At 67.4% G+C, this 455,603-nt stretch carries 414 protein-coding genes, 18 tRNA genes, 4 pseudogenes and 1 riboswitch (1 of these 437 only partly in view); of the genes and pseudogenes, 253 read left to right on the forward strand and 183 right to left on the reverse strand.

The features are described 5' to 3' along the window. A pseudogene (locus C1933_RS20335) lies at nt 1-238 on the reverse strand (leucine zipper domain-containing protein); the annotation flags it as partial. Between the two features lie 272 nt (nt 239-510). Further along, complete coding sequence (gene rpsT, locus C1933_RS05765; protein ID WP_005408560.1) at nt 511-780, reverse strand: 30S ribosomal protein S20; 270 nt, start codon at nt 778-780, stop codon at nt 511-513. Between the two features lie 117 nt (nt 781-897). On the opposite strand from rpsT, the gene murJ reads away from it, so the two are divergent. The 7 genes from murJ (at nt 898) to C1933_RS05800 (ending at nt 10,895) form a co-directional block, all read left to right on the forward strand. Beyond that, nucleotides 898-2,502: a murein biosynthesis integral membrane protein MurJ gene (murJ, locus tag C1933_RS05770; protein WP_108752488.1), complete on the forward strand. Its 1,605-nt coding sequence runs from the start codon at nt 898-900 to the stop codon at nt 2,500-2,502. 75 nt (nt 2,503-2,577) lie between these two features. Beyond that, nucleotides 2,578-3,525, forward strand: a complete 948-nt coding sequence (locus C1933_RS05775) for a bifunctional riboflavin kinase/FAD synthetase (RefSeq protein WP_108752489.1) — start codon at nt 2,578-2,580, stop codon at nt 3,523-3,525. After that, nucleotides 3,522-6,353, forward strand: a complete 2,832-nt coding sequence (gene ileS, locus C1933_RS05780; protein ID WP_108752490.1) for an isoleucine--tRNA ligase — start codon at nt 3,522-3,524, stop codon at nt 6,351-6,353. The genes C1933_RS05775 and ileS overlap by 4 nt, the downstream gene beginning before the upstream one ends. Then, nucleotides 6,353-6,874, forward strand: coding sequence for a signal peptidase II (gene lspA / locus C1933_RS05785; RefSeq protein WP_108752491.1), 522 nt, complete (start codon nt 6,353-6,355; stop codon nt 6,872-6,874). The genes ileS and lspA overlap by 1 nt, the downstream gene beginning before the upstream one ends. Nucleotides 6,875-6,901: 27 nt before the next feature. Continuing rightward, the gene (gene ispH / locus C1933_RS05790) at nt 6,902-7,852 is read left to right on the forward strand and encodes a 4-hydroxy-3-methylbut-2-enyl diphosphate reductase (RefSeq protein ID WP_108748947.1); all 951 of its coding nucleotides are present in this window, start codon (nt 6,902-6,904) and stop codon (nt 7,850-7,852) included. A 491-nt stretch (nt 7,853-8,343) separates the two neighbouring features. After that, on the forward strand, nt 8,344-10,227 hold the full coding sequence (locus C1933_RS05795; protein WP_108752492.1) for a M61 family metallopeptidase: 1,884 nt from the start codon (nt 8,344-8,346) through the stop codon (nt 10,225-10,227). Continuing rightward, nucleotides 10,224-10,895: a lysoplasmalogenase gene (locus tag C1933_RS05800; RefSeq protein ID WP_108752493.1), complete on the forward strand. Its 672-nt coding sequence runs from the start codon at nt 10,224-10,226 to the stop codon at nt 10,893-10,895. Before C1933_RS05795 ends, C1933_RS05800 begins: the two co-directional genes overlap by 4 nt. 54 nt (nt 10,896-10,949) lie before the next feature. On the opposite strand, the gene C1933_RS05805 is transcribed toward C1933_RS05800, so the two are convergent. From C1933_RS05805 to C1933_RS05820, 4 genes are all read right to left on the reverse strand, one after another. Continuing rightward, nucleotides 10,950-11,660, reverse strand: a complete 711-nt coding sequence (locus C1933_RS05805; protein WP_108752494.1) for a hypothetical protein — start codon at nt 11,658-11,660, stop codon at nt 10,950-10,952. Further along, nucleotides 11,657-12,613, reverse strand: a complete 957-nt coding sequence (locus C1933_RS05810) for a hypothetical protein (protein ID WP_108752495.1) — start codon at nt 12,611-12,613, stop codon at nt 11,657-11,659. Before C1933_RS05810 ends, C1933_RS05805 begins: the two co-directional genes overlap by 4 nt. Before the next feature lie 201 nt (nt 12,614-12,814). Further along, a complete protein-coding gene (locus C1933_RS05815) occupies nt 12,815-15,601 on the reverse strand; it encodes a TonB-dependent receptor (RefSeq protein ID WP_108752496.1) in 2,787 nt (928 codons plus the stop codon). 11 nt (nt 15,602-15,612) lie between these two features. Continuing rightward, complete coding sequence (locus tag C1933_RS05820) at nt 15,613-16,434, reverse strand: FecR domain-containing protein (protein ID WP_234414664.1); 822 nt, start codon at nt 16,432-16,434, stop codon at nt 15,613-15,615. Nucleotides 16,435-16,628: 194 nt separating this feature from the next. Here C1933_RS05820 and C1933_RS05825 point away from each other — a divergent pair, with 194 nt between their 5' ends. The 4 genes from C1933_RS05825 (at nt 16,629) to C1933_RS05840 (ending at nt 20,783) form a co-directional block, all read left to right on the forward strand. Further along, nucleotides 16,629-17,633 carry a 2-hydroxyacid dehydrogenase gene (locus tag C1933_RS05825; RefSeq protein ID WP_108752498.1) on the forward strand — a complete coding sequence of 335 codons (1,005 nt, stop codon included), beginning with the start codon at nt 16,629-16,631 and terminating at the stop codon, nt 17,631-17,633. A gap of 36 nt (nt 17,634-17,669) precedes the next feature. Next, nucleotides 17,670-17,745 (forward strand) — tRNA-Thr (locus tag C1933_RS05830). A 1,250-nt stretch (nt 17,746-18,995) separates the two neighbouring features. Further along, a complete protein-coding gene (locus C1933_RS05835) occupies nt 18,996-20,267 on the forward strand; it encodes a hypothetical protein (RefSeq protein WP_159093944.1) in 1,272 nt (423 codons plus the stop codon). Nucleotides 20,268-20,315: 48 nt separating this feature from the next. After that, complete coding sequence (locus C1933_RS05840) at nt 20,316-20,783, forward strand: hypothetical protein (RefSeq protein WP_108752500.1); 468 nt, start codon at nt 20,316-20,318, stop codon at nt 20,781-20,783. On the opposite strand, the gene C1933_RS05845 is transcribed toward C1933_RS05840, so the two are convergent. The 3 genes from C1933_RS05845 to C1933_RS05855 form a co-directional block, all read right to left on the reverse strand. Then, nucleotides 20,753-21,112: a hypothetical protein gene (locus C1933_RS05845; protein ID WP_108752501.1), complete on the reverse strand. Its 360-nt coding sequence runs from the start codon at nt 21,110-21,112 to the stop codon at nt 20,753-20,755. The genes C1933_RS05840 and C1933_RS05845 overlap by 31 nt on opposite strands. Nucleotides 21,113-21,150: 38 nt before the next feature. Then, nucleotides 21,151-21,507: a hypothetical protein gene (locus C1933_RS05850; RefSeq protein ID WP_108752502.1), complete on the reverse strand. Its 357-nt coding sequence runs from the start codon at nt 21,505-21,507 to the stop codon at nt 21,151-21,153. Nucleotides 21,508-21,925: 418 nt separating this feature from the next. Further along, nucleotides 21,926-22,264, reverse strand: coding sequence for a hypothetical protein (locus C1933_RS05855; protein WP_108752503.1), 339 nt, complete (start codon nt 22,262-22,264; stop codon nt 21,926-21,928). A 339-nt stretch (nt 22,265-22,603) separates the two neighbouring features. Between C1933_RS05855 and cyoA the strand changes: the two genes are divergently transcribed. The 4 genes from cyoA to cyoD are packed head-to-tail and all read left to right on the forward strand — an operon-like array spanning nt 22,604 to nt 26,620. Continuing rightward, entirely contained in the window at nt 22,604-23,644 is a 1,041-nt protein-coding gene (gene cyoA, locus C1933_RS05860; protein WP_108752504.1) for a ubiquinol oxidase subunit II, read from the forward strand. A gap of 2 nt (nt 23,645-23,646) precedes the next feature. Next, a complete protein-coding gene (gene cyoB / locus C1933_RS05865) occupies nt 23,647-25,644 on the forward strand; it encodes a cytochrome o ubiquinol oxidase subunit I (RefSeq protein ID WP_108748964.1) in 1,998 nt (665 codons plus the stop codon). Then, the gene (gene cyoC, locus C1933_RS05870) at nt 25,641-26,279 is read left to right on the forward strand and encodes a cytochrome o ubiquinol oxidase subunit III (RefSeq protein WP_108748965.1); all 639 of its coding nucleotides are present in this window, start codon (nt 25,641-25,643) and stop codon (nt 26,277-26,279) included. Before cyoB ends, cyoC begins: the two co-directional genes overlap by 4 nt. After that, entirely contained in the window at nt 26,279-26,620 is a 342-nt protein-coding gene (cyoD, locus tag C1933_RS05875; protein ID WP_108748966.1) for a cytochrome o ubiquinol oxidase subunit IV, read from the forward strand. Before cyoC ends, cyoD begins: the two co-directional genes overlap by 1 nt. Before the next feature lie 219 nt (nt 26,621-26,839). On the opposite strand, the gene C1933_RS05880 is transcribed toward cyoD, so the two are convergent. After that, nucleotides 26,840-28,897: an EAL domain-containing protein gene (locus tag C1933_RS05880; protein ID WP_108752505.1), complete on the reverse strand. Its 2,058-nt coding sequence runs from the start codon at nt 28,895-28,897 to the stop codon at nt 26,840-26,842. A gap of 204 nt (nt 28,898-29,101) precedes the next feature. Here C1933_RS05880 and radA point away from each other — a divergent pair, with 204 nt between their 5' ends. From radA to C1933_RS05900, 4 genes are all read left to right on the forward strand, one after another. Continuing rightward, on the forward strand, nt 29,102-30,478 hold the full coding sequence (radA, locus tag C1933_RS05885) for a DNA repair protein RadA (RefSeq protein ID WP_108752506.1): 1,377 nt from the start codon (nt 29,102-29,104) through the stop codon (nt 30,476-30,478). A 266-nt stretch (nt 30,479-30,744) separates the two neighbouring features. Continuing rightward, complete coding sequence (locus C1933_RS05890; protein WP_108752507.1) at nt 30,745-32,601, forward strand: ATP-binding protein; 1,857 nt, start codon at nt 30,745-30,747, stop codon at nt 32,599-32,601. Between the two features lie 51 nt (nt 32,602-32,652). Then, on the forward strand, nt 32,653-34,959 hold the full coding sequence (locus C1933_RS05895) for a tetratricopeptide repeat protein (protein ID WP_108754752.1): 2,307 nt from the start codon (nt 32,653-32,655) through the stop codon (nt 34,957-34,959). Between the two features lie 87 nt (nt 34,960-35,046). After that, nucleotides 35,047-35,514, forward strand: coding sequence for a hypothetical protein (locus C1933_RS05900; RefSeq protein ID WP_108752508.1), 468 nt, complete (start codon nt 35,047-35,049; stop codon nt 35,512-35,514). 43 nt (nt 35,515-35,557) lie between these two features. On the opposite strand, the gene ccsA is transcribed toward C1933_RS05900, so the two are convergent. Continuing rightward, nucleotides 35,558-36,352 (reverse strand): cytochrome c biogenesis protein CcsA, encoded by a 795-nt coding sequence (ccsA, locus tag C1933_RS05905; protein WP_108748971.1) that lies wholly within the window; start codon nt 36,350-36,352, stop codon nt 35,558-35,560. A 122-nt stretch (nt 36,353-36,474) separates the two neighbouring features. Here ccsA and ffh point away from each other — a divergent pair, with 122 nt between their 5' ends. The 10 genes from ffh (at nt 36,475) to C1933_RS05955 (ending at nt 43,542) form a co-directional block, all read left to right on the forward strand. Beyond that, complete coding sequence (gene ffh / locus C1933_RS05910; protein ID WP_108752509.1) at nt 36,475-37,851, forward strand: signal recognition particle protein; 1,377 nt, start codon at nt 36,475-36,477, stop codon at nt 37,849-37,851. Nucleotides 37,852-38,071: 220 nt separating this feature from the next. Beyond that, a complete protein-coding gene (locus tag C1933_RS05915; RefSeq protein WP_108752510.1) occupies nt 38,072-39,142 on the forward strand; it encodes a nitronate monooxygenase in 1,071 nt (356 codons plus the stop codon). Further along, the gene (locus C1933_RS05920) at nt 39,139-39,951 is read left to right on the forward strand and encodes an aminotransferase class IV family protein (protein ID WP_108752511.1); all 813 of its coding nucleotides are present in this window, start codon (nt 39,139-39,141) and stop codon (nt 39,949-39,951) included. The genes C1933_RS05915 and C1933_RS05920 overlap by 4 nt, the downstream gene beginning before the upstream one ends. Nucleotides 39,952-40,048: 97 nt before the next feature. Continuing rightward, nucleotides 40,049-40,309 (forward strand): 30S ribosomal protein S16, encoded by a 261-nt coding sequence (gene rpsP / locus C1933_RS05925; RefSeq protein ID WP_108748975.1) that lies wholly within the window; start codon nt 40,049-40,051, stop codon nt 40,307-40,309. Between the two features lie 45 nt (nt 40,310-40,354). After that, nucleotides 40,355-40,867, forward strand: coding sequence for a ribosome maturation factor RimM (gene rimM, locus C1933_RS05930; protein WP_108748976.1), 513 nt, complete (start codon nt 40,355-40,357; stop codon nt 40,865-40,867). Nucleotides 40,868-40,875: 8 nt separating this feature from the next. Next, on the forward strand, nt 40,876-41,634 hold the full coding sequence (trmD, locus tag C1933_RS05935) for a tRNA (guanosine(37)-N1)-methyltransferase TrmD (RefSeq protein WP_108754753.1): 759 nt from the start codon (nt 40,876-40,878) through the stop codon (nt 41,632-41,634). Between the two features lie 154 nt (nt 41,635-41,788). After that, on the forward strand, nt 41,789-42,190 hold the full coding sequence (rplS, locus tag C1933_RS05940; RefSeq protein WP_005408597.1) for a 50S ribosomal protein L19: 402 nt from the start codon (nt 41,789-41,791) through the stop codon (nt 42,188-42,190). 82 nt (nt 42,191-42,272) lie between these two features. Continuing rightward, entirely contained in the window at nt 42,273-42,653 is a 381-nt protein-coding gene (locus tag C1933_RS05945) for a DUF6404 family protein (RefSeq protein ID WP_108752512.1), read from the forward strand. A 24-nt stretch (nt 42,654-42,677) separates the two neighbouring features. Further along, a complete protein-coding gene (locus C1933_RS05950) occupies nt 42,678-43,109 on the forward strand; it encodes a DUF1801 domain-containing protein (protein ID WP_108752513.1) in 432 nt (143 codons plus the stop codon). A 34-nt stretch (nt 43,110-43,143) separates the two neighbouring features. Beyond that, on the forward strand, nt 43,144-43,542 hold the full coding sequence (locus tag C1933_RS05955; RefSeq protein WP_108752514.1) for a DUF1801 domain-containing protein: 399 nt from the start codon (nt 43,144-43,146) through the stop codon (nt 43,540-43,542). Between the two features lie 16 nt (nt 43,543-43,558). Here C1933_RS05955 and C1933_RS05960 read toward each other — a convergent pair whose 3' ends face one another. Next, complete coding sequence (locus tag C1933_RS05960) at nt 43,559-45,016, reverse strand: MATE family efflux transporter (RefSeq protein WP_108752515.1); 1,458 nt, start codon at nt 45,014-45,016, stop codon at nt 43,559-43,561. A gap of 62 nt (nt 45,017-45,078) precedes the next feature. On the opposite strand from C1933_RS05960, the gene C1933_RS05965 reads away from it, so the two are divergent. From C1933_RS05965 to C1933_RS05975, 3 genes are all read left to right on the forward strand, one after another. Next, the gene (locus tag C1933_RS05965; RefSeq protein ID WP_108752516.1) at nt 45,079-45,318 is read left to right on the forward strand and encodes a hypothetical protein; all 240 of its coding nucleotides are present in this window, start codon (nt 45,079-45,081) and stop codon (nt 45,316-45,318) included. Between the two features lie 9 nt (nt 45,319-45,327). After that, complete coding sequence (locus tag C1933_RS05970; RefSeq protein ID WP_108752517.1) at nt 45,328-45,735, forward strand: RNA-binding S4 domain-containing protein; 408 nt, start codon at nt 45,328-45,330, stop codon at nt 45,733-45,735. Between the two features lie 142 nt (nt 45,736-45,877). Then, a complete protein-coding gene (locus C1933_RS05975) occupies nt 45,878-47,071 on the forward strand; it encodes a cellulase family glycosylhydrolase (RefSeq protein WP_108752518.1) in 1,194 nt (397 codons plus the stop codon). 112 nt (nt 47,072-47,183) lie between these two features. On the opposite strand, the gene katG is transcribed toward C1933_RS05975, so the two are convergent. The 4 genes from katG to C1933_RS05995 form a co-directional block, all read right to left on the reverse strand. Then, nucleotides 47,184-49,424 carry a catalase/peroxidase HPI gene (katG, locus tag C1933_RS05980; RefSeq protein ID WP_108752519.1) on the reverse strand — a complete coding sequence of 747 codons (2,241 nt, stop codon included), beginning with the start codon at nt 49,422-49,424 and terminating at the stop codon, nt 47,184-47,186. 143 nt (nt 49,425-49,567) lie between these two features. Further along, the gene (locus C1933_RS05985) at nt 49,568-50,170 is read right to left on the reverse strand and encodes a DUF937 domain-containing protein (RefSeq protein WP_108752520.1); all 603 of its coding nucleotides are present in this window, start codon (nt 50,168-50,170) and stop codon (nt 49,568-49,570) included. Nucleotides 50,171-50,303: 133 nt separating this feature from the next. After that, entirely contained in the window at nt 50,304-52,895 is a 2,592-nt protein-coding gene (mutS, locus tag C1933_RS05990; protein WP_108752521.1) for a DNA mismatch repair protein MutS, read from the reverse strand. Between the two features lie 112 nt (nt 52,896-53,007). Further along, nucleotides 53,008-53,412 carry a barstar family protein gene (locus C1933_RS05995; RefSeq protein WP_108752522.1) on the reverse strand — a complete coding sequence of 135 codons (405 nt, stop codon included), beginning with the start codon at nt 53,410-53,412 and terminating at the stop codon, nt 53,008-53,010. A gap of 154 nt (nt 53,413-53,566) precedes the next feature. Between C1933_RS05995 and C1933_RS06000 the strand changes: the two genes are divergently transcribed. Together C1933_RS06000 and C1933_RS06005 are read left to right on the forward strand one after the other, a co-directional pair. Further along, entirely contained in the window at nt 53,567-53,929 is a 363-nt protein-coding gene (locus tag C1933_RS06000; RefSeq protein WP_108752523.1) for a glycine zipper 2TM domain-containing protein, read from the forward strand. A gap of 129 nt (nt 53,930-54,058) precedes the next feature. Further along, the gene (locus C1933_RS06005) at nt 54,059-55,444 is read left to right on the forward strand and encodes a hypothetical protein (RefSeq protein WP_108752524.1); all 1,386 of its coding nucleotides are present in this window, start codon (nt 54,059-54,061) and stop codon (nt 55,442-55,444) included. Here C1933_RS06005 and C1933_RS06010 read toward each other — a convergent pair. Genes C1933_RS06010 through C1933_RS06025 form a run of 4 tightly spaced genes read right to left on the reverse strand, consistent with a single transcriptional unit; the run spans nt 55,441 to nt 60,086 of the window. Continuing rightward, entirely contained in the window at nt 55,441-56,562 is a 1,122-nt protein-coding gene (locus C1933_RS06010) for an ABC transporter permease (RefSeq protein ID WP_108752525.1), read from the reverse strand. The genes C1933_RS06005 and C1933_RS06010 overlap by 4 nt on opposite strands. After that, complete coding sequence (locus C1933_RS06015; RefSeq protein WP_108752526.1) at nt 56,559-57,746, reverse strand: ABC transporter permease; 1,188 nt, start codon at nt 57,744-57,746, stop codon at nt 56,559-56,561. The genes C1933_RS06010 and C1933_RS06015 overlap by 4 nt, the downstream gene beginning before the upstream one ends. Continuing rightward, the gene (locus tag C1933_RS06020; RefSeq protein ID WP_108752527.1) at nt 57,731-58,744 is read right to left on the reverse strand and encodes an efflux RND transporter periplasmic adaptor subunit; all 1,014 of its coding nucleotides are present in this window, start codon (nt 58,742-58,744) and stop codon (nt 57,731-57,733) included. Before C1933_RS06020 ends, C1933_RS06015 begins: the two co-directional genes overlap by 16 nt. Next, on the reverse strand, nt 58,737-60,086 hold the full coding sequence (locus C1933_RS06025; RefSeq protein ID WP_234412369.1) for a TolC family protein: 1,350 nt from the start codon (nt 60,084-60,086) through the stop codon (nt 58,737-58,739). The genes C1933_RS06020 and C1933_RS06025 overlap by 8 nt, the downstream gene beginning before the upstream one ends. 170 nt (nt 60,087-60,256) lie before the next feature. On the opposite strand from C1933_RS06025, the gene C1933_RS06030 reads away from it, so the two are divergent. Continuing rightward, a complete protein-coding gene (locus C1933_RS06030) occupies nt 60,257-60,808 on the forward strand; it encodes a hypothetical protein (protein ID WP_108752528.1) in 552 nt (183 codons plus the stop codon). A 177-nt stretch (nt 60,809-60,985) separates the two neighbouring features. Further along, complete coding sequence (locus C1933_RS06035) at nt 60,986-61,654, forward strand: hypothetical protein (RefSeq protein ID WP_108752529.1); 669 nt, start codon at nt 60,986-60,988, stop codon at nt 61,652-61,654. A gap of 130 nt (nt 61,655-61,784) precedes the next feature. Here the strand turns inward: C1933_RS06035 and C1933_RS06040 are convergent, their stop codons facing one another. From C1933_RS06040 to C1933_RS06065, 6 genes are all read right to left on the reverse strand, one after another. Then, nucleotides 61,785-62,915: a metallophosphoesterase gene (locus C1933_RS06040; RefSeq protein WP_108752530.1), complete on the reverse strand. Its 1,131-nt coding sequence runs from the start codon at nt 62,913-62,915 to the stop codon at nt 61,785-61,787. A 67-nt stretch (nt 62,916-62,982) separates the two neighbouring features. After that, entirely contained in the window at nt 62,983-65,190 is a 2,208-nt protein-coding gene (locus C1933_RS06045) for a TonB-dependent siderophore receptor (RefSeq protein ID WP_108752531.1), read from the reverse strand. Between the two features lie 17 nt (nt 65,191-65,207). Then, nucleotides 65,208-65,507, reverse strand: a complete 300-nt coding sequence (locus C1933_RS06050; RefSeq protein ID WP_108752532.1) for a DUF3325 domain-containing protein — start codon at nt 65,505-65,507, stop codon at nt 65,208-65,210. Further along, nucleotides 65,504-67,093, reverse strand: a complete 1,590-nt coding sequence (locus C1933_RS06055) for a PepSY-associated TM helix domain-containing protein (RefSeq protein WP_108752533.1) — start codon at nt 67,091-67,093, stop codon at nt 65,504-65,506. Before C1933_RS06055 ends, C1933_RS06050 begins: the two co-directional genes overlap by 4 nt. After that, nucleotides 67,090-67,425 (reverse strand): DUF3649 domain-containing protein, encoded by a 336-nt coding sequence (locus C1933_RS06060; protein ID WP_199911422.1) that lies wholly within the window; start codon nt 67,423-67,425, stop codon nt 67,090-67,092. The genes C1933_RS06055 and C1933_RS06060 overlap by 4 nt, the downstream gene beginning before the upstream one ends. A gap of 93 nt (nt 67,426-67,518) precedes the next feature. After that, nucleotides 67,519-67,947, reverse strand: coding sequence for a helix-turn-helix domain-containing protein (locus C1933_RS06065; protein WP_108752535.1), 429 nt, complete (start codon nt 67,945-67,947; stop codon nt 67,519-67,521). A gap of 77 nt (nt 67,948-68,024) precedes the next feature. On the opposite strand from C1933_RS06065, the gene C1933_RS06070 reads away from it, so the two are divergent. Continuing rightward, a complete protein-coding gene (locus C1933_RS06070) occupies nt 68,025-69,212 on the forward strand; it encodes an MFS transporter (RefSeq protein ID WP_108752536.1) in 1,188 nt (395 codons plus the stop codon). A gap of 24 nt (nt 69,213-69,236) precedes the next feature. Here C1933_RS06070 and C1933_RS06075 read toward each other — a convergent pair whose 3' ends face one another. Further along, a complete protein-coding gene (locus C1933_RS06075) occupies nt 69,237-70,652 on the reverse strand; it encodes a diguanylate cyclase (RefSeq protein ID WP_108752537.1) in 1,416 nt (471 codons plus the stop codon). Between the two features lie 201 nt (nt 70,653-70,853). Between C1933_RS06075 and C1933_RS06080 the strand changes: the two genes are divergently transcribed. After that, nucleotides 70,854-71,819 (forward strand): cation diffusion facilitator family transporter, encoded by a 966-nt coding sequence (locus tag C1933_RS06080; protein WP_108752538.1) that lies wholly within the window; start codon nt 70,854-70,856, stop codon nt 71,817-71,819. A gap of 64 nt (nt 71,820-71,883) precedes the next feature. Then, nucleotides 71,884-72,633: a 2,3-diphosphoglycerate-dependent phosphoglycerate mutase gene (gene gpmA / locus C1933_RS06085; RefSeq protein WP_108749003.1), complete on the forward strand. Its 750-nt coding sequence runs from the start codon at nt 71,884-71,886 to the stop codon at nt 72,631-72,633. Nucleotides 72,634-72,775: 142 nt separating this feature from the next. On the opposite strand, the gene C1933_RS06090 is transcribed toward gpmA, so the two are convergent. After that, entirely contained in the window at nt 72,776-73,198 is a 423-nt protein-coding gene (locus C1933_RS06090) for a hypothetical protein (protein WP_108752539.1), read from the reverse strand. Nucleotides 73,199-73,301: 103 nt separating this feature from the next. On the opposite strand from C1933_RS06090, the gene C1933_RS06095 reads away from it, so the two are divergent. Further along, a complete protein-coding gene (locus tag C1933_RS06095) occupies nt 73,302-75,395 on the forward strand; it encodes a M13 family metallopeptidase (RefSeq protein ID WP_108752540.1) in 2,094 nt (697 codons plus the stop codon). A gap of 282 nt (nt 75,396-75,677) precedes the next feature. Here the strand turns inward: C1933_RS06095 and C1933_RS06100 are convergent, their stop codons facing one another. From C1933_RS06100 to rlmJ, 5 genes are all read right to left on the reverse strand, one after another. Next, on the reverse strand, nt 75,678-76,283 hold the full coding sequence (locus C1933_RS06100; protein WP_108752541.1) for an HD domain-containing phosphohydrolase: 606 nt from the start codon (nt 76,281-76,283) through the stop codon (nt 75,678-75,680). Between the two features lie 125 nt (nt 76,284-76,408). Then, the gene (locus C1933_RS06105; RefSeq protein WP_108752542.1) at nt 76,409-76,924 is read right to left on the reverse strand and encodes a hypothetical protein; all 516 of its coding nucleotides are present in this window, start codon (nt 76,922-76,924) and stop codon (nt 76,409-76,411) included. 82 nt (nt 76,925-77,006) lie between these two features. After that, nucleotides 77,007-80,471, reverse strand: coding sequence for a transcription-repair coupling factor (gene mfd / locus C1933_RS06110; RefSeq protein WP_108752543.1), 3,465 nt, complete (start codon nt 80,469-80,471; stop codon nt 77,007-77,009). A 168-nt stretch (nt 80,472-80,639) separates the two neighbouring features. Continuing rightward, nucleotides 80,640-81,185, reverse strand: a complete 546-nt coding sequence (locus tag C1933_RS06115; protein WP_019659177.1) for a GNAT family N-acetyltransferase — start codon at nt 81,183-81,185, stop codon at nt 80,640-80,642. Nucleotides 81,186-81,291: 106 nt separating this feature from the next. Further along, nucleotides 81,292-82,149, reverse strand: a complete 858-nt coding sequence (gene rlmJ / locus C1933_RS06120; RefSeq protein WP_108749009.1) for a 23S rRNA (adenine(2030)-N(6))-methyltransferase RlmJ — start codon at nt 82,147-82,149, stop codon at nt 81,292-81,294. 35 nt (nt 82,150-82,184) lie between these two features. Between rlmJ and creB the strand changes: the two genes are divergently transcribed. From creB to C1933_RS06160, 8 genes are all read left to right on the forward strand, one after another. Then, nucleotides 82,185-82,919, forward strand: a complete 735-nt coding sequence (gene creB, locus C1933_RS06125) for a two-component system response regulator CreB (RefSeq protein WP_108752544.1) — start codon at nt 82,185-82,187, stop codon at nt 82,917-82,919. A 2-nt stretch (nt 82,920-82,921) separates the two neighbouring features. Further along, entirely contained in the window at nt 82,922-84,382 is a 1,461-nt protein-coding gene (gene creC, locus C1933_RS06130; RefSeq protein WP_108752545.1) for a two-component system sensor histidine kinase CreC, read from the forward strand. Between the two features lie 81 nt (nt 84,383-84,463). Next, nucleotides 84,464-85,783 (forward strand): cell envelope integrity protein CreD, encoded by a 1,320-nt coding sequence (creD, locus tag C1933_RS06135; RefSeq protein WP_108752546.1) that lies wholly within the window; start codon nt 84,464-84,466, stop codon nt 85,781-85,783. Nucleotides 85,784-85,793: 10 nt separating this feature from the next. After that, nucleotides 85,794-86,204 (forward strand): hypothetical protein, encoded by a 411-nt coding sequence (locus tag C1933_RS06140; protein ID WP_108752547.1) that lies wholly within the window; start codon nt 85,794-85,796, stop codon nt 86,202-86,204. Nucleotides 86,205-86,243: 39 nt separating this feature from the next. Continuing rightward, nucleotides 86,244-86,723, forward strand: a complete 480-nt coding sequence (locus C1933_RS06145) for a hypothetical protein (protein ID WP_108752548.1) — start codon at nt 86,244-86,246, stop codon at nt 86,721-86,723. Nucleotides 86,724-86,807: 84 nt separating this feature from the next. After that, complete coding sequence (locus C1933_RS06150; RefSeq protein WP_108752549.1) at nt 86,808-88,409, forward strand: M20/M25/M40 family metallo-hydrolase; 1,602 nt, start codon at nt 86,808-86,810, stop codon at nt 88,407-88,409. A 93-nt stretch (nt 88,410-88,502) separates the two neighbouring features. Continuing rightward, nucleotides 88,503-89,906 (forward strand): glutamate--tRNA ligase, encoded by a 1,404-nt coding sequence (gene gltX, locus C1933_RS06155; protein WP_108752550.1) that lies wholly within the window; start codon nt 88,503-88,505, stop codon nt 89,904-89,906. Nucleotides 89,907-89,940: 34 nt separating this feature from the next. Further along, nucleotides 89,941-90,432, forward strand: coding sequence for a Fur family transcriptional regulator (locus C1933_RS06160; RefSeq protein WP_108749015.1), 492 nt, complete (start codon nt 89,941-89,943; stop codon nt 90,430-90,432). 111 nt (nt 90,433-90,543) lie between these two features. On the opposite strand, the gene C1933_RS06165 is transcribed toward C1933_RS06160, so the two are convergent. The 5 genes from C1933_RS06165 to C1933_RS06185 all read right to left on the reverse strand — a co-directional run bounded on the left by C1933_RS06165 (nt 90,544) and on the right by C1933_RS06185 (nt 97,507). Then, nucleotides 90,544-91,209, reverse strand: coding sequence for a hypothetical protein (locus C1933_RS06165; RefSeq protein WP_108752551.1), 666 nt, complete (start codon nt 91,207-91,209; stop codon nt 90,544-90,546). A 441-nt stretch (nt 91,210-91,650) separates the two neighbouring features. Then, nucleotides 91,651-92,835 carry an HlyD family secretion protein gene (locus tag C1933_RS06170; protein ID WP_108752552.1) on the reverse strand — a complete coding sequence of 395 codons (1,185 nt, stop codon included), beginning with the start codon at nt 92,833-92,835 and terminating at the stop codon, nt 91,651-91,653. Nucleotides 92,836-92,845: 10 nt separating this feature from the next. Further along, nucleotides 92,846-94,516, reverse strand: coding sequence for an MFS transporter (locus C1933_RS06175; protein WP_108752553.1), 1,671 nt, complete (start codon nt 94,514-94,516; stop codon nt 92,846-92,848). After that, complete coding sequence (locus C1933_RS06180; protein WP_108752554.1) at nt 94,516-95,082, reverse strand: TetR/AcrR family transcriptional regulator; 567 nt, start codon at nt 95,080-95,082, stop codon at nt 94,516-94,518. Before C1933_RS06180 ends, C1933_RS06175 begins: the two co-directional genes overlap by 1 nt. A 226-nt stretch (nt 95,083-95,308) precedes the next feature. Then, nucleotides 95,309-97,507, reverse strand: coding sequence for a TonB-dependent receptor (locus C1933_RS06185; RefSeq protein ID WP_108752555.1), 2,199 nt, complete (start codon nt 97,505-97,507; stop codon nt 95,309-95,311). 134 nt (nt 97,508-97,641) lie between these two features. On the opposite strand from C1933_RS06185, the gene C1933_RS06190 reads away from it, so the two are divergent. Continuing rightward, nucleotides 97,642-98,055 carry a MerC domain-containing protein gene (locus C1933_RS06190; RefSeq protein ID WP_108752556.1) on the forward strand — a complete coding sequence of 138 codons (414 nt, stop codon included), beginning with the start codon at nt 97,642-97,644 and terminating at the stop codon, nt 98,053-98,055. 110 nt (nt 98,056-98,165) lie between these two features. Then, nucleotides 98,166-98,345, forward strand: coding sequence for a 30S ribosomal protein THX (locus tag C1933_RS06195; protein WP_108749022.1), 180 nt, complete (start codon nt 98,166-98,168; stop codon nt 98,343-98,345). An 88-nt stretch (nt 98,346-98,433) separates the two neighbouring features. On the opposite strand, the gene C1933_RS06200 is transcribed toward C1933_RS06195, so the two are convergent. The 3 genes from C1933_RS06200 to C1933_RS06210 form a co-directional block, all read right to left on the reverse strand. Then, nucleotides 98,434-99,678 (reverse strand): ectonucleotide pyrophosphatase/phosphodiesterase, encoded by a 1,245-nt coding sequence (locus C1933_RS06200; RefSeq protein WP_108752557.1) that lies wholly within the window; start codon nt 99,676-99,678, stop codon nt 98,434-98,436. A 219-nt stretch (nt 99,679-99,897) separates the two neighbouring features. Beyond that, nucleotides 99,898-100,389, reverse strand: a complete 492-nt coding sequence (locus C1933_RS06205) for a methylated-DNA--[protein]-cysteine S-methyltransferase (RefSeq protein ID WP_108752558.1) — start codon at nt 100,387-100,389, stop codon at nt 99,898-99,900. After that, on the reverse strand, nt 100,386-101,864 hold the full coding sequence (locus C1933_RS06210; protein WP_108752559.1) for an AlkA N-terminal domain-containing protein: 1,479 nt from the start codon (nt 101,862-101,864) through the stop codon (nt 100,386-100,388). Before C1933_RS06210 ends, C1933_RS06205 begins: the two co-directional genes overlap by 4 nt. 487 nt (nt 101,865-102,351) lie before the next feature. Here C1933_RS06210 and C1933_RS06215 point away from each other — a divergent pair, with 487 nt between their 5' ends. From C1933_RS06215 to ubiM, 4 genes are all read left to right on the forward strand, one after another. Beyond that, complete coding sequence (locus C1933_RS06215) at nt 102,352-103,515, forward strand: hypothetical protein (protein ID WP_108752560.1); 1,164 nt, start codon at nt 102,352-102,354, stop codon at nt 103,513-103,515. Between the two features lie 58 nt (nt 103,516-103,573). Then, nucleotides 103,574-104,119, forward strand: a complete 546-nt coding sequence (locus tag C1933_RS06220) for a DUF4019 domain-containing protein (RefSeq protein ID WP_108752561.1) — start codon at nt 103,574-103,576, stop codon at nt 104,117-104,119. 12 nt (nt 104,120-104,131) lie between these two features. Continuing rightward, nucleotides 104,132-104,521: an MAPEG family protein gene (locus tag C1933_RS06225; RefSeq protein WP_108749028.1), complete on the forward strand. Its 390-nt coding sequence runs from the start codon at nt 104,132-104,134 to the stop codon at nt 104,519-104,521. 104 nt (nt 104,522-104,625) lie between these two features. Beyond that, entirely contained in the window at nt 104,626-105,804 is a 1,179-nt protein-coding gene (gene ubiM, locus C1933_RS06230; RefSeq protein ID WP_108752562.1) for a 5-demethoxyubiquinol-8 5-hydroxylase UbiM, read from the forward strand. A 20-nt stretch (nt 105,805-105,824) separates the two neighbouring features. Here the strand turns inward: ubiM and C1933_RS06235 are convergent, their stop codons facing one another. Continuing rightward, entirely contained in the window at nt 105,825-106,046 is a 222-nt protein-coding gene (locus C1933_RS06235; RefSeq protein ID WP_108752563.1) for an RNA-binding S4 domain-containing protein, read from the reverse strand. Between the two features lie 258 nt (nt 106,047-106,304). Between C1933_RS06235 and C1933_RS06240 the strand changes: the two genes are divergently transcribed. The 5 genes from C1933_RS06240 to C1933_RS06260 all read left to right on the forward strand — a co-directional run bounded on the left by C1933_RS06240 (nt 106,305) and on the right by C1933_RS06260 (nt 114,509). Continuing rightward, nucleotides 106,305-108,230, forward strand: a complete 1,926-nt coding sequence (locus C1933_RS06240) for a DEAD/DEAH box helicase (RefSeq protein ID WP_108754755.1) — start codon at nt 106,305-106,307, stop codon at nt 108,228-108,230. Between the two features lie 165 nt (nt 108,231-108,395). Continuing rightward, nucleotides 108,396-110,813, forward strand: coding sequence for an EAL domain-containing protein (locus tag C1933_RS06245; protein WP_108752564.1), 2,418 nt, complete (start codon nt 108,396-108,398; stop codon nt 110,811-110,813). Nucleotides 110,814-110,930: 117 nt separating this feature from the next. Then, nucleotides 110,931-112,595 (forward strand): diguanylate cyclase, encoded by a 1,665-nt coding sequence (locus C1933_RS06250; RefSeq protein ID WP_108752565.1) that lies wholly within the window; start codon nt 110,931-110,933, stop codon nt 112,593-112,595. A 34-nt stretch (nt 112,596-112,629) separates the two neighbouring features. Further along, on the forward strand, nt 112,630-113,352 hold the full coding sequence (locus tag C1933_RS06255) for a pseudouridine synthase (RefSeq protein ID WP_108752566.1): 723 nt from the start codon (nt 112,630-112,632) through the stop codon (nt 113,350-113,352). Between the two features lie 86 nt (nt 113,353-113,438). Continuing rightward, on the forward strand, nt 113,439-114,509 hold the full coding sequence (locus C1933_RS06260; protein ID WP_108752567.1) for a sensor domain-containing diguanylate cyclase: 1,071 nt from the start codon (nt 113,439-113,441) through the stop codon (nt 114,507-114,509). A gap of 158 nt (nt 114,510-114,667) precedes the next feature. On the opposite strand, the gene C1933_RS06265 is transcribed toward C1933_RS06260, so the two are convergent. Continuing rightward, complete coding sequence (locus tag C1933_RS06265; protein WP_108754756.1) at nt 114,668-115,615, reverse strand: DMT family transporter; 948 nt, start codon at nt 115,613-115,615, stop codon at nt 114,668-114,670. A gap of 78 nt (nt 115,616-115,693) precedes the next feature. Between C1933_RS06265 and C1933_RS06270 the strand changes: the two genes are divergently transcribed. Beyond that, complete coding sequence (locus tag C1933_RS06270; RefSeq protein ID WP_108752568.1) at nt 115,694-116,308, forward strand: Pr6Pr family membrane protein; 615 nt, start codon at nt 115,694-115,696, stop codon at nt 116,306-116,308. Nucleotides 116,309-116,320: 12 nt separating this feature from the next. Here the strand turns inward: C1933_RS06270 and C1933_RS06275 are convergent, their stop codons facing one another. Continuing rightward, nucleotides 116,321-116,764, reverse strand: coding sequence for a VOC family protein (locus tag C1933_RS06275; RefSeq protein WP_108752569.1), 444 nt, complete (start codon nt 116,762-116,764; stop codon nt 116,321-116,323). Nucleotides 116,765-116,874: 110 nt separating this feature from the next. Here C1933_RS06275 and C1933_RS06280 point away from each other — a divergent pair, with 110 nt between their 5' ends. From C1933_RS06280 to C1933_RS06290, 3 genes are all read left to right on the forward strand, one after another. Next, nucleotides 116,875-118,437: a serine hydrolase gene (locus C1933_RS06280; protein ID WP_108752570.1), complete on the forward strand. Its 1,563-nt coding sequence runs from the start codon at nt 116,875-116,877 to the stop codon at nt 118,435-118,437. Nucleotides 118,438-118,588: 151 nt separating this feature from the next. Continuing rightward, complete coding sequence (gene smrA / locus C1933_RS06285) at nt 118,589-120,421, forward strand: multidrug efflux ABC transporter SmrA (protein ID WP_108752571.1); 1,833 nt, start codon at nt 118,589-118,591, stop codon at nt 120,419-120,421. An 88-nt stretch (nt 120,422-120,509) separates the two neighbouring features. Next, nucleotides 120,510-121,097, forward strand: coding sequence for a hypothetical protein (locus C1933_RS06290; protein ID WP_108752572.1), 588 nt, complete (start codon nt 120,510-120,512; stop codon nt 121,095-121,097). A gap of 111 nt (nt 121,098-121,208) precedes the next feature. On the opposite strand, the gene C1933_RS06295 is transcribed toward C1933_RS06290, so the two are convergent. Next, the gene (locus C1933_RS06295; protein ID WP_108752573.1) at nt 121,209-123,017 is read right to left on the reverse strand and encodes a DUF885 domain-containing protein; all 1,809 of its coding nucleotides are present in this window, start codon (nt 123,015-123,017) and stop codon (nt 121,209-121,211) included. 154 nt (nt 123,018-123,171) lie between these two features. Between C1933_RS06295 and C1933_RS06300 the strand changes: the two genes are divergently transcribed. Next, entirely contained in the window at nt 123,172-123,945 is a 774-nt protein-coding gene (locus C1933_RS06300) for a DUF4349 domain-containing protein (protein WP_108754757.1), read from the forward strand. 45 nt (nt 123,946-123,990) lie between these two features. Here the strand turns inward: C1933_RS06300 and C1933_RS06305 are convergent, their stop codons facing one another. Both C1933_RS06305 and C1933_RS06310 read right to left on the reverse strand, forming a co-directional pair. Then, the gene (locus C1933_RS06305) at nt 123,991-124,284 is read right to left on the reverse strand and encodes a hypothetical protein (RefSeq protein ID WP_108749042.1); all 294 of its coding nucleotides are present in this window, start codon (nt 124,282-124,284) and stop codon (nt 123,991-123,993) included. Between the two features lie 69 nt (nt 124,285-124,353). Beyond that, complete coding sequence (locus C1933_RS06310; protein WP_108752574.1) at nt 124,354-125,298, reverse strand: LysR substrate-binding domain-containing protein; 945 nt, start codon at nt 125,296-125,298, stop codon at nt 124,354-124,356. Between the two features lie 115 nt (nt 125,299-125,413). Between C1933_RS06310 and C1933_RS06315 the strand changes: the two genes are divergently transcribed. Further along, on the forward strand, nt 125,414-126,286 hold the full coding sequence (locus C1933_RS06315; protein WP_108752575.1) for a DMT family transporter: 873 nt from the start codon (nt 125,414-125,416) through the stop codon (nt 126,284-126,286). 319 nt (nt 126,287-126,605) lie between these two features. Here the strand turns inward: C1933_RS06315 and C1933_RS06320 are convergent, their stop codons facing one another. Beyond that, entirely contained in the window at nt 126,606-127,508 is a 903-nt protein-coding gene (locus C1933_RS06320; RefSeq protein WP_108752576.1) for a peptidylprolyl isomerase, read from the reverse strand. A 158-nt stretch (nt 127,509-127,666) separates the two neighbouring features. On the opposite strand from C1933_RS06320, the gene C1933_RS06325 reads away from it, so the two are divergent. The 3 genes from C1933_RS06325 to C1933_RS06335 all read left to right on the forward strand — a co-directional run bounded on the left by C1933_RS06325 (nt 127,667) and on the right by C1933_RS06335 (nt 130,547). Beyond that, on the forward strand, nt 127,667-129,115 hold the full coding sequence (locus C1933_RS06325; RefSeq protein WP_159093945.1) for a HEAT repeat domain-containing protein: 1,449 nt from the start codon (nt 127,667-127,669) through the stop codon (nt 129,113-129,115). A gap of 92 nt (nt 129,116-129,207) precedes the next feature. Further along, nucleotides 129,208-129,573: a PadR family transcriptional regulator gene (locus C1933_RS06330; protein WP_108749047.1), complete on the forward strand. Its 366-nt coding sequence runs from the start codon at nt 129,208-129,210 to the stop codon at nt 129,571-129,573. Next, on the forward strand, nt 129,570-130,547 hold the full coding sequence (locus C1933_RS06335; RefSeq protein WP_108752578.1) for a sensor domain-containing protein: 978 nt from the start codon (nt 129,570-129,572) through the stop codon (nt 130,545-130,547). Before C1933_RS06330 ends, C1933_RS06335 begins: the two co-directional genes overlap by 4 nt. A 229-nt stretch (nt 130,548-130,776) precedes the next feature. Here the strand turns inward: C1933_RS06335 and phaZ are convergent, their stop codons facing one another. Together phaZ and C1933_RS06345 are read right to left on the reverse strand one after the other, a co-directional pair. After that, nucleotides 130,777-132,084, reverse strand: coding sequence for a polyhydroxyalkanoate depolymerase (gene phaZ / locus C1933_RS06340; RefSeq protein WP_108752579.1), 1,308 nt, complete (start codon nt 132,082-132,084; stop codon nt 130,777-130,779). A gap of 93 nt (nt 132,085-132,177) precedes the next feature. Beyond that, complete coding sequence (locus tag C1933_RS06345) at nt 132,178-132,768, reverse strand: class I SAM-dependent methyltransferase (RefSeq protein ID WP_108752580.1); 591 nt, start codon at nt 132,766-132,768, stop codon at nt 132,178-132,180. A gap of 153 nt (nt 132,769-132,921) precedes the next feature. On the opposite strand from C1933_RS06345, the gene C1933_RS06350 reads away from it, so the two are divergent. Then, a complete protein-coding gene (locus C1933_RS06350) occupies nt 132,922-133,377 on the forward strand; it encodes a CopD family protein (protein ID WP_108752581.1) in 456 nt (151 codons plus the stop codon). A gap of 184 nt (nt 133,378-133,561) precedes the next feature. Here C1933_RS06350 and C1933_RS06355 read toward each other — a convergent pair whose 3' ends face one another. The 8 genes from C1933_RS06355 to lpxD form a co-directional block, all read right to left on the reverse strand. After that, on the reverse strand, nt 133,562-134,521 hold the full coding sequence (locus tag C1933_RS06355; RefSeq protein WP_108752582.1) for an acetyl-CoA carboxylase carboxyltransferase subunit alpha: 960 nt from the start codon (nt 134,519-134,521) through the stop codon (nt 133,562-133,564). A 134-nt stretch (nt 134,522-134,655) separates the two neighbouring features. Further along, nucleotides 134,656-135,522, reverse strand: coding sequence for an ABC transporter substrate-binding protein (locus C1933_RS06360; RefSeq protein ID WP_108752583.1), 867 nt, complete (start codon nt 135,520-135,522; stop codon nt 134,656-134,658). A 53-nt stretch (nt 135,523-135,575) separates the two neighbouring features. Then, complete coding sequence (gene dnaE / locus C1933_RS06365) at nt 135,576-139,169, reverse strand: DNA polymerase III subunit alpha (RefSeq protein ID WP_108752584.1); 3,594 nt, start codon at nt 139,167-139,169, stop codon at nt 135,576-135,578. A gap of 173 nt (nt 139,170-139,342) precedes the next feature. Beyond that, nucleotides 139,343-140,008, reverse strand: a complete 666-nt coding sequence (locus tag C1933_RS06370; RefSeq protein ID WP_108752585.1) for a ribonuclease HII — start codon at nt 140,006-140,008, stop codon at nt 139,343-139,345. Next, nucleotides 140,005-141,264 (reverse strand): lipid-A-disaccharide synthase, encoded by a 1,260-nt coding sequence (lpxB, locus tag C1933_RS06375; protein ID WP_108752586.1) that lies wholly within the window; start codon nt 141,262-141,264, stop codon nt 140,005-140,007. The genes C1933_RS06370 and lpxB overlap by 4 nt, the downstream gene beginning before the upstream one ends. Beyond that, on the reverse strand, nt 141,261-142,052 hold the full coding sequence (lpxA, locus tag C1933_RS06380; RefSeq protein WP_108749057.1) for an acyl-ACP--UDP-N-acetylglucosamine O-acyltransferase: 792 nt from the start codon (nt 142,050-142,052) through the stop codon (nt 141,261-141,263). Before lpxA ends, lpxB begins: the two co-directional genes overlap by 4 nt. 19 nt (nt 142,053-142,071) lie before the next feature. Further along, the gene (gene fabZ, locus C1933_RS06385) at nt 142,072-142,527 is read right to left on the reverse strand and encodes a 3-hydroxyacyl-ACP dehydratase FabZ (RefSeq protein WP_108749058.1); all 456 of its coding nucleotides are present in this window, start codon (nt 142,525-142,527) and stop codon (nt 142,072-142,074) included. Beyond that, nucleotides 142,524-143,546 (reverse strand): UDP-3-O-(3-hydroxymyristoyl)glucosamine N-acyltransferase, encoded by a 1,023-nt coding sequence (gene lpxD / locus C1933_RS06390; RefSeq protein WP_108752587.1) that lies wholly within the window; start codon nt 143,544-143,546, stop codon nt 142,524-142,526. Before lpxD ends, fabZ begins: the two co-directional genes overlap by 4 nt. A 128-nt stretch (nt 143,547-143,674) precedes the next feature. Here lpxD and C1933_RS06395 point away from each other — a divergent pair, with 128 nt between their 5' ends. Then, the gene (locus C1933_RS06395; protein ID WP_108752588.1) at nt 143,675-144,259 is read left to right on the forward strand and encodes a hypothetical protein; all 585 of its coding nucleotides are present in this window, start codon (nt 143,675-143,677) and stop codon (nt 144,257-144,259) included. A 164-nt stretch (nt 144,260-144,423) separates the two neighbouring features. Here C1933_RS06395 and bamA read toward each other — a convergent pair whose 3' ends face one another. From bamA to C1933_RS06465, 14 genes are all read right to left on the reverse strand, one after another. Further along, nucleotides 144,424-146,787: an outer membrane protein assembly factor BamA gene (bamA, locus tag C1933_RS06400; protein WP_108752589.1), complete on the reverse strand. Its 2,364-nt coding sequence runs from the start codon at nt 146,785-146,787 to the stop codon at nt 144,424-144,426. Nucleotides 146,788-146,861: 74 nt separating this feature from the next. Further along, complete coding sequence (rseP, locus tag C1933_RS06405; RefSeq protein WP_108752590.1) at nt 146,862-148,220, reverse strand: RIP metalloprotease RseP; 1,359 nt, start codon at nt 148,218-148,220, stop codon at nt 146,862-146,864. 54 nt (nt 148,221-148,274) lie between these two features. Further along, nucleotides 148,275-149,465 (reverse strand): 1-deoxy-D-xylulose-5-phosphate reductoisomerase, encoded by a 1,191-nt coding sequence (gene dxr, locus C1933_RS06410; protein WP_108752591.1) that lies wholly within the window; start codon nt 149,463-149,465, stop codon nt 148,275-148,277. Nucleotides 149,466-149,467: 2 nt separating this feature from the next. Continuing rightward, complete coding sequence (locus tag C1933_RS06415) at nt 149,468-150,313, reverse strand: phosphatidate cytidylyltransferase (RefSeq protein ID WP_108752592.1); 846 nt, start codon at nt 150,311-150,313, stop codon at nt 149,468-149,470. After that, a complete protein-coding gene (uppS, locus tag C1933_RS06420; RefSeq protein WP_108752593.1) occupies nt 150,310-151,077 on the reverse strand; it encodes a polyprenyl diphosphate synthase in 768 nt (255 codons plus the stop codon). Before uppS ends, C1933_RS06415 begins: the two co-directional genes overlap by 4 nt. Nucleotides 151,078-151,082: 5 nt before the next feature. After that, the gene (gene frr, locus C1933_RS06425; protein ID WP_108749065.1) at nt 151,083-151,637 is read right to left on the reverse strand and encodes a ribosome recycling factor; all 555 of its coding nucleotides are present in this window, start codon (nt 151,635-151,637) and stop codon (nt 151,083-151,085) included. A gap of 97 nt (nt 151,638-151,734) precedes the next feature. After that, nucleotides 151,735-152,463: a UMP kinase gene (gene pyrH / locus C1933_RS06430; RefSeq protein WP_108749066.1), complete on the reverse strand. Its 729-nt coding sequence runs from the start codon at nt 152,461-152,463 to the stop codon at nt 151,735-151,737. 120 nt (nt 152,464-152,583) lie between these two features. After that, nucleotides 152,584-154,122 carry a GGDEF domain-containing protein gene (locus tag C1933_RS06435; protein WP_108752594.1) on the reverse strand — a complete coding sequence of 513 codons (1,539 nt, stop codon included), beginning with the start codon at nt 154,120-154,122 and terminating at the stop codon, nt 152,584-152,586. Nucleotides 154,123-154,375: 253 nt separating this feature from the next. Continuing rightward, nucleotides 154,376-155,251: a translation elongation factor Ts gene (tsf, locus tag C1933_RS06440; RefSeq protein WP_108752595.1), complete on the reverse strand. Its 876-nt coding sequence runs from the start codon at nt 155,249-155,251 to the stop codon at nt 154,376-154,378. 126 nt (nt 155,252-155,377) lie between these two features. After that, nucleotides 155,378-156,187, reverse strand: a complete 810-nt coding sequence (gene rpsB / locus C1933_RS06445) for a 30S ribosomal protein S2 (RefSeq protein WP_108749069.1) — start codon at nt 156,185-156,187, stop codon at nt 155,378-155,380. Nucleotides 156,188-156,467: 280 nt separating this feature from the next. Next, on the reverse strand, nt 156,468-157,505 hold the full coding sequence (locus C1933_RS06450; protein WP_108752596.1) for a spore coat U domain-containing protein: 1,038 nt from the start codon (nt 157,503-157,505) through the stop codon (nt 156,468-156,470). Next, nucleotides 157,502-159,832 carry a fimbria/pilus outer membrane usher protein gene (locus C1933_RS06455; RefSeq protein WP_108754758.1) on the reverse strand — a complete coding sequence of 777 codons (2,331 nt, stop codon included), beginning with the start codon at nt 159,830-159,832 and terminating at the stop codon, nt 157,502-157,504. Before C1933_RS06455 ends, C1933_RS06450 begins: the two co-directional genes overlap by 4 nt. A 25-nt stretch (nt 159,833-159,857) precedes the next feature. Beyond that, complete coding sequence (locus C1933_RS06460) at nt 159,858-160,595, reverse strand: molecular chaperone (protein WP_108754759.1); 738 nt, start codon at nt 160,593-160,595, stop codon at nt 159,858-159,860. 12 nt (nt 160,596-160,607) lie between these two features. Then, nucleotides 160,608-161,135, reverse strand: coding sequence for a spore coat U domain-containing protein (locus C1933_RS06465; RefSeq protein ID WP_108752597.1), 528 nt, complete (start codon nt 161,133-161,135; stop codon nt 160,608-160,610). A 229-nt stretch (nt 161,136-161,364) separates the two neighbouring features. On the opposite strand from C1933_RS06465, the gene map reads away from it, so the two are divergent. The 5 genes from map to dapE are packed head-to-tail and all read left to right on the forward strand — an operon-like array spanning nt 161,365 to nt 167,347. Beyond that, entirely contained in the window at nt 161,365-162,150 is a 786-nt protein-coding gene (map, locus tag C1933_RS06470) for a type I methionyl aminopeptidase (protein ID WP_159091882.1), read from the forward strand. Nucleotides 162,151-162,152: 2 nt separating this feature from the next. Then, nucleotides 162,153-164,780 carry a [protein-PII] uridylyltransferase gene (locus tag C1933_RS06475; RefSeq protein ID WP_108752598.1) on the forward strand — a complete coding sequence of 876 codons (2,628 nt, stop codon included), beginning with the start codon at nt 162,153-162,155 and terminating at the stop codon, nt 164,778-164,780. After that, a complete protein-coding gene (dapD, locus tag C1933_RS06480; protein ID WP_108752599.1) occupies nt 164,780-165,844 on the forward strand; it encodes a 2,3,4,5-tetrahydropyridine-2,6-dicarboxylate N-succinyltransferase in 1,065 nt (354 codons plus the stop codon). Before C1933_RS06475 ends, dapD begins: the two co-directional genes overlap by 1 nt. A gap of 13 nt (nt 165,845-165,857) precedes the next feature. Further along, nucleotides 165,858-166,223 (forward strand): arsenate reductase, encoded by a 366-nt coding sequence (locus tag C1933_RS06485; RefSeq protein ID WP_108752600.1) that lies wholly within the window; start codon nt 165,858-165,860, stop codon nt 166,221-166,223. Continuing rightward, nucleotides 166,220-167,347, forward strand: a complete 1,128-nt coding sequence (gene dapE, locus C1933_RS06490; protein WP_108752601.1) for a succinyl-diaminopimelate desuccinylase — start codon at nt 166,220-166,222, stop codon at nt 167,345-167,347. The genes C1933_RS06485 and dapE overlap by 4 nt, the downstream gene beginning before the upstream one ends. Before the next feature lie 64 nt (nt 167,348-167,411). Here the strand turns inward: dapE and C1933_RS06495 are convergent, their stop codons facing one another. Both C1933_RS06495 and C1933_RS06500 read right to left on the reverse strand, forming a co-directional pair. Next, entirely contained in the window at nt 167,412-168,095 is a 684-nt protein-coding gene (locus tag C1933_RS06495) for a pentapeptide repeat-containing protein (protein ID WP_108752602.1), read from the reverse strand. Nucleotides 168,096-168,192: 97 nt separating this feature from the next. Continuing rightward, nucleotides 168,193-169,071, reverse strand: coding sequence for a tetratricopeptide repeat protein (locus tag C1933_RS06500; protein WP_108752603.1), 879 nt, complete (start codon nt 169,069-169,071; stop codon nt 168,193-168,195). Nucleotides 169,072-169,425: 354 nt separating this feature from the next. On the opposite strand from C1933_RS06500, the gene asnB reads away from it, so the two are divergent. Continuing rightward, entirely contained in the window at nt 169,426-171,117 is a 1,692-nt protein-coding gene (gene asnB, locus C1933_RS06505; protein WP_108752604.1) for an asparagine synthase B, read from the forward strand. Between the two features lie 68 nt (nt 171,118-171,185). Beyond that, nucleotides 171,186-172,580: a cation:proton antiporter gene (locus C1933_RS06510; RefSeq protein ID WP_108752605.1), complete on the forward strand. Its 1,395-nt coding sequence runs from the start codon at nt 171,186-171,188 to the stop codon at nt 172,578-172,580. A 188-nt stretch (nt 172,581-172,768) separates the two neighbouring features. Here the strand turns inward: C1933_RS06510 and C1933_RS06515 are convergent, their stop codons facing one another. Further along, on the reverse strand, nt 172,769-175,099 hold the full coding sequence (locus C1933_RS06515) for a penicillin acylase family protein (protein WP_108752606.1): 2,331 nt from the start codon (nt 175,097-175,099) through the stop codon (nt 172,769-172,771). 148 nt (nt 175,100-175,247) lie between these two features. Between C1933_RS06515 and bfr the strand changes: the two genes are divergently transcribed. Continuing rightward, nucleotides 175,248-175,736, forward strand: coding sequence for a bacterioferritin (gene bfr / locus C1933_RS06520; protein WP_108749081.1), 489 nt, complete (start codon nt 175,248-175,250; stop codon nt 175,734-175,736). A 329-nt stretch (nt 175,737-176,065) separates the two neighbouring features. Here the strand turns inward: bfr and parC are convergent, their stop codons facing one another. Further along, nucleotides 176,066-178,309, reverse strand: a complete 2,244-nt coding sequence (gene parC, locus C1933_RS06525) for a DNA topoisomerase IV subunit A (protein WP_108752607.1) — start codon at nt 178,307-178,309, stop codon at nt 176,066-176,068. Between the two features lie 59 nt (nt 178,310-178,368). After that, nucleotides 178,369-179,277 carry a helix-turn-helix transcriptional regulator gene (locus C1933_RS06530; RefSeq protein ID WP_108749083.1) on the reverse strand — a complete coding sequence of 303 codons (909 nt, stop codon included), beginning with the start codon at nt 179,275-179,277 and terminating at the stop codon, nt 178,369-178,371. A 146-nt stretch (nt 179,278-179,423) separates the two neighbouring features. Between C1933_RS06530 and C1933_RS06535 the strand changes: the two genes are divergently transcribed. Genes C1933_RS06535 through emrB form a run of 4 tightly spaced genes read left to right on the forward strand, consistent with a single transcriptional unit; the run spans nt 179,424 to nt 184,157 of the window. Then, the gene (locus C1933_RS06535) at nt 179,424-179,882 is read left to right on the forward strand and encodes a MarR family transcriptional regulator (RefSeq protein ID WP_108752608.1); all 459 of its coding nucleotides are present in this window, start codon (nt 179,424-179,426) and stop codon (nt 179,880-179,882) included. Next, complete coding sequence (gene emrC / locus C1933_RS06540; RefSeq protein ID WP_108752609.1) at nt 179,879-181,372, forward strand: multidrug efflux transporter outer membrane subunit EmrC; 1,494 nt, start codon at nt 179,879-179,881, stop codon at nt 181,370-181,372. Before C1933_RS06535 ends, emrC begins: the two co-directional genes overlap by 4 nt. A gap of 11 nt (nt 181,373-181,383) precedes the next feature. Then, complete coding sequence (gene emrA / locus C1933_RS06545; protein ID WP_108749086.1) at nt 181,384-182,562, forward strand: multidrug efflux MFS transporter periplasmic adaptor subunit EmrA; 1,179 nt, start codon at nt 181,384-181,386, stop codon at nt 182,560-182,562. A gap of 8 nt (nt 182,563-182,570) precedes the next feature. Continuing rightward, nucleotides 182,571-184,157 carry a multidrug efflux MFS transporter permease subunit EmrB gene (emrB, locus tag C1933_RS06550; protein WP_108749087.1) on the forward strand — a complete coding sequence of 529 codons (1,587 nt, stop codon included), beginning with the start codon at nt 182,571-182,573 and terminating at the stop codon, nt 184,155-184,157. Nucleotides 184,158-184,294: 137 nt separating this feature from the next. On the opposite strand, the gene C1933_RS06555 is transcribed toward emrB, so the two are convergent. Further along, nucleotides 184,295-184,666 (reverse strand): helix-turn-helix transcriptional regulator, encoded by a 372-nt coding sequence (locus C1933_RS06555; RefSeq protein WP_108752610.1) that lies wholly within the window; start codon nt 184,664-184,666, stop codon nt 184,295-184,297. 512 nt (nt 184,667-185,178) lie between these two features. Here C1933_RS06555 and C1933_RS20420 point away from each other — a divergent pair. From C1933_RS20420 to C1933_RS06585, 8 genes are all read left to right on the forward strand, one after another. Further along, nucleotides 185,179-185,313 (forward strand): hypothetical protein, encoded by a 135-nt coding sequence (locus tag C1933_RS20420; RefSeq protein WP_267895882.1) that lies wholly within the window; start codon nt 185,179-185,181, stop codon nt 185,311-185,313. Nucleotides 185,314-185,371: 58 nt separating this feature from the next. Beyond that, nucleotides 185,372-185,500, forward strand: a complete 129-nt coding sequence (locus C1933_RS20425) for a hypothetical protein (RefSeq protein ID WP_267895883.1) — start codon at nt 185,372-185,374, stop codon at nt 185,498-185,500. A 65-nt stretch (nt 185,501-185,565) separates the two neighbouring features. Further along, nucleotides 185,566-186,492, forward strand: a complete 927-nt coding sequence (locus tag C1933_RS06560; RefSeq protein ID WP_108752611.1) for a hypothetical protein — start codon at nt 185,566-185,568, stop codon at nt 186,490-186,492. A 2-nt stretch (nt 186,493-186,494) separates the two neighbouring features. Beyond that, a complete protein-coding gene (locus tag C1933_RS06565; protein ID WP_108752612.1) occupies nt 186,495-187,346 on the forward strand; it encodes a hypothetical protein in 852 nt (283 codons plus the stop codon). Beyond that, nucleotides 187,343-188,179: a hypothetical protein gene (locus C1933_RS06570; protein ID WP_108752613.1), complete on the forward strand. Its 837-nt coding sequence runs from the start codon at nt 187,343-187,345 to the stop codon at nt 188,177-188,179. Before C1933_RS06565 ends, C1933_RS06570 begins: the two co-directional genes overlap by 4 nt. Next, nucleotides 188,176-189,849, forward strand: a complete 1,674-nt coding sequence (locus C1933_RS06575; RefSeq protein ID WP_108752614.1) for an ABC transporter ATP-binding protein — start codon at nt 188,176-188,178, stop codon at nt 189,847-189,849. The genes C1933_RS06570 and C1933_RS06575 overlap by 4 nt, the downstream gene beginning before the upstream one ends. Then, nucleotides 189,849-190,499 carry an ABC transporter ATP-binding protein gene (locus C1933_RS06580; protein WP_159093946.1) on the forward strand — a complete coding sequence of 217 codons (651 nt, stop codon included), beginning with the start codon at nt 189,849-189,851 and terminating at the stop codon, nt 190,497-190,499. The genes C1933_RS06575 and C1933_RS06580 overlap by 1 nt, the downstream gene beginning before the upstream one ends. 185 nt (nt 190,500-190,684) lie before the next feature. Then, complete coding sequence (locus C1933_RS06585) at nt 190,685-192,010, forward strand: hypothetical protein (RefSeq protein WP_108752616.1); 1,326 nt, start codon at nt 190,685-190,687, stop codon at nt 192,008-192,010. Nucleotides 192,011-192,081: 71 nt separating this feature from the next. Here the strand turns inward: C1933_RS06585 and C1933_RS06590 are convergent. Then, nucleotides 192,082-192,166, reverse strand: a tRNA-Leu gene (locus tag C1933_RS06590). A gap of 56 nt (nt 192,167-192,222) precedes the next feature. After that, nucleotides 192,223-193,116 carry a LysR substrate-binding domain-containing protein gene (locus tag C1933_RS06595; RefSeq protein WP_108752617.1) on the reverse strand — a complete coding sequence of 298 codons (894 nt, stop codon included), beginning with the start codon at nt 193,114-193,116 and terminating at the stop codon, nt 192,223-192,225. Between the two features lie 98 nt (nt 193,117-193,214). On the opposite strand from C1933_RS06595, the gene C1933_RS06600 reads away from it, so the two are divergent. Next, a complete protein-coding gene (locus C1933_RS06600; RefSeq protein ID WP_108752618.1) occupies nt 193,215-193,961 on the forward strand; it encodes a sulfite exporter TauE/SafE family protein in 747 nt (248 codons plus the stop codon). A gap of 172 nt (nt 193,962-194,133) precedes the next feature. Here C1933_RS06600 and C1933_RS06605 read toward each other — a convergent pair. Together C1933_RS06605 and C1933_RS06610 are read right to left on the reverse strand one after the other, a co-directional pair. After that, nucleotides 194,134-194,218, reverse strand: a tRNA-Leu gene (locus C1933_RS06605). Between the two features lie 161 nt (nt 194,219-194,379). Continuing rightward, nucleotides 194,380-194,464 (reverse strand) — tRNA-Leu (locus C1933_RS06610). Nucleotides 194,465-194,592: 128 nt separating this feature from the next. On the opposite strand from C1933_RS06610, the gene rnr reads away from it, so the two are divergent. The 3 genes from rnr to rlmB all read left to right on the forward strand — a co-directional run bounded on the left by rnr (nt 194,593) and on the right by rlmB (nt 198,509). Further along, nucleotides 194,593-197,058, forward strand: coding sequence for a ribonuclease R (rnr, locus tag C1933_RS06615; RefSeq protein WP_108752619.1), 2,466 nt, complete (start codon nt 194,593-194,595; stop codon nt 197,056-197,058). Between the two features lie 119 nt (nt 197,059-197,177). After that, nucleotides 197,178-197,672: a GFA family protein gene (locus C1933_RS06620; protein WP_108752620.1), complete on the forward strand. Its 495-nt coding sequence runs from the start codon at nt 197,178-197,180 to the stop codon at nt 197,670-197,672. A 93-nt stretch (nt 197,673-197,765) separates the two neighbouring features. Beyond that, nucleotides 197,766-198,509: a 23S rRNA (guanosine(2251)-2'-O)-methyltransferase RlmB gene (rlmB, locus tag C1933_RS06625; protein WP_107230358.1), complete on the forward strand. Its 744-nt coding sequence runs from the start codon at nt 197,766-197,768 to the stop codon at nt 198,507-198,509. A 117-nt stretch (nt 198,510-198,626) separates the two neighbouring features. On the opposite strand, the gene C1933_RS06630 is transcribed toward rlmB, so the two are convergent. The 3 genes from C1933_RS06630 to C1933_RS06640 are packed head-to-tail and all read right to left on the reverse strand — an operon-like array spanning nt 198,627 to nt 203,265. Next, a complete protein-coding gene (locus tag C1933_RS06630) occupies nt 198,627-200,069 on the reverse strand; it encodes a TolC family protein (RefSeq protein ID WP_108752621.1) in 1,443 nt (480 codons plus the stop codon). Next, on the reverse strand, nt 200,066-202,024 hold the full coding sequence (locus tag C1933_RS06635) for a MacB family efflux pump subunit (protein WP_108752622.1): 1,959 nt from the start codon (nt 202,022-202,024) through the stop codon (nt 200,066-200,068). The genes C1933_RS06630 and C1933_RS06635 overlap by 4 nt, the downstream gene beginning before the upstream one ends. Next, nucleotides 202,021-203,265, reverse strand: coding sequence for an efflux RND transporter periplasmic adaptor subunit (locus C1933_RS06640; protein ID WP_108752623.1), 1,245 nt, complete (start codon nt 203,263-203,265; stop codon nt 202,021-202,023). Before C1933_RS06640 ends, C1933_RS06635 begins: the two co-directional genes overlap by 4 nt. Nucleotides 203,266-203,469: 204 nt before the next feature. On the opposite strand from C1933_RS06640, the gene C1933_RS06645 reads away from it, so the two are divergent. The 4 genes and pseudogenes from C1933_RS06645 to C1933_RS06660 all read left to right on the forward strand — a co-directional run. Then, nucleotides 203,470-204,198, forward strand: a complete 729-nt coding sequence (locus C1933_RS06645; protein ID WP_108752624.1) for a response regulator — start codon at nt 203,470-203,472, stop codon at nt 204,196-204,198. A 5-nt stretch (nt 204,199-204,203) separates the two neighbouring features. Then, nucleotides 204,204-205,604: an ATP-binding protein gene (locus C1933_RS06650; RefSeq protein WP_108752625.1), complete on the forward strand. Its 1,401-nt coding sequence runs from the start codon at nt 204,204-204,206 to the stop codon at nt 205,602-205,604. A gap of 212 nt (nt 205,605-205,816) precedes the next feature. Then, entirely contained in the window at nt 205,817-208,843 is a 3,027-nt protein-coding gene (locus tag C1933_RS06655; RefSeq protein WP_108752626.1) for a ligand-binding sensor domain-containing diguanylate cyclase, read from the forward strand. A 179-nt stretch (nt 208,844-209,022) separates the two neighbouring features. Beyond that, nucleotides 209,023-209,142 (forward strand): annotated as a pseudogene (locus tag C1933_RS06660) (IS110 family transposase); the annotation flags it as partial. A gap of 101 nt (nt 209,143-209,243) precedes the next feature. Here C1933_RS06660 and rnt read toward each other — a convergent pair. The 16 genes from rnt to C1933_RS06740 form a co-directional block, all read right to left on the reverse strand. Beyond that, entirely contained in the window at nt 209,244-209,828 is a 585-nt protein-coding gene (rnt, locus tag C1933_RS06665; protein ID WP_012510544.1) for a ribonuclease T, read from the reverse strand. A 135-nt stretch (nt 209,829-209,963) separates the two neighbouring features. Next, nucleotides 209,964-210,281 carry an RcnB family protein gene (locus tag C1933_RS06670; protein WP_108752627.1) on the reverse strand — a complete coding sequence of 106 codons (318 nt, stop codon included), beginning with the start codon at nt 210,279-210,281 and terminating at the stop codon, nt 209,964-209,966. A gap of 196 nt (nt 210,282-210,477) precedes the next feature. Next, on the reverse strand, nt 210,478-210,978 hold the full coding sequence (locus C1933_RS06675) for a DoxX family protein (RefSeq protein ID WP_108752628.1): 501 nt from the start codon (nt 210,976-210,978) through the stop codon (nt 210,478-210,480). A gap of 21 nt (nt 210,979-210,999) precedes the next feature. Then, complete coding sequence (locus C1933_RS06680) at nt 211,000-211,755, reverse strand: putative DNA-binding domain-containing protein (RefSeq protein WP_108754761.1); 756 nt, start codon at nt 211,753-211,755, stop codon at nt 211,000-211,002. Further along, entirely contained in the window at nt 211,748-212,623 is an 876-nt protein-coding gene (locus C1933_RS06685; RefSeq protein WP_108752629.1) for a DUF692 domain-containing protein, read from the reverse strand. Before C1933_RS06685 ends, C1933_RS06680 begins: the two co-directional genes overlap by 8 nt. Further along, complete coding sequence (locus C1933_RS06690; RefSeq protein WP_108752630.1) at nt 212,610-212,966, reverse strand: hypothetical protein; 357 nt, start codon at nt 212,964-212,966, stop codon at nt 212,610-212,612. The genes C1933_RS06685 and C1933_RS06690 overlap by 14 nt, the downstream gene beginning before the upstream one ends. Before the next feature lie 344 nt (nt 212,967-213,310). Further along, entirely contained in the window at nt 213,311-214,018 is a 708-nt protein-coding gene (phoU, locus tag C1933_RS06695) for a phosphate signaling complex protein PhoU (RefSeq protein WP_108752631.1), read from the reverse strand. A gap of 64 nt (nt 214,019-214,082) precedes the next feature. Then, complete coding sequence (pstB, locus tag C1933_RS06700; RefSeq protein ID WP_108752632.1) at nt 214,083-214,913, reverse strand: phosphate ABC transporter ATP-binding protein PstB; 831 nt, start codon at nt 214,911-214,913, stop codon at nt 214,083-214,085. A gap of 19 nt (nt 214,914-214,932) precedes the next feature. Next, nucleotides 214,933-215,796 (reverse strand): phosphate ABC transporter permease PstA, encoded by an 864-nt coding sequence (gene pstA / locus C1933_RS06705; protein ID WP_108752633.1) that lies wholly within the window; start codon nt 215,794-215,796, stop codon nt 214,933-214,935. Then, entirely contained in the window at nt 215,796-216,764 is a 969-nt protein-coding gene (pstC, locus tag C1933_RS06710) for a phosphate ABC transporter permease subunit PstC (protein ID WP_079221293.1), read from the reverse strand. Before pstC ends, pstA begins: the two co-directional genes overlap by 1 nt. A gap of 79 nt (nt 216,765-216,843) precedes the next feature. Beyond that, nucleotides 216,844-217,932: a phosphate ABC transporter substrate-binding protein PstS gene (gene pstS, locus C1933_RS06715; RefSeq protein WP_108752634.1), complete on the reverse strand. Its 1,089-nt coding sequence runs from the start codon at nt 217,930-217,932 to the stop codon at nt 216,844-216,846. A gap of 404 nt (nt 217,933-218,336) precedes the next feature. Beyond that, nucleotides 218,337-219,356, reverse strand: coding sequence for a phosphate ABC transporter substrate-binding protein PstS (pstS, locus tag C1933_RS06720; protein WP_108749108.1), 1,020 nt, complete (start codon nt 219,354-219,356; stop codon nt 218,337-218,339). Between the two features lie 195 nt (nt 219,357-219,551). Then, the gene (locus C1933_RS06725) at nt 219,552-220,763 is read right to left on the reverse strand and encodes an OprO/OprP family phosphate-selective porin (RefSeq protein ID WP_108752635.1); all 1,212 of its coding nucleotides are present in this window, start codon (nt 220,761-220,763) and stop codon (nt 219,552-219,554) included. Nucleotides 220,764-221,002: 239 nt separating this feature from the next. Continuing rightward, nucleotides 221,003-221,689 (reverse strand): endonuclease III, encoded by a 687-nt coding sequence (gene nth, locus C1933_RS06730; RefSeq protein ID WP_108752636.1) that lies wholly within the window; start codon nt 221,687-221,689, stop codon nt 221,003-221,005. Next, nucleotides 221,689-222,042 carry a hypothetical protein gene (locus tag C1933_RS06735; RefSeq protein ID WP_108752637.1) on the reverse strand — a complete coding sequence of 118 codons (354 nt, stop codon included), beginning with the start codon at nt 222,040-222,042 and terminating at the stop codon, nt 221,689-221,691. Before C1933_RS06735 ends, nth begins: the two co-directional genes overlap by 1 nt. A gap of 4 nt (nt 222,043-222,046) precedes the next feature. Continuing rightward, complete coding sequence (locus tag C1933_RS06740; protein ID WP_199911423.1) at nt 222,047-222,841, reverse strand: enoyl-CoA hydratase-related protein; 795 nt, start codon at nt 222,839-222,841, stop codon at nt 222,047-222,049. Nucleotides 222,842-223,007: 166 nt separating this feature from the next. Here C1933_RS06740 and C1933_RS06745 point away from each other — a divergent pair, with 166 nt between their 5' ends. The 3 genes from C1933_RS06745 to C1933_RS06755 all read left to right on the forward strand — a co-directional run bounded on the left by C1933_RS06745 (nt 223,008) and on the right by C1933_RS06755 (nt 225,534). Continuing rightward, a complete protein-coding gene (locus C1933_RS06745; RefSeq protein ID WP_108752639.1) occupies nt 223,008-223,709 on the forward strand; it encodes an FKBP-type peptidyl-prolyl cis-trans isomerase N-terminal domain-containing protein in 702 nt (233 codons plus the stop codon). A gap of 122 nt (nt 223,710-223,831) precedes the next feature. Beyond that, nucleotides 223,832-224,635, forward strand: coding sequence for a CoA pyrophosphatase (locus tag C1933_RS06750; protein ID WP_108752640.1), 804 nt, complete (start codon nt 223,832-223,834; stop codon nt 224,633-224,635). Then, nucleotides 224,632-225,534, forward strand: a complete 903-nt coding sequence (locus C1933_RS06755) for a sulfurtransferase (protein ID WP_108752641.1) — start codon at nt 224,632-224,634, stop codon at nt 225,532-225,534. Before C1933_RS06750 ends, C1933_RS06755 begins: the two co-directional genes overlap by 4 nt. Nucleotides 225,535-225,839: 305 nt before the next feature. On the opposite strand, the gene C1933_RS06760 is transcribed toward C1933_RS06755, so the two are convergent. Further along, complete coding sequence (locus C1933_RS06760; protein ID WP_108752642.1) at nt 225,840-226,409, reverse strand: N-acetylmuramoyl-L-alanine amidase; 570 nt, start codon at nt 226,407-226,409, stop codon at nt 225,840-225,842. 72 nt (nt 226,410-226,481) lie between these two features. Here C1933_RS06760 and C1933_RS06765 point away from each other — a divergent pair, with 72 nt between their 5' ends. Both C1933_RS06765 and rlmKL read left to right on the forward strand, forming a co-directional pair. Next, nucleotides 226,482-227,009 carry a hypothetical protein gene (locus C1933_RS06765; RefSeq protein ID WP_108754762.1) on the forward strand — a complete coding sequence of 176 codons (528 nt, stop codon included), beginning with the start codon at nt 226,482-226,484 and terminating at the stop codon, nt 227,007-227,009. Between the two features lie 145 nt (nt 227,010-227,154). After that, on the forward strand, nt 227,155-229,293 hold the full coding sequence (rlmKL, locus tag C1933_RS06770) for a bifunctional 23S rRNA (guanine(2069)-N(7))-methyltransferase RlmK/23S rRNA (guanine(2445)-N(2))-methyltransferase RlmL (protein WP_108752643.1): 2,139 nt from the start codon (nt 227,155-227,157) through the stop codon (nt 229,291-229,293). Nucleotides 229,294-229,511: 218 nt separating this feature from the next. Here the strand turns inward: rlmKL and C1933_RS06775 are convergent, their stop codons facing one another. The 8 genes from C1933_RS06775 to C1933_RS06810 form a co-directional block, all read right to left on the reverse strand. Further along, the gene (locus C1933_RS06775) at nt 229,512-229,841 is read right to left on the reverse strand and encodes a DUF3325 domain-containing protein (protein WP_108752644.1); all 330 of its coding nucleotides are present in this window, start codon (nt 229,839-229,841) and stop codon (nt 229,512-229,514) included. Further along, a complete protein-coding gene (locus C1933_RS06780; RefSeq protein ID WP_108752645.1) occupies nt 229,838-231,466 on the reverse strand; it encodes a PepSY-associated TM helix domain-containing protein in 1,629 nt (542 codons plus the stop codon). Before C1933_RS06780 ends, C1933_RS06775 begins: the two co-directional genes overlap by 4 nt. Beyond that, nucleotides 231,463-231,783 carry a DUF3649 domain-containing protein gene (locus C1933_RS06785; protein WP_108752646.1) on the reverse strand — a complete coding sequence of 107 codons (321 nt, stop codon included), beginning with the start codon at nt 231,781-231,783 and terminating at the stop codon, nt 231,463-231,465. The genes C1933_RS06780 and C1933_RS06785 overlap by 4 nt, the downstream gene beginning before the upstream one ends. A 106-nt stretch (nt 231,784-231,889) precedes the next feature. Next, a complete protein-coding gene (locus C1933_RS06790) occupies nt 231,890-234,109 on the reverse strand; it encodes a TonB-dependent siderophore receptor (RefSeq protein ID WP_108754763.1) in 2,220 nt (739 codons plus the stop codon). A gap of 262 nt (nt 234,110-234,371) precedes the next feature. Next, entirely contained in the window at nt 234,372-234,764 is a 393-nt protein-coding gene (locus tag C1933_RS20080) for a DUF4124 domain-containing protein (protein WP_159091884.1), read from the reverse strand. A gap of 445 nt (nt 234,765-235,209) precedes the next feature. After that, nucleotides 235,210-236,496 carry a DUF445 family protein gene (locus C1933_RS06800; RefSeq protein WP_108752648.1) on the reverse strand — a complete coding sequence of 429 codons (1,287 nt, stop codon included), beginning with the start codon at nt 236,494-236,496 and terminating at the stop codon, nt 235,210-235,212. 71 nt (nt 236,497-236,567) lie between these two features. Next, nucleotides 236,568-237,446, reverse strand: coding sequence for a plasmid replication/partition related protein (locus C1933_RS06805; RefSeq protein ID WP_108752649.1), 879 nt, complete (start codon nt 237,444-237,446; stop codon nt 236,568-236,570). Nucleotides 237,447-237,509: 63 nt separating this feature from the next. After that, the gene (locus C1933_RS06810) at nt 237,510-238,862 is read right to left on the reverse strand and encodes an aspartate aminotransferase family protein (protein ID WP_108752650.1); all 1,353 of its coding nucleotides are present in this window, start codon (nt 238,860-238,862) and stop codon (nt 237,510-237,512) included. A gap of 119 nt (nt 238,863-238,981) precedes the next feature. Between C1933_RS06810 and C1933_RS06815 the strand changes: the two genes are divergently transcribed. Next, nucleotides 238,982-240,478 carry an aldehyde dehydrogenase gene (locus C1933_RS06815; protein WP_108752651.1) on the forward strand — a complete coding sequence of 499 codons (1,497 nt, stop codon included), beginning with the start codon at nt 238,982-238,984 and terminating at the stop codon, nt 240,476-240,478. Nucleotides 240,479-240,825: 347 nt separating this feature from the next. Continuing rightward, a complete protein-coding gene (locus C1933_RS06820; RefSeq protein WP_108752652.1) occupies nt 240,826-242,106 on the forward strand; it encodes an MFS transporter in 1,281 nt (426 codons plus the stop codon). Between the two features lie 6 nt (nt 242,107-242,112). Here the strand turns inward: C1933_RS06820 and C1933_RS06825 are convergent, their stop codons facing one another. After that, entirely contained in the window at nt 242,113-242,574 is a 462-nt protein-coding gene (locus C1933_RS06825; protein WP_108749130.1) for a bacteriohemerythrin, read from the reverse strand. Between the two features lie 86 nt (nt 242,575-242,660). Next, nucleotides 242,661-244,004, reverse strand: coding sequence for a diguanylate cyclase (locus C1933_RS06830; protein WP_108754764.1), 1,344 nt, complete (start codon nt 244,002-244,004; stop codon nt 242,661-242,663). A 284-nt stretch (nt 244,005-244,288) separates the two neighbouring features. Between C1933_RS06830 and C1933_RS06835 the strand changes: the two genes are divergently transcribed. Beyond that, nucleotides 244,289-244,720, forward strand: a complete 432-nt coding sequence (locus C1933_RS06835; RefSeq protein ID WP_108749131.1) for a hypothetical protein — start codon at nt 244,289-244,291, stop codon at nt 244,718-244,720. Between the two features lie 50 nt (nt 244,721-244,770). On the opposite strand, the gene C1933_RS06840 is transcribed toward C1933_RS06835, so the two are convergent. Then, entirely contained in the window at nt 244,771-246,351 is a 1,581-nt protein-coding gene (locus C1933_RS06840; protein ID WP_234414668.1) for an MASE1 domain-containing protein, read from the reverse strand. Nucleotides 246,352-246,529: 178 nt separating this feature from the next. Then, the gene (locus C1933_RS06845; protein WP_234414713.1) at nt 246,530-247,768 is read right to left on the reverse strand and encodes an FAD-binding oxidoreductase; all 1,239 of its coding nucleotides are present in this window, start codon (nt 247,766-247,768) and stop codon (nt 246,530-246,532) included. A gap of 199 nt (nt 247,769-247,967) precedes the next feature. Between C1933_RS06845 and C1933_RS06850 the strand changes: the two genes are divergently transcribed. The 10 genes and pseudogenes from C1933_RS06850 to C1933_RS06895 all read left to right on the forward strand — a co-directional run bounded on the left by C1933_RS06850 (nt 247,968) and on the right by C1933_RS06895 (nt 260,379). Continuing rightward, nucleotides 247,968-248,729, forward strand: coding sequence for a gamma-glutamyl-gamma-aminobutyrate hydrolase family protein (locus C1933_RS06850; protein WP_108752655.1), 762 nt, complete (start codon nt 247,968-247,970; stop codon nt 248,727-248,729). Then, the gene (locus C1933_RS06855) at nt 248,726-250,123 is read left to right on the forward strand and encodes a glutamine synthetase family protein (RefSeq protein WP_108752656.1); all 1,398 of its coding nucleotides are present in this window, start codon (nt 248,726-248,728) and stop codon (nt 250,121-250,123) included. Before C1933_RS06850 ends, C1933_RS06855 begins: the two co-directional genes overlap by 4 nt. 90 nt (nt 250,124-250,213) lie before the next feature. After that, on the forward strand, nt 250,214-251,326 hold the full coding sequence (locus C1933_RS06860; RefSeq protein ID WP_108752657.1) for a polyamine ABC transporter substrate-binding protein: 1,113 nt from the start codon (nt 250,214-250,216) through the stop codon (nt 251,324-251,326). Between the two features lie 427 nt (nt 251,327-251,753). After that, nucleotides 251,754-252,854 (forward strand): annotated as a pseudogene (locus C1933_RS06865) (HlyD family secretion protein); the annotation flags it as partial. Further along, entirely contained in the window at nt 252,851-254,407 is a 1,557-nt protein-coding gene (locus tag C1933_RS06870; protein WP_108752659.1) for a DHA2 family efflux MFS transporter permease subunit, read from the forward strand. The pseudogene C1933_RS06865 and the gene C1933_RS06870, both read left to right, overlap by 4 nt. Then, nucleotides 254,407-255,948, forward strand: coding sequence for an efflux transporter outer membrane subunit (locus tag C1933_RS06875; RefSeq protein WP_108752660.1), 1,542 nt, complete (start codon nt 254,407-254,409; stop codon nt 255,946-255,948). The genes C1933_RS06870 and C1933_RS06875 overlap by 1 nt, the downstream gene beginning before the upstream one ends. A 94-nt stretch (nt 255,949-256,042) precedes the next feature. Next, nucleotides 256,043-257,179: a polyamine ABC transporter ATP-binding protein gene (gene potA / locus C1933_RS06880; protein ID WP_108752661.1), complete on the forward strand. Its 1,137-nt coding sequence runs from the start codon at nt 256,043-256,045 to the stop codon at nt 257,177-257,179. Further along, nucleotides 257,176-258,108, forward strand: coding sequence for an ABC transporter permease subunit (locus C1933_RS06885; protein WP_108752662.1), 933 nt, complete (start codon nt 257,176-257,178; stop codon nt 258,106-258,108). Before potA ends, C1933_RS06885 begins: the two co-directional genes overlap by 4 nt. Continuing rightward, entirely contained in the window at nt 258,105-258,947 is an 843-nt protein-coding gene (locus C1933_RS06890) for an ABC transporter permease subunit (protein ID WP_108752663.1), read from the forward strand. Before C1933_RS06885 ends, C1933_RS06890 begins: the two co-directional genes overlap by 4 nt. A gap of 67 nt (nt 258,948-259,014) precedes the next feature. Then, nucleotides 259,015-260,379 (forward strand): NAD-dependent succinate-semialdehyde dehydrogenase, encoded by a 1,365-nt coding sequence (locus tag C1933_RS06895; RefSeq protein ID WP_108752664.1) that lies wholly within the window; start codon nt 259,015-259,017, stop codon nt 260,377-260,379. A gap of 181 nt (nt 260,380-260,560) precedes the next feature. Here the strand turns inward: C1933_RS06895 and C1933_RS06900 are convergent, their stop codons facing one another. The 9 genes from C1933_RS06900 to C1933_RS06940 form a co-directional block, all read right to left on the reverse strand. After that, nucleotides 260,561-261,583: a magnesium and cobalt transport protein CorA gene (locus C1933_RS06900; RefSeq protein WP_108752665.1), complete on the reverse strand. Its 1,023-nt coding sequence runs from the start codon at nt 261,581-261,583 to the stop codon at nt 260,561-260,563. Between the two features lie 6 nt (nt 261,584-261,589). After that, nucleotides 261,590-262,828 (reverse strand): DUF4105 domain-containing protein, encoded by a 1,239-nt coding sequence (locus C1933_RS06905; RefSeq protein WP_108752666.1) that lies wholly within the window; start codon nt 262,826-262,828, stop codon nt 261,590-261,592. After that, complete coding sequence (locus C1933_RS06910) at nt 262,825-263,706, reverse strand: transporter associated domain-containing protein (protein ID WP_108749147.1); 882 nt, start codon at nt 263,704-263,706, stop codon at nt 262,825-262,827. Before C1933_RS06910 ends, C1933_RS06905 begins: the two co-directional genes overlap by 4 nt. A gap of 64 nt (nt 263,707-263,770) precedes the next feature. Continuing rightward, entirely contained in the window at nt 263,771-264,316 is a 546-nt protein-coding gene (locus tag C1933_RS06915) for a hypothetical protein (protein ID WP_108754765.1), read from the reverse strand. Between the two features lie 71 nt (nt 264,317-264,387). Continuing rightward, nucleotides 264,388-264,999, reverse strand: coding sequence for a hypothetical protein (locus C1933_RS06920; RefSeq protein ID WP_108752667.1), 612 nt, complete (start codon nt 264,997-264,999; stop codon nt 264,388-264,390). A 47-nt stretch (nt 265,000-265,046) separates the two neighbouring features. Further along, nucleotides 265,047-265,532, reverse strand: a complete 486-nt coding sequence (ybeY, locus tag C1933_RS06925; RefSeq protein WP_108752668.1) for an rRNA maturation RNase YbeY — start codon at nt 265,530-265,532, stop codon at nt 265,047-265,049. After that, nucleotides 265,529-266,515, reverse strand: a complete 987-nt coding sequence (locus C1933_RS06930; RefSeq protein ID WP_108752669.1) for a PhoH family protein — start codon at nt 266,513-266,515, stop codon at nt 265,529-265,531. The genes ybeY and C1933_RS06930 overlap by 4 nt, the downstream gene beginning before the upstream one ends. A gap of 266 nt (nt 266,516-266,781) precedes the next feature. Next, complete coding sequence (gene miaB / locus C1933_RS06935; protein ID WP_108749151.1) at nt 266,782-268,200, reverse strand: tRNA (N6-isopentenyl adenosine(37)-C2)-methylthiotransferase MiaB; 1,419 nt, start codon at nt 268,198-268,200, stop codon at nt 266,782-266,784. A 196-nt stretch (nt 268,201-268,396) separates the two neighbouring features. Further along, on the reverse strand, nt 268,397-269,017 hold the full coding sequence (locus C1933_RS06940; protein WP_108752670.1) for a glutathione S-transferase: 621 nt from the start codon (nt 269,015-269,017) through the stop codon (nt 268,397-268,399). Nucleotides 269,018-269,100: 83 nt separating this feature from the next. Between C1933_RS06940 and C1933_RS06945 the strand changes: the two genes are divergently transcribed. The 7 genes from C1933_RS06945 to C1933_RS06975 all read left to right on the forward strand — a co-directional run bounded on the left by C1933_RS06945 (nt 269,101) and on the right by C1933_RS06975 (nt 275,124). Then, entirely contained in the window at nt 269,101-270,069 is a 969-nt protein-coding gene (locus tag C1933_RS06945) for a WYL domain-containing protein (protein WP_108752671.1), read from the forward strand. A gap of 46 nt (nt 270,070-270,115) precedes the next feature. Further along, on the forward strand, nt 270,116-271,039 hold the full coding sequence (locus C1933_RS06950) for a lytic transglycosylase domain-containing protein (protein ID WP_108752672.1): 924 nt from the start codon (nt 270,116-270,118) through the stop codon (nt 271,037-271,039). Between the two features lie 157 nt (nt 271,040-271,196). Further along, nucleotides 271,197-271,817 carry a ubiquinol-cytochrome c reductase iron-sulfur subunit gene (gene petA, locus C1933_RS06955; protein WP_108749154.1) on the forward strand — a complete coding sequence of 207 codons (621 nt, stop codon included), beginning with the start codon at nt 271,197-271,199 and terminating at the stop codon, nt 271,815-271,817. Beyond that, on the forward strand, nt 271,817-273,076 hold the full coding sequence (locus C1933_RS06960) for a cytochrome bc complex cytochrome b subunit (protein ID WP_108752673.1): 1,260 nt from the start codon (nt 271,817-271,819) through the stop codon (nt 273,074-273,076). The genes petA and C1933_RS06960 overlap by 1 nt, the downstream gene beginning before the upstream one ends. Then, complete coding sequence (locus C1933_RS06965) at nt 273,069-273,818, forward strand: cytochrome c1 (protein ID WP_108752674.1); 750 nt, start codon at nt 273,069-273,071, stop codon at nt 273,816-273,818. The genes C1933_RS06960 and C1933_RS06965 overlap by 8 nt, the downstream gene beginning before the upstream one ends. Nucleotides 273,819-273,951: 133 nt before the next feature. After that, nucleotides 273,952-274,587: a glutathione S-transferase N-terminal domain-containing protein gene (locus C1933_RS06970; protein ID WP_075674863.1), complete on the forward strand. Its 636-nt coding sequence runs from the start codon at nt 273,952-273,954 to the stop codon at nt 274,585-274,587. Nucleotides 274,588-274,671: 84 nt separating this feature from the next. Continuing rightward, entirely contained in the window at nt 274,672-275,124 is a 453-nt protein-coding gene (locus tag C1933_RS06975; RefSeq protein WP_108752675.1) for a ClpXP protease specificity-enhancing factor, read from the forward strand. Between the two features lie 43 nt (nt 275,125-275,167). Here the strand turns inward: C1933_RS06975 and C1933_RS06980 are convergent, their stop codons facing one another. Then, on the reverse strand, nt 275,168-275,518 hold the full coding sequence (locus tag C1933_RS06980) for a DUF3301 domain-containing protein (RefSeq protein WP_108752676.1): 351 nt from the start codon (nt 275,516-275,518) through the stop codon (nt 275,168-275,170). 246 nt (nt 275,519-275,764) lie between these two features. On the opposite strand from C1933_RS06980, the gene C1933_RS06985 reads away from it, so the two are divergent. Beyond that, entirely contained in the window at nt 275,765-277,237 is a 1,473-nt protein-coding gene (locus tag C1933_RS06985; protein WP_234414669.1) for a PhoPQ-activated protein PqaA family protein, read from the forward strand. On the opposite strand, the gene C1933_RS06990 is transcribed toward C1933_RS06985, so the two are convergent. From C1933_RS06990 to C1933_RS07000, 3 genes are all read right to left on the reverse strand, one after another. Then, nucleotides 277,131-278,081: a DUF2272 domain-containing protein gene (locus tag C1933_RS06990; protein WP_108752678.1), complete on the reverse strand. Its 951-nt coding sequence runs from the start codon at nt 278,079-278,081 to the stop codon at nt 277,131-277,133. The genes C1933_RS06985 and C1933_RS06990 overlap by 107 nt on opposite strands. Before the next feature lie 114 nt (nt 278,082-278,195). Beyond that, on the reverse strand, nt 278,196-279,047 hold the full coding sequence (gene nadC / locus C1933_RS06995; protein ID WP_108752679.1) for a carboxylating nicotinate-nucleotide diphosphorylase: 852 nt from the start codon (nt 279,045-279,047) through the stop codon (nt 278,196-278,198). Continuing rightward, complete coding sequence (locus C1933_RS07000) at nt 279,044-279,313, reverse strand: Trm112 family protein (protein WP_005408847.1); 270 nt, start codon at nt 279,311-279,313, stop codon at nt 279,044-279,046. The genes nadC and C1933_RS07000 overlap by 4 nt, the downstream gene beginning before the upstream one ends. 58 nt (nt 279,314-279,371) lie before the next feature. Between C1933_RS07000 and purE the strand changes: the two genes are divergently transcribed. The 3 genes from purE (at nt 279,372) to C1933_RS07015 (ending at nt 281,459) form a co-directional block, all read left to right on the forward strand. After that, nucleotides 279,372-279,875 (forward strand): 5-(carboxyamino)imidazole ribonucleotide mutase, encoded by a 504-nt coding sequence (gene purE, locus C1933_RS07005; protein WP_108752680.1) that lies wholly within the window; start codon nt 279,372-279,374, stop codon nt 279,873-279,875. After that, on the forward strand, nt 279,872-281,020 hold the full coding sequence (locus C1933_RS07010; RefSeq protein WP_108752681.1) for a 5-(carboxyamino)imidazole ribonucleotide synthase: 1,149 nt from the start codon (nt 279,872-279,874) through the stop codon (nt 281,018-281,020). The genes purE and C1933_RS07010 overlap by 4 nt, the downstream gene beginning before the upstream one ends. 97 nt (nt 281,021-281,117) lie before the next feature. Further along, nucleotides 281,118-281,459 (forward strand): carboxymuconolactone decarboxylase family protein, encoded by a 342-nt coding sequence (locus tag C1933_RS07015; protein WP_108752682.1) that lies wholly within the window; start codon nt 281,118-281,120, stop codon nt 281,457-281,459. A gap of 38 nt (nt 281,460-281,497) precedes the next feature. Here the strand turns inward: C1933_RS07015 and C1933_RS07020 are convergent, their stop codons facing one another. Further along, nucleotides 281,498-282,076, reverse strand: coding sequence for a superoxide dismutase (locus C1933_RS07020; RefSeq protein ID WP_108754766.1), 579 nt, complete (start codon nt 282,074-282,076; stop codon nt 281,498-281,500). Nucleotides 282,077-282,195: 119 nt separating this feature from the next. Between C1933_RS07020 and grxD the strand changes: the two genes are divergently transcribed. The 11 genes from grxD to C1933_RS07075 all read left to right on the forward strand — a co-directional run bounded on the left by grxD (nt 282,196) and on the right by C1933_RS07075 (nt 295,696). Then, nucleotides 282,196-282,516 (forward strand): Grx4 family monothiol glutaredoxin, encoded by a 321-nt coding sequence (gene grxD / locus C1933_RS07025; protein ID WP_108749163.1) that lies wholly within the window; start codon nt 282,196-282,198, stop codon nt 282,514-282,516. Beyond that, nucleotides 282,513-283,286: an SDR family NAD(P)-dependent oxidoreductase gene (locus C1933_RS07030; RefSeq protein ID WP_108752683.1), complete on the forward strand. Its 774-nt coding sequence runs from the start codon at nt 282,513-282,515 to the stop codon at nt 283,284-283,286. The genes grxD and C1933_RS07030 overlap by 4 nt, the downstream gene beginning before the upstream one ends. A gap of 229 nt (nt 283,287-283,515) precedes the next feature. Then, complete coding sequence (locus C1933_RS07035) at nt 283,516-286,728, forward strand: carboxypeptidase regulatory-like domain-containing protein (RefSeq protein WP_234414671.1); 3,213 nt, start codon at nt 283,516-283,518, stop codon at nt 286,726-286,728. A gap of 252 nt (nt 286,729-286,980) precedes the next feature. Further along, entirely contained in the window at nt 286,981-288,369 is a 1,389-nt protein-coding gene (gene ppnN, locus C1933_RS07040) for a nucleotide 5'-monophosphate nucleosidase PpnN (protein WP_108752685.1), read from the forward strand. A gap of 207 nt (nt 288,370-288,576) precedes the next feature. Continuing rightward, nucleotides 288,577-289,092, forward strand: a complete 516-nt coding sequence (locus C1933_RS07045; protein ID WP_108752686.1) for a GspH/FimT family pseudopilin — start codon at nt 288,577-288,579, stop codon at nt 289,090-289,092. After that, complete coding sequence (gene pilV, locus C1933_RS07050) at nt 289,089-289,565, forward strand: type IV pilus modification protein PilV (RefSeq protein WP_108752687.1); 477 nt, start codon at nt 289,089-289,091, stop codon at nt 289,563-289,565. The genes C1933_RS07045 and pilV overlap by 4 nt, the downstream gene beginning before the upstream one ends. After that, complete coding sequence (locus tag C1933_RS07055) at nt 289,562-290,728, forward strand: PilW family protein (RefSeq protein WP_108752688.1); 1,167 nt, start codon at nt 289,562-289,564, stop codon at nt 290,726-290,728. Before pilV ends, C1933_RS07055 begins: the two co-directional genes overlap by 4 nt. Nucleotides 290,729-290,732: 4 nt before the next feature. After that, nucleotides 290,733-291,242 (forward strand): PilX N-terminal domain-containing pilus assembly protein, encoded by a 510-nt coding sequence (locus C1933_RS07060; protein WP_108752689.1) that lies wholly within the window; start codon nt 290,733-290,735, stop codon nt 291,240-291,242. A 10-nt stretch (nt 291,243-291,252) separates the two neighbouring features. Further along, the gene (locus C1933_RS07065) at nt 291,253-295,122 is read left to right on the forward strand and encodes a PilC/PilY family type IV pilus protein (RefSeq protein WP_108752690.1); all 3,870 of its coding nucleotides are present in this window, start codon (nt 291,253-291,255) and stop codon (nt 295,120-295,122) included. A gap of 14 nt (nt 295,123-295,136) precedes the next feature. Beyond that, nucleotides 295,137-295,565, forward strand: coding sequence for a type IV pilin protein (locus C1933_RS07070; protein WP_108752691.1), 429 nt, complete (start codon nt 295,137-295,139; stop codon nt 295,563-295,565). Between the two features lie 54 nt (nt 295,566-295,619). Next, a tRNA-Asn gene (locus tag C1933_RS07075) sits at nt 295,620-295,696 on the forward strand. 62 nt (nt 295,697-295,758) lie between these two features. On the opposite strand, the gene C1933_RS07080 is transcribed toward C1933_RS07075, so the two are convergent. After that, a complete protein-coding gene (locus C1933_RS07080; protein WP_159093948.1) occupies nt 295,759-296,271 on the reverse strand; it encodes a GspH/FimT family pseudopilin in 513 nt (170 codons plus the stop codon). Nucleotides 296,272-296,423: 152 nt separating this feature from the next. Between C1933_RS07080 and uvrB the strand changes: the two genes are divergently transcribed. From uvrB to C1933_RS07095, 3 genes are all read left to right on the forward strand, one after another. Next, the gene (uvrB, locus tag C1933_RS07085; protein WP_108752693.1) at nt 296,424-298,448 is read left to right on the forward strand and encodes an excinuclease ABC subunit UvrB; all 2,025 of its coding nucleotides are present in this window, start codon (nt 296,424-296,426) and stop codon (nt 298,446-298,448) included. A 103-nt stretch (nt 298,449-298,551) separates the two neighbouring features. Continuing rightward, nucleotides 298,552-298,626, forward strand: a tRNA-Val gene (locus C1933_RS07090). 84 nt (nt 298,627-298,710) lie between these two features. After that, a tRNA-Val gene (locus tag C1933_RS07095) sits at nt 298,711-298,785 on the forward strand. 81 nt (nt 298,786-298,866) lie between these two features. Here the strand turns inward: C1933_RS07095 and C1933_RS07100 are convergent. From C1933_RS07100 to C1933_RS07115, 4 genes are all read right to left on the reverse strand, one after another. Further along, nucleotides 298,867-299,346, reverse strand: coding sequence for a hypothetical protein (locus tag C1933_RS07100; RefSeq protein ID WP_108752694.1), 480 nt, complete (start codon nt 299,344-299,346; stop codon nt 298,867-298,869). 65 nt (nt 299,347-299,411) lie between these two features. Continuing rightward, nucleotides 299,412-299,642, reverse strand: a complete 231-nt coding sequence (locus tag C1933_RS07105; protein WP_108752695.1) for a hypothetical protein — start codon at nt 299,640-299,642, stop codon at nt 299,412-299,414. Between the two features lie 150 nt (nt 299,643-299,792). Then, nucleotides 299,793-300,083 (reverse strand): hypothetical protein, encoded by a 291-nt coding sequence (locus tag C1933_RS07110; RefSeq protein ID WP_108752696.1) that lies wholly within the window; start codon nt 300,081-300,083, stop codon nt 299,793-299,795. Between the two features lie 31 nt (nt 300,084-300,114). After that, a complete protein-coding gene (locus C1933_RS07115) occupies nt 300,115-300,888 on the reverse strand; it encodes a MipA/OmpV family protein (RefSeq protein WP_108752697.1) in 774 nt (257 codons plus the stop codon). Nucleotides 300,889-301,032: 144 nt separating this feature from the next. Here C1933_RS07115 and C1933_RS07120 point away from each other — a divergent pair, with 144 nt between their 5' ends. From C1933_RS07120 to C1933_RS07185, 14 genes are all read left to right on the forward strand, one after another. Then, complete coding sequence (locus C1933_RS07120; protein ID WP_108752698.1) at nt 301,033-301,704, forward strand: response regulator transcription factor; 672 nt, start codon at nt 301,033-301,035, stop codon at nt 301,702-301,704. Nucleotide 301,705: 1 nt separating this feature from the next. Next, nucleotides 301,706-303,058, forward strand: coding sequence for a HAMP domain-containing sensor histidine kinase (locus tag C1933_RS07125; RefSeq protein ID WP_108752699.1), 1,353 nt, complete (start codon nt 301,706-301,708; stop codon nt 303,056-303,058). 59 nt (nt 303,059-303,117) lie between these two features. Then, nucleotides 303,118-305,526 (forward strand): DNA internalization-related competence protein ComEC/Rec2, encoded by a 2,409-nt coding sequence (locus C1933_RS07130; protein ID WP_108752700.1) that lies wholly within the window; start codon nt 303,118-303,120, stop codon nt 305,524-305,526. 3 nt (nt 305,527-305,529) lie between these two features. Continuing rightward, nucleotides 305,530-306,192 carry a MotA/TolQ/ExbB proton channel family protein gene (locus tag C1933_RS07135; RefSeq protein WP_108749182.1) on the forward strand — a complete coding sequence of 221 codons (663 nt, stop codon included), beginning with the start codon at nt 305,530-305,532 and terminating at the stop codon, nt 306,190-306,192. Between the two features lie 3 nt (nt 306,193-306,195). Continuing rightward, complete coding sequence (locus C1933_RS07140) at nt 306,196-306,618, forward strand: biopolymer transporter ExbD (protein WP_108749183.1); 423 nt, start codon at nt 306,196-306,198, stop codon at nt 306,616-306,618. Beyond that, nucleotides 306,615-308,363 carry a lipid A export permease/ATP-binding protein MsbA gene (gene msbA / locus C1933_RS07145; RefSeq protein WP_108752701.1) on the forward strand — a complete coding sequence of 583 codons (1,749 nt, stop codon included), beginning with the start codon at nt 306,615-306,617 and terminating at the stop codon, nt 308,361-308,363. The genes C1933_RS07140 and msbA overlap by 4 nt, the downstream gene beginning before the upstream one ends. Then, nucleotides 308,363-309,382 carry a tetraacyldisaccharide 4'-kinase gene (lpxK, locus tag C1933_RS07150; protein ID WP_108752702.1) on the forward strand — a complete coding sequence of 340 codons (1,020 nt, stop codon included), beginning with the start codon at nt 308,363-308,365 and terminating at the stop codon, nt 309,380-309,382. The genes msbA and lpxK overlap by 1 nt, the downstream gene beginning before the upstream one ends. 75 nt (nt 309,383-309,457) lie before the next feature. Next, nucleotides 309,458-310,231, forward strand: coding sequence for a 3-deoxy-manno-octulosonate cytidylyltransferase (gene kdsB, locus C1933_RS07155; protein WP_108752703.1), 774 nt, complete (start codon nt 309,458-309,460; stop codon nt 310,229-310,231). Further along, on the forward strand, nt 310,228-310,713 hold the full coding sequence (locus C1933_RS07160) for a low molecular weight protein-tyrosine-phosphatase (RefSeq protein WP_108752704.1): 486 nt from the start codon (nt 310,228-310,230) through the stop codon (nt 310,711-310,713). Before kdsB ends, C1933_RS07160 begins: the two co-directional genes overlap by 4 nt. Then, nucleotides 310,710-312,122 carry a hypothetical protein gene (locus tag C1933_RS07165; protein ID WP_108752705.1) on the forward strand — a complete coding sequence of 471 codons (1,413 nt, stop codon included), beginning with the start codon at nt 310,710-310,712 and terminating at the stop codon, nt 312,120-312,122. Before C1933_RS07160 ends, C1933_RS07165 begins: the two co-directional genes overlap by 4 nt. Continuing rightward, nucleotides 312,119-313,963, forward strand: a complete 1,845-nt coding sequence (gene uvrC, locus C1933_RS07170) for an excinuclease ABC subunit UvrC (RefSeq protein WP_108752706.1) — start codon at nt 312,119-312,121, stop codon at nt 313,961-313,963. The genes C1933_RS07165 and uvrC overlap by 4 nt, the downstream gene beginning before the upstream one ends. Before the next feature lie 17 nt (nt 313,964-313,980). Then, nucleotides 313,981-314,607: a CDP-diacylglycerol--glycerol-3-phosphate 3-phosphatidyltransferase gene (gene pgsA, locus C1933_RS07175; protein ID WP_108752707.1), complete on the forward strand. Its 627-nt coding sequence runs from the start codon at nt 313,981-313,983 to the stop codon at nt 314,605-314,607. A 199-nt stretch (nt 314,608-314,806) separates the two neighbouring features. Further along, nucleotides 314,807-314,882: transfer RNA gene (locus C1933_RS07180), tRNA-Gly, on the forward strand. 125 nt (nt 314,883-315,007) lie between these two features. Further along, nucleotides 315,008-315,083: transfer RNA gene (locus C1933_RS07185), tRNA-Gly, on the forward strand. 3 nt (nt 315,084-315,086) lie between these two features. On the opposite strand, the gene C1933_RS07190 is transcribed toward C1933_RS07185, so the two are convergent. Continuing rightward, nucleotides 315,087-315,593 (reverse strand): hypothetical protein, encoded by a 507-nt coding sequence (locus C1933_RS07190; protein WP_159093949.1) that lies wholly within the window; start codon nt 315,591-315,593, stop codon nt 315,087-315,089. Nucleotides 315,594-315,628: 35 nt separating this feature from the next. Here C1933_RS07190 and C1933_RS07195 point away from each other — a divergent pair. The 6 genes from C1933_RS07195 (at nt 315,629) to C1933_RS07220 (ending at nt 318,151) form a co-directional block, all read left to right on the forward strand. Beyond that, nucleotides 315,629-315,704: transfer RNA gene (locus C1933_RS07195), tRNA-Gly, on the forward strand. 155 nt (nt 315,705-315,859) lie between these two features. Next, nucleotides 315,860-315,935, forward strand: a tRNA-Gly gene (locus tag C1933_RS07200). Between the two features lie 65 nt (nt 315,936-316,000). Continuing rightward, nucleotides 316,001-316,074, forward strand: a tRNA-Cys gene (locus C1933_RS07205). Nucleotides 316,075-316,190: 116 nt separating this feature from the next. Then, nucleotides 316,191-317,108: an ADP-ribosylglycohydrolase family protein gene (locus tag C1933_RS07210; RefSeq protein WP_108752709.1), complete on the forward strand. Its 918-nt coding sequence runs from the start codon at nt 316,191-316,193 to the stop codon at nt 317,106-317,108. A 90-nt stretch (nt 317,109-317,198) separates the two neighbouring features. Further along, entirely contained in the window at nt 317,199-317,750 is a 552-nt protein-coding gene (locus tag C1933_RS07215; RefSeq protein ID WP_234414672.1) for a DUF4124 domain-containing protein, read from the forward strand. A 131-nt stretch (nt 317,751-317,881) separates the two neighbouring features. Further along, a complete protein-coding gene (locus tag C1933_RS07220; protein ID WP_108749195.1) occupies nt 317,882-318,151 on the forward strand; it encodes a hypothetical protein in 270 nt (89 codons plus the stop codon). A gap of 12 nt (nt 318,152-318,163) precedes the next feature. On the opposite strand, the gene C1933_RS07225 is transcribed toward C1933_RS07220, so the two are convergent. The 3 genes and pseudogenes from C1933_RS07225 to C1933_RS20455 form a co-directional block, all read right to left on the reverse strand. Continuing rightward, the gene (locus C1933_RS07225) at nt 318,164-318,928 is read right to left on the reverse strand and encodes a thioesterase family protein (protein ID WP_108752710.1); all 765 of its coding nucleotides are present in this window, start codon (nt 318,926-318,928) and stop codon (nt 318,164-318,166) included. Nucleotides 318,929-318,953: 25 nt separating this feature from the next. After that, entirely contained in the window at nt 318,954-320,036 is a 1,083-nt protein-coding gene (locus tag C1933_RS07230; protein ID WP_108754768.1) for a hypothetical protein, read from the reverse strand. Between the two features lie 51 nt (nt 320,037-320,087). Continuing rightward, nucleotides 320,088-320,744, reverse strand: a pseudogene (locus tag C1933_RS20455) (DUF6265 family protein); the annotation flags it as partial. Between C1933_RS20455 and C1933_RS07235 the strand changes: the two are divergent. After that, on the forward strand, nt 320,625-321,452 hold the full coding sequence (locus C1933_RS07235; RefSeq protein WP_108752711.1) for an AraC family transcriptional regulator: 828 nt from the start codon (nt 320,625-320,627) through the stop codon (nt 321,450-321,452). The pseudogene C1933_RS20455 and the gene C1933_RS07235 sit on opposite strands and share 120 nt — an antisense overlap. A gap of 3 nt (nt 321,453-321,455) precedes the next feature. On the opposite strand, the gene crcB is transcribed toward C1933_RS07235, so the two are convergent. Continuing rightward, the gene (crcB, locus tag C1933_RS07240) at nt 321,456-321,848 is read right to left on the reverse strand and encodes a fluoride efflux transporter CrcB (protein WP_108752712.1); all 393 of its coding nucleotides are present in this window, start codon (nt 321,846-321,848) and stop codon (nt 321,456-321,458) included. Nucleotides 321,849-321,930: 82 nt separating this feature from the next. Continuing rightward, nucleotides 321,931-321,991: riboswitch (Fluoride riboswitch) on the reverse strand. A gap of 22 nt (nt 321,992-322,013) precedes the next feature. Beyond that, nucleotides 322,014-322,454, reverse strand: a complete 441-nt coding sequence (locus C1933_RS07245; protein WP_234414673.1) for a helix-turn-helix domain-containing protein — start codon at nt 322,452-322,454, stop codon at nt 322,014-322,016. 78 nt (nt 322,455-322,532) lie between these two features. Here C1933_RS07245 and C1933_RS07250 point away from each other — a divergent pair, with 78 nt between their 5' ends. Together C1933_RS07250 and C1933_RS07255 are read left to right on the forward strand one after the other, a co-directional pair. After that, the gene (locus tag C1933_RS07250) at nt 322,533-322,742 is read left to right on the forward strand and encodes a hypothetical protein (protein WP_108754769.1); all 210 of its coding nucleotides are present in this window, start codon (nt 322,533-322,535) and stop codon (nt 322,740-322,742) included. A gap of 326 nt (nt 322,743-323,068) precedes the next feature. Further along, entirely contained in the window at nt 323,069-323,305 is a 237-nt protein-coding gene (locus tag C1933_RS07255; RefSeq protein ID WP_108749200.1) for a hypothetical protein, read from the forward strand. A 1-nt stretch (nt 323,306) separates the two neighbouring features. On the opposite strand, the gene C1933_RS07260 is transcribed toward C1933_RS07255, so the two are convergent. Further along, entirely contained in the window at nt 323,307-324,350 is a 1,044-nt protein-coding gene (locus C1933_RS07260) for a 4Fe-4S dicluster domain-containing protein (RefSeq protein WP_108752714.1), read from the reverse strand. Next, the gene (locus C1933_RS07265; protein WP_108752715.1) at nt 324,347-324,631 is read right to left on the reverse strand and encodes a hypothetical protein; all 285 of its coding nucleotides are present in this window, start codon (nt 324,629-324,631) and stop codon (nt 324,347-324,349) included. Before C1933_RS07265 ends, C1933_RS07260 begins: the two co-directional genes overlap by 4 nt. A gap of 183 nt (nt 324,632-324,814) precedes the next feature. Between C1933_RS07265 and C1933_RS07270 the strand changes: the two genes are divergently transcribed. Continuing rightward, nucleotides 324,815-325,255: a group III truncated hemoglobin gene (locus C1933_RS07270; protein WP_108754770.1), complete on the forward strand. Its 441-nt coding sequence runs from the start codon at nt 324,815-324,817 to the stop codon at nt 325,253-325,255. A 44-nt stretch (nt 325,256-325,299) separates the two neighbouring features. Continuing rightward, nucleotides 325,300-326,706 (forward strand): oxygen-independent coproporphyrinogen III oxidase, encoded by a 1,407-nt coding sequence (gene hemN, locus C1933_RS07275; RefSeq protein ID WP_108752716.1) that lies wholly within the window; start codon nt 325,300-325,302, stop codon nt 326,704-326,706. 9 nt (nt 326,707-326,715) lie between these two features. On the opposite strand, the gene C1933_RS07280 is transcribed toward hemN, so the two are convergent. Both C1933_RS07280 and C1933_RS07285 read right to left on the reverse strand, forming a co-directional pair. Next, nucleotides 326,716-327,804, reverse strand: a complete 1,089-nt coding sequence (locus tag C1933_RS07280; protein ID WP_108752717.1) for a DUF1176 domain-containing protein — start codon at nt 327,802-327,804, stop codon at nt 326,716-326,718. 22 nt (nt 327,805-327,826) lie between these two features. Continuing rightward, nucleotides 327,827-327,913 (reverse strand) — tRNA-Leu (locus C1933_RS07285). Between the two features lie 130 nt (nt 327,914-328,043). Here C1933_RS07285 and C1933_RS07290 point away from each other — a divergent pair. The 5 genes from C1933_RS07290 (at nt 328,044) to C1933_RS07310 (ending at nt 333,190) form a co-directional block, all read left to right on the forward strand. After that, nucleotides 328,044-329,048 (forward strand): TraB/GumN family protein, encoded by a 1,005-nt coding sequence (locus tag C1933_RS07290; protein WP_159093950.1) that lies wholly within the window; start codon nt 328,044-328,046, stop codon nt 329,046-329,048. 64 nt (nt 329,049-329,112) lie between these two features. Beyond that, nucleotides 329,113-329,556, forward strand: coding sequence for a BLUF domain-containing protein (locus tag C1933_RS07295; protein ID WP_108752719.1), 444 nt, complete (start codon nt 329,113-329,115; stop codon nt 329,554-329,556). Nucleotides 329,557-329,679: 123 nt separating this feature from the next. After that, the gene (locus C1933_RS07300; RefSeq protein ID WP_108752720.1) at nt 329,680-330,966 is read left to right on the forward strand and encodes a nucleotide sugar dehydrogenase; all 1,287 of its coding nucleotides are present in this window, start codon (nt 329,680-329,682) and stop codon (nt 330,964-330,966) included. A gap of 55 nt (nt 330,967-331,021) precedes the next feature. Further along, nucleotides 331,022-332,644 carry an FMN-binding glutamate synthase family protein gene (locus C1933_RS07305; RefSeq protein ID WP_108752721.1) on the forward strand — a complete coding sequence of 541 codons (1,623 nt, stop codon included), beginning with the start codon at nt 331,022-331,024 and terminating at the stop codon, nt 332,642-332,644. An 84-nt stretch (nt 332,645-332,728) separates the two neighbouring features. After that, the gene (locus C1933_RS07310; protein ID WP_108752722.1) at nt 332,729-333,190 is read left to right on the forward strand and encodes a GNAT family N-acetyltransferase; all 462 of its coding nucleotides are present in this window, start codon (nt 332,729-332,731) and stop codon (nt 333,188-333,190) included. 131 nt (nt 333,191-333,321) lie between these two features. Here the strand turns inward: C1933_RS07310 and C1933_RS07315 are convergent, their stop codons facing one another. After that, nucleotides 333,322-334,569: a TIGR03862 family flavoprotein gene (locus tag C1933_RS07315; protein ID WP_108752723.1), complete on the reverse strand. Its 1,248-nt coding sequence runs from the start codon at nt 334,567-334,569 to the stop codon at nt 333,322-333,324. Continuing rightward, the gene (locus C1933_RS07320) at nt 334,556-334,990 is read right to left on the reverse strand and encodes an FKBP-type peptidyl-prolyl cis-trans isomerase (RefSeq protein WP_108749211.1); all 435 of its coding nucleotides are present in this window, start codon (nt 334,988-334,990) and stop codon (nt 334,556-334,558) included. The genes C1933_RS07315 and C1933_RS07320 overlap by 14 nt, the downstream gene beginning before the upstream one ends. 66 nt (nt 334,991-335,056) lie before the next feature. Between C1933_RS07320 and C1933_RS07325 the strand changes: the two genes are divergently transcribed. From C1933_RS07325 to C1933_RS07340, 4 genes are all read left to right on the forward strand, one after another. Next, nucleotides 335,057-335,422: a DUF6164 family protein gene (locus tag C1933_RS07325; RefSeq protein WP_108752724.1), complete on the forward strand. Its 366-nt coding sequence runs from the start codon at nt 335,057-335,059 to the stop codon at nt 335,420-335,422. A 306-nt stretch (nt 335,423-335,728) separates the two neighbouring features. Then, nucleotides 335,729-336,496 (forward strand): sulfurtransferase, encoded by a 768-nt coding sequence (locus C1933_RS07330; protein ID WP_108752725.1) that lies wholly within the window; start codon nt 335,729-335,731, stop codon nt 336,494-336,496. Nucleotides 336,497-336,634: 138 nt separating this feature from the next. Then, complete coding sequence (locus C1933_RS07335) at nt 336,635-337,630, forward strand: LLM class flavin-dependent oxidoreductase (protein ID WP_108752726.1); 996 nt, start codon at nt 336,635-336,637, stop codon at nt 337,628-337,630. Between the two features lie 69 nt (nt 337,631-337,699). After that, complete coding sequence (locus C1933_RS07340) at nt 337,700-338,197, forward strand: pyridoxamine 5'-phosphate oxidase family protein (protein ID WP_108752727.1); 498 nt, start codon at nt 337,700-337,702, stop codon at nt 338,195-338,197. 90 nt (nt 338,198-338,287) lie between these two features. Here the strand turns inward: C1933_RS07340 and C1933_RS07345 are convergent, their stop codons facing one another. After that, nucleotides 338,288-338,947: an exopolysaccharide biosynthesis protein gene (locus C1933_RS07345; protein WP_108752728.1), complete on the reverse strand. Its 660-nt coding sequence runs from the start codon at nt 338,945-338,947 to the stop codon at nt 338,288-338,290. Continuing rightward, a complete protein-coding gene (locus C1933_RS07350) occupies nt 338,931-340,274 on the reverse strand; it encodes a hemolysin family protein (protein WP_108752729.1) in 1,344 nt (447 codons plus the stop codon). Before C1933_RS07350 ends, C1933_RS07345 begins: the two co-directional genes overlap by 17 nt. 283 nt (nt 340,275-340,557) lie before the next feature. Between C1933_RS07350 and C1933_RS07355 the strand changes: the two genes are divergently transcribed. Together C1933_RS07355 and C1933_RS07360 are read left to right on the forward strand one after the other, a co-directional pair. After that, nucleotides 340,558-341,184: a DUF47 family protein gene (locus C1933_RS07355; RefSeq protein WP_079221423.1), complete on the forward strand. Its 627-nt coding sequence runs from the start codon at nt 340,558-340,560 to the stop codon at nt 341,182-341,184. A gap of 13 nt (nt 341,185-341,197) precedes the next feature. Next, the gene (locus C1933_RS07360; RefSeq protein WP_108752730.1) at nt 341,198-342,319 is read left to right on the forward strand and encodes an inorganic phosphate transporter; all 1,122 of its coding nucleotides are present in this window, start codon (nt 341,198-341,200) and stop codon (nt 342,317-342,319) included. 428 nt (nt 342,320-342,747) lie between these two features. Here C1933_RS07360 and C1933_RS07365 read toward each other — a convergent pair whose 3' ends face one another. The 3 genes from C1933_RS07365 to parE form a co-directional block, all read right to left on the reverse strand. Continuing rightward, entirely contained in the window at nt 342,748-344,241 is a 1,494-nt protein-coding gene (locus tag C1933_RS07365; RefSeq protein ID WP_108752731.1) for a S10 family peptidase, read from the reverse strand. Between the two features lie 121 nt (nt 344,242-344,362). After that, the gene (locus C1933_RS07370) at nt 344,363-344,938 is read right to left on the reverse strand and encodes a GNAT family protein (protein ID WP_108752732.1); all 576 of its coding nucleotides are present in this window, start codon (nt 344,936-344,938) and stop codon (nt 344,363-344,365) included. A 168-nt stretch (nt 344,939-345,106) separates the two neighbouring features. Continuing rightward, nucleotides 345,107-346,996, reverse strand: coding sequence for a DNA topoisomerase IV subunit B (gene parE, locus C1933_RS07375; RefSeq protein WP_108752733.1), 1,890 nt, complete (start codon nt 346,994-346,996; stop codon nt 345,107-345,109). 160 nt (nt 346,997-347,156) lie between these two features. On the opposite strand from parE, the gene C1933_RS07380 reads away from it, so the two are divergent. The 10 genes from C1933_RS07380 to truD all read left to right on the forward strand — a co-directional run bounded on the left by C1933_RS07380 (nt 347,157) and on the right by truD (nt 355,109). Beyond that, nucleotides 347,157-347,393: a hypothetical protein gene (locus tag C1933_RS07380; RefSeq protein WP_108751520.1), complete on the forward strand. Its 237-nt coding sequence runs from the start codon at nt 347,157-347,159 to the stop codon at nt 347,391-347,393. 399 nt (nt 347,394-347,792) lie between these two features. Next, nucleotides 347,793-349,457, forward strand: coding sequence for a CTP synthase (locus C1933_RS07385; RefSeq protein WP_108752734.1), 1,665 nt, complete (start codon nt 347,793-347,795; stop codon nt 349,455-349,457). An 88-nt stretch (nt 349,458-349,545) separates the two neighbouring features. Then, complete coding sequence (kdsA, locus tag C1933_RS07390) at nt 349,546-350,376, forward strand: 3-deoxy-8-phosphooctulonate synthase (RefSeq protein ID WP_108749223.1); 831 nt, start codon at nt 349,546-349,548, stop codon at nt 350,374-350,376. After that, the gene (locus C1933_RS07395) at nt 350,373-350,729 is read left to right on the forward strand and encodes a hypothetical protein (RefSeq protein ID WP_108752735.1); all 357 of its coding nucleotides are present in this window, start codon (nt 350,373-350,375) and stop codon (nt 350,727-350,729) included. Before kdsA ends, C1933_RS07395 begins: the two co-directional genes overlap by 4 nt. Nucleotides 350,730-350,760: 31 nt before the next feature. Beyond that, the gene (locus C1933_RS07400) at nt 350,761-351,153 is read left to right on the forward strand and encodes a hypothetical protein (RefSeq protein ID WP_234414675.1); all 393 of its coding nucleotides are present in this window, start codon (nt 350,761-350,763) and stop codon (nt 351,151-351,153) included. A 53-nt stretch (nt 351,154-351,206) separates the two neighbouring features. Next, the gene (gene eno / locus C1933_RS07405) at nt 351,207-352,499 is read left to right on the forward strand and encodes a phosphopyruvate hydratase (protein ID WP_108752736.1); all 1,293 of its coding nucleotides are present in this window, start codon (nt 351,207-351,209) and stop codon (nt 352,497-352,499) included. A gap of 4 nt (nt 352,500-352,503) precedes the next feature. Beyond that, nucleotides 352,504-352,854, forward strand: a complete 351-nt coding sequence (gene ftsB, locus C1933_RS07410) for a cell division protein FtsB (protein ID WP_108749227.1) — start codon at nt 352,504-352,506, stop codon at nt 352,852-352,854. Further along, on the forward strand, nt 352,851-353,549 hold the full coding sequence (gene ispD / locus C1933_RS07415; RefSeq protein ID WP_108752737.1) for a 2-C-methyl-D-erythritol 4-phosphate cytidylyltransferase: 699 nt from the start codon (nt 352,851-352,853) through the stop codon (nt 353,547-353,549). Before ftsB ends, ispD begins: the two co-directional genes overlap by 4 nt. 34 nt (nt 353,550-353,583) lie before the next feature. Further along, entirely contained in the window at nt 353,584-354,081 is a 498-nt protein-coding gene (gene ispF / locus C1933_RS07420) for a 2-C-methyl-D-erythritol 2,4-cyclodiphosphate synthase (RefSeq protein WP_108752738.1), read from the forward strand. Beyond that, the gene (gene truD / locus C1933_RS07425) at nt 354,078-355,109 is read left to right on the forward strand and encodes a tRNA pseudouridine(13) synthase TruD (RefSeq protein WP_108752739.1); all 1,032 of its coding nucleotides are present in this window, start codon (nt 354,078-354,080) and stop codon (nt 355,107-355,109) included. Before ispF ends, truD begins: the two co-directional genes overlap by 4 nt. Before the next feature lie 85 nt (nt 355,110-355,194). Here truD and C1933_RS07430 read toward each other — a convergent pair whose 3' ends face one another. Continuing rightward, on the reverse strand, nt 355,195-355,734 hold the full coding sequence (locus C1933_RS07430) for a Smr/MutS family protein (protein ID WP_108752740.1): 540 nt from the start codon (nt 355,732-355,734) through the stop codon (nt 355,195-355,197). A gap of 209 nt (nt 355,735-355,943) precedes the next feature. On the opposite strand from C1933_RS07430, the gene surE reads away from it, so the two are divergent. The 4 genes from surE to C1933_RS07450 are packed head-to-tail and all read left to right on the forward strand — an operon-like array spanning nt 355,944 to nt 358,813. Continuing rightward, nucleotides 355,944-356,723, forward strand: coding sequence for a 5'/3'-nucleotidase SurE (gene surE / locus C1933_RS07435; protein ID WP_108752741.1), 780 nt, complete (start codon nt 355,944-355,946; stop codon nt 356,721-356,723). Beyond that, complete coding sequence (locus tag C1933_RS07440) at nt 356,720-357,397, forward strand: protein-L-isoaspartate(D-aspartate) O-methyltransferase (protein ID WP_108752742.1); 678 nt, start codon at nt 356,720-356,722, stop codon at nt 357,395-357,397. The genes surE and C1933_RS07440 overlap by 4 nt, the downstream gene beginning before the upstream one ends. Before the next feature lie 19 nt (nt 357,398-357,416). Continuing rightward, a complete protein-coding gene (locus C1933_RS07445; RefSeq protein WP_108752743.1) occupies nt 357,417-358,031 on the forward strand; it encodes a YqaA family protein in 615 nt (204 codons plus the stop codon). Further along, nucleotides 358,028-358,813, forward strand: a complete 786-nt coding sequence (locus tag C1933_RS07450) for a peptidoglycan DD-metalloendopeptidase family protein (protein WP_108752744.1) — start codon at nt 358,028-358,030, stop codon at nt 358,811-358,813. Before C1933_RS07445 ends, C1933_RS07450 begins: the two co-directional genes overlap by 4 nt. Before the next feature lie 129 nt (nt 358,814-358,942). On the opposite strand, the gene C1933_RS07455 is transcribed toward C1933_RS07450, so the two are convergent. Then, nucleotides 358,943-359,317 carry an Mth938-like domain-containing protein gene (locus C1933_RS07455; protein ID WP_108752745.1) on the reverse strand — a complete coding sequence of 125 codons (375 nt, stop codon included), beginning with the start codon at nt 359,315-359,317 and terminating at the stop codon, nt 358,943-358,945. A gap of 12 nt (nt 359,318-359,329) precedes the next feature. Continuing rightward, nucleotides 359,330-359,635: a ribosome assembly RNA-binding protein YhbY gene (gene yhbY, locus C1933_RS07460; RefSeq protein ID WP_108752746.1), complete on the reverse strand. Its 306-nt coding sequence runs from the start codon at nt 359,633-359,635 to the stop codon at nt 359,330-359,332. 64 nt (nt 359,636-359,699) lie between these two features. Here yhbY and rlmE point away from each other — a divergent pair, with 64 nt between their 5' ends. From rlmE to C1933_RS07550, 18 genes are all read left to right on the forward strand, one after another. After that, a complete protein-coding gene (rlmE, locus tag C1933_RS07465; RefSeq protein ID WP_008265654.1) occupies nt 359,700-360,332 on the forward strand; it encodes a 23S rRNA (uridine(2552)-2'-O)-methyltransferase RlmE in 633 nt (210 codons plus the stop codon). Between the two features lie 67 nt (nt 360,333-360,399). Further along, entirely contained in the window at nt 360,400-362,337 is a 1,938-nt protein-coding gene (ftsH, locus tag C1933_RS07470) for an ATP-dependent zinc metalloprotease FtsH (protein ID WP_164271596.1), read from the forward strand. A gap of 94 nt (nt 362,338-362,431) precedes the next feature. Next, nucleotides 362,432-362,620 (forward strand): hypothetical protein, encoded by a 189-nt coding sequence (locus C1933_RS07475; protein WP_108752747.1) that lies wholly within the window; start codon nt 362,432-362,434, stop codon nt 362,618-362,620. Between the two features lie 500 nt (nt 362,621-363,120). Then, on the forward strand, nt 363,121-364,017 hold the full coding sequence (gene folP, locus C1933_RS07480) for a dihydropteroate synthase (RefSeq protein WP_108752748.1): 897 nt from the start codon (nt 363,121-363,123) through the stop codon (nt 364,015-364,017). Continuing rightward, nucleotides 364,017-364,970 (forward strand): tRNA (adenosine(37)-N6)-dimethylallyltransferase MiaA, encoded by a 954-nt coding sequence (gene miaA / locus C1933_RS07485; RefSeq protein ID WP_108752749.1) that lies wholly within the window; start codon nt 364,017-364,019, stop codon nt 364,968-364,970. Before folP ends, miaA begins: the two co-directional genes overlap by 1 nt. A 96-nt stretch (nt 364,971-365,066) precedes the next feature. Then, nucleotides 365,067-365,342, forward strand: a complete 276-nt coding sequence (gene hfq, locus C1933_RS07490) for an RNA chaperone Hfq (protein WP_079221450.1) — start codon at nt 365,067-365,069, stop codon at nt 365,340-365,342. Nucleotides 365,343-365,356: 14 nt separating this feature from the next. Then, the gene (gene hflX, locus C1933_RS07495) at nt 365,357-366,667 is read left to right on the forward strand and encodes a ribosome rescue GTPase HflX (RefSeq protein ID WP_108752750.1); all 1,311 of its coding nucleotides are present in this window, start codon (nt 365,357-365,359) and stop codon (nt 366,665-366,667) included. Nucleotides 366,668-366,853: 186 nt separating this feature from the next. Continuing rightward, on the forward strand, nt 366,854-368,161 hold the full coding sequence (locus C1933_RS07500) for an MFS family transporter (protein WP_108752751.1): 1,308 nt from the start codon (nt 366,854-366,856) through the stop codon (nt 368,159-368,161). A gap of 62 nt (nt 368,162-368,223) precedes the next feature. After that, nucleotides 368,224-368,718: a nicotinamide-nucleotide amidohydrolase family protein gene (locus tag C1933_RS07505; RefSeq protein WP_108751521.1), complete on the forward strand. Its 495-nt coding sequence runs from the start codon at nt 368,224-368,226 to the stop codon at nt 368,716-368,718. Between the two features lie 35 nt (nt 368,719-368,753). Continuing rightward, complete coding sequence (gene ubiB, locus C1933_RS07510) at nt 368,754-370,436, forward strand: 2-polyprenylphenol 6-hydroxylase (protein ID WP_108752752.1); 1,683 nt, start codon at nt 368,754-368,756, stop codon at nt 370,434-370,436. A 146-nt stretch (nt 370,437-370,582) separates the two neighbouring features. Next, nucleotides 370,583-371,218: a transcriptional repressor LexA gene (gene lexA, locus C1933_RS07515; RefSeq protein WP_108749246.1), complete on the forward strand. Its 636-nt coding sequence runs from the start codon at nt 370,583-370,585 to the stop codon at nt 371,216-371,218. A 204-nt stretch (nt 371,219-371,422) separates the two neighbouring features. Then, nucleotides 371,423-372,460, forward strand: a complete 1,038-nt coding sequence (gene recA, locus C1933_RS07520) for a recombinase RecA (protein ID WP_108749247.1) — start codon at nt 371,423-371,425, stop codon at nt 372,458-372,460. Between the two features lie 111 nt (nt 372,461-372,571). Beyond that, the gene (recX, locus tag C1933_RS07525) at nt 372,572-373,063 is read left to right on the forward strand and encodes a recombination regulator RecX (RefSeq protein ID WP_108752753.1); all 492 of its coding nucleotides are present in this window, start codon (nt 372,572-372,574) and stop codon (nt 373,061-373,063) included. 109 nt (nt 373,064-373,172) lie between these two features. After that, nucleotides 373,173-375,821: an alanine--tRNA ligase gene (gene alaS, locus C1933_RS07530; RefSeq protein WP_108752754.1), complete on the forward strand. Its 2,649-nt coding sequence runs from the start codon at nt 373,173-373,175 to the stop codon at nt 375,819-375,821. Nucleotides 375,822-375,971: 150 nt separating this feature from the next. Then, on the forward strand, nt 375,972-376,175 hold the full coding sequence (gene csrA / locus C1933_RS07535; protein WP_108749250.1) for a carbon storage regulator CsrA: 204 nt from the start codon (nt 375,972-375,974) through the stop codon (nt 376,173-376,175). A gap of 78 nt (nt 376,176-376,253) precedes the next feature. Then, a tRNA-Ser gene (locus C1933_RS07540) sits at nt 376,254-376,346 on the forward strand. Between the two features lie 169 nt (nt 376,347-376,515). Next, on the forward strand, nt 376,516-381,201 hold the full coding sequence (locus C1933_RS07545; protein WP_108754771.1) for an ATP-dependent helicase: 4,686 nt from the start codon (nt 376,516-376,518) through the stop codon (nt 381,199-381,201). A gap of 101 nt (nt 381,202-381,302) precedes the next feature. Then, nucleotides 381,303-381,785: a LuxR family transcriptional regulator gene (locus tag C1933_RS07550; protein ID WP_108752755.1), complete on the forward strand. Its 483-nt coding sequence runs from the start codon at nt 381,303-381,305 to the stop codon at nt 381,783-381,785. Between the two features lie 44 nt (nt 381,786-381,829). Here the strand turns inward: C1933_RS07550 and C1933_RS07555 are convergent, their stop codons facing one another. Both C1933_RS07555 and C1933_RS07560 read right to left on the reverse strand, forming a co-directional pair. Next, nucleotides 381,830-383,938, reverse strand: a complete 2,109-nt coding sequence (locus C1933_RS07555; protein ID WP_108754772.1) for a phospholipase C, phosphocholine-specific — start codon at nt 383,936-383,938, stop codon at nt 381,830-381,832. An 8-nt stretch (nt 383,939-383,946) separates the two neighbouring features. Next, nucleotides 383,947-386,322, reverse strand: coding sequence for a TonB-dependent receptor (locus C1933_RS07560; protein ID WP_108752756.1), 2,376 nt, complete (start codon nt 386,320-386,322; stop codon nt 383,947-383,949). A gap of 233 nt (nt 386,323-386,555) precedes the next feature. Here C1933_RS07560 and C1933_RS07565 point away from each other — a divergent pair, with 233 nt between their 5' ends. Continuing rightward, a complete protein-coding gene (locus C1933_RS07565; RefSeq protein WP_108752757.1) occupies nt 386,556-387,668 on the forward strand; it encodes an alpha/beta fold hydrolase in 1,113 nt (370 codons plus the stop codon). 45 nt (nt 387,669-387,713) lie between these two features. Here the strand turns inward: C1933_RS07565 and C1933_RS07570 are convergent, their stop codons facing one another. Continuing rightward, nucleotides 387,714-388,415: a pirin family protein gene (locus tag C1933_RS07570; RefSeq protein ID WP_108752758.1), complete on the reverse strand. Its 702-nt coding sequence runs from the start codon at nt 388,413-388,415 to the stop codon at nt 387,714-387,716. A gap of 139 nt (nt 388,416-388,554) precedes the next feature. Here C1933_RS07570 and C1933_RS07575 point away from each other — a divergent pair, with 139 nt between their 5' ends. Further along, nucleotides 388,555-389,469 carry a LysR family transcriptional regulator gene (locus tag C1933_RS07575; RefSeq protein WP_108752759.1) on the forward strand — a complete coding sequence of 305 codons (915 nt, stop codon included), beginning with the start codon at nt 388,555-388,557 and terminating at the stop codon, nt 389,467-389,469. Nucleotides 389,470-390,089: 620 nt separating this feature from the next. On the opposite strand, the gene C1933_RS07585 is transcribed toward C1933_RS07575, so the two are convergent. The 10 genes from C1933_RS07585 to C1933_RS07630 all read right to left on the reverse strand — a co-directional run bounded on the left by C1933_RS07585 (nt 390,090) and on the right by C1933_RS07630 (nt 396,042). After that, nucleotides 390,090-390,166 (reverse strand) — tRNA-Arg (locus C1933_RS07585). Nucleotides 390,167-390,198: 32 nt separating this feature from the next. Further along, a tRNA-Arg gene (locus C1933_RS07590) sits at nt 390,199-390,275 on the reverse strand. A gap of 70 nt (nt 390,276-390,345) precedes the next feature. After that, nucleotides 390,346-390,422, reverse strand: a tRNA-Arg gene (locus C1933_RS07595). Continuing rightward, complete coding sequence (locus C1933_RS07600; protein ID WP_108752760.1) at nt 390,413-391,339, reverse strand: alpha/beta fold hydrolase; 927 nt, start codon at nt 391,337-391,339, stop codon at nt 390,413-390,415. Before C1933_RS07600 ends, C1933_RS07595 begins: the two co-directional genes overlap by 10 nt. Then, nucleotides 391,336-392,145, reverse strand: a complete 810-nt coding sequence (thiD, locus tag C1933_RS07605) for a bifunctional hydroxymethylpyrimidine kinase/phosphomethylpyrimidine kinase (RefSeq protein ID WP_108752761.1) — start codon at nt 392,143-392,145, stop codon at nt 391,336-391,338. Before thiD ends, C1933_RS07600 begins: the two co-directional genes overlap by 4 nt. A gap of 111 nt (nt 392,146-392,256) precedes the next feature. Next, complete coding sequence (locus C1933_RS07610; protein WP_108752762.1) at nt 392,257-392,925, reverse strand: YoaK family protein; 669 nt, start codon at nt 392,923-392,925, stop codon at nt 392,257-392,259. A 9-nt stretch (nt 392,926-392,934) separates the two neighbouring features. Continuing rightward, nucleotides 392,935-393,444: a hypothetical protein gene (locus tag C1933_RS07615; protein WP_108752763.1), complete on the reverse strand. Its 510-nt coding sequence runs from the start codon at nt 393,442-393,444 to the stop codon at nt 392,935-392,937. Then, nucleotides 393,441-394,841, reverse strand: a complete 1,401-nt coding sequence (locus tag C1933_RS07620; RefSeq protein WP_108749260.1) for a PhoH family protein — start codon at nt 394,839-394,841, stop codon at nt 393,441-393,443. Before C1933_RS07620 ends, C1933_RS07615 begins: the two co-directional genes overlap by 4 nt. An 81-nt stretch (nt 394,842-394,922) precedes the next feature. After that, complete coding sequence (locus tag C1933_RS07625) at nt 394,923-395,402, reverse strand: peroxiredoxin (protein WP_108752764.1); 480 nt, start codon at nt 395,400-395,402, stop codon at nt 394,923-394,925. 79 nt (nt 395,403-395,481) lie between these two features. Further along, complete coding sequence (locus tag C1933_RS07630) at nt 395,482-396,042, reverse strand: glycine cleavage system protein R (protein ID WP_005409051.1); 561 nt, start codon at nt 396,040-396,042, stop codon at nt 395,482-395,484. A gap of 165 nt (nt 396,043-396,207) precedes the next feature. Here C1933_RS07630 and dapA point away from each other — a divergent pair, with 165 nt between their 5' ends. Further along, complete coding sequence (gene dapA / locus C1933_RS07635; RefSeq protein WP_108752765.1) at nt 396,208-397,101, forward strand: 4-hydroxy-tetrahydrodipicolinate synthase; 894 nt, start codon at nt 396,208-396,210, stop codon at nt 397,099-397,101. Nucleotides 397,102-397,133: 32 nt separating this feature from the next. Further along, on the forward strand, nt 397,134-397,670 hold the full coding sequence (locus C1933_RS07640) for a hypothetical protein (RefSeq protein WP_108752766.1): 537 nt from the start codon (nt 397,134-397,136) through the stop codon (nt 397,668-397,670). A 148-nt stretch (nt 397,671-397,818) separates the two neighbouring features. Here C1933_RS07640 and fdxA read toward each other — a convergent pair whose 3' ends face one another. Further along, complete coding sequence (gene fdxA, locus C1933_RS07645) at nt 397,819-398,142, reverse strand: ferredoxin FdxA (protein WP_108752767.1); 324 nt, start codon at nt 398,140-398,142, stop codon at nt 397,819-397,821. Nucleotides 398,143-398,387: 245 nt separating this feature from the next. On the opposite strand from fdxA, the gene xylB reads away from it, so the two are divergent. Genes xylB through C1933_RS07660 form a run of 3 tightly spaced genes read left to right on the forward strand, consistent with a single transcriptional unit; the run spans nt 398,388 to nt 402,702 of the window. Continuing rightward, complete coding sequence (xylB, locus tag C1933_RS07650; RefSeq protein WP_108754773.1) at nt 398,388-399,881, forward strand: xylulokinase; 1,494 nt, start codon at nt 398,388-398,390, stop codon at nt 399,879-399,881. A 23-nt stretch (nt 399,882-399,904) separates the two neighbouring features. Then, nucleotides 399,905-401,245 (forward strand): xylose isomerase, encoded by a 1,341-nt coding sequence (xylA, locus tag C1933_RS07655; protein WP_108752768.1) that lies wholly within the window; start codon nt 399,905-399,907, stop codon nt 401,243-401,245. A gap of 32 nt (nt 401,246-401,277) precedes the next feature. Next, a complete protein-coding gene (locus C1933_RS07660) occupies nt 401,278-402,702 on the forward strand; it encodes a sugar porter family MFS transporter (protein WP_108752769.1) in 1,425 nt (474 codons plus the stop codon). A gap of 382 nt (nt 402,703-403,084) precedes the next feature. Here C1933_RS07660 and C1933_RS07665 read toward each other — a convergent pair. Then, nucleotides 403,085-403,159, reverse strand: a tRNA-Glu gene (locus C1933_RS07665). A gap of 50 nt (nt 403,160-403,209) precedes the next feature. On the opposite strand from C1933_RS07665, the gene pcnB reads away from it, so the two are divergent. The 6 genes from pcnB to pgi all read left to right on the forward strand — a co-directional run bounded on the left by pcnB (nt 403,210) and on the right by pgi (nt 408,792). Next, a complete protein-coding gene (gene pcnB, locus C1933_RS07670; protein WP_108752770.1) occupies nt 403,210-404,586 on the forward strand; it encodes a polynucleotide adenylyltransferase PcnB in 1,377 nt (458 codons plus the stop codon). 3 nt (nt 404,587-404,589) lie between these two features. Beyond that, entirely contained in the window at nt 404,590-405,075 is a 486-nt protein-coding gene (gene folK / locus C1933_RS07675; protein WP_108752771.1) for a 2-amino-4-hydroxy-6-hydroxymethyldihydropteridine diphosphokinase, read from the forward strand. Nucleotides 405,076-405,109: 34 nt separating this feature from the next. Further along, the gene (panB, locus tag C1933_RS07680) at nt 405,110-405,925 is read left to right on the forward strand and encodes a 3-methyl-2-oxobutanoate hydroxymethyltransferase (protein WP_079221487.1); all 816 of its coding nucleotides are present in this window, start codon (nt 405,110-405,112) and stop codon (nt 405,923-405,925) included. After that, complete coding sequence (gene panC / locus C1933_RS07685) at nt 405,922-406,761, forward strand: pantoate--beta-alanine ligase (RefSeq protein WP_108752772.1); 840 nt, start codon at nt 405,922-405,924, stop codon at nt 406,759-406,761. Before panB ends, panC begins: the two co-directional genes overlap by 4 nt. 142 nt (nt 406,762-406,903) lie before the next feature. After that, a complete protein-coding gene (gene panD / locus C1933_RS07690) occupies nt 406,904-407,284 on the forward strand; it encodes an aspartate 1-decarboxylase (RefSeq protein ID WP_004153087.1) in 381 nt (126 codons plus the stop codon). Continuing rightward, entirely contained in the window at nt 407,281-408,792 is a 1,512-nt protein-coding gene (gene pgi, locus C1933_RS07695; protein ID WP_108752773.1) for a glucose-6-phosphate isomerase, read from the forward strand. The genes panD and pgi overlap by 4 nt, the downstream gene beginning before the upstream one ends. Nucleotides 408,793-408,825: 33 nt before the next feature. On the opposite strand, the gene C1933_RS07700 is transcribed toward pgi, so the two are convergent. Both C1933_RS07700 and C1933_RS07705 read right to left on the reverse strand, forming a co-directional pair. Continuing rightward, the gene (locus C1933_RS07700; RefSeq protein ID WP_108752774.1) at nt 408,826-409,389 is read right to left on the reverse strand and encodes a response regulator transcription factor; all 564 of its coding nucleotides are present in this window, start codon (nt 409,387-409,389) and stop codon (nt 408,826-408,828) included. Further along, entirely contained in the window at nt 409,386-410,612 is a 1,227-nt protein-coding gene (locus C1933_RS07705) for an ATP-binding protein (RefSeq protein ID WP_108752775.1), read from the reverse strand. Before C1933_RS07705 ends, C1933_RS07700 begins: the two co-directional genes overlap by 4 nt. A gap of 114 nt (nt 410,613-410,726) precedes the next feature. Here C1933_RS07705 and ispG point away from each other — a divergent pair, with 114 nt between their 5' ends. The 3 genes from ispG (at nt 410,727) to C1933_RS07720 (ending at nt 413,571) form a co-directional block, all read left to right on the forward strand. Next, nucleotides 410,727-411,992 (forward strand): flavodoxin-dependent (E)-4-hydroxy-3-methylbut-2-enyl-diphosphate synthase, encoded by a 1,266-nt coding sequence (gene ispG / locus C1933_RS07710; protein WP_108752776.1) that lies wholly within the window; start codon nt 410,727-410,729, stop codon nt 411,990-411,992. Then, complete coding sequence (locus tag C1933_RS07715) at nt 411,973-412,722, forward strand: phosphatase PAP2 family protein (RefSeq protein ID WP_108749275.1); 750 nt, start codon at nt 411,973-411,975, stop codon at nt 412,720-412,722. The genes ispG and C1933_RS07715 overlap by 20 nt, the downstream gene beginning before the upstream one ends. A 201-nt stretch (nt 412,723-412,923) precedes the next feature. Continuing rightward, complete coding sequence (locus C1933_RS07720) at nt 412,924-413,571, forward strand: response regulator (RefSeq protein ID WP_108749276.1); 648 nt, start codon at nt 412,924-412,926, stop codon at nt 413,569-413,571. 308 nt (nt 413,572-413,879) lie between these two features. On the opposite strand, the gene C1933_RS07725 is transcribed toward C1933_RS07720, so the two are convergent. The 5 genes from C1933_RS07725 to zwf form a co-directional block, all read right to left on the reverse strand. Continuing rightward, nucleotides 413,880-414,539, reverse strand: a complete 660-nt coding sequence (locus C1933_RS07725; RefSeq protein ID WP_108752777.1) for a bifunctional 4-hydroxy-2-oxoglutarate aldolase/2-dehydro-3-deoxy-phosphogluconate aldolase — start codon at nt 414,537-414,539, stop codon at nt 413,880-413,882. Between the two features lie 306 nt (nt 414,540-414,845). Continuing rightward, complete coding sequence (gene edd / locus C1933_RS07730) at nt 414,846-416,762, reverse strand: phosphogluconate dehydratase (RefSeq protein ID WP_108752778.1); 1,917 nt, start codon at nt 416,760-416,762, stop codon at nt 414,846-414,848. Nucleotides 416,763-416,820: 58 nt separating this feature from the next. Then, nucleotides 416,821-417,543, reverse strand: coding sequence for a 6-phosphogluconolactonase (pgl, locus tag C1933_RS07735; protein WP_108752779.1), 723 nt, complete (start codon nt 417,541-417,543; stop codon nt 416,821-416,823). Further along, nucleotides 417,540-418,547: a glucokinase gene (glk, locus tag C1933_RS07740; RefSeq protein ID WP_108752780.1), complete on the reverse strand. Its 1,008-nt coding sequence runs from the start codon at nt 418,545-418,547 to the stop codon at nt 417,540-417,542. The genes pgl and glk overlap by 4 nt, the downstream gene beginning before the upstream one ends. After that, nucleotides 418,544-419,980 (reverse strand): glucose-6-phosphate dehydrogenase, encoded by a 1,437-nt coding sequence (gene zwf / locus C1933_RS07745; protein ID WP_108752781.1) that lies wholly within the window; start codon nt 419,978-419,980, stop codon nt 418,544-418,546. The genes glk and zwf overlap by 4 nt, the downstream gene beginning before the upstream one ends. Nucleotides 419,981-420,334: 354 nt before the next feature. Here zwf and ugpC point away from each other — a divergent pair, with 354 nt between their 5' ends. Beyond that, the gene (gene ugpC, locus C1933_RS07750) at nt 420,335-421,417 is read left to right on the forward strand and encodes a sn-glycerol-3-phosphate ABC transporter ATP-binding protein UgpC (RefSeq protein WP_108752782.1); all 1,083 of its coding nucleotides are present in this window, start codon (nt 420,335-420,337) and stop codon (nt 421,415-421,417) included. Nucleotides 421,418-421,601: 184 nt separating this feature from the next. Here ugpC and C1933_RS07755 read toward each other — a convergent pair whose 3' ends face one another. Beyond that, entirely contained in the window at nt 421,602-422,477 is an 876-nt protein-coding gene (locus C1933_RS07755; RefSeq protein ID WP_108752783.1) for a folate-binding protein YgfZ, read from the reverse strand. Nucleotides 422,478-422,516: 39 nt separating this feature from the next. On the opposite strand from C1933_RS07755, the gene C1933_RS07760 reads away from it, so the two are divergent. From C1933_RS07760 to C1933_RS07805, 10 genes are all read left to right on the forward strand, one after another. Continuing rightward, nucleotides 422,517-422,690 carry a DUF1674 domain-containing protein gene (locus C1933_RS07760; protein ID WP_108752784.1) on the forward strand — a complete coding sequence of 58 codons (174 nt, stop codon included), beginning with the start codon at nt 422,517-422,519 and terminating at the stop codon, nt 422,688-422,690. Nucleotides 422,691-422,746: 56 nt separating this feature from the next. After that, complete coding sequence (gene sdhC, locus C1933_RS07765) at nt 422,747-423,139, forward strand: succinate dehydrogenase, cytochrome b556 subunit (RefSeq protein ID WP_108752785.1); 393 nt, start codon at nt 422,747-422,749, stop codon at nt 423,137-423,139. Then, nucleotides 423,136-423,531, forward strand: a complete 396-nt coding sequence (gene sdhD, locus C1933_RS07770) for a succinate dehydrogenase, hydrophobic membrane anchor protein (protein ID WP_108752786.1) — start codon at nt 423,136-423,138, stop codon at nt 423,529-423,531. Before sdhC ends, sdhD begins: the two co-directional genes overlap by 4 nt. Nucleotides 423,532-423,561: 30 nt before the next feature. Continuing rightward, on the forward strand, nt 423,562-425,352 hold the full coding sequence (sdhA, locus tag C1933_RS07775) for a succinate dehydrogenase flavoprotein subunit (protein WP_108752787.1): 1,791 nt from the start codon (nt 423,562-423,564) through the stop codon (nt 425,350-425,352). Nucleotides 425,353-425,418: 66 nt separating this feature from the next. Beyond that, nucleotides 425,419-426,204, forward strand: coding sequence for a succinate dehydrogenase iron-sulfur subunit (locus C1933_RS07780; RefSeq protein WP_108752788.1), 786 nt, complete (start codon nt 425,419-425,421; stop codon nt 426,202-426,204). Nucleotides 426,205-426,301: 97 nt separating this feature from the next. Continuing rightward, complete coding sequence (locus C1933_RS07785; RefSeq protein ID WP_108752789.1) at nt 426,302-426,550, forward strand: succinate dehydrogenase assembly factor 2; 249 nt, start codon at nt 426,302-426,304, stop codon at nt 426,548-426,550. Continuing rightward, complete coding sequence (locus C1933_RS07790) at nt 426,501-426,950, forward strand: hypothetical protein (protein ID WP_108752790.1); 450 nt, start codon at nt 426,501-426,503, stop codon at nt 426,948-426,950. The genes C1933_RS07785 and C1933_RS07790 overlap by 50 nt, the downstream gene beginning before the upstream one ends. Nucleotides 426,951-426,973: 23 nt before the next feature. Continuing rightward, entirely contained in the window at nt 426,974-428,215 is a 1,242-nt protein-coding gene (locus tag C1933_RS07795) for a lipoprotein-releasing ABC transporter permease subunit (protein ID WP_108752791.1), read from the forward strand. Continuing rightward, on the forward strand, nt 428,208-428,921 hold the full coding sequence (gene lolD, locus C1933_RS07800) for a lipoprotein-releasing ABC transporter ATP-binding protein LolD (RefSeq protein ID WP_108752792.1): 714 nt from the start codon (nt 428,208-428,210) through the stop codon (nt 428,919-428,921). Before C1933_RS07795 ends, lolD begins: the two co-directional genes overlap by 8 nt. Nucleotides 428,922-429,107: 186 nt before the next feature. Continuing rightward, nucleotides 429,108-429,557: a DUF6491 family protein gene (locus C1933_RS07805; RefSeq protein ID WP_108752793.1), complete on the forward strand. Its 450-nt coding sequence runs from the start codon at nt 429,108-429,110 to the stop codon at nt 429,555-429,557. A gap of 35 nt (nt 429,558-429,592) precedes the next feature. On the opposite strand, the gene C1933_RS07810 is transcribed toward C1933_RS07805, so the two are convergent. The 3 genes from C1933_RS07810 to ftsY form a co-directional block, all read right to left on the reverse strand. Next, a complete protein-coding gene (locus C1933_RS07810) occupies nt 429,593-429,862 on the reverse strand; it encodes an oxidative damage protection protein (protein ID WP_108752794.1) in 270 nt (89 codons plus the stop codon). Nucleotides 429,863-429,867: 5 nt separating this feature from the next. Next, complete coding sequence (mutY, locus tag C1933_RS07815) at nt 429,868-430,992, reverse strand: A/G-specific adenine glycosylase (protein WP_108752795.1); 1,125 nt, start codon at nt 430,990-430,992, stop codon at nt 429,868-429,870. Between the two features lie 83 nt (nt 430,993-431,075). Next, the gene (gene ftsY, locus C1933_RS07820; RefSeq protein WP_108752796.1) at nt 431,076-432,398 is read right to left on the reverse strand and encodes a signal recognition particle-docking protein FtsY; all 1,323 of its coding nucleotides are present in this window, start codon (nt 432,396-432,398) and stop codon (nt 431,076-431,078) included. A 129-nt stretch (nt 432,399-432,527) separates the two neighbouring features. On the opposite strand from ftsY, the gene C1933_RS07825 reads away from it, so the two are divergent. Next, the gene (locus tag C1933_RS07825; RefSeq protein WP_108754774.1) at nt 432,528-432,827 is read left to right on the forward strand and encodes a flagellar basal body protein; all 300 of its coding nucleotides are present in this window, start codon (nt 432,528-432,530) and stop codon (nt 432,825-432,827) included. Between the two features lie 212 nt (nt 432,828-433,039). Here the strand turns inward: C1933_RS07825 and htpG are convergent, their stop codons facing one another. Continuing rightward, on the reverse strand, nt 433,040-434,929 hold the full coding sequence (gene htpG / locus C1933_RS07830) for a molecular chaperone HtpG (RefSeq protein ID WP_108752797.1): 1,890 nt from the start codon (nt 434,927-434,929) through the stop codon (nt 433,040-433,042). A gap of 616 nt (nt 434,930-435,545) precedes the next feature. Here htpG and rsmD point away from each other — a divergent pair. The 6 genes from rsmD to C1933_RS07860 all read left to right on the forward strand — a co-directional run bounded on the left by rsmD (nt 435,546) and on the right by C1933_RS07860 (nt 440,388). Further along, nucleotides 435,546-436,124, forward strand: coding sequence for a 16S rRNA (guanine(966)-N(2))-methyltransferase RsmD (gene rsmD / locus C1933_RS07835; protein ID WP_108752798.1), 579 nt, complete (start codon nt 435,546-435,548; stop codon nt 436,122-436,124). A 26-nt stretch (nt 436,125-436,150) separates the two neighbouring features. Continuing rightward, nucleotides 436,151-436,660: a pantetheine-phosphate adenylyltransferase gene (gene coaD, locus C1933_RS07840; RefSeq protein ID WP_005409091.1), complete on the forward strand. Its 510-nt coding sequence runs from the start codon at nt 436,151-436,153 to the stop codon at nt 436,658-436,660. A 79-nt stretch (nt 436,661-436,739) separates the two neighbouring features. Next, nucleotides 436,740-437,231: a hypothetical protein gene (locus C1933_RS07845; protein WP_108752799.1), complete on the forward strand. Its 492-nt coding sequence runs from the start codon at nt 436,740-436,742 to the stop codon at nt 437,229-437,231. Between the two features lie 132 nt (nt 437,232-437,363). Beyond that, on the forward strand, nt 437,364-437,645 hold the full coding sequence (locus C1933_RS07850; RefSeq protein WP_108749298.1) for a YfhL family 4Fe-4S dicluster ferredoxin: 282 nt from the start codon (nt 437,364-437,366) through the stop codon (nt 437,643-437,645). Then, nucleotides 437,642-439,381, forward strand: coding sequence for a gamma-glutamyltransferase (ggt, locus tag C1933_RS07855; RefSeq protein WP_108752800.1), 1,740 nt, complete (start codon nt 437,642-437,644; stop codon nt 439,379-439,381). Before C1933_RS07850 ends, ggt begins: the two co-directional genes overlap by 4 nt. Before the next feature lie 119 nt (nt 439,382-439,500). Continuing rightward, nucleotides 439,501-440,388, forward strand: coding sequence for an MBL fold metallo-hydrolase (locus C1933_RS07860; RefSeq protein ID WP_108752801.1), 888 nt, complete (start codon nt 439,501-439,503; stop codon nt 440,386-440,388). Between the two features lie 102 nt (nt 440,389-440,490). Here C1933_RS07860 and upp read toward each other — a convergent pair whose 3' ends face one another. Next, nucleotides 440,491-441,123 (reverse strand): uracil phosphoribosyltransferase, encoded by a 633-nt coding sequence (gene upp / locus C1933_RS07865; RefSeq protein WP_108749301.1) that lies wholly within the window; start codon nt 441,121-441,123, stop codon nt 440,491-440,493. A gap of 154 nt (nt 441,124-441,277) precedes the next feature. Between upp and C1933_RS07870 the strand changes: the two genes are divergently transcribed. Genes C1933_RS07870 through C1933_RS07885 form a run of 4 tightly spaced genes read left to right on the forward strand, consistent with a single transcriptional unit; the run spans nt 441,278 to nt 446,949 of the window. Then, complete coding sequence (locus C1933_RS07870; RefSeq protein WP_108752802.1) at nt 441,278-443,839, forward strand: TonB-dependent receptor; 2,562 nt, start codon at nt 441,278-441,280, stop codon at nt 443,837-443,839. Beyond that, nucleotides 443,839-444,963, forward strand: coding sequence for a phytase (locus tag C1933_RS07875; protein WP_108752803.1), 1,125 nt, complete (start codon nt 443,839-443,841; stop codon nt 444,961-444,963). The genes C1933_RS07870 and C1933_RS07875 overlap by 1 nt, the downstream gene beginning before the upstream one ends. Nucleotides 444,964-444,974: 11 nt before the next feature. Further along, the gene (locus tag C1933_RS07880; RefSeq protein WP_234414676.1) at nt 444,975-446,324 is read left to right on the forward strand and encodes a metallophosphoesterase family protein; all 1,350 of its coding nucleotides are present in this window, start codon (nt 444,975-444,977) and stop codon (nt 446,322-446,324) included. Between the two features lie 10 nt (nt 446,325-446,334). Continuing rightward, entirely contained in the window at nt 446,335-446,949 is a 615-nt protein-coding gene (locus C1933_RS07885) for an inorganic diphosphatase (RefSeq protein ID WP_108752805.1), read from the forward strand. Between the two features lie 19 nt (nt 446,950-446,968). On the opposite strand, the gene C1933_RS07890 is transcribed toward C1933_RS07885, so the two are convergent. After that, nucleotides 446,969-447,553 carry a hypothetical protein gene (locus tag C1933_RS07890; protein ID WP_108752806.1) on the reverse strand — a complete coding sequence of 195 codons (585 nt, stop codon included), beginning with the start codon at nt 447,551-447,553 and terminating at the stop codon, nt 446,969-446,971. A gap of 105 nt (nt 447,554-447,658) precedes the next feature. Between C1933_RS07890 and C1933_RS07895 the strand changes: the two genes are divergently transcribed. Both C1933_RS07895 and C1933_RS07900 read left to right on the forward strand, forming a co-directional pair. After that, nucleotides 447,659-449,074 carry a deoxyribodipyrimidine photo-lyase gene (locus tag C1933_RS07895; RefSeq protein ID WP_164271557.1) on the forward strand — a complete coding sequence of 472 codons (1,416 nt, stop codon included), beginning with the start codon at nt 447,659-447,661 and terminating at the stop codon, nt 449,072-449,074. A gap of 139 nt (nt 449,075-449,213) precedes the next feature. After that, on the forward strand, nt 449,214-449,909 hold the full coding sequence (locus tag C1933_RS07900; protein WP_108749307.1) for an OmpA family protein: 696 nt from the start codon (nt 449,214-449,216) through the stop codon (nt 449,907-449,909). A 315-nt stretch (nt 449,910-450,224) separates the two neighbouring features. Here the strand turns inward: C1933_RS07900 and C1933_RS07905 are convergent, their stop codons facing one another. Beyond that, nucleotides 450,225-451,253: a LysR family transcriptional regulator gene (locus tag C1933_RS07905; RefSeq protein WP_108749308.1), complete on the reverse strand. Its 1,029-nt coding sequence runs from the start codon at nt 451,251-451,253 to the stop codon at nt 450,225-450,227. 146 nt (nt 451,254-451,399) lie between these two features. Here C1933_RS07905 and C1933_RS07910 point away from each other — a divergent pair, with 146 nt between their 5' ends. The 4 genes from C1933_RS07910 to C1933_RS07925 form a co-directional block, all read left to right on the forward strand. After that, a complete protein-coding gene (locus C1933_RS07910) occupies nt 451,400-451,627 on the forward strand; it encodes a hypothetical protein (RefSeq protein ID WP_108751527.1) in 228 nt (75 codons plus the stop codon). Continuing rightward, complete coding sequence (locus tag C1933_RS07915) at nt 451,624-452,394, forward strand: SDR family NAD(P)-dependent oxidoreductase (protein WP_108752808.1); 771 nt, start codon at nt 451,624-451,626, stop codon at nt 452,392-452,394. The genes C1933_RS07910 and C1933_RS07915 overlap by 4 nt, the downstream gene beginning before the upstream one ends. A gap of 86 nt (nt 452,395-452,480) precedes the next feature. Beyond that, nucleotides 452,481-453,704, forward strand: a complete 1,224-nt coding sequence (locus tag C1933_RS07920) for an efflux RND transporter periplasmic adaptor subunit (RefSeq protein WP_164271466.1) — start codon at nt 452,481-452,483, stop codon at nt 453,702-453,704. A gap of 112 nt (nt 453,705-453,816) precedes the next feature. Further along, a protein-coding gene (locus C1933_RS07925; RefSeq protein WP_108752810.1) for a multidrug efflux RND transporter permease subunit crosses the window boundary here: on the forward strand, nt 453,817-455,603 show its 5' portion. The gene runs 1,384 nt beyond the window's last position; the window shows 1,787 of its 3,171 coding nt (coding positions 1-1,787); the start codon lies at nt 453,817-453,819; the stop codon falls past the right edge of the window.

The raw sequence follows: 455,603 nt of genomic DNA on the forward strand, positions 1-455,603 counted from the left end.
TGATCTGCTCGACGACCGACGCAGGCGTGGCATGCGGCGTCTGGTGCGGGCGAGAGCTGCGGTTTTCCAGCCCCGACGCCCCGAACTCCCGGAATCGGGCCAGCCACTTGTAGGCCGTACGCACACTTACGCCACACGCTTGTGCTGCCTCCTCCGGCCGCAGGCCCTCGTGGAGGATGCGACGGACAAGAAGTTCTCGACTAAACGGCGTTAAACGGGCATTTTTATGGTTGTTCATCCGGGCTCTTTGGGATCTGGAGAGGTGTGGTAACCACCATTTTCCAGAGATGTCCCGGATGAACAACGTACAGAGAGATCACAGTTAGTCGACTGCTGTTCGCGGCATCTGTAAAGCCCGCGCTGCGCGCGTTAGTCGACTAACAGCCGGTTCGACCCAGCCGGTTCGACCCAGCCGGTTCGACCCGGTCGAATCGCGGGCAACAAAAAACCCGGCCGGGGCCGGGCTTTTGTCTGCTGCCCAACCCCGAAGGGCAGGGCGGCAACGCCGGATCAGGCGGCCTTGAGGGCCTTGATGCGGTCGTTCAGGCGGCTCTTATGACGAGCAGCCTTGTTCTTGTGGATCAGGCCACGCGCGCTGAAGCGATCCAGGATCGGCTGGGCAACGGCGAAGGCGGCTTCGGCGCCGGCGGCATCGTTGGCGTCCAGCGCCTTGATCACTTTCTTGACAGCGGTGCGCAGCATCGAGCGCTGAGCCACGTTGCGCGCGTTGCGCACGACGGTCTGCTTGGCGCGCTTCTTGGCGGACTTGATATTGGCCACGGTGGTGGTTTCCTGAAAAAATCGGTGTTATGGGAACAGCAAGCTAGCTAGTATGATGGCGTAAGAAATGCACGTCAAGTCGATTGTCAAGAGGGACGCTGAGTGAGTTCACCCAAGTTGTTGCGGGGCCTGCTGTCGTTCAGCAGCATGACCATGGTCTCGCGCGTTCTCGGACTTGTCCGGGACTTCGTGGTGACCACCACGTTCGGCACCAACGCCATCACTGATGCTTTCTGGGTCGCCTTCAGGATACCCAATTTCCTGCGCCGGCTGTTCGCCGAAGGCTCCTTCGCCACCGCTTTCGTGCCGGTGTTCACAGAAGTGAAGGAAACCCGCAGCCACGCCGAGCTGCGCGAACTGATGGCCCGCACCGCCGGCACCCTGGGTGGGGTGCTGATGCTGGTCACCGCGCTGGCGCTGATCTTCGCGCCGCAGCTGGCTTCGGTCTTCTCCAGCGGCGTGGATACCGACCCGGTCAAGCAGGGCCTGCTGGTCGACCTGTTCCGCCTGACCTTCCCCTTCCTGCTGTTCGTCTCGCTCACCGCCCTGGCCGGTGGCGCCCTGAACAGCTTCCAGCGCTTCGCCATGCCGGCGCTGACCCCGGTCATCCTCAACCTGTGCATGATCGCTGGCGCGCTGTGGCTGGCGCCGCGGCTGGGCGGCACCCCGGAAAAGCAGATCCTGGCGCTGGGCTGGGCGGTGCTGGCCGCCGGCATCCTGCAGCTGCTGTTCCAGCTGCCGTCGCTGAAGGGAATCAACCTGCTGACCCTGCCGCGCTGGGGCTGGAGCCACCCGGGCGTGCGCAAGGTGATGACCCTGATGGTGCCGACCCTGTTCGGTTCGTCGGTGGCGCAGATCAACCTGCTGCTGGACACGGTGATCGCGGCCAAGCTGACCGATGGCTCGCAGTCCTGGCTGTCGCTGGCCGATCGCTTCCTGGAGCTGCCGCTGGGCGTGTTCGGCGTGGCCCTGGGCACGGTCATCCTGCCCGCCCTGGCCCGCCACCACGTCAGCACCGACCGCGAAGGCTTCTCGCGCTCGCTGGACTGGGGCCTGCGCATGACCCTGCTGATCTCGGTGCCGGCCATGCTGGGCCTGCTGTTCCTGGCCGAACCGCTGATCGCCACCATCTTCCAGCACGGCCAGTTCAGCGCCTTCGACACCCGCATGACCGCGCTGTCGGTGTACGGCCTGAGCTTTGGCCTGCCGGCCTTCGCCCTGCTGAAGGTGGTGCTGCCGGCCTTCTACGCCCGCCAGGACACCAAGACCCCGGTGCGCGCCGGCGTGGCCGCGCTGGTGGCCAACATGGTGTTCAACTTCGCCCTGCTGGCCGTGCTGTACCAGGTGATGGTGCCCGACGAGCTGAAGGCGCAGGGGGTGATGGCCGCCATCGGCAAGCAGCCGGGCCTGCACCTGGCGCTGGGCATTGCCAGCGCGCTGTCCAGCTACCTGAACCTGGGCCTGCTCTGGTACTGGCTGGGCAAGACCGATGTCTACCAGCGCCGGCCGGGCTGGGGCGGCTACCTGACCCGCCTGCTGCTGGCCTGCGTGGCCATGGTGGCCGTGCTGCTGGCCCTGCTGCACTGGCTGCCGGCCTTCGGCAACATGGGTGTCTGGCAGCGGATCGGCGCGCTGGGTCTGCTGGTCGGCGGCGGTGGCGCCACCTATGCGGTGGCCATGGTGGCCATGGGCTTCCGCCCGCGCGACCTGCGCGGCCATTGATCGCCGCCCATGGCGGCTATACTTCAGGGTTACACCATTGAAGCGACGGCCCCGGGTGGGCCGGAACGAGAGTTGATGAGCAGGCTGTTCAGAAGCGTCGAGGGCGGGGAGCTGTTCCCCAACGGAAGCGTGGTCTGTATCGGCGCATTCGACGGCCTCCATCTGGGCCATCGTGCGCTGGTCCGCCACGCGGTCGCCCGCGCGCGCGCCGTGGGCGTACCCGCCGTGGCCGTGGCCTTCGAGCCGCTGCCGCGTGAATTCTTCGCACAGGGCACGCCGCCGCCGCGGCTGACCCTGGCCCGCAGCAAGGTCGAGATGCTGCAGGACCTGGGCGTGGATGCCGTGGGCCTGCTGCGCTTCGATGCGGCCATGGCGGCCATGCCGGCCGAAACCTTCGTGCGCCAGCTGCTGGCCCACCGCCTGGGCGCGCGCGAAGTGTGGATCGGCCCGGAGTTCTGCTTCGGCAACCGCCGTCGTGGCGACCTGGCCCTGCTGCAGGCCATGGGCAGCGAGCTGGGCTTCAGCGCCGGCGAGATCGAAGCGGTGGACCTGCACGGCGAACGCATTTCCAGCACGCGCATCCGCCAGTTGCTGCAGGCCGGCGATTTCACCCGTGCCGGCGATCTGCTGGGCCGCCCGTATTCGATCAGCGGGCGAGTGGTGCGTGGGCGCCAGCTCGGCCGCACCCTGGGCTTCCCCACGGCCAACCTGCGCTTCCCCAAGACCCCGGCGCTGTCGGGCATCTACGCGACCTGGGTACACGGGGTGTTCGACCAGCCGTGGCCGTCGGTGTCCAGCTTCGGCACCCGGCCCACCGTGGAAGGCGTGGAGCCGCTGCTGGAAGCCCATCTGTTCGATTTCCAGGGCGACCTGTACGGTCGTCACATCGACGTGGAATTCGTCGCCAAGCTGCGCGACGAAGAGAAATTCAACGATCTGGCGGCGCTGACCGACCAGATGCACCGCGACGCCGAACAGGCGCGCGCCCTTCTTTCCGAACATAGATTGCGAGCCACTGCGTGAGCCAGGACTACAAGACCACCCTGAACCTGCCAGCCACCGAATTCCCGATGCGCGGCGACCTGCCCAAGCGCGAGCCGGGCATTCTGGCGCGGTGGGAAGAGCAGGGGCTCTACCAGCAGCTGCGCGACAACGCCGCCGGCCGCCCGCTGTTCGTGCTGCATGACGGCCCGCCGTACGCCAACGGCCGCATCCACCTGGGCCACGCGGTCAACAAGATCCTGAAGGACATCATCGTCAAGTCGCGCTACCTGGCCGGCTTCGATGCGCCCTACGTGCCGGGCTGGGATTGCCACGGCCTGCCGATCGAAATCGCGGTGGAAAAGAAGTGGGGCAAGGTCGGCACCAAGCTCGACGCGGTCGAATTCCGGCAGAAGTGCCGTGAATTCGCCGAAGAGCAGATCAACATCCAGCGCGTCGATTTCAAGCGCCTGGGCGTGACCGGCGACTGGGACAACCCGTACAAGACCCTCAGCTTCGATTTCGAAGCCAACGAGATCCGTGCGCTGGCCAAGGTCGTGGCCAACGGCCACCTGGTGCGCGGCGCCAAGCCGGTCTACTGGTGCTTCGACTGCGGTTCGGCGCTGGCCGAAGCGGAAATCGAATACCAGGAAAAGGAATCGCCGGCGATCGACGTGGCCTACGCCGCGCGCGATGCGCAGGCCGTGGCCCAGGCCTTTGGGGTGAGCGTGCCGGCCGACGTGGAAGTGGCGGTGCCGATCTGGACCACCACGCCGTGGACGCTGCCGGCATCGCTGGCCGTTTCGCTGGGCGCGGAGATCCGCTACGTGCTGGCCGAAGGCCCGGCGCACAACGGCAGGCGCCGTTGGCTGGTGCTGGCCGCCGCACTGGCCGAGCGCGCACTGCAGCGCTACGGCGTGGAAAACGTGGTGCTGCACGGTGAAGCCACCGGTGCCGCGCTGGAAAACCAGCTGCTGGTGCACCCGTTCTACCCACAGCGCGAGATCCTGGTGCTGAACGGCGAACACGTGTCCGACGAAGACGGTACCGGTGCGGTGCACACCGCCCCCGGTCATGGCCAGGAAGACTACGTGGTCAGCCAGAAGTACGGCCTGCTGGACAAGTACAACGCCGGCCAGATCACCCCGGTCGACGGCCGTGGCGTGTACCTGGAATCGACCCCGCCGGCCGGTGACGTGGTGCTGGCCGGCCAGCATCTGTGGAAGGCGCAGGAGGCCATCGTCGGCGTGCTGCGCGACAACGGCGCGCTGCTGGCCTTCCACCCGATCCGCCACAGCTACCCGCACTGCTGGCGCCACAAGACGCCGGTGGTGTTCCGCGCCACCCCGCAGTGGTTCATTTCGATGGACAAGGCCAACCTGCGCAACGATGCGCTGGCTGCCATCGACACCGTGGGCTGGTTCCCGAGCTGGGGCAAGGCGCGCATCCAGAGCATGGTCGACGGTCGCCCGGACTGGACCATCTCGCGCCAGCGCACCTGGGGCGTGCCCATCGCGCTGTTCACCCACCGCCAGACCGGTGAGATCCACCCGCGCACGGTGGAACTGATGCAGCAGGTGGCCGATCGCGTGGAAGCCGAAGGCATTGACGTGTGGTATTCGCTGGATGCCAGCGAACTGCTGGGCGCCGAAGCGGCCGACTACGAGAAGGTCACCGACATCCTCGATGTCTGGTTCGATTCGGGCGTGACCCATGAAGGCGTGCTGGCCGCGCGTGGCTTCGGCAAGCCGGCCGACCTGTACCTGGAAGGTTCCGACCAGCACCGCGGCTGGTTCCAGTCCTCGCTGCTGACCGGCGTGGCCATCGACCAGCGTGCCCCGTACAAGCAGTGCCTCACCCACGGTTTCACCGTGGACGAGCACGGCCGCAAGATGTCCAAGTCGCTGGGCAACGGCATCGAGCCGCAGGACATCATGAACAAGCTGGGCGCGGACATCCTGCGCCTGTGGATCGCCTCGGCCGACTACAGCAATGAAATGTCGCTGTCGCAGGAAATCCTCAAGCGCAACGCCGATGCCTACCGCCGCCTGCGCAACACCGCGCGCTTCCTGCTGGGCAACCTGGACGGCTTCGATCCGGCCCAGCACCTGCGCCCGCTGAACGAGATGGTGGCGCTGGACCGCTGGATCGTGCACCGCGCCTGGGAACTGCAGGAAAAGATCAAGGCCGCGTTCGACAACTACAACATGGCCGAGATCGTCCAGCTGCTGCTGAACTTCTGCAGCGTGGACCTGGGTTCGCTGTACCTGGACGTGACCAAGGATCGCCTGTACACCATGCCGGCCGATTCGCACGGTCGTCGTTCGGCGCAGAGCGCCATGTACCACATCGCCGAAGCGTTCACCCGCTGGATCGCGCCCATCCTCACCTTCACCGCCGACGAGCTGTGGGGCTATCTGCCGGGCGACCGTGCCGGCCACGTGCTGTTCACCACCTGGTACGACGGCCTGGCGCCGCTGCCGGCCGATGCCCAGCTCAACGCCGCCGATTTCGACCAGCTGCTGGCCGTGCGCGAGCAGGTGGCCAAGGTGCTGGAACCGATGCGTGCCAACGGCGCGATCGGTGCCGCGCTGGAAGCGGAAATCACCATTGCCGCCAACGAAGAACAGGCGGCGAAATGGCAGCCGCTGGCCGATGAACTGCGCTTCCTGTTCATCAGTGGCGACGTGCAGGTGCGCCCGGCGACCACCGACGAAGTGTTCGTCAGTGCCCAGCCCACCGAAAAGGCCAAGTGCGTGCGCTGCTGGCACCACCGTGCCGACGTGGGCAGCAACGCCGACCACCCGGAACTGTGCGGCCGCTGCGTGAGCAACGTCACCGGTGCCGGTGAACTGCGGAGCTGGTTCTGATGGCCGCTCGCCCGCACCCCAACGCCCTGGTCTGGCTGCTGCTGTCGGCGGCCATCATCGGCCTGGACCAGTGGTCCAAGGCCTGGGTGCTGTCCAGCCTGCCCGAGTTCCAGCCGGTGGTGGTCATCGACGGCTTCTGGAACTGGTACCGCACCTACAACACCGGTGCGGCCTTCAGCTTCCTGAGCGACGCCGGCGGTTGGCAGAAGCACTTCTTCACCCTGCTGGCCATTGCCATCAGCGCGCTGATGGCCTGGTGGCTGCGCGGCACCGCCCGCGGCAACTGGAAGGCTGCCGTGCCGTACGCGCTGATCATCGGCGGTGCCATCGGCAACGTGATCGACCGCCAGGTGCACGGCCACGTGGTCGATTTCATCCAGTGGTACGTGGGCAGTTACACCTGGCCGGCCTTCAACATCGCCGATTCGGCCATCGTGGTTGGTGCCATCGGCATTGCCCTGTTTGGCCTGTTCGACGGCAAGTCCGCCAAAAAGGCGGATAATGCCACCCCGAAACCGTAAGCCGGCCGCTGCCGGGAGACTGAACTGATGGATGTGCTGCTCGCCAACCCGCGTGGTTTCTGTGCCGGTGTCGATCGTGCGATCGAGATCGTCAAGCGCGCGATCGAAACGCTGGGCGCGCCCATCTACGTCCGCCATGAAGTGGTGCACAACCGCTTCGTGGTCGATGACCTGAAGCAGCGCGGCGCGATCTTCGTCGAGGAACTGGACGAAGTGCCGGACAACAACACGGTCATCTTCAGCGCGCACGGCGTATCCCAGGCCGTGCGCCAGGAAGCCGAGCGCCGTGGCCTGAAGGTGTTCGATGCCACCTGTCCGCTGGTCACCAAGGTGCATTTCGAAGTGGCCCGCCACTGCCGCGCCGGCCGTGACGTGGTGCTGATCGGCCATGCCGGCCACCCAGAAGTGGAAGGCACGATGGGCCAGTGGAACCGCGAAGCGGGCACCGGCCAGATCTACCTGGTGGAAGACGTGGAGCAGGTGGCGACGTTGGAGATCAACCAGCCGCAGAACTTCGCCTACACCACCCAGACCACGCTGTCGGTGGATGACACGCGCGGCATCATCGAGGCCCTGCGTGAGCGTTTCCCGGAAATGCAGGGCCCGAAGAACGACGACATCTGCTACGCCACGCAGAACCGCCAGGACGCCGTACGCGACCTGGCCAAGCGCTGCGACCTGGTGCTGGTGGTCGGTTCGCCGAACAGCTCCAATTCCAACCGCCTGAGTGAACTGGCGCGCCGTGAAGGCGTGGAGTCGTACCTGATCGACGGTGCGCACGAGATCGACCCGCGCTGGGTGGAAGGCAAGCAGCACATCGGCGTGACCGCCGGCGCATCGGCACCGCAGGTGCTGGTGGATGGCGTGCTGGCCCGCCTGGCCGAACTGGGCGCCACCGGCGTGGGCGAACTGGATGGCGAACCGGAATCGATGGTGTTCGCACTGCCGAAGGAACTGCGGCTGCGGTTGGTCGACTGACCTGTAACCCCAGCGGTGGGTGCGAACCGACACTGACCTGGTGGGTGCGAACCTTGGTTCGCACGCTTCTGCCATGAATTCCATCCACGCATGGCGTGGATCTACTCGGCACGACGCGATCTGATCTGACCTGGTGGGTGCGAGCCGACACCGACCTGGTGGGTGCGAACCTTGGTTCGCACGCTTTTGGCATGACCCCCATCCACGCATGGCGTGGATCTACCCCAGCATGACCTGATCTGATCTGGTGGGTGCGAACCTTGGTTCGCACGCTTTTGCCATGGCCTCCATCCACGCATGGCGGGGATCTACTGCCGGCCGCGCCTCACTCGTAGATCCACGCCATGCGTGGATAGGCCCCCAGGACCGGGGCATCACCCGTAGATCCACGCCATGCGTGGATACCGCCACCCACCCATGACCTTCGGCCATGGGGCCGCACGCCCTACAGGCCTAGCATCGGTACCTCTACCGTTGCTGGAACCTGCCTGATGAAGACCCGTGCCTTGGTGATGTCCGTGCTGTTCGCGCTGGGCGCCACGCCTGCGCTGGCGCAGACCTCGCCGCCGGGCGATGCCGCCGCGCCCGGCCTGCTGCGCATCGATGTGGACGCGCGCGACCTGGCCCGCCGTATCTTCAAGGTGACCGCCACCGTGCCGGCCAAGCCCGGCCCGATGACCCTGCTGTACCCGCAGTGGATTCCTGGCAACCATTCGCCCACCGGCCCCATCGACAAGCTGGCCGGCCTGCGGGTGACCGCCAACGGCAAGCCGCTGGCCTGGCAGCGCGACCAGTACAACGTCTACGCGTTCAAGGTGGACGTGCCCGAAGGCGTGAGCGAGATCGTGGCCCACTTCGATTTCCTGTCCTCGCAGGGCGGCAGCCAGGGCCGGGTGGTGATGACCCCGGAAATGCTGAACCTGCAATGGAACGCCAATTCGCTGTATCCGGCCGGCGTGGATGCGCGCAACCTGCAGGCGCAGGCCAGCGTCACCCTGCCCAAGGGCTGGGCCTATGCCACCGCGCTGGAGACCGCGCGCCGCGACGGCGACACCGTGGTGTTCAAGCCGATTGCCTACGACCATCTGGTCGATTCGCCGCTGTTCGCCGGCGAGCACCACCAGCGCATCGATCTGGACCCCGGCGCCAGGGTACCGGTGCACCTGAATGTCTTCGCCGACGATGCCAAATCGCTCAAACCCACCGATGCGCAGATCAAGCTGCATCGCGCGCTGGTGCAGCAGGCCGACAAGCTCTACGGTGCGCGCCATTACGATCACTACGAATTCCTGCTGGCGCTGACCGACCGCCTGGGCGGCATCGGCCTGGAACACCACCGTTCCAGCGAAAACAGCGCGGCCCCTGGCTACTTCACCGAATGGGACAGCAACGCGTGGATGCGCGATCTGCTGCCGCACGAGTACACCCATTCCTGGAACGGCAAGTACCGTCGCGGCGCAGACCTGGCCACCGCCAACTTCAACACGCCCATGGGCGACAGCCTGTTGTGGGTGTACGAAGGCCAGACCCAGTTCTGGGGCCAGGTGCTGGCCGCCCGCTCGGGCCTGTGGTCGGTCGAGCAGGCCCGCGACATGCTGGCCAACGTGGCCGCCACCTATGATCGTGGCCGCCCCGGCCTGGCCTGGCGCCCGCTGCAGGACACCACCAACGATCCCACCATCGCCCAGCGCCGCACGTTGCCGTACCGCAACTACCAGATGAGCGAGGACTACTACTCCGGCGGGCAGATGCTGTGGCTGGAAGTGGACGGCAAGCTGCGCACGCTCAGCGGCAATCGTCGCAGCCTGGACGATTTCGCGCGCGCCTTCTTCGGCGTCGGCAACGGCGACTGGAACGTCAATCCGTACACCTTCGATGACGTGGTGGCGGCCTTGAACGGCATTGCGCCGTACGACTGGTCCAGCTTCCTGCGCCAGCGCCTGGATGGCCAGAGCTCGCTCACCGGTGGCCTGGCACTGGCCGGCTGGAAGCTGGTCTACCGCGATACCCCCAACGAGGCCTACAAGGCGCAGGAAAAGCGCGCCAAGGCCGCGTTGCTGGCCTATTCGCTGGGCGCCACCGTGATGGACACCGGCGTGGTGGGCGATGTGATCTGGGACAGCCCGGCGTTCAATGCAGGGCTGGCACCGGGCATGCGGGTGATAGCCGTGGGCGGGCGCGAATACAGCAGCGAACGCCTGAAGGACGCGGTGGCCGCAGCCGCCAAGGACAAGGCGCCGATCGTGCTGCTGGTGAAGCAGTTTGACCGCATCGACAGCATGACCATCGATTACCACGGTGGCCTGCAGTACCCGGTGCTGGAACGCATCGCCGGTGCGCCTGATCGCCTTGCGGATCTGTGGAAGGCGCGATGAGCTTCGGCCGCCGCGATGGCTTGATCCTGGTGGTGGCCGTGCTGGCCATCATCGGCGCGTTCCTGCAGGGCGAGGGGCGGTGGCTGCATTGGTTTGCCAAGCCGGCCACCACGCTGCTGATCGCCGGCATTGCCTGGCAGGCGCGCCCGGCGGCATCACCGTTCTACCGGCGTGCGGTGCTGGCCGGCATGGGCTTGTCGTGCCTGGGTGATATCGCGCTGATGCTGCCGGTGGATGCGTTCGTGCCGGGCCTGGTCGCCTTCCTGCTGGCGCACCTGTGCTACATCGCCGCGTTCCGCGACGGCCTGCACGCAGGGCGCGGCTTGCTGGCCGCCGCACTGCTGCTGGGAGCGTTCGCCATCGGCAATGTGCTGGCGCTGTGGCCGCATCTGCCAGTGCTGCTGCGCGTTCCGGTGCTGGCGTATGTGGGCGTGCTGGCAACGATGGCCGTGCTGGCACTGGCGCGGCATTGGCAGCGCCCGCGGCTGCCGCTGATGCAGGCGCGAAGCGCGCGCTGGGCGGCGGTCGGTGGTGTGTTGTTCGTGGCCAGCGATTCGCTGCTGGCGTGGGATCGCTTTGGTGGCGGCCTGCCGTTGGCGGGGTTGCTGGTGTTGGCAACGTATTACGGCGCGCAGTACGCCATCGCACGATCGGTAGCCCAGGCGTAGAGTCGAGCTTGCTCGGCTGCAATGAAACCGGCGCCCGAAATGGGCGCCGGCACTTCAACGCTTGGTCGCCACGTCCAGCAGATTCCCGCCGGCGTCAAAGTGCAGGCGTACCGTTTCACGGTCGCCGTCCACTTCGTCCGGCCGCCACGACAGGCGCGCGCCCTTGCGGATGATCAGATACACGTAGTCGACCTCGCCGGGCTGGCGCATCAACACATTGCGCTGCTCCTGCAGCGCCTGGGCCACGCGGGCCACGGCGGTGAAGTCGATATCCTGCAGTGGCGCGCTGCTGTTGCGCAGCGTATAGGTGGGCGCCATGCGCTGCGGGTTCACCGGGTCGCCCTTGCGCCAGTAGCCGTGCTGGAAGTGGTAGCTGTCCACGTGGCTCGGCACGTCCGGGTCCACCAGTTCCAGATTGATGCGCCCATCGCCATAGACATTGATGCTGCGGAACACGGTCAGTGGCTTGCCGGACAGGCCTGGCATTGCCTGCAGTGCGTCGCGTGCCGCCTGCAATCGCGCGCTGTCCCGCACCAGGTTGGAAGGCGGTGCAATGGGCTCGGGTTCCGCAGCGGGCGCCGCAAGCGCAGACAGGGGCTCCAGCGCTGCGGCGTCATAGCGCTGGGGCGTCGCCGGCGCATGCATGAGCGCGTAACCGGCCACGGTCTCACGCAGCGTCTGCAGTCCGCCACAGGCTGCCGCACCGGCAACCAGGGCCAGCACCACCAACGCGAAGATGCCTGGGGTCGACGGCGGGCGGTTCATGCGTCCTCCATGCGCACATTGGCGCGGTCATCCGGGTCGTAGAGCAGCTTCACGTTGTCACGTGGCAGCTGGGCCAGATCGATGAGCGCCACGATGCGGCGCAGCTTGGCGTGCTGCACCACGCCCTCGCGATCGGTGTACTCCACGCTGAATTCCACCTGCGGTTGTTCGTTGATGTAGGTGCCGGTCTGGCGTACATCCAGCACGGTGGCCTGCACGCCAATGCCACGGAACTTCAGTGCTTCACCGCGGGCATCGGCGTGCAGCATGCGTGCCAGCACGCGTACCACTGCCACATAGCCGCACAGCACCAGCGGGCAGACCAGCAGGGGGTGGCTGAAGGACAGGAAGGTCCAGCCCATGCCCTCATGCTGTGCACGGTAGGCCAGCACGTAGGCGCCGAATACCAGCGCCACACCGATCGCGCCGGCCACGCCACGCCGCCACAGACTGGCTGTGTTGATCTCCGGCTGCGCGCCATCCAGCACCATGTTCGGAAACACGCCGGGATCACGGCTCAGGCGCGCAGGAAGCATGTTGCCCACCACGAAACGCTGCCGTTGTGGCTGACTGTCGACCACGACCAGCTGTTCGGTAATCGCGGTGCCTGACAGGTTCTGCAGGGCCACTTTCAACTTCCATTGAGCGAAGCCACGCACATGCACGCCGGTCTGTTCGGCCTCTTCGATGCGCACTTCGCGCGGCTCGCCATCGGTCAGGATGCTGCGCACACGGAACAGGGCGCGTGGCGGCGCCAGCAGCAGGTAGTGCAGGTAGGCGTAGAGCACGCCCAGCCAGAGCGAGACGGAAGCGCCGAGCAGCAACAGTGCCAGCCACGGGCCGCTGCGATCGGAGAACGCGACGGGGTAATCGGTGTTGAAGTAGAGAATGCAGGGGAAGGGCAACGCGAAGAACAACAGGAACGCGCCCCAGAACCAGAGTTGGAACTTCATGGGGGTATGCATGATGGAGCAGGGGGCTCAAGGGTACTACGCCCAGTAGAGTCGAGCTTGCTCGACTGCTTCTGCCAACAGCAGTCGAGCAAGCTCGACTCTACAAAAACCAGTCGAGCAAGCTCGACTCTACAAAAACCAGTCGAGCAAGCTCGACTCTACAAGAGCCAGTCGAGCAAGCTCGACTCTACAAACGGTGTGTCAGCGGAATTGCAGGGTGAGCAGGAAATACCGGCCCAGCGGGTCATCCAGCCCGGCCACCTGGCCACCACTGCCGGGCAGGTAATTCACCGGTTCGGTATCCAGCACGTTGTGCACGTCCAGCGCGGCCACCAGACGCGGGCTCAGCCGGCGCGCTACGTGCAGGTTCCAACGCAGCTGCGCCGGGTTCATGCAATGCCCTTCGCCACGCTGTTCGTCCGGGCAGGTTTCGCCGGCCAGCCAGGCGCGCGTGCGGCCTACGCGGTTGCCGCGCAGGGCGATGTCCCAGTTCGGGTTCTGCCATTGCACGGTCAGTATCGCGGTGCGTTCCGGCGTGGCATGGCCGCGCAGATCCACCGCGGCTTCGTGGCTGCGCTCGCGCTTCAGTTCCTGTTGCTTCAGCGCATCCAGCGCGAACTGCCATTGCCCGTTGGCACCGCTGTCGATGCGGTACTCACCGCGCAGCACCCAGTTGCGCGAGGTGGTGCGTCCAATGTTGTCGAAGGACAGGCGCAGATCACGCAGCCGGCCCTGGTCGTCCAGCACCCAGGTGTCGCGGTTCCACAGCGCATCACCGGGCTGCAGCGCCAGGATCTCGTTGTGCAGCTCCACGATGTTGTGGGTCAGCGTAATCGCGAACGCATCGCTGGGCGTCCAGCTGGCGGCCAGCGAATGACTGCGCGAGGTCTCGGCCTTCAGTGCATCGTTTTCCACCACGTCCACCTGTACCGCGCAGCCACCGCCGCGCAGCGGCCGCGCGCAGGGCGGCAGCGTGTCCGAAGCGGGCAGGGCAACCAGGCCGAAGTAGCCCGGTGGCCGGCGCCGCTCGAACAGGCTGGGCGCTCGGAAGCCGCGGCCGCTGGCCAGCAGGAACGACCAGTGCTCGCTGGGGCTCCAGCGCAGGCCGGCGCGTGGTGAAAACGCGGTCTGCCCGGCATCGCGGTCCACGCGCGCGGCCAGGTCCACGCGCAGACGCTTCGCCAGCGGCAGCCCCAGTTCGGCATAGGCGGCACTGCTGTTGCGCGACAGCCGGCGTTGTTCCATCGGCAGGCCCAGCGCCAGCTCGCCCTTGCCCAGCAGCGGGTCCGGCTGCGAGGTCCAGCGCTCCTGGCGCAGATCGATGCCGGTGGCCAGCTGCGCCGCACCGCCGGGCAGGGCCATCAGGTTGCGCTGTATGCCCCACCAACCCTGCCATTGTTCGGTGCGGCCACGGCTGTGGATGGTCGGGAACAGGTCGTCGGCCAGACCCGGCGGCAACGTGGAAAAGCCGGGCAGGAAATCGAAGTCGCGCGCCGCTTCCAGCAGCTTCTCGCTGCGCACCACGCCATCGGTGGTCAGGCTCACCTCGCTGCGCTGCGCGCTCACGCCCGCTTCCCAGCTGCGGCCCGCCTGCTGGCGGCCCACTCCCACGGTCAGATCACCTTCGCTGGCGCGCACGCGCGGGCGCACGTTGCCGCCTTCCTGCAGCACCACGTTGAGGATGGCTGTGCGGTTGAAGTTCAACGCCACCGCCGTCGGGCCCAGTTCGAAGCGCTGGCGGTTGTAGCTGCCGCGCGCTTCCACATACGCGTAGCGGCCTTCGCCGCGCTCGTGGCGGTAACGCAGGTAGCCGGCCACGGTGTCCGACGCCGGCTGCAGCGAACGTGGGCGCACGCTGTCGAACCAACAGCCCTGGTCGTCTTCCTGTAGCGGCGGGTGGCATTCGGTGGCTGGGTAGTAATCGCCATTGGCCATCAGCAGGCCGATCGGATACAGCGAGGTATCGGCATGCCAGTCGCGGCGATCGCCGGCCACGTGCTGCATGCGGTGCAGATCGAGACCGGCGAACCAACGGTCGCCATTGCTGCGCACGCCGCCGGTGGCGCCCTGCACGCGGTACTGCTGGCCATCGCCGTGGCCACTGGCGCCGGTCTGCAGCATAGCCTCGCTGCCCTCGGCCTGGTCGCGCAGGATGATGTTGACCACGCCGGACATGGCATCGGCGCCGTAGATGGCCGACGCGCCGCCGCGCACCAGTTCGATGCGTTCGATGAAGCTGAGTGGCAGGCCGCCCAGATCGGTCAGCGCGCCGTCGGCCAGCGACACCATCGGGTAGCGCGGCAGGCGCCGGCCGTTGACCAGGAACAGGGTGGCGCGCGGGCCCATGCCGTCCAGGCTGGTGGTGGCCGCCGCGCCCACCGGCAGGTACAGCGAATCACCGCCGCGTGCGGTGCTCAGTGGGGTGTGGCCGTTCATGCCGGGCAGGTGCCGCAGCAGGTCGAACAGCGTGCCGTAGCCGCTGCGCAGGATGTCGTCGCGGTCGACAACGGTCACCGGCAGCGTGGTCTGCACGGAGGTGCGCGGCAGGCGGCTGCCGGTCACCTGTACCGGCGCCAGTTCCACCTGCGGCGCTGCCGCCGGCGGCGGGGGCGGCGCAGGCCTGGACTCTTTTACCGGCGGCGGTGTCGGCGCTGCCGCATGCCGGCGCAGCACGTAGCCACCGGCCGGGGTCTGCAGGATATTCACCGGCATGCCGGTCACCAGCTGCTTCAGCGCTGCGGCGGGGCTCTGCCGGCCCTGCACGCCGGTGGTGCGCAGGTCGGCCAGTTCACGTGCATCGAAGATCAGCGAAACGCCGCTGTGCCGCGCCCAGGCCTGCAGCGCCGGTACCAGCGGCCCGGCGCCGATGTGGTAATCGCTGCTGGCGGCCGGTTCGCCGGCGTGCGCCATGCCCGCCTGGCCCGGCACTACGGCCAGGCACAGCAGGGCCAGCAGCAGCCCCGCGCGCAGCGCCTGCGCGGCCGGCATGCGCCGCGGCCTCAGTACACGCGGCGCAGTTCCAGCGCGCCATCCTTGCGCGGCTGGCCAGCGATGGACCACCCCAGCTGCAGGGCGGACAGCAGTTCATGCGCATCCCCTGCGCGGAAGCTGCCGCTGACGGCCAGATCGGCAATGTCCGGGTCGGCAATCACCAGCGGCGTGCTGCCGTAGCGGTTCATGCGCTCCACCACCACCGACAGCGGCGTCGCGTCGAACACCAGGTCGCCCTGCGGCCAGCCTTCGGCGGCGGCGGTGGTGGACAACTGCGGGCCCGGCTGGATGCGGCCGGAGGCCAGCACCTGCAACTGCTGGCCCGGCGCCAGCGTGTGCTGCGCACTGCCGCTGGTCACTTCCACCGCGCCTTCCAGCAAGGCCACTTCCACCCGGCCATCGTTCAGGCGTTCCACCTGGAAGGTGGTGCCGATGTCACGGATGCTGCTGTTGCCGGCCTGCAGGCGCAGGGCCCGCGACGACGGTGCCACTTCCAGCTGCACGCGGCCCTGGTCCAACTGCAGTTCACGCGTGCGCCAACCGAAGCGGGCGCTGAGCGCGCTACCGGCATCGAGCGTGGCCACGCTGCCATCGGCCAGGATCTGCCGCTGCACAGCATGGGTGGTATTGGCGTATATGCGGGTGGACGGATTGCCGTCCGTGTACAGCAACCAGCCGGCCGTTGCGGCCAGGCCGATGCCGGCGGCCACCGCCATCGGCAGCCAGCGGCGGCGAACGGGGTGGACCCCGGCCGGAGCGCTGTCGCGCGGTGCGCCGCGTGGCGGTTGTTGCAGTACCACGGTCCCTTCCTTGTTCTCGTTGCGAATCATTCGCAGTCTCCATGGTGGTGGAGAGGATTGCGGCCCAGCTCCTTGCGTAGCCCGCGCAACGCACGGGCACAGTGCGGATTCTGCCTGAGCGCGCGGGGCGGTAGAAGTGCCGGCGGTCATGTCGCCGCGCCGGGTGCTGCGGCATGAGCGCCGGCGCGCTATGGTCGGGGCAGGATTTCCACGCAGGCCCGCCCATGCAGATCGCCGTATTCAGTGCCCGCCCGTACGATCGCCGCTTCCTGGACGAGGCCAGCGCGCAGCAGGGCGCGGGGCAGGGGCATGAACTGGTCTACTTCGATGCCACGCTGGACCTTCACACCGCGCCCCTGGCGCAGGGCTGCGCGGCGGTCTGCGTGTTCGTGAACGACCAGCTGGATGCGCCGGTGCTGCAGGCCCTGCACGCCGGCGGCGTGCGCGCGGTACTGCTGCGCTGCGCCGGCTTCAACAACGTGGACGTGGCCGAGGCGCAGCGGCTGGGCCTGTTCGTGGCGCGGGTGCCGGCCTATTCGCCCGAAGCGGTGGCCGAGCACGCGCTGGCGCTGGTCATGACCCTGAACCGCCATACCCACCGCGCCTACAACCGCGTGCGCGAAGGCAACTTCATGCTGGACGGCCTGCTGGGCCGAACCCTGCATGGCCGCACGGTGGGCATCGTCGGCACCGGCAAGATCGGCCTGGCCACCGCCCGTATTTTCCGCGGCATGGGCTGCACCGTGCTGGGGCACGACCCGTACCCGTCGGCGGCGTTCGCCAGCGTGGGCGACAGCGTGGCGCTGGATGAGCTGCTGGCGCGCGCCGACATCGTGTCGCTGCATTGCCCGCTGACGCCGGACACCCACCACCTGATCAACGATGCCTCGCTGGCGCGCATGAAGCCCGGCGCGATGCTGGTGAATACCTCGCGCGGCGCCCTGGTGGACACCCACGCGGTGATCCGCGCGCTGAAGTCGCGGCGGCTGGGGCAACTGGCCATTGACGTGTACGAACAGGAAAGCGCGCTGTTCTTCCAGGACCTGTCCGGCGAGATCATCGACGACGAAGCCTTCCAGCGCCTGATGACCTTCCCCAACGTGCTGGTGACCGGCCACCAGGGCTTCTTCACGGTGGAGGCCCTGCAGGAGATCTCGGCGATCACGATGGGCAACCTGGCCGATTTCGCCGCCGGGCGGGACTGCGCCAACCAGGTGCGGGCGGATTGACCGCAGGGCTGGGCTGCCCGTAAAATCGCCTGCTCAGCCGGAATAGCTCAGTTGGTAGAGCGGCGCATTCGTAATGCGTAGGTCGCAGGTTCGACTCCTGTTTCCGGCACCAGTTGTGGAAAAGCCCCGGCCTTGGTCGGGGCTTTTTGTTTTGGGTGCGCTCGTGGAACTCATTGATTGGTCAGGGGCGCGCGCCCAGCTATGTGCTGGCCGGGCCTCGTTGCTGTGAGTTGCGGATGATTCGTGTCTGTATGACACGAACGAACCTGAGCCATCGACCGGCTTCTAGACGCTTAGCACTCCGCGTCAATCTGTTCGTTGATGCTCTCCAAAGAACGGCGCGGCAACTCGCGTATCTCCGCTCGCGACTGTCCAAGTCTTGACCAACCGCAGTGCACGGGGCTGAAAAAAGCCGTCATCGTTTCCGTAGAGTGCCAGGCTCTTCTTATCCGGTGGTTTTCGCGGTCCAGTTGTTACGGGGCGAGAAAGCTAGTTCAATACAAAAGCAGTTTGGGCGATATTTGATTGAAACAGGGACGGTGGAGCAATCAATGATTACATCTCTGAGTCTGGCGGATGTTGCAACTTATCCGTCTACAGGTGTTCATATAGGGCCTCTAGCTACATGCAATTTTGTTTATGGGCCGAATGGATTTTGGTCGAAGTCGTGCCTGGTTACGCAGCCGGCTGAGGGTCAAGCGTCAGGTCACACGCCAATTTCGTGTGCTTCACCCCATCGTTGGAGGCATCCGCCCCGCAGCCGGGCGCGCAGGAGCTACGGGTGTCGATGCTGCGGTGGCTGGCGGAAACACCCGATTACAGCGTGACCCTCTGCCAGGTCATGAACCTGCCTGACTAGGATTAGCTCGTTCTCGCAAGCTACAGTCTGACAAATAGGACAGGGGGCGGTGGGTGTTGCCGTCGATGTGGCTCAATCAGAAGTTGAGGGAAAGAAGTGAATCCAGCTATTCGAAGTTTTCTCGGAGCACAGTTTGGGGCGGCTCTAATACTGGGTGCGCTTTACTACATATCTGTGAAGGCGGAAAAATCCCACCCGTTGAGTTGGTATGTCATGGTGTGGTTTGTATACACGCTCGTATTTGGAATATTCTCTGTGGTTGAGTACATGAGGCAGAAGCGTCGGTAGCTCTTTCCTGAGGTTTTCCCTGCTTTGGGCGAAGTCGCGCGCGCCCCTCCAAATGATCTCTTTGTGGTTGGAGCAGAGAATGGTAGATGCGTCAACGCATTCCGTGAGTCGCATTGATCTTGTCAATTGATCCAACTGCGATCTTGGAAGAGATCTTCTATCTGAGCAGGTAAGCTTCTGGTAACGATATGTTGCGAGTACAGGGACCGTAAACCATGGCATCAGTAAGCACACTGCGCCGTTTCAGTGCCTTTTCCATCATCGGCATCGCTACGGCGCTTTCCGTCCCCGCATTGGCCGCACAACCCGATGCGCCCGCGCCGCAGGCCACCCCCGCACAACCGATCAACGCCACCAATTTCGTTGGCCTCACCCAGTCACTGGAAGCATCCCCCCAGCAGCCGGGCGCGCAGGAACTGCGGGTGTCGATGCTGCGTTGGCTGGCGGAGACGCCCGATTACATGGTGACCCTCTGCCAGGTCATGAACCTGCCTGACCAGGATGAGGCAGCCAAGAAGATCGGTCTGGATCTGCTGATGCAGCAGAGCTTCGGCAATCTGGCCTTCCAGATAGACCAGCGCGAAAGCAGCGATCAGCTCAGCCAACAGGTGGCCGGTGTGGAAAGCGCGCTTCGCGCCTATGCGGCCTTCATTGCAGCCGATCCTGCGCTGCGCATTGCGGCCATGGATACGTTGGCCGGGCAGCAGAAGGCCGGCACGCTGCGCGCGCATCTGGCGCCTGTGGTGAAGGCGGAATGCGGTGCCAGCGACAACACGGTCATGCTCAACCCGGAATCGGCAGGGCAGGGCGCGTCTGCGCCGTCGCCGTTCCTGGGCGGTTTCCTGCGCGCGACCAGCGTGGTCTACCCGCTGCAGGTAGGCCAGTGGAAGGCGCTGGGCGAGCGCCGCTACGACGATGTCGCGGGTGGTGCGTCGGTGCGCTTCCAGCAGGCCGGCAACGAGGACGGCTGGATCGATGTGTACTTCTACCCGGTGGGTGTGCTGGACCAGGAACAGCGGGCCGGTCTGCTGGAAGGTGAGCGCAAGGGTTTGCTCGAGGCACGCAGCGCAGCGTTGGCAGGGCGCGATGATATGTCGCCAGTGCAGACGGTAACCTTGAAGGTCGCACCGGCGCAGCCGGACGCGGCGGCCAGCATCGAGGCCAGCGTGCTGGATTTCGGCTTCGTGCGCGATGGCAAGGAATACAGTTCGGTAATGCTGCTCGCCATCGACCGCTTGTATGCCATCAAGTTGCGCTACAGCGTGCCGACTGCAAAGAGCAACCGCAACGCGGCGCGCGGCGAGGTTGAAACCTTTGCCGCGGCGTTGCTGCCGCAATTGGATATCAGCAATTCCGGTGGCTGCGGCAGTGTTCCCGTGACCGCACGCGATCGACTGCGCCTAGGCTGCACCGGCACCGACCCGGTCCTGCCGGTGGTGGGCGAGGGGCAGCGGGAAATGCGGTTCGAGTACGCACCGCCACGCTGAGCCAATGCGATCTGCGCGCGGCTGGCCACAGGCATCAGGAATATTCCGATGGATTCAGACACCCAGCGATTCCTCGCCTATCTGCTGTCGAACGGCGCAGTCGGCAGCACCCCTGTCGAACACGCGGCGCACCTGCAGCAGTACTACAGCGGCCAGCTGCCCTTGTCGCGGCCCATCGAGGCTGACATCGACGCGTGGCTGGGCCATGCCGACCCCGCGGCGTTGCTGCGCGCGGCACAGTGGCTGGTGCAGGGGTATGCACTGGCCAATACGTTTCCGTCGCTGCATCTGGCGTGGGTGAAGCGGTTGCTGGATGAAGGCCGGCTGCAACCGCTGCAGGCGATTCCCTTGCTGGCACTGCAGCCGGCACATCACACGCTTGATGAGCAGGGACAGGAAATTGCCTGGCTGGCGCTGCACGCCGTCGAAGAGGGACGCGAGGCCGAAGAGCAACAGCTGCTGCTTTCCCTGCTCGCGACCTATCCTCACCCGCCCGCGCCATGTCGCACGAACTGACCACGCTGGCGCATGGCCCGCCACCATTCATGTTCCAGCTCCCACAGATCCGGCACCTGCTCGCGCGAATCTTCGAACACGATAATCACCATGCGCTTCGGCGAGTTATCGACCAGTAATACCGGTGTATCCCTGGCATAGAGTTCGAAATGCCTCGCCCCGCGCGAGGCCGGGCTGACGCGCAGCCCGTCGGCACTGCGTTCCTGCGCAAACTGTGCAGCCTGCTGCCACATCTGCAGGAAGTTCGGCATGGTCTGTTTGCTGTAGCTGTTTACGCTGAGTGCCGGTTCCGGCAGATACAGATGGCCGACAAGCAGGCCTAGCAGCATCACGACGGCTGTCGGTACGGACGCCGCCGCGCCCCTGGCTACGGTTGCACCTGCAGGCAGCTGGCCGCATGCGCGGTCAGGGCAATGCAGGCCAGCATCAACCCTTCCATGCTGTGGTCGCCCAGGGTGTCTTCGGGCTGGCCGGCCTGGCGGGTGCGCTCGGCCGCCAGCAGTATCTGCTGCACGGTGGCCAGGCCGGCCAGGGCGCAATCGGCGTCGGCCAGTTGCAGACGCCGGCCGGGTGGCACGGTGCGTTCGGGCCAGGGCTGGCCATTGGCGGCCGCACCGGCCTGGATGCGCCGCAGCGTGGGGACGAAGGTGCTGGGGTCGGTGCCGGGTTCGCCAGCAGGCGCCGCGCGGCGGGCGTTCAGATCAGGAAATTCCGATGCGTTCATGGCAGATGCTCCGTGCAAAACACAAAGCGCCACCGCAGGGGTGGCGGACGGTACGTGGCGGCAAAAACCGGTAGTTACTGGAACCCGGTGGGTGCATGCGAACAGGCACCCCCACGCACCGCCCGCCAAAGAACGCGAACGGATTGCCAGCCGGCGCCACGCAGAGGTGGCGCCGGCTGACAAGCGTAAACAACCCAGTAACATTCGGGTTTTGCCGACCCGGCCACTCGTTTTCAGTGGCATGCCATGGTGTGCACAGCCCGCGAGCGGCTGCCAAGGGCAGATTGCGTCAACGGAGGGGTGCTTTACGCTTCGGCGGCATTTTGGCACGCCGGCCCGCCGCCCGAAACGCCCGCCCGACAAGGCCGGGGGCTATCAGGCCCGGTTCAACAGGCCAGCGCCGCCCGCATCGAACAGGTCAGCCCGCCCCGCGCACCCAACGCCCCAACCCAAGGCGATCACGACAAAACGGAGCCAGTTGCCGCAGATAGCCGCCCGCCGCCCCGGCCAGTGCGCCGCCGGCCAACCGCCCCGCGACCCGCAGCCCGCGCCCGGCCTGCAGGCGAAGCCAGGGGAGGGTGGCCAGCAGTTGTGCCCCCAGCAGCAGCGCCAGCACGTCCAGCCCCAGCACATCCATCAGCCCCAGCAGCGGCGCCAGTTCCGGGTTGCAGGCCAGCAGCACCACCAGGGCGGCGCCCAGCAGGGCAAGCGTGCGGCGCACGGTGGGTGTGCTGAGCCAGCGGAGCAGGGCAGTCATCAGGCATCCTTGCGAAGACGGAGGTGTCTGTCATGCAGTCTTGGTGCGGCAGGGGCGCACTTCAAGTACGCTGAACAGGTTCAGCCTACTTTGCCGAATCCGGTCCCCGGCGCCCGCAAACGGGGTGCCCTGCGCGCGGTGCGACAACGTGTCGCAGCGATATCCGGCCGATTCCTGCGCTGGATCATTGTCAATGCCTTTCTTAAATGATGCGTGACGGCCTAAAATTGAAAGGCTGACTCGACCCCACCTCACTGCCTGTCTCAACCACAGGCGGGACCGGCTTTTGCCGGAGCGGGCAGGACGGGGAACGGCATTCCCTCGCAATTGGATCGACCGATGATTCCGTTGAAAACCCTTGGGCGCTGGTTGCGCCCGGGCCTGCTGCTCGCACTGCTGGTGATGCTCACCGGCTGCGATGCCGTGGCCATCCTCAGTCCGAAGGGCCAGATTGGCCAGGACGAGAAGACCCTGCTGATCACGGCTGTCGTGCTCATGCTGCTGGTCGTCGTCCCGGTCATCGTCATGACCCTGACCTTCGCGTGGAAGTACCGCGCTTCCAACACCAAGGCCCGTTACGAGCCGAAGTGGTCGCATTCCACGGCGATCGAGGTGGTGGTGTGGTCGATCCCCTGCATGATCGTGCTGGTGCTGGCGGTCCTGACCTGGCGTTCGTCGCACGCACTGGACCCGTACAAGCCGCTGGAATCGGACGTCAAGCCGGTCACCATCGAGGCGATCTCGCTGGACTGGAAGTGGCTGTTCATCTATCCGGAAGAGAAGGTTGCGGTCGTCAACGAGATCAAGTTCCCGGTGAACACCCCGCTGAACTTCAAGATCACGTCGGACACGGTGATGAATGCGTTCTTCATTCCGCACCTGGGCAGCATGATCTATTCGATGGCGGCGATGGAAACCAAGCTGCACCTGATCGCCAACGAAACCGGTGAATTCCCGGGCATGTCCTCGCACTACAGCGGCGCGGGCTTCGCCAAGATGCATTTCACCGCCTATTCGGTGACCGATGCCGAGTACCGCCAGTGGCTGGACCAGGTGCGTGCCGGCACGCAGACCCTGGACAAGACCAGCTTCAAGGCCCTGGGTGATGCGAAGAATTCCGAGTGGTACCCGGTCACCTACTTCGGCAAGACCGAAGAAGGCCTGTTCGACTGGGTCATTGCCAAGCACATGGGCGACAACCAGCACTACGGCATGAAGCATTCGCATGCCGGTGCGGCCGCCGCCGATGCTGCCAGCCATGAAGCGCACGAGGGGCACACCCCCAGTGACGCGCATGATTCCAAGGAATCGGGTGAAAACCTGGATGCCACCGAACACGAACACGCAGGCCATGCCGGCCACGCGGGTTCGGGAGAATGAACATGTTGGGAAAACTCTCTCTTGAGTCGATCCCCCACGATCCGATCGTCCTGACGACGTTGATCGGTGCAGTGCTGGGTGGTCTGGGCGTGATGGCCCTGATCACCAAGTTCAAGCTGTGGGGTTACCTGTGGAAGGAGTGGTTCACCTCGGTGGACCACAAGAAGATCGGCGTGATGTACCTGATCGTCGCCTTCGTCATGCTGCTGCGCGGCTTCTCCGACGCCATCATGATGCGTACCCAGCAGGCGCTGGCAGTGGGCGGTTCGGAAGGCTACCTGCCGCCGCACCACTACGATCAGATCTTCACCGCCCACGGCGTGATCATGATCTTCTTCGTGGCCATGCCGCTGATCACCGGCCTGATGAACCTGGCCGTGCCGCTGCAGATCGGTGCGCGCGACGTCGCGTTCCCGTTCGTGAACTCGCTCAGCTTCTGGCTGTTCGTGGCCGGTGCGGTGCTGATCATGCTGTCGCTGTGGATCGGTGAATTCGCCGCCACCGGCTGGCTGGCGTTCCCGCCATTGTCGGGCATCGAATACAGTCCAAGCGTCGGCATGGACTACTACATCTGGGGTCTACAGGTCGCAGGCCTGGGTACCACGCTGAGCGGTATCAACTTCTTCATTACCATCCTGAAGATGCGTACCCCCAGCATGAAGCTGATGCAGATGCCGGTGTTCACCTGGACGGCGCTGGTCACCAACGTGCTGATCGTCGCCGCCTTCCCGGTGCTGACCATCACCCTGGTGCTGCTGACCCTGGACCGTTACCTGGGTACGCACTTCTTCACCAATGATGGTGGCGGCAACGCCATGCTGTACATCAACCTGATCTGGATCTGGGGCCACCCGGAAGTCTATATCCTGGTGCTGCCGGCCTTCGGCGTGTTCTCCGAAGTGATCGCGACCTTCTCGCGCAAGGCGCTGTTCGGCTACAAGGGCATGGTCTACGCCACCGCCTGCATCGGCGTGCTGTCGTTCATCGTGTGGCTGCACCACTTCTTCACCATGGGCTCGGGTGCCAACGTCAATGCCTTCTTCGGCATCACGACGATGATCATCTCCATCCCCACCGGCGTGAAGATCTTCAACTGGCTGTTCACCATGTTCCGCGGTCGCGTGCAGTTCACCACGCCCGTGCTGTGGACCATCGGCTTCATGGTCACCTTCACCATCGGCGGCATGACCGGCGTGATGCTGGCGATCCCGGCCATCGACTTCGTGCTGCACAACAGCCTGTTCCTGATCGCCCACTTCCACAACGTCATCATCGGCGGCGTGGTGTTCGGCATGTTCGCTGGTATCACCTACTGGTGGCCGAAGATGTTCGGCTTCCGCCTGAACGAGTTCTGGGGCAAGTGCGCCTTCTGGTGCTGGTTCATCGGCTTCTATGTGACCTTCATGCCGATGTACGTGCTGGGCTTCATGGGCATGACCCGTCGCCTGCAGAGCACCGTGAACCCGGCCTACGAGCCGCTGCTGCTGGTGGCTGCCGCAGGTGCCTTCATCGTGGGTGCCGGCATCCTGTGCCAGATCATCCAGGTGGCTGTGTCGATCCGCGATCGCAAGAAGACCGCCGACCTGACCGGCGACCCGTGGGATGCCCGTACGCTGGAGTGGGAAACCTCTTCGCCGCCAGCCTTCTACAACTTCGGCAGCCTGCCGGAAGTCACCGAACTGGACGATTTCTGGGAGCGCAAGCAGCGTGGTGAAGCCTGGCCGAAGCCGGCCAAGTACACCGACATCCACATGCCGCGCAACACCGGCACGGGTGTGGTCATCGGTGCCTTCAGCCTGGTGTTTGGCTTTGCGATGATCTGGCACATCTGGTGGCTGGCCATCGTCGGCTTCGTCGGCATGATCGCCACGTTCATCTACCGCACCTTCGACCAGGACGTGGACTACTGGGTCCCGGCCGCCGAGGTGGAACGCATTGAGAACGAACACCGCAAGCACCTGGAAGCCCAGGGCCTGGTGAAGTCGGAGCTGAAGGCATGAGCACCAATACCTCGACCCTGAGCCACGGGCACGCCGCGCATGCGGCGGCCCATGGCCATGACGACCACGAGCACCACGACACCGGCGGCAACACCGTCTTCGGTTTCTGGGTGTACCTGATGAGCGACTGCCTCATCTTCGCCTCGCTGTTTGCCACCTACGTGGTGCTGGTGGGCGGAAATGACGGCGGCCCGACCCCGAAGGATCTGTTCGAGCTGCCGTTCGTGGCGTGGGAAACCGCGCTGCTGCTGACCTCGTCGCTGACCTTCGGCCTGGGCATGATTGCCATGCACCGCAAGCAGGTGGGCCAGATGTACCTGTGGCTGGCCATCACCTGGCTGCTGGGCTTCGGCTTCATGTGCATGGAAGTGTGGGAGTTCAACCACCTGATCCACCAGGGCTACGGCCCTGACCGCAGTGCCTTCCTGTCGGCGTTCTTCGCCCTGGTCGGTACCCACGGTCTGCACGTGAGCGCCGGCCTGCTGTGGCTGGCGGTGATGTTCGTGCAGCTGAAGAAGTACGGCCTGACCCCGACCAACAAGACCCGCATGGCGTGCCTGAGCCTGTTCTGGCACTTCCTGGACCTGATCTGGATCGGCGTGTTCTCCGTCGTCTACCTCAATGGAGCGCTGTAATGGCACATGACAACCATGCACACGACCACGGCACCGGCGGCGAAAGCCACGGCAGCGTGAAGTCGTACCTGATCGGCTTCGTGCTGGCGGTGGTGCTGACCGTCATCCCGTTCTGGGTGGTGATGTCGGGCGACTTCTCGCGCACCGTAAGCGGTGTGGTGATCGCGGTTTCCGCGGTGCTGCAGATGCTGGTGCACCTGGTGTTCTTCCTGCACCTGGACCGTTCTTCGGAAAGCCGCTGGAACGTCAACGCTGCTGCCTTCACCGTGGTGGTGATCGGCATCATCGTGGCCGGTACCCTGTGGGTCATGCACAACATGAACGTGCACATGATGCACTGACGTCTTAGCGACGTTGCCACAGACGAAAAGGCCGCCCTTCGGGGCGGCCTTTTTCGTTGGCGGTAGTAGATCCACGCCATGCGTGGATGGCGGCGCGCGCAATGCAGATGGGGTCAGAGCCCTTGCCTGCGGCAAGGGATCCGACCCCGCCGGTCGCGCCGTCATGTGTCCGGGGTCAGATCCCTTGCCGCAGGCAAGGGCTCTGACCCCATGCGCGGTTCAACCCACCTTGCGCAGGAACTCGTCGGCGGCCATCGGCCTGCCCAGGTGGTACCCCTGCAGCTGGTCGCAGCCCAGCCCGCTCAGGTAATCCTGCTGTTCCTTGGTCTCCACGCCCTCGGCCACCACCTGCAGCTGCAGCGAACGGCCCAGCGCCACGATGGACGACACGATGGCCGCGTCTTCGGCGTTCTGTTCCAGCTCGCGTACGAACGCGCGATCGATCTTCAGTTCGGTGGCCGGCATGCGCTTCAGGTACAGCAGGCTGGAATAGCCGGTGCCGAAATCATCAATGGCGATATGCACGCCCATCGCGGTCAGGTCGTTCAGGATCACCAGGCTGGCTTCCACGTCCTTCATCGCCGTGGTTTCGGTGATTTCCAGCGTCAGGCGCTCCGGCGCAATGCCGTGCCGCTGCAGCGCAGCGCGCACGCTGTCCAGCAACGCCGGCGAAGAGAACTGCAGCGGCGACAGGTTCACCGCCATGGTCCATTCGTGCTGGCCGGCATCGTGCCAGGCGCGCAGCTGCGCGCAGGCCTGGTCCAGCACCCAATCGCCAATGGGCAGGATCAACCCGCTGCGCTCGGCAATGGGAATGAACACGTCCGGGCTGAGCATGCCCAGTTCCGGATGCTGCCAGCGCAGCAGCGCTTCGGCGCCCACCGCCGGGGTGCCGGCGGCCACGAACTTGGGCTGGTAGTGCAGCAGCAGCTCGCCGCGTTCGGTGGCGCGGCGCAGGTCCTGCAGCAGGCGCAGCTGGCGGTTCGCGCTCACCTGCATGGACGGGGTAAAGAAGGTATAGCCGTTCCGGCCGCCTTCCTTGGTGTGGTACATCGCCGCGTCGGCATGGGCCATCAGTTCGCGTTCGCTGGTGGCATCGTCCGGGTACAGCGCAATGCCCAGGCTGGCGCTGACCTGCAGTTCGGCCGCATCGATCAGGAACGGTTCGGCCACCGCGGCAATGATGCGCTCGGCCACCACCACCGCGTCGTCGGGCTCTTCGATGGCCAACACGATCACGAACTCATCGCCGCCCAGGCGGGCGAAGGTGTCCTGCGGGCGCAGCAGCGCGCTGACGCGCTGGCTCATCTTCACCAGCAGGCGGTCGCCCAGTTGGTGCCCGTAGGCATCGTTCACCGCCTTGAAGCCGTCCAGATCGCAGAACATGACCGCCAGCGCATGGCCGCGACGGCGCGCCTTTTCGATCGACTGCTCGATGCGGTCCTGCAGCAGCATGCGGTTGGGCAGCTGGGTAAGCGGGTCATGCAGGGCGGCCTGCAGCAGCTTGTCGTTGGCCTTTTCCAGCGATTCGGCCAGCAGGCCGGTGCGCACGCGCATCTGCCGGTCGAACAGCGAGGCCACCAGCGCAATGCCGATCACGCCCAGCGTGGTGACGATCACCAGCACCGCCAGCCAGTGCGATTCAATGCCGCCGTCGATCACCGCGCCGCAGATGCTGCCGGCCGGGAAGCTGGCGGCGGCCATCCCGGTGTAGTGCATGCCGACGATGGCCAGGCCCATCACCGCCGATGCGGCAATGCGCAGCGGCAGGGTGCGCTGGTCTTCGCGGCGCAAGCGGAAGGCGATCCACAGTGCCGCGGTGCAGGCGCCGATGGCCACGGCGATGGACAGCGCGAACCACAGCGGGTCGTAGTCGATGCCGGGCTGCATGCGCATGGCACCCATGCCCAGGTAATGCATGGTGGCCACGCCCAGGCCCATCAGGGTGCCACCGGCCAGCAGGCGCCGGCGCGGCAGTTCCGGGCGCGAGACCAGCCACAGCGCATAGGCCGAGGCGGCAATGGACACCGCCAGCGAGTACAGGGTAATGCCCAGGTCGAAGCCGATCGGAATCGGCAGCTTGAAGGCCAGCATGCCGATGAAGTGCATCGACCAGATGCCCAGACCCATGGCCGATGCGCCGCCGATCAGCCACCAGCGGGCCACCCGGCCCTGTGCGGTGGCCAGGCGGCCGGCCATGTCCAGGGCGGTGTACGAAGCGAGAATGGCCACCAACAGCGAGAAAGCAACCAGGCTCTGGCTGTAAGTGCCAGTCATTGCGGGTCCTTCAGGGAAAGCGGGGAGGGCAGGCATGAAGCCGCGAACTATAGCGGCGGCGGGGGGCTGAACCTTAGCAGTTAAAAAGTGTGATGTTCATCTCGTATTTGGAGATGTGTAGGCGGGGTGCGCCGGGCGGCCTGTCGCAGCGCCTGCGACCGTGCTCGGCTATCCTCCTTCACCGTTCACCACGCAGGATTTCCGATGGCCAAGGCCCGCACCGCTTACGTCTGCAACGAATGCGGCGCCGATTCCAGCAAATGGCAGGGGCAGTGCCCGGAATGCGGGGCGTGGAACTCGATGTCGGAAATCGTGCTGGAAAGCGCCGCAGCGGCGAAGGCCCCCGCATCCCGGCGCAATGGCTGGGTGGGCAAGATCGATCCGCCGAAGATCACCGCGCTGAAGGACGTGCAGCAGACCGAGCACCGCCGGGTCAGCACTGGCATTGGCGAGTTCGACCGCGTGCTGGGCGGCGGCCTGGTGGAGGGCGCGGTGGTGCTGGTCGGCGGCGACCCGGGCATCGGCAAGTCGACCCTGCTGCTGCAGGCGGTGGCGAAGATGGCCGCCGAACTGCCGGTGCTGTACGTGACCGGTGAGGAATCGCTGGCCCAGGTAGCCGGCCGCGCGCACCGGCTGGAGCTGCCGCTGGATGGCGTGAATGCCTTGGCCGAGACCGGTGTCGAGTCGATCATGCAGCACGCCAGCAAGGCCGGCCCGCGCCTGATCGTGGCCGATTCGGTGCAGACCCTGTGGACCGAAACCCTGACCGCCGCACCAGGGTCGGTCAGCCAGGTGCGCGAAAGCGCGGCACGGCTGGTGCGCTTTGCCAAGGAAACCGGCACCGCCGTGTTCCTGGTCGGCCACGTAACCAAGGAAGGCGGTATTGCCGGCCCGCGCGTGCTGGAACACATGGTCGATGCGGTGCTGTACTTTGAAGGCGAGAGCGGCAGTCGCTTCCGCCTGCTGCGCGCCTTCAAGAACCGCTTCGGCGCGGTGAACGAACTGGGCGTGTTCGCCATGGGCGACAAGGGCCTGAAGGAAGTGTCCAACCCGTCGGCCATCTTCCTGTCCGGCAGCAGCGCGCACCAGCCCGGCAGCTGCGTGATGGTCACCCGCGAGGGAACCCGGCCGCTGCTGGTGGAAGTGCAGGCGCTGGTGGATGCCTCGCCGCTGTCCAACCCGCGCCGCGTGGCCGTGGGCCTGGAGCAGAACCGCCTGGCCATGTTGCTGGCGGTACTGCACCGCCATGGCGGGGTGCTGGTGGGCGACCAGGACGTGTTCGTGAACGTTGTCGGTGGCATTCGCGTGCAGGAGACCGCCGCCGACCTGCCGGTGCTGCTGGCGGTGCTGTCGTCGCTGCAGGACCGGCCGCTGGCGGAAAAGACCATTGCCTTCGGTGAAGTGGGGCTATCCGGTGAGATCCGCCCGGTGCCCAACGGCGAAGACCGCCTGCGCGAAGCGGCCACCCATGGTTTCAAGCGCGCCATCGTGCCCAAGGCCAACGCGCCGAAGGGCGGCAGCGTGAAGGGCATGGAAGTGATTGCCGTGGAGCGGCTGTCCGAGGCGATCGACGCCGCGTGACATCCGTACGGTAGAGCCGAGCCATGCTCGGCTGCCTTTTGTAGAGTCGAGCTTGCTCGACTGCTTTTTGTAGAGTCGAGCCATGCTCGACTGCTTTCCGCGTCGAGGCAAGAGCAGTCGAGCAAGCTCGACTCTACCGGGGCTGGCCCCCGCCGGGGTTTGGAATCCAACGCCCAGCACAGCAACGGTCAGCGTGCCTGTGCTAGTTTCCCCGGCTCGACGATGGCGCCCCGTGGCGCCTTGTGTGGCAAGGAGTAACCGATTACATGCAGGACCCGACGCTGACCACCCCCGCCGCCGAAATCCGCCGGGCCGGGGTCGATCTCAATGGACTGATGACGGTGCTGGGCAAGCACCTGTATTCCACCCCGATGGTGGCGCTGCGCGAGCTGGTGCAGAACGCGCACGACTCCATCATCCGCCGCCGCATTGAACAGACCGGTGGCGATCTGCCCTCGCGCATCGATGTGCAGGTCGATGCCGCCGCCGGTGTGCTGCGCATCGTCGATACCGGCGCCGGCCTGACCCGCCAGGAAATCCACGATTACCTGGCCACGGTGGGCGTGGGCTACACCCGCGGCCTGCGCCAGGGCGGCGATGACCAGGACGGCCTGATCGGCATGTTCGGCCTGGGCTTCCTGTCGGCCTTCGTGCTGGCGCGGCGGGTGAGCGTGCGCACCACTTCGTACCAGACGCCGGAACTGGGCCACCTGTATGTGTCCAGCAACGCCGAGCAGTACACCGTGAGCGAAGTGCCGGCGCGTGCGGTCGGCACCGAAGTGGAGCTGGAGCTGCACCCGGACTTCCTGCCGCTGGCCAACGAGGCGCGGCTGTACGAAGTGCTGGGCCGCTACTGCGCGCTGCTGTCCGAACCGATCTTCATTGGCGCCGCGACTGAAGCGCTGAACCCCGAGCCGCCGCCGTGGCGCGCGCAGGGCGAAGTGGCGCTGCACCCGGTGCAGGCGCGGCGCCAGGCGCTGCAGTTCGCCGCCCGCTTCGAACACGACTTCGAACCCATCGTGACCGTGCCGCTGCGCGCCGATGCGGACAGTGACGCCACTGGCCTGCTGTGGGTGCAGGATGGCGCCACCTACGGCACCAGCGACAACCGCAACCTGTCGGTGTTCGTGCGCGGCATGCTGCTGGACGACGATGCGCGCGACCTGCTGCCGCCGTGGGCCGGCTTCATCGGGGGGGTGATCGAATCGTCGCGGCTGACCCCCACCGCCAGCCGCGAAGATTTGCAGCGCGACGATCATTACCGCGCCGTGCAGCACGCGCTGCTGGAAGCGCTGATTGATGGCCTGGCCGACGTGGCGCGGCAGCAGCCGGAAGCCTGGCGCCGCGTGCTCAGCCGCCACAACGAGGCCTTGCTGGGCGCGGCACTGTGCGACGACCGTCTGTTCGACCTGCTGCTGGAACACGTGCGCGTGCCGACATCGCAGGGTGACCTGCCGGCCAGCGCGCTGCCGGCGCGTGGCGCGGTGCACGTGATCCTGGACAACGGCGGCGGCTTCGAGGAAATGCTGTTCCGTGCGATGGGCGTGCCGGTGGCGCATGGGCACCGCTATGCGGTGGTGCCGTTCCTGCGCCGCTGGACCCAGGCCAAGGGCCTGCGCCTGGTGGAGCTGGGTACCGAACAGGGCAACCGCGCGTTGTTCCGCAGCGACGACAGCCTGGACGAGGCGCAGTTGGCCTGGCTGCGCGAGCACCTGGGCGATGGCGAACAGCTGCTGCCGGCGCGCTTCAGCCCCGAAGCGCTGCCGGTGGTGGTGGTGCCCGACCGCGAGGCGGAGCTGAAACAGCGCCTGGAAGACGACGAGAACGACAAGCGTGTGTCGATGGCCGCGCTGCGCCTGGCGCGCCAGTTCACTGCGCGCATCGAAGCGCGTGCGCCGTCGCGGTTGTACGTAAATCTGGACAACCCGGCCGTGCAGGCGCTGCTGCAGGCGCAGCGCGCCGGCCATGCGCAGGCGCCCGCCGCAGCACGCCTGCTGCGTTCGCTGAAGATCATCGTGTCCGCGCAGGGGCGCCCGCTGGCGCGCGATGCCAGCGCAGCCACGCCCGATCTGAACGCCGCCTTCGCCGATATTGCCGGTGCCCTGCAGCAGATGCTGCGCTGAGTACCGCTCACTTTCTCATCCAGCCTTCGCTAGACAGGAGACTTGCACATCATGGAAATCTGGAACTGGGTTGAAAAACTGCAGGAAGACCTGCGCCAGGCCGGGCAGGCGCAGAACGCGCACCTGCTCACCCGCCTGGCCGACGAGGTGAGCGAACTGCAGGTGGACCGCGTGGATGCGCTGCTGCCCGAGGCGCGTGCGCTGGGCAAGGCGCTGGACAACCCGTGGGTGGATGTCTACGTGGGCCACTGGGCGCTGCGCAACCGCGTGGGCAACCGTGTGGAAGGCGAGAGCGCGCTGGGCGAAGCGGTGGCGCTGTTCGAGCGCGCCCACCGTGCCGACACCCTGGACTGCCCGCAGTCGATCTGCGTGACCCAGGATCTGGCCGCCTGCTACGGCAACATCGACGGCCCGGGCTGGGTGCCCGAGCGCATTGAAGTGTGCGATGAGACCCTGGCCCGCATCGATCCCAGCTGGGCGTGCTTCCAGTGCCTGAGCTGCGAAAAGGCCGATGCGCTGCTGGACGATGGCCGCGGCCAGGACGCGCTGGATTACCTGCAGGCGCAGGCCGATGCGATCAAGGCGCGCGGCAAGGAAGTGTTCGACAGCTTCCCGGAAATGCAGATCAAGGTGCTGCTGGCCACCGGCCGTGCCGACGAAGCGCTGGTGCTGATCGAGCAGCGCGAGGCCGAAGTGGCCGCCGCTGGCGAGTACGAACCGGCCAACTGCACCGTGCCGCGCCGCCTGTCACGCGCCTGGGCGCTGGCGCAGCTGGGCCGCGACGAAGAAGCGCTGCAGCAGCTGGTGCCGTGGGGCGAGCTGACCCCCAATACCTGGCGCATGTGGGCCAACACGGTGGCGATCCTGTGCCAGCGTGATCCGGCGCGCAACACCTGGGATCTGGGCACGCGCTTCAACACCATCATTGAACACTTCGCGCGCGTGGGCGCGCACCGGCTGGTGATTGAAATGGCTGCCCTGAGCCTGGAGCTGGCACTGCAGCGTGGCGCGCGCTGGGTCGCGCAGCGGCAGCTGCGGCTGGCGCGCACGCACCTGGCACAGCTGCGCCAGGACCGCGGTGCCGCCGAACAGGTGGCCGCGCTGGCCGCGCGCATCGATGCACTGCCCGAGGCCGCGCCGCTGCCTGTGCCCGCCGCCGAACTGCTGCCGTGGCTGGAAGCGCAGGGCCAGCAGAACCAGTCGCGCGACCCCGAGCGCGAGGCGCAGTGGTTGCTGCAGGGCCACGCGCAGTGCCCCGACGATGAAGGGCTGGCCGAAGTGGCCGCCTCGGCGCTGTACGCCTGCGGTGCGCAGGACGAAGCGCGCGCGCTGCTGTGGCAGTTCGTGCGCGCGCATGTGCAGGAAGACGGCCCGGCCGCCTACACGCTGATGCGCTGGCTGGCCGAGCAGGGCGATGACGAGGGTCTGCGCCAGCTGGCCGATGTATACCGTGGCAGCGTGCCGGTGTTCGCGCACTGGTGCGACGTGCAGCGAGCGCGCCGGGTGTCCGACTGGCCGGCGCTGGAACAGGCGGCCACGCAGCTGCTGGCACTGTCGCCCGGTTCGCACGGTGCGCGTGGCACGTTGGCGCGCATGTACATGGAAACTGGCCGCTTCAGCGACGCGCAGGCGTGCTACGCGCAGCTGGTGGAGCTGCAGGAGGACCCCAACGCCGCGCATTGGGACCACATGAGCGCCGCCAGCGCCGCGCGCGACTGGGATGCCGTGCGCCGTTCGGCCGCGGCCATCGGCATGGAACTGTCCAGCCAGGACGGCGTGGTGGAAGAGCCGTGGGGCTGGGTGATCATCCGCAGCGAAGAGCAGGGTGAGCCGATGGAGTACTACGCGCGCCGTACCGGCCCGGTAACCGCGCGTATCGTGGAAAACGCACCGGCCAACCGTGCCCAGCAGGTGGGCGACTGGGTGGTGTTCGATGCCGCGCTGGTGCACCCGGCGCCGGAAGAGGAAGAGGCGCGCCAGCACTTCATTCCCACCTATGCGCAGGTGCACGTACTGGAGCGCGGCGGCTTCGCGCGCAGCTGGCTGATTGATGGCGCGCACCCCGGCGAAGCCGCGTGGGATGCACTGGTGGAAGCGGCGCAGGCGCAGGGCTGGCAGATCTGGGGGCACAGCCGTGCCGACTACACCGTGACCGACCCGGACGCGGAAGAGGGCACCCTGCCGGGGCTGTTGTTCACCGTGGCCCAGCCGCTGGACCACGCACCGCTGGCGCTGCACCGGTTCCTGCAGCAGCACACCGCCCAGTGGCAGCACCCGCAGTGCTGGCTGCGCCTGGCCGAAGCCTGTGACCAGGAACGCCAGCCGCACCTGGATGTGATCGAGCGGTACGGGTTGTAAGCCCGCCGCGCCGCGTACCCGCGCCCGGCCCTCCCTCGGTAGCGCCGGGCCATGCCCGGCGTTGCCCCTGCACAAGGAATGAAACACATGCGAAAGACAGGGATGTTCATGATCGCCGGCCTGCTGCTGGCACCCGCCGCCCAGGCCGCCCCGGCCTGCGAGGATGCCGTGGGCGTGGCGCGGGCGTTCTTCGAGGCCACCTCCGGCGATGCGGGCTACGTGCTGGATGCGCCGCGCGCGCTGGTCAGCCCGGCCTTCGGCAAGACGCTGCGCGAAGAACGTGCCTGCCAGGCGCGCGAAGAAGGCATCTGCACGATCGATTCGGACCCGTGGCTGGATGCGCAGGATGGCGACATCGAGGGCCCGGTACGCTACGGCTGGAACGAAACGTCAGCCACGGTCGGCCAGGTCGAGTTGCGCTATTCGGTGTGGAAAAAGCCGTATGTGACCCGCCTGCCGATGGTCCGCAAGGGCCAGGGCTGCTGGCAGGTGGATGATGTGATCACGCAGAGCGGCCGCTCGGTGCGCGGCATCCTTGCCCAGCCTGCGCCCTGACAGCCGACGGCATCGTGGGTGCCGACCGTTGGTCGGCACGCCTTTATCGGGTATGCCCGAACACCAGTTCAATGGCGAACTGGCTGCCGAAGAACGCCAGCAGCAGCAACAGCATCGCGCTCAGCGTCCAGTGCACGGCCTTCACCCCGCGCCAGCCGTAGCGGCGGCGGCCGACCAGCAGCACGCCGAACACGATCCACGACAGCACGCTGAGCACGGTCTTGTGCACCAGCTTCTGCGCCAGCAGGTCGTCCACGAACAGCACGCCGGTCACCAGGGTCAGGGTCAGCAGCGCAAACCCCACGGTGATGACCCGGAACAGCAGCGATTCCAGATCGGCCAGCGGCGGCAGGGCGCGCAGCCACGGGCGGAACTCGCGGCGGCGCAGGGCGCGTTCCTGCAGCCACAGCATGATGGCCAGCAGCGCGGCGATGCTCAGCGTGGCGTAGGCCAGCAGGGCCAGCCAGGCGTGGCTGGCCAGGCGCCAGCCCAGCACCTTGCTGGGGGCGTGGCCGTAGCCGTGGTACACCGCCAGCAGCAGCGCGGCCAGCGGGAACACCACCACGCCCAGCGCCGACATGCGCCCGCGTGCGCCCACCAGCGACGTCAGCCAGGCCATGCCCAGGCCGACCAGCGACAGCGCCGCGAAGAAATGCATGTCCGGCCCGCCGCTGGTGCGCAGCGCCACCAGCACGTGGTAGCCGCCGTGCAGCAGCATGGCCGGCAGCGCCGGCCACAGCCAGGTGGGCGAGCCCATTGCCTCGTCGCGGCCGAGCGCGCGCACCAGCAGGACGCTGGCGGCCAGGTACAGCAGGATCGCGATGAGAACGATTGTCATCGTGGCAGTTTCGCATACCCCCGGGAAGCTGGCGACGGCCGCAGCGTCGCAGCCCGGGAACCGGGGCGGACCCGCTATACTGTATGCCTTATTGTCCCCCGCTTTCAGACAGGTTGCGCCGCATGTTCGAGTCCCTGACCCAGCGCCTTTCCGGCACCATCGAGCGCCTGCGTGGCCGTGGCCGCCTGACCGAGGAGAACATCCGCGAGGCGACCCGCGAGGTGCGCATTGCGCTGCTGGAAGCCGACGTGGCGCTGCCGGTGGTGCAGGCCCTGATCGAACGCATCAAGGTGCGCGCGGTCGGCCAGGAAGTGCTGAAGTCGCTGACCCCGGGCCAGGCCCTGATCAAGGTGGTGCGCGACGAGCTGACCGCGGTGATGGGCGCCGAAGCCAGCGACCTGAACCTCAACGTTCCCGCCCCGGCCATCATCCTGATGGCGGGCCTGCAGGGCGCCGGCAAGACCACCACCGTGGGCAAGCTGGCCAAGCACCTGAAGGAAAAGCGCAAGAAGAAAGTGATGGTGGTGTCGGCCGACGTCTACCGTCCGGCCGCGATCGAGCAGCTGAAGACCCTGGCCGAGCAGGTGGGCGTGCTGTTCTTCCCGTCCAGCGCCGACCAGAAGCCGGAAGCCATCGTGCGTGCGGCCATCGACGATGCGCGCAAGTCGTTCGTGGACGTGCTGCTGGTCGATACCGCCGGCCGCCTGGCCATCGACGAAGCGATGATGGCCGAGATCAAGGCCCTGCACGCGGCGGTGAACCCGGCAGAAACCCTGTTCGTGGTCGATGCCATGACCGGCCAGGACGCGGCCAACACCGCCAAGGCCTTCGGCGATGCGCTGCCGCTGACCGGCGTGGTGCTGACCAAGACCGACGGTGACGCCCGCGGCGGTGCCGCGCTGAGCGTGCGCTACATCACCGGCAAGCCGATCAAGTTCGTCGGTGTCAGCGAAAAGCCCGAAGGTCTGGATGTGTTCCATCCCGACCGTATCGCCAGCCGCATCCTGGACATGGGCGACGTGCTGTCGCTGGTGGAGCAGGTCGAGCAGCAGGTGGACAAGGACAAGGCCGCCAAGCTGGCCGAGAAGGTCGCCAAGGGCAAGAAGTTCGACCTGAACGACATGCGCGACCAGCTGGAGCAGATGCAGAACATGGGCGGCATTGGCGGCCTGATGGACAAGCTGCCGGGCCTGGGCAACATTCCCGACCACCTGAAGCAGCAGGTCAGCCAGGGCAAGGAAGTGCCGCGCATGATCGCCATCATCAATTCGATGACCAAGAAGGAACGGCGCAACCCGAACCTGCTGAACGGCTCGCGCCGCGCGCGCATCGCCAAGGGTTCGGGTGTGACCCCGGCCGACGTCAACAAGCTCATGAAGCAGTACATGCAGATGGAAAAGATGATGAGCAAGATGGCCGGCGGCGGCATGAAGGGCATGATGCGCAGCATGAAGGGCATGATGGGCGCCATGGGCGGCCGCGGCATGCCGTTCCGTTGATGCGTTGCTGAGGCCACGCATCGGCGGCCGCGGCATGCCGTTTCGTTGATGCGCTGCTGAGACCACGCATTGGTAGAGTCGAGCTTGCTCGACTGCTGTTGGTGGTTCAGTCGAGCAAGCTCGACTCTACGTGGCGCGCGGTTCAGTCGAGCAAGCTCGACTCTACCCCCTTGCTGCGCGCACCATGGGGGCCTGTCTGCAACGATGGGCCGCCCTGCTGATGTCTGCTGTCACTTCCCGCGTCGAGGCGTTCTGCCGGCGCTTCCAGGTTTCCCTTCCGATCCTGCTGGCGCCGATGGCCGGGGCCTGCCCGGTGTCGCTGTCGGCTGCGCTGGCCAACGCCGGCAGCATGGGCGCGATGGGGGCGGTGCTGTCGTCCGCAGCCGATATCGGTGTGTGGATGGACGCGTTCCGCGCTGCTTCGGGCGGCCCCGCGCAGGTGAATCTGTGGCTGCCGGACCCGGCGCCGGCCCGCGACGTGGCCGCCGAAGCCGCCAGCCGCGCCTTCCTGGCCCAATGGGGCCCCGAGGTGCCGGCCAGCGCCGCCGATGCCACCCCGGCCGATTTCGATGAACAGTTCGCCGCGCTGCTGGCCGCGCGCCCTGCGGTGGCCTCGACCATCATGGGCGTGCTGTCGCCGCGCCATGTGCAGCAACTGAAGGATGCTGGCATTGCCTGGATCGCCTGCGCGACCACGCTGGCCGAAGCGCGCGCTGCGCAGGACGCCGGCGCCGACGCGGTGGTGGCGCAGGGCGCCGAAGCCGGTGGCCATCGCGGCGCCTTCGATCCGGCACTGGCCGAACGGCAACTGGTGGGGCTGTTCGCCCTGCTGCCGCGCCTGGTCGACCATCTGCAGATTCCGGTGATCGCCGCTGGCGGCATCGCCGATGGGCGTGGCATCGCCGCGGCGCTCACGCTGGGCGCCAGCGCGGTGCAGATCGGTACCGCGTTCCTGCGCACGCCCGAAGCGGCGATCGCCCCGGCCTGGGCCGACGCACTGGCGGTGACCGAACCCGAAGACACCTGGCCGACCCGCGCCTTCAGTGGGCGCCTGGGCCGCGGCCTGGCCACCCCGTATGTGCGCGCGGCGGCGGCCGATGCTGCGCCACCACCGCGCCCGTACCCGGTGCAGCGCGGGCTGACCGCGCCGATGCGCAAGCAGGCGGCGCAGCGCAATGATCTGGCGGCCATGCAGGCCTGGGCCGGGCAGTCGGCGTGGATGGCGCCGGCGCGGCAGGCCGCCGAGGTGCTGGCTGACATGTGGCGCGACGCGCAGGCCCTGCTGCGGTGACCGTGACCTGCAATGGCCAGCCCGCGCAGGCCGACGATCTGCTGCCGGCGCTGGTGAACTACGGCCACTTTACCTCGCTGCAGGTGCGTGGCCATGCCGTGCAGGGGCTGGAGCTGCACCTGGCGCGGCTGTCGCAGGCCACGCGCGAGTTGTTCGGCAGCGAACTGGACGTGCGCCAGGTGCAGGCCTGGATGGCGCAGGCGCTGCAGCAGGCGGGGCAGGGCGATGCCTCCATGCGGGTGACGGTGTTTTCGCGCCGCTTCGATTTCCGCAACCCGCTGGCCGCCGTGCCGGTGGACGTGCTGGTGGCGGTGTCGGCGCCGGTGGCCCTGGTGGCGCCGAAGCGCGTGCGCAGCGTGGTCTGGCAGCGCGACTGGCCGCAGATCAAGCACGTGGGAACGTTTGGTCTGTTTGCCCAGCGCCGTGCGGCGCTGGCGGCGGGGTTTGACGATGCGCTGTTGGTGACGGCCGATGGGCAGATCAGCGAGGGCAGTACCTGGAACCTGGCCGTGCACGATGGTCAACGCCTGCTCTGGCCGCAGGCGCCGGCACTGCGCGGGACCGCCGAGGCGCTGCTGCAGCGGTACTGGCCCGGGGCGCAGGCCATCCAGCCCTTGCGGCTGGCCGATCTGGCCGGTGTGAAGGCGGCCTTTGCCTGTAATGCCAGTGGGGTATGGGCACTGGAGGCCATCGATGGGCAGGAGCTGCCGGGGTCGCAGGCGCTGGCTGAACAGGGCAGGGCGGTGCTGGCGGGCGTGCCGTGGGACGTGCTGGGGTCAGAGCCCTGTTGCGCGGCAAAAGGGATCTGACCCGATGGCTGGCCCAGGGGTTGGCCCGGCCGCCATCTGCCGCTATAATCGCCCGCTTACCTCGCCATTCCGGCGACTGGGCAATAGGAAAAACACCATGGTCAAGATTCGACTGACCCGCGGCGGCGCCAAGAAGCGTCCGTTCTACCACATCATCGTGACCGACGTGCGCAGCGCGCGCGACGGCCGCAACATCGAGCGCGTTGGTTTCTACAACCCGGTCGCCCAGGGCGGCGAGAAGCGCATCGAGCTGGACCTGGCCCGCGTTGACCATTGGGTCAAGAACGGCGCCCAGCCGACCGAAAAGGTCCGCAACCTGATCAAGGAAGCGGCCAAGACCCAGGCCGCTGCGGCCTGATCCTGACGGGCCGCGCTCTGGCGCGGCCCATCTGATTGAACGCAGATGAAAGATAACGAGCGCCGCATCCTGCTGGGCAGGATTGTCGGCGCTTTTGGTGTGCGCGGCGAAATAAAGCTCGAGTCCTGGACCGAGCCGCGTTCCGCTATTTTCCGTTACCAGCCGTGGATCCTGCGCAGCCCAAACGGGCAGGAATCGACGCTTGAAGGCGCCCGTGGCCGCGACAGCGGCAAGCATCTGGTGGCCCGATTCCCCGGCATCGAAGATCGCGACACGGTCGAGGCCATGCACGGCACCGAGATCTACGTGGCCCGCAGCGCGCTGCCGCCGCCGAAACCCGATGAGTATTACTGGGTGGATCTGGAAGGCCTGGATGTGAAGACCGTCGAGGGCGTTGCCCTGGGCCAGGTCTCGCACCTGTTCAGCACCGGCGCCAACGATGTGGTCGTGGTCCGTGGCGACCGCGAGCGGATGATCCCGTTCGTGCTGCCGGACTTCGTCAAATCGGTCGACTTCGAGGCCAACCTGGTCGTGGTCGATTGGGACCCCGAGTTCTGAGTGTGAGCATGCGCTTCGACGTCATCACCCTGTTCCCCGATTTCCTGGCCCAGTCCGCTGGGCTGGGCGTGGTCGGCCGGGCACAGGAGAAGGGCCTGTTCAGCCTGCACGGCTGGAACCCCCGTGATTACGCCGAAGGCAACTACCGCCGGGTGGACGACCGTCCGTTCGGTGGTGGCCCGGGCATGGTGATGCTGATCGAGCCGCTGCAGGCCTGCCTGCAGGCGATCCGCGACGCCGACCCGACCCCGGCGCGGGTGATCTACCTCAGCCCGCAGGGCGCACCGCTCACCCAGGCCAAGGTGCGGGAACTGGCGGCGCTGCCGCGCGTGGTCCTGCTCTGTGGCCGCTATGAAGGCATCGACGAACGCTTCCTGGAAGCCAACGTCGATGAAGAGATTTCCCTGGGCGACTACGTGCTGTCCGGCGGCGAACTGGGTGCGGCAGTCATCATCGATGCCGTGGCCCGCCTGCAGGACGGCGCCCTGAACGACGCCGAATCGGCCGCCCAGGACAGCTTCGAAGGCGACCTGGGGCTGCTCGACTGCCCGCATTACAGCCAGCCGGCCCAGCACCCGCTGGGCGACGTGCCGGACGTGCTGCGTTCGGGCAACCACGCGGCCATCGCTGCCTGGCGCCGCCAGCAGTCGCTGGTCCGTACCGCCGAACGGCGCCCGGACCTGCTGGATGAACAGGCGCTGGGCAAGGCCGACCGCAAACTGCTGGAACAGGGCCGGCAGGCCCAGAAACACAAGGCCAGCCCCTAGCGCAGGGCTGGCTTTATCGGCTATCATGGCCAATTCCCGCCAGCCCCGGCCGGCGCGCGCAGTACCCACAACAAACGTGCAGCACAGTTCCGTGACTGCATGAGCCTACGTTGTCAGAACGACACGCCCACCCGAACAAGAATCGGTGTAACCCATGAGCAAGCTGAACAAGTCCATCGTCGCGGAATTCGAATCCGCCCAGATCACCCGCGAACTGCCGAAGTTCAGCCAGGGCGACACCGTTGTCGTCAACGTGAAGGTGAAGGAAGGCAGCCGCGAGCGCGTGCAGGCCTATGAAGGCGTTGTGATCGCCACCAAGAACGCCGGCCTGAACTCCTCGTTCACCGTGCGCAAGATCTCGCACGGCTACGGCGTCGAGCGCGTCTTCCAGACCCACAGCGCCATCATCGACTCGGTCGAAGTGAAGCGTCGTGGTAAGGTCCGCGCCGGCAAGCTGTACTACCTGCGTGGCCTGGAAGGCAAGGCTGCCCGCATCAAGGAAGACCTGGCTGCCGCTGCTGCCGCCAAGGCTGCCCGTCTGGCCGAAAAGGCCTGATAAACAACTTCGGTTGTTGCCGCGACGGCCACCTTCGGGTGGCCGTTTGCGTTTGTGCGCCGGCCGGCGCTATGTTCGCGGCATGACGACCGTTGAACAGCGTTACCCGCCCAAGGTGCAGGCCGCCCTGCGCCATCTTGACGCCGCGGGCGTGCAGCGCCGGCACTCGGCGCCGCCACTGCATCGCCTGCTGTGGCGCATGGGCGTCAACGCGCCCCCGCCGATCATCGCCAGCGTGGCGTCCAATGCACTGCTGATGGGTATCTGGTTCGCACTGGGCTGGGGCGTGCTGATGTGGCTGCTGGTCTGGCGCAACACCAGCCTGCCGTTGGCAGTGGCGGTGTTCAGCGCGCTCCTCGCCGGCGTATTGTTCGGTCTGCTGATGGCGGTCGTGATGCGCGTCATGCGCCTGCGCCGTGGTCTGCCGTTGTGGCGTGACCTGCCGGCTGCACCCAGCCGCTGACCTGCGACCACGGAGCGCTGCGCAATGCCTTCCAAGCCATCCGCCCCCGCTGCGCCGAAGCTGTTGTCCGGCGGTAATCCGCAGATCGCCAAGGGCGATGGTGATGCACCGGTGCAGGCCTATATCGCCGCCATGCCCGGCTGGAAGCGTGCATTTGGCGAGCAGCTCGATGCCCTCATCACCCAGGCCGTGCCCGGCGTGCACAAGGCAGTGCGCTGGAATTCACCGATGTATGGCGTGGCCGAAGGGCAGGGCTGGTTCCTCAGCTTCCACTGCTGCACGCGTTACATCAAGGTGGCGTTTTTCCACGGCGCGCTGCTGCAGCCGCAGCCGCCCGAGCCTTCGAAGCAGGCCACCACGCGCTATCTGCACCTGTACGAAGACACCGTGCTGGACCGCGCACAACTGCTGGACTGGCTGCAGCAGGCACGTGCGCTGCCCGGCGCGCGCATGTAGTTTCCCTTTCCCACCGTACCGTGCGAGTGCAGACATGCCCAGGAAAGCTGCGGAAGCCACCGAAGCAACACGCCCTGCCTCTGAACTGATCGATGCGCGCATTGCCGAACTGGGCGACTGGCGCGGCAAGACGCTGGCCCGCGTGCGCGCGCTGATCCACCAGGCGCTGCCCGACGTGGAAGAAACCTGGAAATGGCGCGGCACGCCGGTGTGGGAACACAACGGCATCCTGTGCACGGGCGAAACCTACAAGCAGGCAGTGAAACTGACCTTCGCCCACGGCGCCGCGCTGCCCGACCCGAAGGGCCTGTTCAACGCCAGCCTGGAAGGCAATACGCGGCGCGCGATCGACATCCACGAAGGAGAGATGCCCAACGCGACCGCGCTGAAGGCTTTGATCCGCGCTGCGGCCAAGCACAACGCGGCGAAGTAGAACGGTAGCGCCGGCGCTACCGGGTCACGGCATCCGGGTCGGCTACCGGCGAGGGTGGGCAGGCCGGTACTTCCGACGGCGTGGCCAGCACTTCGGCCGGCGCCGGCGGGGTGATCATCCGCGCCTTGCGCCAGCCACCCCAGCGGTAATACGCCAGCGACAGCAGCATGGACACAAGCGAACCGGCCGGGAAACTCCACCAGATCGCATCGGCCCCCCAATACGGCTGCAGGAATTCGGCGAACGGCACGCGCACGCCCCACAGCGAGGCGGCCAGGATCAGCAGCGGCGGAATGACCGCGCCGGTGGAGCGCACCACGCCGGAGATCACGAAGCTGACACCGAAGAACAGGAACGAGCCGATCACCACGTGGTTCAAATGGCGGGCGATCTGCAGCGATTCGCTGCCCTGCGGCAGGAACAGCGCCAGCGAATACTGGTCCAGCGCCACCAGCGGCAGGATCAGCGCCCCGGTCAGCAGGAAGTTGAACAGCACGCCCTGCCGCGCGGTGCCGCGCACGCGGTCCCAGCGCTGCGCGCCCACGTTCTGCGCGGCCATCGACGAACACGCCGCGCCGATGGCCATGGCCGGCATCTGCACGTAGTTCCACAACTGCAGCGATGCGCCGTAGGCGGCCGCGGTGTCGGTGCCGTACTGGTTCACCATGGTCATCAGCATGATGACCGACAGCGAGATCAGCACCATCTGCAGGCCCATCGGCACGCCCTTGACCACCAGCGCGCGCAGGATGGTGAAATCGAGCTTGAACAGGTGCATGTCGGCGCGCCCCAGCCACAGCGTGTGCCGCTTGTGCCGCATGTACAGCAGCAGGCCGGCCAGCGACAGCGTCTGTGATACCAGCGTGGCCCAGGCCGAGCCGGCAATGCCCAGCTCCGGGAACGGGCCCAGGCCGAAGATCAGCACCGGGTTCAGCGCGATATCCAGCACCACCGATACCAGCAGGAAGCGGAACGGCGTGCGCGAATCGCCGGCACCCCGCAGCGCGGCGCTGAGGAAGGCGAACGCGTACAGCGTGGGCATGGCCAGGAAGATGACGCGCAGGTAGGCCTCGGCCAGCGGCAGCGACGCTGCCGGCGTGCCCATCGCTTCCAGCAGCGGGTGGGCCAGGAACCAGCCGGCGATGGCAATGACCACCGACAGGCCGATGAAGAACGTGGCACTGGTGCCGACCACGCGCCGCGCCTGGCCGATGTCGCGCGCGCCGATGGCCTGGCCGATCAGGATGGTGGCGGCCATGCCGAAGCCGAACACCGAACCGATCAGGAAGAACATGATGTTGTTGGCGTTGGCGGTGGCCGTCAGCGCGGCCTCGCCCAGGAAGCGCCCGACCCACACCGCGTTCACCGAACCATTCAGTGACTGGGCGATGTTGCCGGCCAGGATGGGCAGCGCGAACAGCAGCAGGTTGCGCCCGATCGGGCCGGAAGTCAGGTCAAGCGGCGCTTTGGCCATGGGCTGGAGATCGAATGCCGGGAGGCGCACACTAGCACCAAGCCGGTTTGCGGGGTGTGGCAATGCATCAGCAACAGCAGGAGGTGTGCGGGATCGCGCTGGCCTTGATCGTGGCCGTGCTGCCCGCATGTTCCATGGACGACCGCCTGGGCGATACCCAGATACGGCCGACCGACCGCCCCGAATGCCTGGTGGGCAGCCAACGCCAGGACCTGGCCTCCGGTGTAAAGCCGTTGATCGGCGGCACCGGGTGCCGGGTCGACCCGGACAACCCGCGTCCCTTGAATCGACCCCCGGAGTAGTTTCCGCCGATGCATGCGCTTTCCCCGCTGCCGCCCAGTGTCCGCCTGGATATCTGGCTGTGGGCGGCCCGTTTCTTCAAGACCCGCAGCCTGGCCAAGCAGGCCATTGAGACCGGCAAGGTAAGCGTGGCCGGCCAGCGCCCGAAATCCTCACGCGCGGTGCGCGTGGGCGAGCAGGTGCAGGTGGACCGTGGCGAGGAACATTTCGAGATCCAGGTGCTGGGCATCAGCGACCAGCGTGGCCCGGCGCCGGTGGCGCAGCAGCTGTACGTGGAAAGCGAAGCGTCGAAGGCGCGGCGGGCCGAGCAGCGTGCGTTGCGCATCGCCGCCCGTGATGGATTCCAGCCGCCGGAGCACAAGCCGGACAAGCGCGCGCGGCGGTTGATCCGCGCGCTGGGTGATCTGGACGCCCTTTGACGGTAGTCGCCCACCTTGGTGGGCGTCGTGTGGCGCATGCCAACCAAGGTTGGCATCTACCGGTTCATGGCCGCTGCGCGCACTCAGCCGGCATTCGGTTTTCACCCCGCACGTTGGATCTTCCTCTTCATGGAAGACCCGCATGTTCCTCCGCCGCACCCTGCTGTGCCTGGCCCTGGCCACCGCCGCTCCGGCGTTCGCCGCTGACATCACCTTCTGGGATACGCCGCAGCGCGGTGGCAACAGCTTCAACGAAAACCCGCCCGACCGTGCCTATTTCCAGGCGCTGCGGGACACCGGCGCGACTTGGGTGCGGTTGAGCCCGGACAAATGGAAAAGTGCCAGCGGCCGCGACTTCCTGATGGGCGATGCCGACCACTACCAAGGGCTGGTGCAGGCCGACGTGGCCACCCTGCGCCGCGCGCTGGATGACGCCAATGCCTCGGGCCTGAAGGTGGTGCTGGTGCCGCTGTCGCTGCCCCTGCTGCGCTGGAGGCAGAAGAACAATGACGTGGTCGACCAGCGGTTGTGGCAGTCGATGGACAACCACCTGCCTGCGCAGCGCTTCTGGCGCGACCTGGCCACCGCGTTGAAGGGCCACCCCGCGCTGGCCGCCTACAACCTCATCAACGAGCCGGCGCCGGAATACGGCACCGCGCTGGCCGAGCACGCCCCGCGCGAGGCGATGAAGCAGTGGTATGCCGATGTGGAGGACGGCCCGCGCGATCTGCGCGTGCTGTACCGCGGGCTGATCGCCAGCGTGCGTGCGGTGGATGCGGACATGCCGTTGATGCTCGATGCCGGCTGGTACGCGGCGGCCGATGCCTTCGATTACTGGCCGGGGCCGCTGGACGATTCGAAGCTGCTGTACAGCGTGCACATGTATGAGCCCTATGCGGCCACCAGTGCGCCCAACCAGAAGCGCGCCACGCCGTACCGCTACCCGGCCGTGGTGCGGTTCGGCGCGGGAAAGCAGCGCTGGGATGCGGAGCGCGTGCGCAGTTACCTGCAGCAGCCGATGGACTGGGCGAAGACCCATGGCATCGGTGCCAACCGGATGGTGATCGGTGAGTTCGGCTGCATGCGCCGCTGGCCGGATTGTGGCGCCTACCTGCGTGACGTGCTGGCCGTAGCCGAGCAGCAGCAGGTGCACTGGGCGTTCTATGCCTTCCGCGAGGATGGCTGGGACGGCATGGATTACGAGCTGGGTGACAAGGCGCTGCCCTGGTCGTACTGGCAGGCGGTGGAGAAGGGTGGGGTGGCGCAGCCACCGCGATCGATGCAGGCGGCGGTGTTCGCGCCGATTCTGGAGCGGTTGAAGGCCGGGGCGCGTTGAGAGCGCCCCGGCTGCTGAGACCGTGCGAACCAACGGTTCGCACCGGAGAGCGTGCCAACCAAGGTTGGCACCTACCAAACGTGCCAACCAAGGTTGGCACCTACCAGACGTGTCAGCCGTGCAGGTCGTAGCGGTCCAGTTCCATCACCCGCGTCCAGGCGGCAATGAAATCCTGCACGAACTTCTTCTCGCCATCGGCACTGGCATACACCTCGGCCAGGGCGCGCAGCACGGCATTGGAACCGAACACCAGGTCGGCGCGGGTGCCGGTCCAGCGGGCGGCGCCGTCGTTGCGGCCACTGCCTTCGTAGCTTTCGCGACCAGTGGCCTTCCACTGCGTGCCCATGTCCAGCAGGTTCACGAAGAAGTCGTTGCTGAGCGTGCCCGGGCGCGCGGTGAACACGCCATGCTTGCCGCCATCGGCGTTGGCACCGAGCACGCGCAGGCCGCCGACCAGCGCGGTCATCTCCGGCGCGGTCAGGGTCAGCAGCTGTGCCTTGTCGATCAGCAGCGCTTCGCCCGGCACCGCGTAGGCGCCCTTCAGGTAATTGCGGAAGCCATCGGCGGCCGGTTCCAGCACCGCGAACGATTCCACATCGGTCTGTTCCTGGCTGGCATCGGTGCGGCCCGGGGTGAACGGCACGCTGACCTCATGGCCACCGGCCTTGGCCGCCTGTTCCACGCCCACGCCACCGGCCAGCACGATAAGGTCGGCCAGCGACACCTGCTTGCTGCTGCCGGCATTGAACGCGGCCTGCACCTTTTCCAGCGCGGCCAGCACCTTGGCCAGCTGCTGCGGCTGGTTCACCGCCCAGTCCTTCTGCGGGGCCAGGCGCACGCGTGCACCGTTGGCACCACCGCGCTTGTCCGAGCCGCGGAAGGTGGAGGCCGACGCCCAGGCGGTGGACACCAGCTCGGCCACGCTCAGGCCGCTGGCGGCGATCTGCTGCTTCAGCGCGGCGATGTCCTTGGCGTCGATCAGCGGGTGCTGCGCTTCCGGCAGCGGGTCCTGCCAGATGAACTGTTCGGCCGGAATTTCCGGGCCGAGGTAACGCGCGCGCGGGCCCATGTCACGGTGGGTCAGCTTGAACCAGGCGCGGGCGAAGGCATCGGCGAAGGCCTGCGGGTTTTCCAGGAAACGGCGCGACACCTTTTCGTAGGCAGGGTCCATGCGCAGCGCCAGATCGGTGGTGAGCATGGTGGGGCGGTGCTTCTTCGACGGATCGTGCGCGTCGGGAATTACCGCGTCGGCGTTCTTGGCCACCCATTGGTGGGCACCGGCCGGGCTCTTGGTCAGTTCCCATTCGTTGCCGAACAGGATTTCGAAGAAGTCGTGGCTCCACTGTGCCGGGGTGCGGGTCCAGGTGACTTCCAGGCCGCTCGTGATGGTGTCGCCACCCTTGCCACTGCGGAAGCTGTTGGCCCAGCCCAGGCCCTGGTTTTCCAGATCGGCCGCTTCCGGTTCCTTGCCCACGTTGTCGGCCGGGCCGGCGCCGTGGGTCTTGCCGAAGCTGTGGCCACCGGCGATCAGGGCGACGGTTTCTTCATCGTCCATGGCCATGCGACCGAAGGTATCGCGGATGTCATGCGCGGCCAGCACCGGGTCGGGGTTGCCGTCCGGGCCTTCCGGGTTCACGTAGATCAGGCCCATCTGCACTGCGGCCAGCGGGTTTTCCAGCTTGCGCGAATGCACATCGCCGTCGGCATCATCGTCGGACACCAGTACGCCGTGGTCTTCCTGCACACCTTCGGAGCCGTGCTTGTAGCGCACGTCGCCGCCCAGCCAGGTGGTCTCGCGGCCCCAGTACACGTCCTGATCCGGTTCCCAGGTATCGGGGCGGCCGCCGGCGAAGCCCAGCGTCTTGAAGCCCATCGATTCCAGTGCGACGTTGCCGGTAAGGATGAGCAGGTCGGCCCAGGAAATGGCCTGGCCGTACTTCTGCTTGATCGGCCATAGCAGGCGCCGTGCCTTGTCCAGGCTGACGTTGTCCGGCCAGCTGTTGAGCGGAGCGAAGCGCTGCTGGCCGCGACCGCCGCCACCGCGGCCATCGCCGATGCGGTAGGTGCCGGCGCTGTGCCAGGCCATGCGGATGAACAGGCCACCGTAGTGGCCGAAGTCGGCCGGCCACCAGTCCTGCGAATCGGTCATCAGTGCCTTCAGGTCGGCCTTCAGGGCGGCGTAGTCCAGGCCTTGGAACGCCTTGGCGTAATCGAAGCCGGCATCGAGCGGGTTGGAGCGCGCGGAGTGCTGGTTCAGCAGGTCCACGCGCAACTGGTTCGGCCACCAGTCGCGGTTGGTCGTGGCGTCACCGACCACGGCATGGTTGAAGGGGCACTTGGCTTCGCTTTTCATGGGTATCTACCTGTGGGCTGGCGAAATGGGAATCGGGTTCAAGCCCACGATAGGCAGGGCCTGGCGATCGGTAAATTCGATTGATTCAACCAATGCGATAGTGGTGATCTATGGTGCCGTCTGCATAGGACGGTCGTGGCTGATCAGCGCTTCAACAGGCCGGCGCCCAGTTTCATCAGGTCGCTGGCGCCGAACTGGCCATCGCCGTCCTGGTCCAGGGCGCCGCCCAGCAGGCTGCCCAGGCCGCCGCCGCTCTGCGTTTCCTGCCCCAGCGCGCTGCTGAGTTCGGTGGCATTGCCCTGCTGGGCAAACCGCTGGGCCAAAAACGACATGACGATGGGGGCGAGGATCGCCAGCAGCTTGCCGGAGGTGCCGCTGTCCAGCCCGGTCTTCTGGCCCAGGGCCGCGGCCGCCTGCGGCTGCTGGCCGCCGAACACATGGCCGAGGATGCCGGCGCCGTCGGTGGCACCGCTGCCGCCGCCGCCCATCACCGCGCCGAGGATGCCGCCCAGGTCGAAGCCGCCGCCGCCGCCGCTGTGGTCGCGCTGCAGGGCATTGAGCAGGGACTGCGCGCCCTGCGGTTCACTGGCGTTCTGGCCCATTGCGCCCAGCAGCAGGGGCAGGGCGCTGCCCACGGCCTGGCTGGTCTGCGCGCTGTCCAGTCCAAGCTGCTGCGATACCTGCAGCAGGCCCTGGCCCTGCTGCAGTTGCTGGAACAGGGATGCGGCGAGGGATTGGGTATTCATGGCGGTCTCCGTTCAGTGAAGGAAGGACCGCCTGAGCATAACGCCGGGTACACGACGGAAATGCGAAGGGTTCATGGCGCCGGGGCGGGCGCCATGCCGACAGGTAGCGCCGGGCCATGCCCGGCGGGTGCCGTTACAACAACGCCTTCAACCGGTACAGCGCTTCCAGCGCCTGCTTCGGGGTCAGCTCGTCAGGATCGATCGCCGCCAGCGCTTCCTGCGCCTTGCTCGATGGCGCGGCGAACAGGCCGAACTGCTGCGGTGCATCCAGCGCCTGCGGGGCCACGGCGGCCGCATGGCTTTCGCCACCGCGCTGTTCCAGCTCGGCCAGGCGGCGCCGTGCCTGCGCCACGGTGGCGCGCGGCAGGCCGGCCAGCGCGGCTACCTGCAGGCCGAAGCTGCGGTTGGCCGGGCCGTCCTTCACTGCATGCATGAACACCAGTGCCTCGCCATGCTCGACCGCATCCAGGTGCACGTTGGCAATGCCACTGGCACCGCCTTCGTGCTGCTCGTCGGCCAGCGCGGTCAGTTCGAAGTAGTGGGTGGCAAACAGCGTGTAGCAGCGGTTCTGGTAGGCCAGGTGGCGCGCGACCGCATCGGCCAGGGCCAGGCCGTCGTAGGTGGACGTGCCACGGCCGATCTCGTCCATCAGCACCAGCGAATGCGCGGTGGCGTGGTGCAGGATGTAGCTGGTTTCGGCCATTTCCACCATGAAGGTGGACTGCCCGCGGGCCAGGTCGTCGCCGGCGCCGATGCGGGTGAGGATGCGGTCGATCGGGCCGATCAGGGCGCGGCTGGCCGGCACGAAGCTGCCGATGTGGGCCAGCAGCACGATCAGCGCGTTCTGCCGCATGTAGGTCGACTTACCGCCCATGTTCGGGCCGGTGATGACCAGCATGCGACGGTCCGGGTGCAGGTCCAGATCGTTGGGTTCGAAGGGCTGTTCGCGCACCGCTTCCACCACCGGGTGGCGGCCGCGTTCGATCTTCAGGCAGGGCTCGGCCTGCAGTTCCGGGCGCGCCCAGTCCAGCGCCTGTGCGCGTTCGGCGAAGGCGGCCAGTACGTCCAGTTCGCTCAGCGCGGCGGCGCACTGCTTCAGCGGTTCCAGCTGGCCGCCCAGGGTGTCCAGCAGTTGTTCGTAGAGGTACTTTTCGCGCGACAGCGAACGATCGCGCGCGGACAGTACTTTGTCTTCGAACGCCTTCAGTTCTTCGGTGATGTAACGCTCGGCATTGGTGAGCGTCTGCCGGCGGGTGTAGTGCACCGGCGCGCGGTCGGACTGGCCCTTGCTGATTTCGATGTAGTAGCCGTGCACGCGGTTGTAGCCCACCTTCAGGGTGGGAATGCCGCTGCTCTCGCGCTCGCGCAGTTCCAGGTCAACCAGGAACTGGTCGGCGTGGGTGGACAGGCGGCGCAGCTCGTCCAGTTCGGCATCGAAGCCATCGGCCAGCACGCCGCCATCGCTCAGCTTCAGCGGCGGCATTTCGGCAATGGCGCTGGCCAGCAGGTGCGCGCATTCGTCGTGCTCGCCCAGCGCGGCGTGCAGGGTCTGCAGGCGCGGCGAATCCAGCGGTGCCAGCACCTCGCGCACGGCCGGCAGCAGGCCCAGGCCATCGCGCAGGGTGGAAAAATCACGCGGGCGCGCCGAACGCAGCGCCACGCGGGTAAGAATGCGTTCCAGATCGCCCAGGCGGCGGAACTGTTCGCGGATGTCTGCATCGCTGCCGCGGTCGATCAGCGTTTCCACCGCATGGTGGCGCTGTACCAGCACCTCACGCAGGCGCAGCGGGCGGTGCAGCCAGCGCCGCAGCAGGCGGCCGCCCATCGGCGTGACCGTGCTGTCGAGCACGCCCAGCAGGGTGTTGCGGGTATCGCCGTCCACCCGCGTGTCCAGTTCCAGGTGGCGGCGGGTGGCGGCGTTCATCGCGATCGCCTCACCGGCGGTTTCCATCGCAATGGAGGTCAGGTGCGGCAGGCGCTGCTTCTGGGTTTCTTCCACGTAGCCCAGCAGTGCACCGGCGGCAGCGGTGGCACGCGGCTTGTCGTCGATGCCGAAGCCGCTGAGGTCGTGCAGCTTGAAGAAGGCCAGCAGCTGGCGGCGGCCACTGTCGGCATCGAACAGCCACGGCGCGCGGCGGCGCACACCGGTGCGCTGGCGCAGGAACTCGGGCCAGTTCTCTTCGTCGGGCACCAGCAGTTCGGCCGGTTCCAGGCGGGCCAGTTCGGCTTCCAGCGCGTCGTCGGTTTCCACTTCGTTGACCAGGAAGCGGCCACCGGCCAGATCGGCCCAGGCCAGGCCATAGCCCTGCTTGCTGCGCGACAGCGCCATCAGCAGGGTGTCGCGGCGCTCGTCCAGCAGGGCCTCGTCGGTAACGGTGCCGGGGGTGACGATGCGCACCACCTTGCGTTCCACCAGGCCCTTGGCCAGCGCCGGGTCGCCGATCTGTTCGCAGATGGCCACCGATTCGCCCAGCGCCACCAGCCGCGCCAGGTAGCCTTCGTAGGCGTGCACCGGCACACCGGCCATGGGAATGGGCGCGCCGCCGGAGCTGCCGCGCTGGGTCAGGGTGATGTCCAGCAGCCGCGCCGCCTTGCGGGCGTCGTCGTAGAACAGTTCGTAGAAGTCGCCCATGCGGAAGAACAGCAGCAGGTCCGGGTAGTCGGACTTGGCTGCGAAGAACTGCTTCATCAGCGGGGTGTGTTCGGCGGACTTGTCTTTGGACATGGGGCTCGTGGATCTGGGGTGTCCGCCGCGGGCAGGCCGCAGGGCGGAGACGGGTACAGGGCTGCCCATGGTAACGGCTAGGGGTGGCTCGGCGCGCCCCCGCCAAGCGCCCTCACTGCATCTGCAGGCTGATGTTCGGATGCCCGGCGAAGATCTCCATCACGATCTCGAAGTAGGTTTCGCCTTCGCCGCGCTGCAGCGCCCGAAGTTGTCGCGTGATGGCTGCGGTGTTGAACGTGGCCGTGTTGTCGAGCTTGTCCTTCAGCCATGCCCGGGTGGTGGCTTCACCCAGCGCGTGGCGCGTCTGGGCGATGTCCTTCCAGACCAGCGTTGCCGTGGCGTGCCCGGCCAGCACCCCGTATCCGCCATACAGCAGGTCGTCCAAGGCATCCAGGCTTGGGCCCAGCTGCCAGTCTTCGCCCGCCATGAAGACGCGGTTGATTTCGGCATAGAAGCTGGCGATGTCATGCACGGCGCTGCCTTCCAGCACCAGTTCCAGCGGCGCATCGTTGTGCATGCAGGAGCCTCAATCGACGGTTTCATCACTGTAGCAATGCGGCACGGCGTAGATGAACCGCACATGGCCGTTCAGCGCGCAGTGATCTGGATTTCACCTGTGGTTGCCACCGCCCACGAGACACTTGCGCCATACCGCAACACAGGAGACCGCCATGAATACTTCTATCCGCGTACTGCTGCTGGGCAGCCTTCTGGCAGCGTCGTCGGTTGCCGGTGCACAGACTTATGGCCCGCGCGATGAAGGCCGCAAGTTCAACGACGGCAGCCGCGTGGTGTGCAAGAACGTGGAAGTGCAGCGCAATTCGCGTGACCCGAACCGCATTACCGGTACCGCGACCGGTGCGGTGGTGGGTGGCCTGCTGGGTAACCAGGTGGGCGGTGGCAACGGTAAGAAGCTGGCCACCGTGGCTGGTGCCGTGGCCGGCGGTGCTGCCGGTCGCCAGATCCAGGGCAACCACCAGAGCAAGACTGGCGACCGCGTGGTCGAGCGCCGCTGCGAACGCGTGTACCGATAAACCCTTTGTAGTCCCTTCCACCTGCAGTACCCGAACGCCGGCTTCGTGCCGGCGTTCTTCGTTTGCGCGGGCGTACCACGGGGCCGGGCGGCGGCCTATACTGCGCCAACTTCCAAGGATGAACGCGCTGTGAACGAATCACCCGTTGCTGCGCCGCAAGCCGTGCCCACACCGACCCACGCCGAGCCGGAAGCGAACACCCGCTTCAGCCGGCTGCGCGAGCGTGCGGACGAGCTGGAGCTGTTCATTTCCGGCCTGCTGGCGTTTGCCCTGCTGGCCGTGCCCGGTTATCTGTTCGATGCCTGGGCGCGCAGCAGCCTGCATACCGAAGGCATGTACTTCCAGCTGCTGTGGTTTGCCTTCAGCACGGTGGTGGGCATGTGCTACGTGCTGGCGGTGGCGCTGATCGCGCACCTGACCGTGCGTGGTTACTGGATCGGCCTGGTCGGGCTGAAATCGCATTTCCCCGAGGGCATCGACTGGGCCGCGCTGCAGAAGATGGGACCGGTGTCGCGTGCCTTCCTGCGCGCGCGCGATGGCGGCCTGGACAGCAGCATCCAGCGCGCGGACCGCCTGGCCACGCTGCTGTTCTCCACCACGCTGATCTGCGTGCAGACCCTGGCCGGCACCCTGGTGCTGGCAATGGTGACCTTGGCCATTGCGATTCTGATCGCCTTCCTGGCCGGTGGTTCGGACCAGGTGGCGATGGCGGTGGTGGGCGCGTGCCTGGTGAGCCTGCTGGCGCTGGCCTTCGTGCCCTTCATGCTGGAAAAGGCCATCGCCCGCCGCCACGCACGTGGCCGCGCCAGCGAGGGGCTGGAACGCGCGCTGCAGTGCTTCCTGGCCGGCATGCAGCGGGTGCCGTTGCTGCGCTTGATGCAGACCATGCAGCTGACCATCCAGAGCAACCTGCGCTCGCGCTCGTTCATGGTGGGCTACCTGCTGGCCATTGGCGTGGCGATGGTGCTGGCGGCGGTGCAGGTGGCCGGTTCGGTGAAGTTCTCGCTGTTCAACCGCTACCAGGTGCTGACCGAGGAAGCCGTGGACAACGGCATGCTGAGCGCGCACTACGAATCACTACGTTCGACGCACGACCAGCTGCTGGCCTACCCGATGATTCCGGCCGATACGATCAGCAGTTCGCGCCTGCGGCTGTTCATTCCGCATCGCCCGCAGCGCGACAATCCGCTGGCTCGGCGCTACTGCACTGCCTTGCCCGGGGGCGAGAACAGCGCCGAAGGTGCGCCGGCGGCACGTGCGGCAGTGGACTGCCTGGCCTTGATCTGGACCGTCACCCTGGATGGCAAGCCGGTAAACCTGGCCGACTTCGTGCCGTTCGAGCGCCGCGATCTGGAAATGCGCGGGCTGGTGGGCTACCTGCCGTTGCAGGGCCTGGCGCCGGGCCGGCACGACCTGCACCTGGTCTGGCACGCGCAGGGCGAACGCACGGGGCCCGACCGTCGCCGTGAGTACCGCATTCCGTTCTGGTACACGCCCGACGACAGCAAGAATTAGTCGGAACTGCGTGGCGCGCCGCCGTGCAGGCGCCGGTAGGCCAGCGTGCCGTACAGCAGCAGCAAGCCGCCGAGGGTGATCAGTTCGTGGCGGACATCGGCCAGGCGGGCGTCCATCTGGGTCAGGCGCACCATCAGGTTGATGCCGGCGGTGGTGGGCAGCAGCTGCGACAGCCAGACCAGCGGCGTTGGGGTCATCACCGCCGGCCAGGACAGGTTGGCCAGGAAGAACAGCGGGATGGACGTGGCGATGACGTACTGGAACGCACGTTCGCGCGTGCGGAAGAAGCTGCCGACGAACAGGCCGAAGGCCACGGTGGCGGCGATGAACAACGTGCCGCCCAGCACTTGCCCCAACGGGTTGCCACCGCGCGGGTAGTCCTGCACCCAGGCAGTGAAACCGACGTAGTAGAACAACCCGAACAGGCCGATGAGGCCAAAGCCCAGCGCCATGCCCAGCAGGGTGGGCCGGTCGAAGCGCAGGCGCCGGCCCAGCGCCAGGCGGCGGCCGCCCAGCAGCACGCCGATGCCCATCAGCAGGGTCTGGTGCACGATCAGTTCGGCCACGCCCGGCACGATGGCGCTGCCGTAGCCTTCCTGGGTGTTGTACAGAGGTCGCTGCACCAGAGTGACCGGCGGTGCCTGCGGCGCGCCCATGAAGGCGGCCTGGGTGACGGCCGCATCGCGACCGAACGCGCCCAGCGCATCGGCCACGCTGCCCAGCACCCAGCTGGCGCGGCCCAGATAGGCGCCATTGCCGAGCAGTACCAGCTTGGCGGGGTGGCCGCGCAGGATGTCGCGCTCCAGGTTCGCCGGTATCAGCACGATGCCCTCGGCGTGGCCGGCTTCCAGTTGCTGGCGTGCGCTTTCGATATCTGCCGGTTGCCCGACCACGCGCGCCACGCGCAGCGCATCCAGCGTGCGCAGCAGTTCGCGGCTGGTGGCGCTGTGGTCTTCGTCCACCACCAGCACGGGCAGATCGCCGGCCACCTGGTGGCGATACGCGGCCGGGTAGAAGAACGAGTACAGGATGACCGCGCCGACCATCACCACGATGGCGTAGCGGTCCAGCAGCACGGCCATCAGGGTCTGCCGCAGGCTGCGCCACACCTCGTTCATGCGCTGCCCCTGGCCGCTTGCGTGGCCGGCGTGCTGCGGGCGAAGGCGATCAGCCGTGCGCCGCCGGTGCCGCCGGCCACCACGATCATCAGCAGCAGGGTGGCCAGTGGCCACAGCGATACCGCCAGCGGCGCGCCGACGAACTGCTGCTGGGTCTGTAGCTTGATGTAGGCGCTCAGCGGCAGCAGCAGGTGCCAGATGCGGGTGAACAGCGGCGCATCGATGACCGGGAACGTGGCGCTGGAAAACGCCAGTGCGGTGCCGATGCTCAGGCCCACCGCCGACAATGCGGTGCCCATGTCACGGGTAACGCCGACGAAGAACAGCGCGTAGCTGGCGGTGGCCAGGTAGAACAGCGGCTGTGCCAGCAGCAGCAACAGCACGCTGCCGGCAATGCCATCGCCGCGCAGCCACGCCAGGTAGGCGACACCTGCGGCGCCGTACATGGAAAACAGCAGCACGTAGGGTGCGATCTTGCCCAGCAGCGCCGACCATGGCGTGCGCCCCAGCCAAGCGCGCAGCGTGCCATCGCGGATCTCGCGGCCCAGGCTGCCGGCCACGGCCAAGGCCAGCACCAGCGACAACACCGCCGGGAAGATCAGCGGCAGCAGGAACAGTTCGTAGCTGCGCGCCGGGTTGTAGAGGATGTCCGACTGCACGGCGATGGGCGCGGCGCGCAGCTTGCCGGGGCCGACCTGCAGGCCGATGCGCTCGCGCAGCAGGCGCGCGCCCCAGGCCGATACCGCATCGCCGATATCGCGCGCGGCCGACTGCCCGGTGGTCATGTAGGTGGCGTTGTAATAGGCGAACACCGTGCCCTGGCGCCCGCGCAGGGCCTGGCGGGTGACATCGCGCGGCACCAGCACCACCGCGAACACCTGCAGGCTGCGCAGCTGCGCCTGTGCTTCGTCCAGGCTGGCCGGCTGCGTGGCCACGCGCACGCCGGGGCTGGCATCGAGCATGCGCAGCAGCAGGCGGCTGTCGCTGCTGTGGTCCAGATCGACCACGGCAATGGGCACATCGCGCATGACCGATGCGGAAAACATCCAGACCATCACCGCCAGCATCAGCAGTGGCAGCAGGGTGACCAGGGCCAGGTCGGCACGGTTGCTGCGCAGCGCACGCAGTTCGCGCCGCCATGCAGCGCCGATGCCGGTGCTGTCCGGGTTCAGTCCTGCGGCCATGCGAACAGCACGCTCATGCCGGGCCGGAAGCCTTCGACACGCTGCACCGGGCGTACCCGCACCTCGAAGCTGCGCACGTCGTAGCCCGACGATTGGCGCGTGCTGCGCCAGGTGGCGTAGTCGCCGGCCGGATTGATGAAGTACACCTCGAACGTCGCATCCTTTTCCAGCGCGGGAATCCGGCCCTGCAGGCGGCTGCCGACCTTCAGACCCTGCATCTGCGATTCACGCAGGTTCATCGACACCCACATGCGATCGATGTCGACCAGGGTGAACACCGGGAAGCCGGCCGGCACCAGTTCGCCCGGGTCGGCCATGCGTTTGTTGATCTCGCCGGCCACGGGGGCGCGGCCTTCCACTTCGGCGCGGGCGGCGTTGACTTCGGCCACCGCGCCCTGCGCCTGTTGCACCTGGCCCTGTGCGGCACGCTTGTCCTGTTCGCGTGCGCCGGCCAGGGCCATGTCGTACTGCGCGCGCGCGGCGCGGGCCAGTTCGCGCGAGCTGGTGGCCTGGGCGTGGGCTTCGTCGCGCTTCTGCCGGGTCATCACGCCTTCGTTGAACAGGTTCTGCACGCGGCCGGCGGTGGCCTCGGCCAGGGTGGCACCGGCCTCGGCGCGCTTCCAGTTGGCTTCGGCGGCACGGATGTCTTCGCGGCGCGCGCCTTCGTCGGCCTTGTCGGCCACCGCCTGGGCGGCGGCCAGCGCACCGTGGGCCTGCTGTTCCTTGGCCGCCACTTCCGGGCTGTCCAGCAGGAACACGATCTGCCCGGCCTGCACGCGGTCGCCTTCGCGCACCTTCAGTTCGGCCACGCGGGCGGTGATCTTGGCGGCCACGTTCAGCGTGTCCGCGTCGGCCATGCCCTGGATCTGGTCGGCCGGGCTGCGCCAGGCCAGCCACAGGCCCAGCACCACCACCAGCAGCAACACCACCACCAGGATCAGGCCGGTACGGCGCTTGCCCGGCGGCGTTGCTGCGTCATCGTGCAATACATCACTCATGGTCGATCACCTCGTCCGCGCGCCGCCGGTAGTCTTCGAAACGGTCCATCTGGCCACTGATCTCCAGCAACTGCGCCAGGGCTACGTCGTACTGGTAGGCCGCCTGCGAGCGCTCCACGCGGGCGCCGCCCAGGCCCAGCCGTGCATCGATCACGTCCAGCGATGTGGCCTGGCCCTCGCGGAACGCCAGTTCCTGCAGGCGCAGGTTTTCCTGTGCCTGGGCAATGCTGCTGTCCAGCAGCACGAACTGCTGGCGGGCGGTTTCCAGTTCGTTCCAGGCCTTGCGCACGCCTAGGGCGACCTGGTTCTCGGCTTCGCGCAGGCCGGCCTCGGCCTGCTCCTGCTGCGCACGTGCCGCACCGATCTGCGCCGGCCGCGAGTTGGGCGACAGGAAGGTGTACTTCAGCCCGATGCCGAACGCCCAGTCCGGGTCGGTCAGCATTTCATCGCGGCGGCGGAAGTCGTACTGGCCGAAGGCAAAGATCTGCGGTTTCAGCTTGGCCTGCTGCACGCGCACGCCCTGTTCGGCCTGCGCCACCAGCGCACGCAGGCGCGCAATCTGCGGTTGCCGCGCCTGCGCGGTGCGTTCGAAGCTGGCCACCGGTTCCAGCGGCGCGCGCTGCACGAACAGCGGCGAGGTGGGGCGGACCTGGCCGCCACTGCGCAGCAGGGTGGCCAGTGCGGCCTGCAGCGTGGCCAGATCGTTCACGCTCTTCTGGTACTCGCGCTCGGCCTTGTCGCGGGCCACGGTGGCCTGCAGGCGCTGGGCCCGCGTGGCGAAGCCTTCGCGTTCCAGTTTCTGCGCATCGGACAGATGGCGTTCCAGGCCGTCGCGCACATCGCGGCGCACGTCCACCGCCTGTTCGGCCAGGCGCTGGCCGAAGTAGGCCTGCGCCAGTTGCACGGTGATTGATTGGCGCTGCGCTTCGCGCTCGGCACTGGCCTGTTCGCTGGCGGCGCTGGCTGCGCGCTGCGCCGCGGGAATCACCCCGCCGGTGTACAGCGGCAGTACCGCGGTCACCACCGGGCGGGTGCGCCAGTCGCGTTCGGTGAAGGTCAACGGCGAGTCGATGCCGTAGGCCTCGGCCACCGGTGCCAGCGAGCCCAGCGGCAGGGTAAGGGTCTTCTGGAACTGCAGGCGGCGTACTTCGCCGGTGATCTCGGGCAGGCGCAGCAGGCGGGTGGCTTCCTGCAGTTCCTGCTTGTTGCGCACGCCGGCATCGGCGGCGGCCAGCGCGTCGGACACCTGTTCCAGCCGTTGCCGCGCCTGTTCCCAGTCCAGTGCCGGTGGTGCCGCGCTGTCAGGAAGGGACTGCGCGCCGCCGGCTGTGGGCAGCCACAGCGCACAGATCAGCAGGGGCGCGCCTGCGCGTTGCAGCCACGGGGTGGGGCGATGCCGATGCACGTGGGTCCGTCATCCGTAAAGTGTCCGGCAAAAATTAGTCGGTATGCCGTGAAGCCGTTGTAGGTACCGCGGGTGCGTGCGGCGGAAACTGCAGTACAGTCGCCGCCATGGAACAACGGCTCCGCCATCGTCGACGTGTCTGCCTGATTGCCGCGGCCCTGCTGCTGGTGGTGCAGCCTGTTGCGTTGGCCCAGGCCGAGTCCTCCGACGAAGACGATCAGCCGGCCATCGTGGGCGTGCAGGTGCAGGGCCTGGGCCGGTTCGCGCACGGCGAACAGGTGCCGCTGCCGCGCGTGCTGCAGGCGCTGGGTGCGCCGCTGCAACGCGAGGCGTCGCCATACGAATGCGGCAGTGCATACGATCACGGCGATATCCAGCTGCTGAGCTGGGCCGGGCAGGCTTGGGAAAGCGATGGCCTGACCGCGGTGCTGCGCCGCTTCGAACCGGGGCGCGCGGGCGCGCTGCTGCTGTCCAACGGGCAGCGGATCGATCTGCGCAGTACCGGGGCAAGTGTCATGCAGCAGTTGCCGCGCGCGCACGCCAGCGATGGCACCGTGCATGTGACCGCCGATCCGCGCGGACGCTTCGAGGAGCGCTATGACCTGCGCTTCGATGCGCACGGGCGGTTGTTCCAGGTCGATTACTGGATTGCCTGCTGACATCGCGCGCTGCACGCGCAGGCGGACCTCTCCATTCCATTGGTGCGGTCGTCAGGCGCCGCCTTTAACGAGACAATAACGAACCGCCGCGACACGCCGCGCGGGCCCGTTCGTGGACCTGCCCCCTGTCGCCTTTGTTTTCCGCAGTTTCGCCGCTTCCGGCGCAGGTAGTACGTAATGAAGAATGATCTCCGCCTCCTGCTGTCCCATCTGGGACGCACCTTCCTTTTCGGCTTCATGGTGACCCTGCCGCCCTTGCTGGCCTGGCTGGACATTCATTGGTTGGGCGACGCAGTGGGCGAGTGGTCACTGGTGGAATTGACCCAGGAAGGCTTCCTGGCGGCCAGCGTGCTGGCGTTCGCGCGGTTGGCGTGGCGCCGCGCCGAGGACCGGGGTTTCGCGGTGCTGGCTGCGGCCCTGTTCGCCTGCATGTTCCTGCGCGAGATGGACGAGGCGCTGGACCTGATCGCGCACGGGTTCTGGAAGTATCCGGTGACGTTGCTGATCGTCGGTTCGCTGGCCTGGGCCAGCCGTGACTGGCGCGGTGCCGTGGCCGGTCTGGTGCGCTTTCTCACCTCGCGCGCCGGCACGGTGATGACCATCGGCCTGGTGCTGCTGCTGTTCTACTCGCGCCTGATCGGCATGACCTCGTTGTGGACGGGCTTGCTGGGTGACCAGTACATCCGCGTGTTCAAGAACACCATCGAAGAAACCACCGAGTTGCTGGGCTACACCTTCATCCTGGCCGCCAGCCTGGGCTACCTGGCGCAGCGCGTGCGTGAGCCGCTGGCTGCCCGCGCGCGCAGTGAAGGCAGCGCTGTGCCGATGCAGCAGCGCCCGCTCTAAGGCGCGCGATTCGGTAGAGTCGAGCTTGCTCGACTGCTTTGGCTCTGGCGTTTCGCGCGGCTGTGCAGTCGAGCAAGCTCGACTCTACCAATGGCCAACGGCAGTCGAGCAAGCTCGACTCTACCAACGGTCAGCCATCCGCGCCGGGAACGCCTTCGGCCAGCGGCACGCGACTTCCATCCAGCAGGCCACGGCTCAGCGTTCCGTTTTCAATGAACAGCAGTTCGCCGTTCTCGCCGTTCTTGATGCTGCTGTCGATGGCGATCACCCGGCCGCCGTGGAAAGTGCTCACGTGCGGCATGGAGGTGTGGCCGACCACGATGCGCTTCAGCTGCAGGCGGTCCAGCACGGCCTGCACGCCCTGCGCATCCAGGCGCCCGTCGAAATAGCCGCGGTACCAGATCGGGCTGGTCTTGCCGTCGTACAGCGGGGCGGTGGCCGGGTTGGCCTTTACCTCTGCCTTCGGCGTGCCCAGCGAAGCCTGGTAGGCGTGGTTGGTGGCGGCCGGGTCCAGCGCCAGTTCCACCGCGTCGGGCGAAATGCCGCCGTGCAGGAACAGGGTGTCGCCGATCTTCAGCAGTACCGGCCGCGTGCGCAGCCACTGCCCGATCACCGAATCGGCGCCGTACAGCTGCGGGTAGCTGCGGCCGAGCAGTTGTGCGCTGCGCAGGTACTTGGCGTTGACGTAGCGCAGGTCGTCGTACAGCACCATGGTTTCATGGTTGCCCAGCACGAAGTGCACCGCGCCACCGGCGGCGGCAGCCTGTTGCTGCAGGCCGTACAGCAGCCAGAACGCCTCGGTTACCTGCGGGCCGCGGTCGAACACATCGCCGGCAATGACCAGGGTGTCGGTGCCCAGCGCCCAGCGGTCCTGCGCATCGATCACCTTGTTGGCGCGCAGCAGGCGCACCAGCAGGCCGTACTGGCCATGGATATCGGACAGGGCGACGATGCGCGGTGCGGCCGGCAGCACCGAAACCGAGGGTGCCGCCGGCGGCGCCACGTGCACGCTGTGGGTGTAGCCGCACTGCGGGCTGAAATCGGTGCCGCTGGCAGTGGCGGGCAGGGTGCGCATCTGCACCTGGTCACCACAGATCCACTGCGCGCGCAGCTGCTCGCCCACGCGGAACACATAGGGGCCATCGGCATCCACGTGCTCGGCCGGTGTGGCCACCTCGCGGGCCTGCAGCAGCGGCGTGCCCAGCAGCAGGGCCAGTGGCAGCAGCAGGCGGGCAGGGCGGGACAGGGCACGGTGCAGCATGGGGTGTTTCCTTGGCGGGCAAAAAAAAGGCGGACCCGAAGGCCCGCCCCTGATGCTACGCCGTTGCTCAGAACTTCGCGCGCAGGTTGAACAGCACGCGGCGCGGCTCACCCCAGTAGCCGGAGTTGAAGAAGCCGACGTTGCGGTAGTAGACCTTGTCGAACAGGTTGGTGACGGTCACGCCCACGCTCAGGTTGTCGTTGATGCGGTAGCGGCCCATCAGGTCGAACAGCACGTAGCCGCCCTGGCTCATCTTGCCGGTGGCGGTAACCGGGGTGCCGTTGGCATTGAAGCGCCCGGTGGGGATGGGCTGCATCTGGTAGATCTCGCTCTGCACGCTGACACCGCCGCCCAGCGTCCACTGGCCATGGGTCCAGGTGGTGTTGAAGCGGGCCAGGTGCATCGGGCTGGTGCTGGCGAAGCGGCTGCCATCGGGGTTGCTGCTGTAGCTGTAGGTGTAGCCGCCGGTCATGCTCCAGTGGTCGTTGATCGAACCGGAGACTTCGAACTCACCGCCCTGGGTGGTGATGCCGCGGCTGGCGATGTACGGCGAACTGCCATCGGGCAGCTTGATCTCGCCGCCGTTCGGGTCCAGCTCGGCCACGTTGTCCTGCTTCATGTAGAAGCCGTTCAACGCCGCGTACAGGCGGCCGCCGAAGAAGTCGGCCTTCAGGCCGTACTCGTAGTTGCCACCGGTGGTGGGGTCCAGCAGCTGGTTGTTGATGTCGCGCCGGGCGGTGGCCTGGAACACGTCCGAATAGCTGGCAAAGGCGGTGATGTTGCTACCCAGGTCGTACAGCACGCCCACGTACGGGGTCAGCTCATGGGCGGTGGTGCGCGCGCTGCGGCTGGTGAACACACCGTCGGTGTTGTAGTTGTCGGTGGTGGTGCGGTAATCGGAATAGCGCGCGCCGGCGATGATCTTCAGCGGGTCGATCGGGTTCAGGCGCACGGCGGCGTAGTAGCCGGTCTCGGTGGTGTTCACCGTGCTGGACGGAATGCCGTAGTTGTAGGTGGTCGGCTTGCCGATGTTGCCATCCCAGCTGAAGATGCTGGGGAAGGCGGCCACGTTGTACGGGCGCGAGGTGATGCCGGCGCGGATGGTGTCCAGGTCACGGTCGTAGTGGTTGATGCCCACCACCAGTTCGTGCGAACGGCCGAACAGCTGGAACGGGCCGGAGGCGTAGAGGTCGAAGGCATCTTCGCGGGTTTCCGACACCGAATAGGTATCGGCAATGCGCAGGCCCAGACCGGTGACCGGGTCGGCCCAGTTGCCGGTGTTGGAACCGGCCAGCAGCAGCGAATCGGTATCGGTGGCGCGGTGGTTGTAGGCCAGGCGGCCACTCCAGCCGGCGCCGAACTGCTGTTCCAGGGTGGCGAAGTAGTTGGTGCTTTCGCGGTTCCATTCGTTCCAGCGCGCGGCGGCGCTGTAGGAACGCGGCATGTTCGCGCGGCTGCCATCGCGGAAGTACAGCGGCGAGGCGCTCCAGGCGCCGCCGTCGGAACCGGTCTTCAGGTAATCGATGCCCGCGCGCAGGCGGGTGCTGTCGGTCAGGTCCGCTTCGATCACCCCGTACAGGCTGGGCGACTTGTCATGCTGGAAGCGCACCCAGCTTTCCTTGTCGGTGTAGGCGCCGACGAAGCGCCCGCGCACGCGGCCACTCTTGCTTAGAGGACCGGACACATCCACCTCGGCGCGCTTGTAATCCCACGAACCGGCGCTGAGGCTGGTGCTGGCCTGGAAGGTTTCGGTCGGGCGCTTGCGCACCATGTTCACCGTGGCCGACGGGTTGCCCGAGCCGGTGACCAGGCCGCTGGCGCCGCGCACCACTTCAATGCGTTCGTAGATGGAGGTGTCGCTGAGGATCGAGTTGCCGCCGGCGCCGGTGGTGTAGTTGGTGGGAATGCCATCGAACATGAAGTTGTTGATGGCAAAGCCACGCGCGTTGAACAGCGTGCGGTTGCTGTCATACGACTGGATGGTGACGCCCGGCGTCTGCTGCAGCACTTCGGAAATCGTGATGAGGTTGAAATCCTCGATGCGCTGGCGGGTGAACACGGTCAGCGACTGCGGTGTTTCGCGCAGGGTCAGCGGCAGCTTGGTGGCGGTGTTGGTGCCATAGACCTGGTAGCCCTCGGTGCGCTGGGTCACCATCACCCGGTCCAACTCGGTGGTGGTCGGCGCGGCGTCCTGGGCGAACGCCGGCGCGGCGGCGCAGGCGAGCGACAAGGCGAGGGCGTTCCGGCGCAGGGCGCCAGAGTGGGTGTGCTTCATGCAATGACCTTTCTAGTTCAGGAACGGGAAGACGGGCGTGGCGCCGGCTTGGCCGGGCTGCGGAAACTGAGCCAGAGCACCATGGCGCCGGCGCCGGCGGCGAGCACGCCACACCAGCCCACGAACCCTTGGGTAACGCCCCAGGCGGCGATGCTGGGTGCCAGGCTGGCCGCCAGCGCGGCCGCGCCCAGCAGGCGCAGCACGCGGCGGCGCGGCGCGGCCGGTGCATGACCGGTGACGTCGCGATGGTGGCGTTCCATTGCCAGCGCCAGGCAGACGAAGCCGAAGGCCGCCAGCAGCAGGGCGAGCGCGCTCATGCGCTGGCCTCGGCCGCCGGGGCGGCGCGTGCGGCACGCGGCTTGCGTTGTGCCGGCACGAAACGATGCACCTTGCGCGCGGCCCACAACAGGCTGGCACCGATCAGCAGCAGGCCGATGTCGATGCCGGCCCGGGCGCCATCACCGTTGGCCAGCGCACTGACCGCGCCACCGTGCCAGACCACCAGGTTGTACAGCGGCAGGGCCAGCGCCAATACGCCGGCCACTGCCAGTTGTTCCACCCAGCCGCGACGGGCCGGGCGCAGCAGCGCGTGCAGCAGGCAGGCCGCCCATGCGTAGAAGAACACTTTCACTTCGGCATCGCTGCGGTTGGCCAGTTCCACCGGCAGCAGGCGGTTGCCCCACAGGAAGGCCAGCATGGCCACCGGCAGGCCACTGACGAAGCCGATGTTCAGGCGTTCCACAATGCGGAAACCCAGGTGCGGACGCGCAGGATCGGGCAGCTGGGTGCGCCGCTTCACCGTCCACAGCACCAGCCCGGTGGCGACCATCAGTGTGCCGGCCACGCCGGACAGGAAGAACAGCCAGCGCATCGTGGTGGGCGCGAAACGTGCCGCGTGCAGCCCGATCATGCCGTCGCGGGTGACCACGGCGGCCGAGCGCGGTGGGGCAGCATCCAGCAGTTCGCCGCGCGCGTCGAAGGTGAGCGTGTCGTTGGCCCCGGCAATCTGGTCGGCCTGCTGGCGGCGCACGGCAATGCGCATGGATGCATCACCTGGCTGGTCGATCTGCAGCGACGCCGCATGGCCACCTCCCCACTGCAGTTCCGCACGGCGCAGCACCTGGGCCAGCGCGGGCGGCACAGCGGCCACGCCACTGGGCTCGACCTTTTCCGCACGCGGGAACAGCTCGGCGAAGAACGCATCGCGGCCACCGGGGTAGTTCGCATCCACCGCCCACGGCATGTACAGGGTCATCAGGGTGATCAGACCGGTGTAGGTGATCATCAGATGGAACGGCAGCGACAGCACCGCCAGCGCGTTGTGGCCATCCAGCCAGCTGCGTTGGCCCTTGCCACGGCGGAAGGTGAAGAAGTCGGTGAAGATCTTCTTGTGGGTGATGACCCCACTGATGATCGCCACCAGCATCAGCATGGAACAGGCACTGATGAACCACCGCGCCCACAGCACCGGCACGTAGTGCAGATCGAAATGCAGGCGGTAGAAGAAGTTGCCGCCGCGTGTCTCGCGCACCTGCACCGGCGTGCCGTTGGCATCCAGGGTGGCCTGGTTGGGATTGCGCTGGCCGCGCCGGCGTTCCTTCTCGCCCTTGGGTTGCCAACTGACCGCGGTGGCGCTGCTGCGTGAATCGGGCAGTTCGATGCTCCAGCGCTGCGCGTCCGGTGCGGTGCGTGCCAGGAACTGCTGGGCCTGGTTCACGGCGGTGCTGGCATCGGCGGGCAGGCCGATTTCCGGCTGCATCCAGCGGGTCAGTTCTTCCTTCCAGTACGACGCGGTGCCGGCAATGAAGATCAGGAACAGCACCCAGCCGACCACCAGGCCCGACCAGGTGTGCAGCACCGATTGCGATTGGCGGATGCCGCCCAGATTGTCGGCGCTGCTCATGCGATGTTCCCGCGCAACAGCCAGGCGATCAGCGCGCCCAGAGCGCCCGCGCCCAGCAGACCCATGGCGGCACGCAGGGTGCTGCGCGCGGCGTAGGCCCAGATGGCGGCCAGTGCGTAGACCACGAACGCGGCCATGGTGGCCACCAGGGTGGCATCGGCCTTCGCGCCGGGCAGCAGGCGTGCCAGCGCGGCGGCCCAGCAGGCGGCCACGGCGTAACCGCCCAGCAGCGCCAGCAGCCCACGTGCCCACAGCAGGGCATGACCGTTACCGCGCGCCACACGCTTGGCCGGCGCAGTGCCGGCAACAGAAGGAGAGGTAGGAGCGGCCATCGCCGATGTCAATGAGAACCGTGTGCAATTGCAATTGAATGCTATTTGACACCGGTGACCCTGTCGAGTCCCCCATTCGGGGGATGCCACCGCCTACAGCTTGCGCACCACGGTGGCGTGCGCGGGCAACGGCTGGCCGTTGTGATCCCGCGGCTGCATGTAGGGCAGGGCGTGGCCGCTGCTGCGCTCGGTCAGCAGCGAATGGGCTTCGCCGGCCGCGAAGCAGTGGCGTTCGCCCCACTGGCGCAGGGCCACCAGCACCGGGAACAGGTCCTGGCCCGCGGCGGTCAGCACGTACTCGTGATAGGCGCTGCCATCGGCGGCGGGCTGCTGCTGCAGCAGGCCGGCGTCGAGCAGGCGCCGCAGGCGGTCGCTGAGGATGTTGCGGGCCGCGCCCAGGCTGCGCTGGAAATCGCTGAAGCGGGCCACGCCGTCGAAGGCATCGCGCAGGATCAGCAGGGCCCAGCGGTCGCCGAGCAGATCGACGGTGCGGGCAACGGGGCAGGGGCTGTCAGCGTGCATGGGCGACTCCGGATTCTGGTTGCAGTTTAAAACCGGAATCGCTATCGTGCATCTGGTTGCAAAATGAAACCACAATCATGCCTTCGTCTCTTTCTTCTTCGCTGCGGGGTCTGTTGGCCATCGCCGCGGGCGCCAGCGTGGCCAATGTCTATTACGCGCAGCCCTTGCTGGCCGAGCTGGCCCACGCGTTCGCGCTGGCGCCTGCGCTGGCCGGGTGGGTGGTGGCGGCCACCCAGGCCGGCAGCGTGCTGGCCTTGCTGGTGCTGCTGCCGCTGGCCGATCGGCTGGATCGCCGGCGATTGCTGCGACTGCAGATGGGCGCGCTGGTGCTGGCCCTGCTGGGTCTGGCAGCGGCGAACAGCTCCATAGGGCTGCTGCTGGGCATGGTGCTGGTGGGGCTGCTGGGTACGGCGCTGACCCAGGGCCTGATTGCCTGCACGGCCGGTCTGGCCGCCGAGCACGAACGGGGGCGTGCGGTGGGCACGGTACAGGGCGGGGTGTTCATCGGCCTGTTGCTGGCGCGCGTGGTGTCGGGTGCCGTGGCCACGGTGGCTGGCTGGCGCGCGGTCTATCTGCTGTCGGCGGTGTTGGTGGCGACGGTGGGGCTGCTGCTGTGGCGACGGCTGCCGGCCATGCCAGCACCGACGGTGCTGCCGTCTGTACGTGCGTTGTATGCCGGCATGCTGGCCATGCTGCGCGACAACCCGGCGCTGCGCGAACGCGGTCCGTTGGCACTGATGCTGTTTGCTGGGCTGAACGTGTTCTGGGCCGCGGTGCCGCTGCCGTTGTCGGCCCCGGCGCTGGGTTGGTCCACCGCCGCCATCGGTGCGCTGGGTCTGGCCGGCGCGTTCGGTGCCGTGCTGGCCGCGCGCGTGGGGCAGTGGATGGACCGCGGGTTCGCCCATCGCGTGAGCCTGGCGGCGTTGCTGCTGATGCTGCTGTCATGGTGGCCGCTGCTGGGCCTGCCGCAGTCGGTGGCAGTGCTGCTGCTGGGCGTGGTGGTGCTGGATCTGGGCGGCCAGGCCCTGCACGTGTCCAACCAGGCGCTGCTGCTGCGCGCGCCGCCACAGCAGCATGGGCGCCTGGTGGCGCTGTACATGCTGTTCTATGCGCTGGGCAGCGGCGTGGGCGGGGCGCTGGGTCCCTGGCTGCAGATGCGCTGGGGCTGGGCCGCCGTGTGTGCGGCGGGCGCGGCCATTGCCCTGCTTGCATTGGGCTGGTGGGCGTTCTGGCGGCGCGCCGAAGGTCGAAGCATCGCGCAGTGACGCGCGTTCGCCGCCGCGCCTGATTCAGCGCGGTTGTGCGCGCCGTCCCGGTGGTTCGGGCAGCGCGGCATCGGCCACCACCACGCGGTTGCGGCCGCCCCGTTTGGCCGCATACATCGCCGCGTCCGCACGTGCCATCAGGCGCTCGTAATCGGGGTGTCCATCGTGGCCGGCCACGCCGATGCTGGCGCTCAACGACAGCACCGTGCCATCGGCCAGCGCGACCGGCGATTGCGCAATCTGCCGGCGCAGGCCCTCGGCAATGACCGCCGCCTGCGACTGGCTGGCGGCCACCAGCACCACCACGAACTCTTCGCCGCCGTAGCGGAACAGGTAGTCGCTGCCCCGGGTGGATTGGCTGAGCAGCGTGGCCACGTGCTGCAGGGCGCGGTCACCGGCATCGTGGCCGTGGCCATCGTTGATGGCCTTGAAATGGTCCAGGTCCAGCAGCAGCAGCGAGAACGGGGTCTGGTGGCGGGTGGCCAGTTCGATCTCGCGGCGCAGCACGGTGGGCAGGAAGCGGCGGTTGAGCAGATTGGTCAGGGTGTCACTGCCGGCGTCCAGTTCACCGATGCGCTCGAACAGCAGGGTCATCAGGGTGCGGATGCTGGCCAGGTCCTCGCGGATGGCCGGCAGCTGCGCCAGGCGCTGTGCAGGGTTGTCTGCGATGGCATGCTGCAGCCCGCTGTCGATGCGGGCGATCAGCTGCCCCACCTGCTGGGTTTCGCTGCTTTCACCAAAGCTGGGAATGCCCTTGTGGGTGAACCACAGGCCGAATTCGGAGGTGGCCAGGCTGGCGCTGTCGCTGCTGCTGGCGTGGCCGGCAAGTGTGTACAGCAGAGCGTTTTCCCAATCCAGCAGCAGGGCGCGCTGGCGCTCGCGTTCGGTACTCACGTTCTGCACCAGCGAGAACAGGCGATAGGCCGCATCGGTACGTGATGAACGCTCGCGGGCATGGGTGTAGGCCAGGGTCATGCCTTCCATGGCAATGTCCATCACCGTGCTCAGGCAGGTGATGGCAGCAAATGCGGTGGCACTGTCGCTGGCCTGCGCCTGCAGTCGTGCGAAAAGATCGTGTTTCAGTACCCGTGCGCCGCGGGTGACCAGATCCACCGGAATACCCACGCGCGCGTGCACATCGCCGATCACCCGCTGCGCCGCAACGCCGCTGGCGACCGCGCCAGCGTCCGTGGTGAGCAGCTGCACCAGCCAGCGCTGCATGGCCGGCTGCAGGCGATGCTTCACCTGTTCGTGGGACAGGAAGCGACGGGCGCGCGCATCGTCCAGCAAGACTTCATAGAAGCGCTGCGCCAGCAGCGGCGGGGCGTCGCTGGCCACGCGATGCAGCAGTGCGGTGGCAGCCGGGCCGGCCTGCTGCAGGCTGTGCTGCCAGGCCTCGGCCAGCGGTTGGCTGGCATCGTCCAGATGGGGTGTGTCCACGGTGTTCTCGTGCGGTGTAAGGCGGCGTAGCGGTATCGGCTGCGGGCGTGCGCGGTTGAGCGCGGTTGCGCCGCCAGTTTACGTGCGGTGCAGCCTGCGCGGCGCGCGTGAGGGTTGGCCCGCACTGCAATGTTATAAACAGCGTAATAGTCTCCCGCGCCTGCGCGGCGTAGCCTGACCGCATTGCACAGGAACTTCGCCATGGGCCACGACCACGATCACCTGCCATCCGAAATCCGCCATGAAAAGCCGCTGTGGTGGGCGCTGGGGCTGACCACCACCTTCCTGCTGGTGGAAGTGGTGGGCGCGTTCTGGACCAACAGCCTGGCGCTGCTGTCCGACGCGGCGCACATGGCCACCGATACGCTGGCGCTGATGATCGCGCTGGTGGCGGTGCGGCTGAGCCGGCGGCCGCCCGATGCGCGGCGAACGTACGGCTATGCGCGGCTGGAAGCACTGGGCGCGATGATCAATGGCGCCATGCTGTTCGTGGTGGCCGCCTACATTCTGTGGGAAGCGATCGAGCGCTTCCGCCAGCCGCAGGAGATCGCCTCGACCGGCATGCTGGTGATCGCCGCGATCGGGTTGGTCATCAACCTGATTTCCATGCGCCTGCTGCAGGCCGGCAGCGGTGAAAGCCTGAACGTGAAGGGCGCCTACCTGGAAGTGTGGGCCGACATGCTCGGTTCGGTGGCGGTGATCGTGGGCGCGCTGCTGATCCGCTGGACCGGCTGGAAGCCGATCGACCCGATCCTGGCCGTGCTGATCGGCCTGTGGGTGCTGCCGCGCACCTGGGTGCTGATGCGCGAGGCGATCAACGTGCTGCTGGAAGGCGTGCCCAAGGGCACCGATGTGGCGCGGGTACGCGAACGGCTGGGCGACCACGAGGCGGTGCTGGATGTGCACGACCTGCACATCTGGGCGCTGGCCTCGAGCACGCCGGCGCTCACCGCGCATGTGGTGATGCGCGAAGGCAGCGATGCCGACGCCCTGCGCCGCACGCTGAGCGACCGCCTGCACGATGAATTCGGCATCGAGCATGTAACCCTGCAGGTGGAGGCCGATCATTGTGGCGAGGCCTGTGGCCAACCGCCGAAGCACCCGCACGACCATGATCATGACCACGACCATGATGCGCAGGGCCATCATGGCCACGTACACCGGTAGCGGCGGGCCCGGCCCGGCGGGGCTACAATGCCCGCCTGCCTTTCCTCGCGTTGGAGACCCTGCAGTGACCCGTAAACTCGTACTGTTGCGCCATGGCCAGAGCCAGTGGAACCTGGACAACCGCTTCACCGGCTGGGTCGATGTCGACCTGACCGACCAGGGCCGCAGCGAGGCCGCCAATGCGGGCCGCCTGATGCGCGAAGAGGGCCTGCAGTTCGACGTCGCCCACACGTCGGTGCTGAAGCGCGCCATCCACACCCTGCAGGGCGCACTGGCCGAACTGGGCCAGGACTGGTTGCCGGTTAACAAGTCCTGGCGCCTGAACGAGCGCCACTACGGCGGCCTGCAGGGCCTGGACAAGGCCGAGACCGCCGCCAAGCACGGCGAAGACCAGGTCAAGGTGTGGCGCCGTTCCTACGACATCCCGCCGCCGCCGATGGAGCTGGACGACCCGGGCCACCCGATCCACGACCGTCGCTACGCCGGCCTGGACCGCAACGCCCTGCCGGGCACCGAATCGCTGGCCACCACCCTGGACCGCGTGCTGCCATACTGGCACGACGCCATCGCGCCGCAGCTGAAGGACGGCAAGACCGTGCTGGTCACCGCCCACGGCAACTCGCTGCGTGCGCTGTACAAGTACCTCAACAACGTGTCGCGCGAGGAAATCCTCGAGCTGAACATCCCGACCGGCATTCCGCTGCTGTTCGAACTGAACGACGACCTGACCGTGAAGTCGTTCCGCTACCTGGGCGACCCGGAAGCGGCACGCAAGGCCGCCGAAGCCGTGGCCAACCAGGGCAAGGCGAAATAAGAAACAGAAGGCCGGCGCAAGCCGGCCTTTCCTTTTGTAGCGTCGAGCCATGCTCGACGGCTTGCCAACAGCAGTCGAGCATGGCTCGACTCTACAGAAGGTGCGAACGCGCAGTAGAGCCACCCCATGGGTGGCTGCGCCCTCAGCAGTCATACGCCCAGTCTTCCACATCCAGCGCACACCCCAGCAGCTCCCCCAACGGCGCGCGCTGCCCAAGCAGTCCATCCAGCGCCGCCTGATCAAACGTATCGCTACCCAGCACATCGAGCATCTGCGCGTGGTCGGTGCGCACGAACAGGGTGATGAAGCCACCCCCCTTGGCCGGCCGCATGCTGCCAATGCCGGCACCGAGTACCGGCAGCGGCAGCAGTAGATGGCGACCGTGCTGGCTGAACCCCGCGATCCCGACCTCCACCGCCGACCATGCCAGCAGGTGCGCGCGTGGCGCTTCGGCCATCTGCGCGGTAATGGCGCCTGGCAGCTGTTCAACGCCCACCAGATACGGGTTGCTGGCATGGAGTCGGAGCGGTGCGTCCGCGCCTGTGGCAAGCGTGAGGATCTTCATGGCCAACGATGGTAACGGTCTGGCATCGCCCTGTGACCTTTGGCCGGTCCCCCGCACCGCCATGCCCGCTAGGCTTGAGGATTCGCCGTCGGAGAGAGACTCCATGAACGTCCGCAACCTGGTCCCGCTGGGCCTGACCATCGCCATCGCTGCTTCGCTGGCCGCCTGTGGCAAGAATGAAACCGCGCCGGCGGCCACCGCCGATGCCAAGCCGGCCTTCGATCTGTCGCAGATCAAGACCCCGCTGATCTCGCTCAACAGCGCCGACCTGGACCCGTCCATCGCCGCCTGTACCGACCTCAACGGCTTCGTCAACAGCAAGTGGCTGACCGCAAACCCGGTGCCGGGCGACCAGACCACCTGGGGCAGCTTCGAGATCCTGCGCGAGCGTTCGCTGGAAGTGCAGCACGCGCTGGTGCAGCAGGCCGCCGCCAGCCAGGCCAAGGCCGGTTCGGTGGAAGCCAAGATCGGTGACATCTGGAAGACCGGCAACGATGAAGCCAAGATCGAAGCCGCCGGCCTGGCGCCGCTGCAGCCGCAGCTGGACAAGATCGCCGCGCTGAACGACACCACGGCCATCACCCAGTACCTGCGCGACAGCCAGGCCGAGGGCAAGGGCGTGCTGTTCTCGCTGTTTGCCAATGCCGATTACAAGGATTCGGCCAACGTGATCGCCTACGTCGGCCAGGGCGGTCTGGGCCTGCCGGAAAAGGGCTACTACTTCGACGAGGCGCAGGCCAAGATCCGCGATGCCTACGTGGCCTACATCGCCCAGGTGCTGACCCTGTCCGGCGTGGACGCTGCGCAGGCCGCCGAGCAGGCCAAGGCCGTGATGGCCTTCGAAACCCGCCTGGCCAAGGCGTCGATGTCGCGCATCGAAATGCGTGACCCGGCCAAGCGCTACAACCCGCTCAGCGCCGCCGACGCCGACAAGCTGACCGCGAACTTCAGCTGGACCGCGCTGTTTGACACCCTGAAGGTGCCGGCTGCGCAGAAGTTCTCGCTGGCCCAGCCGGGCTTCTTCGGTGAAATGGACAAGATGCTGGCCGATGTGCCGGCCAGCACCTGGCAGGCCTACCTGCGCTTCCACACCATCGACGATGCCTCGCCGTACCTGAGCAGCACCTTCGAAAAGGCCAACTTCGATTTCTACGGCACCACCCTGCGTGGCCAGAAGGAAATGCAGCCGCGCTGGAAGCGCGTGCTGGAATCGGTCAACGGTGGAATGGGTGAAGCCCTGGGCCAGCTGTATGTCGATGCGGTGTTCCCGGCCGAATCGAAGGTGGCCATGCAGCACCTGGTGGAAAACCTGTCGCAGGCGCTGAAGGCACGCCTGGAGCAGTTGCCGTGGATGGGCGAGGAAACCAAGAAGAAGGCGCTGGAAAAGTGGGCCAGCTTCACCCCGAAGATCGGTTACCCGGACAAGTGGCGTGACTGGGCGGGCCTGCAGACCAACGGCGACAGCTACCTGGGCAACATGCAGGCGGCGCGCGCGTTCAACTACCGCTACATGCTGGACAAGATCGGCAAGCCGGTGGACAAGACCGAGTGGGGCATGACCCCGCAGACGGTGAACGCCTACTACAACGCCACCAAGAACGAGATCGTGTTCCCGGCGGCGATCCTGCAGGCGCCGTTCTTCGACGCCAAGGCCGACCCGGCGCTGAACTACGGCGGCATCGGTGCGGTCATCGGCCACGAAATGATGCACGGCTACGACGACTCGGGCAGCCAGTTTGCCGCCAACGGCAACTTCGACAACTGGTGGACCGACGCTGACCGCAAGGCCTTCACCGAACGCACCGACCAGCTGGTGGCGCAGTTCGACGGCTACGAGTCGGTGCCGGGCGTGTTCGTGAAGGGCAAGCTGACCCTGGGCGAGAACATCGGCGACCTGGGCGGCCTGACCGTGGCCTACGACGCGCTGCAGATGGCGCTGAAGGAAGACCCGAAGGCGAATGTCGAAGTCGATGGCCACAGCCAGGACCAGCGCTTCTTCATGAACTGGGCCACCGTGTGGCGCCGCAACTTCACCGACGGCGAGCTGCGCGTGCGCCTGAACACCGATCCGCACGCACCGGCCAACTTCCGTGCCAACGGTGCACCGTCGAACATGCCTTCGTTCGCCGCGGCGTTCCAGTGCAAGGCCGGCGATGCGATGGTGCGCGCCGACGACAAGCGCGTGGTGATCTGGTAATCCCCGCCGCAGTAGCGTAGTTGCAGAAAGGCCCGGCGAACGCCGGGCCTTTTGTTTGGCAGGGCGCAGACCCGGTAGAGTCGACTGTCAGTCGACTATCGCGCGCAGCGCGGGTTTCTTAGCGGTCTGTGGGAAGAGCAGTCGACTGACAGTCGACTCTACCCAGTCGACTATCGCGCGCAGCGCGGGTTTTTTCGCGGCCTGTGGGAAGAGCAGTCGACTGACAGTCGACTCTACCCAGTCGACTCTACCCAGTCGACGCTACCGCGCATTGGCGGGCGATCAGGCCAGCGCCGGTTCGCGCTTCAGCATGCCGTGGAAGCGGGTGAGTACATACGGATCGATCAGTCCGCCGGACTGATCTTCCAGGATGCGCAGCACGGCGTCGTGTTCCATCGCGCCGCGGTAGGGGCGCGCGCTGGTCATCGCGTCGTAGGCATCGGCGATGGCCACGATGCGTGCGCCCAGCGGAATCGATTCGCCGTGCAGGCCATCGGGATAGCCGCTGCCATCGAAGGCTTCATGGTGGGCGCGGATCACCCGCGCCACGGCGGTGGCATCGCTGCGCCCGGTGGCCAGGAAGATGTGTTCGCCGCGCACCGGATGTTCGCGCATGATGTCGCGCTCTTCGAGAGTGTGCTGGCGTGGGCTGAGCAGCACGTCATCGGGAATGCCGATCTTGCCGATGTCGTGGAAACGCGCGGCCAGGCCGATCTGCGCGCAGGTTTCGTCCTGCTGGTCGCAGTGCGCGGCCAGGCGCTGGGCCAGTACGCCCACGCGGTCGCAGTGGTAGCGGGTGTAGGCATCGCGCATCTGCAGCGACATCGACAGTGCATCGATCAGGCAGGCGTGTTCGTGCAGCAGGTCTGGGGCTTGGGAGTGGGGCATCGGTGTGCAGGCGCAGGCAGTGCGCGAAAGCGACCGGCCCGCAGCAGCGGGCCGGTCTGGAAGAGTGGCACCTAGGGTAACGCGTGCGGCCTGTGCACCGTGTGGCGCGCTGGCCGCGCGGGCGATCAGCCGGTGGTCTGCAGCTGGATGCGGTTGGCCTTGGCGAAGGCGTCCTGCGCATCGCTCAGTGCCTGCATGTCGGTGTCCATCTTCGTGGTGGCTTCATCCAGTGCCTGCAGCAGCGGCGTCACCTGCTCCTCGCTGTAGCCATCGGGCAGGGCGGCGATCTTCTGCATCACCGCGAACATGTCGGCGGTGCTCTGCACCGAATCGCGCAGGTCCTGGTGCAGGGCGTCGGCATCCTTGCCGTGGGTCAGCAGCTCGATATGGGCCAGCCGGTCGGTGGCTTCCTTGTGGGCGTTGCCCAGGCCGAAGCGGAACTGTTCCAGGCTCTTGCCGTCCTGCAGCGCGGCATGGAAGGCTTCGCCACGCGCGCCTTCGGTCCACAGCTGGACCGTGTTCACCATGCTGTTCCAGCTGGCAACGTTCTCGTACAGGTAATCGCGGTTGCTCATGCCGCTGTGGCAGGCGGCCAGCAGGCCCAGGCTGGTGGCCAGCAGAAGGGGGGCAAATCGATTCACAGCAACACTCCTTGTCGCGGGCGCAGGAACGAAAAGCGTGCCCTTCCACCGCCCGCAGCGGAAAGGCACCGGGGGATTGCAGTCAGCGCACGGCCAGGGTCAGCAGCAGGGCGCGCGCCGCGTTGAAACGGTCTTCCGGCAACGGCAGCGGGTGCTTGATGCGCAGCTTGTCCGGCCCTTCCATCGCGTACAGGTTGGGCTGTTTCTGGATCAGCTGGATCACCGCCATCGGGTCGATGTTCGGCTTGGATTCGAACACGATGCGGCCGCCGTTCTCGCCAAGATCCAGCTTGCGGATGCCCAGCGTGTTGGCCTGCAGCTTCAGCTCGGCAATGGCGAACAGGTTCTTGGCCGGATCGGGCAGCAGGCCGAAGCGATCGATCATCTCCACCTGCAGTTCGCGCAGCTCGGCGCTGTCGCGCGCGCTGGAAATGCGCTTGTACAGGGTCAGGCGGGTGTGCACGTCCGGCAGGTAGTCTTCCGGAATCAGCGCCGGCACATGCAGCTCGACCTCGGCACCGCGCACTTCTTCGCCGGCATCCAGGTCGGGCAGCTTGCCCTGGCGGATGCTGCGCACGGCGCGTTCCAGCAGTTCGGTGTACAGGCTGAAGCCCACCTCGGCCATCTGCCCGCTCTGGTCTTCGCCCAGCAGCTCGCCGGCGCCGCGGATCTCCAGATCGTGCGTGGCCAGGGTGAAGCCGGCGCCCAGTTCGTCCATCGAGGCGATCGCTTCCAGGCGCTTTTCCGCATCCGGGGTGATCGAGCGGCGGTCGGGCACCACCAGATAGGCATAGGCGCGGTGGTGCGAACGGCCCACGCGGCCGCGCAGCTGGTGCAGCTGGGCCAGGCCGAAGCGGTCGGCGCGGTTGATGATGATGGTATTGGCGTTGGGAATGTCGATGCCCGATTCGATGATCGTGGTCGACAGCAGCACGTTGAAGCGCTGCTTCTGGAAGTCCAGCATCACCTTTTCCAGCTCGCGTTCGGGCATCTGCCCGTGGGCGATGCCGATGCGCGCTTCGGGCACCAGCTCGGACAGCTCGCGCTGCATGCGGCCGATGCTTTCCACGTCGTTGTGCAGGAAATACAGCTGGCCGCCGCGCGACAGCTCGCGCTGGAAGGCCTCGCGCAGCAGCGCGTTGTCCCACTGGGTGATGAAGGTCTGCACCGCCAGCCGGTTCGGCGGCGGGGTGGCGATGATCGACAGGTCGCGCAGGCCGGCCATGGCCATGTTCAAGGTGCGCGGAATCGGGGTTGCGGTCAGGGTCAGCAGGTGCACGTTGGCGCGCAGCGCCTTCAGTGCTTCCTTCTGGCGCACGCCGAAACGCTGCTCCTCGTCCACGATGACCATGCCCAGGTCCTTGAACTTCACGTCCGGCTGCAGCAGGCGGTGGGTGCCGACGATCACATCGATGGTGCCGGCGGCGACCTTCTCCAGCTCGGCCTTGATTTCCTTGCTGGTCTTGAAGCGCGACAGCACTTCGACCTTCATCGGGTAATCGGCGAAGCGGTCGCGGAAATTGCGGAAGTGCTGTTCGGCCAGCAGCGTGGTCGGCACCAGCACCGCCACCTGCTTGCCGGCACTGGCGGCGGCAAAGGCGGCACGCACGGCCACTTCGGTCTTGCCGAAGCCCACGTCGCCGCAGACCACGCGGTCCATCGGCTGGCTGCTGGCCAGGTCGCGCAGGGTGGCGTCGATGGCGGCCAGCTGGTCGGGAGTTTCTTCGAACGGGAAGCCGGCCGCGAACGGTTCGTACATGGCGCGGTCCACGTGCAGCGCCAGACCGGCGCGGGCCTGGCGGCGCGCCTGGATTTCCAGCAGTTCGGCGGCCACGTCGCGCACCTTTTCGGCAGCCTTGCGCTTGGCCTTGCTCCACTGTTCGCCACCCAGCGAGTGCAGCGGCGCGGTTTCCGCCGATGCGCCGGAATAGCGGCTGATCAGGTGCAGCTGGGCCACCGGCACGTACAGGCGATCGCCCTTGGCGTACTCGATTTCCAGGAACTCGCCGGGCATGCCGCCCACGTCCATCGCAATCAGGCCCCGGTAGCGGCCCACGCCATGGTCTTCGTGCACGATGGGCGCGCCTTCGGTCAGCTCACCCAGGTCGCGGATGATCGCTTCGGGTTCGCGGCCGGCACGGCGCGTGCGGCGGGTGCTGCCCGCGCGCTCGGGGAACAGCTGACGCTCGGTAAGCACCGCAATGCGCGGTTCGTCCAGCGCGAAACCGTCTTCCAGTGCGGCCACAGTAATGGCAAAGCGCTCGGCGCTGTCCAGGAAGGCCGGCAGATCGGCCACCACCGGCGGCTTCAGTTCGGCCGCCTGCAGCACTTCCAGCAGGGCTTCGCGGCGGCCCGGGGAATCGGCCGCGATCAGCACCCGGCCCGGGTAATGGGCCAGGAAGGATTTCAGTGCATCGCCGGCCGGTGCTTCGCGCGCGGCCACCGGGAGCGGCGGCAGCGGCTGGTCGCCCAGCGCATGCGCATCGGCGATGCGCGCATGGTCGGCGGCCCACACTTCGATGCGCGCGGTATCGTTCAGGCGCTCGCGCAGCAGATCCGGCGACAGGTACAGCGCCGACGGCGGCAGCAGCGGCCGTTCCACATCGTGGCGGCGCTGTTCGTAACGCTCGGCGGTCTGGGTCCAGAACGTTTCGGCGGCCTCGCCGGCGCCGGCACAGAGCACCGGCAGGCTGCCTGCAGGCAGGTAGTCGAACAGCGTAGCGGTGCGTTCGAAGAACAGCGGCAGGTAGTACTCGATGCCGGCCGGTGCCAGGCCGGATTTCAGATCCTGGTACAGCGCGCTGCGGCGGGTATCCACGTCGAAGCGTTCGCGCAGGGTGGCCAGCACGCGGGCGATGCTGGCCTCGTCCATCGGCACTTCGCGGCCGGGCAGCATGTGCACGGCCTCGACCTTGTCCAGCGAGCGCTGGCTTTCCGGGTCGAAGGCGCGGATCGAATCGATGTCCTCGTCCAGCAGTTCCACCCGCAGCGGCTCGTCGGCGCCCATCGGGAACACGTCCAGCAGGCCACCGCGCACGGCGAAATCGCCCGGGTCCATCACCTGCGGCACGTTGCGGTAGCCGGCGCTTTCCAGGCGGCGCTTCTCGGCCTCCAGGTCCAGGCGCTGGCCGACCTTCAGGTCGAAGCTGCCGCCGATCACATAGCTCTGCGGCGCCAGCTGCTGCAGCAGCGTCTGCACCGGCACGATCACCACGCCACGCTTCAGCGTGGGCAGGCGGTGCAGGGCGGCCAGGCGCTGCGAGATGATGTCCGGATGTGGACTGAAGCGGTCGTAGGGCAGCGTTTCCCAGTCGGGGAAGGCGACCACCGGCAGCGACGGATCGGCACCCAGCAGGGTGTGCAGATCGGCTTCCAGCTGGCTGGCGCCGTGGTTGTCACGGGCGATGACCAGCAGCGGCGCCGTGTGCGCAGTTGCGGCCTGCACCAGGTACCAGGCCAGTGCAGTGGGCGAGGCGGGGGCGCGCCACCAGGCGCGAAGCTGGCCGGCACGGGGCAGCGGCGGGGCGGGGTATGGAGTACGCGACATGGACCGCCGATCTTAACAGATGCCCTTGTCGTGACCGTGTGCGTAAGGTCGCGGTGGCGCCGGGCCATGCCCGGCGAACGTCGCGGTTGGGTCGGCACGCCGGGCGTGGCCCGGCGCTACCGGAATGTCTGTCGCAACGTGGCACGCCGGGCGGTGCCCGGCGTCACCTCAATTGTCCAGTTCCAGCACCATGCGCACCAGGCCTTCGGCGCCGTTGGGGTGCGGTACCGGCTTGAAGCCCAGCGAGGCGGCCAGCTGCTTCATCGGCTCGTTCTCGGCGGCCACATCGCCGTACAGGCGGTCCAGGTACTTGCCGCGGCCCCACTTCACCAGCTTGCGCATCAGCTGACGGCCCAGGCCCTGGCCGATCAGGAAGCGGCTGATCAGGATCGCGTACTCGGCTTCACGGGTACCGGGAATGATCGAGGCGCGCGCCACCGCGCCCACCACGGCTTCGCCGGCCGGCAGCGATTCGGCCGCGACCAGGGTGATCTCGGTCTTCGGATTGGGGTGGGTCAGGCGCTGGGTGGTTTCCGGCGAAAGCTCGGTGACCGCCTGCAGGAAACGGTCGCGGATTTCTTCCGGCCCGAACAGGCTGAAGGCGGCCTGCAGCGGCGCGCCGTCTTCCGGGCGGATGGGGCGGATCAGCAGCTCGTGGCCGCTGGGAGCCTTGAAGATCTCATGCCAGGGCGGCATGCGGTTGCGAGTGGCCATACCGGGTGGTTCCTTGGTGGTCCATCGATTGTGGCATCACCGAGGCTGCGTTCCGTGAACAAAAGGCTCACGCACGTACAGCCTCGTGAAGATGGCAGATCGTCGCTTATTCGGCGGTCTTCAGCCAGTCCAGGCGGGTCGTGGCACCCGGTTCGCCCAGGTGCTGGCGCAGCGCCGGCAGGGCAGGGCCGACCACCCGGTCGAACTGCCAGGGGGCGTTGAGCACCAGCATGCCGCTGCCGTTGAGGCGCAGCGGGGAATCGTCCGGGCGCACCAGGAATTCGATGGTCAGGGCCGACTTCACCGGCAGGGCGGTGGCCTTGCGCAGGAAATGCAGGATGGTGCGGCGCTGCTTGATCGGGAACCAAACCGCGCAGGTGGCCTGCGGCCAGCGTGCCAGCGTTTCGGCCAGCGCGGCCAGGATCGCCTGGTACTCGGCATCCTGCGCCTCGTAGGGCGGGTCGATCAGCACCAGGCCGCGGCCGATCTTGCTGCCATTGACCTTGGGCGGCAGCAGAGCGCGCAGCTGGCCGTAGCCATCGCCGGGGTGTACGCCCACCCGGCTGTCATGGGCGAACAGGGCCTTCAGCGAAGCGGCCTCGTCCTCCTGCAGTTCGCACACCGCCATGCGGTCCTGCGCGCGCATGGCCTGGGCGGTCAGCAGCGGCGAGCCGGGGTAGGTGATCATCGCCCCCACCGGGTTGTCGGCCTGCACCGCCTTCAGGTAGCGCTCGACCACCTCGGGCAGCTTGGGCTGGGCCATCAGGCGCATGACCCCGGATTCGGCTTCCAAGGTCTTGCGGCTTTCTTCGCTGGCCAGCAGGTAACGGCCGGCGCCGCCGTGGGTGTCCAGCACGAAGAACGGGCTGTCCTTGCGCTTGAAGCTGTCGATCAGGGCCAACTGCACGATGTGCTTGAGGACATCGGCATGGTTGCCGGCATGGAAGGCGTGGCGATAGTTCATGGGCGGCAGTGTACGGGGCGGCGGCCGCAGCGGCTATGCTGCGCGCCATGACAGCGCCCGTTGCCCATGTGCTGGTGGTCGAAGACGAAGCCGCCATTGCCGAAACCGTGCTCTACGCCCTGCGCAGCGAAGGCTATGCGGCCAGCCACTGCCTGTTGGGCGGGGAAGCGCTGCAGCGCCTGCAGGACGGGGGCATCGACCTGCTGGTGCTGGACGTGGGCCTGCCCGACCTGGGCGGCTTCGAGGTCTGCCGGCGCCTGCGTGCGCTGCCCGGCGCGGTGGCGCAGCTGCCGGTGATCTTCCTGACCGCCCGCAACGACGAGCTGGACCGGGTGCTGGGCCTGGAACTGGGCGCGGACGATTACATGACCAAGCCGTTCTCGCCGCGCGAGCTGGTGGCGCGGGTACGGGCACGCCTGCGCCGGGTGCCAGCGCCCGTCATCGCCACCCCGGGCCCGGCTGAGGACGGTGGCTGGCGCGAAACCGGTGCCTTCGCGATCGATCGCGAGGGCCGGCGCATCCGTTTCCAGGGCCAGCCGCTGGAGCTGACCCGCTACGAATACGCCCTGCTGGACGCCTTGCTGCAGCGCCCCGGCGCCATCCTCAGCCGCGCCCAGCTGATGGACCGTGGCTGGGACAGCAGCGCCGACAGCGCCGACCGCACCGTCGACACCCACGTGAAGACCCTGCGCGCCAAGCTGCGCGCGGCCGGTGCCAGCGACGACCCGATCCGCACCCACCGCGGCGTGGGTTACGCCCTGCAGGTGTAGCCATGCGGCTGATGCTGAAACTGTTCCTGGGCTTCTTCCTGATCGTGGGCATCGCCGCGTTCTTCGTGATGCGCGTGTTCGTGAACGAAGTGAAGCCCGGCGTGCGCCAGGCGATGGAATCGACCCTGGTGGATGCGGCCAACGTGCTGGCCGAAATGGCCGCTGCCGACGTCAAGGCCGGCACCATCGGCAGCGGCAGCTTCACCCGCAACCTGGCCAAGGCGCGGCAGCGCGACCTGAAGGCCATGGTCTGGCGCTTTCCCAAGCGCGCGCTGGATTACCGGGTCACCATCACCGATGCCCGCGGCATCGTGATCTACGATTCGCTGGGGCGCGACGTGGGGCGCGACAATTCGCGCTGGAACGATGTCTACCGCACCCTGCGCGGTGAGTACGGCGCGCGGTCCAGCCCGGAGATTCCGGGCGAAGAAGGCAACACGGTGATGCACGTGGCTGCGCCGGTATACGACCCGGCCGATGGCCAGACCCTGATCGGCGTGCTCAGCCTGGCCCAGCCCAACCGCAGCATCGACCCGTTCATCGCCGCCAGCCAGCGCGCCATCATCGAGCGCGGTGCGTGGCTGATCGGCCTTTCGGCGCTGGTGGGCATCCTGATGACCGTGTGGCTGACCCGTGGCCTGGGCCAGCTCAGCCGCTACGCACGCGCGGTGACCAATGGCGAGCCGGTGCCGCCGCCACGGCGGCGCCGCGATGAGATCGGCGAACTGGGCCAGGCGCTGGAAACCATGCGCCGCAAGCTGGAAGGCAAGGCCTATGTTGAACAGTACGTGCAGTCGCTCACGCATGAAATGAAGAGCCCGCTGGCGGCGATCCGTGGCGCGGCCGAGCTGCTGCAGGAACCGATGCCCGATGCGGATCGCGCGCATTTCGCGCGCAGCATCGTCGACCAGCAGCAGCGGTTGACCGAAACCATCGACAAGCTGTTGGCGCTGGCCGAAGTGGAACAGCACGGTTGGCTGCAGACCCGTGCGCCGATCGAGGTGGCTGCCTTGCTGGATGAGGCCGCCGGCGCCGCACAGGTGGCCGCGCAGGCGTCAGGCGTACAGGTCGTGGCCCACGCTGCGGCAGGCCTGCGCGTACACGGCGACGGCTACCTGGTGCGCCAGGCCCTGCACAATCTGATCGACAACGCGGTGGCGTTCTCGCCGCCCGGTTCGGTGGTGGAATTGTCGGCACAGACCGAGGGCCAGGGCGTGCGCCTGCAGGTGGCCGACCGTGGCGCCGGTATTCCCGATTACGCGCGCGAACGCGTGTTCGAACGCTTCTACTCGCTGGCCCGGCCCGGCAGTGGTCGCCGCAGTTCCGGGTTGGGCCTGCCCTTCGTGCAGGAAGTGGCCCGTCTGCACGACGGCCGCGCTGCCCTGGCGGCACGCGACGGTGGCGGCACCCTGGCCGAACTGTGGTTGCCCGCTGGCAGCCCGGCCACGCGCCCCCGGCGCTGACTTCACACTCACTTCAAATTCGCCACAAACCCTGCTCACCGGCGGCGTCCATCCTGCAGGCCTCTCCAACGAGGATGGACCATGAAATCCCTGAAGATGCTGCTGCGGTTCGCCATTGTGGGCGGCCTGATCCTGCTGCTGCTGATTCCCCTGATGATGATCCGCGGCGTCATCAACGAGCGCAGCGCATACCGCGATGAAGCGTATTCGCGCGTGGCCGAAAGCCGCGCCGGCACCCAGCGGCTGATCGGCCCGGTGCGGGTGGTGCCGTGGGTGGAGCGCCAGCAGGTGGAAGTGGTGGACGCGCAGGGCGTGAAGAAGACCGAGATGCAGACCACCGAAGGGCAGTGGCTGCAGGTGCCGACCACGCTGGAAGTGAACGGCGAACTGCTGCCCAGCCAGCGCTCGGTGGGGCTGTTCAAGGTGCCGGTGTACAGCTGGAATGGCCAGGTCAAGGCCAGCTTCGCCGCCGACGATTACCCGGTGAAGGCCGGCCGCAGCTACGGCCAGCCGTACGTGGCGCTGGGCGTGTCCGACGCGCGCGGTCTGGTGGGCACGCCGAACCTGCGCGTGGATGGCCAGCAGGTGCGCCTGCAGCCGGGTGTGGGCGCGGCCGATGTGCTGGGCCGTGGCCTGCATGCGCCGGTGGCCGGTTTTGCCGATGACGGTGGCGGCACCCTGGCCGCCAGCAGCGTGGAACTGGAATTGCGCCTGGACGGCAGCCGTGCGCTGTCGGTGGTGCCGCTGGGCGATGACAACCAGATCGCCTTGCGGTCGAGCTGGCCGCACCCCTCGTTCACCGGTGCCTTCCTGCCCAACGAGCGCCGCGTCGATGGCCAGGGCTTCGATGCACGCTGGGCGGTATCTTCGCTGGCTTCCGATGCGCAGCACCAGTTGCGCAAGGGCGGCGATCTAGACGCACAGGCCGTGGCGGTTTCGCTGGTGGACCCGGTGGACAGCTACACCCAGGCCGATCGCGCGTCCAAGTATGGCGTGCTGTTCATCGTGCTCACCTTCGTCGGTTTCATTCTGTTCGAGCTGATCAAGGCGCTGCGCATCCATCCGCTGCAGTACCTGATGGTGGGTCTGGCGCTGGCGATCTTCTTCCTGCTGCTGATCAGCCTTTCCGAGCACATCGCATTCTGGCAGGCCTACCTGGTCTCGGCCGTGGCCTGCATCGGGCTGCAGGCGGTGTACCTGGCCAACGTGCTGGGGCACTGGAAGCGCGGGCTGGGCTTTGCGGCGATGCTGACGCTGCTGTACGGCGCGCTGTACGGGCTGCTGGTTTCGGAAAACAACGCGCTGCTGATGGGCTCGCTGCTGCTGTTCGCGATCCTGGCCGTGGCGATGTGGGTGACCCGCCGCGTGGACTGGTACGCGCTGGGCAGCGAGCTGAAGTAAGGAGCACACCATGGGCTGGCGCCAGGGATTGCGGCAACGGGCACAGCAGGGCATTCCTGCGCTGCTGGAAGTGGATGCACTGCTGCAGGCACATGGCGTGCTGGCGGCCCTGCCGGGGGCGCGGATCGCCCCCGGCCTGGTCCGCTTCCAGCTGGCTGCGGTGAGCTGCGAAGGGCTGCGGCAGCAGGGATTGGCGTGGTTGAACAACGCCAGCCACGGGCGCGGTGCGCTGGCCGGCCGGGTGCCGCGCTACCGGCCCTGGCAGGCCGGCGCGGCCGCGCTGCAGGCCATCGGCATTGACGGTCTGCCGGCGGACTGGCCGGCGCACGCCGCGGTGTACGGCTGCAGCAGCATCGACCAGCAGCACTGGTTGCTGCTGCTGCCGGAACGGGCGCAGCTGTGGCTGGGCTGGCGCGGCTAGCGGCAGGCACAATGCGCTGTCATCAGGAGACGCAATGCCATGGACATCGTAAGACTGAGCGAGACCCGCGACGGCTATGACATCGATACCACTGGCTGGCATGCCTACGTAGCGTCGATCGAAGCGGGGCTTCCGGCGCCGGTGAAAGCGTTCGTGGCGGCACCGTGGCGCTACGACTTCAGCGATCCCCGCTGCCTGCATGACGCGCGTCTTGAACAGCTGGCGCTCAGCGAGGGGGAAGACGAGAACGGTCGCCCCCATCAGGTCCTGCTGGTGCTGCAGGGCGCCTGGGGCGGGCGCATCGAACTGCGCTACGGGCAGGTGTCGCGGCTGCGGGTGGACAAGCACGGCGGGCCCTCGGAGGGATTCGGCGATCTGCTGCTGGAGGAGCTGGTGGCGGTCGGCGCCGGCAGCTTCCGCCACGAACTGGTGTTCGTCGAGGGCACACTGCTGCTGGAGTTCAGCGATTTTCGCGAAACCCATATCGATGTTCCCGTGCCGGAAGTGGCGGGCCCATGACCGATGGGACGGGGGGCACCCGCCGCCGCTGGCTAGACTCGAAGGCTTGATGATCGAGCCGAAGGGCAGGGGTACGGCGTGGTGATGTGGAGTGGGCTGAAGTGGGGTGTGCTGGCCGCAGCGCTGGTGATGGGCGGCAATGCCGGGGCGCAGCAGCGCGAAGCGGTCGACCTGGACATGGTCAGCCGTATCCGCCAGGAGGCGTTCCACCGCTCGCAGGTGATGGATACCTTCGGCTATCTCACCGAACGCATCGGCCCGCGCCTGACCAATTCGCCGGCGATGGGTCGCGCCAACGCCTGGACCCGCAGCAAGTTCAGCGAATGGAAGCTGGACAACGTGCACGACGAAGCCTTCGATGACTTCGGCCGCGGCTGGGAGTTCACCTCGGCCAGCGTGGAAATGCTGGGCGACCGCGTGCAGCCGCTGCATGCCCTGCCCAAGGCGTGGACGCCGGGCACGAACGGGCCGGTGGAAGGCGAACTGCTGCAGGTGGAGATCAAGAAGCCGGAGGACATCGAGAAGTACCGCGGCAAGCTGCGGGGGAAGATCCTGCTGCTGGGCGAAGCGCGCGAGTACAAGCGCGGTACCGAGGCCGATTCGCACCGCCACGACGCCACATCGCTGGAAGGCCTGCAGGAATTCACCCTGCCCAAGGACGCCGCCGCCGAGCGGGCCAAGCGGGTGAAGGAATACAAGGAACGCCAGGAACTGGCGGCCAAGGTCAATGCGTTCTTCGTGGAAGAGGGCGCGTTGGCCTCGATCAGCATCAGCAGCTGGGACAACGGCATCATCCGCGTGGCCGGCGGCGGTTCGCGCAAGGCCGGCGAATCGGTGGGCATTCCCGAGCTGGCGATGATCGCCGAGCACTTCAATCCGCTGGTACGCGCGCTGGCGGCCAAGCAGAGCGTGCGCCTGCGCGTGGATGTGGCCGCTCGCTTCACCGACGAGGCTGACCAGCCCGGCTACAACACGCTGGCCGAGATCCGTGGCAGCAGCAAGCCTGATGAAGTGGTGATGATCGGCGCGCATCTGGATTCGTGGCACAGCGGCACCGGCGCGGCCGACAACGCCGCCGGCGTGGCGGTGATGATGGAGGCCATGCGCATCCTCAAGGCCACCGGCGCCAAGCCCAAGCGCACCATCCGGGTGGTGCTGTGGAGCGGCGAGGAACAGGGCCTGATCGGTTCGCAGGCCTACGTGGCCAAGCACTTCGGCCGCTTCCCCGAACCCACCGACGCAGCCCAGAAGGCATTGCCGGCCTCGCTGCGCGAGCCCACCGGCGCGCTGCAGAAGACCCGCGATTACAGCAAGTTCCAGGTGTACTTCAACATGGACAACGGTTCGGGCCGCTTCCGTGGCATCTACGCCCAGGAAAACCTGGCGGCCATGCCGATCTTCGAGGCCTGGCTGTCGCCGTTCCACGATGTGGGCGCCACCACCGTGGCCACCCGCAACACCGGCAGCACCGACCACATCAGCTTCGACCGCATCGGCCTGCCGGGCTTCCAGTTCATCCAGGACCGGCTGGACTACTTCACCAACGTCCACCACAGCCACCTGGACACCTGGGACCACGCCGAACCGGACGATCTGAAGCAGGCGGCGGCCATCGTGGCCTCGTTCGCCTACAACGCGGCGATGCGCGAGGCCTCGTTCCCGCGCAAGGCTGAACCGCAGCCCTGAGAAAGCGGGCGGGAGGGGCCGGACGCGTCCGCCTCTCCTTGCCCTTGCGGGGCTGGTGGTAAAATCGGCGGATTCCCGTTCCCCGAGCGCCCCATGATCTGCCGCACCCGCTTCGCCCCCAGCCCCACCGGTTACCTGCACATCGGCGGTGCCCGCACCGCGCTGTACTGCTGGCTGGAGGCCCGCCACCGTGGCGGCGAGTTCGTGCTGCGCATCGAAGACACCGACCGTGAACGCAGCACCCAGGGCGCGATCGACGCGATCCTGGAGGCGATGGACTGGCTGGGCCTGGACTACGACGTCGGCCCGATCTACCAGACCGACCGCGTGGCCCGTTACCTGGAAGTGGCCGAACAGCTGGTGGCCGACGGCAAGGCATACTACGCCTACGAGACCCGCGAAGAGCTGGACGCGATGCGCGAGGCCGCCATGGCCAAGCAGGAAAAGCCGCGCTACAACGGCGCCGCGCGCGACCTGGGCCTGCCGCGCAAGGACGACCCGAACCGCGTCATCCGCTTCAAGAACCCGCTGGATGGCACGGTGGTGTTCGACGACCTGATCAAGGGCCGCATCGAGATCGCCAACAGCGAGCTGGATGACATGGTCATCTTCCGCCCGGACGGCTACCCCACCTACAACTTCGCGGTGGTGGTGGACGACTGGGACATGGGCATCAGCGAGGTCATCCGCGGCGACGACCACATCAACAACACCCCGCGCCAGATCAATCTGTACGAAGGCATCGGCGCGCCGGTGCCGAAGTTCGGCCACATGCCGATGATCCTGGACGAGCAGGGCGCCAAGCTGTCCAAGCGCACCGGTGCGGCCGACGTGATGCAGTACAAGGACGCCGGCTACCTGCCCGACGCCCTGCTGAGCTACCTGGCCCGCCTGGGCTGGTCGCATGGTGACCAGGAACTGTTCAGCCGCCAGGAGCTGATCGACCTGTTCGACGTGACCAACTGCAATTCCAAGGCCTCGCGCCTGGACATGGCCAAGCTGGGCTGGGTCAACCAGCATTTCCTGAAGACCGAAGAAGCGGCCAGCATCGTGCCGCACCTGGTCTACCAGCTGGAAAAGCTGGGCCTGGACGTGGCTGCCGGCCCGGCCCCGGTGGACGTGGTGATTGCCCTGCGCGAGCGCGTGCAGACCCTGAAGGAAATGGCCGAGAAGGCCGTGGTCTGGTACCAGCCGCTGACTGAGTACGACGAGGCGGCCGTGGCCAAGCACTTCAAGGCCGGCGCCGAACTGCCGCTGGGCAAGGCCCGCGAGCTGCTGGCCGCGCTGCCGGAATGGACCGCCGAGGCCGTGGGCGTGGCCCTGCACGATGCCGCCGCCGCGCTGGAGATCGGCATGGGCAAGGTCGCCCAGCCGCTGCGCGTGGCCATCACCGGCACCCAGGTCAGCCCTGACATTTCCCATACCGTGTACCTGGCCGGCCGCGAGCAGGCCTTGAAACGCATCGATGTGGCCATTACCAAGGTAGCAACGGCCTGAGCCCTGCGGCCCAGCCCCGAACCGGAGAACGCGCATGCCCGCCAAACCTGCTTCTGCCTGTACCGCCCCGCACCACCACGTCCACGACGCATCGGATTTCGTGGCGGTGGTCGAGCGTGTCTCGCGCGAGCGCGGGCTGCGCCTGACCCCGATCCGCGCCAACGTGCTGAAGCTGATTGCCGAGGCCGGCAAGCCGGTGAAGGCCTACGAGCTGCTGGAATGGGTGCGCAGCGGCAAGGGCGTGGGCGCCGACGCCCCGCCCACCGTGTACCGCGCGCTGGATTTCCTGATGGCCAATGGCTTCGTGCACAAGCTGGAATCGGTGAATGCCTTCGTGGCCTGCCACCATCCCAGCAGCGCGGCGCACTCGGTGCCCTTCCTGATCTGCAACAGCTGCCACAGCGCGGTGGAACTGGAAGACCGCGAAATCGTCACCCAGCTGGAAAAGCGCGCCAAGGAGCTGGGCTTCCAGCCGCAGGCGCAGACCTTGGAAGTACACGGCCTCTGCGCGCGCTGCGCAGGCTGACAGGCCTGCATCCTGGGGTCAGAGCCCTTTTGCCAAGGCAAAAGGGATCTGACCCCGCTTGAGGTTTGGGGTCGGATCCCTTTGCCACAGGCAAAGGGCTCTGACCCCTTCTCACAAACGCTGCCGCAACCGCTTCAGCGCCACCTTGCGCGCAGCAATCAATTCCGCATCCTCCACTACCAGCGTTTGCACCCACTGCAGCGCCTCATGCGCGGCCGCACCGCGCACGGCATACAACGCCAGGCTGCGCCCCTGCGTGGTCGGCGCCTGTTCCCACACGCGCTGGACCAGGTGCAGCAGCGCCAGTTGAGTGGCGATTGGCACCACGACAGCCTTGTCGAAGGAGAGCAGGACATTCAGCGCGGCCAGCGCGCGCGACGGCGCCGACAGTGGATCGTCCTGGCTGAAATCGGCCTGTTCGCAGAAAGCCAGCAGCGCCGCTACCGACGCCTCGCTGCGCACATCCTGCAGCACCCCGATCGCATAGGGCGCCAGACGCGGGCTTTCCAGCAGTGGCAGAAGCCCCGCCACGCCACGATGGCCGAACGCCGCGCAGGCCCGCGCCCACGGCGCCATCGGTGCGAAGTGCGTGCCGTCGGGGTTGTGCTGCATGTCCTCGCGCCAGCCGTGCAGCGCGCACAGGCGCTCGATCTCGGTTGCTCCCTCGGCACCGTGCTCGAGCACGAAGCGGATCAGATCCTCCACCTCCACGCTGCCACCATGTTGCAGCGGCGCCGGTCCCTTGGCTGCCTTCCTGGCCAGTGCGTTGAATTTCATTGCTTTCGATTGTTCCTGGGGTAAGGCAGTCGAGCAGGGGGGAGTCGATCAGGTAGAGTCGACTGTCAGTCGACTAGCGCGACAATCCCGGAGCAAAAGCAGTCGACTGACAGTCGACTCTACCGTGCCGGTTTCGATGGTTCCTGGGCAAGGCAGTCGAGCACGGCTCGACTCTACAAAAACAAAGCGGAGCCGCAAGCCCTGCTTTTGACCTTGTTTCTTTGATTCACGTGGCTGACGCGCACGGAGAATGTCCGTGGCCGGGTGGGTGGGCTGCGCAGGGGCGTGAGCCGCATGGATGCGGCGACCGAGCTTACAGGGACGTACTTGCAGCGTCCCCTGCGCAGCCCACCCACCCGGCCAAACCCCGCAATCCCACCGCAACGATCAGCCACGAGGGGCGCCGCCGTTCGCAGCCGTCGGCGCAGCCGCACGTGCGCGTTACGGGTTTGCCACGGGCGCCGGCTCCGCGGCGGTATTCACCCGCGCGATCACCGACATGCCCGGGCGCAGCCGCGCGGCCAGTTCCTGGTCGGGGTCGATCGAAATGCGGATCGGCAACCGCTGTACCACCTTGGTGAAGTTGCCGCTGGCGTTGTCCGGCCGCAGCACGCTGAATTCCGAACCGGTCGCCGGCGCGATCTGTTCCACATGGCCGTGCAGCACCTGGCCCTGGAAGGCATCCACGGTGAACGTGACCGGCTGGCCGATGCGCATCTGCCAGGTCTGGCCTTCCTTGTAGTTGGCCACCACCCACAGCGTGTCGGGCACCAGGAACAGCAGCTGCGAACCGGCCGCCACGTACTGGCCCACGCGCACGCTGGCCTCGCTGATCTGGCCATCACGCGGGGCATGGATGACTGTGTTGGCCAGGTCGATGCGCGCCAGTTCCAGCTGCGCCTGCGCGCTCTCCACCTGCGCTTCCAGGCCCTTGCGTGCCACCTGGGTGGACACCAGGGTTTCCTCGGCAATGCGGATCTGTGCCTGCGACTGCTGCACGCTGGCCTGCGCCGAGGCCTGGGTGGTGCGGAACTTGTCGCGGTCGTTGATTGACACCAGCTGCTGCGCGGCCAGCTCCTCGTAGCGCTTCAGCTCATTGCGCGAGCGCTGCAGTTCCGATTGCCCGGCGGCCAGGGTGGCACGCGCCGAGCCGATCTGCGCACGGTTCTGCGCCTGCGACTGGTCCGAATTGGCCAGCGCGGCACGCGCGCTGTCCAGCGTCGCCTCGGCCTGCGCCACCTTCTGCGCGTAGATGCGATCATCGATCCGCAGCAGCGGCTCGCCCTGTTTCACGTGCTGGAAGTCCTTCACCAGCACATCGGTCACGTAGCCGTTCACCTGCGGCGCCAGCACCGTGATCTGCCCACGCACATAGGCGTTGTCGGTCACCATCACGCTGCTGGTGAACGGCCACAGGTGCCACGCACGCAGGATCAGCGCGATGCCCAGCAGCGCCACCACGATCATTACCACCACGCTGCGCGCGCTGGGCCGCAGGTACTTCGGCGCGGCGGGCGCGGCAGGTGCCGCCGGTGCTTCCGGTGCCGACGCGGCATCGGTGGGTGGCGGCGGGGTCACGTTGTCGACGCTGTCGGCGTCGTCGGGGCGGGGCGGAACGGGAGACATGGCAGGGTACTCAGGGCGGCGCTGCGGTAGCCGCAGCGGTGGCAACGGGGTGGCGCTTGCGCCATTGCTTCAGCACGGCGGTGCGCAGCGACAACAGCAGCAGCCAGGCAAGGAAGCCGATGGCCAGCCAGCCACTGAGGGTGAACACATCGTTGAAGCCGCGCACATTGGCTTCGCGGCGCGTGGTCTGCGCCAGCTGTGCGCTGCCCTGCGCGCTGCGCAGTACCGGGTCGGTGATCTGCGCCGCATACACCTGCTGCTGGATGCGCAGGCGCTGCGCCACCACCGGATCGGCGGGATCGAGCTGACTGGTCAGGGCGCTGGAATACAGTTGTTCGCGGTGCAGCTGGAAGGTGCCCAGCACGGCCGAACCGGCCAGGCCGCCCAGGGTCTGGGTGATCGACAGGGTGACCAGGAAGGTGATCATGTGGTCCACGCCCTGCTTCAGCGCAGCGGAAATGCCGAGCATGATCAGCGGGCCCATGAACATGCCCGCGCCCACCGAGGCCAGGAACTGACTGACGTAGAAATCGTGCGGGCGGTCCAGGCTGGTGCGGTGCTGGTCCAGCACCGCGGCCGTGCCCAACAGCAGGATTGCCATCAGCAGCTGCGGAATCAGCCGCTTCGGCCCGAAGGTCAGCGAGGCCCCGGCGATGCCGGTGATCACCCCGGCCAGGATCACGCCGAACAGCGGCCGCATCTGGTCAGGGCCCATGCCCAGCGTGCGCATCAGGCTCACCACACCGTAGGACTGTTCGGTGGTGAGGAAGCGGATCAGGAACGCGCCGACGATGAAGTGCAGCACCGGCAGGGTGGACAGCCAACGGATCTGCAGCAGCGGGTTGCGGCGGTAGTGCTCGATCACCAGTGCGGTGGTGGTCAGCGCGATCGACGCCACCAGCGCCCAGCCCAGCCACGCGGTGTCCAGCCACCAGCGCGTATAGCCCTGCGCCAGTACCACCACCAGCAGTGCCACGGCCGGCGCCAGCAGGGCGAAAGTGAGGAAGTCCAGCGGCTCGAACGCCTTGATTTGCACGCCCGGCGGCAGCTTCAGCAGCACCACCGCGGCGAATGCGCACAGCGCCAGGCCGGCTTCGAAGGAATACAGCTGGTGCCACTGGCCGGTATCGACCAGGGTGGGCGAAACGATCCAGGCGATCGGTACCGCCAGCTGTGACAGACCCACGCCGACCACCAGCAGGTTGCCGGTGAAGCGGCGGGGCAGGGCCTGCAGCATGTACAGCGTGCCCAGGGTGGAACAGGCGGCGCCGGCGAAACCACTGGCGGCGCGGGTGAGCAGGGTGGTCTCAAAGCTGCCCACGAAAAGATGCAGCACCGCCAGCGCCGCATACAGGCCCAGGCCGATTTCGGCGAACAGGCGGATGCCGTACTGCTGGCGGAACTTGAAGGCCAGCAGGTTGGCGGTCACGTTCACCATGGCGTAGGCGGCCACCAGCCAACTGCCCTGGGTGGGCGTAAGCGCCAGCTGGCCCTGCAGGAACGGCAGGTTGGCGGTTACCAGCGCATTGCCCAGGCCACCGGTGATCGCCACCAGCAGCGACACCAGCGCGTATGCCGCCCGCCGCTGCGGCGGGTGCCAGGGCATCGAGGCCGAGCCTGGCATGGTCGGCTTTTCGTGCTCCTCCCAATCCGGAATCGGTTTGAGATACGGCTGCACCATCAGCGGTCTCCGCTGGCTGCTCCCTGAAGGCCCCCGCGCAGCAGCTGCAGGGCGCGCCCGGCCAACTGCGCGCGTTCTTCGCGGGTCTTGCCGCGCAGGGCTGCGCCCAGCATGCCCGAGATCAGTGAAATATCCGTCTTCTCCAGATCCGGGCGGCACAGGCCGGCGGCCTTGGCACGCGCGATCGGCGCTTCCAGCAGGTCGCGCACGGTCTCGCGGGCGATGCGCATGGCCGCCACGTCCGAATCCACCGCGCGCCAGTAGTCGGCCAGCGCCGGCGAATCGATGATGCGCTGGGCCATGCCTTCGAACACTTCGAACAGGGCGTCATCGCGGTCGCCCAGCTGTTCCACCTGGCGACGGATGCGGTCCACCGTGCGCTGCAGCAGGGCCTGGATCAGGGCGGTGCGGTCGGGGAAGTTGCGGTACAGGGTGGCGCGGCCCACCTGGGCACGCTCGACCACCAGGTCCAGCGGCGCGGTTACGCCGTGTTGGCCGAACACATGGTCGGCGGCATCGAGGATCAGGGCCCGGCGGGCGGCAGCATCAGCACGTTGTGCGGTCATGGCTTTATTTTCGGACAATAGTGTCCGGTTGGCGAGGCGTTCAGTGACGGGATTGTCCGTTTGTTGCTCTACGCACATCTTTGTGAGGATGGCGTGAAGGATCGCGCGCCATGGAAAAGGGGCCCGAAGGCCCCTTGGATGCTTGCCGTGTTGGAACGGGGGCAGAGCCCTTTCCTGCGGAAAGGGATCCGACCCCAGTAGATCCACGCCATGCGTGGATAGCCGGTCAGAAGTACGCGCGAATACCGAACGCGACACCACGGCCCGGCAGCGGCGAGTAATCCCGCAGCAGCGAGGTGTGCGGGCGCACTTCGCGGTTGGTCAGGTTGCTGCCGTCCAGGAACACCTCGTAGCTGTTGCTGTCGTTGCGGTCCCAGCGGTAGGCGAAGTGCGCATCGACCAGGGTGTAGCCGTCGCTCGGTTCCTCGTTCTGCGCCACGTCCTTCTGCCGGCTGTAGCGCACTGCGCCCACCGACGCGCGCCAGCCATCCTTGGCCCAGCGCAGGTCCGCGCCCACGCGTGCCGGGGCGATGCGCGGCAGGTAGCCGGTGTTGGCCAGTTCCACGGTGTAGTTGTGGTTGTGGTCGCCGTGGGGCACCGCCAGCGCCAGGTTGCGGCTGCCGCTGCCGTCCAGCTTGGCCTGCACGTAATCACCGAACACGCGCAGGTCCCAATCGCCGGCGCCGCCTTCGAACAGGTGCACCAGTGCTTCGGCCTCGGCGCCCTTGAACACCGCGTCCTGCTGGGTCCAGGCGCGCACCGGCAGGCTTTCGGTCACGCCGGTGTCGGCCAGGTAGATGAAGTCCTTGAACCGGGTCTGGTAGATGGCGGCAGAGAAGTCCAGGCGCTCGCTGTGGGTGTGGATGCCCAGCTCCACGCGCTGGCCGCGCTCGGTCTTCAGGTTGGCATCGCCGATTTCCAGCGAACGGGTGGCGATGTGCGCACCGGCCGCATACAGCTCTTCATTGGTCGGCGCACGCTCGGAACTGTCCACGCCGATGCGCAGGTCCACCGCATCGTTGAGCGTCCAGATGCCGGCCGCGGACAGGTTGGTGGCATCGAACGAGCGGCGGCGGTAGTCACCGGTCGGGTCCAGCTTCACCTGGTCATGGCGGCCCCCCAGTTCCAGCTTGAACGAGCCGAACTGCTTTTCCTGCAGCACGAACAGGCCGACGTTCTTGGTGTTGGTGTCGGGCACGAAGGCTTCTTCGCCGCGTGCGCCGAAATCGCTGTTGCCGAACTGCAGGCCGAAGGCACCGTCCCAGCCGCCGATCTGCTGCTGCACCGCTTCCAGGCGTGTTTCAATGCCGCGGTTGGTGAAGCGGGTGGACGGCGTGCCGGCTTCCAGCTCCACGTGCTCGTAATCGGTGTAGGCCACGCGCGCGTTGACGTTCTTCAGGAACGACACCGGGTTGTAGATGCCCGCCTTGGTTTCAAAGCGGTTCTGCACCATGTCGATGCGCACGTCGTGCTCGTCACCTTCTTCCTCTTCGCCATGGTCGTGATCGTGATCATGGTCGTGGTCATCGCCCTCGGCATGCACGTGGGCGCCGTTGGGAATGCCGTAGTTGGTGCGGTAGGTGCTGGCAGACACGCCGAAGTAGCCGCCTTCGCCCAGCCAGGTCGCGCCCACGCCGCCAGCGCGGGTACGGATGGAACTGTTGTCCAGACGACCGCGGCGCGGCTCTTCGCCTTCTTCGCCGGCGTGGTCGTGGTCGTCGTGATGGTCTTCCAGGCTGTCGATCACCGCATAGCCGGGAATACGGTAGTCATCGCCGTTGCGCACCAGGCCGTCGACATGCAGCACCACGTTGCCGCTCACGCCGTCCAGGCGGAACATGCCGCTGCGTTCGTCGTTGACCGAGTTGCCACGCAGCTCGGCGCGGCCGCTCAGCGGGCGGTCCGGCAGGTCACGCGCGATGCGGCCATCGACCACGTTCACCGCGCCGCCGATCGCGCCGCTGCCGAACAGCAGGGTGGCCGGGCCCTTCAGCACTTCGATCTGGTCGGCCAGGAACGGTTCGATGCTGGTGGCATGGTCGGCGCTGACGGTGGAGGCATCCATGTTGCCCATGCCGTTGGACAGCACGGCCACGCGCGGGCCTTCCTGGCCGCGGATGATCGGGCGGCCGACGCCGGGGCCGAAGAACGTGCTCTGCACGCCGGGCAGCTTGGCCACGGTGTCGCCCAGGGTGCCGGCCTTCTGTTCGTCCAGCCGTTCGCCGGTCAGCACGTCCACCGGGCGCGCCAGCGACTCGGCATCGCCCTGCAGCGGCGAGGCAGTGACCTGCACCGAAGAGAGCTCGGTCAGGTGGCGGTCACGTTGGCCAGCATCGTCGCCGGCGGCGAACGCAGCCGACGGCAGCAGGGCGGCGAGGGCCAGGGCCAGGGAATGCGGCTTCAACCGCGGGAAATGGGCAGACATCGGCAAGTCCTTTGTTACTTTGTATCAATTGGGTGGCGCACGTATCCCGTCGGAGGACAGGGGGAGGGAAACCGTGCGGGGCAGGAGTGAATGTTATATTATTCCATAACGATTCGCCGACCCTGCTGGAAGTCATGTCCCTGTCCTCCTCGTTCCGCCGCCTGCTCGATCGCTTCGGTGCCACCGGTTCGATGCTGTGCGCCGTGCACTGCGCGGTCATTCCGGTGCTGCTTGCGATCGCGCCTTCGCTGGGCCTGTCGTTCTGGCTGAGCGACGGGGTGGAGATGGCGCTGGTGGTGTTCGTGACGCTGCTGGGGCTGTTCAGCCTGGTCATGGGCTACCGCCGCCACGGCGCGCTGCGCGCGCTGGGCTTCCTGATTCCCGGCCTGGTGGCACTGTGGGCGGGCGTGCTGTACGACCCGCTGCACCACAATGCGGTGCCGCATGCAGTGGTGATGACCCTCGGCGGCCTGCTGGTGGGCGTGGCGCACCTGGTGAACCTGCGCCTGAACCACGGCCACGTCCACGACGCCAGCTGCGCGCACTAGGCGCGTCGTGATAGGCTTTCCGATCGTGCGCGGGGGCGCCCAGCAAGGCGGCCCCGCCGAACCCGTGTCAGTACGGGGTAACCAGATTTCACACTTGAGGAGTTGAAGACATGGGTAAGGGTGACCGCAAGACCGCCAAGGGCAAGCGCTACAACGCCAGCTACGGCAACGCCCGTTCGCACACCGCGAGCAAGGTCGCTGTAGGCGCCGCCGCCCCGGTTGCCAAGAAGACCGTGGCCAAGGCTCCGGCCAAGAAGGCTGTGGCGAAGAAGGCAGCTGCCAAGGCCTGATCCGGCCGGCGGTTGCTTGAAAAAAACGCGGCGCCTGGCGCCGCGTTTTTTTTGTGCCCGGTGTTGCTGCCCGGCGGATGCTGCGCCGTCAGCGCAGCGCTTTCTTCAACGTCTCGGCATCGCCGTCGTTCGGCGCCGCCGGCACCTGCAGCAGATGCGCCAGCAGCGGGTACACATCCACGTTGTCGAACCCGTCGATCAGCAGGCCCTGCTGGAACGACGGGCCGCGCGCCACGAACACCGCGCGCATCGAGGGCAGGGCATTGTCGTAGCCATGCGAGCCACGGTCCTGGTGGTCGCGCTTGGCGATACGCTCGGCGCGCAGTGCATCCCAGCCTTCATCCATCTGGCAGACGATGGCCGGAACGCGCGGATGGCTGCCGTAATGCCAGCGCGGCGGCAGCGCCTCCTTCTTCCAGCATTCGTAGTGTGCGTGGCGGCCCAGCAGCGCCTGTTCGGCCTGCGTTTCGCGGCCGGTCACCGGCTCGAAGCCCACCGACTGGCCCTGGCTGACGTTGCGCGCCAGCGCCGGATCGACCATCGACTCGGTGGCGATCACCTGGCCTTCCGGTACCGATGCCATGCCGTGGTCAGAGACCACCACCACGTTGGTCGACGCCGCCAGCCCCTGTGCGTCCAGGCCATCAAGCACCTGGCCGATCACCTGGTCGGCCAGCACGATCGCATCGGCATACTGCTGCGAATCCGGGCCATGGTTGTGCCCGGCCTTGTCCACGTTTTCCATGTACAGCGTGGTCAGGCGTGGCGCATCGGCATCGGTCTGTGCCAGCCAGTCCAGCACGGTCTGCGCGCGTTGCTGCAGCGGCTCCTTACTGTCGTACACCTGCCAGCGGCTGGGCCGGGTGCCGTCGATCTCGGCCTCGCTGCCGGGCCAGGAAGTGGTGGCGGTGCGCACGCCCACTTTTTCCGCGCCGACCCAGATCGGTTCGCCGCCCCACCAGTGGCTGTTGGTCACCGCCTCGCGGTCGCCCAGGCTGAAGCGCCCCAACGCGGGATCTTCCATGCTGTTGTTGACGATGCCGTGGTGGTCCGGGCGCAGGCCGGTGACCAGGGTGTAGTGGTTGGGGAAGGTCAGCGACGGGTACGAGGGGGTCATCCAGCGGGCGCGCACGCCGCCATCGATGATGCGCTGCAGGTTCGGCGTCAGCCCACGATCCAGCGCATCGGCGCGCAGGCCGTCGATGGAAATCAGCAACAGCTTCGGTGGCGGCGCGTCGGCGCGCGCAACCGGCGCGGACGAAGAGGGCGTGGTCGTGCAGGCGGCCAGGGGCAGCAGCAGCGCCAGCGAACAGGTCAGGCGTACGGAAGTCATCGCGACATGATAAGCGGCGGCAATGACGTGCCCAAGACACGGCGTGCTGTCGCACGCCGTGTCCGCGGCATGAAAGTGATCCACGCATGGCGTGGATCTACCGGCCAGCGGGGTCGGATCCGTTTTCCACGGGGAAACGGCTCTGACCCCAGCGGAGGACGCCTGATGCGGCCATAGCGTGTCGACCAAGGTCGACACCTACCAACAGCCAACCAACCCTTACACAAACAACGGTGCCTGCCGCTGCTCCAGCCGCAGCAGGGCCGCCTTGGTTTCCAGGCCGCCGCCGAAGCCGGTCAGCGTGCCATTGCTGCCGATCACGCGGTGGCAGGGCAGCACGATCGGCAATGGATTGCGGCCGTTGGCCGCGCCCACCGCACGGGTGGCCGTGGGCTGCCCCAGGTGCTGGGCCAGCTGCAGGTAGCTCCAGGTCTGGCCGAACGGGATGACCGCCAGCGCCTGCCACACGCGCAGCTGGAACGGCGTGCCGCGCGGCGCCAGCAGCAGATCGAAGCGGCCACGTTCGCCGTGCAGGTACTGCAGCAACTGTTCCCGTGCCTGCGGCAGCGCACCCGGCGCGTACTGCCAGTCGCCGCGCCCGCGTGCCGGGTGCCGGTTTTCCGGAAACAGTACATGGGCCAGGCCATGCTCATTACCGGCGATGGTCAGCTCGCCGATCGGGCTGTCGAAACGATCGAACAACAGGGTCATGTCGGTTCTCCAACAAAGGTGCCGGACAGGTGCCACAGGTGCAGCACGGCATAGGCGCGCCACGGTCGCCACGCCTGCGAGCGGGCCTCGGTGGCGCGTTCGCTCAGGCGCTGGCCCTGCGCGTGGCCGAGCACCTGCTGCAGCACCAGGTCGCCGGCGGGGAAGGCATCGGGTTGGCCCAGCCCACGCAGGGCGATGTACTGCGCCGTCCATGGCCCGACGCCGGGCAGCGCGACGCAGCGTGCAACGAATTCGTCCAGGGCCTGGCCTGGCCCGAAATCCAGCGCACCGCTGGCGCAGGCCGCGGCCAGCGCACGCACCGTGGCTGCGCGCGTGCGTGGCAGGCCGATCGATTCCAGCGGCGCTTCGGCCAGCACCTGTGGCAGCGGGAACTGGCGGTCGAATGCCGGCGGCATGCCCGGCAGGTGGGCGCCCCAGGCATCCACCAGCCGGCGCGCGAAGGTGGTCGCTGCGGCCACGCTGACCTGCTGGCCCAGTACCGCGCGCACGGCCACCTCGAAGCCATCCCAGCCGCCGGGTACGCGCAGTCCGGGGCGTTCGGCGATGCCGCGGGCCAACAGCGGTTCTTCGGCCAGGGCGGCATGCACCTGCTGCAGGTCGGCGTCCAGATCGAACACCCGGCGCACCCGCCGCACGATGTCAGGGATCAGGCGGGGATCGACCGCGCCCATCTGCAGGCGCAGTTCCGGGCGCTTGGGATCGGCGGTTACCCGCAGCAGGGTGGGGCGTTCGGGCGTGCCCAGCACGCGCTGGTAGCTGTCTTCGTCGATCAGCTCGATGCCGGGCAGGCTGCGCTTGCGCAGGAAGGCCAGCATGCGCGGGAAATCCAGCGGCGGCCGGTAGCCCAGGCGCAGTACCAGGCCATCGTCGGCGCCGACCAGCGGGGCATGCTGGCGGCGCAGCGCGGTGGGCGGCATGCCGCAGCCCTGCAGGAAAGCGGTGTTGAAGCGGCGCAGGCTGTTGTAGCCAGCGGCCAGGGCGACGTCGGTCACCGGCAGCGCGGTTTCGGTCAGCAGTTGCTTGGCCAGCAGCAGGCGCTGGGTGGCGTGGATCTGCGCGGGCGTGGCGCCCAGGTGTTCGACGAACAGGCGTTGCAGCTGGCGTGCGCTCAGGCCCAGGCGGTGGCCCAGTTCGGCCATGGACTGTTCCTGCAGGAAGCCGCTGTGGATCAAAGCCAGGGCGCGCTGCACGGTCTGCCCGGCCAGCGCCTGCTGCGCCTGCGGCGCCAGTTCCGGGCGGCAGCGCAGGCAGGGCCGGTAGCCGGCAGCGGCAGCCGCGGCGGCCGTGCGGTAATAGCTGATGTTGCGCGGCTTCGGCGGTGGCGCCGGACACACCGGGCGGCAATAGATACCGGTGCTGCGCACGGCGGTGAAGAACACGCCGTCGAAGCGCGCATCGCGGGCCAGGCGGGCGCGGTCGCAGGCGGCGGTGTCGAGGGCGGGGGAGCTGTCCATGGCGCCAGTCTAGGCTGCGGGGCGGGTGGATACTCGCCATTTTCGGACATGGATGCTGAAGGGGGTACGGCAGGGCTGCGCCCTGCACCCACTGAATCAACGTCAACGTCAACGTCAACGTCAAGAGCGGGCTATCCGTGGATGGCGGGGTGGTATGGGCAGGCGGGACACGCCGTAAACCCTTCCATGGCGCCTGCGGTCCCGCCTGCTCATACCACCCCGCCTTTGTCAGATGGCTGCGATCTGACGGAACAGCGCGGGGTCGGATCCCGTTGCGCAGCAACGGGCTCTGACCCCGGATGGATTTGGGTGAGTGACAGATTCATCCACGCATGGCGTGGATCTACCCGATCACGGTTGCGCCAGTAGATCCACGCCATGCGTGGATGCGTTCCCCAAGGTCACCATGGGTTCAGTGGCGCACGCTGAATGCGCGGCGTTGGCGGGTAGACTGTGGCTCTCGCTTCCCTCGAATACCGGTTGCCCGATGTCTTTCCGATTCCGCTGGTTGCCCCTGTTGTGCCTGGCCCTTGCCGGCTGCAAGCAACTGGAAAATCCCGGCAACGTGACCGCGGCCGACAAGGCGGCGCGGGCGCCGGCCAGCGATGGCGAGAACATGGTGTCGATCAATGCCGCCGATGCACCGCTGCCGCCGGCACCGCCGCGCAGTCGGGCGGACCGGCCGTGGGCGGCGGCGCAACTGGAAAACGGCAACGCCTGGATCAGCTGCAGCACCGATTACGCCGGTGAGGGTGGCGATGGCGTGGCGCTGGAAGGGCTGGGGCGCGATCAGATCCAGCAGGCGCTGGCGCCGTGCGCCGAGCGAGGGCTGCTGCGCGTGCGCTACACCGGCAAGATCAATCCCGGTTTCGCTGAACTGGTCTGGCGCCTGGCCGTGGTGGCCGATGCGCTGAAGATCCACAAGCGCATCCTCGATCTGGATTCCAGCGGCGGCCAGGTGGAATCGGCCATCGTGGCCGGCGACAGCATCGGCGAATCGGGCTGGACGATCTGGGTGCGCGAAGGCTCGATCTGCCACAGCGCCTGCGTGTTCGTGCTTGCCGCAGGCGACAACCGCCTGCTGTCGGGCAAGGTCGGCATCCACCGCATGATGCGCATCAGTTCCAAGGCGACCTCGCGCGCGGAACTCAACCGCGAACTGCACGAGGTCTATGACAACGTGAAGGACTACCTGCAGCGCAACGGCGTTGCCGTGGGCGTGGCCGATCTGATGATGACCGTGCCCAACCGCAGCCTGCGCCTGCTCACTCCCGAGGAGCTGCGCCAGTTCGGCCTGGATGGCACCAACGCGGTGCAGGACGATCTGGAGCGGATCAAGCAGATGCGCACTTGCGGCGATGATTTCGTGCAGCGCAAGGATGCCTTCCTGGTCGCCTTCGACCAGCAGTGCAAGCGCGAGGGCGTGGACATGGAATCGATCAACAGCTGCGGGCAGGCGCTGAAAGAGCGCTTCGGCTTCCCCGATCCGGTGTGCCCGGAAGAAAGTCCGTTGTCCGAGATCGACGTGGCCACCCTGCCGCCGGCGCCGCCCGAGCCGCCGGTGGCCGAGCAGCCGCCGGCCGCGGGTAGCGGCGGCGCACCCGCCGAGGCCGAGGCCGCTGCAGTGGAAGCCAGCAGTACTACGCGCTGACGAGCCGATCACCACGCTGGCGTAGACTGCGGTTCCATTCATTGAACCGGCGGTGGCCATGAAGCGCGCGTTCCTGTTGCTGTCCCTGTTGCCCCTGGCCGCACTGGCGCAGGCACCTGCGCCGGCCACGCCCGCACCGGCACCGGCGCGCCCGGCACCGGCCACGCCGGCCGCCGCCAAGCCCGCCACCGCGGCCGCGCCGACGCTGACCCCGGCCCAGCAGGCCCAGGTGCAGAAGCAGGACGCAGAAATGACCGCCGCGGCGCTGAAAGCCGCGCAGCTGGTCGATGGCAACCGCGCCGGTGAACTGTGGGACGGTGCTTCGGTCGTGGCGCGCCGCGCCGTTCCCAAGGCTGCTTTCGTCAGCCAGCTCACCGCCGACCGCACGCGCCTGGGCGCCCTGGCCGGGCGTGGCCAGCCCAGCGTGACCCGGGTGAAGTACGGCCCCGGCGCGGCCGTGCCGGAAGGGCTGTACATCAACGTCAGCTTCCCCACCCGCTTTGCCAGCAGCGCCCAGCCGGTGCGCGAACTGGTGTCGTTCCGTTTCGACGAAGACCAGACCTGGCGCCTGGCCGGCTACAGCCTGCGCGCTTCCGCTCCCTGACGGAGATCGAACATGGCGACCGAACTGACGATGCTGGCCTGGGCAATGCTGCTCGGCTTCGTGCATATCTTTGCCGCCACCGGTGCGGCCACCCGCGAGCGCGGCCTGAAGTGGAACGCCTCGGCCCGCGACGGCCAGAACGCGCCGCTGGGCGCGCTGGCGGCACGGCTGGCGCGGGCCCAGGCCAACTTCTTCGAAACCTTCCCGTTCTTCGCCGCCGCTGCCATTGCGGTGGTGCTGTCCGGGCGCAGCAGCGAGCACACCGTGCTGGCCGCGCAGGTCTATTTCTGGGCCCGCGTGGTGTACCTGCCGCTGTACGCCAGCGGTGTGCCGTATGTGCGCAGCCTGGTCTGGGTGGTGTCGATCGTGGCGGTGCTGTCGCTGGTGCTGGCCCTGCTGTAAGGCCGGTAGAGGGCAGGGGCCGGCTGCTGCGCTGATCCAGATCAAGGTCCTTAACGCGCCCAGCGCTAAGCTGGTAGCGAACGGACAAGGGTCAGGAGACAGGCATGCGTGGAATGGACGTGGTGGTGGTGGGCGCCGGGCCGGCCGGCCTGTGCTTTGCGCGCGCGCTGGCCGAAAGCGGCCTGCAGGTCGGGCTGGTGGAAGCGCAGCCACGCCAGGCGCTGGCGGCGGCCGCCTTCGACGGTCGCGAGATCGCACTCACCCATGCCTCGCGCCAGACGCTGGAACAGCTGGGCCTGTGGCAACGGCTGCCGGCCAGCGAAATTGCCGAACTGCGCGATGCCAAGGTGCTCAACGGCGGCTCGCCGTTCGCGCTTACCTTCGCCAGTGAACGCACGGCCGACCAGCCGCTGGGCTGGCTGGTGCCCAATCACCTGATCCGGCGGGCGGCCTGGCAGGGCGTGCAGGACCAGGCGGGCCTGCAGCTGTTCGACGGGCGCAAGCTGCAGTCGCTGCGTGCCGATGCGCAGGGCCACGTGGTCACCCTGGATGACGGCAGCCAACTGCACGCGCGCCTGCTGGTGGCCGCCGACAGCCGTTTTTCCGCCACCCGCCGCCTGCTGGGCATCGGCGCGCAGATGCGCGACTTCGGTAAATCGATGCTGGTGTGCCGCATGCAGGTCGAGCGCGACCATCGCCACACCGCCTGGGAATGGTTCGGCTACGGCCGCACCCTGGCCCTGCTGCCGCTCAACGAAGGGCAGGCGTCAGCGGTGGTCACCCTGCCGCCGCGGCAGATCGAGCAGCTGCTGGCGATGGACGAGGTGGCCTTCGGCCAGGCCATCACCACGTTCTTCGAGCACCGCCTGGGGCAGATGCAGCCGGTGGCCACGCCGCAGGCCTATCCGCTGGTCGGTGTCTACGCGCACCGTTTCGTCGGCAGCCGCTGTGCGCTGATCGGCGATGCTGCCGTGGGCATGCACCCGGTCACGGCCCATGGGTTCAACCTGGGTCTGGCCAGTGCGCAGCGGCTGGCGCAGGGCATCTTGGATCAGCAGCGACGCGCGGCGGACATCGGCGCCGAGGGCATGCTGGCCCGCTACGAGCGCGGGCACCGGCTGGCGTCGCGGCCGTTGTACGAGGCCACCAACGCCATCGCCAGCCTGTATACCGATGACCGCGCGCCGGCCCGCCTGCTGCGCGCGGCCGGGTTGCGGCTGGCGCAGGGCGTGGCGCCGTTCCGCAAGGTGATTGCCTCGCATCTGACCCAGCGCGTGGCCTGATCCTGCCTTGCCCGGCCGGGTCAGCCGGCCGCCAGCACGCGGATCTGGCTGTCATTGAATTCCACCACCTGGCCTGCGCGGATCTTGCAGGCCTTGCGCAGCTCGACCTGGCCGTCCACCAGCACCTGGCCGTCGCCGATCACCATCTTGGCCTCGCCGCCGCTGGTGACCAGGTCGGCCAGCTTCAGCAACTGCTTCAGTTCGACGTACTCGCCGTCGAGGTCGAATTCGAGAATCTGCATGGAACGCGGTTTCCTGGTGGGGGCGGGCCGGGGCCGGCCGCGCGGGTCGCGTATTGTGCGCCAGTGTGGGCGGCCATGGATGCGAATGGAATCCTGTACGCGCCGTTCAGGCACGGTGCGGTATCATTCCGCTCTGAGCGAGTGAATCTCCCTCCGAACGAGCAGCGCCAGGGCACGCGATAAGAAGGGCGCCCAAAGCGCGGACCATCCCTTTTTTATCGCACTGCCATGCAGATGGCCGTGCCTTTGGAGTTTTCCATGTCCCAAGATTCCCAAGCGCCGCTGCAGTTCTCGCAGCTCGGCCTGTCCGAGCCTGTCATGCAGGCGGTCAGCGCCATCGGCTACGAAACCCCCTCGCCGATCCAGGCCGCCACCATTCCGGCCATGCTGGAAGGCCGCGACGTGCTGGGCCAGGCCCAGACCGGTACCGGCAAGACCGCGGCCTTCGCGCTGCCGGTGCTGTCCAACATCGATCTGCAGCAGACCAAGCCGCAGGCCCTGATCCTGGCGCCGACCCGCGAGCTGGCCATCCAGGTGGCCGAGGCGTTCCAGTCGTATTCCTCGAAGATCCCCGGTTTCCGCGTGCTGCCGGTGTACGGCGGCCAGCCCTACGGCCAGCAGCTGTCGGCCCTGCGCCGCGGCGTGCACATCGTGGTCGGTACCCCCGGCCGCGTGATCGACCACCTGGATCGCAGCACCCTGGACCTGTCCGAGCTGAAGACCCTGGTGCTGGACGAAGCCGATGAAATGCTGCGCATGGGCTTCATCGACGACGTCGAAGCGGTGCTGAAGAAGCTGCCGGAGCAGCGCCAGGTGGCCCTGTTCTCGGCCACCATGCCGCCGCAGATCCGCCGCATCGCGCAGACCTACCTGCAGGACCCGGTGGAAGTGACCATCGCGGCCAAGACCACCACCTCGGCCAACATCCGCCAGCGTTACTGGTGGGTGAGCGGCATGCACAAGCTGGACGCGCTGACCCGCATCCTGGAAGTCGAGCCGTTCGACGCGATGATCATCTTCGCGCGCACCAAGGCCGGCACCGAAGAACTGGCCAGCAAGCTGCAGGCCCGTGGCCTGGCCGCTGCCGCCATCAACGGTGACATGCAGCAGGCCCAGCGTGAGCGCACCATCGCCATGCTGAAGGAAGGCAAGCTGGACATCCTGGTGGCCACCGACGTGGCGGCCCGTGGCCTGGACGTGGAACGCATCAGCCACGTGCTGAACTACGACATCCCGTACGACACCGAAAGCTACGTGCACCGCATCGGCCGTACCGGCCGTGCCGGCCGCAGCGGCGAGGCGATCCTGTTCGCCACCCCGCGCGAGAAAGGCATGCTGCGCCAGATCGAGCGCGCCACCCGCCAGCCGATCGAAGAAATGCAGCTGCCGAGCGTGGAAGCGGTCAACGATACCCGCATCAACAAGTTCACCTCGCGCATCAGCGAAACCCTCGGCGCCGGCGGTCTGGATTTCTACCGCCAGCTGCTGGAGCGTTTCGAGACCGAGCAGAACGTGCCGGCCATCGAAGTGGCTGCCGCACTGGCCAAGATGCTGCAGGGCGATACCCCGTTCCTGCTGCAGCCGCCGGTGCGTGCGCCGCGTGAAGAACGCGCGCCGCGCGAGCGTTTCGACCGTGGCGACCGCCCGGAACGCGGTGACCGCTTCGACCGCAACGAACGCGGCCCGCGCTTCGAACGCGGCCCGCGCCGCGAAGAAGGCGAGGGTGGTTTCGAACAGCGCCCGCGCCGTGAAGTGCCGCCGCGTGGTGCACCGGACCAGGGCATGGAGACCTACCGCATTTCGGTGGGCCACCAGCACGGCGTGAAGCCGGCCAACATCGTCGGCGCCATCGCCAACGAAGCGGGCCTGGAAAGCCGTTACATCGGCCGTATCGACATCCACGACGATTTCTCGCTGCTGGACCTGCCGGCGCAGATGCCGCAGGACGTGCTCAGCCACCTGCAGAAGGTGTGGGTGTCGGGCCAGCAGCTGCAGATGCGTCCGCTGGCGGCCGGTGAAGAGATCAACCCGGCTCCGCGTCCGTTCAAGCCGCGCTTCGACAAGCGCGGTCCGGGCGGTCCGGGTGGCCCGCGCCGCGGTGGCCCGGGTGGCCCCGGCGGTGACCGTGAAGGTCGCCCGCCGCGCCGTGATGGCTTCAAGCCGCGCGGTCCGCGCAGCTTCTAAGCACCACGCCTGAAGGGGCGGTGGTCGATCGGGCCTTCATCTTCGGATGGCCCGGGCGACCGCCGCCCTTTTTCGTGGGCTTCGCACCGTCCACACACCCACGGTTCTAGGCTGAACGGGTTCCGCAGGAGGTTGCCACCGTAATCGCGTCCGGGGGGATCCAGGATGGGTAGGAGGGGTAGCGAGCAGCAGGACCGACGGGTGCCGATGACCCGGGGGTTGGGGCTGCGGTTTGCATTGCTGACCGGGATGGCGATCGGCCTGGTCGGGCTGTCGGCTGTCATCCAGGAGCTGCAGGCGGCGTCCACCGCCTGGATTGCCGGCCAGGGGCACTGGTCCCGCGGCCAGCAGGAGGCCACCTCGGCGCTGAGCCGATACCTGGTGCGCGGCCAGTTGATCGATCTGAATGATGCCGAGCGCGCGCTGCAGCTGCCGTTGGGTGACCTGCACGCGCGCCTGGCGCTGGAACAGCCCGAGCCGGACGAGGCGAGCGCCCGCGCCGGCTTCCTGCGCGGCGGCAACGCCAAGGGTGACGTGGCACGGTTGGTGTTCTCGTTCCGCCATGCCCGCGATTTCGGCGCGTTCCGTGATGCCACCACGCTGTGGCGACAGACCGACCCAGGCGTCCTGGCCATGCAGGCGCTGATCAGCGAACTGCGCCAGCGCCACCATGAAGGCCCCTTGACGGTGCAGGCGCGCGATGCCTACCTGCAGCGCCTGCGCGACATCGACCAGACCCTGCAGGGGCAGGCGAAGGCGTTTTCGCAGGCCCTGCTGGACATGTCACGGGCGGTACGCATCGCCACTCTGGTGGTCGGTGGCGTGTCGGTGCTGGGCATCACCCTGATGGCCATTGCCCTGGCCCGGCGCGTGGGCAAGGACATGGGCGAACATGAAAGCCGGTTCCGCGCCGCGTTCTACCAGGCCAACGTGGGCATGCTGAAACTGGACGCGCAGGGCCGGGTCATCGAGGCCAACCAGGCCATTGCCGATATCCTGGACTACCGCCGCGACCAGCTGCTGCAGGCCACCTTTGCCGAGCTGTTGATGGAAGGCGAGCTGGTGCTGGACGAGCAGGGCCAGATCGACTGGGAGCGGCAGCTGCGGCCAGGCGAGCTGCGCTTCCGCCGGCGTGACGGCAGCCTGGTGTGGGGCCGCTGGAGTGGCACCGGCGTGCGTACCCCCGGCCGCGGCCTGTCGGTGTTTGCGATCATCGAAGACGTCAGCCAGCACCATGCCCTGGCCCGCGAGATCGAGCACCACGCCAGCCATGATCCGCTGACCGGCCTGATCAACCGCCGCGAGATCGAACGGCTGCTGGAGAACGCCCTGCTGCAGGTGCGCTCGGAAGGCGGCGTGCATTCGCTGTGCTACATCAACCTGGACCACTTCAAGCTGGTCAACGACAGCTTCGGTCACGCCGCTGGTGACCAGATGCTGCGCGGCTTCGCCGAGTACCTGATCGGCGCGGTGCGCGACGGCGACTGGGTCGGACGCCTGGGTGCCGACGAGTTCGCGGTGTTCCTGGCCCGCGCCAGCCAGGACGAGGCCAAGCGTGTGCTGCAGCGGCTGCTGCGCAACCTGGGCCAGGCCACGTTCCCGATCAGCGAAGGCAGCCCGCAGTTGAGTTGCAGCATCGGCGTGGTGGAAGTGACCGCCGACGCGCAGGACGTGAACTGGCTGATGAGCGCGGCCGACAGCGCCTGCTATGCGGCCAAGCAGGCCGGGCGCAACCGCATCCACTGTTTCAACGAAGACCGCCTGGCGCTGGAGGAGCGGCGGCAGGAGGCCGAGCGCCTGCAGCGGGTCAGCCGGGCCATGGCCGAGAACCGCATGCTGCTCTACGCCCAGCGCATCGCCAAGGTGGGCGATCCGGGCTACCTGCATTACGAGGTGCTGGTGCGCATGCGCGATGCGGCCGGCGCACTGCACCTGCCGGGCCAGTTCATGCCGGCGGTGGAACGCTACGGCATGGCCGTGGCGCTGGACCGGCATGTGCTGGGCCTGTTGTTCCGCCACCTGCAGGTCTGCCCGGCGCACGTGCGCCAGCTCGGCCTGTGCAACGTGAACGTGTCGGCGCAGTCGATCGCCGAACCGGGATTCCTGGCCTTCGTCTGCGACCTGCTGGAACGCAACCGCGCGCTGGCGGCCAAGCTGTGCTTCGAGATCACCGAAACAGCGGCGATCAGCAACCTGACCCAGGCGCGGGCGTTCATCGATGCGGTGAAGGCGCGCGGCTGCCGCATGGCGCTGGACGACTTCGGCTCGGGGCTGTCCTCGTTCGGCTACCTGCGGCAGTTGCCGGCCGACATCCTGAAGATCGACGGCGCCTTCGTGCGCGACATGGGCAGCGACCCGGTCAGCCATGCCACGGTGCGCGCGATCAGCGAACTGGGCCGCGAACTGCAGATGGAAGTGGTGGCCGAATGGGTGGAGACCGAGGAAGTGGCCAACGCACTGGCGGCTCTGGGCGTGCAGGGCCTGCAGGGGTTTGCCATCGAGCGCCCGCAGCCGCTTGAACGGCTGACCCTGGCCGACCAGCGCCCGCTGCGCCTGGTGGGCCAGCCCGGAGCGGACCACTGATCCGGCGCGCTGCGCGGCCCCACCTTTGGTCTACACACCGGCGCCGCCGCAGGCTGCGATAATGGCCGCAGGGGCGACGTGCACTGGGCGCGGACGTAAGCAACAGCGGGACACAGCGTGGTCGGCAGGCACGTGCGGTTTGAAGTAGGGGCAGTGCTGGTGGTGCTGCTGGCCTGGCTGGCATTGCCCTGGCTGGGCCACGCGCGCGCGGCCGAAGCCGGGCGCGACTATCTGCTGGTGGGCGCCGCTACCGATGTGCCTACACCGCACCGCGCGTGTACGCCGCAGATGCTGGTCGGGCCGCGCCAGGAAGTGCGGGTGGATGCCCCGCCGGGCGGCTGGTCGGGCGAACCGCAGGCGCTGGATGTGTTCAACGTGTTCGCCGGCGAAGTCCGCCTGCAGCATGGCGAGCGCGAGATCTGCGGCAACATGGACGATGCGCGCACCCGCGATTCGCGCTTCCGCGCCGGCATTGGCATGGTGGCCGTGCCCCGCGCCGGCAGCCATGAACCCTTCTTCGTTTCCTGGCAGACCCCGCTGAAGGCACGCTGGGTGCCGACCCTGCGGCTGGGCGCGCCCAGCCCGGTGCAGCAGAACGACACCGCACGCCTGCTGGTGCGCGCAGCCTGCATCGCGGTGGCCATCGCGCTGGCGCTGTCGGCGCTGATGGGCTACTTGACCACCCGTGACCGCAGCTTCCTGTTCTACATCGGCGCCACGCTGATCCTGGTGCTGTGGCAGGCGGTGCTGGGCGGCCTGTCTGGTTACCCCGAACCCTGGCTGCCAGTGGGCGAGCGCGCCGCCTGGTGGTTGATCGCGCTGACCGCGGCCACCCAGGCCATGGCACTGCCGGCGCTGTGGCGCCTGAACGGTGGTGACCGGCAGTTGCCGCGCTCGCGCCTGCCGCAGCAGATCGTGCTGTGGGGCCTGCTGGCGGTGGCCGCGCTGGTGCCGTGGCTCGGCCGCGACGGTCTGCAGGTGGTGGCGGTGGGCCTGCAGGTCAGCTTCATCCTGGGCTGTGCGCTGTCGCTGGCGGTGGGCCTGTGGGCGCGGCTGCGCGGCGATGTGTGGTCGCAGGCGGGGTTGGCCGCGCTGACGCCGATGCTGGTGCTGATCGCCGCCGACGCCGTCAGTGCCGGCTGGTTGCTGGAATACCGCGTGGAAGCGCTGCAGCTGGCGGTGACGTGGCTGCTGATGATGGCCGCCTACGCCCTGAACCTGCGGCTGGGTCGCCTGCGCCAGCAACGCGACGAGATGCGCCACCTGGCCGAGACCGATTCGCTGACCGGCCTGCCCAACCGCCGCGCCGGCCTGCAGCAGCTGGGCGAGCACCTGCAGCGCGGTGCACGCGACGACGGTGGCCTGGTCATCGGTTTCCTTGACGTGGACCTGTTCAAGGACATCAATGATCGCCACGGGCATGAGGTCGGCGACCAGGTGCTGGTGGCGGTGGCCCGTGCCCTGCGCGCCAGCGTGCGCGGCCAGGACGAGGTTGCGCGGATGGGCGGCGAGGAGTTCCTGGTCGTCCTGCCGGGGGTGTCGCGCGAGGATGCGCGGCGGCGCCTGGACGTGCTGCGCCAGCGCATCACCGAAGCCTGCCAGAGCCTGCAGGTGCCCGGCCTGCAGGTGACCGCCAGCATCGGCCTGGCACAGTGGCGGCCGGGCCAGGACGATCTGGCGGCCCTGCTGCGGCGTGCCGACCATGCCATGTACGTGGCCAAGCGCGGCGGCCGCAACCGGGTCTTCGACGGCGAAACGGCAGATTCCGTTACCGTTGCATGAGGCGGGGAGGGTGGCAATGCCGGATAATGGGCGCATGACCACCCGACTCAACAAACATATTGCCGAAACCGGCTTCTGCTCCCGCCGCGAGGCCGACCGTCTGATTGCCGACCGGCGCGTGACCGTGAACGGCCGCCCGGCCGGCACCGGCGCGGTGGTCGGCGAGGACGACACCGTGCTGGTGGACGGCCAGCCGCTGCGCGCCCGCACCGCGCGCAAGCCGGGCGCGCGCCGCCACGTCTACATCGTGCTGAACAAGCCGGTCGGGGTGACCTGCACCACCGAAACCTCGGTGAAGGGCAACATCGTCGAGTTCGTCGGCCATGAGCAGCGCATTTTCCCGATCGGCCGCCTGGACAAAGAGTCCGAAGGCCTGATCCTGATGACCAGCAATGGCGACATCGTCAACCAGATCCTGCGTGCCGAGAACGGCCACCAGAAGGAGTACCTGGTGGCGGTGAACAAGCCGGTGACCGACGAATTCCTGCGTGGCATGGCGCGCGGCGTGCGCATCCACAACCAGATGACGCTGCCGTGCCGCACCTCGCGCATTGCCAAGTTCGGTTTCCGCATCACATTGCAGCAGGGCCTGAACCGGCAGATCCGCCTGATGGCGGCGGAGTTCGGCTTCCGCGTGACCCAGCTGCGCCGCGTGCGCATCGACAACGTCAAGATCGGCGCGCTGAAGCCGGGCCAATGGCGCAACCTGACCGACCAGGAGCTGCACGGGCTGCTGCCGCAGCAGCAGGACTGGTAAACCACGCTGGGACGAATGGCCGCCGGGCATGACCCGGCGCCAACATCGGCTAGACTCGGCGGCGACCTGCCGGAACATGACGCTGCATGATCAAGCCCGACAAGCCTGCCAACGAAGCCGAGCGCCTGCAGGCGTTGTATCGCTACCGCATTCTCGATTCGGACCGTGAAAAATCCTTCGATGACCTGGTGGTGATCGCCAAGGCGGTGTGCGGTACCAGCATGGCCGCGGTCACCCTGATCGATGTCGAGCGGCAGTGGTTCAAATCCATCCAGGGCATTGATGCCGCGGAAAACCTGCGCAGCGAATCGATGTGCGGGCACGCCATCCTGCAGCCGCAGGAAATCATGGTGGTGGAGGATGCGCTGCAGGACATCCGCTTCCACGACAACCCGGTGGTGACCGGCGATCCGCACGTGCGTTTCTATGCCGGCGCGCCGCTGGTCAGCAGCGATGGCCTGCCGCTGGGCACGCTGTGCGTGTTCGATGCGCACCCGCAACAGTTGGCGCCGGACAAGGCCGAGGCGCTTGCCGCGCTGTCACGCCAGGTGATGCTGGTGATGGAACTGCGCCGCTTCGCGCTGGATATCCAGAACCACATGCTGGAGCGCGATGATTACGAGCGCCTGCTGGCCGAGTACCACGAGGTGCTGCTGGCGCAGAACGCCGACCTGAACGAACAGAGCCGCACCGACGCGCTGACCGGATTGCCGAACCGACGCGCGCTGGCCGTCGCCCTGGCCGAAGCGGTGGCCACCGCCGATGGGCAGCTGCGGCAGACCTGCGTGGCCCTGGTGGATATCGACCATTTCAAGCAGATCAACGATTTCCAGGGCCACGCCACCGGCGATCGGGTGCTGGCCGAACTGGGGGTGCTGCTGCGCTCGCACTTCGGCGGGCGCGGCATGGCGGCGCGCTATGGCGGCGAAGAGTTCGTGGCCCTGATGCCCGATGTGGACCTGCGTACCGCTGAACTGCAGTGCGAATTCCTGCGCATGGCGGTGGCCGATCTGCCGCTGGGCTTCCCTGTCACCATCAGCATCGGCGTGGCCCAGTACCAGCCGGGCGAAAACACCGACCAGACCCTGGCCCGCGCCGACGCCGCGCTGTACCGCGCCAAGGCCAGCGGCCGCAACCGCGTGGAGCTGGCCCCGTAGAGTCGAGCTTGCTCGACTGCTGTTGGCCTGTGTCCAGGTAGAGTCGAGCTTGCTCGACTGCTGTTGGCATCGCGCGAAAAGCAGTCGAGCAAGCTCGACTCTACGCGTTGCATCCGGCGAAAAGCAGTCGAGCATGGCTCGACTCTACCGTCGGTGCGTCATTCAGCGATATTGCGCGCCTCGGCGGTGCCCAGGATTTCCGGGTGCTGCACCGGCTTGCGGCGGTTCAACAGCGGGTGCAGGAACACGGCGCCGACGATGATCGCCACGCCCAGGTAGAACCATGGGGTCACTTCGTGCTGTTCGTTCAGCAGCACCACCGCCAGCACCACCGCGTACACCGGTTCCAGGTTGGTCACCAGCTGCACCGTATAGGCGCTCAGGTGGCGCAGCGCCACCAGCGCCAGGGCAAACGGCAACAGGGTGCAGGCGCCGGCCAGCACCAGCAGCAGGATGCCGTCATGCAGGTCCGGCACCACCCACAGCGGGCTGGCCAGGGCCGGCAGCAGGTACGGCATCAGCGGCGCCAGCAGGGTCAGGGTGAGGGTGCCGGCACCCAGCTCCAGCGCGGTCACCGTCAGCGGATCGGCATGGCTGACCATGCGCTTGTTGAGTGAGCCGAACACAGCCACCAGCAGCGCCGACAGCGCGCCCACCAGCACCCCCAGACGCATGCCGTCGGGCACGCCACCCACCACCAGCGCAACGCCCGGAAGCACGGCCAGGCCGAAGGCCAGTTCGCGCAACTGGAATGGCCGCTTGGCCACCCAGGGTTCGATGATGGAGGTGAACACCGGTGCCAACGCGATGCAGGTGGCCGCGACCGAGGCGTTGGCCAGCTTCACCGCGCCGTAGAACGTGAGCCAGTGCAGCGCGACCAGCGCACCGATGCCGGCATAACCGGCCACCAGCCGCAGCGGCAGGGTACGCAGGCCACGCCAGACCCGCGGCAGCAGCGCCAGCATGGCCACCACCAGCAACATGCGCCACCACACCAGCGGCAGCGCCGGCAGGGTGATCAGCTTGCCGAGGATGGCGGTGATGCCCCACAGCAGGACACAGAAGTGGATCTGCCAGAGCGCTTTGCGGGTATCGGGGGTGGTCATGTGCGTATTGTGCGGCATGCGTGTGGCGGCCGGCGATGGCTGTGGCATGCTCGCGGCACCGTACTTGCGGGTATCGCCATGGCCGCGCGCTGGAACCTGTTGAAAGGCTGGGCCCTGCTGACTGCAGTGGCGGCGGCGGCGGCGCTGCTGCTGCAGTACGCGCTGCTGCTCACCGGGCCCGCCGCGGCGGCGGGCGTGGCCATGGCCACCCTGCGTTTCTGCAGTTACTTCACCGTGTTGAGCAACCTGGCGGTGTGCCTAAGCTGTGTGTGGATCGCATGTGGCCGCCACCTGCCAGCGCCGTTGGCGGCGACCCTGGCGCTGTGCATCGGCGTGACCGGGCTGGTCTACGGGCTGGTGCTGCAGCGGTTGTGGCACCCCACGGGCCTGCAGTGGTGGGCCGATACCGGGCTGCACTACGCCACCCCCGTGCTGTATCTGCTGGGCTGGCTCTGGCTGTTGCCGCACGGCGCCCTGCGCTGGCGCGTGCTGGGCCCGGTGCTGATGGTGCCGGTGGCCTACCTGGGCTGGGCGATGCTGTGCGGCACGTTGACCGGGCAGGTGCCGTACCCGTTCCTGGACCTGCAGCGCATCGGGGCGGCCGCTTTCAGCGGCAATGTGCTGCGCGTGGCCGGCGTGTTCGTGCTGGGCTGGACCGCCCTGTGGGCACTGGACCGCTGGCGCGGCCGCTGAGCGTGCCCGAACCTACTGGCCGGCCCCGGCGCGCCACGGGTCGTAGCTGCCGAACCACCACAGATAGCCTTCCGGGTCGGCGCAGGCATAGCCACGGCCACCGTAGTCCTGGTCGGCGATATCGATGACGATGCGCGCACCGGCGGCCTTGGCGCGGGCGTAGTGGGCATCCACATCGGCCACGATCACGCAGGCACTCTGGGTCTGCCGCCCATCCACCTCGTCGGGCATCACCGCCAGCTTCGACCACTCGCCGCCGTTGCTGGCCGAGCCCAGCATGATCATGCCCTGGCCGAACACCAGCTGGGCATGGAAGACCGTTTCGCCCTCGGCGTACACCGCCTGCGCATGGAACCCGAAGGCGCGTTGCAGCCAGTCGATCGCTGCCAGCGCATCGCGGTAGCGCAGGCAGGGAATGATGGTGGAGCCGCTGCCCACTGCATGATCGTCAACCATGGCACCCCTCCTATGGCACAGGGCAGGGTGGATCGCCGCCCGTTACCATCGTGCGAAACCCCGGTGACGGCCTGCACATGGCCGCGACCCCTGTTCGGAGATGGTGCTGGATGAAAACCTGGATCGGAGGAGCCGTGCTGCTGGCGTGCACCACCATGGCGAGTGCGGCCACCCCGCCGCAACTGCAGGACTTGGACGCAACGGTCGAGCGCGTGCGCGCGCAGTTCGACGTACCTGGCGTAGCCGTGGCCGTGGTGAAGGATGGCCAGATCGTGCTGGAACGCGGCTGGGGCGTGCGCGAACTGGGCAAGCCGGCACCGGTGCAGGCCGATACGCTGTTCGCCATCGCTTCCAACACCAAGGCGTTCACGGCTACCTCGCTGAACCTGCTGTCCGAGGACGGCAAGCTGAAGATGGACGACAAGGTGATCGACCACCTGCCGTCGTTCCGCATGTCCGATCCCTTCGTGACCGGGCAGATGACCCTGCGCGACCTGCTGTCGCACCGCAGCGGCCTGAGCCTGGGCGCCGGCGACCTGCTGTTCTGGCCCACCACCAGCTACAGCAATGCCGAGGTGGTGCAACGCCTGGGCCAGGTGCCACTGAAGGGCGGTTTCCGCGAGCGCTATGCCTACGACAACATCCTCTACGCGGTCGCCCAGCAGGTGATCGAAAAAGTGTCGGGCATGAGCTACGAGCAGTTCCTGCAGACGCGCATCTTCGACAAGGTGGGCATGGCCGGTACCCGCTACAACGCAGACCACCTGCAGCCCGGTGACAACGCGGCGGTGGGCCACGCCAAGTACGATTTCAAGGACCTGCGCACCGTTGCGCCGCTCACCTGGTCGAACAACGCCGGTGCCGGTGGCATCTATTCCAGCGCGCACGACATGGCGCGCTGGATGCAGGTGCAGCTGGCCGAGGGCACGCTGGCCGACGGCACGCCGCTGTTCAGTGCCAAAACCCAGAAAGACATGTGGCAGATGATCACGCCCCAGGCCATTGCCACGCCGAGCGTGCCCGAACTGGAGCCGGCACGGGCCAACTTCGCCGGCTATGGCGAGGGCTGGAACCTGAGCGACTACCGTGGGCAGAAGCTGGTCTGGCACACCGGCGGCTGGCCGGGCATGGTTTCGCGGCTGACCCTGGTGCCGGGCCAGAAGCTGGGCGTGGTGGTGCTGACCAACCAGGAATCGGGCGCGGCCTTCAACGCGATCACCCTCAGCGTGCTCGACGCCTACCTGGGCGGCGAAAAGCATGACTGGGTCGACGCCTACGCCAAGGGCGTGGCCAAGGGCCAGGACAAGGCCGATGAAGCCTGGGCCAAGCACCAGGCCGAGCGTGCCAAGGGCACTACGCCGTCGCTGCCGCTGCGTGGCTATGCCGGCCAGTACCGCGATCGCTGGTACGGCGACATGGCCATCGTGGCCGAGGGCAAGGGCCTGCGCCTGAGCTTTGCCAAGACCGCGCAGCTGACCGGCCGCCTGGAGCACTGGCAGCACGACACCTTCATCGTGCGCTGGGACGACCGCTCGCTCAACGCCGATGCGTTCGTGAACTTCAGCCTGGACCCGGACGGCAAGGTGCGCGAAGTGCGCATGCAGTCCATCTCGGACCTGACCGATTTCAGCTTCGACTTCCAGGACCTGCAGTTCACCCCCACGAACCGGTAGATGCCGACTCCCACGCACCGGTAGATGCCGACCTTGGTCGGCATATCGCAACGCGCCCACCCAGGTGGGCGCCTACCCGACACTGGCCGGAACGCGGGACACACACCCGGCATGGGATAATCCCCGCGCTGATTGATGGCGAGGGACTGTGATGTTTCGTTGGTTTGAATCTCTGATTCCGGTGTTCCCGCCGGTCGATGGCCGCATGCCGCCGCAGAAGGTGCTGCCGTTCTACCTGCACTACTTGCGCCCGGTGTGGCCGGTGCTGCTGGCCACCCTCATCGCCGGCCTGCTGCTGGCGCTGGTGGAAGTGGCGATGTTCGATTACCTGGGCCGCATCGTCGACATGGTCGCCGAACAGCCCGGTGCCGGCTTCTTCCAGCGCCACGCCAATGAACTGGGCTGGATGCTGTTCATCACGGTCATCGCCCGGCCGATCCTGGTCGGCCTGCACAACCTGCTGGTCAACCAGGCCATCGTGCCCGGCCTGAGCAACCGCTCGCGATGGCTGATGCACAACTACGTGGTGCGGCAGAGCCTGAGCTTCTTCCAGAACGATTTCGCCGGCAGCGTGGCCAACCGGGTGATGCAGACCGGTACGTCGCTGCGCGAATCGGCCGTGCAGATGGTCGATTCGCTCTGGTACATCGTGGTCTACACCGGCACCGCGCTGTACCTGTTCGCGCAGGCCGACTGGCGGCTGATGGTGCCGCTGATCCTGTGGCTGCTGGCCTATGCGGTGATCCTGGCGTACTTCGTGCCACGCGCGAAGCAACGCGCATGGATCGCCTCGGAAGCGCGTTCCAAGGCGATGGGCCGCATCGTCGATGGCTATACCAATATTCCCACCCTGAAGCTGTTCGCCCACGGCGGCCGCGAGCAGGCCTACGTGGCCGAATCGATCCAGGAACTGGCGGTGAAGCATCGCGCACAGACGCGCATCACCACCGGCATGGACCTGACCATCGCCATCGTCAACGGTTTCCTGATTGCCGGCACCTGCGGCCTGGCGCTGTGGCTGTGGAACGGCGGGCACATCACCGTGGGCGCGATCACCCTGGCCACTGGCCTGGTCATCCGCATCCACAACATGTCCGGCTGGATCATGTGGACCATCAACGGCATCTTCGAAGACATCGGCACCGTGCAGGACGGCATCACCACCATCGCCCAGCCGCTGACCGTGCAGGACCGTGACGATGCGGTGCCGTTGCAGGTGGCCCATGGTGGCGTGCACTTCCAGGACATCCACTTCCATTACGGCAAGAAGGGCGGGGTGATCGCCGGCCTGGACCTGGTGGTGAAGCCGGGCGAGAAGATCGGCCTGGTGGGCCCCTCCGGCGCCGGCAAGTCGACCCTGGTCAACATCCTGCTGCGGCTGTACGACCTGGAAAGCGGCCGCATCCTGATCGACGGGCAGGACATCGCCCACGTTACCCAGGAAAGCCTGCGCCAGCAGATCGGCGTGGTCACCCAGGACACCTCGCTGCTGCATCGTTCGATCCGTGACAACCTGCTGTATGGCCGGCCCGACGCCAGCGACGAGCAGTTGCGTGCGGCGGTGGCCAAGGCGCGCGCCGAAGCCTTCATCGACACGCTGGTGGACGGGCAGGGGCGCCGTGGCTATGACGCCCACGTCGGCGAGCGCGGGGTCAAGCTGTCCGGTGGTCAGCGCCAGCGCATCGCCATCGCCCGCGTGCTGCTGAAGGACGCGCCGATCCTGGTGCTGGACGAAGCCACCTCGGCGCTGGATTCGGAAGTGGAAGCGGCCATCCAGGACAGCCTGGACGAACTGATGGGCGGCAAGACGGTCATCGCCATCGCGCACCGCCTGTCCACCATCGCGCGCATGGACCGGCTGGTGGTGATGGACCAGGGCCGCATCGTCGAAACCGGTACCCATGCCGAACTGGTCGATGCCGGTGGTCTGTACGCGCGCCTGTGGGCGCGGCAGACCGGCGGCTTCATGGCAGCCGATCAATAACCGCACCGGGGTCGGATTCCTTTCCGCAGGAAAGGGCTCTGACCCCCTGCTGGACCAGGGAGGTCCCGTGAAACGCAATTGCAGACACGTGATCGCACTCGCCGTGTGTGTTGGCGCTTCGGCATTTCCTTCTGCGTACGCCCAGAACGTGACTCCCGCCACCGATCCTGTCGTCCAGATCTTTGCAAAGAAGGAAGGGCTGACCGCGGAGGAAGCCGACAGGCGTCTGCGCCTTCGAATGGCGGCTGGAGAGGCGCTTCAGAAGATCATGGAGGTCATGCCGGACAGGTTTGCAGGCAAGACGTTTACCGAGAACCCGATGGTCGTGACGGTCAGGCTGACCGGAGCCGACCCAGTGCCTTCCAGGATCGTTGACACCCGATACGGGCAGGTCACCTACCACTTCGTGGTGGGTGCGCCGCATTCTCTGAATGAGCTTCAGAGCGTAGTGGGATCTGGAAAGATCCAGACGCTGTTCCCGGAGCACCAGGGGATAATGGTCGACGGCGAGCGCGGCGTCATCGTGGTCGAGTTGCCTGAAAAGGACTTCGATAACAGTTACGAAAGCGAAGCGCTTGATGTCAGGCGTATGTTCTCTGTTCCGATCGAGCTGAAGAAGGCTGCAGCGCCTGTGAAACTACTTTCAGCACCTCAGGTGCGCGGTCCGGCGCGCTAGCCCCATCGGGGTCAGAGCCCTTTCCGCAGGAAAGGGATCTGACCCCAAGCGTGGATGAAAAACGGCCCGGGTTTCCCCGGGCCGTTCTGGTTCAAGCTGACACCCGCTCGATTACTCGATCGGCTGGTCCAGCATCAGCTGGCGGGCGAAGCGCACCGGCGGCGCGCCGTAGGACAGCATCTGGTCGTGGTAGGCCTTCAGGTTGAACTTGTCGCCCAGCTTGTCCTGCATGGCCTTGCGGGTGTCGAAGTGTTCCTGCGCACCGACGAAGTAGGTCGGCAGCTGCGCCGAGGTAAGCTGCGCGCGCACCCACTTGCCGCTCGCTTCGCTTTCCTGCTGGAACGCATCGTGGGTCATCAGGTGCATCGCCTTTTCGCGATCCCAGTTGTCCACGTGCACGCCCTGGTCCAGGATCGCGTTGGAGATGGTGCGCAGGTAGAACTTCAGCTGCACCAGGTGGAACAGCGGGTCGTTGTTGAGGTAACCCTGCTCCTGCATCATGCGCTCGGTGTAGACCGCCCAGCCTTCGGCGAACAGGCCCGAACGCAGCACGGCGCGCAGGGTGGAGGGGAACTTGGCCGAATGCCAGCCTTCCAGGTAATGGCCCGGGGTGCCTTCGTGGATGCTCAGCAGGTGGATCATGCGCGAGTTGTATTCGCGCAGGAACGAATCGACCTGCTTGTCATTCCAGTCGTCGGGAATGGGCGAGACCGCGTAGAAGGTCTTCAGGTTCTTGTCCAGCGGGCCCGGCGAATCGCAGTAGGCCACGGCCACGCCGCGCTGGAATTCGGGCATCAGGATGATGTCGACCGGTGCATCGGGCAGGGTCATCAGATCGTGTTCGCGCACGAACGCGGTGGACTGCTCCAGCGCGGCCTTGGCATCGTCCACCACCTTGTCGCGCGCCGGCTTGTCGGCGTAGGCCAGCTCCAGCGCCGCTTCGATCGCCTTCTGCTGCTGCTCGTCGGTCGGCTGGGCCGGCATCTCCGGTGCGCCCGGCTTGTCCTTCAGCACGGTCTGCGCGATGCCGTACATGTCCTCGCGCACGCGCTTGAGTTCGGCACGCGCACGCTCGCCGATCTCCTGGCGCGACAGCGAGGAATTCAGCGCGAACTTCAGCTTCTGGTCGTACTTTTCCGCACCGATGCGGAAGTCGCCCTTGGCATTGGGCACCAGGGTCTTGTCCAGCCAGGTCTGCTGTTCGTCCACGGCCTTCTTCAGGCCATCGATGGCCGCCTGCAGACGCTGCTGGTCGGCCTGCGGCAGTTCACCGATATGCGGGGTGATGAAGGTATCGACGATGCTGAGGATGCCCTTGTTCTGCTTGGCCACCGTCTCGGCGTGGATCTTCGGCACGCGTGCCGGGTCCAGGTTCTCGCGCGCCTGGGCGAAGATCGCCGGCAGCTTTTCCATGCGTGCGGTGGCCGACTTCAGGCGCTCGGGCAGCGGGGCGAATTCGCGGGCCATCAGGCCGTAGATCGCACTGCCGGCCAGGCCGTTGTACAGCTGCGGGTCCCACTTGCCCGACTGCAGCACCTCGGCGTTCCAGATTTCCGACTGCAGCTGGTTGCGCAGGATCGCCGCGTCCACCTGGTTCTCGCGGCCCAGCTTGGCCACTTCGATCTTGTCCAGCTCGCCCAGCAGCGCCTTGTAGGCGGCCACGGTCTTCTGCTGGCCGGCGGCGCTCAGGTCGTCGATCTCGCTGTCATAGCGGTGGTCGCCGATCTGGGTGGCGCTGACCGGCGACAGCTGCATCCAGGTGTCCAGGGCGCGCTTGGACAGATCGGCGAAGGCCGCATCGGCGGCCTGGTCAGCGGCCTGCTGGCCGGCGGCCGGGGTGGAGGCGTTGGTCGGGGCGTCGGCCGGCTGGCAACCGGCCAGGGCGGCAACCAGGGCAAGGGCAAGAAGATGCGGGCGCATCAGGCGTTCCTGTACGGGGTCAAACCCCGAGCATAGGCCGCCGGGGCTGCTTTGTCCCCCTGCCATAGGATTACCATGTGCGCCTCAGGGAATCTTCATTGGAGCGCAGGACATGCAGGAACAGGGACGCGGCCGCTACGGCACGATGGCGGTGATGGCCAAGGGGGCGCTGCTGGCGCTGGCCCTGGCCGCCTGTGCAAAGAACGGTGATATGGCCGCCGATGCCGGCGGTGTGGCCGCCGCCGCGGTCGCTTCACCGGAAGGCGCGTTCCTGGCCTACGAGCACGACGTGCAGGTGCAGCTGCCGGCCGAGCAGATCGCGCCGCGCATCCAGCAGATCGCGCAGGCCTGCCAGAGCGCGAAGTTCGGCGATTGCGCAGTCCTGCAGGTCAACCAGCGCAGCGGCGAGCGCCCCGATGGCGAGGTGCGCGTGCGCATTGCGCCCAAGGGCACTGAACCGCTGATCGCGCTGGCCGGCGAAGGTGGCACCGTGCAGTCGCGCAACACCCGTGCCGAAGACCTGGCCCAGCAGGTGGCCGATACCGCGCTGACCAAGGCGCGGCTGGAAAAGGAACACGCGCGCCTGCTGAGCTACCAGGACCGCAAGGACCTGAAGGTGGAAGAACTGCTGGCGGTTACCGCGCGGCTGTCTGAAATCGAGGCGGGCGTGGAGCAGGCCAACAAGGACAGCGCACAGCAGCGCCGACGCATCGACACGCAGCTGGTGACAGTGCACTTCGGCACGACCTCGGGCCAGCGCAGCCGCAGCGAGATCGGTGAAGCGCTGAGTGAATCGGGCAGCATCCTCAGCACCAGCGTGGCCTTCCTGATCCGCGCGGCCGCCGCATTGCTGCCGGTGGCGATCATCGCGCTGCTGTGTGGCTGGGGCGTCCGTACCTGGTGGCGGCGCCGCCGTCGCAAGGCCTGACCGGCGCCGCAGTGCGGGTAGCGCCGGGCCATGCCCGGCGACGCCTCAACCCTCGTCGGTCTCGTATTCGACGAACACATCCAGCTCCAGCGCCAGTTCCTGCACCGCATCGCGCACCTTCTGCGCGGTGCTCTCGTTGCCCACTTCCACTTCCAGCTCGTGGATGCCCGGACCGATATCGTCCGACAGGCCGGCCGAACTGGAATCGTCGTCATCCATGTGCGGCATCAGGTCGTCGGTCTCTTCAACGTGCTCGATACCTTCCAACCCCAGCAGCAGATCGCTGATGGCGCGGGCATCGTCTTCGGTTCCGGTGATTCGCAGTCGCAGCATGGACATGGCAGTGGCACGTGGTGGGAGTTCAGCGCAGCGTAGCCAGCGGCAAGCAAAGACCGGGTGAGGGCGCTGTCAGCCGACGGTCGGTGTGCGGCCCAGCAGGCTGTCGGGCAGGGCGGGAATGGGCGTGCGCTCGTCGTGTGCCTGGCCCAGCAGCCAGTCGATGAACACGCGCGCCGCCGGGCCGGGCGGTTGCCCTTCGGCATGCACCACGTAGTAGCTGTAGCGCGCCTTCATCGCGGGGCCCGGCAGGCGCACCACTTCGTAGCGCTGCAGGTACGGTTGCGCGATGTGGGTGCGTGCCAGCACCGCGCCCATGCCATACACCGCCGCGCGCATCGCATCGGTGCTGTCGGCGAAGGTGTGCATGGGCGGCAGCGGCGAGGGCGGTCGCACCCCGGCGTGACGGAACCAGTCGCGCCAGCCCTGCGGGGACAGATCGCTCAGCAGCGGCAGGTCGGCGATGCGTGCCGGGTCGTCCAGTGCTTCCACCCCGGCCAACGCCGGCGAGGCCACCGGGAACAGCTGGTCGTCCATCAGGTGCTGCGCGTGCAGTCCCGGCCATTGGCCCAGACCGTAGCGGATACCGACTTCCGGGCCGCTGTCGTCGTAGCGGTCCAGGCCGCTGCCGGTGTGCAGTTCGATGCGGATCTGCGGGTGGGCCTGGGTGAAGCGCGGCAGGCGCGGCAGCAGCCAGCAGTACGACAGCGACCGCAGTGTGGTCACCCGCAGGGTCACGCTGTCGGCGTCCGGTTGCAGGTGGTGGGCCACGGCGGCCACATCGGTGAACGCGGCGCTGGCGGCGTCGGCCAGCTGGCGGCCCTCGGCGGTCAGGCGCACCCCGCGCGCATGGCGCAGGAACAGGCGGGTTTCCAGCACCTCTTCCAGGCGGCGCACATGGTGGCTGACCGCGCTGGCGGTCAGGTGCAGTTCCTGGGCGGCCTGGGCGAAGTTCTGGTGGCGTGCGGCCACCGCGAAGACGGCCAGTGCAGGCAGCAGGGAAGGGCGTAGCAGCATGTCCAGCCTCAAACCATATTTGTGGCTGACAGCGATACTACGCGCTTGTGCGGCAGGCGTCTGCGGCCGATGCTGTGTGCCCGGTGGTTTGACAGACGATGGACGGAGGCAGCACATGAATGCGGTACCACAGCTGGCCGAGCGCGATTGGCGCACGCCGCTGGAACTGACCCTGCTGGGCGCCATCTGGGGCTGCTCGTTCCTGTTCATGCGCGTGGCCGTGCCCTCGTTCGGGCCGTTCGCGCTGGTGGAAGTGCGCCTGGTGCTGGGCGCGCTGGTGCTGATGCCGTTTCTGTGGCGTGCCCGTGCGCAGTTCCCGCCGCGCCGCTGGCTGTGGCTGGCGCCGATCGGGCTGATCAACTCGGCATTGCCGTTCGTGCTGTTCGCCTATTCGGCCGAGCAGGCGCCGGCGGCGATCGGTGCGATCTGCAATGCGATGACGGTGTTGTTCGCCGCGCTGATCGCGTTCCTGTTCTTCGGCGAAAAGATCGGTGTGCGTCGCGCCGGCGCGCTGCTGGTCGGCTTTGCTGGCGTGGTGGTACTGGCCACGGCCAAGGTGTCGGGCCTGAGCATCGGCATGGCCGTGCTGGCAGGCGCCGCGGCGTCGCTGCTGTATGGGCTGGGGGTGAACCTGGTGAAGCGGCACATGACCGGCCTGCCATCGGCGGCCGCCGCTGCCGCGACCCTGGGCTGTGCCTCGTTGTGGATGCTGCCGATGGCGGTAACGCATTGGCCGCAGGGTGCCATTCCGCTGAAGGCCTGGGGCGCGGCCATCGCGCTGGGCGTGGCCTGCACCGGCCTGGCGTTCCTGATGTTCTACCGCCTGATCGGCCGCATTGGCCCGTCACGTGCGTCCACGGTGACCTACCTGATTCCGCTGTTCGGCGCCGCGTTTGCCTGGCTGTTCCTGGGCGAACCGGTGACGTTGCAGATGCTGGTTGCCGGCGGATTGATCCTGGGTAGCGTGGCGGTCAGCCAGAAAAGCTGAGGCGCATCGGCGCTATCGATGCGTGGGCGCGCGGCTGTGGGTTTTGATCTGGGTCCGCCTTGAAGCGAGCCGAGCACCGCAGGTCCGGCGAGGGCGAAGAGGCGCGGGTGTCTGAGCGCAGCGAGTTCCGCGCCGTCCCTCGACGGACCGAGGAGCGCAGGGTACCGGCGCGCAGCGCCGGCTCGCGGACGGCGGCGCGTTTCTTTTGGTTACTTTTCTTTGCGCGGGCAAAGAAAAGTGACGCCCATGAACAATGATGTGCCTTCAGCATGTGCCACGCACCGAACCCGTCGCGGCACTCGCCGGGCATGGCCCGGCGCTACCGCACCGGCACCGGGATGTTGCACAGGTCGATATGCCCGGCCGGGCGCTTGTAGAAATCGTCCACGCGGTTGCGCCGTGCTTCCACCGTGTCGGCGAAGGTCTTTGAATCGGTGCGCAGCACCTGGATCGGGGTGCGCTCGGCCGCGGGCACGTCGCTGGCGCGGCGGATCGATATGATCGGCGTGCGCAGCTTCGGGTCTGCATAGAAGCCCATCGGCGCCGGTCCGCGCGGAATCGCGCTCAGCAGTTCCATGCCCTTCAGCACGCGGCCAACCAAGGTGATGTTGCGGTCCAGCTGGCGCGGCGACTGCCCGGTCACCACGTACAGCTCGGCGCCGATGCTGCTGTCTTCTTCGTTGCTGCGGCCCGCTCCCAGCATGCCGTAGCAGTGTGCCAGCCAGGCCTTGCCGGCCTGCGGGTCCTGGCCCACCGGGAAGCCATCAACGAAACCGGTCTGCGCGGCCCAGCCATCACGGTCGGGCAATACGCTCACCTTCAGGCCAGTACTGGCGCGTTCGAATTCGGCCGGCAGCTTGCGCGCGGCGCTTCCGAACGGCTTGGCCTTGTTGGCGTCGTCGGCGTCGGCATCGCCGAACTGCACCACGAAGTTGTCCTGCGAACGGTAGATGCTGGTGCCGTCCCAGAAATGCTCGTGGGCGAAGGTCTGGATGTTGGCCACATGGCGCGGGGCAAACTGCGGCGCCAGTTCGATGATCACCCGCCCGGCCGGCAGATCCATGTACAGCAGGTTGGCCGGGTCCGGGGTGCGCCAATCGCTGGCCGCGGAAGCATCAAGGATCTGCTGCGGGCTGCGGTAGGGCGTGGCAGCGCTGGCCAGGGCGGGCAGCAGGCACGCGAGGGCGAGGGCGGTCAGGGCAGTGCGACGGCGGTGCGGCATGGGATCCCCGGAACGAAGGTGTCAGCCGATTCTGCGCCACCGGCGGCGCCTGCGCCATCGATGCCCTCTGGTTTTGCCGATGCGCGTACGGCACTGTGTGCACGTCGGCAGGGAAGCATGCAATGAGCGAACAACACTCCGCCACGCCCGAAGCGGCGTTGCACGCGCTGGTCAAATGGACGTTGAGAGGCTTCGTTGATGATGACGTGGACGCTGTGCGCTGGTTGCAGGCACTGCCTCCTCGCACGCTGTTCGACGTCGATGAGCGTCTGCGCAGCTGGTGGGCACCACGGCAGAACGAACTGCTTTCCAGCGTGCAGATCTACCAGGGCGCATCGCTTGAAGTACGGGCGGCGGCATTGTTCCTTGCCGGATGCGATGGCAACGGCCATACCCGCGAGGCGGCGCTGCGAACGATGCGCTCGGTGCCCAGCCACCTGACGTTGTCCTGCGCCCTGCTGCGCTGCAATGACTGGGTGGCCGAGGTGCGTGCGGTGGCGCAGGAGGTGGTGCTGTCCCTGCTCGGGCAGTGCGCGGTACATCACGTGTTGGCGGCCTGGCCGATCGTGGTGCGCCTGCGCAATGCGCAGCGCATCGACCGCGCGTGGCTGCAGGACACGCTGTTCGGGTGGCTGGCATCGCCCTCCCGCCAGCAGGTCCTTGAAGGATTGCTGGGGCACCCCGACGCACGTACGCGGCTGGCGGCCTATGCCATCGCGCTGCAGACCCACCAAGACCGGGCAGCACTGCGCGCGCATGCGCTGGGCGACAGTGATCCGCACGTTTCTTATCAGGCGCTGACCGACCTTCTGCGGCATGGCACGCCCATGGACATCGACAGGCTGTGTCCGCTGGCCCTGTCCGCGCCATCCGCCCGCGTGCGTGGTGCCGCGCTGCGCGCGCTGGTGGAACGCGAAGTGGCTGGACTGGACGCGCACATCGAAGCGGCGGCATTCGACCGTTCGCGCGGTGTGCGCCGCTTGGCGGCATGGCTGCTGCAACAGCGGCAGGCCCGTCCCGCCATCGCGTTGTGGCGCCAGGAGTTGCAGCCGCCAGGGCGCGGACGCTGGCGCGAGGCGTTGGCAGCGCTCGCCGATCACGCCGAGGCCGAGGATGTGCCTGCATTGCGCGCCCGGTTGCCGCAGGTGTCGGCGCGTCATCAGCGCAACTGCCTGCGCGGCTGGGTGCGGGCCGAGGGCGGCGCCGGCCTGGCGTTGCTGCGGGTGGCACTGGAAATGCCGGGTCGCACGGTGAATGCGATGCTGGACAGCGCGAACGCGCTGTGGGTTGCGGAGCTGGATCCACCGAGGCTGCTGGCGTTCTGCCACGATGGTCCTTCGCCCGTGGCATGCGTTGGGCTGCTCCGGCTGCTGCCGCGGTTGCCGTTGTGGCAGCACCTTGACCTGCTGCTGGATGCGATGCCGCAGCGCGAAGATGAGCGCGCGTGGCACCTGCAGCTCGCGCACGACTGGCTTCGCCGCAGCGAGCAGTACTCGCCGCTGGGCCCCGCCCGCCGGCAGGCTCTGGTCAGCCGGCTTGAAGCGGGCAGGCATGCCTTGCCCGAGGCCGTTGCGGCACAGGTGCTGCTGGCCGTGCGCCAAGCCTGACGCCCCCTTGCCTCACGGCAGGGTGACTAACGACACATTCGCTATACCGGACTTCACACTACTGTTGACTCCAACATAGTGGAGGGCCGGCCATGTCCGACGACGATGTCCACCTGAAGAAGTTCCAGAAGGAGCTCAGCGCCGGCACGGTATCGCTGGCCCTGCTGGCGGTACTGGCCCGGGCCGGGGAGCCGCTGTACGGCTACCTGATCGCCAAGGAGCTGGAGCGCGTGGGCGAGGGCGTGCTGAGTGGCAAGCAGAGCGCGCTGTACCCGGTGCTGCGCAACCTGGAAGGCGCCGGGCTGCTGGAAAGCCACGTGGAGCCGTCCAGCAGTGGCCCGCCGCGCCGCTACTACCGCATCAATGAACGTGGCCACGAGGTGCTGGCGCAGTGGCGCCAGGCCTGGCAGGCCACCCGCGATTCCGTCGATTCCGTGTTGGAGGGGGTACCGCAATGAACGACCTGAACCTGGCAGGCACGGCCCTGCCCACCACCATTGCCCAGTATCTGGCGCAGCTGCGGGCGGCGCTGGAAGGGGCTGACCCGGCCATGGTGCAGGATGCCCTGTACGACGCCGAGGAATACCTGCGCTCGGAGCTGGCCGCGCAGTCCGGCCGCAGCGAGGCCGAGGTGATTGCCGATGTGGCCGGCAGCTATGGCGCGCCGCAGGAAGTGGCCGAGATCTACCGCGAAACCGAGGTGACCGTAAACCGCGCGCTGCGTACGCCGCGCGCCGACACCGCGCCGGTGCTGCGCGCGGCCGCCGAAGCCAGCGGGGCGGCACCTGCGGCGGCACTGCCGGCGGCGAAGCCGCGTACCTGGTGGGCGCGCTTCTTCGGCGTCATGCTGGACCCGCACACCTACGGCGCGCTGTTCTACATGATGCTGTCGCTGGCCACCGGCACGTTCTTCTTCACCTGGGTGGTGACCGGGCTGTCGCTGTCGCTGGGCCTGATGATCCTGATCATCGGCGTGCCGCTGACCGTGCTGTTCTTCGGTTCGGTGCGCGGGTTGGCGCTGCTGGAAGGGCGGCTGGTGGAAGCGCTGCTGGGTGAGCGCATGCCGCGCCGGCCGCAGTACACCGATCGCAGCCGCACGTGGCTGCAGCGCATTGGTGACATGTTCACCGACGGCCGTACCTGGCTGACCCTGCTGTACTTCCTGCTGATGCTGCCGCTGGGCATCGTGTACTTCACCATCGCGGTCACCCTGCTGTCGGTGTCGCTGGCCTTCATCTGGTCGCCGGTGGCGGCGCTGTTCGATGCCACCGCGCCGAGCATCTACATCGATGGCACCAACGTGCTGCCGCTGGCCGCAACGCCGGTGCTGGCCGTGGTGGGCGCGCTGCTGCTGCTGCTGACGATGCACCTGGCACGCGGCATCGGCAAACTGCACGGCATGCTGGCCAAGCACCTGCTGGTGCGGCTGTAACGGTAGGTGCGGGCACACCGCTCTGGTAGGTGCCAACCTTGGTTGGCACGCCGCTCTGGTAGGTGCCAACCTTGGTTGGTACGCACCATCAGACGTCGGGCTTCACGGTAGGTGCAAGGCGAAGGGGTCGGATCCCTGTTCGCAGAACAGGGCTCTGACCCCGTCACGTGCAGGGTGCAGGGGTCAGAGCCCTTTCCGTTGTAAAGGGATCCGACCCCAAGGCCAAGGCTTATCCGGCCTTGCGCCGCAGCGGGGTGACGTTGCTCTTCTTCTTCGTCGCCTTCGCAGCCGGGGCTTCGGCATGGGCGGCGAAGAAATCGCGCACCTTCGGGTACACCACTTCACGCCAGCGGCGGCCGCTGAAGATGCCGTAATGGCCGGCACCTTCCACGATGAAGTGCTCGCGGCGGTCGGCCGCGATGCCGGTGCACAGCGCCTGCGCCGCTTCGGTCTGGCCCAGGCCGGCAATATCGTCCAGCTCGCCTTCGATGCTCAGCAGCGCGGTATCGCGGATCGCCGACGGGTCGACCTTCTCGCCGTTCACCACCCATTCGCCGCGCGGCAGCAGGAAGTCCTGGAACACCACCGAAATGGTGTCCAGGTAGTACTTGGCCGGCATGTCCAGCACCGCGTTGTACTCATCGTAGAAGCGGCGATGCGCGTCGGCGTCTTCCAGATCGCCCTTGACCAGATCGGCGTAGAAATCCCAGTGCGAACTGAAGTGGCGGCTGGGATTCATCGACAGGAAGCCGGCGTGCTGCAGGAAGCCCGGGTACACGCGGCGGCCGGCGCCAGGGTAGCTGGCCGGCACGGTGTGGATCACGTTGTTTTCGAACCACGACAGCGGGTTCTGCGTGGCCAGGTTGTTCACCGCAGTCGGGCTGCAGCGCGCATCGATCGGCCCGCCCATCATCACCAGCGTGCGCGGGGTCGGCTCGCCACGGCTGGCCATCAGCGAAACCGCGGCCAGCACCGGCACGGTCGGCTGGCACACGCTCACCACGTGCAGGCGTTCAACGCCCAGGTGGCGGATGAATTCCTGGATGTAGGCGATGTAATCGTCCAACCCGAACTCGCCTTCGCTGGCCGGCACCATGCGTGCATCCACCCAGTCGGTGACGTACACGCGGTGGTCGCGCAGCAGGGTGCGCACGGTGTCGCGCAGCAGCGTGGCGTGGTGCCCCGACAGCGGCGCCACCACCAGTACGAACGGCTGGTTGAGCATGGTGTGCAGCTGTTCGGCTTCGTTGCTGTGGCGCTTGAAGCGCAGCAGCTTGCAGAACGGCTTGCTGACCTCTTCGTGCACCACGATCGGCACGCGTTCGCCTTCGACCTCGATTTCGGTGATGCCCCATTCGGGCTTCTCGTAATCCTTGCCGATGCGATGGAACAGTTCATTGACGGCCGCCAGGCGATCAGCGCCGGGCATCTGCGACCACCAGTGACCCTGGTTGGTGAAGAAGCGGGCGTTGGCCTGGGCCTGGTGCACCCAGGGGGCGAGCAGGTTGCGGGTCAGTTCGTGCAGTTGATAGAGCATGCCGACCGAATATGTATGGTCATATGTTGCCGCGCAGCATATCCCATCCCAGTGTCCCGCGGGTTAAGTTGGCTGAAAAAAGTGAATCCGGATTCACATCCGTTCCAGCGCCGCCGTCTCGCCGGCCAATCCGGGGCCCAGCCACAGGTGCGAACCCACGGCCTGCAGGCCCTGGCGGGCCAACTCGCGCCGGTACCAGCGCGCCGGGCGTGCCTGGAAGCCCTCGTGGTCGCCGTCGAATTCATCCTCGGCGGCGAAGGTTTCCAGGAAGGCCACCCCAGCGGTCAGCTCGGCCAGGCCGGCCAGGCCGGCGCGCAGCTCGCGGTCGGGCACGTAATGCATCACGTCCGAGCACACCAGCAGGTCGACCGGAGCGCACGGCCGCAGCCAGGCGAAATCGCCGAATGCGGCCAGGTGCAGGTTGCGGGTACGACCGTAGCGGCGCACAGCGTACTCGCTGCTGTCGAAGCCAAGGTATTGGACCTTCGGACGCAGCTTCAGCAGCGGTGCGCGCCAGGCGCCTTCGCCGCAGCCGATATCCAGCACGCTGCGGATCGGCCGTTCCAGGTAGTACTCGGCGCTGGCCACGGCCAGAGCCACCTTGCGGGCCAGGCGGGCACTGCCGCCGATGTCGGCGCGGCGGTACCAGCGTTGGAAGTAGGCGGCGTCGTAGGTCTTGTCCATGGGCAGGGCACGGTGATGAAAGCGGAGCGTAATAGTAGAGCCACGCCATGCGTGGCTGGGGTGTGTGGTGCGGCAATTGGCCGCGGCAGCCACCCATGGGGTGGCTCTACTGCGACAATAGCGCTCATCCACGCCAGCCGCCGGAGCGAGCGCATGCAGAGCTACTACTGGGTCAAGACCTTCCACATCGTGTTCGTGGTGGCCTGGATGGCCACGGTCTTCTACCTGCCGCGCATCCTGGTGAACCTGGCCGAGACGGCGGGCCAACCGGCGGTGGTGGCGCGCCTGCAGCTGATGGGCATGCGCCTGTACCGCTTCGGCCATTCCATGTTCGGCCTGGCCTTCGTGCTGGGCCTGGTGCTGTGGCTGGGCTACAAGGTCATTCCGGACTTCCCGACCATGGTCGCGCCGGGCGGTGCCGGCTGGCTGCACGCCAAGCTGGGCCTGGTGGTGGTGCTGCTGGCGTACTTCATCTGGACCGGCCGCCTGCTGAAGGGCGTGGCCAAGGGCCGCGCACTGCCGTCGTCGCGCGCGCTGCGCTGGATCAACGAGATCCCGCTGCTGGCGTTCATTCCGATCGTCTGGCTGGTGCTGGCCAAGCCGTTCTGACCGGTAGATCCACGCCATGCGTGGATGGGTCTGGTCTATCCACGCCATGCGTGGATGGGCGCTTGTAGAGTCGAGCTTGCTCGACTGCTTCGATCAACAGCAGTCGAGCAAGCTCGACTCTACAAAAGACAACGCGGCCGATCAGGCCGCGTCGTGAGTATCCCGAACAGGCAACGCGGCCCGATCAGGCCGCTTCGTACGTACCGTAGCTGCGCAGGCGCGTGTAGCGCTGCTCGATCAGCTGTTCGGTGGACAGCTTGTCCAGCGCGTCCAGCTCGTTCAGCAGCACGGCCTTCAGGCGCTTGGCCATCTGGGTCGGGTTGCGGTGGGCGCCGCCGGTCGGCTCACGCACCACCTTGTCCACCAGGCCCAGGCTCTTCAGGCGCGGCGCGGTCAGGCCCAGCTGTTCAGCGGCATCCTTGGCCTTGCCGGCATCCTTCCACAGGATCGAGGCGCAGCCTTCCGGGGTGATGGTCGAATACACCGCGTATTCCAGCATGACGGTGCGGTCGCCCACGCCCAGCGCCAGCGCGCCGCCGGAACCGCCTTCGCCGATCACCGTGCAGATCACCGGTACCTTCAGCTCGGCCATCTCCATCAGGTTGCGGGCAATGGCTTCGGACTGGCCGCGCGATTCGGCATCGATGCCCGGCCAGGCGCCGGCGGTGTCGATCAGGGTCAGCACCGGCAGGCCGAAGCGCTCGGCCATCTTCATCAGGCGCAGGGCCTTGCGGTAGCCCTCCGGCTTGGGCATGCCGAAGTTGCGCTTGATCTTTTCCTTGGTGTCGCGGCCCTTCTGGTGGCCGATCACCATCACCGAACGGCCATTGATGCGGGCCAGGCCGCCCATGATGGCCTTGTCGTCGGCAAACGCGCGGTCGCCGGCCAGTTCCTGGAACTCATCGCAGATGATGCGGATGTAGTCGGCGGTGTACGGGCGCGACGGGTGGCGGGCCAGCTGCAGCACCTGCCACGAGGTCAGGTTGCGGAAGATCTGCGCGGTGCGCATGCGCAGCTTGTCCTGCAGCGCGTGCACTTCGGCCTCGACATTGACCGCCGGACCGGCACTGGCGTTGCGCAGTTCCTGGATCTTGGCTTCCAGGTCGGCGATGGGTTGCTCGAAGTCGAGGTAGTTCGGATTCATCGGAAGCCGTCGTGTAAAGAAGAGGGGAATTCTAGCCGAATGCGCCGGAACGCCCCGTACGCCTTCGTCTGGAAGGCGACGGTAACCCAGCCGGGCAGGACGCGCCAGTCAGCGCGGCAGGCAAACAGGGGGCGTCAGGGCACGACCAGCGCGCTGCGCGCCATCTCGGTGCTGCGGATCGTCACGAAGTCGTTGTACGCCTCGTTGGCGGCCACCGGCAGGGTCGAGCCCAGGGTCATGGTGGCCTGGGTGAAGGCCATGCTGGCCTTGAAGTCTTCCTTGCGCAGGGCCTTCTGCTCCGAAGCGGTGCTGGCCTTCAGCCAGCGCGCATACAGATCGCGCATTGGACCGGCATGCGCCTCGAAGGCGGGGTCCAGCGCGGGCAGGGTGGCCGGGGCCGGTTCCAGCGTGTAGACCGGGGCCACGTAGCCGGCCGGCTGCTCACGCTTGAAGGCACCCGGTTCGCCCATGCTCTGTTCCACGTAGTCGATGAAGTCCGGGGCGGTGAACACCTTGGTGCTGATCTTGCCGCCGCTGGCATCCACGTGGGCCACGATCTGTTCTTCCGGGAACGGCTGGCGCACGCCGAAGTTCCAGTTCTTGTCGATGAACAGGCCGTGGTGCTTCTCGTAAGGGCCATTGAACTGCACCCCGCCCAGTTCCATGCCCAGGCCGCTGCTGCCGAAGTTCTTCAGCTTGTCCTCGCCGGTCACGTAGATCTCGCGCGCGGTCACGTACTCGCTCAGGGTCGGGTTGATCAGACCGCCACGGCCGTCGGCATACACGATGAAACGCACATCGCCCAGGCGTTCGGTGTGCAGGTGGTGCTCACCCGGGGCCAGGCTGATCGCACGCGATGCGTTGGCGGCTACCGGCAGGTCCTTGCCGTCGATGCTGATGGCCAGCGGCGTGGCGGTGGGGTTGTCGATCTCGAAATCGACCTTGGACGAGCATGCGGACAGCGCCAGCGCAGCGACGAGGGGGAACAACAGCGTTTTCATGACGGAAGATCGTCCTTGATACAGACAACGGGAAAAAATAATCAGGCGCGGCCTCAGTTGGCCCACGGCGGGCTGTAGCGCACCTTCAGCGTGCGCACCGCCGGGTCGGCGCGCAGCGCCTCCATCAGCTTGGAATCGATGCGCACCGCGCTCTGCCCGGACACGTCGAGCATGCCGGCCACGCCGCCCTGCGGGCTCTTCAGCAGCAGGTCCAGGCGCAGCGGCGTTCGCCCGGGGCGATGGCGGTCGAGCACGGCATTCACGCGTTCCCAGACCGGGCGCTGCTGGCGCAGGTCCAGGCGCAGCGACAGGCGCGTGGCGTAGTTGGCGCAGACTTCATCGAAGTCCCAGCACTGGCGGATGCGCAGGGCGAAACCGCCGTTGAATTCGTCCTCGCGCAGACCGCCCTTGACCACCAGGATGCGGTCCTTGGTCATCAGATGGCCGAACTCGGCCATCGCATCGGAAAACGCGCTGCATTCGACCCGGCCGCGGCCGTCTTCCAGCTGGATGAAGATCTGGCTTTCGCCCTTGCGGCGCACGCCCACCACCTGGCCGGCCAGCACGGTCTGCACTTCCGGGCGCCAGCGCTTTTCGCCGCCGCCACCGCCGCCACCGCTGTTGGCGCTCCAGATCTTTTCCACCGCGCCCAGATCGTTGCCGACCAGGTCGCGCACATCGTCGCGCCACGGGTCGAACGGGTGCCCGCTCAGGTAGAAGCCCAGGGTGTCGCGCTCGCCGTTCAGGCGCTGCAGCAGCGGCCATTCCTCGGCCTCGGGCAGGTCCAGCTGGATGCTGACCGTGCTCGGGTCGGGGCCGCCGAACAGCGAGTTCTGGCCCGAGGCGCGCTCGCGCGCCATCTGGTCGGTGGCCTTGATCACTTCCGGCAACTGCAGCATCAGCGAGGCGCGGTTGTGGCCCAGTTCGTCCAGCGCGCCGCAGTTGATCATCGCTTCCAGCGTGCGCCGGTTGAGCTTGGCCGAACCCACGCGCGTGCAGAAGTCCAGCAGGTCCTTGTAGTCGCCGCCCTTCAGGCGTTCGTCCACCACCGCTTCGCAGGCGCCCTGGCCCACGCCCTTGATCGCGCCCAGACCGTACTGGATGGTGTCCGGGGTGACTGCTTCGAACATGAAGGCCGAGTGGTTCACCTTCGGCGGCAGCACGGTCAGGCCGAGGTTGCGCACCTCGTCCAGGAAGCCGACCACCTTCTCGGTGTTGTCCAGGTCCGAAGACAGCGTGGCCGCCATGAACTCGGCCGGGTAGTGGCGCTTCAGCCACGCGGTCTGGTAGCTGACCAGCGCGTACGCGGCGGCGTGCGATTTGTTGAAACCGTAGCCGGCGAACTTTTCCATCAGGTCGAAGATCGCATCGGCCTTGGCTTCGTCCACGCCATCCTTGGCCGCGCCCTCGCGGAAGATCTCGCGGTGCTTGGCCATTTCCGCCGGCACCTTCTTGCCCATCGCACGGCGCAGCAGGTCGGCGCCGCCCAGCGAGTAGCCGCCGACGATCTGCGCCATCTGCATCACCTGCTCCTGGTACACCATGATGCCGTAGGTGTCCTTCAGGATGGCTTCGGTGCGCGGGTCGGGATAGATGATTTCTTCCTGGCCGTGCTTACGCGCGTTGAACGATGGAATCAGATCCATCGGGCCCGGTCGGTACAGCGACACCAGGGCGATCAGGTCTTCGAAACGGTCGGGGCGTGCGTCCTTCAGCAGGCGGCGCATGCCCGAGGATTCGAACTGGAACACCGCGCCGGTGTTGCCGTTGGCGAAGATGTCCTTGTAGGTGGGCGCATCGTCCAGCGGGATCGCGGCGATATCCACTGGCGGAATGCCGGCGCGCTCGTGGCGCTTGTTGATCGCCTTCACCGCCCAGTCGATGATGGTCAGCGTGCGCAGGCCCAGGAAGTCGAACTTCACCAGGCCCACTTCTTCCACGTCGTTCTTGTCGAACTGGGTGACCGGGTTCTTGCCCAGGCCGTTCTCGTCGTGTTCGGCGTACAGCGGGCAGAACTCGCTCAGCGGCTCGGGCCCGATCACCACGCCACCGGCGTGCTTGCCGGCGTTGCGGGTCAGGTCTTCCAGCTGCAGCGCCAGGTCGATCAGGTCGCGGACATCGTCCTCGGTCTCGTAGCGCTGGATCAGTTCGGCCGAGGCCATTTCCGAACTGGGGCCTTCCTTGCCCTTGCCCAGCGCATCCTTCAGGTGGATGCCCAGGATGTTCGGGATCAGCTTGGAAACGCCGTCGACCAGGCCATACGGGAAGCCCAGCACGCGGCCGGAGTCGCGCACCACCGCCTTGGCCGCCATGGTGCCGTAGGTGATGATCTGGCTGACACGTTCGCGCCCGTACTTGCGCGCCACGTAGTCGATCACCTCGTCGCGGCGGTCCATGCAGAAGTCGATGTCGAAGTCGGGCATCGACACGCGTTCGGGGTTCAGGAAGCGCTCGAACAGCAGGTTGTACGGCAGCGGGTCCAGATCGGTGATCTTCAGCGCCCACGCCACCAGCGAACCGGCACCGGAACCACGGCCCGGGCCGATCGGAATGCCCTGGTTCTTGCCCCACTGGATGAAGTCGGCCACGATCAGGAAGTAGCCGGGGAAGCCCATCTTGATGATGGTGTTGAGCTCGAACTCAAGGCGTTCGAAGTAGTCCTCGCGGGTCTTGCCCGGCGCCAGCGGATTCTTTTCCAGGCGCTCGGTCAGGCCGTCGCGCGACATCTTCTGGATCCAGGTGTCCAGCGTTTCGTCGTCGGGCACCGGGTAGTTGGGCAGGAAGTAGGTGCCCAGGCGCATCTCGATGTTGCAGCGCTCGGCCAGCGCCAGCGTGTTGTCGATCGCATCGGGAATGTCGGCGAACAGCGCGCACATTTCCTCGGCCGACTTCAGGTACTGCTGGTCGCTGTACTCGCGCGGGCGCTTGGGGTCGTCCAGCACGCGGCCGGTGGAAATGCACACGCGCGCTTCGTGCGCGCTGAAATCGGTCGGCGCCAGGAAGCGCACGTCATTGCTGGCGATCACCGGCAGGCCGCGCTGGCCGGCGGCCATCAGCGCGAAGCGGTTGAAGGTTTCCTCGCCTTCGCGGCCGGTGCGGGTCAGTTCCAGGTGCAGGCCATCGCCGAACACGCGCTGCCAGTCGGCCAGCTGCTGCTCGGCCAGGTCGTGCTTGCCGTCCAGCGCCAGGCGCCCGGCCAGGCTTTCGCGCCCGGCCAGGGCGAACAGGCTGGCGTTGCCGGCCTTCAGCCAGTCCGGGTGCACGGCCACGCCACCTTCGGCGCGGTGGCCTTCCATCCAGGCGCGGGTCAGCAATCGCGACAGGCTCAGGTAGCCCTCGCGGTCGCGGCACAGCAGGGTCATCCGCCACGGGTCCTGGCCTTCCTCGGCAATCATCACGTCGGCGCCGGCGATGGGCTTGATGCCCACGCCTTCGGCGGCCTTGTAGAACTTCACCAGGGCGAACAGGTTGTTCAGGTCGGTGACCGCCAGGGCGGGCAGGCCGAGTTCCACCGAGCGCGACAGCAGGTTGGCCTGCTTGGCTTTTTTCGGGTCCGCCTGGTCGGGCTTGGCCGGCACGCGGATGGTCGAGTCCGCCAGCGAGAACTCGGTGTGGACGTGGAGATGTACGAAGCGAGAGTTGGACATGCCGGACCAGGTTGGAGCGCGCGGGCCCCGGGAGCTGACGGGGAATCGTCGCCGGGGTCGGAAAGCGCTGGAATGCCCGGTCAGGGTACCGAGGGCAGGGGGTGGCGACAAGGACTTGACGGGGGGTGATAGCGCGCATTCCGCCGGGCATGGCCCGGCGCTACCGGGTGTATTCAGGCAATCGCGGCGCTGGCCGGCGGCGCGGATGCCAGGCAGTCACGCACCGGGGCGAAACTGCGCCGGTGCTCGGCGCAGGGACCGTGCGCCCGCAGCGCGGCCAGGTGCGCCGGGGTGCCATAGCCCTTGTGCTGGTCGAAGCCATATTCAGGATGGCGCACGTGCAGATCCTGCATGTAACGGTCGCGCGAGACCTTGGCCAGGATCGAAGCGGCCATGATGGCGCGGTCGATGCCATCGCCGCCCACCAGCGCCTGCGCCGGCAGCACCAGGCCCTTGGGCACGACGTTGCCATCGATGCGGGCGAAGCCGGCCACGTGGGCCACCGCGGCCACCACATCGCGCATGCCCTGCAGGGTGGCCTGGTAGATGTTCAGCCGGTCGATGGCCTGCACATCCACCAGCACCACGTGCCAGGCCAGTGCCCGTTCCATGATGCGGTCGTACAGCTGGTCGCGGCGGGCGGCGGTCAACTGCTTGGAATCGTCCAGGCCGTTGATGCGCGGGCGCGACGGATCGAACACCACTGCCGCCACCGCCACCGGGCCGGCCAGGGGGCCGCGGCCGGCCTCGTCCACGCCGGCCACCAGGCGTTCGGGCTCGACCACCGCCGCGCCGTCGAACAGCGCCAGGCTGGCCGCAGCGGCCGCTCGGCGGCTCATGCGGCTTCCAGCGTGCGCAGCAGCAGCTCGCCCACCGCGTCGGCCGCACGGGCCGAGGCATTGCGGCGCAGGCGTTCATGCAGGCGCGCATAGGTGCCCTGCAGATCGGCTACCCGCTGCGGGTGGTCGAACCACTGTTGCACGGCCGCCGCCAGCGCGTCGGGCGTGCAGTCGTGCTGCATCAGCTCCGGTGCCAGGTCCTGCCCGGCCAGGATGTTGGGCAGGGCGAAACGATCCACCTTGATCAGGCCCAGCGCCTTCACCAGGCGATAGGTCAATTCGTTCACCCGGTAACCGACCACCATCGGCCGCTTCACCAGCATCGCTTCCAGGGTGGCCGTGCCCGAGGCCAGCACCACCACGTCGGCGGCGATCATCGCCGCACGCGCCTGGCCATCCAGCACATGCGAATAGGCCACCGGCAGCGCCGAGCGGGACAACTGCTCTTCGATCAGGCGGCGGCAGGCGGCATTGGCGGCGGGTACCACCACGTGCAGGCCCGGAATGCGTTCGGAGACCTGCCAGGCGGCTTCGAAGAACGGTTCGCCCAGGCGCGAGATCTCGCCCAGGCGGCTGCCCGGCAGAACCGCCAGCACCTTGGCCGAGGCCGGCAGGCCCAGCTCTGCACGTGCCGCATCGCGATCACCGTGCAGCGGGATGTCGTCGGCCATCGGGTGGCCGACGAAGCGTGCGTCGATGCCATGCCGCGCATAGATGGGCGGTTCCATCGGGAACAGGCACAGCACCAGGTCGGCGCTGCTGCCGATCTTCTCGGCACGCTTCTCGCGCCAGGCCCAGACCGAGGGGCTGACGTAATGCACGGTGGGCACGCCACGCTGCTTCAGCCAGCGCTCGATGCCCAGGTTGAAGTCGGGCGCGTCGATGCCGATGAACACGTCCGGCTGCCATTCCAGCGCACGCTGGCGGAACGCCGAACGCAGCTTCAGCAGGCGCGGCAGGTGGCGCAGCACTTCGGTCAGGCCCATCACTGCCAGTTCGCTGGCGTCGTGCCAGGTCTGGCAGCCGGCGTTGCGCATGGCATCGCCGCCGATGCCGGCGAATTCGGCATGCGGGAAGCGTGCCTTCAGCTCGCGCACCAGACCGGCACCGAGCAGGTCGCCGGAGGCCTCACCGGCCACCAGCGCGATGCGCAACGGGCGCTCGCTGAGCACCCGCTGTGCAGGCACGCTGCCGGCCATCGAGGCCAGCGGGATCACGTCGGCGCCGGCCGGCGCCTGGCCGGTCGTGCTGCTCATCGCAGCAGGGGCCTCTCGGCATGCTCGATGAAGTCCAGCATGGCCTTCACGTCGTCGCTGCCCTGTGCCTGTTCGGCCAGCTGCTGCTTGGCCTCGGCCAGCGGCAGGCCTGCCACGTACAGCGTGCGGTAGGCACGCTTGATGGCGGTGATGCGGCCAGCATCGAAGCCGCGGCGCTTCAGGCCTTCGCTGTTGATGCCGCGCGGGCGGCCCAGCGAATCGGTGCCGACCATGGTGAACGGCGGTACATCGCCATTGGTCAGCGCACCCATGCCCAGGAAGGCATGCGCGCCGATACGGCAGAACTGGTGCGCACCGGCGAAGCCGCTGATGATCACGTAGTCGCCCACGGTCACGTGGCCGGCCAGGGTGGTGTTGTTGGAAAACACGCAGAAATTGCCGACGTGGCAGTCATGCGCCACGTGCGTGTAGGCCAGCATCCAGTTGTCGTTGCCGATGGTGGTGATGCCACCGCCGCCGCCGGTGCCGCGGTTCAGGGTCACGAACTCGCGGAACACGTTGCGGTCGCCGATCACCAGTTCGGTGCGTTCGCCGCTGAACTTCTTGTCCTGCGGTTCGCCGCCCACGGCCACGTGGCCGATGAAACGGTTGTCGCGGCCGATCCGGGTCGGGCCATGCACGCTGCAGTGCGGACCGATCTCGGTGCCGGCGCCGATTTCGACATCGGCGCCGATGAGGGTGAACGCACCCACGCGCACATCGTCGGCCAGGCGCGCCGAGGGATCGATCACGGCGGTGGGATGGATCAGGGGGGCGTTGTCGCTCATCTAGCTCCTCCGGCCAGGGTTATTCGCGGGTGCCGGCGCACAGCACCTCGGCGCAGGCGACCACTTCGCCATCGACCTTGGCCACGCAGTCGTACACGGCCATGTTGCGGATCACGCGCTTGATCTCCACGTGCATTTCCAGCACGTCGCCCGGCACCACCTGCTTGGTGAAGCGGGCCTTGTCCACCTTCACCATGTAGAACAGCTTGGACTGCGAATCGCGGCCCAGGGTGAGCTGGGTCAGCACGCCACCGGCCTGGGCCATGGCTTCGATGATCAGCACGCCCGGCATGATCGGCTGGTTGGGGAAGTGGCCCTGGAAGAACGGCTCGTTGATGCTGACGTTCTTGGTCGCCACGATGGTGCGCTTTTCGTAGTCGATCGACAGCACCTTGTCCACCAGCAGGAACGGGTAGCGGTGCGGCAGCAGGGCCTGGATCTGCGTCATGTCCGGCAGGGTCTGGGTCTGGCTCATTCTTTCTCCTTGCTTACAGACAGGATGCGGCGGGCCAGTGCATCAAGCTGCTTGAAGCGCGCGGCGTTCTTGCGCCACGTGCGGTTGTCGGTGAGGGGGGTGCCGGACGAGTACTCGCCCGGTTCGGTAATGGAGTTGCGCACCACCGATTTGCCGGTGATCACGACCTTGTCGCAGATTTCCAGGTGGCCGACCACGCCGACGGCGCCGCCGAGCAGGCAGTAGCGGCCGATCTTGGCGCTGCCGGCAATGCCGGTGCAGCCGGCGATGGCCGAGTGCGCGCCGATCTGCACGTTGTGGGCGATCTGCACCAGGTTGTCCAGGCGCACGTCTTCGGCCAGCACGGTGTCTTCCAGCGCGCCGCGGTCGACACAGGTATTGGCGCCGATCTCGCAGTCATCGCCGATACGCACGCCGCCCAGTTGCGGCACCTTGATCCACTTGCCGGCATCCATGGCCAGGCCGAAGCCATCGGCGCCCAGCACGGCGCCGGGGTGGATGCGCACGCGCTTGCCCAGCTTCACCCGGGTGACCAGGGTGACCCGGGCGATCAGTTCACAGCCGCTGTCCAGGCTGCAGTCTTCGCCGATGATGCTGCCGGCGCCGATGATGCAGTTCTCGCCCACCACGCTGCGCGCGCCGATGGTGACGAACGGGCCGATGTGGGCGCTGGCGGCCACCTGCGCCTGCGGGTCGATGACCGCGCTGGGGTGGATGCCGGGCTCGCGCAGCGGCGCGCTGTCGAACAGCGCGGCGATCTTGGCGAAGGTGGTGTAGGGATCCTTGGCGATCAGTGCCGCGCCGGGGGCGGCCTCGGCATCGTCGGCGCGCAGCACGACCAGCGAGGCCTGGCTGTCGGCCAGCTGGGCGCGGTAGCGCGGGTTGGCAAGGAAGGTCAGCTGGCCGGCACCGGCATGGGCGAGGGTGGCCACGCCATGGATGGCAGTGGCGGGGTCGCCATGGACCTGCAGGCCGAACTGATCGGCGAGTTGCTGGGCGGTGTAGGTAGGAGTATTCACGGCGGGAGTTTACCGTGTGACGCCAATCCGGTCATGCGGGGCTGGCCTTGGCCGCACGCCGTGGGCTACGGTGGCCGCACCCTGTGGATGCCCACGCCGCCTGCATGGGCCGCGAAAAAGGACCTTTCATGCGAAATCTGCTGTACCCGGCGGCCGTGATGGCTGCACTCGCCCTTTCCAGCCCGGCCGGGGCCGCCGACGCGCCTGCCGACGGCGCCGCCGATTTCGGCCGGCTGTTCACCAACACCTGCCTTGCTGCCTTTGGCGATGCGCGCAAGGTCGAGCAGTTCATGGAAACGAACGGGCTGGCCCCGCTGCCTGCGGGTAGCGCCCAGAGCTTCCTGCTGGGCAAGGCCGGCAAGGCCTGGGCGATCAGCCTGGGCAGCGGCAACTACGCGGTGGCGCAGACCGACGACGGGGTCTGCGCGGTCTTTGCCCGCCAGGCCCAGCCCGATGCACTCGTTGCCGAGTTCCAGCGCCTGTTGAACAGCGTGCCGGCGCCGCTGCAGGTCACCGAGGTGAAAACCTCAGGGCCGAACCGCGAAGGTACCCACACCCGCTCGTGGGGCGTGAACGCGCCGGATGCCCCGAGTGGTGTGCTGTTCACCCTCACCACGTCCAATGACCCCAGCATGCCGCTGCAGGCCATGGCATCCATGGCCAGCGTGTCCACCCGTGAGTTCATTCCTGTGGCGACGCCGAAGCAGCGTTGAACAGCCGTCGAGCAGGCTCGACGCTACGACAAAAAACGCCGGGCAGAGCCCGGCGCTTCGTAACCCGTCTGGTGGAGAGCCCCCCTTTGTTAAGGGGCGCGCGCCCACGGCGCGGGGGATAGGTGGAATGCGGGGGCAGTTCTGGCGAACCGCCCAGCGGTTCGTCAGAACTGCCCGCCGAAGGTGAACTGCAGACGCTCGATCTCGTCGCCGTCTTCCTTCTTCAGCGGGAACGCGTAGCTGATCGAGATCGGGCCGACCGGGGCGCGCCACAGCAGGGCCACACCGGTGGACACGCGCAGCTCGTTGGCCTTGAAGTTGTCCACGCCGTTGTAGACGTTGCCGAAGTCGACGAAGGCCGACACGCGTGCCGACGGGCTGTCGAACAGGCGCGGGAAATAGGCTTCGACCGAACCGACGGTCTTCAGCGAACCACCCAGCGGCTGGCCGTTGGGGTAGCTCAAGGTCGCTTCACGCGGGCCCAGGGTGTTGTCTTCGAAGCCGCGCACCGAGTTGGTACCGCCGGCGTAGAAGTTCTCGTAGAACGGCAGGCCCGAGGCGGTCACTTCGCGCAGGTTGCCTTCGGCATCCGGCACGATGGCGGTCTTGTCCTTGCCATAGCTGTCGCCATAACCGATTTCGGCGCGGGTGTTGATGACCAGCGACGGAATGATCGGCCAGTACTTGCTGATCTGGTAGTTCAGCTTGAAGTACTCGACGGTCGAGCCGGGCAGGGTGGTTTCCAGGCCCACGCGCTGGTAGGTACCGCGGGTCGGCATGAAATAGTCGTTGCGCGAGTCGCGCGCCCAGCCCAGTTCCGTGCGCCAGGCATGGAAGGTCTTGCTGCCCATCACGTTGATGTAGTCAACGATCGACTGCGGAGTGGTGCCGGTGTAGGTGGTGATCTGGTTGCTGTCGATGCCGAACATCAGCGAGACGGTGTCGGTCTCGGTGAGCGGCACGCCGAACACCACCTGCGCGGCACCGTTGGTGCTGTTGTACTGCGCGGTGTTGAAGTCGGAGTAGTCCAGTTCGCGCCAGGACAGGTTGTAGCCCAGCGACACGCCGTCATCGGTGAAGTACGGGTTGGTGTAGCTGAAGCCGTAACGCTGCAGGTAGCTGCTGCGCGAGGCTTCCACCGACACGCGGTTGCCGCCGCCCAGGAAGTTGTTCTGCGACAGCTGCACCGAGGTGGTCATGCCGTAGGACTGCGAATAGCCCAAGCCGAACACGAAGCTGCCCGACGTGGTTTCCTTCACGTTGTAGACCACATCCACCTGGTCGTTGCTGCCGCTGACCGCCGGGGTTTCCACGTCCACCGATTCAAAGTAGCCCAGGCGCTGCAGGCGGATCTTGGAACGGTCGATGGCGGCCTGCGAATACCAGGTGTTCTCGAACTGGCGCATTTCGCGACGCATCACTTCGTCGGACGTGCGGGTGTTGCCCTTGAAGATGATGCGGCGCACCGACACGCGCGGGCCCGGCACGACCTGCATGTTCACCGCCACGGTCTGCTCGGCGCGGTTGGTGGTCGGGATCGGGTTCACCTTGGCGAACGCGTAGCCGATGTTGGACAGCGAGTTGGTGATCGAGTCGGAGCTGAACTCCAGCAGGGCGCGCGAGAACGTATCGCCGGCCTTCTGCACGACCATGCGCTCGACATCTTCCTGCGGCAGGATGGTGTCGCCGCTGACCTTGATGTCGGAGATCTTGTACTGGTTGCCTTCGGTCACGCCGGCAGTCACGAACATGTCGCGCTTGTCCGGGCTGATCGAGACCTGGGTGGAGTCGATGCTGAAATCGACGTAGCCACGGTCCAGGTACCAGGAATTGAGCTTTTCCAAGTCGCCGGACAGCTTTTCCTTGGAGTACTGGTCATCGCGGCGGTACCACGAAGCCCAGTTGTGCTCCTTCGACTCCCAGATTTCCAGGATGTCGCGGGCATCGTACTTTTCGGTGCCGACCAGGTTGACGTGGCGGATCTTGGCCGCCTTGCCTTCCTTGATGGCGATGGCGATGTCCACGCGGTTGCGGTCCAGCGGGCTCACCGTCGGGGTGATTTCCACGTTGTACTTGCCGCGGTCGTTGTACTGGCGACGAAGTTCCTGGGTCACGCGGTCCAGGCTCAGGCGGTCAAAGGTGCCGCCTTCGGTCAGGCCGATGTCGGACAGGCCCTTCAACAGCTGGTCGCTCTTGATGTCCTTGTTGCCGGTGACGGTCAGCTTGTTGATCGCCGGGCGTTCCTTCACGGTCACCACCAGGATGCTGCCCTGGCGGTCCAGCTGCACGTCTTCGAAGAACCCGGTCTTGTACAGGGCGCGGATGGTGTCGCCGATCTTGCTGTCGGTCACGGTCTCGCCGCGTTCCACCGGCAGGTAGGTGAACACCGTGCCCGAGCTGATGCGCTGCAGGCCGTCGACGCGGATGTCGCTGACAGTGAAGGGCTCGGCAGCCTGGGCCAGCACGGGGGCGCCGGTGACGGCGGCGAGGGCGAGGGCCAGCAGGCGGCGATTGGGGAGTCGCGTCATGTCACGTCCGGTAGGAAGGTCGATTTCATTGGTGCGGGATGCCGACGCTGTAGACGGCAACAACGTGGAAAAGTTCATCGCGGGACCAGGCCGAGGATGTCGTTGTAGAACGCCAACCCCATCAGCCCGGCCAGCAGCGCCAGACCGATGTACTGTCCGGCGGCGATGGCACGCTCGCTCAGCGGGCTGCCCTTGACCAACTCAATAAGGTAATACAGCAGGTGCCCGCCGTCCAAGATGGGAATGGGCAGCAGGTTGATGATGCACAGGCTGAGCGACAGCAGCGCCAGGAACTGCAGGAACCAGTCGAAGCCACGCTTGGCCGAGATGTTGGCCACGCGGGCGATGGTGACCGGCCCGGAAACGTTCTGCAGCGAGGCCTTGCCGGTGACGATGCGGGCCATCATGGCCAGCGAATCGGCGCCCAGGCGGCCGGTTTCGCGCACTGCGGCAGTGACCGCATCCAATGGGCCGTAGCGCATCAGGGTGTCGTAGGGCGGGCTGTAGGTGCTGGCGAAGCCCACGCCGATCTGCCACTGCGGCTGGCCCTTGCCGTCCTTGCCCTGGCGCGGGGTGACCTCCAGCGCCAGGCGCTCGCCGCCGCGCAGGACTTCAATCATGCCCGGGCCGCCATGGCGGCCCAGTGCCTGGATTTCCGGGCTGACCTGTTCGGCGCTGTCGATGCGCTGGCCGTCGATGGCCACGATCAGGTCGCCGGCCTGCAGCTGCCCGGCCACGGCCGAATCGGCGGTCAGGCTGTCCACCAGCGCCGGCTGCATCCACGCCTGCCAGTGCAGGCCGGCCAGCAGCGGCACGCGGCGTTCGTCGAAACCGGCTGGCAGCTGCGACAGCGGCAGGGTGCGGGTCTGCACCTGGTCGGCCAGGTCGACCACCTCCAGCGTCACGTCGCGGCGGTCCATCGCGGCGGCGGTCAGCGCCATGCTGGCCTCGCCCAGGGTGACCACGCTGCGGTCATCCACGCGCAGCAGGCGGTCGCCGCTGACCAGGCCGGCGGTGGCGGCCATGCCGGTGGCGCGGCCCAGGGTGGCCGAATAGTCCTGCTTGCCGATCACGAACATCGCCCACAGCAGCAGGATGCACAGCAGCAGGTTGGCGGCGGGGCCGGCGGCGACGATGGCGATGCGCTGCCACACGGTCTTGTGGTTGAAGGCCTGGCCGCGCTCGTGCGGGTGTACTTCCACCTCGCGCTCGTCCAGGAACTTCACATAACCGCCCAGCGGCAGGGCGGCGATGGCGAACTCGGTGCCGTGCTTGTCGCGGCGCGACCACAGCGGCCGCCCGAAGCCGACCGAGAAGCGCAGCACCTTCACCCCGCACATGCGGCCCACCCAGTAGTGGCCGAACTCGTGGAAGGTGACCAGCAGCCCCAGGCTGACAATCATCCACCAGACCGATCCGATGAAGTCAGTCATGCAGGCTCACAGTGGCGGACAGGTTCGGAAGCGTCATTCGGTTCGTCGAGGCGTTCAGGCGGCGGCGATGGCGTTCAGGGTCAGGTGGCGTGCCCGCTGGTCGGCGGACAACAGGCCCTCCAGTGTATCGGCTGGCTCGCTGGGCAGTGTTGAAAGAGCGTTAGCAACCAGCGCGGGAATGGTCAGGAAACCGATCCGGCCCTGAAGAAACGCTGAAACCGCCTCTTCGTTGGCGGCGTTCAGCACTGCCGGGGCGGTGCCGCCGGCCTGCATGGCCTGCCAGGCCAGGGCCAGGCAGGGGAAGGCCTCGGTATCGGGGGCCTCGAAATCCAGCCGGCCCTGGGCCAGCAGATCCAGCCCGCCCACGCCCGATTCGATGCGCTGCGGCCAGCCCAGGCCCACGGCCAGGGTGGTGCGCATGTCCGGCAGGCCCAGCTGGGCCAGGGTGGAGCCATCGACGAATTCGACCAGTGAATGCACCAGGCTCTGCGGGTGCACCAGCACCTCGATGCGCTCGCCCGGCACGGCGAACAGGTGGTGGGCCTCGATCACTTCCAGGCCCTTGTTCATCAAGGTGGCCGAATCGACCGAGATCTTCGGTCCCATCGACCACTTCGGGTGCGCCACGGCCTGGGCCGGGGTGACCTGGGCCAGCTCGGCGCGGCTGCGGCCGCGGAACGGGCCGCCCGAGGCGGTCAGCAGGATGCGGCGCACACCGGCGCCGTCCAGGCTGGCATCGCGCGAGCGCAGGCACTGGAAGATGGCGCTGTGTTCGCTGTCGATGGGGATGATTTCGGCGCCGGCCTGGTCGGCGGTGCGGGTCAGCAGTTCGCCGGCCAGCACCAGCGATTCCTTGTTGGCCAGCAGGATGCGCTTGCCCGCCGCGGCGGCGGCCAGGGTCGAGGACAGCCCGGCGGCGCCGACGATGGCGGCCACCACGGTGTCGCAGGCGTCGCTGGCGGCCAGCTGGTCCAGGGCGGCGGCACCGGCGTGCGCTTCGGTGGCCAGGCCGGCCTCGCGCAGGCCGTCGCGCAGCGGCGCGAACAGGGTCTCATCGGCAATGACCGCGTGCGCCGGGCGGTGCACCCGGCACAGCGCCAGCAGCGCCTCTACCTGGCGGCCGGCGGCCAGCACGGTGGCCTGGTACTGCTGCGGATGGCGGGCGATCACGTCCAGCGTGGAGGCGCCGATGGAACCGGTGGCGCCGAACACGGCGACCCGGCGGGGGTGTGCAGCAACGTCCATGGTCAGAACCCGAAGATTTCCTTGCCCAGCGCGAACACCGGCAGGGCGGCCAGCACACCGTCGATGCGGTCCAGCACGCCGCCGTGGCCCGGAATGAGGTGGCCCGAATCCTTGGCACCGGCGTGGCGCTTGATCAGGCTTTCGTACAGATCGCCCAGCACCGAGGCGAACACGGCCACCACGGCGGTGACCAGCAGGCCCGGCAGGTGGGCGGTGTCGACCCCGGCCAGCAGGCCCAGGCCGACGGCCACGGCCACGCCGGCCACCAGCCCGCCCAGCAGGCCTTCCCAGGTCTTGTTGGGGCTGATGCGCGGGGCCAGCTTGTGCTTGCCGAAGCGGCGGCCGGCGAAGTAAGCGCCGGAATCGGCGGCCCAGACCAGGGCCAGCGCGGCAAACAGCCACAGGTGGCCGTTGCCGCTGCGCGTGGCATCGACATCGCCGCCGGCGTGGATGAGCACCAGCGCCGCCCACGACGGCACGATGGCCAGGGTGCCGGCCAGCAGCTTCAGGATGCGGGCCGGGCTGCCCGGCTGCGCGCCGAACTGGTAGAAGCGCAGCCACAGCAGGGCGCACAGCCACCAGCCCACGCCCACCAGGGTGGCGATCTGGTACAGCACCAGGCTGCCTGCATCGGCCCAGACCAGCAGCACCATCAGCAGCAGGTTCAGCACCAGCAGCACGGTACGGGCCAGGGTGTCTTCCACGTCGGCCAGCTTCAGCCATTCCCACAGCCCAACAAGGAATACAGCGGCCGCGGCGGCGGCCAGCCACTGCGTGGGCAGCAGCAGGATCGCGGCGATGGCGACCGGCGCCATGATCAGCGCGGCGAGGACTCGGGTCTTGGTCATGGGTTGGACGTCTCGGTGGCCATGGCGGCGATCTGGGCGCTGGTCAGGCCGAAGCGGCGCTCACGGCTGGCATAGGCGTCCAGCGCCTGTTGCAGCAGGGCGGCGTCGAAATCCGGCCACAGCGCTTCGGTGAACCACAGCTCGGTATACGCCAGCTGCCACAGCAGGAAATTGCTGATCCGGGTATCGCCACCGGTACGGATGAACAGATCCGGCGGCGGCAGGTCGGCCAGGGCGACCTGGCGGCCCAGCAGCGATTCGTCGATCTGCTCGGGCAACAGGCGGCCGGCGGCCACTTCCACCGCCAGTGCGCGGGCGGCACGGGCGATGTCCTGGCGCCCGCCGTAGCTGGCGGCGATGGACAGGGTCAGGGTGGTGTTGTCGGCGGTGCGTTGTTCGGCCAGCTGCATGCGGCTGACCAGGCCGGCGCCGAAGCGCTCGCGTTCGCCGATGAAGCGCACGCGCACGCCGCGCCGATGCAGCTCGTCCACTTCGCGATCGAGCGCGCCAAGGAAGAGCTTCATCAGGGCATCGACTTCGTCCTGCGGCCGGCCCCAGTTCTCGCTGGAAAACGCGAACAGGGTCAGCGCCGGAATGCCCAGTTCAAGGCAGCGCTCGATGGTGCGGTTGACCGCGCGGGCGCCGGCGCGGTGGCCGATGACGCGCGGACGACGGCGCTGCTGTGCCCAGCGCCCGTTGCCATCCATGATGATGGCAACGTGGCGGGGCAGGGCGGCCGGCAGAGGTGGCGGGACTGAAGGCATCGACTTCAGACCGACAGCAGTTCCTTTTCCTTGTCGGCCACGACTTTGTCGACATCCTTGATGTTGCTGTCGGTCAGCTTCTGGATGTCGTCTTCGCCGCGCTTCTTTTCGTCTTCGCTGATCGCCTTGTCCTTGACCAGCTTGGCGATTTCCTTGTTCGCATCCTGGCGGATGTTGCGGATGGCGATCTTGGCGCCTTCGCCTTCCTTCTGCACCTGCTTGGCCAGTTCCTTGCGACGCTCTTCGGTCGGCGGCGGCATGTTGATGCGGATCGCGGTGCCCAGGGTGTTCGGGGTGAACTCGGCGTTGTACAGGCCCTTCTCGATCTCCTTGATCATGCTCTTGTCGAAGGGCGTGACCAGCAGGGAGTGGGCGTCGGCATTGGAAATGGACGCGACCTGGTTCAGCGGGGTGCTGGCATTGCCGTAGGCATTGACCGTCACGCGGTCCAGCAGGGCCGGCGTGGCGCGGCCGGTGCGGATGGAGGTGAGGGTGTGCTTCAGAGCGTCGATGCTCTTGGCCATGCGCGTCTGCGCGTTGTTCTTGATGTCGTTGAGCATCGCCCGGGTCCTGGATGTAACTGGAATCGGGCGATTATAGGCGAATACGGGACGCTGCCGGGCCTGGATCGGCCCGGGGCCCGGTTGCCGCTCAGGCTCAGGCCGGGTCGCGGCCCTGCACCAGGGTGCCGATGTTGGCGCCGTTGAGGATCTTCAGCAGTTCGCCCGGCTGGCCCATGTCGAACACGCGCATCGGCAGGTCGCTGTCGCGGGCCAGGGCGAAGGCGGCGGTATCCATCACTTCCAGGCCGCGACGGATCACTTCGTCGTAGCTCAGGCTGTCAAAGCGCACCGCGTCGCTGTACTTGTTCGGGTCCTTGTCGTAAACGCCATCGACCTTGGTTGCCTTCAGCAGCAGGTCGGCGCCGATCTCGATGGCGCGCAGGGCGGCGCCCGAATCGGTGGTGAAGAACGGGCTGCCGACGCCGGCGGCGAAGATCACCAGACGGCCCTTTTCCAGGTGGCGGATGGCGCGGCGGCGGATGTAGTCCTCGCACACGTCGTTGATCTTGATGGCGCTCATCACGCGGGCCTTGGCGCCCAGCTTTTCCAGCGCGTCCTGCATGGCCAGGGCGTTGATGACCGTGGCCAGCATGCCCATCTGGTCACCGGTGACCCGGTCCATGCCGCCTGCGGCCAGGCCGGCGCCACGGAAGATGTTGCCGCCGCCGATCACCAGGGCCACTTCGGCACCGGCCTGCTGGGCCTCGATCACTTCACGGGCCAGGCGGTTGATGATCTTCGGGTCGATGCCGTAGTCCTCATCTCCCATCAGCGCCTCCCCGGACAGTTTCAGAAGGATGCGGCGATAGGCGAGCTTGGACATGAGGACCTCGGGTGCGTGGAAATCGCGGGCGATTCTACGCGCATGCAGCGCGCGGCCAAAGCGTTTTGTGCGCTGCGGCGCGATTTGGCGTGATCCCCCGGCCCGGGCCAGGGGATCCATTCAGCCAAGCTCGAGGCCTGCAGTCGCCGACAGCTCATCATGCCCCAGTTCGCCGGGCGAGCGGGCGATGACCCGGTTGCGGCCCAGGTTCTTGGAGCGGTACAGCACGTCATCGGCCGCGCGCAGCAGGTCCTGCACGGTGGCAAAGCGCTCGTAGCCGCCCTGGGTGGCCACGCCGGCGGAGAAGGTCACGAACAGGGGCCCGCTTTCGGCTTCGGTCATCGGGGTGGCCACGATGTTCGCCAGCACCCGGCGGATCACGTCCAGGGCCATCGCTTCGCTGGTGTTGGGCAGCAGCGCCACGAACTCCTCGCCGCCGAAGCGGGCGACCGTGTCGCTGTTGCGCAGCTGGCCCTGCAGCTTGGCGGCGAAGGCGCGCAGCACTTCGTCGCCGGTCAGGTGGCCGTGGGCGTCGTTGATCTTCTTGAAGTCATCCAGGTCGATGAAGGCCACCGACAGCGGCCAGCCGTGGCGGCCGGCGCGCAGGAATTCCTGCTCGAGCACGGCTTCCAGCTGGCGGCGGTTGAGCACGCCGGTCAGCGCATCGCGGTGGGCCTGGTCGGCCAGGCGCTTGGCCCGGGCCTCGAATTCGTCGGCGCGGCGGCGCGCCTGTTCGGCATCCTGCATTTCGCGCAGGTTGCGCAGGGTGGTCAGTTCCTGTGCGTGGTCGATCAGTTCACGCACGCGCTGCGGCGAGCTCAGGCCGGTTTCAAACAGGCTGGCGATGTCGGGCAGGGCGTCGCTCATGCGCGCCAGCACCTGGTCGAAGCGGGCGCTGTCCAGCTGCAGCTGGTCATGCACCTGGTGCAGGGCGCGTTCGCGCGCGGCGTCGGCATCGCTGTCCAGCCAGATATCGGCCACCGCACCGGACAGCTGCACGCAGGCCTGGAACGGGGTGCTTGCCGCTTCGGCATCTTCGCTGTGGCGGATGCTGTCCACCAGGTAGCGCGGCAGGCCCCATTCCTCGGCCACCCACGCGCCCACGTCGGCATGGCTGCAGCCCAGTGCCTGGCGCTCGCGTGCGACCAGGTCGGGGTTGTCCTGCGCTTCGCGCAGCAGCGGCAGGTAGCGTTCGGATTCGGCCTGGGCCAGGCACAGCACGCCCATGTCCTGCAGCAGCCCAGCCAGCATCAGCTCTTCCAGCCGGCGCAGGCCGCGGGCCTGGCCCAGCTGGCTGGCGGCCAGGGCGCTGAGGATGCTGCGCTTCCACGCGCGCTGGCGCAGGTCGTGGTCGGCGCCGCCGCCGGCGGTCAGGCCCTGGGTGACGGTGAAGCCCAGCGCAAGGCTGATGGTGGCGTTCAGCCCCAGCATGGTCAGCGCCTGGCCGAGGTTCTCGATGCGGCGGCGGCTGGCGTACAGGGGCGAGTTGGCAATGCGCAGCATGCGAGCACTCAGCGCCATGTCGATGGCGATGATGTCGGCGGCGGTGGCGATGTCCGCTTCCGGGTCCTGCGCCAGTTCGATGATGCGCAGGGCAATACCGGGAGGCGAGGGCAGGTTGCGGCACAGCGCCAGGGCAGCAGTCAGCTCAGGAGGCATGTCGGATCGTCAAATTCCATTAGGACAAGAATACTTAGGAATGCATCACAGTTTGCGTTTTTCGTTCCTGCTATGCGACTGCGAATTCCCCTGTGCCGAGTATCGGCTTGAATCGCAAACAACGCAAAGGTATCTGGCACGTGAGTGCGCACCCGTGGTGTGCAGCCATGGCTTCACAGGTGCCGCAGGCAAAAAAAAAGAGCCGCGGTTTCCCGCGGCTCCTCTTGGTCAGCTCGCAGCCGGTGGGCTGGAATCAGACCTGCATGGCCTTGGCAACTTCGGCGGCGTAGTCTTCCACCACCTTCTCGATGCCTTCGCCCACGATCAGCAGCTGGAAGCCCGCCACGTCGGCGCCGGCGGCCTTGACCACCTGCTCGACGGTGGTTTCGCCCAGCACGTAGGTCTGGCCGTACAGGGTCACTTCGCTGACGATCTTGTTGATCTTGCCGCTGATGATCTTTTCCAGGATGTCGGCCGGCTTGGACTTGTCCTTCTCGGACATCTTCGCCAGTTCGATTTCCTTTTCCTTCTCAACGAAGTCGGCCGGAACGTCGGCAGCCTTGTTGTGCGGCGGCTTCAGCGCAGCCACGTGCATGGCCAGACCACGGGCCAGCTCGACGTCGCCGCCGATCAGGTCGACCAGCACGCCGACCTTGCCGTTGGTGTGCACGTAGGCACCGATGTTGCCGGTGGTGTCGACCTTGACCAGGCGGCGGATCTGGATGTTTTCACCCAGGGTCTGCACGGCGGTAGCGCGGGCTTCTTCCACGGTGCGGCCGTCGGCCAGCTTGGCAGCCTTCACGGCTTCGACGTCGGTGGCGCCAGCGGCCAGGGCGGCAGCGGCGACGGCGTCGACGAAGTTCTTGAAGTTGATGTCGTTGGCGACGAAGTCGGTTTCCGAGTTGACTTCGACCAGCACGGCCTTGCCGCCGTCCTGGGCCAGGCCCAGACGACCTTCGGCAGCCACGCGGTCAGCCTTCTTGTCGGCCTTGGCAGCGCCGGACTTGCGCAGGGCTTCAGCAGCGGCGTCGATGTCGCCGCCGGCTTCGGTCAGCGCCTTCTTGCATTCCATCATGCCGGCGCCGGTGCGCTCGCGCAGTTCCTTGACCAGGGAAGCAGTGATTTCCACGGGATTTCCTCACGAAAGAAAGGGGTTGGGCCGGCATGGTGGCCGGCCCGTGTGACACGGTCCTGTCACGCGCCAAGGGCTGCGCGCAGGGAGGGTGGACGCCGGGCGTCCACCCCGGGGCCTGGATCAGGCCTGGGCGTCGTCGCCCTTCTTGGCAGCCTTCTTCGCCGGAGCGCGGCGGGCGGCCTTGTCTTCGCCTTCGGCAGCAGCGGCGTCGGCGAACTCTTCTTCACGCACCGAAGCAGCGTGCGGAGCAGCAGCCTTGCCTTCCAGCACGGCGTCGGCAGCGGCGCGGGCGTACAGCTGCACAGCGCGGATGGCGTCGTCGTTGCCCGGGATGGCGTAGTCCACCAGTTCCGGGTTGTAGTTGGTGTCGACCACGGCGATGACCGGGATGCCCAGCTTCTTGGCTTCCTTGATCGCGATGTCTTCGTGGCCGATGTCGATCACGAAGATGGCGTCCGGCAGACGGTTCATGTCCTTGATGCCGCCCAGCGAGGCTTCCAGCTTGTCGCGCTCGCGACGCAGGCCCAGCACTTCGTGCTTGACCAGCTTCTCGAAGGTGCCGTCGGTTTCACCGGCTTCCAGTTCCTTCAGGCGGGCAACCGACTGCTTGACGGTACGGAAGTTGGTCAGGGTGCCGCCCAGCCAACGCTGGTTCATGAACGGCATGCCGCAACGCTCGGCTTCTTCACGGATGGTTTCGCGGGCGCTGCGCTTGGTGCCCAGGAACAGGACGGTGCCGCGCTTCTGGGCCACCGACGAGATGAAGTTCATCGCGTCGTTGAACAGCGGGACGGTCTTTTCCAGGTTGATGATGTGGATCTTGCCGCGGGCGCCGAAGATGTACGGAGCCATCTTGGGGTTCCAGTAGCGGGTCTGGTGGCCGAAGTGGACGCCGGCTTCCAGCATCTGACGCATGGTGACCTGGGGCATTGCAATACTCCTGATGGGGAACCTGCATTTCCGCCCGCGGTAATAGTGTGCGGGACGCGTGGAAACGCGATCGGTTCCGGGGTTGGGCTTCCCTGTTGCCTCCGTGGCCGAACTCCTTGCGGAGCACCCCGGCACGGATGGGGGCAGCAGGTGTGGATTCACCGGTGACGTCCGGTGTGGACGGTGCCCCGCGCACGGGGCGGCAGGGCATCCGGAGGATTATAGCCAGATGCAGGGGCGCGGGGCAAATGGCCCCGGCCGGGCGGGGATCGGGCGGCGATCAGTAGGTGATGGTCACGTTGATCACATCGCTGTAGGTACCGGCCGGCGGCTGGCCCGCCACCGGTGGCACCCGTCCGTAGATGGTCAGCTGCTGGGCCGCGCCGGTGCCGACCCCGCCCACGGTATCCACGGTGAGGGTGTTGCCCCAGCGTTGGCTGCGGCCGGCATCGCGGTACAGCTCGTAGCCCAGATAATAGTTGCTGCCGGCCACGGTGGTGCGCATGCGCCGGGTACTGGTGCCGGTGGGGTTGTTCTGGCCGTTGTCCAGGCTCACCTGGTAGGCGGTGTTCTTCAGGCAGGTCAGGGTCAGCCGCGCGGTCTGGTCGATATTGGCGGCGATGCTGCCGGTGACGTTGCCGAAATTCATGGCCGTGGTGACATAGCTGCCGCACTGCGGCAGCACCGTGGCGGTAGCGGTGAAGCTGAACGCAGCGCTGGCACTGTTGGTGCCGGTGGCGCCGCCGTTGCAGGTGGCCGGCACGGTGGCGGTGCCCAGCAGCACTTCGTTCCAGGCCCAGGTCAGCACCACGTTGGCGCCACTGAAGCTGCTGCTGTAGTTGCCCGATGCCAGGGTCTGGTTGGCCGGTATCTGCGCGAACAGCTGGGTGCTCTGCGCGCCGCTGCCGCCAGTCAGCAGGGGCACGTTGTAGGTCATGGTCAGTTCCTGTGCCGGCGGGGTGCCACGCGGCAGCAGGCCGGTGGCCTGGCTGTAGCTGGCGTTGTTGTAGATCTGGAAGTTCAGGCTGTCGCCGCTGCTGGTGGTCATGGTGCGCCCGCTGGCCGGGGTGCCGCCGCCACTGCCGGCGCCGATGCCCACGCAGACCCGCACCCCGGTGGTGGCCAGCAGGCTCAGTGCGGCGGTGGTGCAGTTCACGGTGATGTTGAGGGTGCCGGTACTGGGCGCGGCGGCGCCGCTGTTGACGTTGTTGAAGGGCAGGGTGGGGTTGGCCGTGGCGGTACAGGTGGCGGTGGCCCAGGCCGGTGCGGCCAGGCACAGGCTGGCGGCCATCAGCAGCAGCGCCAGCAGCCCCTTCATGGCGCCGCGCCCGGCAGGCAGCGCAACGGCGTGGGGCGCGGCGTGGCGCCGGCGGCCTGCACGTTGGGCGCATCGGGTATCCGCACGCTGCACGCGCCCTCGTTGGTGGTGACCTGCAGCACGCTGCCGGGGGCCACGTCTTCCAGGTACAGCAGGCCGTCGTAGCCCACCGTAGCCTGGCGCCCGTCCGGCAGCTGCACTTCGCTGCCGACGTCCAGCGGCTGCCCGGCCGCATCCTGCAGGGTCAGCCGCAGGGAGGGGCGCGCGCGCAGGTTGAAGGTGACCCCGGTGCCGGCACCCTGTGGCGGCGTCACCCAGTCCTCAATGCGATCGGCGCGCATGTCCTGCGGCAGATCCAGCGTATCGATCGACACCCGGTTGCGTTGCCACGACAGCAGCGGGCTGACCAGCAGCAGGCCACGGTCGTCGGTCACCCCGATCAGGCGGTTTTCCAGCCGCACCGGCACCCCGCCCACGCCATTGGTGCTGACCACCGCAAACGCGTCGGCCACCTCGCGGGTGGCGAAGCTGTGGCCATCCATCCAGACCACGCTGCCGCTGGCGCTGCCGTAGGCGAAATTCAGCCCGCTCTGGCGCGAGGCGCCCAGCGCATAGCGGCCGACGTTGGTGAGCACGCCCACCTCGGCCAGGCCGCCCAGGCCGTCATCGCCCTGCCGCAGCTGTGCGCGCCAGCCCATGCCGCCAGCGCTGCCGTCGCCCGGCACCGGTTGGGTGATGTCGGCCACCCAGGCCTGTGCGCCGCCGTTGCGCTGGGCGGACAGGCTGGCCTGGCGGTTGTTGCCCAGGGTGGCGGTCAGGGACAGATACACGCTGCGGTCGTTGCTGCGGTCCAGGTTCTGGTTCAGCGACAGGTAGGCCGACCAGCGCGGGCTCCAGCTGCGCGACCAGAACAGGCTGGCGTAGCGGTTGTCGTCGCCGTCGGGGTAGCGCAGCCGCAGGTAGCTGGCGCTCAGGGTGCCCAGCTGGGCCAGGTCGATGCCGGCGGTGGCCTGTTCGCTGATGCTGGGCGGCAGGCTGCCCTGCAGCGCGCCCAGGTCGCGGTAGTCGCCGTGGCTGCGCACGCTGCGCAGGTTCAGGTTGAAGCGCCGGTTGTTCCAGCTGTAGCCCACGGCCCATTGGCCGCCGCGCAGGCCCTGGTAGCGGCTGCGTGCATAGGCGGCATTGACCACGCCCACGCTGCCGATCTGCCACCAGCCGCCCAGGCCGGCCTGGGCCAGGCCGCCGCCGCCCTCGGCATGCGCCTCGCCGGTGAAACGGTCGCTCAGGCCGCCGCGCCAACTGGCACTGGCCACGGTGCGGTCGTCATAGGCGAAGGATGCCTCGCCGAAGCTCTCGCGCAGCCGGCCCACGCCCAGCGACCAGTCGGACAGGCCCTTGGCCAGCAGCTGCTGGGTGCCATAGAAGCTGAAATCCAGGGTCTGCATGCGGCCGAAGGCATCGGTCAGCACCACCTGGGCGTTGCCGTTGCCGCTGATGCCTGGCTGTGCCGCCAGCTGGAACGGCCCCACCGGCACCTGGCCGCTGTACTGGCGCAGGCCGTCCACATACAGCTCGACGGTTGAAGGCACCACGGCCTGGCCCAGGAACGATGGCGTGGGGGTAAGCACGCGGTAGGGCTGCAGGCCGTAGTTGCGGCCGATCTGCAGGCCGCCCAGGCGGACCTGGCGGGACCAGTCAACGAAGCCGCTGTAGAAGTCGCCCACTTCCAGGCTCAGCGCCTGGTCGGGGAAATCCAGGGTCCAGCGGGTGTCCAGGCGCACGCTTTCACTGTGCCAGCGGCGGTCCTCGCTGCGCTGGTAGCGGCGGGTCACCGCGGTGTTCTCGAACGTGCCGCGGCCGATGCCGAAGACCCGGGTTTCCGAGGTCAAGGTCAGGTTGCCGCGCCCATCCACGTGGCTGCCATACAGATCGTAGTTCAGCAGCACGCCCGGCGCGGCGGCGCTCACTTCGGGGCGCGCCTGCGGCCGGCTGAGCACGGTGGTGGGCAGGGTCAGCTGTTCCAGCGGCACGTCCAGGGCCAGGGTCTGCTGCTGGGCGTCATAGCGCACCACCACGCCGCTGATCTGGTCCAGGAAGACTGGTGCCTGCCCGGGCGCACTGAAGCCGAGCTGGCGCAGCACCTCGGGGCTGGCCTGCAGGCGCCCGCCGGTTTCGGTGAAGGGCAGCAGGCCGCGCGGCGTGCTGTTCAGCACCACCGCCAGGTACAGGGTCTGCTGCGCGGTAAGCGGCGTGGGCGGCGGCAGCAGGGCATCGGCAGCAACACCGGAGACGTCGGCCGCCGAGGCGGCCGTGGGAACCAGTGCCATGCCCAGCAGCGCGCTCACCAGCGCCTCAGCGAGCCGGTGTGGGGGGCAGGGGCGTCTGCTTGGGCGCGCCATTGAGCTTGGCCGAAATCTGGTCGTTGTCGCGGTCGATCGCCGTGCGTTCCAGCGGCCAGCGCATCACCTGCCCGGGCAGCACATAGCCCAGCAGGCCCGGGTGGACGATGCGCGGACGGTCGGCGCTGCCCAGCGCAAGATCGGCGATCTGCGCATGGGCCGTGCCGCTGTTGCGCACTTCCACCCCGTCGCGGCCGTCGTCCAGGCGTACCAGCCTTGCCTGCAGCTGTGGCTTCAGCCGGCCGGGCGAAGGCGGCAGGATGAACACCGGAATGGAATAGCGCAGGACGAACTGCATGCCGCTGGCACGACGGGCCAGGTCCGGCACTTCGTCCACGATCAGGCGGAAGTACTGCGGCGCGTCCGGCGGCAGGTTGTCCGGGCGCATCACCCGCACCAGCTGCTGTTGGCCGGCGGCCAGTTCCTGCATGGGCGGGGTGGCCAGCAGGTCTTCGGTGGGCAGCAGCTGCTCCTGGCCGTCCTGCTGCACCCAGCGGAACACGCGCACCTGCAGTTTCACCGGCGCGGTGCCACTGTTGGTCAGCCACAGTTCGCCGGCGCGCTGGCGTGCATCCAGCTGCAGGGTGGTCGGGGCGACCTGCAGGCTGGTGGCGGCGCGGGCCGGCGCCAGCAGCGCAAGGGCGAGCAGCAGCGCCGCGCCGATGGCGTACCACGGGCGGATCGGGTTCATCGGCACCACCCGTCAGTAGGTGATCGTGGCGGTGACGGTATCCAGGTAGTTACCGGCGGAGGCGTTGTTGGTGCTCAGGTTGCCGATCTGGCCATACACCGTGTACGGCTGGGCCAGGCCGGTGCCGATGCCGGCCTGGGTGTTGGTGCCGGACGTGGCACCCCAGACCAGGGTGTGCGCTGCATCGCGGTAGAGCTGGTAGCCCACGTAGTTGTTGGCCGTCACCGTGGCGTCAGTGTTCTTCATGCGCCGGGTGGTGACGTCGTTGGCGGTACCGGCATTGGCGCCGGCGTTCAGCGAGATGGTGTACGGGGTCAGGGCCGAGCACTGGGCGGTGACCGTGCCCTGGCCGTTGGTCGGCGTGGCCGTGGTGGAGGCGGCGGTGCCGAAATCCACGTTGGTGGCGGCGGCGGCCGTGATGGTGCAGGCCTTGGTGACGATGAGGGTCACGTTGAAGGTGGTGGTATCGGCCGCGGCGGCGGGGCCGGCCAGCAGCAGGGCCAAGGCCCATGGCAGGGTGGAACGGGCTGCGGATCGCATGGACAACCTCCCTGACCCGAAGGTCTGTTGAACAGGGCGAGGGCGGTGCGGGGGCACCGCGCTGACGTCAGTGTCCTCAGAGGTAAAGCACTAAGTGTCTGTATTTCGTGAGAAAAATGCGTGGCAAAAGGCGAAGCGCATCACGTTTTCACATTCCTTGCCGGAACCGTGCATTGGCCAGACCCTCAGTTGGGTGGCGTTCGTTCAGATTGCGGCTGGATCGGCGATAATGGGTGCCATGAGCGTGAATCTGAAAACCCCGCAGGAAATCGAGATGATGCGCATCGCCGGCCGCCTGGCCAGCGAAGTGCTCGACATCGTCACCCCCCACGTCAAGCCCGGTGTCACCACCGAGGAACTGGACCGCATCTGCCACGACCACATCGTGAACGTGCAGGGCGCCACTCCGGCCAACGTCGGCTACCGCGGCTTCCCCAAGACCGTGTGCACCTCGGTCAACAATGTCATCTGCCACGGCATCCCCAGCGAAGGGAAGGTGCTGAAGGACGGCGACATCATCAACATCGACGTGACCGTCATCAAGGATGGCTGGCACGGCGACACCAGCCGCATGTATTTCGTTGGCACGCCGTCGGTGATGGCCCGCCGCCTGGTGGAAGCCACCTACGAAGCCATGTGGCGCGGCATCCGCGCCGTGCGTCCGGGGGCCACCCTGGGCGATATCGGCCATGCCATCCAGAGCTATGCCGAAGGCGAGCGTTTCAGCGTGGTGCGCGAGTACTGCGGCCATGGCATCGGCAAGGTCTACCACGATGAACCGCAGGTGGTGCATTACGGCCGCCCGGGCCAGGGCCTGGTGCTGCAGCCGGGCATGACCTTCACCATCGAGCCGATGATCAACGAGGGCACCCGCTACAACAAGGTGCTGCCCGATGGCTGGACCGTGGTGACCAAGGACCGCAAGCTGTCGGCGCAGTGGGAGCACATGATCGCGGTCACCGAGACCGGCGTGGACGTGCTGACCCTGTCGCCCGGCGAATCGCAGGTCTCCTGACCATGCTGCCGGCGGGTTCACTGCTGGACGCGCCGGCCGATTCGCTTGACGATCCCGAATGGGCGTCTGCCGCACGGCAGGCGCTGCAGCAGGCCGATGCTCGGCTGTACCGGCGCTTCGACCAGGGCGACAACATCGAGCGCCTGATCGCGCTGCGCGCGCGCGCGGCCGATCACCTGATCCGCCTGGCCTGGCAGCGCTGCCTGCCGGCCGACAGCGGCCTGTCCCTCTTCGCAGTGGGCGGCTACGGGCGCGGCGAATTGTTCCCGCGCTCGGACATCGATCTGCTGGTGTTCGGTGAAACGTCGGCGCAGCTGGCGCACGAAGCGGCGCTGTCGCGGCTGTTCGCCCTGTTGTGGGACTGCGGCCTGGCGGTCAGCCACGCCGTGCGTTCGGCCGCCCAGTGCCGCGAAGCGGCCGCCGATCAGACCGTGCTGACCGCCTTGATCGAGGCCCGCCCGATTCTGGCCGACGACGGTGCGCGCCGCGCGCTGCGTGCAGCCGTGGACGATCGCGAACTGTGGCCGGCGCGCGCCTTCTTCCTGGCCAAGCTGGACGAACTGCGCGGCCGCCACGAGCGCTTCGGCGATACCGCCGACAACCTGGAGCCGGACCTGAAAGACGGCCCCGGCGGCCTGCGCGATCTGAACACGCTGGGCTGGATGGCGCTGCGCGCGTTCGGCGTGCGCGATCTGGAAGCGCTGGTGGGCCTGGGCCACCTGGGCGCCGATGAAGCCGCCGCGCTGAAGCGCGAACGTGCGGTGCTGGCGCGCCTGCGCTTTGGCCTGCACCTGGTGGCACGGCGCCCCGAAGAGCGCCTGCGCTTCGATTACCAGAAGACCCTGGCCGCGCGCCTGGGCTTCGAAGACGACGCCGAGAATCTGGGCGTCGAGAAGATGATGCAGGGCTTCTACCGCGCCGCATCGGTGGTGCGGCGTATCAGCGACCGCCTGCTGCAGCGCTTCGAGGAACAGTTCGATGGCGAAGCGCAGCCGGAACCGCTGACCGTTGGTTTTTCCCTGCGCCGCGGCTACCTGGCCGCCAACGACGCCGACTGGCCGTGCGGTGATGTCGGCCAGGTGTTCGCCCTGTTTGCCGGGTGGGCCAACAACCCGCAGGTGCGTGGCCTGCATTCGCTGACCGCGCGTGCGCTGGCCGAATCGCTGCCACTGCTGCCGGCCTACGACCAGGCCGATGCCGATGCGCGCGAACAGTTCATGGCCCTGCTGCGCGGCCAGCGGCCGGTCGAAACCCTTTCGCGCATGGCCCGGCTGGGCGTGCTGGGGCAGTGGATTCCGGCCTTCGCCCAGGTCAGCGGGCGCATGCAGTTCGACCTGTTCCATGTCTACACCGTCGACCAGCACACGCTGATGGTCCTGCGCAACATCGGCCTGTTTGCCAGCAGCCGCGCCGACGAGCGTTTTTCCATCGCCCACGAAGTCTGGCCGCGCCTGCGCAAGCCGGAACTGCTGCTGCTGGCGGGCCTGTTCCACGACATTGCCAAGGGCCGCGGCGGCGACCATTCCGAACTGGGTGCGGTCGATGCGCGCGCGTTCTGCCATGCCCATGCGCTGAGCGGCAGCGATACCGAACTGGTGGCCTGGCTGGTGGAACAGCACCTGCGCATGTCGGTGACCGCGCAGAAGCAGGACATCGCCGATCCGGTGGTGATCCATCGCTTCGCCACCCTGGTGGGCAGCCGCGACCGTCTGGATTACCTGTACCTGCTGACCTGCGCCGACATTGCCGGCACCAGCCCCAAGCTGTGGAATGCGTGGAAGGACCGGCTGCTGGCCGATCTCTACTTCGCCACCCGGCGCGCGCTGCGTGATGGCCTGGAACACCCGATGCCGGCCGCCGAGCGCGTGGCCGAAGCGCGCGACAGCGTGCGCGCGCTGGTGCGCGAGCGCGGTTACGACGATGCCACCATCGACCGCCAGTTCGCGGTGATGCCCGATGAAGGCTTCATGCGCCTGCGCCCGGAACAGCTGGCCTGGCAGGCGGCGGCACTGGTGCCGATCAAGCAGGGCCACACCCTGGTGAAGGTGCGCCGGATCAGCGTCGATGACCCCGCGCTGGAAGTGTTCGTGCACTCGCCCGACCGCGACGGTCTGTTCGCCGCCATCGTGATGACCCTGGACCGCAAGGGCTACGGCATCCACCGCGCGCGCGTGCTGGACGGCCCGTCCGACACCATCTTCGATACTTTCGAAGTGAGCCCGGCCGACAGCTTTGCCGATGGCAGCAGCGCCAATCTGGAAGTGGCACTGCGCGAGGCGCTGGGCGGCGATCTGACCCGCCTGCGGCCCTCGCGCCGGGCCGTGCCGCGGCAGCTGCGCCACTTCCGTTTTGCTCCGCGCATCGAGTTCCGCGACGAACCCGGTGCCACCCGTTTCGCCCTGGTTGCCCCCGACCGCCCCGGCCTGCTGGCCGACGTGGCGTTCGTGCTGCGCAACCAGGGTCTGCGTGTGCATGACGCACGCATTGCCACGTTCGGCGAACGCGCCGAAGACACCTTCGTGATCAGTGACGAACACGACCTCCCCCTGACTGAACCTGCCCGGCAGCAGCTGCATGACGCGATGCTGGCCTGCCTGGACCCTGATCGAAACGCCGGAGACACCGCCTGATGGCCACCAAGCCCGCCAAGAAGACCGCCGCCACCGCCAAGGGCGCAGCGCCGAAGAAAACCGCTGCCGCCGCGACGGCCGCCAGGAAAACTGCTGCACCGGCGAAGAAGGCGGCGGTGAAAACGCCGGCGGCAAAGAAGCCGGCGGTGAAGAAGGCCCCGGCCAAGAGCGCCGAAGTTGCACGCGCCGAAACCATTGCCCGCAAGTCGCTGCGCAAGCCGCAGGTGCCGGGCGTGGAAGAACTGAAGTTCGGCATCGAGAGCGCCTTCGAGCGCCGCGCCACGCTGACCCTGCACGAGCTGGAAGGCTCGACCCGGCCGCTGGTGAACCGCGTGATCGATGGCCTGGAAACGGGCGAATTCCGCGTGGCCGAGCCCGACGGGCAGGGTGGCTGGAAGGTCAACGAATGGCTGAAGAAGGCCGTGCTGCTGTATTTCCGCGTGAACGACATGGCCGTGGTCGATGCCCGCCCGGCGCCGTTCTGGGACAAGGTGGAATCGCGCTTTGCCGGTTATGACGAAGCGAAGTTCCGCCGCGCCGGCGTGCGCGTGGTGCCCGGTGCGATTGCCCGCCGTGGCACCTACTTCGGCAAGGACGTGGTGCTGATGCCGAGCTTCACCAACATCGGCGCCTACGTGGGCGAAGGCACCATGGTCGATACCTGGGCCACCGTGGGCTCCTGCGCGCAGATCGGCCAGCACTGCCACCTGTCCGGCGGCGCCGGCATCGGCGGCGTGCTGGAACCGCTGCAGGCCAGCCCGACCATCATCGAAGACCACTGCTTCATCGGTGCGCGTTCGGAAGTGGTGGAAGGCGTGGTGGTCGGCCACCACAGCGTGATCGGCATGGGCGTGTTCCTCAGCCAGAGCACCCGCATCTACAACCGCGCCACCGGCGAAATCACCTACGGCTACATTCCGCCGTACAGCGTGGTGGTGTCCGGTTCGCTGCCCAGCAAGGATGGCACCCACTCGCTGTACTGCGCGGTGATCGTCAAGCAGGTCGATGCCAAGACCCGCAGCAAGACCAGCGTGAACGATCTGCTGCGCGGCCTGGCCGACTGAGCGGGGCGCCTGCATGACCACCACCGTCTACGGCCTGAAGAACTGCGACACCTGCAAGAAGGCCACCAAGTGGCTGGACCGCTTCGGCGTGGCGTACACCTTCGTTGACTACCGCGACAACAAGCCCAGCCCGGAAACGCTGCTGGAATGGGCCGCGCAGCTGGGCGGCCTGGCCGCGATGGTCAACAAGTCGTCCACCACCTGGCGGCAGTTGCCGGACAACCGCAAGGCGGCCGAATCGGACGCCGAGTGGAAGCTGCTGCTGCGCGAATACCCGCAGCTGATCAAACGTCCGCTGGTGGTCACCGCCGACGGCACGGTCAGCCAGGGCTTCAGTGACAACGGCTTCAAGGCGCGCTTCGGCGTGGGCGGCGCGTGAGCGCCGTCCTGGACCTGGCCTGCGAGCTGATCGCGCGGCCGTCGGTCACCCCCGACGACGCCGGTTGCCAGGCGCTGCTGGGCGATCGCCTGGCCGCCGCCGGCTTCCACTGCGAGCACCTGCGCCTGGGCGAGGTCGACAACCTGTGGGCCACCCACGGCAGCGGCGCGCCGGTGCTGGTGCTGCTGGGCCACACCGACGTGGTGCCGCCGGGCCCGCGCGAGGCCTGGCAGAGCGATCCGTTCGTGCCGCAGATCCGCGACGGTGTGCTGTACGGGCGCGGCGCGGCCGACATGAAGGGCAGCGTGGCCGCGTTCGTGGTGGCCGCCGAGCAGTTCGTTGCCGCCCACCCCGACCATCCCGGCACGCTGGCCGTGCTGCTGACCAGCGATGAGGAAGGCGATGCCATCGATGGCGTGCGCCACGTCGCGCGTCTGTTCGCCGAACGCGGGCAGCGCATCGACTGGTGCATCACCGGCGAACCGTCGTCCACCAACACCCTGGGCGACCTGCTGCGTGTCGGCCGACGCGGCAGCCTGTCGGCAAAGCTGCAGGTGCAGGGCGTGCAGGGCCACGTGGCCTACCCGGACAAGGCGCGCAACCCGATCCACCAGGCCGCACCGGCGCTGGCCGAACTCAGTGCGCGGCGCTGGGACGAGGGCTATGAGAGCTTCCCGCCGACCAGCCTGCAGATCTCCAACATCCACGCCGGTACCGGTGCCAACAACGTGATTCCCGGCGTGCTGGAGGTGGATTTCAACATCCGCTACAACCCGCACTGGGACGCGCCGAAGCTGGAAGCAGAGATCAGCGCGCTGCTGGACCGCCACGGCCTGCAGTACAGCCTGAAGTGGCACCGCAGCGGCGAGCCGTTCTACACCCCTGAAGGCACCCTGCGCGCCACCGCGCGTGCGGTGCTGGCCGAGCACATCGGCCGGGCGCCGGAAGAAAGCACCGGTGGCGGTACCTCGGATGCACGTTTCATCGCGCCGCTGGGCGCACAGTGCATCGAAGTGGGGCCGGTGAATGCCAGCATCCACCAGGTGGACGAGAACGTACGCGTGGACGAACTGGACGCATTGCCCGGGCTGTACCAGCGCCTGCTGGAACGACTGCTGGCCTGATCCAACGCCTGCACTGGCCGGTGCCCGTTGGCGGGCGCCGGCCTGGTGTCACACCCGGGTCAAGTCACCCCACGATCAAGCCGAACGCGGCCATCGCCGCAGCGGCCTGCGCATGCGAGATGCGCGCCTTGCGGAAGTGTTTGGCGTCCATCACGTTCAGCCCGCTGATATCGGTATCACGCAGGTCGGCACCATCGAAGCGCGCCAGTCGTGCCTGCACGTTGCGCAGGCTGCCGCCCTCGAACACCGCATCGCGGAAGTCGCAGCCGGAGACATCGGCTTCGGAAAAATCATTGCCGCACAACGGCGCCTTGCGGAATGACAGCCCGCGCAGGTCGGCGCTGACCAGCAGGCAATCGCGGAACGACAGCAGCCAGCCACCGGCTTCCTGCAGCTGCGCGCCGGTCAGCTTGCAGCCCAGGAACTGCACCGACGACAGCGTCGAGCGGCGCCAGTGACTGTTGTTCAGATCGCAGTGTTCAAAGCGCGAATCGCTCAGCTGGGCCGAAGTGAAATCGACAGCGGCACCACGGCAGCGGCTCCACTGCGTTTCCTCCAGCGAGGCCGCCAGCCACTGCGAACCGGCCACTGCACAGTGGTCGAACTGGAACCCGTCCATGTCCAGGCGGGAAAAATCGCCGTGCTCGAACGAACATTCCTCGAAGCGCGCCGCGCGCGGATGGGCGGCGACAATCGCCTGCATGCGCGCGCGGTCGATGGTTTCGCCGTGGAAACGAGCCTGGGCCATGTGTACTGCCGTTGTTTCAAGCCAAGGTGCATTCTCGCCAACTCTGCGGCGCAGGGGCAGTCTTGTGATGCCGGCTTGGCCGTGCACAGCGCCGTCTCTATTCCGAAAAGTTGAACATCGGCGGCTCCACTGCGCGCTGCCAGTACGACGGTGCGGCCATGTAGAAGCGCTGTGCTTCGGCACGCGCGAACCAGGCCGCGGCGGCATCGCGGTCGCGCGGTACGCCCGGTGCGCCGCGGCCCAGCAGCAGGCCGGCGAAGTACTGGCCAAAGACATGGCCATGCTCGCCGGCCTGCTGGTACAGCTGCAGCGCCCGCGCGGGATCACGCGGCAGGCCGACGCCGCGCTCCAGCGCCGCGCCCAGGTCCACCTGGGCATCGGCATCGCCACGGGCAGCGCGCCGCTGCAGCCTCACCAGCTGCGGGTGCGGCGTGCCGTCCTGCGTTGCCAGTGCGGCCGGCAGTCCGGATGAGCGTGAGGGCAGGCGCTTGTAGACCATCTGCCGCAGGTCCCAGCGCAGCGCCTGCGCGGCGTCGCCACGCTGCCGGTAGGTCTGGGCCAGGTCGGCGAATGCATAGGGATTGCCATGCTGGGCGGCGGCCAGATACCAGCGCTCGCCACGTCGCCACGACGCGCGGATGGGCGGCGCGGTGACCACGTCGGGCGCCGTGCCGTGGCGCAGCGTGCCCTCGCTCCAGATCCGCCCCAGCGCTGCTTCGGCCCGCGTGTTTTGGAACGTCCACGGCTGCGCGGCGGCCGCCCGGGTGTACAGGTCCAGCGCACGTGGGTCATTGCGCACCTCGAAGTACTCGGCGGCGCTGAAAGCGCTCTCGAAGCGGCCATCGGCGGCCTCGCGTTCCCAGCTCGCGGCCAGTGCGGGCGGCGTGCGCGGCGCTGGGCTGCTACAGGCGCCCAGGGCCAGCGCACAGGCCAGAGCAAACAGGTGGGGCAGGGGGCGTCCAATGCGGTGTGGCATTCCAGTGATCGATCAATGGCGGGGCCGCAGTATGCCGTTGTGGCGCTGTCTGCGGCCTGCACTGGTTGCCGACGCAACTGTTGCACGGCCGCGGAAAGCGGGGTAGCTTCAATCCCATGTCGATCCGCCTGGCCACCGCCGTCAATACCAACCGCAATAATCTGCGCACGAATAATCGTGCGCGGCCGATGCGGGACTGCGCCCTGGGTAGATAGACAGCTTCATACGCCCGGACACCAGAAAACCCGCATCGGTCGATGCGGGTTTTTTTGTGCCCGGGCGCAGCCTGCCCGGGCCTGGTTGGCCGGTCGAACACCTTCCCCCCGTGTAATCCCCCACAACAGGAGCCCTCCCATGTGTTCGATCTTCGGCATCTTCGGCCTGCAGGCCGGTGACGATCTTCCCGCCCTGCGCCGCCACGCGCTGGAACTGTCGCAGCGGCAGCGCCACCGCGGCCCGGACTGGAGCGGGGTATACCTGGACGAAGGCGCACTGCTGGTGCACGAACGCCTGGCCATCGTCGATCCGGCCGGCGGTTCGCAGCCGCTGCTGTCGGCGGAAGGGCAGCTGGCGCTGGCGGTGAACGGCGAAATCTACAACCACCAGGCGCTGAAGGCGGGCCTGACCCAGCCCTACGACTTCCAGACCGGTTCGGACTGCGAGGTGATCAACGCGCTGTACCGCCAGGGCGGTGCGCCGGCGCAGTGGCTGGAGCAGATCAACGGCATCTTTGCCTTTGCCCTGTGGGACCGCGATGCCGGTCGCGTGCTGGTCGCCCGCGATCCGATCGGCGTGGTGCCGCTGTACTGGGGCCACGATGCCCAGGGCCGCTTGCGCGTGGCCTCGGAAATGAAGGCGCTGGTGGACACCTGTGCTGACGTGGCGCAGTTCCCGCCGGGCCATTACTACGACAGCGCCAGCGGCGAACTGGTCCGCTATTACCAGCAGCCGTGGCGCGACTACGCCGATGTGGAAGGGCGCCAGGCCGACCTGGCCGAGCTGCGCCAGGCCTTCGAACAGGCGGTGGAACGCCAGCTGATGAGCGATGTGCCCTACGGCGTGCTGTTGTCCGGTGGCCTGGATTCGTCGCTGGTGGCGGCGGTGGCCGCACGGTTTGCCCGCCGCCGCATCGAAGATGGCGGCCAGAGTGAAGCCTGGTGGCCGCGCCTGCACTCCTTCGCCATCGGCCTGCAGGGATCGCCGGACCTGGCCGCCGCCGCGGTGGCCGCCGAAGCGCTGGGCACCGTGCACCACGGTTTCGAATACACCTTCGAAGAAGGCCTGGACGTACTGCCGGAAGTGATCCGCCACATCGAAACCTACGATGTGACCACCATCCGCGCATCCACCCCGATGTTCCTGCTGGCACGGCGGATCAAGGCGATGGGGGTGAAGATGGTGCTGTCCGGCGAAGGCAGCGACGAGATCTTCGGCGGCTACCTGTACTTCCACAAGGCACCCGATGCGCGCGAATTCCACCAGGAACTGGTGCGCAAGCTCGATGCCCTGCACAACTACGACTGCCTGCGTGCCAACAAGTCGATGATGGCCTGGGGCGTGGAGCCGCGCGTGCCATTCCTGGACCGCCAGTTCCTGGACGTGGCGATGCGCTTCGATGCCGCCCACAAGATGGTCGGCGCCGGTTTCGGTGGCCGCCGCATCGAGAAGGCGGTACTGCGCGAGGCCTTCGATGGCTACCTGCCCGACAGCATCCTGTGGCGGCAGAAGGAGCAGTTCAGCGATGGCGTGGGTTACGGCTGGATCGACGGGCTGAAGGCGCATGCCGAAGCGCAGGTGAGCGACCGCGTGCTGGCGGCCGCCGACAAGCGCTTCCCGCACAACCCGCCGCAGACCAAGGAGGCGTACTACTACCGCCACCTGTTCGAGCAGTTCTTCCCCAGCCATGCCGCCGCGGAAACCGTGCCGGGCGGCAAGTCGATTGCCTGTTCGTCGCCGGCGGCCATCGCCTGGGATGCCAGCTTCGCCGCGGCCGCCGATCCGTCCGGCCGCGCCATCGCCGGCGTGCACGAACAGGCCCTGGCCTGAGCGATGACCGGTAGCGCCGGGCCATGCCCGGCGCAAGCAAGTATCATCGGCCCCCTGCGCATTGGGGAATGTTCATGGACGTACAGAACGGAGGCCACGCGCCGCCGATGAAATGGGGGTGGCGCTACCTGGCCTGGGCCGCGCTTCCGCTGCTGGCCGGCCTGTTGCTGGCCCGCTATGCCGGCCCGGGCGTGCCTGTGGCGGCGGCCAAGGCCGAAGCCGTGGTCGGCGCCGATTGGGCCCATCACCTGACCTCGCCGCTGGGGCTGTTCCTGCTGCAGCTGCTGGTGCTGCTGCTGGTGGCCAAGGGGGCCGGCGCGCTGCTCAAGCGCCTGGGGCAACCGGCGGTGATCGGTGAAATGGCGGCCGGCCTGATGATGGGGCCGCTGCTGCTGGGCAGTCTGCTGCCGCAGGTCCATGGCCTGCTGTTCCCGGCCGCGTCGCTGGGGCCGCTGGGCATGCTCAGCCAGTTGGGCGTGTTGATGTTCCTGCTGGTGGCCGGTGCCGAACTGGACCTGGGCGCACTGCGCGGGCGCCGCCGTTTTGCGTTCACCGTCAGCCACGCCGGCATTGCCGTGCCGTTCGTGCTGGGTGTGCTGCTGGCGGTATGGCTGTACCCGCAGCATGGGCCGCAGGGCGTGGGCTTCACCGCCTTCGCGCTGTTCGTGGGCGTGTCGATGAGCATCACCGCTTTCCCGGTGCTGCTGCGCATCCTGGCCGACCGCGGCATCACCCACAGCCCGCTGGGGCAGACCGCCATTGCCTGCGCTGCACTGGGCGATGCCACGGCGTGGTGCCTGCTGGCATTGATCGTGGCTGCCGCGCAGGCCACCGGCTGGCTGACGGCCAGCCTGAACCTGGTGTGCGTGGTGCTGTTCGTGGCGATCATGCTGGGCGTGGTGAAGCCCTGGTTCGCGCGCCAGCAGATTGTTGCCGGGCGCGAGGGGCGCTGGTTGCTGGGCATCCTGCTGCTGGCCCTGGCCAGCGCGCTGGTGACCGAAATGCTGGGTATCCATGCCTTGTTCGGTGCGTTCGCCGCCGGCGTGGCGGTGTCGTCCAACGAGCAGCTGCGGCACCTGCTGATGGCGCGGGTGGAACCGTTCGCGGTGACCCTGCTGCTGCCGCTGTTCTTCGCCATGACCGGCCTGCGCATGCGCGCCGATGCGCTGCAGACCCAGGACATCCTGCTGTGCGTGGTGGTGATTGCGGTGGCCACGGCGGGCAAGCTGCTGGGCACCTTCAGTGCCGCGCGCAGCACCGGCATGCCCAGCCGCGAGGCCTGGCGCCTGGGCGCGCTGATGAACACCCGCGGCTTGATGGAGCTGATCGTGCTGAACCTGGGCTACGAACTGGGCCTGCTGGGCGATCGCTTGTTCGCGGTGCTGGTGATCATGGCGCTGGTGACCACCGCGATGACCGGGCCACTGCTGAACCTGATCGAGCGCCGCCGCACCGCGCGGTAGCTTTTGTAGAGTCGAGCCATGCTCGACTTCCGCTCTTGTAGAGTCGAGCTTGCTCGACTGAACCAGAACCAGCCGAGCATGGCTCGGCTCTACAACAAAAGCAGTCGAGCAAGCTCGACTCTACGTTCAAAGCAGTCGAGCAAGCTCGACGCTACGTTCAAAGCAGTCGAGCAAGCTCGACGCTACGGTTACCTGGCTGGCACCAGGGTCATGGTGTGCTGCGCGGGGCCCGGCAGGAACGGGGTCGGGCGGCCGTGTACCCAGTCTTCGTGGCCGGCGCCCCAGTACGGTGACAGCGGGTGCCCGCTCTGCCCGCCGGGCATGTGCACGATGCCGTCGGCTTCGTGACCGGGCGACACCACCATGCGCTGCGATGCGCCGAAGTTCGGCCCCTGCACGCGCGGCATGTCACGGTCGCCGGGCAGCGGATCGGCTGGCATGCACAGCCAGCGCTGAGCGAAGGCGGGCAGGGCGCGCGCCACCGGCTGGCAGATCGCCGCGGTGTTGCGTTCGCCCCAGGTGCGCTCCTGCAGCGGCCCTTGCTGCGACAGGTCGGCCTCCAGTTCGCGTGCGGCCGTGGCCAGCAGGTCATCCCAGCTGGCCACGCCCGGCGGCAGCAGATTCGCCGGGCGCTGTTCCAGCATCGGCCAGACCACGCCTTCCAGCTGCGCCAGCCGTGGCGGCAGGAAGTCATCGCCCAGCTGCGCCTTGGCCGGTGCCAGCAGGGCGCCTTCCACGGCATCGAGCACCTTGCCGCGGAAGCCGCGGGTGATGCGATAGCTGACTGAATCCACCGATGCGCGGCCATCCCAGTGCGCGTTGGACGCATGCAGCCGCTGCAGCGCAGGATCGTTGCTGGCGGCGGTCACCTCCTGCAGCAGCGCCCACCAGCGCTGCAGGAATACCGCCCGATCATCCAGCTGGATGGCCAGCAGCGCGTGTTCGTCGAAGCGATCGCGCGCGACCAGCAGGTCGCGGATCTGCTGGCCCCGTGCGCCCAGGTCGTAGCCGCCATTGCCGACGGTGGCCAGTCGCTGCTCATCCACTACCCGGCTGTTGGCGGTCCACAGCCGATGCTCAGGCGGGTCGATCAGCGCCGGAGCGGCATCGCTGCGGATGCCCCAGGGCGCGCAGTCGGGCGTGTCCAGGTTGTCGTTGAATCCCTGTGGCAGGCAGCCCAGGCCGCGGTCGGGCCGCGCGCCCACCAGGCGCCAGGCGATACGCCCGCTGCGATCGGCAATGACCAGGTTCTGCGCCGGAATGCCGGCGTGGTCGGCCACCTGCAGCGCCTGCTGCAGCGTGCCAGCGCGGGCCATATCGGCGAAATCCATGCGCACCGCACCCGGCAGCTGCGCGACCCAGCGCAGCGCGTCGCCGCTGCCGTCTGCATGGGTGTGCACGATCGGCCCCCAGGCGCTTTCGCGCACCGGGAAGCGGACCGGCGCCTGCCCAGCCACGTCGATGCGTTCTTCGTGCACGGTCACGGCCGCATCGGCCGGTTCGCGGCGGAAGTCGGCGGTGTCGATGTAGCTGTTGGTGAAGCCCCAGGCCACGTGGCCGTTGCTGCCCACGATCACCGCCGGCACGCCCGGCAGCGAGAAGCCGCTGATGTCGACCCGGCCGCCCGGTGCACCGGGATCGGGATAGCGCAGCCGCACGCGGAACCAGAGCGCCGGCGCGCGCAGGCCCAGATGCATGTCGTCGGCCACGATGGCGCGGCCGTCGCGGGTCAGCGTGCCATCCACGGCGAAGTTGTTGCTGCCCACGGCATCGGCGTCCGCCGCGCCGGTGGCGGGCACGGCGGCAAGCGTGCGCAGGTCCAGCTGGGTGGCATCGGGCAGGGCCGCGTTGCCGCGCGGTTCGCCCAGCAGCGGTGCATCCCACTGGCTGCCGTCGTGGGCCAGCAGCGCGTACAGCGCCGGCGGCACCGCCGCGCGGATGCGCGCCAGCGCCAGTTCGTTCTGGTTGGCCGGGTCCTGCAGGTCGGCATACATGGCCAGCCCGGCCAGCACGCTGTCGCTTGCCTGCCAGGGCTGTGGCGCCTGGCGCAGCAGCAGGTAGGCCCACGGCCGCACCGGCAGCGCGGCCAGCCCTTCGTTCACGCCGGCCACGTAGGCCTGCACCACGGCCGGCTGGCTGCCCAGCGCCTGCGCAAGATGGGCGTCGGTGCGCGCGCGCAGGCGATGCACGCGCATGCGCTTGTCGGCCTCGATGGCCGCCGGCCCGAACAGGGCAGACAGCTCGCCGGCGGCACTGCGCCGCATCAGGTCCATTTCGAAGTAACGCTCCTGCGCGTGCACGCGGCCCAGTGCGCGCATGGCGTCGGTCTGGTTGCCCGCGGTGATGGTGACCACGCCCCGCGCGTCGCGCTCCACGCTGACGGCCGCGGACAGGCCCGGCAGGGCACGTTCGCCGTCCAGCTCGGCCAGGCTGCCGCGCAGCAGCAGCCAGATCGCCAGGCTGGCCAGTACCACCAGGGCCAGCACACACCACAACAACCGCAGCAGCCAACGACGCATGGACAGGGCCCGTGAGCAGGTGAACCCCGATTCTAGCCACAGCCGGTGACCGGCCGCATCGCGAGCGCAACTGCGACTGATTCTGATTAGATCACCGTGATTTCAGATGGGGCACCATGGGCGCCATCGATTCACAGGAGCTCCCCCCATGAAAGGCAATCCGGACGTCATCGCCTGCCTGAAGGAACTGCTGCGCGGCGAACTTGCTGCCCGCGACCAGTACTTCATCCATTCCCGCCGCTACGAGGACCAGGGCCTGTTCGCGCTGTACGAACGCCTGAACCACGAGATGGAAGAGGAAACCCAGCACGCCGATGCCCTGCTGCGCCGCATCCTGTTCCTGGGTGGCGACCCGGACATGCGCCCGCACGCCAGCGAGCCGGGCAAGACCGTGGAAGAGATGCTGCAGAAGGACCTGGACACCGAGTACGCCGTGCGCAACAACCTGGCGGCCGGCATGAAGCTGTGCGAGGAGAACGGCGATTACGTCAGCCGCGACATCCTGCTGGCACAGCTGAAGGACACCGAAGAAGACCACGCCTGGTGGCTGGAACAGCAGCTGGGTCTGATCAAGCGCATCGGCCTGGAGCTGTACCAGCTGAGCAAGATCGAAAGCGGCGGCGCCCCGGCGCATTGATCCGCAGGTGGCGCCGGGCCATGCCCGGCTGCTTCGCTTCATGTAGAGCCGAGCCATGCTCGGCTGCTGTTGGATCCGAGTCGAGCATGGCTCGACTCTACAACGTTCTGTCGCCCGCCAGCACTGGAGCATCGCGCGCCCGCTTTCGCCAGCCAGCCGCTCCGCCGCCCGCCAGCCGACAAACGAAATAGCCGGGGAATGCCCCGGCTTTTTCGTGTCTGCTGGCCGCCGGGGCGTGTCAACCAAGGTTGACACCTACCGAAGCGGCGCGGTGGCCGGGGCCGGGGTCAGAGCCCTTTCCCGTGGAAAGGGATCCGACCCCGTGCGCGTTACTCGACCGACAGGCCTTCGACCTTCTGCCAGCCGCGCGGCAGCAGGTGGCCGCGGGTGGCGCGGGCGCCCAGGTAGGCTTCCAGTTCGTTGAACTTCAGGCCCATGGTGCGCTGGCCACTGCGCACCTGCAGGGTCTGCCCCGGGCTGATGGCCACCACGGCCACCACGCGTTCGGTGGCGAGCTTGGCCTTGGGGATCTCGATGATCTTGTTGCCCTTGCCCTTGTCCAGTTCCGGCAGGTCGCTGGCGGTGATCGCCAGCAGGTTGCCCGAGCTGGTGACCGCCACGATGCGGTCGGTGGCCACGTTGGCCACCACCGCCGGGGTCAGTACCGACGAGCCGGCCGACAGGTTCAGCATGGCCTTGCCGGCCTTGTTGCGGCCGATCAGGTTCTCGAAGCGGGTGACGAAGCCGTAGCCGTGGGTGGACGCCAGCACGAAGCGGGTGTCCGGTTCGGCGCTGGCCAAGGTGACGAAGCTGGTGCCCGGCGCCGGCGAGAAGCGGCCGGTGAGCGGTTCACCATTGCCGCGCGCCGAGGGCAGGGTATGCACCGGCGTGGAATAGGCGCGGCCTTCGCTGTCCAGGAACGCGACCTGCTGGGTGCTGCGTGCGCGCACGGCGCCCTGCAGGGCGTCGCCATCGCGGTAGGACAGGGCGGACGCATCGACGTCGTGGCCCTTGGCGGCTCGGATCCAGCCCTTCTCCGACAGCACCACGGTCATCGGCTCGCTGGGCACCAGCTCGGTTTCGTCGATGGCCTGCGCGGCCTGGCGCTGCACCAGCGGCGAACGGCGCGCGTCGCCGAACTTCTTGGCATCGGCCTGCAGCTCGTCGCGGATCAGCTTCTTCAGCTTGGCCTTGCTGTCCAGGATGCTGAGGATCTTCTCGCGTTCCTTGGCCAGCTCGTCCTGCTCGCCGCGGATCTTCATTTCTTCCAGGCGGGCCAGCTGCTTCAGCTTGGTTTCCAGGATGTACTCGGCCTGGTCTTCGGACAGCCCGAAGCGCGCGATCAGCGCCGCCTTCGGTTCGTCCTCGGTACGGATGATGTGGATCACCTCGTCCAGGTTCAGGAACGCCACCAGCAGGCCTTCCAACAGGTGCAGGCGGCGCTCGACCTTCTGCAGGCGGTGCTGCAGGCGGCGGGTGACGGTGCTGCTGCGGAATGCCAGCCACTCGCTCAGCAGGGTCTTCAGGTTCTTCACCTGCGGACGCCCGTCCAGGCCGATCACGTTCAGGTTTACGCGGTAGCTGCGCTCCATGTCGGTGGTGGCGAACAGGTGGCCCATCAGCTGTTCGGCGTCCACGCGGTTGGAACGCGGCACCAGCACCACGCGCACCGGGTTGGCGTGGTCGGATTCATCGCGGATGTCTTCCAGCCACGGCAGCTTCTTGGCGCGCATCTGCGCGGCGATCTGTTCGATCACCTTCGACGGCGACACCTGGAACGGCAGCGCGGTCACCACGATGTTGTTGGCTTCCTTGGTGAAGGTCGCACGTGCACGCACGCTGCCGTTGCCGGTTTCGTACATGTTGCGCAGGTCGTTGGCCGCGGTGATGATCTCGGCGTTGGACGGATAGTCCGGGCCCTTCACGTGTTCGCACAGGTCGCGCACGCTGGCGTCGGGATCGTCCAGCAGGTGCAGCAGGGCGCTGACGATCTCGTTGAGGTTGTGCGGCGGCACGTCGGTGGCCATGCCCACGGCAATGCCGGTGGTGCCGTTCAACAGCAGGTGCGGCAGCCGCGCCGGCATCCAGGTCGGTTCCTGCAGCGTGCCGTCGAAGTTCGGCGCCCAGTCGGTGGTGCCCTGGCCCAGCTCGCCCAGCAGCACTTCGGCGATCGGGGTCAGCTTGGATTCGGTGTAGCGCATGGCCGCGAACGACTTCGGGTCGTCGCTGGAACCGAAGTTGCCCTGGCCTTCGATCAGCGGGTAGCGGTACGAGAACGGCTGGGCCATCAGCACCAGTGCTTCGTAGCAGGCGCTGTCGCCGTGCGGGTGGTACTTACCGATGACGTCACCGACGGTACGCGCGGACTTCTTCGGCTTGGACGCGGCGTTCAGGCCCAGCTCGCTCATCGAATAGATGATGCGGCGCTGCACCGGCTTCAGGCCGTCGCCGATGAACGGCAGGGCGCGGTCCAGGACCACGTACATGGAGTAGTCGAGGTAAGCGCGTTCGGCGTACTCGCGCAGCGGCAGTTGTTCGAAACCGTGGAACACGGGGCGGGCAAGTTCGGTCATGCGGCGTTGTTACCTATGTCGGGAGGCGAAGACGGCGGTCGGCGCTCTCAATACGCTGATTATCCGGATGCGGCGGGGGATGCCAAGCCGCGCGCGGGGTCCAGGGTCGATTCCAGGCCATTGCCGACCCGCGCCAGGTAGCGCCCGGGGGGCAGGCCGAAGTGGCGGCGGAACACGGTGACGAAGGCGCTGGCGCTGCTGAAACCCAGTGCGTGGGCGATATCGGCCACGCTGTGGCCCTCGCTCAGCCGGCGCAGGGCCTCGGCCAGCCGCGCCTGCTGCCGCCACTGGGCGAAGCTGAGGGTGGTCTCGTCGCGGAAGTGCCGGGTCAGGCTGCGCGGCGACAGCCCGGCCCAGTGTGCCCAGTCGGCCAGGCTGCGCTCGTCGGACGGTTCGGCCAGCAGCTGCGAGGCGATCTTCAGCAAGCGCCGGTCACGCGGCATGGGCAGGTGCATGCGCTGGCGGGGCGCGTTGCGGATCTCATCCAGCATGACCTGGATGATGTGGCGGCGGTCCTCGCTGCCTTCGTATTCCAGCGGCCACTCACAGATGCGCTCGGCCACCGCCTGGGCCAGCCGTGACAAGCCCAGCACGCAGGGGTCGGCGGGCAGGTCGCTGCACAGGGGCGCGGCCAGGGCCATGCCCCAGCCGCGCATCGGCCCGTCCAGGCTGACCGTGTGGGCTTCCAGCGGCGGCATCCAGCCGGCCGAACCCGGCGCCAGCGACCAGGTGCCGTGCGAGGTGCGGGTGGTCAGCAGGCCGCGTTCCACGCAGATCAGCTGCGCCCGCGCATGGTGGTGCCAGTCCACTTCACGGGCCAGGCCCTGTGGGCTGTCGAAGCGGAAGGCGATGATCGGCGGGCCATCGTTGCGCTCGAACCAGTCCAGCGCCACCTCGCGCAGCAGGGTGGGTGGGCCCGGTTCACCGGCGTTCACGCGCGCCGGGGGTGGCTGGAATGTGACATTCATTGGCTGGATTGTACTACCGGGCCAGCCAAGAGGCCCATTAAGGTGTGCGCCTTCATCGAATCCAGCCCATTGCTGCAACACAGCATTTGATGCCAGATCGAATATTTCCATTGAGAAATATTTTTTTTGGAAGAAAATGCTCTCCCATGATCTGTCCTCCCACGACCCCGGCCGGCTTCGGCCCCCCCAGCTTTGGCCTGCTGCTGCGCCAGGTGCGCGACGGCCTGGTCCGCCAGCTCGATGCGTCCATGGCCGAAGAAGACCTCGGCATCGGCTTCACCCATTACATCGGCCTGAAGCTGCTGGCGCGCATGGCCCCGTGCACGGCCAACGAACTGGCCCAGGCCATCGACCAGGTGCCCAGCGCGGTGACCCGCCTGCTGGACAAGCTGGAAGCGCTGGGCTGCGTGCGCCGCGAGCCGCATGCGCAGGACCGCCGGGCGCTGCAGATCGTGCTGACCGATGAAGGCCGCGCCCTGTGGGCACGGCTGCAGAAGCGCGGCGACGCGGTGATGGATTTCGCCCTGCGCGATCTGTCCGCTGACGAACGCGCGCTGTTGTTGTCCCTCCTGACCCGTATCCGCGATTCCCTGACGACCCCATGAACCCGATCCCGTCCCTTACTCTCCGCCGGTCCGGGCGTGCGCTGCTGGTATCTGCGCTGGCCCTGGCCCTGGCCGCCTGCGCCAGCAGCCGCGGCCTGACCCCGCAGGGCCACGTCCTGGACGTGGACAGCCTGCACAGCGAACGCACCCTGGCCGACAGCGACCTGAGCGCGGCCGGCTTCCCCGCCCAGGACTGGTGGAAGGCCTTCGGTGACGCGCAGCTGGATGCGCTGATTGCCGAAGGGCTGGCCAGCCACCCCAGTCTGGACGCGGCCGACGCGCGCCTGCGCCAGGCCCAGTCGCAGGTCGGCACCGCACGTGCTGATCGCCTGCCCAGCCTGTCGGTGTCCGGTGGCTACACCGGTGTGCGCCTGCCCGAATCGATGGTGGGCGATGAAGTGGGCGGCCATTACGGCGGCAGCGGCCAGGTCGCCTTCGATTTCAGCTACGGCATCGACCTGTGGGGCGGCAAGCGCGCCGCCTGGGAAGCGGCCGTGGATGGCGCACACGCGGCCACCGTCGACGCGCAGGCGGCACGCCTGAACCTGTCCACCGGCATTGCCCAGGCCTACGCCGAACTGGCCTATGCGTGGCAGCTCAACGATGTGGCCGAGGAAGAACTGGCGCGTTCGCAGAAGTCGCTGGAGCTGACCCGCCAGCGCCGCCGCGCCGGCATCGACAGCGACCTGCAGGTGCGCCAGGCCGAGGCCCGCGTGCCGGCCGCGCAGCAGCAGCTGCAGGCCGCCCAGCAGCGTATCGACGCCGGCCGCACCGCACTGGCCGCGCTGGTCGGCAAGGGCCCGGACCGTGGCCTGTCGATCGAACGCCCGCAGCCGCTGAACCCGCTCGCCCTGCAGTTGCCGGGCGTGCTGCCCAGCGAGCTGCTGGGCCGTCGCCCGGACATCGTCGCCGCGCGCTGGCGCGTGGAAGCGGCCGACAAGCAGATCAAGGTGGCCAAGACCAAGTTCTACCCGAGCTTCAACCTGACCGCGCTGGCCGGCGTGGTGGCGCCGAACGTGGGTGACCTGCTGCAGAGCAGTTCCACCTTCGCTTACATCGGCCCGGCGCTGAGCCTGCCGATCTTCGAAGGCGGCAAGCTGCGCGCGAACCTGGCCAACACCGATGCGCAGTACGACCTGGCCGTGGCCAACTACAACCAGGCCGTGCTGGATGCGCTGCGCGACGTGGCCGACCAGGTCAACGCGGTGCGCTCGCTGGGCCAGCAGGCGCAGTCGCAGCAGCAGGCGGTGGATACCGCCCGTGCCGCCTTCGATATCGCCCAGCAGCGCTACCGCGCCGGCATCGGCAGCTACCTGGACGTGCTGAGCGCGCAGTCCACCCTGCTGCAGTCGCAGCAGCAGCTGGCCGGCCTGCAGTCGCAGCAGGTGCAGACCTCGGTGCGCCTGAGCAAGGCGCTGGGTGGTGGTTTCCAGCCCAGCGACGCCGACCGCGCACCGGTCGCCTCCCATTCCGATTCCTCGCATTCCTGAAGATTCCTGCCATGAGCCAGACCCAGACTCCTGCGGCACCCGCCGCCCCCAACCGCCGCGGCAACCTGCTGCGCGGCCTGTTCGTGATCGTCGTGCTGCTGCTTGCGGCACTGGCGCTGTGGTACTTCATGTTCGGTCGCTGGTTCGAAGAAACCGACGACGCCTACGTGCAGGGCAACCTGGTGCAGATCACCCCGCTGGTGCCCGGCACCGTGGTCGCCATCAATGCCGATGACGGCATGCGCGTGGAGCGCGGCCAGCTGCTGGTGCAGCTGGATCCGGCCGACACCTCGGTGGCGCTGCAGCAGGCCGAAGCCAACCTGGCCAAGACCGTGCGCCAGACCCGTGGCCTGTACCGCAGCGTGGAAGGTGCCCAGGCGGACTTGAACGCCCGCCAGGTGACCCTGAAGCGCGTGCGCGAAGACTTCGCCCGCCGCAAGGACCTGGCCGCCACCGGCGCCATTTCCAACGAAGAACTGGCCCACGCCCGCGACGAGCTGGCCGCCGCCGAAGCGGCCGTGGCCGGTTCGCGCGAGACCGTCGAGCGCAACCGCGCGCTGGTCGATGACACCGTGATCGCCACCCAGCCGGACGTGCAGGCGGCCGCCGCGCAGCTGCGCCAGGCCTTCCTCAACAACGCCCGCGCCGGCATCGTTGCGCCGGTGACCGGCTACGTTGCCCGTCGTTCGGTGCAGGTGGGCCAGCGCGTGCAGCCGGGCAATGCCCTGATGGCCGTGGTGCCGACCGAGCAGATGTGGGTGGAAGCGAACTTCAAGGAAACCCAGCTGCGCCACATGCGCCTGGGCCAGGAAGTGGAGCTGAAGTCGGACCTGTATGCCGGTGATGTGAAGTACACCGGCCGCATCCAGAGCCTGGGCCTGGGCACCGGTTCGGCGTTCTCACTGCTGCCGGCGCAGAATGCCAGCGGCAACTGGATCAAGATCGTGCAGCGCGTGCCGGTGCGCATTGCCATCGATGCCAAGCAGCTGGCCGAACACCCGCTGCGCATTGGCCTGTCGATGAAGGCCGAAGTGAGCCTGCGCGACCAGAAGGGTGAAGTGCTGCCGACCGCTGCCGCCAAGGGCACCGTGTTCGACACCGATGTGTATGCCAAGCAGTTGCACGATGCCGACGAGGTGATCCATACGATCATCCAGGGCAACCTGCCGCAGCAGGCCAAGGCGAGCTGAGGTCGGCCATGTCCGCACAAGCTCCAGCCGCGCCCGGAACGCCGGGCGCACCGGCGGCGCCGGGTGCGGCCGCCGGATTCCTGCCGCCCAGCGTGGCCCTGTGCACCGTGGGCCTGGCGATGGCCTCGTTCATGCAGGTGCTCGACACCACCATCGCCAACGTTTCGCTGCCCACCATCGCCGGTAACCTGGGCGCCAGTTCGCAGCAGGCTACCTGGGTCATCACCTCGTTCGCGGTCAGCACGGCCATCGCGCTGCCGCTGACCGGTTGGCTCAGCCGTCGCTTCGGTGAGCGCAAGCTGTTCATCTGGGCCACGCTGGCCTTCGTCATCACCTCGCTGCTGTGCGGCCTGGCGCAGAGCATGGGCATGCTGGTGGTATCGCGTGCCCTGCAGGGCTTCGTGGCCGGCCCGATGTACCCGATCACCCAGTCGCTGCTGGTGTCGATCTATCCACGCGAGAAACGTGGGCAGGCGCTTGCCCTGCTGGCGATGATCACCGTGGTGGCGCCGATCTGCGGCCCGATCCTGGGCGGCTGGATCACCGACAACTACAGTTGGGAATGGATCTTCCTGATCAACGTGCCGCTGGGCATCTTCGCCGCGCTGGTGGTGGGCAACCAGTTGAAGGGCCGCCCGGAGCAGATTGAAAAGCCGAAGATGGACTACGTCGGCCTGGTCACCCTGGTGATCGGTGTGGGCGCGCTGCAGCTGGTGCTGGATCTGGGCAACGACGAAGACTGGTTCGCGTCGACCAAGATCGTAGTGCTGGCCTGCGTGGCGGTGGTGGCGTTGGCGGTGTTCCTGATCTGGGAACTGACCGACAAGGACCCGATCGTCGACCTGAAGCTGTTCCGTCACCGCAACTTCCGCGCCGGTACGCTGGCGATGGTGGTGGCCTACGCGGCGTTCTTCAGCGTGTCGCTGCTGATCCCGCAATGGCTGCAGCGTGACATGGGCTACACCGCCATCTGGGCGGGCCTGGCCACGGCGCCGATCGGCATCCTGCCGGTGATCATGACCCCGTTCGTTGGCAAGTACGCCTCGCGCTTCGACATGCGGATGATCGCGTCGTTTGCGTTCGTGTTCCTGTCCTTCACCAGCTTCATGCGCTCGGACTTCAACCTGCAGGTGGACTACGCACACGTGGCCGGCGTGCAGCTGATCATGGGTATTGGCGTGGCGCTGTTCTTCATGCCGGTGCTGCAGATCCTGCTGTCGGACCTGGACGGTCGCGAGATCGCGGCGGGCTCTGGCCTGGCCACCTTCCTGCGTACCTTGGGTGGCAGCTTCGCCGCATCGTTGACCACGTGGTTGTGGGCGCGGCGTACCCAGGTGCACCACGCCGACCTGACCGAACACATCTCGGCCTACCAGCCGGGCATGCAGGACCAGGTGACCGCGATGGGGCAGGGCGACCTGCAGCATGGCGCCGCGGTGCTCAACAACATGATCAACCACCAGGCCTCGCAGATGGCGTTCAACGACATCTTCTACCTGCTGGGTTGGACCTTCCTGGCGATCATCGCGTTCCTGTGGCTGGCCAAGCCGCCGTTTGGCGCCGGTGCCGGTGCCGCGTCTGCTGGCGGCCATTGATCGTGCGATTCGTAACATGAAAGAACCCGCCGCATGGCGGGTTTTTTCTTGGCGTTCTCTTGGGCGTGGCGTAGCGCACGGGCCGGGCACGTGCGTGCGGGACTCGCCGCACATCGGCCATCAGCCATGAGCGCTGTTCAGGTGCCCACATTCGACAGGCCGCACCGACGTTCCATCCAATGGACAGCTCGCAGCAGCTCCTGCTGAGGCAGCGATCGAAATGCATGCAGAACGCGCATTTCCAGTGGATCGTGGATCATCTCGACCTCGGCCGGAGGCGCTGCGTCCGGCTCCACCACTCCAGGGGCTCCACGCCCAGTGGCCAGCCATTCGAATGACACGCCGGTAACCACTGCAAGACGCAGTATGCGGTCCGTTGCAGGTCGCCCTCGTGCAGTGCCTTCCCAGTTCGCGATCGCGGTTCGTGTCACGCACAGTCGCTGCGCCAGCGCCTGCTGCGTCATTCCCGCGCTGAGGCGGGCTATCCGCACCCTCCTTGAAAAATGCATGACCTACCTTCCATCCATGAAAAGCGAGGTGAACAGAAATATCGCTCCGCTGCAGCTTAGTCAAGACGGCAGGCGGAAGAGTGCCTCAGCCAGCTCACCGAGACGAGAATCCGCGATCAGTTCAAACAATCCGCCCGCCCGCCTTGGCGTCCGCTGGGTGAGCAACTCTGACCATCTGTGTCTCGCACTACGCACATGCTGACGCAAGCTACTGATAGTCAATGGATTGAGCCTATTGAAGGGCAGCCAATGCCCATGCGCTCGATCTGAAATCGTATTGACACACGTTAAGCCGTGCTTCAAAAAGCAGCTGGGCACAGTCTGAATTCCATCACTGGCCAAAGGCTGTTTGTAGTGATGGTCGCGCCTTCAAGCGCGCATTGAGCGCAGGAGCAGACAATGCGTGGCCGCATGCAGGCTGGGGTGCGAAGAATTCGCTTGAATCAGCACATTGATTCAACGATTGGCTGCCGGAGCCGTTCCGGATTGAACCATGGACAGAGATACATTCAATGATGAATTTCCTGGAAGACAGTACTGCCATTTCCTTCACCGACGCAGAAGCAATGGAAGCCGACATCGCCGCGCCGAGCCAGGCCGTCATCGTAGGCGAGAACCTCATCTTCATCACCCGGGACCCGGAGTAAGAAGGCAAGGTCGCAAGACCTTCTTTCCGTCTCTTCATTCAAATCACAAGGAAGAACCATGATCAATTTCAACTACGAATCCGATGCGCTGGCCGCCGTGGAGATCGAGGACATCGATGACGCCACCCCGAGCGTCACCATCATCACCAACTCGAACTTCACGTTCATCGTGCACGACCCCGATTAATACCCCTGCCGAGTGGGGGCGCCGCCCCCGCTCGGCATCCGCAACACGCTGAACAGGGATGTGAAGTGAACTGCATCATCGTAGAGCAGGTAGAGCCGACCCGGCTGGCGCGTACACTTGACTGGCATCTGAAGCACATAGAGAACTATCAGCCGTACTTTCCCGCGCACCACTACCGCGAGGACAAGGACACGCTGGCGTGGCGTTCCAAGCCACTCTGTGAACTGATATACCTCGTTCTGATCCTGCACCGGCTGGGGCTCGCGTCACCTGAATTCATCGCGTTGGAGCAGCGTACGCTGCGGGCGGCGCGTGAGTTCGAGTGGGAGGCGCTGATGGCCGAAGACCCGTCCTCATCGGTCTGCGTTGCCATGGCCATGGATCTACTTGACCTGCACGCGGTGCCGATACCCGGTCTCCGCGCGCAGTTCCTGCGCGCGCGCGCCAGCGGATATTTCCATTCCGTTCTGCGCATTCCCTTTCGCGACATGGACTATCACTACATGATGTCCAAGGTCGTGTCGGATGGCGATCGTGGTGCGCTCGATGCAGGTTTTGCGCTGACCGCGTTCGGTCTGGGAAAGAACCCATGCAGCTATACGGTCAATGACATCTACTCGCTGACACATGCGCTTTTCTACCTTACCGACATGGGCGCGATCGAGCTGGACCCGCTCACGTCAGGCGTAGCCGATGGGCGTCTGCGGCGGACCTTGATGGTCCTGGTCGCCATGCTGCTGCGCGGTGACAACAATGATGTACTGGGTGAGCTTCTGATCTGTGTTCGAATCTGCCGCCTTTCACTCAACGGCTTCGAGCAGCGGCTGTGTACTGCGGCAATGGCGAAGATCCTGGCGGGGATGGCGCCGGACGGGTGTGTTCCGTCTTCCACCCGATCGATCGAGCGCGCCGCCTGTGGTAGCGCCAAGTTCCTTGAGGTCTATCACACCACTTTGGTGGCCTCCATTCTGCTTGGTTTGCGCGGGGAGTAAGGATGGGCATCCTGTCACTGGTCGACCTCTGCGAACTGCAGTCGCGTGAGCTGCTTGACGACCTGGGGGAGCATCACTGTGAATCCGTCTTGGCCAGCGTCGGCGTGGTTGCTCAGTATCTCATTCTGGCTGGGCGATCAGATGCGCTGGTACGGCTGCGCGAGTTGTTCGCCGCGCGCGTACTGACACTGTTGCGTAATGGGCGGCTGCATGACTACGCATCAGCCAAGCGCGATCATTCATCGTCACTCTCGGCGATGGTGCGGCTGGCTGCATCCCGGCCGGATTTCAGCCTGCTGGATCGTCGTGCCGTGGACGCCATCTTCCACGGCTGTCTTGCGCGTTGTGAAATGAGCCCGCTGGCGCGGCTGTCATTGGACGCGAACCTGGCATCGCCACTGGGGCGGGACGAGCCACCTGATCCATGGAGCAAGCGCGCGGTGGCCAGCACTGTTCTGGACAGCCGTCTGTTGCACGGCTACTACGGTGAGGGCGACATCCTGACGCTGGTCAGGCTCGACGCGTTGGTTCAGGAGCGGGTGGTTGATGCCGGCTGCTTCCCGGTGCGGTGGGGATCTGTGATGTTGTACGAGGCCCTGCGGGAAGGGGCTGTCGCATGGGTGGCTACGTTGCGATCGCTGGCCGGAATGCTGGGCGCGCCGCCAGCACTGCGCGCGGCAGCGTACGCTGCCGTTGTGGCCTGCGTGAATCATTCGGCAAGGACCGGTGAGCTGGTCCCCCTTCAGCAGGCGCGCCCGCAGGATGAAGAGTTTGCCGCAATGGCACAGCTTGGTCTTCGTCTACAGGCAAGCATTGCCTGCATCAGGTGCATGGAATCGGAGCAACGGGTATGAATCAGGTTCAGGATTTCGCTCTTTCGGATGAAGAAGCCACTGTGCGCTATCTGCTCGAGCACGCGTCCGCAGTTTCGCGGGATACGCGGCTTGTCGCATCGTCCTTCTCGGCTACGCTGGGGCTTCTCTATCTCGAACGAAGGGCGCTTGCGGCTGGGGGCGGAGCGGGCGCGCTCTCCAGTGCTGCGCTGGCAGCGCTCGATCACTATCTGTGCACGGACCAGGGCGCGATCCTGGATGCGCTGGACCCGGCGATGGTCCTGCGTGTAGCCGCTGCGCTTCCCGTGCGGTCACATTGGGCGGGCATTGCGCGCGCGCGCGGCGAAATCGCGGCGCAGTTCGCGCGAGTGCCCGGGCCGCACTCGGGGCGCGCGCGGTATATCGAGTCGCTGCTGTCAGCGCCTCGCGTCGAGGTGTCATCGCAGCTACCCCTGTCTCCGGATGCGGTTGAGGTTCTGCAATGGGCCCCTCCTCAGCTTGTTGCCTATGCGTACGAGCTGATGGCCCAACCGCATCGGCTTGATCCGGACCTTGCCGAGTGCCTGGCATTGATTGCCCTGTCTGATCTGCGGAAGTATCGATTCGATACCGCCTGCACACTGCTGTGTGCGCTTCTTCACTGCGGTTGCCGCTCCGACTATTTGGATATCGGCATTGAGTTCATCCGGCTACAGCGGCGGTCCAATGGCAGCTACGGCCATGTGAACATGCTGAACAAGAAGAACGTCATCCCGGATGATCTGGATCTCCAGTTCCACCTCCCATTCACGGTGCACGCACTCGCCGTCCAGGACGCGGGCCTGCGACCGCTGCCCCTGCGGGGTGCTGCATGAACGCGCATCTCGCGCTGGTGCGACTGGCCAGCCAACAATGGCGGTTGTACGCCCTGTCGATCCTGCTGATTCTGTTGGCGAGCGCACTGATCCTGGTGGCACCAAAGCTTCTCGGCGACGTGGCAGCGCGCATCGACACTTCCAATGTGGGAGCTTCCATCGATGCGGTCTGGCCATCTATCGCCATGTTGGGTGTACTGTTGGTAGTACAAGGTGTAGTGGCATCCATCTTCACCTATACCTCGATGGTGGCTTCTGAACGGATCGCCTTTTCGCTACGCCGCCGCTTCTTCGAGGCTCTGATGCGGCGCCCGATTGATTCGCTGAGTTCGCACGAACGAAGCGTGTCGCGCCTGATTTCAGACGTGTCGGTGATCCAGGCAGGGCTATCCACCAACCTGACCGTGTCACTGCGGAACAGCCTGCTTTTTGCAGGTGCTCTATGTGCGATAGCGGTGATTGACATCACCATGGCGCTGGTCTGCGTGGCGTGCATGGGCATCAATGCCTGGATCATGTGGGCGCTTTATGGGCGGGTGACCGCAGGTGGGCTGCAGATTCAGGAGTTGCGTTCGCGCTACACCGCGGTTTTCACCGAGGCGTCCTCGGGGTTGTTTGCCATTCAGGCCTTTGCGGCGCAGGACTTCTTCCTTGGCCGTTTCACTGCATCGCTGGCGGTGGCCAATCGGGCGGTTGGTCGAAACCTGCGTCTGATGGCGTTGGCGACACCTGTGGCGCAGGTGGCGTTTACGCTGTCGTTGGGTGTGATTGTCTGGCTGGGCGCGCGCAAGGTCGTTGCAGGCTCAATCAGCAGTGCCAGTCTGATCTCACTTCTTGCCTTCATGTACATCGCCATCACGGCAGCCGGTCGTCTCAACGGGAATGCGGGAAAGCTGAGGCGGGCTGCAGCGGTCCTCAAAGCCAATCCGTTGCTGTCGGACACAAGCGTCGCCCCGGCAATTGGTGCAGACGCCCGAAATGATGTGGTGGAGGGTGCGATCAACGTGGTCGGGGTCGGTTTCCAGTTCCCTGGAAGTGCGATCCCGGTGTTGCGGAACCTCTCGTTTTCAGTTGCTCCGGGCTCTTTTACCGCCATCATCGGCAAGAGTGGAGTGGGCAAGAGCACGCTGGCTTCGTTGCTGGCCGGGGTTACCCAGCCGACGATGGGGGTCGTGTCTGTCGGTGCGCGCCCCGGTGCCGGCGGGATGGTGATCGTGCCGCAGCATCCTTGCGTCATTGCCGGAACCATCGCTGACAACATACGCTTCGGGCAGCTGGATCTCACAGATGACGAGGTGCGGGATGCAGCAGCGCGAGCGCACCTGAGTGAGTTCATCGCACCCGCAAACACCCTTGAGTACGAAATTTCGGAAGGCGCACGGAACCTGTCACGTGGCCAGCAGCAGCGGATCGCGCTTGCCAGGGCCTTGGCGCGCAACCCGTCGGTATTGTTGCTGGATGAGGCAACGGCTTCGCTTGATGCCGAGTCGGAGTCTGGTGTATTGGCATTGCTGGAAGCGATGAAGGGACGGGTCACCATCGTGGCGGTCACCCACTCCGAGGCGATGGCCAGATGTGCCGATCAAGTGGTGATCATCGAGTCGGGTGCTGCCCGCGTGGAACGATCCCGGGGCCTGTCGCCGACGTTCGGTGTCGAGGCAGTTGCGTGATGAAGGGCGAACTCATTTTCGAGGAGATGGCGTTTGACGCCGGTGGTCGCATGGTCCGCACCGGTACCCTGGCCTTGGGTGCCGGACTCTATCTGCTGGAAGGGGCCAACGGTGCAGGCAAATCGACGCTGTTTGACTGCATGTTCGGTTTGCGCCGCTCTATGTCCGGGGCGGTGTCACTTGATGGCATCAACTCCATTTCCAAACGACGCCAGTTTCTATCGATGGCATCCTATATGCCCCAGAGTTTTCCCTGCTATGGGCACATGACGGGTTCCGAGCTGCTGGTGCATTTCCTGCGGTTGCGCGGCATCGGCCGACACGACGCGGAGCAGAGTGCGCAGTTCTGGCTGGCCCGGGTTGGACTGATGGGGGACGCCTACCGCCGCTGCGAGCAGTACAGTGTGGGTATGCTGCAACGGCTTGGGTTCGCGTATGCGTTGCAGGCGCCAACGCGTGCCTGCATCCTGGATGAGCCGACCGCGGGTGTGGATGCCGTCTCACGTCAGACCATGTACTCGATTCTCGTTGCAGAGGCCGCTGAGCGCATCATTGTCTTCACCGATCATGACTTCCCTTCCAGTTGCGCCGCCAGGCTCTCGGCACGGTTGCGTCTGGAAGGCGATCGGCTTGTGATTCAGGGGATATGAGCGCTATGGCGTTGCGATCTCAATGGGTCTCGCTTTGGGTATGGAGTTGCGGCACGTTCCGTGCGCGTTACAGGGACCATCGCAGTCTACTGAGTGCGGGCCTCGTTCTGGTGTTCTGTGCGGCACTGGTGCCCGGCCACGGGGCGGGATATTCGCTGCTGCTCGTCGGCAATCAAGCGGTAGTCATGACAGCCGACACCGCGATGGTGCTGGCCACCGTGCTGTGGGGCGTGTTCCTGTTTCCGTTCCTGATATTCATGATCGGCGGAGCCCCCGCGATCGAGCGTGCCCAAGGTGCGTACCGGGTTCTTTACTGTGCCCCCCTCAGGCCGGTACTGGGTGTGGCGGGCAATCTGCTTGGAGGCACTGGCATTGCGGTGTGCTTCTTGCTCCTGTCGTGCCTGTGCATGGGAGTGTTGGCGTACTTCAAGTACGACCAGTTTCCCGCTTGGCCGGTAGTGGGCATGTCGCTGCTGCTCGGCGCCGTGGTTGTGTCGGTGGCGCTGGTGGTGGTGATCGTGCTGGACGCGCTGGTGCCGATGAATTCGCTGGGGCGGGTGCTGGTTGTGATCTGCGCGTGGTTGCTTCTCCTGCAGCTTACGATGCTGCACATTTTCGACGCCTTCGGCATCGGATTGATCAACGGTGCCGTGTCCGCGACGGGGCCGATGACATTGGGGTTCACCACGCGGCTTGGCGTTGGCACGGTGCAATGGCATCAGCTCTCAGGCATCTCGGACTTGGCCTGTGCCCGGCTCAGCATGCTTGGCGCAATGCTGGGTCTTGCCGGAGCACTGTTCCTGTCGTGTTGGCGGTGGATGCGGGTGCAGGTGCAGGCAAGGGGGCGCCCGCGCCGGTATGTGCATGCACGCCATCAGACCGTCGCACCCGCACAGCCGGTGGCGCCGGTGCTGGCAGCTGGGAACGTTCGTCTGTGGCGGGTTGTCTGGCAGTTTGCCCATTGGTACCGGCGCCGGTCGTCCTGGGGTTGGCTGTTGGCGGCGGCTGCGCTGTTGAGCTGCGTGGACAGCGCAGGTACACCCATGGCCGTTCTGCTCGCCTTGGCATCGGTGCTGGCAGGCGCTGCCAAGGATGGAGGGCGTGAAATCCGTGCCTTGGATGCGCTGGATGCCTGTCAGCCCGCATTGTATGGCTTGCGCGGTCTGTTCGTTCCCGCGCTCGGACTGATGTTGCCCGCCGCGGTGGCGGTGCTTCCGGTCATTCAGGCAGGTGCTTTGCGCTTGCTTACCGTGGAGGCGGGTCTGCTCTGTGTTGCCTTGTGCCTGGTCCTGTGCGGGCGCCGGGCGCAAAGGCCAGCGCTGGGCTTCGCGAGTTGCCTGCTTGCGGTCTACGCCGTCGTCGCCGAGGCCATTTCTCCTGCGCTGGACTTCATCGGGTTCCGAGGCGCAGGGCTGCCTTCACTGGCGACCGCTCTCGGGCTGTCAGTGGGGCTCTGCGCGATAGAACTGATCCGACTGCGGATGCAGCGGCAAGGCGCTTGCCGGCGCTGACGGCAACGTCGGCATCCTCAAGCTGCTGAAACGAAAAAACCCGCTTTCGCGGGTTTGATCATCTTGAGTCATGGTGCCCAGGAGAGGACTCGAACCTCCACGGTTTTACCCGCTAGTACCTGAAACTAGTGCGTCTACCAATTCCGCCACCTGGGCGACTCAGGAGAGAAATTGTGCGGTAAGCACGCCGATGTGTCAACACAATTTCACACTTATTTTTCAGTGCGAACGCCCAGGTGCTGCAGCAGGCTGCGCATCGGTGCCGACAATGCCTGCGCATCGGCAATGCACACGCAGAGACGGCGCTGCGCCCAGCCATCTTCCAGTGGAACGGCAACGGTGCCGGTGCTGCGCCGGTGCTGCCGGGCCAGCGTGCGCGGCATGATGCCCACGCCGATGCCGTGGCCGACCATCGTGCACAGGCCCTCGAAGGTTTTCATGCGGATGCGCACATCCAGCACGCGACCGGCGGCAGCGGCCAGTTCTTCGATGTAGGTCTGCAGGGCATTGCCGTCGGCCAGCGCGACGAAGGTTTCACCCAGCACATCGGCGAAGGACACGCTGCGGCGCTGGGCGAAACGGTGGTGGCCCGGCAGCAGCATCACCAGCGGATCTTCGGCCACCACATGGCGCTGCAGTCCCTCGGCCGGCACGGCGTCGCTGATGATGCCGGCCTCGGCCTGTCCGGCGCGGAGTGCGCGCACGACTTCGTTGCTGGTGCGCTCGTGCAGTTCCACCCGCAGCCGCGGCCGTTGGGCCAGCCACGGTGCCAGGCGCGCGGGCAGGTAGTTGGTCAGCGCAGCGGTATTGGCATACAGGTGCAGGGTGCCGCGCGCGCCCTGTGCGAATGCCTGCAGCTCGCCGCGCAGCTGCGCCTGCTGCTGCACGATCAGTCGCGCATGGTGGGCGAGAGCGGCACCGGCTTCGGTCAGGCTTACCCCGCGTGGATGCCTGTCCAGCAGCGTGCTGCCGGCATCGGCTTCGATGGCGCGCAGGCGTTCACTGGCCGACGCCAGGGCCAGGTTGGCCTGTGCCGCACCGGCGGTGATGCTGCCCGCGTCGGCGACGGCCAGGAACAGGCGCAGATCGGCAATGTCCAGTCGCATGGGAATGACCTCGGCAGGGGAGGTGCCTTCGGCTGGTCCGAAGGGTGGGGCCGCAAAGCCGCATTGTGCGCCGTTGCCGCGGCCGCTCCAATGGCGGCATGAACGAGACGATGTACTTCTATGGGTTGCTGGTGGTGGTGTTCGTGCTGGCCGGCGTGGTCAAGGGCGTGACCGGCATGGGGCTGCCGACGGTGGCGATGGGCTTGTTGGGCGGCGCGCTGTCGCCGGTGGCGGCCGCATCGATGCTGTTCATTCCCACCTTCGTGACCAATGCCTGGCAGTTGTTGTCCGGCCCATCGCTGGGCCATACCGTGCGGCGGCTGTGGCCGATGATGCTGGCGGTGGTGGTGGTGACGCTGGGCTCGGCGGCGCTGCTGGTGCGGGTGGACCGCGATCTTTCGCGCATGGCGCTGGGCGTGGCATTGGTGGTCTATGCGCTGTACGCACTGGTTGCGCCGGTATTCCATGTACCGCAGCGGCGCGAGCGCTGGCTGGGGCCGCTGGTCGGGGCGATTTCCGGCGTGGTGACCGGTGCCACCGGTGTATTCGTGATGCCGGCGGTGCCTTACCTGCAGTCGCTGGGCCTGCAGCGCGACGAACTGGTGCAGGCGCTGGGCCTGGCGTTCACCGTATCGACAATTTCGCTGACCACGGGCCTGGTGCTGCATGGCGCCTTTGGCGTGCAGCAGCTGGGAATGAGCGCGTTGGCGGTGGTGCCGGCGCTGGCGGGCATGTGGCTGGGGCAGGTGATCCGGCAGCGCATCAGCGCACGGGTGTTCCGCGCGTGCTTCCTGGGGTTCCTGTTGCTGCTGGGGCTGGAACTGGTGCTGCGGCCGTTGTTCTGACGGTCCGTTTTTGTAGAGTCGAGCCATGCTCGACTGCCCTACATGGAATCAGTCGAGCATGGCTCGACTCTACAGGTCGGTGCAGTCGAGCAAGCTCGACTCTACGGGTCGGCGTGGCCCGGATCGCGGGCATGAAAAAACCCGCTTTCGCGGGTCTTTTTCATTCTCGACGTGGTGCCCAGGAGAGGACTCGAACCTCCACGGTTTTACCCGCTAGTACCTGAAACTAGTGCGTCTACCAATTCCGCCACCTGGGCGTCGAGGAGCGAGATTATGGGGTGTTGTTACGGGGGTGTCAACACCTTTTGCAGCCCCGGGGTTGGATCCCGTTTCGCTTGCGAAAGGGGCTCTGACCTTGGGGCCAGATCGCCGGATCGCAGGCAAAAAAAATCCCCGCCGAAGCGAGGAGTTTTTTCGTTGGTGCCCAGGAGAGGACTCGAACCTCCACGGTTTTACCCGCTAGTACCTGAAACTAGTGCGTCTACCAATTCCGCCACCTGGGCGTTCCAGAGGCGCAATTGTGAAGATGAATCGGCAGGCTGTCAACGCTTTCGCCCAAAAATTTCACGCCCGCCTGCAAACGTGGCCGCTGACCCGCTGTGCACGCCTGCAACGGCTACCATGTAGGGCGATGACTACCAAAAAACCAAGCAAGGGCGGGAGCAAGTCCCGCAGCCAGGCCCCGACCAAGGGTGCCAAGGCGGGCGCAGCCCGCACCGCCAAGCCGGGCAAGCCGTTGCCGGGCTGGTTCCCGGAATTGAATGAAGGCGGTGCACCGCCGCGCGGCCGCAAGGGCCGCAGCGCCGATGCCGCCGCCCCGGGCCCGGCCCCAGGCCGCAAGCTGCCGCCGGCCGGCAAGGTGATCGACGATCCCTATGCGGCCCGCGAAGCCGAAAAGTATGAACAACCCATTGCCAGCCGCGAGGCCATCCTGGCCCTGCTGGAGCGTTGCGAAGGGCCGCAGACCGCCGAAGAACTGGGCGCACGCCTGGGGCTGACCGCCGCCGATCGTGCCGAGGCGCTGTCGCGCCGGCTGGGCGCGATGGTGCGCGATGGCCAACTGGTGCAGAACCGCCGCGGTGGCTTCGCGCCGATCCAGACGCTGAACCTGGTCACCGGCGTGGTGATCGCCAACCCGGAAGGGTTCGGCTTCCTGCGCCCGGTCGAGGGTGGCGACGATCTGTTCCTGCCGCCCTATGAAATGCGCAAGGTCATGCACGGTGACAAGGTGCTGGCGCGGGTGACCGGCATCGACCACCGCGGCCGCCGCGAAGGCAGCATCGCCCGCGTGCTCGAGCGCGGCATGACCCGCCTGATCGGTCGCTTCAGCATTGAAATGGGCATCAACTACGTGGTGCCCGATGACAAGCGCATCCAGCGCAACGTGCAGGTACCGCCGGACCAGACCGGTGGCGCGCGCGATGGCCAGCTGGTGGTCTGCGAACTGACCCAGGCACCGGACAGCCGCCGCCCGCCGATCGGCCGCATCATCGCCGTGCTCGGCGACAAGCTGACCGCTTCGCTGGTGGTGGAAACGGCCATCCACGGCCACGAACTGCCGTTCGAGTTCCCGCAGGAAGTGCTGGACGAAGCCGCCTCGGTGCCGCTGGTGGTCGAGCCGGCGATGATCGGCAACCGCGTCGATCTGCGCAGCACGCCGCTGGTCACCATCGATGGCGAGGACGCCAAGGACTTCGACGACGCGGTGTACTGCGAACCGAATGCCGACGGATTCCGTCTGGTGGTGGCCATCGCCGATGTGTCCAACTACGTGCGCCCCGGCACGCCGCTGGACGAGGAAGCGCAGAAGCGCGCCACGTCGGTGTATTTCCCGGGCTTCGTGGTGCCGATGCTGCCGGAGACGTTGTCCAACGGCATCTGCTCGCTGATGCCCAAGGTCGACCGCATGTGCTTCGTCTGCGACATGCAGATCGACCGTGACGGCGTGGTCAGCCAGTCGCGCTTCTACGAAGCAGTGATGAACTCGCACGCGCGCCTGACCTACACCCAGGTGTGGAAGGCGGTGGGCGAGGACGATGCCGATACCAAGGCTTGGATGGGCGAACTGCTGCCGCAGGTGCAGCGCCTGCACCAGCTGTACAAGGTGCTGGCCAAGGCGCGTGCCAAGCGCGGTGCCATCGAGTTCGAAAGCAGCGAAGTGCGCTTCGTGCTGGACAACCGCGGCGAAGTGACCCAGGCCGGCATGCTGGTGCGCAACGATGCGCACAAGCTGATCGAGGAATGCATGATTGCCGCCAATGTGGAGGCGGCCAGGTACCTGTTGTCGCGCCACGTGCCGGCGCCGTACCGCATCCACGAAAAGCCGCCGGAAACCAAGTACGCCGACCTGCTGGAATTCCTCAAGGAGTTCAAGCTGAGCCTGCCGCCGTGGTCGAAGGTGCGCCCGGGCGACTACACCAAGCTGCTGAAGAAGATCCGCGACCGCCCCGATGCCACGCTGCTGGAATCGGTGCTGCTGCGCAGCCAGAGCCTGGCCATCTACAGCCCGGACAACCACGGTCACTTCGGCCTGGCGCTGGAGGCGTACGCGCACTTCACCTCGCCGATCCGCCGCTACCCCGATCTGCTGGTACACCGTGCGATCAAGCACGCGCTGTCCGGCAAGCCGCAGGACACCTTCACCTACAACGCCCGCGAGATGGCTGCGCTGGCTCTGCAGTGCTCCGAACGCGAGCGCCGTGCCGACGAAGCCGAGCGCGAAGTGGACGAGCGTTACCGCGCGGCGTGGATGGAAAAGCACGTGGGCGGCCAGTTCGACGGCGTGATCAGCGGCGTGACCAGCTTCGGCCTGTTCGTGGAACTGGACGATTCCAAGGTGCAGGGCCTGGTCCACGTGACCCAGCTGCCGCAGGATTACTACAAGTTCGACGCGACCCGGAAAACGCTGAGCGGCGAGCGCCGTGGCGCCAGCTACCGGCTGGGTGACCGCGTTCGCATCCTGGTGCTGAAGGCCAGCATGGAAGAGCGCAAGATCGACTTCCGCCTGGTCGAGCACAAGGGCGAGGACGAAGGTGACGGCCTGCCGCCGTTGCCCGAGCGTGGCAAGCCGGCCAAGCGCAAGAAAGAGAAATATTGAAGGGTGTGCCGACCAACGGTCGGCACCCACCCCGCCCGGTAGGTGCCAACCTTGGTTGGCACACCCCTCACCCGGTAGGTGCCAACCTTGGTTGGCACGACATTTCCGAGGAACCCACCATGCAGGGCCATCCCGAATACAGCGGCGGCTGCCAATGCGGCGCGATCCGCTTCCAGGTGCGCGGCCAACTGACCGACAGCTCGATCTGCCATTGCCGCATGTGCCAGAAAGCCTTCGGTGCCTACTACGCGCCGCTGGTTTCGGTACGCGGCGCACAGTTCGCCTGGACCCGCGGACAGCCGCGCCATTTCCAGTCCTCCAACGTGGTGCAGCGTGGGTTCTGCGCCGACTGCGGCACGCCGCTCACCTACGAGGCGCCCGATGGCATGGCGGTGGCGGCCGGGGCGTTCGACCAGCCCGAGCGGTTGCCACCGACCATCCAGTACGGGGCCGAGCGCAAGCTGCCCTTCGTGGATGATCTGGCCCGGTTGCCGGCGCGGCGCACCGAGGAGGACGTGGCCGCGCTGGAGTTCCTGGCCACGATCGTGTCCCACCAGCACCCCGACCACGACACCCCGCACTGGCCCGCGCGCAGCCGTTCAGCCGAAGGATGAACGGCGGGTAGCGCCGGGCCATGCCCGGCGGGCACGCAGCGCGGCCGCCGCCGATGCTCTACCATAGCCACCCCCTTTCCGGTCCTCGCCCGCATGAGCAAGAACAGCCAGTGGATTGTCGGCGTCAACGCCGTCGCCTCCTCCATCGAGAACGACGCCGACAACGTCCGCGAAGTGCTGGTCGAGGCCGGTGCGAAGAACCCGCGCCTGACCGAAATCGAAGAGAACGCCCGCCGCAAGGGCATCGACGTGCGCAAGGTCAACAGCCAGGCGCTGGATGGCGTGGGCGGTTCGGTGCGCCACCAGGGCGTGGCCGCGCGCTACGCCGCTGCCCGCACCTACAGTGAGAACGAGCTGGAAGGCCTGGTGACCGCTGCCGAGGGCAAGGCCCTGCTGCTGGTGCTGGACGAGGTGCAGGACCCGCACAACCTGGGCGCCTGCCTGCGCTCGGCTGCAGCGTCCGGTGCCACGGCGGTCATCATTCCCAAGGACAAGTCGGCCACGGTGAACGCCACCGTGCGCAAGACCTCGGCCGGCGCCGCCGACCGCATTCCGGTGGTGGCGGTGACCAACCTGTCGCGCTGCCTGAAGGACCTGCAGAAGCAGGGCGTGTGGATCTACGGCCTGGCCGGCGAAGCCACCGCTTCGCTGTACGACCTGGACCTGAAGGGCAACATCGCGCTGGTGCTGGGCGGTGAGGCCGACGGCCTGCGCCGCCTGACCCGCGAGAACTGCGATGGCCTGGTGAAGATTCCGATGCCGGGCGAGATCGAGAGCCTGAACGTGTCGGTGGCCGCCGGCGTCAGCCTGTTCGAGGCCGTGCGCCAGCGCGGTTGAGCGCGGGATTGGATCCCTTTTCCCTGGAAAAGGGCTCTGACCCCTTCCCATGTGCCGTGTCGACCAAGGTCGACACCTACCTGGTAGGCGCCAACCTTGGTTGGCGCTCCTGCCGCGTCACCCCGCGCTGCCGCCCAGTGCCTTGAACAGGGTGACGTCGTTGTTCAACTGGCTCTGCCGCACGCGCGCCAGCGACAGTTCGGCATCGCGCCGGGTCTGCTGCGCTTCCAGCCAGGTGCGCAGATCGGTGGCACCCACCCGGTAGCGCACTTCCTGCGCGCGTTCCACTTCCACCGCCTGGTCGTACGAGGCCTGCGAGGCTTCGACCTGGCGTGCCAGCTGTTCGCGTGCCGACAGCGCGTTGTCCACTTCAGACAGTGCCGTGTACAGCGTCTTGCGGAAGTTGGTGGCGTCGATCTGGTAGGCGGTGCCGGCAATGTCGGTATCCAGCTGCGCCCGCTGCAGGTTCAGGAACGGCAGCGACAGGCCCGCGCCCAGCGTGGCCACCGGGTTGCGCAGCACATCACCCAGTGACGTGGCGCTGGAACCCACGCTGCCGGTCAGGCTGAGCGCGGGGTAGTACTGGGTGGCCGTGACCTTGATGGTCTTCAGGCTGTTGCGCAGGCGCAGCTCGGCCGCGCGCAGGTCGGGGCGGCGGCCCAGCAGATCGGCCGGCAGGCCTTCGGCAATGGCCGGGCTGCGTGCATCGTCCAGGTTCTGCGGTTCGTCCTGCTGCGGCCACGGCGTGCCATCCAGCAGCACGGTCAGCGCATTGCGTACTTCCACCCGCTGCTGTTCCAGCGCGCTCTGCGCCGAGCGCTGCGACTGCAGGTTCTGCTCTGCCTGGCGCACTTCCAGCCGCGATACCGCACCGGCGTCGAAGCGCGCCTGCACCAGGTCGCGGGTGCGCTGCAGGCGCTCCAGGTTGGCCTGGCCGCTGCCGATGGACTGGTTCAGATAGGCCAGGGTCCAGTACTGGGTGATGGTGTCGCCGATCAGCAGCAGTGCGGTGTTCTGCCGGTCTTCCTCGCTGGCCTGGGCTTCCCAGCGGGCGATGTCGCGCTGGGTGCGCAGGCGTCCCCACAGGTCGATTTCCCAGCCCAGCGACACGCCGGTGGAATAGCTGCGGCTCCAGTCGTCGGCCTGGTCGGTGGCGCGGCTGCCGCTGCCACTTACGCCCGACGAGGACGGCTGCGGCCACAGCGCATTGCTGGCCAGCCCGGCCTGCAGGCGCGCGCGCTGCACGGCCAGCCCGGCGGCGCCCAGGTCACTGTTGGCCTGCAGTGCGCGTGCCACCAGCCGGTCCAGGCGTTCATCGCCGAACCCCTGCCACCAGGTGTCCTGGCGGATATCGCGGCTGGGCGTATCCAGGCTGCTGCGCGGGGCGTCGGCGGGTGCGTTGAGGGAGGCATCGCCGCGGCCCCAGGTGGCAGCCACTTCGGGATCCTGGGTGGGGTAGCGGCCCACCGATGCGCAGCCGGACAGGGCCAGCAGCACGGCGCCAGCCAGCAGCAGGCGGGTGGGGGCAGGGAAGGGCAGTCGGGTCATCATCATCTTCATTCGCGGGCCAGTGCCTCCACCGGGTCGAGCTGGGCGGCACTGCGTGCCGGCAGGAATCCAAAGGCCACGCCGATCAGGGTGGAGCAGGCGAACGCGGCCACGATCGAGGCGGTGGAGAACAGCACCTGGAAATCACTGGAGAAGCGTCCGATCAGCGCGCCCAGCAACAGTGCCAGGCCCACGCCGAGCAGGCCGCCGAGCAGGCAGACCAGTACCGCTTCGATCAGGAACTGCTGGCGGATGTCGCTCTGCCGCGCGCCCACGGCCATGCGCACGCCGATCTCGCGGGTGCGCTCGGTCACCGACACCAGCATGATGTTCATCACCCCGATGCCGCCCACCAGCAGCGCGATGGCGGCGATGGCGCCGATCAGCAGGGTCATGGTGCGGGTGGTCTGCTCGATGGTCTCGCGGATTTCCGCGCTGTTGCTCAGGAAGAAATCCTCGGTGCCATGGCGCAGCGTCAGCAGGCGGGTGATGGCCTCCTGCGCGGCATCCATCGGCGTTTCGTCATTCACCCGCACGGTGATGCTGGACACGTGGCTCTGCCCCAGCATGCGCGACATCACCGTGGTGTAGGGCACGAACACGCCCAGGCTGGTGCTGCCGCCAAAGCCGAAACTCTGCTTCTTGGCCACGCCCACCACGCGAACCGGCACGTTGCCGAGCAGGATTACCTGGCCGATCGGGTCGCTGTCGGGGAAGAACTGGGTCTTGGTGTTCTCGTCGATCACCGCTTCCTGCGCCAGGCCCTTCACCGCATCGGTGTCGAAGAAGCTGCCGCTGAGCAGGGTGATGCCCTTCACCCGGAAGTACTGGTCGCCCACGCCACTGATCTGCGCGGTGGCCGACTGGTTGCGGTAGCGCGCGGTGACCGAGGTCGACACGCTGGGCGTGGCGCTGTCCACGTAGCTCTGGGTGGCCAGTGCGTCGGCGTCGGTGGCCTTCAGGGTCTGCACCCGCGCCGAGCGCATGTCACCAAACCCGCGACCGGGGTAGACGTCGATGGTGTTGGTGCCCAGCGCGCTGATGTTCTGCAGGATCTGCTGCTGCGAACCGTTGCCCAGGGCCACCACCGAGACCACCGAGGCGATGCCGATGATGATGCCGAGCATGGTCAGGAAGGTGCGCAGGCGGTGCGCGTTCATGGCCAGCAGGGCCATGCGGAAGGCTTCGGTGAAGCGGTCGCGTGCGGCGCGCCAGTTGCTGCCGTGGGCCACGCCGATGCTCGCTTCGCGCTGCGCCCGATGGCTGGGCGCCTTCGGGTTGGCGCGGTCGGCGATGATTTCACCGTCGCGGATCTCGATGATGCGCTGGGCGTGCTCGGCCACGCTCATGTCGTGGGTGACGATGATGATGGTGTGGCCTTCGGCGTGCAGCTCGCCGAGGATGGCCATCACTTCTTCGCCGGATTTCGTGTCCAGCGCGCCGGTCGGTTCGTCGGCCAGGATCACCTCGCCACCGTTCATCAGGGCGCGGGCGATCGATACGCGCTGCTGCTGGCCACCGGAAAGCTGGCCGGGCTTGTGGTGCATGCGGTCGCCCAGGCCCAGGCGCTGCAGCAGTTGTTCTGCACGGGCGTTGCGCACCGGGCCGGGGCTGCCGGCGTAGACGGCCGGCACTTCCACGTTGCCGCGCGCGTCCAGGTCGCCCAGCAGGTGGTAGCGCTGGAAGATGAAGCCGAAATGTTCGCGGCGCAGTTCGGCCAGCGCGTCCGGTTCCATGTTGCCGGTCTCGCGGCCGGCCACCTGGTAGCTGCCACGGGTGGGACGGTCCAGGCAGCCCAGGATGTTCATCAGGGTGGACTTGCCCGAGCCGGACTGGCCAACGATGGCCACCATTTCACCGGCATGGATATCCACGTTGACATCGCGCAGCACGGCGATGGTTTCGTCGCCGGCGGGAAATTCGCGGCGCAGATCCCGCAGGCGCAGCAGGGGGGCGCCGTGGCTCATCGGCGCGGCCCCATGCCACCGGGCGGGCCCATGCGCATGCCGCCGCCGCGGTTGCTGTTGCCGCTGCTGGCCGCCGCGGCGCTGGCTTCACCCACCACCACACGTTCGCCTTCTTCCAGCCCGGACAGGATCTGCGCGCTGGCGCCATTGCTGATGCCCACCTTCACCTTGCGCGGTTGCGGCTGGCCGTTTTCGCCCACCACGCGCACCATGCGCTGGCCATCGCGGGTCTTCGGGCCCAGCGCCACGGCCGGAACCAGCAGCGCGCCCTTGGCCTGGTTCAGCAGCACCGAGACCTGCGCGGTCATGTCGATGCGCAGGGTGCCGTCGGGGTTTTCCACGTCGAACAGGGCGTTGTAGTACACCGCGCTGCTGGAGCTGGAACTGGACGAACTGCTGGAGCTGGACGAGCTTTCATTGGCGATGGATGACGGCGCCGGATTGATCTGCCGCAGCGTGGCGTGGTACTTGCGGTCCGGATCGCCCAGGGTGGTGAAATACACCGGCATGCCGGCCTTGATCTTCACCACATCGGCCTCGGACACTTCGGCGTTCACGGTCACCACGTCCAGCCGCGCCAGCATCACGATGGTCGGCGCGGTCTGGTTGGCGTTCACGGTGCGGCCTTCTTCGGCCACCACGGCCACCACGGTGCCATCCATCGGCGCGGTGATGCGGGTGTAGGCCAGGTTGGCGCGGGCGGTGCCCAGTTCGGTTTCGCGGCCCTTGATCTGCGCCTCGTAGGATTGCAGCTGCGCGCGGGCCGTCTTAAGCGTGGCTTCGGCGGCATCGTATTCCTGGCGCGAGGTGGCTTCGGCGGCCAGCATCTGCTTCTGCCGGGCGAAATCCAGCTCGGCCTGGCGCAGGGTGGCCTGCTGCACGGCGCGCTGGGCGATCACCTGGTCCAGCGATGCCTGGGCATTGAGCACCTGGTTCTGCTGGGTGGTGGCATCGATCTCGGCAATCAGGTCACCTTCCTTCACCGTGTCGCCCAGCTGCACCTTCAGCGATTTGATCTGGCCCGAGGCCTGGGCACCCACGCTGACCAGCTTGTAGGCATCGATCACCCCGGTGGCTTCCACGGTCTGTTCGATATCGCCACGGCTGACCGCGGTGGTGGCCAGGGCCGGTGCGGCCGGCTTGCGCAGCAGCCACCAGGCGGCCACGGCAGCGATCAGGACAAGCACGGCGATCAGCATCAGGCGACCTTTCCGGGTCGCGGGCAACAGGCGGGAGATCACGTCGGGGGCTTCACTCTGGGGGCCGCGGGGCGGCGTTGGCAGGCATTGTGAAGAGCCGACGAGGCCGCGCTCAATCCTCGGGGTGTGTCTGTATGTAACACTGTCGGGCAGAGTGCGTAACCACAGGTATCCGGCCCCGCCGTGGATACAGTGCTACGCAATGGCCAGGATGCGGTTCAGCTCCCGACACGGGAAAATCGCCACATGGAGACCGAAACCCCGATGCATCGACTGCTGATCGTCGACGACGACAACGACATCCGCACCCTGCTGGCCGAACAGCTGGGCAAGGCCGGCTATCTGGTCAGCACCGCCGCCGACGGCACCAGCATGCGCCAGCTGCTGGACCGCGAGCACGTAGACCTGATCGTGCTGGACCTGAACCTGCCGCGCGAAGACGGCCTGACCCTGTGCCGCGACCTGCGCGCACGGTCCAACACACCGGTGATCATGCTGACCGCGCGTGCCGAGCCGATCGACCGCGTGCTGGGCCTGGAAATGGGCGCCGACGATTACCTGGCCAAGCCGTTCGAACCGCGCGAGCTGCTGGCGCGCATCCGCAACGTGCTGCGCCGGACCGAAGCATTGCCGGCCAACCTGGAGCCGCTGGCCGTGCGCCGCGCGCGTTTCTCGCGCTGGGTGTTCGACCTGGAGCACCGCCACCTGGTGGACCCCGATGGCCGCGTGGTGGTGCTGTCCGGCGCCGAATTCCGTCTGCTGCGTGTGTTCATCGCCCATGCCAACAAGGTGCTGTCGCGCGAACAGCTGGTGGCGCTGAGCAGTGGCCGCAACTATGAAGCGCAGGACCGGGCGATCGACCTGCAGGTCAGCCGCCTGCGCAACAAGCTGGCCGACGATGGCGGTCCGGATGGCCTGATCAAGACCGTGCGCAACGAAGGCTACGTGCTGGCCTCGTCGGTGCAGATGGAATAACCACGATGCAGCGCCTGCGCCACTTCCTGTCCTCGATGGTGGGACGGCTGTTCGTGATCCTGCTGCTGGGCATGGCGGTGGCCGCGATCGGTGCGACCATGCTGGCCTCTTCGAAGCGCCAGCAGGAATTCGAGCGGCAGAACCTGAACCGCGTGGCCGATCGCCTGCAGGGCTACGTGAACATGCTCGACGGCAACCCGGAGCTGCGCGAGCGGCTGCTGGAGACCGGCGGGCCGAGTGTGCGTTCGTTGCCGCCGGATGCGCGCCTGGGCCGGCAGGACACCGCGTTGATGCAGGTGCTCGATGACCGCGCCGGACCGGTGGCGCGCGCGCATGTGCACTTCACCTCGTTCCGTTCCTGCATTCCCCGCCTGCAGGAATTCCTGCCGCCACCGCCGCCGCCGAATGGTCATCGACGTCCGCCGCGCGAGCGCGATCCGTCCTTCATTCCGCCCAAGTGCCGGGCGGTGGATGTGACGCTGAGCGACGGCACCCTGCTGAAGCTGGCACTGGATTCGCCGGCCGTGGCGCACAACGGCATCCTGGCGGTCGATCCGCTGTTCCTGACCCTGCTGGTGCTGGCCATCGGCGTGCTGGCCTATATCGTGGCGCGCATGTCCAGCAAGCCGCTGCAGGAACTGGCGTCGGCTGCCGAAGAACTGGGCGACGATCTGCAGCGTGCACCGCTGCCGCTGCGCGGCCCGCGCGAGGTGCAGCGCGCCGCCGAGGCCTTCAACGCCATGCAGCAGCGCCTGCAGCGGCACCTGGCCGAGCGCACGCAGATGCTGGCGGCGATCACCCACGACCTGCAGACGCCGCTGACCCGGCTGCGCCTGCGCCTGGAAAACGTGGGCGACGAAGCCCTGCGCGAACGCCTGATCGGCGACCTGGCCGCCATGCAGGCGCTGGTGCGCGAAGGCCTGGAACTGGCGCGCAGCGCCGAGAGTTCCGAGCAGCGCGCCGCCCTGGACCTGGATTCGCTGCTGGAAAGCATTGTCGAGGACACCGCCGAGGGCGGTGCCGACGTGGCCTTCCAGGGCCGCAGCGGGGCGGTGCTGATGCTGCGCCCGCTGGCCATGCACCGGTTGTTCTCCAACCTGGTGGACAACGCGGTGATGTACGCGCAGCGGGTGCGGGTAAGGGTGGAACGCGATAATGAGGGCATCACCGTGGTGGTGGCCGACGATGGCCCCGGCCTGGCCGACGACCAGCTGGAAGCGGTGTTCGACCCGTTCGTGCGGGTGGAGACGTCGCGCTCGCGCGAAACCGGCGGCGCCGGGCTGGGTCTGACCATCGCCCGTGCCCTGGCCGAAAAGGATGGCGGCCGCCTGTGGCTGCGCAACCGGCCGGCCGGCGGCCTGGAGGCCGTGGTGCACTGGCCGGCCAGCACCCAGGCGCGCCAGTAGATCCACGCCATGCGTGGATGACATCACGGCCGGGCGCCGGGGCTGCGGTGACGCCGAAGGGGGTGTTTGCCCTATCATTCGCGTCAACTTCCCAGCGCTTGACCGATGACCCAGCCCGTTCGTGCCGGCGTGCGGCCCCGTGCCGCCCAGCTGACCCCGTTGCTGCCTGTTGCCTGCCCGGGCAACCGCACCTGGCCGTTGCCCCTGCGGTAATGGGCGGAAAGGGGGCTGGCAGGCGCCTGGCGGGGCGCCACCCGGGAACCTGGATCGCACCGCTGCTGCGGTGGGCCTTGCTGTGCCTGCTGCTGGCTCTGGCGCCGCCACTGGCCGCGGCCCAGGACGGCGCGCCGCCGCTGCGCGATTACGCCATTGATGTGTGGACCTCGCGCAACGGGCTTCCGCACAACTCGCTGCGCGACATCGCGCAGACCCCGGAAGGGCACCTGTGGTTCGCCACCTGGGAAGGGCTGGTGCGCTACAACGGGCTGGATTTCACCGTCTTCGACCGCAGCACCCGACCGGGGCTGCCGGACAATGGCATCGGCGCGCTCTACGTCGATCGGCAGGGCGGCCTGTGGATCAGCGATTCGCGCGGCAACGTCAGCTACCGCTCTGGCGATGGCCGCTGGCGGGTCTGGGAGCACGGGCCGAACAGCCCGCAGGTGCTGATCCAGGCCATGCAGATGGACAGCCAGGGCCGCCTGTGGCTGCTGTACGAAGGCAAGGGCCTGGGCTACCTGACCCCCGACGGCGGCATGGTGTTCGAGACCCCGCCGCCGGGCCTGCCGGTGGCGATGAGCTTCACCAAGCTGGTGGTGGACGCCCAGGACCGGGTGTGGATCGGCACGCTGGACGGCCTGCTGCTGCGCGACACAGACGGCGACATGAAGCGCGCGCCGCCGGGCTGGGGCGTGGGCAGTGGCCTGTCCTGGCCGTACCGGGCGCCCGATGGTGCGCTGTGGATCGTGGCCGGTGAGCGCCTGTACCGGGTGGAAGATGACCGCCTGGTGCTGGTACACCGCCTGCCCGGCCAGCTGCACATGACGGCCATGCTGCAGGACCGCCATGGCGATATCTGGCTGGGCACCGAGAACCAGGGCCTGCTGCGCATTTCCGCGCACGGCATGGAGCGCCTGCCGGCCGGCCTGAACCTGCCGGGCGGGCGCGTGGTCAGCCTGCGCGAGGATGCCGAAGGCAGCATCTGGGTGGGCGCCAATGGCGGCCTGTACCGGCTGCGCGAAACCTTGTTCAGCAGTTACACCGAACGCGACGGCCTGAGCGGCGATTACGTGCGCACGGTGTTCGAGGACCGCGACCGCCGCCTGTGGGTGGGCAGTGCCAGTGGCCTGGACGTGCAGACCGATGATGGGCACTTCCGTGCCATGCCGCTGCACAACCGCGGCGGCAAGGCGCCGTCGGTGCTGAGTCTGGCGCAGGGGCCCGACGGCGACCTGTGGGTGGGGACCTTCGGCGACGGCGTGTACCGGCTGGATGCGCAGGGCCAGCTGCGGCACAACTACGATGCGGCCGATGGCATGCCCGGCGGCAACATCCGCGCGATCAGCGTAGGCGCCGACGGCGTGGTGTGGGCCGGCACGCAGAAGGGCGTGGTCTCCATCGAGGGCAGCCGTGTGCAGGTGTCACGCGTGCCGGGCATGCCCAGCGGCCTGATCACGGCGCTGGAGCACGACCACCAGGGCAATCTGTGGATCGGCACGATCGACGGCATCCATGTACTGCGCGGCGGCAAGGTGCAGCGCATCGACCTGACCGCGCTGGGCGGCGGCCGCAGTGTGTTCGGCTTCCGCCAGATCGGCGAAGCCATGTGGATCAGCAGCGACCGCGGCCTGTACCGCTGGCAGGGCGGGCGCCTGTCGCGCGTGGGGCTGGAACAGGGCATGCCGGTGGATACGGTGTTCCAGCTGGTGCCCGACCGCCTGGGCAATGTCTGGGTAAGCAGCAACCGCGGCGTGCTGCGGACCGACATGGCCACGCTCAACGCGGTGGCCGATGGTCGCGCGCCGCGGGTGTCGGTGGAGCGCTACAACGAGATCGATGGCATGGCCAACGCGCAGGCCAACGGCAGTTCCGGTCCGTCGGCGATCCTGCGCCAGGACGGCACCTTCTGGGTGGTGACTGCCGGCGGCCTGAGCACGGTCGACCCGCAGCGCCTGCAGCGCTTCCGCGAGCGCCCGGCGCCGCCTGCCGCCATCGAGAGCGTGCAGGTGGATGGCGTGCCGGTGCACTGGGAAGGCACCGACCACAATTCCATTCCGGGCGGGCGCCGGCTGGCGGTCAGCTTCGTTGGCCTGAGTTACCTGATGTCCGACCGCATCCGCTACCGCACGCGGCTGGAAGGGCTGGACCATGGCTGGGTGGAACGCGGCGCCCAGCGCAGCGTCGAATTCATCGGCCTGCCGCCGGGGGATTACACCCTGCATGTGTCGGCCGCGCATCCCGGCGGCGCCTGGGGCCAGCAGGAAGCGGTCTGGAGTTTCAGCGTGCAGCCGTTCTGGTGGCAGCGGCACAGCGTGCAGGCATTGATCGCGCTGCTGTTGATTGCCGGGCTGGTGGCCCTGTACCGGTTCCTGCTGCAGCGCTACCGCTCCAGCAACCTGCGCCTGGCCCAGCGCGTGGATGAGGCCACCTTCGACCTGCAGGCGCAGACCGTGCACCTGCAGGCGCTGAACCAGGAAAAGACCGAGCTGGCCGAGCGCCTGGCGCGGCAGGCCGAAGCATTCGAACGGCAGGCGCGCGAGGATGCGCTGACCGGCCTGGCCAACCGCCGTGGTTTCGATGAAACGCTCGCGCGTGACTTCGCCCGTGCGCAGCGCAGCGGCCACCCGATGTGCCTGGTGGTGCTGGACATCGACCACTTCAAGGACGTGAATGACACCTACAGCCACAGCATCGGCGATGCCGTGCTGGTGGAAGTGGCGCAGTTGATTGCCGCCGCCAGCCGCGATTCCGACCTGCCGGCGCGTACCGGTGGTGAAGAGTTTGCGCTGCTGCTCAACGACACCCGCCTGGAAGAAGCCGCGCAGCTGTGCGCGCGCCTGCGCGGCCTGTTCCACGACCATGCCGACTGGGCAGGCGTGCCCGCGCTGCGGGTGACCTTCAGTGCCGGCCTGGTGGAACTGGCGGCGGACGACCGCACGCCGGCACTGCTGTACCAGCGCGCCGACCGCGCGCTCTACCGCGCCAAGAGCGACGGCCGCGACCGCACCAGCATCGGTTGATGCCCATCCACAGCCCGGTGGGCGATGGGTGCGGACCGTTGGTCCGCACGACCGATGCATTCATCCACGCATGGCGTGGATCTTATCTCTTGCCGATCTGGCACCTTGGGTGCCGAGAGCCCGGCGTGGGCGACCGTGTGGATCCAGGTCTTGCGACCGTGAAGTAGCTTGGGTCCCCACGCCGGATTCAAGCCAAGGGTAAGGCGAGCAAGGTGGCCCTCGTTGCGGTCATGCGCAAAATGCTGGTGATCCTCAATGCCCGCAAGCGGGACGCCGAGGTGGCCCTCGGCAGCCCCTGACAAGACAGTTGCTACTGCACTTCGTTTTTCTGATGTTTCCGTGGCGGGACAGGAAACTGTCCGTGGCCGGGCGCGCCGCGAGGGGCGCCGCCGTTGGCTGTTTATCGCGGCCAGGCGTTGGCGATGGTGCAGAACAGCCGGGCGGTCTGTTCGGTGTCATACACCGCGCTGTGCGCTTCGTTGGCATCCCAGCCCAGCCCGGCGGCATTGGCCGCGCGTGCCAGCACGGTCTGCCCGTAGGCGATGCCGGCCAGGGTGACGGTGTCGAACACGCTGAAGGGATGGAACGGATTGCGCTTGTGGCCGGTGCGGGCCACCGCGGCGTTGACGAAGCCGAGGTCGAAATGCGCGTTGTGGCCCACCAGGATCGCGCGCTGGCAGCCGTACTTCTTCATGGCTGCGCGCACCGGGGTGAAGATGTGGTCCAGCGCGGCCTTTTCTTCCTTGGCCAGGCGGAAAGGGTGGTCCAGGATGATGCCGGTCACTTCCAGCGACTTCGGATCGATCTCCAGGCCTTCGGCCGGAACCACGTGCGCGCTGGCGGTCTGGCCGGGGTAGAGCAGGCCGTTCTCGTCCATCTCGATCGGCACGGCGGCGATTTCCAGCAGCGCATTGCGCTGGCTGTCGAAGCCGCCGGTTTCCACGTCCACCACCACCGGCAGGAAGCCGCGGAAGCGTTGCGACATCGCGCGCTGCGCCGGCGGTGCTACGGAAACAGGGGCGGCGTCAGGTGCGGGGGTGGGGTCATTCATGCGCGGATTCTAGCAGAGCGACCCTGAGCGCCCGGCCACGCAGTGCGTGACCGGGACGCTGCGGACAGGTCAGCGACGTGCCAGCACCACGTCGGCGATGACGCCGGTGGCCACGGCAATCAGCACGTAGCGGCCGTCCACCTTGCGCCATTCCTGGCCGCGGGCCGGGGCATGCAGGCCATGGTGGCGGTAATCGCGCACGTACTCGCCGCGATGGTCGTGGGCGAGCTTGTGGCCGCGACGCGGCGGATCGCGACGGTCGTCGTGGTGATCCTTGTGGCCATGGTGGTCGTCGCGGCCACCGGCGCCGTAGGGTGCGGCCATGGCGGGCGAGATGGCGGTGGCCAGCAGGGTCAGCGAAAGGGTGGCGGCAATCAGGCGCTTCATGGGGCAACTCCGGGGGAAGGACGTGGTCGTCGAGGCCACGGATCCAGCATCGGATTTTTTTCATGAATAGGCGATTAAATCCGCCGTTTCTGCGGTTTCGGTGCGTATCGGCGTGTAACGTGTGCGACCTGGCCGACCCGGATTCCGGTAGGTGCCAACCAAGGTTGGCACACCGCGTGCCAACCTTGGTTGGCACCTACCGATCCGTGGCGCCCCAGCGTGCCATCCACGCATCCAGGCTCAACCGTCCCGCACCGCTGAACAGCAGCGGCAGCAGCATGGCCATGAACAGCACCGGCAGTTTGAAGTTGCCAAAGCCCTGGTCGCTGATCGCATAGCCCATGGCCAGGTCTGCCAGGGAATTCCAGTGCATTGGCCAGTGCACGGCGTAGGTGGCAACCGCGGTCAGCACCAGCAGGCTGGCCGCGGCGAAGCGGGTGCCAAGGCCGAACAGCAGGCAGGCCGCGCCGACCAGTTCAAACCAGGTCGCCAGCTGCCAGTTCACGCTGGCCGGCAGCTGGTCGAACGGAAACGGGAAGGCCTGCTGCAGCTCGGCGAACCAGTTCTGGCCCTGCAGCTTCTCGCGGCCGGATTCGAAATACTCCCAGGCCAGCAGCAGGCGCAGGCCCAGCGGGGCCAACCACGGGCCGCAGCGGTCCAGCTGGCCGCGCAGGGCAGCCAGGGGCGAGGTTTTCATCGGGGAATCTCCTTGGGTGGATCAGGCCACGGTGGGCAGGGGGCCGATCACCCCGGCCTGCAGGAACTGCTGCAGCAGATGTGTGCCAGGTTCGATCAATGCACCGGCGTCGAGCTGGTGCAGGCGGGCCAGTTGCTGCAGGTGCTGCTGGCCGGTAGCGCCTGGCGCCTCGGCGATCAGCATCAGCAGATGTGCGGCCAACGGGCTGAGCTGGGCGAAGCGCACCGCACCGTCGGCATCGCGGCGGACCAGCAGCCCGGTGGGTTCGGCGGGCACTTCGGCAGGGGCATCATCGCTACCCAGCCGGTGTACCGGCCAGGCGTACAGCAGCGGCCAGGCCAGTGCGGAGCAGCGCAGCGGCACCTGCATCGGGTCAATGCCGCTGGCCGGTGGCAGCGGCTCGGCCGTGCGCTGGTAAAGCTCGGTTTCCACCCATTCGTAGTGCGCCAGCTCGGCCAGCGCGGGGTGGGGCAGCTGCGGCTGCGCCTGCAGCCATTGCACGAACTCGGCCGCCACCGCGGTGAACAGCGGTGTGCGCGCGTGATGGTGGGCGAAGTAGTGCCGCACCAGATCGGCCCAGGCCGGTTCGCCGAGCAGGCGCACGCAGACCGGGAAGCCATTGCCGAGCAGGCCCAGCAGGTTGTTGAACAGCAACCGCTGGTATACCGCTACCCGTCGTGGATCCAGATCGGTGGGCGCGGGCACGTGCTGCGGGTCGCGCAGGTGCGCGGTGAGCGCGTGCTGCTGCGCGCGCAGGGTGGTTGGAGCGTCAGCCATGTGCAGCTCCCGCATGGCGGGCCTGCAGGCGGCGGATGGTGTGCAGTTCGCCCAGCAGTTCGGCATAGGGCGGGAAGTTGAAGTCGCGCTCCAGCAGGGTGGGGCGCGGGCCGAAGCGGGCGTAGCTGCGTTCCAGCAGCGCCCACACCGGGTCGATCACCGCGCTGCCGTGGGTATCGATCTTCAGGTCCGGAGCCTCGTCCAGATGACCGGCCACGTGCAGGCAGACGATGCGCTGCGCCGGCAGGCCTGCAATGAACGCGTCGGCATCGTAGCCATGGTTGCACGCATTGACGTACACGTTGTTGACGTCCAGCAGCAGGTCGCAGTCGGCCTCGGCCAGCACGGCGTTGGTGAAGGCCAGCTCATCCATCGCCGGCTGCGGAGCCAGGTAATAGGACACGTTTTCCACCGCGATGCGGCGGCCCAGGATGTCCTGCACGTGGGCAATGCGGGCGGCGGTATGGCGTACCGCTTCATCGGTGAAGGGGATCGGCAGCAGGTCGTACAACTGGCCCTCGTCGCTGCAGTAGCTCAAGTGCTCGCTGTACAGCGGCACGCGGTGGCGCTCGAGGAAACGGCCGACCTGCTGCAGCAGCTGGGTGTCCAGCGCAGCACTGCCACCCAGCGACAAGGACAGGCCGTGGCAGCTCAGTGGATGGCGCCGGGCCAGTTCATCCAACGCCTCGCCGGCAGGGCCGCCCACGTTGATCCAGTTTTCCGGCGCGCACTCCAGGAAATCGAAATCGCCGGCCGGGGCATCGCGCAGGTCCTGCAGCAGCGCCCGCCGCAGGCCCAACCCGACGGCTGCCGCGGGCAGCGGCAACCGTGGGTGGACGACGCTGGCCGCAGCGTCAGTGCTTGCCACCGCACTTGCCTTCGCCGCACTTGCCTTCGGCCGCCTTCTTGCCGGCCTCGGTCTTGGCCTTGCTGTCGGCAGCGCTACCGGCAGCGGCCTTGCCCTTGTCACCGCCGCACTTGCCTTCGGCGCTCTTGCCGTCCGCGCCGCACTTGCCCTCGGCGTGCTTGGCGGCATCGGCCGCCTTGGCGTCGGTGGCCTTGGCATCGCCGGATTTGGCAGCCTGGCCGGCCACCAGATAGCCCTGGGCAAGGTCGGTCATGCTCAGGGCCGAAGCACTGGCAGTCACGCCCAGGCCTGCGGCCAGGGCAGTGGCGGTCAGCAGGGACAGGGTCTTGTTGGAACTGCTCATCGGTCGTACTCCTTGGGTGGTGGGCGGCTGCCCGGGGTGAAACGATGGTGCAGCGATCCTACTCAAGGAATCTTCGCCGAAAGCTAAAATTTTCGTGAGGAGTGGCGTCGGTCCACCCGTGCGGGAGGCCGGGGTCGGATCCCTTTCCGCAGGAAAGGGCGCTGCCCCCCATCCACGCATGGCGTGGATCTACCGGGCGGTGGGGCACGGGGCATCCACGCATGGCGTGGGCGGCGGTAGATCCACGCCATGCGTGGATGGGCCGCCGGGAAACCCGCCAAAAAAAAGCCGCTGTCACATGGACAGCGGCCCCTTGGACCCCACTTCAGTGTTGCAGTGCGGGATCAGATTGCGTCGGTGCTGGAGGTCTCGTCGCGCTTTTCACGCGGCGGCAGCGGCTGTTCGCCATGCACCAGGAACCACACGTTCTCGGCGATGTTGGTGGCGTGGTCGCCTACGCGTTCCAGGTTCTTGGCCATGAACAGCAGGTGCGTGCACGGGGTGATGTTGCGCGGGTCTTCCATCATGTAGGTCAGCAGCTCGCGGAACAGCGCGGTGTATTGCGCGTCCAGGCGGGCGTCGTCCTGGCGCAGTTCCAGCGCGGCGTCGGCATCGTTGTCGCGGTAGGCGGCGATGGCGCGGCGCACCTGCTGCGCGGCCAAGCGACCGAGGGCACGCAGGCCCTGGATCTGCGGCAGCGGCGGCACCTTGCCCAGCGCGATGGAACGCTTGGCCACGTTGGCGGCGTAGTCGCCAATGCGCTCGATGTCGGCCGGAATGCGCAGGCCGGCCAGGATCTCGCGCAGGTCGCGGGCCATCGGGCCACGCAGGGCCAGGCGCATCACGTCGTGGCTGATCTGCTGTTCCAGTGCATCGATGGCTTCATCGTTGGCGATGATGCGATGGGCGGCGTTCTCATCGCGCTTCTCGATCACGTCCATCGACGCTTCGAGCTGGGCGACGGCCATCTCGCCCATGCGCACGATTTCGGCCACCAGGCGCTGCTGCTCTTCGTCGTAGCTCTTGACGATATGGTCGTTGGGAAGATTCATGGTTGTTCCGCTCGGTAGAGTCGAGCCATGCTCGACTGACGTTGTCTGTGATTCGATCGACGATTCAGCCAAAACGACCGGTGATGTAGTCCTCGGTCTGCCGTTGCGACGGCTGCGAGAAGATCACTTCGGTGCGGTCGTGTTCGATCAGGTCGCCCAGGTACATGAAGGCGGTGTAGTCAGACACGCGCGCGGCCTGCTGCATGTTGTGGGTGACGATGACGATGGTGTACTCGTGCTTGAGTTCTTCCACCAGCTGTTCGATGCGGCTGGTGGAAATCGGGTCCAGCGCCGAGGTCGGCTCGTCCAGCAGCAGCACCGACGGGCGCAGGGCCACGGCACGGGCGATGCACAGACGCTGCTGCTGGCCGCCGGACAGGCCCAGCGCGCTCTGGTTGAGCTTGTCTTTCACTTCGTCCCACAGCGCGCCCTGGCGCAGGGCCTGTTCCACGCGGTCGGCCATGTCGGCCTTGCTCAGCTTCTCGTGGTGGCGGATGCCGTAGGCCACGTTCTCGAAGATGGTCATCGGGAACGGCACCGGCTTCTGGAACACCATGCCGACCTTGCTGCGCAGGCGGTTCATCGGGTACTTCGGCGAGAGGATGTTCTCGCCGTCCAGCAGCACCTCGCCACGCGCTTCCAGCTTCGGGTACAGCGCGTAGATGCGGTTGAAGATGCGCAGCAGGGTCGACTTGCCGCAACCGGAGGGGCCGATCAGCGCGGTCACGCGCTTTTCCGGAATCTCCAGGTTGATGCCCTTCAGGGCGTGGAACTTGTCGTAATAGAAGTCCAGACCACGCGCGGCCAGCTTGACCGGCGACGGCGTGTGCAGGTTCTCGTGCGAGGCCGGCACCGCGATGCGCTGCATGGGCACGGCGTTGGAGAGGTCGTTCATGGCGTTATCCACGGAAAGGTCAGTCATGGGAGATACGGTTGCGCAGCAGGATGCCGCGGGCGGCAAGGCTGACCAGCAACACGAAGACAGTCAGCACCAGGGCACCGGCCCAGGCCAGCACCTGCCAGGATTCATACGGGCTGCCGGCGAACTGGTTCATCACCACCGGCACCGAAGCCATCGGCTGGAAGATGTTGTTGTTCCAGTACTGGTTGCCGAAGGCGGTGAACAGCAGCGGTGCGGTTTCGCCGGAAATGCGGGCCAGCGCCAGCAGGATGCCGGTGATGATGCCGGCCGACGCACTGCGGTACAGCACCTGCACGATCACCTTCCACTGCGGGATGCCCAGCGACAGGGCCGCTTCGCGCATCTGCGAAGGCACCAGGCGCAGCATCTCGTCGGTGGTGCGCACCACCACCGGCAGCACGATGAAGGCCAGCGACAGGGCACCTGCGAAGGCAGAGAAGTTGCCGCCGGTCTGCATCACGTACAGGGTGTAGACGAACAGGCCCAGCACGATGGACGGTGCCGACAACAGGATGTCGTTGACGAAGCGGACCACGGTGCCGGCCTTGCGGGCGTTGCCGTACTCGGCCAGCCAGGTGCCGGCCAGCACGCCCAGCGGGGTGCCGATGCCGATCGCCAGCGCACACATCACCGCGCTGCCGAAGAAGGCATTGGCCAGGCCGCCTTCCTGCATCGGCGGCGGCGTCATCTTGGTGAACAGATCAAGATTGATGCCGGCCAGGCCCTTGGAGGCCAGGGTGAACAGGATCCAGCCCAGGAAGAACAGGCCGAACAGGGCGGTGGCGCAGGACAGCGTGATGGCGATGACGTTGCCGATGCGGCGGCGCAGGTACAGGGAGTCAGCGGTGGTGGACATCAGTTGCCCTCCTTGCGGGACAGGCGCATCAGCATCAGGCGGGCGATGGCCAGCACGACGAAGGTGACGATGAACAGGACGAAGCCGAGCAGCAGCAGCGCCGAGCGGTAGGTTTCAGTGGCTTCGCCGAAATCGTTGGCGATCAGCGCGGCGATGGTGGTGCCCGGTTCCAGCAGCGACGGCGACAGGCGCACGCTGTTGCCGATCACGAAGGCCACGGCCATCGTCTCGCCCAGGGCACGGCCGAGGCCGAGGAAGACGCCGCCGATGACGGCCGAGCGGGTGTAGGGCAGGACGATGTCCCAGCTCACTTCCCACTTGGTGGACCCCAGCGCGTAGGCCGATTCCTTCAGGCGGGTCGGCACGGTCAGGAACACCTCGCGCATCACCGAGGAAATGAACGGGATGACCATGATGGCCAGCACGAAGCCGGCGGTGAGCATGCCGATGCCCAGCGGCGGGCCCTGGAACATCGGCCCGATGATCGGCCATTCGCCCAGGGTTTCGTTGAGGAACGGGGTGACGTACTCGGTCATCACCGGTACCAGCACGAACAGGCCCCACATGCCGTAGATGATCGAGGGAATGCCCGCCAGCAGTTCGATGGCGGTGCCGACCGGACCACGCAGCCAGCGCGGCGCGACTTCGGTGAGGAAGAAGGCGATGCCGAAGCTGACCGGCACGGCGATGACCATCGCGATGAACGCGGTGACCAGGGTGCCGTAGATCGGGGCGAGGGCGCCGAACTTGTTTTCGACCGGATTCCAGTCGGAGGAGAAGAAGAAGCTCAGGCCCTGCATCTGCAGGGCATGGCGGCCGCCCCACAGCATGGACAGCGCGGCGCAGGCCAGGGCGATCAGGACGAAGATGACGGTGCCGACCAGCACCCATCGGAACAGTTTGTCGTTGCGGGCATCACGCGCATCGCGCGTGGACGGGGCTGCTACAGGCTGGGCGATGGCATTCATGGGGACGGCAGGGCCAGGAAAGGGGGCGGCACGACGTGGAAGTGACGGTGCCCGCGCGGGGCGGGCACCGTCGGGTCCATCACTTCAGCTCGGTGCCCCAGTAGGCCTCGATCTGCTTGGTCAGTTCGGCCGGCAGCGGCACGTAATGCAGCTCGTTGGCCTGGGTCTGGCCGTTCTCGAAGGCCCACTTGAAGAAGGCCAGGGTGTCCTGGTTGCGCTTGGCGTCCTTCGGTTTCTTCTGCATCAGCATGAAGTTGGTGGCGGTGATCGGCCACGCCTGCTCGCCCGGGGCGTTGGTGATGACCAGGTTGAAGTCCTTGGCGCTGGCCCAGTCGGCGCTGGCAGCAGCGGCGGCGAAGGTTTCAGCGTTCGGCTGCACCCAGGTGCCGGCGGCGTTCTGCAGGGCGGTGTAGGGCATGGCGTTCTGCAGGGCGTAGGCCAGCTCGACGTAGCCGATGGAGCCCTTGATCTGCTTCACGTAGGAGGCAACGCCTTCGTTGCCCTTGCCACCGACGCCGTCCGGCCACTGCACCGAGGTGCCTTCGCCGACCTTGGTCTTCCACTCCGGGCTGACCTTGGACAGGTAGTTGGAGAAGTTGAAGGTGGTGCCCGAACCGTCCGAACGGTGGACGATGGTGATCTTGCCGTCCGGCAGGGTCACGCCCGGGTTGGCGGCGGCGATGGCCGGGTCGTTCCAGGTCTTGACCTTGCCCAGGAAGATGTCGGCCAGCAGGGCGCCGGTCAGGCGCAGCTTGCCGGCTTCCAGGCCTTCGATGTTGACGACCGGCACCACGCCGCCGATGGCCGACGGGAACTGCGCCAGGCCAGCCTGGGCCAGCTCGTCGCTGCTCAGCGGCTTGTCGGAGGAACCGAAATCGACGGTGCCGGCCTTGATCTGGGCGATGCCGCCACCCGAACCGATGGACTGGTAGTTGATCTTGGCGCCGGTGGCGGTGTTGTAGTCAGCCGACCACTTGGACACCAGCGGGAAGATGAACGAGGCGCCGGCGCCGGACACTTCAGCGGTCACCTTGTCGCCGGCAGCGGCCGGGGCGGCGGCGCTGTCGGCGGCCGGCTGCTGCGCGGCCTGCTTGTCGCCACCGCAGGCCGACAGGCCCAGGGCGATGGCCAGGGAAAGGGCGGCGAGGCCGGCCGAGTGCAGTTTCATGGTCACTCCATAGCGGGGTAGAGCCGACACCGTCGGCGGATGCGGCTATGAAATGATGTTTTTGTTACAACCGTATGACGTCCATGACAGAGGTGTCGGACATCACGTTCTGACGGGGGTTTCACGGGTTGCGCGGCCGCCGTGGGAGGGCCAGCGGCCCGCATATTGCGCGGGCGCAGCCTTTGTAGAGTCGAGCTTGCTCGACTGAACATCCAGGGCAGTCGAGCAAGCTCGACTCTACGACCCTGCCGCCCGAGCGCAGTCGAGCATGGCTCGACTCTACAAACACCCGGGCCCACAAACAGAAAGGCGCCGGACCCGAAGGTCCAGCGCCCGTTGGGGCCGGCGGGGGAGAGAGGACCCGCCGGCCCCCGTTCCTGCGGGGGAACGCCTTGCTACGCCACTCAGTACTTCAGGTTCTGGGTCCAGTAGGTTTCGATCTGCTTGACCAGGGTGTCCGGCAGCGGCACGTAGTCCAGCTGCTTGGCCTGTGCATCACCGTTCTTGTAGACCCAGCGGAAGAATTCCTGGGTGGCCTTCGCGCCGGCCACGTTCTTGGGCTGCTTGCGCACCAGGATGAAGTTGGTGGCGGTGATCGGCCACGCTTCGGCGCCCGGGGCGTTGGTCATGACCAGGTAGAAGTCCTTGGCGCTGGCCCAGTCGGCGCTGGCGGCAGCGGCCGAGAACGAGGCGTCGGACGGCTGCACGATCTTGCCGGCGGCGTTCTTCATCGCTGCGTAGGACATCTTGTTCTGCAGCGCGTAGGACAGTTCGACGTAGCCGATGCCGCCCTTGATCTGCTTCACGTAGGCGGCCACGCCTTCGTTGCCCTTGCCGCCGATGCCGGCCGGCCACTGTACCGAGGTGCCTTCACCGACCTTGCTCTTCCACTCCGGGCTGACCTTGGACAGGTAGTTGACGAAGTTGAAGGTGGTGCCCGAGCCGTCCGAACGGTGGACGATGGTGATCTTGGCGTTGGGCAGGGTCAGGCCGCTGTTCAGGGCAGCGATGGCCGGGTCGTTCCAGGTCTTGATCTTGCCCAGGAAGATGTTGGCCAGGGTCGGGCCGTCCAGCTTCAGCGCGCCCGGGGCAACACCGGCCACGTTGATCACCGGCACCACGCCGCCGATCACCGACGGGAACTGGGCCAGGCCAGCGGCCGCCAGTTCTTCCGGCTTCAGCGGGGCATCGGACGAGCCGAAGTCCACGGTGGCCGCCTTGATCTGGGCAATGCCGCCGCCCGAACCGATCGACTGGTAGTTCACCTTCTTGCCGGTGGCGCCGCTGTAGTCGGCCGACCACTTGGACATGACCGGGTAGATGAACGATGCGCCCGCGCCGGTCACATCGGCGGCATTGGCGGCAAACACGGACGATGCGGCCAGGATGGCGACAGCGGCGCGCGACTTGAAGGCGTGGATCACGGGAGAGACTCCTGGGGTGGTCGAAGGGCGGCTGCCCGACGTTTCGGTGCACATTCCATAACGGTTGCGTGACACCCCGGCGTCTGTCACATGACGCATCCATGACAGCGTGGGTGGCGGTGGCCGCAACAAGAAAAGGCACGGCCGAAGCCGTGCCTTGGGTACGCGCAGCGCGGGCGCCGCAGCGCTCGCCGCTTACCAGAAGAACTGGGCGCGGGCTTCCAGGATGTTCGGATCGTCATTGACGAAGCCGCGGGCGCTGGAGCTGTACTTCTTGCTGTCCACCATCACGTAGTTCAGCATCAGCTTGAAGTTCGAACGCCAGTACCAGTTGGCGCCGACGGTCCAGATGTCCATCTTGCCGCCCAGCACGCCATCGACGATCGGCGGACGGCCGGCCACCGGGTTGGCACGCAGGTTGCCGTCGTTCAGATCCATGTGGTCGTAGCGCACGCCCAGCTGCCACTGGCCGCTGGCCGGGTTGTCCGGCAGGCCGGTGCCCGGGGTGCCGCCCTTGTAGCTCCAGGTTTCGCCGGTCACGTTCCACACGCCGCTGACGTAGTAGCCGTCGCTGGTGTAGTTGTCGTGGTCATAGCGCTTGGCCTTGCTGCTGTAGTACTCGGCCTGGGCCTTGAACGGGCCCTGGAAGTACATGGCTTCGGCGCCGACGGTGCTGACGCGGTCGGTGTCGGTCATGTTGCCGCTGTCGACCAGGCGCGCGGTGGCCAGATCGGCGTTGGGACGGGCACGCACGCGCAGGGTGTCGGCGTCGGCGTCGTAGTCCACATAGCTCAGGCCGAAGTGCAGCACCTGGCCCTTGTCGTTGATCGGCGCCCAGGTACCGCGTGCGCCGTAGCCGCTGCCGTGGGCCAGGTTGCGGGTCAGCTCGCGACCGAAGGCGCTGGCGGTGACCGACCAGTTGTCCTGGCCGTAGCTGTACGCACCACCCAGACGGCGGGCGACGGCGTAGGTGTTGGTCACTGCGGCCTTGGAAATGAAGTCGTTGTTCTTGGTGCTGGACAGTTCTTCCAGGCTGTTGGGCTGCTTGAACTGGCCCAGCTGCAGGAAGTGGCTGCTGTTGCCGGCCAGCTTGTACTTCACGTTGGTGTCCAGGAACTTGTCGGCCTTGGCGTCGTAGCCGACCACCCATTCCACATTGCCCGGGCCCTTGCCCTTCAGCACCAGCTCGGCGCGGCGCAGTTCGAATTCGCTGTCCTTGCCGTTGCCGGCGTCACCGCCGTTGAGGTCCACGACGTCATTGTCGAACCAGTTGCCGTCGGCCTGGACCAGGCCTTCGAAGGTGATTTCCGAACCGCCGATCACATCGATGGCGACTTCAGCGTGGGCAGCCGGCACATACAGCGCAGCAGCCACGGCCACCGTCAGGAGTTGGTGATGCAGTTTCATGGGAAGGAGCCTTGCAGGCAGGTGGGAAGATGCGCGCAGGCTAGAAGGTGAAGATTGCGTAAATGTGACAGTTCACGCACAAGTACACGCCCCGCCACGGCAGGGCCTGCCGATGTAAACGCTTGCGTGTGACGCTGCGGTTGCGCCCCGATTGCAGTAGATCCGCGCCACGCGTGGATGCTTTTCGGTGGCGGGTCAGAGCCCTTTCTGCGAAAGGGATCCGACCCTGGCCCTCCCGCCTACGCCGCGGTTTTTTCCTTGAACCGGCACAGATCGGCAATCACGCAGCCCGGGCAATCCGGTTTGCGTGCCTTGCACACATAGCGCCCGTGCAGGATCAGCCAGTGGTGCGCATCGAGCAGGAACTCGGCCGGAATGGCCTTCACCAGACGGTCCTCGACTTCGCGCACGTTCTTGCCCGGGGCCAGCCCGGTGCGGTTGGCCACCCGGAAGATGTGCGTGTCCACTGCCATCACCGGTTCGCCGAACGCGGTGTTGAGCACCACGTTGGCGGTCTTGCGGCCCACGCCGGGCAGGGCTTCCAGTGCGTCGCGATCGCGCGGCACTTCGCCGCCATGCTTTTCCAGCAGGATCGCGCAGGTGGCGATCACGTTCTTCGCCTTGGCGTTGAACAGACCAATCGTGGCGATGTACTTCTTCAGGCCTTCCTCGCCCAGTGCCAGCATCGCCGCTGGCGTATTGGCCACCGGAAACAGGCGGCGGGTGGCCTTGTTCACGCCCACGTCGGTGGCCTGCGCGGACAGCGCCACCGCCACCAGCAGCTCGAAGGGCGTGCTGTATTCCAGCTCGGTCTTCGGGTGCGGATTGAGTTCGCGCAGGCGGGTGAACATTTCCACCACGTCGGCACGCGGCATCACGCTGCCGCGGCGCGCCGGTGCGCGCGGGGTCTTCTTCGCGGTGGCCATTACTGTTCCTTGCCTGCCGCGCGTGCCTTGGCCCGGGCCAGGATGGCGGCCGCGGCGGAGGGCAGGGCGGGTTTCACGTCCGGCGCCGGTGCCGGCATGCGCCGGGCATCGCGCTCGGCTTCGCGGCGGGCCAGGCGCACGGCACGGTCGCGATAGCGCTCGCGTGCGGCCCAGGCACGCTGCAGCTGTTGCTGGGCGTGCAGCAGGCGCTGCGCAAGTTCGGGGTGGTCGGGCAACAGGCGCGCATCGTCTGTGCTGGCCACGTAGTCCATCAGGCCTGCCTGCAGCGCGCCATCGAGATCGTCTGCCTGGACCCGGGCAAACAGCTGCACGGGGTTGGGTCGGGATGTCATGACGTCAGCGGTTCTGGAAGGCCGGCGGGCGGCGCTGCAGGAACGCGCTGGTGCCTTCGCGCATGTCCTCGGTGGCGAACAGCAGGCCGAACTGCGCGCTCTCGTATTCCAGACCGGATTCCAGGCTGCATTCGCCCCCCACGTGTACCGCGTCCAGCAGGCCACGCAGGGCCAGTGGCGCCGACTGCGCCAGTTGCCGCGCCACGGCCTGCACGCGGGCGTCCAGCGCATCGGTGGGCACCACTTCGTTGACGATGCCCAGCGCCAGCGCACGGGCGGCGTCGATGGGGGTGCCCAGCAGGCACAGTTCCAGGGTGGCGGCGCGGCCGCACAGGCGCAGCAGGCGCTGGCTGCCGCCGAAACCGGGAATCAGCCCCAGGTTGATCTCCGGCTGGCCGACCTTGGCCGTATCGGCCGCGATGCGCAGGTGGCAGGCCATGGCCAGTTCCAGCCCGCCGCCCAGTGCGAACCCGTTCACCCGGGCGATCACCGGCTTGGGCATGCGCTCGATCTGCCGCATCAGCTGCTGGCCCAACAGCGAGAAGTCACGTCCCTGAACCGCACTGAGCGTGTTCATTTCCGCGATATCCGCCCCGGCCACGAAGGCCTTGGGGCCGGCCCCGGTCAGCACCACCACCCGCACCGAAGGCTCGGCCGCCGCGGCGCTGAACGCCTGCGCCAAAGCCTGCAGGGTGGCCGCGTTCAGTGCATTGAGCTTCTCCGGGCGCTGCACGGTGAGGGTGCGGACGGCACCGTCGTCGGCCACGGTCACGGGGTGCTCGGCGGGGGCTGGGGCCACGGAAGACTCCTGAAACGTTAAAAAAAAGTGAGATTGAACTCTTGAAACGCAGACAGGTCATAGCCTGCGTGGTCAGTGGCGGTTCCACCTTATGGCCGCTATCCTAACCCGTCGCCTCAGGGCGGCGCAGAACGTCCCTGAGTTACCACCCCTGGAGAACTGTTTGATGAAGTTGCGTTCTATCGCGGTCGCCGTCGCGGCCCTGGCCCTGACGGGCAATGCCTTCGCCCAGGACGTTTCGTCCGAAAAGGGCAAGCTGAGCTACTACTTCGGTTACGACTACGGCAACAACCTGGCAGAGCTGACCGCCCGCGGTGAGCAGCTGGACATCAACTCGGTGGTGAAGGGTCTGCAGGACGCCTACGCCAAGAAGCAGCCGGCGATCACCGCCGACCAGCTGAAGCCGGCCGTTGAAGCGTTCCAGAAGCGCGAGCAGGGCCGTGCCCAGGCTGCCAAGGCCGAGTACGAAAAGGCTGCTGCCGAAAACAAGACCAAGAGCGACCAGTTCGTTGCGGCCAACAAGGCCAAGGCGGGCGTGCAGTCGCTGCCGAGCGGTGTGCAGTACCGCGTGATCGAAGCCGGCAAGGGCGCCAAGCCGACCCAGGCCAGCACCGTGCAGCTGGAAGTGGCCGGCCCGTATCCGTTCGGCCAGCGTCCGACCGAAGCGCGTCCGGCCCAGCAGATTCCGTCGATCAAGGTCAGCGAAGTCGAAATGAAGGCCATGCGCGAGACCCTGCTGCAGATGCCGGCAGGCTCGAAGTGGGAAATCACCCTGCCGCCGGACCAGGCGTACGGCGCCGACCCGCGTACCGGCTTCCCGCCGAACGTGGCGGTGCAGTTCGAAGTGAAGCTGGTCAGCGTCAAGTAAATCGAAGTAGTGAACCGAACGCGCCGGTGGCTTCCACCGGCGCGTTTTCATTTGTGCGCCACACGGTGGCCGACGCCGCCCCAAACATGGCCATTCGCGCTACTGTTGCAGGGGTGCAAACTATGGAAGAAACGTCGCGTGTTGTCGCAAGCCCCTGCATCGGCGTGTGCAAGCTGGACCTGGCCCGGCACTGTACCGGTTGCGGGCGGACCCTCGATGAAATCGCGCGGTGGTCGTCGATGAGCGACGCCGAACGCGACCACGTGCTGCATCGGCTGCTGCCGCTGCGCGAACAACTGCAGCACTCCCTGCGAGGCTCGCTGGCCGACCACGAACGCCTGCTGCGCGCGCTGCACCCGCTGGCCGAGCCGCCGCAGGGCGATGGCTGGAACCGCAGCGAACTGATCGACCTGCTGCCGCCGGGCCCGGCGGTGGAGGCGGCCGTGCTGGCCGGCATCGTGCCGCGTGCCAATGGCGCGCAGGTGATCCTGACCCGCCGCACCGAAACCCTGCGCCAGCATGGCGGCCAGGTTGGTTTTCCCGGTGGGCGCACCGAACCGGATGACCGCGACGCACTGGCGGCTGCGCTGCGCGAAAGTCAGGAAGAGATCGCGCTGGCGCCCACCCAAGTACAGGCGCTCGGCTACCTGGACCCGTTCGTCACCATTACCGGTTACCGGGTCACCCCGGTGGTGGCGGTGATCGATCCGGACTTCGTGCCGGTGGCACAGCCCAGTGAAGTGGCCGAAGTATTCGAAGTGCCGCTGGATTACCTGATGGCGCCGGACAACCTGCACCAGGTCGAAATCAACCATCGTGGGCGCGTGCGCCACGTGCTGGAATACGGCTGGCCCGGGCATCGGATCTGGGGCGCCACGGCCGCCATTCTCTACAACCTGCGCCGCCGCCTGGAGCAAGTGACATGACGCCGAACGACACGACGTGGACCACCCTGGTCGATGTGCCCCGCCTGGCCGCTGCACTGGGCGAATCCATCCGCGTGGTCGATGCCCGCGCCACTGCCAGCACCGCCGTGCGCGTGGTCGATGCACGTGCATCGTTGGCCGACCCGCAGGCCGGGGCAGGGCAGTACGCCGCCGGCCATATTCCCGGTGCGGTGTACGCCGATCTGAACCACGATCTGTCCGACCTGGGCCGCAGCGGCCACGGCCGCCACCCCCTGCCGGACAGCGATGCCTTCGCCGCAACGCTGGGGCAGTGGGGCATCACCCCCGAAACCCAGGTGGTGGTGTACGACGGCAGCGATGGCAGCATGGCTGCCGCGCGCCTGTGGTGGCTGCTTCGCTTGATCGGGCACAGCCGCGTGGCCGTGCTCGACGGCGGCATGGCGGCCTGGCTGGCGGCCGGCCAGCCGGTGGTGACCGGGCGCAGCGAAGTCGCCGCCCAGCCGCCCTATCCGGGACGCTTCGACAGCACCCAGGTGGCCAGCGCTGATGAGATCGCCGCGCGCCTGAAGCACGCCCCTGGCTGGCTGGTGGACGCCCGTGCCGGCGAGCGCTTCCGCGGTGAAGTGGAGCCCTTGGATCCGGTGGCCGGGCATGTGCCCGGTGCGGTCAACCGCCCCTTCGCCCTGAACGTGGCCGACGGTCGCCTGCGCGATGCGCAGGAACTGCGCGCCGAACTGCAGAGCGTGATTGGCAACCAGGACCCGCAGCGGGTGGTGCTGATGTGCGGCTCGGGCGTGACCGCCTGCCACCTGCTGCTGGCGATGGAAAGCGCCGGCCTGAGCGGCGCGCGCCTTTACTCCGACTCCTGGAGCGGCTGGGTAAGCGACAGCAGCCGCCCAGTCGCCACCGGCGCGTGACAGCACGGGGTCGGATCCGTTTCCCGACGGGAAACGGCTCGGACCCCATTGGTTGGAATCCGTGTGAAGCGCAGTCGAGCAACGCTCGACTCTACAACCGCATTCTTCAATCGATTCGACCCCCAATCAGGGGTCAGAGCCCGTTGCGTAGCAACGGGCTCTGACCCCGTGCCGTTCCGACAGCACGCGGGAAACTGTCGAAGGCGAGGTGGACCCACCTCGCCATTCCACGGAAAGCAGGCTTTTGACGTTGCTCCAGTCGAGCATGGCTCGACTCTACAGGGGGTAGGGCGCAGCCCTGCCAGCTACTCCCCCAGCCCCTGCAGCGGCACCTTCGCCAGCACCCGTGCCCAGGGGAACAACGGGCCGGGATCGCGCTTGCGCGCCACCGTCAGCCTTGGATCATCGCTGGCCGGTACCTGTTCCAGATCCAGCTGGTCATGCCCGGCAATCTGCCGCAGCGACGGATAGCGTGCCACCAGTGCCTGCAGCAGGGCCTCCAGCGCCTGCAGCTGCGCCTCGGCATACGGCTCGTCCATCGCCTGGTGACGGCTGTCGAACCAGTCCGGGTAACGCCCGGTATTGACCAGTTCAATGCCCACCGTGTCCGCGTTCATGCCGCGCACGTGGTGGGCGATGCGTTCGGGCGCCACGTACTGCACCACGCTGCCGTCGCGATCGATGTAGAAATGGCCGCTGTTGCCGGCGCCACTGTCATACAGCACGCGCTCACCGTACTCACGGGCCATGGCCAGGTCCGGCAGTTCGGTGCAGTGGATGACCACCATGCGCAGGCTGGCCGGGTCACGCAGGGGCAGGCGGTCGTGGTAGGGCAGCGGCTGCAGCTGCAGGCCGGGCAGGAGCGGGTTGGGCATGCGGCGATGCTAGCATTGCACGATGAACCTGCCTTCCCGATCGACCTCGAACCGCTTCGCGGGCGTGTGCGCATGAGCCGCGGCCACTGCATCCTGTCCCACGGCTTCGAGAGCGGCCCGGAGGCGACCAAGGTCACCGCGCTGGCCGAAGTCGCCCAGCGCCTGGGCTGGTCCCACGAGCGCCCCGACTACACCGACCTGGACGCCATGAGCGAGGTCAGCCGCGTGGGCGACGTGCGTACCCGCCTGCAGCGCCTGGTGGAACGGGCCGCCGCGGCCGCCGCGCAGGGGCCGGTGGTACTGGCCGGCTCCAGCCTGGGCGCCTACATCTCCGCCATCGCCTCGCTGCAGGTGCCGGTGGCCGGCCTGTTCCTGATGGTGCCGCCCACCACCATGGGTCCGATGCCGGCACTGGACGCCGCCGCCGTGCCGACCAGCGTGGTCCAGGCCTGGCACGATGACGTGGTGCCGGCCACCGGGGTGATCGCCTGGGCGCAGGCGCGCTCGGCGCAGCTGCTGCTGGTGGACGATGGCCACCGCCTGGAACATCACGTGGAGGCCTCCGCACAGGCCTTCGAGCGCCTGCTGCGGCAGCTGTGAAGCCCGGGCGCACGGCGCGCGCGCCCGCATTGACTACAATGGCAGCCCCGCCGCCGCCGGCGCGGGCCTGCTGGCCGTTTCCGCGGCCCTCCCTTCCGAAAGGCCTGGCGCTCGCGCCGCGCCCGTCCACCTGCGAACCGATCCCGTGAAATTCTTCGTCTCCTGCGCCAAGGGCCTGGAATACCTGCTTGCCGACGAACTGTCGGCCCTGGGCCTTGGCAAGGCCACCGCCACCATCGCCGGCGTCAACGCCGAAGGCGAGCTGGCGCAGGCCCTGCGCATCGTGATGTGGTCGCGCCTGGCCAGCCGCGTGCTGTGGCCGATCGACGAGTTCGACTGCCCGGACGAGCAGGCCCTGTATGACGGCGTGCGCGCCCTGCCGTGGCACGAGCACATCAAGCCGGAGATGACCCTGGCGGTGGACGCGCACGTGTCCGGCGACAAGATCACCCACGCGCGCTTTGCCGCGCAGCGCATCAAGGACGCCATCGTCGACCGCATGCGCGATGAAGGCCTGGAACGGCCGTCGGTGAACACCGATCTGCCCGATGTGCGCGTGAACCTGTCGCTGCGCAAGGGCCGTGCGTCGCTGTCGATCGATCTGGGCGGTGGCCCGCTGCACCGCCGTGGCTGGCGTGGTGCCGCCCACGAGGCACCGCTGAAGGAAAACCTGGCTGCCGCGCTGCTGCTGCGCGCGCAGTGGCCGCGCCTGCACGCCGCCGGCGGTGGCTTGCTGGATCCGATGTGCGGCAGTGGCACCCTGCTGATCGAAGGCGCGCTGATGGCCGCCGACGTCGCCCCCGGCCTGATGCGCCACGGCAGCCTGCCGCCCAGCCGTTGGCTGGGCTTCGACAAGGCGGCCTGGAAGGCGATCCAGACCGAAGCACGCGACCGCGAAGCGGCCGGCCTGGCCGCCTTGAAGCCGGTCATCCACGGCAGTGACATCGACCCGATGGCGATCCAGGCCGCGCGCGAGAACGCCGAAGTGGCCGGCGTGTCCCATGCCATCCGCTTCACCCGTGCCGACGTGGCCCACCTGGCCGCGCCGGAACAGGAGATCGGCGCGGTGGTCTGCAACCCGCCGTACGACGAGCGCCTGGCCGCCGACCCGGCCCTGTACCGCGCGCTGGGCAACGCCCTGCAGAAGGCGGTGCCGCAGTGGCGCGCCAGCCTGCTGTGTGGCAACGATGAACTGGCCTTCGCCACCGGCCTGCGTGCGTCCAAGAAGTACCAGATGTTCAACGGTGCGCTGGAATGCGCGCTTATCGTCTGCGACCCGATTGCCGTACCGGGCCGTGACCCGGCGCAGCCGCGCGAGCTGAGCGAAGGCGCGCAGATGGTGGCCAACCGCCTGCGCAAGAACCTGAAGAAGTTCAAGAGCTGGCGCGCGCGCGAGGACATCACCTGCTTCCGCGCCTACGATGCCGACCTGCCCGAGTACGCGGCCGCCATCGACGTCTACGAAGAAGACGGTGGCCAGCGCCGCACCTTCCTGCATGTGCAGGAATACGCGGCACCGGCGGCCATTCCGGAAAACGACGTGCGCCGCCGCCGCAACGAACTGCTGGCCGCCGCGCGCGAGGTGTTCGGCGTGCCGCCGGAACAGGTATCGATGAAGTCGCGCGAGCGCGGCAAGGGCGGCAGCAAGTACGGTCGCTTCGAGCAGCGCGATGAGTTCATCGTGGTGCGCGAGAACAACGCGCTGCTGCAGGTGAACCTGTTCGATTATCTCGATACCGGCCTGTTCCTGGACCACCGCCCGCTGCGCCGCATGATGGCCGAGCAGGTGCGTGGCAAGCGCTTCCTCAACCTGTTCTGCTACACCGGCGTGGCCAGCGTACAGGCCGCCGTGGCCGGTGCGGCCAGCACCACCAGCGTGGATCTGTCGGCCACCTACCTGCAGTGGTGCTACGACAACCTGGCGCTGAACGGGCAGGGCGGCAACCAGCACCTGCTGGTGCAGGCCGACGCCATGGCCTGGCTGGAAGGCGATCGTGGCCAGTACGACGTGATCTTCTGTGACCCGCCGACGTTCTCCAACTCGGCCCGCGCCGATGACTTCGACGTGCAGCGCGAGCAGTTGAAGCTGCTGCGTGCGGCCGTGGCGCGGCTGGCGCCGGGCGGCGTGCTGTATTTCTCCAACAACTTCCGCCGCTTCAAGCTGGAAGAGAACGCCATTGCCGAATTCGCCCAGTGCCGCGAGATCACCGCGCGCACGATTGGTCCGGACTTCGAGCGCAATGCACGCATCCACCGTGCGTGGGAACTGAAGCGGGTGGGGTGAGCCCCCGCTTGGGCTCGGAGCCCCTGCGCTGCGCGCACGGGATCCGACCCCAGGATGATCGCGGAGCCCATCGGAACCGGCTTCTGTAGAGTCGAGCCTTGCTCGACTGCGCCTTGCAGGGACCCTTGTGGCCAGTAGATCCACGCCATGCGTGGATGGCGCCGTCTATGGGGTCAGAGCCCCCGCGCTGTGCGCAGGGGATCCGACCCCACGTGCGGTTACAGCAGCGCCACCAGCAGGCCCAGCAGCGGCAGGGCGATGGCCAGCGGTGCGATCCACTGCGGGCGGTACGGGTACAGGCCGAAGGCCAGCGGCACGCCGGCCAGGGTCAGCGCACCCAGCCACAGCACCGGGCCCATGGCCCAGCCGTGGTCGACCACGCACAGGGCGAAGGCCACCACCAGCAGCGCCCAGCCCAGCACGCGCCATTGCGTGCGCCGTGCCGGTGCCGCCGCGGCCTTCCCATGCAGGTCCTGCTGGTGTTTTTCCATTGCCAGCGACAGCGCGGTGAACGCAGCGAACGACAGGGTCAGGGCCAGCAGCATCATGCGCCAGCCTCCACTTCGGTCGCCGCAACCGGCGCCTTGGTTGCCGCTGCCGCCGCCGCGCGTTTCTTCTTCTCGGCCGCGCTCAACGGCGGCGTCCAGCGCTGCATGCGCCAGCCACACAGGGCCAGCATCGCGCCGAAGGCAAGCATCGACAGATCGAAGCCGGCCAACACCCAGTCACCGTTGCCCAGCGTTACGCCCAGGTGCGCGTGGGTGGTCAGTGCATTGACCACCGGCACCAGTGCGAACAACGCTGCACCCAGGTACAGCTGCCAGGCCCACATCATCCGCTTGGGCCAGATGAAGGCGGCCAGCAGCGCCGCGCCCCAGGCGTAGAAGAACACGTTGGCTTCGGCGCTGGAGCGTTCGGCCAGTTCCAGCGGCAGCAAGCGGTTGCCCCAGAAGTAGGCCGCGAAGGCAATCGGCAGGCCGGCCACCGCGCCGATGTTCAGCGCATCGACCAGGCGCAGGCCGAAACCGATGCGGCCACTCTTGGCATGCTTGGGCCGTTCCTTCACCGCCCACAGCACCACGCCGCTGGCCACCATCAGGCAGCCGGTCAGGCCGGAGAGGAAGAACAGGGCGCGCAGGCCCCAATCGGCAAAGCGCGCCAGGTGCAGGCCGTACAGCACACCGCGGGTGGCGGTGGCACCGCCGGAAGGCGGGCTTTCCTGCAGCAGCGTGCCGTTGACCATGTCGTAGCGCAGCGACGGGGTGTCGATGGACAGGCGCTTGCCATCACGCTGGCGGATGTCGATCACCGCATTGCCCGCACCGGGGTTGGAAATGGTGAAGCCAGCCACTTCGACGCCGTGCCAGTGCGCGCGGGCGCTGTCGAGCAGGCGCGCGATGTCCACCGGTGCGGCCTTGCCCTGGGCCGGCTCGCTGACCTCGGCCATGCCACCGAACGCTTCGGCGAAGAACTTGTCCTCATCCTGCGGGTAGGCCACCTTCACCCCCCACGGCAGGTACATGATCATCAGCGTGACGATGCCGGTGTAGGTGATCATGGCGTGGTACGGCAGCGCCATCACCGCGCTCACGTTGTGGAAATCCAGCCACGAGCGCAGGCCCTTGTCCTTGCGGAAGGTGAAGAAGTCCTTGAAGATTTTCTTGTGGGTGATCACCCCGGTGATGATCGCCACCAGCATGAACATCGCGCAGAAGCCGACCAGGTAGCGCGCCCAGTACACCGGAATGTAGTGCAGGTCGAAATGCAGGCGGTAGAAGAAGTCACCGCCGCGGGTTTCGCGCGCCTTCAGTTCGTTGCCGGTGTTGGGGTCCAGGGTGGCATCGCCGAACGCGCCGCGACGGCCCTTGGCCGGGTCGGCCTGGTCGGCGGGCACGCGCCAGAAGGTGCTCATGGCCGGGTTGCGCGGCTGCGGCAGCGTTACGTACCACATCTCGGCATTGCCGGCGTTGGCCTGCAGGTAATCGACGGCGCGCTGCGCGGCCACGTCGGTGCTGACCCGCGCGCTGGGCAGTTCCGGGCGCATCCAGCGGCTTATTTCTTCGCGGTAGTAGCTGGCGGTGCCGGCCATGAAGATCAGCAGCAGCAGCCAGCCCACCAGCAGGCCGGTCCAGGTATGCAGCCAGGCCATCGATTGGCGGAATCCGTTCTTCATGCCCAGGCCCCCAGCAGGCGCGCGATCGCGGCCATCAGCAGGGTGGGCAGCAGGATGCCGACCCAGGCGCGCAGCGCGCTGCGCGTGGCAAATGCCCACAGCGCGGCGCAGGCGGCCATCAGGATGCCCAGCATCATGCCGGTCAGCACGGTCTGCCCGCGCGCGCCGGGCAGGGCGACCACGCAGAACACACTGGTGACCGACGCCAGCGCGTAGCCGCCGAAGATGGCGGCCAGCGAACGGGACAGCACACCCCAGCGTGGGCTGGCGAAGAAGGTGCTGAGGCGGGAGCTGGCAATAGCGGGCGAGCGATCCACGGCAATCCTGCAGGTTGGTTGAAAGAAGGCCGGCGCACCGAAGTGCGCCGGGGGGGCCATCCCTGGCCGGGTGCCGGTCGCAGAACCGGCACCATCCATCAGGTCATCAGAGCTTCCAGCGCAGGGTCATGGTGACGTTGCGCGGTTCGCCCCAGTACACGCCGTTGTAGAAACCGACGTTGTTGTAATACTTCTTGTCCAGCAGGTTGTTGACGTTCACCTGCGCACTGAAGTTCTCGTTGAAGCGGTAGCCACCGCCCAGGTTCAGCAGATAGAACGCGTCCTGGGTGATGCGTGCGCTCTGCGTGCCACCGGTGGCGACCGGCTTGGTGCTGTTGTTCCAGATGCTGCTCTGCCAGGTCACGCCGCCGCCCAGCCAGAAGCGGCTGTCGGCACCGCCGGGGCGCCAGCTGGCGTTGAGGCGGAAGGTGTCCTGCGGGGTGGTGGTCCGCTGCAGCACGCCGGCGGCGTTGCGGATCTTGGTATGGGCGAAGCCCGCCGACACGTTCCACTGCTCGCCGATGCTGCCCTGGGTTTCGATTTCCCAGCCCTTCACCTTGTTGCCCTTGCCGGTGGAGCGGTAGGCCTGGCCACCGTCGGGCAGCGAGTTCAGCGGCACCGAATCATCGATCTCGGCCACGTTGTCCTGCTTGCCTTCAAACACCGCGGCCGAGGCATTGAGCAGGCCGCCGAAGAACTCGGCCTTCACGCCGGCTTCGTACATGTCGCCGACCACCGGCTTCAGGTAGTTGCCGTTGCGGTCGCGGTAGTTCTGCGGCTTGAAGATGTCGGTGTAGCTGACGTAGCCGCTGAAGATGTCGTTGAAGTCGTAGACCAGGCCGGCGTACGGGGTCAGGGTGTCATCGGGCTTGTAGCCGGTGCGGGTGGTGCGGGTGGTGCGGTTGCGGTTGCCATTGGCATCGTAGCCGTAGGCCCACTGGCGCGTTTCCCAGCTGCCGTAGCGGGCGCCGACCACGGCCAGCAGCGGGTCGGCCAGGCGCAGGCGCGCGGCCACGTACGCGGCGCGCTGGCGCAGCTCGTTTTCCGAGGCCAGGCGGCCGTAGCGGGTGACCGGCAGCACCGGCACGTCACCGGTCCAGTGGCGCCAGTCGGCAACCTGCATGTAGCCCGGTGCGCTGGTATCGAACGAGGTCGCCTCCGATTCGCCCTTGCGCACCGCCTGGCCCAGGCCGAACACCAGTTCATGCTCGCGCCCGAACAGCTGGAACGGGCCGCCGACATTCACGTCGAACACGTCCATGGTGCTGTGTTCGTTGAAGTGCGAGACATAGGCGGTCACGCCGGTGCCGTCCGGGCGCGGATTGCCGGCCGCGCCGTACCAGACGCTGCCGTCGGTATCGCGCACGGCATGGGTCACGTTGCCCTTCAGCGACCAGCCATTGCCCAGCTGCTGTTCCAGGCGGGCGAAGGTGGTCTTTTCCACCATCGGCCAGCTGCTCCACGACGCCGACAGGTTGGTCGAGCGCGGCAGGTTGGCCGGGTTGCCATCGGCGCCCCAGTACGGCACCACGCCCCAGGTCACGCCGGTGGTGCGCGGCGACTGGTATTCGTAACCCAGTTCGAACAGGGTGCTGTCGGTCAGGTCGGCCTGCACGATGCCGTAGAACACGTCCTTGTCGAGCTTGTAGACATCGCGGAACGAATCGCTCTGCTGCTTGGCGGCGACCACGCGCGCACGGATGCGGCCGTCCCAGGCGATCGGGCCGCCCAGGTCGACTTCCATGCGCTGGTTGCCCCAGCGGCCCAGGATCAGGTTGGCGCCCATCTGCACGGTGTCGGTCGGGCGCTTGCGCACCATGCTGATGGTGCCCGACGGATCGCCGGCACCGGTGGTCAGGCCGGTGGCGCCTCGGATCACTTCGATGCGCTCGTAGATCACGTTGTCGGTGTTGGTCTTGATCGAGCCACCGAAGGTGTTGAGCATGCCATCGATCTGGAAGTTCTCGATGGTGTAGCCGCGCGAGACATAGTTGATGCGCTCGCTGTCGGTGACCGACACGGTGACGCCGGTCACCTGGCCCATCACATCGGACAGCGAGAACAGCCCCATGTCGTCCAGGCGCTGGCGGGTGATGACCGTGACCGACTGCGGCGTCTCGCGCAACGACAGGTCCAGCTTGGTTGCACTGCGGGTGTTCTTCACCGTGTAGCTGTTCTGGATCTCGCCATCGGCGGTCACCTTCACCGTGTCCAGCGTGCGCGCATCGGCATCGGCCGGCGCATCGGCGTGGGCCAGCGGCGCGCAGAACAGCATGGCCAGCGCCAGCGCCAATGGGGAAACAACGGGAACGTTCGGTCGGGACATGCAGTGCGATTCCATGCAGGAGAAAAACATCAGCGATGGAATCCATGCGTGGGGGCGCCCGCGCGGAATCGCGCGACCCGAGGCATCTCCCATCGCCACGCGCTGACGGCCAGGGCCGTCGGCGCACGAGGAGCCGGGGATGTACACGGGCGGAAGCGCGGTGGGGGCGCCGGGTGGCTGAGCGTACAACCGATCAGTAAATGATAGGCATTCGCATTTCGTTAATCAAGTGTGTACGCGCGCGCCGCGGCGTGGCCGCGCTTCAGCGTGAAGCGCAGCTGCGGGTGACGTCGTCGTTGAGCTGGCGCGCGGGCGTGCGCGAACCGAACCACTCGGCCAGCTCGCGGCGCGTGCGGGCCTTGTCGCAGGCTTCGGCATTGCTGGCCGCCTCGATCACCGTGCCGGTCACCGGCGCGGCACCACGGCCGGCATTGGCCTGCAGTTCGCGCCGCGCAACGCGCAGCTCGCGGTCCACGCGCTCGGCCTCCTGCCAGCTCAGTTTCGGGTCACGCACGATCGGTCGGGTCACCCCGGTATCCTGCCCGGCCGGGCAGGGCGTGCTCTGGTAGATCGTGCGGCCACCGTCGTTGCACTTGTACACGCGCTGCGCGCACGCCTCACCGGCCGCCAGCAGCAGCGGCAGCAGAACCAACATCCTTTGCATGGATCCCCCCGTGGGCCACCCTGGCCCACATGGCGCGGGAGCATACGGAGTGTGACCCCCGTCGCGCAATACGCCTGCGCCATCCACCACAGCTGGGGTCAGAGCCCGTTGCTGCGCAACGGGATCCGACCCCGTGCCGTTCCGACAGATCGCGGGAAACTGTCGAAGGCGGGGTGGGGCCGGTTGCGGGGGCGTGAGCCGCATGGATGCGGCGACCGAGCCTACATGGGTGAGGGCGCTTTGCTTGCGAAGCACTGCTTCGCAAGCGCCCGAACGCACAGCCGCCAGCGGCTGGGCCGGGCCCCGGAGGGGGACTTGCAGCGTCCCCCGCAACCGGACCCACCCCGCCATCCCACGGAATGCCAGCTTTTGACGTTGCTTCAGTCGAGCATGGCTCGACTCTACACGGGTACAGGGCGCCGCCCTGTCGCCCCCCTCAGAACCGGAATACCACCGTCGCGGCATGCAGCAACAACCCGATCAGCCCGCCCACCAGGGTGCCGTTGAAACGGATGAACTGCAGGTCGCGGCCCACGCTCAGTTCCAGCTGTTCCACCAGGTGGCGCTCGTCCCAGCCCTTCACCGTCTGCGCGATGTGGCTGGTCACCCCTTCGCGCAGGCGCCCGGTCAGGCGCTGCGCACCTTCCAGCAGATGCTGGTTCAGCGCATCGCGCAGGGCCGGGTCGGCCTGCAGGGTCTGCCCCAGCGACGCCAGGCTGCGCTGCAGATGCCCCACCAGCGCCGAATCGTCGCGCTGCAGGTCGGCGCGCAGCGTGGCGTGGATGCGCGACCAAAGGCCCTGCACGTACTCCTGCAGGGCAGGGTGGTCGATCATTTCCTGCTTCAGCTGTTCGATGCGCTCGGCCAGCGCCGGATCATCGCGCAGGCGCTGTACGTAGTTCTGCAGCCAGGTTTCGTAATCCTGGCGCAGCGGATGCTGCGGCTCGGCCAGTACCTGCTGCAGTTCCTCCAGCACCGCCCGCGCCAAGCGCTCGGCCAGGCTGTCGCCGATCTCGTCGATCGGCTTCACCCAGTTCACCGTGCTGGACAGCGTGGGCCATTCGCGTTGGATGTAGCGCACGATCAGCTGCGAGGCGCGTTCTTTTACTTCCGGCTGTTCCAGCCAGCGGCCCAACCGCTGCAGGCCTTCGTCCAGCACGCGCTGGTGGCGGCCGTCGGCGGTCAGCAGGGCCAGCAGTTCGCCGGCAGTGGCCGCCGCGTTCCACTGCCGCAGCTGCTGCACCACGAAGCCATGCAGCTGCCGGCGCACCGCGCCTTCATCGAAGAAATCCAGCGCCTGCAGGGCCCAGCCACGGGCCATGTCGGCCAGCATGCGCGCGCGTTCGGGTTCGGCCAGCCAACTGCCCAGGCGGCCGGCCGGGTCGAACACCTGCAGGCGGGCCAGCAGCACGCCCGGTTCCAGGAACTGGTCGCGCACGAACAGCGCCAGACTGTCGCCGATGCGTTCCTTGCTGCGCGGAATGATGGCGGTATGCGGAATGGGCAGCCCCATCGGCCGCCGGAACAGCGCGACCACCGCGAACCAGTCTGCAAGTGCGCCCACCGCGGCGGCTTCGCAGAAGGCCGACACCCAGGCCCAGATGCCCCGTTCACCCTGCCAGTGGCTGACCGCGAAACCGGCCAGCATCAGCAGCAGCAGGCCCAGGGCCAGGGCTTTCAGGCGCCGCAGCTGGGCGCGACGCGGATCGATGGCAGACGTCATGGCCGCAGTCTAACCGGCACCGGATGACGCCAACGCAACGGTGGCGCCGGGCAGGACCCGGCGCCAGCCGATCACAGGGCTTCCAGCTGCTTTCGCAGTGCGGCCAGCTGCGCGCGCAGGGTGTCGTTCTCGCGGGTCAGCGCCACCACCCGGCGGCGCAGTGCCGGCGCGTCTTCGCCCAACTGCTCCAGCGCCGACAGCACCTCGGCATCGCGGCTGGCCACCTCGTCGTCGCTGGGCTCTTCGAAATCCATCTCGGCCGGTTCGGGCTTCGGCGCGCGCAGCTTGCGTTTGGATTCGCGCACGCGCTTGGCGGCCTGCTTCAGCTCGTCCTTGCCACCGGCCGCAGCCGCGCGCTGCTCTTCTTCCGGCAGGTCGGCCACGGCGGCGGCCGCGCTGATCGAAATCACCCCGGCCTTCACTGCCTCTACCACTTCAGCCGCGGCCTGGGCGTGGATGCGCTCGATCATGCCCACCTGGCTGGTGCTCAGCTTGGCTTCGCGGGCCAGTTCCGCGCGGCTGACCTTCGGTGCCGGTTCCCACGGCGGGCTGTCTTCGCCCGCGTCGTCGGCCGGGTCGGCCGTGCCATCGCTTTCGCGCTGCAGCTGCGCCTGTTCCACCTGCTTGCGTGCGGACAGGATGTCACGCTTGCGCAAGGCCAGCACACCGCGCTGGAAGTCGGACACGCTGCGGCGGCCCAGGTGCTGCTCGATCATCCACAGGTGTACGTCTTCCATGCTCTGGAAGCGGGTGTTCTGCACGGTGTTGAACGGCAGGCCGTGTTTCTGGCAGATGCCAAAGCGGTTGTGGCCGTCCACCAGCACATCGCCCCACAGCACCAGCGCATCGCGGCAGCCTTCGGCCAGGATGCTGCGCTCCAGCGCGTCATGCTCGTCGGCGGTCAGCGGGTCGATGTAGGCCTTCAATTCTTCTTTGACGACGATATCCATGGGCACGGCAACAGGCAGGAGCGGAACCGACCATTGTACCCGCTCGCCCGGTCCGGCCCCGGCTCAGGCGGTGGCCCGGATCATCTCGCCCAGGATGCCGGTGATCTGGTCGATCTGTGGCTTGTCCACGATCAGCGGCGGTGACAGCGCGATGATGTCGCCGGTGCAGCGCACCAGCAGCCGGCCATCGTGGAAGCAGCGCCGGAACACCTCGTAGCCGCGGCTGCCGGGAGCATCGCGGCGCGGCGCCAGCTCCACCGCACCGACCAGGCCGAAGTTGCGGATGTCGATCACGTTGGGCAGGCCCTGCAGCGCGTGCAGGCGTTCCTGCCAATACTCGCCCAGCTCGATGGCGCGCTCGAACAGCCGTTCTTCGGCGTAGATGTCCAGCGTAGCCAGCGCCGCGGCGCAGGCCAACGGGTGGCCCGAGTACGTATAGCCATGGAACAGTTCGATCGCCTGCGCCGGGCCCTGCATGAAGCTGGCATGCACGCTGTCGCTGACCAGCACCCCGCCCAGCGGCACGGCGCCGTTGCTGGCGCCCTTGGCGAAGGTCAGCAGGTCCGGGGTGACCCCGAAGCGCTGTGCTGCGAAGGGCATGCCGACCCGCCCAAAGCCGGTGATCACTTCGTCGAACACCAGCAGGATGCCGTGCTGGTCGCAGATCTCGCGCAGGCGCTGCAGGTAGCCGGGGGCGGGCAGGATCACCCCGGCCGAGCCGGCCACCGGCTCGACGAACACCGCGGCAATGGTGGACGGGTCGTGCAGGGCGACCAGCCGTTCCAGGTCATCGGCCAGTTCGGCACCCTGCCGCGGCAGGCCCTTGCTGAAGGCGTTGCGCTCCAGGTCCAGGGTGTGCCGCAGGTAGTCCACGCCGCCCAGTTGCAGGCCGAACTGTTTGCGGTTGTTGGGCAGTCCGCCCAGCGCCATGCCGCCGAAACCCACCCCGTGGTAGCCCTTTTCGCGGCTGATGAAGCGGGTGCGCTGGCCTTCGCCGCGCAGCCGATGGTGGGCCAGCACGATCTTCATCGCGGTATCCACCGCTTCCGAGCCGGAACTGGTCAGGAACACATGGTTCAGGCTGGCCGGGGCCAGTGCGGCCAGGCGCTGGGCCAGGGCGAAGGCCGGCGGTGAACCCATCTGGAAGCCGGGCGCGTAGTCCAGCGTGGCGGCCTGGTCGGCGATGGCCTTGATGATGCCGGGACGGGCGTGGCCGGCGTTGCAGCACCACAGGCCGGCCGTGCCATCGAGGATGCTGCGCCCGTCCACATCTTCGTAGTGCATGCCGGCCGCGCGCACCAGCATGCGTGGCGCACCCTTGTACTGACGGTTGGCGGTGAACGGCATCCAGTACGCATCGAGCGATTCGGGGCGCTGGGTCGCCAGCGCGTGCGGGTCGATCGCGGGATTCTTCATGCCGCCTCCGTCGGGTCCGTTGCGCTGACTGTAGCGCAGCCGGTGGGCGCGATGTCCGCTCACGGGCGGAATGCGGGCGTGGCGGTATAACCGGGGCAGTTCTCCACCCGGAACCGGACATGGCCGACTTCCCCGACCGCAGCCGTTGGCAGGCACTGGCCGGTCAGCTGACCCTGCCATCGCAGGCCTTCATCGATGGCCGCTACGTGGACGCGGCCAGCGGCGCCCGCTTCGACTGCATCAGCCCCATCGATGGGCGCGTGCTGGGCCCGGTGGCCGACTGCGATGCACACGATGTGGACCGTGCGGTACTGGCCGCGCGCCGCGCGTTCGATGCGGGCCACTGGTCGCAGGCCAGTCCCTCCCATCGCAAGCGCGTGTTGCAGGCGCTTGCCGCGCTGGTGGAACACCATGCCGACGAACTGGCCCTGCTGGAAACCCTGGACATGGGCAAGCCGGTGCGCGATGCGCGGCGCATCGACCTGCCTGGCGTGGTGCGCTGCCTCGCTTGGACGGCCGAGGCGGTGGACAAGCTGTACGGCGGGATAGCGCCCACCGGGCCGCACGAACTGGGCCTGGTCAGTCGCGAGCCTGCCGGTGTGGTGGGCGCCATCGTGCCGTGGAATTTCCCGCTGCTGATGGCCTGCTGGAAGATCGCGCCGGCACTGGCGATGGGCAATTCGGTGGTGCTGAAGCCGTCCGAACGTTCACCGTTGAGCGCGCTGCGGCTGGCCGCGCTGGCCGCCGAAGCCGGGCTGCCGGACGGTGTGCTGAACGTGCTGCCGGGCCATGGCGAACGCGTGGGCGAACCGCTGGCCCTGCACATGGGCGTGGACGTGCTGGCCTTCACCGGTTCCACCGCCACCGGCGCCCGGCTGCTGCAGTACGCCGGGCGTTCCAACCTGAAACGGGTCTGGCTGGAGTGCGGTGGCAAGAGCCCGCACCTGGTCTTTGCCGATGCACCGGATCTGGATGCCGCGGCCAAGGGCGTGGCGCAGGGCATCTTCTTCAATCAGGGTGAGGTCTGCACGGCGGGCGCGCGCCTGTTGGTGGAGCGCTCGATCCGTGATGATTTCGTGCACCAGGTGCTGGCGTACGCGCGGCACATGCAGCCGCGGCATCCGCTGGAAGCGGACGCGCCGATGGGCGCGCTGGTGGATGCGGCGCACGTGGAAAAAGTGCTGGCCGATATCGCCCGCGCCGAGGCCGACGGTGCGCGCCTGCTGTTGGGTGGGCAACGCGCGCAGGTCGAGGCGGGCGGATGCTACGTGCAGCCCACCGTGTTCGACCAGGTGCGGCCGGAACAGGCGCTGGCCCGCGAAGAAGTGTTCGGGCCGGTGCTGGCAGTGTTGGGTTTCGACGGCGAAGCCGAGGCCGTGCGCCTGGCCAATGACAGTCGCTATGGGCTGGCCGCAGGGTTGTGGACGCGCGATCTGTGCCGCGCCCACCGCGTGGCCCGCCAGTTGCGCGCGGGCAGCGTGTGGGTGAATGGCTGGGATGGCGGAGACATGACCGCGCCGTTTGGCGGCTACAAGCAATCGGGAAATGGCCGCGACAAATCGCTGCATGCCTTCGACAAGTACAGCGAGATCAAGGCCACCTGGATCCAGTTGTAGAGTCGAGCTTGCTCGACTGCTCTTCGCTTTCTGTAGAGTCGAGCCATGCTCGACCGCTCTTCGCTTTCTGTAGAGTCGAGCCATGCTCGACTGCTCTTCGCGAACGGCAGTCGAGCAAGCTCGACTCTACAACGGCACGGCAGTCGAGCAAGCTCGACTCTACAACGGCACGGCAGTCGAGCAGGCTCGACTCTACCGGCAACGTGCGCTGATCCATGCAGTAACCGGTGGCGCAGCGTAACGCCCGGCCAGAAAAATTCCGTTGTCTTGGTGTCGGCTGAAACCATCGTCTCGTCAGGGCGTCCGCGCGTGGCAGAATCGGTCGGTCCACCTTCCACGCCTCGCCGATGTCCACGCTCTCCACTGCTGCAGCCCCCGTGAATTCGCCCCGCCGTGTGCTGCTGGCCAGCCTGATCGGCACCACCATCGAATTCTTCGATTTCTACATCTATGCCACCGCAGCGGTGCTGGTGTTCCCGCACCTGTTCTTCCCGGAAAGCAGCGACCAGGCGGCCCTGCTGCAGTCGCTGGCGACCTTCGCGGTGGCCTTCATCGCGCGGCCGGTGGGCTCGGCAGTGTTCGGCCACTTCGGCGACCGCATCGGTCGCAAGGCCACGCTGGTGGCGGCGCTGCTGACCATGGGGCTGTCAACTGTCGCTATCGGCCTGCTGCCGACCCATGCGCAGATCGGGCTATGGGCGCCGGCACTGCTGGCCCTGTGCCGTTTCGGCCAGGGCCTGGGGCTGGGCGGCGAATGGGGCGGGGCGGTGCTGCTGGCCACCGAGAACGCACCGCCGGGCAAGCGCGCCTGGTACGGCATGTTCCCGCAGCTGGGTGCGCCGCTGGGGTTCCTGTTGTCGGCGGGTATTTTCCTGCTGTTGGGGCGCTGGCTCAGTCAGCAGGATTTCCTGCAGTGGGGCTGGCGCATTCCGTTCGTGGCCAGCGCGCTGCTGGTCACGCTGGGGCTGTGGGTACGGTTGAAGATCCACGAAACGCCGGATTTCCAGAAGGCACTGGATCGCAAGGCGCCGGTGCGCCTGCCGATGTGGACCGTGCTGCGCCACCATGCCGTACCCATGCTGCTGGGCACGCTGGGCGCCTTTGCCACCTTCGTGCTGTTCTACCTGATGACGGTGTTCAGCCTGGGCCACGGCACCGCGGTGCTGGGCTACAGCCGCGAGCAGTTCCTGCTGATGCAGATGGTGGCCATGCTGTTCTTCGCCATTGGCATCCCGTTGTCGGCGCGCTATGGCGACCGCTGGGGCACGCGCCGCACGATGATCATCGCCAGCGTGCTGATCCTGGGCTTCGGTGTGCTGTTCGCGCCGCTGTTCCAGGCGCACAGCCCGTGGCTGGTGCTCACCTTCCTGTGCCTGGGGCTGTTCCTGATGGGCCTGACCTACGGCCCCTGCGGCACCTTCCTGGCTGAGATCTATCCGGTGGAGGTGCGCTACACCGGCGCCTCGCTGTCGTTCAACCTGGCCGGCATCCTGGGCGCGGCGCCGGCACCGTATCTGGCCACCTGGCTGGCCGAACGCTTCGGACTGGTGGCGGTGGGCTACTACCTGTGCCTGACCGCGGTGGCCACGCTGTGCGCGCTGGTGGCGCTGCACCGGCGCGGTCGTTGACGGCCGTCAGCCGAAGATGCGCTTGAGCGTGCGGCCCAGCCAACCGCCGCTCTGGTGCTCGCGGGTGAACTGGTTCAAGTGCGCCTTCACCTGCTCGGCATAGGCCTGGTCGTCGCCACGGATGTGGTTGAACAACCAGCGCGAGAGCATGGTGCGCAGCTCGTCGCTGACATCCTCGCCAGCCTGGAAACGCAACCGGTACTCGGCCACGCGCTTGATGAAGATTTCATGCACGCGCTTGTGCGCCGCGCAGAACGGGTAGCCCGCTTCCTCCATCAATTCCTCTTCGAACGCGAAGTGGGACATGGTGTAGTCCACCACCTCGTCGATCACCTCGGCCACCGCCACCCGCTGCAGGCTGGACTGCGCTACGTGCAGGTGGTTGAGCATTTCCACGATGCGACGATGCTGCTGGTCGATCACATCGATGCCCGTGTTCAGATCGTCCTGCCAGAGCAGTAGTGCCATCCGTGCGCCCCCCTTCATGCTGATGTCGGGTGCGACTGTAGGCGCGCGCCCGGCAGGCGGCGTTGATCTGGATCAAAGCATGCGTGTCAGGATAAAGCAGGCTCACGCGCGCGCTGCGGCGGTGCCACCGTGGTGCTGCTGACCCGGTTGCGGCCGCCGGCCTTGGCCAGGTACAGCTGGCGGTCGGCTTCGGAAATCAGCCGGTGCAGCGAATCGCGCTGCGGCTGCAGGCAGCACAGGCCAATGCTGACGGTCATGCGCAGGGTGGCGGTGCCGATATCCACCTGCAGCGCGGCGATGCGCTGGCGCAGTTCCTCGAAGTACTGCAGCGCTTCGTCCTGTTCCATGTCCGGCACCAGCAGGCAGAACTCTTCGCCACCAAAGCGTGCGATCAGGTCCTGGCTGCGCGCATGGTCGCCCACCGCGCGGGCGACGGCGCGCAGGGCATCGTCGCCGGCTTCGTGGCCGTAGGTATCGTTGATGTGCTTGAAGTGGTCGATGTCGATCATCGCCACCGCCACGCTCTGGCCATGCAGCTGCAGTTGCGGCAGCTGGCGCTGGCTCTGTTCCAGAAAACAGCGGCGGTTGGGCAGGCCGGTGAGGAAATCACGGGTGGCCAGATCCTGCAGGGTACCGATCAGTTCCAGCTGGTCCACGTTCTGCGAGACGCGGCAGAAGAATTCTTCGCGCGAGAATGGCTTGCGCAGGAAATCGTTGGCGCCGTTCTTCAGGAAGCGCGGGATCAACGAGGCGTCGGTGTTGCCGGAAATACCGATCACCGCCACCTTGTCGCGCGAGCGCAGGGTACGCAGGCGGCGGGTGAATTCCACGCCCTGCATGCCCGGCATTTCCTGGTCCACTACCGCCAGGCGGATGGCCGGATGGGCCTCGATGGCGGCCAGGCCCTCGTTGCCATCGGCTGCTTCGTACACTTCATGGCCGTACATGCGCAGCAGCGCGGCTGCATAACCCCGTGCGGATGGCGAATCGTCCACCACCAGCGCGGCGATGCGCCGGTTGCGCTCCAGCCGCTGTACCAGCCAGACCAGGTAATCGATGCTGCCCGGGGTGTTCTTCAGCACATAGTCGATGATCTGCTGCTGCAGCACGCGCTTGCGCAGGTCTTCGTCATACACGCCGCTGACCACCACGGTGGGCAGATCGCGCTTCAGGAAGAACTCGACCACCGCATCGCGGTCACCATCGGCCAGCACCAGTCCGGTCAGTACCAGGAACCAGCCGTCTTCCTCGCTCAGCAGGCGGCCGGCCTCGGCCAGGGTGGACGCCACCACCACAGGCAGCTCCAGGCGCTGTTCGATCGCCTCGCGCAGCATGCCGGTGAACGCACGTGAATTTTCCACCAGCAGGATCCGCTGCGGCAGGGGATCGGCCAGGTCGCCATCGACAACGACCTGCGGCAGGACGGGCATGGTGCGGTGGCTCACGTGGGAGGGCTTGGCCGGGGTAGCGGCCGTTGCAGCCGAAACTTTAGCCCAGGGTGGCCGGTGGCAGCGGGGGCGGCACATGGCTGCGCTGGCCCCGGACCGGTATGCTCGGTGCCGCTACCCGACCGTCCTGGCCGGGGGCCCTCGGAGTTCCTGGGCACCGCCGGTGCCCGCGCCGATGCACACCGGTTGTGCCAGGCGAACGCGGCAGTGCCTGGCCGCCCATCAACATTCAATCCACAAGGGGGTTGCCCGTGCGTTTTTCCCGTATGCGTATCGCAATTGCAGCGGCTGCGCTGCTGTCCACGCCGATGATTGCTGCAGCCGCCTGCTGCCCCAGCGACGGCAATGGTATCCAGCTGGCCAAGAGTGGTCTGGGCGAAGCGCTGCCCGCCGCACTGAACCTGAGCCAGGATCCGGCCTGGCAGGTCTATGGGTTCCAGCGCGATGGCATCACCTATTTCCAGGTGAATGACCTGACCGGTCAGGTGAAGCTGATCGTCGGCACGCTGGACAACGTGTTCTGGACCCTGCCGGCCGGCAAGTCGCCGGCGAAGACCTCGTTGCCCTCGCAGCGTCTGGTGATTCCAGCCAACGCATCGCGCCAGGTGGTGTACCGCCGCGCCGAGTTCTCGCTGGTGGTCTACGGCAAGGGCGCCGATGCGATCTGGTCGGTGGAACTGCCGGGCGAAGGCCAGTAAGCACGGTGCATGACCGGCCCTGCTGCATGCGGGGCCGGTCGTTGCTGCGCTCAACCCAGGCCGTGCGGCGCCAGCCGTGCCCGCAGCGGGGCGTCCTGTTCCACCTGTGCCGGTGAATCCAGCAGCAGCATGCGGATGCGGTTGCCACGGCAGTCCACGCGGCCGCCGTAGGCGATGGCCCGCGCGCTCAGCCGGCGCCGCGCCAGCGCCATGGTTTCCTCCGACAGCGTACGGTGGCGGTCCAGCAGACCCACCGTTACTACGATTCCGCGCTGCGCGCCGCGTCGGCCGCAGCGTGCGCGCACCTGGATCTGCCCACGCTCGCCGTTCAGCAGCAGCGACACGGCCTCGGCCAGGGTGCGGTAGGTGGCCAACTGCAGGCCCAGGTTCAACTGGCAGGGGTCGCCCTGCAGCTGGTGACGGCCCAGGCGATCTGTCGCGTCCCAGGCCTGGTGGATGCCGCTGGCCTGCAGGGCCAGGTACAGCCCCAGCTGCTCCAGCTCGGCCGGGTAGACCATGCTGGTCAGCTCGCGGAACTGTCGTGAATGGCTCGTCGCGGTGCCCAGCAGTTGCCGCGCGGGTTCGTGGTGGCCGTGCAGCTTCAGCAGTTCGGCGGTCTCGCCCAGCGATGCTTCAATGTCATCGGCAATCCGGCGCAGCGCCAACGCACGCTGGCGCAGGTCCATTTCGTTGGCGATGTGCGCGTTGCGGGAAAAGTCGGCGGCCTGCCGACCGGCCTGGTCGTGGTGCGCGTACTGGTGGTAGTGCTGGCTGATGCGCGAGCCCAGTGCCAGCAGCGCGGTACCGGCCACCGCCACGATCTGCACGGTCATGAAGGTGCGCTCGTCGAACGAGCCGGGCAGGCCACTGCTGGGCGTGCCCACGCTGATCAGCATGTTCAACAGCGGCACGGCCACCGCCGCGCCACGCCAGCCGTGCATGCAGGTCAGAGCCACCGCAGGCAGGGCCATCAGCAGCTGCAGGCTGGTCTTGGCCGGATCGGAACTGGCGCCGGCCCAGATTGCCGTGCCGCCCAGCAGCAGCAGGGCTGCCAGCGATGCCAGCGTCGGCCACTGCCGCCAGCTGGACCAGTCATGGCCCGCACTGCGCTGCGACCACAGCAGGGCCAGCGGTACCACGGTGATGATGGCGATGTAGTCGCCCAGCACGTAGCGCACGGCGGTGCCCAGCACCGGATCGGACGGCGGGGTGGGCCACAGCAGATGGGCCAGGCCCAGCTTCAGTACCGCGGTGGCCAGCGCGGCCCACGCGGCGATGGACAGCACCCAGCCTTCACCGGCCGTGGCCAGGCGACGACGGTGCAGGCCCACCACCAGGGCGACCGCCGGTATCAGGCAGGCCGATGCCAGCACCACCCACGGCAGGCCATAGCGGTCGACCATGGGGTAGCGCATCTGCGCGAAGTAGGCGTATTCGCCCAGGATCAGATAGCCCCACAGCCGGGGTGGGCACAGCAGCAGCGCGGCCACGCGGATGCCGGCCGGCAGGTAGAACTGGTCCAGCGAAATCTGCCGGGTGGCCCAGCAGGCAAGCGCATACAGCGCCGCCAGAGCAAGCCCCGCCGGCCGGATACGCACATCCAGGCGAATTCCATTCGTCCACCAGTTCAATCGCAAGCCTCCCTTGCTGCTGCGCGTAAGCGCCACCCAGGCATCGCACCTGGCCCCAGTCCGCGACAGTATCGGCTGACGCGGACGCTTGCAATTGCCTGCAACCGGCGTGCCGGGGCGGCCGGTGCCCACTGCGGGCCGCCGGTGCTGACCGGGTTCACACTTTCACATCAGGCGGTTACCACAGGGCATCGCGCAGCTTGTACCAGGACATGGCCGCCACCAGCAGCGGGGTACGCAGCAGGCGCCCGCCGGGGAAGGGGGCGTGGTGCAGGCGCTGGTACACGTCCAGGCGTTCGCTTTGGCCGGCGATCGCCGCGGCGATCACCTCGCCGGCCAGCCCGGCCGCGGCCACGCCGTGGCCGGAAAAGCCCTGCGCGAAGTACAGGGTGGGGTCCAGCCGGCCCCAGTGCGGGGCGCGGTTGCGGGTGATGTCCACGAAGCCGCCCCAGACCTGTTCCAGGCCAACATCGGCCAGCTGTGGGAAGACCTGGTGCATGCGCCGCTGCATCACCCCGCGCAGGCCCGGCGGTGGCAGCGCCGAATAGCTGGCGCGGCCGCCGAACAGCAGGCGGTGGTCGTGGCTGAGGCGGAAGTAGTCCAGCGCCCAGGCGGTGTCTGCCACCGCCATGTTGTTGGCGATCAATGCGCGCGCGCGTTCGGCGCCCAGCGGTGCGCTGGCGCCCACGTAGGTGCCGACCGGCATGATGCGGCGCTCCAGGTCGGGCAACAGGCCCTGCAGCAGCGCGTTGCCCGCCACCACCAGATGGCGGGCGTGCACGCTGCCGGCGGCCGTGTGCAGGGCCGGCGCCGATCCGCGCTGCAGCCGCACCACCGGTGAGCGTTCGTGGATGACCACCCCGGCCGCACGCGCCGCGTCGGCCAGGCCGCGTGCATAGGCCAGCGGGTGCAGGTGGGCGCTGAGCGGGTCGAACATGGCCGCGCGGTAGCGCGGGCTATCCAATTGGGCGGCAAGGGTGGGGCGGTCCCACCATTGCATGGGGTAGTCGTAGTGGCGCTGCAGGTGTTCGCAATGCCCCCGCAGGTCGCGCTCGTGGCGGGCGCGGATGGCCACGCTGGCGTGGCCTTCCACCCAGTGGCAATCAATGGCATGGCGATCGATGCGCCGGCGCATGGCCTGCACGGCCTCGCGTGACCAGTCGAACAGCAGGCGGGCGTCGGCGCGGCCGACCTCGCGCTCCAGCGTGTCCACTTCGCAGCCGTAGCCCACCAGCGCCTGGCCGCCGTTGCGGCCCGACGCCCCCCAGCCGATCCGCTGCGCTTCCAGCACCACCACCCGGTAGCCGCGCGCGGCCAGTTCCAGCGCGGCGGTCAAGCCGGTGTAGCCGGCGCCCAGTACCGCCACGTCGGCCCGTATCTGGCCCTGCAGGGGCGGCAGTGGCGACGGCTCGGGCAGGCTGGCCGCATACCAGCTGGGCGGGAAGGCCGCGCTCACAGCGTTCCTCGCAGGCGCGCGGTGGGCGGTTCGGACGGGGCAGGGGAGGCGCTGTTCACGCGGGTAGTTTCGCCCAGCGGCGTGCCCGTGGACGTGATGGCGGCGGCTTGCCGCCGTGGTCGCGGCGCAGGTACCGTGCAGGCACGCCAAGGAGTCCTGCATGCGCCGCCTGCCCGCGGTGGGCCTGCCCACCGACAGCACCGTCATGGGCCACCATCGTTTCGCGGTGGCCGGCGAAAAATACGTCCGCGCGCTGGTGGACGCCGCCGAGGTGACGCCGTGGCTGCTGCCCAGCCTGCAACCGCCGTTGCCTGCCGCAGACTGGCTGCAGGATCTGGATGGGCTGCTGCTGACCGGCGCGGTCAGCAACATCGAGCCGCAACATTACGAAGGCGGGCGCACCTGGCCGGGAAACCCGCATGACCCGGCGCGCGATGCCAACGCGTTCGCGCTGCTGCCGGCCGCCCTTGCGCTGGACCTGCCGGTGCTGGCGGTCTGCCGCGGCTTCCAGGAACTGAATGTCAGCCTGGGCGGAAGCCTGCACCCGCAGGTACATGCCGTGCCGGGCCTGGCCGACCATCGTGAAGATCCGCTGGCCCCGGTCGAGGTGCAGTACGGGCCGGCGCACAGCGTGCAACTGGTCGCCGGCGGCTGGCTTTCACAGTGGCACGGCGGCGACACGGCGCGGGTCAATTCGGTGCACGGGCAGGGCATTGCGCGGCTGGCACCGGCGTTGCAGGTCGAGGCCACCGCCAGCGATGGTCTGGTCGAAGCCGCACGCAGTGGCCACCACCGCTTCGTGCTGGGCGTACAGTGGCACCCGGAGTGGCGTGTCACGCAGACGCCGTTCTATCACGCTATTTTCCGTGCTTTCGGCCAAGCTTGCCGTCAGTACCAACAGAAACGACTGGATGCCCGATGAGTTCCCGACCGCGCCCGCGCAAGACGGCCACGCCCCCCGAGCCGCAGGAAAGCAGCCTGCTGCGCTGGCTGAAGGAACGGCGCATCACCGAAGTGGAATGCCTGGTGCCGGACATCACCGGCAACGCGCGCGGCAAGATCATTCCCGCCGACAAGTTCTCGCACGACTACGGCACGCGCCTGCCCGAGGGCATCTTCGCCACCACCGTCACCGGCGAATTTCCCGATGACTACTACGACCTGACCTCGCCGTCGGACTCGGACATGATGCTGCGCCCGGACCCGGACACGGTGCGCATGGTGCCGTGGGCGGCCGATGCCACCGCGCAGGTCATCCATGACTGTTACACCAAGAGCGGCGAGCCGCACGAGCTGGCCCCGCGCAACGTACTGCGCCGCGTGCTGGCCGCCTATGCCGAACTGGGCCTGCGCCCGGTGGTGGCACCGGAACTGGAATTCTTCCTGGTGCAGAAGAACACCGACCCGGACTTCCCGCTGCTGCCGCCGGCCGGCCGCTCCGGGCGCCCGGAAACGGCGCGGCAGTCGTACTCGATCGATGCGGTGAACGAATTCGATCCCATCCTCGACCTGATGTACGACTACGCCGATGCCATGAAGCTGGACGTGGACACCTTGATCCACGAATCCGGCGCGGCGCAGCTGGAGGTCAACTTCACCCATGCCGACGCGATGGACCTGGCCGACCAGGTATTCCTGTTCAAGCGCACCATGCGCGAGGCGGCCATGCGCCACGGCGTGTACGCCACCTTCCTGGCCAAGCCGATGGAGAACGAACCGGGCAGTGCGATGCACATCCACCAGAGCCTGGTGCGGGTGAGCGACGGCAGCAACGTGTTCGCCGGCGAAACCCACGCCGAAGGTGAGTTCAGCCCGGTATTCGGCCACTATCTGGGCGGCCTGCAGAAGTACGTGCCGCAGGCGATGGCCTTCTTTGCCCCCAACGTCAATTCCTACCGTCGCCTGGTGTTCGGCGAAGTCTCGCCCAGCAACGTGCACTGGGGCTATGACAACCGCACCTGCGGTCTGCGCGTGCCGCTGGACACGCCGGAGAACATGCGGGTGGAAAGCCGCTTCGCCGGTTCCGATGCCAACCCTTACCTGGCGATGGCCGCGACCCTGGCCTGCGGCCTGCTCGGTATCCGCGAGCGGCTGGCCCCGGACGCGCCGGTGACCGGCAGCGCCAAGGAGCTGGGCTACAACCTGCCGCGCTCGCTGGGCGAAGCGCTGGATGGGCTGGAACAGTGCAGTGAGCTGCAGGCCCTGCTGGGCGAGCGCTTCTGCCGCGCCTACATCTCGGTCAAGCGCAAGGAATACGAGACCTTTTTCCGGGTGATCAGCTCCTGGGAGCGTGAGTTCCTGCTGTTGAACGTGTGAAGACCTGCAATTGATGAATGAGCCGCCGGGGGGTAGGCTGGCACCCGTCGCCGGCCCGGCCGGCCCCCCACCCGCATTCTGGAGCACCCGATGAAGCTGCGTATCCTCACGCTCGGCCTGGCCTCCGCCTTGCTCGCCGCCTGTGGCGGCGGTGGCAACGGTGGCGCGCAGGACAGCAAGGTCCTGAACGTCTACAACTACAGCGACTACATCGCCGAAGACACCATCCCCAACTTCGAGAAGGAGAGCGGGACCAAGGTCACCTACGATGTGTTCGACAGCGACGAGATGGTCGAAACCAAGCTGCTGGGCGGCAACAGCGGCTACGACGTAGTGGTGCCCACGCTGAACTTCTTCGGCCGCCAGATCCAGGCCGGCGTGTTCCTGCCTTTGGACAAGAGCAAGATTCCGAACTTGGCCAACCTGGACCCGTCGGTGATGCAGCGCATCGCCACCCAGGACCCGGACAACAAGTACGGCGTGCCGTACATGATCGGCACCACCGGCATCGGCTACAACGTGGACATGCTGAAGGAGCGTTTCGGCGGCAGCGCCGACATCGCCAACAGCTGGGACCTCATTTTCAAGCCGGAAAACATCGCGAAGATGAAGGACTGCGGCGTGACCATCCTGGACACGCCGGCCGACATGATCCCGATCGCCCTGCATTACCTGGGCCTGGACCCGCACAGCGGTGACCCGGCCGAACTGCAGAAGGCCGCCGACCTGCTGAAGTCGATCCGCCCGTACGTGCAGAACTTCCACTCCTCGCAGTACGTGGGCTCGCTGGCCAACGGCGGCACTTGCCTGGTGGTGGGCTGGTCGGGTGACATCATCCAGGCCCGCGACCGCGCCGAAGAAGCCAGCAACGGCGTGCACGTGGCCTATTCGATCCCCAAGGAAGGCGCCCCGCAGTGGTTCGACATGCTGGCCATCCCCAAGGACGCCAAGCACCCCGAAGCCGCCTACGCCTTCATCAACTACCTGCTGGAACCGAAGGTTGCCGCAGCCAACACCAACTTCATTCACTACGCCAACCCGGTGACCGCCGCCACCCCGCTGGTGGACGAAGCGATCCGCACCGACCCGACCATCTACCCCCCGGCCGACGTCGCCGCGAAGATGTTCACCTACTCGATCAACACCCCGGAAACCGACAAGCTCTACACCCGCCTGTGGACCGAAGTGAAGACCGGCAAGTAAGTACCGACCGTTGGTCGGCACGCATTCTGATAGGGCCGACCAACGGTCGGCCCCCACCAGATAGAAAAAACGGAGGCCAACGGCCTCCGTTTTTTTTTGCTTCTGCCCTGCCGTTGACCTCCTGTCCGCCGCCGGAATGCGTGAGGGCAGGGGCCAAAGCCGGAGGCTTGGCCAGGACCGCAGGCCCCAGGGATGGCGCCTACGAGCCCCATGGATGGGTTCACCGCGTGTCCTGGCCAAGCCCCCGGCTTTGGCCCCTGCCACACAGGAAACCCACACCGGCAAGCGACAAACGCTTTCACCTCACCTCCGCACTCCTTCCCCTACCGTCCCGTATGGCACTGACCACCGCCACGACGAGACGATGACCGACCAGCCCCCGCGCGAAGACGCTCCCACCGACCCGCCCCCCTCGGCCAGCGAGGACAAACCCTCGCCCCTGAAGAATCCCAAGGTCCGCTGGACCCTGGCGATCATCGGCATCGTGGTCGCCATCGCACTGATCATCTGGCTGATCTACCACCTGCGCGTAGGCCGCTACCTGCAGGACACCAACAACGCCTACCTGCAGGCCGACGCCGTCGCCGTCGCCCCGCGCATCAACGGCTACGTCACCGACGTCCTGGTGCAGGACAACCAATGGGTGAAGGCCGGGCAACCGCTGCTGCGCATCGACCCGCGCACCTACCGCGCCACCCTGGACCAGGCCGAAGCGGTGATCGCCGTGCGCCAGGCCGATATCGCCGCCGCCACCGCCGGCGTGCAGGGCCAGCAGTCCAGCCTGCTGCAGGCGCGCACGCAACTGGTGGCCGCCAGCGCCTCGCTGCGCTTCGCCCGCGCCGAACTGGCCCGTTTCACACCGCTGGCCGCCAGCGGTGCCGACACCCATGAACACGTGGAAAGCCTGCGCCATGACCTGGAACGCGCACAGGCGCAGCACGATGCAGCCAAGGCGCAGATTGCCGGCGCGCAGAGCCAGATCGAAGCCAGCCAGGCCCAGCGCGCACAGGCCGAAGCCGGGCTGAAGCAGGCCCAGGCCGACGCCGCCCAGGCCCGGGTGGCCTTCGAAGACACCGAACTGCGCGCGCGCATCGACGGCCGCGTTGGCAACAAGACCGTGCAGGTGGGCCAGTTCGTGGCCGCCGGTACCCGCACCATGACCGTAGTGCCGGTGTCCGCGCTGTACCTCAGCGCCAACTTCAAGGAAACCCAGGTGGGCCTGATGCGTGCCGGGCAACCGGCCGAGATCAAGGTCGATGCGCTGCCGGGCACCACCCTGAAGGGCACGGTGGAAAGCATCTCGCCAGGCACCGGTTCGCAGTTCGCGTTGCTGCCACCGCAGAACGCCACGGGCAACTTCACCAAGGTCGTGCAGCGCGTGCCGGTGCGCATCCGCGTGGATGCCGGTGCCGAAGCACGCAAGGTGCTGGTGCCGGGCATGTCGGTGGAGGTGACCGTGGACACCCGCAGCGCGAAGGACGATGCCGAGCGCAGCCGCGACGAAGCCGAGGCTCGCGGCGCGCGATGAACGCTGCAACCGCACCCGCCGCACCCGCTGCGGAAGGCAAGGCCGACGCCGCAGCGTGGCTGGCCGTGGCCGCCGGCACCATCGGCTCGTTCATGGCCACGCTGGATATCTCCATCGTCAACGCGGCACTGCCCACCATCCAGGGCGAGGTCGGCGCCAGTGGCACCGAAGGCACCTGGATCTCCACCGCCTTCCTGGTCTCGGAAATCGTGATGATTCCGCTGACCGGCTGGTTCGTGCGCACGCTCGGTCTGCGCACCTTCCTGTTGATCTGCGCCACGCTGTTCACCGCGTTCTCGGTGATGTGCGGGCTGGCCGATTCGCTGCCGATGATGATTGCCGGACGCGTAGGGCAGGGCTTCGCCGGTGGCGCCTTGATTCCCACCGCGCTGACCATCGTCGGCACCCGCCTGCCGCCGCAGCAGCAGCCGCTGGGCACTGCCCTGTTCGGCATGACCGTCATCCTCGGCCCGGTGATCGGGCCACTGCTGGGCGGCTGGCTGACCGAGAACGTCAGCTGGCACTACGCATTCTTCATCAACGTGCCGATCTGTGCCGGACTGGTCGCGCTGCTGCTGCTCGGACTGCCGCACGAGAAATCGGACTGGGGCGGCCTGCTGCGCGCCGACTGGCTGGGCATCCTGGGCATGACTGCCGGCCTGTCCGCGCTGACCGTGGTGCTGGAAGATGGCCAGCGCGAGCGCTGGTTCGAATCCACCCTGATCGTGGTGCTCAGCATCGTCTCGCTGCTCGGCTTTGCCCTGCTGGCGGTCTCGCAGTTCACCAGCAAGACGCCGGTCATCCGCCTCAACATCCTGTTCCAGCGCAGCTTCGGCGCCGTGTTCGTGATGGTGATGGCGGTCGGCATGATCCTGTTCGGGGTGATGTACATGATCCCGCAGTTCCTGGCGATCATCGCCGGCTACAACACCGAACAGGCCGGCTACGTGCTGCTGCTGGCCGGCCTGCCGACCATCCTGCTGATGCCGTTGATGCCGAAGATGCTGGAAACGGTGGATGTGCGCATCATGGTGTTCGGCGGCATGCTGTGCTTTGCAGCGGCCTGTTTCGTCAACCTGGGCCTGAGCCCGGACAGCATCGGCCCGCACTTCGTGGTCGGCCAGCTGCTGCAGGGCTGCGGGCTGGCGCTGGCGATGATGGCGCTGAACCAGGCCGCCATCACTTCGGTGCCGCGCGAATACACCAGCGATGCCTCGGGCCTGTTCAATGCTGCGCGCAACCTCGGCGGCTCGATCGGCCTGGCGATCATTTCCACCTTCCAGGAGCGCCGTACCACCCTGCACGTGGACGCCATCGGCAGCAGCGTCACCGCCAATTCCACCGTGGCCCAGGACGCGCTGCACGCCTATGGCCAGCAGCTGGGCGATGCCGGCCAGGCCGTGGCCGTACTGGCGCAGACCGTGCAGATGCAGGCGATGGTGATGGCCTACAACGATCTGTTCTGGATCTTCGGCCTGATCGTGGTGCTCACCTTTCCCCTGGTGTTCCTGCTCAAGCCCCTGCCCAAGGGCGTTCCCCTGGCCATGCACTGATGACTTCGACTTCCTTGCCCGTTCCTTTCCGCCTGCGACACCTGTGCCCGGCGCTGCTGCCGCTGCTGCTGGCCGGCTGCATGCTGGGGCCCGATTACGTGAAGCCCGAGCTGGCCGGTGCTGCCACCGCGCAGGCACAGCTGCACCGCGCGCCACAGGCAGGGGTGCAGCCTGCCTCGCCGCCCAGCCAATGGTGGCGTGCGTTGCATGATCCGCTGCTGGACCAGCTGGTGGACGAGGCGCTGCGCAACAGCCCCGACCTGCGTGCCGCGCAGGCCAAGCTGCTGGCCTCGCGCGCGCTGCAGCGCCAGCGCCGTGCAGAACAGCTGCCATCGGTCGGCGCCGCCGCCGGCTACGCCAACATCAAGGCGCCCGATTCGCTGGAAAACAGCGTGCGCGGGCTGGGCGAGAACATTGCCGGCGTGGCCGAAGCCAACGGCCGCCCACAGGAAGCCGCGCAGCTGCGCCAGCAGTTTGCCGATCTCAATCTGGACACCGAACTGTACGTGGCCGGCTTCGATGCCAGCTGGGAACTGGACCTGTTCGGGCGCCGCCGCCGTGCGGCCGAGCAGGCCGCCGCCGAGGCCGAGGCCAATGCCGCCGCGCTGGCCGACGCGCAGGTGCAGCTGGCCGCCGAGCTGGCCCAGGTCTACCTGGGCTTCCGCAGCAGTCGCGAACGCATCGCCTTGGCCGAAGACAACCTGCGTGCGGCCGAGCAGGGCCTGCAACTGACCCGGCAACGTCGCCAGCGCGGCGCCGATTCGGACCTGCAGGTCGAGCGCGCGCAGGCACAGCTGCAACAGCAGCAGGCCGCGCTGCCGCCGCTGCGCGCCCAGGCCGATGAAGCACGCGATGTACTGGCGCTGATGGTGGGGCGCGAGCCCGGCGCGCTGGACGCACGTCTGGCCGTCGACCAGCCGCTGCCGCGACTGCCCGCCAACGTGCCGGTGGACGACGCAGGGGCGCTGATCCAGCGCCGGCCCGACGTGCGCAAGGCCGAGCGCGAGTTGGCCGCCTCGTCCGCGCAGATCGGCCAGGCCTTGTCCGCGTATTTCCCGCAGGTGACCCTGCTGGGCACCATCGGCGCCGGCGCGACCTCGGCATCGGACCTGGGACGGGATTCGGCGGCCACGATCGTCGCCCCGTTCCTGCGCTGGTCGCTGTTCGATTTCGGGGTGAACAAGGCACGGGTGGCGCAGGCCCGCGCCGGCAACCAGGCGCGCCTGGCAGCCTACGAAAGCAGCGTGCTGGCGGCCCTGCAGGACGCCAACACCGCGCTGGCCCGTTTCGGCGCGGCACGCGAGCAGCTGCAGGCCAGCGAACGGGCGCAGGCCTCGGCCGAGCGCTCGTTGGCCCTGATGACCCAGCGGCGCCAGGCCGGGGCGACCTCGCAGATCGACCTGCTGGACGTGCAGCGCCAGCGCCTGCAGGCCCAGGACGGTGCCGCGCAGGCGCGCCTGCAGCTGCTGGTGCGCTACGTGGCGCTGCAGAAGAGCCTGGGCCTGGGCTGGCAGGAAGCGCCGCCGGTGGCCGTGCGTTGATGTTTCCCGCCGCCCGCCACACCCCGTCATACCGCCATCGCCCCCCGGCCGGTAGAATGGCCGCCGCTGTCCACCGCCCGCTCCCGGAGCCCCCATGCCCGTTGAAGCCCAGCCGGAAGCCGCCGCCGTTGATACGGCCAGCGCGCCCGACTATCTGTCCATTCGTGATCTGCGCAAGGAATTCGATGGCTTCATCGCCGTCGACGACGTCAACCTGGACGTGCGCAAGGGCGAGATCTTCGCCCTGCTCGGCGGATCGGGCAGTGGCAAATCGACCCTGCTGCGCTGCCTGGGCGGCTTTGAAACCCCCACCAAGGGCAGCATCACCCTGGATGGCCAGCGCCTGGACGCGCTGCCGCCGTACCAGCGGCCGGTCAACATGATGTTCCAGTCCTACGCGCTGTTCCCGCACATGACGGTGGAACAGAACATCGCTTTCGGCCTGAAGCAGGACGGCCTGGACAAGGCTGCCATCGCCAGGCGCGTGGGCGAGATGCTGGAGCTGGTGCAGATGGGCCACCTGGGCAAGCGCAAGCCGCACCAGTTGTCCGGCGGCCAGCAGCAGCGCGTGGCGCTGGCGCGGTCGCTGGCCAAGGGGCCCAAGCTGTTGCTGCTGGACGAACCGATGGGCGCGCTGGACAAGAAGCTGCGCTCGCAGATGCAGCTGGAACTGGTCAGCATCATCGAATCGTCGGGCGTGACCTGCGTGATGGTCACCCACGACCAGGAAGAGGCCATGACCATGGCCACCCGCATCGCGGTGATGGATGCCGGCTGGATCCAGCAGGTCGGCAAGCCCGACGAGGTCTACGAACAGCCGGCCAACCGCTTCGTGGCCGGCTTCATCGGCTCGGTGAACCTGTTTGACGGGGTGATCGACGAAGATCTTCCCGAGTACGTGACCGTGCGCTCGCCGCTGTTCCCGGCGCCGGTCTACATCGCCCACGGCATCACTTGTTACGAAGGGCAGCCGGTCGCGTTCGCGCTGCGCCCGGAAAAGGTGATGATCGGCAAGGACGAGCCGGAAGGGCACACCAACAAAGCACAGGGCGTCATCGAGGACATCGCCTACTTCGGCAGTCACTCGGTCTACCACGTGCGCCTGCCCAGTGGTGCCAAGGTGCTGGCCAACTTCGCCAACTCGCAGCGCTGGGCCAGCGATGGCCTGACCTGGGGCGATCAGGTCTGGGTGCACTGGCGCGACAACGACGGCGTGGTGCTGACCTCATGAGCGCGGCAGGCCTGAAGCGCTGGCTGCCGGGCACGCGTGCCACGGTCATCGGTATTCCCTACCTGTGGCTGCTGCTGTTCTTCGCGGTGCCGTTCCTGATCGTGCTGATGATCAGTTTCTCGCACAGCCGGGTCGGCTCGCCGCCGTATACCTGGCTGCTGCAGTATGTCGACGGCGCGTTCTCGCTGAAGCTGAACCTGGAAAACTACCTGGCGCTGTTCCGCGATTCGATCTATGCCCAGGCCTTTCTCAGTTCGATCAAGATCGCGGCGATCTCCACCTTCCTCACCCTGCTGATCGGCTATCCGATGGCCTATGCCATCGCCCGCCTGTCGCCGGCCGCCCGCAACGTGGCGATGATGCTGGTGGTGCTGCCGTCGTGGACCTCGTTCCTGATCCGCGTGTACGCCTGGAAGGCGATCCTGGACCGCAACGGCCTGCTCGACCAGTTCCTGCAGTTCACCGGCCTGCAATCGCTGATGACCAGCATGGGCCTGCCCAAGCTGCAGCTGATCGATACCCCGACCGCAGCCTACATCGGCATCGTCTACTGCTACCTGCCGTTCATGGTGCTGCCGCTGTACGCCAACCTGGTCAAGCATGACCACCGCCTGCTGGAAGCGGCCTACGACCTGGGCGCCAAACCCTGGCAGGCGTTCCTGCGCATCACCCTGCCGTTGTCGAAGGCGGGCATCATCGCCGGCTGCATGCTGGTGATGATTCCGGCGGTGGGTGAATTCGTGATTCCGGAGATGCTGGGCGGCTCGGAAACCCTGATGGTCGGCCGCCAGCTGTGGAACGAGTTCTTCAACAACCGCAACTGGCCCGGTGCCTCGGCCATGGCGGTGGCGATGATCGTGCTGCTGCTGGTGCCGATCCTGTGGTTCAACCGTTCCCAGCAGCGCCTGCTGGAAGGGAAGCAGGCATGAGCCCGCGTACCGCCAAGGGCCTGGGGCTGGGCGTGCTGCTGCTCGGCTTCGCCTTCCTGTACCTGCCGATCCTGTTGTTGATGTTCTATTCGTTCAACAGCTCGCGGCTGGCGATGGTCTGGGCCGGGTTCTCCACCCGCGCCTACGGCGATCTGTTCGCCGACCGCGCGCTGATGGAGGCGATGTGGACCAGCCTGGTGGTGGCGTTCTGGACCGCCTGTACCGCCACCGTGCTGGGCACCCTGGCAGCGATGGTGATGACCCGCTTCAAGCGCTTCCGTGGCAAGCCGGTGTTCGGTGCGCTGGTCACTGCGCCGCTGGTCATGCCCGATGTCATCCTGGGGTTCTCGCTGATGGCCCTGCTGGCCTCGATGGGCGCCATTCCCGGCTTCCCGGCCCGTGGCCTGGCCACCATCTGGATCGCGCACGTCACCTTCACCCTGTGCTTCGTCACCGTGGTGGTGTCCTCGCGCCTGCAGGAAATGGATCTGTCGCTGGAAGAAGCGGCGATGGACCTGGGCGCCAGCCGACTGACCGTGTTCACCCGCATCACCCTGCCGATCATCGCCCCGGCGCTGGTGGCCGGCTGGCTGCTGGCCTTCACCCTGTCGCTGGATGACGTGGTGGTGGCCAGCTTCGTGGCCACGCCCGGTTCGACCACGCTGCCGATGAAGGTGTTTGCCTCGGTGCGCATGGGCATCAGCCCGAAGATCAATGCACTGGCCACGCTGCTGGTGTCGGCGGTGTCGATTGCTGCGGTGATTGGCTGGTACATCAATGCGCGTGCGGAAAAGCGCCGCCAGCGCGACCTGCAGCTGGCCCGCCAGGACAACGGCTGAGGCCGCAGCCACGCCCGGCTCACGGGCGGCGGCGCACAATGGGGGTCACCCTGATGGAGACCCCCCCATGACCGTCGAGATCGTCGATCCGGCCACCGGCCAGGTGACCTACCGCCATGAACTGATGGGCGCTGCCGATATCGAGCAGCGCCTGCAGGCCGCCGCCGATGCCTTCCGCGGCTGGGCCCAGCGGTCGCTGCAGGAACGCGGCGCCATCCTGCGCCAGATCGCCGCGCAGCTGCGCAGCCGCCGCGACGACCTGCAGCAGGCGATGACCCACGAGATGGGCAAGCTCAAGGCCGAGGCGCTGGCCGAGGTGGACAAGTGCGCTGCGGCCTGCGAGTTCTACGCCGACCACGCCGCGGATTATCTGAAGCCGCAGCTGATCGACACCGAAGCACAGCGCAGCTACGTGCGCTACGAGCCGATCGGCTGCGTGTTCGCGGTGATGCCGTGGAACTTTCCGATCTGGCAGGTGTTCCGTTTCCTGGCGCCGGCGTTCATGGCCGGTAACGTAGCCCTGCTCAAGCACGCCAGCAACGTGCCGCAGTGCGCCGACCTGATCCTGGCGGTGTGCCGTGACGGCGGCCTGCCGGACGGTGTGTTCGACGTGCTGCACATCGACAACGACCAGGCCGCCGAGGTACTGCGCGATGCGCGGGTCAAGGCCGTTACCCTGACCGGCAGCGAGCGGGCAGGGCGCTCCATCGCCTCCAATGCCGGCAGCCAGCTGAAGAAATCGGTGATGGAACTGGGCGGCAGCGATGCGTTCGTGGTGCTCGATGATGCCGACCTGGACAAGGCGGTGGCGGCGGCAGTGAAGTCGCGCTTCGACAACAGCGGCCAGACCTGCATCGCGGCCAAGCGCTTCATCGTGGTGGATGCCGTGGCCGACGAGTTCACCCGCCGCTTCGTGGAAGCAGCGGGGGAGCGGCAGTACGGCGATCCCGATGCGCGCGGCACAACGCTGGCGCCGATGGCGCGCGCCGACCTGCGCGATGAGCTGCACAAGCAGGTGCAGGCCAGCGTGGCCAAGGGCGCCCGCGTTTTGTTGGGCGGCGAACCGATTGCAGGCACGCACGCGGGCTACCCGGCCACCGTGCTGGACCAGGTGGGCCCGGGCATGCCGGCCTACGACGAGGAACTGTTCGGGCCGGTGGCGGCGGTGATCCGCGTGACCGACGAGGACGAGGCATTGCGCGTGGCCAACGACACCCGTTTCGGCCTGGGCGGCAGCGTGTGGACGCGCGATCCGGTGCGCGGCGAATCCTTCGCCCAGCGCATGGAATGCGGCGCCGCCTTCGTCAATGCCATCGTCAAGAGCGATGCGCGGCTTCCGTTCGGCGGCAGCAAGCAATCCGGTTTCGGCCGCGAACTGGCCGACCACGGCATCCATGAGTTCATGAACATCAAGACCGTCTACGTGGCCTGATACCCCGCTTCTGTAGAGTCGAGCTTGCTCGACTGCTGTTGCGCCCTTGTAGAGTCGAGCCATGCTCGACCGCCTTGCTTGTAGAGTCGAGCCATGCTCGACCGCCTTGCTTGTAGAGTCGAGCCATGCTCGACTGCCTTGCGAACAGCAGTCGAGCAAGCTCGACTCTACGAAATGCGGGTCACAACCATTTGGCGCGCTTGAACAAGCGGTACAGCCCCACGCACACCGCGCCCACGCCGACGATCATCAACGGGTAGGCCCACGGCTGGTTCAACTCGGGCATGTGGCTGAAGTTCATGCCATACCAGCTGGTGATCAGCGTCGGCGCGGCCAGCAGCGCTGCCCATGCACCCAGCCGCTTCACCGTCTCGCCCTGCGCCAGCGTCACCAGCGACAGGTTCACGCTCAGCGCGGTGCCCAGCATTTCGCGCAGGGTGTCGATCACATCGCTGATGCGCACGGCGTGGTCGTGCACGTCGCGCACATACAGCTTCACTTCGTCGGGAATCAGATCGCCCTGGTAACGGCGCAGCTGCGCCAGCACATCCTGCAGCGGCGCCACGGCCATGCGCATCTTGTTCAGTTCGCGCTTGAGTTCGTACAGCCGCACCACCGTGCTGCGCTTGTAGCTCTCGGCGAAGATGTCCTTCTCCAACAGCTCCAGCGTGTCGCGGAAGCGATTGGTGATGGGCAGGTAGTTGTCCACCACGAAGTCGGTCACCGCATACAGGCAGTACGAGGGGCCCATCTTCAGCAACTGCGGCTCGCGCTCCACGCGGGCGCGCACCGGTGCGTAGGACAGCGACGCACCATGGCGCACGGTCACCAGGAAGCGCGGGCCCAGGAAGGCATGGGTTTCGCCGTACTGGATGCGCTCGTCCACCATCTGCGCGGTGGTCACCACCACGAACAGGGAATTGCCGTAGGCCTCGACCTTGGGCCGCTGGTGCGCGTTGCGTGCGTCCTCGATGGCCAGGTCATGCAGGCAGAATTCTTCCTGCAGTTTCAGCAGCACGGCGTCGGCCGGATCGTACAGACCCACCCAGACGAAGCCGTTGCCACTGGCGATCACATCGCTGATCGCATCCAGGCTGATGTCGTGGCGGATGCCCTGGTCATCGTAGTGAACGCAGTTGATGACACAGGCAGGATTGGCCGAAGCGGCCGTGGAAGCAGGGGCGGGCAATGACATGCCCGCCATCGTGCGTCACTGCGCCGTGTGGGACAAGTGAGGACGACGCCCCAGCACCCAGGCCAGGGCCACATGCACCGGCAGCAGCAGGACGATCCACTGCACGTTGTACTGCGCCTGCAGGCTGAGCCAGTGCAGTACCAGTGCGGCTACCGACTGTACGGCCAGCAGCCACAGCACCACGCTGAACACGCGACCCGGCACGCGCCTGCGCAGCAGGGCGATGGCGCCGGGCATCAGCAGCACCGCCAGCGGCGACAGCAGCAGCAGGTTGCGGTTGGCCCAGGCGGCGTAGTGGATGCTGAAGCCCCACAGGAACACCAGCAGGCCGCCGGCAATCGTGCACAGCAGCCACAGCGGCAGGGCCAGGCCGGCCAGCAGGCGCGGGCGCTGGCGCAGGGCCACGATGCCTGCGGCGGCCAGCAGGCCACACAGCAGCCACGGCCACCAGCGCCGCGGCGATTCCTTCGGTTCGGCGGCAATGCGGTGCGGCAGCAGTTCCTGCTCGCTCTGCACCAGCGGGCGGCCATCACTATTGCGTACCTGGCGCAGGGCATCGGCCAGGCGCATCGGCACGAACGCTTCCTGCCAGCGCGACAGCGGCTGGTCGGCAAACGGACCCAGGCCGATGTCGAAGCCCAGCCACATCCACGGTGCCGGCGAGGCCAGGCGCACCGATTCACTGCGGTAAGTGTTGCCGCGCGAGCGCCCCGACAGCTGCGCATGCAGGCCGCCACCCAGGGCCTTGTCCAGGGTGTCGCGCACCATGGTGGCGCAGTTGGCGGTGTAGTAATCGTAGTGGTAGCGCGCGTTTTCCGGCTTGGCCCGCTCGGCCAGGCCATCGGCCAGGGCCCGCGCCTGGTCCGGGCGCAGGTCCAGCCACTGCACGCTGGCCCCGCGTCCGGTTTCGTCGTAGTAGGACAGGTCCTGCTGCAGCGGCAGCGCCACCAGGTAGTACATCATCTCGCCACGCACGAAGCGGCTGATGAAATCCTGTTCGGACGGATCGAAATAGCCGAAGTTGTAGGACGTGGCCGCGCCACTGACCGGGTCCAGCACCACGATGGCGTCGTGGCCGAAGCGTTCGAAGAACACCGTGCCCGGCTGCATGGTCACCACGCCGATACGCGGCGGCGCTGCGTCCGCAGCCGCCTCGGCAACCGCGGCGGCCTGCGCGAAGGCCGACCCTGGCAGTGCCAGGGCCAGCGTGCACAGCGCCAGCCATGCCAGCATCAACAGGCCGCGGCGCTTCAAGCGTCGTCCTGCGCGTCCGGCGGCAGCACGGTCACATGGAAAGCCTGCACCCGGCGCGCGTCGGCACGCGCCACGCGGAACATGAAGCGGTCCAGCGCCAGCTCGTCGCCCACTTCCGGCAGGTGGCCCACGGCCTCGGTCACCAGGCCGCCGATGGTGTCGTAGTCCTCATCAGAGAACGTGGCACCAAAGCGCTCGTTGAAATCGCCGATCGGGGTCAGCGCGTCCACCACGTACTGGCCATCGGCCTGGATGGCGATCTGCGCCGAGGGGTCTTCGGCTTCATCGTGCTCGTCGTCGATCTCGCCGACGATCTGTTCCAGCACGTCTTCGATGGTGACCAGACCGGCCACGCCGCCGTATTCGTCCACCACCATCGCCATGTGGTTACGCGACAGGCGGAATTCCTTCAACAGCACGTTGAGCTTCTTGGCCTCGGGAATCAGCACCGCCGGCCGCAGCAGTTCGCGCACGTTGGCCGGGCCGTTGTCGGCCACCACGCCGCGCAGCAGGTCCTTGGCCAGCAGGATGCCAAGGATGTCGTCCTTGTTCTCGCCGTGCACCGGGAAGCGCGAATGGCCGGATTCGACCACCTGCTTCATCAGTTCCAGGAAGGGCGCCTCGACAGGCAGCGAGACCATCTGCGAACGCGAGATCATCACGTCGCCCACGGTCAACTCGGCCACCGAAATGGCGCCTTCCATCATCTTCAGGGTATCGGCGGCGATCAGCCCTTCGTCCTGTGCGGTGTGCAGCACGGCCACCAGCTCGTCGCGGGTGTGGGGTTCGCCGGAGAAGGCGGCCGTCAGGCGTTCCAGCCAGCCGCGCTTCTTTTCATTGGGCTCCTGCGGGGAGCTACTACTGTCGTCTTCAGACATCTCTGGAAAAAGGGCACCCGGAAACCCGGGCGTTGGCCCCAGTCTAGCAGGATGTGGGGGCCTTTCAGTGACCGCTGGCTGCGTCGCCGGGGGCCTCGTCTTCGGCCGGCAGGTCCAGGCTGTAGGTGCAGCCGGCCAGGGTCCGGCCGGGGTGGCTGGCCACCGTGGACACGCTCAGGATGATCGATTCGATCTGCGCCTCGCCGGTCTTCGGGTCGATGACATCGCGGCTGACCACTTCGCGGCCGGCCATGAACTTGCCGCCCTGGTCGTAACCGGTTTCCAGCGCCAGGCGGGTGGCCAGCGGGTGCGGGTCGGCCTGGTCCAGCACGGCCATCACGCTGGCCCCGGCCACCGCGATATGGTCGGTCTGCTGCCCGAACACGGTGATCGGGTTGGCCAGGCGGAACTCGGTCATGAACTGGTTGGCCTGCGGCAGCGGCTGCAGGCCGTTGGCCACGGCCTTCAACGGGTCGGCCAGCAGCGGCGCCAGGGCGGCATGGTCGGCCACGCCCTGGCGGCATTCGATCAGTGCGGGCAGGTCCAGCGGTGCCGCCGAGGCGGTGGCGGCAACAGAGGCAAGCAGCAGGGGCAGGGCAGTACGCAGCAGCACAGGCAGAGGGTCCGCGATGGAGGATGCCCGGCCATGGTAGCGGCCGGACCCCGTCATGTCCGCAGGTCTCAGCCCTGCGGCGCGCGGCCCAGCAGGGTCTGCGCACGCCGCAGCGTACGCCGCGCCAACGCGCGCAGTGCCATCAGGGGCAGGGTCAGCATGACCGCGACCATGGCCAGATGGACCAGTTGCATCATCTGGCTCAGTGCGATCTGCAGTACACCCGGCTGCAGCAGCCAGGCCGGCACATCTGCGGCGTCGATCCGCTTGACCGCGGTTACGTAGACCGCGGCAAGCACGAACAGCGCGCACAGCTGGGTACGCGTGGCGTGGAAGAACGACAGGCTGCTGCTGGCCCGCCCCAGGCGATGCTGCAGCACCACGCGCCAGCACACCGGCGCGGAGAACGCGCCGATCAGGACCAGCACCATCGACGTGGCCCACAGCGTGGGCGTACTGCTGGCCGGTCCCGGACCGCCCAGCAGATGCGGCCCCACATTGCCCAGCACCACAGCGGCCAGCAGGCTGGCCGGGCAGACCAGGGCCAGCGTACGCAGCAGCCAGTGCTGTCCATCCGGGTGGCGGGCACTGACCCGGCGCAGCACGTTGGCGGCCACGACCAGCAGCAGGGCAAAGATCGCACTTCCGGCCAGGAACGGCCCCATGTCGCCCATCATCATCCTTGTCTCCGGGGGGGTTGCCGCTGCAGGGTAGCGCGATCGGCGGCTCAGCGCTCGCCGGCGTAGGGATCCTCGATGCCCAGCTCGGCCAGAATCTCGCGCTCCAGCTGTTCCATCGCCTCGGCTTCCTTGTCGTCTTCGTGGTCCCAGCCCAGCAGGTGCAGCACGCCGTGCACGGTCAGGTGCGCGTAGTGCGCGTTCAGCGCCTTGCCCTGTTCGTCGGCCTCGCGCGCCACCACCGGTGCGCAGATCACCAGGTCACCCAGCAACGGGAACTTCACCCCCTTGGGCAGGCCTTCGGGCAGCTCTGCGGGGAAGCTGAGCACATTGGTGGCGTAATCCTTGCCACGGTAATGGCGGTTCAGTGACTGCCCTTCCTTGGCATCGACCACGCGGATGGCCAGGTCGGCTTCGCGGATGCGGCCCTTCAGTGCCGCCGCCACCCATTTGCGGAAACTGACGGCGGCCGGCAGGCCGGTGCGGGGCAGCGCATAGCTGATGGCGACATCCAGTCGCACGGGACCTTTGGTCATGGGGTGGCTCCGGGTTGGATCTGGTGCAGGTCGCGGCGGTCGTAGGCACTGACGATGCGGGCCACCAGCGGGTGGCGCACCACGTCGCGCGCTTCGAAGAAGGTGAAGCTGACGCCGTCGACATCACGCAGCACGTCGATGGCATCGCGCAGGCCCGACTTCACGTGCTTGGGCAGGTCGGTCTGGGTCAGGTCGCCGGTCACCACCGCAGTGGAGCCAAAGCCCAGGCGGGTCAGGAACATCTTCATCTGTTCGATGGTGGTGTTCTGCGCCTCGTCCAGGATCACGAACGCATCGTTCAGCGTGCGCCCGCGCATGTAGGCCAGCGGCGCGATCTCGATCACGTTCTTTTCCAGCAGCTTGACCACTTTTTCCACGCCCAGCATTTCGTACAGGGCGTCGTACAGCGGGCGCAGGTAGGGATCGACCTTCTGTGACAGGTCGCCGGGCAGGAAGCCGAGCTTCTCGCCGGCTTCCACCGCCGGGCGCACCAGGATCAGCCGCTGCACGCGCGATTCGTTCAGCGCTTCCACCGCACTGGCCACGGCCAGGAAGGTCTTGCCAGTACCGGCCGGGCCGATGCCGAAGTTGATGTCGTGGGTGGTGATCTGGTGCAGGTAGCGGGCCTGGTTGGCGCCGCGGCCACGCACGGTGCCACGCTTGACCTTGATCGCCACCTCCTGCGCTTCGTACGCGCGCTCGGCAATCTGGTCCAGGTTGGCCTTGGCCAGGCGCAGATGGATGGCGTGGTTGTCGAAGGTGGTCTCGGCCGTCTCGGCGTACAGCGCTTCAATCAGCTTCTGTGCTTCGGCGGTGGCTTCGTCGCGGCCGCTGATGCGGAACACGAAGCCGCGGTTGGCGATCTCCACGCCGAGCTTCAGCTCGATCTGGCGCAGGTGCCCATCGAAGGGGCCGGACAGGTTGGCCAGTCGCTCGGTGTCTTCCGGCGACAGGGTGAAATCTCGATGCTCGATGCTTTTCATTGCAGAGGGTGGGGCGGGTTCGCCGTCCACCGCGGTGGGTCAGGGAAGACAAGGGTAGCGCGCGGATGGGCGGGGCGACAGTTCTCCACACCGGGTGTGGATCGGCGCCGCAGAAAGCTGTGGACAAGTGGGTGCGGTGCCCACCCCGCAACGCTTGTGAAGCGCTGGTGAAAAATGTGCCAGGCAACGACGGGGTCAGATCCCCGAAGGGGCTCTGACCCCATCGATGGGGCCCCGGTGGGTGCCGACCGTTGGTCGGCACGACCTTATTCCGCCACCACCCGCGCACGCAGCGAATTGGTCAGCGCTTCGGTAATCACCACATCCACGAACTGGCCGATCAGGCGCGCCGGCGCCGGGAAGTTCACCGAGCGCATGTTCTCGGTCTTGCCGGTCAACTCGTTCGGGTTCTTGCGCGACGGACCTTCCACCAACACGGTCTGCACCGTGCCGACCATCTTTTCGGAGATGCTGGCCGCGTGCGCATTGATGCGTTCCTGCAGGCGCGACAGGCGCGCGTGCTTCTCCGCATCGCTGATCGTGTCCTCCAGGTCGGCCGCCGGCGTGCCCGGGCGGCGCGAATAGATGAAGGAGAAGCTGTGGTCGAAGCCGATGTCTTCGATCAGCTTCATGGTCTTTTCGAAATCGGCATCGGTCTCGCCGGGGAAACCGACGATGAAGTCCGAGCTGATCGAGATGTCCGGGCGCACCGCGCGCAGCTTGCGGATCTTCGACTTGAATTCCAGCGCGGTATAGCCGCGCTTCATCGCCGACAGCACGCGGTCGCTGCCGGCCTGCACCGGCAGGTGCAGGAAGTTGGCCAGCTGCGGCACATCGCGGAACGCATCGACCAGCGAATCGCTGAACTCCAGCGGGTGCGAGGTGGTGAAGCGGATGCGGCCAACGCCGTCGATCTCGGCGATGGTGCGGATCAGCAGACCCAGGTCGGCGAACTCACCATCGCCATAGGGGCCACGGTAGGCGTTGACGTTCTGGCCGAGCAGGTTGATCTCGCGCACGCCCTGCGCGGCCAGTTGGGCCACTTCCACCACCACGTCCTCGAACGGGCGGCTGACCTCGGTGCCGCGGGTGTAGGGCACCACGCAGAACGAGCAGTACTTGGAACAGCCTTCCATGATCGATACGAACGCAGACGCACCTTCGGCGCGCGGTTCGGGCATGCGGTCGAACTTCTCGATCTCGGGGAAGCTGATGTCCACCTGCGGGCGCTGCTGTTCGCGGCGGGCGCGGATCAGTTCGGGCAGGCGGTGCAGGGTCTGCGGGCCGAACACCAGATCGACGAACGGCGCGCGCTTGATGATCGCTTCGCCTTCCTGCGACGCCACGCAGCCACCCACGCCGATGATGACCTCGCGGCCCTTGTTCTTCAGGCCCTTCCATACGCCCAGCTGGCTGAACACCTTCTCCTGCGCCTTTTCGCGGATGGAGCAGGTGTTGACCAGGATGACGTCGGCGTCTTCCGGGCGGTCGGTCAGTTCCAGGCCATCGCTGGCGGCAAGCACGTCGGCCATCTTGGCCGAGTCGTACTCGTTCATCTGGCAACCGTGGGTCTTGATGTAGAGCTTGCCTTTCACCTGGTCGGGCTTGCGCGGACCAGTGGGCAGGGCAACGAGCGGGGTGCCGCCCGGGGCGGCGGGCGGAAAGACGTCTGGCGTCCCGGTCATGGCGCTTAATCCATTCGGGTGGCGGGAAAGGCGGCAATTCTACCCGTATCCCGCACCGCCCGCCGGAATGCCGGATGCGCCGCGACCCACGTTCCACGCAGCCCGCCGTCCCAGTAGAGCCAGGCCATGCCTGGCTGCATTCCATCCCGCAGGCGCGGCGGGCGGGGCATCCACGCATGGCGTGGATCTACCCCCGTCAGGCCGCCACCAGCTCCGCGTCGATCTGCCGCGAGCGATCAAACGCGGTCAGTTCCGCCATGCGGGCGATGAACGCGGCCGTGGCCGGCGCCGGCTTCACCAGGCCGAACGCGGTGGTCCACTGCAGCGCGTTGCCCCACAGCACGTCGGCGGCACTCATGATGTCACCCAGCAGGTACGGCCCCTGCGCCAGCTGGGCCTCGATCACCTCCAGCACGGTGTCGGCGTCGTTGTAGGGCGAGAACGCGTGCGGCGGCGGGTCGCGGTGCATCGCGCGGTCGATCATCGCCGGTTCGAAGCAGGCCCCGTAGAAGGCCATCCAGCGCAGGTAGGGGCCACGCAGGGCATCGCCGATCGGCGGCGCCAGCCCGGCTTCGGGGTACAGGTCGGCCAGGTACAGATAGATGGCCACCTGTTCGGTCACCAGCGCACCGCCATGGACGATGGCCGGCACCTTGCCCATCGGGTTGATGGCCAGGTAGGCCGGGGCCAGGTTGGCGCCGGCCTTCAGGTCCAGCACGTGCAGGCGGTAGTCCGCCCCCAGCGCTTCCAGCAGGGCCACGGCGCCGCTCGAGCGTGAACGGGCGGCGTGGTAGAGGGTGATCAGGCGTGAGGACATGGTCGTGCTCCTTGCAGTAAGAGGGGTGAACCGTGGGGCCATGCTGGGGCACAATCGCGGACGACTTCTGTCCTTGATCCTTCATGCGCCATACCGCCCATCGACTGCTGCGCCTGATCGCCCTGCTGCAGGCCCGACGCCACTGGTCGGGCGCCGAGCTGGCCGAGCGCATGGGCGTGGACCGGCGCAGCATCCGCCGCGACATCGAGCGCCTGCGCGAGCTGGGCTACCCGGTACAGGCCTCGGCCGGGGTCGGCGGCGGCTACCGGTTGGGCTCAGGCGCCCCGGTGCTGCCGATGCTGCTGGATGAGGAAGAGGCGACCACCCTGGCCATTGCCCTGCGTGCGGCCTCGGCCACGGTGTCCGGCATCGACGACACCGCGCGCGGCCTGCTGTCCAAGCTCGACCCCCTGGTGCCGACCCGGCGCCGCCAGCAGGCCGGTGAAGTACACGCCGCCACCGCCACGCTGAACGAGCTGCCAGCCACCGACGCGCGCCTGCTGGGGCGGCTGGCCCAGCACTGCCGGCAGGCCTCGCGGCTGGCCTTCGAGTACCGCAGCGCACAGGACGTGGTCACCCAGCGCCAGGTCGAGGCCCAGCACCTGGTGAACTACGGCCGGCGCTGGTACCTGCTGGCCTGGGACCTGGGGCGGCAGGACTGGCGCACCCTGCGGGTGGACCGGATGGGGGCGGTGCAGGCGCTGGCCGAACCCGGCCTGCATCGACGCACACCGGCGCCGCCGGACGTGATGGTGCGCCAGGCCGTCAGCCAGGCGCCGTTCGCCCTGCAGGCCACCCTGCGCCTGGCCGGCAGCCAGGCCGAGCTTGAAAGTCGCATTCCGCCCTGGTGCGGGGTGCTGGAGGCCGATGGGCCACGGCACTGCCTGCTGCGCATGGGGGCCGAGAGTCGGGGCATGATGCTGGCGCAGATCCTCAGCTTGGACCGCCTGCCGCTGGCGCTGTGGACCACCCCGGAAACGCTTCGGCAGGAACTGGCCGAGCGGTTGGGCGGGTTGAGCCAGCTGCTGGCTGTGCCGACGGTCACGGACTGAGCCGTGGCGCTTGGCAAGGCCCGGCGAAGCTGGGACACTCGCGCCCATGAAGGGGAGACTGGGGATAACGGCGATCATCATCGCTGCGCTGACCGCTGCGCCGGCCAGCGCCGGCACCCTGTACAAGTGCGAAGGCGCTGACGGGGTCACCAGCTATGTCAGCAAGCGGGTGGCCGGTGCGCGCTGCACCACCATCAGCTACACGCGTCAGCCCAGTCGTCCAACACGCCCGGTCACGCCAGCGCCCACGCCCACGCCCACGCCTACGCCTGCCGCCGCACCGGTGGCGGTGGCCAGCGCCGAGCGCAATCCGGTCGCCGTGGCCGCCAGTGCCGCCAGCCCGGCAGTCGCCCCCAGCACAGCACCTGTGGCCACACCGCGTGCGGGCCGCACGGTCAGTGGCCAGGTCTATTCGTACATGAAGGACGGGGTTCGCCACTACACCAGTGCGCGGCCAGCGCAGGTGGCCAACCTGGGGCCGGTGCGGACCATCCGCTACAGCTTCATCGAACGCTGCTACGCCTGCGGGGTCAATCCGCGCGTCGATTTCGGCAGCGTGCGGCTCAACACGACCTCGTTCCAGACCGAGATCGCCTCGGCCGCACGTGAGTTCGGCGTGGAAGAAGCCATCGTGCGCGCGATCATCCATGCCGAATCGGCCTACAACCCCACCGCGCTCAGCCGCGCCGGGGCACAGGGGCTGATGCAGCTGATGCCGCCCACCGCGGCGCGCTTCGGTGTCGCCGATTCCTACGATGCCAGCCAGAACATCCGTGGCGGCGTGCAGTACCTGGCGTGGCTGCTGAAGCGCTTCAACGGCGACCTGACCCTGGCCGCCGCCGGCTACAACGCCGGCGAGGGTGCGGTCGACCGCCATGGCGGCGTCCCCCCGTACAGTGAAACCCAGTACTACGTGCGCCGGGTCGGCCAGCTGGCCGATCGCTACCGCACGGCATTGACAAAGCAGTAGGTGCCGGCGGGCTGTCGGCACACGTTCAAGATTTTGTTGCACCGCGTTGTGTGGCGCGCGACGGTTCCGCTACACTCGACCACGATTCAATGCGGCTCTGGCCCCCACCGGATCCGCTGGCAGCCTTAAAGCTACCTAATCAATATCGGAGTGCCGGATGGCCAACGATGGGGTATACGATCCAGTCAACACCGGACGTCGGCGTTTTCTTACTGCCACCACTGCCGTGGTGGGTGCCGTCGGCGTCGGCTTCACCGCTGTTCCTTTCATCAAGTCCTGGAACCCCAGTGCCCGTGCCAAGCTTGCCGGCGCACCGGTGGTGGCCGACATCAGCGCGCTGCAGGAAGGCCAACGCCTGATCGTGGAGTGGCGCGGCCAGCCGATCTGGATCGTCAAGCGCTCCAAGGCCATCCTGGATGCGCTGCATGGGCTCGATGGCCGCCTGAAGGATCCCGAATCGGGCGAGAAGGACCAGCAGCCCGAGTACGTGCTGAAGCAGAACCCCGAGCTGCGTTCGATCAAACCGGAAATCTCGGTGCTGGTCGGGCTGTGCACGCACCTGGGCTGTTCGCCGGAAATGGTCGCCGAGATCCGCCCTGAACCCTACGATCCGCAGTGGAAGGGCGGCTATTTCTGCCCCTGCCACAAGTCGCGCTTCGACATGTCCGGCCGCGTGTTCAAGGACGTGCCGGCGCCGATCAACCTGCTGGTGCCACCGCACCACTACCAGGACGACAACACCGTCATCATCGGTGTCGATCCGCAGGGGGCTGCCTGATGAGCAACATCCTCAGCCGTACCGCCAGCGGCGTGGCCGACTGGGTCAATGCGCGCGCGCCCGGCCTGATGCCGGTCTACCGCAAGCATGTCAGCGAATACTACGCGCCGAAGAACTTCAACATCTGGTACTACTTCGGTTCGCTGGCGCTGCTGATCCTGGTCAACCAGATCGTCACCGGCATCTTCCTGACCATGCACTACAAGACGAACGCCGCCGAAGCGTTCGCCTCCATCGAATACATCATGCGTGATGTGGAATGGGGCTGGCTGATCCGCTACATGCATTCCACCGGGGCCTCGCTGTTCTTCATCGTGGTCTACCTGCACATGTTCCGCGGCCTGCTGTACGGCAGTTACCAGAAGCCGCGCGAACTGGTGTGGATCCTGGGCATGCTGATCTACCTGGTGCTGATGGCCGAAGCCTTCATGGGCTACGTGCTGCCCTGGGGCCAGATGTCGTTCTGGGGCGCCAAGGTCATCATCTCGCTGTTCGGCGCCATCCCGGTCATCGGCAACGGCCTGACCGAATGGATCATGGGCGACTACCTGCCCAGCGATGCCACGCTGAACCGCTTCTTCGCCCTGCACGTGATCGCCCTGCCGCTGGTGCTGCTGCTGCTGGTGGTGCTGCACCTGGGCGCGCTGCACGAAGTGGGCTCTAACAACCCCGACGGCGTGGAGATCAAAAAGGGGCCCAAGGGCAACCGCTGGTCGCCGAACGCGCCGGCCGATGGCATTCCGTTCCACCCGTACTACACGTTGAAGGATGGCGTCGGCGTGGGCTTCCTGTTGGTCATCGCCGCCTTCATCATCTTCTTCGCCCCGGCCTTCGGTGGGCTGTTCCTGGAACACGACAACTTCACCGAAGCCAACCGGCTGGTCACGCCCGAACACATCAAGCCGGTCTGGTACTACACCCCGTACTACGCCATGTTGCGCGTGGTGCCCAACAAGCTGGGCGGCGTGCTGGTGATGTTCTCGGCCATCGCGATCCTGTTCCTGGTGCCGTGGCTGGACCGCGCGCGGGTCAAGTCCTACCGCTACCGCGGTCTGCTGTCGAAGGTGCTGCTGGGAGTGTTCGCCGTGTGCTTCGTGTGGCTGGGGGTGATCGGCTCCGGCCCAGGCACCGACGCGCACGAGACCTATGTCGGGCGGGTGCTGACCTTCCTGTACTTCGCGTTCTTCATCACCATGCCGCTATGGACAAGGCTGGACAAGACCAAGCCGGTACCGGAAAGGGTGACCACGCATGACTGAGCGCTGGATTGTCCGGTTGGCCCTGGTGGCCGCCTTGGTGCTGGGCAGCAGCCTGGCCCACGCCGCCGAAGGTGGCGCCAAACTGCTGCAGGCCGGCAACGATCTGGGTGACCGCGCGTCGCTGCAGCGCGGCGCGCAGTTGTACATGAACTACTGTTCCGGCTGCCACGCGCTGAAGTACCTGCGCTATTCGCGCATGGGCCAGGACCTGGGCCTGAGTGAGGAAGAGGTGATGAACAACCTCAACTTCACCGGTTCGGCCATCGGCGATCCGGTGCCGGTGGCGATGCCCAAGGAGCAGGCGGAGAAATGGTTCGGCAAGATGCCGCCCGATCTCAGCCTGATCGCCCGCGTGCGTGGCAGCGACTGGATCTACACCTACCTGAAGTCCTTCTACCTGGACAGCAGCCGTCCGCTGGGCTGGAACAACACCGTGTTCCCCAATGCCTCCATGCCCAACCCGCTGTGGGAAATGCAGGGGCTGCAGCACGCGGTGCATGGCAAGGCCGAAGCGCCGGGCATGGACCCGCCGGTCACCGGCCTGCGCATCGACAGCCCCGGCAGCGTGGATGCCGGGCAGTACGACCAGGCCGTGCGCGACATCACCAACTTCCTGGAATACGCTGGCGAACCTGCCGCGCTGAAGCGCCAGCAGCTGGGTGTATGGGTGATCCTGTTCCTGGCCCTGCTGACCTTCCTGCTGTATCTGCTGAAGAAGGAATACTGGAAGGACGTGCATTGAGCCGGGCGAGGCATTGCCTCAAGCCTATTGGCTTTTGTGATGCCCGGTTGCACACTCGGGCAGGAGTCGACCACCGGCAAGGGGCTGGTGGCGCCGGTACGGCAGGCGGTCTCCTGTCGTGGGAGAGCCTTTGATGGCGGCGAGCGTACGCATGCGCAATACACTGACGCTGTTTTCCTCGAACGACGATGTCCTGTGCCATCGGGTGCGTCTGGTCCTGGCGGCCAAGGGCGTGACCTATGATTTCGTGCCGGTCGATCCGCAGAACCCGCCGGAAGACTTGATCGATCTCAATCCCTACCACTCGGTGCCCACCCTGGTAGAGCGCGAACTGGTGCTGTACGCCGCCTCGGTGGTCAGTGAGTACCTGGATGAGCGCTACCCGCATCCGCCGCTGATGCCGGTCGATCCGCTGTCGCGTGCCCGCATCCGCCTGGCCATGCTGCGCATCGAGCACGACTGGGTGCCGCAGGTGCAGGCCATCCAGCTGGGCAACAAGACCCAGGCCGAAGCTGGCCGCAAGCGCCTGAAGGAACTGCTGACCGCATCGCTGCCGCTGTTCAAGGCCAGCAAGTTCTTCCTGAACCCGGAAATGAGCCTGGCCGACTGCGCGATGGCGCCCATCATCTGGCGCCTGCAGTCGCTGGACGTGCCGCTGCCCAAGGATGGCAAGGCCATCGAAGACTATGGCAACCGTATCTTCCGCCACCCCGGGTTCGTGCGCAGCCTGACCGATCAGGAAAAGAAGCTGCGCGACCTGCCGGTCTAGGCGATTGCCGCAGTTCCCGTCTGCACGCCCACCGGCGTGCCGTGATGCGCCCCGACAGGGGCGTCGTGCGCGTACACTTCACGCATGACCGACGACTTCTTCCACATGACCAGCCACCGCCCGTACCTGCTGCGGGCCCTGGTGGAATGGATCAACGACAACCAGCTGACCCCGCATATCCTGGTCGACGCCGGCGTGCCCGGCGTGCAGGTGCCGCCTTCGGCCGTGAAGGACGGGCGCGTGGTGCTGAACATCGCCGAGCGTGCGGTGGTGCGGCTGATGATCGACAACGAGATGGTGAGCTTCTCGGCGCGCTTCTCCGGCACCAGCTACCCGGTGCAGGTACCGATCAGCGCGGTGCTGGCGGTGTACGCGCGCGAAACCGGGCAGGGCATGGCACTGCCGGACGATATTCCCGGTGCCGAAGCGACCGCTGCCAGTGACGAGCCGCTGCACGAGGGCGACACCCCGCCGGACGACACGCCGCCGTCCAACCCGCCGCCGAAGGGCCGACCGACCCTGCGCGTGGTCAAATAAATGTGGGTGCCGACCGTTGGTCGGCACAGCCCGGCGCTACCGCCTACACATCCTCGGCCTCATCCACATCCGCGCGGATCCTGCTGATCCGCGCCGCGCCCGGCCCAGTGAACGAGATGAGCTGGTCGCCGCGCAGCACCATGCGCCCGACATGGCGATCGATGCCATCGTAGGAATACTCGAACTTGAAGGTGCGCTCGAAACCGAGCCGGCCATCCTCGCCGCGCGACAGGCGCAGGCCGGTGGCATGCACCGCCTGGTCCAGCCACTGCACGTCGGCGGCACGGCAGGCATTGCGACCCAGTTCCACCGCGCGCTCGGCGGCCGAACGCGCCGCGTTCCAGAAGAAATAGACGATACCGCCAACGATCAGCAACAACAGCAGGGTGGGCATGGCGTGGAATGTCTGAAGTCGATGCAGCCAAGATGGCGGCGAAGCGGGCCGGGATCAAGCACCGTGACGTTTCCGGGCTGAAAGCGGCCGTGGGCCGGCCAGCGACTGCATCGCTGGACACCGCGCTGACAACGCTGTCGCCATTGCCTCTCGAAGCGCCGCCGCCACACGGGCAGGGTCGGTGCTTTCCTACAGGCGGCGAGGCGGCGAATGCACAGAGCGAGGACGGTGGTGATGGTGATGCTGATGGGCGCGGCATGCGCATCGTCCGCAGAAGGTGCCGTCGGTGCGGAGCCGCAGCCAGGGCAGGCCCTGTTGTACGCTCGGGGCGCAACCTCGTCCTTCCCGGGTGGCCAGCGGCGTCAGTTCACGCTGCAGTCGCAGCGCTGGCCTGACCGGCAGCAGGGGGCGACCTGGCGCCATCGGGTGGAGGTGCTTCAGCCCGATGCGCCGCAACCCGGTCCGGCCCTGCTGGTCATCAACAATGGCGTGGCCCATGACGGCGGCGGGCGCCCGGCCGGAGCGGCCACCGACCTGCCGGCCGAGGTGCTGGAAACGCTGGTGCGCACGCTGGGCATGGCGGTGGTGTCGCTTGCCGATGTGCCGCCGCAGGCCATGGCGTTGCCGGGGGACACCGCGCTGCGCACCGAAGATGATCTGGTGGCTGCCACCTGGCGCCGCTATCTGGACGACCCGGCGCGCCCCGCGCATTGGCCCCTGCACGTACCGATGACGGAAGCCGCAGTGCGCGCGCTGGATCTGGCCGACCGCGAGCTGCCAGCGGTTCAACGCCCGTCCTATATCGTCACCGGCGCGTCCAAGCGCGGCTGGATCACCTGGCTGCTGCCGCTGGTGGACGATCGGGTCAGCCACCTGGCACCGTTCGTGATCGACATGCACTGGCAGGCACTGGCACCGCACATCCGCAGCGTGCACGCCGGGCGCTGGCCGATCGCGCTGCAACCGTATGTCGACCACGGCATCACCGCCGAGATCGGTACCGACGGCTTCGCAGATCTGATGCGCATCGTGGACCCGTACACGCACCTGGACGGGCCACGGGCAGCACGGCTGGCCCTGCCCAAGCTGCTGGTCAACGCCAGCGGCGACGATTTCTTTCCGCCGGATGCGACGTCGCACTATCTGCGCGCGCTGCAGGGACCGACGGCCCTGCGCATGGCGCCGAACAGCGATCACGGCGGCATCCGCCGCTTCACCGCCGATGCGCTGCTGCCGACGCTGCGCCGCTGGCGCACCGGCAGGGGGTTGCCGCAGATCGATTCGCAGTGGAACGCCGAAGAGGGCCAGTTGCAGGTGCGGGCGCAGGGCGAACGGCCGCGCCGCGCGCTGCTGTGGCAGGCGCACAACCCGCACGCGCGCGATTTCCGCCGCGCCTGCGGCATCGCGTATGAATCGGCCGAGCTTGAACTCAACGACCAGGGCGGGGTGTCGCCACCACTGGCCGTGCCAACGCGCGGCTGGAGCGCTTCGTTCGTCGAACTGCACTACGACGACGGCATGGTGGTGACCACGCCGGTGCAGGTGCTGCCGCAGGATCGGTTTCCTGCACAGCCCCCGGCGCAGGGCGAGGGGCGCTGCAGGCTGGTGCCACTCAGCGGCTCGGCGCCGCCTGCACAGGCAGTGGCGACAACGCCGGTTGTGCCGGCAACGGGGCCGCTACATTCAGCTGCAGCAGCGCCGCCCAATCCTGTCGATTGAAGCTGCACTCGTCTTCGCGCCCCGGCGTGCAGCTGGGGTCGATGCCGGTGGTGTCATGCGAGCGTGCCGGCGGCAGCTGGATGCGCCCGCTGCGATCCAGTTGCAGCAGGCGCATGGCCACGGTGTTCATCACGTTGCCGCCCACCAGGTACAGGGTCTGGTCGCCGCCCAGGTTGGCCGCCACCACGACTTCGCAATGCGATTTCCAGTGGCCCACCGAGCCGTTGCCCAGTGCCTGCACCAGCCCGCTGTAGCTGAGGGTGCTGCTGCGGTCGCGCAGGAAGCACAGCATGTCGCCGGGGGCGGGCTTGGCGGTGGCCGGGTCCAGCAGCCGGTACGGGCTGCCGGCCGGGCCGGCCTGGTAGGCAGCGCGGATGTAGTCGATGTGGCGCGGCGAGGTGGTGAAGCCGGGCACCCCGGCGCGCACCATCACCCAGGAAATGAAGGCGGCCGACCACGGGTTGTCGACCAGGAAGGCGCGGCAGTCGCTGTCGGTGTAGCGCACCCCCAGGGGTGCCAGGCAGCTGCTGGCGCCGTCGATGCTGCCCATCGCGTTCAAGGTGCCGCTGTCACGCCAGTAGGCGGCCACGCGCCGCCAGGCCACCAGGCCGTTGTCGGCCAGGTAGCCGCTCTCGGCCTCGGTGACGGTGAGGCTGGCCGCACGGCCTTCGCGGTCGATGAAGGCGCGGTACCACAGCCGGTGTTCGTTGCAGGCCGCGTTGCGGATGGAGATCGCCAGCGGACTCAGGCCATAGCGGGGTGGCACGTCGCAGGCTTCGGCGGCGGCGGCCGACAGCGGCGCGGCGGCCAGCAGCAGGCAGGCAGGCAACAGCATCCGGCGCATGCGCGGCTCCTGTAGCGGATGGCCGCAGCGTCGCAGTGCCGTCGTGAACGCAGGGTGTGAGAACGGGGTCAGATCCCTTTCCCATGGGAAAGGGATCTGACCCCATGCCAGGCCTCAGCGCGGCGGCGGGCCCAGCTTCAGTGACAGATCGATCGCCTGCACATGCTTGGTCAGGCCGCCAATGGAAATGCAGTCGACGCCGTCTTCTGCAATGGCGCGCAGGCCGTCCAGGCCCACGCTGCCTGATACTTCCAGTGGAATGCGGCCGGCGGTGATGCGCACGGCCTCGCGCCGCAGGTCGGCGCTGAAATCATCCAGCAGGATGCGCTCGCAGCCGGTCTGCAGGGCCTGCTGCAGCTGTTCCAGGTCTTCCACTTCCACCACCAGCGGCAACTGCGGCCACTGCTGGCGTGCGGCCGCCACCGCGGCCGGCAGCGAGCCGGCGGCGCGGATGTGGTTTTCCTTCAGCATCACCGTGTCGTACAGGCCGAAGCGGTGGTTGTCGCCCCCGCCGCAGCGCACCGCGTACTTCTGCGCCAGGCGCAGGCCGGGCAGGGTCTTGCGGGTATCGAGAATGCGCGTGCCGGTGCCGGCCACGGCCGCCACGTGGCGGGCGGTGGTGGTGGCGGTGCCGGACAGGGTCTGCAGGAAATTCAGCGAGGTGCGCTCGGCGCTGACCAGGCTGCGGCTGCGGCCCTTCAGCAGGGCCAACACGGTGCCGGCCTTGACCACCGCGCCTTCGTCCACCTGCCAGTCGATGCGGACCTGCGGATCGAGCGCGCGATGGGTGGCGTCGAACCACGGCCGGCCGCAGATCACCGCATCCTGCTTGCACAGCAGGTAGGCGCTGTCCGGCTGGTCAGGCAGCAGGGCGGCGGTGACGTCACCGCTGCCCAGATCCTCGGCCAACGCGCGGGCGACATCGGCCGCGACGAGGGCCGCATCCGGCGTCGGCAGGGTACTCATGCGGCGGGGAAGTCGGCGATCTGCGCGGTCGGGATGGCCTCTTCGGCCAGCAGTACCGGAATGCCGTCGTCTACCCGGAACACCTGCTTGCGGTCGCGGGTCACCAGGGCCTCGCGCAGCGGCTGGGCCAGCGGGTTGCCATCGGCCTTGTTCACCGCACCGGCGGAAATGGCCTTGTTGAGGGCTTCCAGGCCCTTGCCATCCAGCAGGGACAGGGGCTGGCGGGTATCGGGCGACACCAGCAGGTCAAGCAGCTTGCGATCCATGGTTCTTCGTCTTGCGTGGAAGACGGCTAGAATACGTCTTTAAGGTAGGTGACGGCCAATGACCCCCAACCCGATCACGCCGCTCGTCGGCATCGTCATGGGTTCCCGCTCCGATTGGGAAACCATGCAGCACGCGGCCCAGAAGCTTGAAGCCCTGGGTGTTCCGTTCGAAGTGAAGGTGGTTTCGGCCCACCGCACGCCGGACGTGTTGTTCAGCTATGCCGAAGAAGCCGGCCCGCGCGGCCTGCGCGCGATCATCGCCGGTGCCGGCGGTGCTGCCCACCTGCCGGGCATGATCGCGGCCAAGACCGCGGTGCCGGTGCTGGGCGTGCCGGTGCAGTCCAAGGCCTTGAACGGCATGGATTCGCTGCTGTCGATCGTGCAGATGCCGGCCGGCATTCCGGTGGCCACCTTCGCCATCGGCAATGCGGGCGCCTCCAATGCCGCGCTGTTCGCCGCGGCCATGCTGGCCAGCGACCAGCCGGCCATCGGCCAGGCGCTGGAGGCGTTCCGCACCCGCCAGACCGAAGACGTGATGGCCCACGACGACCCGCGCCAATGAACCTGACCGTCGGCATCCTGGGCGGCGGCCAGCTCGCCCGCATGATGGTCCTGGCCGGTGCGCCGCTGGGCCTGCGCTTTGAACTGTTCGATCCGGCGGCCGACGCCTGCAGTGGGCCGTTGGCGCCACTCACCGTCGCCGCCTTCGACGACCGCCAGGCGCTGGCCGCGTTCGCCGCCAAGGTGGATGTGGTCACCTTCGATTTCGAGAACGTGCCGGCCGACAGTGCGCAGTTCCTGGCCGACCGCGTGCCGGTCTACCCGCCGCCGGCCGCGCTGGCGGTGGCCCAGGACCGGCTGAGCGAGAAGACCCTGTTCCAGCAACTGGGCATTCCGCTGCCTGCCTTTGCCGATATCCGCAGCCGTGACGAGCTGGCCGCGAAGGCCGCCGAGTTCGGTCTGCCGTGCATCCTCAAGACCCGCCGCCTGGGCTACGACGGCAAGGGCCAGTTCCGTCTGCGCAGCGCGGCCGACATCGACGCCGCTTGGGATGCGCTGGGCGCGCAGGTCGAGCGCACCGGGCTGATCCTGGAAGGCTTCGTTGCCTTCCAACGCGAAGTGAGCGTGGTGGCCGTGCGTGGCCGCGATGGCAGCTTCCAGGCCTGGCCGGTCACCGGCAACTGGCATGTCGATGGCGTGCTGTCGGCCAGCGTGGCCCCGGCCGTGCTTTCCGCAGCCGAGCACGAAGCTGCCATTGGCTACGCGCGCCGCGTGGCCGACCACCTGCAGTATGTGGGCGTGTTCGCCCTGGAACTGTTCTGCCGCGATGGCGAACTGCTGGCCAACGAGATGGCGCCGCGCGTGCACAATTCCGGGCACTGGACCATCGAAGGCAGCGAGACCTCGCAGTTCGAGAACCACCTGCGTGCCGTGCTGGGCCTGCCGCTGGGCAGCACCCGCATGCTCGGCCATGCCTGCATGCTGAACTGGCTGGGCGCCATGCCCGATCCGGCACCGGTGCTGGGCCAGGCCAGCGGCCATTGGCACGATTACGGCAAGCAGCCGCGTGATGGCCGCAAGGTGGGCCATGCCACGCTGCGCGACGACCAGGCCGATGCCCTGGCCGATGCCCTGGAGCAGGTCGGGCTGGAACTGGACCGCCAGGCGCAGGTCGCCCCGGCGGTACACGCGCTGCGCAACCGCTGAGGCGGGCGCAGCGCTGCAACATTGTGGCGCGCCGGTGTACGCATCGGCGCAACCCCTGCGGTGGTAGCGTGGGGCTCCTTTCCCCGGAGTCACCGCCATGCTCGACTGGAACGCTTACCGCAAGGAACTGAAGGGCCGCATCGGCGAGATCGGCAAGCTCTCGCCCGACACCCTGAAGGGCTACGCGACGCTGGCCAATGCCGGCGCGCAGACCAACCACCTGGATGCGAAGACCCGCGAGTTGATCGCGCTGGCAGTGGCGGTCACCACCCGCTGCGACGGCTGCATCACCGTGCACGTGGATGCGGCGCTGAAGCAGGGCGCCAGCCGCGAAGAGATTGCCGAGGCGCTGGGTGTGGCGGTGTCGCTCAATGCCGGCGCCGCGCTGGTCTATTCGGCGCGGGTGATGGATGCAGTGGCCGCGCACGAGAACGCGTGAGGCGTGCGGCGTCGCCGGGCCATGCCCGGCGGTCCGCCTCAGCGCAGCTGGCTTTCGGCGAATTCCCAGTTCGCCAGCTGCCAGAACCCGTCCAGATAGCGCGCGCGCTCGTTCTGGTAGTCGGTGTAGTAGGCGTGTTCCCACAGGTCGCAGCACAGCAGTGGCGTGCTGTCGCCGGTCAGGGGCGTGCCGCCATTGCGGGTGACCTGGATGCCCAGTTGCCCGCCAGGGTGCTGCACCAGCCAGGCCCAGCCCGAGCCGAACAGGCCCAGCGCTGCGCGGTTGAATTCCTCGCGCAGGCGCTGCGCATCGCCAAACTGGCGCTTCACCAGCTCGCCCAGGCGCCCCTGCGGTTCGCCGCCGCCGCGCGGGCGCAGGCATTGCCAGTAGAAGCCGTGGTTCCAGGCCTGGGCGGCGGCGTCGAACAACGCGCCCTGGGTCTGGCGCACGATGTCATCCAGCGTGGCCTCTTCCCATTCGGTGCCGGCAATGGCGGCGTTCACCGCGTCCACGTAGGCGCGATGGTGGCGGCCGTGGTGCAGTTCCACGGTGGTGGCCGACAGGTGCGGCTGCAGGGAGCCGGGAAGGTAGGGCAGGGCAGGCAGTTCGACAGACATGGACAGGTTCGTGGTCAGGGAGCGGTGGCAGCCGGTACCATCGGCATACAATGGCGGCTACCGTGGGCAGTCTAGCCGACCACCGCGGTCGGTTTGTCCGGCGAAGCAAGGAGTGAGGTGTGGCGGTAATGCAGCAAATCCAGGCCGAGGTGGATCGTTACCCGCTCGTGCTGTTCATGAAAGGCACCCCGCAATACCCGATGTGCGGCTTTTCCAGCCGCGCCGTGCAGGCCCTGATGGCCGCGGGCGCCGTGTCCCTGCGCACCGTCAACGTGCTCGAAGAGCCGGAGATCCGCGCCAACCTGCCGCGCTTCTCCAACCTGCCCACCTTCCCGCAGTTATTCATCAACGGCGAGCTGATCGGCGGCTGCGACATCATCATGGAACTGTTCGAGGCCGGCGAGCTCAAGCGCATCGTCGAAGAGGCCACCCAGGGATGAGTGCCTGGCCGTCGACGTCGACCGATACGGCGCTCGACGGCCGTCCCCTGCGGGACCGCGTAGTGCTGGTGGCCGGCGCCGGCGGAGGGCTGGGCAGTGCCGCCGCAGTCGCTGCCGCCCGGGCCGGTGCAACAGTGGTCCTGCTGGGGCGCAAGCCGCGCCGCCTGGACCGGGTCTATGCCCAGGTGCAGGCCGTCGGCCCCGAGCCGCTGCTGTATCCGCTGGATCTGGAAGGGGCCAGCCCCGACGACTACGCCGACCTGGCGCAGGCCATCGGCCGCGAGCTGGGTCGCCTGGACGGGGTGCTGGTGTGCGCCGCGCATTTCCCCGGCCTGACCCCGTTTGAACTGGCCGACCCGGCCAGTTTCGCCCGCGCCGTGCATGTCACCCTCACCGCACCGGCCTGGCTGGCCCAGGCCTGCCTGCCCCTGCTGCGCCAGCGCGAGGATGCCGCCCTGGTGTTCGCCGTGGATGCGCCTGAGCGGGTAGGGCAGGCCTACTGGGGTGGCTATGGCGTGGCCCAGCATGGGCTGCGCGGGTTGATCGCCAGCCTGCACGATGAACTGGCCAAGGGCCCGGTGCGGGTGGCAGGGCTGTACCCCGGCCCCCTGCGCACGGCGCTGCGCGCCCGTGCCTACTCGATCGACCAGGACGCAAGCGCGGTAGGGCCGGAAACGGCAGCCGAGGCCGCGGTCGCGCTGCTGTCCGCCGCCGGCCACCCCTGGCGGGGTCAGGTGCTTGACGCCCGCGCGGACACACTATCCCGTTAAGCAAGCGACAGGCCGGAATGAAGATTCCGTCACGATAGCGTTGCGATCCGGTGCCGTTTGTCGCACAACCGTCACATTCATCGGATAGCGTGTTAATCTAGTGTTAACCGTTGCGGCAGCTGCCGTTCACGGTAGGGAACCCCAGATAAATCTCCGAGCAGCCGCCCGCAAGGCTGTTTGGATGCGCTTTTTTTCCGCCATCGCCAACTCGCATCGAGGCTACCGAAAAATGACCCACCCACTCCGGATGTCCAAGCTCACCCTTGGTCTCGTGGCTGCACTTGCCGCCGCCCCCGCCTTCGCCCAGAGCACCTCTGCCGGTGTCGGCGGCCAGGTCGTGTCCCGCAGCGGCCAGCCCGTTGCCGGCGCTGAAGTCACCATCACCCACAGTGAGTCGGGCACCGTCTCGCGTGCGACCACCGACGCGGCCGGTCGCTACAACGCGCGCGGCCTGCGCGTGGGCGGTCCGTACACCATCACCATCACCAAGCCGGGTGAAGGCACCAAGACCGAAGATGGCGTCTACCTGGGCGTGAACCAGACCGGCACCATCAACGCCACCCTGGCCGGTGACCTGGCCGGCGCGACCAACCTGGACACCGTGCAGGTCACCGCTGTCGGCGGCGGCTCGGAAGTGTTCAGCGCCACCAAGATGGGCTCGGGCACCAACCTCAGCCAGCAGCAGATCGAAGTTGCGCCGTCCATCGGCGGCAACATCCAGGATCTGATGCGTCTGGATCCGCGCGTCACCTTCATTGATCGCGCCTCGGGCTCGATCTCGGCCGGTGGCCAGAACCCGCGCTACAACTCGGTGAACATCGACGGCGTGTCGGCCAGCGACACCTTCGGCCTGGAAGGCAACAACATGCCGACCCGCCGCCAGCCGGTCGCCATGGAAGCCATCGAAGCGCTGGACATCAACCTGTCCAACTACGACGTCAGCATCGCTGCCGCCGCCGGTGCCACCGTCAACGCGGTCACCAAGTCCGGTACCAATGAATTCCACGGTTCGGTCTACGGCACCTACCGTGACGGCGACTGGTTCGGTGACAACCCGGAAGGCCAGCCCTTCAATGGTTTCACCAAGGAAAAGACCTACGGCATGACCCTGGGCGGCCCGATCGTCAAGGACAAGTTGTTCTTCTTCGCCAACTACGAAAAGTTCGAACAGGCCGCACCGGGTGCTGACCTGTCGACCACGCCGCTGGGCAAGGCCAATGGCCAGTTCACCCTGGCGGACGTGACCCGTGCGCAGGAAATTGCCCAGGGCTACGGCATCGACGCCGGTGGCCTGGAAAGCAATGGCGACACGAACATGGAAGAGTACGCGCTGAAGCTGGACTGGAACATCAGCGACAACCACCGTGCCAGCGTGCGCTACAGCAAGATCGACCAGAGCAAGCTGCGCATCAACGGCATGACCACCAGCTCGGCTTCGCTGAACTCGTACTGGTACCAGCACAACAAGACCAACGAAAGCTACGTTGCCCAGGTCTTCAGTGACTGGACCGACAACTTCTCGACCGAACTGAAGGCTTCGTACCGCGAGTACTCGGCCATCCGTGCCGTCAACACCAACGCGCCCAGCATCCGCATCTACTTCGGCGGCACCCAGGCTGCGCCGTCGGGTGACTCGCTGTACCTGGGTACGGAAGTCAACTCGCAGGACAACATCCTCGAGACCAAGGCGTGGAACTACTACGCCGCCGGCACCCTGACCCTGGGTGACCACGACGTCAAGTTCGGTGCCTCCTACGACACCAATGACATCTACAACTACTACGGCGCCAACTCGTGGGGCACCTATACCTTCTATGGCCTGAACAACTTCGCCAACGGTATCTGGAGCACCTACGACTACGCCCCGGAGCGCAGCGCTGGTTCGATCGCCGCTGACTACAAGTACAGCAACCTGGCCCTGTTCGTGCAGGACACCTGGTACGTCAACAGCAACCTGACCCTGACCCTGGGTCTGCGCGCTGACCGTCCGGACACCAGCCCGGCACCGGCCTACAACGCACCGGCCTCGACCTTCTTCGGTTACAACAACAGCAAGGTCCTGAACAACAAGTTCCTGGTCCAGCCGCGCTTCGGTTTCAACTACACCTTCGACACCGAGCGCCCGACCCAGCTGCGCGGCGGCGTGGGCCTGTTCCAGGGTGATTCCCCGCAGGTGTGGCTGAGCAACAGCTACTCGGCGACCGGTTTCAACACCAGCGTCTACAACCGCACCGTTTACGATCCGACCCTGGTCTTCAGCCCGGACAAGGACAGCCAGCCGGTTCCGGCGGGCGCAGGTTCGGCCGTGCAGAACGTCAACTTCGTCGGCAATGACTTCCGCATGCCGTCGACCTACAAGGCCAACCTGGCCTTCGACCACGAAACCCCGTGGTACGGCATCGTGGCCTCGGCCGAACTGCTGGTCACCAAGGTCAAGGACGGCCTGTACTACCAGAACCTGAACCTGGGTCCGGTGCAGTACCAGGGTCCGGATGGTCGTGACATGTTCTACAGCGCCAGCAAGAACGGCGCCTGGACCTCGGGCGACGCCCGTTTTGGCCGCAACCGTGCCAACTACAACAACGTCTACCTGATCACCAACACCGACAAGGGCCGCACTTCGCAGTTCACCGCGTCGCTGAGCAAGCCGTGGTCGGATACCAGTGACTGGTCCTGGAACATCGGCTACACCTACACCGATGCGACCGAAGTCGGCTCGCTGACCAGCTCCACCGCCAGCTCGGGTTGGAACTACCAGTACGCCTTCGACGCCAACACCGAAATCGAGAACACCTCGCGCTACCAGATCCGTGACCGCCTGTCGGGTTCGCTGAACTGGAAGCACAAGTTCTTCGGCGATTACGAAACCAAGGTCGGCCTGGTGTACGAAGGCCGTAGCGGTCGTCCGTACAGCTACGTCTTCGTCAACGATGCCAATGGCGACGGCCGTAGCGCCAACGACCTGTTCTACGTGCCGAAGGGCCCGGGCGACGTGCTGTTCGGTACGCTGGCAGCCAATGGCCAGTTCACCGCCGATGCGGCCATGGAAAAGAACTTCTTCGCATGGCTGGCCGCCAACCCGGATCTGGCCAAGTACGCCGGCACCACGCCGGGTGCCAACCAGTTCCGTACCGGCTGGATCAACACCTTCGACCTGCGCATCAGCCAGCAGCTGCCGGGCTTCATGAAGGGCCACAAGTCGGAGATCTGGCTGGACGTGCAGAACATCGGCAACATGCTGAACAAGAAGTGGGGCAACATCTACGACTACGGCTTCTTCGCCGACAGCCGTGTGGCCACCCTGCAGGGCATGTACCAGGGCAAGTACGTGTACAACTACCGCGGCGCGGACACCCCGACCGTGGCCAACGCAGACGCAGACGGCTTCGACGTCGGTGTCTCGCAGTGGTCGCTGCAGCTGGGCTTCCGCTACCAGTTCTGATGAACTGACGTAGTTGCTGCACACGGAAACGGCCGGGGAAACCCGGCCGTTTTCCGTTCAGTCGAAAGTGCTTGCGGGGCGTTTGGCTTCGGCGTAGCATCCAGACACGTGCGCGGCGCCATCGCCGCAACGGCGGTCCCAGCAACGGTGAACGCGGTCAGCACGCATCCAACGGTCGGGTTTCCCGGCCGTTTTGCTTTTTAAGGGGGCGGCAGTACAGTCGGAAACCTTGAAGGAAGCGAAAAGTTGGATATGACCACGAACGAAAAGGCAGCCCGTGCGCTGCCGGTGCAGGATGCGCGGATCTACCCGCGTGGTGGGCTGGATGTGTTGTCGCGCGCCGAAGTGGCGCGCCTGCGCGATGCCTCCGGCGGCGGCATGCACGAGCTGTTGCGCCGCTGCGCACTGGCCGTGCTGACCAGTGGCAGTGCCTCGGACGATCCGCGCGCCGCGCGTGATCTCTACCCCGATTTCGACATCCAGGTGGCGCAGCAGGATCGCGGCGTGCGCATCGACCTGGTCAACGCCCCGGCGATGGCCTTCGTCGACGGCGAGATCATCCGCGGCGTGGCCGAGCTGCTGTTCGCGGTGGTGCGTGACCTGGCCTACATGGCCATCGAGATGGGCCCGGCCTACGCGGCCGAGCTGGAATCGTCCGAAGGCATCACCAACGCTGTGTTCGGCCTGCTGCGCAACGCGCGCATCCTCAACCCGGGCGACCCGAACCTGGTGGTCTGCTGGGGCGGCCATTCGATCGGCCGCGACGAGTACCTGTACACCAAGCAGGTGGGCTACGAGCTGGGCCTGCGCGGCCTGGACATCTGCACCGGCTGCGGCCCGGGCGCCATGAAGGGCCCGATGAAGGGCGCCACCATCGCCCATGCCAAGCAGCGCAAGACGGTCACCCGCTACATCGGCCTGACCGAGCCGGGCATCATCGCGGCCGAGTCGCCGAACCCGATCGTCAACCACCTGGTCATCATGCCGGACATCGAGAAGCGCCTGGAGGCCTTCGTCCGCATCGGCCACGGCATCATCGTGTTCGCCGGTGGCGTCGGAACCGCCGAAGAGATCCTGTACCTGCTGGGCATCCTGCTGCGCGAGGAAAACAAGGACCTGCCGTTCCCGCTGATCCTGACCGGCCCGACCGTGGCTGCGCCGTACTTCGAGCAGATCGACCGCTTCATCCGCCTGACCCTGGGCGATGCCGCTGCCGACCGTTACGAGATTATCATCGGCGACCCGGTGGCCGTGGCCAAGAAGATGGCCAGCGGCATCAAGCAGGTGCGCGAGTACCGCCTGGCGCAGAAGGATTCGTTCTTCTTCAACTGGTCCATCGAGATTCCGTGGGAGTACCAGCAGCCGTTCGTGCCGACCCACGAAGCGATGGCTGCGCTGGACCTGCACCACGGCCGTGCCCCGCACGCGCTGGCAGCCGACCTGCGCCGGGCTTTCTCGGGCATCGTGGCCGGCAACGTGAAGGAAGACGGCATGCGCCGCATCGAGGAGTTCGGTCCGTTCCAGATCCATGGCGACGCCGACATGATGCAGGCCCTGGACGCGCTGCTGCGCGCGTTCGTGGACCAGCGCCGGATGAAGATCTCCGGCGAATACCAGCCCTGCTACCAGGTGCTGGCCTGACCGGCCGGGGTCGGAGCCCCTGCGGGGATCCGACCCCATTGCACCGATCCGGGGTCGGATCCCCGCAGGGGCTCTGACCCCCGTCCGGCACGCTGGCGTGTCAACCCTTTGACGCCCATCGCCCGGAACTGACCGTTCATCCTGCCGCCGCTTGCCGGCGGCCGGTGGCTGCGCCATCGTGGCAACCAACACGCTGGGGAGCGTCCAATGAAACTGCGCCGGTCCAACGGCTTCACGCTGGTCGAGTTGATGGTCACCATCGCGGTGGTCGCCATTCTCGGCACCATTGCGTTTCCGAGTTTCCAGAGCACCATCCGTTCCAACCGCATCGCCTCGGCCGGCAATGAAATGACCGGCCTGTTGTCGTTGGCCCGCAGCGAGGCCGTGCGCAACAAGCGCGGCGGCGGGGTCTGCGGCAGCTCCGACGGCAGCAGCTGCGATGGCGCCTGGCGCTCGGGCATGCTGGCCTGGGCCGACGTGGACGGCAACGGCAGCAAGGGCGCCAACGAGGGCGTGCTGCGCTTCGTCTCGGTCACCTCCGATTCGGTCACCGTCACCGGCCCGGCGGCCGAAGTCGCCTTCGATGCCCGCGGTCGCCGCCGCGCGGCCGCCACCCAGCAGATCACCCTGCAGCCAGTGAAATGCGGCAGCGATCCCCAGCGCCGTACCCTGTCCGTCAACGCGGCAGGCCAGATCACCTCCACCAAGGCCGCCTGCCAATGAGCCGTCGTCTTCCCTCGTTCTCGCGGCGCCAGGCCGGCTTCAGCCTGCTGGAAGTGCTGATCGCCATCCTGATCCTCGGCTTCGGCCTGCTGGGCTTCGCCCTGCTGCAGACCATGAACGTGCGCTTCGTGCAGAGCGCCAACTACCGCACCCAGGCCACCAACCTGGCCTACGACCTGCTGGACCAGATGCGCAGCAACCGCTACCAGGCGGGCTGGTACACCGGCGCCAGCTTCGCGGCCAACTCGGTCAGCGCCAGTTCGTGCACCCGCGTGCTCGGCGCCGACCAGGGCGTGGCCAGCAACATCACCCGCTGGCAGTGCCAGGTGGTGCAGTCGCTGGGCGAGGGCGCCAGCGCCACCGTGCTCAACGCCAACGGCCGGGTCACGGTGGGCATCGCCTGGGGCGACCAGCGCTGGGATCCGCAGGATCCCAACGCCCGCACCACCTTCACCCTGGTATCGCAGCTGTGAGCGCGCACCTGTCCTCCCGCCGCCACGCCGCCGGTCTGTCGCTGATCGAAATGATGGTGGCCATGGTCATCGGCCTGGTGCTGATGCTGGGCGTGGTGCAGGTGTTCATCGCCTCGCGCACCGCCTCGCGGCTGGCCGAAGGCAATGCACGCGCACAGGAAAACGGTCGCTTCGCGCTGGAGTTCCTGCAGCGCGACATCCGCATGGCCGGCCACTTCGGTTGCGTGAACGACCAGGCGCATTTCGTGAAGGGCGAGGGCGACCCGACCATCAACACCGGCGCCGCCACCGGTTCGGGCCATCCGCTGGATTTCAGCGTCAGCATCCAGGGCTATGAGGCCCCGGGCACCGGGCCAGGCACCAGCCTGACCGTCGGTGGCAGCTGGCCGGCGGTGACGGGCCTGCCGAGTTCGATCAGTGCACTCAAGCCGCGCGATGGCAGTGATGTGCTGGTGCTGCGCTATCTGGCCGCCGAAGGCGTACCGGTCACCGCGCTGGCGCCCGGCGCCAACAGCGTGGTCGGCTTCGACGGCACTCTCGGCAAGCGCCTGCTGGAAGGTGGCGTGACCGCGCCCACGCTGTTCGGCGTGGCCGACTGCAGCCATGTGAACGTGTTCAAGGGCACCTACGTTGAAGGCCAGGTCACCGCCAGCGGCGCCAACCTGGACCGCTACACCGTGCAGCCCACCGGCCAGACCATGATCTACCGCGCCGAATCGGTGGTGTATTTCGTGGGTACCTCCGGTACCACCGGCGAACCGGCGCTGATGCGTGCGCGCTCGGACGGTGCCGACGGCTACGCCGCCGCCGAAGAACTGGTGGAAGGCATCGAGAACCTGCAGCTGCTGTTCGGCCTGGACAGCACTGCGGCCATCACCAGCACCACCCCGCCCACCGGCAACATCACCACCGTGGCCATTGCCAGCGGCGTGTCCACCGGCACCAACGCAGCGGCAGCGGCGCAGTGGCGGCGCGTGGGCCAGGTGCAGGTCGGCATCCTGGCGCGCAGCCCGCAGCCCTCGCAGGCCGAAGCGGCCACCGATGCGCTGCGCTACCCGCGCATGCTCGGCGTTGGCTTCGCGCCGTCCACGCCGAACGACGCGCGCTACCGCGCCGCCTACGAATCCACCATTGCCCTGCGTAACCGCCTCTTCGGGAACTGATGCCATGAACGCTCGAGCCCGCATCCGTCCGATGCCCCGCCAGCAGCGCGGTGCCGTGTTGTACGTCGCGCTGATCATGCTGATCCTGCTGGCGCTGATCGGCATTGCCGGCATGCAGGTGGCAGGCATGCAGGAAAAGATGGCGTCCAACTACCTGGCTACCAATATCGCCTTCCAGAATGCCGAAGGCGTGACCCGGCGCAGCGAACGCGCGGTGGAAGCCATCGCAAACCGCACCGCCGCCGCTGCCGATGCACCGCTGGTGGCCAGCGATATCCAGGACAACTGCGATATCGCCTTCGATCCGGTGGGCTGGGGCCGCGACCGCGCGCTGACCACCGTGCAGGCGGTGAACGTGCGCCGCATCGATACCTGCGTGATCGGCGGCGGTTCGCTGTCGATGGGCAAGCCGCTGGATCCGGTCACGCCCATCTACCAGATCACCACTTTCGCTACCGATACCGCGACGGACTCCTCGTCCACGGCGTCGGTCGATTCCATCTTCAAGCTCTGAGGCCGCCGGCATGTCCCGTCGCACTTCCCGGATCATCGCCGCGTCTGCCTTCGCCGTGCTCGGCGTGGGTGGCTACTTCGCCTACAGCCTGTTTGCCGCGCAGGGGCAGGGCGCCCTTGCCCAGGCGCCGCTGAACAACACCACCTCGATCCCGCCGGCCTTCATCATGGCCGTGGACGATTCCAACTCGATGACCTTCGAGCGGATCTTCCGTGGTGGCGATGGTCGCATGCAGTGGAACGGCAGCAGCTTCTTCAGTTCGGCCGGCGTGTTCTACAACGTGGGCGAAGCCTGTGGCAACAACTCCACCGACTGCTACCTGTACCTGTTCCCGCACTCGAACTTCAACACCTCGTATTCGCCGGGCCGCGCGATCCCGCCGATCGATGCGTTTGGTTTTGCCCGTTCGCCCACCTACAACGCCAGCTACTACAACCCGGCCGTGACCTACGAGCCGTGGAGCCTGCCGGTGCGTGACAGCGGCGGCAACATGCTCTGGCCGAACGCCACGTTCTCTGCGGCACGCGTTGATCCGCGTGACCCGACCGTCTACGGCAGTGATTTCACTACCGGTTACAACACCGTGTACGACCTGTCCTCGCGCCAGGTCAATGGCGAGGCGTTCCAGTTCGTCACCGGCATGACCATTCCGGCCGGTACCCGCTACCGGTCGAACGGGCGCACCTGCAACAGCAACAACAACAATGGCAACGGCCTGGCCAGTTCGGGCAACGTCTGGACCAATCTGGGCAGTGACGTGCTGGTGCGTGCGGACTGCACGGTGCAGATCGCCTATGTACCGGCCACCTTCTACCTGCCGGCCGACCAGGCCGCGCCGGCCGGCTACCTCACCGGCGACGCCAACCGCCCGCTGATCAGCAATGCCTGCGGCCCGGGCTGCAACATGCGTCGCTACCAGATCCTGCCGGAGAACTACGGCGCCAATACGGCCGACCTGGCCAACGCGCAGCGCAACTTCGCCAACTGGTTCCAATATCACCGCAACCGCATCCTGTCGATGGTCGGCTCGTCCTCGCACGCCATGGTGGGCGTGGACAACATGCGCGTGGGCTATTTCACCATCAATGCCCGCAACAACGTGACCATGTACGACGTCACCTCGCAGCGCTCGGACCTGTTCGGGCAGATCTACCGGCTCAAGCCCAATGGCGGTACCCCGAACCGGCAGGCCGTGGCTTACCTGGGCGAGCAGTTCCGGCGTACCGACGCTGGCGCACCGGTCATCCGCGCCTGCCAGAAGAACGGCGGCATGCTGTTCACCGACGGCTATACCAACGTGGGCAACTCGGCCAGCGGCTATGGCAACGCCGACAGCGCCGGCGGCAAGTTCTTCCCGACCCAGCCGTTCGCCGATGGCTACAGCAACACCATTGCCGACATCGCCGCGTCGTACTACGCCGGTGGCTCCACCCCGCTGCGCACGGGTGCCAGTTTCCCCACCGGCCTGGTCCCGGTGCCGGATCAGTGCAGCACGCTCAGCCAGTCCTCGCCTGACTGGAAGCGACTGGACTGCCAGACCAACCTGCACATGAACTTCTACGGCGTCACCCTGGGCGCGCAGGGCCTGATCTACGAGGTCAACCAGGCCGCCACCGATGACCCGTATGCCAACCCGCCGAACTGGAACGCCAATGGCGACCCGCTGACCGATGACGATGGTCGCGTGATCGACGAGCTGTGGCACGCCGCCATCAACAGCCGCGGTGAGTTCATCAATGCCAAGACCCCGTCGGACGTGACCGAGGCCATGCGCCGGGTGCTGTCGGCGGTGGGGTCGGGGCAGACGCCGTCGGGTACGTTCGCACTCAGTGGCGCGCGCATCGGTACCGGTTCGCTGACCGTCACCCCGATGTACGACGTACAGAACAACGGCACCGACTGGTACAGCAAGCTGACCGCGAGCAGCGTGTCGGTGAACCCCACCACCCGCGAGGCGCAGTACACCACGCGCTGGGAAGCCAGTGCGCAGATGCCTGCCGCGGCCGCGCGCAATGTGTTCTTCAACGACGGCAGCAGCGTGCGCAAGTTCAGCGGTACCACGGTTACCCTGGCCGGGCTCTGCAACCTGTCCAGCACGCTGTATCCGGCGCAGTCGATCTGTACCTCCGCGAACCTGGCGGCGCTGGGTGCCGATGCCACCAGTGCAGCCAATTACCTGCTGGGCGAGAGCAGTGGTGAAGTCCGCAACGGTGGCAAGCTGCGTGATCGCACCACGCCGCTGGGCGACATCGTCAACTCCACGCCGGTCATCAGTGCACCGGTGGACGACTTCGGCTACCGCGCGCTGGGCGGCACCCTGGGCACGAGCTATACCAACTACCTGACCAGCAAGCGCACCAACAACCGCTACGTGGTCTATGCCGGTGCCAACGACGGCATGCTGCATGCGTTCGACGGCGGCATGGACGCAGCGGGCACGGTCGGCGGCAATGGTGGTCGTGAGCTGTTCGGTTACATTCCGGCCACCTCGTACGGGCACATGGGCAACCTGCTGCTGCCTTACGACCCGACCAAGAAGAACGCCCAGCCGTTTGTGCACAAGTACTTCGTCGATGGTCCGCTGACCGTGGGTGATACCTTCTACGGTGGTGGCTGGCACACCACCCTGGTCGGCACCACCGGCGCCGGCGGGCGCGGCGTGTTCGCGCTGGACGTGACCACACCGGGCAGCTTCGCGGCGGGCAACCGCCTGTGGGAAATCAACGATCTGGCCGGTGATGCCACGGTGCGGGCCAACATCGGCCACGTGCTGGGCAAGCCGGTCATCGTTCCGGTGCGCGCGGCCGATGGCAGCGTCAGCTGGAAGGCGATCTTCGGCAATGGCTATTCCAGCGCCAGTGGCAAGGCCGTGCTGTTCGTGGTCGACATCGGCACCGGTACGCCGACCATCCGCATGATCGAAGCGGGAGAGCCCAATTCCACCATCGCCGGGAGCAATGGCCTGGGCAACATCGTGGTGGTGGATCGGGTGAACAACCTGACCATCGACCCGGTCACCAACAAGCCGAGCCGCGTGCGCGACGGCTACGCCGATACCGTCTACGCGGCCGACCTGAAGGGCGCGGTGTGGAAGTTCGACCTGACCTCCACCGCCACTTCGGTCACCGTGCCTGTGTTCACCACCGGCACCTTCGTGCAGAACGGGCAGACCTACCGCCAGCCGATCACCGGCGGCCTGCAGGTGGCATCGGGTGAACGCGGCGGCGTGCTGGTGATGTTCGGTACCGGCAGCTTCTCCTTCAACGATGACACCCTGCCGATCTCGTCCACCCAGATCCAGAGCCTGTATGGCTTCAACGATGTGGTGAACGGTGCGGTCACCACCACGCTCACGCGTGCCAACCTGACCCCGAACGCGGTGGTCACCACCAGTGGTTCGCGTACGCTGCAGGTGGGTACCGCGCCTACCTCGTCACTGGGCTGGTACGTCGATCTTCCTGCCGGCGAACGCGCGGTGGGCTACCCGGAGCTGGCCTCGGGCATCCTGTTCATTCCCACCTACGCACCGGTGGAAGTCACCAGCGGCTGCAGCACGTCGGGTGCGAACTGGCTGTTCGGGCTGAGTCCACGCAGCGGTGCCGGTGCGCTGTCCGGCGTGCGGGTGGGTTCTCCCACCGGTACCTCCGCCGCCGCCGGCACGGCTGCCATGTCGTTGAACTCGCCGGGCACCGCGCCGATCAAGGATGTGGGCGTATCGGTGGTGCCGCGCCTGCAGCCGCCGACCAATCCGAACGACGGCTCGGGTGTGCCGACGGTGCCGGCCGGTGCGGGCTGCTGGATGGTGGTCAATGTGTCCGGCGCGCAGCCGCTGTACGTGCCGTATCCCTGTGGCCGCCAGTCCTGGCGCCAGATCCAGTAACGGAGATTCCTGCGATGTCACTCAAAGCAATCCGCGCAATGGGCCAGGTCCGCGGCTTCACCCTGATCGAACTGATGATCACGGTGGCCGTGGTGGCGATCCTGGCGGCGGTGGCCTATCCCTCGTACACCGACCAGATCCGCAAGTCGAGGCGTGCGCAGGCCAAGGCGGACATGGTGGAATACGCGCAGATGGCCGAGCGTTCGCACACCACCAACAACACCTACGCCAACTTCCGTTTCAGCAACGGCACCACCAGCATCCAGTCGCCGCGCGAAGGTGGTACGGCGCAGTACACGATCAGCATCCAGGCCGCGCAGGGCACGTTCACCCTGACGGCGGCGCCGCAGGGCGCGCAGGCCAAGGACAAGTGCGGCACGATGACGGTGAACCAGGCCAATGTGAAGACACCGAGCGCCAGTGCGGTGGCCGGTTGCTGGTGATTTCGCGCAGGGGTGTTGCATCGGCGCGCAGCAGCTACTAGAATGCGCCTCCCCGCCCGAATAGCTCAGCCGGTTAGAGCACTTGACTGTTAATCAGGGGGTCGTTGGTTCGAGTCCAACTTCGGGCGCCAGATCCTGCAGAAGCCGCGAGAAATCGCGGCTTCTGCTTTTCTGCGTCCGCCATCCGCGTGCTTCAGCAGGGTTCCGGCGACGCGCTGCGCAGCGAGCGCACACGCCCGGTATTGCTCACCACCACTTCGGCCTGCGTCAGGCCGCGCTGGCAGACGCGGATGCGCGCATTGCTGCCCGCGCTGCGCCCGCTGGCACGAAACACGATGTGCGGGCGACCGTGCGTGCTGAAGGCCTGCAATGAGGAATGGCTCTGAAGCTGGCGCGCGGCCAGTGGTGGTGCCGGATCGGCCTCATCCGGCCGTGGTTGTTCGGCGCGCAGCAGCCAGCCCTGGCTCCAGTCCTGCCCGCACTGCAGGCCGTCGCTACTAGGGCAGGCCAGCACGGAGCGGCGGTGGGTAAGCGCCGTGCTGCGGGCCTGGTTCAGCGCCGTGTGCAGCTGCATGCGCAGCTGGTCGGCGCGCAGGCGATCGAGCAGGCCGGCGAACGGCGGCGCCGCCAGGCAGGCCAGGATCGCCAGCACCGCCATGGCCAGCAGCAGTTCGGCCAGGGTGTGGCCGGGGGCAGGGGAGAGCATCAGGCGGACTCCAGCAGCGGGCAGGGCACCAGCCTCCGCCCGCCGCCGGCGCGGCACCATCGGGTTTTGCCGCTGCCTGAATCGGGTTCTGGTTCAACCGGTCGTCACTGGAGTGGCCGGTATACTGCGGGTTCCTGGGATCTGGCAGCACCATGAGCGACAGCTTTCAACTCGTTTCGCCCTATTCGCCGGCTGGCGACCAGCCCGATGCCATCGCGAAGCTGACCGACAATTTCCAGGCCGGCATCGCCAAGCAGACCCTGCTGGGCGTCACCGGTTCGGGCAAGACCTACACCATCGCCAACGTCATCCAGAACGTGCAGAAGCCGACGCTGATCATGGCGCCGAACAAGACGCTGGCGGCGCAGCTGTATGGTGAGTTCAAGGCGTTCTTCCCGCACAACGCGGTGGAGTATTTCGTCAGCTATTACGATTACTACCAGCCCGAAGCGTACGTGCCCTCGTCGGACACCTTCATCGAGAAGGACAGTTCGATCAACGAGCACATCGAGCAGATGCGCCTTGCCGCCACCAAGACCCTGCTGTCGCGCCCGGATGCGATCGTGGTCGCCACGGTGTCGGCCATTTACGGCCTGGGCGCGCCGGAAGACTACCTGTCACTGCGCCTGATCCTGTCCAAGGGTGAGCGCATCGACCAGCGCGACCTGATCAACCACCTGACCCAGCTGCAGTACACGCGCAACGAGTACGAACTGCAGCGCGGTACCTTCCGCGTGCGCGGCGAAGTGATCGATGTGTTTCCGGCCGAGTCGGACAGCGAGGCCCTGCGCATCGAGCTGTTCGATGGCGAGGTCGAGAAGATCACGATGTTCGATCCGCTTACCGGCGAGACGATGCGCAACCTGCAGCGCTTCACCGTGTACCCGAAGACCCACTACGCCACCACCCGCGAGCGCGTGCTGGCGGCGGTGGAAACCATCAAGGTCGAGCTGAAGGAGCGGCTGGAGCAGCTGTACGCGCAGAACAAGCTGGTCGAAGCCCAGCGCCTGGCACAGCGCACCCAGTTCGACATCGAAATGATGGCCGAGGTGGGCTTCTGCAACGGCATCGAAAACTACTCGCGGCACCTGACCGGCAAGAATGCCGGCGAGCCGCCACCGACGCTGTTTGATTACCTGCCGCCGGATGCGCTGCTGGTGATCGACGAATCGCACGTGACCATTCCGCAGATCGGTGCCATGTTCAAGGGTGACCGGTCGCGCAAGGAAACCCTGGTCGAGTTCGGCTTCCGCCTGCCTTCGGCGCTGGACAACCGGCCGCTGCGCTTCGAGGAATGGGAAGCGCGCTGCCCGCGCAGCATCTACGTCTCGGCCACGCCGGGCCCGTACGAGCTGCGCGAGTCGGCCGATGAGATCACCGAACTGGTGGTGCGCCCGACCGGCCTGATCGATCCGGTGGTGGAAATCCGCCCGGTCGGCACCCAGGTCGACGACCTGATGAGCGAGGCCAACGAGCGCATCAAGGCGGGCGATCGCGTGCTGGTCACCACGCTGACCAAGCGCATGGCCGAAAATCTGACCGAGTACCTGACCGAGCATGGCATCCGCGTGCGCTACCTGCATTCGGACGTGGATACCGTCGAGCGCGTGGAGATCATCCGCGACCTGCGCCTGGGTAAGTTCGACGTGCTGGTGGGCATCAACCTGCTGCGCGAAGGCCTGGACATGCCCGAGGTGTCGCTGGTGGCGATCCTGGACGCGGACAAGGAAGGCTTCCTGCGTTCGACCGGCTCGCTGATCCAGACCATCGGCCGCGCCGCGCGCAACGTGCGCGGCAAGGCGATCCTGTACGCCGACAAGATCACCCGTTCCATGCAGGCAGCGATCGACGAGACCGACCGCCGCCGGGCCAAGCAGGTCGAGTACAACGAAGAACACGGCATCGTGCCGCGTTCGGTGGCCCGGCCGATCACCGACGTGCTGGAAGGTGCGCGTTCGGATGCCGCCGAGAAGGAAGCGCGCAAGGGCAAGGGCAAGGCCCGTGGCGGCGTGGCCGAGCCGACTGCGGACTATCGTTCGCTCAGCCCGGCCCAGCTGGCTTCACGCCTGAAGGCGCTGGAACAACAGATGTACCAGCACGCCAAGGATCTGGAGTTCGAGGATGCCGCGCGTGTGCGTGACCAGATCCGGCAGCTGAAGGAAGCCAGCCTTGGCTGAACGGGCCAACGTCGGTTGCCTTCACAAAACTATTGCGCTGGCGCGCCGGCATCCGTAATATACGCGGCCTGCACCGACGCAATCGCGGAAATGCAGGAAAAACGGGCGGTTAGCTCAGCGGTAGAGCACTACCTTGACATGGTAGGGGTCACAGGTTCGAACCCTGTACCGCCCACCACGAAGTCCCTGGCAAGGGGCTGTCGTGAGAAAGACAAACCCGGCCGGCAAGCCGGGTTTTTCAGTCCAGACATGCAGATTCATTGGGCGGTTAGCTCAGCGGTAGAGCACTACCTTGACATGGTAGGGGTCACAGGTTCGAACCCTGTACCGCCCACCACCCGGCTCCCGGCACTGCCGGTGCAGCGGTGGAAATCCCGAACGCCGGCCCTGGGCCGGCGTTTTCGTTTCTGCAGCCCGGCTAGAAACGGATCATGCTGCACATCCGCACCGGCTTCGAGCTGCGCACGATGCCCTTTTCCGTGCGGCACTGCGCCACCTGATCGTCAGCCCGGGCCCGGCAGTCCGGGCACAGCGCGGCCAGTTCCTTGTCGGTACGCACCGGGTCCGCACACATGCGCTGCACATGGCTGGCACGCCGCTCGGCGGCCTCGTCAGGCGGCAGGGTCTGGCCGGCGGCGTTCACGATCGTGTAGTCGGCGAAGGGCTGCGGCAGCGCACACTGCGCGCGCGTGGTGACGACGAAGCGACGTTCCAGCTCGCTGCGCAGGCGTGCGCCCTGGCGATCACAGGCGGCCACCTGGGCGCGCGATGTTGCCGGCGACACGCCTGGATTGATGAACGTGGGGCGGGAGCGAATCTCGCTGCCGAACGGGCAGCAGCCTGCAAGCAGCACGCACGTCAGCATCAGGCCCGCGCGGATGAAAGAAGACAGGGTCATGGCGCATCCTTTCGACAGGCGCCCATGCTTGCATCATCGGCGCCGCAGCGGATGAACCGCGACCCTCATTGCGATGAAGAGAGCATGCGTGCGCTGCTGACGCGCAGGCGATGCTGCAGCTGCCAGCCGCTGTCGGTCTGCCGCCACAGGCCCAGCGAGCGCGTGCGCTGGGCGGTATCGCGTTCCCAGCACAGCACGCTGTCCTGGCCAAGGCGTACCTGCACGTGCGCCACCGGCAGCGTTTCGTCGCCACCGAGCACGGCGGCATACAGCAGAAGCAGGGCAAGCATCGGCATGGCACGGTGCTCCGGAAAGGGAGCCCAGCCTGTCACCGGCGCACGGCGGCCGGTAGCGGCATGCGACGAAGCGCGGAAAACCGCGTGCCAAGCGCATGGGTCGAGGATGAATCCGGGGCCAGGGATGCCCGGACCGCCCCCATCGCGCGCTCAGGCAGCAGCGAACGCCTGGCGCAGGCTGTGCAGCGTGGCCTGGCGGTGCGCGCTGGCACACGGCTCGTCCATCTCCAGTTCCTGCAGGCGCAGCCCCACCAGTGTCATTGACAGCACATAGCCGCGTGCGGCGGCATCGGCTGCCCGCGACGCACCCAGCGCATGGCGGGTGAGTGCGTCCACGTGGGCCAGGTCCGGCAGCAGGCCCAGGTACACGCGCTCGGCGCTGTCCAGGTCGGGGGCGCGCAGGATCGCGTGTGCGTCAGGGAGGGGGCTGGCGGCGGCCATGCAAGGTCCTTCTGGGCAATGAATGCGCGGGCTAGAAGGCGCGCATCAATGAAATGAACGCGGAGGTCTGGCTGCCATCGCGGGTCATGGGGCTGTCTTTCACCGCATCGCCGAACCACTGGTTGGCGACCACGCCGGTGGCCCGCCATTTGTTGCCCAGCGGCGTGCTGACCGCGATCTGCAGGCTGGGCGAGGTGGCGCTGCCAGGGCGGTAGGCGGCCAGGCCCGAACGCAGGGCTTCTTCGTTGGAAATGCCGTAGTAGTAGTCCAGCAGGCGCGCACTGGAATGCACCACGCCCACCCGCGGCACCCAGGTGAAACGGCCGGCCTGGATCGGGTAGCTGTAGTGCAGGTTCGATTCCATGCCGCCGCCGTGGCCGCTGACTTCGCGCTGCACGCTGGCACCCACGATGCCCCAATCCGCCTTGTACTCGGCATTGACGCCGGCCATGGCCGACATCTGCCGGCTGTGCAGGCGGCGCAGCTGCGCATCGTTCACATCGTCGGTCTTGAAGCGCAGCGTGTAAGGCGTGACCACCGCCGATACCCGCAGGCCATCGGCCTTGTACAGGTGCATGCCCAGCGAGCCGGGGCTGGCGAAGAAGCGCTTGCCCTGCCATGCCAGCGCCGGCACCACCAGCGGCTTGTCATCGTAGTGCGCGTACGCACCGGTGGTCGCACCGATGGTGATGCCGGCCTGCACGCCCGGTGCGGCCTCCTGGTCCTGGGCGGTTGCCAGCAGCGGCGTGGAGAGAGCGACGGTGCACAGCAGGGGGCGCAGCAGGGCAGGGGAACGCAGGGACATCGAGGGAGGATCTGGCAGGGAACAAGCCCCCATGCTGCGCCGCCAACATTGTCGGAACATTGCGCGGCCGGTGGACGCGACGCGCACGTCGCGGTGCCGCCACAGGCACTATCATCGGCAGCGATTTCCGCCACCGAGCTTCCGATGCGCATCCTTCTGGTCGAAGACGATCCCGATCTGTCCCGTGCCCTGCAGAGCGGGCTGGAGCGGCAGGGCGTGGTCGCCGACGTGGTCGGCAGCCTGGCCGAGGCGGCACTGGCCCTGCGCGAACCGGTACACCAGCTGCTGCTGCTGGACCGGCAGCTGCCCGATGGCGATGGCGTGGCCTTCGTCGCCACCGCCCGCGCGCTGCGCCCCAATTTGCCGGTGATCATGCTGACCGCCAAGGGCGCGCTGTCGGACAAGGTGGAAGGGCTGGACGTCGGTGCCGACGATTACCTGGTCAAGCCGGTCGCCATCGAAGAACTGATGGCGCGCATCCGCGCGGTATCGCGGCGGCCGACGGCCATGGTGACTCCGCGCCTGGTGCTGGGCCGGCTGGCATTCGACTTCGAATCGCTGCAGGCCGAGGTCGATGGCCAGCTGCTGGCGCTGCCGCGGCGCCAGGTGCTGGTGCTGCAGGCACTGGCCATGCGCCAGGGGCGCACCGTCACCCGCAGCGCGCTGGAAGCGGCGGTGTACGGCTTCGATGACGAGATCCAGTCCAATGCGCTGGACGCGCATATCTCCAAGCTGCGCAAGGCGCTGCAGCAGGCCGGGGCGGGCGTGGAAATCCACGTGATCCGCGGCGTCGGTTATCTGCTGGCGGAGGTCTGAGATGGCCCGGCAGATCCGTTCGATCACCCTGGGCCTGGCCTGGCGGCTGTTCCTGGCGCAGGCCTTCACCGTGCTGTTCGCCGTGGCCGCGCTGATCATCACCTGGGGTGACAAGGACACCTGGGGCATGGACATGTTCATGGCCGAGGACGTGGCCGATGCGCTGCGCAGCGTGGATGGCCGCCTGCAGCTGGACGAAGCCCGCTGGCAGAAGGTCGATGCGCGTGCGGGCGGCAACCTGTGGTTCGCTGCGGTGGATGACCGCGGCGCGTGGCTGGAACGTGGCAAGGTGCCCAGCGTGCATGCGCCGTTGCTGGCGCGCCTGCCGACGCTGGGCGCGACCGAACTGGGTTCGCTGGTGCCGCCCTACCTGGATGTGGCGCGGGTGATGATCCGCTACGACGAAGGCCGGCGCATCACGGTGATGGTTGGCGGCGCGCCCAAAGGCGGCCTGGTCGACGGCGCCCTGATGGTGCTGCGGCTGATCGGGCTGTGGTTCTTCCTGCCGCTGATCGTGGTCACCCTGCTGGTGATGCCTACCGTGATCCACCGCGCCATGCGCGGCGTGCGTCGTTCCGCGCAGCAGGCCAAGGAGCTGGATGTGGGCCAGCCCGGCGCGCGCCTGGATGCGCAGCTGGTGTCCACCGAAATCGCGCCCCTGGTCGAAGCCTTCAACGATGCCATCGACAAGGTGCAGCAGGGCTATGCCGCACGTGACAAATTCCTGGCCGATGCCGCCCACGAGCTGCGCGTGCCGATCGCGGTGGTGCAGGCGCGTCTTTCGCAGCTGCCGCAGGGCGAACTGAAATCGCAGCTGCTGACCGATGTGGCGCGCCTGGGCAATGTCGCCGAACATCTGCTGGACCTGCAGCGGCTGGATCGCAACACGACCGCACTGCAGCGGCTGGATCTGGCGCACCTGGTGAGGGAAGCGGCGGCCGAACTGGCGCCGCTGGTGGTGGGGGCCGGCTATGGCTTCGAAGTGGATGCGCCCGACACCCCGGTGTGGATCCAGGGCGACGGGCTGGCGCTGGGCCGGGTGATCGCCAACCTGGTGCACAACGCCATCGTGCACGGCGGCGGTCGCGGCACCATCTGCGTGCGGGTGGACCCGCAGGGCCTGCTGGATGTCAGCGACCAGGGCGCAGGGGTGCCGGTGGGCGATCGCGAAGCGATCTTCGAGCCGTTCCATCGCCTGCGAGCGGCTGGCAACGGCAGTGGCCTGGGCCTGCACCTGGTGAAGGAAATCGTGCAGCACCATGGCGGCAGCGTGAGCGTGGGGGAAGCGCCGGGCGGCGGCGCGCGGTTCCGGGTGAACTTCCACCGCGGGGCGTCACGCCGAAGCGAACGCTGACGGCGCAGCACGGCGTCGGCTGATGGCCGTTGCGGGCCGCAAGCCTGCAGGCTGGGGGCATGGCCGCGACCGTGCCCCCGTCTGCCTGCCTTGGCCCCGGCTGCGCCGCCGCGCTGGTGCTGGGGGTGCTGGCCTGTAGTGCTGCGTCGGCTCTGCTGCCGGTGTGGCTGGGCATGTTGCTGGTGGTGGTGGCGTTGCCGGGCTGGCTGCTGCGCTGGCGCGGCCGGGTGGTGGCGGCCGCCGTGTTCGGGCTCGGCTGGGCAACCTGCCACGGCCATGCAGCGCTGCAGCAGCAGTGGCCGCCAGGTGCTGCGGCGCAGGTGGTGCAGGTGCGCGGTCGGGTGGTCGATCTGCCGACCCATGCCCGCGACCACACCCGCTTTACGCTGCAGGTCGCGCACGCCGATGGCCTGCCTGCGCTGCGTGGCCGTCGGCTGCAGGTGCGCTGGTCTGCGCTGAAAGGGGCCGAGGCGCGCAACGGCGGCGCTGCCGCGGAGCAGCGCCATGCCGTGCGCGCCGGCGCGCAGTGGCAGCTGGCGTTGCGGGTAAGGGCGCCGCGTTCGCGCATCAATCCCGGCGGCTTCGACGGTGAGCGCCATGCACTGCTGCAGGGACTCGCGGGCAGCGCCAGCGTGCAGCAGCAGCGGCAACCCCGGCTGCTGCGGCCGGCCCACGGCCTGCTGGCATGGCGCGAATCCTGCAGCGATGCCATTGCCACCCAGGTCGGGCGCCCCTCGGCGCGCTTCGTGCAGGCGCTGGTGCTGGGCGATACCCGCGGGCTGACCGATTCCGACTGGGAGCACTTGCGTGCCCTGGGCCTGACCCACCTCATTGCGATATCCGGCTTCCATGTGGGGCTGGTGGCCGGCTTCGGTGCGTTGCTGTGTGCAATGTCGTGGCGGCTGTGGGCGCCGCTGGCGGTCCATGTGCCACGCCCGCAGGCGGCCGCCCTCGCGGCGGCGCTGGCGGCGGGCGGCTACACGCTGTTGGCCGGTGCCGAGCTGCCGACGGTGCGCACGGCCCTGATGATTGCGGTGGTGGCGCTGGCCCGGGTGGCGCGGCGGGCGGTATCGGTGCCGCAATGCCTGGCCCTGGCCGCGCTGCTGATGGTGCTGCCGGCACCGTTGTCGATCCTGTCGGCCGGCTTCTGGCTCAGTTTCGGAGGCGTCCTGTGGCTGTTGTGGTGCCTGCCGCAGCAACGCCCGCATGGGCTGTGGCAGCACGTGCGCACCGCGCTGGCGGGGCAGGGCGTGGCCAGCGTCGCGCTGCTGCCGCTGGCGGTCGCGCTGTTCGGCGGCACCGCGCGCTGGGGGCCCCTGCTGAACTTGCCGATCATTCCCTGGTGGAGTCTGGTGGTGGTGCCGGTCGCGCTGGCCGGTACCGCGCTGCACGCCGTGCATGACGGCGCGGGGCGCTGGCCGTGGCGGGCGGCGGCGTGGTTGTTCGAACTCAGCTGGCAGGCGTTGCAGCCGCTGGCGGCGCAGCCACAGGCCATGTGGTGGCTAGCCGAAGCGCCACGCTGGGCACTGCCGGCGGCGGTGGCGGGGGTGTTCTGGTGGCTGCTGCCGCGCGGCAGTGGCGGCCTGCTGGCCGGTGGCGTGTTGTGCCTGCCGCTGCTCTGGCCAGCGGCGCCGGCGCCGCGCCACGGCGAGGTTGAGCTGCTGGTGCACGATGTGGGGCAGGGCGCCGCGGTGCTGGTGAGAACGGCCACCCATGCGTTGTGGTACGACGCCGGGCCGCCCGGGGGCGCCGAGGCAGCGGAGCGGGTGCTGATGCCGGCCGTACGCGCGCTGGGGCAGGCACCGCCACGGCTTCTGCTGCTCAGCCACGATCACCTGGATCACGCCGGCGGGCTGCCAGCTCTGCGCCGACAGGTGCCGGGGCTGCAGGTGCTGGCCCCGCCCGGGCAGGCGCCGCCCGGCGCCCTGGCCTTCTGCCGGCAGGGCCTGCGCTGGCAGTGGGACGGGGTCGATTTCCAGGTGCTGCACCCCGGCCGCACCGCGGTCGCGGATGGCAATGAAGCCAGCTGCGTGCTGCGCATTGCCGGCGCCCACGGGGCCGTGCTGTTGCCGGGCGATATCGGCCGCAGCGCCGAACAGCGGCTGCTGCAGGAGCGCCCGCGCCGCCTGCGCGCCGAGGTGGTGCTGGTGCCGCACCACGGCAGTGGCGGCAGCTCCAGCCCGGCCTGGGTGGCGGCGGTGCAGCCCCGCCTGGCGCTGGTCTCGGCCGGCCACCAGAACCGCTTTGGCCACCCGAAACGTGACGTAGTGCAGCGCTGGCGCGCAGCGGGCGCTGAAGTGCTGGTCACCGCCGACACCGGCGCGATCCGCGTATGGCTTGGCGCACAAGGCCTGCAGGTGCGCGAACAGCGGGTCCACGCAGCCCGGTGGTGGGATGCCGCTGGGCGGGCACGGTCGGCTGCTATCCTATCGTCGATCGAACAAGCGGCCGATGGGCCGGAGGGTTGAAACGTGTGGGAACTGGTCAAGGCCGGTGGCTGGCCGATGGTGCCGCTGCTGCTGTTGGGCGTACTGGCTTTGGCAATCGTCCTGGAGCGTTTCTGGTCCCTGCGGCGTAACGAGGTGCTGCCGCCTGGCCTGGGCCAGGAAGTGCGCAACTGGGCCGCACGCGGCAAGCTCGACCCGGCCCACCTGCAGACCCTGCGCGCCAACTCGCCGCTGGGCGCCCTGCTGGCGGCCGCGCTGGAAGCCCGCAACCGCCCGCGCGACCAGATCCGCGAGCGCATCGAAGACACCGGCCGCCACCTGGTGCATCGCATGGAACGTTTCCTCAATGCGCTGGGCACCATCGCCTCGGCCGGCCCGCTGCTGGGCCTGCTGGGTACCGTCATCGGCATGATCCAGATGTTCCTGGGCATCCTCGACCACGGCGTGGGCGATGTGAACCAGCTCGCCGGTGGTATCGGCAAGGCGCTGGTCTGCACCGCCACCGGCATGATCGTGGCCATTCCGGCGCTGATGTTCCATCGCTACTTCAAAGGCCGCATCCACGGCTACGTGGTGGAGATGGAGCAGGAGGCCAGTGCCCTGCTGGACACGCTCGATGGTCGCCCGGGGGTGATGAACCCGGCCCCGGTTGCGCGCGCCGCAGCGCCTGCCACGGCCAAGGCCTGATCGATGCGCATCGGCAACGACCGATCCCAGGATGAGCCGCACATCGACCTGGTGCCGCTGATCGACGTCATCCTGGTGCTGATCATCTTCTTCGTGGTCACCACCACCTTCGATGCGCGCTCGACCCTGCAGGTGCAGCTGCCGACGGCCAGCGACCAGCAGAACCCCGAGCCGCCGCGTTCGCTGAGCGTGCTGATCAACGCCGAAGGGCGTTACTTCATCAACGACCAGGAAGTGCTGCGCAGCGACGTGGAATCGGTCAAGCAGACCATCGCCGCCGTTGCCGGCAGCGACCGCCAGCAGACCGTGCTGCTGCGCGCCGACGCGCGCACTCCCTACCAGGCCGTGGTCACCGCGCAGGATGCGCTGGGCCAGCTCGGCTTCCGCCGTATCGCAATCGCAACAGCGCCAGAGGTGCGTCCATGAGTTCCAAACACGCGCCAGTGTGGCCGATCTACAAACGCCTGCTCGGCTATACCCGGGCTTACTGGGTGTTCATGGTGGCCGCCGTCATCGCGATGGTGGTCGAGGCCCTGGCCGGGTACCACTTCACCAAGCTGATGGAGCCGCTGGTCAACGAGGGCTTTGTCGACCCGCAGCCGCGCGCTGCCGTCGTGCTGCCGCTGACCATCCTTGGCCTGTTCCTGATGCGCAGCCTGGCGACCTGGGTCAGCGATTACACGCTGGCCAAGACTGGCCGCAGCGTGGTCCGTGACCTGCGTGAGCAGGTGCTGGACAAGTACCTGCACCTGCCGTCCTCGCACTTCGATAGCGAAGCCACGCCGGTGATGGTCAGCCGCCTGAACTTCGACACCGAGCAGGTCACCCAGGCCAGCGCCGATGCGTTGAAGACCATGGTGGCCGACACCCTGACCATCATCGCCATGCTGGTGGTGATGCTGCAGATGAGCGTGAAGGTGACCCTGGCGATGCTGCTGGTGGTGCCGCTGATCGGCGCCATCGTGTCCTACGTCGGCAAGCGCTACCGGCGCATCAGCCGCGGCATCCAGGACGGCATGGGCACCATGGCGCAGACCGCCGAGCAGTCCCTGGCCGCGCAGCAGGAAGTGAAGGTGCACGGCACCCAGCAGCACGAGATCAGCCGCTACTCGCGCCTGGCCAACCGCATGCTGGCGCTGAACATGAAGGTGGAAGTGACCCGTGCGGCCGCCTCCAGCGTGGTCCAGTTCCTGGCCGCGCTGGCGTTGGCGGTGATCGTCTGGGTGTCCACCCGCGAGGCCCTGGCCGGCAAGCTCAACGCGGGTCAGTTCATGGGCCTGATGACCTCGATGATGGCCATCATTCCTTCGCTGCGCCGGTTGACCAGCGTGCAGACGTCGATCTCGCGTGGCGTGGCCGCCGCCGAACGCCTGTTCGGCATCATCGACATGCCGGTGGAGCGTGATACCGGCACCACCCGCGTGCAGCGCGTGCGTGGCGAACTGTCGTTCGACCACGTGATGCTGCGCTACCGCGAAGACAGCGGCATCGCCCTGGACGACATCAGCTTCGTGGCCAGGCCGGGGACGGTGACCGCCATCGTCGGCCGGTCCGGCAGCGGCAAGACCAGCCTGATCCGGCTGGTGCCGCGCTTCTACGAGCCCAGCGGCGGCGTCATCGCACTCGACGGGGTGCCGCTGGACGAGTACCCGCTGTCCGACCTGCGCCGGCAGGTGGCCATGGTCGGGCAGAAGGTCATGCTGTTCGATGACACCATCGCCGCCAACATCGCCTACGGCATGGATGCGACCGACGAACAGATCCGGGCCGCGGCCGAAGCGGCCAATGCCTGGGAGTTCATCGCGCGCATGCCGCAGCAGCTGCAGACGCCGGTGGGCGAGAACGGTGCGCTGCTGTCCGGCGGCCAGCGCCAGCGCCTGGCCATTGCCCGCGCGATCCTGCGCGATGCCCCGATCCTGATCCTGGACGAGGCAACCGCGGCGCTGGACAACGAATCCGAACGCCTGGTGCAGGATGCGCTGCAGCGCCTGATGCCCGAGCGCACCACGCTCGTGATCGCGCACCGCCTGTCCACCATCGAACACGCCGACCAGGTGCTGGTGATGGATCATGGCCGTATCGTCGAACGCGGCACCCACCAGGAACTGCTGGCCATGGGCGGGTTGTACCAGCACCTGCACAGCATGCAGTTCCGCGACAGGCAGGACTGATGGCTGCAAAGGGCACCCAGACCCCCGCGTACTGGTACGACGGCAGCCCGGTGCCGTGGCCGATGCGCCTGCTGGCACCGGTCTACGCCGGCATTGCCGGCCTGCGCCGGCAGCTGTACCGCCGTGGCTGGCGCAAGCGCCATGCGCTGCCGGTCCCGGTCATCGTGGTCGGCAACATCACCGCGGGCGGCACCGGCAAGACGCCGCTGACGATCGAACTGGTCAACCGCCTGCGCGAGGCCGGCTGGAAGCCGGGCGTGGCCAGCCGTGGCTATGGCCGCGACGACGCCGGCACCGCGCGCTGGGTGGACGCCGATACGTCCACCGCACTGGGCGGTGACGAACCGGTGCTGATCGCCTGGAAAACCGGCGTTCCCGTGCGCGTGGACAGCGACCGCGTGGCCGCGGGCAAGGCGCTGGTGGACGCCGGCTGCAACGTGATCGTCTGTGACGACGGTCTGCAGCATTACCGGTTGGCACGTGACATCGAGATCGAAGTCGTGGACGCACAGCGCCGCTATGGCAACGGCCGGATGATCCCGGCCGGGCCGTTGCGCGAGCCGGTCAGCCGCGCCGAGCATTGCGATTTCCGCGTGGTCAACCTGGGCCAGGCCGATGCGGCCGCGGCCGCGCAGGCCTGTGGGTTCGGCCAGTGGCCGATGGCCCTGCAGATCGACAGCGCGCAGCCGCTGCCGGGCGGGCGCAGTCGACCGCTGTCCTCGTTTGCCGGGCAGCGCGTGCATGCGGTGGCCGGCATCGCGCACCCGCAGCGCTTCTTCGACATGCTGCGCGCGCGCGGCATCGGCGTGGTGCCGCACGCGTTCGCCGACCACCAGGTGTACCAGCCGCAGGACCTGTCCTTCGGCAGCCAGTTGCCGGTGCTGATGACCGAAAAAGACGCGGTGAAGTGCCGGGCCTTCGGCAACGACTGGCACTTTGCGGTGCCGCTGCGCGCCGATCTGCCTGCGGCGTTCTGGGTGGCCCTGACCGATCGCCTGGACAAGCTGCGCCCGAACTGAGCGGCCGCCGGACGCTTGCATCTGCGCGTTGCCGGCCGCATTCCTGCTGTATCGCGCCTGCCGAGTACTGCCTGCATGAATGATTTCGTCGTTGCCATTCCCGCCCGCTATGCCGCGTCGCGGCTGCCCGGCAAGCCACTGCGGCTGCTGGGCGGCGAACCGCTGGTGCTGCACGTGGCGCACCGCGCGCTGCAGGCCGGTGCGCGCGAGGTCTGGGTCGCCACCGATGACACCCGCATTGCCGACGCGCTTGCCGGGCTGGCTGAGGTGAAGGTGGCGATGACCGCCAGCAGCCACGCCTCCGGTACCGACCGCCTGGCCGAGTGCGCGCGCATTGCCGGCTGGGCCGATGACACCGTGGTGGTCAACCTGCAGGGCGACGAACCGTTTGCGCCGGCCACAGGCATCCGCGCGGTGGCCCAGGCGCTGGTCGAAGGTGATGCGCCGATGTCGACCCTGGCCACGGCCGTGGAAGACGCCCATACCCTGTTCGATCCGAACGTGGTGAAGCTGGTGCGCAACGTGCGTAACGAGGCCATGTACTTCAGCCGCGCGCCGATCGCCTGGCACCGCGACGGCTTCGCGTGCAGCCGCGAGGTGTTGCCGGACGGCCATCGCTGGCTGCGCCATATCGGCATCTATGGTTACCGCGCCGGGTTCCTGCAGCAGTTCGCGGCGATGCCGCCGGGCCAGCTGGAGCAGGTGGAAGCGCTGGAGCAGCTGCGTGTGCTGGAGGCCGGCCATGCGATCAGCGTGGCGATCTCGCCCGAAGCGTTCCCGCCGGGCATCGATACGCCTGAAGACCTGGAACGCGCCGAGGCACGCCTGCAGGCCATGGGCGGCCGATGAAGCTGCTGCTGGTCTGCCTGGGCAACATCTGCCGCTCGCCGATGGCCGAAGGGGCGCTGCGCGCGCGCCTGCAGGCCTCGCCCCTGGCGGGGAGGGTGCAGGTGGATTCGGCCGGCACCGGTGACTGGCATGTTGGCGAGCCGCCGGACCGGCGTGCGATCGCCTGCGCGGCACGCCATGGCGTGGACATCAGCGGCCTGCGCGCACGCCAGCTGCAGGCCGCCGATTTCGACCGCTTTGATTGGGTGTTGTGCGCCGATGAGGCCAATCTGCGCGATGCCGGGCGCCTGGCGGATGCACCGGGCAGGGACCGCCTTGCGCTGTACCTGCCGTGGGCCGGACTGCGCGGTGGCGCCATTCCCGACCCCTACACCGGCGGCCAGGATCACTTCGAACAGGTCTGGACGATGGTCGATGACGCGGCGAAATCTGTCGTGGCACGACTGTTGCATGACGCCGACTCCGGCATAATCGAGCCATGAACGTCCAGCCCGTCCCGGACCTGCCGGAATTCGCCACGTGGCTCAATGCCGCGCCCTGCACCCTGACCGAGCTGCGCGGTCGGCCGGTCGCGCTGTTGTTCGTCAACGCCGCCTCGGCGTGGAGTGCGCAGCGGCTGGCCGAGTTCGGCCAATGGCTGTCGCGCAATCCCGGCAAGCTGCAGCCGCTGGTGCTGCAGGTGCCGCGCTTCGATTTCGAGCGTGAAGCGCCTGCCGCATTGAAGCTGCTGCGCCGGCAGGGGCTGGTGATGCCGGCCCTGCTGGATGCCGACTGGGACGGCTGGCGCCGGTTCGGCGTAACCGCGTGGCCGACCCTGGTGCTGCTGGACGCGCAGGGGCGCGAGCAGCAACGGCTGGTGGGCATGGGCGCACCGGGCGAGCTGGAACGGGCGCTCAATGCGCTGTGCGAGGGCGCGCCGGCCGCGCCGCCGCGCGGCGGCAGCGAACTGCAGCCCGAACCGCGGCACCCGCTGCGCTTCCCGCTGGGGCTGGCGGTCAGCCAGGAGCGGCTGTACATCGCCGACAGCGGCCACCACCGCATCCTCGAATGCAGCCATGGCGGGCGCGTGCTGCGTCAGTTCGGCCTGGGCACTGCCGATTTCATGGACGGCAACCTGGCCGAGGCGGCCTTCCACCGCCCGCAGGGCCTGGCCTTGGAGCGCGATTCACTCTACGTGGCCGACACCGGCAACCACGCCGTGCGCCGCATCAACCTGATGACCGGCCAGGTCGACACCGTGTGTGGCAACGGCCGCCCCGGTGCACCGGTGGAGGGCCCGGTGGCGCAGGCCCGCCAGGTGTCACTGGACCACCCGGTGGGGCTGGCCATCGCCGACAACCAGCTGCACATCGCCATGGCCGGCGACAACCGCCTGTGGAGTTTCCACCTGGGCCTGCGCAGCCTGCAGTGGCGCGCCGGCAGCGGTGCCATCGACGAGCGCGATGGCAGCGGCCATCTGGCGGCATTTGCCCAGCCCACGGCGGTGGCGGTGGTGCAGCAGGTGCTGTACGTGGCCGACGCGCTGGGCTCATCGATCCGTGCGCTGCAGCTGCGCGGCGACCTGGTGCAGACCCTGATCGGGCAGGGCGCCTGGCGCTTCGGCGATGACGATGGCCCGCGCGCGCAGGCCAGCCTGCAGTTCCCGCAGGCGATCGCGCTCAGCCCCGATGCGCCGCTGCTGTGGATTGCCGACACCGGCAACGGCCGCCTGCGCACGCTGCGCCTGGGCGGCGGTGAACTGGTGACCCAGCCGCTGCCGCGCCGCCTGCAGGGCCCGGCCGGGCTGGCGGTGGGTGCCGGCGCAGTGTGGATTGCCGAAACCGACGGCCACGCCGTGTTGCGCTTCGATCCAGACAGCGGCGTGCTGAGCGAAGTGCCGATCAACGAATGAGTTCCGCGTCTGCCCCGGCCTTCGACGGCAAGGCCTTCGCGGGCCAGTTGAGTACTGCGCCCGGCGTCTACCGCATGTACGCCGCCGACGACACGCTGCTGTACGTGGGCAAGGCGCGCGCGCTGCGCAACCGCGTCGGCAGCTACTTCAACGGCAGCCCGAAGAATGCGCGCATCATGTCGATGCTGTCGCAGATCGCGCGCATGGACGTGACGGTCACGCGCTCGGAAGCCGAAGCGCTGCTGCTGGAAAACCAGCTGATCAAATCGCTGTCGCCGCGCTACAACGTGTCCCTGCGCGACGACAAGACCTACCCGCACGTGCTGCTGACCCGCGAAGACTGGCCGCGCATCGCCCTGCATCGCGGCCCGCGCGCCATTCCCGGGCGCTACTTCGGTCCGTACCCGGGCGTCACTGCGGTGCGCGAAACGCTGAACCTGATGCACAAGCTGTTCAAGCTGCGCAGTTGCGAAGACAGCGTGTTCCGCAACCGCTCCCGGCCCTGCCTGCAGTACCAGATCGGTCGCTGCAGCGCGCCGTGCGTGGATCTGGTGCCGGCCAACGAATATGCCGAATCGGTGCGTCGCGCGGCGCTGTTCCTGGAAGGCAAGAGCGATGAGCTGACCCGCGAACTGGGGGAGCAGATGCAGCAGGCCAGCGAGGCGCTGGAGTTCGAACAGGCCGCGCGCCTGCGCGATCTGATCGCCTCGCTGCGCAGCATGCAGACCCGGCAATACGTGGACGGCCGTGCTGCCGACCTGGACGTGCTGGCCGTGGCCATGCAGGGCTCGCAGGCCTGCGTGCTGCTGCTGGCGTTCCGTGATGGCCGCAACCTGGGCACGCGCCCGTTCTTCCCGCGCACCAACGGCGAAGAGAGCCCGGAAGAAGTGCTGGCGGCCTTCGTGTCGCAGTACTACATCGAGTTCGAACCGCCGCGCGAGATCCTGCTCGACCGCGAGATTCCCGATGCCGATCTGCTGGTGGCGGCGCTGTCGGCCTCGGCCGAGCGCAAGGTGCAGTTGAAGTGGAACGTGCGCGGCGAGCGCGCGGGCTATGTGGAGCTTGCCAGCCGCAATGCGCAGCTGACCCTGGCCACCGAACTCAACAGCCGCAATGCGCAGCATGCGCGCAGCGATGCCCTGCGTGAAATGCTGGGCCTGGCCGAACCGGTCAAGCGGGTGGAGTGCTTCGATATCAGCCACACCATGGGCGAGGCGACCGTGGCCTCGTGCGTGGTGTTCGATGCGGCCGGCCCGGTGCGTGCGCAGTACCGCCGCTTCAACATCAGCGGCATCGAACCGGGCGATGACTACGCCGCCATGCACCAGGCCATCGACCGCCGTTTCCGCCGCGCGGTGGAAGAGCAGGGGGTACTGCCGGATGTGCTGCTGATCGACGGCGGTGCCGGCCAGCTGGCGCAGGCGCAGGCCGCGCTGGCCGACCTGGGCGTGGAAGGGGTGCTGCTGGTGGGCGTGGCCAAGGGCGTGGAGCGCCGCGCCGGCCACGAAGCACTGGTGATGCCCGACGGCCGCGAACTGCGCCCCGGTGCCGCCAATCCCGCCCTGCAGTTCATCCAGCAGGTGCGCGACGAGGCGCACCGGTTCGCCATTACCGGCCACCGCGGGCGGCGGCAGAAGGCGCGCATGACCAGCAAGCTGGAAGACATTCCCGGTATCGGCCCCCGCCGACGCGCCAGCCTGCTCAAGCATTTCGGCGGGCTGGTCGGGCTGAAAGCCGCCGGTGAAGCGGAAATCGCCAAGGTGGAAGGCATCAATGACGCCCTCGCGGCGCGCATCTACGCTAACCTGCACGGGTTGGCCACGCCGGACGCGGCCGAATAGAGAGAGAAGCAAGCCGCATGAAGTTGACCCTGCCCACCTGGCTGACGTTGTTGCGGATCGTGATGATCCCGGTGCTGGTGCTGGTGTTCTACCTGCCCTACACCTGGACCAACTTTGCGTCCGCGGCGATCTTCGGCCTGGCCGCGATCACCGACTGGCTGGACGGCTGGATTGCGCGCCGTTATGGCCTGGAATCGGCGTTCGGCGCCTTCCTCGATCCGGTGGCGGACAAGCTGATGGTGGCCGTGGCGCTGTTCCTGATCGTGCAGGGCCACCCCACGCCGTGGATGGCATTCTGGGCGGCGGTGATCGTCGGCCGCGAGATCGCGGTGTCGGCACTGCGCGAGTGGATGGCCGAACTGGGGCAGCGCGCCAAAGTGCGGGTGGCGATGATCGGCAAGGTCAAGACCACCGCGCAGATGGTTGCGCTGCTGTGCCTGCTGTACTCGGTGGCGCCGAACGTGCCGGTGGAAGATATCTGGATGGGGCCGCCGGTATTCCATATCGGTGATTGGACCCTGGCCATCGCCGCCGTGCTGACCCTGTGGTCGGGCCTGCAGTACCTGCACGCCGCATGGCCCAGCCTGCGCGAAGACGAGCGCGCCGCACGCGAGCGCTCGCGGCAGAAGAAGCTGGGTAACTGAGCCCCGGGGTCGGATCCCTTTCCGCAGGAAAGGGCTCTGACCCCACGGTTGCAGCCATCCACGCATGGCGTGGATCTGTTGACCCCAGGCGTGCCTCCATCCACGCATGGCGTGGATACGCGATGCCGAATCGCGCTGAAATCCACCCGAAAAAATCGCTTGACGCCATTCACAGAACCGGTAGAATTTCGCCTCCCAAGCGGGAATAGCTCAGTTGGTAGAGCGCAACCTTGCCAAGGTTGAGGTCGCGAGTTCGAGTCTCGTTTCCCGCTCCAGATTCAAGAAAGACGCTCCCGACAGGGGGCGTTTTTCGTATGCGACAGCGCTGCCGATGTTTGCGTGCCAGATGCAGAAAAACGCTTGACGTCCTGCGCAGAACCAGTATTATTTCGCCTCCCAAGCGGGAATAGCTCAGTTGGTAGAGCGCAACCTTGCCAAGGTTGAGGTCGCGAGTTCGAGTCTCGTTTCCCGCTCCAGATTCAAGAAGAACGCTCCCTGACGGGGGCGTTTTTCGTTTTCGCCCGGCGTCTGCCAACGGCCCTGCACAGCGTGACCACGCAGATGCCCAGCAGCGCCAGCAGCAACGCCAGATCCAGCACCAGCAACCACAGCAGGTGCGCGCCTTGTACTGGTGGCTGATGCATGGCCCCGGCCGCCCACAACAGCGACCACGCCAGCACCGGCAGCAGTGCGATCAGCAACCGCCACCACAGGCCACGAAACAGCCAGGGGCGGGCGATTACGACAAGCAGCGCCAATACCCCCGCACCGGACAATGCGAACCACGCCACCGCAGTGGCGGGGTAGGGCAGGGTCGCACCGTCTTCCAGATGGCGCAGTTGCCAGTAGTCGGGCGTGTAGCCGGCCGAGATCAGCAGGGCCAGCAGGACCAGCCAGAGCAGGCTGGCCAGCAGTGTGGTGAACAGGACGGGACGTGTGAACATGGGTGCGTGAAGACTGTTGACGGCGTGAAGGAATTTGGACACAATAGCGCTCCTTCGACGCAGGTCGAACGGAATCTGCGGGAATAGCTCAGTTGGTAGAGCGCAACCTTGCCAAGGTTGAGGTCGCGAGTTCGAGTCTCGTTTCCCGCTCCAGATTCGATGAGGCCCCCACAAGGGGCCTTGTTTTTCTCCCGCCCTGGCAGGGCGGGGCACGTTGGGCCGCAAGGCTTTTCGCGCAGTCAGAAAAGTGAAAACAAGCGTCAAATCGCTGGTGTGGTTCCCGGTCTTCCGGTATCATCACGGCTTACGCGGGAATAGCTCAGTTGGTAGAGCGCAACCTTGCCAAGGTTGAGGTCGCGAGTTCGAGTCTCGTTTCCCGCTCCATGTTCCGACAGAGCCCCATCACGGGGTTTTGTCATATCAGGGCCACCCCCTGGTAGCGGTACGTTGGCCTCATGGCAGAGTGGCTATGCACCGGATTGCAAATCCGTTTACAGCGGTTCGATTCCGCTTGAGGCCTCCAGATGAAAAGCCCTGACTCCGGTCCGGGCTTTTTTTTTGCGTCGCGCGTGTTCGCCGCTCGCAGCAGTGTGTTGTAGCGCTCAGTGCCGCCGCACCACCGCGGCGTACACTGAACCGATGAATCCGATCGACAACTTCCGCGGCGCGCTGCTGGGCCTTGCCTGCGGTGATGCCGTTGGCACCACCGTGGAATTCAAGCCGCGCGGCAGCTTCACGCCCCTCACCGACATGGTGGGCGGCGGTCCGTTCAATCTGCAGCGCGGGCAATGGACCGACGACACGTCCATGGCCATGTGCCTGGCCGAAAGCCTGCTGCGCTGTGATGACTTCGATGCACGCGACCAGATGAACCGCTATGCGAACTGGTATCGGCACGGCTACTGGAGCGCGACCGGCGAATGCTTCGATATCGGCATGGCCACGCGTTCGGCGCTTGATCAGTTCCTCCTGACCGGTCAGCCGCTGGCCGGCAACGACGATCCGCGCAGTGCCGGCAATGGTTCGATCATGCGCCTGGCACCGGTGGTGCTGCGCTACGCCGGTCTGCCGGAACTGCCGGCCATGGCCGAACTGAGCTCGCGCACCACCCACGCTGCGCGCGAATGCCTGGATGCGTGCCGCCTCTTCGCGGTCGCGCTGCAGCGGGCACTGGCCGGTGCCAGCAAGGCGCAGGTGCTGGATCTGCGCGACGTGGCCGTAGAGGGCGAGCGCCTGCGCGACATCGCCGCCGGTGGCTACCGCCCGCGCAGTCGCGGGCAGATCCGTGGCAGCGGTTACGTGGTGGACAGTCTGGAAGCGGCGTTGTGGTGCTTCGCGCAGCACGATGATTTCGCTGCGGTGGTGCTGGAAGCCGCCAATCTGGGGGACGACGCCGACACCACCGCTGCAGTGGCGGGGCAGCTCGCCGGTGCCTTCCACGGCATGGCCGGCATTCCGCCGCAGTGGCTGCAGTGGCTGGCGCTGCGTGCGCAGATCCAGACGCTGGCCGATGGTCTGTTCCAGCGCAACGTCGTGGCGCGCGCGGCAACGGTGTGATCGGGCTGCATCGTTCACATTTGCCGCCGGCCCGCCGCCGGCGTAGCGTAGCGTCGTTGGGCCACGCGGCCCGTGGACAGGAGGTCTGCCATGCACGCGATGTTGAAGGTCGTCCTGGGTGTTGCACTGCTGATGGCTGCGCCGTGGGCGTCGGCGCAGGTGTACAAGTGCAAGGGCGCGTCCGGCGAAACGGTCTATTCGCAGGACCCCTGCGGCAAGGGCGCCGAACCGGTGAAGCTGCGTTCGAACCGCGCGGCGACTGAAACCGCCGGTGAAGCGGCCAATCGCTCGGCGGTGTATCGCACCACGGAGTTGACGGATGCCGGGATTGCCGAGCGCAACTGCCTGCAGAGCGAGCAGTCACGCGTCTACGGTCCGTTGGACGCACGCTCGCAGGCGGTCAGCCGCCAGGTCGCCGATCTGAATCGCCAATTGGCCGCCACCAGCGACAGCCTGGCCGGTGCCACCGCCGATGCCGGCATCCGCGCGCAGATCTCCAGCCTGCAGCAGTCGCTCAGCGCCGAACGCAGTGCCGCCGATGGGCAGATGTCGGCCGCACGTGATCGCTGTTCGGCCGCGCGCCGCGACCGCGAAAAGGAAGTCCACGACAAGTACAGCCAGCCCACCAGCGCCGCCCGCTGAGCCCGCGGGCGCCGGCCCAGTCTCAAACCGCCAAGACATGCCATGGCGCTATGGTCGGGGTCCAGGTAGTCAGGAGCGGCGATGGCAGGCAAGCACATGAACACCGAAGGGCACCGCGCGGGGGACTGCGCATGAAACAGCCGATTGCCGATGTCCGCTGGCTCACGTTCCGGCTGAAGAACGGGCAGTCGATCGGGCCCGACCAGTTGAAGGATGGCTGGGTGACGGCCGCGGGAACCCGCCACTGCGGGGTGCGGCGCGAACGCAACGAAGGCCACGGCACCGTCTATGCGCTGTACGCGCCGGCAGACCTGGCATCGCCGCGCACCGCTGAACTGCGCATGCGCGATTTCCTGATGCGGTCCGGCTACATCTTCACCATGGGGACGCTGGGCGGCTGAGTACTGCGGGAATCACGGCCGCACGGTCAGCACCTGGCCGATGCTGCCGATCGGGCCGTGCATGTCGTGCAGCACGGTACTGGTCAAACCGATGCCCTGTGGTCCGAACGATACCGACGTATCGAAGCCCAGCCACTCGCCCTGCGGCAGCGCGAACAGATGCGCGGTCAGGTCCAGGTTGGGGAAGGCAATGTCATTCGGGTCGGCGCGCACGGCCATGCCGTTGGACAGATCGAACAGGGTGGCCGCGCGCGCCAGCGCACTCACCGGCTCGTCGGCCAGCAGCGGCTGTAGTGCCCGTGCCCAGTACTGCGCGCGGCCGGGCCCGTGGTCCAGGCGGCGGACCTGCACGTTCTGGATGAAACCGCCCGGCCACACGTTGGCCGGATCCCACGCCGGCATGGTCTCGGCCGAGGGCAGGGGCGCAATCGGCGTTCCGGCGATGGCGCCGGTCGCGTTCGGGCGCAGCAGCCAGGCGCGCGCGCGCAGTGCGGCCCGACCGTCGTGCAGCAGCGTGGCTTCCACCAGTTCGATGGTGCGACCGCCACGCAGGACTTCCACGCGCGCGTCCATCGCGTCGATCGGAATCGTGCCCAGGATGTCGTAGGACAGGCGCCCGATCACGAAGCCATGTCCGCGCGCGGCGGCATCGCGCTCGATGTGGTGGGCCAGCAGGCCGATCGCCGGTGCGATGTGCTGCTCGTGGATGTTCCACGCGCCGCTGGTGTGGGCGGTGGGCAGGTAGCGGGTATCGCTCAGTCGTTCGAAAAAGGCCATCGCTGCAGCAGCATGAGGAAACGCTCTATCGTAGCGCGGCGCCTTCGCCGTGCAGGGCGGCGGGGACGACCACGGCGCGCACCGTCTGCAGGGCCTGCAGTACCTGTGCATCGCTGAAGCCGCAGTGGCCTTCCCCTGCTGCTGGCAACTGCCGCAGTCGCGCAGTCGCCCCGGCGCGCGTTGCCAACTGCGGATACACCGCCTGCATGCGCGGCACGATGGTCGGGTCGCCCACGTTGAACTGCAGTGCCACCGGTCGTTGCAGCGCGCCGGTCAGGGCCAGCGGTCCGCGCACGTAGCGCTGTGCGGCAGGCGCGGCACGCACGCGTGCGACGCCGGCATTGAATGCGGCGTCATCGCCGAAGCCGCTGTAGCGCACCGCGACGTTGCCCACCGGCATGCCGCCGGCACGTTCGATCAGCTCGTGCAGCACCAGCGCATGCAGGCTGATCGTGCCCGCCAGCGCATCGGGCTGCACCTGCAGGCGTGTGGCCAACAACGCGGCGGCGTCCGCATCGCCCTGCAACGCGGTGGCGATGCCCTGGTACAGCGTCGCCTGCGGCAGGGCGGCGGTTTCGGCAGCCAGCAATCCGCCACGCGGCAGGCCCTCGGCTTGGCCGAAGAAATAGTCGAACGCGACGAGGGTGGTCAGCAGATCGTTGGCCAGTACCTCGCCGGGCAGGTTGGCGCCGCACAGCGCCACGCCGCCGTCGTAGCCCTGCGGCGTGCGTTCAAGGGTGGCCAAGGTCACCGCGCCGCCCATGGAAAAGCCCAGCAGCCAGGTGTGCCGCAGCCCCGGCAACTGCGCCAGCACTTGGCGGCGCAGACGTTCGGTGTCGGCAATCGCATCGGCAACGGCCCAGCCCTGCGAGGCGTAGGCACTCTGCGCCACGGCAAACCCCGCGCCGGTCAGAGCCGCCGTGGCGTCATTGGCGGGCATCGGTGTTGGCCGCGGCACCCCCTTGGGCTCATAGCCGTGGGCGAGCATCACCAGTTCGCCGTTCCATGCGGCGGGAACGTCCAGCCGCCAGGGGGCGCCCTGCAGCACGCCGTTCAGACTGCGCGCGGTGCCTGCGGTCGCGCCGTCGGCGCAGGCCACGCGCTGCATCGGGAAGTCGATGGCCCTGCCGGGTTCGTCACGGGCGATGTCGATGCGTGCCAGCAGGTGCTGCGCGTCCACGCGGCGGTAGTGGATGCGCTGCGGAAAATCATTGTCGCGGTTCTCGAACACCGCGTTGTCTGCGTCCACCCGTGTGGCGATGAAGTCGGTTGCATCGCGGCCGTTGGGCAGGGCGGTGAATACCAGGCGCCCGTTGTCGTGCTGGCGCAGCTGCATGAATTCAAACGCCACCGTCTGCCCGTCGCGCAGGGTGCGGCTGCTGCCCAGCAGGGTGCCGCCGGCCAGGCTTGACCACTGCTCGCCCGATCCGCTGGGCGCACCCTGCAGTTGCCAGCAGCCACTCAACCACTGCAGCTGGGTGATCGATGGCGGGTCTGCGGCCTGGCTGAACGTCGAGGCCAGCAGCAACGGCAGGCTGGCCAGCAGGGTCCGGATCGACATCGGTGCCTCCGTGCGTGATGGGGTGGTGCCTGTATAGCGTCGCCCCTGCGCGCGAACCAGTGCCCAGCGCGAACAGGCCGTTTCCGATACGATTTGTCGTATATAGCATCGCAATGCTTGATCCGGAGTCTGTCCATGGTCGATCGTCTTGCCATTCTGCTTGACCGCTTCGCGGTCACCGCCTCGGTCTTCCACGCCGGCGCGCTGTGCGGCATCAACAGCCTGCAGGGCGAGGATGAGCTGGGCCAGCTGCATCTGGTCCGGCGCGGGCCGCTGCAGGTCAGCCACGGCCAACAGACGCTGCAGATCGACGCGCCCAGCCTGCTGCTGTACCCGCGACCGATGCCGCATCGCTTCCACACCGACCCGCAGCAGGGGGCGGACATGGCCTGCGCCAACCTGTCCTTCGAGGGCGGGCGGTTGAACCCGATCAGTGCCGCGCTTCCTGACTTCCTGTGCATGCCGCTGGCCGATCTGCACGGCGGTGGCACCGCGCTGGAGCTGCTGTTCGAGGAGGCCTTCGAGCAGCGCTGCGGCCGCACGGCCATGGTCAACCGCTTGTTCGAGGTGGTGATGATCCAGGTGCTGCGCCAGCTGATGGAAGGCGGCGAGATGCGCGGTGGCCTGTTCGCCGGCCTCGGCCACCCGCGGCTGCGGCTTGCGCTGGTGGCGATGCACGAGGCACCGGCCCAGGCCTGGACGCTGGAAACCCTGGCTGACGTGGCCGGCATGTCGCGCAGCGTGTTTGCGGCCAGTTTCCGCGAGGCGATGGGCACCACGCCGGGCCACTACCTGCAGGGCTGGCGGGTGGGCCTTGCGCAGCAGGCGCTGCGCCAGGGGCGGCCGTTGAAGATCATTGCCGACGAAGTGGGCTACGGCAGCGAGGCGGCCCTGTCGCGCGCCTTCAAGGCACACACCGGGCAGTCGCCCCGGCAGTGGCGCGGGCAAGCGCGCGCGGCCTAGGCCTCAGCCCAGCAGCAGCCGGCTCAGTTTCATGCCGGCAAACAGGCCGGCCACGCCCAGTGCCACCGAGCCGCCCGCATACAGGGCGGCCAGGCCGTGCTGTCCGCGCTGCAGCAGTAGGCCGATTTCCAGCGCATAGGTCGAAAACGTCGTATACCCGCCCAGCACGCCGGTGGCCAGCAGCAGCCGCAGCTGCGGCGATGCCCCGTGGCGCAGCGCGAAGGCCTCCACCACCACGCCCATCAGCACGGCGCCGCTCAGGTTCACCAGGAACGTGGACCAGGGCCAGCCGCTGCTGGCCGCCACCCGTGCGCCCAGCAGGTTGCACGCATGGCGCAGGCAGGCGCCGGCGCCACCGCCCAGGAAAACCAGGAAATAATTGTTCATTGTCTGCATGGCAGGCCTCGTCTGTGCTGCACCGGTGCGGAGGCGTGGGCGATGGCGGGCACAGGCCTGCCATCAACGAACGCCGGTTCGTTGTACGGCAGGAGCCATCAGCCATCTGGCGGTTGTCGGGGAGCCCCATCCCCATCGACACGCATGCTACCAGTGCCGATGGCGTCAGGGCAGCGAGGTCACCACCACCCGTGCCACCTTCGTGCGGTGCAGGCCTTCCATCAGCAGATCGTGTGCCATCAGTTCCAGTGCGGCGCGGCGGCGGTAATCAACGGTCAGGCCGCGCTGCTCCAACAGGCGCGCGACGATTTCGCAGGCCGTCTGCCAGACATCCAGATAGGCCTCGCTGGGCATGTACATGTACGCCGTGCCGTGCTCGCCCACGCCGCGGCCTTCCGGGCCCAGCAGCAGTTCGCGTGGGTCAAGCTTCACCGCATCGGCAATGCGGAACAGCTGCTCGGCCTTCACGTGGCCGGGTTTGACGTGGTCGTTGAGCCAGTTGCTGATCGTGGCCGTGGTGGTATCGGCGGCGCGGGCCAGGTCGGCCGGGCGGGGGTGCCCGGCGTCCTTCATGGCGGCGGCGAGTCGTTGTCCAAGAGTATTCATCTATGCAAGCCAGCTTAACGCGTGGATGCCGAAGAATCCTTGGCGCACCATCGGGCCGATTGATGAATGGAGCAGCGCATGCCCGACTTCTGGAACAAACGACAGGTCCGCCACCGGCTGGGGTTCCGCACCGACGCAGAACTGGCCCGATTCTTTGGTGTCAGTCGTTCTGCGGTGTCCCAATGGCCGCGGGACTTCCCCATACCGCCGCTGCGGCGCTACATCCTGCAGCAGCGCTACCCGCATCTGTTCCCGGCCAACCGGAGCCCTGAGGGCGAAAACGTCTGATTTGCGACAGGGTATGGCGCGATCACCTCGGGCTGCAGAAAACGCTAAGTACGCTTAACAAAATAGGGAAATTCAATCGAACCGTGCCTTCTGATTGGCTGCCCGACCCATCGCGCGGGCGATCTGTCGCCTATGGACCGGTTGGCGCGCACACGTCGCAGCATGAATCATTAATAATTTCAATCGAAAAACGTGCGGCTTGTAATTGACCTGTCGTGAAAATTGTGACTAATTGGCATCAACCGGTTGTGAAGGCCGGGAGTGGCAGCAGCAGGATCACAAGTGGTCGTCCGTCACTGATGCAGAACAAGTCCAACGGAGGTCGTATGGAATACGGCATGCATGGCTTGGCTGAACGGGTACGCCGCGAACTGGAAGCCAGCTACCACAGACACGGATGCGGCCCCGCGTTCTGGGATACCTACCAGCAGGTGCTCAACCGGCTGGTGCCGCAGGGCACCGCCCGCACCGAAGTGACCAACGAAATGGCGCTGATCATCGAACAGCTCGGCATCGTCCGCCGCGCCCAGCTGGTGCCGCCGGACGCCGATCGCACGCGCTGATTCACAGCAACCGCCAGGCACCACATCCCAACAGCGCCAGCAGCATGGCCAGCAGCCCCAGCGTGCGTGGTCGCCACCAGCGTCGTGGCTGGCCTGCCATGGTCTGTGGGCTGCAGTAGCGCACCAGCGCGGCGCCGAAACCCGCGTTCTGCTGCTGCTCGGCACAGGCATCCAGGCAGGCGCCACAGGCCAGGCAGTCGGCCTGGGGGCCGTGGCGGACGTCTAGTTGCATCGGGCAGGCGGCCACGCAGGCCGCGCAATCCAGGCAGTCGCCCAGGCGATCATCCGGGAAGGACGGCAGCGGCCCGGCCAGCAGCGGATGCGCGGCGCGGAATACGTAGTCCTGTGCCGTGGTCGGATCCAACACGCCGCGACCCCGTTCCAGCACACCGCCCAGCCCGGCCGGACGCAGGCCGCGGGGTTCGCCGCGCGGCGCGTCGTACAGCATGCGCGGGGTATCGGGATCGGTCAGCAGCGGCTGCATCCGTGCGAACGGGCACAACGAACGACACACCTGTTCGCGCAGGAAGCCCGCGTTGCCCCAGGTGGCGGCCGCATAGAACAGCACCCAGAACGTCTCCCAGCCGCTCCAGCCGGCGTGCGGGGCGGCCGCCAGCAGCGCGCGGATCGGGCTGAACAGACCCACGAAGGTCAACCCGGTCCACAGCGACAACAGCAGCCACGCCGTCTGCGTGGCCGGAGCCGCAAGCGACGCCGGCAGGGCGCGCTTGGCCGCCCGCGCCAGCGTGTCGAAGGCCGCCGACCACAGCGTCTGCGGGCAGGCATGGCCACACCAGACCCGCCCGGCCAAGTGGGTCAACAGGGCCAACGCGACGGCCGCCACCGCCAGCAGGCCCAGCAGCACCCCGACGTCATCGGGCCACAGGGTCCAGCCGAACAGGTCGAAGCGGCGCGCGGTCAGATCCAGCAGCAGCGCCTGGCGCCCATTCCACTGCAGCCACGGCAGGGCGTAGAACAGCGCCAGCAGGCCCACCCGCAGGGGGCCGCGCCAGTGCCAGTGGCGGGAGCGGACGGGCGCGCTCATCCCAGCGGCAGCTCGTCGTCGTCCTCTGCCATGGGACGCAGCAGGTATCCGGTCACCGCACTGGCCAGCGCGGTGACCGACCAGAACATGAAAAAGCCCACGCTGTAGCCCAGTTCACGGCTGATGGGCGTGCCAGGAAAGCTGATGGCTTGCAGCCGCAGCGGGTCGACGAAGGCGAAGAAGATCACGCTGGCCAGGCCGGCGGCGACGAAGCTGGGCCACAGGATCGCGCCCCAGTGCTGGATCAACCGCTGGCGGCGGCTGGAATGCGGTGTGTTCATGTGCGTGCGGGCTCGGGGTGGTGGGCGCCGCGTATACTTCGCCGAGGCGGGCGCGGCATGCGCGGGGCGTGGGTCCTGCAAGCGCGTCAGCCTATGCGCGGTGCCCGGCGCCGACATTGATCTGGATCAACGGTGGCGGTGAAGGCTGGCACCACACTGCTGCAACGCTTCTGGTGCCCCTGCATGAACGCAACGTCCCCGCCTGAAATTCCCACCGCGTCGCTGGAGCTGTGCAGCGAAGCCGAGGTGACCCGACTCGTCCACGATTTCTACGCGCGGGTGCGCCAGGAAGACCGCTTGGGCCCGGTGTTCGGCGGGCATGTGCACGATTGGCCGGCACACCTGGAACAGCTGGTCGATTTCTGGTCGGCCATGCTGCGCGGCACGCGCCGTTTCAAGGGCTCGCCGATGTCCAAACACATGGCCATCGCCCTGGACAAGGATCTGTTCGACCGCTGGCTGGTGCTGTTCCGGCAGACCACGGCCGAATGCGGGAACCCGCCGATGCAGGCGCTGGCCGACGACGTGGCCGCGCGCATCGCCGATACCTTCTGGCGCCGCTACCAGATGCTGCGCTGGCCGCAGGTGGGCCTGCCGGTCCTGAGTGTTCCCGGCCGCGATTGATCTGGGTCAAGGCGTGCCGCCCGGGGCAGGGCGATGCTGGGCCCATGGACACGTTCTCTCCCGCCGCCGGCGGCCTGGCCTGGACCTTCGACCCCGACCTGCTGCGCCGGCATGACCGGCCCGGGCCGCGCTATACCTCGTACCCCACCGCGCCGCACTTCCACGACGGCTTCGATGCGTCCGCGCTGCGCCAGGCCATCGCCGACAGCAACCCGCTGGCGCGCGCGCTGTCGCTGTACGTGCACGTGCCGTACTGCAGCAGCCCCTGCTTCTACTGCGGCTGCAACCGGATCATCACGCGTGACCGCAGCCGCGGCCACAGCTACGTGGCGCGCGTGCTGGCCGAGGCAGACCTGCTGGCGCCGCAGTTCGCCGACGGTCGCGAGGTGATCCAGCTGCACCTGGGCGGCGGCACCCCGAACTTCCTCGATGCCGAGGCCATGACCACGCTGGTGGAAGGGCTGCGCAGACGCTTCGACTTCAGCGAATCGACCCATCGCGATTTCTCCATCGAACTGGACCCGCGCTTCATCGATGTGGGCGACGTGGCGTTGCTGGCCCGGCTGGGCTTCAACCGCGCCAGCCTGGGCGTGCAGGATTTCGACCCTCAGGTGCAGGAGTCGATCAACCGCGTGCAGGGCGTGCGGCAGACCCTGGACATCCTGCGGGCCTGCCGTGACAACGGCATGCGCTCGGTGAACGTGGACCTGATCTACGGCCTGCCCGGGCAGAGTCTGGAAGGCTTCGGGCGCACGCTGGAACTGGTGCTGGCACTGCGCCCGGATCGGCTGGCGGTGTACGGCTACGCGCATCTGCCGCATCTGTTCCGCGCGCAGCGGCAGATCGACGAGGGCCGGTTGCCGTCGCCGGAGGACAAGCTGGCGTTGCTGGGCCTGGCGGTGGAGCGCTTGTCCGCTGCCGGCTACCAGTACATCGGCATGGACCACTTCGCCCTGCCCGAAGAAGACCTGTCGCGCGCCCAGCGTGCCGGGCAGCTGCACCGCAATTTCATGGGCTACACCACCCATGCCGATACCGATCTGCTGGGCCTGGGCGTGAGTGCGATCAGCCATGTGGGCGCCACCTACAGCCAGAACCCGCGCGAACTGCCGGCGTGGGAAGCGGCCGTGGACCAGGGCCAGCTGCCGGTCTGGCGCGGCGTGGCCCTAAGCGCCGATGACCAGCTGCGTGCCGAGCTGATCCAGCAGCTGATGTGCCAGGGCGAAGTGGATGGGGCAGTGCTGGGGCAGCGCCACGCTGTGGATTTCGAGCAGTACTTCGCCGAGGACCTGCAGGCCGTGCAGCGGCTGCAGGGCGACGGACTGGCCGAGTACCGCGATGGCGTGGTGCGCGCCACCGAGTCGGGCCGGCCACTGCTGCGGTTGCTGGCGATGTGTTTCGACCCCTACCTGCGCGCGCAGCAGCAACCGCGTTACTCGCGGGCGATCTGAGCGATTACGTCATTCGGCCCGCAGCGGGCCGTACTGGCGGGCCGCATTGGTCGGGCCGCCCACGCTGCGCCACAGCAGCGGCCAGTCACCGGGCTCGCCGCCGATGCAGTTGCGCTGCAGCTGCAGGGTCTCGATCTGGAACTGCCTGCCATCCCAGCGCCAGCTGGCCGCGTGGCCGCAATCGGCGACGCCGCGGAACAGGGTGGTTTCGGCCAGGCGGCCATGGGCGGCATCGAAGCGTGGCCAGCCCAGCCGCGGCAGCACGAAGCCGGATGCTTCGTCGCTCACTGCCGGGGCGTCGGCCACCTCCAGTCGCAGTGGCCGCGTTTGCGGCAACTGACCGTCGGCGACCACGAAGGCCACCACGTTGGCGTTGTACATGCCGGCCTGGCAGCCGATGAACACCAGATCGTGCGTGGCGTCGATCGCCCAAGCGTCGTCGTGCGCGCGGGACAGGCTGTCATCGTCCGCATCGCACTGCAGCTGGGCCAATGCCGGTGCCTGCAGCCTGCGCAGAGCGGCGATGAGGTTCGCGCGCGCGGTTGCCGACAGCACCCGCTGGGCAAGCGCCGGCGTCGACAGAGTGGGCAGGGCGTCGCGCGGGTGTGCCTGCGCCGGAGCGTTTCCGGGCAGCAGCCCATCGTCGGTGCCGCTGCGCCCCTGCGCACGGTCGAAGGCCTGCAGCAGCGCGTCCACCCCGCTCAGGGATATGGATTCGCTGTCCTGCGCACCGTAATTCAATACGTGGCCGCCGTGCAGGCTCTGCAGGCGAGCGCGTACCGCCGCCATGCCGGTCCATTGCTGGTGCCCTGGCGCCAGGACACGGCCGGGATCGTCGAAGACGGGGGTCTCACCATCGACCTGCCAGTGCGGCGCGGAAATGCCCGGCGCGAACAGTTCAAGCTGCGGCACGCTGCGCAGTCCGCCCGCGCGGCTGATGCGCAGATGGCCGGCATAGCCCACCGCGCGGGCTACGGCCACGCAGTCATTGCGGTTGTCGCAGGTCAGTTGCCAGTCGCCCAGGTCGCTGTAGACCGGCGTGGCGGCGCGCGCGCTGGGAGCAAGCGCCAGCAACAACAGCAGGCACATCCTGTGCATGGGAATCCTTGGTTGACCTGGGTGGTGCCCGGAGCCGGAATCGAACCGGCATGGGGTTGCCCCCGGCGGATTTTAAGTCCGATGCGTCTACCAGTTTCGCCATCCGGGCCTGCAGCGCGCGCCGATTGTAGCCGAATCGACCTGGTCGGCAGCGGCTAACGCGGCTTTTACGCAGCGCCGTGCGCGCCCCGCTACAGTCCGCCAACGCACACAGGAAGGGCGACATGGCACGACGGCGCATGCGAAGGATGGTTCTGGGGCTGTCGGTGCTGCTGCTGGCAACGGCTCCGTTGGGCGCGCAGCAGCGCCCGCTGCCGGCCGATGGCGTGGTGGACATGGCCACCGTGCAGGTGACCGGCGAGCAGCCCGGCCCCGGACTGTGGAAAGTGACCGCGCCGCAGGGACATGTGCTGTGGATACTGGGCACGGTTTCGCCCTTGCCGGCGGGCGTGGAATGGCGACCGGACGAAGTCGAGCGCACCATCGCCGGGGTCGATCACGTGCTGGGCGAACCGGGCTTCAAGGTCGATGCGCAGGTGGGGCTGCTGAAGGGCCTGACCCTGCTGCCCCTGGCACGCCGCAGCGCGCGCGATCCGCAGGGGCGCACGCTGCAGCAGGTCCTGTCGCCACCGACCTACGCGCGCTGGCTGCAGCTCAAGCAGACCTACCTGGGCAGCGATCGCGGCGTCGAGAAGGAGCGCCCGCTGGTGGCGTCCGGTCGTCTGTACCAGGCGTTCCTGAAGCGTAATGGGTTGCGCGATGGCCGGCAGGTGGACAAGGCGCTGCAGCGGCTCTACAAGGCGCGCGACCTGCAGCCGGAGGCACTGAAGGTCACCCTGAAGATCGACGATGCGCGGGCCACGCTGAAGGAACTGCAGGTGACCGAGGTGGATGACCGCGCCTGTTTCGAGCGCACGCTTGATACGGTCGAATTCCAGGCCCCGGTGCTGCGTGAGCGTGCCAATGCCTGGGCGCTGGGCGATGTGGCAGCGTTGCGCCGGCTGTCCGGCTCGGCCATGGCGCAGACCTGCCGCGAAGTGCTGCAGGAGTCGGCCTTCGTGCGCCGTCGCGGCTGGAGCAATCTGCCCGAGCAGGTACGCCAGCGCTGGCTGCAGGGCGTGGACAACGCGCTGCAGAAGCATGCGGCCACCTTCGCCACCGTGCCGGTCAGCCTGCTGCTGGGCGAGGGCTACCTGCAGGCGCTGCAGCAGCGTGGCTATCAGGTGGAAGCGCCGCCGGAATAGCGGTCGTAGGCAGTACGCCCGCTTCGTGGCATAGTCCCATTCATCCACCAGGGGGGGATGGGCCATGTCGTTGCACGCGTTCGCCTACGTCAGTACGGCCTGCGAAGGGCTGGACCTGCCTGCGCTGGACGCCTTGCTGGCCGATGCCACCGCGTTCAACCGCATGGCCGGGGTCACCGGTGTGCTGATGTACGACGGCACCCGTTTCCTGCAGTACGCCGAAGGCCCGCGTGATGGCCTGGCGTCGGTACACGCGCGCATCTTCAATGCGCGCCGCCATGCCTGCCTGACCGAACTGGCCGCAGGGCCCCTGCAGGCGCGCTGGTTCCCGCGCTGGACCATGGCCAACCGCATGATCGAACCGGGTGCGCTGGCCAGCATCGTGGCAGCGCCCTGGCATGGCTTCGACAACGATCCGCATTGGCCAGGCAACGGCTTCGCGCTGCTGCTGCGTTCGTGGATGGGCGGACATGGGGAACTGGAGCCGGCCGCGGTCAGCCTGGGCTAGGGCCGGGACGCACGCGGGCGTGACCTGCAGCGCCCATGGCCGTTACTCTTGTACGCATGTTTGAACGCCTGCGGATGCCCGGATGAGCCCTTGCACCTTGATGATGCCCATGGGGTATTGCGCTTGAGCGCGCCGATCAGCGCGGCGCTGGCGCCTGCGCCGGCCGTGATCGGCCTGGGTTATGTCGGCCTGCCACTGGCGGTGGCCTTCGGCCAGCATCTGCCGACGCTGGGCTATGACATCGATGAAGCGCGGATCGCCGAGCTTCGTGGCGGCCAGGACCACACCCTGGAAATGGAACCCGACGAGCTGGCCACGGCCACCCAGCTGCGCTACAGCAGTGACCCGGCGCAGCTTGATGCCTGCAATGTGTACATCGTGACCGTGCCGACTCCGATCGATGCCTACGAGCAGCCGGACCTGGAGCCGCTGCGCTCGGCCACGCGCCTGATCGCCAGCCATCTGCGCCCTGGCGACGTGGTGGTCTACGAATCCACCGTCTACCCCGGCACCACCGAGGAAGTGTGCGTACCGCTGCTGGAGCAGGGCTCGGGCCTGCGCTTCAACGAAGACTTCTACTGCGGGTACAGCCCGGAACGGGTCAGTCCCGGCGATCGCGCGCGGCGGCTGGCGGACATCCGCAAGATCACCTCCGGTTCGACGCCGGAAGTGGCGGCGGTGATCGATGGGCTGTACCGGCAGATCATCCGCGCGGGCACCTTCCCGGCGCCCTCGATGCGCGTGGCCGAGGCGGCCAAAGTGGTGGAGAACATCCAGCGCGACGTCAACATCGCCCTGGTGAACGAGCTTGCACTGATCTTCGACCGCCTGGGCATCGATACCCAGGATGTACTTGACGCGGCGGGCAGCAAGTGGAATTTCCTGCCGTTCCGGCCAGGCCTGGTCGGTGGGCATTGCATCGGCGTGGACCCGTACTACCTGCTGCATAAATCCGAGAGCGTGGGCTACCACCCCGATCTGATCCACACCGCCCGCCAGGTCAACAACCGGGTGGGCGAACATGTGGCCGCGCGGGTGCTGGCAATGCTGGCCGAGCGGGGGCGCAGCCCGGCGCAGTCGCGCATCCTGGTGCTGGGCGTGACCTTCAAGGAAGAGTGCCCGGACCTGCGCAACAGTCGTGCGCTGGAGCTGGCGCAGCGGCTGCAGGAAAGTGGCGCACAGGTGGATGCGAGCGACCCCTGGGTGGGGCCGGCGGCACTGGCCGACACCGGCGTGCAGTGGTTGCAGCAGCCGCAGCAGGGCGTCTATGACGCCGTGGTGCTGGCGGTGGCGCACGCCGCCTTCACCGCGTTGGACGAGGGGCAGATCCGCGCGCTGCTGGTGCCCGGCGGGCTGGTCTACGACGTGAAGTCTGCCTGGCCGCGCAGCGTGGTTGATGATCGCCTCTAGCGGGCGTACACCCGTGGCGGGGTAGACTCGGGGCCAGTTGCAACCGAGGAACGCCATGCACCGCTACATTGTCTTCGTGCTCGCCATCCTGATGCTTCCGGTCAGTTTGTGGCTGGCGACACTCTGGCCCGCCTGGTACTGGGGCGTTGGCCTGTCCGCGGCGATGGTGGCGCTGGGCTGCTGGGACCTGCTGCAGAAGCGCAGCACGCTGCGCCGCAATTACCCGGTCATGGCCCATTTCCGTTACGGGCTTGAATCGATCGGCCCGGAGATCCGCCAGTACTTCGTGCAGAGCGACCTGGAAGACGTGCCGTTCTCGCGCCAGCAGCGCGCGCTGATCTACCAGCGCGCCAAGAATGAAATGGACACGGTGCCGTTCGGCACCCTGCGCAGCACCTACGCGGTGGATTACGAGTGGATCAACCACTCGCTGGCACCGACCACGATCGGCAAGCATGATTTTCGCGTGCTGATCGGACCGACCTGTGCGAAGCCCTATTCGGCCAGCGTGTTCAATATTTCGGCGATGAGCTTCGGATCGCTGTCGGCCAACGCGATCCGCGCGCTGAACGACGGTGCCCGCCGCGGTGGCTTCTACCACGACACCGGCGAAGGTTCGATTTCGCCCTACCACCGCGAAATGGGCGGGGACCTGGTCTGGGAGATCGGTTCGGGCTATTTCGGCTGCCGCGACGAGAAGGGCAGCTTCAGCGAAGAGCGCTTCGTCGCCAACGCCACCCACGATCAGGTGAAGATGATCGAGATCAAGCTGTCCCAGGGCGCCAAGCCCGGACACGGCGGCGTGTTGCCGGCACCGAAGGTCACCGCTGAGATTTCCGCCACCCGCGGCGTGCCGATGGGCGTGGACTGTGTGTCACCTTCGCGCCATTCGGCGTTTTCCACACCGGTGGAACTGCTGCAGTTCGTTGCCCGCCTGCGCGAGCTGTCCGGCGGCAAGCCGGTGGGCTTCAAGCTGGCCATCGGCCATCCCTGGGAATGGTTCGGCATCGCCAAGGCCATGCACGAAACCGGCCTACGCCCTGATTTCATCGTGGTGGACGGCGCCGAGGGCGGCACCGGCGCGGCACCGGCCGAGTTCGTCGATCACGTGGGCGTGCCCATGCACGAAGCGCTGCTGCTGGTGCACAACACGTTGGTTGGGCTGGACCTGCGCGAACACATCCGCATTGGTGCGGCCGGCAAGATCACCAGCGCGTTCGACATCGCGCGCACCATTGCGCTGGGCGCGGACTGGTGCAACGCCGGCCGCGGCTTCATGTTCGCGCTGGGCTGCATCCAGTCCCTGAGCTGCCACACCGACAAATGCCCGACCGGCATCGCCACCCAGAACCCGGCGCGCTGGAAGCACCTGGATGCACCGGACAAGGCCACGCGCGTGTACAGCTACCACGAGCACACGCTGCACGCGTTGAAGGAACTGCTGTGTGCTGCTGGGTTGAATGACCCGGCAGAGTTGGGGCCGGAGCACATCCTGCGTCGCGTGTCGCCGGTCGAGATCCGTTCGCTGGCCACGCTGTACCGCTATCTGGAACCGGGCGAGCTGCTGCACAAAGTGCCCGATCACGCGGTATTCCACGCGTTCTGGGCCGATGCACGCAGCGACTCGTTCCAGCCGCCGGCACGCATCCAGGCGCTGCGCGCCAGCAAATCGCGGTAACCGCGGTTGTAGAGTCGAGCTTGCTCGACTGCTTTTATTGATCGCAATGCAGTCGAGCATGGCTCGACTCTACAAGGACATGCCATGCAGTTCAGAACCGGCACCACCGATGATGTAGCCACGCTGTGGGCGCTGCGCACCCGCTGCGTGCGGGAGACCTGCAGCAGCCACTATCCGCCCGAGGTGATTGCACCGTGGTCGACCTCGCCGCCACCGTCGCAGTATGCGCGGCTGCTGGGGCAGGGCGGCTGCGTGGTCGCTGAGGATGCGCAGGGCACATTGCTGGGGTTTGGCGTGTTCGACAGCGACGCCAACGAGGTCGACGCGTTGTTCGTGGATCCCGGCCGCGGCGGGCAAGGTATTGGCCAGGCGCTGATGCAGCGGTTGCTGGCGATGGCCGATCCCACCCGTGAGGTGGTGCTGTCGGCCTCGTTGAACGCCGTAGCGTTCTACCAGCGGCAGGGCTTCGTGGCCGACCGGGAGGAGCTGTACCCGCACCCCAGCGGCGTAGCCCTGGCCTCGGTGCGCATGCACCGCCCCGTGTAGAGTCGAGCTTGATCGACTGCTTTTCCGCCCTTGTAGAGTCGAGCCATGCTCGACTGCTTTTCCTTGTAGAGTCGAGCCATGCTCGACTGTTTTTCCATCAGTCGAGCAAGCTCGACTCTACAAACGCCGGGTCAGCGCGCTGCCAGCCACGCCACCACGCCTTCAGCGGCGCGCAACCCGCTGGCGTAGCACGCGGTCAGCAGGTAGCCGCCGGTCGGCGCTTCCCAGTCCAGCATCTCGCCGGCGCAGAACACGCCGGGCAGGGCACTGAGCATCAGCTGGTTGTCCATGGCCTGCAGCCGCACACCGCCGGCGGTGCTGATCACTTCGGCCATCGGTCGCGGCCGCAGCAGACGCAGGGGCAGTCGCTTGAGCGTTGCTGCCACGGCCGGCAGATCGTTGCCTGCGTCCTTGCCCAGGTGCTCGAACACCAGCGCAGCCTTCACCGCATCCAGGCCGGCCTGGCGGCGCAGGTGTTCACCGAAGCTGCGGCCTTTGCGTGGCCGTGACAGGTCGGCCAGCAGGCGCGCCTCGTCGCGGCCGGGTACAAGATCCAGCGCCAGCACGGCGTGGCCATCGCGGTTGATGGTGTCGCGCAGATCGGCAGCCAGCGCGTAGACCAGGCTGCCTTCGATGCCATAGCTGCTGGCCACGCACTCACCCTGCAGCGATTGCGGCCGACCCTGCAGATCGGTCCAGTGGGCCACCACCGGCTTGAGCGGGGCGCCGGCATGGCGCTGGACGAAATGCGGGCTCCAGTCCACGTCGAATCCACAGTTGGCCGACTGCAGCGGCGCGACATCCACGCCGCGCGCCTGCAGTGGCGCCACCCAGGCGCCATCGCTGCCCAGCTGCGGCCAGCTGCCGCCGCCCAGGGCCAGTACCGTGGCATCGGCGTGTACGCGCACCTCGCCGTGTTCGTTGGCGAACTGCAGGGCACCGTCATCGGCCCAGCCGGTCCAGCGATGATTGACGTGCAGGCGCACGCCCTGTTCCTTCAGGCGCCGTACCCAGCCGCGCAGCAGCGGGGCCGCCTTGCGGTCCACCGGGAACACCCGGCCGGAACTGCCGACGTAGGTGTCCACGCCGAACCCCGCGGCCCAGTCGCGCAGCGCCTGTGCATCGAAGCCGTCCAGCCAGTCACCCACGGCGGCGCTGTGTTCGCGGTAACGGCTGTCGAACAACGGCCGTTCGTCGGAATGGGTCAGGTTCAGCCCGCCCTTGCCGGCAATCAGGAACTTGCGGCCGGGCGAGCCCTTGGCCTCGTACAGATCGACCTCCAAGCCGGCCGCGCGCAGGCGCTCGGCGGCGAACAGGCCAGCCGGGCCGCCGCCGACCACGGCGACGCGGCGCGGCGGTTGCAGATCAGGGTTGGACATCGAGCAGCTCGACGTCGAACACCAGCGAAGAGCCGGCCGGGATCGGGCCGACGCCACGGTCGCCATAGCCATACTCCGGCGGGATCATCAGGGTGCGCTTGCCGCCTACCTTCATGCCGGCCACGCCTTCGTCCCAGCCACGGATGACCTGGCCGGCGCCGAGCGCGAAGACGAAGGGCTGGCCGCGACCGACCGAGCTGTCGAAGGTCTTGCCGTGCTTGTTCTCGGTGCGGTTGTCGTAGATCCAGCCGGTGTAGTGCACGGTTACTTTCTGCCCGGGCACGGCTTCGGCGCCGGTTCCCACCTGGGTATCGATGCGTTCGAAGGTGGTCAGGGTGCCGCCCGGGGGCGGGCCGGCGGGTTCGGACGAACAACCGGCGGCAACAAGGGACAGCAGCAGGGGAAGCAGCAGGCGGCGCATCGGGCGTCTCCGTAGGGTGTTCGCGGGCGGCAAGGGTAGCGCATCGGTGCCGGGTATCATGGTGGCATGGCCAAACTTCTGCTCAACCTGCGCAATGTCGGCGACGACGAGTACGCCGATGTGTGCGCCCTGCTGGACCAGCACGGCATCGCCTGGTATCGCACCGAACCCAGCCCCTGGGGCATTTCCAATGGCGGCCTGTGGCTGCGCGATGATGCGGACCAGCCGCGCGCCAAGGCCCTGATGGCCGATTACCAGGCCGAGCGGGCGCCGCGCATCCGTGCCGAGCGCGAGCAGGCGCTGCGCGATGGCACGGCCGAAACCTTCGGCAGCCTGCTGCGGCGGCGGCCACTGTTCGTGGTGCTGGTGCTGATGGGGATGGCGGGTGCGGCGGCGCTGGTGCTGCTGCCGTTCATGCTGCTGCGGGGGTAGGGGGCTGTTGCGGCCGGGTTGCACCCGGCACCCGCCGAAGCAACGTCAACGTAAACGTCAAAAGCGGGTTTTCCGTGAACGGGCAGGGCGGTGGGGGCAGGCGGGGGACGGCAAGAGCTGCTCCTGCGTGCCTCGTAGAGCGCCATCCATGGCGCTCTGCGCCCCCGCCTGCCCCCACCGCCCCGCCTCTGACAGGTTCACTCGGCTGTTGGTAGGTGTCGACCTTGGTCGACACAGTGGATCCACGCCATGCGTGGATGAACGGGTAAATCTGATCCTGGGGCGGTCTGGCGGTAAAATGGCGGAATGATCGCCAATACCGCTGCCTACCATTTCGCCGTCATCGACGCCCCCCAGGCCCTGTGCGACCAGCTGCTGGCGCGTGCCGAGGCGGCGGCGCTGCGTGGCACGATCCTGGTGGCGGGCGAGGGGCTGAACCTGTTCCTGGCCGGGGCGCCGCAGGCGGTGCAGGGCTTCTACGCGGAACTGCACGCCGATGCGCGCTTTGCCGACATGCGGGTCAAGACCAGCTTCAGCGAACACCAGCCGTTCGCGCGGCTCAAGGCCAAGGTGAAGGACGAGATCATCAGCTTCCGGCGCGACGATGGCCAGCCGCTGGCGTACCCGCGTGCGCCGGCGGTCGATCCGGCCACGGTGCAGCGCTGGCTGCGCCAGGGCCACGACGATGCCGGCAAGCCGGTGGTGATGCTCGATACGCGCAACCTGCAGGAGGTGGCCCATGGCACCTTCAAGGATGCACTGGTGCTGCCCATCGAGAAGTTCACCGATCTGCCTGAAGCGCTGGCGCCGCATCGGCAGGCGCTGCAGGACAGCACGGTGGTGAGCTTCTGCACCGGGGGCATCCGTTGCGAAAAGGCGGCGCTGTGGATGGTCAACGATGGCATGGACAATGTCCTGCAGCTCGATGGCGGCATCCTGGGCTACTTCGAGGAGGTCGGTGGCGAAGGCTATGAGGGTCGCTGCTTCGTCTTCGACGAGCGCGTGGCGCTGGATGCCGAGTTGAAACCGCTGGTCGACCAGCCGCTGCCCGAGCCGCGCCCCAGCGCGTTCTGATCCGCCCTTGAGGTCGCGCCGGGACCTGCCCGGCGCGCGCTGAACCGGTCCGGCAGGAATCAGCATTCCGCCACCGTCACTGGCCGTGGCGCCGTCGCGACCCCATGCATGGGGAATCCTGTGACGGAAAACCCCCTGATGATCCCGTTGTCGATCCTCGACCTGGCCCCGGTCTGCGAGGGCAGTGATACCACCGCCGCCTTCGCCAACATGCTGGAACTGGCCCAGCATGCCGATGCGCTGGGCTACCGCCGCTACTGGCTGGCCGAACACCACAACATGCCGGGCATCGCCAGCGCCGCCACCGCGGTGCTGATCGGCCACGTGGCCGGAGGCACGCGGCGCATCCGCGTCGGCGCCGGCGGCATCATGCTGCCCAACCACGCGCCGCTGCAGGTGGCCGAGCAGTTCGGCACGCTGGCGTCGCTGTACCCGGACCGCATCGATCTGGGCCTGGGCCGTGCGCCGGGCACCGACCAGCCCACTGCGCGTGCACTGCGCCGGTATTTCGACAGTGCCGACCAGTTCCCGCAGGACGTGCGCGAAGTGCTGCATTACTTCGAACCGGTGCAGGCCGGGCAGGCGGTGCAGGCAGTGCCCGGCGGCGGTCTGCGGGTGCCGACCTGGATCCTCGGTTCCAGCCTGTTCGGTGCGCGCCTGGCCGCCTCCATGGGGCTGCCGTACGCGTTCGCCTCGCACTTCGCGCCCGATGCGATGGATGAAGCGCTGGCCGTCTACCGCCGTGAGTTCCGGCCCTCGGCCACGCTGAAGCAGCCGCACGCCATGCTGGCGCTGAACGTCGTGGCCAGCGACAGCGAAGCCGAGTCGCGCCGGCTGTTCACCAGCCAGCAGCAGAGCTTCGTCAATCTGCGCCGGGGCCGCCCGGGCCGCATTCCCGCGCCGATCGACGACATCGACAGCTTCTGGGAGCCGCATGAAAAGCTGGGTGTGGAACGCGCCCTGGCCTGCACCGTGCTGGGCGATGCGCAGCAGGTGGGCGAGGGTATCGCCGCCTTCGTCGACCGCCACGCGCCGGACGAACTGCTGCTGACCGCCAACCTGTACGACCACCGCGCGCGCCTGCGTTCGTTCGAACTGACCATGCAGGCCTGGCACGCCCGCCACGCCGGCTGAACGTTTGCGTCACGGCGCATTGCAGGGCGACGCGCTCTGATGGGGGCTCCTGATTCCGGAGCCCCTTCCATGACCGATACCCGTGCCGAGCACATCGCCCAGTTGTCCGAATTGATCAAGGACGTGGAGGTGGCGATGTTCACCACCACCGGCGTGGACGGTCGGCTGTACAGCCGGCCGCTGGGCACCCAGCAGGTCGATTTCGACGGCGACCTGTGGTTCGCCACCGCCGCCGACAGCCCCAAGGTGGCCGAGATCGCCTTGAACCCGCGGGTCAACGTGGCCTATGCCTCGACGTCGAAGAACACCTATGTGTCGGTGTCCGGGCGGGCGCGCATCGTCGATGACCGGGCGCGAATCGAGGCGCTGTGGTCGCCGGCGATGAAGCTGTTCTTCCCTGGCGGCAAGGATGATCCGAACCTGCGCCTGATCCAGGTACGTGCGGAGAGCGCCGAGTACTGGGAAGGCCCAGGCACGCTGCTGGGCAAGGCGTTGAGCTTCGTGTTGTCGGCAGTGCAGGATGATCCGTCGCAGTTGGGCGATAACGGGTTCATTGATCTGCGGTGAGGCACCCCGCCGGGCCGTTCCATCCACGCATGGCCCGGCGCCACGGGGCGGGTAGATCCACGCCATGCGTGGATGCGGCGTCTCCGGCGCTCAGAACCAGCGCTGGAACAGGTCGGCGGTGTAACCGACCAGCTGGCCGGAACTGAAACCGAAGAAGGCCACCGCCACCACGCCGCCAATCCAGTTGAACAGCATCAGCGCGCCATCGCGTTCCAGCAACGCCAGCGAGAACAGCAGCAGCTGGAACCCGAACAGGTAGTTGGTGAACGGGATCGGCAGCGACAGCAGCAGCCCCAGCAGGACCAGCAGCAGACCGGTGAAGGCGTGTGCCGGCGCTGGCGCCACACACTGCGGCATGCGCGGCTTCAGCATGCGGTCCAGCCGTCGCAGCGGCCGATCGATGCGGTCCAGGAACCGGTGCATGGTGCCGCGGCGGGGCCCGCGGCGGGCGATGAAGCCCGGCAGCCAGGGCTTGCGCATGCAGAACAGCATCTGCAGCCCGATCAGGATGACCAGCGGCCCGCTGACCGCGCCGCCCAGCCCCGGGATGGGGATGAAGGCCGGCAGGATGGCCACGAACAGGAATACGCCGAACGCGCTCTGCTGCAGGTCCTGCAGGATCTGGCCCAGCTTCATGTGCTGGGCCGGATCACCGAATTCGAACATCGCCAGCAGGGTGCGGATGCCCTCGTTGCGATAGCTCGGGCGCTCGTCGCCCGCGCCGTGGCCTGGGTCAGGCGGTGAGCTCATCGGCCTGCTCGTCCGACAGGGTGCGCAGCAGCAGCTTGTCCACGCGGGCACCGTCCAGGTCGACGACTTCAAAGCGCCAGCCAGCCCAATCGAAGTACTCGCCCGCATGCGGGATGCGGCCGAAGTAGTGGATGCACATGCCGGCCAGCGTGTAGTAATCGCCTTCCTCGGCATCGGGCAGCTCGTTGCTGCCGATCAGTTCGCGCAGGTCCTCGATCGGCAACGAACCATCCACCAGCAGCGAGCCGTCTTCGCGGGTCACCACCAGCGCATCCTCGTCGGCGTTCTCCACCGCCTGCAGGCGGCCGACCACCGCACCCATCAAGTCGCTGATGGTCACCAGGCCCTGGATTTCACCGTATTCGTCCACCACCAGCGCCATCGACTGCTGTTCCTCGCGGAAGATTTCCAGCAGCTTCATCGCATGGGTCGACTCGGACACATACAGCGCCTCGCGCAGGGTCTGGAACAGCGCGTTGTCGCCACGTGCCATGCGGGTGGCCAGCGATTTCAGTTCCAGCACGCCGACCACGTCCTGGTCGTTGTCGCGGAACACCGGATAGCGCGAGAACTCGTGCTCGGCCATGATTTCCAGGTTGCGCTCCAGGCCGGCCTGGGTGTCCAGCCAGGCAATGCGGTTGCGCGGGGTCATCAGGCTGTCGGCGGTGCGGTCACCCAGGCGCATCACGCGGTTCATCATGTCGCGCTCGTGGGCGTCGATCACGCCGGCTTCGTGGCTCTCGGCCACCAGCATGCGGATTTCTTCTTCGGTGACCGAGGCAGCTTCGTCCTTGCCCAGGCCCAGCAGGCGCAGCACCAGACGGGTCGAATGGGACAGCAGCCAGACCGCCGGGAATGCGATGCGGGCCAGCCAGCCCATCGGCAGGGCCACCATGCCGGCAATGTCTTCGGAACGGGTGATGGCCAGGCGCTTGGGCACCAGCTCGCCGAAGATCAGGGTCAGGAAGGTGATCAGCGCGACGGCCAGCGTCTTGCCAATGAGATTGGCCAGCGACTGCGGCTCACCAAACAGGGTGATGGGGTCGGCCAGGGAGGGGAACATCGCCTGCAGGTGGTGGGCGATGCTGCTGCCAATGGCTTCACCACCGTAGACGCCGGTCAGGATGCCGCCCAGGGTGATGCCGATCTGGACGGTGGACAGGAAATTCTCGGGCTTCTCGGACAGTTCAAGCGCCTTGGCTGCGCGCTTGGAGGTGCTGGCCATCTGCTTCAGGCGGCTCTTGCGCGAGGTCATGACCGACATTTCGGACATGGCGAAAAAGCCGTTGAAGACAATCAGGGCCAGGACAATCAGGATCTCAAACACGGGCGTCGTCCCCGGTTGGTGGCAGGGAGGGCGGGTGCTTGCGGTGGCGGCTGGCGCTCAGGAACGGGGTCCGGCGCGGCGCGGGGGGATAAGGGTCGTCGTCCATAAGGTGCGCCCGGGGGCGCGCTGGCATCTTAGCAAAGGGGCGTGGCGGGATGGCAACTGCCTGTTCAGGTTGGGGGTTTTCCACCCCCCGAAGCGGGCGGGTATACCCGTGATGGTCATCTAGCCGTCATAATTCCCTCTGGTGCCGTCCTTCCCGCGACGGCTGACAGGTTTCTCAATGTTCTCTCTGCAGACCATTTTCGGTTCCGGCAAACAGTTCTACACCCTGCTTGATGAGGCTGCCGTCGCGGCCAACGATGCCGCCAAGGCGCTGCATTCCATGCTGCGCGAGGCCGACCGCCAGCCGGCGCTGGACGCCTTCAAGCTGGCCCGCCTGCGCGAGCGCGCGGCGTCGGACAAGATCAGCCAGGCGCTGGTGGACAGCTTCATGACCCCCATCGAGCGCGAAGACATCGAAGCGCTGGGCTCGGCCCTGTACAAGATTCCCAAGCAGATCGAGAAGTTCGCCGATCGCTATTCGCTGGCCACCACCCACCTGGAACACATCGACTTCGCGCCGCGCGCGGCGATGCTGGAACAGGCCGCCGGTGTGGTCGTGGAAATGGTGGCCGACCTGCGCCACATGAACCTGGACCGCATGACCGCGCTGAACGAGAAGCTGCGTTCGCTGGAAAACGAAGCCGACCGCCTGATGCTGGAGCTGTACCGCGACATCTACTCCGGTCGCCTGGACAACCTGCAGATGTTCCTGCTGAAGGAATTCTTCGAGATCCTGGAAAAGGCCATCGACCGTTGCCGCGAGGCCGGCGTGGTGGCGTACCAGATCGTGTTGAAGAACAGCTGACGGACGCCGCCGCATGTTGACCCTTGTCCTGGTGGTGATCCTGGCCGCGCTCGTCTTCGAGTTCATCAACGGCTTCCACGACACCGCCAATTCCATTGCCACCGTGGTGGCGACCAAGGTGCTCTCGCCCGGCTGGGCGGTGATGCTGGCCGCCTTCATGAACCTCATCGGCGCGCTGACCGGTACCGCGGTGGCGCTGACCATCGCCTCGGGCCTGCTCAACACCAACGTGGTCGATGTCACCCCGCAGGTGATCCTGTGCGCCCTGCTGGGCGGCATCATCTGGAACCTGATCACCTGGTGGAAGGGCCTGCCGTCCTCGTCCTCGCACGCGCTGATCGGCGGCCTGTGCGGCGCCGGCCTGGCGGCCGCCCACAACAACTGGGATGCGCTGATCTGGTCCGAGCGCCTGGGCAGCTGGGCGCAGAACAAGGGCCTGCTGTGGAAGGTGTTCGTGCCGATGATCACCTCGCCGATCGCCGGCTTCCTGCTGGGCATCGTGGTGATGGTGCTGCTGTGGGGCCTGATCGCCGGCCTGGCCAAGATCGGCGGTGCCATCGGCCGCCTGGCCCGTCCGCGCATCGTCAACGCGTTCTTCGGCAAGGCGCAGATCGCCTCGGCGGCCTACATGGGCTTCGCCCACGGCCACAACGACGCGCAGAAGACCATGGGCATCATCGCCATGACCCTGATCGGCGCTGAAGCCACCGGCGCGCTGGACAACCTGCCGTCGTGGCTGGCCTTCATGCACCCCGATGCCAGCGCCGGCGACGGCATTGCCATGTGGATTGTGCTGACCTGTGCGGTGGTGATGGCTGCCGGTACCGCCTCGGGCGGCTGGAAGATCATCAAGACCCTGGGCCACAAGATGGTCAAGCTGCACCCGATCCACGGCTTCGCCGCGGAGACCAGCTCGGCCACCATCCTGACCCTGGCCGCCCACTTCGGCATGCCGGTCTCGACCACCCACAGCATCTCCACCGCGATCATGGGCGTGGGCTTTGCCAAGAACCCGCGTTCGCTGAAGTTCGGCGTGATCGAACGCATCGTCTGGGCCTGGATCCTGACCATCCCGGCAGCCGGTGGCTGTGCGTACCTGATCCTGAAGCTGTTCGAGCTGGCCGGCTGGACCTGATGCCGGCAGCCTGAGGGTCAGAGCCCTTTCCCTGCGGGACATGGATCTGACCCCCGGAAACAGAAAAAGCCCGCCGGATTCCGGCGGGCTTTTTCATGGGCGAAACCATTCTCCTGCACCCATCGTGTCGACCAAGGTCGACACCTACCAGAGCAGAACCAGGGTCAGAGCCCGTGCCGACCAACGGTCGGCACCCACCAACAGCAGACGGTCGGCACCCACCAGCAGCGCCATGAACCTGTCAGCGGCGGGGTGGGGTGGGCAGGCGGGGGCGCAGAGCGCCATGGATGGCGCTCTACGAGGCACGCAGGAGCGGTTTTTGCCGTCCCCCGCCTGCCCACCCCATCCCGCCCCCCCCCGAGATGCAGGCTTTTGCCGTTGCCGTTGCCTTCAGCGGGTGCCGGGCCGCAGGCCCGGCCGGAACCCACTCAGTTGCGCTGGAACAGGGCCTGCACATCGCGACGGAACGCGGCCTGGCTGTCCGCCCGGCTGTAGAACATGTGCCCGCCCGGATAGCTGCGCACCTGCACCCGGTCCGGGTTGCTGCCCATCGTCGGCATCTGGTCCACCGTCAGGATCGAACCCATGAACGGGCACGACAGATCGTTCCAGCCATGCACGATCAGCACCTGCAGGTGCGGGTCGATCGCCACCGCCTGGCGCAGCTGGGTCACCGCCCCCTGGCGCAGGTCGCCATTGCGGTCCCACAGCCGGTTCACCTCGTAGTTCAGTGCCTGGTAGCGCGCATCCACCTTCCAGCCCACCACGCGGGTCACGAAGTCGACCATGGCCGTGGTGGTCGGCGCGATGATGCTGTCCAGCAGCGGGTCGTTGGCGCGCTGCTCAGGATCATTCGGGAACGGATCGAACGCGGTCACGTTGGAATCGTAGCGGCTGCCCAGCGTGCCCTTGTCACGGAACACTTCGCGCAGGTACGCCTGCGTTTCCAGTCGACCACCGGCACGGCGCACGAACTGCGGGTCCAGCCCGGTCAGCTCGCTCACCCTGCGCAGCATCGCTTCGGTGGCCTGCGGATCGCTGCGGCCCTTCATCAGCGCGGTGGCATAGTCGCCGCGGGTGTATTCGACCACCTCGCGCATGGCCGCATCGGTCAGCTTGCCCTGGCGTTCCAGGTGCGCGGCGGCAATGGAGGGCAGGGTCTGCATCCACGCCATCGGCGAGACATCGGCGTTGTCTTCCAGGGTCGGGCTCAGGTAGGGCGACACCAGTACCAGGCCGTTCATCGCCACGCCCAGCCGGGTCTGCAGGTAGTGGGTGATGCGCGGGCCGCGGTAGCCACCGTAACTTTCACCGGTCAGGTACTTGCGCGAGCCCATGCGCTGGTTGCGCAGCAGCCAGTCGTAGATGGTGCGTGACAGGTACTCGACGTCGGCGCTGGGGGTGTACAGCTGCTTCTTCGCCTCGTCGTCGCCGATGCGCGCGCGGCTGAAGCCGGTGCCCACCGGATCGATGAACACCAGGTCGGTGAAGTCCAGCCAGGTGCCGGGGTTGTCATGCAGGGTGGCCGGTGCCGATGCACTGTCGCCTTCCGAACCGAAGGTGACCACCTTCGGGCCGATCGCACCCAGGTTGAGGTACACCGACGATGCGCCGGGGCCGCCGTTGAGGGCGAAGGTGACCGGGCGGTCCTTGCCGGGCATCGTGTAGGCGGTGAACACCACATCGGCAATCACCTTGCCCTTGTCATCGCGTACCGGCAGGGTGCCGACGCTGGCGGTGTAATCCAGCGTGCGACCGCCCAGGCGCATGCTCTGCCGCACCGACGCATCGGCGGGCAGGGCCGCAGCTTCGGTGGCAGGGGCCTTGGTTTCGGCGGCGTCGGCAGCAGGCGCCGCCAGGGCGCTGGCAGGGGCAACAAGCAGGCCGACGCAGAGCGCGGCAGTGTGCAGCAGGAACTTCATGGCACCAGAGCGGTAGCGGAAGGGGACTGCGATGCTAGGTCGCCACGCCGCGCGCGGTATGTGTCCAAAGGCATGGCCCGGCCGCGCACGCCGTTGCGGCCAAGGTTGCGGCCAGATTAGGTCAAGCCGGTCGCGGGGCGCGGTCGTCGTCGGCCAGCAGGCCGTACACCACCGAATCGGCCAGTTCGCCCTGGATGCGCCAGCGCTGCCGCAGCAGGCCTTCGCGGGCGAAGCCCAGTCGTTCCAGCACGTGCGCCGAGGGCGCATTGCGCGGATCGAGCTCGGCTTCCACGCGATGCAGCCGCAGTGTCTGGAACAGGTAATCCAGCAGCCGCTGCAGCGCTTCATGCATGTAGCCCTGGCCCTGCTGCGCCGGTGCCAGCAGGTAGCCAATCTCGGCCCGCTGCGCATCACGGTCCAGTGCGAACACCACGCAGATGCCCAGCAGCGGGCCATCGATCGATTCGCGCACGGCCAGCTTCAGCTGGGTGCCGGTGGCCTGTGCGGCCAGGTCATCGTCTATCTGCGCACGCGCTTCGGCCGGGCGGGTCCAGGCCGGGTGGTTCCACCAGCGCATCACTTCGGCATCGGACTGCAGGGCGTAGAGCGCGGCGGCGTCGTCGCGGCGGATCGGGCTCAGGACCAGGCGTGCGCTGTGCAGCGGCAGGCCCGGGAACAGCAGCGAGTGGCTGGGCAATACAGTGGTCCGCGCGGGTGAACGCGCATTATCGCGCTGCCGGCTTTGCCGATGGCGGCGGAAGGGCGGGGTCGGATCCCTTTCCGCAGGAAAGGGTTCTGACCCCATCGCCAGGAAGCAGGGGTCGGAGCCCGTTGCTGCGCAACCGGATCCGACCCCGCGCTGGAATCAGGCTTCCAGCGAAGCCAGGTCGCCCTTGCTTTCCAGCCAGCCCTTGCGATCGCTCGCGCGCTTCTTGGCCAGCAGCATGTCCATCAGCGAGCGGGTCTGCTCGCCATCGTCCACGGTCAACTGCACCAACCGGCGCGTATCGGGGTGGATGGTGGATTCACGCAGCTGCGGCGGATTCATTTCACCCAGGCCCTTGAAGCGGGTCACGTTCACCGCGCCCTTGATCTTCTCGCGCTCGATCTTGTCCAGCATGGAACGCTTCTCTTCCTCGTCCAGCGCGTAAAACACCTGCTTGCCCACGTCGATGCGGAACAGCGGCGGCATCGCCACGAACACGTGGCCGGCATCGACCAGCGCCGGGAAGTGCTTAAGGAACAGCGCGGTCAGCAGGGTGGCGATGTGCAGGCCATCGGAGTCGGCGTCGGCCAGGATCACCACCTTGCCGTAGCGCAGGCCGCTGATGTCATCCTTGCCCGGGTCACAGCCGATGGCGATGGCCAGGTTGTGCACTTCTTCCGAGGCCAGCACGCTGTTGGACGACACTTCCCAAGTGTTCAGGATCTTGCCACGCAGCGGCATGATCGCCTGGAAATCCTTGTCGCGCGCCTGCTTGGCACTGCCGCCTGCCGAATCACCTTCCACCAGGAACAGTTCGGTGCGCGACAGGTCCTGGCTGATGCAGTCGGCCAGCTTGCCGGGCAGGGCAGGGCCCTGGGTGACCTTCTTGCGCACCACCAGCTTTTCGGTCTTCAGGCGCGCACTGGCGCGTTCGATGGCGATCTGCGCGATCTTTTCGCCCAGCTCCACGTTCTGGTTCAGCAGCAGGCTGAAGGCATCGTGGGCGGCGCCTTCGACGAAGCCGGCGGCCTGGCGCGAGGACAGGCGTTCCTTGGTCTGGCCGCTGAACTGCGGGTCGGTCATCTTCAGCGACAGCACGAAGGACACGCGGTCCCACACGTCTTCCGGGGCCAGCTTGACGCCGCGCGGCAGCAGGTTGCGGAAATCGCAGAACTCGCGCAGCGCCTCGGTCAGGCCGGTACGCAGGCCGTTCACGTGGGTGCCGTGCTGGGCGGTGGGAATCAGGTTGACGTAGCTTTCCTGCACCAGCTCCCCTTCCGGCAGCCAGGCCACGGCCCAGTCCACCACTTCGGTGTCCTTCTTCAGGTTGCCCACGAACAGGTCGGCCGGCAGCGATTCGCGCTCGCCCAGTTCCAGCTTCAGGTAATCGCGCAGGCCGTCTTCGTAGTACCAGGTATCGACTTCGCCGGTGGTCTCGTCGGTCAGCTTCACGGTCAGGCCCGGGCACAGCACGGCCTTGGCGCGCAGCAGGTGCTTGAGCGCGCGCACGGCGAACTTGGGCGTATCGAAGTACTTCGGGTCGGGCCAGAAGCGCACGCGGGTACCGGTGTTCTTCTTGCCCACCGTGCCGACCACTTCCAGCGGGGTGGCGCGGTCGCCGTTGCGGAAGGTGATGCGGTGCTCGGCGCCTTCGCGCTTGATGTGCACTTCCACCAGGGTGGACAGCGCGTTGACCACGCTCACGCCCACGCCGTGCAGGCCGCCGGAGAAGGTGTAGTTGTTGTTGCTGAACTTGCCGCCCGCATGCAGGCGGGTCAGGATCAGCTCCACGCCGGGAATCTTTTCTTCCGGGTGGATGTCCACCGGCATGCCGCGGCCGTCATCGCTGACTTCCACGCTGCCATCCTTGTACAGGGTGATCTCGATGGAGCGGGCATGGCCGGCCAGCGCCTCGTCCACCGAGTTGTCGATCACTTCCTGCGCCAGATGGTTCGGGCGCGCGGTGTCGGTATACATGCCGGGACGGCGCTTGACCGGGTCAAGGCCGGACAGGACTTCAATATCGGCGGCGTTATAGCGGGCGTTCATCTATGTTCGGAAGCTTGGAGCGACGCGCAAGTGTGCGGTCTGGAACGCGATTTTGCACGCCTGCGGTTCAGCCTCGGCCGCCACAAGGGGGTAAAATGGGCATCGCTGGAATCCAGACGCCGGCACCCCCATGTCGAAGCGATACCGCGAGGAGGACTCCATGAAGAAGTTGCTGACCATTGCGATCCTGGCCGCCGCCGCCGTTGCCGTGCCCCTGGTGATGGCGCAGAACGCCGGCCAGCCGGCCCCGCAGCAGAACGACCAGGCCGACAAGGCTGCGCAGTCCGAAGCCGATGCCAAGGCCAAGCGCCGGGCCCAGGCCAATGCCGAAATGAAGGCCAAGGGCCAGCCGGTCCCGCAGCAGGAAGAAGAAGAGGAAGCGCGGAAGAAGCGTTAAGGCTTCCGCCCCCAAGCCCCTTGGTACAAGGGTTCTGTTCCTGAACGCCCCGCATTGCGGGGCGTTTTCTTTTGCCCTTGCCGCCATCTGCCCCTTGGGTTGGCGGCCCTCTATCTGTAAACTATGGCTTTCCGGGAGTAAGTGCGTGTCCACCCTTTGCGAATGGGCTGGAAGGGCCAGGTCTGGCCTCCAGCAATGCGGGTCGCAGGTGACGGTCGAAATGGCCGGCACGGCCGCCCCGACCTCGCACGAAGGTTCCCGCCCGGCGCCTGCCGCCGGCCAGGTCCGCACCTCCCTCGCTGTCCCAGCGAACCGGAAAACCCCCTCTCTGCACCCTGTCTGCCCCCCGGGCAGGCGTGGTGCTGCCGTTTTCCATTTCCAGACAGGATGCTTGCAGCCATGACTCCCTTGATTTTCGTAACCGGCGGCGTGGTGTCCTCGCTCGGCAAAGGCATTGCCGCTGCGTCGCTGGCCGCCATTCTTGAAGCGCGTGGCCTGAAGGTCACGATGATGAAGCTCGACCCGTACATCAACGTGGACCCGGGCACCATGAGCCCGTTCCAGCACGGCGAGGTCTACGTCACCGACGATGGCGCCGAGACCGACCTCGACCTGGGCCATTACGAGCGTTTCGTGCGCACCCGCCTGAGCCGCAAGAACTCGGTCACCACCGGTCGCATCTACGAGAACGTGATCCGCAAGGAGCGCCGCGGCGACTACCTGGGCGCGACCGTGCAGGTCATTCCGCACATCACCGACGAGATCCGCCGCTGCATCGACGAAGCCACCGAGGGCTACGACGTGGCCCTGGTCGAGATCGGCGGCACGGTGGGCGACATCGAATCGCTGCCGTTCCTGGAGGCCATCCGCCAGGTGCGCACCGAGCGTGGCCCGGAGAAGGCCCTGTTCATGCACCTCACCCTGGTGCCCTACATCGGCGCTGCCGGTGAGCTGAAGACCAAGCCGACCCAGCATTCGGTGAAGGAACTGCGCTCGATCGGCATCCAGCCGGACGTGCTGCTGTGCCGTTCCGAGCAGGCCGTGCCCGATTCGGAGCGCCGCAAGATCGCCCAGTTCACCAACGTCTCCGAACGCGCCGTCATCAGCGTGCCGGACGTGGACGTGCTCTATCGCATTCCCTCGGGCCTGCACGCGCAGGGCCTGGACGAGATCGTGGTGAACCAGCTGAAGCTGGCCGACAAGGCCGGCCCGGTGGACCTGTCGATGTGGGAAGACGCCGTCGATGCCACCCTGCACCCGCTGGACGAAGTGACCATCGCCGTGGTCGGCAAGTACGTCGACCACCAGGACGCCTACAAGTCGGTGGGTGAAGCGCTCAAGCATGGTGGCCTGCGCCAGCGCACCAAGGTCAACCTGAAGTGGTTGGAAGCGCAGGACCTGGAAGGCACCGACATGGCCGCCCTGGCCGACGTCGACGGCATTCTGGTGCCGGGCGGCTTCGGTGACCGTGGCTTCGAAGGCAAGGTACTGACCTCGCAGTTCGCGCGCCAGAACAGCGTGCCGTACTTCGGCATCTGCTACGGCATGCAGGCCGCCGTGGTTGACTACGCACGCCACGTGCTGGGCCTGGAGCAGGCCAACAGCACCGAGAACGACCGCCAGTCGCCGGACCCGGTGATCGGCCTGATCACCGAATGGCGCACCGCCACCGGTGATGTCGAAAAGCGCGACGACAAGAGCGACCTGGGCGGCACCATGCGCCTGGGCCTGCAGGAACAGCGCCTGAAGCCGGGCACCCTGGCCCGCGAGCTGTACGGCAAGGACGTGGTGGCCGAGCGCCATCGCCACCGCTACGAGTTCAACAACCGCTACCGCACCCAGCTGGAAGATGCCGGCCTGGTGATCTCGGGCAAGTCGATGGACGACACCCTGGTGGAAGTGGTGGAACTGCCGCGCGATGCGCACCCGTGGTTCCTGGCCTGCCAGGCGCACCCGGAATTCCTGTCCACGCCGCGCGACGGCCACCCGCTGTTCATCGGCTTCATCCGTGCCGCGCGTGAGCGCAAGGCCGGCGGCGCGCTGCTGGCCGAAGCCCGCGCCTGACTTGTGAATGGGGGTTGCGGCCCCCATCCTGCATGCTTCAACCCCAGCGCGCTGGCTTGTACGGCGCGCGGACCAACAAGGAAACGCCATGAAACTGTGTGGATTCGAGGTTGGGCTGGACCAGCCCCTGTTCCTGATCGCTGGACCCTGCGTGATCGAGTCGATGCAGCTGCAGCTCGATACCGCCGGCAAGCTGAAGGAAATCACCGACAAGCTTGGCGTCAACTTCATCTTCAAGTCGAGCTTCGACAAGGCCAACCGTACCTCGGGCACCGCGTTCCGCGGCCCGGGCATGGAAGAAGGCCTGAAGGTGCTGGCCGAAGTGAAGAAGCAGATCGGCGTGCCGGTGCTGACCGACGTGCATGAATACACCCCGATGGACGAAGTGGCCTCGGTGGTGGACGTGCTGCAGACCCCGGCATTCCTGGTCCGCCAGACCGATTTCATCCGCAAGGTGTGCGCCGCCGGCAAGCCGGTCAACATCAAGAAGGGCCAGTTCCTGGCGCCGTGGGACATGAAGCCGGTCGTTGAGAAGGCCAAGTCCACGGGCAACGAGCAGATCATGGTCTGCGAGCGTGGCGCCAGCTTCGGCTACAACAACCTGGTCAGCGACATGCGTTCGCTGGCGGTGATGCGCGACACCGGCTGCCCGGTGGTGTTCGACGCCACCCATTCGGTGCAGCTGCCGGGCGGGCAGGGCACCAGTTCCGGTGGCCAGCGTGAACACGTGCCGGTGCTGGCGCGCGCTGCCGTGGCCGTGGGCATTTCCGGCCTGTTCGCCGAAACCCATCCGGACCCGTCCAAGGCGCTGTCCGACGGTCCCAATGCGTGGCCGCTGGACCAGATGGAAGCGCTGCTCGAGACCCTGATGGAGCTCGATGCGGTGACCAAGAAGCACGGTTTCTCGCGCTTCGCGTGAGTCTGGATCCGTGGGCGGCGCTGGAAGCCCAGCGTCGCCGGCGGCACTGGCGGCAGTGGCCGTGGGGCTGGGTGGCCGTGGCCTTCGGCGTGCTGATGTGGGCGGCGCTGGCCTATGCCGTGCTGCTGGCGGCGGGAAGCATGCGCATGCCCGGCGACGGTGCCGCGCCGCGCTGGCAGCACACGATGGGCTGGGCCTGCCTGAACACGGCGGCCGTGTCGTGCGTGTTGAGCGCGGTCACTACCGTGCTGGGCTGGCGCCTGCGTCGTGCGCGTGGCGCGGCCATGCTGGCAGGCCTGCTGTTGCTTGCTCTGGCGCTGCTGCTTGGCGGGGTCGTGCTGGCCCAGCTGTGATCCTCACCCGGGCGGGGAGCCCATTCACTTCATGAATCCAACATCTTCCGCGCCCGCTTCGCGCCGGCCGTGGCCCTGGGGCCTGTGTGCGCTCGGCCTGGCCGTGCTGGCCTGGGCGGCCCTGGGCGCAGGCCTGCTGGTGTTTCTGTCGGCCATCGGTTCACCTGGCGATGGCAGCCATGCGCTGGAATCGGTACAGGTGGCCCTGTTTGCGGCCATCGGCGTGCTGGCAGTGTCCGCGCTGGGCAGTGGCGTCGCTTCGGTGCTGGCGTGGCGCCTGCGGCGTGGGCGTGGCATGGCCGCGGTGGCGGCGTTGCTGCTGGCCCTGCTGGGCATGATCGTGGCCGTGCCGATGCTGGCGCAGAGCCAGGATCCGGTCGTGATCGGCGACACCATTTGGCAAGCGGCGGGCAGCCGGGGATAATCACGCGGCATTCGTTTTGTCGCCTCCTCTCCTTACAGGTAACCGGCCCGACCATGAGTACGATCCGCAGCATCCACGCCCGTGAAATCCTCGACAGCCGTGGCAACCCCACGCTGGAAGCCGAAGTCATCCTGGAGGACGGTTCGTTCGGTCGTGCCGCAGTCCCCTCCGGCGCCTCGACCGGCACCAAGGAAGCGGTGGAGCTGCGTGACGGCGACAAGACCCGTTACCTGGGCAAGGGCGTACGCAAGGCCGTCGACAACGTCAATGGCGCCATCGCCAACGCGCTGAAGGGCTTCGAAGCCACCGACCAGGCCGGCCTGGACCGTCGCCTGATCGATCTGGACGGCACCGAGAACAAGGGTCGCCTGGGCGCCAACGCGCTGCTGGGTGTTTCCATGGCTGCCGCGCATGCTGCCGCCGCTTCCAGCAAGCAGGCGCTGTGGCAGTACCTGGCCGGCAAGACCGGCGCCACGCCGTCGCTGCCGGTGCCGATGATGAACATCATCAACGGCGGTGCGCATGCCGACAACAATGTCGACTTCCAGGAATTCATGGTGCTGCCGGTTGGCTTCACCTCGTTCTCCGAAGCGCTGCGCGCCGGCACCGAAATCTTCCATTCGCTGAAGTCGGTGCTGAAGGGCCATGGCCTGAGCACCGCCGTGGGCGACGAAGGCGGCTTCGCGCCGGACTTCCGCAGCAACGTCGAAGCGCTGGACACCATCCTGGAAGCCATCGGCAAGGCCGGCTACACCGCCGGTGAAGACGTGCTGCTGGGCCTGGACGTGGCCTCCAGCGAATTCTTCGAGAACGGCAAGTACAACCTGGTGGGCGAGAACAAGCGCCTGACCTCCGAGCAGTTCGTCGACTTCCTGGCCGACTGGGCCGCGCAGTACCCGATCATCACGATTGAAGATGGCCTGGCCGAGAACGACTGGGCCGGCTGGAAGCTGCTGACCGACCGCATCGGCAAGCAGGTGCAGCTGGTGGGCGACGATCTGTTCGTCACCAATCCGCGCATCTTCCAGGAAGGCATCGATTCGGGCACCGCCAACGCGATCCTGATCAAGGTCAACCAGATCGGTACGCTCAGCGAAACCCTGGAAGCGATCGCCATGGCCGACCGTGCCGGCTACGCCGCGGTGGTCTCGCACCGTTCGGGCGAAACCGAAGACACCACCATCGCCGATATCTCCGTTGCCACCACCGCGACCCAGATCAAGACCGGTTCGCTGTGCCGCAGCGATCGCGTGGCCAAGTACAACCAGCTGCTGCGCATCGAGGAAGCCCTCGGTGCCGGCGCGCGTTACGCCGGTCGTGACGCGTTCGTTTCGCTGAAGCGCTGAGCCCATGCGCGATTGGCGCTGGCTGCTGCTGGTGCTGGCCCTGCTGCTGGCATGGCTGCAGTACCGTTTCTGGTTCGGCCCGGGCAATTCGGGTGAAGTGATGATGCTCGAAGCCCAGGTCGCCAACCAGGAACGGGACAACGAAGGTCTGCAGCAGCGCAACGATGCGCTGGCTGCCGAAGTGAAGGACCTGAAGGAAGGCCAGGCCGCCATCGAAGAACGTGCGCGCAGCGAGCTGGGCATGATCAAGCCCGGCGAGAAGTTCTACCGCGTGGTGGAGGATGCTGCCTCGCGTCCGCCGGCGGCTGCGCCGGTGGCTGCACAGACCGGCGACCACGCGGCGGACGTGCCATGAGCCCGGCCATCTGGGTGGTGGTGCCAGCGGCGGGCCGCGGCACCCGCTTCGGCGCGCCGCTGCCCAAGCAGTACCTGCAGGCAGGCGGCAGGATCCTGCTGGCCCACACCCTGGATGCGCTGCTGGCGCATCCGGCGGTGGCCGGCGTGATGGTCGTGCTGGGCCCGGACGATGCCGACTGGCCGGGCTGGACAGAGTTCGCCGGCAAGCCGGTGCTGACCTGCATCGGCGGCGCCACCCGCGCCGCGTCGGTGCTGGCCGGACTGCAGGCGTTGCCCGACAGCGTGCGCGCCGATGAATTCGTGCTGGTGCACGATGCCGCGCGCCCGAACCTGTCGCCGGCCGATCTGGGCCGGCTGCTGGAAGTGGGGCGCGCCGACCCGGTCGGTGCCATCCTGGCTGCGCCGGTGCGCGACACCTTGAAGCGTGCCGGCGACGATGGTGGCATCGATGCCACCGAGCCGCGCGCACGCCTGTGGCGCGCGCTCACCCCACAGCTGTTCCGTCGCCACCAGCTGGCCCGCGCGCTGGCCGATGCCGCCGCTGCCGATGTCGAGGTGACCGACGAGGCCATGGCCATGGAACGCCAGGGCCACCGCCCGCTGCTGGTGGAAGGCAGCGAGGACAACTTCAAGATCACCACGCCGGCCGACCTGGACCGTTTCGAATTCGTACTTTCCCGCCGCGCCGGTTGAGTGACCGCGCGGCCCTGCTGCAAGGGTTGCATCCATGAGCACCGCTCCGTTCCCGCCCGTCCGTATCGGCCAGGGCTATGACGTCCATGCCTTCGGTGAAGGCGACCACATCATGCTTGGCGGCGTGAGCGTGCCGCACAGCTGCGGCGTGCTGGCCCACAGCGATGGCGACGTGATCCTGCACGCGCTGTGCGATGCGATGCTGGGCGCGCTTGCGCTGGGCGACATCGGCCAGCACTTCCCGCCCAGCGACGACCGCTGGAAGGGTGCCGACAGCAGCGACTTCGTGCGCCACTGCGACAGCCTGCTGCGCGAGCGCGGCTGGCGGGTCGGCAACACCGACATCACCGTCATCTGCGAAAGCCCCAAGGTCGGTCCGCATGCGCTGGCCATGCGTGAGCGCATCGGCGGCCTGTTGCAGCTGCCCCTGGACGCGGTCAGCGTGAAGGCCACCACCTCGGAGAAGCTGGGCTTCACCGGGCGTGGCGAAGGCATCGCCGCGCAGGCGGCGGTGCTGCTGGTGGCCGCATGATTCCGGTGCCGTTGGCGTTCGGTGCGCCGTTGCTGCGCGCCCGCATCCGCAGCACGCCGGAAGATTTCCAGGTGGACGAACTGCCGGCCTTCGAGGCCACGGGCGAGGGCGAGCACCTGCTGCTGCACATCCGCAAGCGCGGCGCCAACACGGTGCACGTGGCCAAGCTGCTGGCGGCGTGGGCCGGCCTGCCGGAAATGGCGGTCAGCTATGCCGGCATGAAGGACCGCCACGCGGTCACCACCCAGCGCTTCAGCGTGCACCTGCCCAAGCGGGTGGCGCCTGACCTGGCCGCACTGGCCAGCGATGAGATCGAGGTGCTCGACGTCACCTGGCACAACCGCAAGCTGCAGCGCGGCGCCCTGGCCGGCAATCGCTTCAAGCTGGTCCTGCGCGATGTGCAGGGCGATGCCCCCGCGATCAGCGAACGCCTGCAGCAGATCGCCAGCCGCGGCCTGCCCAACTGGTTCGGCGAACAGCGTTTTGGTCGCGACGGTGGCAACGTGCCGGCGGCCCTGGCCATGTTCGGCGGCCGCCGCATGCGCAAGGACCAGCGCTCGCTGCTGCTGTCGGCTGCCCGTTCGGCGCTGTTCAACCGGGTGCTGGCTGCCCGGGTGGAGCAGGGCAGCTGGGATCAGCCGCTGCAGGGTGAGGTGTGGATGCTCGATGGGAGCCGCAGCGTGTTCGGTCCGGAGCCGTACACCGATGCGTTGGCTGACCGCCTGGCACGGTTCGACATCCATCCCAGCGCGCCGTTGTGGGGCGAGGGCGAGCTGCGCAGTACCGATGCCGCGCGCGCGCTGGAACTGGGCGCGCTGGACGATGAAGAATCCAAGGCACTGCGTGCGGGGCTGGAAGATGCGCGCCTGAAGCAGGAGCGGCGCGCGTTGCGCCTGCGCCCAGCGTTGCTGCAGCACCAGTGGCTGGCCGAAGACGTGCTCGAACTTTCCTTTGCGCTGCCACCGGGCTGCTACGCCACTGCAGTGCTGCATGAGCTGGGTCCGGTGGAGGACGCCTCGCAGGGGTGAGGACCCGGCGGTGCGGCGCATCCACGCTTGGCGTGGATGCATGCCTCACCGCCCGGTAGATCCACGCCATGCGTGGATGAATGCCTCACCGCCGCGCCAACAACACCAGCACCGCACCGGTGCCGCCCTGTCCGGGCGGCGCCGAATGAAACGCCAGCACATCGTTGCGCAGTCGCAGCAGGCGGTCCACCAGGTTCTTCAGCACCGGCGCGCCGCCGTCAGACTGCAGCCCCTTGCCGTGGATGATGCGCACGCAGCCGAACTCATGCGCATGCGCTTCCAGCAGGAACTGGCGCAGCAGCACTTCGGCCTGCGCGGCAGTCGCGCCGTGCAGGTCCAGTTCGTCCTGCACCGAATACTGGCCGCGCTTGAGCCGCTGGAACATGCGCGGCGGCAGCGTGTCACGCCGGTAGCTGGCGGTATCGCCCGCCTCCAGCGGGCTGCTGTCGCGCAGCAGCCGGGCGAACTCCCCGGCCGCTTCCTGCTCGTCGCGTTCGGCCATGCGGGCGCGCGGTTTCGGCCGTGGCGCGGCCGGCGCCGGTTCGGCATCCTTGCGCAGCGGGGTGACTTCGCCGATGGCCGCGCGGAACAGTGCGGCGGGGTCTTCATCTTCTGGGTGCGACATGTGCACAGGGTAAACCGCCGGTGATGCGGTGCCTACGGCCTTTCAAGCGCTTCCGTGACCGCCGGCAGGGTAGGACCCGCGCCCCGCTTGCGGCACAATAGTGGGCGCACTTGCGAGATCGCCGGTTCCCGAGGGGGCGGCTGCCGGTCCCGCCCACGCGGCAAGGTGATGGAATCGAATTCTTGGAAAATCAAGCGGTTGAATCGAACATGCGCATCCTGGTCAGCAACGACGACGGCGTAGACGCTGCAGGCATCCGGATGCTGGCGCAGGTGCTGCGCGACGCCGGGCATGAAGTCACGGTGGTTGCCCCCGATCGCGACCGGTCCGGTGCCAGCAATTCACTGACGCTGGATCTGCCGATCCGGCTCAAGCGCATCGACCACTACACCGTCTCGGTGGCGGGCACGCCCACCGACTGCGTGCATCTGGCGCTGACCGGCCTGCTCGAGTTCGAACCGGATATCGTCGTGTCGGGCATCAACAATGCCGCCAACCTCGGCGACGATGTCATCTACTCCGGCACGGTATCGGCGGCCATGGAAGGGCGGTTCCTGGGGCTGCCGGCAGTGGCGGTCTCGCTGGTCAGCCGCAACCATGACCCGAAGCATTTCGAAACCGCGGCGCGTGCGGCCGTGGAGATCGTGGCCCGGCTGAAGGCCGACCCGCTGCCGGCCGACACCATTCTGAACGTGAACGTGCCTGACCTGCCGTGGGGCGAGGTGAAGGGCTTCGAAGTGACCCGCCTGGGCAACCGCCACCGCGCCGAAGGGTGCATCGCGCAGAAAGATCCGCGCGGCAACGAGGTGTACTGGATCGGTCCGGCCGGTCGCGAGCAGGACTCCGGTCCCGGTACCGATTTCCACGCGGTGCGCACCGGCCATATTTCGATCACCCCCATCCAGGTCGACCTGACCCGCTACCAGGCACTGGAGAAGGTGGCCAGCTGGGTCGGTGGCCTGAGCGCCGCGCTGGACCAGCCGGCATGAGCCCGCGCCTGCGCCTGCAGCCGGAAGCCGTGGGGATCGGCATGACTTCGCAGCGCGTGCGCGACCGCCTGGTCGATCGCCTGCGCGAGGCCGGCATTGCCGACGAGGCCACGCTCAATGCCATCCGCATCGTGCCGCGCCATCTGTTCATCGATGAAGCCCTGGCCTCGCGTGCCTATGAGGACACCGCGCTGCCGATCGGCCATGGCCAGACCATTTCCCAGCCCTGGGTGGTGGCGCGGATGACCGAAGCGGTGCTGCAGGTTGCACCGAAGACGGTGCTGGAAGTGGGCACCGGCTCGGGCTACCAGGCCGCCGTACTCGGCGCCGTCGGCCTTGAGGTCTACACGGTCGAACGCATCGGCGATCTGCTGCGGCAGGCGCGCAAGCGCTTCCGCGCGCTGGGCATGAACATCCGCACCAAGCATGACGACGGCCGGGTGGGCTGGGCCGAGCACGGCCCGTACGACGCCGTGGTGGTCACCGCAGCCGCACCGGCGCTGGTCGATGCGCTGGTCGAGCAGTTGGCCGTGGGGGGGCGCCTGGTGGCGCCGGTCGGCGGCCCCGGTGGGCAATCGCTGGTACAGCTCGACCGCAAGGCCGACGGCAGCATCGAACAACGCGTGCTGGCACCGGTCACCTTCGTGCCGCTGCTGTCCGGCATGCTCGACTGAATCCAGGGAGCAGGGTTGCATGAAGATTTTCGGACCGCTGTACGAGCGGGCGATGAAATGGGCGGCGCACGAACGCGCGCCGACCTATCTGACCGTCTTGAGTTTTTTCGAAGCCATCATCTTCCCGGTCATGCCGGAAGTGATGCTGGCGCCGATGTGCGTGGCCCAGCCCAAGCGCGGCTGGTGGTTTGCCACCCTCAGCCTGGCCGGCTCGATGGTGGGCGCGGTGATCGGTTACGCCCTGGGCCACTACGCCTTCGAGGCGGTGAAGCCGCTGTTCGAGATGCTGGGCATGCTGCCGGCCATCGAAGATGGTATCGCCACGGTGCAGGCCAAGATGGCCGAGTCGCCCTGGGCGGTGTTCACCTTCCTGGTGCTGGGTGGCTTCATGCCCATCCCGATGAAGGTCTTCACGTGGGCATCGGGTATCGTCGGTGTGCCCATGCCGCAGTATCTGTTGAGCATGCTGATCGGTCGCGGCAAGCGTGTGTACGTTCTGGCCGCCGTGATCCGCATTGGCGGCCCGCGCGCGGAAGCCGCGCTGCGGCGCTGGATTGAACCGCTGGGCTGGATCGCCACCGCGCTGGTGGTGGTGCTGGTTGCCTGGCTTGTATGGAGGTCGAAGTTCGCATGAATGCAAATGGTCTGGGCAAGGGCGTGCGTATCGGCGCGCTGGCATTGCTGGTTTCCTCGCTGGCTGCCTGTGGCACCGCCACGGTGGTCCGCCCCGGTGGCAGCGGTGCAGCAGCCAGTACGCCCAAGACCTCGGTGCCCAAGCCGGGGCAGACCGTGGTCGTGCGCAAGGGCGACACCATCTACGCACTCGCGCGCATCCACGACATCACCCCGGCCGACCTGATTGCCTGGAACCGGCTGGACAACCCGTCGCAGATCTATCCGGGCCAGGTCATCCGCCTGTATCCGCAGGGTGCCGGCAGCGGCCGCGCACCCACCACGGTGGTCACCGCGCCGCGCCCGGCCACCGGCAGTGGCAGCACGCCTTCGACGGCGCCGAGCACCGCGCCGGCTACACCGGTGAAGAGCAGCATTGCCTGGCGCTGGCCGGCCGACGGTGCGGTGGTGGGGCGCTATGTGGCGGGCGATGCCACCAAGCAGGGCGTCGACATTGCAGGCAGCAGCGGGGCCCCGGTGCGCGCATCTGCCAACGGCGTGGTGGTGTACTCCGGCGCAGGCCTGGTGGGCTACGGCGAGCTGATCATCATCAAGCACAGTGACCAGTGGCTGTCGGCGTATGGCCACAACCGCAAGCGCCTGGTGAACGAAGGGCAGAACGTGAAGGCCGGCGAGCAGATCGCGGAAATGGGCCGCACCGGTGCGAACCGCGACATGCTGCACTTCGAGATTCGTTACAACGGCAAGCCGGTCGACCCGCAGCAGTATCTGCCGGCGCGCTAGCGCGGGCAGATACGGGTAGCGCCGGGCCATGCCCGGCGGCGCTTCGCGCCCACACGAAAGCGCCCGAGCATCGGCTCGGGCGCTGTGGGTATCGCGATCTGATCCGGGCCACGCCCGGCGGCTACCGGCTCAACCTTCCAGGATGAAGGCCGCGGCGACCTTGCGGCCTTCGCCGGCAAGAATATTGAACGTGCGCGCGGCGGCCGGATTGTTCATCACTTCCAGGCCGATGCCGCGCGACAGGCAGGCGGCCATCACCACGGCCGGCGGGAATACCTGGCGATCGCCGGTACCCAGCACGATCAGCGCCGGGCCCAGGGCCAGGATCGGTTCCAGGTCGGCCACCTGCAGATCGGCAGCGCGCACTACCGGCCAGTTCGTTGCCAACTGTTCAGGCGTCAGGAAGAAGCTGCTGGACAGCGACTGGTCGTTCACCCGCGCCGAGCGGCCATCGGCCGCGCGCAGGCTGTAAGCGTAATCAGGCGGTTCGTGGTTCAGCTGCATGGGGCAGGGCGATCAGCCGCGCGGAAGCACGATCTGTCGCTGTTCCTTGCTCGGGCGGTAGAGCACGGCCACGTGGCCGATACGCTGCACCAGCGCGGCTTCGGTCGCTTCGACGATCTCGCCGATCATCACGTCGCGGGCGTCGCGATCTTCAGCGGCCACCTTCACTTTCACCAGTTCGTGGCGCTCCAGCACCTCGTTCAGCTCGGCGATGAACGCGGGCGTGATGCCCTTGCCGCCGGTCTGCAGCAGTGCCTTCAGATCGTGGGCTTGGCCGCGCAGGAAACGGGTCTGGGAAGCGGTCAGGGCGATGGGCATGCAGAAAACACGGTTGAATGGGGTGATCAGGGTATCATGACGACCCCGTAACCCCCTATTTCCAATGGCTACCCGCAGCAAAAGCAGCCAGCGCTGGCTCAAGGAACACTTCTCCGACCCCTTCGTGAAGAAGGCGCAGGCCGAAGGCATGCGCTCGCGTGCCGCCTACAAGCTCGAAGAGCTGCTCGAACGTGACCGGCTGCTGAAGCCGCACATGGTCGTGGTCGATCTCGGCGCCGCCCCGGGCGGCTGGTCTCAGCAGGTGCGGAGACAGATTGGCGACACCGGCCGCGTGCTGGCCCTGGACATCCTGGACATGCCGCCGCTGGCCGGGGTGGAGTTCCTTCACGGTGACTTCAGGGAAGAAACCGTCCTATCGCAGTTCGAGGCCATGCTGGGCGATCAGCCGGTAGACCTTGTGCTGTCGGACATGGCCCCCAATAAGAGTGGTGTAGGCGCGGTCGACCAGCCGCGGATGATGCACCTGGCAGAGCTGGCCCTGGATTTCGCCGACAACCACCTGAAGACCGGTGGGGCGTTCCTGATCAAGCTGTTCCAGGGCGAAGGCTTCGATGACTACGTGCGTGAAATGCGCCGTCGGTACGACAAGGTCTCCATCCGCAAGCCGGAAGCCTCGCGCAAGCGTTCCCCCGAGGTCTACGCCTTGGGTCAGGGAAAACGCGCCCACATGAAGTAAGCTCGACCCGTAAGCTCGACCCCAACGCAATGCCCGCACTGAAAGAGGAACGCTGGAGCCAATGAGGATGAACGACTTGACCAAGAACCTCCTGCTATGGGTGGTCGTCGCCGTCGTGCTGATGGTGGTCTTCCAGAGCTTCTCGCCCAAGTCCTCCGGGGCCGGGGCGCAGGCCACATCGTATTCGCAGTTCCTGGACCAGGTGGACAGCGGCAACGTGCAGAAGGTCACCTTCGGCGGCGATTCGCGCGGCCTGACCAACGAAATCACCTACACCACCCGTGGCGGCCAGACCGGTACGGTGTCGGCACCGGCTGATCGCGACCTGATCAACGTGCTGCGTACCAAGAACGTGGACATCGTGCAGGAACAGCCGTCCAGCGGCATTTCCTTCGCGGCCATCCTGATGAACTTCCTGCCGGTCATCCTGATCATCGGCTTCTGGCTGTTCATCATGCGCCAGATGCAGGGCGGTGGCGGTGGTGCCAAGGGCGCCATGTCCTTCGGCAAGTCGCGCGCCAAGCTGCAGGGCGAAGACCAGATCAAGGTCACCTTCGCCGACGTTGCTGGCTGCGATGAAGCCAAGGAAGAAGTGGGCGAGCTCGTCGACTTCCTGCGTGATCCGTCCAAGTTCACCAAGCTGGGCGGCAAGATTCCGCGCGGCGTGCTGATGGTCGGTCCGCCCGGTACCGGCAAGACACTGCTGGCCAAGGCCATCGCCGGCGAAGCCAAGGTGCCGTTCTTCTCGATCTCCGGTTCGGATTTCGTGGAAATGTTCGTCGGCGTCGGCGCCAGCCGCGTGCGCGACATGTTCGAGCAGGCCAAGAAGCACGCCCCGTGCATCATCTTCATCGATGAAATCGACGCCGTCGGTCGCCACCGTGGTGCCGGCCTGGGCGGCGGTCATGACGAACGCGAGCAGACCCTGAACCAGCTGCTTGTCGAGATGGACGGTTTCGAAGGTGGCGAAGGCGTGATCGTGATCGCCGCGACCAACCGTCCGGACGTGCTGGACCCGGCGCTGCTGCGCCCGGGCCGTTTCGACCGCCAGGTCGTGGTCGGCCTGCCGGATGTGAAGGGCCGCGAGCACATCCTGAAGGTGCACATGCGCAAGCTGCCGCTGGCCGATGACGTCGAGCCGATGGTGATCGCGCGCGGTACCCCGGGCTTCTCCGGTGCCGACCTGGCCAACCTGTGCAACGAAGCGGCGCTGTTCGCCGCGCGTGGCAACGAGAAGGAAGTCCGCATGGACCACTTCGACCGTGCCCGCGACAAGATCCTGATGGGCGCCGAGCGCCGCTCGATGGCCATGAGCGAGGAAGAGAAGACCCTCACCGCGTACCACGAAGCCGGCCACGCCATCGTCGGTCGCCTGGTGCCCGAGCATGATCCGGTCTACAAGGTCACCATCATTCCGCGCGGCCGTGCGCTGGGTGTGACCATGTACCTGCCGGAAGGCGACCGCTATTCGATGAACCGCGTGGCGATCAAGTCGCAGCTGTGCTCGCTGTACGGTGGTCGCGTGGCCGAGGAGCTGATCTTCGGTGCCGACAAGGTCACCACCGGTGCCTCCAACGACATCGAGCGCGCCACCAAGATGGCCCGCAACATGGTCACCAAGTGGGGCCTGTCCGACCAGCTCGGCCCGATCGCCTATGGCGAAGAGGACGACGAGGTGTTCTTGGGCCGTTCGGTCACCCAGCACAAGAGCGTGTCCAACGACACCGCCCGCCGCATCGACGAGGAAGTGCGCAACATCCTGGACGAGGCCTACGCGCGTACCACCGAGCTGATGACGGCCAACCTGGACAAGCTGCACGCGATGTCGCAGCTGCTGCTGCAGTACGAAACCATCGACGCGCCGCAGATCGACGCGATCATGGAAGGCCGCGATCCGCCGCCGCCGATGGGCTGGAACAAGTCCAACAAGGATGGCGGCAGCAACGACAAGGGCGGCGACGCCCGTCCGCTGCCGCCGATTGCCGGCCCGGCCGAGTCGCACTGACGGCCCGCCAATGCTGATCGCAGACGAGGCCGGGGCAACCCGGCCTCGTTGTTTCCGCGCTACACCCGCACCCCTGTCTTTCGCTGGAGCCCGCATGTCCATTCCCCCGCCGCAGCCGATCTCCCACACCGTTGAAATGGTCATCGCCACCATCGTCGGTGTCGTGGTCGGGCTGACCCTGGACAACCTGTTGCTCGGCTGCGGTGTCGGCATTGGCGTGGGTATCGTGCTGAGCGTCATCAAGACCCTGTACGTCGACCGCAAACGCCGCCGCCCGCGCTGAGGGTTTCCCGGCAGGGCTGCGCCCTGCACCCGCTCAACGTCAACGTCAACGTCAACGTCAAAAGCGTGCATTCCGTGGGACACCGCCCCACTTCTGACAGATTCCGTGTGCTGTTGGTAGGTGTCGACCTTGGTCGACACGGTAGATCCACGCCATGCGTGGATGAATCTGTCCGATATCGATCTTCATTTGGGGTCGGATCCCGTTGCGCAGCAACGGGATCCGACCCCGTGCCGTTCCGACAGATCGCGGGAAGCTGTCGAAGGCGGGGTGGGTCCGGTTGCGGGGGCGTGAGCGCCATGGACGGCGCGACCGAGGCTACATGGACGTACTTGCGCCGTCCCCCGCAACCGGACCCACCCCGCCATCCCGAAGCAAACCCGCTGCTGCTGTTGCTTCGGCTTTTGATGTTGTTTCAGTCGAGCACGGCTCGACTCTACAAGGGTGCAGGGCGCAGCCCTGCCGAACTAAACTAAACGCCGTTACCCGCAGGATCGCTCATGTTCGATATCTCGCCCCAGCTCGATTGCGCCGGCCGCATCCTGCGCCTGGATCGCGCCCAGGTCATGGGCATCGTCAATGTAACCCCCGATTCGTTCTCCGACGGCGGCGCACATGACAGCACCGACGCGGCGGTCGCCCATGGCCTGAAGCTGGTGGAGCAGGGCGCCGACCTGCTCGATATCGGCGGTGAATCCACCCGCCCGGGCGCCGCCCCGGTGTCGATCGACGAAGAGCTGCAGCGCGTCGTGCCGGTCATCGAACAGCTCGCGGCCCGCACCCAGGTGCCGATCAGCATCGACACCTTCAAGCCGGAAGTGATGCGTGCGGCCGTGGCCGCTGGCGCGGGCATGATCAACGACATCTACGGCCTGCGCCAGGAAGGCGCGCTGGAAGCCGCCGCCGCCGCGGGCGTGCCGGTGGTGCTGATGCACATGCAGGGCGAGCCCGGCAACATGCAGGCCGAACCGCACTACGACGACGTGGTGGCCGAGGTACACGGCTTCCTGGTGCAGCGCCTGTTCGCCGCTGAAATGGCCGGCATCGCCAAGAAACACCTGGTCATCGACCTCGGCTTCGGCTTCGGCAAGACCACTGCGCACAACATGACTCTGCTGGCCCGTTCCGAGCGCTTTCTGGAACTGGGCGTGCCGATGCTGGCCGGCCTGTCGCGCAAGCGCAGCCTGGGCGAGCTGACCGGGCGGCAGGTGCCAACCGAGCGTGTCGCAGCGTCGGTGGCCGCGCACCTGATCGCGGTGCAGCGCGGTGCGCGCATCGTGCGCGTGCACGACGTGGCCGCCACGGTCGACGCCTTGAAGATCTGGCAGGCGGTCGAGGCCGTGCCCGCCCCGCGCGTGGCCGCCACCGCGGCGATCCGCTGGCCGGACGAAGACTGATGGCCGCCGACCGGCGACCGCTGGCGATCGCCGTGATGGGGCCGACCGCCAGCGGCAAGACCGCTACCGCGATCGCCCTGGCCAAGCAGTTGAACGGCGAGATCGTCAGTGTCGATTCGGCGCTGGTCTACCGCGGCCTGGATATCGGCTCGGCCAAGCCGGACGCCGCCGAACGCGCGCAGGCGCCGCACCATCTGCTGGACCTGCGTGATCCCTGGCAGACCTATTCGGCCGCCGAGTTCGCCGCCGACGCCGGCCGCGTGGTGGCCGACATCGTCGCCCGTGGCCGCATGCCGATCCTCGCCGGTGGCACCGGGCTGTACTTCCGGGCGCTGCTGGAAGGTCTTTCGCCGATGCCGGAAGCCGATCCCGGCATGCGCGAAGCGCTGGCAGCAGAGGCGGCCGAGCGTGGCTGGGCGGCCCTGCACAACGACCTGGCGGCGGTCGACCCGGCTGCGGCGTCGCGCATCCATGCCACCGACCCGCAGCGCATCCAGCGGGCGCTGGAGGTGTACCGGCTGACCGGCACGCCGATTACTGAACTGCAGCGCCAGCGCGGTGTCGCGCCGCTGCCGGTGCGGACCCTGAAGCTGATCCTGGCCCCGCGCGAGCGGGCAGTGCTGCACCAGCGCATCGAAGCGCGTTTCGACACCATGCTGGCGCAGGGGTTCCTGGACGAGGTGCGCGCCCTGCGCGCCCTGCCGCAGATGGCTGCCGTGGCCGCGCCGCTGGACCTGCCGGCGGTCAGGGCGGTCGGTTACCGCCAGGCCTGGGAATTCCTGGACGGGCAGGGCAGTGCCGCCGGGTTCCGTGACAAGGGCATCTTCGCCACCCGCCAGCTGGCCAAGCGCCAGCTGACCTGGCTGCGCGGCGAGCTTGATGCCCGCTGGTTCGACCCCCATATCGACCAACAGCGGCTGTCCGACGCAGTCGCGACCTTCGTCGCACGCTGAACGGCCGCTGGCCGTGTACCATCATGGGCCGGCGTGCGGCTCGGGGGCCGCAGCCAGCGCCGGCAATCCAATAAGAACAATAATCAGGAGTATGCAATGTCCAAGGGGCAATCGCTGCAGGATCCTTTCCTGAACGCACTGCGGCGCGAACGCGTGCCGGTTTCGGTGTACCTGGTCAACGGTATCAAGCTGCAGGGCACGATCGAATCGTTCGATCAGTTCGTGGTCCTGCTGCGCAACACCGTCAGCCAGATGGTCTACAAGCACGCCATCTCCACGGTGGTGCCGGCACGCAACGTCAAGGTCGGCCCGGGTGGCGGCTACGTGCAGTCGGGTGAAAATGGTCAGGCGGGTGATGAAGCAGACGAGTAACAACGGAGCGGTGAATGTTTGACCGCTCGAAACGGGGCGAACACGCCCTGCTGATCCAGCCCCACTTCGGCAAGCTGGAAGAGGATGTGCTGGAAGAATTCGGCGATCTGGCCCGCTCGGCCGGGGCCAGCATCGCTGCCACCATCACCGCGCGCCTGGATCGCCCCAATCCGTCCACCCTGATCGGCAGCGGCAAGCTGGATGAGATCAAGGCGGCGGTGGAGGCCACCGGCGCCGACCTGATCCTGGTCAACCACGCACTCAGCCCTGGCCAGGAACGCAACCTGGAACGCTTCCTGGAACGCCGGGTGATCGACCGTACCGGTCTGATCCTGGACATCTTCGCCCAGCGTGCGCACAGCCACGAAGGCAAGCTGCAGGTCGAGCTGGCCCAGCTGCGGCATATCGCCACGCGGCTGGTGCGCGGCTGGACCCACCTGGAGCGCCAGCGCGGCGGTTCGATCGGCCTGCGTGGCCCGGGTGAAACCCAGCTGGAAACCGACCGCCGCCTGCTGCAGAAGCGGGTGGAACAGCTGCAGAAGCGGTTGGAAAAGGTGGAAGTGCAGCGCACCCAGATGCGCCGCGCACGCGTGCGCAGCGAACTGCCGCGCGTGGCCCTGGTGGGCTACACCAACGCCGGCAAGTCCACGCTGTTCAACGCGCTGACCGGTGCCGAGGCGTACGCGGCCGACCAGCTGTTCGCCACCCTGGATCCCACCGTGCGGCGCATTGCGGTGCCCGGTGGCAACGTGGTGCTGGCCGACACCGTGGGCTTCGTGCGCGACCTGCCGCATGATCTGGTGGCGGCGTTCCGCTCCACCCTGTCCGAGGCGCGTGAGGCCGATTTCCTGCTGCATATCGTCGATGCCGCCGATCCGCACCGCGAAGAGCGCATCGCCCAGGTGGACGAGGTGCTGGCTGCGGTGGGTGCCGGCGACCTGCCGCAGTTGCTGGTGTTCAACAAGATCGACCGCATCGACGGCGCGCAGGTGCGCCATGACGGCCAGGACGGCGTGCCCGACGAGGCCCGTCGCGAGCGGGTCTGGATCTCGGCGCGTGACGGCCAGGGCCTGGAGCTGCTGCAGACCGTGCTGGGCCGCCGCCTGGGCCTGCAGCACGTGACCGGCGAGCTGCGCCTGCCACCCAGTGCGGGGCGCCTGCGCGCACGCCTGCACCAGCTGGAAGTGATCCGCAGCGAGCAGGCCGATGAAGACGGCTGGCTGCTGCAGGTCGATCTGCCGATCGCCGAGGCCGAGAAACTGGCGGCCAGCGCCGATGGCGCGCCGATCCGTGCGTTGCTGCCGGAAAAACTGCCGGAGTGGTGATGCCGGCGCGTGGGGTCGGAGCCCGTTGCGTTGCAACGGGATTCGACCCCTTCGCCTTTCGGGATCCGACCCCGTCGCACAACCGGCCGATTACCGCACGCCAGCCGCCTGATGCTGCACACCGTCTTGCACACGGCGGGAGGATGATCCGAAGGTCGGCCCCCACGGCCCCCTTCGGAGTTCCCCATGTCGCAGGCCCCGGCCGTCGATCTGCCCCAGTACACCGCTGCGGAGAAGCGCCATCGCGTCTTCGCCATCATGTCGGCCTCGTCCGGCAACCTGGTGGAATGGTTCGACTTCTACGTCTACGCGTTCTGTGCGATCTACTTCGCGGGCGCCTTCTTCCCCGCCTCCAATCCCACCGTGCAGCTGCTCAACACGGCTGGCGTGTTCGCCGCCGGCTTCCTGATGCGGCCGATCGGCGGCTGGCTGTTCGGTCGCATTGCCGACCGCCTGGGGCGCAAGAAATCGCTGCTGATCTCGGTCAGCATGATGTGCGGTGGTTCGCTGATGGTGGCCTGCCTGCCGACCTACGCGACCATCGGTGCGCTGGCGCCGGTGCTGCTGCTGGTGGCGCGCCTGATCCAGGGCCTGTCGGTGGGCGGCGAGTACGGCACCACGGCCACCTACATGAGCGAAGTCGCGCTGCGCGGCCAGCGCGGATTCTTCTCTTCGTTCCAGTACGTCACCCTGATCGGCGGCCAGCTGCTGGCCGTGCTGGTGATCGTCATCATGGAATCGGTGCTGAGCGAGGCCGAGATCCGTGCCTGGGGCTGGCGCATTCCATTCGTGCTGGGTGCCGTCGCTGCCGTGGTCGCGCTGCTGCTGCGGCGAACACTGCACGAGACCCAGAGCGAATCGAGCCGCGATGACAAGGACGCCGGCACGCTGGGCGCGCTGTTCCGCGACCACAAGGCGGCTTTCTTCACCGTGCTCGGCTATACCGCCGGCGGCTCGCTGATCTTCTACACCTTCACCACCTACATGCAGAAGTTCCTGGTGAACACGGTGCACCTGCCGATCAAGACCGCCAGTTACGTGATGACCGGGGCATTGTTCCTGTACATGTGCATGCAGCCGCTGTTCGGCATGCTCTCCGACCGCATCGGCCGTCGCACCAGCATGATGCTGTTCGGTGCGCTCGGTGCGCTCACCACCGTGCCGATCCTGATTACCCTGCAGCACGTCACCAGCCCGTGGGCGGCCTTCGGGCTGATCGTGCTGGCGTTGGCCATCGTCAGTTTCTACACGTCCATCTCGGGCATCGTGAAAGCCGAAATGTTCCCACCGCAGGTGCGCGCACTGGGCGTGGGCCTGGCCTACGCCATCGGCAACGCCGTGTTCGGTGGCAGCGCCGAGTACGCCGCGCTGGGGCTGAAGCAGCTGGGCCATGAGCAGCTGTTCTTCTGGTATGTCACGGTGATGATGGTGGTGGCTTTTCTGGTCAGCCTGCGCCTGCCGGCCCAGGCCCGTTACCTGCACCACGACCACTGATGCGGCGGGACAGCGGAGCGGATCTGCGGTACAACGTGCCGTCGTTTCCGCGAACCCTGCCGATGTCCATTCCCACCGATGCCGATCTGAACGCCCAGGCCGCCGCGCTTGGGCAGCGCCTGCAGCACGCCGCGCTGCAACTGGTCACCGCCGAAAGCTGCAGTGGCGGCTGGATCGCCAAGTGCATGACCGATATCGCCGGTTCGTCGGCGTTCTTCGACTGCGGCATGGTGGTCTACAGCTACGAGGCCAAGCAGCGGCTGCTGGGGGTGCGCGCGCAGACGCTGGAGCAGTCCGGTGCGGTCAGCCGCGAAACGGTGCTTGAAATGGTGTCCGGCGCGCTGGTCAATTCCGGGGCGGGCATCGCCGTGGCGGTCACCGGCATTGCCGGCCCGGGCGGTGGGAGCGCGGACAAGCCGGTGGGCAGTGTCTGGATCGGCTGGAAGCGCCGCGGCGGCTATGCGCATGCGGAATTGTTCCAGTTCGATGGCGACCGCGACGCCATCCGCCGGCAGACCGTTGCGGCCGCATTGCGCGGTATCGACGCCCAGCTGTGACATGCTGGCCCGGTACATGACCGGAGGCGTCAGCGATGTGGGAAACACTGGGCACAGTCCGTGACCTGGGCCGGCTGCAGGAAATCGCGGCCGTCCTGATCCGCTATGGATTCGGTGATGTGGTGCGCCGCATCGGCCTGGCCAGCGTGCTGGAGCGCGCCGGCCGCCTGCTGCACTGGAACGAGGAAGGCCAGCAGATGCTGCGCATGACCGCGCCGGTGCGCGTGCGCAGCGCCTTGCAGGATCTGGGGCCGACCTTCGTGAAACTGGGCCAGGTGCTGGCCACCCGCGTGGACCTGCTGCCGCCGGACTGGATCGCCGAGCTGTCCGAACTGCAGAACGCCGTGCCCGCGCTGCCGTACGCGGCCATCCGCGAACAACTGGAGGCCGACCTGGGGGCGCCGCCGGCGCAGGTGTTCGCTTTCCTGGATGAAACGCCGATGGCGGCCGCCTCGCTGGCCCAGGCACACCGGGCGCGCCTGCATGACGGCAGCGAGGTGGTGTTGAAAGTGCGCCGGCCCGGCATCCGTGACGTGGTCGAAGCCGACCTGCGACTGCTGGCGCGCCTGGCCGAGATCGTGGAAGCGCGCCTTCCAGACCTGCGCCGCTACCGGCCGGCCGAGGTCGTGCAGCAGTTCACCGTATCGCTGCGCCGCGAACTCGACTTCGCCGCCGAGTGCCGCAACGCCGAGCGCATCGCCCGCAATTTCCAGGGGCGCGACGACATCCTGGTTCCCTCGGTGCACTGGCAGTGGACCTGCGAAAGCCTGAACGTGCAGGACTTCGTGGACGGCATTCCCGGCCGTGACCTGGCGGCTGTGGATGCCGCCGGCCTGGACCGGCGTACGCTGGCGCGCCGGGGGGCCGATATCGTCCTGAAGATGGTGCTCGAGGACGGCAGCTTCCATGCCGATCCGCACCCGGGCAACATCATCTACCTGCGCGATGGCCGTATCGGAGTGATCGACTTCGGCATGGTTGGCGCCTTGTCCGAGGTGCGCCGATTCCAGGTCGCGCAGCTGCTGCACGGCCTGGTGGAACAAGATCCGCAGGGCGTGGCCGACGTGCTGCTGGACTGGGCCGGTGGCGTGGAGGTGGATGAAAACCGGCTGCAGCACGACATCAGCCAGTTCGTCGACCAGTACCGCGGGGTGCCGCTGAAGGACCTGCGCATCGGCCTGATGCTGGGCGACATCACCCAGCTGCTGCGCAGCTACAGCCTGACCCTGCCGGCCGACCTGGCGCTGATGATCAAGGCCTTCCTGACCCTGGAGGGCATGGGCCGGCAGCTCGATCCGGAATTCGACATGGCCAGCGCCGCGCGCCCGTTCCTGGAGCGCGTGGTGCTGCAGCGCTACGCGCCTCGGGCGCTGATCAAGCGCGGCCGGCGCTCCCTGCAGAGCATGATCGACCTGGCCGGAGAACTGCCGCGTGACCTGCGCAAGCTGGTCCAGGCGGCGCGCCGCGGCCGCCTGCAGCTGAAGGTGGAGACCAGCGCCCTGCAGGGCTTCGGCGACCAGGTGAACCGGGCCGCCAACCGGCTGGTAATGGGCATCGTCACCGCCGCGCTGATCATCGGCTCGTCCATCGTCATGCACAGCGTGGGCGGCATCTCCAGCCGCTGGCTGCTGGCGCTGGGGGTGTGCGGCTTCGTCGGCGCCGGGTTCTGCGGGGTGTGGATCCTGTTCTCGATCTGGCGCAGCGGCAAGCACACGTAACCTGCGCGATTCCGGTAGAGCCGATCCGGTAGAGCCGACTGTCAGTCGGCTGCCCTTGCCCTTGCCGTTGCCTGCTGGTCCATGCCCCGCCGCCGTGTCGCACCCGGCACTTGCGGTAGCCGATATTAGTAGTAATACTACTAACCATGGACCTGACCGACACCCAGCAGGCGATCCTGCAGTTGATCGCCGAGCGTATCGAGAGCGATGGCGCACCGCCGTCGCAGACTGAAATCGCACGCGCCTTCGGCTTCAAGGGCGTCCGCGCGGCCCAGTACCACCTGGAAGCGCTGGAGCAGGCCGGGGCGATCCGCCGCATCCCGGGCCAGGCCCGCGGCATCCGCCTGGTACAGGCGCCGCCGCTCCAGAAGCTGGCCGAGCCGGGGCTGCCCGACAGCGTGCTGCGACTGCCGGTGCTGGGTCGGGTCGCAGCCGGTCTGCCGATCGGCGCCGACATCGGCTCGGACGATTTCGTGGTGCTGGACCGGGTGTTCTTCTCGCCCGCGCCGGACTACCTGCTGAAGGTGCAGGGCGATTCGATGATCGACGAAGGCATCTTCGACGGCGACCTGATCGGTGTGCACCGCACCCGCGATGCCCATTCCGGGCAGATCGTGGTGGCCCGCATCGATGACGAGATCACCGTCAAGCTGCTGAAGATCGCCAAGGACCGCATCCGTCTGCTGCCGCGCAACCCCGACTACAAGCCGATCGAGGTCCTGCCCGACCAGGACTTCGCCATCGAGGGCCTGTACTGCGGCCTGCTGCGGCCCAACCGTTGACCCGTTCCACAGCGCAATTCCCCGCGGTCTTTTGTGGCGATTCTCTGGTTCCACTGAGGTTGGTACGGATGTCCGATAATTCTTTTCAGAGCGCCGGGCAGAATCTCAGCCTGTGCGATACGTCCGACTTAAAGTGAACCCATGGCAAAGAAGACCCCCAAAGACAGCACCCCCAACGACATGACCTCTGCAAGGACCAATACGATGGACGAGAACAAGAAGCGCGCCTTGGCTGCTGCTCTGGGCCAGATCGAGAAGCAGTTCGGCAAGGGCTCGGTGATGCGCATGGGCGACCGCGTGGTCGAGCCCGTCGAAGCCATCCCGACCGGTTCGCTGATGCTCGACATCGCACTGGGCATCGGCGGTCTGCCGAAGGGCCGTGTCGTTGAAATCTATGGTCCGGAATCGTCGGGCAAGACCACCCTGACCCTGCAGGCCATTGCCGAATGCCAGAAGATGGGCGGCACCGCTGCCTTCATCGACGCCGAGCACGCCCTGGACCCGATCTACGCCGGCAAGCTGGGCGTGAACGTGGACGACCTGCTGCTGTCGCAGCCCGATACCGGTGAGCAGGCGCTGGAAATCGCCGACATGCTGGTGCGTTCGGGGTCGGTGGACATCCTGGTGATCGACTCGGTTGCCGCGCTGACTCCGAAGGCCGAAATCGAAGGCGAAATGGGCGATCAGCTGCCGGGCCTGCAGGCCCGCCTGATGAGCCAGGCCCTGCGCAAGCTGACCGGCAACATCAAGCGTTCCAACACGCTGGTGATCTTCATCAACCAGCTGCGCATGAAGATCGGCGTGATGATGCCGGGCCAGAGTCCGGAAACCACCACCGGCGGCAACGCGCTGAAGTTCTACGCCTCGGTCCGTCTGGATATCCGCCGCATCGGTGCGATCAAGAAGGGCGACGAGATCATCGGCAACCAGACCAAGATCAAGGTCGTCAAGAACAAGCTGGCACCGCCGTTCAAGCAGGTCATCACGGAAATCCTGTACGGCGAGGGCATCAGCCGCGAGGGCGAACTGATCGACATGGGCGTGGACGCCAAGCTGGTCGAGAAGGCCGGCGCCTGGTACAGCTACGGCGAAGAGCGTATCGGCCAGGGCAAGGACAACGCCCGCGGCTATCTGCGCGACAACCCGTCCGTGGCTGCCAAGCTGGAAGCCGAACTGCGCGAGAAGTTCCAGCCGGCCGAAGCGGCGCGCGAAGAAGGCGACGACGACGGCGACGACGAGTAAGTCTTGCTGTGGGGCAGGGCGGCGCCGTCAGTGACGTTGCCCTGTCCCGCAGGTTCGAATCGCCCACGGATGGGCTGGGTGCCAGGAACGGCGCCACCCTTGGAGTAACCGATGTCCGACGCTGACGACGTCCCCACCGGCCGCAAGCGCCGGCCCCGCGAGCAGACGCCGGTGCAGCGCGCCCTGGGCCTGCTGGTGCGGCGTGAGCATTCGCGAAAGGAATTGACCCGCAAGCTGACCGCGCGCGGGATCGAAGACGAGGCCGCGCAGGCCGCCGTGGCCAAGCTGACCGAGGCTGGCTGGCAGGACGACACCCGCTTTGCCGAGAATCTGGTGCGCATGCGCGCCAACACCGGTTATGGCCCGATCCACGTGCGCGCCGAACTGGGAACCCATGGCCTGGACAGTGCGGCCATCAGCGCCGCCATGGACAGCTACGAAGGCGATTGGCAGGAAAACGCCCGCGACCTGGTCCGCCGCCGCTTCGGCGAGGGCGGCCCGCAGGACCTGGCCCAGCGCCGCAAGGCGGCCGATCTGCTGGCCCGGCGGGGCTTCGACGGCGACACCATCCGCCGCGCCACCCGCTTCGACCCGGATGACTGAGACTGGCGGCGCCGGGCCTGCTACCCTTTAGGTTTTCGGCGGTCCGTCGCGACCCCGGCCAGTGCGGCCGGCGGTGCAGGGTCGCCGGCCCGCAGACTGCCAGCCCCCAATGAACGCATCCGCCAAATTCACGACTTCCCAGATCCGCAGCGATTTCCTTGAATTCTTCAAGGGCAAAGGCCACACCATCGTGCCCTCCGCGCCGCTGGTGCCGGGCAACGATCCGACCCTGCTGTTCACCAATTCCGGCATGGTGCAGTTCAAGGACGTGTTCCTTGGCGCGGAAAAGCGCAGCTACGTGCGCGCGGCCGACGTGCAGCGCTGCCTGCGTGCCGGCGGCAAGCACAACGACCTGGACCAGGTGGGCTACACCGCGCGCCACCACACCTTCTTTGAAATGCTGGGCAACTGGTCCTTCGGTGACTACTTCAAGAAAGACGCCATTGCGTGGGCCTGGGAACTGCTGACCCAGGTCTGGAAGCTGCCGGCCGAGCGCCTGCTGGTTACCGTCTACCAGACCGACGACGAAGCCTATGCGCTGTGGCGCGACATGGTCGGCATTCCGGAAGAGCGCATCGTGCGCATCGGCGACAACAAGGGTGCCCCGTTCGCCTCGGACAACTTCTGGCAGATGGCCGACACCGGCCCCTGCGGCCCGTGCACCGAGATCTTCTACGACCATGGCGACCATATCGCCGGTGGCCCCCCGGGTTCGCCGGATGAAGACGGCGACCGCTTCATCGAGATCTGGAACCTGGTCTTCATGCAGTTCGACCGCCAGCCCGACGGCACCCTGGTGCCGCTGCCGGCGCCGTGCGTGGACACCGGCATGGGCCTGGAGCGCCTGGCGGCGATCCTGCAGCACGTGCACACCAACTACGAGATCGACCTGTTCCAGGCGCTGATCCGCAAGGCCAGCGAGCTGACCGGCACGGCCGATCTGGAAAACAAGTCGCTGCGGGTGATCGCCGATCACATCCGCGCCTGTTCGTTCCTGATCGTCGATGGCGTGCTGCCGTCCAATGAAGGCCGCGGCTATGTCCTGCGCCGCATCATCCGTCGCGCCCTGCGCCACGGCTGGATGCTGGGCGTGCGCCAGCCGTTCTTCAGCAAGCTGGTGCCGACCCTGGTCGAGCAGATGGGCGAGGCCTACCCGGAACTGCCGGCGGCGGTGGACACCGTCACCCGCGCCCTGCAGGCCGAAGAGGAGCGTTTCGCCGAAACCCTCGACGCCGGCATGAAGATCTTCGAGGACGTGGCCGCCAAGGCCGGCAACGGCGTCATTCCCGGCGTGGACGCGTTCCGCCTGTACGACACCTACGGCTTCCCGCTGGACCTGACCCAGGACATCGCCCGCGAGCGCGAACTGACCGTGGACATCGCCGGTTTCGATGCGGCCATGGAACAGCAGCGCGAGACGGCGCGCGCGGCCGGCAAGTTCGGCGGCGGCGTGACCCTGCCGGCCGAGCTGGTGGCCACGCTCACCCCGACCGTGTTCCTGGGCTACGACCGCCTGCAGGCCGACGGCCTGACCGTGCTGGCCGTGCTCAAGGACGGCCGCCCGGTGGCTGCGGCCGATGCCGGCGATGCGGTCATCGTGATCACCGACAAGACCCCGTTCTATGCTGAATCCGGCGGCCAGGTAGGCGATACCGGCGTGCTGAGCGGCGCCGGCGTGCGCCTGGACGTGACCGACACGCAGAAGTTCGCCGGCCAGTTCCACGGTCACGTCGGCACCTTGGCCGAAGGCGGCCTGAAGGTGGGCGACGTGCTGTCGGGCCAGGTCGATGGCGAGCGCCGTGGCGCCACCATCCTCAACCACTCGGCCACCCACCTGCTGCATGCCGCCCTGCGCGAAGTGCTGGGCACCCACGTGCAGCAGAAGGGCTCGCTGGTGGCGCCGGACCGCTTGCGCTTCGATTTCTCGCATTTCCAGCCGATCACGGCCGAGGAACTGGCGATCATCGAGCGCAAGGTCAACCAGCAGGTGCGTGCCAACAACGCCGCCGAAGTGCACAACATGGGCATGCAGGAAGCGCTGGATTTCGGTGCGATGGCGCTGTTCGGCGAGAAGTACGGCGAGAACGTACGCGTGCTGAAGATGGGCGACTACTCCACCGAACTGTGTGGCGGTACCCATGTCGGCCGCACCGGCGATATCGGTCTGTTCAAGATCACCTCTGAAGGCGGTGTCTCGGCCGGCGTGCGTCGCATCGAGGCCGTGACCGGGCAGGGCGCGCTGGACTACGTGGATGCCGAAGAGGCCCGCCTGGCCGAGGCGGCCGAACTGCTGGGCGGCAGCGCCGCCGACGTGGTCGAGAAGATCCGCGCGCTGGGCCAGCGCCAGAAGCAGCTGGAACGCGAACTGGAGGCAGTGAAGGCCAAGGTTGCCGCCGGCGCCACCGCCGACCTGTCCAGCCAGGCCGTCGAAGTGGCCGGGGTGAAGGTCCTGGCCGCCCGCCTGGAGGGCTTCGATGCCAAGGCCCTGCGTGATGCCATCGACCGCCTGAAGCAGCAGCTGGGTGACGCGGTGATCGTGCTGGCCGGCGCCCAGGACGGCAAGGCCGCCCTGGTTGCCGGTGTGAACGGCAGTGCAATGGGCAAGGTCAAGGCCGGGGAACTGTTGTCCCATATCGCCGGTCAGATCGGGGGCAAGGGCGGCGGACGCCCGGACCTCGCCCAGGGTGGTGGCGAGGACGGGCCCGCCCTTGCTACCGCGCTGGCCGCGGTCGTCGAATGGGTCAGCCCCCGCCTGTGATGAATGCCCGGCCGTCCCCCTCCTTGTAGGAGCGGGACGGCTGACGGTACCATTGCGGAATCTTTTCCCTTTGTCGTGGGGACGTTTCTTGACGGAGCGTCAAGCCGGTGGGGGATACCCTTCCACACGGTTCCATGGAGACTTACAAAAATGTTGATCCTCACTCGCCGCGTTGGCGAAACCCTGATGATCGGTGACTCGGTCAGCGTCACTGTGCTGGGCGTCAAGGGCAACCAGGTGCGCATCGGCATTACCGCGCCGAAGGACGTTGCCGTGCATCGCGAAGAGATCTACCAGCGCATCCAGCGCGGTGACGAAGCCGGCAGCACCGGCAACGAAAATTCTGCGGAATAAAGCTTTACCTTCGCGCGTGATTAACGTTATGATTCACGCCCCGCTGAGGTGCAACGCACCAGACGCGGTAAAAACCCCGGAGCGATGCCCGAGTGGCTGAAGGGGCTCCCCTGCTAAGGGAGTATAGGGTCAAAAGCTCTATCGAGGGTTCGAATCCCTCTCGCTCCGCCAGATACAAGAAAGCGCCCGCAGATTTTCGATCTGCGGGCGTTTTTCGTTGTGCGCGTTTCTCTGCGTGCATCTGTCTGTCGCATGCCTGTCTCGACCGTTGCGGCCCGCCCGGGGCCACATCGGTCTTCACGGCGTTGTGCAGCTTCGCCGTATCATCGAACCGTCGAACATGGCGACCGTACCTGCCTTGGATTCCCTGCAGAACTTCCATCCCGCCACGCGTGACTGGTTCGGTTCCACGTTCGCGGCATCGACACCGGTGCAGGACCAGGCGTGGGCATCGATCGCCGCAGGCCAGCACACGCTGGTGGTCGCGCCCACCGGGTCGGGAAAGACGCTGGCGGCCTTCCTGCATGCGATCGACCAGGTGTTCGCCGAACGCGATGGCGATGCGCGCCGCGACCCTGCGGCCAGGCCCGTGGCGCGCACGCGCGTGCTGTACCTGTCGCCGATCAAGGCGCTGGGCAGCGATGTGCAGCGCAACCTGCAGGTGCCGCTGCACGGCATCAGTGCGCGCCGCAGTGAACGCGGCGACCCGGCCGTTGCGCTTACCGTGGCCATGCGCACCGGCGATACCAGCAGCAGCGACCGCGCGCGGCTGCTGCGGCGTCCGCCGGACATCCTGATCACCACGCCCGAGTCGCTGTACCTGATGCTGACCTCACAGGCGCGGGAGATCCTGCGCGATGTGCATACGGTCATCCTCGATGAGATCCATGCCGTGGCCGGCGGCAAGCGAGGCTCGCACCTGGCCCTCAGCCTGGAACGGCTGGACGCCTTGCTGCAGGTGCCCGCACAGCGCATCGGCCTGTCTGCCACGGTGCGCCCGGTGCAGGGCGTGGCCGCCTTCCTCGGCGGCGATCGCCCGGTGCAGGTGGTGCAGCCGCCTTCGCAGCGGCAGTTGCAGCTGAAGATCGTGGTGCCGGTGGAGGACATGACCGACCTGGCCATGCACGGCCCGGCGCAAGGGCGAGGGGCCGGCACACGCGTGGGGTCGATCTGGCCGCACGTGGAGGCCAGCATCCTCGATAACGTGATGCAGCATCGCTCAACGATCGTCTTTGCCAATTCGCGCGGCGTGGCCGAACGGCTCACCGCGCGGCTCAACGAGCTGCATGCCGAGCGCACGAGCGCGGGAAACGCGGGCGACACCGAAGGTGCGGCCGCAACCGCGTACGGATCATTTACCGGCAGCACGGTGAACCGCGTCACTGCGCCCGACGCGGTGATCGCGCGCTCGCACCACGGCTCGGTGTCCAAGGAGCAGCGCGCCGCCATCGAGCAGGCGCTGAAGACGGGTGAACTGCGCTGCGTCGTAGCGACGTCCAGCCTCGAGCTGGGCATCGACATGGGCCTGGTGGATCTGGTCATCCAGGTTGCGGCGCCGCCGTCGGTATCCAGTGCACTGCAGCGGGTGGGGCGTGCGGGACACCAGGTGGGCGGTATGTCGCGCGGCCTGCTCTACCCGCGCACGCGACGTGACCTGGTCGATGCCGCCGTGGTGGTGGACAGCATGCTGGAGGGTCGCATCGAAGCCATCGATCCACCGCGCAACCCGCTTGATGTGCTGGCCCAGCAGACCGTTGCCGCGGTGGCGATGGAGCCACTCGATGCAGAGGCCTGGTTTGCACGGGTCTGCCGCGCCGCGCCTTACCGCACGCTGCCCCGCAGTGCCTTCGACGCGGTGCTGGACATGCTGGCCGGGCGCTATCCGTCCGACGAATTCGCGGGCTTCCGCCCCCGCCTGGTGTGGGACCGGAAGACAGGCACGTTGACCGCGCGCCCCGGCGCCCGGCAGTTGGCGGTCACCAGTGGCGGCACGATTCCGGACCGCGGCATGTACGCGGTGGTACTGCCCGAGGGCGAGGAGCAGGCCGGCTCGCGTCGGGTGGGCGAGCTGGACGAGGAGATGGTGCACGAGTCGCGGGTGAACGATGTCATCACCCTTGGCGCCACGTCCTGGCGCATCGACCAGATCACCCTCGACCAGGTCGTGGTGACGCCCGCACCCGGGCGCTCGGCGCGGCTGCCGTTCTGGCGTGGCGAGGGCATGGGGCGCCCGGCCGAGCTGGGGCAGGCCACCGGCGCGTTCCTTGCCGAACTGGAAGACGATCCGCGCGCCGCTGGCGAGCCGTCACCGGCGCTGCTGGCCCGGCTGCGCGGGCGTGGCTTGGACGACAATGCGATCGGCAACATGCTGGCGCTTGTTGCCGAGCAGCAGCAGGCGACCGGCGTGCTGCCGACCGACCTGCGCCTGGTGGTCGAGCGCTGCCGTGATGAACTGGGCGATTGGCGGGTCATGCTGCACTCGCCCTACGGGCGTCGCGTGCACGACCCCTGGGCCTTGGCGGTAGCCGCGCGGCTGCGCGAGCAGGCGGGCATCGACCCGGCCGTGGTGGCCAGCGACGATGGCATCATCGTGCGCATCCCTGACCGCAGCGGCGCTGCGCCGGGCGCGGACGTCTTTCTGTTCGACGCGGCCAGCCTGCGCCACACCATCACGCTGTCGGTCACCGCCTCGGCTCTGTTCGCCGCCCGTTTCCGTGAGTGCGCCTCGCGTGCCCTGCTGCTGCCGCGCCGCACGCCGGGCAAGCGCTCGCCGTTGTGGCAGCAGCGCCTGCGTGCGGGGCAGTTGCTGGAGATCGCGCGTGGCCACGAGGGTTTCCCCATCCTGGTCGAGACCGCGCGCGAATGCCTGCAGGATGTCTACGACCTGGACGCGCTGGATGCGCTGATGCTGCGCGTGCAGGCCGGCCAGGTCCAGGTGGTCGAGGTGGAGACCGCCGTGCCGTCGCCCTTCGCGGCGGACCTGTTGTTCGGCTATGTCGCCGAGTTCATGTACGAAGCCGACGTGCCCCTGGCTGAACGACGCGCATCGGTGCTGTCGCTTGACAGTGGCCTGCTCGCCGAGCTGCTGGGCCAGGTCGACCTCGGTGAGCTGCTGGACGATGAGGTGGTGGCCACCGTCGCCCGTGAACTGCAGCGCTTGGACCCGCCCCGCCACGCGCGTGGCATCGAAGGCGTGGCCGACCTGCTGCGCGAGCTTGGCCCATTGCCGGCCAGCGACATCGCGCAGCGCAGCGCCGAACCCACGCAGGTGGCGGCCTGGCTGCAGGCGTTGCAGGCTGCTGGGCGTGCCATCCGCGTGACCATTGCCGGTGTTGAACAGTGGGCAGCGGTGGAGGACGCCGCGCGGCTGCGCGATGCCCTCGGGATCGAACCGCCAGCGGACATTGCCGGGGTATTCCTGGCATCGGTAGTGGATCCACTGGGTGACCTGCTTGGCCGGCACGCGCGCCACGCTGGGCCCTTCAGCAGCGGCAGCGTGGCGGCCCGTTTCGGATTGGGCGTGGCGGTGGTGGATGACGCGCTGCAGGTGTTGCAGGAGCAGGGTCGGATCATCCGTGGTCGCTTCGGCCTTGATCGTCGCCAGCCGGCCGACAATGCCGCACCGCCTTCGCCGCGCGCGGCCCATGAATGGGTGGCCGCCGATGTGCTGCAGCGGTTGCGGCTGCGCTCGCTGCAGGCCGCCCGCGCGGCAACGCGGCCGGTACCAGTGGAAGCCTACGTGGGCGTATTGCTGGAAGGGCAGGGCGTGCTGCCGAAGGCCACGCCTGGCAGCGACAGTGAGGCCGTGCTGCAGGTGATTGGACAACTGGCGGGCCTGCCACTGCCGGCATCGCTGTGGGAGCAGCAGGTGCTGCCTGCGCGGGTGCCCGGTTACACGCCTGCGCTGCTGGATGAACTGCTGGCCACCGGCACGGTGCTCTGGGCCGGCCACGGCCGCCTGGGCGACGATGATGGACGGGTATCGCTGCACCTGCGGGACCACGCGGCCGAAACCCTGCCGCTCATGGACAGCGATGCCATCCCATCGCCGATGCAGCAGGCCATCCTGCAGGTGCTGGCTGCAGGCGGTGCGTTCTTCGCCCGGCAACTGGCGATGCAGGTACAGCCGCATCCCGCCGATGCAGGCAGTGCAGGCGAGGATTTCCAGACGGCGCTGTGGCAGCTGGCATGGCGCGGGCAGATCAGCAGTGACCTGTGGGCACCGCTGCGCGCGCTCGACGGCGTGCGCCCGGCGCGGGCGCGGCCGATGTCCGTGTCCCGCCGCCGCCGTGACCTTGCCTTCGCACCCCTGGCGACGGGCACCGCGGGACTGGCCCTGGCCAGCAGCGCGGGGCCGACGCTGGCCGGGCGCTGGTCGCTGCTGCCACAGGAGCGGGCCAATGACACGGTGCGTGCGCTGGCGCAGACCGAGGCGCTGCTGGACCGCTACACGGTGCTCACCCGCAGCGCGGCGATGAGCGAGGCCGTGGCCGGCGGCTTCCCGGCACTGCGGCCGGTGCTGCGCAGCATGGAGGACGCAGGCCAGCTGCTGCGCGGGCGCTTCGTGCAGGGGATGGGCGGTGCCCAGTTCGCCCAGCGCGCAGACATCGACCACCTGCGTGCCTGTGCCGAGCGTGCGGGCGGCGCTGGCGGATGGGTTGCGCTGTCCGCGCTGGATCCAGCCAACCCGTTCGGCAGCCTGTTGCCGTGGCCGCAGGCCCTGGCCGGGTCGAGGCCGGTGCGACGCGCCGGTGCGCTGGTGGTGATCGGTGAAGGTCGGCTGCAGCTGTACCTGCCGCAAGGGGGCCGCCAGCTGTCCAGTTGGATCGATGACACCGACGCCGACGCTGCAGTGCGCTGGACGGCGGCGGCACAGGCGCTGGCTGTCGGCCTGCGGCGCGGTCGGCGGCTGTCCTTCACGCTGCAGCGGATCAATGCCGAACCGGTCCACCGCGGCCTCGCCGTGGACGCCCTGCGCGCGGCAGGGTTCAGCAGTGAGCCGCGCGGGCTGGGCTGGAACGGCTGACGTCGCGCCCAGGGCGAGCGTGAACAGGCGGCTGGGTGAAAATGTGTTCCAGTGTGCGCACGCGTTGCCGCAGATCCTTATTCACTCGAACGGAGCCTTGCATGAAGCTGTTGTCCGCTGTGCTGCTGTCCGCGCTGTCACTGCAGGCCGGTGCCGCTTCCGCTGCCGATGCTTCCCCGTCGCCACTGCTGGGCCGCTGGTCGCTGGACATCTCCACGTCGGCACTGCCGGAAGCGCAGCGTCCGAAGCAGGTGGTGCTGGAATTCAAGGATGCCGGTGGCGGCCGCTGGAGCTCGCACGTGGACATCGTGCTGCACGATGGCAAGACCATGAAGTCCGACGGCACCCTGTCGCTGGATGGCACGCCGGGCCCGCTGTCGGGCACCTACGGCGCCGACCAGGCCAACCTCAAGCTGCCATCGCCCTCCACCTTGGTGATGCAGCTGGTCGACCATGGCGCCCCCGCGTCCACGCGCATCTACACGATCGCGGCCGACCCGTCGACGATGACCGAGACCAAGGCGTTCTACACCCACGAGGGCACGCCGATCCTGCAGACCAACCTGTTCCGGCGCCTGCCCTGAGCGAACGCTCGCGCAGGGCAGGCGCCGCGTGCCCGCGCAGGGATTCAGCCGTGCTCGAGGCGCAGCGGCTGGCTGCCCATCGCCGGGTCGCTGCTGCCGGGGCGACCATCTTCGGCGCGACCGGCCAGGCGCAGCTGCTGTTCACCGGCCTGCAGGTGCAGGTCATACCAGCCCGCAGTAGGTGCGGCATTCCAGTCCAGCACCTGTTCGGTACCGGCGGCCAGCGACAGCGTCTGTTCCGGCATGTGGCCTGCGTAGGCACCGGCGCTCACGCGGACCGTCTGCGCAGTGGTGCCCGGATTGCGCAACGACAGGTACAGCTTGGCGTCGCTGTGCTGCACCCACGCCTGCAGCGCAGGCGCACTCGCATTTCCCTGGAAGTGGCGATGGAAGCCGTTTGGACCCAGCACCCACAGGTCGTAGCGCCCCTGTGCATCCAGCGGCCAGTGGTCCTGCAACGGGTGCCCCGGCAGCAGCGTATAGCGCCGCGGAATCTGCTCCAGCCGCAGCCGGTCGTACACGTGCAGCACGGCAGCAGCGCCTTCGCACGACAGCGCCAGCGTGATGCTGTCGGTATCGCGCGTTTGCACCTGCACCTGCGGTCGATAGGGCAGCGCACGCGCCGGACGCACGCCGCGTTCCTGTTGAGCAGGCTGCAGATCGTCCGGCAATGCCGGCACGGTACGCCCGGGCAGCGTGGCGGCGCGCGCGGCCACCGCGCTGACATCGGGCAGGGCGCGCACGAACGGCCGGGTATCGCGCTGGGCGAAGTCGAACGCGTTGACCAGATCGCCACTGACCGCACGCCGCCACGGTGAGATGTCCGGGCAGGCCACGCCGAAGCGTCGCTCGATCAGGCGCAGCACCGAGGTGTGGTCGTACACCTGCGAGTCGACCCAACCCCCACGGCTCCACGGCGAAATCACGTACAGGGGCACGCGCGGACCCATTCCATAAGGGCGGCCACGCAGTTCGGCGTCGTCGTACTTCTCATCGCCCGGTGCCGGGTGCAGGTGGTATTCGCCTTCGGTGCTGACCGCAGAAGCGCCGGCCCAGCCATCGCCCTGCGCCGAGGGCGGTGCCGGCGGCGGCATGTGGTCGAAGAAGCCGTCGTTCTCGTCGAACATCAGCAGCAGCGCGGTACGGCTCCACACATCAGGATCGGCGGTAAGTGCATCGAGCACGCGCGCGGTGTAGGCCGCGCCCTGGGCGGGGCTGGACGGTCCGGGATGCTCGCTGCCGGCGGCGTCGGCAATGATGAAGCTGACCTGCGGCAACGTCCCGTCGATCACATCCTGGCGCAGCTGCGCCAGCCCGCGGCTGCTGACCGCACGGCGGCGCAGCTCCGGGTCGTGTCCTTCAGCGCCGCGGTAGGCCTGGCGGAACGCTTCGAAGCCGGCCAGCGGGTTGTCGGTGAAGTTGTCGTCCATGTCCTGGTAGATCTGCCAGGACACGCCGGCCTGCTGCAGGCGTTCCACGTAGCTGGCCCAGTGATACGACTGCGCGTGGCCGCCGTACTCGGGGAAGTTGTCGTGGGAATTGGCGATGACCGGGCCACCGGCCCGTGCAAAGGCATCGTTGTGGCCGGTCCACAGAAACACGCGATTCGGGTTGGTGCCCGCCTGCATGGCGCAGTGGTAGGCATCGCAGACGGTGAACGCTTCGGCCAGGGCGAACTGGAACGGCAGGTCGGTCCGCTGGAAGTAGCCCATCGAGTGGTTCTGCTTGGCCTGGGGCCAGCGCGCCATGCGCCCGTGGTCCCAGGCGCGCTGCGCATCGGGCCAGGTGTGCGGGGTGCCTTCCACGCGCATGTAGCCGAAGTGCCGGGCCGTATCCAGGGCGAAGGGCGCGATCGCCCGGTGGCCGTCGGCATCGGGTTGCAGCCACAGCGTGCGCGGCCCCTCGGCATCGGCCAGCGGCGGTGCCGGCGCCACGAACCGATCACCGAAACCGCGCACGCCGGGCAGGGTGCCGAAGTAGTGGTCGAACGAGCGGTTTTCCTGCATGAACACCACGATGTGCTGCAGGTCCTGCAGGCTGCGCGTATGCGCCGCCGGGGCGATCGCTGCGGCCCGGGCAATGCTGGGCAGCAGCGGGGAAAGGCCGGCAGCCACGCCGGCCTGCAACAACCGGCGTCGGCCGATATCAGTCACGGGCTTGCTCACAGATCCACACGGAAAGAGATGCCTACGGTACGCGCCGCGCCGATGAAGGCGGAATCGCGACCATCCACCCCTGCAAGATACCGCTTGTCGGTCAGGTTGCTCACCACCAGGTTGGCGCCCATGCCCTTCAGGCGCGGCGACAGGCCCTGCAGGTCGAAGCCGATGTTGGCGTTGAAGACGGTGGCCGAGGGCAGCTTGTTGACGTTGGCCGCATCCAGGTAGCGGCTGCCCAGGTAGCGCCCGGACAGGCCGAAGTTCCAGTTCGTGCCCTGCCAGTCGGCCGACAGCACCAGGGTGTTTTCCGCTTGGCCGATCACCTTGGCGCCGTCCACGATGCCCAGTTCGGTATCGCGGGTGGCGTCGCCGCTGCCCAGATAGGTGGAGCGGTTGTAGGTGTAGGCCGCGTTGACCCGCCAGCCATTGTCCCAGCCGTAGCCGAATGCGGCTTCCAGACCATTGCTTTCCACGCCGCCGAAGTTCTCATACACGCCATCGGTCTCGTCCAGGTAGTCGATGCCACTGACCAGGCCGGCCGGCAGGTAGACGATGCGGTTGTCGAAGCGGATGTTGTACAGGGTGACCGATGCGGTCAGCGGCCAGCGGCTGATGCGCAGGCCCAGTTCGATGTTGTCGGCGGTTTCCGGTTCCACGTTGCGGAAGCGCTGCGGGTCGGTCTCGCCCAGCACCCCGGACGGGATGGCCGCGAAGTTCTGCGAGAAGCCGGCGAACAGCTCCATGCCTTCCGGGCCGGGGGCCCAGGTGAAGCCGGTGGACAGCAGCGGGTCGGACTTCGAGTCGCTGCTGACCTGTTCGTTGGCACCGATGGTGCGCCGGCGCGACTGGTCGACGAAGAACTGCTTCACGCCCAGGCGGGCGCTGAACGGGCCGAAGCGCGCCACATCCTCGATGTAGTACATCTGCTCATCGACCTTGTAACGGTCGTCGAACTGCACCCAGTACGGCTGGTGGTCGAAGCCGATGTTCTGCCCGACGCTGAGCAGGCGGTGCCAGTCGCGGCGCGCCGTACGGTCCAGCTTCTCCACCCACAGACCTCCTCGGATCGTGTTGTCAACGCTGCCGAAGGTCTGCCGCCATTCCACGTCTGCGGTCACGCCCATGCGGTCGTTGTCGTAGTGGGTGTGGCGGTAGGACTGCGCGCCCAGCACGTTGCCGGCATAGCAGTTCGGATCGTACTCGGCGCTGAAGCCGGCGCGCGGCGTGCAGCCAGCAATCGGCTGGGCCGCGCTGCCATCGGGGTTCACGAAGTAGATCTGGCCCAGGTTGCCGCCGCCGTATACGGTGCGGCCGCCCAGGTATTCCGATTCCGGGCGGCCGATGCCGTCGGCGCTGACATCGGCCAGGTAGGGTGGCAGCCAGTCGCCGCGGCCCTGCATGCGGTGGCCGTAGGCCGCCATCGTGGCCTTGAAACCATTGCCGCCGTCGAATGCGGCGCGCAGGTAGCCGAAGGTGTTCTCGCGCAGCGCGCGCGAGCCGGAACGGTAGTTCTGGTCCAGGTAGGGAATGCCGGTGAGGGTGCCGACCAGGTTGTCGCGGTCGGGCTGGGTGGCGAAGCCCTGCGGGGTGACGCTGGTGTACTCCGGCTCGTCGGCGTCGTTGTAGGACAGGTAGCCGGTCAGGGTCCAGCGATCCAGTTCGGTGATGAACTTGCCGGCGATATGGTCGTTGCTGGCGTGGCCGGTGCCGTCGATCCAGTCGTTCACTTCGGCCGACGAGGCGCTGATCCAGGCGCGGGTGTGCCCGCCCAGCAGGCCCGTGTCGTAGCGCACGTAGTACTTGCGGGCGTCGTTGTCACCGGCGCCGACCACGAAGCGCAGGCGGCTGTCGTGCAGCGGGTCGCTGGTGAGGAAGTTGAGCGTGCCGCCGAGTGCTTCGTTGGAACGCGAGGAAATATCGGCCGTGCCCTGGCTGACTTCCACCGTTTCCAGATCCAGCGTGTCGATGTAGCGGTTGGCCAGCGAACCGCCGCCGTAGCCGGAGCCACCGTTGGGCAGGCCGTCGATGGTGGTGCCGATCTGCTGGGTATCGCGGTTGGTGACAAAGCCGCGCATGCTGATCTGCGTGCCCCAGACCGACGAGCCGGTGGCATCGGCTTCGCTGACCACCACGCCCGGCACCTCGTTCAATGCATCGTTCACGCTGCTCATCGCCATCTGCCGGTTCAGGGTTTCGGCACTGACCGCGGTCTTGGCGTAGCTGGTGGCCTGGCCGATCACCTGTACCTGGTCCAGGGTGCGCGCATCGGTGCTGGCGGTATCGGCGTCGGCCGCAGGCGCTGCGGCCATGGCATCCAGGGCGGGGGCGATCAGCAGGGCCAGCAGGGACAGGCGGGGGAACGATGCACGCATGGGCATTGAGAGCGGACCTTCGGTGGGAAAGCCCGGGAGTGTCGGCAGCGCCAATGACATGGGGGTGACGTGAAGACGCAGGTTCGATGGCACTGCGGCGGCGGTCACAGCGCGGCTGTGGGGCAGAGTGGGGGGCTGAACCGTGGCTGGGTTGTCATCAACTCGTCATGACAGTGCGATAGATGACACGCCGTGACGCAGATAGCCTGTCGCGCTGTCGTCCCTTTCCCTTGATGCCCATGAAGCGCCTGCTGCTGCTCCTGCTGGCGTGCGCCGGCCTGTGGCTGGCTGCATGCTCCTCCTCGATCAATGCCGGTTCCACCTCGCTCAGCGACCGTCTGGTCGCGCCGGGTGGGGTCTCGACCCTGCTGGACCAGCCGCGCCTGCAGGCGGCCATTGCCGCATTACCCACCCGCCATGGTTTCGCCCGTGGCCGCGAGGGCGTACCGATCTTCTGGCGGGTGTTCGATCCGGGCGACTACGGTGCCCGCTACCACTACCTGCCGCAGCACCACCAGAATGGCCTGCCGCTGGATACCGGCCTGAGCCTTGCGCTGCCGCATCCGTTCCGCGCACAGGCGCCGCGCGGCACCGTGGTGCTGCTGCACGGCTGGATGATGAACGGTGATTCGATGCTGCCGTGGTCGCTGCAGCTGGCCGGGCAGGGTTATCGGGTGGTGACCCTGGACCTGCGCAACCATGGCCAATCGGGGGCGGGGCCCTCCGGCTATGGCACCTACGAGTCTGACGATGTAGTGGACGTGATCGCCGAACTGCGCGCGCGCGGCGAGATACGCGGCCCGCTGTACCTGTTCGGGGTGTCCTACGGTGCGGCCACCGCGCTGTTCGCGGCGGACAAGCTGGGTGACCAGGTCGAGGGCGTGGTGGCGATGGAGTCGTTCGCCAATGCGGGTGTGGCCATCCGCACGATGATTCCGCACCTGATGGCGCTGCAGCCGGAAGGGCTGAAGGCGCAGATGATCGCCGGCTATGCCCGCTGGCGTTACGGCGGCCAGGATATCGATCAGGTGGTGGCCGCCGCCGGGCAGCGCCTGGATCTGGACCTGGACCAGGTGGACGTGGCCCGCGCCCTGGCCGATACCCGTGCCTGTGTGCTGCTGCTGCACGGCCAGGGCGACCAGCACATTCCGGTCAGCCAGGGCCGCGAACTGGCCCAGGCCAATCCGCGCGCGCATTACATCGAAATGCGCGGCGAGGACCACATCACCCTGCCGCTGCGCCTGGACCTGCTGGCCGGGGTGGTGGACGACTGGATGGCGCGCGACGCTCAGCATCCGGCGGCGACCTGTCCGGCGCCGCGCCTGCCGGCACAAGCGTATTGGCGGGCGTGAACCGCCGAACCTGCGGTGCCACGCGGCACCGCAGGTTTCCGTGCTTTACAGCGGCAGGTCGAACACCAGCACTTCAGCGTCGTTGCCGTTTTCCAGGGTCAGCTGCGCTTCGTCGCTGACCTGCAGGGCATCGCCGGCTTCCAGGGTGATGCCGTTCACCTGCAGCTGGCCACGGGCCACCTGCACGTAAGCGCCACGGCCGCTGGCCAGCGCATGGTGCAGCTTCTGCTCGCCGTCCAGGATGGTGGCGAAGATGCGGGCGTCCTGCTGGATGCGCAGCGAACCGTCGGCACCATCGGGCGAGGCGATCAGGCGCAGCTGGCCGCGCTTGCTCTCCGGCGCGAAGTGGGTCTCGCGGTAGGACGGCTCGATGTTCTCGCGGTCCGGGAACACCCAGATCTGCAGGAAGTGCACCGGATCGGTGGCCGAGTGGTTGAACTCACTGTGGCTGACGCCGCTGCCGGCGCTCATCACCTGCACGTCGCCGTAGCGCAGCACCGAGCCGGTACCCATCGAGTCCTTGTGCTCCAGTGCGCCGCCCAGCACGTAGGAAATGATTTCCATGTTGCTGTGGCTGTGGGTGCCGAAGCCCTGGCCGCCGATCACCTTGTCTTCGTTGATGACCCGCAGCGGGCCGAAGCTAACGTAGCGCGGGTCGTAGTAGCTGGCAAAGGAGAAGGTGTGGCGGGACGACAGCCAGCCATGCTCGGCCAGGCCACGGGTAGCGCTCTTGCGGATCTGCAGCATGATGATTCTCCTTGTTCGATGGTTTCGATGGGGCGGGGTGGGCCGGTGGCCGCTGTGTTTCCCCGTTGGAGAGAAGTATCTGCTTGCGCCGCGGGTTTGAAAAACGGATAGTTTTGACAGCCATCATCGAAAATTTCGAATGCTCAAGATCAGCCTCGATGCCCTGCAGATCCTGGACGCCATCGACCGCCGCGGCTCGTTTGCCGGGGCCGGCAAGGCCCTGCACAAGGTGCCGTCCACCATTTCCTACACGGTGGCCAAGCTGGAGGAAGACCTGGGCGTGCAGTTGTTCGACCGGGTGGGCCCGCGCGCCGAGCTGACCGAGGCCGGGCGCGCCTTGCTGGACGAGGGCCGGCACCTGTTGCGTGCGGCCCGCGAGCTGGAGCTGCGGGTGCGCCGGGTGGCGTCGGGCTGGGAGGCGGAGCTGAGCCTGGCGGTGGATTCGATGTTCCCGACCTGGCTGCTGGGCCCGGATATCGCCGCATTCCGCAGTATCGAGGCGCCGACGCGCCTGCGGCTGTTCGGCGAGGCGCTGTCCGGCACGTGGGAGGCGCTGCTGGACCGGCGCGCCGACCTGCTGGTGGGGGCGGCGGGCGAGGGGCCCAGCGGCGGTGGCTATGTGGTGGAGCCGCTGGGCAGCGTGGATTTCGTGTTTGCGGTGGCGCCGGATCATCCGCTGGCGCAGGTGCCGGGCGTACTGGGTCGAGAGCATCTGGCCGAGCATTGCGCCATTGCGGTGTCCGATTCCGCGCGGCGTCTGCTGCCGCGCACCGTGGGCCTGCTGATGGGGCAGGAGATCCTGACGGTGCCGGACATGGCCAGCAAGCTGAAGCTGCAATGCCAGGGGTTGGGATTCGGTTTCCTGCCCGAGCCGTGCGCGCGCGCGGCGGTAGCGCGCGGCGAGCTGGTGATCCGCGAGGTGGAGGAGCCCAAGGCGGAAGAGACCTTCTGGCTGGCCTGGCGCACCGGCGAGGACGGCGCGGCCCTGCGCTGGTGGCGCGAACGGCTGCGCAGGCCGGAGTTGCTGGCGCAGTGGTGGCAGGCAATGGGGTAGATCCACGCCATGCGTGGATGGGGGTGGTCTGCAGGGCTGCGCCCTGCACCTGCTCAAGGCAACGGCAAAAGCAAAAGCAAAAGCTGGATATCCGTGGGGTGGCGGGGCGGTGTCGGATTGCGGGGACGCCGCAAGTACGTCCCTGTAGGCTTGGCAGCCGCATCCATGCGGCTGACACCCCGCAATCCGACACCGCCCCGCCTCTGACGGCTCCCCGCTGCTGTTGGTAGGTGTCGACCTTGGTCGACACGGTAGATCCACGCCATGCGTGGATGAAATCTGTCAGATAGCGATACGAATCTGGGGTCAGAGCCCGTTGCGTCGCAACGGGATCCGACCCCGTGCCTGCTATTGGTAGGTGTCGACCTTGGTCGACACACCAGAGCAGAACGCCGTTCCAACAGATCGCGGGAATCTGTCGGGGTGGGGGAGTGTCGGATTGCGGGGTGTCATTTCAGGAAGGGTTTACGGCGTCCCCGCAATCCGACACTGCGCCGCCATCCCGCGGAATACACGCTCCTGACGTTGGCGTTGACGTTGCATTGAGCAGGTGCAGGGCGCAGCCCTGCAGAAAACACACATAAAAAAACAGCAGGCCGAGGCCTGCTGTTTCGGTGTAATGGTGCGCCCGGAGAGATTCGAACTCCCGACCGCCTGGTTCGTAGCCAGGTACTCTATCCAACTGAGCTACGGGCGCCAATTACATAAACTTGTTGTGTTGATCGTGTGTGGTGCGCCCGGAGAGATTCGAACTCCCGACCGCCTGGTTCGTAGCCAGGTACTCTATCCAACTGAGCTACGGGCGCGCGGTACACAATCAATTTGTTACATCATTTTACTGCATCTTCCAGCGGCGGATGCCGGAAGCCTGTCGAGTGGTGCGCCCGGAGAGATTCGAACTCCCGACCGCCTGGTTCGTAGCCAGGTACTCTATCCAACTGAGCTACGGGCGCCCTGCGACAGGAGCGGAATTATGCGGATGTCGGCGCCCGACGTCAACGCTTTTGTGAAAATTTTCATTCAACTGAATGAAAAAGCTTTCCGCCACAGCGTCCGGGGCCTTCATCCAGGCGAAGTGATCGGCACGCGTACCCAGTTCCTGCGCGGACAGCACGCGCACGCGTGAGGCCACATTCGGCAGCTTGGCCAGCAGCGCCTGCATCGAACCCAGCGGGGCGAACCAGTCATCGGCCATCAGCACCGCCTGCGCGGTGCCGTGGATGCGCGCCAGCTGTGCCTCCAGATCTTCGGCCATGCCAACGGCGGCGTAGCGGTTGTTCAGGCCCACCCGCGCCCAGTCGGCGATCAGCCCGCGTGCTTCGGTGCCGCCAAAGCCGAGGCGGCGGCCGTGCAGTACGCCCTGGCGGCGCGCGATCCAGGGCAGGAAACGGTAGAACAGCGGCAGCAGCCACCTGCGCGGGGCCGGGAAGGCGCGCCAGAACGGTGTGCCGCTGGCTGCCAGCCACAGGTGCTGGAAGCGATCCGGCACGCGGCCCGCATGCACGCAGGCCAGCTGCCCGCCCAGGCTGTGGCCGCCGATGATCCAGGGCACCAGCGTCGCTTCGTTGTCGTCGCGCTCCAGCACGGCCTGGCTGGCCGGCAGATCCTGTTCGAGAATCTCGCGGTAGCCCCAGTCCACCTTCCTGGAGGGGCGCAGCGAGCTGCTGCCATTGCCACGCCACTCGTGCAGGTAGACGGCGATGCCGCGTGCGGCCAGCGCCTGCGCCAGCGGCAGGTAATGGCGCGCGGCCACGCCCAGCGCCGGCAGCCACAGCAGGCGGGCCAGTGGCTGCGGCGGCACGCAGGCGATGATCTCGTACTGGTGGCCATCGCCGCTATGCACGGCGAACGTGCGTTGAGTAGCGCTCATGCGTGCGGCGCCGCGCCGAAGTGGTCCAGTACCAGTACCTCGCTGCGGCCGGGGGCATAGCCCTGCTGCAGCCCGCGCGCCACGTAGTCGATGCCCGCTTCGCAGGCGTTGCCCAGGCTCAGGCCGTTGCACAGCTGCGCGGCGATGGCCGAGGCCAGCGTACAGCCGGTGCCGTGTGCATCCAGCGGCAATCGCGCATGGATGAATTCTTCGCTGCTGACACCGTCGAAGTAACGATCGACCACGCGGTTGCCTTCCTGCAGATGGCCGCCCTTGAGCAGCACCGCGCCGGCGCCCAGGTCCAGCAGTGCCGCCGCCGCCTGTTCTGCCTGCGCGGCATTGCCGATGCGGTGGCCGACCAGCAGTTCGGCTTCGGGGGTGTTCGGGGTGATCAGCGTGGCCAGCGGAATCAGGCGTTCGCGCAGTGCCTGCAGCGCGCTGTCTTCCAGCAGGCGCGCGCCGCTGGTGGCGACCATCACCGGGTCCAGCACCACATGGGCGGGGCGGCGCTGTTCAAGTACCTCGGCCACTGCGTTGATCACCTCGGCATTGGCCAGCATGCCGAGTTTCACCGCGTGGATGTCGAAATCATCGAAGCAGGCGTCCAGCTGCGCGCGCAGGAAGTGGACCGGCGGAACATGCACTGCGGTCACCCCGCGGGTGTTCTGCGCGGTCAGTGCCGCGATCACCGACAGGCCGTGCACGCGGTGGGCGGCAAAGGCTTTCAGATCGGCCTGGATGCCGGCGCCGCCGCCGGAATCGGAGCCGGCGATGGTCAGGGCGGAAACGGGTGTAGAGGGGCTCATCCGTCGATTGTGCCGTGGTCCAGCGGGTGCGGGTAGAGTCGAGCTTGCTCGACTGCCGCAAGCCGGGGTCAGAGCCCTCTCCGCCGGAGAGGGATCTGACCCCGGGCACCATCAATGCCGCCAGCGCGCCCATTGCTGGTACACCACGTAGACGATGCCGGTCAGGCCGGTCAGCAGCGCTGGGGCCAGCAGTGCGTCGTACTGCCAGCGCATGAACAGCCAGGCGCCGATCACCCCGCCGGCCAGGAAGCCGCTGATGATCAGGCCGCTCAGGGTCAGTCGCCGCAGTTGCAGCGGCAGGCCACGCAGCAGATGGCCCAGGCCGATGCCCAGGTCGGTGAACATGCCGCTCAGATGCGTGGTGCGCACCACCGCGCCACTGAACGTGGTGGCCATGGCGTTCTGCAGGCCGCAGGCCATGGCCGCAGCCAGTGCGCCCCAGATCTGCTGCTGCTCAAACAGCGGAATGGCCACCAGCAGCAACATCGATTCGATCGCCAGCGCCACGCCGTAGCGGCGGCCCAGCTGCAGGGTGCTGTCCTGGATCAACAGGCCGCTGAGCATGGCGCCCAACGAGAAGGCGATCAGCAGGCCCCACAGATGACCCACCGCACGCCAGTCGCCCTGCGCCAATGCCATGCCCAGCTGGCTGGTGCTACCGGTCATGTGGCTGACCGCCTGGTGCTCGAAGCCCAGGAAGCCAACCACGTTGACCATGCCGGCCACGCAGGAGAGCGCGACCGCGCCGATCCAGACCCAGGTGGGCAGGCGGATTCCCATGCCGCCGCCTCAGGGCGAGGACAGCTTGCCGCCGTTGAACTGCAGGTCGCTGAAGGTGTTGCTGGCCGGGTCGAACAGCGCGCCCCAGAACTGGCGACCGCCATCGCACACGCGGATCGCTTCGCGGGCCGGATTCACGCTGCCATCGTCGGGCAGATGGAACGCGTTGATGTAGATCAGCCGCTGCCCCGCGCTTTCAATGCCCACGTACTGGCGGTCGAAATCCAGTACGTGCGGCACCTGTGCTTCCAGCGAGGGCAGTTTCGCCTCCAGCTGGTCCACCTGCTGCCGGCTGGGCGCCCAGTAACCCGTGACCCGACCGGCCTCGCGACCGGGGCTGGGCCGCGAGCAGGTGTCCAGCACCTGCGCGGCGATGACCGGGCGGGTGACCACCCACGATTGGCCGGTGCGTTCGGCGGTGGGCACGCTGGCCGGCCCGCGCGTGGTGGTGCAGGCGCCGAGTGCGGTGGCGAGGGCGATCGCCACCGTGGGCAGCAACAGGCGGGTGCAACGGTTCACAACACCTCCGAAGCGTAATCGGCCAGGCGCGAACGCTCGCCACGGCGCAGGGTGATGTGTGCGCTGTGCGGCCAGTTCTTGAAGCGGTCCACCGCGTAGGTCAGGCCCGAGGTGGTCTCGGTCAGGTACGGGGTGTCGATCTGTTCGACGTTGCCCAGGCAGACGATCTTGGTGCCGGGGCCGGCGCGGGTGATCAGGGTCTTCATCTGCTTGGGGGTGAGGTTCTGCGCCTCGTCCAGGATCAGATAACGTGACAGGAAGGTGCGGCCGCGCATGAAGTTCATCGAGCGGATCTTGATGCGGCTGGCCAGCAGGTCGTTGGTGGCCTGGCGGCCCCAGGTGCCGCCTTCCTGGTTGTGCGTGAGCACTTCCAGGTTGTCGGTCAGCGCGCCCATCCACGGCGTCATCTTTTCTTCTTCGGTGCCGGGCAGGAAGCCGATGTCCTCGCCCACGCTCACCGTGGCGCGGGTCATGATGATTTCGCGGTAGCGCTGCTGGTCCATGGTCTGGGCAAGGCCGGCGGCCAGCGCCAGCAGGGTCTTGCCGGTGCCGGCGGTGCCCAGCAGGGTGACGAAATCGATCTCCGGGTCCATCAGCGCGTTCAGTGCGAAATTCTGCTCGCGGTTGCGCGCGCTGATGCCCCACACGGCGTGGCTGCCGTGGCGGAAGTCATCGACCAGCGACAGCACCACCTTGCCATCGCCCACCACGCGACTGACGCGCAGTTCCACTTCGTCTTCGCCGGGCAGGTAGACGTACTGGTTCGGATACCACTCCTCGCCATCCTGCGCCTGGATTTCGTAATGGGTGCGGCCCTTGTCGCTCCAGCTGCGCAGGTCTTCGCCGTGGCGCTTCCAGAAGTCTTCGGGCAGCTCGGTGGCGCCGGTGTACAGCAGGCTGAAATCGTCCAGCGCGCGATCGTTCTCGTAGTCCTCGGACACGATGCCGGCGATGGCCGCCTTGATGCGCAGGTTGATGTCCTTGGAAACGAACACCACCGGCAGGTCCGGGGTCTCTTCCTTCAGCGCCAGGATCGCGCCGAGGATCGCGTTGTCCGGAATGACCTTGCCAAAGCTCTTGCCGGCGTCGAAGTGGCTGGTCTGGAAGCGCAGCTTGCCGGCGCTCTGCTTGCCACGCAGCTGCAGCCCGTTCGGGCGCTGCAGCGGAATGCCGTCGGCCAGGTTGTCCAGGCCCGATTCCTGCACCAGCTCGTTGAGGAAGCGGCTTACCTGGCGGGCGTTGCGGCTTGCTTCGGAGGTTCCCTTCTTGCCGTTGTCCAGCTCCTCGATCACCTGCATGGGCAGGTAGACGTCGTGTTCCTCGAACTTGAACAGCGCGGTGGGATCGTGCATCAGCACGTTGGTATCCAGCACGTAGATGCGCTTGCCTCGGGTCATCGTCGTTTCCTGGTTACGGACAGGGAAAAACCACCACAGCCTGCAGGGCAGGGTGGTGGCGGACAGAGTGGGCGATGGGACTCACTTGGTTTGGGCGGCCTTGAGTTCGGCGAGGACGGCATCGGCGTGGCCAGCAACCTTGACCTTGCGCCATGCCTGCACGATACGACTGTCGGGTGAAATCAGGAAGGTGCTGCGCTCGATGCCACGTACCTGCTTGCCGTACATGTTCTTCAGCTTGATCACGTCGAAGGCGCTGCACAGGGCTTCATCGCCATCGCTGACCAGCGGGAAGTTGAAACCCTGCTTGGCGCAGAAGTTGTCGTGCGACTTCACCGAATCGCGGGAGACGCCGAGCACGACCGCGCCGGCCTTCTTGAATTCGGGCAGCAGCGCGTTGAAGTCGATGCCTTCGGTGGTGCAGCCCGGGGTGCTGTCCTTGGGGTAGAAGTACAGCACCAGCCACTGGCCGGCGTAGTCGCCGAGGGTGGCGTGGTGGCCGCCGGACAGGGCCAGCGGCAGGGAAAGGGTGGTGCTGTCCAGGGTATCGCCGTTGTTCATGAGGTCCTTCTGTCGAGCCTGGGTTGTTTCTACGACAATTGCATGAAACGCCACGCGCCCGTGAGAGGCGCGCGAAGAATCAGAATTTCATCGGGTCCATGATCGCGTCCAGGTTCAAGTGGTCGCAGAATTCAAGGAAGTCATCGCGCAGCGCGGCGATGTGCATGTTGGCCGGAACGCCGATGGTCACCTGCGCGCTGAACATTTCAGCGCCGGTCTGCATGGCGCGGTAGCGGGTGCTCTGCAGGTTCTCGATGGTGATGCCCTGGCGGTCGAAGAAATCGGCCAGCTGGAACAGGATGCCCGGCTTGTCGGCGGCGATTACTTCCACGATGTAGGGCAGCAGGTTGGACTGCGCCTGCTTGGCGGCGGTGCGGTACCAGACCAGCTTCAGGCCTTCCTCGCGCTCCAGCCGGGTCAGCATGGCTTCCAGCTTGGCCACCGAATCCCAGGAGCCGGTGGCCAGCGCGGTCACCGAGACATCGCGTCCAACGGTGGCCAGGCGGGCGTCGACCAGATTGCAGCCACTGTCGGCGATGCGGCGGGTGACAGACAGCAGGGGGGACTCCGGATGCGTCGTATAGGCGTTGATCAGGAGGTGGTTTTCGCTCGGCGCGGGGCGCGGGGTGGTGTCGGTCAAGGCGATTCCGGGTAATGCTTGGGGTGAGTCTGAATGCCCGCCGGGGGGCGGGAATCCACCGGTGTCCAGCATACTTGCCCGTGGTTTCGCGCCGCAAGTAACATTCAGGTCGCCCCCGCCCAGTAATGGCGGGCGTTTCCCTTCCCAGCCAAGAGCAGCACGTCCTTGTCCCTTTCCGGCCTCATCACCGCGCTGGCGACCCCGTTCCGGGCCGACGGCTCCCTCGATCCCGACGGTTGGCAGCGCCTGCTGCACCTGCAGCTGGAGGCGGGCGTCCAGGGCGTTGTCGTCGCTGGCTCCACCGGCGAAGCCGCCACCCTGTCCGATGCCGAATACGACCAGCTGCTGGCCAGCGCGGTCGAGCGCATCGGCGGGCGCATTCCGGTCCTGGCCGGTACCGGCCTGTCTGGAACCGCCAAAACCATCGAACAGACCCGCCGCGCCGCTGCCCTGGGCGCCAGCCATGCGCTGGTGGTCACGCCGCCGTACGTGCGCCCGACCCAGGCCGGCCTGATCGCGCACTACCGTGCCGTGGCCGACCACGGTGGCCTGCCGGTGGTGCTGTACAACGTGCCCGGCCGTACCGGCTGCGACATGCTGCCGGAGACCGTGGCCGAACTGGCCCGCCATCCGAACATCGTCGGCATCAAGGAAGCGGTGGGCGACACCGGCCGGGTGCAGGCGCTGCTGGCGCTGTCGGCCCCGGATTTCGCCGTGTTGAGCGGCGATGACGGCACCGCTGCCCGCTCGATCCAGGCCGGCATGGATGGCCTGGTCTCGGTCGGCTCCAACGCGCTGCCGGGTGCCTACCGCCGCATGTGCGCGCTGGCTGCCGCCCACGACCATGAAGCGACCGAATCGTGGGATGGCCGCCTGCAGCCGTTCCACGATTTCTGTGGCGTCGAGCCCAACCCGATTCCGGTGAAGGCGCTGCTGCGCCGGATCGGCATCGGCCACGATCTGCGCCTGCCGCTGCTGCCGCTGTCGGCCGAGCACGCGCCTGCCGCCGACCACCTTGCCGGCGACATTGCCGCCCTTGAAGCCCTTTCCAGCCACTGACCTGTCGTCGTGGCCTGATCCAGGAGATCCACATGCGTCAATCCGTTTCCACTGTCCGCGTGCTGTCCTACGCCCTGCTTGCCGTCGCCGTTGCCGCCGGTACCACCGGTTGCTTCAAGCGCGGCGCCAAGGGCGACTACGCCCTGGCCCCTGAAATGCGTCCGCTGGAAGTGCCGCCGGACCTGAACCTGCCGACCGGTGCTGGCAGCAACCAGATGCCGGCGCTGGCTCCGGCCGCGCAGCAGGCCGCCGCGGTTGCGCCGGCTGCACCGGCCGCTGCTGCGGCGCCGGCTGCCAACAACACCGGCTTCATCGTGCCGGGCAGCAAGGATGAGGCCTTCACCAAGGTCGGCACTGCGCTGGAAGGCCTGGAAGGTGTGACCATCGCGACCCGTGCGCAGCTGCTGGGCTCGTACGACGTGGCCTATGAAGGCAGCAACTTCCTGGTGCGCGTGGTGGCCGTCGATGCCGGCGCATACATTTCGGCCGTCGATCCGCGTGGCCTTCCGGCCACCGCCGAAGCGCCGGTGAAGCTGATCGCCGCACTGAAGGCCAAGCTGGCCCAGTAAGCGCCGGGCCATGCCTTGCGGAGGTAGGCGTCAACCTTGGTTGACGCTCCGGTGCCAACCAAGGTTGGCACCCACCAGGGCGGAGGGTGGTACCCCGCCATGAAAAAGGGCGCCAATGGCGCCCTTTTTCCTTGCAACCGCTGGCGCCTCAGCGCTCCAGCAGCTTCAGCTTGTCCGGCTTGCCGTCCCAGTCGCCGGCATCGGCGGGCGGGTCCTTGCGCACGGTCAGCATCGGCCACTCACGCGCCAGCTCGGCATTCAGGCCCACGAACACTTCCTGGCCGGCGGGCACATCGTCTTCGGGGAAGATCGCGTTGACCGGGCACTCCGGCTCACAGAGGGTGCAGTCGATGCACTCGTCCGGGTCGATCACCAGGAAGTTCGGGCCTTCGTGGAAACAATCCACGGGGCACACTTCCACGCAATCGGTGTGTTTGCACTTGATGCAGTTTTCGGTGACGACAAAGGGCATAAGGGGGGAGGCAGATCCGTCTTCAAGCGCACAATTCTAGAACAGGTTGACCGCGCGCGCTGCCGTTGCACGCTTCGGCGTGCTTGAACGCAGCGATTGCCCGGTCGCTGCCTGCTGCGACCGCAGGGATGGCAGCCCGCTTTGCCGCAGTGCACATTGCCAAGCCGCTGACGGCCCCGGCAGACTCGATGTCCATCGGTGGACATCTGGCGGGTGACAGTGCGGATCGCAGCGAAGGGCAGGGCATGAGCGTGTATCTGGGCATCGATGCCGGCACCCAGAGTGTGAAGGTACTGGCCTACGACGCGCAGGCGCGGCAGGTGCTGGCGCAGCAGGCGCGGCCGTTGTCGCTGACCGCCACCGACGACGGCGGGCGCGAGCAGAACGCAGCCGATTGGGTGCAGGCGCTGGTGCAGGCCATCCAGGCGTTGCCGGGCAGCCTGCGCGCGCGGGTGCGCGGGCTTGCCGTTTCCGGCCAGCAGCATGGCTTCGTACCGCTGGGCGCGGACAACCGCGCGCTGGGGCCGGTGAAGTTGTGGTGCGACACCAGCAGCAGCGAGCAGTGCGCACAGATCGTGTCGGCCATGGGCGGGGTGGCGGCCTGCATTGCCGAAGCCGGCAATGACCTGCGCGTGGGTTACACCGCCTCCAAGCTGCGCTGGACCCGCCAGCACCGGCCGGAGGTCGATGCAGCACTGGACGGCATCGCGCTGCCCCATGATTACCTGAATCTGTGGCTGACCGGGCAGCGCTTCATGGAGGCCGGCGATGCCTCCGGTACCGGCTGGCTGGATGTGCGCCGGCGCAGCTGGTCGGCGCCGATGCTGGCGGCCACCGATGAGCGGCGCGATCTGGCCGGACTGCTGCCGCCGCTGGTCGCGCCCGACCAGGGGTTCGCCCTGCTGCCCGCGGTGGCGGCGCTGCTGGGCCTGCCTGCGAACACCCGCGTGGCGGTCGGCGGTGGCGACAACATGATGGCGGCCATCGGCACCGGCGCGGTGCGCGAAGGGCGGCTGAGCATGAGCCTGGGCACGTCGGGCACCCTGTTTGGCTGGAGCGCCACGCCGCGCATCGATCCGCAGGCACGCTGGGCCGCGTTCTGCGCCTCTGACGGTGGCTGGCTGCCCTTGATCTGCACGATGAACTGCACGGTGGCCACCGGCCAGGCGGCCGCGCTGCTGGGGCAGTCGCCCGCGCAGTGCGAAGACCTGCTGGCGCAGAGCGCGCCCGGCGCCGACGGGCTGGTGATGCTGCCGTTCTTCAATGGCGAACGCAGCCCGGACCTGCCGCTGGCGCGCGGCGCCCTGCATGGGCTGGACCTGCACAACCTGGGCCCGGCCAACCTCTATCGCGCCGCGATGGAAGGGGCCAGCTACAGCCTGCGCCTGGGCTACGACGCCTTGGTCGAGGGCGGGCTGCAGGGCCAGCGCCTGGTGCTGACGGGCGGCGGCGCCAACAGCCCCGGCTGGCGGCAGATGATCGCCGATCTGTTCCAACTGCCCGTGGTCGTGCCCGCGCAGGCCGAAGGCGCCGCGTTCGGCGCTGCACTGCAGGCGCTGTGGCTGTGCGAGGGGCAGGGCGGGGCACTGGCCGATCTGGTCGATGAGCACCTGCAGTTCGATGCCGCCCAGGCTGCGCAGCCCGATGCCGCGCGCGGCGCCCTGTACCAGGCCGGTTACCAGCGTTTCGCCCACCACCTGCAGGCACTGACGCCGTTGTTTCAGCAGCGCCTGCCCTGATCCCGAAGAAGGAAGCATCGTCCATGGCAACCCCGTTCCATGTTGGTCAGCGTGAGTACTTCCCCGGCATCGGTCGCATCCCCTTCGAGGGCCGCGACTCCGACAATCCCCTGGCCTTCAAAGTCTATGACGCGCAGCGGCAGATCGGCGGGCGCAGCATGGCCGAGCACCTGCGTTTCGCCGTGGCCTACTGGCACAGTTTCTGTGGCGCCGGCCAGGACCCGTTCGGGCCGGGCACCCGTGCCTACCCCTGGGACCAGGGCGATACGCCGCTGGCCCGGGCCGAAGCGCGCTGCGATGCCGCCTTCGAGTTCTTCACCAAGCTGGGCGTGCCGTACTGGTGCTTCCACGACGTGGACCTGGCGCCCGACGCCGACGACATCGGTGAGTACCGCGCCAACCTGGCGCACATGGTGGACCTGGCCGGACAGCGCCAGCAGCAGACCGGCATGAAGCTGCTGTGGGGCACGGCCAACCTGTTCTCGCACCCGCGCTACATGAATGGTGCGGCGACCAATCCGGACTTCGCCGTGGTGGCGCGCGCCGCCGTGCAGGTCAAGGCCGCGCTGGAAGCCACGGTGGCCCTGGGCGGCAGCAACTACGTGTTCTGGGGCGGCCGCGAAGGCTATGCCTGCCTGCTGAACACCGACATGAAGCGTGAGCAGGCCCACCTGGCGCGGTTCCTGGCAGCGGCACGCGATCACGGCCGCAGCATCGGCTTCGAAGGCACGTTCCTGATCGAGCCCAAGCCGATGGAGCCGATGCACCACCAGTACGATTTCGACAGCGCCACCGTGGTCGGCTTCCTGCGCCAGCATGGCCTGGATGCGGACTTCAAACTGAACATCGAAGCCAACCACGCCACGCTGTCCGGCCACACCTTCGCGCATGACCTGCAGGTGGCGGCCGATGCCGGGCTGCTGGGCAGCATCGATGCGAACCGGGGCAATCCGCAGAATGGCTGGGATACCGACCAGTTCCCGACCGACCTGTACGACACCGTCGGGGCGATGCTGGTGGTGCTGCGGCAGGGCGGGCTGGGCCACGGCGGGCTGAACTTCGATGCCAAGGTGCGGCGCGAATCGACCGACCCGCAGGATCTGTTCCTGGCCCATATCGGCGGCATGGACGCCTTCGCCCGCGGGCTGGAAGTGGCCCATGCGCTGCTGCAGCAGTCGCCGCTGGAACAGTGGCGGCGCGAGCGCTACGCCAGCTTCGACCAGGGCCCGGGCCAAGCCTTCGCGGCCGGCCAGCTGGGCCTGGATGCGCTGTGCGCGCTGGCCGAACAGAGCGGCGAGCTGCGCCAGCGTAGCGGACGGCAGGAAGCCTATGAGAACCTGCTGAACCAGTACCTGCTGCGCTGAGCGGCAGGCCCTTTCCCTTCGCGGATGAACCCATGTCCACAGCGATTCCTGCAAGCGCCGGCAGCCGCGGCGAAAACACCGCTTTCATCGTTCTGATCAGCTGCGTGGCCACCCTCGGTGGCTTCCTGTTCGGCTTCGACAGCGGGGTGATCAACGGTACGGTCGATGGCCTGCGCCAGGCATTCAATTCCAGCGAGGCCGCGCTGGGCTTCGAGGTGGCCTCGATGCTGCTGGGCTGCGCCATCGGTGCCTTCGTGGCCGGGCGCCTGGGTGACCTGCTGGGCCGCCGCAGCGTGCTGATCATTTCGGCGGTGCTGTTCCTGCTGTCGGCGCTGGGTGCGGGCGCAGCCCATGCATCGTGGCTGTTCGTGGCCGCGCGCATGGTCGGCGGTTTCGCGGTGGGCGCAGCCAGCGTGATGTCGCCGGCCTACATTGCCGAAGTGGCCTCGGCGCGCTATCGCGGCAAGCTGGCCACGGTGCAGCAGATGGCGATCATCAGCGGGCTGTTTGCCGCCTTCCTGAGCAACTACCTGCTGGCGCGCGCGGCCGGTGCGTCCACCGAGCCGCTGTGGCTGGGGCAGGAGGCTTGGCGTTGGATGTTCTGGATGCAGGCCATTCCCTCGCTGCTGTTCCTGGTGCTGTTGCTGACCATTCCCGAGAGCCCGCGCTTCCTGGTGGCCAAGGGCCGGCACGCACAGGCCGAAGCGGTGCTGGCCCGCCTGTACGGGCCGGCCGAAGCACGGGTGAAGCGCGGCGAGATCGAGGGCAGCCTGGCCCAGGACCAGCACCGGCCGACGTTTGCCGACCTGAAGGACAAGGCCAGCGGCAAGCTGCGTGGCATCGTCTGGGTGGGCATCGGCTTGGCGGTGCTGCAGCAGCTGGTGGGCATCAACGTGGTGTTCTACTACGGGGCCGTGCTGTGGCAGGCGGTGGGCTTCTCGGAAAACGACGCGCTGCTGATCAACGTGCTGTCCGGCGCGCTCAGCATCGGCGCCTGCCTGGTGACGGTGCTGCTGATCGATCGGATCGGCCGCAAGCCGCTGCTGTGGATCGGCTCGGTGGGCATGGCGGTGTCGCTGGCGCTGATGGTGGTGGCGTTCGCCAGTGGCAGCCTGGTGGACGGGCGCCTGCAGTTGTCCGACGGCATGGGCCGGCTGGCGCTGGTGGCGGCCAACGTCTACGTGGTGTTCTTCAACATGTCCTGGGGCCCGGTGATGTGGGTGATGCTGGGCGAAATGTTCCCGAACCAGATCCGCGGCTCGGCGCTGGCCGTGGCTGGTGCGGCGCAGTGGACATCGAACTTCGCCATCACCGTCACCTTCCCGATGCTGCTGGCCGGCATCGGCCTGGCCGGCGCATACGGCATCTACACCGTGGCCGCCTTCCTCTCCATCTTCTTCGTGGTGCGCTACGTCCGCGAAACCAAGGGGAAGGAACTGGAGCAGATGGAAGGCTGACGGGCTTTGGCTTCGGAGGCGCTGCGTTCGCGCCTCCCGGCTACGTGGGGGAGGGGGCAGGCAAGCCGCCTTTCGACACATGGGGGGCGGACGCAGGTCTGCGCGTCGGGATTGAATGGGCTGCGGAGGAGCGGGGCTGTTCTTGCCGCCGCCGCGGGAAACTGTCAGGAGGGGGCGGGCCACCCTGGCCTGGACCGTTGGCGCCAGGGATGGCGCCACCGAGCACCATGGATGGGCTTTGGCGTGTCCAGGCCAGGGTGGCCCGCCCCCTCGAACGCAGCAACAGGCAGGCGCTACATCGACCAAGCGTCCGGAGCAGTGAACCCCGGAAAACAGAAAAGCCCGCACATTGGCGGGCTTTTTCGGTTCCTGCTGCGGCGACTGGTGCTCCCTAGGGGACTCGAACCCCTGTTTTAGCCTTGAGAGGGCCACGTCCTAACCACTAGACGAAGGGAGCATGTATGTCGCTGCCGAGGCAGGAGCGGTAGTATAGGTACCTCGATGCCAATGGGCAATCCCGAAACTTCAACCGGAAGCGCCAACATCATTTCCCCTGCTCCATCTCCGTTCAGCCTGCGCGTCATTCCGCGCGACCAGCACACGATCTCCCGCAAGGAGATCAGCCCGAACGCCCTGCGCGTGCTTTATCGCCTGCGCGATGCCGGTTTCGGCGCCTACCTCGTGGGCGGCGCAGTGCGCGACCTGCTGGTCAATGGCCAACCCAAGGATTTCGACGTGGCCACCGACGCCACGCCCGAACAGGTCAAGCAGTTGTTCCGCAACTGCCGCCTGATCGGCCGCCGTTTCCGCCTTGCCCACGTGGTCTTCGGCCGCGAGATCATCGAAGTTGCCACCTTCCGTGCCAACAGCGATGACGGCAGCGGCGACCGCGAAATGGAAAACGGCATGCTGGTGCGCGACAACGTCTACGGCACCATCGAAGACGACGCCGTGCGCCGCGATTTCACCTGCAACGCCCTGTACTACGCCATCGAGGATTTCTCGGTGCGCGATTACGTCGGCGGCTTCGAGGACGTGCAGGCACGCCTGATGAAGCTGATCGGCGATCCCGAACAGCGTTACCGCGAAGACCCCGTGCGCATGCTGCGCGCGGTGCGCCTGGCCGCCAAGCTCGGTTTCCAGATCGAAGAGGGCACCGCCGCGCCGATCCCGCAGCTGGCTGGCCTGCTCAACGAAGCGGCCCCGGCACGCCTGTTCGAAGAGGTGCTGAAGCTGTTCCTGTCCGGGCACGGCGTGGCCAGTTTCGAAGGGCTGGAGCGCTACGGCCTGCTGGACGTGCTGTTCCCGGAAAGCGCCAAGGCGCTGAAGTCGAACCGCACCGGTGCGTTGCGCCGCATGCTGGTGGAAGGCCTGGCCAACACCGATGCGCGCGTGGCCAACGACGAACCGGTCTCGCCGGCGTTCCTGTTCGCGCTGCTGCTGTGGCCGGCCTACTGCCGCGCCCAGGCCACCCTGCTCAAGCAGGGCGTGGCCCCGGAAGAAGCGCAGCGGCGCGCCGCCGACCGGGTCACGGTGCAGCAGCTGAGCACCATCGCCCTGCCGCGCCGGTTCTCGCTGCCGATGCAGGAAATCTGGCTGCTGCAGTCGCGCTTCAGTTCGCGCCAGCGCAAGCGCGTGTTCCGCACGCTGACCCATCCGCGCTTCCGTGCGGCCTTCGATTTCCTGTCGCTGCGTCAGGTGGCCTCGGCCGAGCACGAAGCCGACGTGCTGTTCTGGCGCGAGGCGCAGGCGCAGTCGGGCAACGAGCTGGAACACTCGCTCGATGCCATGCACGCCGAGGGCGGCGACGAAGAGGGCGGGGCGCCGCGCAAGCGTCGCCGTCGCCGCCGTCGCAGCGGTGGCCCGGGCGGCGCCGCCGAGTAAGTCATGGCCGTTGCATGGATAGGCCTGGGTGCCAACCTGGGCGATGCGGCGGGCACGGTCCGCGCGGCGATTGCCGCGCTGGACACGCTGGCCGGCACCCGCCTGCAGCGGGCGTCGCGGCTGTACGCCACGCCGGCCTGGGGCAACGAAGACCAGCCGCCGTTCGTCAATGCGGTGGCGGCCGTGGATACCGCGCTGGCGCCGCTGGACCTGCTGCAGGCCCTGCTGGCGCTGGAGCAGCGGTTCGGCCGGGTGCGCGACCCGGCCGTGCACTGGGGCCCGCGCGCGCTGGATCTGGACCTGCTCCTTTACGGCCAGCAGACCGTGGACGCGCCTGCGCTGCAGGTGCCGCACCCGTACCTGCACCAGCGCGCCTTCGTGCTGGTGCCGCTGGCTGAAATCGCGCCGGAACTGACCATTCCCGGCCATGGCAGCGTGCAGGACGCAGTGATGCGGGTCGATGCCTGCGGGATCGCGCCGATAGGGTGATAATGCCCGGGTTATCTCCCCCGGTTATCAGCACATGAGCACCCACGCAGACAGCAAGCCCTGGACCGTACCCGCGCTGGCCGAAGCCAAGCGCAATGGCCAGAAGCTGGTCATGTTGACCGCCTACGACGCAGGCTTTGCCCGCACTTTCGACGCCAATGGCGTGGACCTGATCCTGATCGGCGATTCGCTGGGCATGGTCGTGCAGGGCCACGATTCCACCCTGCCGGTGACCGTGGCGGACATGGTCTACCACACCCGTGCGGTGTCGCGCGTACTGCAGCGGGCGCTGCTGGTGGCTGACCTGCCGTTCGGCGCCGATGCCACCCCGGAACGTGCGTTGGACGCCTCGCTGCAGCTGCTGCAGGCCGGTGCCGAGATGGTCAAGATCGAAGGCGCCGGCTTCAAGGTCGACATCGTGCGCTACCTGGTGGAGCGCGAGATTCCGGTGTGTTCGCACCTGGGCCTGACCCCGCAGTCGGTGCTGCGCCTGGGCGGCTTCAAGATCCAGGGCCGTGGCGATGCCGCGCGCCAGCTGGTGGAAGACGCCAAGGCCGTGGCCGCCGCCGGTGCCACCCTGATCGTGCTCGAATGCATGCCGACGCCGGTGGCGGCTGAAGTGACCGCCGCAGTGGACGTACCGACCATCGGCATCGGTGCCGGCCCGCACTGCGATGGCCAGGTGCTGGTGCTGCACGATTTCATCGGCCTGGACAGCGGCCACCGCCGCCCGAAGTTCGTCAAGGACTTCCTGGCCGAAGGCGGTTCGGTGGCCGGTGCCACCCGCGCCTACGCCGACGCCGTGCGCGACGGCAGCTTCCCCGACGAACAGCACGCCTACGCCCAATGATCCAGACCTTCAACGAACTTGGCGCACTGCGCGAAGAGATCGCCCAGTGGAAGCAGCAGGGCCTGCGCGTGGCGCTGGTGCCGACCATGGGCAACCTGCACGGGGGGCACCATTCGCTGGTGGCCCTGGCCCGGCAGTACGCCGACAAAGTGGTGGCCAGCATCTTCGTCAACCCGACCCAGTTCGGGCCGAACGAAGATTTCAGCCGCTACCCGCGCACGCCCGAGGCCGACGTGGCCGGGCTGGAGCAGGTCGGTTGCGATGCGGTGTGGCTGCCCAGCGTCGAGGCGATGTACCCGCTGGGCGTGGACAAGACCACGCAGATGCACGCCCCCGGCGTGAGCGAAGTGCTGGAGGGCGCCAGCCGCCCGGGCCACTTCGATGGCGTCTGCACGGTGGTGGCGCGCCTGTTCCTGCAGGTGCAGCCGGACGTGGCCGTGTTCGGCCGCAAGGACTACCAGCAGCTGGCGGTGATCAAGCAGATGGTGGCCGAGCTGTCCTTCCCGATCCAGATCGTCGGTGCCGAGATCGTGCGTGACGACGATGGCCTGGCCAAGAGCTCGCGCAACCAGTACCTGGATGCGCAGCAGCGACCACTGGCCACCACGATCCACCGCACCCTGCTGGGCATGCGCGAAGGCTACGTGGCCGGGCACACGCGGGCGCAGATCGAAGCCGATGCCACCGCCGCACTGCAGGCTGCCGGCTTCCAGGTCGACTACGCGGTGCTGCGCACGCCGGAGCTGGCCGAACCGACCTTCGACGGCGGCGGCCGGGTGGCGCTGATTGCCGCCCGCCTGGGCAGCACCCGGTTGATCGACAACCTGGAATTCTGATGTCTGCGGGGTCGGATCCCTTTCCCGGTGGGAAAGGGCTCTGACCCCACTTCCAGCCTGCTACCTGAACAAGTTGCCCGCCCTGCTGCCCGGCGCCACGCGGGTGCTAGAATCCGCACTTTCCTTTGCGTTGTGCCGTGCCATGCACCTGTCCCTGCTGAAGACCAAGATCCACCGCGCCACCGTCACCCATTCCGAGCTGAACTACGAAGGTTCCATCGCCATCGATGACAACCTGCTGGCTGCCACGGGCATCCGCGAGTTCGAGCAGGTGCACATCTGGGACGTGACCAACGGTGCGCGCTTCTCGACCTACGCCATCCGTGCCGAAGCCGGCAGCGGCGTGGTGTCGCTCAATGGTGGCGCTGCACGCCACGTGCAGGTCGGTGACATCATCATCATCGCTGCCTTCGCCAGCATGACCGAGCAGGAAGCGGACAGCTTCAAGCCGAAGCTGGTGTACGTGGACGGCAACAACCAGATCTCCCACACCAACGACACGATCCCGACCCAGGCCGCATGACAACGAACAACGGATTCGACTCGCTGCATTCCCACGCCCAGCGCCTGAAGGGCGCAAGCATTCCCAGCCTGCTGGCCGCCGAACCGGGCCGCGTGCAGGACCTGGCGCTGCGGGTCGGTCCGTTGTATGTCAACTTCGCGCGGCAGAAGTACGATGCCGCTGCGTTGCAGGCGCTGCTGGCGCTGGCCGCTGAGCGCGATGTCGGCGCGGCCATCGCCCGCCTGTTCCGCGGCGAACAGGTGAACCTGACCGAAGGCCGCGCGGCGCTGCATACCGCGCTGCGCGGTGACGGCGTGGATGCGCCGGTGGCGGCCGAGGCCTATGCCACCGCGCGCGGCATCCGCCAGCGCATGGGCGTACTGGTGCGCGCGCTGGAAGACAGCGGCGTGACCGATGTGGTCAGCGTCGGCATCGGCGGTTCCGATCTGGGCCCGCGCCTGGTGGCCGACGCGCTGCGTCCGGTCAGCGGCGCGCGCCTGCGCGTGCATTTCGTGTCGAACGTGGACGGCGCCGCCATGCAGCGCACGCTGGCCACGCTGGACCCGGCCACCACCGCCGGCATCCTGATTTCCAAGACCTTCGGTACCCAGGAAACGCTGCTCAACGGGCAGATCCTGCATGACTGGTTGGGCGGCAGCGATCGCCTGTACGCGGTCAGCGCCAACCCCGAGCGTGCCGCCAAGGCCTTCGCCATCGCCGCCGAGCGCGTGCTGCCGATGTGGGACTGGGTGGGCGGGCGTTACTCGCTGTGGTCGGCGGTCGGCTTCCCGATTGCGCTGGCCATTGGTTTCGAGCGTTTCGAGCAGCTGCTGGACGGTGCCGCGCAGATGGATGCGCATGCGCTGGACGCGCCGCTGGAGCGCAACCTGCCGGTGCTGCATGCGCTGACCGATATCTGGAACCGCAACCTGCTGGGGTGTGCCACCCACGCGGTGATGACCTACGACCAGCGCCTGGCGCTGCTGCCGGCCTACCTGCAGCAGCTGGTGATGGAAAGCCTGGGCAAGCGCGTGCAGCGCGACGGCCAGCCGGTCACCACCGACACCGTGCCGGTGTGGTGGGGCGGGGCAGGCACCGATGTGCAGCACAGCTTCTTCCAGGCGCTGCACCAGGGCACCAGCATCATTCCGGCCGATTTCATCGGCTGCGTGCGCAACGACGATCCCTACACGGTGAACCACCAGGCGTTGCTGGCCAACCTGCTGGCGCAGACCGAAGCGCTGGCCAACGGCCAGGCCAGCGACGATCCGCACCGCGACTATCCCGGTGGCCGCCCGAGCACCCTGATCCTGCTCGATGCACTGACTCCGCAGGCGCTGGGTGCGCTGATCGCCATGTACGAGCACGCGGTGTACGTGCAGTCGGTGATCTGGAACATCAACGCCTTCGACCAGTTCGGCGTCGAGCTGGGCAAGCAGCTGGCCAATGGCCTGTTGCCGGCGCTGCAGGGCGAGGATGTGGCGATTGCCGATCCGATGACCCGCGAGATCCTGGCGCAGCTCCGGTAGCGCCGGGCCATGCCCGGCGGACGCGACCCCGCATCAACGGCTCGGGTCGCGCTCCGGGCTCGGCCGCTTGGCCAGCTTGCGCTGCAGCGAACGCCGGTGCATGCCCAGCAGCCGCGCCGCGGCCGACACATTGCCACCGGTCTCGTGCATGGCCTGCTGGATGTGTTCCCACTGCAGGCGGCTGATCGGCGTCATCGCATCGGGCACTTCCATTTCGCCGTCATCGGCCGGGCCATCGTCTTCTTCGCCAAGGGCGCGCAGGATCATCGGCACCGTGGCCGGCTTGGGCAGGTAATCGTCGGCGCCCAGCTTGATCGCTTCCACCGCCGTGGCGATGCTGGCGTAACCGGTCACCAGCAGGATGCGCATGTCTGCACGCAGCGCGCGCAGCGGCTGGATCAGGGCCAGGCCCGAATCGTTGCCCAGCTTCAGGTCGATCAGGGCGAATGCAGGCGGGTGCTGGCGTGCCAGCATCAGCGCGCTGGCCGCATCCTGTGCGGTCTGCGTTTCCAGGCCCTTGCGGGCCAGGCTGCGCTGCAGGGTGCGCAGGTAGAGTTCGTCGTCGTCGACCAGCAGGCCAAGGGTTGAGGCGTTCATGGGGTGTCCTCGCGTGGGGCCAGCGGCAGGCGGAAGCCGACGCGGCTGCCGGCCCCCTGGGCCGGGCGCATCCACATCTCGCCCTGCAGGCGTTCGATGGTGGCATGGGACAGGGCCAGACCCACGCCCATGCCTTCACTCTTGCTGCTGCCGAACAATCGGCCCGGCAGCACGGCGGCACGGGCATTGAAGCCGTGTCCGTAGTCGCGCACTTCGCCGATCAGGTCGTCGCCTTCGATGCGCAGGTCCAGGTCCACGCGCGGGCGCCCGGCCTGTTCGCCCGCATCGGCGGCGTTGTTCAGCAGCACCATCAGCAGGTGGCCCACGCCGGGATCGAGCGGCAGCCGCAGTGGCGCGTCGTCGTTGCGGTGCAGGTCGATGGTCGGCCGCACCAGCCGCCACTGTTCCAGCACCTGCTGCGCGCTGGAATGGCCGCGACCGGGGCCGTCGGTGGATGCCGGCGCGGCCAGCGCCAGCACGCGCTCACGACACTGCACCAGCAGTTCGCGCAGGGTTTCCATATCCTCGCGCACTTCCGGCTCTTCGCTGCGCTCGGCTACGTCATCGGCCAGCAGGGTCATGGTCGCCAGCGGGGTGTTCAGTTCGTGGGCGACCGAGGCGGCATGGGTGGCCAGGGCGACGATGCCTTCGTTGCGGGCGAAGCGCTCGCGCAGCGCCGACAGTTCCAGTTCGCGCTGGCGCAGGGCCGTCGCCAGGCGGGTGGAAAAGGTCAGCACGACCGCCGCAGACAGCAGGAAATTGGCCACCACGCCCCAGCGGTTCAGGTCCAGCGCGCGGAAGTAGCCGGCGGGCAGGGGTTGGCCGAACACACCGCTGGCGGCGTAGCCCAGCAGGCAGGCGCCGGCCACCGCCAGCGCCCAGCGGCGGGGCAGGGCGAAGGCGGCCAGCGCGATCAGGATCAGGAACAGCGAGCCGAAGGGGTTGGCGATGCCGCCGCTCCAGCCGACCATCCAGGTCAGGATGATCACGTCCACCAGGATGTGCCCGAACGCGGTCAGCGGGGCGGTATCGCCCGCTTCCGGGCGCAGCTGGGTGTACAGGTTGAACACGGCCAGCACGGCCACGCCCGCCCACAGGGGCTGCTGCGGCAACGGCAGGCCCAGCACCCAGGTGGCGACCAGGATGGTGGCCGCCTGGCCGGCCACGGCCAGCCAGCGCAGGCTGCACAGGGTACGAAGGAACGGGGCGTCGGGTCCGGTCATGCCTGCCCATCGTATGCGTTCATCGCACGGGCTGCCTGCGACAATCGGCCGCAGACGCGCTGGCCGCTGAATGCGACCCACCCCGAATGCAGGGGCGGGCGGTAGAATGGCCGCATGCACGACGCCGTCACCCGCCCCACGCCCCCCTCCGATGCCACCGCCTGGCCGCGCCGCCAGACCCATGCCGTCCAGATCGGCGGGGTCACTGTAGGCGGCGGCAAGCCGGTGGTGGTGCAGTCGATGACCAACACCGACACCTCCGACGTGGCGTCCACCGCCAAACAGGTGGCCGAGCTGTGGCGTGCCGGGTCGGAAATGGTGCGCCTGACCGTCAACACGGTTGAAGCGGCCGCGGCCATTCCGCGCATCGTCGACAAGCTGGCGATGATGGGCATCGACGTGCCGCTGATCGGCGATTTCCACTACAACGGCCACCAGCTGTTGACCGCCGAGCCGGCCTGCGCCGAAGCGCTGGCCAAGTACCGCATCAACCCGGGCAACGTCGGCTTCGGCAAGAAGAAAGACCTGCAGTTCGCGCAGTTGATCGAATTCGCCGTGCGCTACAACAAGCCGGTGCGCATCGGTGCCAACTGGGGTTCGCTGGACCAGGCGCTGGCGGCGAAGCTGATGGACGAGAACAACCATCGCGAACAGCCCTGGGACGCCGGCCGCGTGCTGCGCGAAGCTCTGATCCGCTCGGCGCTGGATTCGGCCGAACAGGCCGTGGAACTGGGCCTGCCGCGCGATCGCATCGTGCTGTCGGCCAAGGTGAGCGGCGTGCAGGAACTGATCGCGGTGTACCGCGACCTGGCCCAGCGCTCGGATTTCGCCCTGCACCTGGGCCTGACCGAAGCCGGCATCGGCAGCAAGGGCATCGTGGCCTCGGCCGCGGCGCTGAGCGTGCTGCTGCAGGAAGGTATCGGTGACACCATCCGCATTTCGCTGACCCCCGAACCGGGGCAGTCGCGTACGCAGGAAGTGATCGTCGCCCAGGAACTGCTTCAGACCACCGGCCAGCGCGCCTTCACCCCGCTGGTGACCGCGTGCCCGGGCTGTGGCCGTACCACCTCCGAATTCTTCCAGGAACTGGCCAAGGTGGTGCAGAACCACGTGCGCGAGAAGATGCCGCTGTGGAAGATCCACCACCCGGGTGCGGAGAACATGACCCTGGCGGTGATGGGCTGCATCGTGAACGGCCCGGGCGAGTCGCGCCACGCCAACATCGGCATTTCGCTGCCGGGTACCGGTGAGACGCCGGCCGCACCGGTGTTCGTCGATGGCGAGAAGAAGGTGACCCTGCGCGGCGACAACATCGCCCAGGAGTTCGTTGCCCTGATCGACGAGTACGTCGAACGTACCTATGTCCGAAGCGCAGGATAAGCCCGTCATCCTGGCCGCGCCGGAGCCGGCGTCCGGTTTCCGCCACTGGATGGCGCGCAATGCCTGGCGCCTGCTGCTGCTGTTTGCCGGCGTGCTGCTGCCGCTGGCCGGCTTCGTAGCGCTGGCCGACGAGGTGCACGAGTTCGAATCGTTCCATTTCGATGCGCCGTTGCTGTGGCAGATGCACGGCCTGCACTCGCCGGCATTGGACACGTTCTTCGTGCTGCTGTCGCGGCTGGGCTACGAATGGTTCCTGATTCCCGCCGACGTGCTGATCGTGGGCGCACTGGCCTGGCGGCGGCGCTGGCGCGAAGCGACCTTCGTGGCGGTGTGCTTCGTCGGCTCGGCGCTGCTGAACATGGGCAGCAAGCAGTTCTTCCAGCGTGACCGCCCCAGTCTGTGGGAATCGATCGCGCCGGAATCGACATTCAGCTTCCCCAGCGGCCACGCGATGGGCTCGATGACCCTGGCAATGACCCTGGTGCTGCTGGCCTGGAACACCCGCTGGCGCTGGCCGGTACTGGTGCTGGCCCCCGCGTTCAGCCTGCTGGTGAGCGTGTCCCGGGTCTATCTGGGCGTGCACTATCCCTCGGACATCCTGGCCGGATGGTGTGCCGCGCTCGTTTGGGTGGTAGGGTGCTATCTGGTCATGTTCCGTCGCCGGCATCCTTGGCGGCGTCACGGTTCGCCGCCAGCGAGGGCCAGCGAAGCGATCGCAACAGGGGATTGACGCGGTTGTCCCGTTTGGGACGCCGCGCAATGGATGTGTAGTTTCGATGTCGGGGGTTTTACGGGGCCAGGGACGGAATCGGCGCGTGAAGAATGTGATGCGCAAGGCAGAACGCCGTTTTTGCGCAGTTTCCGCGCTTGCGATGTGCCATGGCGCACGCCTAGCTTGGCCCCCGATGGCCGCATTCGAAGAGGGACGTGGATGACGATTCGAGTCTACCTGGTGGATGACCACGCGCTGGTCCGCACCGGGATGAAAATGATCCTGTCGGGGGAACCCGACATCGAGGTCGTGGGCGAAGCCGAGACCGGCGAGGACGCCCTGCGTGAGGTCCGCCAGCTGCTGCCGGACGTGGTGCTGTGCGACCTGCACCTGCCCGGTGTCAGTGGCATGGAGGTAACCGAGCGCATCGTGCGCAGCCACCGCGCCACGCGCGTAGTGATCGTATCGGTGCTGGAAGATGGGCCGCTGCCCAAGCGCCTGCTCGAGGCTGGCGCGGCCGGTTACATCGGCAAGGGCTGCGATGCGCAGGAACTGCTGCGCGCGGTGCGCGACGTGGCCGGCGGTCGCCGCTACCTGGGCACCAGCATCGCGCAGAACCTGGCGCTGTCCACGGTGGAAGGCAACGCCTCGCCGTTCGATACGCTGTCGCCGCGCGAACTGGAAGTGGCCCTGCTGCTGACCCAGGGCCTGCGCCAGGAAGACATCGCCCGGCGCCTGAGCCTGAGCGCGAAGACGGTGAACACGCACAAGGCGCGCCTGTTCGAGAAGATGGGTATCCACGACAACATCGCGCTGGCGCGCATGGCCAGCCAGTACGGGCTGGTGGATCCGGCACGGCCGCTGTAAGAATTCCAGCCAACGGCGCAGCCCCTCGCGGTGGTGGTGCGGTTGGATTCTGGGGTTGGCCGGGCGGATGGGTTGTGCAGGGGACGCCGTGAATCCATCCCTGGAGGCTCGGTCGCGCCATCCATGGCGCTCACGCCCCTGCGCAATCCCTCCGCAGGGCCACGGATAGTTTCCGTGCGCCGCCACCGCGGAATGAAGAAGGAGGAGCGGGAGCGGGTCGCGCGCGTTGCACGCTCGTGGCCTGGGGACAGCGGACCCCGGGGTCGGATCCCTTTCCCGGCGGGAAAGGGCTCTGACCCCGTCGTTCTTCAGTGGCTGCGGACGCGCTTGACGATCTTCGCGGCCTGGGCGGCGCTTTCGCGCACCTTGTCCCACTGGCCATCGGTGATCCAGTTGCCCGGCACCATCCACGAACCACCGATGCAGACCACATTCTTCTGCTCCAGGTATTCGGCGGCGGTGTTTTCGGTGATGCCACCGGTGGGGCACAGCTTCAGGTCAGCCACCGGCCCAGCCAGACCCTTGATCATCGCCAGGCCACCCACGGCCGTGGCCGGGAACAGCTTGCAGACGCGGAAGCCGCGCGCGTAGAGCGACAGCAGCTCGGTGGGCGTGGCCGCACCCGGTACTACCGGCAGCGGCGCCGCCGCCAACGCATCGGCCAGCACCGGCGGCGTACCCGGAGTGACCAGGAAATCCGCACCGGCATCGATGGCCTGCTGCATCTGCTCCACGGTCAGCACCGTACCGGCACCGACCACCACATCGGGCAGTTCGCGCTTGAGCATGGCCAGCGCTTCCATCGCCACCGGCGTACGCAGGGTCAACTCGATGGCCGGCAGGCCGCCCTCCAGCAGCGCCGCACTGACCGCCCGCGCCTGCTCCAGCGTATGAATCGTCACCACCGGCAGAATACCCGCCGCCCGCAGCATCTCCGCCGCCTTAACCTGATGTTGCTCGATACCCATGCTTTTGCCCTTGCTCTTGTTTGTGCTTTTCAGTGATCACTTCGCGGCGCGAGGGCGCCAGCCAACTGTCCGGAGGCGGCGGATAGCCCCCACCAGGACCGCAGGCGCCATGGGCCCGAGGCATGCCTCGGGCGGGTTGGGCAGGACGCCCAACCCCGGTCTTGCCGTGTGCGCAGGATTGCGCACACGAGCAAGGCGCCTACGAGCCCCCATGGATGGGTTCACGGCGTGTCCTGGTGGGGGCTATCCGCCGCCTCAACCAGGACACTGACCGCCAACGCGAACCCGCAGCGCTCTTTCAAAAACTCAGGCGTCCTTCGCCTCATGCGGCGCCGCCGCAGCGGCCGCATCGTGCCCCAGCTCGTACTCCGCGTCGTAATCCCACGGCCCACCATCGGCCGCCGCCGGACCACACGAAATCGAAATCGCGCCCTGGTCCGCAGGCCCGACCACCCGGCGATTGATCGCAAACAGATTGCGGCCCATGTCGTTGGCCGCCGGCGCCGTATTGGGCGCCAGCGTACGCGCCGCCCATTCGGCCGCATCCACCAGCACTTCCAGCGTGCCGGCCTCGCCGTCCAGACGGATCATGTCGCCCTCGCGCACCTTGCCCAGCGGACCCCCGCGCGCCGCTTCCGGCGTCACGTGGATGGCCGCCGGAATCTTGCCCGACGCACCCGACAGACGGCCGTCGGTAACCAGCGCCACGCGCCGCCCCTGGTTCTGCAGCAGGCCCAGCAACGGCGCCAGCGAATGCAGTTCCGGCATGCCGTTCGCACGCGGGCCCTGGTAACGCACCACCGCCACGAAATCCTGCGGCAGCATGCCCGCGGCGTGCAGCTTGTTCAGCACCTGCGGCGCATCGACCACCACGGCCGGAGCCTCGATGGTGCGGTACTGCGGCTTCACCGCCGACAGTTTGATCAGCGACTTGCCCAGGTTGCCGCGCAGCAGGCGCAGGCCGCCCTGGCTCTCGAACGGGTTGTCCACGCCGCGCACCACCTCGTCGTCGGCGCTGCGTTCCAGCCCCGGCAGGTAGACCAGCTGGCCATCGCGCAGCTGCGGTTCGCGCGCGTAGTCGGCCATGCCGCCGCGCGCCACGCTGACCAGATCGCCGTGCATCAGCCCGGCCTTGATCAGTTCACCGAACACGAAGGCCGGGCCACCGGCGGCGGCGAAGCGGTTCACGTCGGCTTCGCCGTTCGGATAGACGCGTGCCAGCAGCGGAATCAGCTGCGACAGTTCGTCGAAATCGTCCCAGGTCAGCACGATGCCGGCCGCGCGGGCCACGGCGATCCAGTGGATGGTGTGGTTGGTCGAACCGCCGGTGGCCATCAGCGCGATGACCGCGTTGATGATGGCGCGCTCGTCGATGATGCGGCCCAGCGGACGGAAATCGTCGCCCAGCGCGGTGATGTCCAGTGCGCGCTCTGTGGCTTCGCGGGTCAGCGCATCGCGCAGCGGCGTGCCGGGGTTCACGAACGACGCCCCCGGCAGCTGCACGCCCATCGCTTCCAGCAGCACCTGGTTGGAATTGGCGGTGCCGTAGAACGTGCAGGTGCCGGCGCCGTGGTACGACGCCGATTCGGCTTCCAGCAGCTCCTCGCGGGTGGCTTCGCCGGCGGCGTAGCGCTCGCGCACTTCGGCCTTCTGCTTGTTCGGAATGCCCGGGGTCATCGGGCCGGCCGGCACGAACACCGCCGGCAGGTGGCCGAAGGCCAGCGCGCCGATCAGCAGGCCCGGCACGATCTTGTCGCACACACCAAGGTAGACGGTGGTGTCGAACATGTCGTGGCTCAGGCCGATCGCGGTCGCCTGGGCGATCACATCGCGCGAGAACAGCGACAGTTCCATGCCGCCGCGGCCCTGGGTGACGCCGTCACACATGGCCGGCACGGCACCGGCCACCTGCGCGGTCGCGCCCAGTTCGCGGGCGATCTGGCGGATCTGCTCGGGGTAGGTCTCGAACGGCTGGTGCGCCGACAACATGTCGTTGTACGCGGTGATGATGCCCAGGTTGGCGGTGACGCCGCCGCGCAGGCGGCTCTTGTCCGTGCCGCCACAGGCGGCGAAGCCGTGGGCGAGGTTGCCGCAGCTCAGGCGGCTGCGGAACGGGCCGTCACGCAGCGAGGCGTCGATCGCGGCCAGGTAGGCGGCGCGGGACGCGGCGCTGCGGCGGATGACACGCTCGGTGATGGCTTGCAGTTGCGGATGGAGGCTCATTGGCTACCGGCATTCAAGGTGGCGAGTGACAGGCGGCACCGTGGTGCCGCCGCCGACATCAATCAGCCCAGTGGACGCGCAGGCGCGCGCCGTCCAGGTTGATCGCAGAAAGGATCGGGTACAGCTGCGGGTCGTTGCTGTCCAGGGCCTGGCGCAGCACCTGCAGCTTCTGCTTGCCGCGCAGCAGCAGCAGGCGCTGGCGGCACTGGCCCAGCCCGCGCGGGGTCAGGGTGATGCGCAGCGGCCACTGGTTCGAGCCCGGGCAGCCGGTGGCATCCAGCGCCGCGTAGGGCAGGGTGCTTTCCAGTGCGCGGGTCAGGTCCTTCGAACCCGGGAACAGCGACGCGGTATGGCCGTCGTTGCCCATGCCCAGGGCCACCACGGTCGGCGCCTGGCTGTGCTGGGCCTGCAGGTTGGCGGTGTACACGCATTCGGGCAGCGGCTTGCCCACCCGCACCAGCGGGTCGAAGTGCGCGCCTTCGGCACGCTTGAGCAGGTGCTCGCGCACCAGCCAGGCATTGCTGTCGCGATCCTGCGGCGACAGCCAGCGCTCATCGGCCAAGCTCACTTCCACCCGGTCCCAATGCACGTCCAGTTCGGCCAGCGCCTGGTACACCGGCGCCGGAGTGGTGCCACCGGACAGCAGGATGCGGGCACGGCCCACGTCGTTGATGTCATGGTTGATGGCCTGGGCCATCTCGGCGGCCACCGTTTCGATCCAGGCGTCGGCATCGGCGTGCTGGACGAAATCAATGCGGTCGTCGTGGAAGATCGGGCTCATGCAGCAACTCCAGGGGCATCGCGTTCGGCGTCGGCTGCGTAGGCGGCAGCGCCCAGCAGGCCGGGGCAGGGGTGCATGATCGCCAGCGACGGCACCCGGCCCATGATGGAAGAGAACCGGCCCTTGTGTTCGAAGCGCTGGCGGAAGCCGGAATGCTGCAGCGAATCGAGCATCTTCGGCACCAGGCCGCCGGTCAGGAATACGCCGTCCCAGGCGCCCTGCACCAGCACCAGATCGCCGGCAATGGCGCCGAACACCGCGCAGAACACATCCACGGTGCGCATCGCCTGCGGGTCGCCCAGGGCGGCGCGCGCGGTGACATCGGCCGGTTGCAGCTGGCCCGGATCGAAGCCGGCCATTTCGCACACGGCGCGGTGGATGTTGACCAGGCCCGGGCCGCAGATCAGGCGTTCGTTGGAAACGCGGCCGAACTGTTCGGACAGGATCTCCAGGATGCGGATCTCCTCGGGCGTGCCCGGCGGGAAGCTGACATGGCCGCCTTCGGTTTCCAGCGGGTAGCTGCGGCCGTGGCGCACCAGCAGGCCGCCCACGCCCAGTCCGGTGCCCGGGCCGATGACACCGTAGTTGCGCGGCTGGCCCGGTGCGGCCGGGGTCCATTGCGCGCCGCCGATCTGCACCACGTCATGCGGCTGCAGCAGCGCTACGGCCATGGCCTGCGCGGCGAAATCGTTGATCAGGTGCAGTTCGTCGAAGCCGAGCATGGCCGCGGTGCGGCTGCGCGAGATCACCCACGGGTGGTTGGTGATGCGGGCTTCGTCGCCGTCCACCCGGCCGGCCACGGCGAACACGCCGCGGCGGGCGCTGGCGCCGGCCTGTTCCAGGTAATGGCGCGCGGCATCGCCCAGCGACGGGAACTCGGCCACCGCGTATTCGCGGATGCTGTCCTTCAGCAGCGGCGCGTCCTGCGAGGTGTCGGCCAGGGCGAAGCGGGCGTTGGTGCCGCCGATATCGGCCACCAGCACCGGCTGGCTGGGGGCACTCATGCCGACGCTCCGCTGTCGGGAGCATCCACGCCCTGCGGCAGGAACTCGGTTGCGCTGCTCGGGCCCCATTGGCCGGCCGGGTAGGGTTCCAGCGGCAGCTTGGCGTCCTTCCAGGCGTCGGCCACGCTGTCGATCCAGGCCCAGGCGGCGCGTACTTCGTCATCGCGCACGAACAGGGTGTGGTTGCCATTGAAGGCATCCAGGAACAGGCGTTCGTAGGCGATGCGACGGTGCAGGCCGGTCGGCACCGACAGTTCCAGTTCCAGCGGGTGCAGTTCCAGCGCGCCCCATTCCGGGCCGGCCAGGCTGCTCATCAGGCCCAGTTCGATGTTTTCCTGCGGCTGCAGCTGGAACACCAGGCGGTTCGGCGCGGCCTGCGCACGCTGCGGGCGCTCGAACAGCCAATGGGTGACTGGCTTCAGGGTGACCACCACGCGGGTGGTGCGCTCGGGCAGGCGCTTGCCGGTAACCAGGTGGAAGGGCACGCCGCTCCAGCGCCAGTTGTCGATGTGCGCGGTGACACCGGCGAAGGTTTCCACGTCGCTGCCTTCCGGCGGCTGGTAGGCCTGGGCCGGTTGGCCGTTGATGCTGCCGGCGGTGTAGCGGCCGCGGATGCTGTCACGCGCGGCGTGCTTGGCATCCAGCGGGCGCAGGGCGCGCAGCACCTTCACCTTTTCGTCGCGGATGCGGTCGGCTTCCAGCGAAGCCGGCGGTTCCATCGCCACCATGCACAGCAGCTGCAGGATGTGGCTCTGCACCATGTCACGCAGCGCGCCGGAGCGGGCGTAGTAGGCGTCGCGGCCGTCCACGCCTTCGCTTTCGGCCACCAGGATGTGCACCGATTCGATGTAGTTGCGGTTCCACACTGCTTCCAGCAGCGTGTTGCCGAAGCGCAGGGCGATCAGGTTCTGCACCGCGGCCTTGCCCAGGTAGTGGTCCAGGCGGAACACGCGGTCTTCGTCGATCCACTGGCCGATGGTGCTGATGATCTCCTCGGCGCTTTCGCTGTCGCTGCCGATCGGCTTTTCCAGCATCAGGCGTGCCGGCGATGCCAGTGCGCCGCCCTTGGCCAGGCCTTCGCAGGTGGAGATGTACAGGCCCGGCGGAATGGCCAGGTAGCTCACGCAGCGGCGGTGCACCAGGTCGGACACGGCGGCGGCCACCGAGTCCACGTCGCGCAGGTCCACCGAGCGGTAGTCGATGCGGCGCAGCAGGCCGGCGATGTCGTCCTGGCTGGCCATGGGCATGGCCTGCTGCAGGCGCGGGCGCAGGATGTCATGGAAGGCTTCGGTGTCGTGGCCGGACAGGGCCAGCGCACGGATGCGGAAATCCTCCGGCAGCAGGCCGTCGCCGAGCAGGCGCAGCAGCGAAGGGAACAGGTAGCGCTGGGCCAGATCACCTGTGGCACCAAACAGGAAGAGGGTGTCGTGCATCGCTCGAGTTTCAGATCCGGGTGACATCGTTGTCAATCGCTTCATGGCTGGGTTCAGGGGACATCCGCGCTACTGTCTGTCCGAGGTTCGTTGGGGGCGGTTTTCCGGGCATCCGGGCAACCGTTCCATTCGAAACCACCGCAACGGCCCGCTTTCGATTGGCCGCTGTTGCAGGTCGGTGCGCGCCGACCATCGGATAGTGCCACGTGAAAACGTTTACATGGCAGAATGGGCAACTGTATTCGATTGCAGTGCTCGCCGTCATGCGGCGACCGCGCAATCATCACTGCCATCGGGAGGGCCGAAGGCAGTCCCCAATGACAGCCCGGCACCGGGCGGACTGGATAGAGTGATATGGCAAAAGTGCAGTTGCAGGGTGTGCGCAAGGTCTACGACAACGGCCAGGTCGCAGTGAAGGACGCCACCTTCGAGGTGGCCGACGGCGAACTGATGGTGCTGGTCGGGCCGTCCGGCTGCGGCAAGTCGACGCTGCTGCGGATGGTGGCGGGCCTGGAGGAAATCAGCGGCGGCACGCTCACCATTGGTGACCGGGTGGTCAATGACGTGGCGCCTAAGGATCGCGACATCGCGATGGTGTTCCAGAGCTACGCGCTGTACCCGCACATGACCGTGGCCGAGAATCTGGCCTTCGGCCTGAAGCTGCGCGGCCATGACAAGGCGACCATCGACAAGCGCATCGCCGAGGCGGCGCAGACGCTGGGCCTGACCGAGATGATGGACAAGCTGCCCAAGGCGATGTCCGGTGGCCAGCGCCAGCGCGTGGCCCTGGGGCGCGCCCTGGTGCGCGAGCCGGCGGTGTTCCTGCTGGACGAACCGCTGTCCAACCTGGACGCCAAGCTGCGCCACAGCGTGCGTACCGAAATCGCGCAGCTGCATCGCAAGCTGGGCACCACCATGATCTACGTGACCCACGACCAGGTGGAAGCGATGACCCTGGGCCAGCGCATCGTGGTGCTCAAGGACGGCATCATCCAGCAGATCGACACGCCGATGGCGCTGTACGACCGTCCGGCCAACCTGTTCGTGGCCGGCTTCCTGGGCAGCCCGGCAATGAACGTGCTGCGCGGCACGCTGCAGGGCGACGCCGGTGGCGTAAGCGTGGTGGACGGTGCGTGGCGCGCGCCGCTGGGCCAGGCCACCATCGATCCGGCGTGGCTGCAGAAGTCGATCGCCGTGGGCGTGCGTCCGGAGCATCTGCAGCCGGCGGCCGCCGATGATGCGCATGCCTTCAGCGCGCGCATCGAGGGCATCGAGCCGGTTGGCAACGAGATCTTCGTGAACCTCAGCAGTGGCCAGCATGCGCTGACCATGCGCGTGGCGCCGCAGGCGCTGCCGGCGGTGGGCGAGGAGATCCGCGTGGCAATCCACCCGCAGGGGCTGCACTTCTTCAGCGCAGAAACCGGCGCACGCCTGTAAGGATGCTTGGTCGGCGTGCGGACCAAGGTCCGCACCTACCAGGGCAGGGCCGCCGTAGATCCACGCCATGCGTGGATGAGGCGAGGGCCCCGTAGATCCACGCCATGCGTGGATGGGATGCCAGCAGAAGCAGTGCGGACCAAGGTCCGCACCCACCAGTCCAGGTCCGCACCCGCGACTGGGTTCAGCGCGCCAGGCCGTCCAGTAGCGGCACGCGCTGCGCGGCCACGCCGCCGACCTGCAGTTCACCATCGCTGGTTTCCAGCGGCAGCACCGCCAGTGCCAGGTCTGCGGCCACGCTGGCCAGGGTGCCCAGCGCCGCGCCGTCCTGCTGCACCGTGTCACCGGCCTGCGCCGCTGCGGCGGTGTGCAGCAGCTGCACCGCACGCTTGGCCTTGCCCAGGAAATGGGTGCGGGCCACGATTTCCTGGCCCGGATAGCAGCCCTTCTTCACGCTGTACCCGTTCAGCCGGTCCAGCCCCAGTTGCTGCGGCGTCCACACCTCGCGCTGGCTGGCATCCAGGCGCGGCAGGCCGAAGCGCAGATCGGCCTGGCGCCAGGCCAGGGCGAAGGTGTCCGTGGCGGCGTCGGCTTCCGTGGCCGCTGCGTCGGGCGCGCCGATACGCAGGGTGCGCGGCAGTGCATCACTGCCCAGGTCCAGTTCCCAGTCCGCGCCTTCGGCCAGGGCAATCGCTGCGCCGCTGGCGGCCTCGGGCGCAGTGAAGGCGCCGGTCACCGCCAGATCCGTGCGCACCTGCACCTTCACCTTGCGCCGGAACACAAAGCGTTGCAGTTGCGACGCAATCGCATCCGCGTCGCCGTCAGCCAGCACCAGCATTACGTAGTCTTCGGCCAGCCGCAGCAGCTGGAACACCGCCAGGGTGCGACCTTTGGCGCTCAGCCAGGCGCTCCATTGCCAGTGCAGCAGGGGCAGGGCGGTCACGTCGCTGCTGAACTGGGCGTGGGCGAACGCGGCCGCATCGGCACCCTGCAGGCTCACCAGCTGGTGGCCCGGAAGGTGCGGATATGCGACGAAAGCAGGGGGCAGGTTGTCAGGCACGTGAACGAGGTCTAAAATTTGTGCGTTGCGAGACCGAACATGATAGGCCAAACAACCCCCACTCCCGACGCCGAAACTGAAGCCCCGCTGGTCCCCGCGGCACCTGTGCCTGTGGAACCGGAAAAGGTTGAAGAGGAATTCGGCGGCCGCGGCGGACTTGATCCGGTGCGGTACGGCGATTGGGAGAAAAACGGACGCTGCATCGATTTCTGATCAGCATTGAGCCAACGCGGCCGCGTGCCGCCCAGCCGAGACAACGAGCCCAGCGAATGGCGACCAGACAACGCCCACTTTCCCCGCACCTTCAGGTGTATCGCTGGCAGATTCAGATGGCCACCTCGATCCTGCATCGAGCCACTGGCGTCTTTCTGTCTGTTGGTGCCCTCATCATCGCTGCGGGCCTTCTGGCCCTGATGATGGGGCCCGAATCCTGGAACTGCTACACCGGCCATGCCGGGGCCTGGTATGGCCGCGTGTTCCTGTTCGCGTGGACATGGTCGTTCGCCTACCACCTGTGCAATGGCATCCGCCACATCGTGCAGGACTTCGCCATTGGTTTCAGCATTCCTGCCTTCGTGCGCAGCAGCTGGATCTCGGTCTTCGGCAGCCTGGTGATCACCGCGCTGGTGTGGGTCTACGTGCTGCTGGGAGGTGCCGCATGAACAAGCCGAACAAGTTCCGTACCCCGCTGAAGACCGTGCGCGGCCTGGGTTCGGCCAAGACCGGTACCGAACACTTCGTGCACCAGCGCCTGACCGCCGCCGCCCTGGTGGTGCTGGGCGTGTGGTTCCTGGTGTTCGTGGTGCGCCTGGCCGGTGCTGATTACGTGACCGCCACTGCCGCCATCGCCAAGCCGTGGAACGCGGTGCCGCTGATCGGCCTGCTCATCGCCATGTTCTGGCACGCCCAGCTGGGCCTGCAGGTGGTGCTGGAAGATTACATCCACGAATCGCTGCTGGCCCTGGTGCTGCAGACCTTCGTGAAGTTCGTGGCCGTGCTCGGCATGATCGTCAGCGTGTTTGCGGTGGGCCGCATCGCCCTCGGCGTCGCCTGAGCCCAGGCACAAGACAGGAATCCAGATTAGATGTCCGCTTACAAGATTACTGAACACAAGTACGACATGGTCGTGGTGGGCGCCGGCGGCGCCGGCCTGCGCGCCACGTTCGGCCTGGCCGCCAAGGGCCTGCAGACCGTGTGTCTGACCAAGGTGTTCCCGACCCGTTCGCACACCGTCGCCGCGCAGGGTGGTATTTCCGCCGCGCTGGCCAACATGGGCGAAGACGATTGGCGCTACCACTTCTTCGACACCATCAAGGGGTCGGACTGGCTGGGCGACCAGGACGCCATCGAATACATGTGCCGCGAGGCCATTCCGGCCATCATCGAGCTGGAACACTACGGCGTGCCGTTCAGCCGTACCGCCGAAGGCAAGATCTACCAGCGTCCTTTCGGTGGCATGACCACCAAGTACGGTGAAGGCCCGGCGGCGCAGCGTACCTGCGCGGCGGCCGACCGTACCGGCCACGCCATGCTGCACACCCTGTACCAGCAGTCGCTGAAGCACGATGCACGCTTCATGATCGAGTACTTCGCACTCGACCTGATCTTCGATGACGAAGGCGTGTGCCGTGGCGTGCTGGCCCTGGACATGTCCGACGGCACGCTGCACCTGTTCCGCGCCCAGGGCGTGGTGCTGGCCACCGGCGGCTACGGCCGTGCGTACTTCAGCGCCACCTCGGCGCACACCTGCACCGGCGACGGTGGCGGCCTGGCCATGCGTGCCGGCATCGCCATGCAGGACATGGAGTTCGTGCAGTTCCACCCGACCGGCATCTACGGCGCCGGCTGCCTGATCACCGAGGGTGTCCGCGGTGAAGGCGGCATCCTGCGCAACAGCTCGGGCGAGCGCTTCATGGAACGCTACGCACCGCACTACAAGGATCTGGCCTCGCGCGACGTGGTCAGCCGTTCGATGACCATCGAAATCCGCGAAGGCCGCGGCGTCGGCGAGCACAAGGATCACATCCTGCTCGACCTGACCCACCTGGGCCCGGGCGTGATCGACGAGAAGCTGCCGGGTATCGCCGAAAGCGCCCGCATCTTCGCCGGCGTGGACGTGCACAAGCAGCCGATCCCGGTCATCCCGACCGTGCACTACAACATGGGCGGCATTCCGACCAACTTCCACGGTGAAGTGGTGCGCAAGGTCGGCGACAACCCCGATTCGGTGGTGCCGGGCCTGTACGCGATCGGCGAAGCCGCCTGCGTGTCGGTGCACGGTGCCAACCGCCTGGGCTCGAACTCGCTGCTGGACCTGGTGGTGTTCGGTCGCGCCGTGGCCAACCGCTGCGCCGAGACCATCAAGCCGGGCGCTGCGCACAAGCCGCTGCCGGCCGATGCCTGCGACAAGGCGCTGGGCCTGCTGGACAAGCTGCGCCACGCCAATGGTGATACGCCGACCTCGGTCATCCGTGACCGCATGCAGCGCACCATGCAGGCCGACGCCGCGGTGTTCCGCACCAGCGAAAGCCTGAAGGAAGGCTGCGAGAAGATGGCCAAGGTGTTCGATTCGTTCCAGGACGTGAAGGTTTCCGACCGTTCGCTGGTCTGGAACTCGGACCTGATCGAGACGTACGAACTGAACAACCTGCTGCTGAACGCGGTGGCGACGATCAATTCGGCCGAACAGCGCAAGGAAAGCCGCGGCGCGCATGCGCACGAGGACTATCCCGATCGCGACGACGTCAATTGGCAGAAGCACACCCTGGTCAGCGTGGACGAGAAGGGCAAGTGCAGCTTCGATTACCGCCCGGTGCACATGTACACGTTGACCGACGACGTGTCCGTGGTGCCGCCGAAGCCGCGCGTGTACTGATCCGACCCCGCCTACCATGCAATCCGCGCCCACGGGCGCGGGCCGCCTGAGCCAACGAGAGCAGCCATGGCCGAGTTTTCACTCCCCAAGAATTCCAAGATCACGAAGGGCCAGCACTTCCCCGCCAAGACCGGCGGCAAGAACGTGCGCACCTTCAAGATCTACCGCTGGAGTCCGGACGACGACAGCAATCCGCGCACCGACACCTATGAGATCGATCTGGACGCCTGCGGCCCGATGGTCCTGGACGCGCTGATCAAGATCAAGAACGAGATCGACCCGACCCTGACCTTCCGCCGCTCGTGCCGCGAAGGTATCTGCGGTTCGTGCGCGATGAACATCGACGGCACCAATACGCTGGCCTGCACCCGCGCCATCGCGGACTGCGGCAAGAAGGAAGTGCCGATCTACCCGCTGCCGCACATGAACGTGGTGAAGGATCTGGTTCCGGATCTGACCCACTTCTACGCGCAGTACGCCTCGATCAAGCCGTGGATCCGTACCCAGACCCCGGCACCGCCGGACCGTGAGCGCCTGCAGTCGCCGGAAGACCGCAAGAAGCTGGACGGCCTGTACGAGTGCATCCTGTGCGCCTGCTGCTCGACCAGCTGCCCCAGCTACTGGTGGAACGGTGAGCGTTACCTGGGCCCGGCGATCCTGCTGCAGGCCTACCGCTGGATCATCGACTCGCGCGATGAAGACACCGGTGCGCGCCTGGACGACCTGGAAGATCCGTTCAAGCTTTACCGCTGCCACACCATCATGAACTGCGCCCGCACCTGCCCGAAGGGCCTGAACCCGGCGCTGGCGATTGCCGAGATCAAGAAGCTGATGATGGAACGCCGCGCCTGATACAGGCTGGCGGTACCCGGTAGAGCCACGCCATGCGTGGTTGTGCCCCCCAGTAGAGCCACGCCATGCGTGGCTTTGCTGTATCTGGAGAAACACGATGGAAGAAGACGTCCTGCTGAAGAAGCTGCGCTGGCGCTGCCGCCGCGGCATGCGCGAACTGGACCAGCTGTTCGAGCGCTACCTGGACCGCGAATGGGGCACTGCGCCGACCGAAGAGCGCGAGGTTTTCCTGTTCCTGCTCGAGTGCGAGGACGATAAGTTGTGGCGCTGGTTCATGGGCTACGAGGCCTGCCCGCATGCCCATGCCATTCCGCTCATGCAGAAGATCCTCGCCCTCAAGGCTTGAGTGGCGCCCCTCGCGCCTTCAGGGCGCAGCGCAGCTGGCAGTGCTGATCGCCGCCCCCTGGCTGCTGCAGGCATCGGCACTGTCGCCGGCGCTGTACTGGCCAGTGCTGGCGGCGGTGTGGGCGGCGGGCCTGGCTGAACTGCTCTGGCGCCTGTGCCGGCCGCGGCGCGTGCTGTTGCTGCCTTCGCTGCCAGCACCGCTGCAGGTGGCCGGGCAGGATATCGACAGCCCCGGGCTGGTGGAACGAGGGCCGTGGCTGCTGCTGCGCTGGCGGCAGCAGGGCCGGCGCCGGCACCTGCTGTTCTGGCCGGATGTGCTGGATCGCGCGCAGCGACGTGAACTGCGACTGGCCGTGGCAGCACGAGCGGTTTCCCGTCGGCCCCGGTCGGTGGCACCATAAGCTGAATTGACCGGCGTGCCTGCATGTTCAAACCAATCCCCGTGGCCATCGGCCTGCGCTACCTGCGCGCCAAGCGCCGCAACGGCTTCATCTCCTTCATCTCGATGGCATCGATCCTGGGCATTGCGCTCGGCGTTACGGTGCTGATCACCACCCTGGCGGTCATGAGCGGTTTCCAGAAGGAAATCCGCAGCCGCCTGCTGCAGATGACCGCCCACACCACCATCAGCCGTGACGGCGAGCCGATGCCCGACTGGATGCGGGTGGTGGACGTGGCCAGCAAGGACCCGCGCGTGGCCGGCGCCGCGCCGTACATCGAGATCCAGTCGATGATCAGCGGCCCGCGCGTGCAGGGTGCCATCGTGCAGGGCATCGACCCGGCGCTGGAACCGAAGGTATCGGTGATCGACCAGAAGGTGGTCAAGGGCAGCTATGACAGCCTGAAGCCGGGCAGCTTCAACCTGCTGCTGGGCAAGGAGCTGGCGATCTGGCTGGGCGTGGACGTGGGCGACCAGGTGCTGGTCACCTTCGCCGAAGTGCAGGGCACGCCCGCTGGTGCGGTACCGCGCATGAAACGCTTCACGGTCAGCGGCATCTTCGAGGCCGGCTACAACGAAGTGGACCGCGGCGTCGGCTTTGCCAACATGCAGGATCTGCAGCGCGTGCTGCGCAGTGACGGCGCCACCGGCGTGCGCCTGAAGCTGCACGACATGGACCGTTCGCTGGAAGTGGGCGTGGACCTGGCGCAGAACCTGGGTGGCGCGTACCGGGTCAGCGACTGGACCCAGCAGAACGCCAACCTGTACCACTCGCTGCGCATGGAAAAAGTGGTGATGGGCATCCTGCTCTCGCTGATCATCGCCATGGGCGCGTTCAACCTGGTGTCCTCGCAGGTGATGCTGGTGACCGACAAGCAGGCGGACATCGCGATCCTGCGCACGCTGGGCCTGACCCCGGGCGGGGTGATGCAGGTGTTCATGGTGCAGGGCTCGCTGATCGGCATCTTCGGCACCCTGGCCGGTCTGATCGGCGGCATCACCCTGACCCTGAACCTGGAACGCATCCTGGGCGCGATCGAATCGGTGTTCAACGTGAAGCTGCTGCCGGAAGACGTGTACTACATCACCGGCCTGCCCACCGACATGCAGACCGGCGACATCGTGGCGATCACCCTGATCGCGCTGCTGATGAGTTTCCTGGCCACCCTGTACCCCGCTTGGCGGGCCGCACGCACCCAGCCGGCCGAGGCCCTGCGCTATGAATAAGATCGTCAACCGCGGCGATGAAGTGATCCGTGCCGAGGCGCTGGGCAAGACCTACGCCGAAGGCCGCATGCAGACCCCGGTGTTCGACGGCCTGGACCTACGGGTGAACGCCGGCGAGACCGTGGCGATCATCGGTGCTTCCGGCGCCGGCAAGAGCACCCTGCTGCACCTGCTGGGCGGGCTGGACGTGCCCAGTGCCGGCGAGGTGTACGTGACCGGCCAGCGCATGTCGGCGCTGTCAGACACCGCCCGTGGCCTGCTGCGCAACCAGGCGCTGGGCTTCGTCTACCAGTTCCATCATCTGTTGCCCGAATTCACTGCGCTGGAAAACGTGATGATGCCGGTGATGCTGGCCGGTACCCCAGTGGCCGAAGCCAGCTCGCGCGCCACCGCGCTGCTGGAGGCCGTTGGCCTTGGCCATCGCCTGGACCACAAGCCGGGCGAGCTGTCCGGTGGCGAGCGCCAGCGTGCGGCGGTCGCACGCGCACTGGTGAACCACCCCGCCTGCGTGCTGGGTGACGAACCGACCGGCAATCTGGATGACCGCACGGCGGCGACGGTGTTCGAGCTGATGCTGGAACTGAACCGCGCGCGCCATACCAGCCTGGTGCTGGTGACCCACGACCGCAGCCTGGCCCGGCGCCTGGACCGGGTGCTGGAGCTGCGCGAAGGGCGGCTGCACGCGCTGGCGCACGCCGAAGTTTGAGTGGTGTTTGGGTGTGCCCACCAAGGTGGGCACCTACCGGGGCGGGGTGTGCCCACCAAGGTGGGCACCTACCAAGGCGGGGTGCGGGCGGGGCTCGCCGACCAGCGGCTGAATCGGGCGGCTGATCGTCTCGCCGGCGTTGCCCGGCGGGGCGCATGATGTGCGCACTTCCCCGAGGAGATGCCGATGAAGACCCCCGTGTTGCTGGTTGGGCTGTGCCTGGCCCTGGCCGCCTGTGCCACCACCGGTCGGCTGAGCAGTGCCGAGCGCCTGGATCTCTATCGCGCCCACGCTGGCGCGCCGCAGAAGGACATGCAGTTCTTCGGCACGCTCAATGGCTGGACCGAACTGGGTGACAGTGCGCTGGCGGTCTGGACCAAGCCCAGCGAGGCCTATCTGCTGGAACTGACCGGGCCCTGCCCGGATCTGTCCTTTGCCCCGGCCATTGGCCTGACCAGCCACATGGGCCGGGTCAGCGCGCCGTTCGACAAGGTGCTGGTGCGCGATCCTACCGGTGGCCCGCGCATGCCGTGCTTCATCAAGACCATCCGCAAGCTGGATGTGAAGGCACTGCGTGCGGAGGAAAAGGAAATGCGCCAGGCGCAGGTGCAGGAACGCGAAGAACCCGCGAAATAACCGGTAGCGCCGGGCCATGCCCGGCGGAACCCGGCTCAGGCTTCGGGAGTGAACCCGGCCGGCTTTTCGGCGTCCTTCTCGAACAGGAACTTCACCAGTTCCGCCTCCAGCATCGCGCGATGCTCCGGCTTGCGCGGCGACAGCCGGTTTTCATTGATCAGCATGGTCTGGTGCGCCAGCCATGCCGTCCACGCCGGTTTGCCGATGTGGTTGAACACGCGCTGGCCCAGCTCACCGGGGTAGGGCACGAAGTCCAGGCCCTCGGCATCGCGTTGTTCGTACTGGCAGAAGATGGTTCGGGGCATGGTGGTTACTCGTAGTTGCGGGATTTCGGGGTCTTTCGTTTCGGCGCCTTGGGGCTGGCGCCATCCAGCAGCTTGCGGATCGGTGCCGGCAGACCCAGCGCTGGCAGTTCTTCGGCGGCCACCCAGCGCAGCGTGGGCTCTTCCACGCGCAGGCCGCGCACCTGTCGCGACAATACCTGCAGGTGCAGCCTGTAGTGGCTGAAGGTGTGCTGCAGCAGTGGCAGTTCTTCGGCATCTTCCAGCGAACCGTCGACGTTGGCGTCGAACCAGTCCTGCAGTTCGCTGCCGGCGTCGGCCTGCGGAAGGGTCCACAGCTGGGCCCAGATGCCGGTGTCCGGGCGCTTCTGCAGCAGCACGCGCTGGCGCGCATCGCGCAGCAGCAGGGCCACCGCTTCGCGCTCGGGCAGGGTCTTGCTGGGCTTGGCGGTGGGCAGTTCGGCGGTACGACCCTCGCGGCGGGCCACGCAGTCGTCCTGCAGCGGGCAGATCACGCAGGCAGGCTTGGCCCGGCTGCAGACCGTCGCGCCCAGATCCATCTGCGCCTGGGTGTAATCGGCCATGCGGCCTGCGGGCACGTGGCGGACATGATCCTGGGCCAGCGCCCACAACTGCTTCTCGATGGCCGGCAGGCCGGGAAAGCCTTCGATGCCGTGGTAACGGCTGAGGACGCGCTTGACGTTGCCGTCGAGGATGGCGAACGGGTCGTTCCAGGCCTGGCTGAGGATCGCGCCGGCGGTGCTGCGACCGATGCCGGGCAGGGCATGCAGCGCATCGAAATTTCGCGGCAGGTCGCCGTCGTGCAGTTCCACGCAGCGCTTGGCCGCGGCATGCAGGTTGCGCGCGCGGGCGTAGTAGCCCAGCCCGGCCCACTGCGCCATCACCGCATCGTTGCTGGCGGCGGCCAGGTCGGGCAGGGTCGGGAAGTGCTGCAGGAAGCGATGGAAGTACGGGATGACCGTGGCCACCTGGGTCTGCTGCAGCATGATTTCCGACAGCCAGACCCGGTACGGGCTGCGCGGATGCTGCCAGGGCAGGTCGTGGCGGCCGTGGGTGTCGAACCAGTGCAGCAGGCGACCGACGAAGCGATCGTGTAGGGCGGTGTCGGCGCTGGCGTGCGGCTGGCGGGGCATGTGTGTTCCGGGGAAGGCAGCCACCCGTGGGGTGGCTCTACCGAATTGCAGTAGAGCCACGCCATGCGTGGCTGCACGGTGTATCAGGCGCCCAGTGCTTCAGGCAGCAGCGCGTCGACGAACGCTTCCGGATCGAACACGCGCAGGTCTTCCGGGCGCTCGCCAATGCCGGCGAAGCGGATCGGAATGCCGAACTCGCGGGCCAGCGCGAACACCACGCCGCCCTTGGCCGTGCCGTCCAGCTTGGTCACCACCAGGCCGGTCACCTTCACCGCTGCATTGAACTGGCGCAGCTGCGAGAGCGCGTTCTGGCCGGTGGTGCCGTCGATCACCATCAGCACTTCGTGCGGGGCGGATTCATCGATCTTGCCCAGCACGCGGCGGATCTTGCCCAGCTCGTTCATCAGGCCGGATTGGGTATGCAGGCGGCCGGCAGTGTCGGCAATCAGCACCGAGGTGCCACGGGCCTTGCCGGCCTGCAGCGCGTCGTAGGCCACCGAGGCGGCATCGGCGTTCTGCCCCTGGGCGACCACGGCCACGCCGTTGCGCTCGCCCCAGGCCTGCAGCTGCGCCACCGCGGCGGCACGGAAGGTATCGCCGGCGGCCAGCATCAGACTGTGGCCGTCGTCCTTGAAGCGCTTGGCCAACTTGCCGATGGTGGTGGTCTTGCCGACGCCGTTGACGCCGACGGTGAGCACGACGAACGGTTTGGCATTGCGGTCGATCACCAGCGGCTGCGCCACCGGCTGCAGGATCGCGATCAGCTCGCTGCGCAGGGCGGCCAGCAGGGCGTTGGCATCGGCGAATTCGCGCGACTTCATGCGCTTGCGCAGGCCTTCCACCAGATCGGTGGTGGCACCCACGCCGACGTCGGCGGTGATCAGGGCGGTTTCCAGCTCGTCCAGCAGATCGTCGTCGAGCTTGGGGTTGCGCGAGAACAGGCCGCCGAAGCTGCGGGCGATGACGCTGTTGCGCAGGCGCTCGCGCCAGCCCGGCTTGCCGGCCGGGGCCGGCGGGGCATCCACCAGGGCCGGCAGGTCGGCGGCCGGGGCGACCGGCTCTTCGGCCGGAACGACCGGGGCCAGCGGCGCCAGTACGGCAGCGGCGGCCAGCGCTTCGGCCTGTACGTCCTCGGCGGCGATGACCGGCTGCGCAGCGGGCTGTGCAGCCTGCACGGCGGGTGCTTCGGCGACGGGCGCCGGCACCGGGGCCGGTTCTGCGGCCAGTTGCGGTGCCGGTGCAGGTGCTACGGCTTCGGCTTCGGCCACCGCAGCGGTGGGCGCTTCTTCGGCCGGGGCGGCAGACGGGAACGCCGCCGCCAGCTCTTCAGCCGAGTAGTGCTGGGTCTTGGGCGCGTCCGGTGCGGCGGCGTCCTGGGGCTTCTTGCGGCGGAAAAAACTGAGCATTGGCAAAAGGCGCTGAAATCAGGGGGATATGCTACCACTCGGGCCTGTCGGGCCGATGTGGACTGAAGGTTGCGGCCGCCCGGCCGCTAACGGGTACGGAGGGCTGCGTTGGGCGGCCCGGAGGCCAACATGAACAGCGTGATGGGAACCGCTCTTTCCGGCATGCGCGCCGCCCAGCAGGGCGTGCAGGTGGCCGCGCACAACGTGGCCAATCTGGCGACCCCGGATGCGCAACGGCTGCAGGTGCAGCGCAGCGCGATGGAGCAGGGTGGGGTGGAGACCGTGGTGACCACCACCGAGCCCGATCCCAGCGCGCCGCTGGGCGACCTGCTGGCGGCGAAAACCGAGGTGGTGGCCTTCGCTGCCAACGCCGCGCTGGTGCGCCGCCAGGACCAGATGCTGGGCACCCTGCTGGATCGTAACGCCTGAGCCGACCTGCTTTGGTAGGCGGCAACCGCCGCCCCGGTGGGTGCCAACCGTTGGTTGGCACACCCGACCCGCCCTGGTAGGTGTCAACCTTGGTTGACACGCATTTGGTGTGCCAACCAAGGTTGGCACCTACCAGAGCAGGCATGCCAACCAAGGTTGGCACCTACCAAAGCGCGGTTGCGCCGGGCCGTGCCCGGCGGCAACCGCGTCGGTCAGGCCGACAGTTCCAGCAGCAGCTTGTTCAGGCGGGCCACATAGGCGCCCGGGTCCTTCAGGCTGTCACCGGCGGCCAGCGCGGCCTGGTCGAACAGCACCCGGCCCAGATCGTCAAAGCGTGCACCATCGGCTTCGGCATCCAGCTTGGCGATCAGCGGGTGGCCCGGATTGATCTCCAGCACCGGCTTGCTGTCGGGCACCTTCTGCCCGCTGGCTTCCAGGATCTGGCGCATCTGCAGGCCCAGGTCCTGTTCGCCGATGGCCAGCACCGCCGGTGAATCGGTCAGGCGGTGCGACACGCGCACTTCGGCCACGTCATCGCCCAGCACCGTCTTCAGCCGCTCCACCAGGGCCTGCTTGTCCTTGGCGGCCGCTTCCTGTTCCTGCTTGTCGGCCTCGCTTTCCAGCGCGCCCAGGTCCAGGTCGCCACGGGCGATATCGACGAAGCCCTTGCCGTCGAAATCGGTCAGGTAGCCCATCAGCCACTCGTCGATACGATCGGTCAGCAGCAGCACTTCCACGCCCTTCTTGCGGAACACTTCCAGGTGCGGGCTGTTGCGTACCTGGCTGTAGCTCTCGCCGGTCAGGTAGTAGATCTTGTCCTGGCCTTCGGCCATGCGCGCGATGTAATCGGCCAGCGACACGCTCTGTGCATCGGCCTCGCCACGGGTGGAGGCGAAGCGCAGCAGGCCGGCCACCTTCTCGCGGTTGTTGTAGTCCTCGGCCGGGCCTTCCTTCAGCACCTGGCCGAATTCCTTCCAGAAGCTGGCGTACTGTTCGGGCTTGTCGGTGGCCAGCTTGTCCAGCATGTCCAGCGAGCGCTTGGTCAGCGCCGCCTTCATCGAATCGATGACCGGGCCGGACTGCAGGATTTCGCGCGACACGTTCAGCGAAAGATCGTTGGAATCGACCACGCCCTTGATGAAGCGCAGGTACAGCGGCAGGAACTGCTCGGCCTGGTCCATCACGAACACGCGCTGCACGTACAGCTTCAGGCCCTTGGGCGCGTCGCGGTGGTACAGGTCGAACGGCGCGCGGCCGGGCACGTACAGCAGCGAGGTGTATTCCAGCTTGCCTTCGACCTTGTTGTGGCTCCAGGCCAGCGGATCGCTGTGGTCGTGCGCCACGTGCTTGTAGAACTCGGTGTACTCGGCGTCGCTGATCTCGGTGCGCGGGCGGGTCCACAGCGCGCTGGCGCGGTTGACGGTTTCCCATTCAAGCGCGGCGCCTTCTTCGCCTTCCTTCGGCATCTGGATCGGCAGGCCGATGTGGTCCGAATACTTCTTCAGGATGCTGCGCAGGCGCCAGCCGTCGGCGAAGTCATGCTCGCCGTCCTTCAGGTGCAGCACGATGCGGGTACCGCGCTCGGCCTTGTCGACGGTGGCGACTTCGAAATCGCCTTCGCCGCGCGAGGTCCAGCGCACGCCTTCGCCTGCGGCCAGGCCGGCGCGGCGCGAGGTCACTTCCACTTCGTCGGCGACGATGAAGGCGCTGTAGAAGCCGACGCCGAACTGGCCGATCAGCTGCGAATCCTTCTTCTGGTCGCCGGACAGCTGGCGCAGGAAGTCGCCGGTGCCGGATTTTGCAATCGTACCCAGGTGGGCAATGGCTTCGGCGCGGCTCATGCCGATGCCGTTGTCTTCGATGGTGATGGTGTGGGCGGCGGCGTCGAAGCTGACGCGCACGCGCAGCTCGCTGTCACCTTCCAGCAGGGCCGGCTGGGTCAGGGCCTCGAAGCGCAGCTTGTCGGCGGCGTCGGCGGCGTTGGAGACCAGCTCGCGCAGGAAGATTTCCTTGTTCGAGTACAGCGAGTGGATCATCAGCTGCAGCAGCTGCTTGACCTCGGTCTGGAAGCCAAGGGTTTCGGTCTGGGGGGTCTCGGTCATCGATAGGGCTCCGTGTGCAATGCCGCGCCAGCGCGTGCGGCCTGGCCCAAGGGGTATGGCTGATTGTCCCGAAATCAAGGGGTTGGTCGGGCAGGGCTGCGCCCTGCACCTGCCGAGGCAAATGCAACAGCCGAAGCAAGAGCAACAGCGGGCTATCCGTGGGATGGCGGGGCGGTGTGGGTGGGCAGGACACGCCGTAAACCCGTCCATGGGGGCTCGTAGGCGCCATCCATGGCGCCTGCGGTCCTGCCCACCCACACCGCCCCACCTCTGACAGTCCCCCGCGGCTGTTGGTAGGTGTCGACCTTGGTCAACACGGTAGATCCACGCCATGCGTGGATGAAATCTGTCAGATACCGATATAGAACTGGGGTCGGAGCCCGTTGCGGAGCAACGGGATCCGACCCACGGGATCGCGTCTGGGGCAGAGCCCCCTGAGTCAGGGGGCGGCCGCGAAGCGGCGGGGGTGTGGGAGTTGGTAAGGGGGGCCCACGTTTCGCGCAGCGAAGCGTGGGAGCGACAGCGCGTATGCGTTGGCGCGTACCCGGGCGCCGCCCGGCCGAACTACAATTCCCGCCATGCTGAATTTCTTGAACTACCCCCTGCGGGGGCGCCGGTGAGCGGCCGTGGGGGCAATGATGGTCAGGTCCGCATCATTGGTGGGCGCTGGCGCAATACCCGCCTGCCGGTGCCGACCCTGCCGGGCCTGCGGCCCAGCAGCGATCGCGTGCGTGAAACCCTGTTCAACTGGCTGATGCCCAGGCTAGCCGGTGCCCGTGTGCTGGATCTGTTTGCCGGCAGCGGCGCGCTAGGCCTGGAGGCCGTCTCGCGCGGCGCCGCCCACGCCACCCTGGTCGAGCGCGATGCCCAGCTGGGGCGCAACCTGTCCGCCGCAGTGGCCAAGCTGCAGGCCACCGACCAGATCACCGTGGTCCAGGCCGATGCCCTGCGCTGGCTGCAGGGCGCGCCGGCCCAGCAGGCCGACCTGGTGTTCATCGACCCGCCGTTCGCCGATGGCCTGTGGCAGGACGTGCTGGCCCAGCTGCCGCGGCACCTGGCTGCCGATGCCTGGCTGTACCTGGAATCGCCGGCCGGCCATGTACCAGTACTGCCGCCGGAATGGCTGCTGCACCGCGAGGGCGCCACCCGCGAAGTCCGCTTTGCCCTGTACCGCCGCGCCGCTGCTACACTTTGACCTCATCTGAACATCTGCAACCGCCCATGACCGTGGCCAACCGCCGCATTGCCGTCTACCCCGGCACGTTCGACCCCATCACCAATGGTCACATCGATCTGGTGAGCCGGGCCGCGCCGCTGTTTGAAAAGGTCGTGGTGGGCGTGGCGCAGAGCCCGTCCAAGGGGCCGGCGCTGCCGCTGGAGCAGCGCGTGCAGCTGGCCCGGGGCGCCCTGGGCCACCATGGCAATGTCGAGGTCATCGGCTTCGATACCCTGCTGGCCCATTTCGTACGCTCGGTGCAGGGCGGGGTGCTGCTGCGCGGCCTGCGCGCGGTGTCCGATTTCGAGTACGAATTCCAGATGGCCAGCATGAACCGCCACCTGATTCCCGAGGTCGAGACCCTGTTCCTGACCCCGGCCGAACAGCACAGCTTCATTTCGTCCTCGCTTGTCCGCGAGATCGCGCGCCTGGGTGGCGACGTGTCCGGCTTCGTGCCGGCCGCCGTGCTCGAAGCGCTGCGCAAGGTCCGCGAAGCGAAGGCGGCACAGTCGTAACCGCTGCCAAGCGGCCGTTCCTGTAGTACCACGCACCCCCATTACGTACACCAACACGCACCATCTCGGGAGGAAACCCATGAACACCACCATGCGCGCGATGCTGATCGCCTCGTTTGCCCTGGCCTTCACCGCTTGCAAGAAGGAAGAGGCTGCTCCGGTCGAAGAGGCCAAGCAGGCCCTGGTCGCTCCGGCCAAGGACGACGATGCAGGCTGGAAGAAGTACCTGCAGGAAGTGGCCATCCAGAACATGGGCAACATCAGCAACAGCCCGTTCCTGTACTACCTCTCGCCGGAATCGGACCCGGACTTCCAGGCCAAGTACGAGCGCCAGACCGAAAGCGCGACCCAGGCCGTGGCCCGTGGCGTGCAGCCGGGCAACATGCTGGCCTTCGGTTCGTCGGCCTCGGGCAAGATGGCTGACATGATCCAGGCCGTGTTCAAGGACGTGTCGGCGGATTCGATGAAGGGCGTGCGCGTCGTCTTCATCGGCCAGTCGGCCGACAATGCCCGCGTGCAGGCTGCCGTGCAGCCGACCGGCGCCGAGTACATTTTCGTCGAAGCCAAGTAAGACCGAGCCGTGGCGGCCACGCTGCGGCGTGGCCCGGGCGGCATCCTGCAAGGGGTGCGGCCGATGAACTGACCGGTGCGCGCGCCCGCGCGTGCCGGTCCTTGTCCCAAGGCGCGGGCGAGGAGTATCGCCATGTCGCTGAAAATCAATGAGCTCTGCGTCAACTGCGACGTATGCGAGCCGGCCTGCCCGAACCAGGCCATTTCGATGGGTGAAACCATCTACGTGATCGATCCCGCACGCTGTACCGAATGCGTGGGTCATTTCGACGAACCCCAGTGCGTGGTCGTCTGCCCGGTCGAATGCATCGACCCGGACCCGGATATCGTGGAAACGGAAGTCCAGCTGCTGGCCAAGCTGCGCCAGTTGCAGAACGATCATCCCGAACTCTATGCGGAGCCCCCATCCGAATGAAGCTGATCGTCCGCCCCCTGTTGCTGCTTGGCCTGCTGCTGGCCCCCCAGGCTTGGGCTGAAAGCCCTGCCCAGACCCCCGCCCGCGCCGAGCGCCCCGATGGGGTGGCCGTGGCCAGTGGCCATGCGCTGGCCACCCAGGCCGGCATCGACATCCTGGCCCAGGGCGGCAACGCCTTCGACGCGGCCGTGGCGGTGTCGTCCACGCTGGCGGTGGTTGAACCGATCAGCTCCGGCCTCGGCGGGGGTGGCTTCTTCCTGCTGCACGACGCGGCCACCGGCAAGGACGTGATGCTGGACGCGCGCGAAACCGCGCCGGCCGCGGCCACGCCGCAGGCATTCCTGGACAAGCAGGGCAACCTGGACCGCGACCGCTCTGTGAACGGGCCCTGGTCGGCGGGCATTCCGGGCCTGCCGGCCGCGCTGGTGGAACTGTCGTCCAAGCACGGCAAGCTGCCGCTGGCCACCTCGCTGCAGCCGGCCATCCGCATCGCCCGCGACGGCTTCCCGGTGTACGAGCGCATGGCCAAGGGCTACGCCTCGCGCCGTGAAGTGATGGAGCGTTTCCCCGGCACGCGCGAGGTCTACCTGCGCAATGGCAAGCCGATCGCCACCGGCGATCTGTTCAAGCAGCCCGAACTGGCACAGACCCTGGAACGCCTGGCGGCCGGCGGTCGTGATGGCTTCTACAAGGGCCAGACCGGCAAGCTGCTGCTGGAAGGGGTGAAGCAGGCCGGTGGCAAGTGGACCGCCGATGAGCTGGCCGGCTACCAGGTCAAGCTGCGCGAGCCGATTGTGTTCGACTACAACGGCTGGAAGATCACCACCGCGCCGCCGCCATCGTCCGGCGGCATCGCCCTGGCCAGCATGCTGCAGATCCTGGAAGGCTGGGACATCAAGCAGATGGATGCCGCGCACCGTACCCACCTGGTGGTGGAAGCCATGCGCCGCGCCTACCGCGACCGCACCTTCTTCCTGGGCGACCCGGATTTCGTGCAGATTCCGCAGAAGGTGCTGACCAGCAAGGACTACGCCCAGGGCCTGCGCGCGACCATCCACCCGGAGAAGGCCACCCCCAGCGACCTGCTGTCGGGCAACCCGACCCCGCTGGAAGATGACGAAACCACTCATTTCTCGATCATCGACCGCGATGGCAACCGCGTGGGCGCCACCCAGACGGTGAACCTGCTGTACGGCTCGGGCCTGATTCCCAAGGGCACCGGCGTGCTGCTGAACAATGAAATGGACGACTTCGCGCTGAAGCCGGGCACCCCCAATGCCTTCGGTGTGATGGGCTATGCGGCCAACGCACCGAAGCCGGGCAAGCGCATGCTCAGCTCGATGACGCCCACCTTCATGGAAAACAGCGACAAGGTGGTCGTGCTCGGTACGCCTGGTGGCAGCCGCATCATCACCATGGTGCTGCTGGGCATCCTCGGCTATGACGCCGGCCTGGACGCACAGCAGGTCGCTGCGCTGCCGCGCTACCACCACCAGTGGCTGCCCGACCTGATCGAGGCCGAGAGCGCTGCCTTCGACGCCGACACGGTGAAGCAGCTGCAGGCGATGGGCCACAAGATCGACCTGCCGGGCGACGTCGCCGCCGGTGGCCGCGGTTCGAGCCACGTCTGGGGCAACCTGCAGACCGTGGAATGGGACCGCAAGGCCAACAAGCTGTTCGGCGGCAGTGATCCGCGCAACCCGGTGGGCAGTGCCCAGGTCGTACCGGCGCATTGAATTGCCGCTGGCGCCGGGCCACGCCCGGCGAATGCGCAACCCCCGAACCCCGCCGTCCGGTGGGGTTTTCCATTTTCCGGCTAGCGATTATTTAACGGCAGCCGTTTGATAATCGCGACATGAAACTCTGGTCAATTCGTGGAAACTCGCAGCGCCTGGATGGCGGGGCGATGTTCGGCAACGCGCCGCGCGCGTTGTGGGAAAAATGGGCGGCTCCGGACGAGCTCAATCGCATTGAGCTGGCCTGCCGTGCGCTGCTGGCCAGTCCGCTGGAAGGCAAGACGGTGTTGTTTGAAACCGGCATCGGCGCCTTCTTCGACCCGCGCATGCGCGAACGCTACGGCGTGCAGGAAAGCCGGCATGTGCTGATTGATTCGCTGCGCGAAGCCGGTTTCGAACACGAAGATATCGACGTGGTGGTGCTCAGCCACCTGCATTTCGATCATGCCGGCGGCCTGCTGGCGCCGTGGACCGAAGGCCGTGGCCCGGAACTGCTGTTCCCCAATGCCACCTTCGTGGTTGGTGCGCAGCACTGGCAACGGGCCTTGCAGCCGCATCCGCGCGATCGGGCCAGCTTCATCGCCGAACTGCCCGCGCTGCTGCAGGCCAGCGGTCGGTTGGAAGTGGTGGAGGGCGAATATTCGCAGGTGCTGGGCCGCAGCGTGCGCTTCAGCTACAGCGACGGCCACACGCCGGGGTTGATGCTGGCCGAGATCGTCGGCCATGCGCACGCTGACCAGGCACCGCACGGCGGCGTGGTGTTCTGTGCCGATCTGATTCCCGGGCGCTCCTGGGTGCACGTGCCGATCACCATGGGTTACGACCGTAATGCCGAACTGCTGATCGACGAAAAGCGCCAGTTCCTGGAAGACAAGCTGGCGCGCAACGTCCATCTGTTCTTCACCCACGACCCGCAGGTGGCACTGGCCCAGCTGGGGCGCGACGAAAAAGGCCGTTTCGTGACCCTGCATGAGCAGGGCGAACTGAAGGCCCGCGCGCTGGGTTGAGCAGTGGGGTCGTAGAGTCGAGCTTGCTCGACTGGCGCGGGATGCATCCGCGCATCGGGGTCAGAGCCCTTTCTGCGAAAGGGATCCGACCCCTGGGGTGGATCACGCCACGCGGGTACCGAAAATGCGGTCGCCGGCATCGCCCAGGCCGGGCAGGATGTAGCCCTTTTCATTCAGATGGGCATCGATCGCGGCGGTGTAGATCTCCACGTCCGGATGTACCGCCTTCACTGCCTCGATGCCTTCCGGTGCGGCCACCAGGAAAATGCCCTTGATGCGGCGCGCACCGGCACGCTTGAGCATGTCGATGGTGGCGATCAGGGTGCCGCCGGTGGCCAGCATCGGGTCCAGGATCAGCGCGTCGCGCTCTTCCAGGCGGCCGGTGAGGCGCTCGAAGTAGGGCACCGGCTGCAGGGTTTCTTCGTCGCGCTGCAGGCCGACCACGCTCACGCGCGCGGCCGGAATGAGCGACAGCACGCCGCTGAGCATGCCCAGGCCGGCGCGCAGGATCGGCACCACGGTGATCTTGGCGCCGGCGATGCGCTGCACGGTGACCGGGCCGGCCCAGCCGGGCAGGGTGTGCGGTTCGGTGTCCAGGTCGGCGGTGGCCTCATAGGCCAGCAGGGTGCCCAGCTCGTTGGCCAGTTCGCGGAAATCCTTGGTGCTGAGCGCAGCGTTGCGCATCAGGCCGATCTTGTGCTGCACCAGCGGGTGGCGCACTTCGACGATCTTCATGGTCGGAAAGGGGGTCTGGGAGAGGGCTCCATTTTGCCGGAACGCCGGTCCGAACCCAAACGCCGGATGCCGCCGGCTGCACCGGCATGTCACGACCGTGCAACCTTGCGGACATACCGTGCAGACCCATTCTTAACAGGAACGGGGCTTCAACGTGCATATCAAGACTCCGCTGGCCATGGCCATCACCCTGACTCTGGCGATGGGGGCTGCAGCGCCGCTGCACGCTGCCGGGCAGCAGGTCGTGGCCGGTGCCGGCGCGGTTGCCGCCGATGCGGTCGACCTGGACCGCATCGAAGTGCGCGCCCAGCTGGAATCGCAGGTGCGTGCCGTCGATCTGAAGCGCAGCAGCAACGCGATCGAAGATGCGGTCTCCTCCGATGCGCTGGGCCAGTACCCGGACAAGAACGTGGCCGAATCGCTGCAGCGCCTGCCGGGCGTCAGCGTGACCCGCGACCAGGGCGAAGGCCGTTTCGTGGTCATCCGCGGCCTGGACGCCAACCTCAACAGCGTCAGCGTGGATGGCATCGCCGTGGGCACGCCGGAAGATTCCAGCCGCGCCGCACCGCTGGACGTGATTCCGTCCGATTCGACCGAACGCCTGCGCGTGGTCAAGTCGCCTACCCCGGACATGCCGGGTGATGCCATTGGTGGTGCGGTGCTGGTCGAATCGGCCTCGGCCTTCGACCGCGATGGCCGCAGCCTGCGCGGCAAGATTGAAGCCAGCCACCAGCAGCTGTCCCGTGAAACCAGCCCCAAGGCGGCCTTCAACTACAGCGAAGTGTTCGCCGATACCTTCGGCGTGGCGCTGGGCGTGAACTACCAGAAGCGCACGTTCGAATCGGACAACAGCGAAGTGGAGTACGACGGCGAGGACGATGCCGCACCCGGTGACGTCACCGCGATCAACCTGCAGCACCGCAAGTACGAGATCGAGCGCAAGCGCATCGGCGCCAACCTCAACCTGGACTGGCGCCCCAGCGAGTACAGCAAGTACTACCTGCGCACGCTGTACAGCCAGTTCGATGATGCCGAGACCCGCCAGCGGGTGATCTTCAACTTCGACGATGCCGACATGGTCCGCACCGGTACCGACCAGTACCGCCTGGACGACATGCCCGGCGATGCGATCGACAAGCGCATGCGTTACCGCACCAAGGAAGAAAACACCTTCGCCGCCAGCCTGGGCGGCGAGAACACCTTCACCAACGCCGTGGTCGATTACAAGGTGGGCTACACCCGCACCGAAGAACGGGTGAACGATGAAATGGAAGCGCGTTTCAGCCTGGACGGCGACGATTTCAACGGCACGCTCGACCAGCGCAGCCGTCTGCCGACCTACACCTTCGACAACCCGCAGTGGCTGGACAACGGCAACTACGCCTTCGACCGCTTCGTGCTCTCGCCCAAGCAGGTGAACGACAAGGAACACAGCGCGCAGGTGAACGTGCGATTCGACGGCGACAGCAGCAGCATCAAGTTCGGTCTGCTGGGTCGTTGGCGCGACCGCGACGTTAACGTGGACGAGCGCGAACTGCGCGTCGGCCCGAAGGTGGCCCTGTCGAGCTGGACCACCGGTTCGCCCGAGCACCGCCACGGCAACCTGGGCGATGGCATGAGCTCGGACGCGATGCGCGCCTATTGGGCGGCCAACGGCGGCCAGTACAGCGCCCGTCCGCAGGATGTCGGCGGCAATGCGATGACCTCGCTGGAAGAAGACTACGTGGCCAGCGAAGACATCTTCGCCAGCTACGCCATGGGCACCTGGGACATCGGTGCGCTGCGCGTGATCGGTGGCGTGCGCGTGGAAAGCACGCGCTTCCAGGCCATCGGCAACCAGGTGGACGTGGCCGCCAATGGGCGCAGCTTCACGGTCACTCCGCGCGTGGCCAACAGCAGCTACACCAACGTGCTGCCGGGCCTGCACCTGCGCTACGACGCGGCCGACGACTGGGTGTTGCGTGCCTCGGCCAACAAGACCGTCGCGCGCCCGTCCTTCGGCGATGTCTCCCCGCGTGTGGGGTACAGCCGTGGCGATGAAGAAGTGCGCCTGGGCAACCCGGAACTGGATCCGTACGAGTCGAAGAACATCGACCTGTCGGTGGAGAAGTACCTGGGCACCACCGGCATCGTCTCGCTGGGCCTGTTCCACAAGTCCATCGACGGCTACATCGTGGAAACCGTGCGCACCAACGACCCGGCCTACGGTGGCTTCGACGTGACCCAGCCGATCAACGGCCGCAAGGCCACCGTGCGTGGCGCCGAACTGAACTGGCAGCAGCAGCTGTCGTTCCTGCCGGGCGCGCTGGATGGCCTGCTGGTCGGTGCCAGCGGCACCTGGCTGGACACCGAATTCGACGCCGGCATTGCAGACCGTGCCGATGAGGACTTCATGCTGCCGCGCGCATCCAAGCACGTGTACAGCGCCCACATCGGCTATGAAAAGTATGGTCTGAGCACGCGCCTGGCCGCGGTGTACCGCAGCGAATACCTGGACAGCATCGGCAAGGGCCGCGCGTTCGACATCTACGTGGCACCCAACACCCAGCTGGACTTCTCGCTGGACTACAAGTTCACCCCGCGCATCAGCATGTACTTCGAAGCGCAGAACCTGCTGGACAAGCCGCTGGAGCTGTACCAGGGCACGCGTTCGCGCACCCTGCAGCTGGAAGAGTATGGCCGCACCTACGCCGTCGGCCTGAAGGTGGCCCTGTGATGGCGCGCGGCATGAACCTGCTGGCGGCCGCGCTGGTCGCCTGCCTGGCCGCCGGCTGCACCCCGGCACCGTCGCCGGATGCGGGCAGCTCCGCCTCCGCACAGGCCAGCGTTGGCGCCGATGCACCCCGGGCCGTGGCGACCATCGCCGAGGCCTTCCTGACCCCGATGACCCCGGCCGACAACATCGATTCGCCCGCCAGCTGGCAGGCGCCCGACGGCGCGACCTGGCTGATCGCCACCGCCAAGGCCACCGACAAGCTGGTGGTCTACGATGGCAGCAGCGGCAAGCACCTGCGCGATGTCGGCAGCAGCGGCACCGCACTGGGTCAGTTCGATCGCCCCAATGGCATTTCGGTGACCGATGACCTGCTGTGGATCGTGGAGCGTGACAACCACCGCGTGCAGGTGTTCTCGCTGCCCGATTTCACCCCGCTGGCCGTGTTCGGTGTGCAGGATCTGCGCAAGCCCTACGGCCTGTGGGTGGACAAGCGGGCCGACGGCTACAGCGTGTACGTCACCGATTCGTGGGACAACGGCGAGGACGCGCAGGGCAAGGACATCCTGCCGCCGCTGGCCGAACTGGACAAGCGCGTGCGCCAATACCACGTCAACCGCGATGGCGCCAAGCTTGAAGCCACCCTGGCCGCCAGCATCGGCGATACCAGCGAGGCCGGTGCGCTGCGCGTGGTCGAATCGATCTGGGGCGACCCGGCCAACGACCGCCTGTTGGTTGCCGAAGAAGACGAAAGCTACGCCAGCGAATTCAAGGTCTATACCCTGGCCGGCCGCTTCACCGGCACCACCTTCGGTCGCGATGTGTTCAAGGCGCAGGCCGAAGGCGTGATGCTGCGCACCTGCGGCAAGGACGGTTGGTGGATCACCACCGAGCAGGGCAAGCAGCGCAGTGTGTTCCATCTGTTCGACCGCCATACCTTGAAGCCGGTCGGCGCGTTCCAGGGCAATACGGTGGCCAACACCGATGGCATCTGGATGATGCAGCAGCCCACGCCTCGCTTCCCGCATGGCGCGTTGTATGCGGTGCATGACGACCAGGGCGTCGTCGCCTTCGATTGGCAGGCCATCGCCAAGCAGCTTTCGCTGCCGCTGGAGTGTGGCGCATGAGCGGTCGTTGCATGCGCGCACTGACTGTCGCCCTGTTGCTGGCCGCGCCGCTGCTGGCGGGCGCGGCAGCCGAGCCCAATACCCAGGTTCCGCAGGGCAGCCGCCACTACGCGGCCACGCCACTGCCGGACCGCATCGTGGCATCGCCTTCGGCCGATCCGGCGCACGCATTCGCGGTGGCCTGGCGTACCGACGGCAGCGTGCAGTCGCCGCTGCTGGAAGTGGCAGTGGCCGGTGATTCGCCGGCCATCGAGGGCGTGCGCCAGCTGCGTGCGAGCACGCAGACGCTGCAGAGCGAGAACGGCCTGTCCCACCACCACCGCGTGCAGGTGGAAGGGCTGCAGCCGGATACGCTGTATGTCTACCGCGTGCAGGGCAATGGCGGCTGGAGTGCATGGAACCAGCTGCGCACCGCAGGTACAGCGGGACAGCCGCTGACCCTGCTGTACTTCGGTGATACCCAGAACAAGAACCTGAGCCATGTCAGCCGCGTGGTGCGTGCCGCGCAGAAGGCCGCGCCCGATGCACGGATCAGCCTGTTCGCCGGCGACCTGGTCAGCGGTGGCGACGGCGCCGACGATAGCGAGTGGGGCGAATGGTTCGCCGCCACCGGCTGGCTGGCGCAGGAAACGCTGGTGGCGCCGGCCATCGGCAACCACGAATACTTCGAGGAATTCGAAGACACGCCGCAGGAACGCCGTGTGCTGGGCCGCCACTGGCCGGTCACCTTCGCGCTGCCGGGCAACGGTGTGGCAGCGGCCGATACCAGCACCTACTGGTTCGACGTGCAGGACGTGCGCGTGGTGGTGCTCGATGGCACCTCGGCGCTGGACCTGGGCACCGCACAGGCGCAGGCGCAGTGGCTGGACACCGTACTGAGCAGCAACCCGCGCGCGTGGACGATCGTCCTGCTGCACCAGCCGTTCTATTCGCCGCGCGAAGGCCGCCAGAACGCCGCACTGCAGGAGGTGCTGCAGCCGGTGATCCGTCGCCACAAGGTGGATCTGGTGCTGCAGGGCCATGACCACACCTATGGCCGTCGTGGCGAAGGCCAGGCGGCTACGCCGCAGTACGTGGTGACCGTGGCCGGGCCGAAGCAGTACCGGCTGTCGGACGAGGCGAAACAGACCATGGACCCGGTGGCCGAAGACACCCAGCTGTTCCAGGTGCTGCGCGTTGATCCGCAGAAGCTGCGTTACGAAGCCCGCACGGTCACCGGCCGTCTGTACGACGCCTTCGAACTGCGCCGCGCTGCCGATGGCAGCACGCAGAAGGTGGAGCTGCAGCAGGGGCGCATCACCCCGCGTGCATGCCCGCGTGCGCAGACTGCCAAGGGTCGCGCTGACCGCTGCTGGGAATGAGGAACCAACGATGATCGCATCCCGACGTTTCGTGCCGGTGGCCGCCCTCGCCGCAGCCGTGCTGCTGGTGGCAGGGGCTGCCACCGCTGCCGAAGCCGTACTGCACCCGTTCCTGGCCGCGCAGCCGAAGCAGGCCCCGCAGGAAGTGAACCTGGCGGTGGAGATCCCCGCCGGCAGCTTCACCAAGTACGAGATCAAGGAAGACGGGCTGGTCCATGTGGACCGGTTCCAGTCGATGCCGGTGGCCTATCCGGCCAACTATGGTTCGATGCCGCGCACCCTGGCCGGTGACAACGACCCGCTGGACGCCCTGGTGCTGACCCGCGAGCCGCTGCATCCTGGCGTGATCGTGCGCTTCCGTCCGATCGGCTACCTGAAGATGATCGACAACGGTGAGCATGACGAAAAGGTGATCGGCGTGCCCACCGACAAGGTGGACCCCAGCTACGCCAACATCCGCGACCTGGCCGATCTGCCCGAGATCGAGCGGCAGCGCATCGAAGCCTTCTTCCGTGTCTACAAAGACCTGCCCGCCGGGCGCAATCCGGTGCAGCTCAATGGCTGGGGCAACGCGGCCGAGGCCCGGGCGGTGATCAGCGAGGCGATGCAGCGTTTCGAAAAGTAGATCCACGCCATGCGTGGATTCAGCCCTGCAGCGTCTCGATGAACGACTCGGCCTGCAGGCGGTCGCCCAGCACCTGGGCCACCGCCTGCACGGCTGTCTCCTGGTGCTCGGCGCGGATGCCGCCCTCGTCGTCATCGTTGTAGAGATCATCGCCGGCTTGCAGATACACCGCACCGGCGGCGGCCAGCGCGGCCATCAGGGTCCGCAGGTCATCCAGGAACACACCGGCGTCCCAGTGCCCGCGCCCATGCTGGGCAAACAGAATGCGGCCATCGTCCATGTCCAGGATGAAGGGGTCGGCGCCAAGGTCGGCAATCACCAGCCAGTTCGAAGGCCAGTCCTCGATCGGTTCGCCGCTGATGCCATGCCAGCGATAACCGGCCTGGTGGCTCCACAGGCGCTGCAACGGTGGAATCCAGACCTCAAGCCCAGGAATGGTGATGCCGGCATGGCCGACCTTGGCATTGATCTCGATGCCCAAGGGCCCGACCTGCGCGTAGAAGCGGGCCACGACCGCCGGCAGCGGGAACGGTCCCTGCCAATGGTTTTCATCCTGCGCCTGCAACGGCCCAAACACGGTGAACCGGTCACGTAGATCCTGCATGCAACGTTCCACTGGCGGGCGGGCTAGCCTAGCAGACCGCGCCGCGCGCACGGCCTTCACTGTCGCTGGCTATCATGTGCGGCACTCAGAACGAAGGCGATGCACGTGTCGGTAGCGTTGGTATGGTTCCGCCGCGATCTGCGGCTGCAGGACAATCCGGCCCTGCAGGCCGCACGCGATGCCGGGCATGACGTGGTGCCGGTCTACATCCATGCGCCGCAGGAAGAGGGCGAGTGGATGCCGGGTGCCGCGTCCGATGCCTGGCGCCACCGTTCGCTGGCGGCGCTGGATGCCGATCTGCGTGCGCGCGGTTCCGCACTGGTGCTGCGCGCCGGCGACAGCCTGGCCGAACTGCAGGCGCTGATCGAGCAGACCGGCGCCGAAGCGGTGTACTGGAACCGCAAGTACGAGCCGGCCACCCAGCCGCGTGATGCCACCATCAAGCGCACGCTGCGCGAGCAGGGCATCGATGCGCAGAGCTGCAATGGCAGCCTGTTGTTCGAACCGTGGGATATCGCCACCCAGCAGGGCCAGCCGTACAAGGTGTTCACCCCGTACTGGCGCAACGTGCTCAGCCACTGGCGCCTACCCGCGCTGCAGGCCGCGCCGCAGCGACTGCCGGCGCACGCAGTACAAGGTCTTGCGCTGGACGCGCTGCAGCTGGCGCCCACGCTGGACTGGGACAGCGGCTTCTGGGAGCACTGGCAGCCGGGCGAAGCCGGTGCGCTGGAAGCGCTGTCGGTGTTCGAAGATGGCGCGCTGCGTGGCTACCGCGAGCAGCGTGACCTGCCTGATCGCGTGGGCACCTCGCGCATGTCGCCGCACCTGCATTTCGGTGAGATCGCACCGTGGCGCATCGCCCACGCGCTGGAGGCCCTGCGCAGCGCCGGCACCGACGCCGATATCGATGGCTACCTGCGCCAGCTGGGCTGGCGCGACTTCGCTTACCACCTGCTGCACCACTTCCCGAAGACGCCCACCGACAATCTCAATCCGCGTTTCGACCGCTTCCCGTGGGCCAATCCCAGCGCCGCGCAGCTGCACGACTGGCAGCGTGGCAACACCGGCGTGCCGATCGTCGATGCCGGCCTGCGCGAACTGTGGCACACCGGCTACATGCACAACCGCGTGCGCATGATCGTGGCCAGCTACCTGTGCAAGCACCTGCGCGCGCATTGGCTGCACGGCGCACGCTGGTTCTGGGACACTCTGGTCGATGCGGACCTGGCCAACAACACGATGGGCTGGCAGTGGGTGGCCGGCACCGGTGCCGATGCGGCGCCGTACTTCCGCGTGTTCAACCCGGTGACCCAGGCCGAGAAATTCGATCCGCAGGCGCGCTATATCAGCCGCTGGGTACCGGAACTGGCGGCGCTGCCGGTGAAGGCGCGCTTTGCCCCGTGGCAGCACCCGCAACTGCTGGCCGAGAAAGCGCCCGGCTACCCGCGCACGCCGCTGGTCGACCTGGCGGTCGGTCGCGATGCCGCGCTGGCCGCCTACCGAAGCACGGGCGGGGCGTAAAGAGGCTGGATGAAGGCCGGGTCAGAAAGCTGAATGCAGCACGTCCGGCCTTCACATTCATCATCCCGGCATCGCGCCGGCGTGTATATCCTCCTGAGCGTTCGCACGCCGCATCGGCCGGCATCCAAGGAGACCACCCATGATCCGCAACACCACCCGCAACGTCGCACTGGCCCTGATGACTGCCGCCGCGCTGAGTGCGTGCGCCACCGGCGGCTCCTACGTGCAGAGCGATCAGTACGGCAATCCGACCGAGCAGCAGAACCGCACCGGTCGTGGCGCGCTGATCGGCACCGCCGTGGGTGTGGCGGCCGGCCTGCTGACCGGCAACAGCGCCACCGAACGCCGCCAGCATGCCTTGATCGGCGCGGGCATCGGCGCGCTCAGCGGCGCCGCCATCGGCAACTACCAGGACCGCCAGGAACGCGCGCTGCGTGAGCGCACCGCCAACACCGGCATCGACGTGCAGCGCCAGGGCGACAACATCACCCTGAACCTGCCCGATGGCATCACCTTCGATTTCGGCAAGTCGGCGCTGAAGCCGCAGTTCTACAGCTCGCTCAACGGTGTTGCCAGCACGCTGAACGAGTACAACCAGACCATGATCGAAGTGGTCGGCCATACCGACAGCATCGGCAGCGATGCGGTGAACAACCGCCTGTCGAAGGAACGTGCCGATTCGGTGGCGCAGTACCTGGTAGGCCAGGGCGTGCAGCAGGTGCGTATCGAAACTCTGGGTGCCGGCAAGGCCTACCCGATTGCCGACAACAGCACCGACGCCGGCCGCGCGCAGAACCGCCGCGTGGAAATCCGCGTGATTCCGTTGAAGCAGTAACGCGCAGCGTTACTGCTGTTCCGGCGAAGCCGGAACAAAAATGCCGCCCTTACAGGCGGCATTTTTTGTAGGTGCCGAGCCATGCTCGGCACACCCTGGAGCCCACCGGCCCCGGCTGCGGGTAGGTGCCGAGCCATGCTCGGCACACCCTGGAGCCCACCGGCCCCGGCTGCGGGTAGGTGCCGAGCCATGCTCGGCACACCCTGGAGCCCACCGGCCCCGGCTGCGGGTAGGTGCCGACCTTGGTCGGCACGCTTCGAAGCAGTCGAGCATGGCTCGACTCTACAAAAGGCGGTCCAGGATGACGACCACCCGTCACGCCGCGGCCGTCACCTTCTCCAGAATCCGCTTGCCGCTGCTTTCCAGCGCGGCGTCTTCCTTCTCCTGCTGCCGTTGCGCCAGCTTCGCGGCCGGGCACTGGGCCAGCATGTAGTTGGCATCGAAGTTGAGCTTTTCCACCAGGAAATCGACGAAGGCGCGTACCTTCGGCGACACCAGGCGGCCGCCGGCGAACACCGCATTGAAGTCCACTTCCGGGCCGGTCCAGCCGGCCAGCACGCGGCGCACCATGCCCGATTCAACGAAGGGCTTGGCCATCACATCGCCGGTCAGCAGCAGCCCTTCGCCGCACACCAGCGCACCATTGAGCGCCGACATGTCGTTGGCGGTCATCAGCGGGGTGACCGGGAAGTCGCGCAGCTCGCCGCCGTTCTCGCCCAGCTGCCAGGTGAAGCGCGGCGAATTACCGGTGTGGTGCGGCTTGCGCATCGCCAGGATGCGGTGGAACTGCAGTTCTTCCGGGTGCAGCGGTTCGCCATAACGTTCAATGTAGGCCGGGCTGGCGAACACCTGGGTGCGCAGGCTGCCCAGCTTGCGGGCCACCAGGTTGGAATCGGGCAGGGCACCCACGCGCAGGGCCAGGTCGGCTTCGCCTGCAATCAGGTCCAGCTTCTCGTTGCCCATGTGCATGTCCAGGCGGATTTCCGGGTACTGCGCATGGAACTGGCCCAGCAGCGGTGCGATCCAGGTGATGCCGATCGAGTAGGGCACGGTGAAACGCAGCCAGCCACGCGGGCCCGACTGCAACTGGCTGACCGCGCTCTCGGCTTCTTCCAGTTCGCGCGCGATGCGCTGGCAGTGCTCGTGGTAGATCGAACCGGCTTCGGTCAGGCCGAGGCGGCGCGTGGTCCGGTGCAGCAGGCGCGCGCCCAGGCGCGTTTCCAGCTCCTGCACCTTGCGGCTGACCGTGGTCTTGGGCAGGCCGAGCGACTTGGCGGCGGCGATGAAGCTGCCTTGCTCGACCACCTTGACGAAGATCAGGGTTTCATTGAGATCGTGGGACATGATCGGGATCCTGGACGCCGGGGACGGGGATATCGTGACAGAACGATTGGACCGGAGACGGGATGATTATTCCCCTTAATCCGGACTAATCAAGTAAAGGTTTGAGGTCTATCGTGGCGCCATTCGTTGATTGGAGCCCGTCCGCCATGAGCCTGCGCAACATTCTTGCCCGCTTCCGGCTTGCCGGCCAGGACACCCTGGACCAGGCGATGACCGTGGAAGTCCGCCCGAGTTCCTTGGTACACAAGGATTTCCGGGAGTTTACCGCGCCCCTGCGTCAGCAGCGTGGCGGTTCCATCCGCCTGGCCCCGCGCCAGGGGGATCGCCTGCGTCGAATTGGGACTATCCCGGATTTGGGAGGAAATGTCCCGTGAATGGGATTCTGACCCCCGAGGTCCTGGTCCTCGGCGGCACCGGCGCGGTCGGCCAGGGCGTGGTCGGTGCGCTGCTGGAGGCCGGTAGCCCGGTGCTGGTGGTCGGCCGCGATCCCGGCCGCCTGGCAGCACTGCACGAACAGTTCGCCGATGAGCCGGGCCTGCAGACGATGCTCGGCTCGCTCAGCGACGATGCGTCGGCGCGCACCGTGGCCGAGCGCGTGGCGCAGCGCCCGCGTCCGCTGGCCGCCGTGGTGGCGGCCATGGGCGGCCCGTACAACCGTGGCCGGGTTACGGCGCGCAGCGGTGACGCGCTGCTGGGCGCGCTGCAGGCCGACCTGATGCCGCACGTGCACGCCGCGCGCCATCTGTTGCCGCTGCTGCAGGACAACCCGCACGCGCGCCGCTATGTGCTGATCGGCAGTCCGGCCGGTGCCAAGCCATGGGCCGGCTACGGCGAAACCTCCATCACCACCGCAGCGCTGCGCATGTACGCGCAGGTGGTGCACCAGGAAGCGCAGGCGATGGGCGTGCGCGCGCAGATGCTGGAGGTCGGCAATCCGGTCTGTACCCCCAGCAATGCGGCCAACGCCTGCATCGAATGGCCCAGCTCGCTGCTGGTTGGCCGCCGCGTGGTGTCCCTGCTCGACGGCTGCCGCGACAACCGCGCCATCGTCCGCTGTGACAGCAGTGATGCCGAACTGCCGCGCGGTCTGTTGAACCTGGACCTGCCACCGCTGTGGCGCGACACCGCAGGCGTTGCTTGACCTCAACCAACGTTGAGGTCGCAGGCTACGCCGCCAGAAAACGAACACGTCACCGAACCACCACCCCTTCCGTACGGATGCATGCCATGACTTCCCCCAACACCCCTCCACACCGTATCGGTCATCGCCTGGCGATGGCCGGTGTCTCCATTCTTGCCGCGGCGGTGCTGGCCGCCTGCAGTGGCGGTCATGCCGAAGAGGCCGGTGCACCGCCGCCGCCGCAGGTCAGCGCCGCGCCGGTACTGGTCAAGCAGGTCAGCCAGTGGGACGAATTCAGCGGCCGCGTTGAAGCCGTGCAGAGCGTCGAGCTGCGTCCGCGCGTGTCCGGCTACATCGACAAGGTCAACTATGTCGAAGGCGAAGAAGTGAAGAAGGGCGCTGTCCTGTTCACCATCGACGCCCGCAGCTACCAGGCCGAGTACGATCGCGCCGCCGCCGAACTGGCCCGCGCCCGCACCCAGGCCAGCCTGGCGCGCAGCGAATCCGAGCGCGCCAAGCGCTTGGCCGAACAGCAGGCCATTTCCACCGAAACCGCCGAACAGCGTCGCGCTGCTGCGGACCAGTCCGGCGCCGCCGTGCAGGCTGCACAGGCCGCACTGGATGCGGCACGCCTGAACCTGGAGTTCACCAAGGTGCGTGCACCCATCGATGGCCGTGCCGGCCGCGCGATGGTCACCGCCGGCAACCTGGTGACCGCCGGCGACAGCGCCAGCGTGCTGACCACGCTGGTGTCGCTGGACACGGTGTTCGTCTACTTCGATGCCGACGAAAGCACCTTCCTGCGCTACACCCAGATGGCCCGCAACGGCCAGCGCCCGAGCGAGCGCGACAGCGAACTGCCGGTGAAGGTCGGCCTGTCCGGCGAAGACGGCTACCCGCACAGCGGCAAGGTCGATTTCCTCGACAACCAGGTCACCCGCAGCACCGGCACCATCCGCGTGCGTGCGCTGCTGGACAATGCAGACCGCCAGTTCACCCCGGGCCTGTTCGCGCGTGTGCAGCTGCTGGGCAGCGGCCAGTTCGAAGCCCGCCTGATCGATGACAAGGCAGTGCTGACCGACCAGGACCGCAAGTACGTGTACGTGGTCGACAAGGACGGCAAGGCGCAGCGGCGCGATGTCCGCCTGGGCCGCACCGCCGAAGGCCTGCGCATCGTCGAAGACGGTCTGGCCGCCGGTGACAAGGTGATCATCGACGGCGTGCAGAAGGTCTTCATGCCGGGCATGCCGGTGCAGGCCAAGGCGGTGGCGATGCAGCCGCAACCGGCCCCCGCACCGGGCCGCGATGCGACCGCCGCACTGAAGCACTGATTCGCGTTTCCCTCTAGCTGCCGGCGCCTGCGGCAGCCGTCCCTGCCTTCGTCATTTCGACGAGGGGCAGGATGGCTGTTGCCCGTCGGCGGCATTTCCCAGGAATTCCTCCATGGACTTTTCCCGTTTCTTCATCGACAGGCCGATCTTCGCGGCGGTGCTGTCGATCGTGATCTTCGCCGCTGGCCTGATCTCGATCCCCATCCTGCCGATCGGCGAGTACCCCGAAGTGGTGCCGCCCTCGGTGGTCGTGCGCACGGTCTACCCGGGCGCCAACCCCAAGGTCATTGCTGAAACCGTGGCCACCCCGCTGGAAGAAGCGATCAACGGCGTCGAGGGCATGATGTACCTCAAGTCGGTGGCCGGTTCGGACGGCGTGCTGCAGATGACCATCACCTTCCGCCCGGGCACCGACCCGGACGAAGCGGCGGTGAAGGTGCAGAACCGCGTGGCCCAGGCGCAGGCGCGCCTGCCCGAAGACGTGCGCCGGCAGGGCGTGACCACGCAGAAGCAGTCGCCCACCTTCCTGATGGTGGTGCACCTGACCTCGCCCAATGGCAAGTACGACACGCTGTACCTGCGCAACTACGCTCGCCTGCACGTGAAGGACGCGCTGGCACGCATCCAGGGCGTGGGTGATGCGCAGATCTTCGGTGGCGGTGACTACGCCATGCGCGCCTGGCTGGACCCGGACAAGGTGGCCGCGCGCGGCCTGACCGCCAGCGACGTGGTGGCCGCCATGCGCGAACAGAACGTGCAGGTCTCGGCCGGCCAGCTCGGTGCCGAACCGCTGCCCAACAGCCAGTTCCTGACCCTGATCAACGCGCAGGGCCGACTGAAGAGCGAGCAGGAATTCGGCGACATCGTGCTCAAGAGCGGCACCGATGGCGAAATCGTGCGCCTGTCCGATGTGGCCCGCCTGGAACTGGGCGCCGGCGATTACACCCTGCGTTCGCAGCTGGATGGCAAGAACGCGGTAGGCATCGGCATCTTCCAGTCGCCCGGCGCCAACGCGCTGGAAATCCGTGATGCTGTGATCGGCACCATGGACGAGATGCAGAAGACGTTCCCGGCCGACGTGAAGTACGAAGCGGTGTATGACACCACCATCTTCGTGCGCGATTCGATCAAGGCCGTGGTGTCCACGCTGCTGGAAGCCATCGCCCTGGTGGTGCTGGTGGTGATCCTGTTCCTGCAGACCTGGCGCGCGTCGATCATTCCGCTGATCGCCGTGCCGGTGTCGGTGGTGGGTACGTTCGCTGCGCTGTACCTGCTGGGCTTCTCGATCAACACGCTCAGCCTGTTCGGTCTGGTGCTGGCGATCGGCATCGTGGTGGACGATGCGATCGTGGTCGTGGAAAACGTTGAACGCAACATCGAAGAAGGCCTGTCGCCCACCGCGGCGGCGCACCAGGCCATGCGCGAAGTGTCCGGGCCGATCATCGCTATTGCGCTGGTGCTGTGCGCGGTGTTCGTGCCGATGGCCTTCCTGTCCGGTGTCACCGGCCAGTTTTACAAGCAGTTTGCCGTCACCATCGCCATCTCCACGGTCATCTCGGCCATCAACTCGCTCACCCTGTCGCCGGCGCTGGCCGCGCGCCTGCTGAAGCCGCACGGTGCGCCCAAGGACGCCCCGAGCCGCCTGATCGACCGTCTGTTCGGCTGGGTGTTCCGCCCGTTCAACCGCTTCTTCAAGTCCAGCTCGGAAAAGTACGAGCGTGGCGTTTCGAAGATCCTCGGCCGTCGTGGTGCGGTGTTCGTGGTCTACGCGATCCTGCTGGTGGGTACCGGTGTGATCTTCAAGCTGGTGCCGCCGGGCTTCATTCCCACCCAGGACAAGCTGTACCTGATTGCCGGTGTGAAGCTCCCGGAAGGCTCGTCGATCGCGCGTACCGATGA

Origin of the sequence: Stenotrophomonas sp. ZAC14D2_NAIMI4_6 (genome assembly GCF_003086875.1) — a bacterium.
GTDB lineage: Bacteria > Pseudomonadota > Gammaproteobacteria > Xanthomonadales > Xanthomonadaceae > Stenotrophomonas.

Coding starts and splice junctions, on each gene's coding strand:
- ispG (WP_108752776.1), top strand. CDS start 410,727: ATGCACGACGCCGTCACCCGCCCCACGCCCCCCTCCGATGCCACCGCC.
- C1933_RS07440 (WP_108752742.1), top strand. CDS start 356,720: ATGAGCCCGCGCCTGCGCCTGCAGCCGGAAGCCGTGGGGATCGGCATG.
- C1933_RS20080 (WP_159091884.1), bottom strand. CDS start 234,764: ATGTTGGTTCTGCTGCCGCTGCTGCTGGCGGCCGGTGAGGCGTGCGCG.
- C1933_RS06170 (WP_108752552.1), bottom strand. CDS start 92,835: ATGTCTCCCGTTCCGCCCCGCCCCGACGACGCCGACAGCGTCGACAAC.
- C1933_RS06515 (WP_108752606.1), bottom strand. CDS start 175,099: ATGCGTCGTTGGCTGCTGCGGTTGTTGTGGTGTGTGCTGGCCCTGGTG.
- hemN (WP_108752716.1), top strand. CDS start 325,300: ATGGACACGTTCTCTCCCGCCGCCGGCGGCCTGGCCTGGACCTTCGAC.
- C1933_RS06725 (WP_108752635.1), bottom strand. CDS start 220,763: ATGAAACTGCATCACCAACTCCTGACGGTGGCCGTGGCTGCTGCGCTG.
- C1933_RS07885 (WP_108752805.1), top strand. CDS start 446,335: ATGATCGCATCCCGACGTTTCGTGCCGGTGGCCGCCCTCGCCGCAGCC.
- rimM (WP_108748976.1), top strand. CDS start 40,355: ATGAAAGATAACGAGCGCCGCATCCTGCTGGGCAGGATTGTCGGCGCT.
- C1933_RS07065 (WP_108752690.1), top strand. CDS start 291,253: ATGTCCCGTCGCACTTCCCGGATCATCGCCGCGTCTGCCTTCGCCGTG.
- rnr (WP_108752619.1), top strand. CDS start 194,593: ATGACTACCAAAAAACCAAGCAAGGGCGGGAGCAAGTCCCGCAGCCAG.
- C1933_RS06565 (WP_108752612.1), top strand. CDS start 186,495: ATGGGCATCCTGTCACTGGTCGACCTCTGCGAACTGCAGTCGCGTGAG.
- C1933_RS07340 (WP_108752727.1), top strand. CDS start 337,700: ATGACCGATACCCGTGCCGAGCACATCGCCCAGTTGTCCGAATTGATC.
- C1933_RS07845 (WP_108752799.1), top strand. CDS start 436,740: ATGAACACCACCATGCGCGCGATGCTGATCGCCTCGTTTGCCCTGGCC.
- ubiB (WP_108752752.1), top strand. CDS start 368,754: ATGTGGGAAACACTGGGCACAGTCCGTGACCTGGGCCGGCTGCAGGAA.
- folP (WP_108752748.1), top strand. CDS start 363,121: ATGTTCGATATCTCGCCCCAGCTCGATTGCGCCGGCCGCATCCTGCGC.
- C1933_RS06295 (WP_108752573.1), bottom strand. CDS start 123,017: ATGCGCCCGCATCTTCTTGCCCTTGCCCTGGTTGCCGCCCTGGCCGGT.
- C1933_RS06345 (WP_108752580.1), bottom strand. CDS start 132,768: ATGGACAAGACCTACGACGCCGCCTACTTCCAACGCTGGTACCGCCGC.
- ftsB (WP_108749227.1), top strand. CDS start 352,504: ATGCGCGATTGGCGCTGGCTGCTGCTGGTGCTGGCCCTGCTGCTGGCA.
- kdsA (WP_108749223.1), top strand. CDS start 349,546: ATGAAACTGTGTGGATTCGAGGTTGGGCTGGACCAGCCCCTGTTCCTG.
- katG (WP_108752519.1), bottom strand. CDS start 49,424: ATGAAAAGCGAAGCCAAGTGCCCCTTCAACCATGCCGTGGTCGGTGAC.
- C1933_RS06885 (WP_108752662.1), top strand. CDS start 257,176: ATGAGCGCGGCAGGCCTGAAGCGCTGGCTGCCGGGCACGCGTGCCACG.
- C1933_RS06600 (WP_108752618.1), top strand. CDS start 193,215: ATGAACGAGACGATGTACTTCTATGGGTTGCTGGTGGTGGTGTTCGTG.
- emrB (WP_108749087.1), top strand. CDS start 182,571: ATGTCCGCACAAGCTCCAGCCGCGCCCGGAACGCCGGGCGCACCGGCG.
- C1933_RS06055 (WP_108752533.1), bottom strand. CDS start 67,093: ATGAGCAGCGCCGACAATCTGGGCGGCATCCGCCAATCGCAATCGGTG.
- C1933_RS05825 (WP_108752498.1), top strand. CDS start 16,629: ATGCAGATCGCCGTATTCAGTGCCCGCCCGTACGATCGCCGCTTCCTG.
- crcB (WP_108752712.1), bottom strand. CDS start 321,848: ATGCAGACAATGAACAATTATTTCCTGGTTTTCCTGGGCGGTGGCGCC.
- C1933_RS06160 (WP_108749015.1), top strand. CDS start 89,941: ATGCCCGCCAAACCTGCTTCTGCCTGTACCGCCCCGCACCACCACGTC.
- ppnN (WP_108752685.1), top strand. CDS start 286,981: ATGACCACGAACGAAAAGGCAGCCCGTGCGCTGCCGGTGCAGGATGCG.
- panB (WP_079221487.1), top strand. CDS start 405,110: ATGAGCACCCACGCAGACAGCAAGCCCTGGACCGTACCCGCGCTGGCC.
- C1933_RS07380 (WP_108751520.1), top strand. CDS start 347,157: ATGAAGAAGTTGCTGACCATTGCGATCCTGGCCGCCGCCGCCGTTGCC.
- C1933_RS06960 (WP_108752673.1), top strand. CDS start 271,817: ATGAGCAACATCCTCAGCCGTACCGCCAGCGGCGTGGCCGACTGGGTC.
- C1933_RS07105 (WP_108752695.1), bottom strand. CDS start 299,642: ATGCCGATGCTTGCCCTGCTTCTGCTGTATGCCGCCGTGCTCGGTGGC.
- sdhD (WP_108752786.1), top strand. CDS start 423,136: ATGAACAAGCCGAACAAGTTCCGTACCCCGCTGAAGACCGTGCGCGGC.
- C1933_RS05975 (WP_108752518.1), top strand. CDS start 45,878: ATGTTCCTCCGCCGCACCCTGCTGTGCCTGGCCCTGGCCACCGCCGCT.
- C1933_RS06595 (WP_108752617.1), bottom strand. CDS start 193,116: ATGCGACTGGACATTGCCGATCTGCGCCTGTTCCTGGCCGTCGCCGAC.
- C1933_RS06350 (WP_108752581.1), top strand. CDS start 132,922: ATGCAGAGCTACTACTGGGTCAAGACCTTCCACATCGTGTTCGTGGTG.
- cyoC (WP_108748965.1), top strand. CDS start 25,641: ATGAGCACCAATACCTCGACCCTGAGCCACGGGCACGCCGCGCATGCG.
- map (WP_159091882.1), top strand. CDS start 161,365: ATGGGTGCCATGAGCGTGAATCTGAAAACCCCGCAGGAAATCGAGATG.
- C1933_RS07345 (WP_108752728.1), bottom strand. CDS start 338,947: ATGAGCTCACCGCCTGACCCAGGCCACGGCGCGGGCGACGAGCGCCCG.
- C1933_RS06140 (WP_108752547.1), top strand. CDS start 85,794: ATGGGCTGGCGCCAGGGATTGCGGCAACGGGCACAGCAGGGCATTCCT.
- C1933_RS06070 (WP_108752536.1), top strand. CDS start 68,025: ATGCCTTCGTCTCTTTCTTCTTCGCTGCGGGGTCTGTTGGCCATCGCC.
- rseP (WP_108752590.1), bottom strand. CDS start 148,220: ATGACTGACTTCATCGGATCGGTCTGGTGGATGATTGTCAGCCTGGGG.
- C1933_RS07785 (WP_108752789.1), top strand. CDS start 426,302: ATGGAAGAAGACGTCCTGCTGAAGAAGCTGCGCTGGCGCTGCCGCCGC.
- glk (WP_108752780.1), bottom strand. CDS start 418,547: ATGAGTGCCCCCAGCCAGCCGGTGCTGGTGGCCGATATCGGCGGCACC.
- C1933_RS06985 (WP_234414669.1), top strand. CDS start 275,765: ATGGGCGCGGCATGCGCATCGTCCGCAGAAGGTGCCGTCGGTGCGGAG.
- C1933_RS07045 (WP_108752686.1), top strand. CDS start 288,577: ATGAAACTGCGCCGGTCCAACGGCTTCACGCTGGTCGAGTTGATGGTC.
- ggt (WP_108752800.1), top strand. CDS start 437,642: ATGAAGCTGATCGTCCGCCCCCTGTTGCTGCTTGGCCTGCTGCTGGCC.
- C1933_RS07255 (WP_108749200.1), top strand. CDS start 323,069: ATGGAATACGGCATGCATGGCTTGGCTGAACGGGTACGCCGCGAACTG.
- C1933_RS06655 (WP_108752626.1), top strand. CDS start 205,817: ATGGGCGGAAAGGGGGCTGGCAGGCGCCTGGCGGGGCGCCACCCGGGA.
- mutS (WP_108752521.1), bottom strand. CDS start 52,895: ATGTCCAAAGACAAGTCCGCCGAACACACCCCGCTGATGAAGCAGTTC.
- C1933_RS07110 (WP_108752696.1), bottom strand. CDS start 300,083: ATGGCCGCCGCCAGCCCCCTCCCTGACGCACACGCGATCCTGCGCGCC.
- C1933_RS06150 (WP_108752549.1), top strand. CDS start 86,808: ATGTGGAGTGGGCTGAAGTGGGGTGTGCTGGCCGCAGCGCTGGTGATG.
- trmD (WP_108754753.1), top strand. CDS start 40,876: ATGCGCTTCGACGTCATCACCCTGTTCCCCGATTTCCTGGCCCAGTCC.
- C1933_RS06200 (WP_108752557.1), bottom strand. CDS start 99,678: ATGACTTCCGTACGCCTGACCTGTTCGCTGGCGCTGCTGCTGCCCCTG.
- C1933_RS06215 (WP_108752560.1), top strand. CDS start 102,352: ATGTCTTTCCGATTCCGCTGGTTGCCCCTGTTGTGCCTGGCCCTTGCC.
- C1933_RS07400 (WP_234414675.1), top strand. CDS start 350,761: ATGAATCCAACATCTTCCGCGCCCGCTTCGCGCCGGCCGTGGCCCTGG.
- csrA (WP_108749250.1), top strand. CDS start 375,972: ATGTTGATCCTCACTCGCCGCGTTGGCGAAACCCTGATGATCGGTGAC.
- C1933_RS06940 (WP_108752670.1), bottom strand. CDS start 269,017: ATGTCCTCACGCCTGATCACCCTCTACCACGCCGCCCGTTCACGCTCG.
- lpxK (WP_108752702.1), top strand. CDS start 308,363: ATGGCTGCAAAGGGCACCCAGACCCCCGCGTACTGGTACGACGGCAGC.
- C1933_RS07760 (WP_108752784.1), top strand. CDS start 422,517: ATGATAGGCCAAACAACCCCCACTCCCGACGCCGAAACTGAAGCCCCG.
- C1933_RS06690 (WP_108752630.1), bottom strand. CDS start 212,966: ATGAGCAGTTCCAACAAGACCCTGTCCCTGCTGACCGCCACTGCCCTG.
- C1933_RS06315 (WP_108752575.1), top strand. CDS start 125,414: ATGAATGCGGTACCACAGCTGGCCGAGCGCGATTGGCGCACGCCGCTG.
- C1933_RS07220 (WP_108749195.1), top strand. CDS start 317,882: ATGAAACAGCCGATTGCCGATGTCCGCTGGCTCACGTTCCGGCTGAAG.
- C1933_RS07325 (WP_108752724.1), top strand. CDS start 335,057: ATGGCCAAACTTCTGCTCAACCTGCGCAATGTCGGCGACGACGAGTAC.
- C1933_RS06030 (WP_108752528.1), top strand. CDS start 60,257: ATGGAACAACGGCTCCGCCATCGTCGACGTGTCTGCCTGATTGCCGCG.
- C1933_RS06330 (WP_108749047.1), top strand. CDS start 129,208: ATGTCCGACGACGATGTCCACCTGAAGAAGTTCCAGAAGGAGCTCAGC.
- C1933_RS06500 (WP_108752603.1), bottom strand. CDS start 169,071: ATGCCACACCGCATTGGACGCCCCCTGCCCCACCTGTTTGCTCTGGCC.
- C1933_RS06180 (WP_108752554.1), bottom strand. CDS start 95,082: ATGACCGCACAACGTGCTGATGCTGCCGCCCGCCGGGCCCTGATCCTC.
- C1933_RS06570 (WP_108752613.1), top strand. CDS start 187,343: ATGAATCAGGTTCAGGATTTCGCTCTTTCGGATGAAGAAGCCACTGTG.
- C1933_RS06580 (WP_159093946.1), top strand. CDS start 189,849: ATGAAGGGCGAACTCATTTTCGAGGAGATGGCGTTTGACGCCGGTGGT.
- bamA (WP_108752589.1), bottom strand. CDS start 146,787: ATGACGCGACTCCCCAATCGCCGCCTGCTGGCCCTCGCCCTCGCCGCC.
- cyoD (WP_108748966.1), top strand. CDS start 26,279: ATGGCACATGACAACCATGCACACGACCACGGCACCGGCGGCGAAAGC.
- pilV (WP_108752687.1), top strand. CDS start 289,089: ATGAGCCGTCGTCTTCCCTCGTTCTCGCGGCGCCAGGCCGGCTTCAGC.
- C1933_RS06930 (WP_108752669.1), bottom strand. CDS start 266,515: ATGAAAAGCATCGAGCATCGAGATTTCACCCTGTCGCCGGAAGACACC.
- pstB (WP_108752632.1), bottom strand. CDS start 214,913: ATGAACGACCTCTCCAACGCCGTGCCCATGCAGCGCATCGCGGTGCCG.
- upp (WP_108749301.1), bottom strand. CDS start 441,123: ATGAAGATCGTCGAAGTGCGCCACCCGCTGGTGCAGCACAAGATCGGC.
- C1933_RS06745 (WP_108752639.1), top strand. CDS start 223,008: ATGAAGTTGCGTTCTATCGCGGTCGCCGTCGCGGCCCTGGCCCTGACG.
- C1933_RS07720 (WP_108749276.1), top strand. CDS start 412,924: ATGACGATTCGAGTCTACCTGGTGGATGACCACGCGCTGGTCCGCACC.
- C1933_RS06320 (WP_108752576.1), bottom strand. CDS start 127,508: ATGCCGCACCGCCGTCGCACTGCCCTGACCGCCCTCGCCCTCGCGTGC.
- C1933_RS06850 (WP_108752655.1), top strand. CDS start 247,968: ATGCGCCGCCTGCCCGCGGTGGGCCTGCCCACCGACAGCACCGTCATG.
- xylA (WP_108752768.1), top strand. CDS start 399,905: ATGGCAACCCCGTTCCATGTTGGTCAGCGTGAGTACTTCCCCGGCATC.
- C1933_RS20420 (WP_267895882.1), top strand. CDS start 185,179: ATGATGAATTTCCTGGAAGACAGTACTGCCATTTCCTTCACCGACGCA.
- C1933_RS07905 (WP_108749308.1), bottom strand. CDS start 451,253: ATGTCCCACGATCTCAATGAAACCCTGATCTTCGTCAAGGTGGTCGAG.
- C1933_RS07210 (WP_108752709.1), top strand. CDS start 316,191: ATGAATCCGATCGACAACTTCCGCGGCGCGCTGCTGGGCCTTGCCTGC.
- C1933_RS06050 (WP_108752532.1), bottom strand. CDS start 65,507: ATGAGCGCGCTCGCCCTGCTGCTGGCGGCCTTCGGCTTCGTCTGCCTG.
- asnB (WP_108752604.1), top strand. CDS start 169,426: ATGTGTTCGATCTTCGGCATCTTCGGCCTGCAGGCCGGTGACGATCTT.
- rlmE (WP_008265654.1), top strand. CDS start 359,700: ATGGCTACCCGCAGCAAAAGCAGCCAGCGCTGGCTCAAGGAACACTTC.
- C1933_RS07430 (WP_108752740.1), bottom strand. CDS start 355,734: ATGTCGCACCCAGAAGATGAAGACCCCGCCGCACTGTTCCGCGCGGCC.
- C1933_RS06635 (WP_108752622.1), bottom strand. CDS start 202,024: ATGAGCCACGGCGCCCCCCTGCTGCGCCTGCGGGATCTGCGCCGCGAA.
- C1933_RS07610 (WP_108752762.1), bottom strand. CDS start 392,925: ATGGGAATCCGCCTGCCCACCTGGGTCTGGATCGGCGCGGTCGCGCTC.
- C1933_RS06455 (WP_108754758.1), bottom strand. CDS start 159,832: ATGGCACTGGTTCCCACGGCCGCCTCGGCGGCCGACGTCTCCGGTGTT.
- C1933_RS05895 (WP_108754752.1), top strand. CDS start 32,653: ATGGAAATCTGGAACTGGGTTGAAAAACTGCAGGAAGACCTGCGCCAG.
- rlmB (WP_107230358.1), top strand. CDS start 197,766: ATGAGCAAGAACAGCCAGTGGATTGTCGGCGTCAACGCCGTCGCCTCC.
- C1933_RS07880 (WP_234414676.1), top strand. CDS start 444,975: ATGCGCGCACTGACTGTCGCCCTGTTGCTGGCCGCGCCGCTGCTGGCG.
- C1933_RS07235 (WP_108752711.1), top strand. CDS start 320,625: ATGGTCGATCGTCTTGCCATTCTGCTTGACCGCTTCGCGGTCACCGCC.
- C1933_RS06035 (WP_108752529.1), top strand. CDS start 60,986: ATGAAGAATGATCTCCGCCTCCTGCTGTCCCATCTGGGACGCACCTTC.
- C1933_RS06830 (WP_108754764.1), bottom strand. CDS start 244,004: ATGCCCGTCCTGCCGCAGGTCGTTGTCGATGGCGACCTGGCCGATCCC.
- C1933_RS06370 (WP_108752585.1), bottom strand. CDS start 140,008: ATGAGCCGCCGAGCGGCCGCTGCGGCCAGCCTGGCGCTGTTCGACGGC.
- C1933_RS06650 (WP_108752625.1), top strand. CDS start 204,204: ATGCAGCGCCTGCGCCACTTCCTGTCCTCGATGGTGGGACGGCTGTTC.
- C1933_RS07260 (WP_108752714.1), bottom strand. CDS start 324,350: ATGAGCGCGCCCGTCCGCTCCCGCCACTGGCACTGGCGCGGCCCCCTG.
- C1933_RS06870 (WP_108752659.1), top strand. CDS start 252,851: ATGAACGCTGCAACCGCACCCGCCGCACCCGCTGCGGAAGGCAAGGCC.
- uvrC (WP_108752706.1), top strand. CDS start 312,119: ATGAGTTCCGCGTCTGCCCCGGCCTTCGACGGCAAGGCCTTCGCGGGC.
- C1933_RS07315 (WP_108752723.1), bottom strand. CDS start 334,569: ATGTCCAACCCTGATCTGCAACCGCCGCGCCGCGTCGCCGTGGTCGGC.
- panD (WP_004153087.1), top strand. CDS start 406,904: ATGCACCTGTCCCTGCTGAAGACCAAGATCCACCGCGCCACCGTCACC.
- C1933_RS06095 (WP_108752540.1), top strand. CDS start 73,302: ATGAACGTCCGCAACCTGGTCCCGCTGGGCCTGACCATCGCCATCGCT.
- frr (WP_108749065.1), bottom strand. CDS start 151,637: ATGCTCAACGACATCAAGAACAACGCGCAGACGCGCATGGCCAAGAGC.
- recA (WP_108749247.1), top strand. CDS start 371,423: ATGGACGAGAACAAGAAGCGCGCCTTGGCTGCTGCTCTGGGCCAGATC.
- C1933_RS07890 (WP_108752806.1), bottom strand. CDS start 447,553: ATGCAGGATCTACGTGACCGGTTCACCGTGTTTGGGCCGTTGCAGGCG.
- C1933_RS06080 (WP_108752538.1), top strand. CDS start 70,854: ATGGGCCACGACCACGATCACCTGCCATCCGAAATCCGCCATGAAAAG.
- ffh (WP_108752509.1), top strand. CDS start 36,475: ATGTTCGAGTCCCTGACCCAGCGCCTTTCCGGCACCATCGAGCGCCTG.
- C1933_RS06280 (WP_108752570.1), top strand. CDS start 116,875: ATGAAAACCTGGATCGGAGGAGCCGTGCTGCTGGCGTGCACCACCATG.
- C1933_RS05810 (WP_108752495.1), bottom strand. CDS start 12,613: ATGAAGTTCCAACTCTGGTTCTGGGGCGCGTTCCTGTTGTTCTTCGCG.
- gltX (WP_108752550.1), top strand. CDS start 88,503: ATGATCTGCCGCACCCGCTTCGCCCCCAGCCCCACCGGTTACCTGCAC.
- C1933_RS06045 (WP_108752531.1), bottom strand. CDS start 65,190: ATGAAGCACACCCACTCTGGCGCCCTGCGCCGGAACGCCCTCGCCTTG.
- C1933_RS07910 (WP_108751527.1), top strand. CDS start 451,400: ATGAGCCTGCGCAACATTCTTGCCCGCTTCCGGCTTGCCGGCCAGGAC.
- C1933_RS07545 (WP_108754771.1), top strand. CDS start 376,516: ATGGCGACCGTACCTGCCTTGGATTCCCTGCAGAACTTCCATCCCGCC.
- htpG (WP_108752797.1), bottom strand. CDS start 434,929: ATGACCGAGACCCCCCAGACCGAAACCCTTGGCTTCCAGACCGAGGTC.
- C1933_RS07225 (WP_108752710.1), bottom strand. CDS start 318,928: ATGGCCTTTTTCGAACGACTGAGCGATACCCGCTACCTGCCCACCGCC.
- C1933_RS07500 (WP_108752751.1), top strand. CDS start 366,854: ATGTCGCAGGCCCCGGCCGTCGATCTGCCCCAGTACACCGCTGCGGAG.
- C1933_RS06300 (WP_108754757.1), top strand. CDS start 123,172: ATGGCCAAGGGGGCGCTGCTGGCGCTGGCCCTGGCCGCCTGTGCAAAG.
- zwf (WP_108752781.1), bottom strand. CDS start 419,980: ATGCACGACACCCTCTTCCTGTTTGGTGCCACAGGTGATCTGGCCCAG.
- C1933_RS06310 (WP_108752574.1), bottom strand. CDS start 125,298: ATGCTGCTACGCCCTTCCCTGCTGCCTGCACTGGCCGTCTTCGCGGTG.
- C1933_RS07825 (WP_108754774.1), top strand. CDS start 432,528: ATGAACAGCGTGATGGGAACCGCTCTTTCCGGCATGCGCGCCGCCCAG.
- yhbY (WP_108752746.1), bottom strand. CDS start 359,635: ATGCCCATCGCCCTGACCGCTTCCCAGACCCGTTTCCTGCGCGGCCAA.
- C1933_RS07265 (WP_108752715.1), bottom strand. CDS start 324,631: ATGAACACACCGCATTCCAGCCGCCGCCAGCGGTTGATCCAGCACTGG.
- C1933_RS06670 (WP_108752627.1), bottom strand. CDS start 210,281: ATGAAGCGCCTGATTGCCGCCACCCTTTCGCTGACCCTGCTGGCCACC.
- C1933_RS06165 (WP_108752551.1), bottom strand. CDS start 91,209: ATGAAATTCAACGCACTGGCCAGGAAGGCAGCCAAGGGACCGGCGCCG.
- C1933_RS07875 (WP_108752803.1), top strand. CDS start 443,839: ATGGCGCGCGGCATGAACCTGCTGGCGGCCGCGCTGGTCGCCTGCCTG.
- rpsB (WP_108749069.1), bottom strand. CDS start 156,187: ATGCCCCAGGTCACCATGCGTCAGATGCTGGAAGCCGGCGTCCACTTC.
- C1933_RS06790 (WP_108754763.1), bottom strand. CDS start 234,109: ATGTCCCGACCGAACGTTCCCGTTGTTTCCCCATTGGCGCTGGCGCTG.
- C1933_RS05890 (WP_108752507.1), top strand. CDS start 30,745: ATGCAGGACCCGACGCTGACCACCCCCGCCGCCGAAATCCGCCGGGCC.
- xylB (WP_108754773.1), top strand. CDS start 398,388: ATGAGCGTGTATCTGGGCATCGATGCCGGCACCCAGAGTGTGAAGGTA.
- C1933_RS06270 (WP_108752568.1), top strand. CDS start 115,694: ATGGCCGCGCGCTGGAACCTGTTGAAAGGCTGGGCCCTGCTGACTGCA.
- C1933_RS07295 (WP_108752719.1), top strand. CDS start 329,113: ATGTCGTTGCACGCGTTCGCCTACGTCAGTACGGCCTGCGAAGGGCTG.
- rlmJ (WP_108749009.1), bottom strand. CDS start 82,149: ATGAACTATCGCCACGCCTTCCATGCCGGCAACCATGCCGATGTCCTC.
- coaD (WP_005409091.1), top strand. CDS start 436,151: ATGACCGTGGCCAACCGCCGCATTGCCGTCTACCCCGGCACGTTCGAC.
- C1933_RS07385 (WP_108752734.1), top strand. CDS start 347,793: ATGACTCCCTTGATTTTCGTAACCGGCGGCGTGGTGTCCTCGCTCGGC.
- C1933_RS05985 (WP_108752520.1), bottom strand. CDS start 50,170: ATGAATACCCAATCCCTCGCCGCATCCCTGTTCCAGCAACTGCAGCAG.
- C1933_RS06225 (WP_108749028.1), top strand. CDS start 104,132: ATGGCGACCGAACTGACGATGCTGGCCTGGGCAATGCTGCTCGGCTTC.
- C1933_RS07705 (WP_108752775.1), bottom strand. CDS start 410,612: ATGACCGGACCCGACGCCCCGTTCCTTCGTACCCTGTGCAGCCTGCGC.
- C1933_RS06575 (WP_108752614.1), top strand. CDS start 188,176: ATGAACGCGCATCTCGCGCTGGTGCGACTGGCCAGCCAACAATGGCGG.
- C1933_RS06965 (WP_108752674.1), top strand. CDS start 273,069: ATGACTGAGCGCTGGATTGTCCGGTTGGCCCTGGTGGCCGCCTTGGTG.
- nth (WP_108752636.1), bottom strand. CDS start 221,689: ATGGCCACCGCGAAGAAGACCCCGCGCGCACCGGCGCGCCGCGGCAGC.
- C1933_RS07715 (WP_108749275.1), top strand. CDS start 411,973: ATGTCCGAAGCGCAGGATAAGCCCGTCATCCTGGCCGCGCCGGAGCCG.
- C1933_RS05850 (WP_108752502.1), bottom strand. CDS start 21,507: ATGAACGCATCGGAATTTCCTGATCTGAACGCCCGCCGCGCGGCGCCT.
- uvrB (WP_108752693.1), top strand. CDS start 296,424: ATGAGCGACAGCTTTCAACTCGTTTCGCCCTATTCGCCGGCTGGCGAC.
- rplS (WP_005408597.1), top strand. CDS start 41,789: ATGAGCAAGCTGAACAAGTCCATCGTCGCGGAATTCGAATCCGCCCAG.
- C1933_RS05900 (WP_108752508.1), top strand. CDS start 35,047: ATGCGAAAGACAGGGATGTTCATGATCGCCGGCCTGCTGCTGGCACCC.
- C1933_RS06235 (WP_108752563.1), bottom strand. CDS start 106,046: ATGCAGATTCTCGAATTCGACCTCGACGGCGAGTACGTCGAACTGAAG.
- uppS (WP_108752593.1), bottom strand. CDS start 151,077: ATGCCTTCAGTCCCGCCACCTCTGCCGGCCGCCCTGCCCCGCCACGTT.
- C1933_RS07795 (WP_108752791.1), top strand. CDS start 426,974: ATGTTCAAACCAATCCCCGTGGCCATCGGCCTGCGCTACCTGCGCGCC.
- C1933_RS06945 (WP_108752671.1), top strand. CDS start 269,101: ATGCGCCATACCGCCCATCGACTGCTGCGCCTGATCGCCCTGCTGCAG.
- lpxB (WP_108752586.1), bottom strand. CDS start 141,264: ATGAGCAGCACGACCGGCCAGGCGCCGGCCGGCGCCGACGTGATCCCG.
- C1933_RS07020 (WP_108754766.1), bottom strand. CDS start 282,076: ATGTCTGTCGAACTGCCTGCCCTGCCCTACCTTCCCGGCTCCCTGCAG.
- C1933_RS06645 (WP_108752624.1), top strand. CDS start 203,470: ATGGAGACCGAAACCCCGATGCATCGACTGCTGATCGTCGACGACGAC.
- hflX (WP_108752750.1), top strand. CDS start 365,357: ATGTTTGACCGCTCGAAACGGGGCGAACACGCCCTGCTGATCCAGCCC.
- C1933_RS07805 (WP_108752793.1), top strand. CDS start 429,108: ATGAAGACCCCCGTGTTGCTGGTTGGGCTGTGCCTGGCCCTGGCCGCC.
- C1933_RS06115 (WP_019659177.1), bottom strand. CDS start 81,185: ATGGCCACTCGCAACCGCATGCCGCCCTGGCATGAGATCTTCAAGGCT.
- creB (WP_108752544.1), top strand. CDS start 82,185: ATGCTGCGCGCCATGACAGCGCCCGTTGCCCATGTGCTGGTGGTCGAA.
- C1933_RS05800 (WP_108752493.1), top strand. CDS start 10,224: ATGAGCTTCGGCCGCCGCGATGGCTTGATCCTGGTGGTGGCCGTGCTG.
- C1933_RS06810 (WP_108752650.1), bottom strand. CDS start 238,862: ATGAAGAATCCCGCGATCGACCCGCACGCGCTGGCGACCCAGCGCCCC.
- parC (WP_108752607.1), bottom strand. CDS start 178,309: ATGACCGAACTTGCCCGCCCCGTGTTCCACGGTTTCGAACAACTGCCG.
- C1933_RS07305 (WP_108752721.1), top strand. CDS start 331,022: ATGCACCGCTACATTGTCTTCGTGCTCGCCATCCTGATGCTTCCGGTC.
- recX (WP_108752753.1), top strand. CDS start 372,572: ATGTCCGACGCTGACGACGTCCCCACCGGCCGCAAGCGCCGGCCCCGC.
- C1933_RS07100 (WP_108752694.1), bottom strand. CDS start 299,346: ATGACCCTGTCTTCTTTCATCCGCGCGGGCCTGATGCTGACGTGCGTG.
- ubiM (WP_108752562.1), top strand. CDS start 104,626: ATGCGTGGAATGGACGTGGTGGTGGTGGGCGCCGGGCCGGCCGGCCTG.
- C1933_RS05820 (WP_234414664.1), bottom strand. CDS start 16,434: ATGATTCGCAACGAGAACAAGGAAGGGACCGTGGTACTGCAACAACCG.
- mfd (WP_108752543.1), bottom strand. CDS start 80,471: ATGTCGCGTACTCCATACCCCGCCCCGCCGCTGCCCCGTGCCGGCCAG.
- C1933_RS07215 (WP_234414672.1), top strand. CDS start 317,199: ATGCACGCGATGTTGAAGGTCGTCCTGGGTGTTGCACTGCTGATGGCT.
- C1933_RS07010 (WP_108752681.1), top strand. CDS start 279,872: ATGAACCTGACCGTCGGCATCCTGGGCGGCGGCCAGCTCGCCCGCATG.
- C1933_RS07570 (WP_108752758.1), bottom strand. CDS start 388,415: ATGCTGCAGATCCGCAAGAGCGCTACCCGTGGCCTGGCCGAGCATGGC.
- ccsA (WP_108748971.1), bottom strand. CDS start 36,352: ATGACAATCGTTCTCATCGCGATCCTGCTGTACCTGGCCGCCAGCGTC.
- C1933_RS07070 (WP_108752691.1), top strand. CDS start 295,137: ATGTCACTCAAAGCAATCCGCGCAATGGGCCAGGTCCGCGGCTTCACC.
- C1933_RS05995 (WP_108752522.1), bottom strand. CDS start 53,412: ATGCACAACGATGCGCCGCTGGAACTGGTGCTGGAAGGCAGCGCCGTG.
- C1933_RS07015 (WP_108752682.1), top strand. CDS start 281,118: ATGCTCGACTGGAACGCTTACCGCAAGGAACTGAAGGGCCGCATCGGC.
- C1933_RS05880 (WP_108752505.1), bottom strand. CDS start 28,897: ATGACTGGCACTTACAGCCAGAGCCTGGTTGCTTTCTCGCTGTTGGTG.
- ftsH (WP_164271596.1), top strand. CDS start 360,400: ATGAACGACTTGACCAAGAACCTCCTGCTATGGGTGGTCGTCGCCGTC.
- C1933_RS06555 (WP_108752610.1), bottom strand. CDS start 184,666: ATGCATTTTTCAAGGAGGGTGCGGATAGCCCGCCTCAGCGCGGGAATG.
- creC (WP_108752545.1), top strand. CDS start 82,922: ATGCGGCTGATGCTGAAACTGTTCCTGGGCTTCTTCCTGATCGTGGGC.
- phoU (WP_108752631.1), bottom strand. CDS start 214,018: ATGAATCTTCCCAACGACCATATCGTCAAGAGCTACGACGAAGAGCAG.
- C1933_RS05845 (WP_108752501.1), bottom strand. CDS start 21,112: ATGCTGCTAGGCCTGCTTGTCGGCCATCTGTATCTGCCGGAACCGGCA.
- miaA (WP_108752749.1), top strand. CDS start 364,017: ATGGCCGCCGACCGGCGACCGCTGGCGATCGCCGTGATGGGGCCGACC.
- C1933_RS06360 (WP_108752583.1), bottom strand. CDS start 135,522: ATGAAAACGCTGTTGTTCCCCCTCGTCGCTGCGCTGGCGCTGTCCGCA.
- C1933_RS06010 (WP_108752525.1), bottom strand. CDS start 56,562: ATGAACGAGGTGTGGCGCAGCCTGCGGCAGACCCTGATGGCCGTGCTG.
- creD (WP_108752546.1), top strand. CDS start 84,464: ATGAAATCCCTGAAGATGCTGCTGCGGTTCGCCATTGTGGGCGGCCTG.
- C1933_RS06775 (WP_108752644.1), bottom strand. CDS start 229,841: ATGATGCTGCTGGCCCTGACCCTGTCGTTCGCTGCGTTCACCGCGCTG.
- C1933_RS06630 (WP_108752621.1), bottom strand. CDS start 200,069: ATGAAGATGATGATGACCCGACTGCCCTTCCCTGCCCCCACCCGCCTG.
- petA (WP_108749154.1), top strand. CDS start 271,197: ATGGCCAACGATGGGGTATACGATCCAGTCAACACCGGACGTCGGCGT.
- C1933_RS05945 (WP_108752512.1), top strand. CDS start 42,273: ATGACGACCGTTGAACAGCGTTACCCGCCCAAGGTGCAGGCCGCCCTG.
- C1933_RS06895 (WP_108752664.1), top strand. CDS start 259,015: ATGACCGTCGAGATCGTCGATCCGGCCACCGGCCAGGTGACCTACCGC.
- C1933_RS07120 (WP_108752698.1), top strand. CDS start 301,033: ATGCGCATCCTTCTGGTCGAAGACGATCCCGATCTGTCCCGTGCCCTG.
- C1933_RS07475 (WP_108752747.1), top strand. CDS start 362,432: ATGTCCATTCCCCCGCCGCAGCCGATCTCCCACACCGTTGAAATGGTC.
- C1933_RS07115 (WP_108752697.1), bottom strand. CDS start 300,888: ATGTCCCTGCGTTCCCCTGCCCTGCTGCGCCCCCTGCTGTGCACCGTC.
- C1933_RS07320 (WP_108749211.1), bottom strand. CDS start 334,990: ATGCGCCGCCTGCTGCTTCCCCTGCTGCTGTCCCTTGTTGCCGCCGGT.
- lspA (WP_108752491.1), top strand. CDS start 6,353: ATGGCCGCTCGCCCGCACCCCAACGCCCTGGTCTGGCTGCTGCTGTCG.
- C1933_RS06805 (WP_108752649.1), bottom strand. CDS start 237,446: ATGGATATCGTCGTCAAAGAAGAATTGAAGGCCTACATCGACCCGCTG.
- C1933_RS07140 (WP_108749183.1), top strand. CDS start 306,196: ATGCGCATCGGCAACGACCGATCCCAGGATGAGCCGCACATCGACCTG.
- C1933_RS06040 (WP_108752530.1), bottom strand. CDS start 62,915: ATGCTGCACCGTGCCCTGTCCCGCCCTGCCCGCCTGCTGCTGCCACTG.
- parE (WP_108752733.1), bottom strand. CDS start 346,996: ATGAACGCCCGCTATAACGCCGCCGATATTGAAGTCCTGTCCGGCCTT.
- C1933_RS06765 (WP_108754762.1), top strand. CDS start 226,482: ATGAGCCGCGGCCACTGCATCCTGTCCCACGGCTTCGAGAGCGGCCCG.
- C1933_RS07810 (WP_108752794.1), bottom strand. CDS start 429,862: ATGCCCCGAACCATCTTCTGCCAGTACGAACAACGCGATGCCGAGGGC.
- ispF (WP_108752738.1), top strand. CDS start 353,584: ATGAGCACCGCTCCGTTCCCGCCCGTCCGTATCGGCCAGGGCTATGAC.
- C1933_RS06090 (WP_108752539.1), bottom strand. CDS start 73,198: ATGAAGATCCTCACGCTTGCCACAGGCGCGGACGCACCGCTCCGACTC.
- C1933_RS06875 (WP_108752660.1), top strand. CDS start 254,407: ATGACTTCGACTTCCTTGCCCGTTCCTTTCCGCCTGCGACACCTGTGC.
- C1933_RS07330 (WP_108752725.1), top strand. CDS start 335,729: ATGATCGCCAATACCGCTGCCTACCATTTCGCCGTCATCGACGCCCCC.
- alaS (WP_108752754.1), top strand. CDS start 373,173: ATGAACGCATCCGCCAAATTCACGACTTCCCAGATCCGCAGCGATTTC.
- fdxA (WP_108752767.1), bottom strand. CDS start 398,142: ATGCCCTTTGTCGTCACCGAAAACTGCATCAAGTGCAAACACACCGAT.
- C1933_RS06975 (WP_108752675.1), top strand. CDS start 274,672: ATGACCGACGACTTCTTCCACATGACCAGCCACCGCCCGTACCTGCTG.
- C1933_RS05815 (WP_108752496.1), bottom strand. CDS start 15,601: ATGCCGGCCGCGCAGGCGCTGCGCGCGGGGCTGCTGCTGGCCCTGCTG.
- emrC (WP_108752609.1), top strand. CDS start 179,879: ATGAACCCGATCCCGTCCCTTACTCTCCGCCGGTCCGGGCGTGCGCTG.
- C1933_RS06450 (WP_108752596.1), bottom strand. CDS start 157,505: ATGAAGGGGCTGCTGGCGCTGCTGCTGATGGCCGCCAGCCTGTGCCTG.
- C1933_RS06760 (WP_108752642.1), bottom strand. CDS start 226,409: ATGCCCAACCCGCTCCTGCCCGGCCTGCAGCTGCAGCCGCTGCCCTAC.
- C1933_RS07160 (WP_108752704.1), top strand. CDS start 310,228: ATGAAGCTGCTGCTGGTCTGCCTGGGCAACATCTGCCGCTCGCCGATG.
- C1933_RS06890 (WP_108752663.1), top strand. CDS start 258,105: ATGAGCCCGCGTACCGCCAAGGGCCTGGGGCTGGGCGTGCTGCTGCTC.
- lexA (WP_108749246.1), top strand. CDS start 370,583: ATGGACCTGACCGACACCCAGCAGGCGATCCTGCAGTTGATCGCCGAG.
- C1933_RS07850 (WP_108749298.1), top strand. CDS start 437,364: ATGTCGCTGAAAATCAATGAGCTCTGCGTCAACTGCGACGTATGCGAG.
- surE (WP_108752741.1), top strand. CDS start 355,944: ATGCGCATCCTGGTCAGCAACGACGACGGCGTAGACGCTGCAGGCATC.
- C1933_RS07290 (WP_159093950.1), top strand. CDS start 328,044: ATGCGAAGGATGGTTCTGGGGCTGTCGGTGCTGCTGCTGGCAACGGCT.
- C1933_RS07780 (WP_108752788.1), top strand. CDS start 425,419: ATGGCCGAGTTTTCACTCCCCAAGAATTCCAAGATCACGAAGGGCCAG.
- nadC (WP_108752679.1), bottom strand. CDS start 279,047: ATGAGTACCCTGCCGACGCCGGATGCGGCCCTCGTCGCGGCCGATGTC.
- C1933_RS06475 (WP_108752598.1), top strand. CDS start 162,153: ATGCTGCCGGCGGGTTCACTGCTGGACGCGCCGGCCGATTCGCTTGAC.
- C1933_RS07355 (WP_079221423.1), top strand. CDS start 340,558: ATGTTCTCTCTGCAGACCATTTTCGGTTCCGGCAAACAGTTCTACACC.
- C1933_RS06395 (WP_108752588.1), top strand. CDS start 143,675: ATGCGAAATCTGCTGTACCCGGCGGCCGTGATGGCTGCACTCGCCCTT.
- C1933_RS07035 (WP_234414671.1), top strand. CDS start 283,516: ATGACCCACCCACTCCGGATGTCCAAGCTCACCCTTGGTCTCGTGGCT.
- pgsA (WP_108752707.1), top strand. CDS start 313,981: ATGAAGTTGACCCTGCCCACCTGGCTGACGTTGTTGCGGATCGTGATG.
- lpxA (WP_108749057.1), bottom strand. CDS start 142,052: ATGAGCGACAACGCCCCCCTGATCCATCCCACCGCCGTGATCGATCCC.
- thiD (WP_108752761.1), bottom strand. CDS start 392,145: ATGAGCCCCTCTACACCCGTTTCCGCCCTGACCATCGCCGGCTCCGAT.
- C1933_RS06240 (WP_108754755.1), top strand. CDS start 106,305: ATGTCCCAAGATTCCCAAGCGCCGCTGCAGTTCTCGCAGCTCGGCCTG.
- C1933_RS06825 (WP_108749130.1), bottom strand. CDS start 242,574: ATGGCACTACTGCTCTGGCAGGACGATCTGAACACGGGCATCGATGTG.
- C1933_RS05960 (WP_108752515.1), bottom strand. CDS start 45,016: ATGGCCAAAGCGCCGCTTGACCTGACTTCCGGCCCGATCGGGCGCAAC.
- C1933_RS06910 (WP_108749147.1), bottom strand. CDS start 263,706: ATGTCTGAAGACGACAGTAGTAGCTCCCCGCAGGAGCCCAATGAAAAG.
- C1933_RS06820 (WP_108752652.1), top strand. CDS start 240,826: ATGTCCACGCTCTCCACTGCTGCAGCCCCCGTGAATTCGCCCCGCCGT.
- C1933_RS06255 (WP_108752566.1), top strand. CDS start 112,630: ATGACCACCCGACTCAACAAACATATTGCCGAAACCGGCTTCTGCTCC.
- C1933_RS05775 (WP_108752489.1), top strand. CDS start 2,578: ATGAGCAGGCTGTTCAGAAGCGTCGAGGGCGGGGAGCTGTTCCCCAAC.
- C1933_RS07360 (WP_108752730.1), top strand. CDS start 341,198: ATGTTGACCCTTGTCCTGGTGGTGATCCTGGCCGCGCTCGTCTTCGAG.
- C1933_RS07450 (WP_108752744.1), top strand. CDS start 358,028: ATGAATGCAAATGGTCTGGGCAAGGGCGTGCGTATCGGCGCGCTGGCA.
- C1933_RS07600 (WP_108752760.1), bottom strand. CDS start 391,339: ATGAGCGCTACTCAACGCACGTTCGCCGTGCATAGCGGCGATGGCCAC.
- C1933_RS06060 (WP_199911422.1), bottom strand. CDS start 67,425: ATGGCCGCTCCTACCTCTCCTTCTGTTGCCGGCACTGCGCCGGCCAAG.
- C1933_RS06755 (WP_108752641.1), top strand. CDS start 224,632: ATGACGCCGAACGACACGACGTGGACCACCCTGGTCGATGTGCCCCGC.
- C1933_RS07565 (WP_108752757.1), top strand. CDS start 386,556: ATGAAGCGCCTGCTGCTGCTCCTGCTGGCGTGCGCCGGCCTGTGGCTG.
- C1933_RS07280 (WP_108752717.1), bottom strand. CDS start 327,804: ATGCACAGGATGTGCCTGCTGTTGTTGCTGGCGCTTGCTCCCAGCGCG.
- C1933_RS05805 (WP_108752494.1), bottom strand. CDS start 11,660: ATGAACCGCCCGCCGTCGACCCCAGGCATCTTCGCGTTGGTGGTGCTG.
- sdhC (WP_108752785.1), top strand. CDS start 422,747: ATGGCGACCAGACAACGCCCACTTTCCCCGCACCTTCAGGTGTATCGC.
- C1933_RS06260 (WP_108752567.1), top strand. CDS start 113,439: ATGATCAAGCCCGACAAGCCTGCCAACGAAGCCGAGCGCCTGCAGGCG.
- C1933_RS06990 (WP_108752678.1), bottom strand. CDS start 278,081: ATGCGCCGGATGCTGTTGCCTGCCTGCCTGCTGCTGGCCGCCGCGCCG.
- C1933_RS07640 (WP_108752766.1), top strand. CDS start 397,134: ATGCGTCAATCCGTTTCCACTGTCCGCGTGCTGTCCTACGCCCTGCTT.
- smrA (WP_108752571.1), top strand. CDS start 118,589: ATGTTTCGTTGGTTTGAATCTCTGATTCCGGTGTTCCCGCCGGTCGAT.
- pcnB (WP_108752770.1), top strand. CDS start 403,210: ATGGGCAATCCCGAAACTTCAACCGGAAGCGCCAACATCATTTCCCCT.
- C1933_RS07455 (WP_108752745.1), bottom strand. CDS start 359,317: ATGCAGCTGAACCACGAACCGCCTGATTACGCTTACAGCCTGCGCGCG.
- C1933_RS06530 (WP_108749083.1), bottom strand. CDS start 179,277: ATGAATGTCACATTCCAGCCACCCCCGGCGCGCGTGAACGCCGGTGAA.
- hfq (WP_079221450.1), top strand. CDS start 365,067: ATGTCCAAGGGGCAATCGCTGCAGGATCCTTTCCTGAACGCACTGCGG.
- C1933_RS07060 (WP_108752689.1), top strand. CDS start 290,733: ATGAACGCTCGAGCCCGCATCCGTCCGATGCCCCGCCAGCAGCGCGGT.
- kdsB (WP_108752703.1), top strand. CDS start 309,458: ATGAATGATTTCGTCGTTGCCATTCCCGCCCGCTATGCCGCGTCGCGG.
- C1933_RS07575 (WP_108752759.1), top strand. CDS start 388,555: ATGCTCAAGATCAGCCTCGATGCCCTGCAGATCCTGGACGCCATCGAC.
- C1933_RS06835 (WP_108749131.1), top strand. CDS start 244,289: ATGCGTATCGCAATTGCAGCGGCTGCGCTGCTGTCCACGCCGATGATT.
- C1933_RS06675 (WP_108752628.1), bottom strand. CDS start 210,978: ATGAAAACCTCGCCCCTGGCTGCCCTGCGCGGCCAGCTGGACCGCTGC.
- C1933_RS06335 (WP_108752578.1), top strand. CDS start 129,570: ATGAACGACCTGAACCTGGCAGGCACGGCCCTGCCCACCACCATTGCC.
- C1933_RS07725 (WP_108752777.1), bottom strand. CDS start 414,539: ATGGGTATCGAGCAACATCAGGTTAAGGCGGCGGAGATGCTGCGGGCG.
- C1933_RS06185 (WP_108752555.1), bottom strand. CDS start 97,507: ATGTCTGCCCATTTCCCGCGGTTGAAGCCGCATTCCCTGGCCCTGGCC.
- C1933_RS07230 (WP_108754768.1), bottom strand. CDS start 320,036: ATGCAGCGCGTGGCCTGCGCCGACGGCGCGACCGCAGGCACCGCGCGC.
- phaZ (WP_108752579.1), bottom strand. CDS start 132,084: ATGCTCTATCAACTGCACGAACTGACCCGCAACCTGCTCGCCCCCTGG.
- C1933_RS07505 (WP_108751521.1), top strand. CDS start 368,224: ATGTCCATTCCCACCGATGCCGATCTGAACGCCCAGGCCGCCGCGCTT.
- radA (WP_108752506.1), top strand. CDS start 29,102: ATGGCCAAGGCCCGCACCGCTTACGTCTGCAACGAATGCGGCGCCGAT.
- miaB (WP_108749151.1), bottom strand. CDS start 268,200: ATGACCGGGACGCCAGACGTCTTTCCGCCCGCCGCCCCGGGCGGCACC.
- C1933_RS06145 (WP_108752548.1), top strand. CDS start 86,244: ATGGACATCGTAAGACTGAGCGAGACCCGCGACGGCTATGACATCGAT.
- C1933_RS07000 (WP_005408847.1), bottom strand. CDS start 279,313: ATGGATCGCAAGCTGCTTGACCTGCTGGTGTCGCCCGATACCCGCCAG.
- C1933_RS06860 (WP_108752657.1), top strand. CDS start 250,214: ATGAAGCTGCGTATCCTCACGCTCGGCCTGGCCTCCGCCTTGCTCGCC.
- C1933_RS07130 (WP_108752700.1), top strand. CDS start 303,118: ATGGCCGCGACCGTGCCCCCGTCTGCCTGCCTTGGCCCCGGCTGCGCC.
- C1933_RS07790 (WP_108752790.1), top strand. CDS start 426,501: ATGCCCATGCCATTCCGCTCATGCAGAAGATCCTCGCCCTCAAGGCTT.
- cyoA (WP_108752504.1), top strand. CDS start 22,604: ATGATTCCGTTGAAAACCCTTGGGCGCTGGTTGCGCCCGGGCCTGCTG.
- C1933_RS20425 (WP_267895883.1), top strand. CDS start 185,372: ATGATCAATTTCAACTACGAATCCGATGCGCTGGCCGCCGTGGAGATC.
- C1933_RS06210 (WP_108752559.1), bottom strand. CDS start 101,864: ATGGACAGCTCCCCCGCCCTCGACACCGCCGCCTGCGACCGCGCCCGC.
- C1933_RS06460 (WP_108754759.1), bottom strand. CDS start 160,595: ATGAACCCGATCCGCCCGTGGTACGCCATCGGCGCGGCGCTGCTGCTC.
- folK (WP_108752771.1), top strand. CDS start 404,590: ATGGCCGTTGCATGGATAGGCCTGGGTGCCAACCTGGGCGATGCGGCG.
- C1933_RS06175 (WP_108752553.1), bottom strand. CDS start 94,516: ATGGTGCAGCCGTATCTCAAACCGATTCCGGATTGGGAGGAGCACGAA.
- bfr (WP_108749081.1), top strand. CDS start 175,248: ATGAAAGGCAATCCGGACGTCATCGCCTGCCTGAAGGAACTGCTGCGC.
- C1933_RS06780 (WP_108752645.1), bottom strand. CDS start 231,466: ATGAAGAACGGATTCCGCCAATCGATGGCCTGGCTGCATACCTGGACC.
- C1933_RS06275 (WP_108752569.1), bottom strand. CDS start 116,764: ATGGTTGACGATCATGCAGTGGGCAGCGGCTCCACCATCATTCCCTGC.
- C1933_RS06735 (WP_108752637.1), bottom strand. CDS start 222,042: ATGACATCCCGACCCAACCCCGTGCAGCTGTTTGCCCGGGTCCAGGCA.
- C1933_RS06750 (WP_108752640.1), top strand. CDS start 223,832: ATGGAAGAAACGTCGCGTGTTGTCGCAAGCCCCTGCATCGGCGTGTGC.
- C1933_RS06800 (WP_108752648.1), bottom strand. CDS start 236,496: ATGACGTCTGCCATCGATCCGCGTCGCGCCCAGCTGCGGCGCCTGAAA.
- C1933_RS06970 (WP_075674863.1), top strand. CDS start 273,952: ATGGCGGCGAGCGTACGCATGCGCAATACACTGACGCTGTTTTCCTCG.
- C1933_RS06900 (WP_108752665.1), bottom strand. CDS start 261,583: ATGGCGGGCATGTCATTGCCCGCCCCTGCTTCCACGGCCGCTTCGGCC.
- emrA (WP_108749086.1), top strand. CDS start 181,384: ATGAGCCAGACCCAGACTCCTGCGGCACCCGCCGCCCCCAACCGCCGC.
- C1933_RS06950 (WP_108752672.1), top strand. CDS start 270,116: ATGAAGGGGAGACTGGGGATAACGGCGATCATCATCGCTGCGCTGACC.
- potA (WP_108752661.1), top strand. CDS start 256,043: ATGCCCGTTGAAGCCCAGCCGGAAGCCGCCGCCGTTGATACGGCCAGC.
- pgi (WP_108752773.1), top strand. CDS start 407,281: ATGACAACGAACAACGGATTCGACTCGCTGCATTCCCACGCCCAGCGC.
- cyoB (WP_108748964.1), top strand. CDS start 23,647: ATGTTGGGAAAACTCTCTCTTGAGTCGATCCCCCACGATCCGATCGTC.
- C1933_RS06305 (WP_108749042.1), bottom strand. CDS start 124,284: ATGTCCATGCTGCGACTGCGAATCACCGGAACCGAAGACGATGCCCGC.
- sdhA (WP_108752787.1), top strand. CDS start 423,562: ATGTCCGCTTACAAGATTACTGAACACAAGTACGACATGGTCGTGGTG.
- dxr (WP_108752591.1), bottom strand. CDS start 149,465: ATGGACGTTGCTGCACACCCCCGCCGGGTCGCCGTGTTCGGCGCCACC.
- C1933_RS06265 (WP_108754756.1), bottom strand. CDS start 115,615: ATGACCACCCCCGATACCCGCAAAGCGCTCTGGCAGATCCACTTCTGT.
- C1933_RS06065 (WP_108752535.1), bottom strand. CDS start 67,947: ATGCACGCTGACAGCCCCTGCCCCGTTGCCCGCACCGTCGATCTGCTC.
- C1933_RS06000 (WP_108752523.1), top strand. CDS start 53,567: ATGAATACTTCTATCCGCGTACTGCTGCTGGGCAGCCTTCTGGCAGCG.
- C1933_RS06535 (WP_108752608.1), top strand. CDS start 179,424: ATGATCTGTCCTCCCACGACCCCGGCCGGCTTCGGCCCCCCCAGCTTT.
- eno (WP_108752736.1), top strand. CDS start 351,207: ATGAGTACGATCCGCAGCATCCACGCCCGTGAAATCCTCGACAGCCGT.
- C1933_RS06415 (WP_108752592.1), bottom strand. CDS start 150,313: ATGACCAAGACCCGAGTCCTCGCCGCGCTGATCATGGCGCCGGTCGCC.
- C1933_RS07620 (WP_108749260.1), bottom strand. CDS start 394,841: ATGACCCGAGGCAAGCGCATCTACGTGCTGGATACCAACGTGCTGATG.
- C1933_RS05835 (WP_159093944.1), top strand. CDS start 18,996: ATGGCATCAGTAAGCACACTGCGCCGTTTCAGTGCCTTTTCCATCATC.
- ugpC (WP_108752782.1), top strand. CDS start 420,335: ATGGCAAAAGTGCAGTTGCAGGGTGTGCGCAAGGTCTACGACAACGGC.
- C1933_RS06205 (WP_108752558.1), bottom strand. CDS start 100,389: ATGACCCTGTTGTTCGATCGTTTCGACAGCCCGATCGGCGAGCTGACC.
- C1933_RS06100 (WP_108752541.1), bottom strand. CDS start 76,283: ATGCCCCACTCCCAAGCCCCAGACCTGCTGCACGAACACGCCTGCCTG.
- C1933_RS06465 (WP_108752597.1), bottom strand. CDS start 161,135: ATGCGATCCGCAGCCCGTTCCACCCTGCCATGGGCCTTGGCCCTGCTG.
- purE (WP_108752680.1), top strand. CDS start 279,372: ATGACCCCCAACCCGATCACGCCGCTCGTCGGCATCGTCATGGGTTCC.
- C1933_RS05855 (WP_108752503.1), bottom strand. CDS start 22,264: ATGACTGCCCTGCTCCGCTGGCTCAGCACACCCACCGTGCGCCGCACG.
- ispH (WP_108748947.1), top strand. CDS start 6,902: ATGGATGTGCTGCTCGCCAACCCGCGTGGTTTCTGTGCCGGTGTCGAT.
- C1933_RS06190 (WP_108752556.1), top strand. CDS start 97,642: ATGTCCCTGTCCTCCTCGTTCCGCCGCCTGCTCGATCGCTTCGGTGCC.
- mutY (WP_108752795.1), bottom strand. CDS start 430,992: ATGCCCCGCCAGCCGCACGCCAGCGCCGACACCGCCCTACACGATCGC.
- C1933_RS07080 (WP_159093948.1), bottom strand. CDS start 296,271: ATGCTCTCCCCTGCCCCCGGCCACACCCTGGCCGAACTGCTGCTGGCC.
- C1933_RS06620 (WP_108752620.1), top strand. CDS start 197,178: ATGCAGGGCCATCCCGAATACAGCGGCGGCTGCCAATGCGGCGCGATC.
- panC (WP_108752772.1), top strand. CDS start 405,922: ATGATCCAGACCTTCAACGAACTTGGCGCACTGCGCGAAGAGATCGCC.
- C1933_RS06980 (WP_108752676.1), bottom strand. CDS start 275,518: ATGCCCACCCTGCTGTTGTTGCTGATCGTTGGCGGTATCGTCTATTTC.
- ftsY (WP_108752796.1), bottom strand. CDS start 432,398: ATGCTCAGTTTTTTCCGCCGCAAGAAGCCCCAGGACGCCGCCGCACCG.
- C1933_RS07335 (WP_108752726.1), top strand. CDS start 336,635: ATGATCCCGTTGTCGATCCTCGACCTGGCCCCGGTCTGCGAGGGCAGT.
- dnaE (WP_108752584.1), bottom strand. CDS start 139,169: ATGTCCAACTCTCGCTTCGTACATCTCCACGTCCACACCGAGTTCTCG.
- pstS (WP_108752634.1), bottom strand. CDS start 217,932: ATGAAACTGCACTCGGCCGGCCTCGCCGCCCTTTCCCTGGCCATCGCC.
- C1933_RS05970 (WP_108752517.1), top strand. CDS start 45,328: ATGCATGCGCTTTCCCCGCTGCCGCCCAGTGTCCGCCTGGATATCTGG.
- C1933_RS07560 (WP_108752756.1), bottom strand. CDS start 386,322: ATGCCCATGCGTGCATCGTTCCCCCGCCTGTCCCTGCTGGCCCTGCTG.
- rnt (WP_012510544.1), bottom strand. CDS start 209,828: ATGTCGCAACGCTTCCGCGGCTTCCTGCCGGTGGTGGTGGACGTGGAA.
- C1933_RS05840 (WP_108752500.1), top strand. CDS start 20,316: ATGGATTCAGACACCCAGCGATTCCTCGCCTATCTGCTGTCGAACGGC.
- rpsP (WP_108748975.1), top strand. CDS start 40,049: ATGGTCAAGATTCGACTGACCCGCGGCGGCGCCAAGAAGCGTCCGTTC.
- C1933_RS06495 (WP_108752602.1), bottom strand. CDS start 168,095: ATGGCCCAGGCTCGTTTCCACGGCGAAACCATCGACCGCGCGCGCATG.
- C1933_RS06585 (WP_108752616.1), top strand. CDS start 190,685: ATGACAGCCGACACCGCGATGGTGCTGGCCACCGTGCTGTGGGGCGTG.
- C1933_RS07860 (WP_108752801.1), top strand. CDS start 439,501: ATGAAACTCTGGTCAATTCGTGGAAACTCGCAGCGCCTGGATGGCGGG.
- dapD (WP_108752599.1), top strand. CDS start 164,780: ATGGCCACCAAGCCCGCCAAGAAGACCGCCGCCACCGCCAAGGGCGCA.
- C1933_RS07700 (WP_108752774.1), bottom strand. CDS start 409,389: ATGAACGCCTCAACCCTTGGCCTGCTGGTCGACGACGACGAACTCTAC.
- C1933_RS06355 (WP_108752582.1), bottom strand. CDS start 134,521: ATGAATCCGAACTACCTCGACTTCGAGCAACCCATCGCCGACCTGGAA.
- C1933_RS05955 (WP_108752514.1), top strand. CDS start 43,144: ATGCCCAGGAAAGCTGCGGAAGCCACCGAAGCAACACGCCCTGCCTCT.
- ispD (WP_108752737.1), top strand. CDS start 352,851: ATGAGCCCGGCCATCTGGGTGGTGGTGCCAGCGGCGGGCCGCGGCACC.
- C1933_RS07625 (WP_108752764.1), bottom strand. CDS start 395,402: ATGAACAACGGCGATACCCTGGACAGCACCACCCTTTCCCTGCCGCTG.
- C1933_RS07660 (WP_108752769.1), top strand. CDS start 401,278: ATGTCCACAGCGATTCCTGCAAGCGCCGGCAGCCGCGGCGAAAACACC.
- C1933_RS06510 (WP_108752605.1), top strand. CDS start 171,186: ATGTTCATGGACGTACAGAACGGAGGCCACGCGCCGCCGATGAAATGG.
- msbA (WP_108752701.1), top strand. CDS start 306,615: ATGAGTTCCAAACACGCGCCAGTGTGGCCGATCTACAAACGCCTGCTC.
- C1933_RS05950 (WP_108752513.1), top strand. CDS start 42,678: ATGCCTTCCAAGCCATCCGCCCCCGCTGCGCCGAAGCTGTTGTCCGGC.
- pstC (WP_079221293.1), bottom strand. CDS start 216,764: ATGAATGCCATCGCCCAGCCTGTAGCAGCCCCGTCCACGCGCGATGCG.
- C1933_RS07250 (WP_108754769.1), top strand. CDS start 322,533: ATGCCCGACTTCTGGAACAAACGACAGGTCCGCCACCGGCTGGGGTTC.
- C1933_RS06245 (WP_108752564.1), top strand. CDS start 108,396: ATGGGTAGGAGGGGTAGCGAGCAGCAGGACCGACGGGTGCCGATGACC.
- C1933_RS06220 (WP_108752561.1), top strand. CDS start 103,574: ATGAAGCGCGCGTTCCTGTTGCTGTCCCTGTTGCCCCTGGCCGCACTG.
- C1933_RS07310 (WP_108752722.1), top strand. CDS start 332,729: ATGCAGTTCAGAACCGGCACCACCGATGATGTAGCCACGCTGTGGGCG.
- C1933_RS07270 (WP_108754770.1), top strand. CDS start 324,815: ATGAACGCAACGTCCCCGCCTGAAATTCCCACCGCGTCGCTGGAGCTG.
- pstA (WP_108752633.1), bottom strand. CDS start 215,796: ATGTCCACCACCGCTGACTCCCTGTACCTGCGCCGCCGCATCGGCAAC.
- C1933_RS06855 (WP_108752656.1), top strand. CDS start 248,726: ATGAGTTCCCGACCGCGCCCGCGCAAGACGGCCACGCCCCCCGAGCCG.
- ybeY (WP_108752668.1), bottom strand. CDS start 265,532: ATGACCAAAGGTCCCGTGCGACTGGATGTCGCCATCAGCTATGCGCTG.
- C1933_RS07550 (WP_108752755.1), top strand. CDS start 381,303: ATGAAGCTGTTGTCCGCTGTGCTGCTGTCCGCGCTGTCACTGCAGGCC.
- C1933_RS06020 (WP_108752527.1), bottom strand. CDS start 58,744: ATGAGTGATGTATTGCACGATGACGCAGCAACGCCGCCGGGCAAGCGC.
- C1933_RS05795 (WP_108752492.1), top strand. CDS start 8,344: ATGAAGACCCGTGCCTTGGTGATGTCCGTGCTGTTCGCGCTGGGCGCC.
- C1933_RS07030 (WP_108752683.1), top strand. CDS start 282,513: ATGAGTGCCTGGCCGTCGACGTCGACCGATACGGCGCTCGACGGCCGT.
- lolD (WP_108752792.1), top strand. CDS start 428,208: ATGAATAAGATCGTCAACCGCGGCGATGAAGTGATCCGTGCCGAGGCG.
- C1933_RS07445 (WP_108752743.1), top strand. CDS start 357,417: ATGAAGATTTTCGGACCGCTGTACGAGCGGGCGATGAAATGGGCGGCG.
- C1933_RS06485 (WP_108752600.1), top strand. CDS start 165,858: ATGACCACCACCGTCTACGGCCTGAAGAACTGCGACACCTGCAAGAAG.
- C1933_RS07245 (WP_234414673.1), bottom strand. CDS start 322,454: ATGAATACTCTTGGACAACGACTCGCCGCCGCCATGAAGGACGCCGGG.
- C1933_RS06195 (WP_108749022.1), top strand. CDS start 98,166: ATGGGTAAGGGTGACCGCAAGACCGCCAAGGGCAAGCGCTACAACGCC.
- C1933_RS06920 (WP_108752667.1), bottom strand. CDS start 264,999: ATGATGATGGGCGACATGGGGCCGTTCCTGGCCGGAAGTGCGATCTTT.
- C1933_RS06435 (WP_108752594.1), bottom strand. CDS start 154,122: ATGCCTCCTGAGCTGACTGCTGCCCTGGCGCTGTGCCGCAACCTGCCC.
- C1933_RS07365 (WP_108752731.1), bottom strand. CDS start 344,241: ATGAAGTTCCTGCTGCACACTGCCGCGCTCTGCGTCGGCCTGCTTGTT.
- C1933_RS07165 (WP_108752705.1), top strand. CDS start 310,710: ATGAACGTCCAGCCCGTCCCGGACCTGCCGGAATTCGCCACGTGGCTC.
- C1933_RS05965 (WP_108752516.1), top strand. CDS start 45,079: ATGCATCAGCAACAGCAGGAGGTGTGCGGGATCGCGCTGGCCTTGATC.
- pgl (WP_108752779.1), bottom strand. CDS start 417,543: ATGAGCCCGATCTTCCACGACGACCGCATTGATTTCGTCCAGCACGCC.
- C1933_RS06815 (WP_108752651.1), top strand. CDS start 238,982: ATGGCCGACTTCCCCGACCGCAGCCGTTGGCAGGCACTGGCCGGTCAG.
- C1933_RS05915 (WP_108752510.1), top strand. CDS start 38,072: ATGTCTGCTGTCACTTCCCGCGTCGAGGCGTTCTGCCGGCGCTTCCAG.
- C1933_RS07125 (WP_108752699.1), top strand. CDS start 301,706: ATGGCCCGGCAGATCCGTTCGATCACCCTGGGCCTGGCCTGGCGGCTG.
- C1933_RS06015 (WP_108752526.1), bottom strand. CDS start 57,746: ATGGCCGCAGGACTGAACCCGGACAGCACCGGCATCGGCGCTGCATGG.
- fabZ (WP_108749058.1), bottom strand. CDS start 142,527: ATGAGCCAGACCCAGACCCTGCCGGACATGACGCAGATCCAGGCCCTG.
- C1933_RS07900 (WP_108749307.1), top strand. CDS start 449,214: ATGATCCGCAACACCACCCGCAACGTCGCACTGGCCCTGATGACTGCC.
- C1933_RS07920 (WP_164271466.1), top strand. CDS start 452,481: ATGACTTCCCCCAACACCCCTCCACACCGTATCGGTCATCGCCTGGCG.
- edd (WP_108752778.1), bottom strand. CDS start 416,762: ATGAGCCTCCATCCGCAACTGCAAGCCATCACCGAGCGTGTCATCCGC.
- truD (WP_108752739.1), top strand. CDS start 354,078: ATGATTCCGGTGCCGTTGGCGTTCGGTGCGCCGTTGCTGCGCGCCCGC.
- pyrH (WP_108749066.1), bottom strand. CDS start 152,463: ATGTCCAAGCTCGCCTATCGCCGCATCCTTCTGAAACTGTCCGGGGAG.
- C1933_RS06680 (WP_108754761.1), bottom strand. CDS start 211,755: ATGGCTGACGCTCCAACCACCCTGCGCGCGCAGCAGCACGCGCTCACC.